The sequence below is a fragment of the Paenarthrobacter sp. OM7 genome (assembly GCF_029873575.1).
Classification (GTDB): domain Bacteria; phylum Actinomycetota; class Actinomycetes; order Actinomycetales; family Micrococcaceae; genus Arthrobacter.
In genome coordinates, this window is the sequence record NZ_CP123579.1 from 3,666,298 (window position 1) to 4,124,927 (window position 458,630).

The window sequence follows — 458,630 nt, forward strand, 5'->3', positions numbered from 1 at the left end:
ACGATCAGCCGGTCCGGCCGCATGCGCAGTGCCTGGCGGACCAGTTCGCCCAGATCCAGCGCACCACCGCCCTCGAGGTTTCCGTGCCGGGATTCAAGCGTCACTACGTGGGGATGGACGGGGTTGAGTTCGGCGGCATCCTCGATCAGGACCAGCCGCTCCGTTGGGAGGCTCAGGCCGAGCAGGGCGGACAGCAGGGTGGTCTTCCCCGAGCCGGTAGCGCCGCTGATCAGAAAACTCAGTCTTTGGCTCATGATGGCCCTCAGAACCCACTCACATTGCTCGGAGAACATACCGCTTTGCCTCAATTCCGGCAGGGTAAATACGTTCTCGCGGCGGATACGGATGGAAAGAAGGGTTCCGGTGGTGGATATCGGTGAGAGGACCGCGTGCACCCGGTAACCGCCGTTGAGGCGCACGTCTACACAGGGCGACCCATCATCCAACCGACGGCCACCGGCCGACACCAGCCGGGAGGCCAGGGACCTGATCTGTTGCTCGGTGTCGAAGTGCACCGATGACCTTTCCAGCCCCTGTCCACGGTCCAGCCAGACGGAGTTGGGGCCGTTGACGAAAATGTCTGTCACCGCCGGATCCTGGGCCAACTGTTGGAGTGGGCCCAGCCCGTTCAGCTCGGCGTTGATGGACTCGGCGGCTTCCAAGGCGCCGGCAGTGCCGAGCAGCCTGCCACTTGCCTGAACCGCCGCTGCCACTGTGGACGGCGTGACTGGTCCGTTGCCGGCCAGCACAGACTCCCGCACGGTTTCAAGGAGCAGGGAATCAAGTTTCCGGCCCTGCCTGCGTCGCGTTCCCTCGAACGGGTTCACTGGATACCACCGTCGAATCCCAGGACGGACAAGGCGAAACGGTTGACCGGCCTGCGTCGACCGAATTCAAGGATCCGACCCAACTCGGTACCGGCTGCCACGCCCCTCACCTCGGGGAGGACGCCCAACAGTGGCAGTCCCAGTGACTCGGCTATGAGGCCGGCATCCACGGAGGAAGCACTGCTGCCACGGACCACCAACCCTGCGTCGATGGGCGGGAGCTCGTTCAAGATGCGCCCTGCCGCTACTGCGGATTTGAGGTGGGCCTTGGCGAGCAGGACCATTCTGTCGCAGTCCCACGCAAGGTTCCGCACTCCCTCTCCGCTCCGCCCTATGTCCACAAGGATGAGTTCAAAGCTGCGGCGTGCGGCGTCCATCACCGCGGCTACTGCACGCGTGTCCGGGCTGTGGATCGCGTCCCGTGTCCCGGGCCACGACAAGTAAGCGAAACCTCCCGCGAAGGGCAAGGAATCCCGGAACTGCGCGGGATCTATGCTGCCGCGGGTTTCGGAGAAGTCGGGCCACCGGAGTCCGGGGATGTCCTCGGCTGTAACAGCCAGTTCAAGGCCGCCGCCCCAAGGATCGCCGTCGATGAGCATAGTGCTTACTCCGTGATCGGCGGCCGCTTGGGCCAGCCAGATGGCCGTAGTGGTTGCCCCCGCGCCACCACTGCCGCCGATGATACCCATGACCATGCCCCCGGGGTCGGGTGACCCGGACATGCTGAGGTGTTCAGCGAGCCAAGCCGCAGCCTCGGGAAGAACGGCAACCCGTTCAGCCCCCAGGGCAGCGGCCAGCTCCCAAAGTCCGTCCCCGTCGGAAGCCCTGCCAAGCAACACTGTGGGCGAGCGACGCCGGGGGGGCAACTCCCGGACATCGCTGCCCACCAATACAACATCGGCACTGTCCCAACCCTGAACACCTTCGGTCACATCGGTGGCTGTCGCGAGGCTTCCACCAGCGGCTGCAACAATCCGTTTGGCCTCTTCCTGCAGGTAGGGGTCTGCGGAGACGAGCAATATGCCGGCAGTCTCGTGGGGGACCCAGGTTCCGTCCATATCCGGATCAAGTGGCTGGTTGTTGTTGGGTTGCCTATGCCGGCGATCTCGCTTGCTCATGGATCCACCATGGTGGACCTGGCGGAACACCATAAGGGGCTGAAGCCCGTATGTGCACAACGTGCAATGGAACCACCTGGCCTGACACCGACTGTGGAGGAACAGTGCCACGGCATCACCGCACACAGGGCAGAATGGAGACCATGTATTTGCTGCTTGCCGCCCACCCGGAAGGCGCAGCCATACAAAGGATCTCTCCCACCGGAAAAGCCACGGCTGACGCACGCGTCGTCACCCGCGGTGAGCTTCCCGGCGTCGTGCGTGAATTCGAAGCCCAGCGGCCCCGCTGGGTGTGGCATCGCGCCACGGACTGGTATCCGGAACTCCTGACCCACGGCGTTGAGCTGGAGCGGTGCCACGACCTGTCGCTGTGCGGGGCAATCCTGGCGCACTCGGAGTTCACGGCACACACGGACTACGCGCGGCACGCGGTCAAGCTCACCCAGGATGATGACTCCGGGCCGCCACGCGCCCTCCAGCCCCCGCCGCCTCCAGCGGACCAAGGCGCCCTGTTCGAGGACCTGTCGCCGTCCAACCCCAAAGCAGGGCTGGCCGAACTCAGGGAGGAGTTCTCAGCCCAACAGCATGCTGTCGCCCAGGTCACCACGGACGAGCAGCGAAAGCAACGCCTCCAACTTCTGCTCGCCGCCGAATCAGCCTGCGCCATCATCGCTGTTGAGATGCAACACGCCGGTGTCCCGTGGCGCGAAGAGCTGCATCAACAGATCCTCGCCGATGTTCTGGGGCCTAGGCCGCCCATGGGACACCGGCCTCCGGCCCTTGAAGCACTCTGCGCAGAACTCCGGCACATTCTCAAATCCCCCACCTTGAATCCGGACTCGCCGCAGGACCTCATGCGCGCCCTGCACCGGAACGGGATCGAGGTGAAGAGCACGCGCCAATGGGAACTCCAGGAATCGAAGCACCCGGCCATCCAGCCCTTGCTTGCCTACAAGAAACTCTCCCGCCTCCACACGGCCAACGGCTGGGCATGGCTGGATGCGTGGGTGCGGGATGGACGGTTCCACCCCGAATACGTCGTGGGCGGCGTGGTGTCCGGCCGCTGGGCCTCGCGGGGCGGCGGAGCCTTGCAGATCCCGCGCAATATCCGCGGCGCGGTCCATGCCAATCCCGGCCACAAGCTCATCGTCGCGGATGCTTCGCAACTGGAACCCCGCGTCTTGGTTGCATTGGCCCAGGACACGAAAATGGCCGAGGCCGCCCGCGACAAGGATCTCTACGCCGGCATCGCCGCGCAGGGTTTCGGCGGTGACCGGGCGAAGGCCAAGATCGCACTGCTGGGTGCTATCTACGGTGCCACCACCGGTGAATCGGGCAGGCTTATGCCCCAGCTGACGCGCACCTATCCGCGTGCCGTCGGGTTCGTGGAGCAGGCGGCCCGCGAGGGCGAAGGCGGCAGAACGGTGACAACACGGCTCGGCCGAAGCAGTCCACCGCCGTCGGCAGGCTGGCTGCGAAGCCAGCAATCCACCACTGCGGAAGAACAGCGACGCGCGGATAACCTGGCCCGCTCCCGTGGCCGGTTCACCCGCAACTTCGTAGTCCAGGGCTCGGCTGCTGAATGGGCGGCATGCTGGCTCGCTGAATTACGACGGCGGTTGCGGGCCATGCGTGCCGAAGGCTCACCTTCCGGAGAGCTGGTCTTCTTCCTGCACGACGAAGTGATGGTTCACGCCCCGGACGACGCGGTGGAAGCCTGTATCCAAGCCATCGAAGAGGCAGCCGCCGCGGCCAAGGAGCTCATGTTCGGACGTATCCCGGTCGAATTCCCGGTGAGTGTCGCCGTCGTCGAATCCTACGACAAGGCGAAGTAGCGGCACAGTACCCACAACCTCGTGGACTATCCAGTCATATCTCGCCATATGAGGCCCAATGACCGGTACCGCCAAGTAACTTTTGTTCTCCCTCGGTTCTGGCTACTTTCACTATGTGGATACATCGCTGGTCCACGTATGTGTGCAAGGAAGCATAAGGGGGAGCATCAATGGCTGGCAGGTTCGAAATTCTTATGGAAAACGACGAAACGTACCGGTTTCGCCTGACCGCGGCCGACGGAACCGTCGTGGCCGAATCACCCACGTTCAGACACCTTGAGGATGTCATTGCAGGCATCAACGCCGTCCGCGAAAATGCTGCGACCGGACTGGTAGTGGACCGTTCGGCAACGGCCCGCAAGGCCGCCTGACACACTGCCGGCGTTACAGGAGATCGACGTCGCGGAGTTTTTCCGTGTCCCAGGGAACAGTCCAGCCGAGTTCATCAAAGAGCCCGCTCAGGACCATGCCTGTAAAGCCCCAGACCAGTACGCCGTTCACGGTGAAGCCGGGGCTGGTGTAAGTGCGTCCGAAACGGGAAATGGTGGCCGTGACCCGGTTGACTGGATCCAGGAGGTCGCGCACCGGCACCCTGAATACCTGCGCGGATTCGGCGTAGTCGACTACCCGGACCGGCGACGGCGCGTCCCACCAGCCCAGCACCGGTGTCACACGGAAATTACTGCGGATCAGTCCAAGCTCTGGGATGGTGCCGAGAACGCGGACACCGCTGGCGTCCAGCCCGGTTTCTTCCACGGCTTCCCGCAACGCCGCAGCCACCACCGACTCATCCTCCGGGTCCACCATGCCGCCGGGGAAGGCTACCTGCCCTGGATGGTCGTCGAGGGTGTGTGCCCGCTCCAGCAACAGGACGTCGAGGTCGGCCGGGGCTATGGGGCGCCCGGACTCAGCCGGCACGTCATCCAACACGCCAAAAAGCATGAGTACAGCAGCGGGCCGGTTGGTCTCCGGGATGACGGGAAGCCTCTCCCACAGGGCAGAGTGCTGCTGTTCGCCTGCTTCGAAGCGGGTCACCAGCGCCGACAATTCCTCTAGCGCGGTCACCCGGGCCTCCTTTGCGATTCCATACGGATTTCCGCGGCGCGGTGGGTCTCCGCCAAAAGCTGCTCCAGCAGTGCCTCATTGCCCGGGGCGAGCTCGTACTTCAGGAGCTTGGCTGCTTTGACCGGATCAGTCTCGCCGTCTCCGTAGCTGGGACAGAGACTGGCCACCGGGCAGGCACCGCATGCAGGTTTCCTGGCATGGCAGACCCTTCTACCGTGGAAGACCACCCGATGCGACAACATGGTCCAATCCTTGGGTTCGAACAGTTCCGCGACGTCGAACTCAATCTTCACGGGATCATCCGAGGCCGTCCATCCGAAGCGCCGTGCCAGTCGTCCGAAGTGCGTGTCCACGGTGATCCCGGGGACTCCAAAGGCATTTCCGAGGACCACGTTGGCCGTTTTCCGTCCGACGCCAGGCAGCGTCACCAGGTCCTCCAGCCTGCCCGGGACCTCGCCGTCGTACTCATCCACCAGCCTGTTGCTCAGTGCCAGGACGTTCCGCGCTTTTGCCCGGAAGAAGCCGGTGGGCTGAAGGATGGTCTCCAGTTCCACGGGATCAGCCTCCGCCATGGCCCGCGCATCCGGGTACCGGGCAAACAGGATCTTGGTGACCTGGTTGACCAACACATCGGTGGTCTGGGCTGACAGGACCGTGGCAACCACCAGTTCAAACGGGTTGCGGAAATCCAGCTCCGCATGCGCGTACGGATACTTTTCCGCCAGGACCCGGTTGATCTTGCGGGCCCGTCGTTTGAGTGCGAGCAGCGAACCAGCTTCAGCGATGGCCACGGGATCCCTGCTTAGCCGCGTTCGATGTTGCTGAGCTCCCGAAGAACCCCAACCTTGCCGTCGGTGTCCTGCACCAGGAATTCATGGCCCCGGTCCTCCAGCGCGAGCACCCAGCCACCGGGTTCGATGGTGAAGGCAGGAGCTCCCGAGCGTTCGTCGTACGCGGTCCTGGGCTGGGCCACAGCAAACCAGAATGCCTCATAGTGCGGGGAATCGGATTCTTCCGGACGGCTGGCCGGGTCCACGGTGGCACCGATCGAGTCGCTGACTCTCCGGGTGTCGCCGGAAACGATGGGAGTGGCCATGGTGGCAGCCCACGGTTGCTGGGCGGCAGGCTGCTGCGCTGCTGGTTGCGTGGCGTGCTGGGTAGTGGCAGGCTCAGCGGCCGCCGGGGACTCACCAGCTTCCGTCCCTGCCTCAGCACCCTTCTCAACCTCCTGCGCCGGAGTGGGCGCGGAAGACGGAGCATCCGATGCTGGGCTCGTTGCCGAACCAGCTGCTGAGGGGCTGCCCACGTCTGGCTTACTTTCAGTTGAAGGACGGCCGGCGGAAGACTGGCCTACCGCAGTGCTGCCTGTTGAGGTCACGTCCGCTGAATGCACGACGGCGGGAGCCTCCGTCGCGGCCGACGGTGCGGCTCCGTAGCTGGCTGGTGGAGCGAACGGGCTGGAACCAGCGGCACCAGGACCTCCTGCAGCCGCCGTGGAGGCTGCGGGTTCCTTGGGCGCTTTGGGTGCTGCGGGCTTGCGGCTCGGCACAGCGGCTTCTCGGGCAACAACGTGGGCCGGCGATTCGGTGCGACCCTTGAAATCAGCCGACAGCCACGGAAGGTGCGGAGCAAGGACGGTCGCGGCCAGGAGGCCCACAGAGCCGATCAGGCCCAGTAGGACCCCGCCGTTGAAGGAGTTGGCGATGGTCAGGAAGAAGAGCGGGAAAGCGAATGACGCCGTGACGGACGCGAACTGGTCGACTGAAAGCGAACCTACGCGAACGATGGTTCCCGGCTGCAATCTGCGGGCAACGAAAAGTGCCACCACAACCAACGGCAGAATGATGCCCAGCAGCAGGAAGAACAGGTTTCCAAGGTTCCAGAGGTTGTAACGCTCTCCGAACATGGGCAGCAGGGACGCGACGAACATCAGCAGCGTGGAGCCGAAGACCGTCAGGTCACGGATGGTGAACGGCCCTGCGACGGCGTCGTACTTGGTGGCGCCGTTCTTGGCAGCGTCGTTCTTGGCGGCGTCAGGGTTCCCAGCAGCGTTGCCACCTGGTGTGGTGGCCGTTCCAGCCGTGGTGTCCGGTCCCGTCTGGGGTGAGTCGTGCGGGCCTGGGCTCAGCTGGTTCATCTATTTCTCCTTCGTACGGCGGCGTCTTGGGCAGTCCGGACAGGTGACCCCCGCAGGATTCCGCGGAAAACCGGCCACGCTCGAGGTGCGTCCCAAGACTTCTTCAGCCTATGCCACCCCACTGACAGGGTTCTAGCTGAAAACGGCCATCCGGCTTCGCCCACAGCAAACTCCAAGGTCCCTTACAGATAGTGACCGGCTTCGGCAGCGCATACTACGGCAGGAGGGGGCCGCCGTCGTGCGTCATGTAAACGGTTCCCGGCCGCCGGTGCCGCCATTCGTCGCTAAATTTGCGCCGCTCACTGGCGCGTTTGTGACGACGCACACGTAGGACCTTTCAAAGCGATAGTGTTGATGGCGGACAGCACTCTGCGGACCTTTCGGGGAGACGTTCGACGCCGACGGCGGCCCGGGCGGGAACCTCGCGGCAGGTTCCGCGCAGCAAAGATCGATGAATGATGAGGTTCACCATGTCCCAGGACACCACCGGATCCACGGCCACCGCTGCAGCTTCAACTGCTCAGAACGGGGCACACGTCGAGGCGCTTGAAAATCTCCTCCACGAGAACCGCAAGTTCGCGCCTTCCGCAGACTTCGCCGCGAACAGCGTGACAAACGCGGACGTCTATAAAGAGGCAGAAGCGGACCGTCCCGCGTTCTGGGCCAAGCAGGCCCGTGAGCTGTTGACCTGGGACAAGGACTTCACCGAGGCCTTGGATTGGTCCAACCCGCCGTTCGCCAAGTGGTTTGTCGGCGGCGAGATCAACGCAGCGTACAACGCGCTGGACCGCCATGTGGAGAACGGCTTGGGCGACCGGGTCGCCATTTACTTCGAAGGCGAACCCGGGGACACCCGGACCTACACCTATGCACAGCTGACCGAAGAGGTGAAGAAGGCCGCCAACGCGTTTGAGTCCCTCGGCGTGGCCAAGGGCGACCGCGTGGCCGTCTACCTGCCCATGATCCCCGAGGCCGTCATCACGCTCCTCGCCTGCGCCAGGATCGGGGCCGTGCACTCAGTGGTGTTCGGTGGCTTCTCCGCTGACGCGTTGCGCTCCCGGATCGAGGACGCCGAGGCCAAGCTCGTCATCACGGCCGATGGCACCTACCGCCGAGGCAAGCCCAGCGCCCTGAAGCCGGCCGTGGACGAGGCCCTCTCCAAAGAAGGTCATACGGTCCAGAACGTTGTGGTGGTCAAGCGCAACGGCGAGGACGTCAACTGGGTGGAGGGCCGCGACCTCTGGTGGTCTGACACGGTTGATAAAGCCGACATCGAGCACACCGCCGTCGGGCATGACTCCGAGCACCCGCTGTTCATCCTCTACACTTCCGGTACCACCGGAAAGCCCAAGGGCATCTTGCACACCACCGGCGGCTACCTCACCCAGGGCGCCTACACCCACAAGGCTGTATTCGACCTCCACCCGGAAACGGATGTGTACTGGTGCACCGCAGACGTCGGATGGGTTACCGGCCACTCCTACGTCACCTACGCCCCGCTGATCAACGGCGCCACCCAGGTCATGTACGAAGGCACCCCCGATTCCCCTCACCAGGGCCGCTGGTGGGAAATCGTGGAGAAGTACAAGGTCTCCATCCTCTACACCGCGCCCACCGCAATCCGGACGTTCATGAAATGGGGCCGGGACATCCCGGACAAGTACGATCTCTCCTCCATCCGCGTCCTGGGCTCCGTGGGCGAATCCATCAACCCCGAAGCGTGGATGTGGTACCGCGACGTCATCGGTGCCAACGCCGGCAAGAACGGCGAAAAGAAGGAACACCCGGCACCGATCGTGGACACCTGGTGGCAGACCGAAACCGGCGCACAGATGATCGCCCCGCTTCCCGGCGTCACAGCCACCAAACCCGGCTCGGCCCAGGTCCCACTGCCCGGCATCGCCGTAGACGTAGTGGACGAAGCCGGCCAGCCAGTAGCCAACGGTGAAGGCGGCTACTTGGTGGTCCGCGAACCGTGGCCGTCCATGCTGCGCGGCATCTGGGGCGACCCCGAGCGCTTCAAGGACACCTACTGGTCCCGCTTCGAGGCCATGTACTTCGCCGGCGACGGTGCCAAGAAGGACGAGGACGGCGACGTCTGGCTCCTGGGCCGCGTGGACGACGTCATGAACGTCTCCGGCCACCGCCTGTCCACTACGGAGATCGAGTCCGCACTGGTCAGCCACCCGTCCGTGGCTGAAGCAGCCGTGGTGGGTGCCGCTGACGAGACCACCGGACAGGCCGTGGTGGCGTTCGTCATCCTTCGCGGTGACGCCGTGAACAACGGCGACGAAACTGTCCTGGAACTGCGCAACCACGTGGGCAAGGAAATCGGCCCGATCGCCAAGCCCAAGCAGCTGCTGATCGTCCCGGAACTTCCCAAGACCCGCTCCGGCAAGATCGTCCGACGCCTTCTGAAGGACATCGCAGAAGGCCGCGACACCGGTGACGCCACCACCCTGGCAGACCCCGGCATCATGACCCAGATCGCTGATTCGCTCCGCAAGTAAGCAGTGGACGACGGCGCCGCTCACCTCCCGGGGTGAGCGGCGCCGTCGTGCGTTAATGCAGGTGCGTGACGCGTGAGTGAGGACGCCGCGACCCGATGAGCCGCCGGGCGGACGGGCCGCGTCCTAGACTGGAGCCAGACTCAGCCCCCTGTTTGACGAAGTTCCAGAAAGGCCCTGATGCTTCAGGCAGCACGCCACTCCGCCATCATCGACGCCGTCCAGCGTGAGCGCGTGGTCCGGGTCTCTGACCTCGCGCAATTGTTGGGTGTCTCCCCCATGACCGTCCGGCGGGACATCGAAGCACTGGAGGAATCCGGCCGCGTGGAACGTATCCATGGCGGAGCCAAGCTGCCCGGTGATGCAAGCACCCATGAACCGGGCTTTGAGCTGAAGTCCACGCAGCTTACCGCGGAGAAGCATGCCATTGCCGTCGAGGCTGCCTCGATGGTCCAGGAAGGCATGGCGATCGGACTCAGCGCCGGAACCACCACGTGGGCCCTTGCCCAGGAACTGGTCCACGGCCCCCGCATTACTGTGGTCACCAACTCCATCAGGATCGCCGACCTCTTTCATCACGGGTCCTCATCAGGGCCCGCCCGGTTCGGCTCCACAGTGATCCTGATCGGCGGCGAGCGCACACCGTCGGACGCGCTGGTGGGTCCCATTGCCACCTCTTCGCTCAAGCAACTTCACCTGGACGTCCTGTTCCTGGGAGTCCACGGCATGGATGCCCAGGCCGGCTTCACCACCCCGAACCTGCTGGAAGCAGAAACTGACCGGGCCTTCATGACGTCCGCACGGAGCACCGTTGTGTTGGCCGACCACAGCAAGTGGGGCGTGGTGGGCATCGCTTCGATCGCCCAGTTGGAAGAGGCCGACGAGCTGATCACCGATTCGCTGCTGGGCGAGGACGCCCGACGCGTGCTGGCCGAGAATGTGGCCAAGTTGAGGATCGCCGGAGTCTAACCCAGCCACCTGCGTCTCATACCCCGGGTGGAGGCGTGGCCGCAGAGTTCAGCCGCGGGACTGACGCCGGCGGAGGTGCCCTTCGGGGAAGCTGGATTTATGAACGCCATCCTCCACGCCCAGCAACTCACCAAGCATTACCCCGGCAGCATTGCGCTGGACCACGTCGACTTCACCGCGAACTCCGGCGAATCCATCGCGATCATCGGACCCTCCGGGTCGGGCAAGACCACCCTGCTGCACTGCCTCGCCGGAATTTTGAGGCCCGACGCCGGTTCGATCACCTTGAACACGCCAACGGCACCTTTGCGCCTGGATACCCTGGGCGACGCAGCGTTGTCCCGCCTGCGCAGGGAAGAGTTCGGCTTCGTGTTCCAGCAGGGCATGCTCCTCCCGGAACTGACCGCCGTGGAGAACGTTGCACTGGCGCTGATGCTCAACGGCACAGACCGCACAACCTCCGAGTCCCGGGCTGCCGAGTGGCTTGGAGCGTTGGGCCTTGCCGGTATGGAGCAGCGCCGCTTGGGCGAGCTGTCCGGCGGACAGGTCCAGCGGGTAGCCATCGCCCGGGCACAAGTCACGGGCGCCCGGGTTGTCTTCGCCGATGAGCCCACCGGCGCCTTGGACTCGACCACGTCCAATGAAGTCCTGGACGTCCTGCTTCGCTCGGTGGCAGCCAACGGTCGCACGTTGCTGGTAGTCACCCACGATCCCAACGTGGCAGCCCGATGCCAGCGCGTGGTGGAGTTGCGCGACGGCAGGATCGTGGCGGACAGCGGCAGAACCGCCCAGCCAGGGTCACCCGCTCAGCCGGGCACCACCCCCGCTGCACCGGTTGCCACGGCGGCACCGTCCACCCACAACTTCAAGGGTGCCTTCAATGTCTAGCCTCTCCATGGCCCTCAGGCTCACCCCGTACCTTGCGCGGAGCAACGGCAGCAGCCTCCGCGAAACAGGCCTCCGCGACGCCGGCCTGCCGGTCCTCGCTTTCGGAACCGTCACGGCCCTACTGCTCACTGTTGCCGGCGGCTCGCAGGTTTTCTGGTCCTGGTCCGACGACATCGCAGGCACTTACCAAGCGCTCGCCGTCGTCGCCATGGTCTTGCTCATCATCCCGCTCCTGACGCTGGGCGCCTCGGCCGCGCGACTGGCCGCCCGCCGTCGTGATGACCGCTTGGCTTCCTTGCGCCTGCTGGGCGCCAACAGCGCCACCGTGGTGTGGATGACCGTCATCGAGTCCACAGTGCTCGCGGCGGTGGGAGCGCTGGCGGGCGCGGGACTATACGCGTGCGTTGCACCGTTCCTCGGCCTGATCCAGTTCCGCGGCCAAGCCATAGGCGGCCATGCTTGGCTGTCCGTGCCCTCCATCCTCGGTTGCATCCTGGGCGTCTGCGTGCTGGCCGCGGCGAGCGCCGCCCTTGGACTGCGGAAAGTCGTGGTCACCCCGTTGGGCGTCAGGACCAGGCAAACGGCCGACGGCGCGCATTGGGTTCGCGGACTCATCGCCGCTGTCGTGGTGGTGGTCGGAGTCATCGCGATGGGGATGCTCAGCAGCTTTGGTGCGTTCATCGTCATCATCGCGGTGATGGGCGGCTGCTTTGGCTTGGCACTGCTCGCCTTGAACCTGATGGGTCCTTGGATCCTGCGGTTGCGCGCGTCCTCGCAGCTCAAGCGGGCCAAGCGACCCGAGCAATTGCTGGCCGCCCGGACAGTTCTGGAGAGCCCCAAGGAATCGTGGCGGCAAGTTGGGGGCGTCGCGATGACCAGCTTTGTGGGGGTGTTCGTGGGCGTCGGCATGGCTGTGGCCGACACCATGGGCGGCAGCGCCACGGATGAGACGGCGTTGTTGGTGCGGGACATCAACACCGGCGTGATGATCACCCTGTTGGGTTCATTCCTGATGGTGGCCTGCTCAGCCGGCGTGAACCAGGCGGCAGCAGTTCTTGACCGGGCGTCCACCTTGGTGGCCCTGGACCGGGTGGGCATGCCGCGCAAACTCATGGTGGCTGCGCGGGTCAAGGCCGTCATGTCCCCGCTGTTCCTGGTGGCCGGCATCTCTGCGGCTGCTGCGGCCGCGCTGGTCCTGCCGTTGACGGGCATGGTGTTGTTGACCCAGCCCGTGGTGTTCCTGACCATCGGCGGAGTGTTCGCCGCCGGTTTCCTGCTGGTCCGTCTGGCCGTCGCTGCCGGGACAGCGCAGATCAGCCAGGTGCTGGCCCGCCCGGAGCGTTACGCGAGCATGGACTCCTGACCCGACCGTCCGCCGTCGCAACCTCCCGCGGGCTATTTGCAGCCGCAGGACTGTCGGATGATCAGCTCGGTGGGCAGGATGTGGTGCTGTGGTTCCTCGGCGCGGCCCTTGCCTACCAACGCACGAACGGCGGCTTCGGCCATCAGTTGGACCGGCTGCGCCACCGTAGTCAGTGCGGGCCAACTGTATTCGGAGTCCAACGACCCATCGAAGGACACCAGCGCCATGTCCTCGGGCACCCGGACTCCGGCCTCGTGGAAGGCCCGGAGGATGCCGATGGCCTGCATGTCGTTACTGGCAAAGATCGCAGTGGGCCGGTTGGCCATGGACAGGAATCGCTTGCCCACTTCGTAGCCGCCGGGCCGGGTGAACGGACTGTGCAGCATAGGGCCATCCGGCAGGCCCGCTTCACGCAGCGTGGCCAGCCAGCCAACTTCGCGTCCGTCCAGTTGATTGCCGGTGTTGGTGCCGATGGCCAGGCCGATGTTCGTGTGTCCATGGCCTATCAGGTGCTGGACAGCGGCACGGCCGCCAGCTTCCAAGTCCACGCCAACGCTGGCGAAACCCGGCGGGGATCCTGCGTTGTTCAAGAGGACTGACGGGATTTCCGAGGCCTCCAACTCCGTGACGTCGGGGTCGAACACACAGCTGGCCAGAAACACGCCGTCCACCTGGCGTGCGGCCAGGGTCCGGATATTCTTCCGCTCGCGGGTCAGGCTGCCATCCGAGTTGGTGAGAACCATGCCGTAGCCCAAGTCCGATGCCGCTTCTTCCACAGCATGGGCCAGATGCGTGAAGAACGGGTTGGTGTTGTCCGGCACCACAACGCCGATTGTCTCGCTTGAACCGAGCTTCAGTGCCCGCGCCGCAGCGTTGGGCCGGTACCCCAGCACACGGATGGCGTCACGCACCTTGGCTTCCGTGGCGGGGGCAACGTTCTTGGGCCCACCGTTCACCACATAACTCACGACGGCGGTACTCACCCCGGCGTACCGGGCCACGTCTTTGCGTGTAACCGGGCCGCGCGGGGTTTGTACTGCTGTTGTTGTCATGAGGTAAATGCTAGCTACTCCACAGGAGCATCACCGAAGTCGCGGATGGGGAGCCGTTCCCCATCACGAAGTGCGGATTCGTGGGCGACGATCCCGGGGAGGGTGAAGCGGGCCGCCACCCAGGCGTTGACCGGTGGAAGCGTCCGGTTGTTCACCGCCGTCACAAAGTCGTCCACCAGGAATTGGTGGCTGCCTTCGTGCCCGTTGGGTGCGCCCAGGAACTCGTCGGGCAAACGGGACTGATCGTGAACCGGCGCAAGGCCTGAGATGAAGGCGTCGCGCAGGTGCGGCGCCACGTCTGCCAGGGAGGGATCATCGGCGGACATGGTCGGTTTGGTTTCCACCTGCTCGGATACGTCCTGCACGGAAGATTTGTCCTGCCACACGGTGGTGGTGGCGAGTTGTTCAAAGCTGGCCTCCGTGCCAAAGAAACGGAAGCGTGATTCCCGGATGTGCGAGGGGTAGCCGACGCGGCGCATCTCATTGGTGCGCATCGCGCCGCCGTCGTTCATTTCGAACAGCGCCGTGGCGTTGGAAAAGTCGTTGGCGAACATGCTGACTTCCTTGTCGAAGACACCGTCGCCGCGCTGGTCCTTCACTCCGATGCAGCTGACACTGACCGCGTGTCCGGGAACAGCGCCAAGGACACCGCCGATTGCGTGGGTCGGGTAGAGCATGGGCGGGTAGCTGGCAGTTTTCTTCCAATGCTCTCCGCCGCTGTACTGGTAGGCCTCGTAGAATCCCAGGTCCATGTCGTGGACGTAGTCGCCCTCGGTGTAGAAGATCCTGCCGAATTTGCCGGCGGCGTGCTGCTGGCGGGCGAACACGGTGGCGGGGTTGTAATAGCTGGTCTCCCCCATCGCATACACAAGCTTGGTCTCCCGTACGGCTTCGATGATCCGGGCGATTTCTTCTTCGGAAATGGCCATCGGCACGGCTGAATAGACGTGCTTTCCAGCGCGCAGGGCACGCTCGACCAAGGGCCCGTGGGTCCACCGCTGCGTGAAGATGGCAACAGCATCGACGTCGGACTCCAACAACTCCTCAAAGCTGCCCTTGACGCCGTCCAGGCCCCAGCGTTCCTGGGCTGCAGCTGCACGTTCGGGGAGTTCATCCACTGCGTAAACCGCACTGACGCCCGGGTGGAGCTTGAACAAGTGCGCGAACTGGCTGCCGAACTGCCCGACACCCACAACACCGATCGAAAACGTCATTGTTTGCCTTTCCTGAAGCTGCAGGCGCAGCTTGCGAAGCGTCCCTTTTTGGGTTCCACATGAGTCTTCCACCGCTATCTACACGAGTCAACAAAAGAAACAGATTCGAACAATTTTCACCAAAATTTCCAGTCACGTCTTGCGCTTGCCAAATCTACTCGTGTAGATTCTCCTCCAGTTGTTACCCACATCACAGTCAGGAAAGGGTCGACGATGACCACGCTAACCAAGCAACCCGGGAAGGCTTCGGGGCGTTCCGGAGACAGCCACGGGCGCAAGCTCCAACCGGCCAAACGCAGCATGACCAGCCGCCTCGGCGACCTGAAAATCGCTCTCTTCTTCATCTTCCCGGCCGTGATCGGCTTCGTAGCTTTCTTCCTGGTCCCCACCATCCGCGGCATCTACCTCAGCTTCACGGAATACAGCATCCTGGGTGAACCCACCTGGATCGGGATCAAGAACTACACCGCGATCTTCGCCGATGAACTGTTCTGGAACGCCATGGGGGTCACCCTCCAGTACGTCGGCCTCAACATCGGATTCCAGACCGTCATTGCCTTGGGTCTGGCCTTGCTGATGCACCGGGTTGCCAAATCCACATTCGTCCGCGGGGCACTGTTGCTCCCCTTCTTGGTGGCCAACGTCATCGTCGCCCTCCTTTGGTTCTGGATGCTTGACTACCAGCTGGGCATCGTCAATGAAGTCATGAGCTGGCTGGGACTTCCCCGCGTCGCCTTCTTCGGCAGCGAACAATGGGCCATCCCCACCATCGCGTTCGTGAACGTGTGGCGGCACATGGGCTACACCGCGCTCCTGATTTTCGCCGGGCTGCAATCCATCCCCAACCACCTCTATGAGGTTGCAAACCTCGACGGCGCGTCCCCCACCAGGACGTTCTGGAGCGTCACCATGCCGCTGCTCCGCCCCGTGTTGGTGTTGGTGTTGGTAGTCACCGTGATCGGTTCCTTCCAGGTGTTCGACACTGTGGCCGTCACCACCAACGGTGGCCCCGTCAACGCCTCCCGCGTGATCCAGATGTACATCTACCAAAAAGCCTTCGGCGAGTCCGACTTCGGCTACGCCTCCGCCCTGTCCGTCATCCTCTTCGTCATTCTCGCCCTGGTGGCCTTCGTGCAAATGAAGTTCCTCAAGGGCAATGAATCGGACCTGGACTAAGCCGGATGTGGACTAAGGAAACCGCCATGACTACCTCAACCATTTCGCGTAAGAAGCCCCTCAACTGGCGCCGGATCGGCGCGTGGGTGCTGGTCGCCGTCGCCCTCGCCATCACCATCGCACCGTTCCTGTGGATGCTGCGGACGGCATTGTCGAGCAACAGCGCGCTGGCCTCCAACGCCGGAAACCTCCTGCCGGCCGATTTCAGCTGGGGCGCGTTCAAACGCGTACTTGGCCTGCAAACCACCGAAGAAGCGATAGCCGACGGCGGCTCCGGTGCGGCCATCAACTTCTGGCTTTACCTGCGCAACTCCATCATCTTCGCCACCATCACCACGGCCGGCCAGGTGTTCTTCAGCGCGATGGCCGCCTACGCCTTCGCACGGTTGCGTTGGCCAGGCCGGAACAAAGTGTTCGCCATTTTCCTGACCACCATGATGGTTCCCCCGATCTTCACTGCCCTGCCCAACTTCCTGATGATCAAGAACCTCGGGCTGCTGAACACCATGGCCGGAATGTCCCTGCCGTTCCTGTTCATGACGCCCTTCGCCATCTTCTTCCTGCGGCAGTTCTTCCTTAGCATGTCCCGCGAAGTGGAGGAAGCGGCAATGCTCGACGGCGCCAAGCACCTGCGTATTTTCTTCCAGATTGTGCTTCCCAACGCCGCCGCCCCCATCGCCACCCTGGCGCTGCTGACCTTCATCGGTCAATGGAACGAATACTTCTGGCCGCTGCTGGTGGGCCAGGACGAGAACGTCCGCGTGCTCACGGTGGGGCTGAGCGTCTTCAAGTCACAGTCACCGCAAGGCGCCTTGGACTGGTCCGGGCTCATGGCCGGGACCCTCGTGGCTGCGCTGCCGATCTTCCTGCTGTTCATCGCCTTCGGCAAGAAGGTAGTCAACTCCATCGGATTCTCCGGAATCAAGTAACCCCTCTGTAAAACCCCTGAAAGGTTCGCTATGAAGAAAACTCTCGGCGTCGCCGCTGCTGCCGCCGCCATCGCCCTGACCCTGTCCGCCTGTGGCGGTTCCTCCCCTGCTTCCACCGATGCCAAGGGTGAGATCAACTATTGGCTCTGGGACGCCAACCAACTCCCGGCGTACCAGCAATGCGCGGACGATTTCACCAAGGCCAACCCGGACATCAAGGTCAAGATCACCCAGCGCGGGTGGGACGACTACTGGACCACCCTGACCAATGGCTTCGTGGCCGGAACAGCACCTGACGTCTTTACCAACCACCTCTCCAAATACCCCGAGTACGCAGCCAAGAAGCAGTTGCTCTCCCTGGATGAGGCTGTGGAGAAGGACGGCATCAAGCTGGACGCGTACACCAAGGGACTTGCGGAGCTTTGGGTAGGCCAGGATGGCAAGCGCTACGGCCTTCCGAAGGACTGGGACACCGTGGGCCTGTTCTACAACAAGGCCATGACTGACGCCGCCGGAATCACTGCGGAGCAAATGGCTTCGCTTGATTGGAACCCGAAGGATGGCGGCAGCTACGAGAAGACCATCGCCAGGCTGACCGTGGACAAGAACGGCAAGCGTGGCGACGAGGCAGGCTTCGATAAGAACAACGTCGCTACCTACGGGCTGGGCCTGACGGGCAGCGGCTCGGGCCAGGGCCAGACCGAGTGGAGCTTCCTCACCGCCACCACCGGCTGGACCGCAACCGACAAGAACCCGTGGGGCAGCAAGTTCAACTACGACGACCCCCGCTTCCAGGAGACCATCGCTTGGTGGGCCGGCTTGGTGGACAAGGGGTACATGCCCAAGCTGGAGACCACGGTGGGTGCCAGCATGCCGGACAGCTTCGGCGCTGGAAAGTCCGCGATCAACACCAACGGTGACTGGTTGATCGGCCAGTACCAGACCTACAAGGGCATCGAGACTGCCTTCGCCCCCACCCCCAAGGGCCCCAACGGCGAGCGCGCTTCCATGTTCAACGGCTTGGCCGACTCCATTTGGGCCGGCACCAAGAACCCGGGCGCCAGCATCAAGTGGGTCGAGTACCTCGGCTCTTCCGCTTGCCAGGACGTAGTGGCCAGCAAGGCTGTGGTTTTCCCGGCCCTTACCAGCTCCTCCGAGATTGCCGCCAAAGCCTTCTCTGACAAGGGCACCGACGTCTCAGCCTTCACCACCCATGTCAAGGACGGCACCACGTTCCTCTTTCCCATCGCAGACAAGGCGGCCAAGGTTGACGGCATCATGAAGCCGGCCATGGATGCAGTGCTGTCCGGCAAGAAGCCCGCGTCCTCATTGACCGAAGCGAACAACCAGGTCAACAACCTCTTCAAATAGCCCCACCCCGTTCCAATCCCACACCCGTTGTAACCCCACCCGTTGTGTGGCCCGCTCTGCACGCTATTTCCCTCGCGAAGCGTGTAGAGCGGGCCCCGCAACACCCCTCCCGAACCCGAAACTGAAAGTGACCCACCTTTATGCAACCGCTCCACCTCCGTTCCGCAGGTATCAGCCTGGTGATCAGCACCCACCGTGGAGAGGCCGAGATATCCCACTGGGGAGCAGATTTGGGCGACACCCTCCCGGACCTGGCCATCCTCAACGAGCCCATCCCACCGTCCTCGATCGACGCCAACGTCTCCGCCGGCCTCCTCCCCCAGGCTTCCTCGGCGTGGCAGGGCAGGCCCGGACTCCGTGGCCACCGCATCACCGACGGCGTCCCCGGCTTTGATTTCTCCGTTCGCCTGCGCGTGGTGAGCGCGACGACGGACGGCAGCACCGCGGGCGGGTCCACCGCCGTCGTGGTTCAGTCAGATCCCGACGCCGGAATCACCGTCACGTCCAACCTCACCCTGCACCCGGGCGGACTGCTCGAACTGAAGCACACTGTGAGGAACGACGGCACCTCGCCTTACCAGGTGGACGAGTTGGCGACGATGCTCCCGGTGGCGCCGGACGCCGTCGAACTTTTGGATTTGACCGGCCGCTGGTGCCGTGAACGTCACCCGCAGCGCAGGTCCATCCAGCAGGGAACATGGGTCCGCACCGGGCGGCACGGCCGCACCGGGCACGACTCTTCACTCCTGCTGGCTGCCGGAACATCCGGCTTCGGCAACAGGCACGGCAAGGTGTGGGCCACGCATTTGGCATGGAGCGGCAACCACGAGGAATTCGCGGACAACGTTGCTGATGGGCGCACCGTGATAGGTGGCTCCGAGCTGCTGGGACCGGCTGAAGTGGTCCTGCAACCCGGTGAAAGTTACACCACCCCTGCCCTGTTCGCGGCGTACTCAGACCGCGGCCTGGATGGCATCAGCGAGGCGTTCTACAGCTGGTTCCGCTCGCGGCCGCACCATGTGGGCGCGCTTTCGGGCAAGCCCCGCCCGGTAGTCCTCAACACCTGGGAAGCGGTCTACTTCGACCACAACCTGGACACCCTGATGGAGCTGGCCGAGTCCGCTGCCGACCTTGGCGTGGAGCGCTTCGTGCTCGACGACGGCTGGTTCCGCGGGCGCCGCGACGACCACGCCGGGCTGGGCGACTGGTACGTGGACGAGACTGTGTGGCCCCACGGGCTGACGCCGTTGATTGACGCCGTGACCTCGCGCGGCATGGAGTTTGGCCTCTGGGTGGAACCGGAAATGATCAACCTCGACTCCGACATCGCCCGGGCGCATCCGGAATGGCTCGTAGGACCCTCTGCCGCTTCCCACAAGGACGGCGGCAGGCTGCCGCTGGAGTGGCGGCAGCAGCACGTGATCGACCTCGTGAATCCGGACGCGTGGCAGTACATTTTCGAGCGTATGGACACTTTGCTGGGCGAGAATGACATCAGCTATCTCAAGTGGGACCAGAACCGGGACCTCGTGGAGCATGGGCATGCAGGCCGGGCCTCCGTTCACGAACAGACCTTGGCTGCGTACCGGCTCTTCGACGCCCTCCGTGCGGCCCACCCGGGGGTGGAGATCGAGAGTTGCTCCTCCGGTGGCGCGCGGGTTGACCTCGGGATCCTTGAGCGTACGGACCGCATCTGGGCTTCGGACTGCAACGACGCCCTGGAACGCCAAACCATCCAACGCTGGACCGGCATGGTGGTTCCGCCGGAGCTGGTGGGTGGGCACATTGGTCCTACGACGTCGCACACCACGGGGCGGACGCACGACCTCTCCTTCCGTGCCATCACCGCATTGTTTGGGCACTTCGGCATGGAGTGGGACGTCCGCTCCGTCACCGGGGCGGAACGCGGGGAACTCAAGCGGTTCATCGGCCTCTACAAGGACCACCGCGGCCTCATCCACAGTGGACGAATGGTCCGTGCCGACCTGCCGGACGAATCGCTCATGCTCCACGGCGTTGTTGCGGACGCTGAAGGGCTCGACGCCGGAATTGCGGCAGGTGCCACGGCCGCGCTGTTCGCCGTAGTCAAGACCCGGACGGGGTTGGCCGAGCAGCCCGGACGGGTTGCCATTCCTGGGTTGGACCCTTCGCGTTCATACCGTGTAGAGGCCGTCTTCCCCTCCCCAGGGGACGCCGACTACGGGCACACGTTCATTGAGGCCAAGCCGGCGCCCTGGCTGGACTCCGGGGCCGAAGCCACGGGCCTGTTCCTGGGCGAAGTGGGCCTCCCCATGCCGGTCTTGAACCCTGAGCACGCCATCCTGCTGCGGTTCACGGCCCTCTGACCCTCTCTCACATCCCACGGGCTTCCCGGGTACCCTCTCTCACCTAACGCGGGCTTGAGCCGAACGCTCTTCCACATCCCACGGGCTTGAGCCGGACGCTCTTCCACATCCCACGGGCTTCCCGGGAACCCTCGCTCACGTACCAAGGGCTTCCCGGGAACCCTCGCTCACCTCACGCGTGGTTTAGACGGCGTCCGCCAAGTAGTCGATGGCCAGCTTGTACCCGAGCACACCCGCACCGACGATGATCGCGGTGCAGACGCCCGACAAGTACGAGTGGTGGCGGAACTCTTCACGCTGGTGGACGTTGGTGATGTGGACTTCGACGGCGGGAAGCTGCACTGCGGCCAGGGCGTCACGAAGTGCCACGGAGGTGTGCGTGTAGGCCCCGGCGTTGATGACAATCCCAACGGCCGTCCCACGTGCGGCGTGGATCGCGTCCAGGAGATCGCCTTCGTGGTTCGACTGCACGCAGTCAACAGTGAAGCCATGGGCCGCAGCCGCCGACATGGCGAGTTGCTCGACGTCGGCCAGTGTGGACGTTCCGTACTTCTCCGGCTCGCGGGTGCCCAGCAGATTCAAGTTGGGGCCGTTGATCACAAGGATGGTGCCGCGACCGGCTTCGGTGGCGGGAGTGGCTTCAGTCATGGCTCCCAATCTATAGCGGCGCAGGAACGCAGGGGAACCGTGCCCGCTCCGTGAGAGGTCAGAGCCCGAAAACACCCACCATGTGGGAGAAACCCTACTTACGCGTGCACTGTCCAGGCGAGACCGGGCTGCTGAGTCCGGAAGCCTGCGCCGCTACTGGCTCCAGGTCTGCCATGGTGAGGGCAAAGCCGAGGGCGGCATCGGTGGTGGTCTTGGCGAAGATCAGCCCGGCCACCTCGCCCTGCATGGTCAGCAGCGGACCGCCGGAGTTGCCCGGCTGGACATCACCGGCCAGCTTGTAGACCAGCTCCGGAGAGGGATTGTCGCCGTAGATGTCCGGGACAATGATGGTCGAAATTCCTTGGACGGTGGCCGGCTTTGATTGGAAAGGACCGCCGTGCGGGTACCCGGCAAAGGCGGCAGGGCTGCCTTCGGGCAGGTCGGCACTCATCGGCAGTGGGCTGGACTGCAGCCCCTCCACGGCCAGGACTGCGATGTCCCGCTGGGGGTCGAAGTACACCACCCGACCCGGCAACGCACCGCCGTCGGGAACTTCCACCACCGGCTGCGACACGCCCGCCACAACGTGTGCGTTGGTCACGACGCGCCCGGGCGAGACGACGAATCCGGACCCCGTCTGGTTCTGGCCACATTCAAACGCTGTACCCGCGATCTTGAGGACGGACTCTGCAGCCTGGTTAAGGGCAGGAGTGTCCGTTGAGGCATTGGGGACGGGGACCGGAGTCACGGGGCCGATGCCCTCGATGAGCTTGGGGATGCCGTCGCCGATCACGGTGGACCGCAACTGCGCCATGGTGCTCTTGACGGGCGTTGGAGTGATGGTGTCGATGTAGCGGATCACGCGGGAGCCGGCCAGTTGCTGCGAAACAAAGGGCACACCCAGCGAACTGATGCTGAACGCCAGCATGGACATGACCAGCGCCGCCACCACCACGCTCACCACGCCACCGATCAACCGGTCAACGGCGTGCAGCGGCTTGATCCGCACGGCGTGGCGGATTTTGCGCCCGATCATGGTTCCCAGCCCATGACCCAAAGCAATAAGCACGACGGCGGCACCCACCGTGGCGGTCAGCCTCCAGCCGCTGTCCGTCACCCATCCGCTCACCAGGGGCACGGCAACGAAGGCCGCAATGGCACCGACCACAAATCCGGCAATTCCACCCAGCGTGACCATAAAGCCGTTGCGCAGGCCATAGATCAGGTAGGACAGCAGCATCAAGATCAATGCCAAATCCAATATCGTCAAGCCAAACACCAATGCTCCTCATAGCCGGGTAGCGCCAATTGTAGTTGCGGACCCTGACAACCAACCGTTAGTCACATCACCCGCAGCAGCCCCCAAAAGCCGGTTCAGGGCCGCCATTTGCAGTGTTCCGCGGCCGAAATCCGCGTAGTTTCAGCGTTTCACGTGCCAAGTACGTCACAGAAGCCTAAAAATTCTGAAACAATGGCCTGAGCGCCACGACCGAAACTTATATTCAGGAGATTTCATGGACATCGAGGTATTGCGCCGCGCACCCCTCTTCGCCACCCTTGACGACGACGCATTCCGCTTGCTGACGGACGAACTCACCGAGGTGGACCTTTCACGTGGAGCTTCGGTGTTCCGCGAAGGCGACCAGGGTGACCAGCTCTACTTCATCGTTTCCGGCAAGGTGAAGCTCGGCCGCACCTCCCCCGATGGCCGCGAGTCCCTGCTGGCCATCCTCGGCCCGGGCGAGCTCTTCGGCGAAATGGCGTTGTTCGACCCCAGCCCGCGTACCGCTACGGCCACCGCTGTTTCGGAAACCCGCCTGGCCGGCCTCAAGAACGAGAGCCTCAACGCACTGCTCCGCACGCGCCCCGAGGTTTCCGCGCAGCTGCTGCAGGCCCTGGCCCGCCGTCTCCGCCGCACCAATGACTCCCTGTCCGACCTCGTCTTCTCGGACGTCCCCGGCCGCGTTGCCAAGGCTCTTTTGGACCTGGCCGACCGCTTCGGCCGTCCTGCCACTGACGGCGTCCTGGTGGCCCACGAGCTCACGCAGGAAGAACTGGCCCAGCTGGTTGGCGCTTCCCGCGAAACCGTCAACAAGGCACTGGCCGAGTTCGTTCAGCGCGGTTGGCTCCGTCTGGAAGCCCGCGCCGTCGTGATCTTGGACATGCAGCGTCTCCGCCAGCGTTCGCGCTAAGCATCACATCGCAGAAAAGCCGCCCCGGTCGTGACCGGGGCGGCTTTTTTTGGTTGAAAGTGAGAGACGGTCCGGCTCAAACCCGAGGGACGTGAGAGGGGCCGGCTCAAACCCGCGGGACGTGAGAGACGGTCCGGCTCAAACCCGAGGGACGTGAGAGAGGGTCCGGCTCAAACCCGAGGGACGTGAGAGAGGGTCCTGCTAGCGCTCGCGCTGGGGCTCTCCGGCGACGGTACGGGCGGCTTCGACCTCGAGCATCAGGATTCCGCCCTCGTCGACGAGCTTCGCCTGGTACACGTGTGCTTTGCGTTTGTAGCTCAGGTAGGCGATGCACCCATTGGAGGCCGCCATTTTCTCGAGCATGATTTCGGACCCGGGAACCAAAAGCTGACCCAGGGTGAGGCCCACAGTATTCGGCTGGCCAATCTCATCACCGAGCGCCGGGGTGTCCCTGAGGGCAATCGCTTCGGCGGCCGTAACCCAGCGCCCCCATACGCCTTTGCTTCCCAGGATGCTGGGTTGCTGGTTCACGGGGACCGTTGCGGCAAAGTAACGCGTGTTGAAGCGGGTATGGGCAAAATCCGGGCTGAGCCAATTCACCAAGGGCTTCAACAGATCCGTCCGGAGGGAGAGCCCGCGCTTGGAGAGCATCTCCGTGAAGGACTTTTCCTGGGCCGCCACGGCTTCACGGGCCCGCATCCAATCGACCGTCGAGTTGGCCTCAACGGTGGAGGAAGCATCCGGTCCGGCGAGCAGCACGCCGGTTTCTTCGAAGAGTTCGCGGATGGCGCCCACCACGTGACGGCGGGCGAGTCCGACGTCGTCCGTTCCCATGTGCTCAGCCCACTGCTGCGGCGTGGGGCCTACCCACCCGACGGGATCGTCGTCGGACGCGTCCAGGGAGCCGCCCGGGAACGCGACAACACCCAACGGCGAGGATCCCGGCCTGTAACCAAGCCAGGTCTCCAAACCGGTGGGCGAGTCGCGCAAGAGCACAACGGACGATGCGTAGCGGGCGGCCCTGGGGGTCCGCTCGCCGAGCTCAAGCCAGTTTCGTGCTGCCCCTTCGAGTTCGGGAGGCAGTACAAACAGGCGACGGGCAAGCTGCGGCAATTGGGTGAACCGGTTCCTTAGCTGAATTCAGCGATGAGCTCGACTTCAACAGGAGAGTCGAGCGGCAGGACAGAAACGCCGACGGCGGAGCGTGCGTGCTTGCCCGCGTCGCCAAGGACCTGGCCGAGGAGTTCGGACGCGCCGTTGATGACGCCAGGCTGGCCGGTGAACGTCGGTTCGGAGGAGACGAAGCCGACGACCTTCACGATGCGGGTGATGCGGTCGAGGTCGCCGATGACGCTCTTGACTGCCGCCAGGGCGTTAATGGCGCAGACGGCGGCGTAGCGCTTGGCGTCTTCGGGATCAACGGTGGGTTCGTCGGATGTGCCCAACTCGCCGAGGGAGACCTTGCCCGTAGCCTCGAGTTTGCCGTTAATAAAGGGCAGCTGTCCGGACGTGTAAACGTAGTTGCCGGAGACGATGGCCGGGACGTAGTCCGCAACGGGTGCGGCGACCTCGGGGAGGGTCAAACCGAGCTCGGCCAGGCGCTGCTCGACAGCCGACGTGGGTGCGCCGGATTCCGCGGGAGACGTGGTTTCTGCGGGGGTGGTCATGGTTACTGCTTCTCCCTCTTCAGGTATGCAACAAGGCCTTTGCCATCGGGGCCACCGACGACCTGGACAAGCTCCCAGCCGTCTTCGCCCCACTGGTCCAGGATCTGCTTCGTGGCGTGAATAATGAGCGGAATCGTGGCGTACTCCCATTTGGTCATGACAGAAAGCCTAGCCCTTGACGGTAAAGTGGAAAACATGGTGACTCGCAAGAACCCACTATTCGACACTGCCACCACCCTCGGAAAGATTCTAGGTTTCCTCGGTGTGAGCGCGATTTGTGGCGTCCTGGTGGCGGGCCTTTTGGTCCCCGCAGCCGCCGTTTCGGGCAGTGCCGCCAGTGGTTCAATACAGTTCTTTGACACTCTGCCGGCGGAACTGCAGGTGGATCCGCCCAGCCAGAACACCACGATCCTGGCGAAGGACGGTACGCCGATCGCTTCGATCTACGCGGAGAACCGGACCAAGGTTCCCTTGGATTCGATGAGCCCGTTCATCAAGGACGCTGTCATCGCGATCGAGGACAGCCGTTTCTATGAGCACGGCGGCATCGACACCACGGGCATCATGCGAGCCATCGTCAGCACCGCCCGCGGCAACAAGCAGGGCGCGTCCACCATCACGCAGCAGTACGTGAACAACGTCATCAACGAGTCCCTGGTGGCGTCCGACCGTGAAGAAGACGTCAAGCTCAACGGTGGCGGCAAGGGCGTGGGCGACAAGCTCCGCGAAATGAAGCTCGCCATCGCGTTGGAGAAGAAGTTCTCCAAAGAGCAGATCCTTGAGGGCTACCTCAACATCGTCTTCTTCAACCGTGACGCCTACGGCATTGAAGCCGCCTCCAAGTTCTTCTTCAGCACCACTGCGAAGGACCTGACGCTTCCGCAGGCCGCCCTGTTGGCCGGCCTCGTGAACAGCCCCTCGGCCTTCGATCCCATCGCGAACCCGGACAACGCGCAGAAGCGCCGCGACCTGGTGCTCGCTGCCATGGTGAATCAGGGCAAGATCACGCAGGCCGAGTACGACGAAGCCGTCGCCACCCCGGTCACCACAAAGGTCACCCCCGCCCGTCAGGGTTGCGCTTACGCCACCATGGCGCCTTACTTCTGTGACTACGTCCTGCACCTTCTGTTCAACAACCCGGCATATGGCGACACCACCGAAGAGCGTGTCAAGCGCGTCCAGCGTGGCGGCCTCACCATCCAGACCACCCTTGATCCGACAGCCCAGACCGTGGCCCAGCAGCAGGTTGATGCCACGGCCGGCGCCAACCCGGATAAGTGGGGCGCGTCCATCACCTCCGTCCAGCCGGGCACGGGCCAGATCGTCAGCATGGCCCAGAACACCGTCTGGCTGCCTCAAGAAGGCAAGTTCGATCAGACCCAGAACTTCAACGTTGACGTCCTGGACGCCAACGGCAATGACCTCAACGGCATCGGTGGCTTCCAGCCCGGCTCGACCATGAAACCCTTCACGTTCGCCCAGTGGCTGAACGAGGGCAAGTCGATGAACCAGAACGTCAACGCGAGCGTGCGAAAGTACGGAGTCAACTTTCCGTGGCGTAACACCTGTCCCACGCCAGTCAACGGTTTCTACGACGCCAACGTCTCAGGAAGCTTCGACCTTCAGAACTCGGACCTCGGTTACTACCGGAACATGACCGTCCTGTACGGCCTCATGAACTCCATCAACACGGCCACGTTTGCCTCCGCCGCCCAGGTGGACCTCTGCGGCATCCAGGGCATCGTGGACGCCACCGGCATCCACGGCGGACTGCCGACGCGCGATGACACAGGCAAGGTCACCGACCCGAACCCCAAGGTCCCGATGACCACACTGTCCAACCTGATCGGCGCCACCCAGACTGCGCCGCTGACCATGGCGGCTGCTTTTGCGACCTTTGCCGCTGACGGCAAGTACTGCGAACCGATCGCCATCACGTCGGTGAAGGACCAGTCAGGCGCTGAACTGCCGGCGCAGTCCTCCAACTGCAAGGACGCCGTGAAGCCCGAGGTTGCCCGTGGCGTGGCCTACGCCATGCAGGAAGTGCTCAACGCAGGATCGGGTTCGCTGATCCGCCCATCGCTTTCTACGAAGGGCAACTTCCCGGTTGCGGCCAAGACGGGTACCAACGACTCCAACGGCTCCACCTGGGTGGTGGGTTACACCACCGGCTTGGCCACAGCCTCTTGGTTCGGTGATCCGCTGGATAACCAGCTGCGCCCGGGCCGCAATCTGACCGTCAACGGCAAGTTCTACCCGGCCATCGACGGTTACATGATCGCCGGTCCGCAGTTCACCAACTACATGTTGTCGGTGGCTCCTGCCTACGGCACCAACCCCTTCCCTGCGCCGCCGTCCAACCTGCTGGGCACGGCGGCCCCGCAGCGCAACACCACGCCTGCGCCGTCCAATCCGAACCCCGCCCCGCCTTCCAATAACGGAAACGGCGGCAACGGAAACAATGGCAATAACGGCAACGGCAACAACGATAAGGACTAAGCGTGTCCTTCCGTGATTCACTGGCAAACCGCGTCCGCACCGTCGGGCGCGGTTTCGCCGTCACTACAGCTCTCGGTGCAACAGCCGGCGCAGCAGCCGCCGCCTATGGCTGGTGGGAGAAGGACCAATTTGAGGTCCGCCAGGAAACTTTGCCAGTCCTCCCTGAGGGTTCAGCACCATTCCGGATCCTGCACCTCAGTGACATCCACTTCGTGCCGGGCCAGGACAAGAAAGCCCTGTGGCTTGAGTCGTTGGCTGAGTTGAAGCCCGACCTCGTGGTCAATACAGGCGACAACCTGAGCCACGCGAAAGCCATCGATCCCCTGATCCAGGCACTGCGTCCGCTCTTGGAGTTCCCCGGCGTGTTCGTTCCCGGGTCCAACGACTACTACGCCCCGCGGATCAAGAATCCTGCCGGCTACTTCCGCGGACCGTCGAGGCACAAGAAGGACCCCATCAAGCTCGATTGGCCAAAGCTCCGCTCCGCGTTCGGGATGGGTGGTTGGATCGATCTGACCAACCGCGCCCAGTCGGTGGTCCTGAATGGACTCCGCTTCGATTTCTCCGGAGTGGACGATCCCCACCTCAAACGCGAACGGTACGCCGGTTGGCCCCGCGGCACCGTGAACCAGGATGCGCGCCGCCACCTGAAAGTCGCTGTGATCCACGCTCCCTATCAGCGCGTACTGGACCACTTCACCGAAGCCGGAGCTGACCTCATCCTCGCCGGCCACACACATGGCGGTCAGATTTGCATCCCCGGCTACGGCGCTTTGGTCTCCAACTGCGACCTCCCCACGTGGCGCGCCAAAGGCCTCCACGACTGGGAAAGCAAGGAATTCACGACGCCGGTGAACGTCTCAGGCGGCATCGGCACGTCGCGCTTCGCGCCAGTCCGGATCGCCTGCCGCCCGGAAGCAGTGCTGCTCACCCTCACGGCACGCAGCTGAACGTCGGGGATCATTACGATCCTCAATAACTGGGTCAAACATTTCACCTAGGTTGCGTGGTCCTGTGAAACGAATCACGCCATGGCATAGGGTAGTTGCTACGGGAAACTACCTCCGCACCATCTGAAGATCCAGCTGTTGAGAAGCGGGCATGTCCAAGCAAACGTCATTTTTCACCTCCGTCGGCCGCCTGTACCCTCATGTGCGGCCAATCCTCCCACGCCTGTTCATGGGCCTGATCTGCGCCTTGCTCGCGAGCATTGTTGCGCTGACGATTCCGCAGGTACTGCGGGTACTCGTCAACAACTCTTTGCAGCCCGGCGGTTCCACGGACGCAGTCTGGATCGCCGCCGTCGTGATTCTTGCGTTGGGCGTGGCTGAAGCGGGTCTGGTGGCATTGCGCCGGCAGTTCGTTATCAACCCGGCCACCACGGTTGAGACCAGGATGCGCGTGACCCTGTACGGCCACCTGCAAGAGCTCACCGTCGCCTTCCATGACCGCTGGGGTTCGGGCCAACTGCTTTCCCGCGCGATGACGGACCTGAGCTTCCTGCGCCGCTGGATGGCCTTCGGCGCCATCATGCTGGTGGTCACCACGCTGACGGTCATCATCGGCGTCGGCGTGATGTTCTCCATGAGCTGGCAGTTGGCGCTGATCTTCCTGGCAGCGGCCGTTCCGATCATGATCAACTCCTTCCGTTTCCGCCGCCGCTTCAGCCTGGTCACCCGCCTCAGCCAGGACCAAGCCGGCGACCTCGCCACCACCGTGGAGGAATCCGTCCACGGCATCCGCGTGCTGAAGGCTTTTGGCAGGAGCCGCGAAGCACTGGAAAATTTCAACGGCCAGGCCGAGGAACTCCGTCAGACCGAGATCGCGAAAGCCAAGCAGCAGGCCGGCTTCACGCTGGTGGTCACGCTGCTCCCGGAACTGGCCCTGGGCGTCGGGCTGGTGGTGGGCATCATGCTCGCTGCCAGTGGCCAGCTGAGCATTGGCTCGTTGGTCGCCTTCTTTGCCACAGCCGCGGTAGTAGCCACTCCCGTGGAATTCTCGGGCATGCTGCTGGCCATGGCTCTGACCGCGAAGACCGCACTGGACCGCCACTTCGAAGTCATGGACACCGAAAACACCATCACCTCCCCGGTTCACGCGAAGGTACCGGAGACCGTGCAGGGCGCCTTGCGCTTTGAGCACGCTGGCTTCGGGTTCGAGGACGGCGGTTCGCTCCTCCACGATCTCACCCTGGATATCCGTCCCGGCGAGACCATGGCCCTGGTGGGTATCACCGGCAGCGGCAAGAGCGCCATGCTCCAGCTGGTCCCCCGCCTCTACGACGTGACCGAGGGCGCTGTGACGATCGACGGCGTGGATGTCCGCGACTACGACATTGACGAGCTTCGCAGGATCGTCGCCGTGGCCTTCGAGGACACCACGCTGTTCTCCAGCTCAGTGCGCGACAACGTCCTCCTGGGAGCTCCCGATCCCAGCGATGCCGCTTTGGACGAGGCCTTGGATGTGGCGCAGGCCCAGTTCGCCTACTCGTTGCCCGATGGCGTGGACACGCTGATCGGTGAAGAGGGATTGAGTTTATCCGGCGGCCAGCGCCAGCGTATTGCCTTGGCGCGGGCCATCGCGGCCAAGCCGAAGGTCCTGGTACTTGATGATCCCCTGTCCGCGTTGGACGTGAACACCGAGGAACGAGTGGAAGCCCGTCTACGGGAGGTCCTCCGCGAGACCACCACGTTGATCGTCGCGCATCGCCCATCCACTGCGGCGTTGGCGGACCGGGTGGCGTTGCTCGAAAACGGCACCATCACCGCCGTCGGGACCCACACGGAACTGTTGGCCGAAAACGACCATTACCGCTACGTCATTGCCAGCCTGGACACCGGTCCCAAAGACCTGGACACCGAACTGGACGAGCTCGAAGAAGCTGAGGAGGCCCGCCGGTGAGTGCCACAACGTTTGGAACCGCCAACGAGGACAACACGCTCCTCACCAAAGCAGACAGCAAAGCCGTACGACGCCGGTCGCTCACCTTGCTTGCCTCGCTCATCCGCCCGGTGCGGTTGCGTTTCTGGCTGACGATCGTGATGGTGGTGGTCTCGCAGCTCACCCGGGTTGCCGGTCCGGCGCTGATCGCCTTTGGCATCGACAACGCCCTCCCGGCGCTGCAGGCGGGTGACAACGGGCCGCTGGTACTTGCGGGTGCCCTGTATTTGGCCGCTGCGATCGCTACCGCCGGAATGACGGCACTGTACGTGACCTCCACGGCCCGGCTCAGCCAAGCCATGCTCCTGGATCTCCGGCTCCGCGTCTTCCGGCACACCCAGCGGCTGAGCTTGGAATTCCACGAGAAATACACGTCCGGGCGCATCATTGCCCGGCAGACCTCGGACCTTGAAGCACTCCGCGAACTCCTCGATTCCGGTGTCAGTTCCCTGGCGTCCGGCATGCTGTTCATGGTGTTCACCGCTTTTACGATCTTTGCGCTCGACTGGCGCAGTGGACTGATCGTCCTCGGCGCCGGCGTCCCCATGTTCTTCCTGGCCCGCTGGTACCAGAAGCACTCGCAGATCGCGTTCCGTGAATCCCGGGTGGTGTCCGCCCGCTTGATTGTGCACTTCGTGGAGACCATGACCGGCATCCGCGCTGTGAAGGCCTTCCGCAAGGAGCCTGAGAACGCTGAGCGTTACGGCGAGTTGGCTGAGGATTACCGCAAAAACACCGTCCGCTCCATCAACCTGAACGGCATCTTCCAGCCGGGCCTGGTGCTGATCGGCAATGTTTGCGTGGCCGTGGTCCTGCTGTTCGGTGGATTCCGGGTGCTCAGCGGTGACCTCGCGGTCGGTGTGTTGCTCGCATTGATCCTCTCCACCAAGCGCTTCTTCCAGCCCGTGGACCAGATGGCCATGTTCTACAACTCCTTCCAGAGCGCCCAGGCCGCACTGGAGAAGGTATCCGGGCTCCTCGAAGAAGTTCCCACGGTCCGCCCACCCAAGAACCCGGTGCCGCTGAAGAGTTCCCGGGGCGAGATCGATTTCAAGGGCGTGGAATTCGGCTACGGCGACGGCAACCTGGTTGTTCCCAGGATGGATCTGCACATCCCGGCCGGACAGACCATCGCGCTGGTGGGACAGACAGGGGCCGGCAAGTCCACGTTGGCCAAGCTCGTGGCGCGTTTCTACGACGTCACGTCCGGTTCGATCACTCTGGATGGGGTGGATCTCAGGGACTTGTCCACCACCGACCTCCGCCGAGCGGTAGTAATGGTGACCCAGGAAGCATTCCTCTTCAGCGGTTCCGTGGCGGACAACATCGCGTTGGGCCGGCCTGAGGCTTCACGGGCCGAGATCGAGGCTGCTGCAGCCGCTGTGGGAGCCCACGAGTTTATCGTGAGCCTCCCTGAGGGCTACGACACGGACGTCAACAAGCGCGGTGGGCGCGTGTCCTCAGGCCAGCGCCAGCTCATTGGTTTCGCCCGGGCCTTCCTTGCCGCGCCGGCCGTGCTGATCCTTGACGAAGCAACGTCCTCGCTGGATATTCCGTCCGAGCGTATGGTTCAGCAGGGACTCGCCCAGCTCTTGGAAGGCGTGGCCGGCGGGAACTCCGCCCGTACCGCGATCATCATCGCCCACCGGCTCTCCACGGTAGAGACGGCCGACAGGGTTTTGGTGGTCCATGACGGACGCATCGTGGAGGATGGGACGCCAGCAGAATTGATCAGCGGAGGTGGCCGGTTTGCCCAGCTGCACGGGGCCTGGCGGGACTCGTTGGTGTAGCTCCCCTTGGCCGGCCGCTGTGAGGAGCGACACCTACCCTCCGATTTCGCATCACGGGACGTTTCGGCTATTCTTGAACAGTTGCTTTCGCAGCGGATCGGGATGTAGCGCAGCTTGGTAGCGCGCTTCGTTCGGGACGAAGAGGTCGCAGGTTCAAATCCTGTCATCCCGACCAAACAAAGAGGGTCTTCCATCTGGAAGACCCTCTTTTGTCTTTCCCCTGCCTTTACCGATGGGCAAAAGAAAACCCGGAGCATCGCTCGTCACGCTCCGGGGTTTCTTTTACTACAATTGATTTACATGGGGTCCGGCCAGTTGCCGATGGACATCGGCGTGTACGTGGTGTCCGTTGACTTGGTCGGCGCCGCTACGCGCATAGGATCGGGCCAGTTGCCAATAGCGCTGACGGTGCCGGAATCGGCTGCGGGAGCAGCAGAGACCACACCGGGAGCCGCGACTGCGAAAGTCAGTGCGCCCGCCACGGCCACTGAAGCGATGATTTTCTTGAACATGATGTAGTACCCCAATGCGAGTCGGATTCGTTACGGAAATTGCACGGTCCCTGTTGACATACATTGTAAAATGTTTTCCACAGAGACTGTCAAGGTTTTGGTCAAAAGACACCTGTAGGAGGGACCCGTGGGAAACGGATTCGGCGAGAAGCTACGTGCCGAACGGCTCGAACGTGGGTTGACGCAGGCAGAGCTCGGCAAAAACCTGTATTCGCCCAGCTACATTTCGCTGCTGGAAACAGGCCGTCGCGAACCAACGGCTGAGGTCATCGAAGAACTGGCGCGCCGGCTCGAACTCGCGCCCAAAGCCTTGGAAGCGTGGAGCCAACCCGTTTCCGTGAGCGACGCAGAGTACGTCCTCGCCGGACTCTACGCCCGGCAAGCCTGGGACCTCCGCGACTACCAACTCGCTGCCAGCCACGCCGCCACCGCCGCGCAGATCGCCCTTGAGGCCAAGAACAACAGCGCCTGGTGGAACATGACGTACATGCAGGCCGAATGCGTCATGAAACAAGGGCAGCTGAAGGAATGCCAGCAAATCGTTGAGCACCTCCTGGAGCACCCTATGGCCACCGAATCCGCCGGCTTGGGAGTGCGCGCCTGGCAGATGCTTGCCGCGGTGTGTCACGGACAAGGTCAGCTGGCCACCGCCGTCGAGCATGCCAAGCAAGCCGTCAAACTCAGCGAACAGCTGCCCAAGGGTTCCACTCTCATCATCGGCGCGCACCGCGCGCTGATTGGTGCACTTGCCGAGAGCGGCAAGCTTGATGAGGCCTGGGAGTATTGCCTGGCCATGATCGAGCACATGGACGAGCACTCCATGTCCCAGCTCGCCGGCGAGGTGGCATGGGTGGTAGGCAACGTGGCCTTCATGCGCCACGACTATGTAGAGGGCATCAAGCACCACGAGCGCGCGGCCAAGCTCCTTTCCCCCGCCAACGACATCGAACTGTGGGCCCGCTTCAACAAAGCCTCCGCAGCGGTCCGGCTGTCCTCGGGGATCGTGGAACCGGAAACCCTCTCCGCCATCGAGCGTGCGGAACTCGCGCTGTCCATTGTGGGCGGAAACAAGACGGATCAGCTGGAGGTTGCCTTCATTCGCGCCCGCTGGCTGTACCTGACCGGCGACATTCCGGCCGCCGTCGACAAGCTCCGCGAAATCCATGCAGACCGCAAGGTCCTGGCCCGCCACACTGCCGGCGAAGTCTCGCTGTTGCTCGGGAAGTCACTGAAAGCCGCCGGCGAAGCCTCTGAGGCCCTCCAGTTCCTGGAAGAGGCCCAGCACGACTTCAGCGCGGCCGGAGCTTCAGACAGGGTCCAGCAGGCCATGGACGCCGTGCTGGAGATCCGACTGGCTGAGCGCCGTGCGGCGAAGGAGCACTCGGGAGCATAACCAGCCGAACGCAAAACTGCCCCGGACCAGACGGTCCGGGGCAGTTTGCGTTAACGCTTAGGCGAACGTACGGCCGGTGAGTTTCTCGTAAGCCTCCACATAGCGGGCGCGGGTGCGCTCTACAACCTCGGCGGGCAGGGCCGGCGGCGGCGTGTCGGAGGACTTGTCCCAGCCGGACTCGGCGGACGTCAGCCAGTCGCGGACGTACTGCTTGTCATAGGAGGGCTGCGACTTGCCCGGGGCGTAAGTGGACGCGTCCCAGAAGCGCGAAGAATCCGGGGTGAGGACTTCGTCGCCCAGCGTGATGATGCCAGTGGCCGCATCAATGCCGAACTCCACCTTGGTGTCGGCCAGGATGATGCCGCGTTCGCGGGCGATCTCCTCAGCGCGGGTGTAGATCTTCAACGTCAGCTCGCTGAGTCGTGCGGCGATATCATCGCCCACCATGGCCACAACGTCGTCGTAGGTGATGTTGACGTCGTGTTCGCCCACCTCGGCCTTGGCCGACGGAGTGAACAGCGCCTTGTCCAGGCGGGAGCCGTCCACGAGGCCTTCGGGCAACGGAATCTCGCAGACCGTACCGGATTCCTTGTACTCCACCAGGCCGGAGCCAGTGAGGTAGCCGCGGGCAATGCACTCCACCGGGAACATGTCCAGCTTCTTGCAGATCATGGCCCGGCCCTCGACGGCGGCAGGAACGCCACCGTCAACCGTGGACGCCAGCACATGGTGCTCCACGTCCAACTGGTCGAACCACCACAGGCTCAGCTGCGTCAGGACGCGGCCCTTGTCCGGAATTTCGCTGCTCAGAACATGGTCGTAGGCGCTGATGCGGTCGCTGGCCACTACCAGGACGCACTCTTGGCCGATCTTCTCCGTGATGGCTTCATCGGCCGGGATATAGAGGTCGCGGACCTTGCCGGAGTAGACGTGCGTCCAGCCCGGAAGCTCCAGGGTCTCCGTTTCGAACCCGCCGGTGGGGAGTCCTTCAGTCATGCCTAGGCCTGCACTTTCGGGATGGTTCCGGTGGCCGTGTGCGGTACGCGGATTTCACCGCGGGCGGCCTTGCCACCGATGTCCGTGCGGAACTGTGAGCCTTCAAGCTGAACCAGCTCCACGCCGTCGTACGCTTTTTCGCGCGCTTCCACCAGATCGGAACCAAGCGCGACAACCGCAAGGACGCGGCCGCCTGCGGAGACCACCTTGCCTTCGTCATCCAGCTTGGTGCCGGCGTGGACCACGTGCACGCCGTCCAGCTCATCAACCTTCTTCAGCCCGCGGATGCGGTCACCCGTCCGGGGTGCGTCCGGGTAGTTTTCGGCGGCTACGACGACGGCGACTGCTGTGTCCTTGGACCAGCGCAGCTCCTCGGCGGTGTCCAGTTCGCCCTTGGCAGCTGCCAGAAGCAGCGCGCCGAGCGGCGTCTTGAGGCGGGCCAGGACAGCCTGCGTCTCGGGATCGCCGAAGCGGACGTTGAACTCGATGACTCGGGTTCCGCGGGAGGTCAGGGCCAGGCCGCAGTAGAGCACGCCGACGAAGGGGGTGCCGCGGCGGGCCATCTCGTCCACGGTGGGCTGGGCCACGCGGTCGATGACTTCCTGGACCAGGCCTTCGGGAGCCCACTCAAGCGGGGTGTACGCACCCATGCCGCCGGTGTTGGGGCCTTCGTCGTTGTCGAAGATGCGCTTGAAATCCTGCGCCGGGGACAGCGGGACAGTGGTGCGGCCGTCGCAGAGGACGAACAGGGAAACCTCGGGGCCGTCAAGGAATTCCTCGATCACCACGGTTCCACCGGCGTCGAAGCAAGACTGCGCGTGGGCCAAAGCCTCCGCGCGGTCCTTGGTGACCACGACGCCCTTACCTGCGGCAAGGCCGTCGTCCTTGACGACGTGCGGCGCGCCGAACGTGTCCAAGGCGTCAGCAGCTTCCTCGGCGTTGGTGGCCACGCGGGCCATGGCCGTGGGGACGTTGGCTTCGGCCATGATCTGCTTGGCGAAAGCCTTGGAAGCCTCCAACTGGGCAGCTTCCTTGCTGGGACCGAACACCGGAATGCCGGCTTCGCGGACGGCGTCGGACACACCGGCAGCCAGCGGCGCCTCGGGTCCTACCACAACCAGGTCCACGCCGAGCTTGGTGGCGAGGGCAGACACGGCTTCCGGGTTGTTCCCATCAATCGCATGGGTGGGAACGAGTTTGCTGATGCCCGCGTTGCCCGGGGCCGCGTGGACCTCGGAAACGTTGGGATCTTCAAGCAGAGAGCGGACAATGGCGTGTTCGCGGCCGCCTGGGCCAATGACGAGTACCTTCACAGTCCTCAAGGGTACTTTGTGAAGGGCGCGCGGCCTAAGCTGTGTCATTCACCGGACCTTGCAGCGCCCTAGACTTGGCTTATGCCCATGAGTTCGCATGAAACGTTCAGCGTTGAGTCCGCGGTGGAACTGGCAGTGATCGAACGAAGTGGCTTTATAGAGTCCCGGCACATCGGCGCGGCCGTTGTTCTCGCCGGCGACGGCTCGGTGGTCACCCGTCTCGGTGACATCGATGCCCCCATCCTCGCCCGCTCCACTCTCAAGCCCTTCCAGGCCCTGGCCTCCATGCAGTCCGGCGTGCCCCTGCGTGGCGCACAGGTTGCTGTTGCCTGCGGCAGCCACACCGGGTCCCTGGATCACATGGACGTTGTGGAGGGAATGCTCAAAGCGGCTGGAGTGAAAGAAGAGAACCTCCAGTGCCCCACCGCCTGGCCGCAGGACGAGACTGCCCGAAACTGGCTGGTCCGGTCGGAGCGGGGCCAGTCCAAGCTGGCCTTCAACTGCTCCGGCAAGCACGCCGCTTTCCTGTGGGCCTGCACCGAAAACGGCTGGGACCTGCGCAGCTACCTTGAGCCGAACCACCCGCTCCAACAGAGGGTCCGGTCCGTCATTGAGGAATACAGCGGCGAACCCATCTCCCACCTGGGGATCGACGGGTGCGGTGCCCCTGTTGCCGCCATCTCGTTGACCGGCGTTGCCCGCGCCTATTCCCGGTTGGCCAAGTCCCCGGGGGATAAATCCTCCAACGCCCGGGCTGCCACCATCGCCACCTCCATGCTGGACTACCCTTGGGCCGTCCAAGGAACGGGCGAGTCCAACACCATCGTCATGGAAGAACTTGAGGTCCTGGCGAAAATCGGCGCCGAGGGCATTCTGGTCCTGGCCACGTCCACCGGCGCAACGGTGGCCGTGAAGATGCTGGACGGGAACCTCCGCGCCACGTCCTTGGTGGGACTCACCCTCTTGGCCGTGAGCGGAGCCGTGGACATTCCGGCCGTCTCCAACGTCCTGGAACGAGTAGTGGAGCCCGTCCTCGGAGGCGGACGCACCGTGGGCAAAATCCGGCTGGGCCACGCCGTCTCGGCCCTGCTCGACTAGTACTTCAGAGGAGAAAACCCATGGCCGTTGCACGACGCCGCGTCAACATTGAGGAAGGCCGCGCCGCGCTGGGAGCCTGGCGGGCCGCCGTCGAATCTTCCGGCACCGTTGGTTCGCCGGGCACCGTTGCCGGGAACCCGCCGTCGCGCTCGTTAATTGCGACGGCGGTCCGCTACTCGCTGGAGGAAGTCACCGCCCGCGCTCCCGGCAATTCGGTGGAGGTCCGCGTGCCGCCGTTCGGCGTCACCCAATGCGTGGAGGGTCCCCGCCACACGCGCGGAACTCCTCCGAACGTGATCGAGTGCGACGCCGCCACGTGGCTTTCGTTGGTCACCGGCAGCCTTTCGTGGGCGGACGCGGTTTCAACCCACCGGGTGACCGCGTCCGGCCTGCGCGCGGACCTCTCCGGGCTCCTCCCCCTCTAGGGAGTTTTTCTACAGCCAATGCCCCTAAGACCGTGTCTTAAGGGCATTGGCTGTATAAAACTCTGGAGTTAATCCGGGGTGGACGCCTGGCCACTCCGCTTGCTCATTTCGAATTGCGGGATGTCCTCCGCCGCGGGGCCACCGCGGAACTTCGGGGACGGTTCCTGGCCACCGCTGATGCGTTCGAGTTCTTGCTCCTCAAACACCTCTTCCTTGCCGAGCATGATGGCGGAGTCATGGTTGGTGATTTCGCCGTTGAAGGCGCGCAGCATGACGCTGCGGTCAAACTGGCCTTCCCATTTGGCCACCACGAACGTTGCCACGCAGTTGCCCAACAGGTTCACCACCACGCGCATGGAGTCCATGAGGCGGTCGGCTCCGAGGAGGAGTGCAACACCTGCTACAGGGAAGATGCCCAACGCTGCTGCCGTGGCGGAAAGCGCCAGGAAGGAGGAGCCCGGCACGCCCGCCATGCCCTTGGAGGTCAGGAGCAGCACGCCGAGGGCAGCCAACTGCTGGCCGAGGTCAAGATTGTGGCCGAACGCCTGGGCCAGGAACAGCAGCGAGATGGAGAGGTAGATCGCGGCGCCGTCGAGGTTGAAGGAGTAGCCCGTGGGAACTACCAGACCCGTGGTGGCACGCGAGCAGCCGGCATTGGTCAGCTTGGTCATGATGCGCGGCATGACCGCTTCGGTGGAAGCCGTACCGAGCGCCAGCAGGAACTCTTCACGGGTGTATTTGAGGAAGGACCAGAGCGGTACGCGGGCGAAGCCCCAGGCCACCAGGAACAGCAACGCGATGAAGACAATCGCCGCACCGTAGCAGGCAGCTATCAGGAGGGCGTAGGTACTGAGCGTGCCCAGCCCGTATTGGCCGATGATGAACGCCATGGCACCGAACGCGCCGATGGGGGCCACCTTCATGATCCAGGACATGATCTTGAAGATCAGCTCCAGGACGGTCTCCATGAGGCTGATGACCGGCATGCAGCGTTCGCGCCCGATAACCACGATCGCCGCACCGAAGAAGACCGAAAAGAACAGGACCTGGAGCAGGCTGTTGTTGGCGAAGGCGCCAATCACGCTGACGGGAATGACATCCAGGATGAATGCTGCTGCGTCCTTGGGAGGCGCGTTTCCGGTCTTGGCGTTGAGGGCGTCCTGGGACAGCGTGGAGGGGTCGATGTTCAGCCCGGCGCCGGGCTGAACGATGTTTCCCACGATGAGGCCGAAAACCAGGGCAAAGAGGGTGGCGCCGGTGAAGTACAGGAGCGCCTTGACCCCGACCCTTCCAACCGCCTTGACGTCGCCCACTGCCGAGATGCCTGTGACGATCACGAGGAAAATCAGCGGGGCAATGATCATTTTGATGAGTTGAATGAATCCATCACCCAGTGGCCGGAGGGCGGACCCGATGGTCGGCCAAAAATGGCCGATGAGTACACCTGCGACGACGGCGATCAGGATTTGAAAAAAGAGCGACTGGTACAGCCGCTTTTTCTTCTGCGGGGCCGAACTCGCCTTCAGCGCCGCGGGGTCTGGGATCTTCATTGATCTGAACCAATCAGTTTGGGAACAGCCCCACATTTTCGGGGGATATTTTCAATGTAATCCTGCTCACATCATTCCGCAAGGGGGAAATGAGTTTCCATATTATGGAAGTCACATTTGGTTTAGAAGGTCCGCGCCTGCACCTCCACCACCTTCTTTGAGCACGAAAATGCCCGCGACACACCCCCTGTGAGGCGTGTCGCGGGCATACGGCTTTCAAAGTGGGTGGTGGCGGTAAGCGGCCTGGCGGTCGGGGCAGGCTCTTGGGTTAGCCGCGGCCTACGAAGGGCATGCCGGCAGCCGTCACCACCAGGGAACCCACACTGGCTGACGCCGGCATGTTGGCCATCATCAGCACAGCCCGGGCGGCGTCGTCCACGGGGAACATGGGTTCCACTTTGCGGCTCCCGTCTGCCTGCAGCGCGCCGGAGCCGACGCCGATGGTGTCCATGATTTCGGTGCGGGTATTGCCGATGTCGATCTGCCCGCAGGTGATGCCAAACTCCCGGCCATCCAGCTCTATGCTCTTGGTCAACCCCGTCATCGCATGCTTGGTCACCGTATACGCCACAGACCTGGGCCTGGGCGAATGCGCCGAAATGGAGCCGTTGTTGATGATGCGGCCACCCTGGGGCTCTTGGGCCTTCATCGTCCGCACAGCCTCGGCCGCACACAGCATGGAGCCGGTCACGTTGACCCGCAGCGTCGCTTCCCACTCGTCCACACTGATCTCGCCGACGTCTCCGGCCGGCCCAAAGATCCCGGCGTTGTTGAACAGCACATCAACCCGGCCCCAGCGCCGGCGGACCTCCGCGAAAAGATGCGCGACGTCGTCGGGCGCTGTCACGTCGCACGGAACCGCAAGCGCCTCCGGATGGTCGCCGGCGGTCTCCAGCAGTTGCGCCTCACGGCGCCCGGCCAGCGCAACGCGGTAACCCTCGGCGAGCATCAGCCGGGCAACGGCCCGCCCGATCCCCGAACCTGCCCCGGTGACGACGGCGACCCTCGGGTTGGTGGGCGGACTGGAGTCGGTCATGTGGTTGCCTTTCGGGGAAATGAGGGTGGCAGTGTCAGCCCGCGGCTTGGCTTGCGGCCGGCTGGGGTGGCGTTGCTGGGGCTGAGGTTATCGGCCAGCCTATGACAGACTTCGGACGCGGCGTGGCATATGTCCTGACCTTGGAAGTGGACAGGCCAAGACGGACCAAGGACTCGGCAATGGTGACCGCCGCCGCCACGCCGTCCACTACGGGGACGCCGGTGCGCTGACGGATCTCCTCATCGAGTCCGGCCATGCCGCCACAGCCAAGGACTATCACTTCGGCTTTGTCTTCATGGACTGCCTGCTCGGCCTGGCCCACGATCGCCTCCACAGCACGCTCCGGATATTCCTCGAGTTCCAGGACTGCCATGCCGCTGGCCCTCACAGAAGCACAGCGCGCCTCCAGGCCAGCGAGCTTGAGGCGGTCCTCGATGAGCGGAACCGCGCGGTCCAGCGTGGTGACCACCGAATACTTGTGGCCCAGGAACATCGCGGTGCTGGCTGCGGCCTCGGTGATATCGACCACCGGGACATCCAGGAGTTCCTGGAGGCCTTCGCGGCCGTGCTCGCCATAGCCGGCCTGGATGACGGCATCGAAAGGCCCGGGGTAGTTGACCACGGCGTCCATGACAGCGATCGCCGCGAGGTAGCTCTCAAAGTTTCCCTCGCAGGAGTCGGCGCCGAAACGCGGGGTGATGCCGATGATCTCGGTGCCGGGGGCAGCTGCGGCACGGGCCTGGGCTGCGATGGATTCCGTCATGGACTGGGTGGTGTTGACGTTTGCGACAAGGATGCGCATGGAGTTCCTCTCAACGGCAGCGCCCGTCCCCTGCCGGCTGGCTTGGATCCGCTTGCTGGAACTCGTTGTGCCAGTGGGATCCGGGAGGACGGGCGACGCCGTGACGTTCGGTGTGTCAGTGGGTGCTGGCGACGGCGATCGGCTCGCCGGAGACGTCCTCGTGGACCTGCTTCTTGTCCGCGACAGCGAAGTACGTCAAAGCGGCGACGCCGGCTCCGATGAACCAGGCGAACGGTGCAGCTGCTGCCAGCCCGGGAATGAAAGCGATGGCAATGGCAATGCCGGCTGCCGGAAGCATGGCAATGATCGCTTTCGGGTTCACGCCGCGCTTGTAGAAGTAGGCACCCTTGGGATCCTCGGTGTAAAGCTCGGGGACATTGACCTTGCCGCGGCGGACCAGCCAGTAGTCGGCCATGACGACGCCGAACAGCGGGCCAAGCAGCGCACCGAGGCCACCCAGGAAGTACACGATGACAATCGGATTGTTGTAGAGGTTCCACGGAAGGATGACCAGGCCAATGGTGCCGCTGACCCACGCAGCCTTGCGGAAGTTCAGGTGCCGCGGGAACAGGTTGGTCAGTGCGTAGACCGGAGCCACGAAGTTGGCCATCAGGTTCACCGCGATGGTGAGGATCAGGAGGGCGAGGCAAGCCAGGACCAGCAGGAGGGTATTGGGGATGCTCTCCACAATGTCCGAGGGACTCTCAATGACAGTGCCGTTGATCTTGTACTGACCACCGGCCATCACCACAACGATGGCGCCGAAGAGCAGCATGTTGATGGGGATGCCCCAGAAGTTGCCCTTGACGATCGACTTCTTGGAAGCCGAAGAACGCGTGAAGTCGCAAAAGTTCAGGACGAAAGTTCCGTAGATGGAAACCCACAGTGCGCCACCGGCAAAAATGGTGAGCCACATTTCGGTACCTTCCAGGCCCTTGATGCCGCTCCACTGGATGGCTCCGCCTGCTTCGATGGAGACCCATACCGCGATCGCAGCCATGGTCACCAGGATGATGGGCCCGGCGAAGGCCTCGTACTTTCGGATCATTTCCATGCCGAAGCTGACGATCACCAACTGCACAATCCACAGTGCCACGAAGGAAAACCAGCCCAAGGTGGAGAGGCCAAGGATGGAGTTGCTGTCCAGGTCCTTCAGGCCGGGGGCCATGGCCACCAGCATGACGCGGAGGACCACCGAAGCCAGGTAGGTCTGGATGCCGAACCATGCCACTGCAACGGCGCCGCGGACCAGGCTGGCAATTTGTGCTCCGCGGATGCCAAAGCTGATCCGGCTCATGACCGGGAAGGGAACCCCGGTCTTCTCGCCCATGAACCCCGAGAAGTTCAGGAGGGCGAAAAGGAGGATGGCACCGATTCCGAGGGCCACCAGAATCTGCCAGCCGCCCAGACCAAGGGAGAACAGGCCGATGGCGAAGGCGTAGTTACCCAGGCTGTGGACGTCATTGGCCCAGAGGGTAAAGATGCTGTAGCTGGTCCACTTGCGGCCTTTGGCCTTGGTGGGAGCGAGGTCGATGTTGTAAAGACTGGGGCTGATGGTACGGCCTGATGCTTCGGAAGCAATGGCGCAGAGGTCAGTGTTGCCTACGACCGGATGGTTGGGGCCACCTGCGTCTTTGTCTCCCGGAGTCTCAGTGACGCCGACTGATGAAGTCGTCTGCATCGTGGATCTCCACTTCGTACTGATTCCACAATGCGGAATCTAGTTATTGAATAGTGAAAGCACTCTATGACTCAGGTCACGTAACGTCAAGGGTTGCGGGTGTATCCAGGGTCACATTCGGTTGCTTGGGCAAAGCTTTCCCAGTTGACTGATTCGGATACGCAATCCGTGTTGACGCTGCCCATCAGCAGACGTAATCTCGAATTGCAGAATTTTATTCTCACAATACGAAATTCCTTGAGCGCCCCCACAGAGCAAGCGCCCAGACATTCAATGAAGAGAGGTTGGACGTGGCTGCAGGAGAAGAGACCTCACACATCCTCAGCGGGTTGACTGCCCAGCTGCCTGATCGTGATCCGGAAGAGACCGCGGAGTGGATTGAGTCCCTTGATGCGTTGATCGCGGAGCAGGGTACCGAGCGTGCCCAGTACATTATGCGTTCGTTGCTTCAGCGTGCCGGCGCGAGGTCGGTGGGTGTGCCGATGGTGACGACCACTGATTATGTGAACACGATCCCGGTGGACCAGGAAGCGCCGTTCCCGGGGAACGAGGAGTTCGAGCGCCGGTATCGTGCGTACATGCGGTGGAATGCCGCGGTCATGGTCCACCGTGCGCAGCGTTCCGATATTGGTGTGGGCGGGCATATTTCCACCTATGCCGGTGCTGCGACGTTGTATGAGGTGGGGTTCAACCACTTCTTCCGTGGCAAGGACCATCCCTCCGGCGGGGACCAGGTGTTCTTCCAGGGCCATGCTTCCCCTGGCATGTACGCCCGGGCGTTCATGGAAGGCCGTCTGACCGAGGAGGATTTGGACGGGTTCCGTCAGGAGAAGTCCAAGGCCGGCCATGCGTTGTCTTCGTACCCGCACCCGCGCCTGATGCCGGATTTCTGGGAGTTCCCGACCGTGTCGATGGGTATCGGCCCGATGAACGCGATCTACCAGGCCCAGTCCAACCGGTACCTGCAGAACCGTGGCATCAAAGACACCTCGGACCAGCAGGTCTGGGCGTTCCTCGGTGACGGGGAAATGGACGAGCCCGAGTCCCGTGGTTTGTTGCAGCTCGCCGCGAACGAGAACCTGGACAACCTGAACTTCGTGATCAACTGCAACCTCCAGCGCCTGGACGGACCGGTCCGCGGCAACGGCAAAATCATGCAGGAACTCGAAGCGTTCTTCCGCGGTGCGGGCTGGAACGTGATCAAGGTCGTTTGGGGCCGGGAATGGGATTCCCTGCTGGAAGCAGACCAGGACGGGGCGTTGGTGAAAATCATGAACGAAACCCCCGATGGTGACTACCAAACCTACAAAGCCGAGTCCGGCGGGTTCGTGAGGGAACACTTCTTCGGCAAATCCCCGCAGACCAAGGACATGGTCGCGGATTTGGACGACGAACAGATCTGGGGCCTCAAACGCGGCGGCCACGACTACCGCAAGGTCTACGCCGCGTACAAGGCCGCGACCGAGTTCAAGGGCAAACCCACCGTGATCCTGGCCAAAACGGTCAAGGGCTACGGACTGGGCCCGCACTTCGAAGGCCGCAACGCCACCCACCAGATGAAGAAACTGACCATGGAAGACCTCAAAGCCTTCCGTGACCACCTCCGCATCCCCATCAGCGATGACCAACTCGACGCTGACCTCTACCGGCCCCCGTACTACCACCCCGGCATGGACGCCCCCGAAATCAAGTACCTCATGGAACGCCGGGCCGAGCTCGGCGGGTTCGTCCCCGAACGCCGCCGCAAACACACCGAGGTCACCTTGCCCGACGCGAAGTCCTACGACGTAGCCAAACGCGGATCCGGGAAACAACAAGCCGCCACCACCATGGCCTTCGTCCGTTTGCTCAAGGACCTGATGCGGGACAAGAACTTCGGCGCCCGGTTCGTGCCCGTCGTCCCCGACGAATCCCGGACCTTCGGGATGGACGCGTTCTTCCCGACCGCGAAAATCTACAACCCCAAAGGCCAGAACTACCTCTCCGTGGACCGCGACCTCGTCCTGGCCTACAAAGAATCCCCCGCCGGACAACTGATCCACCCCGGCATCAACGAAGCCGGCGCCGTCGCAGCCTTCACCGCCGCCGGGACCGCCTACGCCACCCACGGCGAACCCCTGGTCCCGATCTACGTGTTCTACTCCATGTTCGGCTTCCAACGCACCGGCGACTCCTTCTGGGCCGCAGCAGACCAAATGACCCGCGGCTTCATCATCGGCGCCACCGCAGGACGGACCACCCTCACCGGCGAAGGACTCCAACACGCCGACGGACACTCCCCCCTCCTGGCCTCCACCAACCCCGCCGTGAAAACCTACGACCCCGCCTACGGCTACGAAATCGGCCACATCATCCGCCACGGCCTCGAAGAAATGTACGGCGAGGCCTCCGAGGACCACAACGTGATGTACTACCTCACCGTCTACAACGAGCCCATCACCCAACCCGCGGAACCCGAAAACCTGGACATCAACGGACTCCTCAAAGGCATCTACAAACTCGCAGACGCCCCCACCGCGGACAGCACCAACACAGCGAACCGCCCCACCGCGAACATCCTCGCCTCCGGCGTGTCCGTGCCCTGGGCCCTCGAAGCCCAACGGATCCTCGCCGAAGACTGGAACGTCGCCGCCGAAGTCTGGTCCGTGACCTCCTGGAACGAACTCCGACGCGACGGACTCGCCGCCGAAGAACACGCCTTCCTCAACCCCGGCCAACCCGCCCGCACCCCGTTCATCACCGAACAACTCGCCGGCCACACCGGACCCGTCATCGCCGTCACCGACTACATGAAAGCCGTCCCCGACCAAATCCGCCAATTCATCCCCAACGACTTCGCCTCCCTCGGAGCAGACGGCTTCGGCTTCTCCGACACCCGCCAAGCCGCACGCCGCTACTTCAAAAACGACACCCACTCCATCGTCGCCAAAACCCTGCAGTTGCTGGCGGCGAGGGGCGAAGTCGAGGAGGGCGCGCCGTCGTACGCCATTGACCGTTACAAACTGCTGGACGTGAACGCCGGCACCACCGGCGGCGCAGGCGGCGACGCCTGACAACCCGCACAAAAAAGTTGGCGGCTGTGTTCGTATGGAACACTGCCGCCAACTTTTTTTCGCTGGTTTCTTTGGACCGGACCTAGGTACCCAGGTTCCTTCGGTCCACCACAAAGCCCGTTGCCGCATTTTCGCGGACGGCGTTGATGCCGGCCACCACGGCCTTGAGGTTCGGAAATTGTGGCGACACTGCCACAACCGTGCCGTCCTCGGCGGTGAGCCTGAACCGGAATGAGTTGGATCCTGCTTTGAGAATTTCGAAAGTGCCAGCCATATTTTCTGTTCCTTCACGCGTCGTTGCGTCTACGAGCTGACTGCACAACTCCCCCATCGACAATAATGGCCATTTACGCCGATCAAAAGGCCTACCCGCGGGTAATCTGCAACCGAATTAGGTAGATGTACCAGAAAGCAAGCCAGGAGCTAGAGACCGCATGCACCCCCGCGCGTATCGTGAGGATATGACTGACTCCGGCATGGCCCCCACCACGGGCGTGCTCCTCGCTGCAGGGGCCGGCACCCGCTTGGGGCGCGGCCCGAAGGCGCTGCTCCCATTCCGCGGCCGGACGTTGGTAGAGGTTCTGGCCAACACCCTGTTCGACGGCGGCTGCCGCGAGGTTGTGGTGGTACTCGGCGCCGAAGCCGACCGCGTCAGAAGCGTCACGGATCTGGGCCCCTACGTGGTGGTGGAGAACGAGCAGTGGGGTAAAGGCATGGCGGGCTCTTTCCGCGCCGGAATCGACGCCGCCACCCCTGGCAACAGCATCATGGTGGCGCTGGTGGACCAGCCCGGATTAACTCCGACGGCGGTGAGCAGGCTGCTGGGCAGCCACCGTCCCGGCCGGGTTACCGCGGCCGCGTACCCTGATGAGTCGGGCCACCTGAAGCGCAGGCACCCGGTGATTTTCGACGTCGGACTCCGCGCCGAAGCCGCTGCCGCGGCTCATGGCGACACGGGAGCGCGCTCGTTCCTGAAGGCCCATCCCGGCCTGGTGGACCTGGTGGACTGCAGCGACCTTTGCTCCGGCGAGGACCTGGACACGAAGGACCAGCTGCACTTGCTGGAGATGTAAGTATTGGTACCTGGGTCAAGGGCCCGGGTAACTTTGGACGCATGATCCGCATTGATCCTGACGATCCCGCACGCCCCGATGTCCACCAACTCCTCAGCGAGCACCTGGCCGACATGTTCGCCACGTCGCCCGCTGAGAGCGTGCACGCGCTGGACCACTCGGCGTTGTCACACGATTCCATCACGTTCTGGACGGCACGCGAGGATGGTGTGTTGCTGGGATGCGGTGCGTTGAAGACGCTCTCCGCCGGGCAGGCCGAGATCAAGTCCATGCGCACTGCGGCCAGCGCGCGGGGACGCGGAGTGGCCACCTTGATGCTGGGGCACATCGTGGCCGAAGCCCGTGTGCGAGGGTTCGAGCGCCTGAGCCTGGAAACGGGAACCGAGGATTATTTCGCTCCGGCCCGCCGGTTGTATGCCCGGCATGGTTTCACCGAATGCCCGCCTTTCGGGGACTACACCCTGGACCCGAACAGTGTGTTCATGGAGCTCGCCGTCTCACCCAAGTGAGTAACAGCAAACGTCGCACTGAGGGCTCATACCGACGTTTGCTGTTACTCAGTTGGGCTACACGGGCGCAGTGGTGCGGTCGCGGAGGGCCAGGTAGATCTTGTCCCGCGCGATGGGCAGCTCGCCAAAGCGGATCCCCGTCGCGTTGCGGATGGCGTTGGCCAGCGCGGGCGCCACCGGGTTGAACGGGCTCTCGCTCATGGACTTCGCGCCAAGGGGGCCAGTGGAGTCATTGGTAGCGGCGAAGTACACCTCGCTCCGGGGCACGTCAGCGAACGACGGGATGTGGTACTGCCGCAGGATGTCCGTGGTGACCCGTCCGGCGTCGTCCACTTTCACTTCCTCGTACAGCACCGCTCCGAGGGCCTGCGCAATGCCGCCCTCGATCTGTCCACGGCATTGCCGCGGATTCACCACAACACCGGCGTCGGCGGCCTGGACACTCTGCAGGATCCTCAGCTCACCGGTTCCCGTATTAACGGCAACCCGGAAGCCATGGACGTTGAACGCGACAGATCGCGGCGTCCCACCCCAGTTGCCGTCGGTGGCGAGCCGAACGCCCTGCAGCCGGGCGGCGTCGACGATTTCCGCCAGCGTCACCGTGCGGTCGCCACACTCGACGGCGCCATCCACCAGCCGGCAATCCGTCAGGGCCGCTCCGGTCAGCGAAGCGGCCACCGTCTGGATCCGGGTGGCGAGTTCCAACGCGGCACCGAGTGTCGCCTTGCCGGCCACCACGGTTCCGGCCGAGCCAAAAGCCCCGGTGTCGTGCTCCACGAGGTCGGTATCGGACTGGCGGACCGCCACCTTGGACGCCGTGGTCGCAAGCGCCGTGGCGGCCAGCTGCGCGTGAACAGTTGTGGTGCCGTTCCCAAATTCGGCAGTACCGACGTCGACGGCGAACCTTCCGTCCGCTTCCAGGCTCACCCGGGTGTGGGCGAAATGGCCGCGCGGCGGGACGGTGTCGATCATGGACAGGGCCGCGCCCTCCCCCACCACCCAGTCCGGTCCGAGGTCGTCCAGTCCGGCGGCGCGGTATCGTTCCTTGCCCCGGTCCAGGGCGTCCCGCACCAAAGCAACACACTGGTCCAGGCCGTAGCTTCCGTAGTGCACGTCTTCTTCCGGCTCGGGTGTGGTGGACAGCATGTGATCACCGGGGCGGACCATGTTCTTGAGCCGGAATTCGAGCGGATCCATGCCGATGCCGACAGCCAGCTCATCGATGGCCGACTCGATCGCGAAGATCATCTGGCTCAGCCCATACCCGCGGAAGGCACCGGCGGGGACGGTGTTGGTGTACACCGCGTGCGCGTCCACTTTCTTGTTCACGCACTTGTAGACGGCCAACGATTCGCCACAACCGTGGAACATCACTCCCGGCGCATGGTTTCCGTAGGCACCGGTGTTGGTGAGGACGTTCAGTTGAAGCGCGGTGAGGGCACCGTCACGGCTGGCACCCGCCTTGAGGTGAATGGTGAAGGGGTGGCGCGTAGTGGTTGCCGTGAACTGCTCAGTACGGGTGAACTCCAGCTGGACGGGCCTGCGAAGAGCCAAAGCGGCAAGCGCCACCAGGTCCTCGGTGAGGACTTCCTGCTTGCCACCGAATCCGCCGCCAACCCGGCCGGCCACCACCCGGATGGTCTCCGGCGCAAGGTTGAACACCCGGCTCAGCGTCCGTTTTACCAAGAAGGGAACCTGCGTGGAGGAACGGATCATCAAGCGACCCTCCTCATCCAGCCAGGCAATGGAAGCATGCGTTTCCATGGCCACGTGCTGCACCCGTTGGGTTTGGTACGTGTGCTCGTGGATGAAGTCCGCAGCCGCGAACCCATCAGCAACACTCCCAAGTTCGGCATGGACCTCTGCCACCACATTCTGGAGCGGGCGGGAAATGCGGGAGAAGACTCCGTCCTTTTCTCCGTGAATTGCCGGGGCTCCGGGAAGGATGGCTTCCTGCGGAGTGAAGACCGGTTCCAGCAGTTCGTACTCAACAGCCAAGGCGCGGGCGCCGGCCTCTGCCGCCCCAACGGACTCGGCGACGACGGCCGCAACCCGCTGGCCGATGAACCGCACCACGTTATCCAACACACGGGTGTCATCGGGATCGTCGGTGTAATTCTCGTGTTGGGCCGTGGAGAACAGCAGCTGCGGTGCGTCCTCATGCGTGAACACCGCCACGACGCCGGGAACCGCCAGCGCCGGGGCCTTGTTGATGGACACAATCCGGGCATGCGGGTGCGGCGAACGAAGGAGCTTCATGTGCAGCAGGCCCGGAAGTTGCCCGGCCGGGACATCAAGGGTGTAGCGGGCGGTTCCGGTGACCACAGCCTGACCGGCGGGTGCGGGAACGTTGTCGCCGAGCTGACCGGGAGTGGCGGGCACAACCGCGGTGGGAACGGCAGCTGGCGACTGCGCCCCCGAAACGTCAACTCCGGCGTCGTGCTGGTGATCGCCGCCGTGGCCGCAGACCGCGTCCGCGATGGAGCGGTAACCGGTGCAGCGGCATAGGTTGCCCTTGAGGTTGCGCGGCAGGTTGGCGCGTTGCTCGTCATCGAAGGTGGCCGCGGTCATCATCATTCCGGCAGTACAGAACCCGCACTGGAAACCCTGGGCTTCCAGGAACTGCTCCTGCACTGGATGCAGGCCTTCTGCGCTGCCCAAGCCCTCGACGGTGGTGACTGCTTTGCCCTCGGCACGGACAGCCGGGTAGATGCAGCTATGGACGGGTGTTCCGTCAACGTGGACGGTGCAGGCTCCGCAGTCGCCGCCGTCGCAGCCCTTCTTGACGCCAAAGTTGCCCTCTTCGCGGAGGAACGTGCGGAGGCACTGGCCGGGGCGGGGTGTGGCCTGCGAGGCAGTTCCGTTGATCTCAATTGCCATTCGGGGCCTCCTTCTGCTGGGTGGTGGATGGTGCGGGCTGCGTGGACGGCTGGGGCGAGGTGTTGTGTGGCGGCCAGAAATCGCCGGACACGGTCATGGACTCGCCCAGCAGTTCCGCCCGGATTTCTTCGGCCAGCTTGAACGTCATGTCGCGGCGCCAAGCGGGGAGCCCGTGGATATCGTCGTGGTACAGCGGCCAGGGAATTGATTCGCCGACGGCGTCAGCCAACGTCCCGGCGTCGGGAACCTGCCCGGCAGGGAACCTCAGTTGTACCGGCCTTTTGGTCGAGGCAGTCACAGTGATGACCAAGGCGCCGTCGGGGTCGAGCCGTCCGATCAGCAGCACGCCTGAGCGCCCGAGGTTGCTGAGGGACAAACGCCGGAAGGCAACCCTCGCGGAAAGGGCGCCGGCGGGGAGATGGATACTGCGCAGCAGCTCTCCCGGCGCCAGGTCAGTCTGCATATCCCCTGTAACGACGTCGGCCACCGGAACTTCCCGGCTGGTGCCATCCGCACTGAGGATGGTGGCGATGCCGTCCAGTCCGGCGCACAACGACGTCATGGGCCCTGCCGGGAGGCCGGTGCAAATATTGCCGCCCACCGTGGACATGTTCCAGATCTTGAACGAAGCCACGAACGAGTCGCAGCAAGGGCGGATCAAGGCCAAGCCAGGCCATTCACGGCTGGCTGCTTCGGCAGTTTGCGGCAAGGCGTACAGCTGCGCAACGGTGCAGGTGGCGGCGAGTTCGATGCCCTTGTCCGTCACGGTCACGGGGGGCCAGCCGGCCTGGCCAAGGTCAAGAAGCCGTTTGAGGACGGTGCTTCCGTAGGAGAAAAGGACCGTGCCACCGGCGAGCCAGGCATCGCCGTCGCGCCATTGTGCGGGGTCCGTGGTGGGGACCACGGCCTCGATGGTGTTCATGTCCATGGGTCCTCCTGAGTGAGGTGTTGAGGTGCTGGGTGGATCGGAGCCGGGTGAATCGGGCCAATGCTGTCCTTGAGTGAAGGGAAGCCCGGGGTCTTTCCGGCCGCACTGCCCCCTCGCTCCTGGGCGGCCGCCCCGCGTTCCGCCACGATTTCCGCCGTAATGGATACCGCTACTTCCGCGGGGGTCACGGCGCCAAGGTCCAGTCCGATAGGTGAATGCAGCCGTTCCAAGGACTCCGGCGTCGTGCCGGCCTCGAGCAAAGCGTCGACGCGCTGGCGATGGCTTCTACGTGATCCCATCGCCCCGACGTAGGCCAGGTTGAACCGGAGTGCGGTCTCCAGCAAGGGAATATCAAACTTTGGGTCGTGAGTCAGGACGCACACCACAGTCCGGTTATCGATGCGGCGGGCCGCTGCTTCGGCTTCCAGATAGCGGTGCGGCCAATCAGTGACAACTTGGTCTGCCCCCGCGAAGCGGCTTTGCCGGGCGAAGGCAGGCCGGGCATCGCAGAGGGTGACGTTGTAGCCGAGCAGTTGTCCGGCGGGGAGCAACGCGGCGCCAAAGTCGTTGGCACCAAAGATCAGCATCCGCGCGGCCGGCAAGCGGCTTTCGACGAATAGTGTGATGGGCTCGGGCTGGGTTTCCTCTTCCTGGTGCTCAGCTGCCCACCTGTCCGTGGTGACCCAGCCATCGATGCAGCCCTCCGGCGGGGCGAGCCGGACCAAGCCGGCACGTCCGCCCTGGAGCAGCGGCTCCACCTGCGCGGCGGCCGCGAAGAGTGTGGAGGGATGGTCTCCCACCAGCTTGGCCAGTTCCTCCGATTCCATCGCGCGGAACCTCACAGGATCATGCACGACGACGACACCGCCCGCCGCATCCAGCCTGCGGATCAGCGCCACGGCAGGAGGGGCCACGGAAAGCTGGGCTTCGGAAGGGTGTGCCGTGGTGGACTGGCCTTTTAAGGATGACAGTCCGGAGAAAACCGAAAGTTCAGTGAAAACGGAAAGTTCCGGAGAGCCTGCTCCGAGCGGCTGGATGTGGACTTCCAGTTCTCCTCCACAGGTGAGCCCTGCAGCGAAGGCGTCCTCGGAACTGTAGCCGAACGACTCAAGGCGGGGGCCGCCGTCGCGCATTGCTTCCAGGGCCGCTTCCACCACGGCACCTTCCACGCAGCCTCCGGACAGGCTGCCCAGTATTTCGCCATGTTCGGAGACCATCATGGAGGTCCCCATGGGCCGCGGCACGGAGCCGCCGGTCCCTACGATCGTGGCCACAGCACATCGCTGGCCGGAGACCGCAGGCCGCCAGCTGCCCAGTGAAGGCATCAGATCCAGCATGGCAACACGTCCTTTTTCCAGGTGTCCCGGCCGGGTGGCCCGGCCAGAGCAGTGCGCGATCTTGCCTCATATTCTCATTTCCAGAGGTTGTTGAGGGGAAGTCGCGGCTAAGTCAGTAAGAGTTCAGTCAGTCAGAGTTCATAGGAACGGGGGCAAGGGCTTCATCTCCCTGCCCCCGTTCCTTGACGGAGCGTCGACCGCCCAACCGCCGCCCGCCGTCGTGCCTGTATTAAGAGGACGACGACGGCGGACGCCTATTCGTGCGGTGGGTACCGACGGACCGCCGATCAGAGTGCCGGAATGACCGCCGGCGCGGGGTGCGGCTCCGGGTCAGACGCCCATCAGGGCGTTGATGGGGCCGCGGGCGAAGTAGATGATGAAGCCTGCCGTGACCACCCACATGAGCGGGTGAACTTTCTTGGCCTTACCCGACGCTGCGCTGATCACGGCGAAGGAGATAAATCCGACGCCGATGCCGTTGGCGATCGAGTACGTCAGCGGCATGGTCACGATGGTCAGGAACGCAGGGAGCGCGATGGAGAACTTGGTGAACTTGATCTCGCGGATCTGCGCCATCATCATTGCACCCACCACCACCAGGGCTGCTGCTGCAACTTCCAGCGGCACCACCGAGGTGAGCGGCGTGAAGAACATCGAACCCAGGAACAACAGGCCGGTGACCACGGAGGCCAAGCCGGTACGGGCACCTTCGCCGATGCCGGCAGCGGAGTCGATGTAGACGGTGTTGGATGAACCGGACGTTGCGCCACCCACCACTGCGCCCATGCCTTCAACAATGAAAGCCGACTTCAGCTTGGGGAAGGTACCGTCCTTGTGTGCCACACCTGCGCTCTTGGCCAAGCCGGTCATGGTGCCCATGGCGTCGAAGAAATTGGTGAACACCAGGGTGAAGACCAACATGGTGGCCGCCAATCCACCGATCCTGGCGAAGGAGCCGAAGAGATCGAACTGGCCCACCAGGCTAAGGTCCGGGACGGACACCAGCTGGCTGGACAGGATGGGTACGTTGAGGTGCCAGCCGCCGGGGTTGTCGGCGCTGCCTGGACCAATGCGGAACACGGCCTCGGCAACAGCGGCGAGGACAGTAGTGGCGACGATGCCGATCAGCAGGCCGCCTTGGATTTTGCGTGCCACGAGGATGCCCATGGTCAGCAGTCCGATGATGAAGACAAGGGTGGGGATGGAGGTGATGGAGCCGTTGTCGCCGAGCTGAACCGGTGGGCCGCCCGTGGTGGCGCGGACAAAGCCGGAGTCCACAAAGCCGATGAAGGCGATGAACAAGCCGATGCCAACGGTGATGGCTGCCTTGAGCTCCTTGGGAACTGCCTTGAAGATCGCCGTCCGGGCGCCGGTGGCACCGAAGATGACAATCAGGATGCCGTTGATGACCACAAGTCCCATGGCTTCAGGCCACGTGACTTCCTGGATCACCGCGACGGCCAGGAAGGAGTTAATGCCCAGCCCGGCCGCGAGGCCGAAGGGCAGGTTGGCGATGAGACCGAAAACAATGGTCATGACGCCGGCGGTCAGGCCGGTGACGGCGCCAACCTGTGCAGCCGAAAGCCAGCCGCCGGCGACGTCGGTGGGCGCGTTTTCGGCTGAGAAGCCGCCAAGGATCAGCGGGTTCAGGATGACGATGTACGCCATGGTGAAGAACGTGACCAGGCCGCCGCGGAATTCGCGGGCCAGCGTGGATCCACGCTTGGAGATCTGGAAGAACTTGTCCAGGAAGGAGTTCGACACCGGGGGCTTCTTGTTGCCACCTGCCAGGCCGGTTGCCGTGTGCTTTGCCGCTGTGGGCTCTGCGCTGTCTCCCTGGGGAAAGAGCGCAGCCTGCTTTTCAGCTGCTGTCTGCTTTTCAGCGGAATTATCCAGGATTGTCATGTCAGCCACCGGGCCCTAGTAGTCAATCCTGGAATCAAGCGTGTTCCATGTGTTGAACGGCTGGAGGGCCGCCGGAGCCTGGGGGTCGCCCAGTTCCAGCTTGGCTACCGGCATCAGCGCGTCCCGGTTGTCATTCTCGAAGTACTCGTAGAAGACAGCGTCATCGAAGCCGACGGATGCGGCGTCGTGACGGTCTGCGGCAAAGAACACGCGGTCAACGCGTGCCCAGAGTGCGGAGGCCAGGCACATGGGGCATGGCTCGCAGCTGGTGTAGAGGGTTGCTCCGCTGAGATCGAAGGTTCCCAGTTCGCGGCAGGCGTTGCGGATGGCCGTGACTTCTGCGTGGGCGGTGGGATCGTTCGTGGCGGTGACGCGGTTGACGCCTTCGAAGGCTCGTCCGTCCGCGGTGACAATGACGGCGCCGAACGGGCCCCCACTGTTGAGGACATTGGCTGTAGCCAGCTCAATGGATGTGGCCAGGAATTGCTCGGCCGTGACGGTTTTACTCATGTTGCGACTTCCTTAGTGCTGAGGAAGCCAGGTGACCTATGTGGGGGCGCTACAGAGAAGAGCTCCAGTTAGCTTGGTTACCAGGCTTCAGCATGTGCGATGAAGGTTAAGTTGCGCCTGGTAGATAGCTTCCCGAGGTCCGGGTGCCCGCCTTTGGCAGTTAGAGCGTAGCACCAGCTTTGTGAGCCGCGCCATAGTTTTTTGAAAACTTAATTTCGTCATGCGAAATTACTTATTCCACGGTTCTGGTGGCCGAATGTGACCGGGGACGCCCCACGGACGTTGACCGCCGCCGTCGGGCATTCTACGCTTTTCGGACTGGGCCGCATTCTGACGGTCCGGCACCTGGATCAGCAGACAGGGCCTAACTGAGCTGGAACGCGTACACGCCGACCAGACAAGGAACCTGTCATGACCCCACTTTGGATCAAGAATCCGTTGGGCATTTTCACCGCTAACGACCTCGACGCCGGTGGCGGCCTGGTGGTTTCCGACGGGAAAATCGTAGAGCTGGTGCCTTCGGGCGGGCAGCCTTCATCTCCCGCCGACGTCTTTGATGCCTCCTCCCATGTGGTCCTGCCCGGCCTCATCAACACGCACCACCACTTCTACCAAACGCTCACCCGCGCGTGGGGTCCCGTGGCCAACGCTCCCCTGTTCCCATGGCTCCAGAACCTGTACCCGGTGTGGGCGCGGCTGACGCCCCGGAGCCTTGAGCTTGCCGTACAGGTTGCGCTGGCTGAGCTGCTGCTTTCCGGCTGCACCACCGCTGCCGACCACCACTACCTCTTCCCCGACGGCATGGAAGACGCGATTGACATTGAGGTTGCAGCCGTACGTTCCATGGGCATGCGCGCTACCTTGACCCGCGGGTCCATGACCTTGGGAGAGGACGACGGCGGGCTGCCGCCCAGGACCACGGTCCAGTCACCTGAGGCGATCCTTGCGGACAGCGAACGGCTCATTCGCCAGTATCACGAGACCGGTGACGGAGCCGTTGTGCAGATCGCGCTGGCCCCCTGCTCGCCCTTCTCCGTGACCAAGGAAATCATGGCCGAGAGTGCCGCCATGGCCGAACGATTCGATGTCCGGTTGCACACGCATTTAGCCGAGACCATTGATGAAGAAGACTTCTGCCGGTCCATGTTTGGACTGCGGACCGTGGATTACCTGGAGTCCGTGGGTTGGCTGGGCAACCGGACCTGGCTGGGACACGGCATCCACTTCAACGACGAGGAGATCGCCAGGCTGGGAGCCGCAGGCACCGCCGTCGCGCATTGCCCCACCTCCAACATGCGCCTGGCCTCCGGAACCGCGAGGGTCCTGGAACTCGAGGCTGCTGGTGTTCCCGTAGGGCTGGGAGTGGACGGATCGGCGTCGAACGATGCTTCCAACATGATCCTCGAAGCCCGGCAGGCACTGTATTTGCAGCGGCTCCGCTACGGCGCTTCAGTTCCTGTGGAGCGGGCCCTTGGCTGGGCCACCCGTGGATCCGCCGCGGTTCTTGGGCGCTCCGACATTGGGCAACTGGCTCCGGGTTTGCAGGCGGACTTGGCCCTGTTCAAACCCGACTCCTTGCGATTCTCGGGCAGCCACGACCCCGTTGCCGCGTTGCTGCTCTGCGGTGCGGACCGTGCCGACCGGGTGATGGTGGGGGGTGCTTGGCGGGTGGTTGACGGTGCGATTCCGGGGCTGGACGTCGCCGGTCTGATCGCTGAGCACTCGGCGGCGGCACGGAAGTTGGTTGCGGGGTAGGTTCGGTGCCGCTTGCGCGAGATCGCCGGAACGCGTCCATTTCACAGGGAACGTTCCGGCGATTTCGCACTATTCCGGCGATCTCGCCGCCGACCGCCAGTTGTATCAGATCGTGATCTTGTAGATGTGATGTGTGTACTCGTTGGCGAACGAGTCTGTGAACTTTCCGTTCTGGACAGAGATGGTGCGGTTCTCGCCCACAACCTCCACCTGCGTACCGGTGATCCCGGCCGGGAGGGTGAACGTCTTGGAACCTGTACCGCCGTTCAAGCCGATGCCTGCGAAGAGGTAGGCACTTCCATCCTTCGCCTTAAGCATCGTGTCCGTGCCCGCGGCGCCTGCGTCCCACACATAGCTCTGCGTGTTGAGTACAGGTGCCAAGGACTGGATACCGGCTAGGGCAGCCTTGATCTTCGCCTTCCTGTCAGCCGGCGCCTGAACCAGTGAGTACGTCCCGAAGCCTGCCTGGCCATTGTTGTTGTGCTGGAAGATACTGATCCCGCGTGCCTCATGGATGATGCCGGACCACATAGCGCCTTCCATCTGCTCCGGTGTGATGGTGCGGTCATTGGAGGCATTCAGGAACGGGCGTGCCGACTCAACAAATATCCAGTTCGGATGGATACCCGGCACCGACTGGAACTTGCGCATCTGGTCAATCTGCCAGCCGTAGGCCGCCGAGGTAGCAGTGTTCGCACCCTCCGGCCATGCCGGCGTCCGGTTCAACTCGTCCTGTAGATCCGCCCGCGTGTACATGTAGTTATCCACGGATGCCGCGTCAACAGCAGACATGAAGTCATCCATGAGCCCCGGCGCCCAATAGGTTCCCAGGATGCCCTTGGAATAGTTGGCGAACGCAAACCTGCCGTCGTTGAAGCCACGGATCTGGGCCACCTTGTTCTTCATCTGCTGAAGGTTCTGCTCATATGTTGAACCGTCGCAGCCAAGCCCCAGCATGTCGCACTCGTCATAGGTGTCCCAGCCAACCACGTTCGGGTTGCTGCCCACTTCAGTCCGGGACCATTCTGTTCCGGCGATGACCAGCATTCCCGTGTTCGTAATGGACGCCATCGTGGAACCGTCATGCTCGGCGTTCTGGTAAACGTTCACGCCAATGTCCTTCAATTGGGTGGCGTGCTCAGGTTTTCCGTAATAGACGCTGACGGGGAACAGATTAGGGTTGTTAAGCTTCGCTGCGCCGGGGAACTTTGCCCAGTACGCAGGGCCGCCATCCCAGGGAACCCGAGCCAGATTGGCGAGGGTGCCGGTGGTTGGAGTTGTGGGGGTTGGGGTGGCCGTCGGGGTGGGCGTCGGCGTCGGCGTCGGGCCAACCGTCGTCGCACTCGGCGAAGGCGTCGGGGTCGGCGTCGGCGTCGGCGTCGGGCCAACCGTCGTCGCACTCGGCGAAGGCGTCGGCGTCGGGCCAACCGTCGTCGCACTCGGCGAAGGCGTCGGCGTCGGGCCAACCGTCGTCGCACTCGGCGAAGGCGTCGGCGTCGGGCTTTCGCTCGTCTCCGTCGGCGAAGGCGTCGGGCTTACGGTAGTCGGACTCGGCGATGCTTCCGTGGCGGTTATAGTCGGTGTCGGTGTCGGCGTCGTGCAACCTGCCAGAGCCAACGCGATCACCACCCCAAGCATTGAGACCTTGAGTTTCATGACAGTGTTCCTTTGGGGTAGCAGCCACAAGCAGGCTGCTGCGTTGCCGGAATCCCCACACCCGGCTCTCGTTGTCACCTGCCGAGGCAGGGATTTTCGGCCGGGGATCGTGACCCGGCACGGCTCGATGACGAGCGTCGGTATTACTCGACATGCTGCGGTGCGACGCGTGCGGACGTAAGGCCGGCGCCATCGAGCGAGCAAACGCAACCCTCAGTCAGGGTCGCCACGGCCTTCAAGACCCAAGGGGGTGGCCGTCAGCCCAGCTTACGTGAAGCCCTCAGCGCCCCGCCGATTGTTACGCAGATCACATTCCACCATTTCGATGCTTCGCTGCGCATAAGACGGCAGGAGCCGTCGAGTGCGCAGGGATTCGTCTATTCGGCCGCGCGGAGAGTTCGCAGCACGCGCATCTTGAAGTCGCGCTCCTGGAACAGATCCCGCCATTTGATGCGAATGAACCTCCAGCCGAGCTCAGTCAGGGCCTTTTCGCGCTGACGTTCTTGGAAGACAACCTCATCCGTTGGCGCGTAGTCGAAGTACTTGATCCTGCCGTCGAACTCCAAGGCCACCTTCTTGTCGCGCCAGGCTAAGTCCAAACGGTGCCGGCCCTCAACCGTGCGGACTTCCACCTGAAGTTCCGGTGGCTCAATGCGGAGTCGCACCAGAAGTTCCCGACTTAGGGTCTCACCAGGGGACTCAGAGCGGGGATCGGCATTTTCCAAAGCCCGTCGCAGCGAAAGCACTCCGTTTCTGCCGGACAGGAATTCGCACATCTGCGTCAACCTCGCGACATCAGCACCTATGCGGAGGGCATGGTCCATCAAGACAAGGCTCTGCCGGTAGTCCAACATCAGGCAACAGTCCACCACTGTCCGCTCCAGCGAAGTACACGGCAGCCCGTCCACGAGGACCACCTCGCCCTTCCCAAGCACTCTGGAATGGGCGACTACATCGCGGCCATGCGAAACCGGCGACGGCGTCTTCTTCTGCGTAATGTGCACGCGGTCGTCAACATCCCACAGGAACAGGCGGTGGAGGCGGGCAGCGGAGGTGTGGCTGTAGACCAAGCCACCGCCCGACGTCGTGAGTGTCCCGTGGGCGTGCGCGGCGATCAGTTGCCGGCTTCGGACCCAAGGTTTTTGCGCCGCCCAGGTCCGCCCACGAATGTAGCACCCCCGGCGGAGCCTCACCAGAACTCCCCCTCGCACTAGGACTGCTATGGCACGGGCATTGAATCCTGCCTCATTAAGCTGGCCTGTCCTCCACAAATCCATGCCGGGTGGGAGTTCCTTGGGGGAGGTAGTAGTCATGAGCCAACTTTCGCCAAGCCCGCGAGTCCGGGAAAGGCGTGCACCGTCCCATGTGGAAAAGTCCGATTCGATGGCTTGCTGCGGGCTGGATGACTCCTACCGTCTAATCTGCAGCGAAGCATCTGCCTGGAGTCATTCCCGAGTTCCGGACAGACCGGGATCTCCCCCGAACCAGAATGCGTCGCGAGGCTAACCCAGCCCGATTCGATGGCTTGCTGCGGGCTAGATGACTCCTACCGTCTAATCTGCAGCGAGGCATCGAAACGGGGGCCACAGCACTCGAGGCGGGCGGAGCGCACAGAAGGCACACAAAAGCGGGCGACACCTCCCCAGGTATCGCCCGCCTCGTTGGCTCTGTTGCGCAGAGTCCGCGCCCCGAAGATGCAGGGTCTCAGGGGCGCTGCCGGCCGAACACCGGGAGTGCGCGCAGCCAGCGGGAGAACCCGCCAGCCTTGCGGTCACAGTCGGCCGGAATGTAGAAGTCGGGATCTGTTGCACCGAAGGGCAGGTACAGCTCCTGACCGGGCGCCGGGAATTCCACGACGTTGTTCGTATCCTTCGAGTCCATCTGTTCCTCCTCTTTCTCATGCATGCAGTTTCCGCCCTTCGGAAAACTTTTATTGTTATGTGGAAAGTGTAGGCAGGCGGCAAAGCAAGCGTCAAGACCCCCGAAAAGCCAAACCGAGTTGCCCCGGTCACATTTGGATGGTTCATAACGATCCTTCGGAATCCATATACACAAGCCGAAATCATGCGCTACTCTCGAATGAGTTCGTGGCGTAGGTCACGTAACCTGAGAGCAGCAGGCAGGGTCGTAATGAGCTGGCATCAATGGATGTCGGCTCTTTTTTGTTGGGTCGGCTCCACCAGAAACGCGGTGGAAACACGCGCTTAATTTCATTGATGGAACGTAGGTTCCACCTCACAGAAGTTGGGATATGACCATGAGCAACAACATCGTCCTCGGCGAAAACCAGTACGGCAAAGCAGAAGTCCGCGTCGTCAAAGTCACTCGGGATACGGACCGCCACCACATCGAAGACCTGAACGTCACCTCGCAGCTGCGCGGCGACTTCCAGGCCGCGCACCTCGAAGGCGACAACGGCCACGTCGTTGCCACCGACACCCAGAAGAACACCGTCTATGCGTTCGCCCGTGAAGGCATCGGCTCCCCCGAGTCCTTCCTCCTGCGCCTTGCAGACCACTTCACAGGTGGGTTCGACTGGGTCACCGGCGGCCGCTGGGAAGCCGAGGCCTACAGCTGGGATCGCATCCAGGCCCATGGCGAGGGACACGACCACAGCTTCGTCCGCAACGGACAAGAGGTGCGTACCGCCGTCGTCGTCCGTGATGGCGCAACCACGCACCTTATTTCCGGCCTCAAGGACCTGACCGTCCTGAAGACCACGCAGTCCGGCTTTGTCGGCTACCCGCGCGACAAGTACACCACCCTGCCGGAGACCACCGACCGCATCCTGGCCACCGATGTATCCGCCCGCTGGCGCTACAACACCAACCTGGACTTCGCCGGCACGGACTTCAACAAGAGCTACGAGGACATCAAGGCACTCCTGCTGGAAGGCTTCACCGAGAACTACTCCCACGCCCTGCAGCAGACGCTGTTCGACATGGGCAAGAAGGTCCTGGAAGCACACAGCGAAGTGGACGAGATCAAGTTCTCCATGCCCAACAAGCACCACTTCCTGGTTGACCTGAGCCCATTCGGCCTGGACAACCCCAACGAGGTCTTCTTCGCCGCGGATCGCCCGTACGGCCTCATCGAAGCAACCGTCCAGCGCGAGAACATCGCCGCTGCCCCGGTTGCCTGGAGCGGCATCGCCGGCTTCTGCTAAGCCAGCACCTAAACCGCGCTAAACCGCACCATCCAAGGGTTTGTGTGCAGGTCCCACCACTTGCGCCCCGCAAAGGACCTGCACACAAACCCAACCCCAAAACCCCAAGATTTTGTTAGCCAGACACAGTTAGCCAGACGAAGACGTCTGCCATGAACCCAGAAAGTCTGCCATGAACATCAAAAAGAAGTCCCGCGCTGCGAATACCACCTCTTCGCGGAAGCATCAGCCGGAACGCCCCGAGGACAAGCGCCTGTCAATTGGCAGCACCTTCGCTTACGGCTTCCAGCACGTCCTCACCATGTACGGCGGAATCATTGCCCCGCCGCTCATCATCGGTGCAGCTGCCGGCATGAACTCGCAGGACATCGGCCTCCTCATCGCCGCCTGTTTGTTTGTTGGCGGCCTGGCCACCATCCTGCAGACGGTTGGTATTCCGTTCTTCGGCTCGCAGTTGCCGCTGGTCCAGGGCGTGTCCTTCGCCGGTGTTTCCACCATGGTGGCGATCGTCCAAGGCGGCGGCGGGATACAGGCAGTGTTCGGCTCGGTCATCGTGGCATCGCTGATTGGCTTGGCGATCACCCCCCTGTTCTCCAAGATCATCAAATTCTTCCCACCAGTGGTCACGGGCACAGTCATCACCACCATCGGCCTGACGCTGATGCCGGTGGCGGCAAACTGGGCCATGGGCGGCAACGCCAAGTCCGACAACTACGGCAGCATGGCCAACATTGGGCTCGCAGCAGCAACCATGGGCGTCGTCCTTCTCCTGAGCAAGGTTGGCAACGCCGCCATCTCCCGGCTCTCCATCCTGCTGGCCATGGTCATCGGCACCATCATCGCCCTCATCGCAGGCATGGCCGACTTCTCCAAGGTTGGCCAAGGCGACATCGTCGCGTTCCCCACACCGTTCGCTTTCGGCGCGCCGACCTTTGAAATCGCCGCCATCATCTCCATGCTCATCGTCATCCTGGTCACCCTGACAGAGACCTCGGCCGACATCATCGCAGTGGGCGAGATCGTGGACACCAAGGTGGACTCCCGCCGCATCGGCGACGGCCTCCGCGCAGATATGCTCTCCAGCGCCATCTCCCCGCTGTTCAACTCCTTCACGCAGAGCGCCTTCGCCCAGAACGTGGGACTGGTGGCCATCACGGGCATCAAGAGCCGCTTCGTGGTCAGCGCCGGCGGCCTTATCCTGGTGATCCTCGGCCTCTTGCCGATCCTGGGCCGCGTTGTAGCAGCGGTTCCGACGCCCGTTTTGGGCGGCGCCGGTGTGGTGCTGTTCGGCACGGTGGCCGCCAGCGGTATCCGCACCTTGGCCAAGGTGGAGTACAAGAACAACATGAACCTGATCATCGTCGCGGCATCCATCGGCTTCGGCATGATCCCCATCGCCGCACCGTCCTTCTACGACGCGTTCCCGTCCTGGTTCTCCACGATCTTCCACTCCGGCATCAGCTCGGCAGCCGTCATGGCCATCCTGCTGAACATCCTCTTCAACCACTTCAAAGCCGGTAATTCAGACAACCAGTCGGTGTTCGTCGCCGGTACTGACCGGGTTGTCAGCGAAGAGGACATCAAGTGCCTGAGCGAAGGCGACCGCTTCGAAAACGGCAAGCTCATCGACGCCGACGGCAAGGAAGTCCCGCTCAAGACCTCCAGCGCGTCGGAGCACTAGCCTTCAACCGCGCAAACAACAGCAGGCGGCAGTGTTTCCTTGGGGGACACTGCCGCCTTTTGTCGCTCGCGCGGAAAGCGGACAGGAACAGAATGTACGACGCCGGAACCCGCCCACGTGGCGCCCTCGCCACCGCAGGCACTCGCTTCCCACGCGGCGGGCCGTAGGATCAGCCCATGACCGAACAGGCTCCTTGCTTCCACTCATTGGCCTTCCGCAAGATCCCGACGCCGGACTACGCGGACGTCTGCTTGGCCGTCCTTCCCCAAGGGGCCGGCACGGACCCCACGGAATGGGCAGAGCGGCTGTTCGCCGTGGAGTCGATGCCCCGCTGGGTTGCCGGAGCCATGGGTTTGCGGCAGGCGCTGGTCCCTTTGATCGGCGTTCCCAAGGCCCCGCTGGACACGTTCAGAGTGACGGAGCAGTCCGGGGAAGAAGCCCTGATTTTTGTCCGGGACAAACACCTGGACTTCGCGGCCGCCGTCGGCGTCGATCCGGTGGGCCGACTGATCAGGGTGACCACCGCCGTCGTACTTAAGGGGTGGCGGGGGAAGCTGTACTTCAGCCTCGTGCGGCCGGTGCACCCGATTGTGTTGAACTCCATGCTGAAGAAAGCCACCCGCCCACAACCAACGCCGAGGTAACAAAAGATGGCAATGCTTTGGGAAACATTGCCATCAAATGACACCTCGGCGGGTGCGGGCGGTAAGCCTAGTTCTGGTTCAACTCCGCGGAGATCGCCATGGCAGCTTCACGCAGCATGGGCACGGCGCGGTCAGCGAAGCTCTGGTCAACGCGGGTGATCGGTCCGGACACGGAGATCGCGGTGGGCGTGGGCGCGTTGGGCACGGCCATGGCGAAGCAACGGACGCCGAGCTCCTGCTCTTCCTCGTCAATGGAGTAGCCACGTTCGCGGATGAGCTTGAGGTCAGCAAGCAGGGAGTCGATGTCGCCGATGCTCTTGGCCGTGGGAGTAGGCATGCCGGTGCGGGCCACGATGCCGCGGACAACCTCGTCATCCAACTGGGCGAGGATGGCTTTGCCCACACCGGTATCGTGCGTGTGGGCGCGGCGGCCGACCTCGGTGAACATGCGCATGGAGTGCATGGACGGGACCTGGGCCACGTAGATGACCATGTCCGAATCAAGGACGGCCATGTTGGAGGTCTCGCCGAGGCGTTCCACCAGTGTCTTGAGCTGCGGACGGGCCACTGCGCCGAGTTGCTTGCTGGCGCCTTCGCCGAGCCGGATGAGCCGCGGGCCCAGGGCATAGCGGCGGTTGGGGAGCTGGCGGATGTAGCCCAGGGACACCAGCGTGCGGAGCAGGCGGTGGATGGTGGGCAAGGGCAGGTCGGTGGACGACGAGAGTTCGCTGAGCGTGACGTCGCCGCCCGCGTCCGTGATCAGTTCCAGCAGTTCAAAGACGCGCTCAACGGACTGCACGCCTCCGGAGGCTTTTTCAGCCATTCCCTTGTCTCCCATGACTCAGATTCCGACAACTCTTATCCGCATCGTGAAAAGAATTGCTTAGAACACCCAACATACAGCACAGCGCGCAGCTGCGCGATGACACCGAACATGACCAAGCAAGGGGTTGTGTTTCCACTTTGTAGATAATAATATCCATAATACGAAAACATTCAGTTTGGAACGGCGGCCCGGGAACGGGCCTTACAGGAGGAATTTCAATGGCGAATCCGAGCCCCGGAAACTCGATCACCCTGCGCGTCGCCGCACCGTCGAGCTTTACCGCTACCAGCGAACTGGCAGCAGCCGTCGGCGCAGCCGGTGCAGCAATCACCGCCCTGGACGTCACGGAATCCCACCACGAGACGATCGTTGTTGACGTCACCTGCAACACCACCGACGACGACCATGCAGCCCGAGTGAAGGACGCCCTGAACGCCCTCGACGGCGTCACCGTCCAGCACGTCTCGGACCGCACCTTCCTCATGCACCTCGGCGGCAAGCTCGAAGTCGTCCCCAAGGTAGCCCTGCGCAACCGTGACGATCTTTCACGCGCCTACACTCCCGGCGTCGCGCGTGTTTGCATGGCCATTGCCGAAGACCCGGCCGCAGCCCGCAACCTGACCGTCAAGCGCAACACCATCGCCGTCCTCACCGACGGCTCGGCCGTGCTGGGCCTGGGCAACATCGGCCCCGCCGCCGCACTTCCCGTGATGGAAGGCAAGGCAGCACTCTTCAAGCAGTTCGCCAACGTTGACGCCTGGCCGGTCTGCCTGGATACCCAGGACACCGAAGAAATCATCATGATCGCCAAGGCCATGGCCCCCGTCTACGGTGGCATCAACCTCGAAGACATCGCCGCACCGCGCTGCTTCGAGATCGAGAACCGCCTCCGCGAAGAACTCGACATCCCCGTCTTCCACGATGACCAGCACGGCACAGCGATCGTCACGCTGGCTGCCCTTGTCAACGCCCTCCGCGTGGTGGACAAGAAGCTCTCCGAGGTCAAGATCGTGGTTTCGGGCGTCGGCGCTGCCGGCTCGGCCATCATCCAGCTCCTCAAGGCCCAGGGCGCGCAGCACATCATCGCCGCCGGCCGCTCCGGCGCCATCCACTCCGGCGAGGAATATGGCGACGAGCACCGCAGCTGGATTGCCGCGAACACCAATGAAGAAGGCTTCTCCGGAACCCTGCACGACGCCCTCAAGGGAGCGGACGTCTTCATCGGCGTCAGTGCCCCGCACGTGATCGGCGAAGAGCAGGTGGCCTCCATGGCCGAGGATGCAATCGTGTTCGCCATGGCCAACCCGACGCCGGAAATCGACCCCGTTGTTGCGTCCAAGCACGCAGCCGTGGTTGCCACCGGCCGCAGCGACTTCCCGAACCAGATCAACAACGTGCTGGCCTTCCCGGGCTTCTTCCGGGGCCTGTTGGACGCCGGCGCATCGGACATTACGCCGAACATGCTGGTGGCCGCAGCCGAGGCCATTGCCAACCGGGTAGCTGACGATGAGCTGAACGCGAGTTACATTATCCCCAGCGTCTTCGATCCCCATGTTGCCGCCGATGTGGCCAGTGCCGTAGCAGCAGCTGCGCATGCCAACGCCGCCAGCGCACTCTAGAAAAAAGGAATCCGCTCACATGGCTATCACAGTCACCGATCCCCGGCCGATCGATCGCGCCGAGGAAATCCTCACTCCCAAGGCACTGGCCTTCGTCGAGGAACTGCACAGGCGCTTCGCCGGCACCCGCAACGACCTCCTTGAAGCCCGTAAAGTCAAGCGCCAGAAGGTTGCCGACACGTCCCGCCTGGACTTCCTTCCGGAGACCCAGGACATCCGCGACGGCGACTGGAAGGTCGCCGAGGCACCGGCAGCCTTGCAGGACCGCCGGGTCGAAATGACCGGCCCGGCAACCCCGGCCAAGATGGCCATCAACGCCCTGAACTCCGGCGCCAAGGTGTGGCTGGCGGACCTCGAAGATGCCAGCACGCCCACGTGGCCCAACGTCATCGACGCCATCCTCAACCTTCGCGACGCCGCCCAGGGAACCCTGAGCTACACCTCGCCGGAAGGCAAGGAATACCGGCTTCGCACGGACGCTCCCCTGGCTGTCGTTGTCGCCCGCCCCCGCGGCTGGCACATGGAAGAACGCCACCTGCTGATCGACGGCGAACCCGCCGTGGGTGCGTTGGTGGACTTCGGCCTGCACTTCTTCCACATCGCCAAGCAGCTGCTCCTCAACGGCCACGGCCCGTACTACTACCTGCCCAAGATGGAGAGCCACCTGGAGGCACGCCTCTGGAACGACGTCTTCGTCTTCGCCCAGGATTTCCTCGGCATCCCGCAGGGCAGCGTCCGCGCCACGGTGCTCATCGAAACCATCCCGGCGGCGTTCGAGATGGACGAGATCCTCTACGAACTGCGCGATCACGCCTCGGGCCTGAACGCCGGCCGTTGGGACTACCTCTTCAGCATCATCAAGTACTTCCGTGATGCCGGCGAAGAGTTCGTCCTCCCGGACCGCGCCACCGTTGCCATGACGGCACCGTTCATGCGGGCCTACACCGAACTCCTGGTCAAGACCTGCCACAAGCGCGGCGCCTTCGCCATGGGTGGCATGGCCGCCGTCATCCCCAACCGCAAGCAGCCCGACGTCACCGCCGCAGCCTTCGACAAGGTCCGCGCCGACAAGACCCGCGAAGCAAACGATGGCTTCGACGGCTCCTGGGTGGCCCACCCGGACCTGGTTCCCACGTGCCGCGAAGTGTTCGATTCCGTGCTGGGCGACCCTGCCAACGGCGGTAAGAAGAATCAGCTGGACAAGCAGCGCCCCGAGGTGAGCGTCACAGCTGAGCAGCTGATCGACGTCGCATCCGCCGAAGGCCACGTCACCGAAGCCGGCCTGCGGCTGAACCTGTACGTCGCCGTCGCTTACACAGGCGTGTGGATCTCCGGCAGCGGTGCCGTGGCCATCCACAACCTGATGGAAGATGCCGCCACCGCGGAGATCTCCCGCTCGCAGGTCTGGCAGCAGATCCGTAACAAGTCAGTGCTCGCGGACACGGGCAACACCGTGACCCGCGAACTCGTCACCCGGATCCTGGGCGAAGAGACCGAGCGCCTGCGCATCGAATTCGGCGACGAGAACTTCACCAAGTACTACGAGCCGGCGTCCAAGCTGATCGAGGACATCTGTTTGTCCGACGATTACACCGACTTCCTCACCACGCCCGCGTATGAGCTGGTGGGCTGAGATGGGCTCATTCTCTGCATCCGATCTGGCCCACATCGAGTCGCAGCTTGCCGCGACGGACCAGCTGCTCGACCGGAACTACCCTGGCGACGACGGCTCACGACAGCCCATCCACACCGTCTACATCCCGGCTGACCGCTTCACACCAGCTCTCGCAGCTGAGTGGGGCGCCCAGGCCCTCGCGACGGCGGAAGCCCACGGCGGCCTGGAAAAGCTGGGTCAGCTGTTGGGCCAGGAGCCTCACTTGGCTGCTGCTGTTGCCGAACGGGTTGCTGCAAAGCTTTCGGCTGAGCCGATCGAGGACCTGCGTTTGGACTTCGAAGACGGCTACGGCGACCGCGGGGATGAGGCAGAAGACGCCGACGCCGTTGCTGCCGCCAAGGCTGTTGCAGCCGCAGTTGCGGCCGGAACAGCTCCGCCGTTCATCGGCATCCGCTTCAAGTGCTTCGAAGCCCCCACCCGGGCCCGCGGCCTCAAGACCCTGGACCTGTTCGTCTCTACTTTGGCTGAGTCCGGCGAGCTCCCCGCCGGCCTGGTCCTTACCCTGCCCAAGGTCACCACTGTGGCACAGGTCCAGGCCATGGACTTCGCAGTGTCCCGCCTGGAGGAAGTCCACGGGCTTCCCGCCGGACGGCTGCGTTTTGAGGTCCAGGTGGAAACACCGCAGCTCATCATCGGCGCCGACGGAACCTCACCTGTAGCCCAGCTCCCCCACGTTGTTCCGGGACGCATCAGCGCCCTGCACTACGGGACCTACGACTACAGCGCATCGTTGGGAATCTCCGCGGAATACCAGTCCATGGAGCACCCGGTGGCCGACTTCGCCAAGGAAGTCATGCAGCTCGCTGTTGCGGGAACGGGCATCCGCCTGTCCGATGGTTCCACCAACATCATCCCCGTGGGCGCCGCCGTTGAAGACGCCTGGAAACTGCACGGCCGGTTGGTCCGCCGTTCCCTGGAAAACGGCTACTACCAGGGCTGGGATCTCCACGCCGCCCAACTGCCCAGCCGCTTCTCGGCGTCGTACGCTTTCTACCGCGAAGGCCTGCCCGCCGCGGCGCTCCGCCTCCGCAACTACGTCGAACGCACCGAAGGCGGCGTCATGGATGAGCCCGCCACCGCCCGCGCGCTTGCCGGCTTCGTCCTCCGCGGCGTCCAGTGCGGCGCAGTGGGGACCGACGAGGTCAAGGCGCTTGCCGGCGTCGAACTTTCACAGCTGACCGCACTGGCGCACCCGCGGCTCGCGCAACCAACTTCGCACTGATAGGAGCATCTCGCATGGGCAAGTACTACTACCCACAGGGCGGCCTGCCGCCGCAGACCCAACTCACCACGGAACGCGCAATCGTCACCGAGGCGTACACGGTGATCCCCAAGGGCGTGATGACGGACATCGTCACCAGCAACCTGCCGGGTTTCTCCAACACGCGGTCATGGATCATCGCGCGGCCGATCTCCGGTTTCGCCACCACGTTCTCGCAGCTGATCGTGGAGATCGCGCCGGGCGGCGGGGCTCCCAAGGCCGAGTTCGAGGCCGGCGTTGAAGGCGTCATCTTCGTCACCAAGGGCCAGGTGAACCTGACCCTCGACGGCGAACTGCACCACCTCGAAGAGGGTGGCTACGCCTACCTCGCTGCCGGTGCAGAGTGGGGCTTGGAGAACGTTTCCGACGACATCGTGTCCTTCCACTGGATCCGCAAGGCCTACGAGCGGCTCGAAGGGTTCGAAGCCAAGTCCTTCGTCACCAACGAGAAGGACGTGGAGCCCACCTCCATGCCGGACACCGACGACGTCTGGAAGACCACGCGCTTCACGGACTCCAGCGACCTTGCGCACGACATGCAGGTCAACATCGTCACCTTCCAGCCCGGCGGTGTGATCCCCTTCCCGGAGACCCACGTCATGGAGCACGGCCTGTACGTGCTTGAGGGCAAGGCCATGTACCTGCTCAACAACGACTGGGTTGAGGTGGAGGCCGGCGACTTCATGTGGCTGCGCGCGTTCTGCCCCCAGGCTTGCTACGCCGGCGGTCCGGGCGAGTTCCGTTACCTGCTGTACAAGGACATGAACCGCCAGGTGAAGCTCACCTAGTCTGTTGCTTGCTTGCGCCGAGATCGCCGGAACGCTGCCAGTTCGCCTGGAGCTTTCCGGCGATTTCGCGTTTCTGCGGCGAACTCAGCGCTCTGGGCGGCTTCTGCGACGGCCGACGGCGAGTCCCGCCCAGAACGCGAGGACCAACAGGCCAACCCCCGCCACGGCCAAGCCGAGCTGGGTCCCTTTACTCACGAAGGAGCCGTTGTCCCCCACGAACACACTGTCGCTCAGTGGCGCGTAGGCAAACCAGCCAATCTGGTCACTCATGCCGTTCCACGCCACGATCACGCCCACAACCACGGCGATTAACCCCAGCAAAGGCACGACGACGGCTGCCAGTTTGCGGGCAGGCTGCGGTGTGTTGTGTTCCCCAAGCGTGTTGTGATCCCCCATACGGCCGAGTCTAGCCCGACCGCCCGCACCCAACTGGGTAACAGCACATGTTCTACTGAGCGCTCAATGGGACGTTTGCTGTTACTCAGTTGGGTTTGCCTGGGCCGCCGGCGATTCGGTACGACTCCTGCAGCAACTCATCCAACTCGTCCGTGCCGATTCGCTCGAGCCTGATCAGCATGAGTTGCGGGGATTGGTCGTGATGTGGGGTCCAGAAGAAGGTATCCGGATTCATGGCTGCGAGCGCTTCGCGTTCATCGGTTTTGACGGTGCCCACGCCTTCTTCCCAGATGCGGGCCATGAGGGTCTTTGCGAACCAGGCGGGCTGTCCCCAACTGGGACGCTCACTTACACCGGGCATGCCCAGGCAGATGCGCCGGATATCGTCTTCTGTGGCCATGGTTCACTGTGGCACTGGTGCTGCGCAATGGACAAGACATGCCAGGGCACCGCCGCTACGCTGGCCCCATGTTGACTATCGGCAGCACAGTCCTGGGCATCAATGACATGGCCCGCGCCACCCGGTTCTGGCACCAAGCCCTTGGATACGTCCCACGAGAACCGGGCGATGACACGTGGGTGATCCTGGAACCGGCGTCCGGCACCGGACCCCAACTGGCCCTCATGCTCAGTGAAACACCGGTACAGGATCACCCCCGCACTCACCTTGACCTCTACGCGGATGACCAGGTTGCCGAGGTGGAGCGGCTCATCGGGCTCGGCGCCCAACGAGTTGACTGGGACCTGTACCCCGAGGATCCGGACTTCGTGGTCCTCGCTGACCCGGACGGCAACCGCTTCTGCGTGATCGACAAAAGTCCGCGGTAGCACCGGCGTCGGGGGCTACTTGCCCATCCCCAGCGTGAGTCCCTCGGTGAGGCGTCTGCCCAGCCACACGTAGATAACCAGCATGGGCAGCACAACCATCACAAGGCCGGCAAACAGCCCGCCCCAGTCAGCGCCCGAGTAAGTCTGCTGCTGCACGAACGAAATCAGCGCTACCGGGAGCGTGTATTTCTCAGTGGATTGCAGCAGGGTCAAGGCCAGAAGGGTTTCGTTCCAGTGCGAGATGACCTGGAGGATGAAGGCTGTGAGGATGCCTCCCTTGGCCAAGGGCAGGGTAATGCGCCAGAACGTTCCGAAGGCCGTGGTCCCGTCCAAGGCTGCGGCTTCTTCCATCTCCAGGGGGAGGGAACGGAAGAAGGCGGTCAGCAGGAAGACCGTGAAGGGCATGGAAACCCCAATGTAGACGAGGTTCAATCCGATGATGCTGTCCGTAAGATACACCTTGTTCAGCATGACGAAGAGTGGAATCAGAATGACCTGCGCCGGAATACCCAGGCCCAGGATGAAGTAGAGGCTCAGGCCGCGGGTCAGCCTGTTGTCCACACGGCTCAGGTAGTAGGCACACGGCGCGGCGATGGCGACCGTCAGGACCGAGGACACCACCGTGGTCAGCAGGCTGTTCCATGTGGCCACCGCGAAGTCTCCCACCGTCCAGGCCCGCACGAAGTTGCCGAAGTCCAGGGACGACGGCACCCCCCAAGGGTCATCAAGAATGGCACGGGTATCCCGAAATGCCTGTGCCACCATCCACACCAGTGCCGCGATGCTGATCGCGACCACCAACCACAGCAGACCCACCCCGATGCCACGGACCACGCTGCGCTCGCCGCGCAACGCGGGACTGACGCCCCGGCGTCCCCGCCTGCGGGTGGTAGCCATGGGTCCCAGCAGTTTGTATTCGCTCATGACATTTCCTTTAGAACTCGACGGCGTCGCGACGCATTGCGCGGCGCAGCAGGACAACCAGGATGGAGATCAGCGCCAGGGACAACACGGCAGAGGCCGTTGCGGCTCCATAGGCCGGCGTGGACTGTCCGGAGAAGGCGTTGACGTAGGTGTAGACGGCGGCCGTCCAGCTCTGGGTTGGCGGCACCCCGGCCCCGGAACTTCCACCGAAGACCCAGACGATCTCGAAGATCTTCACCGACGAGATGGTCCACAGCACGGCACAGGTACCGAAGACGTCCCAGGTCAGCGGGAGGACGACATACCGCAGCCTCTGGAACGCGGTGGCCCCTGCCAGTGCACAGTCCTCGTAGTAGTAAGGCGGAATACGGTCGACGCCGGCCATCAGGATGGTGGTGAAGTAGCCGGTGGTAGTGCAGACCAGCGTGACCATGATGAGCGGGAAGATGTTGTCCTGCGCCAGCCACTTTGGCGGATCCGTCACACCAAGAGGTGCCAAGATGCTGTTCACCATACCGCCGGGGTTGAAGATGAAGCCTGCCAGGACGCCGAACACGAGCGCGTTGATGAGGTGCGGGAAGAAGATGACGTTACGGACCACTTTCTTCCCTGCCATGTCCCGGAGGACGAGCGTCATGGCAAAAGCGAGAATGAAGATCGCGGCTCCCACCACGAACAGCAGAAGCAGGGTGTTGCCGAACGATGACAGGAACAGCGGGTCCCGGAAAATCCGGCCGTAATTGTCCAGGCCCACGAATTTCATGGGTCCGGAACCTGCCCACTTGTGGAGGCTGATCCAGACTGCGCCCAGGGCGGGGACGATGAAGAGGACGGTGTACAAGACGAATGCCGGACCCACGAAGGGAATCAGCAGTTTCTTGCGCTGCACGTCAATGGAACTTCCCGGCCGGCGGCCTTGAGCTGATGCCCTTGTGGCCACCGGATTGCGGGAGACCGGATTCTGCAGTGCCGCTTTCCTGGCGCGTGGCTCCTTCAGACCCACGGACATCAGCCGTTGTCCTTCCAGTACTGGATCTGGGCTTCCTTCATCTTGGCCACGAACTCTGCGGCTGTGGTCTTTCCAAGGAACAGTTCATCGTCCCTGGGGAAGAAGACTTTCTCGGTGTAACCGGGGAACGTCACGCCGTCGTTCTGCAGATGCGTGGCCGGAGCGGCGTCGATGGCGGCTTTGACGCTTGCGACGGCGGGGTCCACCGGTGCGTCCTGCCTCACCGGCAGCACCTTGGCGTCTGTTCCGAGGGCGTCCTGGTACTTGGCGCCCAGCAGGTACGCCGCAAGTCGCTGGGCAGGAACCTGGTTCTTGGATTTTGCTGGAACAGCGAAACCAATGAAGTCCACGCGGGCACTGGCTGGCTTGCCGTCGATGGCCGGGAACTGGAAGGAGGAATATTCGAAGCCGGGTGCGGCATATGAGCCGGTTTCCGTGGGCGTCCATGAGCCGTTGAGGATCAGTGCCGCATCGCCGTTCGCCCAGAGCTGCTGTTGCGCCGGGAACTTGCTGGCGTTGTAGCCACTGTTGAGGTATCCGCCCTTAACCAGGATTTCCACCTTTTGGGCTGCTTCAAGGACAGCGGGATCGTCCCACCCTTCACCGGACTTGTCTTCGGCGAGGGCCTTGAAGCTGCCTGCACCTTTGAGCCGGAGCAGCGCGGTGACGAACCATGTGGAGTTGTAGCCGGCGATGTCACCGTCCGCGGCAATGGGTGCTGTTCCACCTGCCTTCAGCTTGTCCAGGACCTCAATAAATTCATCCCAGGTGGCGGGCGGCGTGGCTTTGAGCTCCGGGTGTTTGGCGGCGTCGAACCAGATGCCGTCGGAGCTGATGCTGTAGGGAACCATCCAGGGCTGTCCGTCTTCTCCCTTGAAGACGCCGTTGCTGGTGAACTTCTCCGGGATCACTGAGCTGACGGTCTTCCCATCCAGCTCGTACGAGTAGACGGACGTCAGGGGGCTGGCCTGCCCGGTTTCGCCGATCACCGGAGCGAGCTTGGCGAGCGTTCCGTCCACCAGGTCCGGGACGTTGTTGGTGTTCAGCGCGGGGACGAGCTTTTCGGTGTTGCTTCGTCCCTGCCATTGGACGCTGACTTTGGCTCCGGTTTCTTTTTCGAAGTCTGCGATGGCAGTGGCGATGACCTTTTGCTGAGGTTCGCCGTCCTTCCACATCGACCAATAGTTGATGGTCTGGCCGGAAATGGACCCGGAAATATCCACGGCTTCGGCGGCCGGGGAGGCATCGGTGGCTCCGCCGCAAGCAGTGGTGGACAAGGCAAGCGCTGCACCCAACAGTGCGGCCAGCGGGCGAAGATGACGGGCTGTTTTGCCCATGGGAATCACCTTTCGAGTGAGGCGGAACCAGCCGGATGCGGTTCAGTGAGACGACTCTCACAGCCCCCGAAAGCAGGATTCAATGAGTATTTTGGAAAGTTTCGATGATGGTTTGGCATCCCCGGCGTACCCCAGGTGAGTCCGGCCCAATTAGGCATTTATTCCTCTTTTCAGGCTGCCCAACAATCGAGGAGACTTGCGCGGTGTTCCGATCAAACGGGCCCGCGCTCCGGCTCCGAGCTAAAGAGGGAAATTGATACGACTTGGGATCATTGGCGCGGGCGCCGTGGCACACTTCCATGCAGCATCCGCAGCGCGGATCAGCAACGTGGAGTTGGCCGCCGTCTGCGACCTGCGGGATGAAGCCGCACAGAGGGTCGCATCGCCATGGGGGGCTTCCGTCTATGGGGACTATCGGGCCATGTTCCGTGAGGCTGGCCTGCACGCGGTCATCATCAATACTCCGCATGCACTGCACCTCGAGATGGTGGTGGCCGCAGCGGACCACGGGTTACACGTGCTGGTGGAAAAGCCCATGGCCACCACGATCGCCGACTGTGATCGCATGATCCGTGCCTGTGACGAGGCCGGAGTGGCCTTGGTGATCGGCCAGATTCAGCATTTCCTTCCGGAGAAGCTGGCGGCGGAGGAGGTGCTGGCGAGCGGAGAACTCGGCCGTGTCCTGATGATCCGCGATTACAGGACTACCGACTACCGTCCCGGGAGCCGTCCGGACTGGTTCTTCAGCGAGTCCATGGCTGGTGGTGGCGCACTCATGAACATCGGCGGCCACTGCCTTGACCGCTCCATCTGGTTTGGTGGCGCCGCAGTTGGCTCGTTGAACGCCTCCACCCTCAATCGCTTCGGTGTTCCCGTAGAAACCGACGGTGCCATCGCGCTGACGCTCAGAAACGGAGTCCACGTCAGCATCTCGGTGGTGTCCGATGCTGCCCAACGCGTGGACGAGGTCCTTGTCGTGTGCGAACACGGCACCATTTCCTGCAGCCCACACAACGGAACGTTGGTCCGCAGCAATGGTGCCACCCGCACCGTGTGGGAGCCACAGCCGGAGGATATCCAGCAAGGCTTCTTCCTGCAGTTGCAGGACTTCGTCACAGTACTCGACGGCGGAACACCGAAAGTCAGCGTCGACCACGCCCGCCACATCGTCGAGGTAGTCCTGGCGTCCTACGAGGCAGCCACATCAGGCAACCCCGTGGTTCTCAACGCGTCCCGCGATGCCACGAATACCGCTCGGATCCTGAGCGAAGTCCCCTAGAGAGCGTGGCTGGCTGCGGCTGTGCCATCCCAGTTGGGTGGAATGAACGCCCCCAGGGGATCGTCCAGCACGGACGCAGTCTGGCCTGCGCCGGCTACCGGAAGCCAGCTGCCATCGAGCCCGGGGGCAGCGTGGCGCTGGAACCATTCCTGCAGTTGGGCCCGCATGCCGGCCACCCGCGTTGAATGCGCCGGCAGATCCACCAGATTGAGGCGTTCACCCGGATCAGCCACGAGGTCGTAAAGTTCGTGGGGACCATGAGGAAAGCGGTGCACATACTTCCAGTCCGTGCTGCGAATCATCCGGACCGGTCCGTATTCGTCAAAGACCACGACGGCGCGGTCCCCGGCAGCGGCGGGCGGGCCGCCGCCGTCGGGGTTCCTACCGCCAGCGTCCCCCGCGGGGTCCGGCAGCGCGCGCAACAGCTCCGCGAAGGACTGCCCAGGCCCGCGCTCGAAGGGACGGGAGTCCAGGCCCGCTAGCTCCAGCACGGTGGCAGCTACGTCATAAGCGGACAACAGCTCCGTCAGCACCAGCCCCTGCTGGACCCTGCCCGGGAGCGCGAAGATCGCGGGGACCTTGACGGAGGAATCGTAGACGTTCTGCGGGAACGTCCCGTTGCCCTTGCCCCAAATACCGTGGTGGCCGCAGTTGAAGCCGTTATCACTGCTGAAGACCACAAGGGTGTTGTCCCGGATCCCCAATTCCTCCAGGCGGCGCAGGATCTTGCCAATCCCGGCGTCCATGGCGCTCACCGCGGCAAAGTACCCCACCAACGCGGCCCGCACGTCCGCCTCGCCGCCGACTGGGACACCCTCCACGGTTGGAGTCCATGGGTGCATTGCCTCCTGCGGGCAACTGATGAACTCGCAGTCGCTGTAGAGTTCCTCGAACCCGGGCGGGTGCTGGCCCTTCCACGGCTTGTGGGGAGCCGTGTAGTTCACGGCAAGGAAGAAGGGTTCGGATTCCTGCGAAGCCTCATCGACGAAGCCCACTGCGTCGCGGGTAATCGCGTCCGTCAAGTATTCGGTGACCAGTTCCCGGTGGCTGGTGCCGCCGTCGAACCTGTACATTACCGAGCTGTCATAGGGACTGCCGCCACCCTCCAGCGCAAACCAGTGGCTGAAGCCTTTCCTCGGAACGTCATTGGCCCCGAGATGCCATTTGCCGGAGAGGCCCAGGCGGTAGCCGGCATCGGCCAGGGCATCCGTGAACAGTGCTTGCCCTTGGAGGTAGTCCACTGCTTCAGGTCCCGTTTCAACGCCGGCCAAGTAGTCGTGGACGCCGTGCCGTGAGGGGATCTCCCCGGTCATCAGGCTGGCGCGCGCTGGTGAGCACACGGGAGAGACGCAGAAGAAGTTCTCCAAGCGCGTCCCACGGGCAGCGAGGGCATCCAGATGTGGGGTGTGGATCTCAGTGTTTCCCGCGCAGCCCAGGGCCCACGCACCTTGGTCGTCGCTGAGGATGAAGAGAATATTTGGCTTCTTGTTGGACACCCTCCATTGCTACGGAAGGCGAAGGCAAGGAATCAATGAGCATTCCCGAACAGCATAAAAATACTCACGAGGGGAGGAAATTACTCCCTGAATACTCTCTAAATTGTGGGGCATGATAAGAGAAATTGTCTGTCCACAAGTGGAGATGGATCATGCCAAAGAGGAAACAGGAACCGCAAGCGGACTCCGGTACCACAGCACTTCGAGACACGGCCAAGGCCAATTTGAAGTTCCAGGACCTGAGTGACGACCTCCGCAGGGACATCATCGCCGGTACGTGGGCGGTGGGGACGAAGCTCCCCACCGAGCAGCAACTGGCAGCAGAGACCGGACTCTCCCTGACCACGGTGCGGCGGGCCTTCGAGGACCTTGTGGGCAAAGGGCTCGTGGTCCGGCGGCAAGGTGCAGGCAGTTTCGTCGCCGCACCCCAGCGTGCGCAGAAGCGCTCCCGTTTTGTCATCGGCGTACTGCTCCCGGACACGCAGCTCTATTACCCGCGCGTTCTTCAGGGGATCGAGGAACATCTCTCCGCCCGCGGTGCAAGCCTGCAGTTGTCCACGTACCATTACGACTTCACCCGGGAGAACGCCAGCATCCAGTTCCTCCTGGACGCCGGAGTGGATGGCCTCATCCTGGTGCCAACGCTGACCGGCTTGGCCAACCCCCAGCAGCGCGTTGCCGAGCTCATGGCCTTGCCCGTGCCGGTTGTCCTCCTGGAGCGGAGCCTGGACGACCTGGGGCCAGGCGACCTCACAGAACACGTCTGCTCTGATCACCAAGGCGGAGCGTACGACGCCGTCATGCACCTCCACCGCTTGGGTCACCGAAAGATTGGGCTGCTCACGCGGGCGAACGAGGCCGCTCGCAGCAGCAATCCCACGCAGGCTGCGGTCATCGCAGGGTATACGGCTGCCATCGCGGCGTTGGGGTTGGAGACCGACACGCGCATGGCATTCAGCGCAACGAAGCCGGAGTGGGAAGCCGATCAGGCGGAGCACATGTTCGAGCTGCTGGCAGAAAGTGGCGCCACAGCAGCCTTGGTCTTCGGAGACCGGGAAGCGGCTTTGCTGGAAGGAGCGGCGTCCAGGCACGGGGTTCGGGTGCCGGAGGACCTCGCCCTGGTTTCTTACGACGACGAAATGGCCGACCTCGCCCGAATACCACTCACGGCGGTCTCGCCGGCCAAGCACAGACTGGGCGTCATGGCCGCCGATGTCCTGTTGCGTCGGCTGACCGAAGGTGACGCATGTCCGTTGTACCAAATCCGGTTGCGGCCACGCATTGTTGTCCGTGATTCGTGTGGGGCCAGGAAGAGCGGGGTTCCCCAGGTTTCGCGTGCGTTGTGAGGCCCGCTTAGCAGCCGTTCAGGGCGAAATGGGGTGCAGAACGGGCCTCACAACGAGGGTCTAGCGGCTGAGCTTGATGAGCTTTGTCTGGCCGCTGAGCCCGGCGGTGTCCAACGTCAGGGTGGTTTGTCCCGCAGCATTTGTCCCCAGTGTGCCGGCACCCTCCACCACGCTGGACCACGTGCCCTCGGGCAGGGTCAGTGTGAGGCTGGCAGCCTTTTGCGTTGGCTCGCTGAAAGCCAGATTGAGGACGTTGCCGTGCCTCGAGAACACCACACAGGCAGCTCCGGACGCTCCCAAGTCCCCTGCTGTCCCGGGCTTCCAGAACGTGGCTGCCGTGGTCTTCGCGGCTTTGAATTCCACGGATTGCGCTGTGGAATCATTGCGGATCACCCTGTATTTGTTTCCCTGCACCAGTTCTTGGGTCAGGTTCAGCGAGGCTCCTGGCGCCACCACATACGCATAGCTGGCCGGGGCAGATCCGGCGCCGTGGTCTATGTAGAGCGTGGCGAAGTTGCGCTGGTGGACCGTGGTACTGCCGTTGACGTTGACCCCAGCCCAACTGCCTGACCGGGTTTCCCGAAGCACGTGAAGTGGAGAATCGTCCAGCATGGCGTAGCCTCCGAAACCCTCCAAATGGACCCAGCGCCCATCGCTCAGTACCTCAGCGCTGCCAGCCGATCCGGCGATGGTGCCTGCCGTCGTCGTGAGTGCATTGCTGCCTTGGTGGAGGTTGCGGTGGTCAACGATGGTTTCCACGCGGGCGCCGGACCCAGTGCTGATGTCCGCGCCGAGGCATACGGTCACATCGCCGCTGACAAACCAGGACTTTCTTGCAGACAAGCCCGTGCGGCCCGGCCCCACCAGATGCTGCCCGACGGCGGCAACCTCGCCCAGCGCTGTGGCGCCGCTCCACTCATTGGCCGGGACCGCAGCGCCCCATTCACCCTCCACCTTGTCCGGCAAGGGCGTGGTGTCCACGGTGGTGCCGGGGAGGCGGTTGTAGTTGGCCGTGGCCCAGAACGCGTCATCGTACTGGGCGAGGTCGGACGTGTAGAAGTAGGTCATGCCGGAACCCGTGTGATAGCCGCGGTTGTTCTCTCCATTGCCGCATTCGTACCAGGCAATGCGATTGCTGGACATGGAGAGCGACAATGCCCATCCGGGTCCCCGGTGCATGGTGCGGTCCATCGCCGGGAAGAGCCTGTGGCCTGCCGGTTCTGCTACGGGAGCAACGCCTGTGGCTTGGAGTTCCTTCACCAGTGCCGTCCTGGGCACGCTTGCACTGCCAAGGATCGGGCGGTAGGTATTGCGGGTAATCCAGCCAGCGCATAATCCCCTCCACCGGGTGGCAGTGGCCGGATCCATGGCCCGGGCCAGGAGCAGGATGGCCTCGATGGCCGATGCCCCGAGGTCGTAGCCGGTGTTGGCCTCCCTGCTGATGCTTCTGCCGCGAACAGAATCGGCCATGGCTCCGTTGATCATCACGGGAGCAAACGAACCCTCCACGGCGTCGAAGAAGATGCTGCGCGACGGGTCGGAAACCTCGAATGCCGAGCCTCCCAGCACCGAGAACAGCTTGGACAAACCGGTGAGGAGGACTACACCGTAGGAGCCCGTGTAAGGGGTGGTGCTGTGTTGGATGAACGAACCATCGCGGAAGATTCCATCCCCGCTGGTGACGAACTGCCACACTTGGCTGAGTCCGGCGACTGCATGTTTGAGTTTGGCCGGATCTTCGCCAGCCAGGGACCGGATGATGATTCCCTGGCACAGGTCCACCCTGTTGGCCCCCACGGACGTGATCTTTCCGCGTTTGGGTGGGAACTGCAGCCAGGGGTCGGGCACAAAGTGGTCAATCGCCGCTGAGTAGGCCTGGATTTCGACGGCGGACAGCTCGGCGTGCAGCAGGACCATGGCGTCCGCGAGTGCACGGGGAACGCCGATCTCCCACGACCACCAGTTGCCAACCTCTTCCTTGGCGTCGTTGTAGCAAAGGGTGTTGGCATCAGCAAGCCCGGCTTTGATATCTGCCAGCACTGAGGCATCCCCAAACACTGCCGCCGTGGGTGTCGCCCAGGCAGTGGCGAGCTGGGAAAGGCGCGTATACGTGGTGACCATCTCCGCATCCTTGGCGAAGGACAGATCCGTGAAGACCGATGTGCGCCCGGACGCCCGGTTGAGTTTTGCCAAGGAGTCGGCGGCTTTGGTGTTCACGGCTGCGACCGCTTTGGCGAAGTCCGGATCGCCCGCTTGGATGACATTACGGCCGGTGATCTGGTCCACCCAACGGTTTCGCAGCGCTGCGAACTCCGCTGCGCCCGGTTCTGCGTCGGCCCAGGCGTTCTGAGCGAACATCGAGCTGACCACTGCCGCCAGGGATAGTGCGCCGGCACCCTGGAGCAGGGTCCTGCGGGGGAATTGAAGTGACAAGGAGTTGCTCCTAACACTCGTGGCTGGACAGGGTCCGACGTCCTTCGCCGGGTCCGCCACTGGCTTGGGTTGAAGTCAACGCGATGCCGAAGAGAGGAATAAAGCAGTACCTGGTACGTCCCCGTCGCTGGAAACGTGCGAGACCGCTGGAACTTTCCGGCGAAGCCACAGTGTTCCAGCGAAGTCGCGGGTCCCGCCTTTCTGTAAAGTGCTCCCCATGGATGACAAAGCGATGTTGCTCGGGTACCTGCGGCTCCGGAGGGCGGACCTACTCGGCAAGGTGGAGAACCTCAGCGAGTACGACGCCAGGCGGCCCTTGACCCCCACTGGCACGAATTTGCTGGGTTTGGTGAAGCACGTGGCCAGCGTGGAGCTCGACTATTTCGGGGTGACATTCGGGCGGCCCAGCGGCAGGGACATGCCGTGGCTGGCGGAGGACGCCGAACCGGATTCCGATATGTGGGTCCCTGCCACCGAGAGCCGGGAAGAGATCCTGGAGTTGCACCACTTTTCCGCGAAGCACAGCGATGAAACCATCGAGACCCTCCCGTTGGACGCACCGGGCGTGGTGCCGTGGTGGTCGGACGAGAAGAAGAACGTCACGCTCCACCAGATCCTGGTCCACATGTGCGTGGAAACCGCCAGGCACGCGGGGCACGCAGACATCATCCGCGAGCTCATCGATGGCTCCGCGGGGCAGAGGCCGGGCGATCCCAACATCCCCGGCCGTAACTCCGAGGAATGGGCAGCCCACCGGTACCGCATCGAAGAAGCAGCCCGGGAGGCAGACCGCCGGCACTGGTGAACCTTCACAGCCACTGCATATGTTGGGCAAACCTCCGGCGTAGCCTCGCTCCGTAGAAACGAGGCATGACTCCTGCAAGCCTCCCCCACAAACTTGATGCGAACTTGAGCCAAACGAAAAGGTTCCTTGATATAGCGGCGCCACGCTGGAATCAGTCGGAACACCAATACCGAGGGGTTTCGGCAACGAATCTCAAGTATGAAAGACATCGATGTGGGGGACGCAATGGAGCAGTCATCAGCACTCAGTGAGGTAGTTGCCGTCAAGGGCATCATCCAGGATCAACACCCCGTGGATTTTTACGCGCTGGGCGTCGCTGGATGCATCGACCGACTCGCCGCGCCGCTCCGACGCACCGGCGTCACCGTGCACTGGCACACCCCGCATCATGGCATCGAGATCTCATCGAAAGCCGCCGCCCTCCTTTATCACGTGGCGCAGGAAACCTTCAGCAACACCCTCAATTACGCCGGCGCCAGCGAGCTCACCGTCCGCCTCAACGCCGTCTACCACGGCATCCAGCTGACCATCACGGACGACGGCGCCGGTTTTGAAATCCACGCCTCGCCCAGCGGCCGGCGGCACGGTTTTGGCTTGCTGCTGATGTCCATCGCAGTGCACGACGCCGGCGGGACAGTAGACATCGACTCCGCCCTCGGGCGGGGCACCAGCGTCAGGGTCACGCTGCCGCTGGATTGAGTCCGATTTGCGACCTTATTTGGGCTCCCAGCCATTTCCCAACCGCATTGCCGGACGTATTCTGTAGCTACTTTTCAGCCTGACATCCCGACGGAATGGCACGAAAATGGCGCGCAACAAGGGTCCAAAGATCGGTCTCGGCAAGGTCCTCCTGAGGGTCTTCGGTTACTTCCTGGTAAGTATCCTCTGCGGAGTGTTGATCTCCGGGTTGGTGGTCCCCGTGGTGGCCTTCACCAGCACCACCGTGGGCGGGTCGATCGGCTTCTATGAGGACCTGCCGAGCGAGCTGAACGTCGATTCCCCCTCCCTTTCCAGCACCATGGTCTCCGCAGACGGCCAACACATCGCCACGTTCTACGCAGAAAACCGGGTCAAGGTTCCCTTGGAGGAGATGTCGCCGTTCATCCGGGAAGCCATCGTGGCCATCGAAGACAGCCGCTTTTACGATCACGCCGGCGTAGACGCGCAAGGCATCATCCGGGCGTTGAGTTCCAACCTGACAAAAGGGACACGGCAAGGGGCATCCACGCTGACCCAGCAATACGTCACCAACGTGCTCAACGAGTCGCGGCTGTCCGAGGGGCGTCCTGAAGACGTGGTGCTCAGCGGCCAGAAAACCATGGGAGACAAACTCCGTGAGGTCAAACTCGCCCTCGAGCTGGAGAAGCGGTTCAACAAGGAACAGATCCTTGAGGGCTACCTGAACATCGTGTTCTTCAACCGGGACGCCTACGGCATTGAAGCCGCATCGCGATACTTCTTCAGCACCTCCGCGAAGGACCTGACCCTTCCACAGGCCGCGCTCCTTGCCGGCCTGGTCAATGGGCCCAGCATTTACGACCCCACCGTGGACCCGGATGCAGCGTTGAGCCGGCGCAACCTCGTCCTGGACCGGATGCTGGAACAGGGCATGATCACGGCAGTAGACCACGGCGTGGCAGTGGCAACACCCATAGAGCTGAACATCACGCCTTCCCGGCAGGGGTGCGCGGGGGCAGCTATAGCCACCTACTTCTGTGACTACGTCTCCCACCTGATCCTCAACGACGAGACCTATGGTTCCACCGTTAACGAGCGCGAACGCCTGCTCTACCGGGGCGGCCTCACTATCACCACCACCTTGGACAGCAGGCTCCAAGCAGTTGCCCAGGCCCAAGTGGACGCCTCGGCCGGGGACAACCCGGACAAGTGGGGCGCGGCCATGACCACAGTGCAGCCCGGCACCGGAAAGATCCTGTCGATGGCCCAAAACACGGTCTTCGTGCCGCAGGAAGGAAAATACGATACCCAGCTGAACTTCAACGTGGACGCCAAGGACGAGAACGGATACGACCTCAACGGCGCCGGCGGGTTCCAGCCGGGGTCCACCATGAAACCGTTCATTTACGCCGAGTGGCTCAACCAAGGCAAGCACCCCACCGCCGTGGTTGACGCCTCACGCAGGGTCTACCCCGTGGGGTTCCCGTGGCGTTCCAGCTGCGGAAGGGTGTTGGGCGGCTACAGCTCCGCCCAGAAGGCACAGAACCTGGGGGCCGACGACGACCTGCAAAACAACGATCCGGGCTATTACCGCGCCATGCCTATCAACTACGGCCTCTACAACTCCATCAACACGGCCACTTTCGCTACCGCAGCCCAGTTGGACTTCTGCGGCATCCAGAAAATGGTCGATACCGTGGGCCTGCACAGCGGGCTCGACAACGCTCCGGTGAACATGCACCAGATCGGCAATCTGCTGGGCTCCATCGGCGTTGCGCCACTGGTCCTGGCGAGCGCCTACGCAACCTTCGCCAATGACGGCACGTACTGCGCCCCCATCGCGATTACTGAGATCAGCGATGCCCAGGGCCGCCAGTTCGAAGCCCAAACACCCCAGTGCCGGGAGGCGGTGAAACCGGCGGTGGCCCGTGGCGTTAATGCCGTCCTGCAGGATGTACTCAAGATGGGCTCCGGTGTGTGGATCGAGCCCAAGGTCCACACCAAGGTTCCCGTGGCTGCCAAGACCGGCACGTCCAACAACAACGGGGCCACGTGGGTGGCCGGTTACACCACCTCTCTTTCCACGGCGTCGTTCTTCGGCGATACGACGGCGGGACAGCAGCGGGCCGGGCAGAACGTCACCATCAACGGAAAGTTCTACAAATCCCTGGACGGCTACATGATCGCTGGACCCCAGTGGGCCAACTACATGGTGGAAGCCACTGCCCTTTACCCCAGCGGACCCTTCGCAGCACCTGCTCCCCCACCGGCTCCGGCACCCGTCACCACGGTGCCCGCGGTTCCGCGGTTGACGGGACGGTAGCTGGAGCCCTGCGTTGCCGGCAGTTCCGGGCTAGTGAGAGATCTCCGCGTCAGCGCGCGTGCCGTCGTCCTCGTAGCTGTCCACGCCTGCGAGGTGACGGCCCGCGATGTACCCGAACGTCAGCGCCGGGCCCAGGTTGATGCCGCCCGCCGGGTAATGCCCGCCCATGACGTTGGCTTGGTCGTTGCCGGCGACGTACAGGCCCTCGATGGGGACGCCGTCGTCATTGAGGGCCCTGGACCGGCCATCCGTGTCGACCCCCGCAAACGTGCCGAAGCTGCCCGGCACCACACGCACCGCGTAGAACGGCCCCTTCTCGATGGGCCCCAATGACGGGTTCGGCTGGATGGTGGGATCGCCGCCGTAGCGGTTGAAGGCCGTCTCGCCCCGTCCGAAGTCGGGATCTACGCCGTCACGGGCGTTGGCGTTGAACCTCGCCACAGTGCGGCGCAACTCTGCGGGGTCGATGCCGCATTTCGTGGCAAGTTCTTCCAGCGTCCGGCCCTTGAGGAGGTATCCGGAACGCAGATAGGGAAACAACGGCACGGGCAGCGGTTTGGCCATTCCGAGCGGGAATTTACGCACAAACCGACTGTCCGCGATCTGCCACGACTCCACGGTCTCCCCTTCCGGGGTCGCTGCGATGAGTGCGTCAACGTAGTCGTAGTAGCCGTTGGCCTCGTTCACGAACCGCTTCCCATCCGAACGGACACCGATGCTGCCGGGCTTGGCTCGGTCCATGATGTGCGGGAACACCCCGGTCCGGCCGTTGCGGTATGGCACCAGCGACACCGGGCACCATGCGGCCGGCGACTTCACATCCGTCTTGAAGCGCGCACCGACGGATTGGGCCAGGTTGATGCCGTCGCCGGCCGTCTCGCGCGGTGAAAGTGTCCAGTGCTCCCGTCCGGTGGGAGTCTTGGGAAACAGCTCCTTGCGACGCTGGACATCGTTGGAGAAACCGCCGGTGGCCAGCACGACGCCGCGGCCAGCGTTGATCTGCAGCCCGCCTTCCGGAGAACGCACGACGGCGCCGGTCACCTTGCCGTCGTCGTCGCTGAGCAACGCTGTGGCAGGGGTAGAGACGCGGATGTCGACGCCCAGGTCATCCGCGGACTTCATAAGCCTGCCGGTGAGCGCTGTGCCGTTGACCAACTGCATGTTGCGGCGGTGGGTCAGCAGGTCCAGGAGGTGGAAGCCGAAACGCCACCCCGCGTGGAAGATCCCTTTGAGGTTGCCCTGTGACGCTGAGAGGAACTTGCTGAGGTCCGGCCCTGCCATGATGCCCATGCCGAGGAAGGACGTCTCGTACAGCTGATGGCGCATCTTGTGACGAAGGGCCGGCTTGATGGTCCGGGCATTAAGGGGTTTGGGCCCTACAGAGCGGTTGCCTTTGCCGGCGCCTGGGAGCTTGCCGTAGATGTCGTTGATCTTGCTGCCCGGAACGAATTGCAGTGACGTCTTTTCCTGGAAGAAGCCCACCATGTGTGGGGCAGCCTCGAGGAAGGCCTCTACGTTCTGCTCCCGATAGTCGTCGCCGAGGACGGCACGGAGGTAAGCCCGGAATGTCTCCTTGTCTTCGTTGACGCCCCCGGCTTTCGCCAGTGGGTTACCGGGAGCCCACGCCCAGCCGCCGGACCACGAGGTTGCGCCGCCGCAGACTCCGGACTTTTCCACGACGATGACTTTCAGCCCGTGGTAGGCCGCTGTCACTGCCGCAGCGAGGCCTCCGGCTCCTGAGCCGATGACGAGGACATCGCAGTCAAGGGTGGGGAGGGATGGGGTGTTGTTCACGTGGTGCTCCAGGTAAATGCGGGGGTGGTGAGGACTGAGTTGGCTGCTGCCTTCAGCTGTTTGGCCCATGCGAGTTCGCCCATGACGGCCACTCTGCTTCCGGAAGGGGTTTCGACGCTGACGGGGGTGTCGGCGGGGAACGACGCGAGCATGGCTGGAAGGTCGAATTGGCCTTCACCCGGCACACCCCGTTCCGAGCGTGACTCAAGGATCAGCCCTTCCCTGCCGGGCGGCGGGATGGACGGACCGTCGCAGAGCTGGATCATGGGGACCAGGCCCGCGGCGTCTTCGAGTTGGGCCCATGTGCCGCCGAAGCGGTTGACGTGGAGTGCATCCACCACGATCTTGCAGCCTGCCCGGTCCGCGAGTTCAACGGCCTGCGGGATCGAACGGACGGTCTGATATGCGATGGGTTCCAGCGTGGGGACGATTCCGTAGGCTTTGCCGTCCTGGGTCATCTGCGCCAGATGATCCCCGAAACGGTCCAGGTCCGGATCCGCACATGCAACTGTCAGCGTGGACGCTCCCAGTGCTTGACCCGCCTCCATCATCCGCAGCCAGGCTTCGCGTTGATCGGCGCCATTCTGCAGGCCGGTTCCGTCCAGAAGCAGGAACTCGATGTCTTCAACGGTGATTCCCGTGTCGGCCATTCGAGCCAGGGTTTCGCGAAGCATGGGCGAGCCGGGCTGGAGGTTGTACGGGCGCTCCGTGGGTGTCACGGGACGTACGCGTGCACCGATGAAGTCGAACCCGGCCTCAGCGGCGATGCTTACCAGGTCCGGGGGTGCGGTTCCCACAAGGGAGAGCTGTGCAAGTCCGAGCCGACGCACTGGCGTGCCGAGGGGTGGATTGGCGACGGGGGCAGAGGCACCGGGAGAAGCGGGATCGCCGGTCAGCTGCGAGATCGCCGAAAAGCTACGACGATCCGGCACGTTTCCAGCGATCTCGGCACCATCAGTGTCATCACTCGCAGTCAGGGCAGCGGCAATTCGTTGGGCTGCGTCGTAGCCGCTCTTGACCGCGTTGGACACGATGGCTGGCGTCTTATCGACGACCGTTCCGGCCACTGCGACGGGAACGGAAGCGGACAGGCTGAGCCCAGCTTCCCGTTGCTCCAGAGTGAGGGAACCGTCCAAGGGCAGGACCGAACGCGAGACCAGCAGTTCCCCCGGGGCTTCAATCCACTCGTCCTGAACACCCGCCCGGCTGATCCGTACGCGGCTGCCGTCAAACTCCTCGATGGTGCTGGCCAGGAAGATCCGCACTTTCGGGTTGGCTTCAAGGCGCGGCACGGCCAGGATCTTGGCGCGACGTCCGGATTCCGGGGCCAGCGCTTCCTGCGGTCCGACCACCAGCACGGAAGTTCCGAGGGCCGCCAGGGTGTCGGCCACGCTCATGGCCACGGAATCAGCGCCCCAGATGGTCACGGCTTCCGGAAAGACCTCCGCAGAACCGTCCAGAATCTCCGGGTGGGCAGCGAGCCAGTCACGGATATCGGAGACGAGAGGCGAGTCGCCGCCAACAAACCCTGCCTCAGGCCGACGACCACCAATAGCGATGACAACTGCGTCGGCGCCGAAATCGCGGACCAACCCACCGACGTCGGACGTGTCAGCATGGGTACCCAAGCGGACCTCTACGCCGAGGCGCTCGTTCTCCGAGGCTGACCAGTCGGCGAAACGGTGGAAGTCCGGCGTGGACCTCATGCGCTCGGCGAGCGCGAACTGCCCGCCGGGCCGTGCGCCGTCGTCCACCAAGGTCACAAGGGCGCCCGCTTCGGCGAGTTCGCGGGCAGCGGTAAGCCCGGCGGGACCGGCACCCACCACCAGCACTCGCGAGGCGGAGCGGACGGCCGGGGTTGAAACGGGAACACGCGAACGACCCACGGCAGGATTGACCGTGCAGGTGACTTGGCCGAGCCCCAGGTTATCGATGCAGACGTTGCAGGCGATGCACGGCCGGTAGCGTTCGCCGCGCAGCACGCCGCCCACAAAAGCAGGATCCGCATGGATGGCGCGCGCCAGGCTCACGAAATCGCAGGTGCCGCGTGCGAGGACTTCTTCAATGATTTCCGGGCTGTTGAGTCGTCCGGCCATGCCCAAAGGGAGACCGAACTGGCGGTAGGCCCGGGCGTAGTCGGACAAGATTCCGGGCTTCCACTCCCCCGACTGCACAATCCATTCGCCGGCGTCGTAGCTGCCTGCGGAAAGGTCCAGGAAGTCGAGCTTGTCAAGATGGGCTTTCCCGATGATGGCCACTTGCTGTTCTGCGCTGATGCCATCGGCTGGACCTTCCATCACGGAAACGCGCATGCCCACGATCGTGTCCGGCACTGCTTCGCGAACGGCATCGATGACCAGGTTCATGAAGAACTCCGGGGCCGCGAACTCGTCCGTGCGATGGTTGGAAATGGGCGACATGAATTGGTGGATCAGGTACCCGTGCGCGCCGTGGAGGTTGATGACGTCGAAACCAGCGGCCACTGCGCGGCGGGCGGCTGCCGCATAGGCAGCCACGAGTTCATAACACTCGGCAGCGGTGAGTTCCCGCGGGACCTCGCCACCCGCCGTCGGGCAGGGAACCGGCGACGGCGCGAGGTTCTTGAACCCGGACACTGAGGACTGCGCGGTGCGGCCGCCGTGGTTAAGTTCGACGGCGGCCAGCGCACCTTCGGCGTGCAGGGCGTCGGTGAGGCGGCGGAGCCCGGGGATCATGTGGTCCGTGTGCAGGCCGAGTTGGTGCGTGCGGCCCTTGCCGTCGGCGCGGACAAACGTCGCTTCGGTGGTCACCATGCCAAGGCCGGCCTGGGCGCGGGTCACGAGGTAGTCAATGTATTGCTCGGTGATGTGCCCATCCGTGGTGCCGTAATTGCGTTTCATGGGGGCCGACGCGAGGCGGTTGCGGAGTGTCTTGGGCGTGCGGCCGTTGCGGCCCAGGGTCAGCGGCATTCCCGCTGAGGGCGTGGTGGAAACCATGGTCAGCGAGCCACCTTTTCACGTCCGCGCAGCTCTGGAATGGCTGCGTGGGTAGGCTGTACTGCGGCGAAGCGGACGGGTTGGCCGGTGCGTGAGGACTCGTAGACTGCCAGCAGGATCCGCAAGGATTTCAGCGCGTCTTTGCCCGTGATGGCCGGTTCGGTGCCGGTTTCCAGCGCCTGCACGAAGTCCTTCACCTGCAGTTTGTGGAACGGGATCAGCTGGCCGTTGATGACGGACAGGTCGACGTTCGGTTCAACGCCTTCAGGATGGACAGGCTCGACGACGATTCGCTCACCCACCGCCCACAGGTCGAGTCGACCATCGCTGCCTTCCGGGAACTCCGTCAGGGAAGCCGAGGCGCCCGTTTCGCCGGTAATGCGGAGCTGGATTCCAAGGTTGGGCGATACCGCGGTGGAGGCCTCCAGCGTTGCCATGGCTCCGGAGGTGAAGGTGATCACCGCCGTTGCGGAATCTTCTACCTCTATGTAATCGCCGTGGCGGTAGGTGTTGACCTTTCCGTAAACCTCGGCCACGTCCCCCAGGTACCACTGGAGGAGGTCGATCTGGTGCACGGCCTGGGAAATCAGCACCCCGCCGCCGTCGTTCTCCCACGTGCCACGCCAGGTGTCGCGGTTGTAGTAGTCCGGGTCGCGGTGCAGCATGACCGAGCACTGGGCCATGATCGCCTTGCCCAGCGTGCCATCGTCGATCGCGGTGCGGATCTTCTGCGACGCCGGCCAGAAGCGGCGCTGGAAAAGGACCCCCAGCTGGACTCCGGCGTCTTCACAGGCTGACACCATGCGCTCAGCGGACTCCAGTCTGGTAGCTATGGGTTTCTCGCAGAGAACGTTGATTCCGGCTGCGGCTGCCCTCAGCACCACGTCCTCGTGGGTGGGATGCGGCGTACAGACGGAAACGATGTCCAGGTCCAGGGCGAGGAGCTCGTCCACGCTGGTGACCGCGTTCGGGACTCCCCAGGTCTTGGCTGTTGCTGAGGCCCGGTCCGGATCCACATCGCAGACGCCCACCAACCGGACGTTGTCCAATGCAAGGAAAGCTTCCAGGTGGTTGCGGGAAATGGCGCCGCAACCCGCGATTCCAACACGGAAGATGCGGGGGGCGGTTGCTGACGAAGTCATCGGGTAATCCAACTTTCGGGCAAATGAGTCGTTTGCTGTGGTTCTGACGTGGAAGGGACCGCGCCGGGCGGCGGAAGCTGCCGCCCGGCGTCGTGCGTGCTGTTTGCTACTTGAGGGAAGTGCGCGGTTTGCCAAGGTCCTCGAGCGGGACGTTGTACGTTTCCCGGGCCGTCATGATGGCGATGCCCGAAGCCACCAGGCACAGGATGGTGAAGCCCGCTACCGGCCACCACCCGTTCGGTCCGGGCTGGGCCAAGAGGGTTGCGATGGCCGGTGCGAAGCCAGCCAGGATCAAGCCGATCTGGCTGCCGATCGCCATGCCGGAGTAGCGGACCGCTGCGGGGAACATCTCAGGGAAGAACACCGTCCACACGCCGTTCCAGCAGGAGTAGAAGACCGTCATGTTCAGGAAACCGAACAGGAAGATCAGGGCGATGTTCTGCTCGCTGATGGCCCAGAAATAGCCGATGGTGGTCAAAGCGCAGCCAAGGGCACCCACCAGGAGGACCTTCTTGCGGCCAACGCGGTCCGAGATCATGGCCGAGATGGGGATGGTCACCATGGACAGTCCGATGGTCACGGCGTTCACGGTGAGCATGAGGGTGCGGTCGATCCCCACTGCGGGGCCGGTGGCGTAGGCCAAGGCGTACACGGTGAAGGTGGTCTGCATGACGGAGAACAGCATCACCACGCCAACGCGCAGGACGTCGCGCCACTGGGTTTTCATGACCGCGACGGCGGGAATGGCCTTGGGCTTTTCATGCTCCACGATTTCCTCGAACACCGGGGGCTCATCCAAGCGGGTCCGGATCCAGTAGGCCACCGCAAGCACTACTACCGAGAGCCAGAACGGCACGCGCCAGCCCCAGCTGAGCAGATGCACTTCGGGCAGGGCTGCCAAGGGGATAAAGACCACCGTGGACAGCACCATTCCAGAGGCATATCCGGTCATCACGAAGCTGGTGAAGAACGCGCGACGGCCTTCGGGTGAGTGTTCCATGGTGAGGGTCGAGGCACCTGCGGCTTCAGCGCCGGCAGAGAAGCCCTGGGCCAGACGGCCCACCAGCAACAACGCCGTTGCCCAGTAGCCGATTTGTCCATATGTGGGCAGGAATCCGATGCCGATGGAGGCAACGCCCATGATCACCAGCGTGACCATCAGTGCCTGCTTGCGGCCGATCTTGTCACCGTAGTGGCTCATCACCAATCCGCCGAGTGGCCGGGCAAGGTAGCCCACGCCGAACGTCGCCATCGCTCCGAGCAATGCCACTACGGGGTCGCCGCCGGGGAAGAAGATCTTGGGGAAGATCAGGGCGGCGGCAGTGCCGTAGATGAAGAAGTCGTAGTACTCCAAGGTGGATCCGAGGAAGGAGGCGAGTGCCGCCTTCTTGGGCATTTTGACGTGTTCAACCGGCTCTGTTCCAACCGGTTCTGTTCCAAGCGGCGAGGCCGCATTGTTGGCGTCCGAGGGCGAGTGCTGCTGCACGTGTCCCATACTGTCTCCTCATTGAGTGCCGCGGGAAGTGGCACCGCCATGGTGCTTTGCCCGGCAAAGAATTGGACGAGGTACAAACCGCCGGCTGCTGCTTTGTTGTGCAGCCCGCCCGGTAGCCGTTGATAACGACTCCCGTAGCTGTGCTCCAGATCACAGGCGATTGTTCCTCTGGAATCGACTGTAGGACCCAGGTCACACGCAGCGGCACAACTTCCCGTTGAACGGGATACGTCTCTTATCTGACCCGTCAGGGCTCCAGGTGGGACAACCACGGACGGGAGCCATAAGGCCGGCGTTCAGCACCCATGGTCCGGGACAAGCCGCGGCCTGCGGCCACCAGGACCGGGAGTATCAGCCCGGCGTCTTCGTCCACAGAAGGCACGACGACGGAAATGGCACCTATGACGGCTTGGCCCTGGCCAAACACCGGCACGGAATAGGCCGTGTTTTCCTCCACCAGGACACCCACCAAACGGGCATAGCCACGCTCGCGGATCTGGGCGAGGTGGCTCCTGATCCTGGCAGGGTCCACCTCCGTTGCCTGCGTGGTCTTCTCCAGCTTTCCTGCCAGGAACCGGTCCTGAACCCAGCCCGGCATGTGCGCCATCATGGCCATTCCCGACGACGTCGTGTGGATGTCCAGACGGCCGGCAACCTCCGCCAGGTTCATGACCGTTCCATGCCGGTCCAGGCGTTCGAGGTAAAGAACACTGTTGGTTTCCACATCCGGAATGGACAGGGCAACGTGTTCCCGCACCGCCGCGTGCACACCTTCCAGGAACGGCAAACCGCGACGTCGGAATTCCTCCAGGGGATTACTGCGGGAGGCCAGTTCCCACATCTTCATTCCGACACCGAACTCGCCGGCAGCGTTGCGCTCCAGGAGTCCGTTGGCTGCCAGGTCCATGGCCAGGCGATGCACCGTGCTGCGGGACATGCCGGTAATCCGGACCATGTCCTTCAGGGGAAGCCACGGCTGGCCTTTGGAAAACGCATCCATGATCTTCACGACGCGTTCGATCACGGACTCCCCCGACGCCGAGTTGGCCATGATGCCTCCGTAGTGCTTTTCCGGTCGGCTGCATCGCGGACCGCAAACCCAATATAGCCTTGCACTGAAGCGCGAGAATCCGGGAGGCAACGTGGAACTGCGGCAAATTGAGGCCTTCCTGGCAGTAGCAGAGGAATTGCACTTCGGCAGGGCGGCAGAACGGCTCCGCATGGCACAGTCGCCGTTGAGCCAAACCATCAAGAAGCTCGAAAAGGGCTTGGGCGCACCGCTCTTTGTCCGCAACACCCGGTCCGTCACGCTGACCCCGGCCGGGCATTCCCTGTTGCCGCACGCACGCCGGATCCTGGACGAAGTGGACCTGGCACGCAGGGCTGTCAGCGCCGGAACGGGGACCGTCTATGGCAAAATCGCCATCGGCTTCTCGGGTGCACTGAACCATGCCACGCTTCCCCCACTGACACGGGCCCTGCGCCAGCGCTACCCGCAACTCGACGTGACGCTGCGGGGAGGCTTGCTGACCCAGGAAGCACTTCACCAACTGGGCAACGGTGCACTGGACCTGGCCTTTATCGGCCTACCCATCGACGCTCCGTCGCTGGCCACCCGCCGGATTGCCATTGAGCGCCTGGGGGTCACCCTGCCGGCAGACCACCCCCTTGCCGGACATGCATCCGTGGAAATGGCCGAGCTGGCAGGTGATCCGTTCATCACCATGCCTGCCGCCCAAGGGTCCACGCTGCGTGAGGTCACCTTCGCGGCGTGTGCTGCCGCCGGTTTCCGCCCCAGGATCGCCCAGGAGGTCTCCGACCCCTACACGGCACTGTCCTTGGTGGCCGGTGGCGTGGGCATCAGCCTGATGCCCGGGTCAATTGAAGGGATCATGCCTGCGGGCATCGTCTTCCTGCCGCTTCAAGGCGACGACGTCCTCCTGTTTTCCGGACTCGCCTGGAACCCTGGCTCCATGTCTCCGGCCGTTCGGGCGGCAATCCAACTGGCTGAGGAGGTGCTGCCAACACCTGGGGACTAGCCCACTATGTGTTTTCTGCACATGGTGAGAGACCAACTAAGTATTGGACAAGAGCTAATGCGTTGCCCAGCATTGAGAAAAGCCCCACTCACTCAATGAAGAGGACACCCTCATGGCCACGTTTGCCGTTACATACGCCTACTCCGACTCGACGTCTGCCGGCCGGGATACAGTCCGGCCCGCTCACGTGGAGTTCCTCAAAGCCCAGTTCGACGGCGGTCGCCTCCTCAAGAGCGGCCCTTTCGGTCCGGAGGAATCACCAGGCGCGCTGCTGATCATCGACGGTGACACCAAAGCCGACGTCGAAGCCCTTATGGACCAGGACCCGTTCCATCAAGCAGGGCTCATTGAGGAACGGACCGTGCGGCAGTGGAACATCTTCTTCGGCGCTGATGCTGCGCAGCCGGCAGCCGCGCAGACCGCCGCGCAGAACTGAGGTCCCCCAGTGCTGTCCGCGATCACCGTCTCCAAAGAGACCATTGCTTTTCGGGATTCTCCTGAGCCCGTCCTTGAACCGGGCCACGCCCTCGTCCGGGTCCACAACGTCACCCTCTGCGGCACCGACCTCCATATCTGGGAGGACGACTATCCCACGGAGCTCCCCCTGGTCCAAGGCCATGAGTTCTCCGGCATCGTGGAGGCCCTCGCGCCTGCGAAGACCGGCACCGGGGGCTCCGGAAGGGACACAGTCCAGGACATCAGCATCGGCGACCGCGTTGCCGTCAACCCCATCATCTACTGCGGCGAGTGCCGCCCGTGCCTCACCGGCCGGTACAACGTCTGCCAGGACGTGGGCTGCCTGGGCTGCTACTCGGATGGGGCACTGACAGAACTGATCAGCGTCCCGGTGGAGAAGCTGTGCCCCGTTCCCGACGATCTCCCGCTGGACATCGCCGCCATGGGCGAACCCGCATCCATCGCCATGCAGGCCGTCAACCGCGGTCGGCCCGAGCCCGGCGACACCGCGCTGGTATTGGGAAGCGGCCCCATCGGATTGCTGGCCACGCTGTACCTGACGGAGCTTGGAGTCACGGTGATCTGCGCCGATACCGAGCAGCACCGGCTGGATCTTGCGGTCGGGTTCGGTGCCGCGGAAACGCTGCTGGTAAGGCCGGGAAGCGACTTCCCGGATGAACACCAAGCACAACGCCTTCACTCCATGACCGACGGGTACGGCCCGCAACTGGTCATCGAAGCCACCGGGGTTCCGTCCTCCTTGGAGAATGCCATCAGGCTGGTTGCCAGTGCCGGCAGGATTGTCCAGGTGGGCATCTCGCCGCGGCAAGCCAACGTCTCCATGAAGGACATCCCCTACAAGGAACTGGATCTCATGGGCAGCCGGATGAGCCTCAACCTCATCCCCGACGGGCTCGCCCTGCTGTCCCGCCACCCCGAACAGGCACGCGCCCTCATGACCCACCGCTTCGCATTTGCGGAGGTCCAGAAGGCCTACCGATTGATGCAGGGACGAACCGGGAAGATTGGCAAGATCGTCATCGAGATGCCTGCGGGAAGCGTCGCATGAGCACCTCAATCCTCACCGCGCACGAACAACTCAACGCAAGCTACGACGTCGTGATCATGGGCAGCGGCGCCGCCGGGCTGGTGGCCGCCGTCCGTGCTGCCGATGCCGGACTGAGCGTCCTGGTGGTGGAGAAGGCGCCGCTGCTGGGCGGCACCACGGCTGCCGGTGGCGGCGTGATGTGGGCACCGAACAACCACCTCGCCAAGGCTGCCGGGTACCAGGACAGCCATGCCGACGGCGTCGCTTACCTCACGGAGGCGGCCGGCCACGTGATGACGGCCCAGGAAATTGAGTGGTACGTGGCCACTGCGCCGCGGGCTGTGGACTTCCTGAACCGGAACACCAAAGTGTCCATGGTTCCCATTGCCCGCCCGGATTACCACATGGACTGGAAAGGGTCCGCGAACGGTGGCCGCGGCCTGGACAACAACGCTTTTGATCCCCAGGACTACCCCGGCCTTTCGGAGCTGATCCGGCCGTCGTCGTACTTCCCTCTGCTCACCATGACCGAACGCGATGAACTCAACGGCCGCGCCGCTGATCCGTTGCTGCTGGAACGCCGGGCGTCCACCGGGATCCGGACCATGGGCGGCGCCTTGGTCGGGAGCCTGGTGGCGAGCGCTGTGGACCGGGGCGTGCACCTTGTGGTGTCCAGTCCGGTGGAGGAATTGTCACCGTCAGGTGCCGGGTGGATGGTGAGTCTCGGCGGCGTTTCTGCCGACGCGACCGTGGCCGCGACCGCCGTCGTGCTTGCCTCTGGTGGGTTCGAATGGAATCCGCGGCTTCGCAGCGCGTTCCTGCCGTATCCGGTGACGCCCATCAGCGCCCCGTCCAACGAGGGCGACGGCTTGGAACTCGGGCTGAAGGCCGGAGCGGCGGTGGAGGACATGACGGCAGTGTGGGGCGTTCCGGTGATTTCGACGGCGGCCCATCAGTACGACGGTCAGCAGTCGGGGCGTATGGGAAACGTGGAGATGACGTTGCCGGGATCCATCACCGTGAACAGCGACGGCAAGCGTTTCGTCAACGAGGCGCTCAACTATCACGACGCCAGCAGGGTCTTCGCCTCGATCAACCCGCATACGGGCAGGCAACAGAACAACCCGGCGTGGTTGGTTTTTGATTCCGCCTATGTGGCCAAATACCCGGTGGCGGGCTCCTCGCCGGGCGAACCCGCAGAGTGGATGGTGTCCGCGCCCAGCCTGGAACTCCTGGCCAAGGAGGTGGGCATCAACCCAGCCGGTCTCAACGCCACAGTTTCCCGGTTCAACGCCGACGCGGCCCTCGGCGTGGACACGGAATTCGGCAGGGGCGCCACTGCCCAGGACCGATTCCTGGGCGATGCCGGAAACACCCCCAATCCTTGTCTGGCGCCCTTGCTGGTTCCACTGTTTTACGCGGTTCCCATTCGGGCAGGCGTACTCGGCACGTCGGGCGGGTTGGCTACGGACTTCAGTGGTCGCGTCCTGGACCATCGGCAGCAGGCCATTCCGGGACTTTATGCGGCGGGCAACGTCTCGGCCGGGGTCTTCCGCAACAACTACCCCGGCGGCGGTGCCACCCTTGGTTCCGCGATCACCCGTGCCTTCGCTGTCGGGGAAGATCTCGCGGCCCGGCTGAAGTAGCCGACCCTTGGGGGGACGGAAACGCCCGACGGCGACTACCGCCGTCGGGCGTTTGCGTTGCCAGGCCCGCTCTACGCGCCTCGCGCCCGAAATAGGGCGCAGAGCGGGCCCCACAACGGATGGGCTAGCGGGCGTAGAGCTCGGTGAAGTTCCTGAGAACCCGCATGGGTTCCGTCACGGATGATTCAAGGGCGGCGGCGATGAGTTCATCGGCCTCGTGGGGCGGGAAATAGCCTGCGTTCTTGTAGATGTTGATGCGCGTGATGATCCCGTCAGCATCCAGTTCCGGGTGGAATTGTGTGGCGTAGAGGTTCTTTTTGATGCGGAACATGTGCACCGGGCAGGCAGCTGAGCTGGCCAACAGCACTGCATGTCCGGGTAGTTCGCTGCACGCTTCCTTGTGACCTACAAAGGCGTCGAAGGTGCGTGGGACGCCCCGAAGCATGGGGTCACGTTCCCCGTCGGCGGTGAGCGTGATCTCCGTGGGCCCCACAGGCTCGCCAAAGCGGCGGTCAATCGTGGCCCCTTGGTGAACACCCAGGGTCCCGACGCCGTAGCAGGCACCAAGGAACGGGAAGTCCTCGGCCACTATCCGGTCCAGAAGGGATGAGAGTTCCGTCTCAACCCGGATCTGGTCGGAGCTCTTCTCCTCCACAGGATCGCTGGACGTATAGGGGCTGCCGCCAACAATCACCCCGGAATAGTCCGACAGTTCAAGCGCCGGCAAAGGCCCGGATTCCAGCCGGATACGGACCAATTCTTCCGGTTTCAGGCCGCAGTAGCGGAGGTAGGCCTGGTATTCGTCATCGGCTGCTGCGTCTTCGGCGCGGGTGGCCAGCAAAAGGAAGGGCTTCACAGGCCCAGTCTGCGCGAGGAATGCCTGACGAACAAAGTGTGTTGGCCCGAAGGGGGTTTCTGACAGAGACTCCCTTGCATCGCCGTGGCTGCATAACGTTGGTAGGGACCCCTATGACACACCTATGACTCATTTCTGAGGAGCAATCTTTGAAGCAGGACCCTTTGGTCGTCGGCACGCAATCGCCCAAGGCGTCAGTTGCTGCACCGCAACTCCCCAAGAAGATCCCGTGGGGTGGCCTTCTGGTTCTGGCGGCGGCAGGGTTCACGGCTGTGACCACAGAACTCCTTCCCTCAGGCCTGCTTCCCCAAATCAGCCGCGACCTCGGAGTGGACGAGTCGGCGGTGGGTTCGCTGACCGCGGTCTATGCGGCCATCATCGTTTTCACGGCCCTCCCGTTGTCCCGGTTCCTGGCCGGGCGGCTTCCCCGGAAGACCCTGCTCATTGCCACCGTGCTGGCCTTTGCCCTGAGCAACGTGCTCCTCGCTTTCAGCCCCTCCTTGGGTTGGGCGATCGGAGCGAGGCTCCTTGGCGGCATCGCCCACGGCATGTTGTGGTCCAGCATGGCGCCGTATGTGGCCCGCATCGTCCCCGCACATTCCGTGGGCAAGGCCATGGCTGTGGTCTTCAGCGGCAACAGCATCGCGTTGGCCGTCGGTGCTCCCATCGGAACCTTGATGGGATCGCTCATGACCTGGCGCGCCTCGTTCCTGGTCCTGGCCGGAGTTGGTGTGTTGCTGGCTGTCTTGGCTTTTTGGCTGCTCCCCGGCGCCCGTGACCAAGCCAGCCAGAAGACCCCATCCCTACGGGCAGCCATGAAACTGCCCGGCGTCATTGCCATCGCCATCGCATGGCCGCTCCTGCTGCTGGCCCACTTCACACTCTTCACCTACGTTGCCCCGTTCCTCCTCGCCTCCGGACTGCCGGAATCCGCTACGAGCCTGTCCCTTTCCGTGGTGGGCATCGCCAGCCTGGTGGGTATCTGGATTGCAGGCATGACCGCGGACTCCCGCCCGCGCACCTCGGTGATTGCCGCCGTCGGACTCTTGACCCTTGCTTTCGCCCTGCTGCCCGCGCTGGGCGGCACCTGGGTGGGCGCGTTTGGACTGATGACGCTCTGGGGCATCGCGTTCGGAGCGGTGGGCATCTACAACCAGGCGGCGATTCTCCGTGCGGGCGGTGAGCACAAGGATGCTGCCAACGGGCTGACTGTGGTAACCATCCAACTGGGGATCGCCATCGGTGCTGTGTACGGAGCCTTCGCCCTCACCACCGTCGGTGCGCACCTGGTGCCCTTGGCCGCCGCGGTTCCCACTGCGGTTGCGCTGGTGATCATCATTGCCAGCCGTCGCGGCGGCTACCCTGCCGGGGGTCGCGAGAAGCGCCGTTAACATTCCCGAAACACGCCAGTGACGTGATCTTCACGAACAGTGGATTTCTGTAACTTACCTGCAACTTAGCTCTTCTGAGTCGGAAACATAGCTCACCGAACATTGATCGGGGGGTTGGTGTGGGCCGTGCAACAACGGCCCCGTTTCGGACAAGCTTGAAGGGAACGCAGGTGGAGATCTCTGCGCAACACGTCTGGCTGATGTTGTCATCGGCGATGGTGCTATTCATGACCCCGGGCCTCGGCCTCTTCTACGGCGGCATGACCCGCGCCAAGGCAGCTCTGAACATGATCATGATGAGCTTCATCTCGGCCGGCATCGTTGGTGTTGTCTGGGTCCTGTGGGGCTACTCGATGACCACCGGCGACGGCTTCCTCGGCCTGTTCGGCAACCCATTCGCACACTTCGGCCTGCAGGACCTCATGGGTTCGCCGGACCTCATCAAGGCAGGCTTCGCTGCTACGTTCGCCATCATTACCGTGGCCCTCATCAGCGGTGCAATCGCCGACCGTGCCAAATTCGGCGCCTGGGCTTTGTTCGTACCGATCTGGGTGACGGTGGTTTACTGCCCGCTTGCTTACATGATCTGGGGCGGTGGCCTCATGAGTGCAGGCGGCGCCCTCACCCAGATCTTCGGCCAGGTCATCGACTTCGCTGGTGGCGCAGTGGTTGAGGTCAGCTCCGGAACCGCCGCTTTCGTCCTCGCACTGATCGTGGGAAAGCGTCACGGATTCGCCAAGGACCCCAACCACCGCCCACATAACGTGCCGTTCATCATGATCGGCGCAGCCATCCTCTGGTTCGGCTGGTTCGGATTCAACGGCGGAGCCGCCGCCACGGTGGAGCAGGCAGGCCTCATCTGGGTCAACACCCTGGTCACCCCGGCTGCGGCCATGCTGAGCTGGCTGGTGGTGGAGAAGATCCGTCACGGTCACCCCACGTCCTTGGGCGCAGCGTCCGGCGTGGTGGCGGGCCTTGTAGCCATCACCCCGTCCTGCGCGAACATCACCCCGCTCGCAGCTCTCGGCCTGGGCTTGGTGGCCGGCGCTGCCTGCGCAGTGTTCGTTGACCTGAAGTACAAGTTTGGCTTCGACGACTCCCTCGACGTTGTGGGCGTTCACTTCGGGGCCGGCGTCATCGGCACGATCTCCCTCGGCTTCATCGCCTTCCCCACCGAGGGGACGGCCGGCGGCCTCTTCTACGGCGGCGGCCCCCAGCAGTTGATCGCGCAGACCGTGGCCGTCTTGGTCACCATGGCGCTCTCGGGCCTGGGCACCCTGGTCATCGGCCGGGCCATCCACAGGACCATCGGCTTCCGTGTTGCCCACGAGCACGAAATCACCGGTGTTGACCTCACCCAGCACGCCGAGTCCGCCTACGAGTTCGGCCTCACCGCCCACGGCCACTTCCGTCAGCAGCAGGCGCACCTGTCTGCTTTGATCAGGCGGAAGCCCGAAGAGGCCAAGGAAGACAGCTTCGCCTAACGGCACCGTCACCAAACAGCGCCCGCCCACCCAAGTAGGTGACAGCAAACGCACCACTGAGGGCTGATTGGGACGTTTGCTGTTACCTAGTTGGGCTAGCCGGAGCCGTTCCAGATCCGCTGCCACCACGTCCGCTTGCCCGGCTGCTCGGGTTCCGGCTCCGGCGGAGCTGCGGCTGACCTGCGTTCCCGCCATTTTTCCAGTTCAGCGTCCACGTCGCGGAGCCTGGTGATCACCGGAGGCCCGCCCTGAAGTTGCCGCCTGGCCTCGATCACGCGTTTGTTGAAGTCCTCAAGAATGTCCCGGACCTGTTTGTCCGTGTACTGCTGGTCCAGCTTGGCGTCGAGCTCGGAGTCCTCGATCCGGAGCAGAATGGCTGGCGGACCGATCCCGCTGAGGCGTTCGCGTTGGATGAGGCCTTTGACCCACCAGTCGGGATCGTAGTGCTCCCCCAGCCCGGGGATTGGTTTTCCGGCGTATTTCAGGTTGTCGAACTTGCCTTGGTTCATGGCGTCCCGGATGAGGTACTCGACCCTGGCCGCGTCGTCCACTTTGCGGCGTTTCTCGCGTTCCTCGGCGTCGGCGGCCTCGAGCTCTGCGTCTTCTTCCGCGTTGCCGCCCCATGACCGGACTGCCCGCAGTTCGGCGCCGCGCTCAAGCCTGCGCCTGAAGACGTTATTCTCGGCGTTCACGTCCTGCCACCTCCTCGCACGGCAGCCCTCGCCTGCCGGACATCGTGATTCCAGTATTCCGCACGTTGCCGTGGTTGGGGCTCGTACCCCCACCACCTGCTTTGAAACCGCAACGACCCCCGACACGCCGCCAACAGGCGTGTCAGGGGCCGTTCGGTGCCCGAAATGGGTGGTGGTGGTCCGGCGAAAAAACTAGGAACGAACAGCCATGCCCGGATCCAACTGTTCGATACCCTCAGGCGTCACCAGCACAACCCGGGCGGTGCAAATGTCGTAGAACAACCCCGTGGCCTGCACGCTGCCCGAGGCAAGGGCTGGCCCAGTGACGGGGTGGTCCTCCAGCTTCCGGAGCTGCACGGCAATGTTCACCATGCTCAGCTGGTCCAGCCGGCTGTAGCCCTCGGCCTCGGCCGCGCGGGCAACAGGATGGCCGGCGAGCAACGCCGAGTAGCTGGGCCGTGCGTGCTCCAGCCAGGTATCAAAGCCCGTACCCAGGGCAGGGGCAGAACCCTCTGCATCAGCAATGACGGCCTTCATTGCGCCGCAGTTGGAGTGCCCGCAAATAACGATCGAATCCACGGACAGCGCCTTGACCGCAAATGACAGCGTTGAATCAATGGAGGCATCACGGCCATCGCTGCACACCACGTTGCCAATGTTGCGGAGCGTGAGAAGGTCACCCGGTCCGCTGCTGGTGATCAGGTTGGGGTTGACGCGGGAGTCGACGCACGCCACGAACAGCGTGTCCGGGTTCTGGCTTTCGGTGAGGTCCTGAACCAGGGGGCGGACCTTGTCAGCGTGCCGGCGATGGTATTTGTCGATGCCCAGGAGGATGGACCGCAGCGGCGGCTGCCCGCCGTCGTCGTCCGCTGTTGGATTGTCACCGGGCGGCAGCCAGGACGTGCGCGGCGGCAGCGGGAATTCGCGCGGGTCCTGCCGCTGCGGGGTGTTGTCCTCGGCATCGGTGAAGGCGGTGGTGCCGTGTTCCTCAAGGATTACCGAGGCGCCCGTGCTTCGGTGCTGCTTCTGCCAGGCGACCAACGCTTCGCGGAAGGCGTGGTCCAGGTAGTCGGCGTTGAGCTCCACCACGGCGTCCTGGCCTTCGGGCACTGAGTGGAGGACGCGGTTGAGCCGGGGCAGCGCGAAGAAACTGCACGATCCGGCGATGACAACGCGCCACGGAAGGGCAGCACCGGCGGGCGCATGGGCATTGATCTGCGCCCGGAGAACCCTCCACAGCACGCAGAGGGCGGCGAGGGCCAGGCCGATGATCACGCCTTCGAGGAGGTTGAGCACCACGACGCACACCAGCGTGACGCTGTAGACCAGGAGCTCGCCGGTACGGAGGCTGGTGCGGATGTCGGCAACCTTGATGAGCTTCGCGCCGATAACCAGCAGCAGGCCAGCCAGCACGGACAGCGGAATCAGTTGGATCAGCCCGGCGAACAGTGCGGAGAAGACGAGGACCCAGACGCCGTGCAGGATGGCGGAGGTGCGGCTTTTCGCGCCGGCTTCAACATTGGTGGCGCTGCGGACAATCACGCCGGTCACCGGAAGTCCGCCGAGCATGCCGGAGACAACGTTCGCGGAGCCTTGGCCCACCAGTTCGCGGTTGAGGTTGGTGCGCGAACCGCCGTGCATTTTGTCGACGGCGACGGCGGACAGGAGCGACTCGATGCTCGCGATCAGGGCCACCGTGATGACGGCCATGGCCGCTGCCCGCCAGGTGCCGTCGGGCAGGCTTGGCAACGCGACGGCGTCGAAGATGGAGCCGCTGAAGCTGATGCGCTCAACGCCTGGCGCCACCGCGACGGACAGGGCGGTGACGGCGACGACGGCGGCGAGCGGTCCGGGGATCTTTCGCACCGACGCCGGGAGGAACTTCCAGGCCATCAGGATCGCGACAACAGCAAGACCCAGCAACGCCGAGTGCAGCTCCACGTTGGTGATGGCCGCCGGCAATGCCGTGAGGTTTTCGACGGCGGACCCGGCAGCTTGGCCGCCGAGCAGCACGTGGAGTTGCTGCAGGATGATGGTGATGCCAATGCCCGCGAGCATCGCCTTGACCACCACGGGCGACACTGCCAGCGCGGCCCGGCCAATGCGGCTGACACCCATGAGTAACTGCATGACGCCGGCACCGACTGTAATGGCACACGTCACCGCCCAGCCGAATTCGTCCACAAGACCGGCGACGACGACGGTCAGGCCGGCAGCGGGGCCGCTCACCTGCAGTGGGGAGCCACCCAGGCTGCCTGCGACGATGCCGCCCACGGCCGCGGCGATGAGGCCGGCCATGACAGGAGCTCCGGAGGCGGCGGCGATACCCAGCGACAGTGGGAGTGCGACGAGGAAGACTACGAGGGACGCGGGAAGGTCGGCGCCGAGATTGCTGAGGAAGCTTGGCTTGGCTGTACCTTTGCCCGGGTTCTTTCCCGGCGGGCTGTGCGAGTCAGTAGGGACGGTAGCGGAATCGTTGGGCTGCGGCATGGGGTTCCTTGAGCTTGGGAATGCTGACCCTTCCAAGCTACGGAACCTGTCACCGTTAATGACAACAAGATGTGACAAGCGTGACAAAAGCTGTGAAGATGCGCTTCATGTTGGGACCCATGGGAACTTTCGCGGGGGTAGGGAGCGTTGGGGCGTTCGCGGGTAAGAGACCTCGGCACGCAACAATGCGGCGCGGATCACAATTCGGCCTCTGCGGGCTGTAGGATTCGCTGGTGACGCGATAGTCGCGCATTGGATTTTTTGGGGGTTGGGCCGTTGGCTGCTCTGGGTAGATCTTTGTCTTTCAGCAGCGGCGTCGGCCGGGTTGTTGCCGCTGCACTTCTGGCAGTGATCACTGCGCTGACGTTCCTGATGGTACCGGGGGGCCAACAGGCTAAAGCCGATACCCTCATGGATCACATCGTTAACAGCAGCAACCCCAACGACGTAGCCGTCAACGTCACGACCAACAGGACGTACGTCGCCAACCAGTATGGGAAATCCGTGACAGTCATCGACGGTGCCACTTCGGCGTCAAGGTCGATCGCCGTGGCAGACTACCCCGAGAGCGTAGCCATCAATGAGAAGACCAACAAGATATACGTCTCTCATTCAGCCAGCTATACCATTACCGTTATTGACGGGGCATCGGAAGCAACGAAAAGAATTTCAACAGTTGGCCAACCGGAAAAAATGGTGGTGAATCAGACCACCAATGAGCTCTACGTCGCCAACGGGGAATCAACAGGCGGCATCTATGTCATCAACGGAGCCAGCTTGGCCGTCACCCAAATTCCAATTTATGGGGACATCAGAAGTCTCGCCATCAATGAGATAAGCAACAAGCTCTATGCCACCGCGTGGGAGAGCAGCAAAGTGGCCATCCTGGATGGGGTCAGTAAAAAAGTCACCCAGCTTGACCTCGGCACCCCGGCACAGTCCGTGGTCCTGAACCCCATTACGAATATGGTCTACTTCAGCTGCCCGGACGCCAAGGTACTTGCCGTACTCAGCGGACAAACCAACCAAATATCCATGATTCCCACCGGGTCGAACGCCCGCCCTGGAGTGATGGCAATCAACCGCCAAACCAACACGGTTTATGCAGCCGACGAAGGCAACCAATATCTGACAGCCCTCGACGCGACAGCAAGGACTCTGGTCAATACGCCGACTGAGCGCACCCATTACCTCAGCATTGCCGTCAACGAGGTCACCAATAAGGTCTACGCCTCAGACTATTACCGGCACCGGGTAACCGTCTTCGACACCAAGGCAAACGTCCTCGGGCACGTACAGGGTTTCGATAATCCCGAGACTCTGGCAATTAACCAAAAGACCAACAAGATCTACGTAGCCGATCGCGGTGGAAGTCGGGTCCGGACCATCGATGGAAGAAACGTCGCCCCCTCATTCACGTCGACCCTCCCTCCCAACAGCGGTTCTGTGGGGGCTCGATACCACCATGAGATGACGGCGAGCGGCTCCCTGACACCGCAGTTCAAAGTTGCCAGCGGTGCACTGCCCCCAGGCCTGACTCTGGTGTCACAGAATCCAAATGGACTCCTATCCGGCGTGCCCAGCATCCCTGGAACCTTCAGCTTCCGCATATCTGCCAGCAACGGTTACGGCCCGGATGCACTGACCCCAACCATCACGATCACCATCAAGCCGGCTGATATCAGGCACGACTTTACCGGCGACAAAAGACCGGACGTCCTGGCTCGTACCCACAGTGGAGACTTGTGGCTTTATCCTGGCAACGGCAGCGGCGGCTGGCAGTCGCCATCCAAGGTCGGCCAAGGTTGGAACGTCATGACAGCTCTCGTCTCTCCCGGGGATTTCACGGGTGACGGCAAAGCCGATGTACTGGCCCGTGACACCAGCGGAGTCTTATGGCTATATCCAGGTAACGGCAAGGGTGGCTGGCAAGCCAGGCTGCAAGTAGGCCAAGGCTGGAACGCCATGACCGCCATCACGGGAATTGGTGATCTTGACCTGGATGGAAATGCCGACGTTGCTGCCCGCGACAGCTCCGGACAGCTGTGGCAGTATCGCGGCAACGGCCGGGGCGGCTGGCTAACCCAGGAGTTGGTTGGCAGAGACCTGAATGGCATGAACTTCATCTCCGGCATAGGAGATATCGCGAAGGACGGGACCGAGGATTTGGTGACCCGGGATGCCAACGGGGCGCTATGGAGTTTCAGAGGCTATCCGCGAACTTCCTTTGGCTGGGGCATCCAAATCGGTTGGGGCTGGAATGCCATGACTGCCATAGCCACTCCAGGCGACTTCAACGGCGACGGCAACGTGGATCTCCTGGCCCGCGACTCCGGCGGGACACTCTGGCTCTACCCCGGTAACGGCAAGCAGGGCTGGCTCCCCCGGGTCCAGGTCGGCTCCGGTTGGAACGTCATGAACACCATCATCTAGAGTCCAGAACCACAACACGCAAATCACCAAGAACGACGGCGGCAACCACCCGCCGTCGTTCTCTTGCCCTCCACACGCATAACCTAAGGCTCCTTAGAATAGGCTTGGGATCATGAGCGACTCCGAAGCCCAGCCTGTACGCATCAGTTCCGAGCCCGTCCAGCTCCAAGCCCTCGAGCCGATGCTGGAAAAGGTGCGGGAATCCGTGGGCGATGTCCCTGCTCTGCTTGCCATCGCTACGGAGATCGGAATGACGGCCCCCCAGCCCGGCGAAGGAAATACCGCCAAGCTCTGGGAACTGCTGGCATCGGTCACAGCCGTGGATGTGGCGGCCGGGAGGGTGCTCGAACCACATCTGGATGCCGTGGCTATCCTCGCCCAAGCAGACGTACCCGCTACACCGGATGGTGCATGGGGAGTCTTCGCCGCGGAAGGCCCCGGCCTGAAGCTCGAGGCCAAGCGGGATAATGCCGGGAACTACGTCCTCAACGGGTCCAAACCCTGGTGCTCGCTCGCGGCCCAACTGAATGGTGCAGTGATCACGGCCCACACCGAAGACAACAGCCGGGCCGCCTTCGCTGTGAACCTGAAGCACCCCGGAGTGTCCTGCGAAACACCCCAGTGGACCAGCCGGGGTCTCCAGGAAATTCCCAGCGGCACCGTCCACTTCGACCAAGTCCCCGCAACCCCGGTCGGAGGCGAAGGGTGGTACTTCACCCGACCCGGTTTCGCCTGGGGCGGCATGGGCGTTGCCGCGTGCTGGCTCGGCGGAGCAGTTGCCGTGGCCAGGGATTTCAGGAGCGCACTGGCCAAGGGCGCGGAAAATGGCAGGGAGCCGGACCAGATCGCCCTCGCCTCCTTGGGTGAGGTGGACAGGATCATCACGTCCGTCACCGGGTACCTGGCCCAAGCCGCAGAGCAAATCGACGCCGGCGAACTGGACGAGCGCGGCGAAGATCCCACAGACACAAACGGCCCCAGCGCCTGGAGCGAAGCCCTGCGTATCCGCGGAACTGTTGCCGCCGCCGTCGAGCGCGTCCAAACAGTGGTGACGCAGAACCTCGGTCCCGCGCCGCTGGCGTTCAATGAAGCGTATGGAAAGCGCATGGCCGATCTCTCGCTGTACATCCGGCAGCACCACGCCATGCGGGACGACGCCCAGCTGGGCGCGCTGACCCTGAAGGGAGAATGCCAGTGGTGACCTTTTCCCACACTGACACCGGAACGTCGGAGCAGGAATGGGCAGCGTCGGGAGTGGCCGCCCTCCCCGAACTGCCGCTGGATACAGCAGAACTTGCGGCCAGGAAGTTCGTTGTCCTGGCCGCGCACCCGGACGACGAATCACTCGGCGCCGGCGGCTTCCTGGCCAGGCTGCACTCAGCCGGCGCAGCAGTCGACATGATCCTGTGCACCGCGGGCGAGGCATCGCATCCAGACTCGCCAACCACGACGCCGGAACAGCTTGCCGCTGTCAGGCTCACGGAGTTCGACACTGCTTTGTCAGGGCTGGCGCCCAGCGCGACGTGGCGGTTCCTGGAACTCCCCGACGGACAGTTGGCTGCCAACGCTGACCGTATTGCTGCGGCAATTCGCGAGAGCATCGCGGGGCGAGCGGCGGAGGAAGTGGTGATCGTGGCTCCCTACCGTGCCGACGGCCATACGGACCACGACACCCTTGGCACGGTCGCCGCGGACCTCGCCACACAAAACGGCTACGGGCTCCTGGAATACCCCATTTGGTACTGGTTGTGGGCAGGAACTGAGGACACCACCTGGAATGGTTGGGTCCGCGTGCCCCTGAGCCAGGAAGAACAACAGGCCAAGGCCAAAGCAATGCACGCCCACGTCTCGCAAACAGAGCCGCTGTCCGGACAACCGGGCGACGAGACTTTGCTTTCCGGGACATTTCTGGAGCACTTCGAGCGGCCGTGGGAAACGTTCGCCTGGCATCCCTCCACAGCTGGGAGCAACAGCGCAGCAGATGCGGAACGCATCTTCGACGAAGTCCACTCAAGGGAAGAGGATCCGTGGAGCTACACCACCAGCTGGTATGAACGCCGCAAGAGGGCGCTGACCCTGGCGGCCTTGCCCCAGGAAAGCTATGAGTCCGGGTTGGAACTGGGCTGTTCCATCGGCACACTCAGCGAGGAGCTGGCCCGGCGTTGCCGGACATTCCTGGGAGTGGACGCCAGCAGCGCAGCCTTGGCCCAGGCAGCGGAGCGTCTCGCGAGCTACCCATCAGCGGAGGTCAGGCACCTCACCATGCCGCATGAGTGGCCTGAGGGCATGTTCGACCTGGTGGTGCTGTCCGAAACGGGCTATTACCTTTCGCGGAAAGAACTCACCGAACTGCTAACAAGAATCCAGGCCTCAACTACGCCTGGCGGAACACTGCTTCTGTGCCATTGGCGGCATCCGATTTCGGGCTGGGAGTTGGACGCGGAGTCTGTGCACACCATGACACGCACCCACCTCGGCTGGCCCACGCACGGGCTCTACCAGGAGAAGGACTTCATGCTGGAAGTCCTGGTGGCACCGGATAGCTCACCATGACCCATTCACAGCAGCCAGGAATCAGAAACGTGGCGGTAGTAATACCTGCCCACAACGAGGAACAGCGCCTTGGCCGGGCGCTGACCGGACTGCGCGCCGCACTGGATACCCTTGGACGCGAACGCCCCGGAGTGGGCGCCTCAGTCACCGTGGTCCTGGATAACTGCACGGACGGTTCGGAGGCGATTTCCGCTGCGTTTGGAGCCAAAGATGCCCGCTTTCACAATCTCACCGTGAAGCTCCACAGCACAGGTGCCAGCCGCGATCATGGTGCCAGGGAAGCCCTGGAACGCCTGCAACTCCAGCAGGAGGAACACGCGGATGCAACCGTATGGCTCGCCAACACCGACGCCGATTCCACCGTCCCCGGGCACTGGCTGGTGCGGCAGGTCGATCTGGCAAACGCCGGGGCCGATGCCGTCCTCGGCTCGGTGGAGCCGGACCCCACCGATGTGGACCCTGTAGTTTTGGGGCGCTGGCTGGAGTTGCACCCCTTCCGCGAGGACCACCCGCATATCTACGGAGCCAATTTAGGCATCAGGGCCTCGGCCTACCTCGCGGCAGGCGGCTTTCCCTTGCTGCGTTCCCACGAAGACCGGGGTTTGGTGGAGGGGCTTCGTCGGCAAGGTTTCACGGTGACATCTACGGACACCATCCGTGTGGTCACCTCAGGCAGGACACACGCCCGCGCCCCCGAAGGATTCGGTTCCTACCTCCGGGCTCTCGGCGCTGAGCTTCCGGCCCCCGCCAGCGGCTAACCTGCCAGAGCGCCCTCCACCGCCGCTATGGCAGATGCCGTGATCGCTTCCCGATCGCCGGATCCATCAACGGTCACCAAGATCCCGCGCTTCGAGTAAGCCGTCAGAACCGGCTGGGTCTCGTCCCGGTACAGCTCCAGCCGACGCTGGATCACGGCTTCGGTGTCATCGCTGCGACCTTGCTCTTGAGCACGGCGGAGCATCCGGGCCAGCAACTCGCTGTCCGAGGCCGTGAGCGCCAGAACAACTTGCAAGGGCTGTCCCCGGCCCGCGAGCATCTCGTCCAAAGCGCCGATCTGGATCACCGTTCGCGGGTAGCCGTCCAACAGAAAGCCATCGGCAGCATCGGCTTCTTCCATCCGCTGCTTGAGCATGTCCGTGGTGACGTGGTCCGGCACAAACTCACCCCGGTCCATGAACTCACCGGCTTCAAGGCCGAGATCCGTCTTGTCCCGGACATGGGCGCGGAAAAGATCACCCGTGGAAATGGCGGGTATCCCGAAATGCCGCGCAAGGTGCTCCGCGTGCGTGCCTTTGCCGGAACCGGGAGGGCCCATGATGATCAATCGCGCCATGTAACTGGTCCGTTCGAAAGGCGGCCGGGACTTAAACAATACGCCGACGACGGCGGGAGGCACCCGTCGTCGTCGGCTTCTTTTAGGATGCGGTTCAGTTCTCAGGCGTTGGCAAGCACGCCATCGATCTGTTCGATCGCCTCCCGCATTCCTTCTTCCATGCCCATCTCGGCCATCTTCTGCATCTGCTCTTCGGATTCGAAGCTGGAGGTGATGGTCATTCGGGTGCGGTTGTCCACGGGTTCAAGCTTCACTGTGGCGTGGGTGATGCCCAGGTCGTCTACGGGCTCACCGTGCTCGTCGGCGAAACCGTCGTCAAATTCCAGATGATCCGGGGCGTTAATGGCGGTGAACTTCCACCAACCGCGGGCTTTGGTGCCATCCGGGCCGGTCATGTAATAAGCAGCCTTGCCCCCGGCGGTGAACTCGTGGGTCTCAAAAGTGGCCGGCCACGTGGGCGGACCCCACCAGCGTTCGAGCTGCCGGGGGTCTTCCCAGATCCTCCACACGCGCTTCACGTCGGCATCGAACTCGGCCACGATGGTGAAGCTCAGGGCCTCAACATCTTTGTTTACGCTGACAACAGTCATTGCAGTTCCCTTTCGTCATCTTCAGCGAGTATGTCCGCAATCCGGCTGGCACGTTGCCGCCAGATCATTTCGAAGTGGTCCAACAGGTGCCGGGCTTTCTGCAGTCCCTCATGGTTTCCCCGCACAATCTGCTCCCTCCCACGCTTCTCCTTGGTCACCAGGGAGGCCCGTTCCAAGACCGCAACATGCTTTTGCACGGCCGCGAAACTCATGGCGTACAGCGCAGCCAATCCGGAAACCGAGTACTCCCCCGCCGTCACCCGGGCCACGATGTCCCGGCGGGTTGCGTCGGCGAGGGCCTGGAACAGGCGGTCGAGTTCTACGTCGCCGGAGGGTTTTTTGCTGAGCTGATCTACAACCATTTGGTTGTACGATACGCGCGGAAGGGCCCGATGTCAACGGATGTGATGGCCAAAACATGGCCACCCCTTGCGGCCCTACGCATCGCCCGGGTAAGTTGTTGAAACGTCTCAAAGAAAGCGTTTTCCCGAACACTTAGGTGGAATTGACCATGACTCAGCACGCCCCGATCACGTGGATCGATGGCGAACCGCCCGCCGGACTCAGCGGCGGCACGACGTGGGGAATGCCGTTCCAACGCGGCACCGTGCAGGACGCAGCCGCCCTGGGGGTCCTCGACTCCAGCGGCAGCACCGTCAACGCCCAAACCTGGCCCCTGGCCACCTGGCCCGACGGCTCCCTGAAGTGGGCCGGCATCGCCCTCGGCGCCACGGATCAGCCAGCGGCCGCTTACCGGGTCACCCACTCAACCGAAACGCACGACGGCGGCGCGGCAGCCGTCGTCGAACGCTCACACGGAGTGACGGTCGCCGAAGACGACAACACCATCACCGTATCCACAGGCACACTGGACATGGTCCTGCACCGGAGCGGCAACACCCTGTTCAGCGAGCTTCGCCGCAACAATGAAGTGGTGGCCAAAGACGGTCGCCTCGTGAGCCTGCTGCAGTCAGGACCGGCAGAGGGAATGGGCACCACCACCCGGACTGGTTTCACCGGCCACACCACCAGTGTCACCGTGGAGCAGGCTGGTCCTGTCCGCGCGGTGGTCAAGGTGGAAGGCCTGCACCGCGCAGAAGACGGCGCCAAAGAATGGCTCCCGTTCACCGTCCGCTTCTACTTCTACGCGGGCGCCCGCAGCGTCAGAATGATTCACTCGTTCGTCTGGGACGGCGACGCTGAGCAGGATTTCCTGGCAGGCCTAGGCGTCGAGTTCACCGTGCCGCTGGACAGCGAACTGCATGATCGTCATGTCCGGATCGCCGGCGCCGACGGGGGATTCCTGGTGGAGGCCGTGCGCGGGCTGACTGGACTGCGACGGGATCCGGGCGAGGAAGTACGCGCCGCGCAGATCGCCGGCCGGCCCACCCCGCCCCTGAGCGAGTGGAGCCCACTGGTCTCCGAACGGCTCCACCTCATCCCGGGCTGGAACGACTACACCCTGACGCAACTGACGGCCGACGGCTTTGACCTGCGCAAAAGGACTGCTCCCGGCCACGGCTGGGTGGGTATCTCGGGCGGCACCAGGGCGGCCGGGTTCTGCTCGCTGAGCGATGTCCATGGTGGCTTCGGTGTTGGCATCCGGGACTTCTGGCAGTCGCACCCGGGGCAGTTGGACATCCGGGGGGCAGCCACCGCGGAAGCGAAAGTCACCGCCTGGCTTTACTCCCCCGAAGCCCAGCCGATGGACCTCCGTTTCTATCACGACGGCCTGGGCCAAGACACGTTCGAGGACCAGCTTGAGGGGCTCGAAATCACGTATGAGGACTACGAACCCGGCTTCGGCAAACCCACAGGAATTGCACGCACCCACGAGCTGACGCTGTTCGCCTACGACTCGACCCCCTGCACGGAAAGCCTCGCCGCCGATGCCAAGGCAGCGTCCACTCCCCCGCTGTTGCAGCCCTCACCTGAGTACCTGCACGCGGCAGGGGTCTTCGGGGATTGGTCACCGGTGGATCGCAGCACCCCGGCCCGGGCGGAACTGGAAGACAAGCTGGACTTCCTGTTCGACTTCTATCAAGGCCAGACCGAACAGCGCCGCTGGTACGGATTCTGGAACTACGGCGACGTCATGCACACCTACGACACCGATCGGCACGTGTGGCGCTACGATGTGGGCGGCTACGCGTGGGACAACTCCGAGCTGTCGCCCGACCTTTGGCTTTGGTACATGTACCTCCGGACGGGCCGCGCGGACGTCTTCCGCTACGCCGAGGCCATGACCCGCCACACCGGTGAGGTGGATGTCTACCACCTCGGTCCGTGGCGCGGATTGGGTTCGCGGCACAACGTCCAGCACTGGGGCTGCAGCGCCAAGCAGCTGCGCATCAGTACTCCGGCCTACCGGCGCTTCTACTACTACCTGACCGCCGATGAACGAACCGGCGATCTCCTCACCGAACTGGTGGACAGCGACCAGAACTTCCTCGGCTTGGACCCCGTCCGCAAAGTCAGGCCCGACGCCGATACGTACCGCCCGGACCGCGGCGCCCTGGGCGTGGGGCTGGGTACGGACTGGGGCTCACTCGCCGCCACCTGGCTGACCGATTGGGAGCGTACCGGCAACCCGCGCTCACGGGATCGACTCCTCGGAACCATGGCAGACATCGGCGCCCTGAAGTACGGATTCCTCACAGGCGAAGCGCTGTATGACCTTGATGCCGGGAGGTTCGACGCCGGCCGGGAAGTCATCAGCGTCTCGCACCTGAGTGCCGTGTTCGGTTTGGTGGAAATCTGCAGCGAACTGATCAGCCTGGTTCCGGACAAGGACTTCGAGGAAGCCTGGATGCAGTATTGCCGACTGTTCCTGGCCACTCCGGAAGAGCAGGTCGCGGAGGTAGGGCAACCCTTGGCGGGCATCTACCTCACCCAGGCACACAGCCGGCTCACGGCCTACGCCGCGGCCCGGCTGGGGTCCCCGGAACTCGCGGAGTTGGCGTGGGAGAGCTTTGCCGAGGGCGGGGAGAACCTCAACCATGCCGAGGCCTTCACATTGAAGAAGATCCTGCCCCCGTTCGTGCTTCTGCCGGTCGATGAGGCTCCCACCGTCTCCACCAACGACACCGCCCAGTTCGGCTTGGCCGTCATCCAGAACCTGGCCCTGATCGGTCACCAGCTGCCGGCGGCGGCCGATGCACCTCAGGAGGTCCCGGCGTCGTAATTCCTGCTGCTTCCTGACCTTCTTTGCCGCTGATATGGGTGGCCAGCAACCCCAGAGGGTTGATTCCGCACTCGAGTCGGCCCGAAGAAGGTCAGGAAGCCACAGCCATCAGGAACTGGTGCGCGGATGCATGATCCGCATCTGGTCCCAGGTCCGCTCCGAAGCGGCGATGTTCTGGTTGGAACGCTCGGGGTCCAGGGAGGCAAGCTCGACGGCGATCGCCTGGACCGCAGCCACGGCACCTGTCAGGGATGGGAAAAAGCCTGCGCCTTCAGTGGGCACCACAATCCGGTGATCGGCATGCACCGCTACAGGCGAACCCGCGCTGTCCGTGATGGAAACAATGGGCGCGCCCAGGTTGTGCTGGCCGACATCTCCGAGCACCTGGAGCACCTCGTCCAGAATGGCCGGATCATCCACTGACTCCCCTCCTTCAAGCTCTGTATTAACGCTTCAAAAGGCCCGATACTGTAAGTATGCTGATCAATATCGACCTGAGGAGGAGACGGACATCATGACCACGAAAGTAAACAAGACAATCATGGTCAACGTTCCGATCAGTACGGCTTACTGGCAGTGGACGCAGTTTGAGGAATTTCCGCATTTCATGGGCGGAGTGGAACGCGTGACGCGGCTCAGTGAGGACCGCCTCGAATGGGTGGCCGAAATCGCCGGCGTCCATCGTCGCTGGGAAGCCAAAATCGTTCAACAGGACCATAACCGGGCCGTGGCCTGGGCCGCCGTGGAGGGTGCCAAAAACGCCGGCTGGGTTGAGTTCAAGGAAGCTGGTCCCAGCCAGACGTCACTGCACTTGTCCCTGGAGTACGAACCGCATGGCGTTCTGGAGTTCCTGGGGGACAAGCTGCATATCGTTGAAAGGCAGGCTGAGTCAGACTTGAAGAAGTTCAAGGAGTACATCGAAAAGCAGACCCCGGAGACGGGCACGACTGCAGGAACCACCGCGGCACCTGCGGCCGCGTCAGGAACAGCGGCCGAGTCAACGCCAATCGTCGATCCTGTCACCCACCCGTTCGACCAGACCAACGGTCTTGCAGACGTTGATGGGGACTCGGACGAGACCGCCGAGAGCGACACCCGCAGCGCTGCGGAGCGGAAGGAAGGCGAAGGTCAAGGTCCGGGCTTTATTCCGCCGATGGGCGGCCTCCCAGGACAGCGGTAGTGTCCACACAGCAATAGAATCAGTGCCGCCCGGGTCAACGCGACCCGGGCGGCACTTTTCATTGACAGCTGCGGCTAGTTCTTGGTGCCGGTGTAGACAACGGCGGGAATCGCCGGAGCCTGCATGCCCTCGCCAATGAAGAAGCCCGGGTGCGGCGGCTGGTTATAGGCAACATTCTCGCGGGCTACAGCTGTCCGATACACAGTGTCGTGCATCAGGGTCCGCAGCCGCACCTCGGTAGGAGCCGTGGTGGTGTAGATCCGCAGCTCGGTACTGTCAGTGGACGGCCACGCGATCTCTTCCCGCCAGTCGCCAAGGATGTCAGCCTGGATGGACGGGTTGCCCTTGGTGGTGTTGTTGCTGCGGGCACCGTCGGCGGTCAGGAGCCGGTCACTGGTTTCCGTTTCCCAGTTCCACTTGGAGATCGTGGGAACGCCGCGGGACACCGTGGCGTCGTAGTCATGGTCCACGATTTCGCGGAGCAGGTCACCATCCCACCAAGCCAGGAAGTTGGCGGCCGGGATCTTTTCCGCAATCAACTCACCCTTGGCGGACATGAGCTGGCCAACGGGTGAATCCCAGGCAGCAGAACCGCCGATGGCCCACCCTTCGGCGCCTGCATAGCGGGGATCGATGTCGCCTGCCGCCCCACGTCCGGTGTCTTTGATGGCCGGGATGCTCCACAGGACCTCACCGGTTGCGGCATCACGGAAGGTTGCTCCGCGGTTGCCGCTCTGGCTCATGCTTTCGTGGACGGCGAACGTTTCCAGCCCTGGCCTGGACGGATCGAGGTCACTGGTGTGAATGGCATCGCCGTGGCCGAGCTTGGTGTTGTAGAGCGGCTGGCCGTTGTCATCAATGGTCATGGAACCGAAGATGAACTCGTCCTTGCCATCCTGATCGACGTCGGCGACGGACAGGTTGTGGTTGCCCTGCCCCTTGTACTGATCGCCGGCCAGGTTGGAATCAAAGGTCCAGCGCTTCACGAGCTTGCCGTCGACGAGGTCGTAGGTGACCAGGACCGTCCGGGTGTAGTAGCCGCGGCTGAACATCATGGAGGGGTGCTCGCCATCAAGGTAGGCCACGCCTGCCAGGAAACGATCCACACGGTTGCCGTAGTTGTCGCCCCAGCCGGTCACAGCACCGCGCTCGGGCTCGTAGGTCACCGTGTCCAGGATGGTGCCGGTCTCACCCTTGAAGACGGTAAGGAATTCCGGACCGGACAGGACATATCCAGCGGCGTTGCGGAAATCGGCGTCGGCGTTCCCGATCACTGTCCCTGCCGCATCGCGGGTGCCGTCCGCTGTCTTGAGGGAAACCTCAGCCTTGCCGTCGCCGTCGAAGTCGTAGGCCAGGACCTGTGTATAGTGTGCGCCAGCCCTGATGTTGCGGCCAAGGTCAATCCGCCACAGCTTGGTGCCATCCAGCTTGTAGGCGTCGACGTAGACATTGCCCGTGTAACCGGACTGGGAGTTGTCCTTGGCGTTGGACGGTGACCACGTCTGGATGACCTCGTACTTGCCGTCGCCGTCGAGGTCCGCCACGGTGGCGTCGTTGGCCGAGTACGTGTAAGTCTTGCCGTCCGGCGTAACACCGTCGGCAGGCTTGTCCAGCTTGATGGCCAGATAATTCTGGGCCAGCGGCTTCACGGCTTCAGTCAGCTTGTCCTGGCCCTGTCCGTTGCCAACGGCCTTGATGACGTAGCTCGACTCCGCAGTGCCGCCAGCGTCCACGAACATGGTGGCGTTGCGGATGGGCTCGGGAGTGATGTTGACGCCATCGCGCAGGACCTGGAAGCCGATGCTGTCCTTATCCAGGCCCAGCATGCGCCAACTCACGGTGACACCCTGGTCCGTCAGGACTGCAACCGGCGCCCGGTCGAGGTTTTCCACTTGGCGCTCCAGCGACGCTGCGTCCTTCGCGGCAGGCACGACGCCGGGAAGGTTGGCTTGCGCTGCCTGCTGGACCTGGGCCGGGGCTGCTTGGGCGAGTGGGACACCCGTCAGCGCGATGGCCGCGGCAGCGAGTGAAGCGGTGGCGGCGATGGGGGCTGCTTTCCATGCAAGGCCACGGGAGGAGCTGTAGGAACATTTCGAGGGGTAAGCCAAAGAACATCTCCTTTGATGCTGGGCAGCAGGGGGTCTGCGAGCCGATATTGGAACGTTTCACATACGGAGACAACACCGCCTTGCGTGGTGGACAAGAGGCTGAAGTCTGCGAGAAAACGCTTTCCGCCAACAAGGTTTACCAGCGCTTCAACCGTTCGGTCAAGGGTTTGACAGGAAATGACTGTGAGTGTTCGGTGCTATTTGTTCTGAAATGTCCCTACCCTAGCCTGTCCGCGGCGCCCTCCTGGTACGTCTTTCGCGGCTCGCTTGTGACGGTCCGTTTCGCAGGATTTCTTAGGATTTAGCCCCGTTGAGCGGGGTGACTGTTGGGCTTTGGCTTGTGCGGGTGCGTCCGTAGTGTCGTCCCATGCCGAAGCATTCCGTCACTCCCCTGTCCGTTCTTGACCTGTCTCCGGTTTCCGCCGGGCAGACCCCCGGCGACGCCCTGCGCAGCACACTCGCCCTCGCCGGCGTCGCTGAGGCTGCAGGGTACTCGCGGTACTGGCTGGCCGAGCACCACCTCAACACCGGCGTTGCTGGTTCTGCCCCGCACATCCTCGCCGGGTTGGTTGCGTCGGCCACCAAAACCATCCGTGTCGGCACGGCAGCCACCTTGTTGGGAAACTACAGGCCGCTCCAGATTGCGGAGAGCATCGGCACTCTTGCTGCGGTGTTCCCGGACCGTGTGGACCTTGGCTTTGGGCGTTCCGGGCCGCCGAAGTCGCCCAGCGATCCGGCTCCCGGAGTAGTGCCCCCGACTGACACACCAGACGATCGCGTGGTTGACGGTCTGCTGATCCCAGCGCCGCGGCCCATCTTCGGTGCCGTCCTCCCCAGGAAGTTCCGTTTGCAAGGTGAACTGCTGGGCCGCTTCCCGGGAGATACCGACAACTTCGAAAACGACGTCCAGGACATCATCGGGTTCTTCACCGGCGGGTACCGCACCAAGCATGGTGAGGAAGTCACCGCGACGCCGGCCCTCGGGCAGTCGCCACAGTTCTGGATCCACGGTTCAACAGCGGGTCCCAGCGCCCGCCTTGCCGGCAAGTTGGGCCTTCCCTTCGGCGCGAATTATCACGTAGCCCCGGCCGGCGTCCTGGACTCCATTGCCGAATACCGGGCCCACTTTGAACCGTCTGCTTCCCTGCAGGAACCACAGGTGATCGTCTCGGCGGACGTGCTGGTGGCCCCGGACGAACACCAAGCACAGCGCCTCGCCCGCGGCTATGCCCAGTGGGTACACGGTATTCGCAGCGGACAGGGTGCCATCCCCTACCCCTCCCCGGAGGATGCCTTGGATCTGCCCTTGGATGCTGACGCCAATGACCTTGTCAAAGACCGTGTGGACACCCGGCTGGTGGGCGACCCGCACCAGGTCAGGGACAAGCTGCGCACGCTGCAGCGGGCCACAGGGGCCCAGGAACTGCTCATCACCACCATTGCCCATGACCCCGCCGATCGGCAGAGCTCGTACCAGTTGCTCGCCGAGGCCTGGGGTCTCTAGCTTTCCGATTTTCCACCCACCACCAACAAAGGGAGCACCATGTCCATCGAAACCGCCGTACCGGAAAACGACGTGCAGGATACCCAGCTGATCACCGCCCAGGAAGCGGCCAAACTCATCGAAGAAGGCGCGCTGCTGATCGATGTCCGCAGCGAAGGCGGCCGCGCCAGCACCGGAGCCGTCCCCGGTGCCGTGGTGGTCAACCGCGAGCATGTGGAGGAGGACTTCAGCCCGGAGTCCGCCCACCGCCTGGCCCAGCTCAGCGGTACGGACCAGACGATCGTGGTGTTCTGCGGCTCCGTCAACGGTTCACGTCCCGTCGCGCAGAAGCTCCAGGTCCTCGGCTACGCCAACGCCGTCCACGTGGACGGCGGCTTCCCGGCCCTGCGCGACGCCGGCGTCCCCACCACCGGGCCCACCGCCCCGCCCGTCGAATCGGCGCCGCCCGTCGGATCGGCTCAGGCATCCACCGATTCGGTGGCCTCCGAACGCTGAGTACCTCCCGCCGTCGGGCCTTCCGGCGTCAGCACCACCGCCGTCGTCGCGGCTTCCTTTCCGGAGGTCACGACGACGGCACGTGCGTTTCTGCGGTTCCTTGCCTCGCGCTGCAAGTCGAGTCCGCCGGCGAGCAGCGCGAGCCCCAGCAAAGCGCTGCACATCACGATGCCCTGGTGGAAGGCGTCCTTGGAGGCTTGGCCGGTGGCCGCTCCGTGCGCCTGAAGGAACATGCCTGCGGCCGCAGCTGAGCACAGGGCCGCCGCGAAACGTTGGCTGAGCTGGTAGAAGCCTGCAGCCACCCCTGCGGCACCTGCGGGCGCATGGGCAAGCGTGAGTGTCTGGTTTGGCGCCACCACAAGGCCTGTTGCCACACCTTGGATAAGTCCGACGGCGGCCACCGCCAGAGCCGCCGTACCGCCGTCGAGCCCTTGCACGAAGAGGTCCTTGGCAACCAGGCAGGCCAGGCTGCCCACCAGCGCGTAGACGATCCCGACGCGACCGTATCGGGCCAGGAAGCGCCAACTGAAGCTGGACGCCAACAGCATTCCTGCTGCTTGCGGCGCGAGGATCGCTGCGGCCGCCAACGGCGCCATCCCTGTCCCGGAGAGGAAGTAGAAGGCAGTCACGGCGGCCATTCCGGCACCGACGCCGAACTGACAGAGCGCCACCACCGTACCCAAGGCGTAGCCCCTGGATTTCACCAAGGAGGCACTGAGCAACGGGGTTCGACCGCGCCGGTGATAAAGGAGCTCCCAGAAGGCGAAGGCCAGAAGCATCCCCGCACCGACCGCCAGCGATGTCACTGCAATGATGCCCGCACCGTAGATCGTGGGAATGAGCGAGGCGATCACCACTCCGCCGAGCAGCAAGGCACCCAGGACGTCGATGGAGGGGTTCGCGGTTCCGTCGTCGGGGTTTTTGATGGCAGGCCTCGGGAGGAGCCGGAAGGCAAGGGGAACCAGGATCAGCACCAAGGGAACGTTGGCGAGGAACAGGATCCGCCAGCCGATGGATGGGTCGCCCAAGGAAAGAACCACTCCGCCGAGCAGCGGTCCGCAGACCGCAGCCGAACCCCCGGCGGCAGCGTAGGCGCCGAGGGCTTTGGCGCGGTCATGCCCGGAATAGATGTCCTGCAGGAGGCCCAGCACCTGCGGGTTCAGGGTGCCGGCGCCGAGTCCTTGGAGGAGCCTGGCGACGATGACCAGCGATGGGTCCGTGGCCAGGCCACACACCAAGCTGGAGGCCCCGAAAACAGCGATACCCGCGATGAAGAGCGTGCGCCGTCCCACGATGTCGCCCAGTCTGCCCGCGGGAACCAGCGCGACGCCGAACGCCAGGGAGTAGCTAGCCAGGATCCACTGCACCGAACCTGAACCGGCGTGGAGGGACGCAGACATAGCCGGTACCGCCAGCACGAACATTGACTGGTCCAACAGCGTGATGAACCCTGCGCCCAGGCAAAGCCACAGTGCGGAACGTTTAGCGTGGTTTCCGTGGCTTCTCATAGCGTTCCTTCCTGACCTGCTTTGCCGCCTTGGATGCTGAGAAACAACCAAAAAGGTTTGATATTGCTGGTTGTGGCGCTGAAAGTGGGTCAGGAAGGTACGCCCACGACGCGTGCCCGGGCGGCGGCATGGCTTGCCCGGATTTCCTCGGCGGTGCGGCCCTGCTCCCGATGCGCCACTTCCTGCTTCAGCTGTGGAATGACGTGCTGGCCAAACTCCAGGGCATCCGGGACGAAGTCGTAGCCACGGAGACCGAAGATCTCGAATCCGAGGTCGTGGTAGTCCAGGATCGCCTGGGTGACAGTGTCGTAGGAGCCAACCAACGCCGTCGCGCTTCCTCCCCCGCCACCTGCCGCTTTGGCAAGGGCCGTCCACAGCGCGCGGTCGTGGAGGTCCCCGCGCTCGGCCGCGGCGAGGAGTCGCTGGGTGCCGGCGGCCTCGGGCTTCTGGTTGTAATGCCGGACAGGATCAATCACCTCGCCGGCCGACCGCCGCGCCTCGAAGGTACTCAGGATGGCGTGCGCCTTCTCCCACGCCAACTCGTCCGTTGCCGCCACGATGGGTCGGAAGGCAATTTGCCAGCGCAATGGTTCAACCCGTCCCAAGGCAGCGGCCCGCGCAAGGACCTGCTCCTGTTGTCCGGCGGCATCCGCCAGCGGCTCGCCGAAGAGCGCGTAGATATCCGCCTCCGCTGCACCCACAGCCCACGCGGCCTCGGAGGACCCACCAAAGGAAATACCCGGCCTTTTCCCGGCAAAAGGCCCCACACCGGAGGCAAAGTCGTCGAACCGGTAATGCTCGCCGGACCAATCGAATGACCCACCGGACCATACCCGCCGCACGATCTGCATGTACTCCTGCGTTCGGCCATAGCGCGCATCCTTGGCAAGGAAGTCGCCTTCGCGGGCCTGATCCGCCTGGCTGCCGCCGGTGATGAAGTGCACGGTCAACCGGCCTTGCGCAATGTGGTCCAACGTCAGGAAGGATCGCGCTGCGAACGTCGGGTGGGAAACGTTGGGGCGGTGCGCCAACCTCAACTGGATCCGTTCGGTATTTGCTGCAACCCATGCCGCGTGGACTGAGGGATCCTGTGTGGTGGAGTTGTAGGCGAACAGGACGTGGTCCCAATTGTTGTCCTCGTGGATCCTGGCGATCCGGGCCGCGTACTGGGGGTCGAAGAACGGCGTGGTGGCAGGCGAAGTCTCCGTGGAGTCGTTGCCGGCACCCATGCCGAGGAATTCGATAGGCATTGTTGTTCTCCTGGGGGAAGAGTCAGCGGCGGAGGATGCGCTGGGCGAGGAAGTTGCCCAGTAACTGCGCGGCCTGGACCATGACGATGATGATCAGGACAGTCACGAGCGTGACCTCCCAGTTGAACTGCTGGTAGCCGTACATGATGGCGAAGTTGCCCAAGCCACCGCCGCCGATGTACCCGGCCATGGCGGACATATCCACGATGGCGATGATCATGAACGTGTAGCCCAGGATCAGCGGCGCCAGCGACTCGGGAATCACCACGGACCACAGGATGTGCAAGCGGCTGTCACCAATGGCCCGGGCGGCTTCCACAACACCGGGATCGGAGGCCACCAGGTTCTGCTCCACCACACGTCCGATCACCACACCGGCCATCAGCGCCATGGGCAGGATTGCCGCCGTTGTGCCGATGGTCGTTCCCATGACGATCAGCGTCAGCGGGGCGATGGCCGTGATGAAGATGATGAACGGGATGGGCCGGATGATGTTGACCAGGAAGTTCAGGACCGAGAACACCGCCTTGTTGGCAAACAGGTTTCCCGGCCTGGTGGCGTAGAGCGTGACACCCAGAGCGAGCCCGGCGGCGCCACTCAGCAGCACGGTGATGACCACCATGTAGATGGTCTGTTGGAATGATTCGCCCAGGACGGGCAGGAGGGTTGTCCAGTCAGTCATGGCTATTCTCCGGCGTTCACGGGGACAGGGGCTGGAAGGTTCGGTACGGCACTGTCTGCGGAGGCCGTCTTTTGCTCGACGGCGGCCGTTTGGCGTTCGACGGCGGTGATCTCGCCTAAGTCGGCGAGCGCGGCGTCAATCGATGCGTCGCTTCCGGTGAGTTCGTACGTCAGTGTCCCGAGGATCTTGTTCTGGATCTCGGTGACTCCGCCGAACACGACGCTGGAGCCGACACCGTGCCGTTCGAAGGTGGACGCCACCAAAGGTGTGGGCGCAGCCTCGGAGATGCCGATGGAGACGAGCCGGCCCGGATGCGCGGCAGCAAGCCGGGTGACCGTATCCGGTTCCGGTGTGCCGTGCACAGCCGTGGAGACGAAGCGCTGGGTGGAGTCGCTCTGGGGATCGGCGAACACGGAGTACGTCGGCCCGGCTTCCACCACGCGGCCAGATTCCATCATCACCACGGTGTCGCAGATTTCGCGCACGACGTGCATTTCGTGAGTGATCACCACAACGGTGGTTCCGAGTTCTTTGTTGATGCGCCGGAGCAGGCGCAGGACGTCGCGGGTGGTCTCCGGGTCCAGTGCGCTGGTGGCTTCATCGGCGAGCAAAATGTCCGGGGCGTTCGCCAGCGCACGGGCGATGCCCACGCGCTGCTGCTGCCCGCCGGAGAGTCGCCGCGGGTAGGAACCGGCTTTATCTGCGATGCCCACGAACTCCAAGAGTTCGTCCACGCGCGGCTTGATCTTCTCTTTGGGCCAACCAGCCACTTTGAGCGGATAGGCCACGTTTCCGGAGACAGTGCGGGACTTCAGGAGGTTGAACTGCTGGAAGATCATGCCGATGCCGGCGCGGACCTTGCGCAGCTGGCCTTCGGGAAGCGAGGAAATGTCCTGGCCCTTGACGAACACCTGGCCTTCAGTGGGTCGCTCCAGGCCGTTGAGCAGGCGCACCAACGTGGATTTTCCGGCACCGGAGTAGCCAACAATTCCAACCACGGTTCCTTCTTCGATGTCCAGGCTGACGTTGTCGACGGCGCGCACTGGTTCCGTGCGCTGGCCGCGGTTGCTTCCTTGGACCGGGAACAGTTTGCTGACGCCGCGCAGCGAAACGATCGCGCTCACCGGAGCCTCCTTTTGGGGTTGTTTGGGTCCCCATTCCAACAGCGCCACAGCGCTCGCATCGAACCCAATGACCCCCTGTGACCTGCGGTTTCTTTCCTTAACGATGCGCGTCGGAGTGTTGCGAAGGCGTTCGATTCCCACGGGGCCAACTGCCTAGCGTGAGGCAGGGGAAACACCCCGTACCTTCCATTCGCATCAAGACCCTTTGTACGGAGAAGCATCATGAAGAACCGCTTGTTAGTTGCCGCCGTCGGCCTGGTTGCCGCCCTATCGCTCTCGGCTTGCGGGGGTGCGTCAAGTGGTTCGTCAACCAGCGCCAACACCAAGGTGGTCATCGGTGTGGACGACGGTGCCGAGGAGCACTGGACCCTCCTGAAGAACAAGCTGAAGGATCAGGGCATCGACCTTGAAGTCAAGAACTTCACCGATGGTGCCCAGATCAACACCGCCACCCAGCAGGGCCAGGTGGACATCAACCTGTTCCAGCACCTGAAGTACCTGTCCCAGTTCAACGTCAACAGCAACGGCACCCTGGTTCCTGTTGGCGCGACGGCCGTGTATCCGCTGGCGTTGTACTCGGAGAAGTTCAAATCCGTGGAGGAACTGCCGGCCGATGCCGAGGTTGCCATCCCCAACAACCCCACCAACCAGGCGCGCGCCCTGCTGAACCTGCAGACCGCAGGACTTCTCCAGCTCAAGGATGGCGGCAACTCGCTGTCGACACCCGCAGAGATCACCTCGAGCAAGATCAAGGTTGTCCCGGTGGACAGCAACCAGACGGTGAACGCGCTCAAGGGAACCACGGATGCCGCAGTCGTCAACAACACGCAGGCCCAGAAAGGCGGACTGGGCGACGAGAAGATCATCTTCAAGGAAGACCTGAATTCGGAATCCCTGGCGCCTTACATCAACGGCTTCGTGGTGAAGGCTGACCGCAAGGACGATCCCACGTGGAAGAAGATCGTGGACGCCTATCACACGCCCGAAGTTGAGGCTTCGGTGACCAAGCTCAACGACGGCAACCTTCAGTTCAAGGCTGACTGGACAGCGGCCAAGCTGCAGGAAGTCCTGACCGCTGAAGAACAGGCCATCAAGAAGACCAAGTAGCACGCGAGGGGCGGCGGCCCTGCGCCACAGAGCGCCGCCGTCCCTCAACCTTTTCCTGACTCCGAACAGCACTGAACAGGCCCATGAACCAGATACTCACCCGTGAACGCCAGCAGATCCACTTCTTCGCCTACCTGGTGGGCACGGGCATCCACTTGGCTTCATGGCGCCACGAAACAGCGTTCCCGAAGGCCAGCATTGACTTTGAACACCAGGTGCGGCTGGCGAGGGTCGCTGAGGACGCCAAGTTCGATGCGATCTTCCTGGGGGACTCCCTGGCGATCGACGAGACGTCCAACCCGGGTATCCTCAACAGGTTCGACCCCATCGGCCTGGTCACGGCCCTTGGCGCGGTCACCAACAGGATCGGCCTCATCGCCACGTCCTCCACGTCTTATGACGAGCCCTACAACTTTGCCCGAGCAGCTCTCACCGCGGACCACATCAGTGGTGGCCGCGTCGGTTGGAACATCGTCACCACCCGGGACCTGACCAACAGCACGGCAGGTAATTTCAGCGCCGATGAGCACTTCGACCACAGCCTGCGGTACCGCCGCGCCGAAGAGTTCGTTGAGGTCACCCAGGGCCTGTGGAATTCCTGGGACCAGGACGCTTTCCTTTACGACAAGGAGGCCGGCAGGTTCTTCGACCGCCACAAACTCAGCCGACTGGACTACAAGGGCGAGTTCTTCAAAGTTGCCGGTCCGCTCAACATCGGGCCCTCCCCACAGCACTCCCCCTTGTTGGCGCAGGCGGGCACCTCGGTTCCGGGGCAGCAGCTGGGGGCACGATTCGCCAACGCCTTGTTTGCCAGCCACGCGGACATTCCCCAGGCGAGAAAATACAGGGACTCGGTCCGTGCCCAGGCAGAGGCATTCGGACGGAATCCAGACGAACTCTACGTCTACCAAGCCATCTCGCCCGTTGTTGCGGAGACCCGCGAGGAAGCCGTGGAACACATCCGCGAGCTGGACAGCCTCATCACCGATCAGCAGGTCCTGGACTTCCTGCAGGAATACTTCGCGGGTCAACTCGACTTCACCGGGCTGGGAGCGGACGCCACGGTAGCCCAGTCCGGCATTCCCACCATCGCGCGGCCGCGGACCGATTTCCGCTCCGCCGGGGAACAGATCCATGGACGTGAGGACGAGGTCACGCTCAAGGACCTCTACTCAATACTCACCGGCGACAAACGAAACCACGACTTCATCGGCACCCCGCAGCACGTGGCCGATTCCTTGGAGCGCTGGCACGCCGAAGGCGCCGCCGACGGGTTCAACCTGATGTTCTCCCTCCTCCCCCAGGACTTGGAGCGCTTCACCTCCGGCGTCATCCCGTTGCTGCAGGAGCGCGGACTGGCCCGCACTGAATACACGGGGACCACGCTGAAATCGCACCTCGGACTCGATCCACAGCCGAAAGGACAATCATGACCACCACGCAGACCGTCGCCGCCGACACGTATGTGATCCGCGAGGCGCTTCCGGAAGAGTACGACGCCGTGGGGCGGCTGACGTACGAAGGGTTCGGTCATCATCTCCCAGGCGCGCATCAGCCCGACGAAGAGCGCCTCGGCCTTTTGCTGGATGCTGCGGCCAGGGCCCGCGAAGGTGTGCTGCTGGTTGCGGCAGACGAAGAAACCGGGCGCCTGGTGGGTACTGCCAGCCTCCTGCCCTTTGGCTCATACCTCAGCCGGCAGGCAGAAGAAGGCGAGGTGGAACTCAGGTTGCTGGCTGTGCTCCCTGAGGCCCGCCGTACGGGTCTTGGCCAAAAACTCCTCGACGAATCCGCCCGCCTCGCCGCATCCCGTGGTGCCGGGCGCGTGGTGCTGGACACCGCCGTCGACAATGAGACGTCTCAGCGCCTCTACCGGCGCCTGGGCTACGTCCGCCGGCCGGAACGTGAGAAGGAGCGGCCTGCGCCGAAGGTGCAGCTGGTGGTCTACACCCTGGATTTGCCGCCGGCCTAAGGGATCAGTGGAGTCTCCAGTGAAGGGGGTACCAGTGGGGACTCCCTCTGCGGCGGTGGCCGGAATAGCGTTGTCTGTATGAACGCCAGGGACGATGCAGGCCAGTTCCTGCAGGCCCGGACTGGCGGTCCCAGGGCACCGTCGCTTGGCGGGCTTCCGCCACTCAAGGACACCTCCACCTCGAAGGACTGATCATGCACACCAGAACACTCGGCCAGGGCCTGAAGGTCTCCGCACTGGGACTAGGGGCCATGGGCATGTCCCAGAGCTACGGCCCCAACCCCGGCAGCAGGGACGCGATGGTCGCCGTGCTGCGCTCGGCCGTCGACGAAGGGGTCACCTTCTTCGACACCGCGGAGGCCTACGGGCCCTACGTCAACGAGGAACTGGTTGGTGAGGCTCTGGAGCCGATCCGCGACCAAGTCGTCATCGCCACCAAGTTCGGTTGGGACATTCGCGACGGCAAGAGCGTCGGCCTCGACAGCCGGCCAGACCAGATTCGCCGCGTCGCAGAGGAATCTCTAAAGCGGCTGCGTACCGATGTGATCGACCTGTTCTACCAGCACCGGGTTGACCCCGCCGTGCCGATCGAGGACGTCGCCGGCACGATCAGCGAACTCATCGCCGAGGGCAAGGTCAAGCACTTCGGCCTCTCGGAGGCCTCCGCGGACACCATCCGTCGTGCTCACGCAGTGCACCCAGTCACTGCTGTCCAGAGCGAATATTCGCTCTGGACGCGCGATCCCGAGGCCGAGGTGCTGCCTGTCCTTGCCGAGCTCGGCATCGGGTTCGTACCGTTCAGCCCGCTGGGCAAAGGGTTCCTCACCGGCACCGTGGACACCTCCACCAGCTTCACCGAGGGGGACATCCGCTCCCGGGTCCCGCGTTTCGAGGCAGGGAATCTCGCGGCCAACCAGGCACTCGTTGACCACGTGAAGACGCTCGCAGCGGCGAAGGGGGCGACGCCCGGGCAGATTGCCCTGGCCTGGCTGCTGATGCAGCAGCCGTGGATCGTGCCGATCCCGGGCACCCGCCGCACCGAGCGCATCCAGGAAAACGTGGCCGCAACGCAGGTCGCGCTTTCCGCCGATGAGCGCGCCGACCTCGACGCGATCGTCCGGAGCATAGGCGTCCACGGTGATCGGTACAACGCCCAGCACATGGGCTACGTCAACGGCTGACCAGGGGCGGCAGCGGGTTGGACCGCTGGTGGGAGCTCACTGTCAACGCCGGTTACACAGGGTAATCAAAAACGTGTAATCGGTCACACTTGGTCGGATTCGCTTGTCAACCGTGGTGGGCAACATGAACCATGAATGAGGGAATTCGTTCCCATACAAGCTGAATCAGCAATCCTCACCGACGAGGATGCGGCCCCGGGCGAAGAGGCTTGGGGCTGATACCGGCCTGAGTGAAAGTACTGACAATGACGACACATACTGACTCCATCACGCTGAAAATCTGGGACAAGTCGGCCATCGACCACACCATCGATGCCGCCGTCCAGTCCCTCTCACACCGGGCAGCTGCAGAAAACTGCGGAATCGCAGTCACCCTGAGCGGACCCAAAACCTTCACCGTGAGCCTGAGCCGCTAAGCAGCTCACAGCAAAAGCAAGAGGACGACGCCGGTACTTGCCGGCGTCGTCCTCTTGCGTTTAAGGGCCCCTCCGGAAGCATCCAAAAACGTACAAGTGGTCCTCGAATCCGCTTCGTGACGGCGTTCCTGAACTCCTGAGCAAACCTTGATATTTCCTTGACGCTTTCCCTGCGCATTTCTTGCGTTGGCGTTGGAACTCTAAGTGAGTCAACGCTTCAACGCACGAACGGAGGGATCACAATGCTCACGGAAATCACGGACTACACGGCCCATGCAGACTCACCGGCAACGGCCGCCGCACCCCGCGGGTCCCACCGCGCGGCCGGTGGTGTGGTCACCGTCCTGGTGCCGGCACACAACGAATCCGCCGGCATCACCGAGACCCTCACCTCGTTGAACAACCAGTCCCTCCGCCCGGACCGCATCATTGTGGTGGCGGACAACTGCACCGACGACACCGAGGCTCTCGCGCTTGCCCAGGGCGTCGAGGTGCTACGGACCGTCGGCAACAAGGACAAGAAGGCCGGAGCCCTGAACTTCGCCCTCAGCGAGCTTCTTCCCGAGGCCGACCCCGAGGACTTGATCCTGGTTCAGGATGCGGACTCCCAGCTCGCCCTCGACTTCATTGAAAACGCCACCAAGAACCTGTTGGCCGACGAACTGCTCGGCGCAGTGGGCGGAGTGTTCAGCGGCGGTCCCGGCGGCGGTTTCGTCGGACACCTGCAGCGCAACGAGTACGCCCGCTATGCCCGCGACGTGAAGCGCCTCCACGGCAAGTGCCTGGTGGTTACCGGAACGGCAGCCCTGTTCCGGGTCAAGACGCTGCGCGACGTGGTCTCAGCCCGGCTGGAAGGCACACTTCCTCCGGGCAACGGCAAGGGCGGCGTCTATGACACCTCGGTTCTGACCGAGGACAACGAACTCTCCTTTGCACTGCTGACCCTCGGCTACCGCATCGCATCTCCTTCCAACTGCACTCTGGTCACCGAGGTCATGCCCACATGGCGTGAACTCTGGGCACAGCGGCTTCGCTGGAAGCGCGGCGCAGTTGAGAACTGTGTGCAGTACGGGTGGACCAAAATCACCAGGCCGTACTGGGGACGCCAATTCCTGTCCATGATCGGTGTGATGGTGACACTGGCCTACTTCAGCTCCATCATCTTCGCCTTCATCACCGGAGCGGGCCTGAACCTCCACCCCTTCTGGATAGCTGTTACCGCAATCTTCGTCCTGGAGCGCATCGTAACCCTGCGTTTCCGGGGCTGGAGGTACATGTTGCTGGCCGCAACCATGTACGAAACCGTCATAGATATGTTCCTCCAGGCCGTTCACGCCAAGGCGTACCTGGATGCAGCACTCAACAGAAAGAAAGTTTGGTAATCGACTCATGTACAACAATCCAGCAGCCCCCCTCGCAGGAGCCACCGCAGCCGGAATGGGCTCGGGAGCACTCGCAGTGACCGGAGCGGGCGATCTCTTCTGGTTCGCACTGGCTGCTTTCGCCATGCTGGCACTCGGCCTCGCCGTCAAGAGGATCGTCCCCGTCAAGGCGCAGAAGAACTAACCAGGCCTGGCAGTCCCGCAGTTGTGTCGCTTACCCCCCAGCGCGACACAACTGCGGGTTTGTCATTTAAATCGCCCCTGATTGTGTAGCCCGGAGATCAGGTGACCGGAGCCGAAATCGCCGAGAACTTGGCCACCGTTGTGTAGCCGGCCTTGGTGCCGGTGACCCTGACCCTCATGGTGTCCGCCTGGTCAGCGCTTACCAGGGTGTAGGTCTTGGCGGTGGCACCGGTGATCGCAATACCCGAGCGGTACCACTGGTACGTCAGCGTGGTTCCGGACGTCCAGGTACCTGGGTTTGCTGTCAGTGTGGAGCCCACGCTCAGCGTCCCGGTGATGGTTGGTGTGGGTGCCACCAGAGTCCCCGCAACCACTGTGGCTGTCTGGGCCGATTCCTTGGTGGTTGTTGCGTACCCGGACTTGGTTCCTGTGACCCTCACTGTCAGTTTGGTACCTTGGTCGGCAGCCGCAAGAACACGGGTGGCAGTCGTCGCACCGGAGATCGCCGCACCGTTCCTGTACCACTGATACGCCAGGGCGGTTCCCGTGGTCCAGCTTCCTGGGTTGGCTGTCAGCGTGGAGCCCACAGCTGCCGTGCCGGACACTGTTGGCGCAGGAGCCGTCAACGGAATCCCCGGCACGAAGGAGAAATCACGGATAGTGACCGTTTCAGGACCGACATGGGCAGCATCGCCGCCTCCGCCCCCGGTCACCCACAGGTTGAAGTGGATTTGTTCTTTGGCCGGAAGCGGAACCGTGGATCCTTGCAGGATGGTCTTTTTCAGCAGCGTTCCGCTGTAGCCTTCCCCAGCGAAGGTCTCAAAGGTCAGCTTGCCTGGTTCCCAGACCATTCGATGGGTGAGGATAGGAGCGTTCGTGACGTCGAAGGTGACGGTGTTGTTGCCCTGGCCTGGAGGCTTCGTTGCATCGAACCAGTACCCGTGACCTTGGGTGACAGGCCAGTCTTCACCGTAGGCAGCCCCGCCACCCCAGGCCGATGCCTCACAGAGGTCGATCTCCGTGTATCCCGGTTCCGCTGCGGGATCGTAGGTGAAGAGGCAGCCCCACACCACTTCCTTCTGCAGCGCGCTGACGTCCTTCTCCACCGTGGTGCTGTACGTGCCGTAGCCGAAGCCTTCGCGTGTGGACTGGAATTCCGCGCCCTTCGGAGCGGACCCGGTGGGGTTGGAGATGGAGAGTTTCACGTACCCGTCAGAATCAGGATTGCTGACGTTGTTGGCATCCCAGCTTGCGTTGTACATGGGCGCCCCGCCCCAAAAACGCTTCTGCCAGTTGAACCCTTTCCAAGCAAAGCTGCCCACCGGTCCAGGGTCCTCAGCCATGGGCGTGGTGTCCGCGGCGTGTGAGGGGCTGATACCCGTGAACAGTGATAAACCTACCGCCATGACGACGGCCAAACCCATTACTTTTCTTCCCCCGGTAGGAAGGAGCCTCATTGACGATGCCATAGCTGTGTCCTCCTGCTGATGCGCCCAGAAACGCCTCCGGCAATTGCCGAAAGCCGCAGTCACGTTCCACCCCCGAGGAACGTGCAACTCCTCGATTATCAATGAGCGGGGACGCTGCCGGAAGCGAATTAGGCATTGAATATGACTGTTTCAACATCAATTGGATAACGGGGTTAAAGCCCCGCAGTACTCTGGACAGATCCGTACCTCATAAGACAGCCCGTTACGCAGCACGTCCTTCAGGAAGACACATGCCTATCCGCAGTGCCGGAATTCTTCTCTACCGAACCGTGAGCAGCGGCGAATTGCAGCTGTGGATCGCCCACATGGGCGGTCCTTTTTGGGCGCGAAAGGATCACCACGCCTGGTCCATTCCCAAAGGCGAATTCCCTGAAGATGAAGACCCTTTGGCAGCTGCGAAACGCGAATTCGCAGAGGAAATAGGCTCACCCCCGCCGGCCGCCGCCTACGAGCTGTTGGGCGTTTTCCGGCAGCCCTCAGGAAAGCTCATCACTGCCTTCACGGCAGAAGCCAATGACTTCCAGCCGGAGCAGATCATCAGCAACACCTTTCCCATGGAGTGGCCCAAGGGGTCGGGTGTCATGAAGGATTTCCCGGAGATCGACGACGCCCGCTGGTTCGAAGAATCCGAGGCCCGGACCAAACTCGTCAAAGGGCAACTGCCTATTGTGGACGCGCTGGTCCGGCACCTTGGCGCTAAAACCCTATAGAGCCGACCACCCGCCGTCGGACGCCAAAATGGCGCCGTTGATATTGGTGCCGTCGTCACTCAGCAGGAACGTGATGGACGCAGCCAGTTGGGCTGCCGTGGCGGGGGTTGGAATCGTTGCCTGCATCAAAGGGCCAAGCCGTTCGGCAGCGAGCTGCGATCCCCAGTTGGCCACAATGTTCGTGATGGTGGGGCCAGGAGCCACGGCGTTAAAGCGCAATCCCTTGGGTCCGTACATCACTGCCGAGTTCTTGGTAAGGCCAACCACGGCGTGCTTGGATGCCGTGTAGGCCGCACCGGCAGCAGAACCACGCAGCCCTGCCTCGGACGCGACATTCACTACCGATCCGGTTCCGGCCTCCAGCATGAGTGGCACCACTGCACGGGTCAGGCGCATGAGAGAGGTGACGTTGATGCGGAAGACCCGTTCCCAGAGATCATCGTCCACCTCATGGATGGGGGCGAAGTTGTCCATGATGCCGGCGACATTGGCCAAAGCATCCACCCGCCCGCCGGCAGCTGCCAGAACCGCGGCCACGGTCTCTTCCGTGGAGATGTCGCCAGCTACGGGCACCAGGTCCAAACCGCTGTTTTCCTCCGCCAGGGCCTCCAAGCGGTCCTTGCTGATGTCGGCCGCAATGACCTTGCCGCCTTCTTTGGCGATGCGCAAAGCGGTGGCTTGGCCAATACCCGAGGCCGCTCCCGTGACAATGATGGTCTTACCGGCGAAACGGCCAGAGGTGATGGCCTCCTGCCATGAAGCGTCGTTGCCCATGATGTCCTTCCGATGGTTGCAGAGTGGTCCACCCCAGCTTATGACACTCTGTGTCATTATGTAAGAGTGAATACTGGAGGGATGATTTCGGAAGATGCCAAACCGGCACGCGCCAGCGGTCGCCCCGCCACCATCGACGCCGACGCCGTGGCCGGACTCGCCTTGGACCTGTTCGCCGAGCACGGGTATGAGAACACCTCCATGGAAGACATCGCCCGCGCTGCCGGTATCGGCCGCAAGAGCCTCTACCGTTACTTCGCCAGCAAGGCGGACCTGGTCTGGGGTGGCACCGAACCCGTGGTCGAAGCGTCAACGCTCGCCTTCGGATCGTTCCACCAGCACGGAAAGCCCGACGGCGATGTGCTGGCCGGGCTGCGTGAGGCGGCGGCCGCCGGGGTCGGGGTCATTCCCGATCTGGCCGTGACCCGCGGACGGCTCCGGTTGATCGCCGAGCATGCCGAACTGACCAGCCGCAGCTACGAGTCCCTGGCACCACAGCGCGAAAGGACCCTCGCCTTCCTTGTGGAGAACGGTCTTTCCGACTCCGCGGCACGCTACTTGAGCGCCGCGTACCTTGCCACCACCTTTGAGGCATGGATGCAATGGGCGGCGGGGTCAGATCCGGATCCGATCCCGTACCTTGTGGCAGCGCTCGAGGTGTTGAGGGTTCCTGCGCGTTAGCTGGCCTTTCGGGCGATGAATTGCCGGATCCAGTCAACCGTCTCCGGGTGATCCAGATGAAGGCCGTGTCCCGCTCCGCGTACACGCACCAGTACCGAGCCGCGAATGTGCTCGCGAAGCAGGAGTGCATTGGGCAAGGGGGTCAACGCATCCCTGGTGCCGTGAAGGATCAGGGTGGGGGCTTGGATGGCATTGAGACTGCTCCAGGCATCATGCTCGCGGCTGGCCCTGAAGTGCCGGGCTTTAGCCCACGCCGATGCGCGGGAATTGAAGAATGTGTGGGTCGCTTCGGGATGTGCGCGGACCCACTCAGCGTCGAAGAAGAGCTCTTCCAATCGGGACATGTCCCCGCTGACCAAGGCTTCCAGGGCAGCCTTTTTCGGCTGGGCGCCGGCATCCGGCCAAATGCCACCGCTCGTGGCTGCGAGGATCAGCGTACGAACTTTCTGAGGGTGATCAATGGCCAGCCATTGGCCAATACGCCCGCCCATCGAGTGGCCGTATACATGTGCTGAATCCGCGCCGGCGGCTTTGAGGACCACAGCAGCATCTTCGGCAAGCAGCCTCGTGGTGTAGCGCTCAGCGTCGCCCTTCCCGCTCCGCCCAATCCCGCGGTGATCGAAGCTGATGACACGGTAAGAGCGGGACAGAAGCTCCGCCGTCGGTCCCCAGCCATCCATGGAGGTTGCCTGTCCGGCGATCAACAGCATTGGCTCGCCTTCGCCTTTTGACGCCCAGGCGAGTTCGGTGCCGTCGGCAGCCTCAGCAAAGTTCACCGTGCCACAGTATCCGGGAGGCGGCCAAAGCGCTGCGGCGTGGGCCACAGCGCTTTAATCGGTAGTGAAAATGTCCTCGATGGCGCAGTCGAACGTCCTGGCAATGAGGAACGCCAAGGGCAGCGAGGGGTCAAACTTTTCCCGTTCGATGGAAATGACCGTCTGCCTGGACACCCCCAGGGCAGCAGCGAGGTCAGCTTGCGTCCATCGTCGCCCGGCCCGGCGCTCGGCGATGTTGTTCTTCACTTCAGCGCACGGTGCCGAACGGCAAGGTAGCGCAGGCCGGCATCCAAGGCGCTCAGCGCCACAAGCCCGAGCAGGACCGGGAGTGCTTCGATCTGAAACCCGCCAACCGCCAGGACCACGGCAGCAACGATGGTGGCAACCAGCACGTCGAGGAAAGCTCCGGCACCGGCCTGCCGCATCCACTGGAGCTCCACACTCTGCTCGCCATGCTGATCACGGGTGACGGTGTGGCGTGAAACGAAGACCCTGGTTCCGAGAGACATGGCTGGGTAGGCGGCACACAGGGCGCCGATCCCTGCTGCAGGCCAAAAGTCGCCCGGGTTTGACGCTCCCACCAACAGTGCGACCGCGATGGTCAGGATGGCGCCGAGGATGACAGCAAGGACGTAGTGATGGACCGGCGTCCGCCTTGATGTAAAGGAAGCTTTACTCATGAGGGAAGTAAAGCACCCTTTACTTTTAGAGGCAATACTTCCGTCAGGGGATTAGCGTTGAGGGATGACCACCGAGTACAGGTACGACGTCGAGGTGCTTCACCTTTTAGTGTCGCCGGCGCACGCCTACTTTGGCCGTGCCCGGGAAGGAGCCGCAGACGTCCCCACCACCGACGCGGAGCAGGCTGAGCTGGTTACCGGCAAAGGAATCGTTGGCGACAGGTTCTTCGGCAAGGCAGCGCACATGGACGCTGCTGTGACGGTTTTCGCCGTGGAGGCTCTTGAATCGATCGCCGCGGAACTCGGAGCCGGTCCCCTCGATCCCCTGCTGACCCGACGGAACGTGGTGGTGCGGGGAGTCGAGCTGGCTCCACTGCTTGGCCATGAGTTCACCCTTGAGTCCGGTGGGGACGTGGTGCGGTTGAAGGCCGGACGACCCGCACACCCATGCACTTGGATGGATGAAATGCTGGCGCCGGGTGCCCACAAAGCGATGCGGGGGCGCGGCGGCGTCCGATGCCAGGTGATTGCCGGCGGCTTGCTGCATCGAGGGCCGGCTGTCTTGGTCAGTCCGGTGCTCTTGGACCCCAACAAGGCAGGGGACGCCAACGTGCTGAGGCCCTCCAGATTGCCGTGATGCTCGTAGCTTGCCGTGCCCATTAAAGGCAGGAGCCTGTCATTCGCCGAAGCACCCGCATAGGGTGATCATGTGGAGACATTGAGCAGCAAGATCCAAGCCATTGCAGGGTTCGCGTTTGCTGAGGTGTTCCGGGCGATCAAAGCAGCGCGACCGCACCGGCCGATCCATCCACAGGGCATCCGCTTGGTCGGAACCTTGGAAAGGGACACCGGTGCTCGCCTGCCGTCCGGCATCCCATGGTTGGACACCGCCGGCACCAGCGAGGTGGAGGCCCGGCTCTCGCGATCAATCGGGCTCCCGTATGCCCTCCCTGACATCATCGGGCTTGCAGTGCGCTTTACAGAGCAGGACAAACTGGCGGACATGCTCCTCGCCACGACTGGACCGACCGGCGTTGGCCGTTTCATTCTCCGGCTTCGACGGGACGCCGCATTGGCCGTTTTTTCGAGCATGATGCCGTACAAGTCAGAGACAGGCCCTGTTCTGATAGCAGCACGAACCATCGACGGGCCAGCCAAGCTACCTATGGAACCTGGTACTTTCCGTTCGATCCTTGGTAACGAATCCTGGACACTGGAACTGCATCACGCCACCCCTCTCGGTGCGTGGACCAGGTGGGGAACCCTGACGCTCACGCTTGCCGACGGTTTGGGCGAAGACACCACAGAGCGATTTGATCCGGTCCTCAATCCCCTGCCCACAGCCGGTACCTACGACTGGACGAGGCGACTCCGCGAACCTTCCTACGCTGTGGCCCGCCGGCGCGGGTAGGACCGTTGTTTCCTCCAATGTCCCTGTTGGCGAACAACCAAGCCGCCGCACCTAGGGCTCAAAAGCCACCGGAGCCGCGAACTGCGCCTCGTACAGCCGGGAGTAAGCCCCACCCGCAGCCAGCAGCTCCGAGTGGGTCCCCTGCTCCACGATCTGCCCGGCTTCCATCACCAGAATGAGGTCGGCGTCGCGGATGGTGGAGAGCCGATGGGCGATCACAAAGCTGGTCCGGTCCGAGCGCAGGGCGTTCATGGCTTTCTGCACCAATACCTCGGTCCGGGTATCCACGGAGCTGGTGGCCTCGTCCAGAATCAGTACGGACGGATGGGACAGGAACGCCCGGGCGATGGTCAGCAGTTGCTTCTCACCAGCCGAAACGTTGCCGCCTTCGTCGTCCAACAAGGTGTCGTAGCCTTCGGGCAGGGACCGCACGAACCGGTCCACGTACGTTGCCTGCGCGGCTTCAATAATCTCGTCCTCGGAAGCAGAAGGCCGTCCATAGGCAATGTTGTCGCGGATGGTCCCACCAAAAAGCCACGTGTCCTGGAGGACCATGCCCATCCGCGAGCGCAACTCGTGCCGCGGGATCGAGGCGACATCCACGCCGTCGAGCGTTATCCGTCCTGAGTCCAACTCGTAGAAGCGCATCATCAAGTTCACCAAGGTGGTCTTGCCCGCGCCCGTAGGCCCTACAATCGCGATGCTCTGCCCCGGCTCAGCCACCAAACTGAGGTCCGTGATCAGGGGCTTGTCGGGCGAGTAGCGGAAGGATACATTCTCGAACACCAGCCGTCCGCGCGCCGGACCGGACTGTGGAACAGGATCAGGTTCGGCTGACTCTTCCTCCTCATCGAGCAGATCGAAAACGCGCTCCGCGGAGGCAACACCGGATTGCAGCATGTTGGCCATGGATCCGAGCTGCGCCAACGGCATGGTGAACTGCCGCGAGTACTGGATAAAAGCCTGCACATCACCCAACTGCATGGAACCGGAGGCCACCTGCAGGCCGCCCACCACGGCAATCCCCACGTAGACCAGGTTGCCGATGAACGTCATGGCCGGCATGATCAGCCCGCTCACGAACTGCGCCCCGAAGCTCGCCTGGTACAGCCCGCTGTTCTTCGCGCGGAACTTCTCCTGCACCTCGTTCTGCCGTCCGAACACCTTCACCAGTGCATGCCCTGTGTAGCTTTCCTCGATCTGGCCGTTGAGTTCGCCGGTGTTCTTCCACTGCGCCACGAACAGCTTCTGCGAGCGCTTGGCAATCAGGAGCGTTGTTCCGAGGGTGAGCGGGATGGTCACCAGCGCAATCAAAGCAAGCAGCGGCGAGAGCAGGAACATCATCACCAAAACACCCAGCACCGTCAGGAGGGAGGACACCACCTGGCTGATGGATTGTTGGAGGCTTTGGGAGATGTTGTCGACGTCGTTGGTCACCCTGCTCAGCAGCTCACCGCGTTGGATGGAGTCGAAATAGCGCAGGGGCAGCCGGTGGATTTTCGCTTCGATCCGCTCGCGGAGTCGGTAAACGGTCCGCTGCACGACGCCGTTGAGAACGTACGCCTGCATCCACCCGAACGCTGAGGCCAGGACATACAGTGCCAGCGCCCACAGCAGCACCGAGGCCAGCGCGCCAAAGTCGATTCCGACGCCGGGAGTGAGGGTCATGGCGCCCAGCATGTCCGCCTTGCTGTCGTCACCTGAGGCGCGCAGCCCTGCGATGACATCGGCTTTGGAAACACCTGCGGGCAACTGTTGGGAGACGACGCCGGCGAAGATCAGGTTGGTGCCTTCGCCCAGCAGCCTCGGCCCGATCACAGACAGCGCAACGCTGACCACGGCGAACACCAGCACCAGGATCAGCCAGAACCGCTCCGGCCTCAGCGTCCCCAGCAAACGCCGGGCTGAGCCAGAGAAGTTGGACGCCTTCTCAGCAGGGATGTTCATCCCCGCGAACGGCCCACCTCGGCCAGGACCCATTGCCGGCCTTTGGGGACCGCGCGGCCCGGCTGATACAGCGCTCATGCCGCCTCCTCCGCCGCGAGCTGGGAGGACACGATTTCCTTGTACGTTTCGGACGTCTCCAACAATTCTTCGTGCGCTCCGCGCCCAACGATCCTGCCGTCGTCGAGCACCAGGATCTGGTCCGCGTCTGCGATGCTGGAGACCCGCTGGGCGACGATCACCAGCGTGGCGCCGTTGGTGTGGCGCTTGAGGGCCTGCCGGAGCCGGGCATCGGTGGCGGTGTCCAGGGAGGAGAAGGAATCGTCAAAGATGTAGAGCTCCGGCCGCTTCACCAGGGCCCGGGCGATCGCGAGCCTCTGCCGCTGCCCGCCGGAGACGTTGGTGCCACCCTGAGAGATGGCAGCATCCAGGCCGCCTTCCATGTCCTCCACAAAGTCCCGGGCCTGGGCAACGGAGAGCGCCTGCCACAGCTCCTCCTCGGTGGCATCGGGCTTGCCGTACTGGAGGTTGCTGCGGACCGTCCCGGAGAACAGGTACGGCCGCTGCGGTACCAGCCCGATGTGGCCCCACAGCAGGTCAGGATGGAGTTCACGGACGTCCACGCCGTCCATCAGAACGGACCCGCTGGTGGCGTCGAAGAGACGTGGCATCAGGTTCACGAGCGTGGTTTTCCCAGCACCCGTGCTGCCGATGATCGCTGTTGTCTGCCCGGCCAAGGCTGTAAACGTGACCCCGCCCAGCACTGGCTGCTCGGCACCCGGGTAGGCGAATCCGACGTTGCGCATTTCCAACTCGCCGCGGCGGATGCCGCCGGTGACGGGGTTCGACGGCGGCTGGACACTTGAGTCGGTCTCCAGCACCTCGCCGATCCGGTCGGCGGAGACGGACGCACGCGGGATCATCACAGCCATGAACGTGGCCATCATGACCGACATAAGAATCTGCATCAGGTAGCTCAGGAACGCAATCAGCGTGCCCACCTGCATGGAACCGTCCTCGATCCTGAAGGACCCGAACCAGATCACCGCCACGGACGAAACATTCATGACCAACATGACCACCGGGAACATGAGTGCCATCAAACGCCCGGCCCGCAGCGCGACGTCAGTGACGTCGTCGTTCGCTTTACCGAATCTGGCGGTTTCCAAGTCTTCGCGGACGAACGCCCGCACCACACGGATACCGGTGAGCTGCTCGCGGAGGACACGGTTCACGGCGTCGATCCGGACCTGCATCTTGCGGAACAACGGCACCATCCGGGTCACAATCAACCCAACAGCCAGCAACAGCACCGGCACGCTCACTGCGATCAGCCAGGACAGCTGGGCGTCCTGGCGCACGGCCATGATCACTCCGCCAATGCTCAGCATGGGCGCCGCGACCATCAGCGTGCAGGACATCAAGACCAATTGCTGCACCTGTTGGACGTCGTTGGTGGACCGCGTGATCAGCGACGGCGCCCCGAACCTGGTGACCTCCTGCTCAGAGAACTCCCCCACCCTGCTGAAAACCGCGTCGCGGAGGTCACGGCCCATCCCCATGGCAGCCTTCGCGCCGAAGTAGACCGCAACCACGGCACACGCGATCTGCAGGAGGGTGATCAACAGCATCAGCCCGCCCATGCGCAGGATGTAGTCGGTATCCCCGGTGGCGACCCCGTTGTCGATGATGTCGGCGTTCAGCGTCGGAAGGTACAGGGATGCGATGGACTGGGCCAGTTGGAAGACGACGACGGCGATCAGCAACCGCTGATGCGGCCGCAGGAAGCGAACAAGTACCTTCCACAGCATGGGATCTCCGAGCCAGGCGATGTGAACCGAAGGCCAGTTTACGTCTGGTTGCTGCGGGCAACTAGAGAAATAGCGCTAAAGTTACCGCTGGTATTGCACCACGTGGGGTTGGCAAACCATGAGCCGGCCAGCGGACTATTTTGGGGGTATGACATATGAAGAAGACCGCAGCATTGGCGCTGGCATTGGTGATCGGCGCAGCGCTGGCAGGATGCTCCGGCGGTACGTCGGAAGCCACGCAGGCCAAACCCTCTGAAACCGCGGCCTCCAGCCCTGCAACGAACCTCACCACCGTTCCGGACATCGCAGGGAAGCCATTCGCCGATGCCAAAGCTGCTTTGGCATCGGCCGGGCTGACCATCTCGATCGTGGGACCTGATGGAACTCCTTGGACCACGCTCGAGCCGGGTCAGCAAGTAGCAGCCGTATCGACGGACCCTTCAGCAGGCTCCGAGACGGACGCCAAGACGATCAAAATGGTTGTCGATACGACTGAAGTGGATCAGCAGATCATGAACGACGCCATCGCTGCAGCTGAGGGTGCCGTGGGCTCCGCCAATACTGCGGCCTCGGAAGCAGCAGCTGCGGCTGAAGCGGCTGCCGCTGCGGCCGCTTCAGCCGCAGCGAACTCCGGGAAGTAACCTGCCTGACGGGGTCGTCGTCGTTTCCTAGTCGTTCGCCAGCTGCAGCTTTGCCGCAGCACCGAGCTTGCCCGCGAACAGGAGCGCGGCGTCGGTGAGTTCATTCTCGGCAACACGGCGGGTTCCCTCTACGTCTGCGTTGAGGACGGTGGGTGCGAAGCGAACGTGCGTGGCATCCGCAATGCCCACAAAGCTCAGCCAATCGGCAAAGTAGGTGCTGCCGAAATCGGAGCCGAAAGCCGGCGAAACCCCGGGAGAATAGACCCCGCTGGTGTGGATGGCCAGCGCATGCTTGCCCTCCATGAGGCCGGTGTAGCCAGTTTCGGCGTCGAACCCGAAGCTCCACCCGGGTTGGGTGACGATGTCGATCCATTGCTTCAGGGCGTAGGGCACACCGGAGTTCCACAACGGAATATTGAAAACGTACGCATCGGCCGAGGCGAACTGCTCAAATACGGCGCGGGCGGACTCCCACGCCGCAATTTGATCCGGAGTCTGGTCCTGGCCGGTGAAGACAGCCATCTTGGCAGCCGCAGCTGTCCGTCCGAAAGCCGGCAACGCGCCGTCGTCGAACAGGTTCAGGGTTTCCAGCTCGAACGTCTCCGAAGCCGCAGCCTGAACCGAGTCAATGAAATGGCGGGCCAACCGCAGCGAATCGCTGGCGGCATAACGGGGTGAGGCGTTGATGTGGAGGATGGAGGGCATGCTTTTCCTTTCAGGCAGGGGACCCTTTGGCCCCTCATCGATCCTCACCCGGGGGTGTCACGCAGCGTAAGAACGCACTTTATTGTGCCCAGGGCACCTCCACGTTCCTGCAATGATGAGGTCATGACACTCACGGCTGAACAGAACCGTCGGAAAGCGCAACACCACTACAACGCTTCCTTGGAACTCTGCCCGGCACGCCAATTGCTGGAGGCGATCAGCAGCAAATGGGTGACACTTGTCCTGCTCGCCTTGGAAGAAGGGCCGCAACGCCACAGTGAGCTGCGCCGACTGATCCCGGGGGCGAGCCAGAAAATGCTGACCTCCACACTCCGCTCCCTGGAGCGCGACGGCCTGATTGACCGGGAGGTCACCGCGTCGGTTCCGGTCCGAACGGATTATGAGCTCACTGCACGCGGCCGTTCGCTCCTCCCGATCATCTTCGACATGAAGGAGTGGGCGGAGGACAACATGGACGCCGTGGCGGCGGCGCGTCAACTCCACGACAGGGCCCGTGCCGGCGCACCAACAGAACAGTAGGCTGGAAACGTTCGTGTTGAACCGCATCGAAGGGACTTGAGTTTTGGCTTACATCACCGTCGGAAACGAAAACAGCACTGAGATTGAGCTTTACTACGAGGACCATGGGACCGGCCAGGCTGTGGTTTTGATCCACGGCTACCCGTTGGATGGTTCGTCCTGGGAGAAGCAGACCGCTGCCTTGCTCGAGGCCGGTTATCGCGTCATTACGTACGATCGCCGGGGTTTCGGAAAATCCAGCCAGCCCACTGAAGGCTATGACTACGACACCTTTGCCGCAGACCTCAAGACCGTCCTGGACACCTTGGACCTGAACGACGCCGCCCTGGTGGGCTTCTCCATGGGCACCGGCGAGGTGGCGCGCTACATCAGCACGTATGGCTCGGCCCGTGTTGCCAAGGCAGTCTTCCTCGGTTCGCTGGAACCCTTCCTCTTGAAGACCGATGACAACCCCGACGGCGTGCCGCAGGACGTGTTCGACGGCCTTGCCGCCGCCGTCACCGCAGACCGCTACGCGTTCTTCACCGACTTCTTCAAGAACTTTTACAACAGCGATACCTTCCTGGGCACGGACCGGCTCAGCCAGGAAGCCGTGGACGCCAGCTGGAATCTGGCCAGCAAGTCCGGGGCCTTTGCCTCGGTGGCCGCGCAGCCCACATGGCTCACGGATTTCCGGGCCGACATCCCCAAGATCGACGTCCCGGCCCTAATCGTCCACGGCACGGCTGACAACATCTTGCCCATCGACGTCACCGGACGGCGTTTCAAGGACGCACTGCCCAGCGCTGACTACTTGGAAATCGAGGGGGCACCGCACGGCCTGCTCTGGACGCACGGCGCCGAAATCAACGACGCGTTGCTGACGTTCCTCAAGAAGTAGGTTCCTATTTCTGGAGCCTGAGCTTCAGCGCCTTCTTGCTGTGACGAAGATATTGCTCTTCCGTGGCGTCGGCGGCACTGCGTTCCATGGCGTGCAGGAGGCCATAAGTAAACGCAGCGCTGCTGATGCCGGGCGCAGAACCCAGCTTCAGCAGCTCCGCGCGGGCCACCACGCTGTCCTGGTGGTCACCGAGGATCGTTTGGATTTTGTGGGCTGCATCCCCCAGCTTCACGGCCCGCTTGCCGTGGACACCTTCAACGGCCGCGGCGGCAAACCGCAGCTTCTTGGCGGCCTTCCGGACTTCGTGAAACGCTGTGTCACGCCGGGGCCCGACGGCGGCAGCCACCGCGGCGTCATGGCGTTTGCCGAGGTGCTTGGCGGCTTTGTTGACGAGCTTCGCCGTGGTTTTCCGGGCCTTCGCCTCCCCTTGCGGCGTTACCGGTGGGGCTTCGATGAACGCCTCGAGTGCGTCCAACAACTTAAAATACCGGGGGCTGTTCAGGCGGTTCTTGACAGCTCCCATTGCGGTGTCCGCCCTGACAGCCATGCGCTGGTCCAGTTCGTCGTGCAGCGGGCCCAGGACGAGGTTCGACGGCAGCTCGTCAAGGTGCGTCCTCAAGCGTGCGTGCAGGACTTCCGTGTCACGGTACCGGCCCAAAGTCTTGGCCAACGACTTCAGCTCGCGCTCAAGTTCCTTCACCGGCGCAGGCTCAAAGAGCTGGCGGTATGAGTGCAAAACCGATCGGACACGGCGGATCACTGACCGCATTTGATGGACTGAGTCATCCCGTCCCAGCCGCACGTGGGCATCCTGAAGCAGGAGGTCGGCCTCTTGGTCCTGGAGATAGGTGAGTACCGGGGCCATTGCCGAGCCCTTGTCGTAGGACTGGTTGCGGCCGTTTCCTTTGAGATCCGGCCATGAATCACCCACGGCAGTAGCCAGCTTGGAGGTTCGGTTGCTGGGCTTCGCTCCTGCGTCTGAGAGCTGTCCCACGAGGCTTTCCAGGAGCGCATCGTCGGCGCCGTCCTGCGCGGTCAGCTCGACTTCCCACTCCCGCCACTCCGACCCGCGGGGCTCACCAAGGGATACCTGGGCCCGTACATAGTCGTCAACGAAGTCGGCCAAACGTTCGCCGCCGTGTCCGTACAGCGCGTAGCTGGTGCGTTCTGTGGTGAGTGTGGCCACTGCGGCCACTGCATGGCCCCGCGTGTAAGCGAGCACGCGATCCATGAGTTCCACCGGGACCGTGTCAGCGGTGCCCAGCGGTGCGTGAATCTCCGTCCGCTTCCCGGGACTAAGGGGCAGTTTGAGGTGCCAGCCGGCGTCGGGTCCACCGGTGCGGCGCCGCAACGTTATTCCGCGGGCTGCCAGGGCAAGGTGGCGGGTATCGAAGTAGATGGCCTCCAGGCTGTAACTTGCCGGTTTACCCACTGCCCCCACCCCGTCGATAGTGTGCAGCTCGGGCAGCGGAGTCGATGCGTTGGCATCGAACTTCCGCTCGGACTCCACGGTGCTGGACGTTGCCATGGCTGTCAGGACTCCCTCTGCCGTTGATCGTGCGTACGCCGGAGGGCCGGCCCGTAACGGTGGCCGGCCCTCGTTGGAGCTATCTATTGGTGCTGTATCCAGTGTGAGCCAGTCCCGGGCTTCGCGCTAGGGACGGACTCCGGGCGTCTGCCCCGTATCATCCACATCGCCGCCGGATACGGTGCCGCGCCAGGCCCCGGTTTCATGCCCCTGCGCCTCAATGAACTTCTTGAACTTGTCCAAGTCGGCACCCACGCGCAGTTCATCGACGTGCAGCGCCGATCCCGCCTTTTCCGCGAGGCTTTCGGGCTCCCAATCGATCGCCACGGTCACTCGGGTGCGGGCCTCTGCGAGCGGTTCGAAGCTGACCGTGCCTGCATTGCGGGGTCCATCGACGCTTGCCCAACTGACAAGCGCGTCCGGGACCTGCTCAATGATTTGGGCGTTGTACTCGCGCTTCACGCCGCCCACGTTCGTCGCGAAATGGAGTGCTGTGTCATCGATCTGTTGCACCGACTCCACACCGTTCATGAACTCCGGGAAGGTCTCGAACTGCGTCCACTGGTTGTAGGCGACAGATACGGGGACATCTACATCGATTGACTTGTTGACCGTAGCCATAAGGTTGCTCCTTCGATCGCGTCTCGGGTGCTCGTGCTGTACTGCTGGTGGCGCGCCAGCCAGCTGGCTGCTTAACCAGTGGCGCGCCTGTCTAAAGCGCGCCAGCCAAAGCTCTTAGCCGGCGTCGAAACTTTCTTCGTCATCGTCGTTGGGCGACTCGTCCTCGGGAAGGTCGTTGCCACTGCCATCCGGCAGGCTGTCATCGTTGCCGTCGGGCACGGTGGACTGCTCGGCGTGGGCCTGCTCTTCGGTTCCTCCGAAGCGGCCGGCTCCGGGCTCGCCTGCACTGTCTGAATCCTCCGGATCCAGGTGGCTGAGGTTCGGCGCGCCGGTACCTTCTCCGAGGCCGGCCTCTTCGATGTCCTCTTCCACGCGGGGCTGTGCCTGGCCTCCGCCGGCTTCCTGCTCTGCCGTAGGAGTGCCGTAGCCTCCCACTTCCTCTTCCGGTGTGGCATTCTGCTTGTCCATATGACCTGTCCTTTCCCTGAGCGGTGGAACGTGTTGATGGAACACTTCGAACCTATAAGGGTACTTAGTGTCATGTCCATGTCGAGACCAAAATAGTCAGTAATCTTAGCAATTTGTTGACAAACGTTGTATGGTGCGGCCCCGCGTCATGTCAGGACGGCTGCGGCACCTCACACCCGCCCTGAGGGTCCAGGCCCGTGTAATTCAGGGGGCCGGCGACGATATTCAGAGCTATGGTTGCAAACTGCGAGCACTGCGCAGGCGGGGCGCTGAAATATCCCCGCTGGCCGGCCGCAATTGCGCCGATGACGAGCCAAACTACAACGATCAGCCCGATGATTGAACCGATGCGCATTTCTTCCGCCAATCGCTAAACTGACGACTTTTCAGGAATTAGTGGCAAACACCCGCCAGGGGTCACCAAGAACGCGGCCGCGGACAGGAAACCTCCCCGCCCGCGGCCGCGCTGCTCCGATCAATCCGTAGGATTGGTTTCGGTGGTCAGACCACGGTTGTCCGTGGTTCCTTCGTCCTTCTCTTCTGCCGGCCCTGGTGGGTTGGCTGACTCGCTGGGGCCAGCATCGACGGCGTCGTCCGGACTTTCCGACGAGGCGTCACCTACAGGTACCTGCCCGCTGGATTCAGGCATCCCCGGATCCCTGGGAATGGGATGGCCGGGGGTGGTGGTTCCATCGCGGACCTGGGCAAAACCGGCAACTTCGCTTGGATCAGTTGTCATACGCGCGACCGGCCACGGCCAAGAACCCAGCCCAGAAGGGCCAGTACCAAGAGGATGATTCCAACCCACAGCAGGAAGCTGAGGGCTTGGTTGAATCCGCCCACGAGGAGCAGGATGATCGCGATTACGCCGGCGATTATTAAAAGTGTGTTCATTGAGCTACGCATCCCTTCAATAAATTTTGTCTATTCAGGAAGGCGTCCGCTGGTACCCCGATAAGGGGCGCCACCCATGCCAACGGGCACCGATCGAAGAAATAGTTCTCCACATCGCTTTAGTACCCTCCGGAATCGGGTTCAAACGAAACCAATACTCCAAAGAAGCACGTCCACAGCATCATGATAGGCGCGCTTTGAGTTGCGGCGAAGTATTTTGACAGGAAACTTAGTAGCCCTTGGCGGAGAACGCCCCCAAAGCCCTGCTGATCTCACGCGCGGTGCCGGTGGCCGCCTCACCGTATTCCTGGTATTTGGCGGGGACTATCCTGCTGGAAGGCCCCGAGATGGAGATGGATCCGGCAGCGACACCGCCCGGCCCCAGCAGCGGCACGCCGATGGAAGTGATCCCCGTACTGAGGCCTTGTTCGTTGATGGAGTACCCGCGGGCACGTGTGTCCGCGATCATCTCGCGAAGCCGTGTGGGATCCACCACGGTCTGCGGCGTCAGCGCTTCCAGCGGGCCAGCCAGGTAATCGTCAACGAAGGCCTCGTCAGCAGCCGATAAGTAGGCCATTCCTGTAGAGGAGGCGTGCATCGGCAGGCGCGAACCCAGCGGCAGGAAAGCCCTCAGGACGTGCGGGGTGTCGAGTCGCTCGATGATGAGCATGTAGCCGCGGTCCGGGACCGCCAAGTGAACCGTTTCCGTCGTGTCCAGCTGCAGCGCGTTCAAGGGGCCCATTGCGGCGTCACGGATCACTGATCCGCTGCTGCCACGGCTTGCCACAGCGAAGGCATGGTTGGTCAAAACCCACTTGCCGGCCTGGACCTCGGACTGCGCCACCCAGCCCAGTTCGGCCAACGTCCTGAGCATACGGAGCACGGTGGCCTTGGGCACGTCCACCTCGCGGCTGAGCTCGGACAAGCCTGCGGGCTGGTTGTCCGAGACTGCTTCCAGCACCCTGATGGCCGTGACGACGCTTTGCGTGCTCATGCAACCCTCCCGCTTGACCGACTAACTCCAGTGCCCTACATTACAGGCGACTTCCCAAAATGAACCGATGGTTCATCCAGTGAACCGACGTAGTTTGATTGGAGAACGGGCTTATGGAATTACAGATACTGGCCCTCGCCATCTTTGTAGGCGTCTTCGTCCTGGCCACCCTGCGCAAAGTCCACATTGGAGTGCTCATGTTCGCAGCGGCCGCCGGCGTGGGTGTGTGGATGGCCGGGATGACCATCGAGAAGGTGGTGGCGGGCTTTCCCATCGGAATCCTCGTCCTGCTGGTTGGCGTGACCTATTTCTTTGCGATCGCGCAGGCCAACGGGACCATCGACCGCATCATCGAAATGGCCATCACCAAAGTGGGTGACCGCGCCTTCTTCCTTCCCTTGGCTTTCTTCGCCCTCACCATCGGCATCTCTGCCATGGGCTCACCCCTGGCCGGACTGGTCATGGCACCCATCGGAATGCCCCTGGCCAAGCGGTACGGCATCGACCGCATGCTCATGGGGTTGGCCATCGGATCGGGGCTCAGCGCGGGCGGATTCGCACCCACCAGCCTGTTCGGCATCGTCACCTACGGCACCGCGAGGGCCGCCGGAATCGATCTGGATCCCCTGGTCCTTTTTGGTGTGGCCCTGGGCACCAACATCCTGCTGCTGGGGGCCGCCTACGTGCTCTTCGGCGGTTTCAAGCTGCTCAACACCCGCACGGCTGACGGTTTCGGCACCAACGTGCCGCGCTTCAGCGCAAGCCGCCCGACGCCGTCGCACCCTTTTGAACGCGAAGGCACCATTGCGCGGGGCAAGAAGGCCGCCGAACAGGCCGTTCAGGTCCTCGACGAACGGGCCCCCGCGCCGCAGCCTTCGCGGCTGGACCGCAACCAGATCGTCACCGTGCTCTGCATGGCCGGATTGGTTGCCACCGTCATCCTGATGTCCGTCCTCGGCGCCAGCCCGGACATTGGTGTCCTGTGCTTCGCGTTCGCCTCGGTCCTCACGCTGTGCGACCCACAATCCGGGAAATCGGCCGTAGCCAAAATCGACTGGTCCACCGTCCTGCTGGTAGGCGGGATCATCACGTTCGTCGGAGTGCTTCAGACCATGGGAGCCGTCGCGTTGCTCGGCGAAGCAGCCGGCGCCGTCGGGACTCCCTTACTGGCCGCGCTGGTGATCTGCGCTATCGGCGCCCTCATTTCCGCCTTCGCCTCCACCACCGGGATGCTCGCTGCGCTGGTTCCGCTGGCGCTTCCGCTGGTGGCCTCCGGGGACGTCGCCGGATGGGCGGTTATCGCCGCCCTTGCCGTGTGTTCGTCCATTGTTGACGTCTCTCCGTTCTCTACCGTCGGCGCCACGTTCGTGGCCACCGTCGACGCCGATGAACGCCCCCGCATCACCAGGTTCCTCACCCGTTGGGGCTTGTCCATGGTGGTGGCCGGGCCGCTCTTGCTGGTTGGCGCCCTGGTGCTGCCATCCAGCCTCTAAAACCGTCTCAAAGTTAGGACAGCAATCATGCTCAAACCACTCCGCGGAATCACCGTGATCGACCTCAGCCGGGCCCTCGCCGGCCCCTATTGCACCGCGCTCCTTGCCGACATGGGCGCCCGGATCATCAAAGTCGAAAGCGTCAATGGTGGCGACACAGCCCGCCAATGGCCGCCGTTCCAGGATGGTCACAGCCTCTATTTCGACTCCGTCAACCGCAACAAAGCCTCCGTGTGCTTGGACTTCTATTCAGTGGAAGGTCGTGAAATTCTCTCCGGTTTGATTGCCGACGCGGATGTCCTGGTGGAAAACTTCAAGCCCGGCACTTTGGAAAAAATGGGCTTCACAGCATCCCGGCTTGAAGAGCTGAACCCGGGGCTCGTGGTGGGATCCGTCACTGGGTTCGGCAACACAGGCCCCCTCAAGGACGACGCCGGACTGGACCAGGTCATCCAGGGAATGTCAGGGCTGATGTCCGTCACGGGGCCTGGCCCAGGTTCCGGCCCCGGCGAGGCCTACCGGGTCGGCATACCGATCGTGGACATCACCTCCGGGATGATCTGCGCCTTCGGAATTGTGTCAGCGCTCCTGGGGTCCCGGAATGGCGAGCGCCCCGGCCGCGTGTCCACCTCCCTGCTGGAGACGGCCCTGAATCTGTCCGCATTCCAGGGGCAGAAGGCGCTCAGTCTCGGTGAAGCACCCACACCGCAGGGCAACAACCACCCAGTCATCGCCCCCTACGGCATGTTTGCCACGGCCACGGAATCCATCAACATCGCCGTGGGAAGCGACAAACAATGGCGCGCGTTCTGTGGACTGCTCGGGATGCCCACCGCCGTGGAGGATCCCCGTTTCGTCACCGGCGCGGACCGCTCGGCCAACAGGGATCAGTTGACGGAGCTCATTGAAGCTGCCCTGTCCGCGAAGCCGGCAGCCGAATGGGTTCCGCTGATCAGCGCGGCCGGGATCCCGTGCGGCCCCATCTACAACTACATCCAGGCACTGGCCTCGGACCAGGTCGCCGCCCTGGGACTCGTCCAGCACAGCAGGCGTCGTGATGGGTCCGAACTCCCCCTGCTCCGCGGCCCGCTCAGCCTGGACGGCGAGGCCAGCGAAATCCTGGCTCCCCCGCCGCTGCTCGGCGAGCACACCGCCCAAATACTCATGGAACGTGGAATGACGCACGACGACGTCACCCGGCTTGAGCGCGAGGGTCGCCTCCTCTGCGTGCCGGCTTCCGTCCTGGTTCCGGAAACTATGGGAGCGCAGCGATGACCGTAGTATCCCCGGCAGACACTGCCCGTCCCGAGGTTTCCCGTGCCGGCGGCATCGCCGTCGCGATATCTGACGGCGTGGCAACGGTGGAAATCTGCAACCTTGCCCAGCGGAATGCCCTGACCCGGGCCATGTGCCTGGAGATCCAGGAACTGATGCCGCAGTTGGACGCCGATCCTGACGTTGCCGTGGTGGTGCTGCGCGGCGCCGGGAACACGTTCTGTGCCGGGGCCGCCATCAGCGAACTCGCTTCCGTCCTGATCGATCTGCAAGAGGACGGTTCCACGGTAGATCACCTCAGCGCCGCAGACTCTGCCATCGCTTCCCTCGCCAAGCCCGCGGTGGCGCTGGTCGATGGCGCCTGCATGGGTGGCGGCTGGCAGATCGCTTCCGCCTGCGACTTCATCATCGCCAACGAACGGGCAGTCATCGGACTGACGCCGGCCAAGATCGGTATCATCTACCCGCGACCGGGCATCGAAAGGCTTGTCCGCCTGGTGGGTCATGCCAACGCCAAGTACATCCTCCTCACCGGACAGACGTTCAGCGCCACTGAAGCCCGCGCGCTCGGCCTGGTGGCCGACGTCGTGCCTTCCGAGTTCTTTGAGGAGAAGTGCGCAGCACTGATCAATACGCTCCGGAGCCGTTCGCAGTTCTCCATGCATTCGATGAAGCGGCTGATGGACTTGACTGACGCCGGTTCCGGCCTGGCGGTCATTGACCAGGAGTGGGCGGCGGCGTGGTCGGCGATGCCGGACAGCCCGGACATGGAGATCGGCATCAAAGCGTTCCTGGACCGCGAGCAGCCCCGGTTCACGTGGCGGCCTGTGGGCTGACTCACGCCGCATCACGGCACAAGACGGCACCTCCCTTCGTTGGTAAGGAGACGAGGGGAGGCCTCATGCTCATTGTTCTGACTGGAATTGACGGTTCGGGAAAAACGACGGCGGCCCGCGCCTTGGTCGATTCTGCCCGCGCCGAGGGGCGGAATGCGCTGCTGCTCAGCAACCACGCCGCCCGGCGCCGTATGTCGCTGGTGTCCGAGCGGTTTGGCTGGAAATTGCCACCGCGGCTAGCCGACGTCATTGAAACCGGCGTCAGGTTGTTCAACGTGCTTCTCAACCATGCCCGCGCCCACAAGTTCGACGGCCTGGTGGTGATGGACCGTCACCTGCACTGCCAGCTCGCACTGCGTCAGGCCAATGGTTTAGGCCGCGGCCGGCTGCTTCCGTGGCTGCTGGGAAAGCTCCCAGCGCCGGACCTCTCAGTCCATTTCGACGTCGACCCCCGTCTCGCCCACCAACGGGTCACGGCACGCGGGACTGACAACGAAACACTGGCTGACCTTGAGGCTTTCCGCGCCGCATACCGTTCGCTGCCCGAGTTTGACGACTTTGAGGTGGTGGACGCCGGCGGGAATCCGGAGCAGGTTTTGGCCCAACTGAACCGGGTGATCGCTGCGGGCCGGAAAGCGGCCCTACCCCGACCCCACCAAGCCACGGCTTGACTTGCTCCCCGGCTCACGACGGATAGGCTCGCCCCATGCCAACTACGGCGTTCCTTGGGGGGAATTGATGAGTGCCAAAATCAGACGTAGCCTGCTGATCATCGTGTTCGGATTCGGGACCTACGCCGTTCTTTTATCGACGTTGGGTCCGCTCCCATCTTTGGCATTGGGTGGTGTTGTGGCCGCCCTCGCCGTTTTTGTTGACCGGTGGCATTCGGATACGGCGGGGAACCCCTATGACTCAATCACCCGATAACGCCTCCACTCCGGGTCAAGGGCATCCTTGAGTCAGTCCGCTGAACGCACGACGGCGGACATCGCCTTGGCAGTCGCCGCCCGCCGGGGTGCCGGTTCAGTGACTCTGGCAGGAGCCGGAACCGAGTTCCTCTTTTATGAAGCCGCCGGTGGCTTAGTTCGTGAGGGCTACCGGATTCCCCGTTCGAGTGAATTCAACACGGCGAACAACAGGGGTGTCTCAGCCGAGACCCTACAACGTCAGGAAATGATGTTGGCGCGCTGGGCTTCGGACAACGGCATCCCCAGCGTCGCCATTGATCTTGTGATGCAGGACGGCTTCCCAGTCCTAGTTCTGGAGGTCATCGACGACGACGGTTCCGATCTGGATTGCTCGGCACTTGGATCAGTTATCGCCTCTATGCACCGTCTGCCAGTTCCCGGCCTTCCTTTGGTTGCCCAAGCAGGAAGGCCTTGGGATGCCCGGCTCGTAGACCGGCTGGAGGAACGATACTCGCGTCTTCGGATCCGCCATTCGCTCCCCAACCTGCCTCCCTCAGCAACACTGCAGGCAACGCTCGAACGCAACTCCAGCGAGCCCCGCCTCATGCATATGGACCTTCGACGCCAAAACGTCAGGGTCCGCAGCGGTCAGCCGCTTGCGATCTTCGACTGGAGCAACACCCTCGCAGCACCTCCAGATCTGGAGATCGCAAGGATCAGTGAGTACTCCGTCATCAGGGAAAACGGCATCGACTATACGGCCTTCCTGAACGGCTACTCCAAAGGTGGCGGGAGCATCGACGTCGGAAGCCCGTCCTGGCCCATCTACACTCTTGACGCTGCGGTGATGCTCGCGGGAGTCTTCGACACCGTTGCCCCGGATCCTGAAGTGCGCGAGCACTTTCTATCCCGTGCGCGGGCACTGGTGCGTGAACTGTGAACGGGACATCAACGCTGATTTCAGAGGCCCGGATCAGTCGCGGCTCCCAGAAGGTCATCGCAAGCGTGGTGGGCATGCTGTGCATATTCATCGTTGTGACCTCCATTCCCAGCGGTGTACTGCTGATCAGCGCAGGGCTGGTGGCGGTCATTGCGCTCCTGACAGTTTCGGTACTCCGCATCAGGGTGACCGTTGAAGCCACGGAGCAGAGCCTGACCGTCAGATGCCGGCCGTTCTATTCGAGGGCGATCCCGCTGGAGGACGTCGTCGATGCCTCCCCGGCGCCGTCCAGTTCAATGACCGAAGGCTTCGGCGTCCGGTACTTGGGCCAGCGGACGTGGGGGCTACTGGTCGGCGGCCCGGCAATCGTCTTGGAGACCCCCGGCCGCACCTGGCTGATCTCCACGCCGGACCCGGAGTCCACAGCCGCGTCCGTCCTCGCCCACGCCAGCACACTAAAGGACAGATGACGGCAGGTGGTTTACCACCATCGTGGCAACAGTTTCGATGAACATACACGGTAGAGGGCCAGCTCGAGGAGCACCTCTACTTTCACAGTGGACGTGTAGCGTTTAGGGCCCCTTCACCGGGCAATTTTGCGGGCGGGTCTTACGGGAATCCGAGGCCCCAGGGAGTTACGGGGAATTGGCTCGGAGCTTCTCAGGAGTGAAGAGTGGCCGGTGGAGGACCGGCTAACGGGCGCCGCTTCTACTGCTGAGCGAGCGTGAGTGCAGAGTCGACTGCGGACTCAACCGCCTCGCGGTGTGTGTCGGTTGAGTGATCAAGAAGCGACCGGATCGCTTGGACCAGTGCCACGAGCTCGGGCGTTCGGAACGCTGTGAAGCGTCTCAGGGAAGTGGCGAGCGATTCAGTGACGAGGACACCAACCTGATCTCCGTAAGCACCCGAGTGAGACCCGTGAGGAGCCACGTAGCTTCCTCCGATAGAGATGTCCCCCAAGAGCGTCAGCAAGGGTATGCGGATCGAGTCTGGGACATCACCAGCGGCAACTGCTGCGATAAAGGGAACTGCAAAGGCGGTTGCTTCATAGACCGTTCCCTGGTGGCAGACGTTGGAGTAGAGCCCATCACCGATTGCGATAGAAGGGTCGTCTCGAAGCGCCGCTAATGATCGCGCTACGTCGCCGGCAATGCTAAGTGACGCATTGGAGCCTTCCAGGGAAACGACCCCTATTCCGTACGCGTGCTGCAGCCGGTTCCAGTCGACGTGGTCGAGTTCGTCCAAGGCTTCGAAGCCTGTTGCATTCGGTTGATACAGAGCTTCCATACAAGTGAGAGTACCCAGACGAACGCAGAAGGATACACTTTCGCTCGTGTGCAGGCCATGAAGGATTCTCAGGCCACCTTGACTAGGTTCTAGTCCTACTCCGCTGAAGTCTACGGGCGCCATGCCTGCTCGCCTGGCTGGCCCAAGGCGCTTCTTCGATGGCAATGATGACGTTGTCGTCGACGTCGCTGGCGGGAAGTGAAGCCAGCCAGGGCACGGAGAGGGATGTCCAATAGTCCATCTGAGTCGCCACCGCTGTCGTCGGAATCGTTGCCAGCGGAACTTTTGAAAGCAGTGTCCCGGGCACCATGGACAGCTCAAGCTCGCGCGCCTCAAGTTCTGCTCGGACTTCCTCGTAAGGACGTTCCAGACACGGAAGTAGCCCAATCGGGTTCTCCAGATCGAGCTGCCTTTTAGGCCGCGTTTCATCACCGATGAAGAGGACGTGTCCAACGAGACCTAGCCATGAGTGTTGCCCAAGCCCAAGTACCCGGGTCCACGATGAGTGCATTAGACCAGTGTGAAATACGGAAGGCGGGACTGCAAAGACGAAACCGGGCCATCGCATCCGGGGGAGCGCCGTCCGGTAAAGGATCGGCTCACGGACATGCAGCAACGGTCTTAGTTGGTCGGTTCCGCTTCGGGCAATGGCACTATGGCTATGTGATAATCGAGTCGATGAATGAGGCCATGCGACCCCTTCGTCTTTTAGCGCATCCCTTCGTAGAGGCAGGCAGCCTGGATCCCCGGATACAGGCTGAACTAGACGAGGGACTGACGATTCGGGATGGGTGTCTGCTTTTCGTATCGCAACTGCACAATATTCGGCAGTCGAGCGTGGCAAGTCTCGGTGGTCCCACCGGATTCGAGGGCTACATTAACAAGCTTCCGCTGGATTGGCTGATCGCCGGCGCGGATAGGTCTGCTGCTTGGCTGGCCTTCGTGGGCACGAGCGAATGGGCGGCCCGCTGCCTCGCCCAGGGCATCATGCTGGGGCGAGGCGTCGCCTCAGCTGCCGCTGACCTGGGGGACGTCCGGATCGACACCTGGATGTCCGTCGATTACGGTCCCGACGAAGAGTACCCCTCCGCTGCCTTCCGCTTCGTGACCTACAGGGCAGACGACCTCTGGGCCGGCGACTTGGCGGGCTTCGAACAGCCCGTCCTGCGCATGACTTCTCAACCGGCAACCTTTCGATGAACGAGGTACTCATCGGTCACAAGGGGACGCTCCACCTCCGTACAGAGCCAGGGGAACCTAGTTCTCGGGAGAGTTCCGATTACCTCTTGATCACAGCGAACTTCGACGGGCTCTGCGCCCGCAAACGGGTCTACGACCTCGATGGGTGGTCGCGTCTTCTTTCCTTTTTCGAGGAGATCGAAGCCAGTTGGCGGGGTTGGGATGGCGACAAACTGTTCACTTCTCCGGAGGGAGATTTCCGACTCGTCGCGAAGCACGTCGGTCACATTCATTTCTCCATCGAGCTGAACGAATTCCAGCGGCTGGATCCTTGGTCTGCGAAGGGTGAGTTCGACCTGGATCCCGGCGAAGAGCTGACGGCTACGGTGGAGGCGCTCAGGGCCCTGCTGGTCGGGCGGTAGAGGATCCTGCAACGGGCATGCTCTCGAGTCCGGTGAAGAAGCTGACTCAACGATGAATTACCTCACCAGGGTCGAGCCCCAGCGATAGGAGGTCGAATTCGATTTGACTGAGGAACTCTCTGCAGCCGCTCTCAACTTCCGCCCAATCGAGTGGATTGCTGATCACATCGGGGCTGAATACTGACCCGACCAGCCATCCTGACGACCCACGCGTCAGTGCAACCGCGCCAACTTCTTCAAAGGACATCGAGTCAAACATGAAGTCGCCTCGGTTCGCGTCGTTGAGCCAGAGAAACAAGCTGCGAGCGAGTTCGACTATGGGAAAGGCTGGCTCCCGATAGAGTAGCGCAGGCCCTACCGAGACAGTGAGATCGGCATCAAGACCGACCAAGTAGTCAGCTTGGCTCGTTCCTCCGATGTTGTCAGAGTCTAAGTTCGCGTAGGTAAGTCTCATAGTTGCCATCTCATCACCAACCCTCCGTGCTCTGCCCGGGAATCACTCGCACACTCTCTAAGCAGTGGGACAGAATCTGGTCAACGAGGATGGCGCCAACTGGGGCAGCGCCTGCTGCAGGTATGTTGTTGCAATGCTAATGCGAAGCGGCGATGGCCGCGGAATAGAGGACGGGGTCCTCATCAAACGCTGGACGATCGGTGCAATGACAGCGTTCTCGTCCTCATGAGGGACGAGATCGTTTGCCCAAATTGCGGGCAGGACTGGGTCAAATTGTACAGACTCGTAAAAACAGGCGAACCCTTTCAACTCTGTGATGAGTGCGATGCGGTTTGGTCAATCGGAATCGAACCCAATATGACATCCCTTGGAACCTTCGACACTTTCATGGCAGTACGTGGTCTATCGGAAGTAGAGGACGAAATCGAAGAGGTCCAGTGACGCAGCGCGGAGGGCTCGAATCGGGTACTGATTCAGCCATGCTCAGAGGTCTACGCATTACTGCTGGCTGAGGCTCGAAGTATCTCATGACCCTAGCCAATTGTGACCGGTATGTGGCCACTCCAATGAGGAAGACCCTGCAGATCGAAGGCAGGTACGGGTGTTCCCGAGCGAGCACTCCTTCCTATAGGGAAAGGCTGCACGGTAAAGGATCCCCAAGCGGGCGCTAGCACGCCTGGTGGACGACCGGCTGCGGGACGCTGAAATCAGCTCAACCCGCTCATCGGACCTTGACTTTCCCGGTTGGAAATCGATAGTTTTCCAATATGGAAAATCATAGCGGGGAAACTGAGGCAACCGCAGCTCGCAAAGCCCTTGAAACGCTCCGGCAGGACACATCGAGGATCGCCCACAGAGCCCGTGCTCCCTTCTGGTACCGCTTCGGGTTCGCACTGGCGGTGGTTGCATTTATCCGGGCTTTCGGATTGGAAGGCGGCGCGTTCATCCTGGTCATTTCCATCAGCGCCGCAGCTGCGGTAGGACTAGGCCTTATCCGCCCCTGGGTAACCAAGACCCAAGCCGATCCCTGGGCCGACAGCCCGGCCCTTCGATGGGGGCTGCTCCAAACGGCAGCCGTACTCGTATTCGGGGCAGCCGGCATCCTCCTCTTCACCATCACAAAAGAGGAATGGGTACTCTGGCTCACATCCGTTCTCGCAGGCGCCGCATGCCTATGGTCAAGCGCCCGAATGGAGAATGCACTCGCCACTTCGATCCGCGAGAATCGATAATGCCTTTCCCAGAACATCCGCTGCCAGCCTCGGACGACTTAATTCACAGCCCATACCGCCTGCGAATCTGCAGCCTCCTGCACCGGCTCGGCGACACCGAATACCAACTCCTGCGTGACAGCCTGGACATAAGCCCCTCAGTTCTCAGCAAACACCTCAAACGACTAGAGGAAGCCGGCTACATACAACTCTCCTCACGCACGGTCGACACCCGCCCACACGGCTGGGCCTCACTGACGGAGACGGGCCGAAAAGCCTTCCTCTCCCATGTTGCATACCTTGAACAGATCATTCGCGACGCAGAAACCTAGCAATGGCCCATGCACTGATGGCACCTGCCCCGCACCCTCGTGAATCCCCGCTGCACATAATGCGCCCGGTAAAGGATCCCTTACCGGACACCGTCGAGGTGACTCAGCGCTCCCCGTCCAGCGGGAAGCTAGCGTTTCGTATTCAGCGGCACGCATGTGTGATGATCCGGTAATGACCGACGAGAACAAGAAGAGGGAAACGATGCTGTTGAGAGTGAAGACGCTCTTCCTTCATCGAGTCTTGCGCGGATACAGCATCAAGTGGATCTTTATCAGCCACTGGCGCCGCTTATGGCGCCAAGGCGGGAACTTCAAAAACGGCGAGAACAGCCCGCGGGCGAAGGAACTCACAGACCAGTGGGAGTCCGCATGGCCAGGTTGCGAACCCAGTGGAAGCAGCCTCAGGGACCATGAGCCCGGTCTGTGGCTCAGGTTCCACAGCCTGCCACGGGCCAAGCGTTACGCCGAAAATAGCGAAGAGCGGGACGAGGTGCTGCACCGCCACCAAACTCTTCTCAATGACTTGCTGGCCATCTCGGGTTCAACCCGGATCCGAGTCATCGGCCAGGACTACGACACAAACGACATTCACAGCGGCTGGACAAAGAAGCACATGCCCGGCTCATGGCCCTGGAGGGTTCACTTGGACAACCACCTCCACGGCGACGTTCCCGGGCAGAAAGCCCCCGAAACTTACTTCTGGGTCTCGTCATACGACACGGTCGGACAACTCACTGGACTTCTCGAACAAGCTGCCGAGGACGTCGCGAAATTCATTGTCACCGACCCCGCTATGACCTGGGTCTATGCTCCCTATGACGGCGGAGTAGACATCATCGCCCCCACGCTCGAAGCACGAGAAGCCTTGGAAACAGCCCACCCTGAATGGCTACCAAGTGAAACAGGAAGTGTGTAGCCCCCCTCTCCCGACAGTCACAAAGAAACCCTCCGGCAGAAGACCCAACGGACTCCCAAGTGAATCTAGCTCAAGCCGAATATGTTCGTCCGTTGAGCGATCCCTTACCGGGCCCCTCCGGGCAGGCTACTAGCTGATCCCCAGCTGCACTCATTGGCCGTAGGCTGGTTTTCATGGGGAGGAAATCGTGGATCAGTCTTCTTGCTTTAATAATCGTGACGACGAACTGCGCGTGCGGGGTAGGGCGCGGAGACCCTGATCGGGAAGAAACATTTACCGTGCAAGGAGGAACGTGCAGTGCTCAATGGTGGCTTGAACCGCAGGATGTCGACGTGCCTGCGGCCGCCTCCGACGCAGCTGCCCGAGCCCTTGCGGCCGCCACTGTCGATCCCTCTGAACTGAATGCTTGGAAAACGACGATCCTTGAGTCGCGATCAGGCCACCGAGAGATCACCGAGACCTCACTTGAAGGCTACGCTTACGTTGAGGCGGTAAGAGCTGAGGTAAGAGCCGGCTTGTCTGATGCAGGATTCCCGGACGCACCCACAAGAATCATCGAAGCCACTTCAAAGGTGGAATGCAGGTGAGTTGATAGGCGTCTGCCAGCTCAGATCTCCGCCCGCAGCCTGATCCCTCAGCCTGAAAGGCCAGGGAATCAAATAGTGCTCCTGGAACAGCGTTACTGAAGCCACCAGCGAGGGTTTGAGAACTAATTCTTCTTTTGAGAGCGTAGCTTCCAGGGTGTGAGGGCCGACTCGAGCTGCTCACGGAGGTCCATCTTGGATGCCCCTTCCACGCGCTCTTCGAAGCGAATGGGCACTTCGGTAATTACCAAGCCTTGCTGGGCTGCCCTGTAATTCATCTCGACCTGGAAGGAATAGCCGTCACTCTTGATTGATGCGACGTCAATGCGGCTCAGGGATGAAGCCGTCCAGGCCTTGAAGCCCGCTGTTGCATCCTTAACTTTCAGGCCGAGAATCACTCCTACGTAGAAGTTCGCCCAGGTAGAGAGCGCTTTGCGGTGCCACGGCCATTCCGCGGCCGTGGAGCCGCCAGTAACGTAGTGCGATCCGATCACCAGTTCAGCACCGTGGGCATGAATCCGTTCGACCATCGTTGGGATCACCGACACCGGGTGGGAAAGATCCGCATCCATTTGAATGATGATGTCCGCGGTCTCCGACAAAGCAAGAGTCATACCGGCCACGTAAGCCCTGCCCAGCCCATCTTTTTCTTTCCGGTGCAAGACTGTTATCGTCCCGCCGGAATCTACTGCCAACCGGTCAGCGACCTGTCCGGTTCCATCAGGAGAGCTATCGTCCACAACGAGCACATGGTTCGGAATCTCCAATGAGCCAAGTTGGGAGAGAAGGACAGGAAGATTCTCCCGCTCATTGTAGGTCGGAACAACAACAGTGATTTTCGGGTTTTCAGCAGGCAAAACGGTGGATCCCCAATTCGGTTTCTGATTTAGTCCAAGCCAACGTGTCGATTCGCACGAGCGTCGGACTCCGCCAGTCTATTGACAACAGCTACGAGCCTGAAAATAGCCCAGCACAAGCTAACCTTCCCCAGAGGAGTCCGCTGATCAAGTGGTGTCATCCATGGCGAGCAATGTTCAGTTATGCCCGTAAGCCGATCCGTTATCGTTCACGATGCTGCCGGTCAGACCTCTACTTTGTAGCCAAGAGCGAGGTCAGCGGCGTTCAATCCTCTGATGCCCCAGTTCACCTTGGGAGTCTCGGTAATCGTGATCTCAAGACTGTGCGGCGCGATCCCGGCTTCCGCCTCGATGCGATGGAAAAGCTCTGCGATCAACGCACGTTTGGCATCATCAGAGCGCCCCTCGAACATGGAGATCTCAATAATTGTGTAGTCGGCACCGCGATCCTCAGGATGAACGAAGTCCTCATCGTCCAGCAGGATAAAGCGCTGAAAGCCTTGTCTGCCGGATACTCCAAAGCTGCCATGACCGCACCGTGAATCGCAGTCTTCAACGTCGCCCGCCGAGGGCCAAGTGTCCCTCGATGCCCGTAAACGATAATTTGTGCCATGCGAGCACCATACCTGTCTGCGGGGAATGAAGCCGGCGGCCGAACGGGCACCAAAGCGTCCGGTGAGGGATGGGCTCGCGGGCAGGTGATTTATGAAGTTGGCCGTAGTTCACCACTAGGCGCACTTGGTCCGGACTTCTTTGTCTTCCCCACTCAGTCACCTACGGGATTGCCAACGAGAAGTAGACGCCGCGGCGTCATGCGGCCGCACGTAGTGGAGAATGCTGATTATGGGCGTTCTTTTTGACTACTTCTCTGCTGCCTCCGATGAGGAAGCAGCCTCGGTGATCGATCGTGTCGGAGGTCCTGGATCCCAGGCGATGATCGCTCCGTCAGTTGAGCCCCGGCGAGGCATCTTCGGCCGCAAACGCCAACCGACGGCGCCGGCGACCGTGGCTTACCCCGATGCGGCCGTTTTTGACACGGTATCCGGCAACGGTATTGATCCGGTCGTGCAGCTGGGAACGCTAGAAGAGCTGCTCACTGGGCGGTCTTTTGACGATGTCATGGACGATCCCCGGAGCGGCCACGCCCTCGCGGATCGGGATGGTGGAGAGCGTCTTGTACTGACCCTCACGGAGCCCCTTTCCACGGCGTTGGCCACGGCTTCCGACTCAGCCCTTGAGCAGGTGGCGATCCCATGGTCGGAGACCGAGGAGTTCTGGAACGCCGCTGACCCGGCGCTTCTTGCCGGCTTCCTAAAGGATTTGGCCGGCCTGGCCAGACGGTCCAAAGCTTCCGGGGAGAGGCTCTACTGCTGGGTGTGCGTGTAGACGGCGCGGTCTCGCATTTTTCTCCGGGCAGTAACTGGTCGAACACTCGCATTGTCCAAGTGGGCCCCAGCTTAGGTGGGTGCTGCTTTAGACCCGGCGATACAGTTGACCGCACCGTGGAATTCACCTGTGCATGGGCAGATAGGAAAGCCACCTTTGGGAAAGTACTTTAAACATGAAGTTCTTAGGGACTTCTATCTGGAAGACAGCTGGGTCCTGGGCGTCAGTTCAACCCCGGGCCAACTAGTCATTACCGTGGAGTTCGTACTGACCGAGGAACACCCGTCTTATTCCCCGCCGCGGCCCGGCGAGCAGTACTGCTACCGCAATGGGGTGCTGGTGTTCGATGGTGTAACAGATTTGAATTGGACGGGTCAGCTCGGTTCCCGGCCTTCGCGCGACCCTGACGGGTCGGTCGACTACGGCAATATCGATTCCCTCATCATTGAGGGAAATCACTACACCGTCGAAGGAGGCCTCGGCGAAATTGATCTCCACGCTGCATCTATCCGAGTGGCGCCGGTCTCGGATGGCACGACGTTACTTCGCAAAAGCACCGACGACTGACCCTTAGCGCTGTCCCGGTCAGGGATCCCCAATCGGTCGCTGAATCGTCCGTTAGGCCACCGTCTTGTTGCACGCGATTGGCTCAGCCGATCGGTACCTTAACTGGCAGGAACCTAAACGGGCCTCCGCACTCGCGGCCATAGGGATATTCCCCGGTGGACTCCGTTTCGATAGGAAATGTGCGGGCAGCGCGGGAACCCGAAGAGAGCACGGCTTCAACGTAGACCGTCCTCGCGCTGGCGGGTTGGATAAAGTAAGGCGCTGACTGGGGCACCATCCACTTGCCATCAAGGCTCTTAGCCACCGGCGCTGGAGTGCAGTCTTCCTCGAAGCAGGCTGCGACCGACGTGGGTTCATGGGAAAACTGGAGCTCCACTGGGCCGACGTACGCGTATCCCATGGCCGGGCACACCCCGCTCCCTGGCCGGCTAAACAGCAGGAGTGCCAAGGCCACAACCGCAGCACCGACGCCAAGTCCGACTAGAAGTAACCCGCGAGGCTTCATGGTGCGCGCTTAGCCCCGAGCGGCTCCCGTCGGGGTGCCCGTCTTAGCCCCGGTTTGGTCCGGCAGCTCTCGTCGTGCCACGCCCGTAGGTGGTCCTGCGCGATGCCGGACGCCCGGTGAAGGATCCTTCACCGGGACATCGCTTTGGTGGGACCTTGCAAGTCGGGTCAAGGACCACTGAGGGATTCGCCGGCGGGACCTTGATGCAAAAGCACCCTTCCTGACGCCGTGGCGGCACTACCCAGGCACCTGTGGATCGCTTCGTGGCGGCGGTCTGGGGTCGCTAGGTGTTGCAGCCGCGTCTATAACCGATGCTCAACCGCGATCCTTACTGAGTCCAGCAAAGAGTGCCTGATTATCACGTCGGGAGGACGCGTAAGTGTGCATCAAAAACTCGACTGCAAATGCGCTGCCTGTGCGGGTGTGTGTGACCGATTTTGACAGGTACTTGCTATGGGGCTCAGCTGTAGTTGGTGGCCATGCTTACTATGCTCAGGCCAATGGTTATCACGATCGGCGCGATGGAACTGCCAGGTACTACTTTGCGGACGACCACGGTCCTCCCGATGACGTAGATGGTTGAGAGAAATCCCCAGGCCCAGTGAAAGGGGCGCACGACGCCGAGGCGTTTGAGTCTGCGCCAGTCCAAGTGGGCCATCACGACATTGGCCGCGTACACGGGCAGTCCGACACCGCCAACGATGAGATCGCCAAGGCTGAGCTCGAGGTCGGGATCAGTGAGCTGGGCTCCGTCGGGTCCGATGGCGTAGCCATGAAAAGACTTCACCGCGATGTCCAGAATGAGCAACAGCGCAGGTAGCCACAGCAGCGCCCAAAGAAAGGGGGTGGATATGGGCGTTCTTGGCGGCAGGAGGGGCCTGTCTTTCAATCCTTCTGCGGGCAAGTCGGAGAATTGCCCCGTCCATGCGGCACCGTCCCACCATTGAAGCCTCATCGTTCCTGCTGGGTCCGCGTACCAGCCAGGTGGCGCGGCTACGTGGTTTGATGGCTGACTAATGGTTCTTCCTCCGCGAATGTTGTGACGGTCTCTCTCTGGACGATACCCGAGGCATCCGCCAGCAAATCCAAGAGACTGTCTACGGACTGTTTCATGACGGCGACCAAGGCTCTGCGCGCAGGAGGAGCGTCGTTTAGTCGCCTCGCCGTGAAGTGTCTCAACCAACGCGGGGAGGGGTTCTGAGCCAGTCCGAGGTCTGTTTCCTGAGGATGCCCGGTAAAGGATCCTCACCGGACGCATGGTTGGCCGGCCATAGACTGTCGGCATGTCGAGGCAATCGTTACCCAGGGGGACGTTCAGAGGAGACCAGTGCGATCCGGAAGAAGCAGCACCGGAACGGCAGTGGCGGATAGGGTGCCAACCGACCAGCCCGCTCACACATAAGAAACTAGCCGCGGCTCGGTCAAACTCATGAAAGTCATCTGCACACAGATTTCCCAGCCGGATGCAGATCGGCCTTTCGAAGGTACCGGCTGGCTCAAACTCGACGCCGAATATACGGTGACCTCCCTGTTGGCGTACCCCAGCGGGCGGGTGGAGATCCAAATATTGGCCGACGATCAAAGAAGCATGGCTTGGGTTGATTCCAGAGCGGTTATGACCAGCGACAGAACAATTCCAGAGAGCTGGGAGGCCAGAATCGGTGACGGTGGTGTGCTCAAATTTGCACCACCACGCTGGCTGGTGCCCGGATTCTGGGAGGACTACTACGACGGAGACCCCAGCGCCGCCGAGATCGTCAACGAAGAACTGGACAAGATCGCCGGCCGCCAAACAGACCATGGCATGCCCGACCTGAACAGGCCGATGACTTCACGGGAGCTACAGTCCGCTGGCGAGCACGTCGCGGCCGCCCAAGGAACAGACAGATGGAAAGGCTTGATGCTGGTGCTGCTCCACCACATCAAAGAAATAGCGGCGCCTCTTGAGCTGCAGCCGGTCTTGGCCACAGCAGAATCGTACTGGTCGATGGGAAAGGGAACTCCGGAGGCTCTCGAGCGGGCCAAAGGCAGCTGCTGGAACTATCTGAACGAATTCGAGCTGCACACGCATCTCATCGAACCAGGCCCAAAGTTTGCCCGAGCACTTTTGTGCATTCTGGAACCCCTGGGCGACGAGAACTCCCGGTCGGACACAGCGGACTGGTTCGCAGGCGTGGTCTGGGACATCTGGTAGGCCCCTGGGCCCTCCTAACCTCGACCGCCGTCGTCAGGATGCCCCGTAAAGGATCGAAGGACTCCTGTTGCAATAACCGCCTGAATCCGCCGATCCTTCACCGGGCATCCGTTTCTAGACAAGGAGGGAGGTGCTCGCTCAAGCGCACCAGCACCCGCCATCGCTCTCGCGCGATCTTCCTCATTATTGTTGCCGCACTCATGTCACGATGGACTCGGGCCCACGAGCCGGCTTCGAGCCGCAGCCAGCAGTAAGGCGTAGTCCTCTGAGAATGGCTGAATCAGTACCGATTCGAGCAAGCATTCAATGTCCCACAAGATACGCCGCTCGGCTTGGTCAGCCAAATCCACATCCTTGCGCTCGTTGAATCGGGCCAGCCAGTCAAAGAGCACCAATGCCTCGTGTTGGCTGAGTTCGACGTTGATTTGCCCGGCGTTGCTCACGCCATCCCCTCCACGCTGCGCCACTGGACCTCCTCGATTTCGTCCCCTACTTCCGACAAACCACGTACTGCCATGAAAGTATCGAAGGTTCCAAAGGATGTCAGATTGGGTTCAATTCCGATGGACCAAACCGCGTCGCATTCACAACATAGCTGAAAGAGTTCGCCTGTCTTTACAAGTCGGTACGGTTTCACCCAGTCCTGCCCGCACCTTGGGCATACGATGTCGTTCCTCATGAGGACAAGAACGCTGTCACTGCATCGGTCGTACCGTGTTCGATGAAGATACTGTCACCTGTTCCGCGGCCATCGCCGCTTCGCTTTCGCATTGCAACAACATATCTGCAGTCCGTTAGCCGACCGTCACCGGGGCACCACGTGACCCTAGAGCTGCCATCCTTCCGAATTATTCGGCTAGGTAATGCAGTCTTTTGGCCCCAGAGGAACCGTTTCTGATCCCTCGCGCACTAGCTGGAAGCACCTGGCGTCATCGGCGAGGTCGATTCCGAACTCAAGCACTCGCTCGGAGGACGACTGGCCTAAATAGAGCGGAAAGGTCACTTTCGACCCGCTTAGCCGCAGCATTCCAGGACCCAAATCCCACGTCCCACTGGAGTTGTAGGAACCGGAATTGCCAGATTTCCAGTCTTGGTCACCCAAGGGATCCAGATAGCTAGGAGCTTTCTCGAGCCTGAAGGTTTTGTCCTGCATCAGGGTGAGGCGAGTCTCGCCATTGACCCATGTTCCACCGATTTCGGCTGCTGTAGGAGCAGGGAGCGGCTGCTCAGGACTGCAGGCCGTGAGTGAAGCCACGACCACCAACCCTGCGGTCACTCGTCTGAATAAACTCATATCCATCCTTCAGCAGGTCATAACTGGATCCTAAGGATACCGAGTCAAGTACTTCCCCTGAGCTCCGCACCTCTGAGTGCGCGTCAAACTTGAACGGCGCCCATCGGACGCCCAGCGTCCTCTTGAGGATCGCCTTATGGCAAGACCGAGATAGTTGCCGAGTGGCGATCTACTTGGTGCACGCGCCGCCAACGGCCCAGCCACCGAACCTTGAAATACATTTGAGCAATGACATTGCCTCTTGTTGGAGAAGACACCGTCCATCTAGGGCCCGGTACTTTTATGTGGGTCGCCCTGACGCATTCCTCATCGACCCGGGCCAGGACAGCCAGTCCATTCTCGAGAGCCTGATACAGAGCCCCGGGTATCAGCACGACTATGCATCCCCCTTTCCTCCGGCGACGGAAGTCCGCGCATGGGGCATCCACGGGCGGTGGAGGATTGATGCCATCCATCCGGGTCTGTTCGAGGCATCGACGGCCGAAACCGCGAGAGCCGAGATCGATGTCTGGGCAAATGACCAAGATTGGACGGACCCGGAATTCTCCCAACCCGCCGATGCCATTCAACGGTTGGGAACCATCTATTCACTCTTGGACTCAGGTCCTGTCCTGAAGCTGCACAATCCCCCGCGTGAAGCTGAACATGACTACGGCTTCGTCACCGGCAGCCTGGGTTTCCACGAGTACATTGTGATCGATCGGATTCTCGGCACGCTCCACGTCATTGTCGCTTCTGATGACTGAGATGAACCGACCTGGCGACCGCCGTTGCGGAGTCGTTCGCAGAAGCAGCGGCGCACGGTAACGGATCCCTTATCGGGCGTCTGCCTTGCCGCGAAGATCGAGAGCGTAGGTCAGGTAAACGACGGGCGAGCCGTCCGGACTCCGGTCGGTAATCGGGGCGCTGTCTGCGGTGTAGCGGAAGCCGCAGCGTTCCGCTACACCGATTGATGCAGCGTTCTGCGGGTCAGCGCGGATGATTGCCCGGTCACCAATGTCGTTGTCCGCGATGTAGCGGCAGACTAGAAGGACAGCAGTCGTCGCGACAGCTCGACGGCGTGCCCAAGGATGAACGGCGTAGGAGATATTCACATCGCCGGCGGCAGGCAAGTCGTCTATCTCGGGGTCGAAATCGATATATCCAGCCAACTGGTCGTCAAGCCATATCGCGAATCCGCGCTTACCTGTCCCGCGGCTCGCATTCTCAGCCAGCATCGCAAAGTATTGGCGGGTGGAATCGACGGTCCCAGCTCTCCCGGATAACCAACGAACCGTCTCGTCGTCCTCACCAGCGTTATGCGCTTTTATATCCGCATCGGTGAATGCCCGAAGTTCGACCATGGGCACAACTTACACGCAATCCTGAAACGGCACTCACGGCCGCCCGTAGCCGATCCCTCACCGGGCAGACTGTTTTGCGAGCGGCCTCACCATGATAAGCGAGGGACCATCCCAGTCGATGCGTTCAAACTCTTGTAGCGGTAGAAACCCGGCTCGACGGTAGAAAGCCCTGCTCTTCGCGTAGGCGTCGTCCTCGAATGATGGACCCACAGTATGGACTTGAAGCAGTTGGCAGCCCTCGACAACGAGCGACGTCGAGACCGCGTTGACCAAGGCCGAGCCGACTCCTTTGCTGCGGTGATTTGCCTGCACGGCGATCAAGCTCAGTTCCGCGGATTCTGGAAAATGACGGTTCACCAAGGCAACACCGACCACCTCGCCGTCGATAATGGCGAGGAATGAGTCCCGCCGCCAAGCGCTCTCGACGTAATTGACGACGGCTTCTTCAATGGCGAACCAGTCAGGTAGTGAGCGCAAGATCCGATCTACGGCGGCGGGGTCCTGACGGCGATCGATCTCTACGACGGGCATACATCGAGTACATCACAGCGAAGGCCGGCCTTTTCAGGAGCAGGCAAGTGCCCGGTGAGGGATCCTATGAGAAACAGTCAGGCTAAGTCCTCAAAGCTCTCCTCGCCTGGGCGCCAGACCATCCACGCTTGATCGGAGAATCCCATGAGGTGAGCTATCTCGACGTAGACATCTTCCCTCGCCGGATGTATCACTATCGTTCCAGTATCAAGCTCGACGCGTATGCCACTACCTGTGGCTTCGCTTGTCGAGATCACTGCGCCGGGGGTCAAGCGACGTAGTGCATCCGCGTAGCCGAGGTCTTGCTCGTGCCACAAACGGCCAGCTGCCTGGACGACAGGCCATACGTAGCAGTTAAGGATGACGGGACCGCCGTCAGACGTGCCGTCGAATCGCAACTGCACGTAGTCGTTCAGAACAAACTCGACCGAATACATCCGGTCGCACACCAGCCGCGAAAGTAATTCGTTGGGCACATACGGTGCTCTCGCCATGTTGGCACCTCTTCATTTCAACTATGGCGCCAGCATAAAGGCAGTCTTAGTCAATGCCGTGATTGGCGCGTGGTTGCGGCCGTAAACAGAGACCGTCCACCGGTCTCTGTGAACCCCGAGTATGGATCCTCTAGCGGATTTACTCCCGGCGGCGGGCCAACGGCAGCGATAAACTAACGGACCGAAGTTCTGTCGGAAAAGGGACCTGGGTATGCCGGAGCAGGTGAAAATCTAACTCGACGAGGATCAAGCACTGGTGTTGTTCGATTGGTTATGTCATTTGAACGACGGTAAGGCCCGCGTGGTTACTCATCAGGCCGAGCAACGGGTCCTTTGGGACATTCAATCTGACCTTGAGTCAGTTGTTGTCGCGCCCTTCGAAGCAAATTACACCGAGCTGCTCGCGCAAGCGCGAAACCGCGTTGCAGATGCCGGCCAATAGTCCACTTAGCTCTCCGAGTTGCGACGTCCGGTGAAGGATCGGTATACGGGCACGCAACTCGAAGACACCCCAATGACTAAGGTGCGTGTTTGCATGGAGCATGACCACCATCAACATAGTGAAGACCAAAGACCTGCCGCTCAGCGAAGTCCTTGAGCTGTACCGTGCCGTGGAATGGCATGTCTACACGAAGGACCCTGACATTCTAGTCCGGGCGCTGGAAGGATCTTCCACACTCGTGGCCGCTCATGACGGCCAGACGCTGGTTGGACTAGCGCGTGTCATTTCCGATGGTGCTTCCATTTGCTACCTCCAGGACGTTCTTGTCCGGCCGTCGCATCACAGAAGAGGTATAGGACGAGCCCTCGCTGAACGAGCGCTCGAACAGTACCCACACGTGCGTCAGAAAGTCCTAATCACCGACGACGAGCCGAAGCAGAAAGCGTTCTATGAAGCGCTCGGCTACACCCAGACCGAGGAATTCCAAGGAGGATCGGTCAGAGCTTTCATCCGATTCGACTGACTACCTACGCCCGCCAAAGGATCCCTTACGGGACAACCGAAGCATGTCTTGATTAACGGACTGTCGCATGAGTCCCTAAGCGCTAGCACCCAACGATGATCGTTGTGGGGCGATGGTTCGTTCTTGCTAGCTTGACAACAACCTCGGCCGCATCAGCGGCGGGTTCAGCACCGCGCGGGTGGGTTGGCCCGCCGTCGGACGCGCAGCGGGGGCGAGCCTGAACAGCGCAGCCGGCCTCCCGGCGTCGCCCGCTGTCATCCGCCCGGTATCCTCGAGGAAGCCGGGCGTCCCCGTCGCCTTCCGGTGGAAGTTACGCGGGTCCAGGCGGGTCCCCCACACGGCCTCGTACACGGCGCGAAGCTGGGCGATGGTGAATTCGTCGCCACAGAAGGCAGCACCCAGCGGCGAGTATTCGAGCTTCGACTTGGCCCGCTCCAAAGCGTCCTCGAGGATGCGCGCATGGTCGAAGGCCAGCTCGAGCCTCCCATCAAGGACCTCCCGCACCGGATACCAGGCCGCCTGTTCAGCGTCGCTGCCCGCTGACAGCACAGGAAAGTCGGGCGCGAGCAGCAGGTGCGCGACTGTCAGGACGTCGCCGCGGGGGTCGCGCCCCTTCGGGCCGTAACTTCCCAACTGCTCAAGGTGACCGGGCAAATGTTCGACGCCGGTCTCCTCCGCCAGTTCCCGACCCGCCGCTTCGAGCAGGTCCTCGCCCGCCAGAACGAAGCCACCCGGGAGGGCCAGCTTTCCTTTGAAGGGCTCGATGAGTCGGGTAATGAGCAGGATATTCAGCTCACCGTTGCGCACAGTAAGGGCGACGACGTCGACCGTCACCGGAAAGCGCTCGGGGGCGAAATGGGATGCGGGCATGTATCAAGCATAGGAAGTTATCGTCATGTTGACAATAAAGCTGAATGCGCCCTAGTGTGTAGTTATCGTCAACTTGACGAGAAAATAGCGAAAGCGAGAACCTCATGGCCACCATCAAGCGCTACCCCTGGCTCAGCCACTTCCTCGGCAGCCCCACCGGCTACGTCGTCCACCTGCAAAAGGGCGCCGTCAAACACCAAGGCGTGGGCCAGGCTTTCTTCTTCCGCCCTGCGAACTCTGTGCTGAGCGAGGTTCCCGTGGACGACCAGGAACTGCCCACCCTTTTCCACGCCATCACCCGCGACCACCAGGACGTCAGTGTTCAGGCCAACGTGACCTACCGATTCATCGACCCCGTGGCCGTCTCCACCCGGCTCGACTTCGGACTGCAAACCGCGGGCAAGGCGCCGTCCACCGGACGTGAGCAGGTCTCCACGATCATCGGCCAGCTGTGCCAAAGCCACGCGATCGACCAGATCGCCACCACCACCCTCGCCGAGGCGCTCGAACGCGGCGTCAGCCAACTCCGACTGGTCCTCACGGAGGCCCTGCGGGCAGATGCCCGACTGCAATCCACGGGCATCGAAATCCTCGGCGTGCAGGTGTTGGCCGTCCGGCCCGAAGCCGACGTCGAGCGCGCCCTGCAGACTCCCGTTCGTGAGCAACTCCAAGCCGAAGCGGACCGCGCTGTTTACGAGAGGCGGGCAGTCGCCGTCGAACGCGAACGCACCATCTCCGAGAACGAGATGGCCAGCCAGATCGAACTCGCAGTACGCCGCGAGAACCTGGTGGCCCAAGAAGGCACAAACGCCCGCCGCGCCGCAGAAGAGAAGGCCGCCGCTGGATTGATTGAGGCGCAGGGTTCTGCTGAACGGCAAGGAATTGGCGCAGCAGCCGAGGCGAACCAAATCCGCCTGGTGGGCGAAGCAGCCGCCGCCCGCGAAGCCGCCACTATGGAGGTTTACCGCAATATGGAACAGGCCACGCTTTTGGCCCTGGCCCTGAAGGACGCTGCCGGAAGCCTGCCGAACATCGGGAACCTGACCATCACTCCGGACCTGCTCAGTGGAGCACTTGCCGGGCTGTTCAAGGAACCAGCCACAACTGAGCTCACCAAGTAAGGATCGTCATGGCCACCCCGCGCATCGTCATCGTCCACCGGCGGACCGAACTCCAGGAACTCCTGGACCGGCACGCCACCCGCGGCCAGGCCGAGTTCTTCCTCAGCACACGAGGCCGCAGCATCCAGGACGTGCAGGACCGGCATGATCACCTCACCGCGGCCTTGGCCACCGTCCGCGCTGCCGTGCCGTCCGACTGGCGGCAGGCCGAAGTGGAACGCGCAGACCTCAGCCGCTTCTTGCTCACGGCGGAGGACATCATCGCCGTGGTGGGGCAGGACGGGCTGGTGGCGAACGTCGCCAAGTACCTGAACGGGCAGCCGGTCATCGGGATCGACCCGGAGCCCGGCGCCAACCCCGGAGTCCTGGTCCGTCACACACCGGCCGCGGCCGCTGCACTCTTGGCCACTGGCGACGTTGGGCGGCTGCACTGCCAGGACCTCACCACAGTGACGGCAACGCTCGACGACGGGCAGCAGCTTTCGGCGCTCAACGAAGTTTTCATCGGGCACGCCTCACACCAGTCGGCAAAGTACACCGTGACGGCGCCCAGTTTCACCCAGTCCGGCGGGCAAACCGAGCGGCAATCGTCGTCGGGCCTTATTGTTTCCACGGGCACCGGCGCCACCGGCTGGTGCGCGTCGATCGCCCTGGAACGCGGTGGGCGTGTACTCCCGTCTCCGACCGATCCGCGGCTCGCGTGGTTCGTCCGCGAAGCATGGCCCTCCCCCGTCACGGGCGCCTCACTGACCGAAGGCGTACTCGAAGCCGGCGAGGTGCTGCGGATTACCGTGGCATCCGATCAGCTGGTGGTGTTCGGCGACGGCATGGAAGATGACCGGCTGACGGCATCTTGGGGGCAGGAGATCACGGTGCAGTTGGGGCAGAAGCCGCTGCGGTTGGTTGTTTGAACCTTCGGATTAGTCCACTCGGTGTAGTATTGGCGGTTGGCCCTCCTCCTATAGGCTCGGGCACTCCATGTCAGACTCAAACGAGGAGCCTCGTGAGCCACTCCGAGCAAACTGCACAGCACTCTGTCCCGTCCGGGAAGCCATCGAACACGGCCGCCCGGGACGCGCTGTGGGGGTGGTTGATCGGACTCCTGGCTGGCGTTCTTGGACTCGCACCGTGGTGGATTACTGGTGCTACTCTGCCTCTTCAGAACCTGTGGGCTACGCAGGTGATGCCAGATCTGATGCCGACGGCCCTGCTGCCTCTGAGTCAATATGAGGCGACCACCATCCTGGCCCTCCTCACGGTTGGTGGGGCTGTTGCCGGGCTTACAGTTCGCATCTGGTCACCCGCCCGCCGTCGACTCGTCACGTGGTGCGCCCTATCCGGAGTCCTCGTGGTTCACGTCGCCGCCACCATCCAGTCATTCGTGGTACTCAGGGAGGGGCTCTTGCCCGGAAGCCTGCCCGGGCTCTACTTCGGAGGTCTTCTGGCCGGCGTCATCGGTTGCCTACTGGCAGCGCTGGTCGCGTTGTTACTTATCGCTTCGTCTTCAACCGTAAAGGCCACCATCGGATTCGGGCTTATGGCCATCCCGGTCACGTCGTGGGCCGTGGTGTGGGTGGTGAGCGCGGTGGGCTTCCTCAGCGTTCCCACCGCCGTACCTACTGTTGCCCGATGGGTTCCTGCCGTCCTGGTGGGTTGCGCGCTGGCGTGGTGCGGCCTCCGGCCCGCCCGTCGAGCGGTTGCCTGGGTGCTCAACATCCTCTTCCTGTGGCTGCTCCCGGCGCTTTTCACCGCCGTCCAATCCGTCCTCGGCACACGTGTACTGGCAGGAGACATCCCGGCGATGCTCTCGATGGGACGCGATGTATTCGGGCGGGGCCTAGGTCCCGACGGAGCCGCGCTGCCCACGATTCTGCTGGCCTTGGTCATAGGCCTGACGGGTGTTGGCGCCCGGTTCGTTATTGCTCGTCGGAACTCCTTGGCATCGGGCTAGTTTGTCTGAAAGGTGCGGACCATCCGGATGTCCCTTACGCCGTCTTCGACCTTCACCGCTCCGTCGGCAATGAATCCGTTCTTCCGGTAGAAGGCTTGGGCTCGCGGATTAGGGTCGGCCACCCACAGCACAGCAGGTGCGGAAGGGCTGATCACTGCGTCGAGAAGCGCCGCTCCCACGCCCGAGCCGTGGGACGATGCATACGCGTAAAGGACGTACAACTCCTGCGGCTCCTCAGGAAGATCAGATGAGGGGCCTGACATGGCAATGCCGATCAACCTGTTGTCATGCAAAGCGACGGCGACGTTGTTCTTTTCATAGCGGGGATCAGTCAGCGCTGCGGTCCAGAATTTCTCCCGCCACTCCAGGAGACCGGGATCGTCCAGCTCCGAGTCGCTCATCAAGCCCCGGTAGGTTTCGCGCCAGGTATCCACGTGTACTTTTGCCATGTCGAGCGCATCCGCAGGCTCGGCACGACGCACGTCAAAGTTGATTGCCATGGCTCTACGGTACATACTCAGCGAGTCGGTACCACCACCACCTGAACGTCGTCTTCGTAGAGGACGCGTCCTGGCGTTGATGAGCGAAGTTCTTCCCATTGCACCCCGTGGCGATCCAACAACGCCAGATAGCCGGGGACCCTGTCCAGTAAATGCACGGCACTCGTCTTGAACCACGCTTGGGCGTGGAGGTTGATGGTGCGGTCATAAACTGTGGGATCCATGAGATTCGGGTCAGGGTAGGCGGCGTCGTACCAAGCATTCGCGGTCTGCCACCAACGATGGTCCTCTTCGCTTAGCTTTCCGTCCTTCGCCAGTCCGTTAGCCAGGCCAAAGATCCCGACGTGGATTCCGCGCGTATTCACTTTCGTTGATTGGTACCTGACGAATTCAAGGGCGGCGGCCATCAACCTACTTCCCTCATGACGTTTCCAGGACACTTACAACCCAGACTGAATACCGAGCCTACAAGTCCAGCGAGATTGGGTCTTGATATCCGGTGTACCGTTGCGTCGACTTAGTGGTTCCAGGTCGACGTAGTGGTTCCAGCCAGAGAGGCTGCTATGACAGCAAAGATTGTAGAGATCATCAGGCACGTTCTGCAGGATGTGAGGTCCAGCGGTCTTGAGGAACCACGCATCGAAGATCTTGCTTGGAACGACGACCCGCAGGCACTCTCGGCAATGATTTACAGCGTCCGCGACTCATCGGGACAAGGTGTGTCGGTCAGGCGTGACCTACCACGGGCCGAGCAGTTGGTATCAGTAGCGGACCAGGTCCAGGAATGGGTTATCGAAGAAAACGGCCCCACCAACAGCAATTGGCCCCAGTGTCCTTGGCATCCCAACAATCACCCCTTGGCCGCTCAACTGGTGGGCGCCCAGGGCGTTTGGGCCTGCCCCGTTCTCCGAACCCCCGCAGCCATCATCGGTGATCTCCGTGCAAAGGGAGCCGACGAATAGGTTCCCTCGAGCCTCGCCTTACCCCCAAACCCACCCGAATGACAACCGTTGTCCCCTTGCAGAGCCACGGGGTAGGGTGACCGGACCGTCCACCCACATCACCGTCTGGAACAACTCTGGGAGGAACCATGACACATGTGAGACGTCAACTGGCTGCTGTGACGGCAGCCTTGGCCCTAACGGCGACGAGCGGGGCGATGGCCAGTCCCGCCTTCGCCGATCCGCGCTCAACCGACAAGAACGCAACGTCCACCGGCTACGGAGGTGCCGTGAGCACCGTGGATCCCGAGGCATCCGCGGCCGCCATTGAAGTACTGAAGAGGGGCGGCAACGCAGCAGATGCCGCGGTTGCAGCTGCAGCCACCCTCGGCGTTACCGAGCCCTACAGCGCCGGCATTGGCGGCGGCGGCTACTTCGTGTTCTACGATGCGAAGACCAAACAAGTGGGCACCATCGACGGCCGTGAAACCGCTCCGGCCGGCATGCCCAACGACGCTTTCATTGACCCTGCCACCAAGCAGCCGCACAAGTTCACGCCGGATCTGGTCACCAGCGGCGTCTCCGTCGGCGTCCCCGGCACTCCTGCCACTTGGGAACGCGCGCTGGAACGCTGGGGAACCCTGGACTTGGGAGAAGCCTTGCAGCCCGCCATCAAGGTGGCCAACCGCGGTTTTGTCGTGGATGAGACATTCCGCCAGCAGACCCTGGACAACAAGGTCCGCTTCGATGCGTTCACTCCAACCCGGGACCTGTTCCTTCCCGGTGGTGACGCTCCCGCCGTCGGAAGTGTCTTCCAGAACCACGACCTCGCCACGACCTACCGGCTGCTCGCCAAGGAGGGCACCGACGCCTTCTACGGAGGTCCGCTCGCAGAGGAGATCGCCAAGACCGTGCAGGCGCCGCCGAAGACCGCGGAAACCAAGCTTCCCGTCCCGGTGGGGTTCATGACCACCCAGGATCTTGCCAACTACAAGGCGCTGGACCAGGACGCCACCAAAGTGGAGTACCGCGGCTATGACGTCTATGGCATGGCGCCCTCCAGCAGCGGCGGCACCACGGTGGGCGAGGCGCTGAACATCCTGGAAAACTACGACCTTAAGGGCATGAAACCGGCCGATGCCCTGCACCACTACTTCGAGGCCAGCTCCTTGGCCTTCGCGGACCGCGGCGCCTACGTGGGTGATCCCGCCTTCGTGAATGTCCCCACCGGTACTTTGCTGAACGATGTGTTCGCCAAGGAACGCTCCTGCGAAATCGATCCGACGGCGGCCGCTCCCAAGCCTGTCGCCCCCGGCAATATAGAAACGTACGACGGCGCGTGCCCGGCTGCCGTGGCGCCCCTCGCCAAGGAGACGGATACGGAGAACATCTCCACGACGAACCTGACGGTCGCCGACAAGTGGGGCAACGTGGTGGAGTACACGCTGACGATCGAGCAGACCGGCGGTTCGGGAATTGTTGTTCCTGGCCGGGGTTTCCTCCTGAACAATGAGCTGACTGACTTCAGCACGGTCTACGATCCGAAGGATCCCAATCGGATTGAACCGAACAAGAGGCCGCGTTCCTCAATGTCGCCCACCATCATTTTGAAGGACCAGAAGCCGTTCCTGGCACTGGGATCCCCCGGTGGATCGACCATTATCACCACGGTGCTGCAGACCATCCTGAACCGCGTCGACCTGGGGATGACAGTCTCCGAGGCCCTTGCTGCGCCACGGGCTGCACCTCGAAATGGAGCGACTGTCAGTTCCGAGCCCGCCTTCATTGACGCCTATGGTCCTGCACTGGAGTCGTTGGGCCATGACCTGGTTCCGGCGGGTGATGCCTTTACGTCGGCGGCGGAGATCGGGGCAGCGACGGCCATCGAATTTGGCAAGGACGGACAGATGACCGCAGCTGCCGAGCCGACCAGGCGCGGTGGTGGTTCGGCGCTAGTGGTAAAACCGGTCAAACCCGCCAGATAACTCCTTCGTCTGAAGCCAGTTGGAAGGCCTCCAACCGTCGCCTGCAAGCCCGCCTCCGAGACGCCCCGCTTGGGCCGCCGACGAGGCGGGCTTCATCCGGCTCGGTCACGACGGGCGGTTGTTCCTGATCTCCCAGCTGTATCTCCACACCATGACCACCGATGCGGCCGACATGATGATTCCGGTGATCATGGACCACGGCGATTGCCCTGGGTTGGAGACGAAGATCGAGACAGCATAGGCGGCGAGCACCAAGGCCAGCAGCAGCCATAACAAGGGTTTGCGATTCATCGTTGTACTCCTTAGGAAGGGGTTGAACAGTCAGGCGAGGTCGCGCTTCAGGAAAACTCCGAAGGCTAGTGCTGTGACAACTACAAGCCAGCCCGCTGCTCCCATAAAAGAGCCCCAAGCCGGTATGTTGACAGCTGATTGGTGTGCCCAGTCGGCGGCAAGGACCGGGAAGAAAGTGGTATCCGGGCCCATCAGCATCTCCGGGAGCAGAAGGGAAAGGGGTACGGCGAACAGGCTCACCAGGTGGCTGCGGATGAGGGAACCTGCAGCGAACCCCCACACCGATCCCATGGCGGCAAGCCACGCGAAGGCCGGGACAACGGTCAAGCTCACGTGCCACGATTCATCCACCAGTTTCCCGGATAGGACAAAGGTCAGGCCAACTAATGCGCCGCTGATCAGCGCGCCCAATGATGTAGTGGCTGCCCGGCCCAGGAACGCCGGGATCCGCTGAAACAGCAGGACCCGGCGGCTGAAACAACCAGTGCGGTAATCGGCGGTGAAAGCGAAGGAGCCCACCACCGCGGCCGCAGTGAGCGTGAGCGTCAGGCCTGCATCCACCAAAGACTCGTCGAAGCCCTCCATGGACGGACCGGGTCCAAGCGCTGCGGCAACAGAAACCAAGGCCATGAAGCCCAGCACCAACCCAGCGCCAACACCCGAGCCCTTCCACAGCCAGGGACGGCGCAGGTCCGAGAGAAAAGCGGACACCACGTCAAAGCTCCTTCCGGCGAAGGGACCACACGGCGCCAAAGCCTGCGAACAGCAGCCATCCCAGAGATACGCAAAACGCCGCACTGGGTTCGAGCAGGCCCTCAAAGGGAACAGAAGCGAGCCCCGCCAAAGCGCCGGACGGAAGCCAGCGGGCCACGTCCGGGGCGTTCGCGAGCAGCGGCAGTTCGACGGCGAGTGGGATCACCAACGTGAGGATCGTCGTCGCGTAGTAGTGCTGAAAGATCCACCCAAGCGAGCATCCCCAGACAGCAGCGAGAGCCGAGGCCACCAGCACCCCCGGCAACAGTCCCAGCGATTCCGGGGCCACGAGCTGCGAGGCAACATCCGGTGGCAGCGAGAAGACTTCGGTTCCGCCCCACACCACGATGCCTGTGACGACGGAGCCGAGTCCCACCATCACCGCGGCAACGTATTTACTCACCAGCACATTCGTCATTCCGGCTGCCACCACGGAGCGGCGGAGCGTCCCGTAATAGGCTTCGCGGGTGACCAGATAGCTTCCTGCGAACGTGGCTACCGGCGCAATACTTGCGGCCAGTGACCAGAAGATCCTGATGTTGTCAGAAACCGACAGACCACCCGAGCTGTCCGGCCATCCAAGGAAGTTGGCCACGAACCACGGCACCAGCGCACTGAACGCCACGATACCCAGACTGGAATATCCGCTGACGTACCTGAGGAGCTCCGATCGGATCCCGTTTGTCACTGCCGCCACAGCGCCACCGGTCATTAGGCACCTGCCAGGATCTTGAAGTACGCAGCTTCAAGGCTGCCCCCGCCAAGAGCTTTGGCTTCCCCGAGGGTTCCGCTGAAAAGGACCTTCTGTTTGAGGATGACAACCTCGTCCGCCACTTGCTCCAGTTCCATCAGCTGGTGGCTTGAAACCAGCGCGCTTCCACCGGCGGCGGCGAACTCCCGCAAAAAACGTCGCAGCCATTGAATGCCCTCAGGGTCCAGTCCGTTGGCGGGCTCGTCGAGGACAAGCATCTGGGGATTACCAACCAACGCGGAGGCAATCCCCAGGCGTTGCTTCATGCCCAACGAGTAGTCCCGGACCTTTTTGTTGGCTTCGACCGCCAGATCCACCTGCTCCAGTGCCCGCTCCACGTTGTCGCTGTCTGCTCCGGCGGCGAGCTGGCAGATCTGCAGGTGCCGACGCCCCGTCAGCCCAGGCTCAACGTCCATCCCGTCCAAGTTCACACCCACCCTGCCGGCGGGCCTGCGCAGGGATCGGTAGTCCACACCGAACACAGTTGCGCGGCCGGACGTCGCCTCCACCAGACCTGTGAGGCCGGCGAGCGCGGTACTTTTCCCTGCTCCGTTAGGGCCGATCAGTCCCACCACCTTCCCCGCGGGAACATCGAATGTCAGCCCCTCGACGGCGAAACGTCCGCCCCTCTTCTTGCTGAACTGCTCAAAACTGGCGTGAATTGTCATGGCTGCCCTTTCGTGGAGTCTGCAGTTAGTCCTGCTTGCCATGGCCACAGGGGCGAACTGGTGATGGACTCCCAGAGCCATTCCCCCAAGCTCGTCTCGTGGTGGCTGGCTACTTCGGCCCGCCCGGAGGACGAAAGGTTCGTTCCTGATTCCAAGCGGCCGGAGAAGGCAATCACCGGCAGGGTGTCGCCTGCGAGGGCTACGGGGACCAAGGTGTCCAGCGGTGCCATGGAGTTCGACGGCGGTTGGTCACCGATGGTTGCCCGTCCCAGGTTTTCGTGAAGGATCATTCCCTGCGATTGCAGCGTGACTGCGTCTCCCGGGGATAGTGCCTGGGACGGGCCTTGGACCGGCATTACGATCTTCAGCTGACCACCTTGGTAGGTGTACCCAGCAATGGTCACCGCCCTGACAGGGATGATCGCCAGGAGCACGCCGATGGTCGCCAGCCCCAGCGTCACCACCACGAGCCGACGCCAACTCGGACTCCCCTTGGCGGCCGCAGCCTGGAAGAACCGGATAACACCCCTGAGTGCCAAGACAAGCAGCAGGCACAGGACCGCGAGGACCACCAAGTGGCCCACAAAGCCCAGCTGAAGGAAAATCGGCACCAAGCGTTGGTAACCGATCAGCATGAAGGCTATTCCGGCAACAAAACTGGCGAGCCCAAACCATGGAAGCAGGCCGCCGGGGCCCAGTGCGCGTCGGGATCCGAGGACCCGGAAGCTGACGACATCGGCCAAGGCATCCAAGGACTTTTTCCGGAGGTGTGGAATGTCCACCGCAGACATCAGGGCCACATAGCCGTCCAGCTTGATGAAGGGGAACAAGTTGAGCACGGCCACGGCGTAGCAAATGACGCCATAAAGGACAGCGGCATCCTTCACCGATGACTCAGGAAGCAGCGCTTGGCCGGCCAGAACCATGCTTCCCAGAGCAACGTGGACCAAAGGCCCTGCCAAGGCAACCAGGACGCGTTGCTTTCTGGAGCTCAGCCGCCACCCATCCGTCACATCGCAGAAGAACGCAGGCGAAAGATAGAACAGCATGATCCCAAGGCGACGCGGTGTCCCGCCAAAGTACGTGAGTGCCATGCCGTGGCCCAGTTCGTGCAGAAGCGTGGACACGAACATCGCCGCCACGACGTACAGGTAGGCCTCCACCGGCAGTGGTGTAGCCAGGACCCGCCACATGCTGGGCCCCGCAATGAAAGCCCCCACCAATCCGCCGAGAAGAAGAAGCAGGGCCACCCCAGCCATGCCGGGCCGCGCCATGGCCGCCACCATGGGTCGGAAGAACTGCAGCAAGGGCGCGGGATTGAACAGGGTGAACTGCACTGTCAGTGGCGGCCTGAACTGGACCCGTCGTACCGCAACGGGCGCCGCACCGCCGTCGAATATTCCTGTGTGCGCCAACTGGCCGACGATCCCCGCGACATCCTGGGCTGTCCACGGAGATCCGAGAAGATGCGCCACTTGGGCCGCGTCCTTCTTCCCGTCCACAGCTTTGAGGACGTTCGCGACGTCGGCGGAGACTCTGGCTTTCGGCACACCGTTAATGGCCACGATCCAGGGCCCGGCAGCCGCCAGCGGGGCATCGATGGACCCCGACGGGGAAAGCTGCACGGGCCACTCGACCGCCCGGTCTGCGCGCACTTTGAGCCTGCTCATATCAGCGGGTGCGGGGTTGAGATATGGCCGGGCAGAAACAGCCGTTTGGTTTCGTCCATGGTGAGGGGGACTGTGCCGGGACAGATCGCTTTTCCGGCCACCCAACCCATGTCCTGGATCGCTTCGGGCAGCCTGTGGGTGAGGCTCACCCAGTGCGTTTGGATGTCCCTTCCCGCGAGGTATCGCACCAAGGTTTCAACGTCCGGCGTGGGTTGGATGTCGGGGAGACCCACCGGCTGGAAGGACTGGACCCACCGAAGCAACCCTTCAATGGGGGCCGGCGTCGTCCAGAAGTCGGCCCGGGAATCGTCATCCGTCACCGCCTCGGGAGACCGCGGACGGGAACGGGCTTGGAACAGCTCCCGGATTTGGAGGCCTTCCTGAAGTGCTCCACGCAACGCGGACACAGGATGGGCGGCCGCTTTGAGCCCTACCGCACCAAAGTGCGCCTCGTCGGCAATCACGCACACCGCCGTTACCAGCGGGCTGCCCTGCTGCGGGATGAAAGCCAACAACGGTTCGACGCCGGCAGACCTCGCCGCGTCAAGGAGCAACAGGAAGCTCCGGGTCTCCCGGGTGGACCGCACAGCGTCGGGCAGGGACGCCACATCGAAGCTGAACAAGGGTGTCCGCTGGTGCCATGCGGCCAGGAACGCATCCCGTTCCAGCACTTCCCCGATGCCCGCAATCTGCGCAAAGGCCTCCGATGGACCCGATGCTGCACCATTGGGAGACGGATCGAAGAAGCGATCCCACGGATTCGCCTCCATGTGTCCGGGGCAGTAATCCACTACCGGCGCCGGAACATGCGAGGCCTTTCCGGTGAGCAGGTTGGTGGCCCGGTACCAAGGAAATTCGTAGGCGAGCGCTGATGGTCGCCCAAGCCCCGCCGAGATGAAGTCGATCCGCGGGTCCGCACCCCCTGTCCGGACAAGCAGGTGCTCGGAATCCGCGGGCGCGGGAGCCAGCGCAAACCGTTCCACAGCTTCTCCCGCACCCCGGGTGATTGAGTCGCGTTTCCTCACATCAAAAGCGCCGACGGCGGAGGCGAACCCTGCTTGCGATGCCCGCCCATGTGCCAACACACCGGCGGTTCGCCACAGCCCAACCTCGTTGGGCACGTACACCCCCGATTCGGACACCAGGCCCAGCGACGGATCGAGGGTCCGTACAGGATCGATGCTCATACGCCGCACACCCACAACTCAATGTCGTCCAGGCCAGGGGTGCGTGTGGCGATGCGGACCGGCCTGCGTTCCAGGATGGTCAAGCCCTCAGCAGTGATTTCCTCTTCGATGAGGCTGTTGCTGACGAACGCGATGTCGCTGGCGTACGCCGAAGACCGGTACGTGCCGCCCTCACCGAAACTGACGTGGATCATGGTGACGTGGCGGGCACCGTTGGCTGGGTCGCGGCTTTCCGTGGTGATCAGGAACGAGTCCTTGCCCAACGGCGAAACTGTTGTGCCGCCGTCGTTGTCTTCTGACGCATGGTGGCTGTCCGCGTTCAGGACCGTGAGAAGGAAACGACCCTCCGGCGCCAGACAGCCGCGGACCCTGCGGAACAACGCACGCCTGCCAACCGGGTCAAGGAGGGTGATGGAACTGGCACCGAGAACCACGCAGCCGTATCCGTCGCCGAGCTCAAAGCCGGACATGTCAGCCTCCACCATGTCCACCGCCACACTGCGCGGGTTGAAGGCCTGCATTTCCACCTTGGTCTTGAGCAGGGCCAGCATTTCCCGGGAAGAGTCGACCGCGGTCAGCGGACGTCCCAAAGTGAGGAGGGGACGGGTAATCCGTCCGGAACCGGCAGCCAACTCAAGGATGGGCCCCGCGGTTTTGCGCGCCGCGGTAAGGATCTCGGGCAGTTCCGTCAGGTCGTTGGCGGTGACAAGGTCATAGAGGCGGGAACCTGAAACGCTGTACAGATCCTCCGGCGGATCCACATGGCCCAGGATCCGCAGAACGGCGTCGGCGGTCTTATCTTTTGCGGTGTTCATCAGCTCGTGTTCTCCGGGAGGTTGAGAGTGGTCCGGGGATGCACGCGGGTGGGACGGAACGTGGCACCACCCGCGTGCACCGGCTATGTGGCGGCGATTCCGACGACGATGCCGGCGATGATGATGACGTCACCAACCCGGATGTACCACGGCGTATCGTCCGGGGTGTCGAGGTTCTCCAGCTCTTCGATGGACAGCTGGAGCGTCGTGTTTGCGATCATTGGTTCCTCCTTCCTTGTTGTTGTGAATGCTGCAGACGGGCACTAAGTGATGCTGACGGCGATGATGCCGATGGCGACTCCCTGGGAGACCCCGATGAACCAGTTCTGGAAGTCGGGGGTGTCCAGCGACTCGATCTCCTGGATGGAGATGTTGAGCTGTTTTTGCATTCGCGTTCACCTCCCTTCGCTGCTGCTGTGGTGGCGGACAGGCGGGAGATCAGGTGATGGCGACGGCAATTCCTACCAATGCCAGTCCCGCTGAAATGCCCTTGATTCGTTCGTCCCAGTCATCCGGAACGTCCATGGGCTCCAGCTCCTGGATGTGGAGGTCCAGGCTCTTGAGCGTGTTGGTGCTGTTCATGTGTTCACCCCCTCTCCCCTGCCTCTCGTAGATTGCCCGTGGGGCCTGGCAAGATGTGGGGTCCTCCCGCAGCGGCGCTGAGGACGTGCTGGATCTGTGCGGCGTCGATGCCTCGAAGCATCGGAAGCCCGCCGCCCCAGTTGCGGATGCAGGCGTCTGTGGTGCGGACTAGGATTTCCTCGGTGATGGATGGGAGCCCCGTGACGCCCCACTGCCACATCAACTCGTCAATGCCCCGCGCAGGATCGGGATCCAGTGAAGGTTCCGTTGCCGTCACCATGTTCCAGAGGTGCTTGAGCCGTGTGGAATCGCCCCACCCTGCGGCGCCCTCACCGATTTCCCTCCAGATGGGGCCAATCACCGAGGTCGTTGCCGTCATTTTCCGCGCGCCCGAGACGTAGGAGAGCTCGTTCGCCACGTACCAGTGCTTGGCGCCGTAAGGGTTGCGCCCCATCAGTGCCCAGCCGGTGTGCGTTTCCATGCTCAGGCGGGCGGCGGCCAGCCTCAGCTCCGGAGCATCCTTGCAGGACAGTTGCTGCCCCAGCTGCACTATCCGTTGGATGAGTGCATGGCCGTCGTCGTCGAAGATGCTGTGGTGGCTGCCAATCATGGTCCCGGCCACGCGCAGGAACGCTTCAAGCAGCCCCTCGTAAACCAGCCGTTTGGGCAGGGTGGCGAGGTGTCCGGCGTCGAGCAGTGCAGCGTCACCTGTCAGGTGCCGCGAGACAATCAAACGGCGTCCGACGGCGGTGTCCAGGCACGCTACGGCGCTGACTTCGGCGCCGGTCCCCACGGTGGACGGCATCAGAATGGTCTTGGGACGTTCCTTGGGGTTGGTCACCGGCGGGAGGACCAGGAGGCCTGAGCGTTTGGCATGGCGTTCGGCGAAGATGGCCAGGCTCGGATCCGCTGTGAACAGCGCGGCGAGCTTGACCGCGTCCAGGACTGAGCCTCCGCCGAGCCCCGCAACGGTCTGAAGTCCGTTTTCGCGGATGAAGCTACCCACCGTCCGGACGGTTTCCACGGTCACTGGCGTCGCGTGCAGGTCCAGGACCGGTGCACCGTTGAGGTGGCCGGCCAACAGCTTGTCCCGGTGTCCTCCCAGGTGGCTGTCCACCACCAATCCCGTCCGTCCGCGGGTCAGGCCGCCGATGTACTTGGAGGCCGTGCCGTCGTCTAGGATGACACAGCGGGTCCGCCACATGTGGTCCGCGATCATGCGAAGACCCCATCTTTTTCGGCAGCGGCCAGGCCAGTGCGGATGGCCTGGCGCAGTTCCTCGAAGTTCTCCTCCGTATAGATGAGTGCGGGCAGGAGTTGGATTCGTCCCGGCCCGGCTTGCACGATTGCCCCGGCGTCGTGGATGCGCCGTACTACGGCAAGGACGCCGTTTGATGAAAGGGGTGTTCCGTTGCGGGACAGCATTTTGATGGCCCTCATGCAGCCGCGACCCGTGGAATTGCCTATGCCTCTAGTGTTTTGCAGGTCCTCGATGAGGTTGCTGAGGCCAGAGGACACCTGCTTGGTCAGCGTGTTGTGGTCCAGTCTTTTCATCTCGGCGATGGTGCTGATGATCGCCGCGCACGTTGCCGGTGTGCCTGCCTGTGTTTCCCCGTGAACGAAGACGGATTCGTTCTTATGGAAAGCTTCTGTCACCCGCTGTGCGATCAGGAGGGCGGCGCAGGCGCTGGTGCCGTTGGTCAGTCCCTTGGACGTAACGATGACGTCTGGTTGCTGAGGCCACGCGTCGGAGGCGAACCAGCCATTTACCCTCCCGAAGCCGGTGGCTACCTCGTCGGCCACCACGAGGAAACCGTGCTGGTCCCGGTATTTGATGACCGCTTCGATGAAAGCGTCAGGGACCGCTTCCGCGCCTGATCCAAGGACGGGCTCCATGATGACCGCTGCAATCCTGGGGCCTTCCCTGCGCATGAGCTGCGCCAGTTCCACACCGTCGTCGTCAAAGCTGATGTGCCGGATACTCCGCCGGTCCACTCCGTACACGGCTTGTCCCAGTTCATCGCCGCTCAGGGCCTGGCTTCCATACGTCAGCCCGTGATAACTCCCCTTCAGCCCGACGACAAGTTTCCTTTCAGGCTGCCCGTCCAGGACGAAGTACTGGCGCGCCAGCTTCATCACGGCATCGTTGGCAGCGCCTCCGGAGGTAGAGAAGAGGACGCGGTGGAAGCTGTGGGACGGCAGGTTCACCAAGGCTTTGGAAGCTTCAATGGCCGCGCGGTGAGCCGTGCGAAAGAGCGGAAGGTAGGACGCCTTGTGGAGTTCCTTGGCTACGGCCCCGGCGATGTTCCCGTTTCCGTAGCCCAGGTTGGTGTTCCAGAGCCCGCTCTTGGCGCAGAGGCGTTGCCGTCCGTCGTCGAAGGTGACATGGACTCCGTTGGCACTGACCGCTGTATGGCTTTCCCCTGCGAAGTCGTGCTGGGGGACGAGTGGTACCCAGAGTGGAAGTTGAGTCCTGGGAGTGGGAAGGATCGGCACAACGGTCATCAGCGTGCACCAACAATGTCGATACCGAGTTGCCCAAACCGGTCCAGGACAGCATGGGCGGCTTCCTCGGCGAGCGCAGCTGAAACTTTGATGGCCGGCGCCGCTGCGATGGCAGCCACCCTGACGTCGCGAAGGTTGGAAACGGCTTCGATAATGGCTGCGGCGTCCGGACCGATCTTGAAGAGACGCCCGGTCTGGGCGTCCAGGAGGGTATGGTCATTCCCCCGCTTCAGGATGAAGGGAGCATGCGCTGACGGCAGACCGTCCCTCAGCGCTGCGCCGTAGAGGCTGGCTCCGAATCCCACCAGCCTGGTGGCGGCACGGTCCTCGCGGGCTACGAACTTCCAGGCCTCCAACGCGGCCAGGTAGCGGGCAATCCACGGTTTGGCGGCCAGCGACTCGTAGATGTCCCAGGGGTAGTAGGCCGCGGCAACGGCGGACTCCGGCCGGAGGGCGATGGACCTGATCCGCAGGTCAGCGAGAGCGTCCCCAACCGTGCCGATCTTGGTTCCGTAGGGTCCGCTGAGAACGGATCCACCCCACGTGATATGGAGCCTGGCCAGAAGGAGATTGTCCTTTGGCGCCCCGCTCAGCGGTCCCCGCTCAGCCAGCACCGCATTGACCTCGGTAAGTTGCTGGACGAAGTGGCCTGTTCGGCAGGCTTCCTCGGCGTCGTCGAAGAAGGCCTGCCAGTCCTCTTTGGTGGTGATCCTGACTACCGTCACACCCACAAGGTTCACGAACGGGATGGCCACATAGTCCTGGATTTCCAGGCTCAGCGTGCCGTCCACCAGGAGTTCTTCTCCCGCGACATCGAAGGATCCCGTGACGGGCACAATGCCCGGGTCCGTGTTGTCCCCGTTGAGGACCAGGATGGTGGAGTCCTCGCCGGCCAGCGTCTTCGCGTAGCCGGTGTGGTCAGGATTCTCGACAAAAATGACGTGGCCCGGGATACGCCCCGGAATGCCGGTGATCCACTGATCCACAGCGGCGGCAATGCTCTGTTGCTGACTCAGCTTCAATGACCCAACCCCCAATAGTTGTGCACTCTTCTCCGGAGCAGTCCCGGCATCATTTCCGGGTGCTCGTTATGAGAAGGACACTATGGGCGGGCCGAAGGGCCACAGGACGGAAAGCGGAAACTAGGTGGTGAATCGGCCGAAATTAGGGGTTATTTGGGGGCGTCTAGGTGGTGGTTAGGGGTGGCCTAGGTGGTGGACGAAACAGGGCCGGATCCCAAGAGATGGGGCTCAGTGCCCGGGCATCTCCAGGCAGCCGCCGTCCATAATGCTGCCGCCGGTAGAAATGTCGACCTTGCCGTCGAAAGCCACGTATCCGAAGAGGCATCCGCCTTGCGGCGACGCTGCCCCAAACCGCACACCATTTCCGTTGTCATCCGTCTGCACCGCGTCCGTAAGGCCAACAGAGCCGAACGCTTCCACTACGGCAGTTGCGGTGGTGGGCTCGCTGAGTGATTCAAGTGCCTTTCGAGCGGGTTCAAGATAGGAATTGAGATGTTCCCGCATGTCCGGCGTCAGGACTCTTCGCTGGCGGTACAGCTCGTTCGCCGCCATGGCCGCTTCAGGATCCACCACCACACAGTCCTCCGTCACCACCGGGATTCCCTCCACAGAGCGACACACTTGCGGGGGCGTGCTTGGGGTCGGAGCATCAGTCGGCGCCGTGCTCACCCCTCCCGGAATCGCACAGCTGGTGGTCCCCAGGATGGCTGCCATGATCAAACAAGACAGAAGTGTTTTGCGTAATTTTTTCCCCATCCAAGGACCCTACGGGACTGCCACTGTTCGGACCAGTTAATTCATCCATCGATTTTAGGTTGTCACCAACCAGTCGCGCAGTACCATGCCTTATGGAATCTTTCACCTGGGCAAAAGCCTCCACTGATCACCCCGAGAAAACCAAGGTCGCCGTTCTGCTTCCCGGTTCCGGATATCCAGTGGAGGGCCCGGTCCTCTTCTGGATTGGTGAAATGCTGGGAGCCCTGGGCTGGCATGTTCAGGCTGCCCGGTGGACTCCTGATGATTCGCCCAGTGCTGCCCCTCACGAATTTGCGGCCGCTGCTGCCACGCAGGTTTTTGCTGCCGCCCCCGACGCCGATCAGCGATTGATTGTCGCCAAATCATTTAGCACTTTGTGTATCCCGTGGGCCGAGGAAGCTCGCATCCCCGGCATCTGGCTGACACCACTGCTCACCGATGAGCGGGTCAGAAGCACCATCGGTGCATCGTCAAAGGACGACCTGTTCATCGGAGGTTCGCAGGACAAACTGTGGGACGACGGTCGTAAATCAGAGAGCGCAGGAACGTTCTTTGAGGTGCCCGGAGCCGACCACTCTTTGCAGATCCCTGGAGATTGGCGCGCCTCCCAACAAGCCCAAGCTGAAGTGTTCACGCGGGTTGAGGAGTTTGCCCTCGGGCTGGCCTAAACGCCAATATTCAGCGGGCATAAAAGAGGTTGGGCTGGACGCTGACGAGCGTCCAGCCCAACCCTGCTTCAAGCTGAACGCCTCTACAAAACCGTAGTCCGAGTCAGCGACAGGTCCTTCGTCTCGCGGAAGAACAGGACCACCACCACGCCGGACACCAGTGCCATGCCCATCAGGTAGAAGGCCGGAGCCAGCGGGGTTCCGAAGCCGGCCACCAGGCCGGTGGCCACGAACGGCGCAGTTCCACCGAACAGCACGTAGGCCAGGGTGTAGCCAATAGCTGAGCCGGAGGCCCGGACCGAGGAAGGGAACATCTCCACCAGCGCCGGAACGTTGGAGGTTCCGATCACGGCTACCAACGCACCCAGGACGCTCGTTCCAAGGATCGCGAATCCGAGACCCAGCGGCATGATGGAGAACGCGGGGATGGTCATCACCACGAAGCCAACGCACGCCACCAGCAGCATCTTCTTACGACCAAATCGGTCGCTCCCACGCGCAGCCAGAGGACAAACTGCCGTGTACACCAACATCGTGATCACGCTGGTGATCATCGATTCGGCAGAGGAGTAGCCAAGGCTCGAGGTCATGTACGCGATCATGTAGCTGCTCATCAGGTAGTAAGCGATGGCGTTGGTGATGCTGTATCCGAAGAGCGTGAAGATCTGGCGGGAGCACATTCGGATGGCATCACCCAGGGGCCGCTTTGCCACTTCGCCAGTCTTTTCCAAACCGCGGAACACGGGAGTGTCGTCCACCTTGGACCGGATATACAGGCCAATCAAACCAAGAGGTGCCGCGAGCAGGAACGGAATCCGCCAGCCCCAGGCTTGAAGGTCTTCCGTGCTCAAGGTGGCAGTAATGGCGGCACCCAGCAACGCGCCGGCAACCGAGGCCAGCCCAACGGTGGCCGGGATGATGCTCGCGTACGTCGCCCGTTTGCCTTCCGGAGCGTACTCAACAATGAAGGCGGACGACCCCGTGTACTCGCCACCTGTTGTGAAGCCCTGAACAGCACGGAACAGGAAGAGCAGGATCGGAGCCCACACGCCGATCACCGCGAACGTCGGCAGGATACCGATGCAGAATGTTGCTGCGCTCATGATCAGCACACACAGGCCGAGCATCTTGTTACGGCCAATCCGGTCGCCGTAGCGTCCAAAGAAAGCCGCCCCCAGCGGCCTGGCGATGAAGCCGCCGGCGAAGATCGCCCACACGGCCAGAAGTGACGCCGTCGTGGAGTAATCAGGGAAGAAGAGCTTCGCGATGGTGACGGACATGACCGCATAGGCCGCGGAGTCGAACCATTCGACGAAATTTCCGACGGCGGCCGCTGCGGCGACGCGCTTCAGGCTGCGCCGGGGGGAAGACTCGGTGTCAGCGACTTTCTGGGTCATCGTATTCATGATTGTTGTCCTTCGGGGCGGGGAGAGGCTACAACGTGTGGGAGTTCGCGGAGCTGGGCGCGCTGGACTTTGCCGGTGGCAGACTTCGGCAGCGCGGTGACGTATTCAATGAATCGTGGGTAGGCGAAGCGGGAGAAGTTCTCCTTCACATGCGCCACGATGGTTTCGCTCAGTTCCGCTCCCCCAGCGTGACCGGGCATTAGTTCGATCCATGCCTTGATGGACTGGCCGCGTAGCTCGTCAGGCACACCTGTCACAGACACGTCCCTGACGGGATCGAGCTCGCGAATGACTGCCTCCAGCTCATAGGGTCCAACGCGGTATCCGGACGTTTTGATGACGTCGTCGGTCCTCCCCAGGAACCAGAAATAGCCGTCATCGTCCGTGTAGGCCTGGTCCTTGGTGTGGTACCAACCGCCCCCGAAAGCAGTGGCGGACGCCTCCGGCATGTTCCAGTATCCCAAGGGAAATTGCGGGTTGGAGCGCGCACGGAGGCAGATCTCGCCGGTCTCGCCGACCGGGACTTCCTGCTCGTTTTCGTCCAGCAACCGGACGTCCCATCCAGGAAGTGGACGGCCCACGGACCCCGGCTTCACTGGCACATCGGGGTAGTTGCCCAGCAGCGGGTAGGACTCGGTGGAACCGTAATAGTCCAGCAGCGTCACCCCGTACTGCGACTCGAACCAGGTGATCAGGTCCGGCGTCAGCGGCTCGTTGGACGAGCAAACCGTCCGCAGGGACAGCGGGAAACGAGTACCGGCGTCGGGCACCTCTTCGCGCATCTTGCGCAGGAACGTCGGATTGACGAGGGCGCTGGTGACGCGGTGGCGGCTCATGCTGTCCAGGAGGGCTGCGGGGTTGAAGCCGCCGCTGGGCCGGAAGACCAAATGCGTGGCACCGAGTCGCAGCGGGCCCATGAGCTTGGCGAGCGACCACGCCCAGTCCCCCGCGCCGTAAAACACGTCGCCGTCACCGATCTGGTGGCAGTACTCGAACTCGTTGTGGCCCAACAGGGTCCGGTGCGCGTGGACGATTCCTTTGGCCCGGCCGGTGGTGCCCGAAGTGTAGAAGATGAGTGCGGGGTCGTCGGCTGCGGTTTCGACGTCCTGGAACTCTGTGGGTTCCTCTTTGATGGCCGGGCTGTCGATGTCGATGAACGTGCCCTCGTAGTCCTCGAACAGGTGCTTCGCTGACTCCTCGGCGATGATCACCGACGCGCCGCTGTCTTCCAGCCGGAAGCGGATGGGCTCTGCGGCCCAGAGCAGGGACATGGTGACCAGGATGGCACCGGTCCGCAGCACACCGAGGTACGCGGCCAGGGTGTCGGAGCGCTGGGGCAACAAGACGGCGACGCGGTCACCTTTCTTGATGCCGGCCTTTTGCAGCGTGGCCGCGATCTGGCGGGAACGGTCCTGGATTTCGCCCCACCTCACCTCTCGTTGACCTTCGACGGCGGACTCCAGGATGAGTGCCCGCTTGTCCCTTGGGTGGTGGTCGGCGACGTCGACGGCCATGTTGTAGAGCTCCGGAATCTCCCAGCGGTGGCTGTTCCGTAGTTCGATGTAGCGGTCTCGGGTGGCTGTTTTCACTTTGGTGTCCCGTCCCTTCAGCGGCGGCCGGCGAGGAAGCGGGCCATCTCGCGCTGCGGTTCGCCCGTACCGTAGGCCTCGCGGTGCACGCGCTTGGCTTCTGCCATGGCGTCGCTGAGGTCGTCGTCTTCCAGGCTGCGCAGGCGGTTCTTGGTCAAGCGGACCGCGCCGGGAGGAAGCAGGCTCAAGCGGGCGGCGAGGTCCTTGGCGTAAGCCAGCACGCCGCCGTCGTCCGCCAAGTAGTTGAGGAGGCCGAGGCGCTGAGCCTCGGCAGCGTCCACCAGCTCGCCGGTGAGGACGAACTGGGAGGTCTTGGACTTGCCCAAGATGCTCCACATGGCCCAGATGCCGGTGATGCTGGGGATGCCGGAGAGGACTTCGGGCTGGCCCATGCGGACTTTGGAGTCGCCGACGCGCAGGTCCGCGAGGAGCGAGTACTGGAAACCGGAGCCGGCGGCGACGCCGTTGACCGCGGCGATGGTGATCTGGTCGAGGTTGCGCACGGCGCGGTAGAGGCGGTCGAAGCCGTCGATCCAGGCCTCGGCGGACTCGTGGTCCTCGGGGTTCATGGATGCGGTCTCGGCGAGGTCCTGCCCGGCGCAGAACGCACGGCCGCTTCCGGTGAGGATGACTGTGCGGACCTCGTCGTTGCCTTTGAGGCTTTCCAGGTAGTCGATGAGTTCGTTGCGCATGGCCTCGGTCCAGGCGTTGAGCTTGTCCGGGCGGTTGAGGGTGATGATGGCGGTGGGGCCGGTCTGTTCGAAGAGGACATCCTGGGACATTAGGGAGTTTCCTTTGGTTCGTTGGGGCTTCTTGATTCCCATCTGACCATCGGCGAATGTGACCCGTCTAACATCAATATCTACTCGCCTTGATATCAAACTGATATGGTGCGGCGATGGACCTCCACCATCTCAAGTACTTTGTGGTGCTCTCCGAAGAGCTTCATTTCGGCCGTGCTGCGCAGCGTTTGCACATGGCCCAGCCGCCGCTGTCGCAACGGATCAAGGACCTGGAGAAGGAGCTCGGAGTGCTGCTGTTCCACCGCCGACGCACCGGTGTGGAGCTCTCCGAAGCAGGAGCCTTGCTGTTGGAGCATGCGCATGGGGTGCTGGATCACGTGGCTATGGCGCAGGAGTCGATGCGTCGGATCCGGCCTGGCGCTTCGGGAATCCTGCAGGTGGCCGTGCCGCCTGACACGAACCCGGTTGCCCTGTCCACGATGGTTTCTACGTTTGCTGCGTCTGCGCCTGATGTTCTGTTGAACCTGCACGAGCTCACCACCGTTGAGCAGGTTGAGCGACTGCGCGACGGCGAACTGGACGTTGCCGTGGTGCGTCACCCTTTGAGCAGCGTGGGTTTCGAGTCGGGGCCTCTGTATTCGCGGGCTCTAGGTGTGGTGCTCAATGCTTCGCACCCGCTGGCTGCGCTTGAGTCTGTGCGGCTTGGCGATCTTGCCGGGAGCCCGTTGATCATCTTCCCGCGGCACATGGCGCCCACTCTGTACGACTCGTTTCTGCACACGTGCCGGGATTTTGGCTATCTTCCTGCGGCTATTGTTCATGCGCGGAATCAGCACTTCACGCACGGGCTGATCCTGGCCGGCCGCGGGGTGCACTTCAACGAGGAGCCGTGGACGCCTCTTCCTTCGGGGATAGTGTGGCGTCCTTTGGTTGGTGATCTGTTGGCATGGCGGACCTCGGCGCTGTGGCTGAAGAGCCGTAGGTCAGCGGAGACGGACGCTTTTGTGGCCGCTGTGGGCGCGGGGCTGGAAGCGGGTGGGCACGGTTGATTGAGAGCGTTTGCAGAACCCCTTGAAGGTCTTGGCGCCTGAAGCGTAACCTGCACGCAAAGAGGCGGCGATTGCAGGACTATAGGAGCGCGGCATGAATTTGCTGAGCCAGATACTCGCCGGATCCACCGGTCTGGCGCTGATCACCGTTGGCATACTGGAGATCTTCTTCCATGGCGATCAACGGTTTTACCGAATCTTCCTCATTAGGCCGGAAGACGTGCGCGCAGTGCGGATGTGGGCGATGAATGTTGGCGCCTACAACATCACCTTCGGCCTGGGCATCGCAGTGGGCCTGTGGCTGGTGAACTTCTCAAGCAGTCCCGCCAGCGGGTCGGCGATAATCATCTTCTGCTGCGCGTGCCACGTCTTCCTTGGTTTCTGGCTCTGGGTCACAGAGAAGCGCCTTCTGGTCAGCGCCATCGGTCAGTCGTTCTTTCCCGCGCTGGTGATCGTTTTCTACGTTCTTCTTCACTAGTGGGGCAGCAGTGAATGACCGACAGGACTTCGATTGAGTTGCTCGACTACGCCGCGGCGATCTGGTCGGCGACACCGTATCCGGCTGCCACCGCCGCTCCGGCTGGACGTTCTGACTGGAGGCCCATGGTGCCGACCATCCCGCGGCAGAACAGGTCCGTCGGCAATATGAGGAACAGCGGGCTACGCTTGGCGGGTGCAAATTCGAGCCGTCCTGTTCGATCTAGACAACACTCTGTTCGATCATCCGTCATCCGCCCGTGCCGGCGTGGATGCTTTTCTTCAACATCTTGGAACGGAGGGTTCCAACGAACTTACACGTTGCTGGTTTCAAATCGAGGAAGTCAATTACAACCGGTTCCTCGCGAACGAACTCACATTCCAGGAACAGCGCCGTGAGCGACTCCGCCAGTTCCTCCCGTTAGCCGGGCTCTCAGTTCCCCAAACGAGCGCCCGAATCGATGAGCTATTCAACAAATACCTCGAGAACTACGAGGACGCCTGGATGGCCTTTCCAGACGCGGCGCCGGCATTGAAGAACCTCCGGGCCATCGGCATGCCGGTGGGCATCATCATAAACGGGAACCACGACCAGCAAACGTCCAAGGTCAACAGAATCGGGCTCGAACCCCTCCTCGACCGGGTATTCAGCTACGAACATATAAACCACGCCAAACCGGCACAAGAGACGTTCTTACAGCCCTGCAGAAGCATGAATGTGTCGCCGACGGTGACCCTTTATATCGGAGACAACTACCGAGTCGATGTCGAAGGAGCCCGGAACGCGGGGCTACAAGCCTTACATCTCAACCGCGAAGGCTCGATGCGGGAGGGAACCATCCAAAGCCTTGCGGAATTGCCTCTTCGCCTCGTCGAAGGATCCCTTTAGGTTCGTCGGTTGTACGCGAAAAACCCCACGGAGCACTATTTTGGACTCTCCTTTGCCGACCGAATGTCTCTCCTCGGAACGCGCCCGTTAACCGATCCCTACCGGGTACTCGGCCGAGCATGCGAAATGCTCAAGCGTCGCTCGCTTCGACGAGTAACGGGACATCCCGGGCTGCGCTGGGACGAGGATTCTAGGAGTCGAGTCCAGGCACCGACGCCTTCAAAAGTGTGATCACTTCAGGATCGATTTGGGGCTCCCGGACGAGGCTCACAATCGGTTCGTACCACCGCAATACACAATCGGAATTAAGCCTCCCGAATGCAATCAGGTCTTCGTCCGAAAGGTTATCCCCGTCGATGAGCCGGCGAAGGGAAGCAAGTGACTCTGACGCAAGAATGATCAATTCTGCGTCAACCGGAGCGATCGGCTCGCCGCTAGTCCACGATCGGAGAGGCTCGCCGGGCCTGTAGTTGGAAGATTCCCGGGGCACTTCTGGTGTGCTACTCATTGTGTGCAGCCTACCGGCAGTCGTGCAGGGCAGAACTGAGCTGGAGGCCTATACGCTATCCGCAGCCAGGGACCAAGCGTGAGCACCGCCCGCAAGCCGGTCCCCACCGCTCGCTATGAGAGATCCAGCTGCACGCCCTAACAAGCCCGCCGTTCCAGCTACTGCTTTTCGCGTCAGACCCGCCCGCAAGACTGCGCGGTGTAGGCGCCCTATACCGCTTCATGGTTTTCGCTCCTCTTCCCCGGAATCACGACCTTTTGATTCGCTGTCCACTTCGTACGGGACGACGACGACTTGAACGTCGTCTTCATAAATGACGGTGCCGGGATCGGTTGAGTAGAACACGCGGCAGGGGACGTCATGCCGGCGCAGAAGATCGATGTAGAAATCCGTTTTCTCCAACAAGTGAGTGGTCGACACTTTGAACCAAGCCTGTGCGCCCGGGGCTGCGTAGATCGACGCCTCAGGCGTTACGTAAGCCGCGTCGTAAAATTCGTTGGTACTGCGCCAACGGCCCCAATCTTCGGTGCTGAGGCTGCCCTCCTTCGCCAATCGGTTCGCCAGGGCGAAGATCCCAAGGTGTCGCCCTTTTGCATCAGGTGTACTCGATTGGTAGCGCACAAAGCGTTGTTCCATAACGCCTAGCCAACCAGCTGGGTTATCGGATCACAGGGATTGACGACGCGGCGTCCGTATCAGCCCTTCGTGCTGACGGACGGGTCGAGTCTCGACTAGCCGCCAGCCAGCCGCCCCTCCGAACGTCGTCGCAGTGACATTAAAGCGAGCGCGTACAACAGGCCGCGGGCCACGCCGAACAACCAAGGGAATGGCAGGTCGAAGCCTATCCAGAACACTGCTTCCACAGGCAGGAGGACTAGCCCAAGAACCAGCCCGGACTTGCGCCCCCTCCACGCCAGCCAAGCCGCCCACGACGCAACCAGCACTACACCAAGGAAAGCAATGAGCAGCGCCACGAAGGTCCAGCTTTGCAGGCCGTCCCATGGACCCGCGTACATCGGGAACAGGTCCATGAACATCGGCAGGTACCCGTTCTTTAGGAGGTAGATGCCGACTGGAATAGCCGGGATCCCGAATGCTGCAGAGTAGATCCACGTCAGCACGGCCGCTACACGCGCTTTCCGCATAGGCTTCCTCGTTTCGGCCCGCCCCAAGCATTTCCGGCTGCCAGAGGAGCCGGTTACAACCAGTGTGGAGCAGGGCGTTCCTCGACGGAAGCGGCCAGCGATTTCGATCTTAGGAACACTCCTGGCTCCAAAGGATTCCTACAGATATCAAGTTCTGACCGGTCCGCCAGGGCAAAGTCCTGTACGTCCACTGATTGATGTCGGATTATGGGTTTCAGGGCGCCCAAACTGGCTCGGAGTCGAGGGATAGGGAAAGTGTTCGCATGAAAGAAAGCCGGTCCAGCCGAGCCACGGAGGATATCGCTTTCGCCCAATTTGCCGGCTCATTCACTGCCTATGCTCTTATGCTGTTGGCGTTCCTTGTCCTCCTCATATTCCGACCCAGTGCCTACGACCCGAGTACCTACTGGGCCCCTCAAGTACCAGAAACACCGTCCGGCCCCGGGACGGAATAGTTATACCGACGCTCGATCCCCCGGGGTCTGGGCACGTCCATCGAAAGACGGAACCGCCGTCACCATGCTCCTGTTCCTTGCTGGCTCTTCGACGGCAGCCAGCGAGATGAATGGAAGCCCTCGCGTCCTACGCTTCCTCGAACCGCCCCCGCGCTGGATTGGAGACCTCCGGCGCCTCCCGGAACACGCCAGGCTGCGCAACCCAGCCAACACCGTTCGCGATCACCTTCTGGATCTGCGGCTGGTGGTACACCGGGTATTCCTGGTCGCCGGGGCTGAAGTAGAAGATCCGGCCCTTGCCACGGGAGAAGGTCACGCCGGAGCGGAACACCTCGCCACCTTCAAAGGAGCTGATGAAGATGAGGTCATCGGGCTCGGGAATGTCGAACAGTTCGCCGTACATTTCCTGCTGCGGAATGACGATGGGGCTCTCAATGCCGGCCGCGATCGGGTGCGACGGCTTGACCGTCCACACGAGCTCACGTTCGCCCTCGTTGCGCCACTTCAGCGAGCAGGTTGTCCCCAGCAACCGGGTAAAGATCTTAGCGAAATGCCCCGAGTGCAGCACCACCAAGCCCATGCCGCCGAGCACGTGGCGCTGCACGCGCTCCACCACTTCTTCGCTCACTTCCTGGTGCGCAATGTGCCCCCACCACAGCAGCACGTCGGTCTGCTCCAGCACCTCTTCAGAAAGTCCGTGCTCGGGATCGGCGAGTGTCGCCGTCGAGATTTCGGAGTCCGGGTAGAAGCCGCGGAGCCCGGCGGCGATGGCGCCGTGGATTCCTTCCGGGTACATCTCGCCGATGGTTGCGGGCTCGTTACGGGCCTCGTGGACAGCTTCGTTCCAGACGACAATCTTCAATTTCGCATCAGACATTTCAGAGCACCACTTCACGTTGTTCGAGGGCGGATTTGTAGCAAGCATCGAGTACCAAGGCGCGGCTCAAGGCAAGGGACCCGTCATGGCTTCCCCACACAGTCTCGCCGCCGCGCACTGAGGCAATGAAATCGTCGACGACGGCCTGGTGGGCTCGCCCGGGTTCGGCCACCACTTCGAAGTCGGCGTTTTCGCCGTCCTTCTCGGTGAAGACGTGAACGTCCGCTACCGGGTTCTCGGAGGCGCCGACCGAGCGCAAGTCCGCGCCGCCGTCGGTCCCGTAAACGGTGAAGTCCATCAGGTCCCGCTCGTCGCGGTAGGTGGCCCAGCCCGCTTCCAAGATCAAAGTACCGCCCCCTTCCAGCCGGATGAACGCCGAAGCGAAGTCTTCCACTTCAAACTTATGACTCGAGTTCGAAGCTGTGTAGCGGGCGTTGCCGCCGAGGCCGCGCGGGCCAAGTTCGGAGTGGGTCGACGCGGAAACGGCCAGCACTTTGGGCTCGCCGAGGAGGTGCAGCGAGTAGTCCAGGACGTGCACGCCGATGTCAGCAAGCGGACCACCGCCGGCGAGTTCCGGGTTGGTGAACCAGCTGCCCAGCATCGGAATGCCCTGCCTGCGCAGCCAGGATGCCTTGGCGTAGTACGGGCGACCCAGCGTCCCGGCGTCGATCACTTCCTTGAGCGCCTGGATGTCGCCGCGGCGGCGGTGGTTGAACGCGACGTCCAGGACGCGGCCAGCCTTGCGGGCGGCGTCCACCATCTGTTGACCTTCGACGGCGTTGCGCGCCAACGGCTTTTCGCTCAGCACATGCAGGCCTCGCTCCAGCGACGCAATGGCGATCGGCGCGTGCAGGAACGTGGGCACGGCGACACTGACAGCATCGAGACCTTCCAGCTCGATCATGTCTTCCCAGCGGGCGAAGGCGTGGGGAATGCTGTATTCCTCCTTCAGCTGGGCAAGAAGGTCAGCTTCCATACCGGCGACGGCGACAATTTCGACGCCGTCGATGTTGCTGTACGCCTTGAGGTGCTGCTGGCCGGCCCAACCGATGCCCACAACTCCCACCTTGAGGGTTGCGGACGGGGCCTGCTGCTGAATGCTCACGTTATTCCTGTTCTTTCTGGGGTTTCTTAGAGTCTGTGAGGGGTTTGGGGACTTCGTGACGGGGCCTAGCCCTTGACCGCACCGGCCGTCATGCCGGAAACGATGCGCTTCTGGCACAGCAGCACGAGGATCACGAGTGGGACGGTGATAATCACCGAGGCGGCACTGATGGTGCCGAGGGGTTGGTCGAACTCGCTGGTGCCGCTGAAGAACGCAATCGCGACCGGCACAGGGCGGGCTTCGGGCGAGGTGGTCAGCGTGACGGCCAGGAGGAATTCGTTCCACACCGAGATGAACACCAAGATCGCCGTCGTCGCCAGGCCGGGGACCGCCAGCGGAAGGATGACCTTGCGGAAGGCGACAAACGGTGTGGCGCCATCCATGTACGCGGATTCCTCCAGCTCACGCGGGATCTCCTTGAAGAAGGACGTCAGCGTGTAGATCGCCAGCGGCAACGCGAACGTCAGCTTCGGAATGATGAGGCCCAGCAGAGTGTCATACAACCCGACCTCGCGCCAGATGGAGAACATCGGGGCCGCGATGGCGATGGCCGGGAACGTGGTGACCGAGAGGATCAGCGTCAGGATCATCGCCTTGCGGCGCATCTTCAATCGCGCCAGCGCATATGCGGCGAAGGATGCGAACACCAGCGCCACTGTTGTCGTCACGACGGCGATAATCACCGAGTTGCGCAAGGCCAGGAGGAACTCGGGGTTCTGGAAGACCACCAGATAGTTCTCGAGGGTCGGCTGGCTCGGGAAGAGCTCGCCTTGGGACAGGCTCGCGCCCTTCTTAAGGGAGGTGTTCACCAGCCAGTAGAACGGGATGAGCGAGAAAGCCATGACAGCCACCACGAACACCCAGACCAGGGGATGCAGTTTCGATTCCCCACGCAACCGACGCTTTGGCGCCTTGGGGCGCGTGGCGAGTTCCGCCGTCGGGCGTTCTGCAGTCAGCGTGCTCATTGTTCCTCCTTCGCGACGTCGCGGATGTTGCCGCCAGCGAAGCGGACGTAGATGACCGAGACCACCATGACGGTGAGGAAGGTCAGGATGGACAGCGCCGAGCCTTCGCCCACCAACCGGTTTTCGCGCAGTTGCGTGTAGGCGAGCATGGACATGGATTCGGTGCCGTTCGCACCGCGGGTGAGGACGAACGGCAGGTCGAAGACGCGGAGGGCATCCATGGTGCGGAAGATCGCGGCGAGGACGATCGCCGGGCGCAGGAGCGGCAGGGTGATGTTCACGAAGGTCTGCCATTTGCTGGCGCCGTCGAGTTCAGCGGCCTCGTACGTTTCGGCGGAGATGACCTGCAGGCCGGCCAGGATGATGAGCGCCGCGAACGGGGTGGTCTTCCAGACGTCGGCCATCACGATCACGGCCATCGCGTAGCCGTGCTCACCGAGCCAGACGACGTCGCCGCCCGGCAGCCCCAGTGCGGAGAGGACGTTGGTGACCAGGCCCATGTTGGGCTGGAACATCGTTTGCCAGGTGATGGCGCTGACCACGGTGATGATCGCGTACGGCAGCAGAACCACAGTGCGGAGGACGGCGCGGCCCTTGAACGCGAGGTTGAGCAGGAGCGCCATGGCCGTGCCGAGGACGAGTTCCAGGCTCACAGAGAGGCCCGCGAAGAGGAACGTCTGGCCGAACGCAGCCCACCACTCCCGGCTTGCGAGGGCGTTGATGTAGTTTTCCAGGCCGACAAAGCGGGACAGGCCTGCGGTGCGGACGCTGTACTGATTCAGCGAGAGCCAGATCGCGTAGCCGATCGGGACTGCCGCAACCAGCGCCATGATGACCAGCGACGGCGCGGTCATGCGGAACGCGAGCTTGCGTTCGGCGCGGTCGCGGCCGCTTGTCTTCGCTGGGCCGCGGCTTGCCGGGATTGTTTTTATGGCCATGACTAGAAGCTCGCCTTGGCAGCGGTGATTTCCTCGACCATCTTCTGCACGGCGTCCTCCGTGGAGGCGGTGCCGGAGAGGACGGCGTAGACGTTCTTGTAGATCGCCTGCGAGATCTGCGGGTAGACCGGGGAGATCGGGCGCGGCTTGGCACCCTTCACCGAGGCGAGGAGTTCCGTGGCGAACGGCATCTTCTGCAGCACTGCCGGGTCAGAGTAGGCAGCTTCGTTGACCGGAGCCTGCGAGTAGTCCATGGCCACGTGCTTCTGCCATTCCGGGCTGGTGGCGAAGTCGATGAACGCGACAGCTCCGGCCTGGTTGGTGGCGTGCGCCGAGATCGCCAGGTTCCAGCCGCCGAGCACGCCGGAGGCCTTCCCGCCTTCCCATGCCGGCAGCGGCGCGACGCCGAAGCTGGACGCTAGCGGTGTCGCGTTGAGCAAGCGGTACACGTGCGGCCAGTTGCGCTGGTATCCGAAGTCGCCGGACTCGTAGGCGAGGCGGGCGGGGTCTTCGTTGTAGGTGAGGACGGCGCGGTCGGCTGAGCCGTTCTTGAGTCCGTCGCTCATGAAGTTGAGGACGTCGCGGGTTTCCTTGGAGTCGATGGTGACGTCGCCTTGGTCGTTGAGGACTTCGCCGCCTGCGCTATAGAGCATTTCGAGGAAGTTCACCGTGAGGCCCTCGTACTGCTTGCCCTGGTAGACGTAGCCGTTGCCGGGAGCCTTGGCGGCTTCCGCATAGAGCTGCTGCCAGGACTCGGGCTTGGCAACCTTGTCCTTCTGGTAGTAGATCAGCCCGGCGTTGGTGAAGAACGGCGAGCCCCAGTACTTGTCCTCATACTTGGTGGTTTCCACAGTGGAGGGAATGAGCCGGTCCTTGTTGGCTTCCACCAGCTTGGTCTGATCCAGCAGCCAGCCTTGGGACGCGAACTCGGAGGTCCAGATGACGTCCGTGACGAAGAGGTCGCACTCAGTGGACTTACCCTCGAGCCGCTGCACGATCTGCGTGCGGGCCTCATCCGTGGTGGCACCGATCTCGGTGTACTTGGCCGTGACCTTGCCGTTCGCCTTGGTGAACGCCTCCGCCGTGCCCTTGTAGATGCCGCTTGCGTCCTTGACGCCGCAGATGTTCACGGCACCGCTGGCATTAGCGCCCGACGCCGGATCGGCAGCTGCCGCTTGCTCGGCACCTTGCGGCGCTGCTCCCCCGCCGCACGCGCTGAGGAGGAGGGCTGCGGCTGCGATCGCGGCTAATGCGAGGGCTTTTCGGTTGCGGGGCGTTGCTTGGTTCTGGCTCTGGAGCGGGGAAGCAGGTCGGTTCAAGTCCACAAGTGGCTCCTTTGGTGACTGTGGGCGATGGAGTTCAGCGTGCGTCTTGGCTGTCCCGCGTGCTGAGGGTGGCTTCTTTGCCGGTGGTTCTTGTGATCTTTGGAATCGATTCCAAAAGTGCTTCAAAATAGTGGCCTGGCGGCCGTGGAATCGATTCCAAAGTAGTGTGACAGGGACCACGGAGGGCTGTCAACCCTCTCTATTTCGTGGAGTCCCTGATGACGAGTTCGTGCGGGAGGAAGGTTCGGCCGAGGCGATGGGCCCCCGGCACGGTCATCCGTTCGAGGAGCTCGGCGAAGGCCACGCGACCCATCTCGTAGGCGGGTTGGCGGACGGTGGTGAGTTCCGGGACGCACATTTCCGCCTGGGCCGAGTCATCAAATCCGGCCACGGCGATGTCATCCGGTACCCGTAGGCCGGCGTCTGTGAGTTCACGAACGCACCCGGCCGCGACGATGTCGGTGCCGCAAAATACGGCCTCCGGAAGGTTTCCGTTTTCCAGAAGCTTCTTTGCGAGGGTGCGACCGGAGTGGAAGCCGAAGTTGCCCTCGCCCAGCAGGATCTGGTCCGGTTCCATGCCGGACTCACTGAGTGCCTGGCGGAATCCTTCCTCGCGCAGGCGGCCCGAGCGGGCACCCCTGTGGGCGAGCATGGCCAGCTTCTTGGCGCCTGTGTCGATCAGGTGTTTGGTGATGTCATAGGCGGCCTGGCGGTCGTCGATGGACACTCCGAACGCGGCCTCGGCGTCGACGATTTCACAGACCTGGACCACACTCATCTGCTCGGCAACTATGTTTACATCGTCGTCCGGCATTGTCGGCGAAAAGAGAATCAACCCGTCCACGGAACCGTTCCGCAGCATGTCCACGAGTTGCTGTTCGCGGTCCAGGTCCCCGTCGGTAGCTGCAATGAGGCTGACGTAGCCCGAGTCGGCGGCAGCGTCGCCGACACCTCGGAACACCTCACTGATCACGAGCGAGTCCAGGCTCTTTGCGAGGGCCAAAATACGCATAGTCCGGTCCCGGCGAAGGTCCCGGGCGGAGGCCAACGGTCGGTAGCTCAGCTGACGGATCGCGGCGTTGACCTTCTCCTTGGCCGCCTCGCTGACGGCCGAACTCCCGTTCAAGACGCGAGACACCGTCCCCACGGACACACCAGCAGTCCTGGCGACGTCCTGAACTGTCGGCCGAGCCATTCGTTTGTCCTTCCGCGAACAATGACGGTGGCCTTGCCGCCACGTCACCCGCCGCGCCCACCGGCGTTCCTCAGCTTAGCCCGACTGCACCAGCAACATTGAACCGACAAAAGAGCATGTTTCCTGCCTGCAATAAATCTGTGCGCGATGAATCTCGCTCAAATGTCAAGAGAATTGCCACGGAGTATGAGGCAGCAAAACCGCCATCCGAAGCAGCTCAGTAGCAACCACAAAACATTGTAGAGTCAAGTTCATAAGAGTCGTCGCAAAGCACCCTCCAAGAACAACGCCGCCCTGCTATACGGCACCCCTTGAACGCTAGCTGACTTTGAGGAAAGCAAATTGAACGGGGACCTTGCATGGTGCCGATCTGCTTCACCCTTCGCGGGAAGATGTCTCAAGAACACTTACGCTTCCACGAGCCCATGCGTCTCTGAAAGCCTGACGGTCACCCGCAAATCGCGAAAACATTCCCCCTTCAAAAAAATCAGAAGGGGGGGAAACAGCAGAAGACCGGTAGTGCATGAGTTCATCGGTAAAATCGTCCCGGCGTTCTGATGCGCCATGCCCTCCTGCTTTTAGATGCTGCTTTATCTCGAGCATGGCGCAGAGAAGCGCCCACAGAGCCCAGTTAACGTCCTCATCATCCACAAACTGCTCCGTCCCTAACCCCCACACCCACATGTGCACCCAGGCATCCTTCACCGATGAAGCGTCTAGCCAAGGCGTGTCCGCCACGGGGACAACGGATTTGCCTAGTTGACGAAGTTGCTCTAAACGCCATGGCTTGTTCTCAGGGTCTTTCGTCCATCTCTCGCTGCCGAGGACGGCCGATGTCCAATCCAGGTACGAACTCCCGTAGAACGGAGTTGATTGACTCTCGAAAAGCGGATCAAAGAGTCGCCCTGGCCAGGTTTTCGATTTCTCGAGAAATTCGTCCATTTCAATATGGCCATGGAGGAGAGCTATCCGCCAGATATCCTTCTCCCAAGGACCCTCTTGCAGAAGCAACGCCCGGTGCTCAAGAAAACGATCTTCATACCAATTCATCCACCATTCGGCGGAGGGAGTACCATGAGCACCAACCCTGTCGCTAACTATCTGCCATGAAGCTAAAAAGAGTCGAGAAAAAGCTTTCCGCCCCTCGTCGCCTTCAACCGCTTGTCGCAGAATCCCTTCCATCAGAGCGTCAGCGACAATACTTCTAACATCGGGCAGCACACCTACAACCCGAAATATAGAAGCCGTATGGCTGCCGACTTTTGAACGATCGGCAAGTTGCGAATTGTAGGAAGACTCTAGGGACGCATCAACAAGGCGACGCACCAACTTGGATCCAACCGGCATAAATGAGAGGCACCGCCACATAAAACCGTTGATGCTGTCTCGACTAACATCACTTCGCTTTCGCTTGTCGCTGAGGAAGGCCTCAAATATGCGCGCAGCGCCATTTTTCGAGTGCTTATTGCTGATCTGAACTGCCAACTGACCAACGACATCCCACTCCTGCTTGGCAATGTGAGGAAGAAGAACCTTAGCCACTTCAGAAGGCCCGTCCGTTATGCGCGTGAGCTCGAAGGCAGCAAAGTATTCCATAAATGTTCGGTGTGTAAATTTGAAGAGCCCCTCACCATCCTCAGTCGTACCTGCTGCCGTCAAGACCCAAGCACGGTTACGACAGAACTCCACAAATTCCTCAGCTGCAAGCTTCCTCTCGCGGGGATCCTCAAACGCACTGTTCAGAAATTCCGTGGTTTCTGTAACCAGCTCCGACTCGGTTACGGCCTCCGCCCCAGCCTGGTCGGTCAACATCCAATAGGCTAGATGCTTAATAGCTGAGTCGACTTCATTTGCTGCGCGTAGCTCCACAAAGATCTTTCTGTCTTTATCCCATCGTTGGAATAGAAGCAAAGCGCAGCTCTCATAGACGGCCGGCCGATTCTTCGGTATGTAACCTTGGCCAAGATAGATTATGCACATTAAAGCTAACATCAAAGGCGTGGACGTCAGATCTGGAACCCCTGAACTTTCTTCAACGAAGTTTACGCATGCAGAATCGAGTTCCTCTCCCTCCAGTTCTTCAACACTGCTGAACCACTTCTGAACATAGAGCTTCACATTTTCAGCATCAAATCCACCCAAGACAAAAGTACTAAATACCCTTGGATCCAATTGCGCCAACTCATAGCCCACCCGCCGCGATGTAACAAGTGCCGCAGACAATGGGTACCGCTCGGAAAACAACTCCACACGCTGCGTTACTTCGCGGCGTTTTGAAGTATCAATAAGCTCATCAAGTCCATCAAAGATTATTAGAGCCTCGCCATTTAGGAGAAGATGCTCAATAGCTCCCTCAGGCGGTTTGCACTGATAGAAGGTACTGCAACGCTCCTCAATGTAAGTGGCAATGGACTTTTCAATGTCGTTATCTTTTGCATAATCGCGAAGAACGACAATGAATGGCAGTCGCGCCTCTTCATCCTTGGAGTAAGTGTAGGCAATATGGCTGGCAGCCGTGGACTTTCCTCCACCAGGATCTCCCAGAAGGACAGTCCGATCTATCGTGCCCGAGAACTCCTCCATAGCGAGTTCCCCATAGTCTTGCGCGGGATTCAAAGGATGTATCGATGGAGGGACGTAGAGTGAGTCCATTGAGATCTTGCGCTTGCGCTCTAAGTCTGGCGGGGTGATGTATCCGTGAGCAGACCCTGCTTGATGCCGATAGTCCTGTATCCACGTGGACAAGCGCTTAATATTTTCGGCTGATTGGTAGTGGTTCAGTAGCGAATTATGGCGATCAGTCGCGCGTAAAGTGGCGTCGACGAGGCCGGTAGCGGCTACTGTTTGCAACTGATCGAACCCACCGGCGTCGACTTGTTTGAATTCGTCGAGCACTCGATTGATTGCGATCTCAATCCTTTCGAGTACCGCGTCTGATAGTCGCGACACACCTGCCTTTTCAGCCGATGGGAGTTGCTGTGACATCACGAGATGAAAGTTCTCATGCACAGTACTCAGACGTTCCGGAGAAACACTAACAAGATTTGCTGAGATGAGTTCCTGAACAATACTTTTCATTGGGAGAGAAGTCAGCACCCTCTCCACACTTTGAAGTGTGATGCCGTCTGGAAGATCATCGAGAACACCGATAAGCGAAACCCTATCAGTAAAGTCAAGCGACCGCATTAGGCGGGAGAGCGTCTCAGCCTTCTTTTTATTGCGTTTAGCAAATGGGTTGATTCCTGCCCATAACCTCTGGCCGGTTTTCTTTCCGGCAGCGGTAATTGCGGCTTCTATCGCTTTGACTGCGACTGCCTCTACAATGCCCGTCATTTGTGGCTCCCTCAGTAGTACAACCCTAGGGCCAATATACCGCTCGCAAGCGATGAAGCATTCATACTCGGACTAAGGAGAGTCGATGGCCCCAGGCTACTCTGCCTGGCGCGTTCTCTCTCAGCACTCGTATTCGGCCGCCATTCATTGACTTGATCGTTGGGTTTTACCAAGGACAAGCAACTAGGCGCTCGCTTGTTGCTCCTGTTCACGTCGGCCGCAACGCCCGCACCCACCCCTGAGCACAGTCGCACCTCGGTTCCTCGCCTGCTAGTACATGCAGAAGGGAGGCGTGCGCGGCAACAGGCCGAAGTAGTGAGTGTGGAGGTGCCTAATTCTACGGCGATAGAATGTTCGATGGATTACCTGCCTCGATGGGAAGCATTTAAGACTAACTCATACAGGTATCGGTGGCTCGCCCTGTTGTGTCGATGGCGCCTCAGCGATTAACACAATGTAAAATGAAACACATCCTCCAGTCTTCGGTGTTGCGTCTAAGCAGGCCCATTCTGATAACGCAATTTATGAGTGGCCATCATTGCTCTTGCGCACTGTCAGATAGTCGGACCTAGTTACGATAGTTCTGATTATCTAGGAAGAAGATAGAAATCCGATGTCACGCACTGTGTTTCAATCCACTTTGTGAAGGCCTTCCACGAGTTCTCCCAATTCTCAACAAGAACGAGAATTTCGTTGAAAGAATAGTTTCTTCCTACCTCATCCGCTCTTTGTTCACCATGCGCTATAGCATTCCGCTGTCGAACTACGCCATTTATATCGTCCCACGTTCCACCCAATGCAACGGACGGATCCCCCAGATGAAAGAGCTCACATATTGTGGAGACTTGACTCCGTTTCATATAGGAGCCGTCCGAGGGAAAAATAGTAGTTTGAATACTCAACTCCGTCGTTGATGTCACTAAGTCCATGAGTTCAAGGCCTCTGCCTGTCCACAGATGCTTTCGACTCAAGTCAAATAGACCCTGGAGCTTGCTACTTGCTGCGACAACCTTAAACCCGGGCTTAAGCCTACGATTTCTTGCCCGCGAGGAAGCCACTTCCTCCAAAACTGAGGTGGTGACTTTCTTTATTAGATTCTCATAGGCAGCAAAAACCAGAACTATGGCTAGGCCGCGTGTCTCTCTAGAGATATCCTGAGGAGTACCTGCCGTAGCCTCTCCCGCAATGACCAAATTTCTCGCCGACATGAGTCTAACTTCAAGATCAGATCGATGAAGTGAGAGATCAAGCATTAGCTTCCAGAAATTTATCGCGACAGTATTCAATGCGCCCCTTCACACGAGGCCTACTGTTAGTGGCACCCGTCGTGAATGAGCGCAGCTCTTCCGATGCAATCCAAGTAGGATTAGCGGTGGCCCCTAGAGATGGATGTCTATCCAATGCCAAAGCAGCACCGACCGTAACTGCTTCAAACAGGTTCACCGGCGTCGCCCCTTTGCGCGTTTTGAGCCCGTCCGGGAAAGCGCGCCTTAAGAATGAAAAGGTTCGATGGAACCTAGCAATGTCATCATCACGAAGTCCTTTCTCTACCATATCAGCTGCATAGTGGTTTAGAAAGTCTTGGACCGAGTGATTGAATGCAGAGTATCCGTTCAGAAACGCAAAAAACCTCAATACGAAATCTTGGGGCGTACCGTCCTTCCAGCGACTCTCAGGGAGTACTACGAAGTTCGTGAAGTCCGTAGTTTGCGATAGCCGAGCGAGCTTATCGATAAACTCGCCCCGATAAACGCTCTGTCGAATTTCATGGGCAGAGAGTACGATTCCACCTGTATTCAGTCGTTCAAAAAGATCAAATCTCACTTGGAGATCACTCTTGTCATTGAGAACAATGACCTTCATTGGTCGATCTTCGAGTCCAGTTTGTATATCCTTAGGCAAGTCTTGAAAAGAAAGTCCTTCAAAGTCGGTCAGCTTTTCAAGTTCGATTAGTTTCGCTGGATTTCCGGAAAGTCCAGCGGCTGCCCGAGCGTCCGGGTCTCCGGCAAAGTTCACCAAGCTCAATAGCCGCTGGAGACCGTCCACCACTTCCCAAGAGCTCCCGGAAGCTGCATGAGTGTTAGTAGCCATGAAAAGGGGAGGAACAGGGATCCCAAGTAAGACCGATTCGATCAATCTGGATTGGCGCCCAATCGGCCACCTGAACTGCCGTTGGTATATAGGCGCGATATCGATCCTTCCCCGCGAGACCCGCCTAAGCAGCTCGTCGACCGTGACGTCATAAGTATCAAAATCGACTTGACGCCGTTGCATCTCCAACTGAGCACGCTGCTGCTCAGGTTTAACTCGGACCAAAATGGTCTCCTTCCCGTCCGATCACCTTATCTCCACTCGCACGAAATCAATCAAGATAGCGAGATATTGGAGATGGCTTGACCAGGTAAGCACCGCATTTGTGCTGCTGCAGGAACGGGAAAGTCGATGGGAGCACGGCCACTTAGCGACGTATTCCCCTGATTGAGGCAACCGCACCTCCCCACCCGCCGCGAGATCACTGATGTAAAGATGCTTACGAAAGTGTTGTGCGTGCCTCAGCTGTATCCGCTCGCGTGATTGAGACTTCCACGGCCTGAGTTTTGCCGCGGCGAGGATGATATTCCGGGTTTGGATTCTGAGGTGCAGCGGATGAGTTCGGCCGGATTGGTGGTCTCAATGAGTTCGGCGGGTTCGGCCGCTTTGGCGTCGGTGGGGATCCCGAAGCCCCCGACGCGGTTGTAAGGAGTCGCTGGCTTGTCATTGATCCTGGTCTTTTTGCCGTGCCTATTTGAGCGAGAGCCGATGGCTTTGGTGGTCGAGGTGAAAAGGTTTCGGGCGGATCCTGACCAAGGCGTGGAGGGCGGTGAGGAGCTTGTGATCAGCTGCTGTGTCGTTACCTGTAGCGGAACGCGTGCCGGGGCACGACGTCAGCCTTTATCTGCTCGACGTGGGCATTGTCGTCGGACTTATAGGGCCGAGCACGAGTGAAGTAGTAGGTGTCCTTCTTGTCAGCACATGCGCCACGTTGCGGACGGCGACGTTTTCGGTCCAGCCTATGAACACGTCCGTGGCGGACAAGGTTCGTGGCGGACAGGGTTCGTGCGAATTCCCCGGCCAAGGTAGGGCCGCAGTGGACGGCCAGGCCCGCCTCGACGAGGCCATGGATCTGATCGTGCTGGTCGCAGGCTTTACGGACTGCGATCGAATTACGCACCCATAGCCCTGCCTTCGTCGCGGAGAGCCCTTGGGGTATGTTCGCGTCCTTGGTGGGCTTGAGGAGCCGATAGCTCGTGGCCCCAGAGCTACATCAACTGCACCCTGACAGCCGGTCAGCCTCTTAGGGTCGGGTTCACCAACAAGTCCACGGTCGCTGCTAAATACTCATCCGAGGGACATCGCCATCGCAGGGCGCTCGCGCTTGCGCGCTGTTGTAAGCGTCCGCCGGACGTCTGGCCTGGAGCAGCTCGTGACGGCGACCAGTTCGTCCAGAACCAATACCCTGCGTTCTTCGACGACTTCGCGTAATCGGCTGTGTACGACTTCTTGATTTCCCTACGCGTTCCGGTCGACAGGCCCATGCTTCATCATCACCGCCGTGCCGGAGCGGGCCGTTAATTCGGGCGTTTCTCAATGCGGCGTGCACCCCGTTTCGCGAACACTATTCATGAGTCTCGCAGTCCCCTTGACTCCCACCCCCACCTTCCCTAAACTTTTCATAAAGCAGAATCTAAATTCCACAAAGCGGAAACTGTAGCCAAGCACTAAGGCAACAGCCAAGCAACGGAAGATAGATCAAAGCCCCTCCTCGGAAGGACCTACGATGACGTACACAGTGAACTGCTCCATCCTCCTGACGGAGCTGCCCTTGCTCGAGCGCCCCGCCGCCGCGAAGGCAGCCGGTTTTGACGCCGTCGAGTTCTGGTGGCCCTTCGCCACTTCGGTTCCCACCGACAAAGAGACAACAGAGTTTGAAACAGCCATCAAGGACGCCGGCGTTCAGCTCACGGGCCTGAACTTCAACGCTGGCAACATGCCCGGCGGCGACCGCGGCCTCGTCTCCTGGAAGGGACGTTGCTCCGAGTTCAAGGACAACATCGACGTCGTAGCAGGCATCGGTGAGCGCCTCGGCTGCAAGGCCTTCAACGCCCTCTACGGCAACCGCCAGGACGAGTTCACCCCTGAAGAGCAGGACGAACTCGCAGCAAAGAACCTCGCCGCAGCAGCGGAAGGCGTCGCCCGCATCGGCGGCACCGTCCTCCTCGAGCCGGTCAGCGGCGCACCCAAGTACCCGCTCCTCACCGCCGAAGACACACTCAAGGTCATCGCCCGCGTCAAGGCAGAATCCGGTGCACAGAACATCAAGCTCCTCGCCGACTTCTACCACCTGGCAGTCAACGGCGACGACGTCGAATCCGTCATCGAGAACCACGCCAAGGACTTCGGCCACATCCAGATCGCCGACAACCCCGGCCGCGGAGCTCCCGGAACCGGCACGCTCCCCCTCGGCGAATGGATCGCCCGCAGCCGCGAACTCGGCTACGACGGCTACATCGGCCTGGAGTACAAGGAACCGCAGGAATCGGCCTTCAGCTGGGCCATCCGCCAGCGCGCCAACGCCAACTAGGCACGGAGCGCCCAACTAGGTAACAGCAAACGCTCCATTGAGCACTCAAAACGACACTTGCTGTCACCTAGTTGGGTAAGCACACCCGGGTTAAAACACACACAGACTTCCCCAGAAAGAGAACCACAATGAGCAACGTTGCAGTCATCGGACTCGGAATCATGGGCCTCCCCATGGCCATCAACCTCGTCAAGGCCGGCCACACGGTCACCGGTTTCAACCGCAGCCAGGACAAGATCGACAAGCTCGTCTCCGAGGGCGGCCAGGGCGCCACCAGCATCGCGGACGCAGTCAAGGACGCCGACGTCGTCATCACCATGGTCCCAGACTCCCCCGATGTTGAGGGTGTTGTCAGCGGCAAGGACGGCGTCTTCGCCAACGCGAAGAAGGGCACCATCTGGATCGACGCATCCAGCATCCGCCCGGACGTCGCCAAGCGTCTCTCCGAAGATGCAGTCGCAGCAGGCATCCGCCCGCTCGACGCTCCCGTATCCGGTGGCGAGCAGGGCGCCATCGACGCCGTCCTGTCCATCATGGTCGGCGGCGAGAAGGCTGACTTCGACGCAGCACAGGACGTCCTCAACGCAGTGGGCAAGACCATCGTCCACGTCGGCCCGTCCGGCTCCGGCCAGACCGTCAAAGCAGCCAACCAGCTGATCGTAGCCGTCAACATTCAGGTCCTCGGCGAGGCCATCGCCTTCCTTGAGGCCTACGGCGTAGACACCGACGCAGCGCTGAAGGTCCTCGGCGGCGGCTTGGCCGGCTCCAAGGTCCTCGACCAGAAGGGTCAGAAGATGCTCGACCGCAACTTCGACCCCGGCTTCCGCCTGGCCCTCCACCACAAGGACCTGGGCATCGTCACCTCCGCAGCCCGCGAAGCCAACGTCGCTGTCCCGCTCGGCGCAGTCGTCGCCCAGCTCGTCGCCGCAACCGTCAACCAGGGCGACGGCGGCCTCGACCATTCGGGCCTCTTCAAGCAGGTCCTCCAGCTCAGCGGCCGTAAGTAAGCCCAAAAGGGCACCAAGAAACAAACAGCAGGGAACCCGCCGTCGTACATAAACGACGGCGGCTCCCTCACCACACCCAAAAACACCACAGACTTCGCCCGTCAGGGCAAAAAACAAGGAGTACACCATGGCAAAGATGCGCACCGTTGATGCGGCCGTAGCCATCCTGGAAAAGGAAGGCGCAACCGAAGCTTTCGGTCTGCCCGGCGCAGCGATCAACCCTTTCTACTCAGCAATGCGTGCCCACGGCGGCATCCGCCACACGCTGGCCCGCCACGTTGAAGGCGCCAGCCACATGGCTGACGGCTACAGCCGCGCAGCTGATGGCAACATCGGCATCTGCATCGGCACCTCGGGCCCCGCGGGCACGGACATGATCACCGGACTGTACGCAGCCCAGGCAGACTCGATCCCCATGCTCTGCATCACCGGTCAGGCACCCGTTGCCAAGCTGCACAAGGAAGACTTCCAGGCTGTGGACATCGAGTCCATCGCCAAGCCGTTGACCAAGTTCGCCATGACCATCCTGGAGCCGGGCCAGGTTCCGGGCGCCTTCCAGAAGGCCTTCCAGCTGATGCGTTCGGGTCGTCCGGGCCCGGTTCTGTTGGACCTGCCCATCGACGTTCAGATGGCCGAGATCGAGTTCGACATCGACGCCTACGAGCCCCTGCCCATCGAGAAGCCCAAGGCTTCCCGCAAGCAGCTGGAAAAGGCCCTGGACCTGCTGACCGCAGCCAAGCACCCGCTGATCGTTGCCGGTGGCGGCATCATCAACGCCGGCGCGTCCGCACAGCTGGTTGAGCTGGCCGAGATCCTGAACGTTCCCGTTATCCCCACCTTGATGGGCTGGGGCGCCATCCCGGACGACCACCAGCTGATGGCCGGAATGGTTGGCCTGCAGACCTCGCACCGCTACGGCAACGAGACGTTCCTGCAGAGCGACTTCGTGATCGGCATCGGCAACCGTTGGGCCAACCGCCACACCGGCGGTCTGGACACCTACACGGCCGGCCGTAAGTTCGTGCACATCGACATCGAGCCGACGCAGATCGGTCGCGTTTTCTCGCCGGACTTGGGCATTGCGTCCGACGCCGGTGCGGCGCTGGACGGTCTGTTGGAGCTGGCTCGCGAGCGCCAGGCTGCAAAGACCCTCCCGGACTACTCGGGTTGGGTTGCCGAGTGCCAGGAGCGCAAGGGTTCCCTGCACCGCAAGACCAACTTCGACAACGTGCCCATCAAGCCGCAGCGCGTGTACCAGGAAATGAACAAGGCCTTCGGCCGCGACACCACCTACGTGTCCACCATTGGCCTGTCGCAGATCGCCGGCGCGCAGATGCTGCACGTGTTCGGCGCCCGCAAGTGGATCAACGCAGGCCAGGCCGGCCCGCTGGGTTGGACCGCTCCCGCCGCCCTGGGCGTTGTTCGTGGAACCCCGGACGCCACCGTTGTTGCCCTGTCCGGTGACTACGACTTCCAGTTCATGATCGAAGAACTGGCCGTGGGCGCACAGTTCAACCTGCCGTACATCCACGTTGTGGTGAACAACAGTTACCTGGGCCTGATCCGTCAGAGCCAGCGCGGCTTCAACATGGAGCAGAACGTTTCCCTGGCTTTCGAGAACATCAACTCCCCGGAGACCAACGGCTACGGCGTTGACCACATCAAAGTTGCCGAGGGCTTGGGCGTCAAGGCCATCCGCGTTGAGGACCCGAACGATCTGCCTGCCGCCTTCGACAAGGCCAAGGCATTGATGGGCGAGTTCAAGGTTCCCGTGGTGGTTGAAGTGATCCTGGAAAAGATCACCAACATCTCCATGGGCGTTGAGATCAACGGCGTGAACGAGTTCGAAGAGCTGGCAGAAACCGCGGCGGACGCACCCACCGCGATCCTGACCAAAGCGTAAGTAAGTAAAGAAGGGAGGCACCGGAATGCGTGTTGTCATCGCCCCGGACAAATTCAAGGGCTCGCTGTCCGCGCCCGACGTCGCCAAGCACCTGGCAACAGGCCTGCAGGCGGGGTTCGGCCAAGGCATTGAAGCAACACGCATTCCGGTGGCCGACGGCGGCGAAGGAACCATCGACGCCGCCATCGGCTCCGGCTTCACCCGCCGGACCACCACCGTCACCGGCCCACTCGGCGAGCCAGTGAAGGCCGACTTCGCGGTGCGGGACCAGGAAGCTGTCATCGAAATGGCGGCAGCTTCCGGTCTCGCCCTCCTCCCGGACGGCCCCACGAGCGAAACCGCAAAGACCGCAACCAGCATTGGCACGGGCGAACTCATCCGCGCCGCGCTGGACCTCGGCTGCCGCAAGATCATCCTGGGTGTCGGCGGAAGCGCCAACACCGACGCCGGCGCGGGAGTCCTCCAAGGCCTCGGCGCTGTCTTCCTGGACAAGGATGGGAACGAGCTCCCCGGCGGCGGTGCCGCACTCGCGGACATCGACAGCATCGACTTCTCCAACTTCGACGTCCGCGTCGAGGCAACGGAATTCGTGTTGGCGTCCGACGTCGACAATCCCCTTTTGGGGGCCAGCGGAGCCCCAGCCATCTTCGGTCCGCAGAAGGGCGCGACGCCGGATGACGTCACCGAACTGGATGCCGCGGCAAGCCACTTCGTCGACGTCCTCGCGGCCACCACCGGGCAGCATGCCAAGTACGCCGCCAAGGCAGAAGGCGCTGGAGCAGCAGGCGGCGTTGGTTACATTGCCATCGCGGCACTGAAGGCTGAGCGGCGGCCAGGTATCGACGTCGTGCTTGAATTCACCGAACTCGAGCGCAGGCTCAAGGGTGCCGACCTGGTGATCACTGGAGAAGGCAGCCTGGACGAGCAAAGCCTGCTCGGCAAGACCCCCATGGGCGTCTCGCGGGCGGCACAAAGGAACGGGGTTCCCGTGATCGCAGTCTGCGGTCGGAGTACCCTGAGCCGGGAACAACTCACGGATGCCGGCTTCCATACGGTCCATGCACTGACCGATCTGGAAAAAGATGTCCAAAAATGTATCGCTGAAGCAGGTCCGTTGCTTGAACAATTAGGTAAGCACATAGGCGTGTACCTGGCGGAACGGACCGAAAACAAGGAGTACCTCAATGTCTGAAGCAATCGGCGCCTATGACCTCGTTATCCGGGGCCAGCGCATCCTGACCACCGCCGGCCTCGCCGCCCGCGAAGTTGGCATCCGCGACGGCGTCATCGTCGCCATCGAACCCCTGGGCAACGGCCTGACGGGCAACGAGGTCATCGAACTCGCAGACGACGAAACCCTGATCCCCGGCCTGGTGGACACCCACGTCCACGTTAACGAGCCCGGCCGCACCGAGTGGGAAGGCTTCGCCTCCGCCACCCGTGCCGCAGCTGCCGGTGGCGTGACCACCATCATCGACATGCCGCTGAACAGCATCCCGCCCACCACCACCGTGGACGGCCTGGAGCAGAAGCGTGTGGTCGCCAAGGACCAGGCTTTCGTGGACGTCGGATTCTGGGGCGGTGCCATCCCGGGCAACAAGAGCGACCTCCGCCCGCTGCACGACGAAGGCGTGTTCGGCTTCAAGTGCTTCCTCCTGCACTCCGGCGTGGACGAGTTCCCGCACTTGGACGCGGACGAGATGGAAGAGGACATGAAGGAACTCAAGTCCTTCGACTCCCTCATGATCGTCCATGCCGAGGACTCCCACGCGATCGACCGCGCCCCGCACCCGGGCGGCGACCACTACGAAACCTTCCTCGCTTCCCGTCCCCGAGGCGCCGAGAACAAGGCCATCGCCGAGGTCATCGAACGCGCCCGCTGGACCGGCGCCCGCGCCCACATCCTGCACCTCTCCTCCTCCGACGCGCTTCCCATGATCGCTTCGGCAAAGCGCGACGGCGTCAACCTCACCGTTGAGACCTGCCCGCACTACCTGACGCTCATGGCCGAAGAAATCCCCGACGGCGCCACGGCCTACAAGTGCTGCCCGCCGATCCGTGAGGCCTCCAACCGCGAGCTCCTATGGAAGGGCTTGCAGGACGGCACCATCGACTGCATCGTTTCGGACCACTCCCCCTCCACACTGGACCTCAAGGACCTGGAAAACGGCGACTTCGCAGTGGCATGGGGCGGCGTCTCCTCGCTCCAGCTGGGCCTGTCCCTGATCTGGACCGAAGCCCGCCACCGCGGCATCCCGCTGGAACAGGTCGTCTCCTGGATGGCCGAGAAGCCCGCTGCCCTGGCCCGCCTGCACAACAAGGGCCAGCTCGCCCTGGGCTACGACGCCGACTTCTCCATCTTCGCCCCCGACGAGGCCTTCGTTGTGGACGTCACCAAGCTCAAGCACAAGAACCCGATCACGCCGTACGACGGCCGTCCGCTCGCCGGCGTCGTCCGCAAGACCTACCTGCGCGGTACCCCGATCGACGGCCAGAACCCCGGCGGCAAGCTGCTCCGCCGCGGCAACGTTTAGGTCTACCGCCATGGCAGTCAATGCCTACGGGCCGCCGCCGTCGCGGGGAACTGCCGCGCGCCGGAACGGCATGACCGCACACGGCCTGGCGCTCTGGGTCAACCCGGCCGAGGGCGACGAGATCGACCCTGAAGTCTGGGAGCGGGCAGCACGGCTTGTGCTGGCCCGCGCCATGAAACTTGCCCCGGAGGCGGAAGTCCGCATCTGGCCCGCCACCGGGGCACAGCACTCCGGCGTCGGCGACACTTCCTGGGGCGGCACTCCGCAGGAAGCCGCCGACGCCGGTACCAACGGTTCTCTCTCGCTCGCCGATGCCCTCGCGGAGGCGCGTTCGGTGACCCGTTCGGATGCCGCTTCCGACGGCGGCGACCGCACCGAAGCGGGCGGCAGCACCGCCGTCGAGCCCGTAACGTTGGCGAGCCGCCGCAGCCAACTTGCGGTGGACCTCGCCGCTGAAGTAGTGCTGCTGGACGGCGAGCCCGTGGCCTTTACTGGCATGGAATACAAGCTGCTCCGCTACCTCGTGGTGAACTGCTCACGGGCCATCAGTCGTGAAGAATTGCAACGCTTCCTGGAGTCATTTGACCTCCCCGGCGCGGCATTTCGGTCGATCGACGTTTATGTTGGAAGGGTGCGGCGGAAGCTCGGCTCCGCCCGCCACACCGTCGCCACCGTCCGTGGTGGCGGCTACCAGTTCGTGCCGGGCCCTTATGCCACAGTGCGCGGACCCGCGGAATACAGCATCTGATTTCGCTGTTCTACTTCATTGACTTCGTTCTTTGAATGATCGCTGTTGTTTGAAATGACCGCCGGTGCACACCGGTTGAATGTAAAGGATCGCCATGACCCAGAAACTCCTCGTCGGAACGCAAGCACCTGATTTCGCGCTTCTCGACGCCGACGGCACCAAGGTCTCGCTGTCCGACTACCGCGGACGCAACGTCATTGTGTACTTCTACCCGAAGGCAGCCACCCCCGGCTGCACCACGGAGGCTTGCGATTTCCGCGACAACCTCGCCAGCCTCCAGGGCAAGGGCTACGACGTCATCGGGATCTCCCCGGACGGCCCAGAGGACCTCGCGAAGTTCACCGGTGAATTCGCCCTGACCTTCCCGCTGCTCTCCGACGAAGACCACAAAGTGGCCCTCGCTTACGGCGCTTGGGGCGAGAAGCTGGTTGACGGCGAAATCGTCGAAGGCTTGGTCCGCTCCACCGTTGTCCTCGACGGCGAAGGCACCGTGAAGCTCACCCAGTACCAGGTTTCTGCGCAGGGCCACGTCCAGGCGCTCAAGGAAGAGCTGGGCGTCTAACCCTCTCTCACCTCCCGCGTGTTTGAGCGCGACGCTCTCTCACCTCCCGCGTGTTTGAGGGCAACCCTCTCTCATATAACTGAACAAAAGATGTAACGCCCGCCCACTTTTGTGAGCGGGCGTTTCATGTGTCGTGACTAAACGTGACAAATACCCAGCAGCATTAGTTAATGGAGCCATGGTCTCTTCCCCACCCGTGCGCCACGCTGTAGTCGTCGAAGATGATGCCGACATCCGCGGACTCATCGTCCTGGTCCTCGAGCAGCTCGACTTTGTGGTGACCGAAGCACCTGACGGTCTGTCCGGCGTCGAGGCTGTCCGCAATACCAACGCGGAACTTGTGACCCTCGACGTGAATCTCCCGGACATTGACGGCATGGAAGTCTGCCGCCGGCTCCGCGAATTCTCGGACGCCTACATCCTCATGCTCACGGCACGCGCAGACGAGATTGACAGGCTCAACGGCCTGGACATCGGCGCCGACGACTACATCAACAAGCCCTTCAGTCCCAAGGAACTTCAAGCCCGTATCCGCGCGCTGTTCCGCCGGGCCCGCACGCCCGCCGCGCCGGCCGAGGACAGCGGCCAAACGGACGAACTCGAGCGCGCAGCAGTGGTGCAGAAGAGCCTCCTCCCGCGCGAAACAGTCCGCCTCGAAGGATACGACGTCGCTGGCGCCTTCCGCCCCACCCGCAGCGTAGGTGGGGACTTCTACGACTGGTACCAGACCCGCGACGGCATGCACCTGACGTTCGCGGACGCCATGGGCAAGGGCATGGGCGCGGCCTTGATCGCAGCCACCGTCCGTGCGGTGATGCGTTCAGTGGCCGACACTCCGGCCATCGACGCCGCCTTCGCCTCAGCCAGCGCCACCATCACCTCGGACCTGGACCAGTCCGGCTCCTTCGCCACGATGTTCCACGCGCGGCTGGACGCTCCCTCCGGAAGGTTCAGCTACATCGACGCTGGCCACGGACTTGCCCTGCACATCCCGGCGGAGGGGGCAGCGCAGAGGCTTGTGTCCGCCGGGCCCCCGGTGGGCATCCTCGACGGTCAGCACTGGCCCGCCGCTGAGCTCCTGCTGGAACCAGGCGACACGCTGGTAATCGTCAGCGACGGCGTACTGGACGCCCACGCATCCCTCGAAGACTTCATCCGGAACGTCGAGAAGGCAGCGCGGAGCGAGGAAACGTCGGACGATGTGTGCGCGGCCTTGCTGGGGTTGGCCCCGGTCGAAACAGCGGAAGACGACGTGACCGCCGTCGTCGTTCGTAGAAAACCTGACGTCCAGCACTAAAGACCACAAAAAAGGGGGGGATTGTGACACGTTTCTGGACCCGGCTGTTGGTTGTTCTGACAGTCATCTTGGGCGTCAACTATGTGGCCTGGCGTTGGATGGCGTCGCTGAACTGGGACGCATGGTGGATCGCCGTTCCGTTGGTGATCGCTGAGACGTACAGCCTCATCGACGTGATGCTCTTCGGACTGACGGTGTGGAACCTGAAGATCCGCAAGCCCCCACCCCCGGCGCCGGCCGACGCCACCGTGGACGTTTTCATCACCACCTACAACGAGCCGCTGGACCTGGTGATGACCACGGCACTGGCCGCCAAGGACATCCGCTGGCCGCACAGTACCTGGATACTCGACGACGGCGATCGCCCCGAGATGCGCCAACTCGCCGAATCGAACGGGATTGGCTATGTGACGCGTGGCGCGGACTGGACACCGGACATGCCGCGGCACGCCAAAGCCGGCAACCTGAACAACGCGCTGATGGTCACCTCGGGCGAATACCTGCTGATTCTCGACGCCGACCAGATCCCCGAGCCTGACATCCTGGACAAGACGCTGGGCTACTTCAACGATGACCGCGTGGCGTTGGTCCAGACCCCCCAATACTTCATCAACGTCCCCGCCGACGATCCCCTGGGCAGCCAGGCACCGCTGTTCTACGGTCCCATCCAGCAGGGCAAGGACGGCTGGAACGCGGCGTTCTTCTGCGGTTCAAACGCGATCCTCCGCCGTGAAGCCCTCATGCAGCTCGGCCTGGTGGGCTACGTCAAAGCCACGGAGAAGAGTGTCCGTCGCGCCCTTGCTGCCTCCCGTTCGGCCATCAAAAAGGCACGGCGCTCCGAAGAGGCCCGCAACCCCTTGGTGGAGCAGATGCTCAACGAGGTGGAGGCAGCAACCAATACAGCCCAGCAGGAACTCGAAGCTCGCGTGTCCCTCAGCGAGATCACGTACCGGGTGCGGCGCAAAGTGGACGAGACCGTGCGCACCCTCGTGGCCGCCGACTTCTCCGCGCTGCAGGCCGACCTCGAAGAGATCGCCGCGATGGAACTCGCCCACGTCGGCGAGTCCGGTGTGACCACTGTGGCGAGTGACGCCGTCGACCGTATGTCCGGCCGCGACTGGTCACCGTTGGGTGCGCTCGAGTCGGTCCACGCTGTCCTGGACGCCATCTCCGTGGAACGCACGGACGAAGCGCAGCCGATCATGCCACTGGCCACCATCTCAGTCACCGAGGACATGGCCACCGCAATGCGCATCCACTCGCTGGGCTGGAAGAGCGTCTACCACCACGAAATCCTGGCCAACGGATTGGCGCCCGAGGATCTCAAGACGATGCTCACCCAACGGCTCCGCTGGGCACAGGGCACCATGCAGGTCCTCCTGCGCGAGAACCCGTTGGTCCAGCCCAGGCTCTCGTGGGGCCAGCGGCTTATGTACTTCTCCACCATGTGGAGCTACCTCAGCGGCTTCGCGGCCGTGGTGTACTTCGCGGCGCCCATCATCTACCTGACGCTCGGCATCCTCCCGGTGAGCAGCCTCAGCTTCGACTTCTTCATCCGGTTCATCCCGTTCATGGTGGTCAACCAGCTGCTGTTTGTGGTGGCCGGGCACGGCATCCCCACCTGGCGCGGACAGCAGTACAGCCTTGCGCTGTTCCCCACCTGGATCAAGGCATGTACGACGGCGGCCCGGAACGTTTGGTTCGGACGCCCCCTCGGGTTTGCCGTCACCCCCAAGGCGCGCCAGAGCGGCGGCCCGAGCTGGAGCCTGATCCGTCCGCAGATCATCGTGGCGGTGTTGTTGGCTATTGCGCTGGTGGTCGGGATCGCCCGCCTTTTGACTGGTCTTTCGGAGCCCCTCGGCACGCTGGTGAATGTCGCCTGGGTGGCATTCGACCTGGTGGTCCTGAGCGTGCTGGTCAAGGCAGTTTTGTACAAGGGTTTTGTCCCTGAAGATGTTGGGCCGGAGAGCCCCGAGGAAAGGAATGCAGATGCAGTTCAGCTATGAGGTCAAGGACTCCTACGCGGAAGTGAAGAGCGTGGGTCGCTTGAACATGGTGGCGGCACCCAAGCTCCGCGAAGTAGTGAACGAGGTTGTTGCCAGCGGTTCAAGCCGGGTTGTGGTCAACCTGGCAGAGACGGACTTCATGGACTCATCAGGCCTCGGAGCGCTCATCGGTTGCCTCAAAGCCGCGCGCCAGGCAGGTGGCGACCTCCGCATTGCCGGTGTGCAGCCGCAGGTGAAGATGGTCCTGGAACTGACCAACATGGACCGGGTGCTCACGGCGTACCCCTCAGCCGAGGAGGCGTTCGGCGATGACTGAGGTGATCGCCCACCGAGGGTTCCATGGGCCATCCAATGAGGACGCGATCGAGGCGATCCACAATGAGCTGGACGCTCTCTGGGACGATGCCTCCTTTGTACCCGATATGGATCGGATGACCTTTGCCACCGCAGTCATCGAGGCAGCGGCGAACATCGTGCAGCACGCGGTTCCTGTCGCAGAGAAGCCCGTGGAGATCGACGTGGACATCAGCGTCCGGCCCGCCCGGCTGGTCGCAAGGGTCAGCGCGTACAACGCCCGTGAGCCCTTCGCGAGCGACATGCAGGCGTCCATGCCAGACTCCGACGCAGAGTCCGGCCGCGGGTTGGCACTCATCGAAGCCCTGGTAACCACGGTGACGTTCGAACGCCAGGACGGCACCAACACCTGGGTCCTCACCCGCAACACCTGATCCTCTCTCACCTCCCGCGTGCTTCCCGCCGACCCTCTCTCACCTCCCGCGTGCTTGAGCCGGACCCTCTCTCACCTCCCGCGTGCTTGAGCCGAACCCTCTCTCACCTGTATGGGTTGTTCTGCCCATCGCCCAGAGCAACGCAACGTGAAAACATTCGGTGAGATCCGCCTTCGAACGCTAACTGGAACTGGGGACGAAAATGAACCGCCGCGTGCACCGCAAGCCTTGGGCGCTGGCTGCTGCCCTTACTGTGGCGACTCTTGCTGCGGGATGCAGCGGCACCCCCGACGGACCCACCCGCGAACCCAGCAGCGCGCCGCCAGTTACCGCCGAACCTGCTCCCGTGGCAGAAAGCGTCGCTAAGTACAATGCCCTGACCGCCGACCTTGTTGCGGCCTTGGAGGCAAGGATGCCGGACATCACGTGGTCCGTGGATGACCCTGCACGCCTGAGCCGCATCGACGACGGCAGGTGCATGCTCGCCCCACGGAGCATGAAGAGCAGCGCGGACATCGTGGAACCATCAAGGAGTTTCGAGGACGTCTTTGCGGTGGCGGATCCGGTCCTGAAAGAGCACGGCTTCCCTTCCTTCGACGGCATTGACCCCGTGCCGGGCGGCTGGGTGGTCACGCGCAGCACTGACGCTGCGGGTGCCACGGTGACCATCCGATCGAAGTTCCCGGCCTACCTGGACGTCACTGTTCCGGTGAAATCCGAGAAGTGCGATACCAGCGAAATTCCTGAGGGGGGCAAGTAATGCCGGGATTTTACGGTGCTGACATTGAACAGCTGCGGGCACTGGCAAAGACGATGTCGCGGCACTCGGAACGGATGACCTCCCTGTCCACGGAGCTGGGTCACCTCATCAGCAATGCGCGGTGGGATGGCCGGGACGCTGCGATGTTCCGGTCTTCGTGGGACTCCGAACACCGCCCCATGCTGAAGAAGATCTCCAGTGAACTGCAGTCCCAGGCCAAGGAGCTGATCCGCAACGCGGATGAGCAGGACAAGTCCAGCTCGGGAACGTCGGGGTCCTCCGGCTCCGACCATTCCGGGCGGGGAGATTCGAACCCGCCCGGCGACCCCGGTCCACTGGACCCGGACATGCCCGACGTCGATGTGCCCGGCGACGTCCGCAACGACCCCGACGCCGGCGACCCCAGCGACATCAACCAGGGACAGATCGGCGACTGCTGGCTGTTGGCAGGCATTGGCTCCGTCGCCCAGGTGCTGGCGCGCGAAGGCAAGCTGGACGAGTTCCTTGAGGAGCACATGCGCCCCGTCGGTGATCCCCCGACGCACTGGGTGGTCACCCTCTACGAAGACGGCGAGCCCGTGGAAGTCACTGTGGAGGCCAAGTCAACCGAAGGCGGTGTCCGCGGCGCTGACGGCGAACCCAACTGGCTGTCCATCTACGAGCGCGCAGCAGCTGAGCACCGCGGCGGATCATACGACGACATCGACGGCGGATTCAGCAACGAAGCCATGGAGCTGATGACCGGGCAGTCCGCCGACAAGGACGGCGAACTGAACTTTGATGACATCGAGGACAAGCTCGCCGACGGCCAGGCCATTTCCGTGGGCACCGAAGACGTCAAGGACGACGACTTCGACTGGGTCTGGGAGTCTGACGAAGTCAACCGCACCGACGTCGTGCCCAACCATGCCTACGTTGTGGTTGATGTGAAAACCAACGACGACGGCGAGAAAGTCATCGTCCTGGCGAACCCGTGGGGTCCGTCCGGCGGCTACTTGGAGGACGACGACGACCACAAGTCCGGCACGCTGGAACTGACCGAAGATGAGTACAAGGAAAACTTCGACTCCGTGTACTCCGTAGACGTGAAGTAAGGATGGCCGTGGAACAGCTCGTAACAGTCAAGCAAGGCATGCAGCCAACCTTCGACGGCGTCAAAGTGGGCGTGGTCAAAATCGGAATCGCCGACGGCGCCCCCGCTATCCAGTTCTGGATCCGCACCGCCGAACAACAGCGCAAGCAGGCCTTCCGCGAAGGGCAATCGGTCACGCTGCCGGGCGCGGGCTTGTTGACCATCACCTCGATTCAGCCCGCCGACGGCAGCACCGCCGCCTCCGCGACGTTAACGTACGACGCCGGTCACGTCACCGATTGACGGGTCGGCGTCGAAAGGTGAGAGAGCGTCGACAGAAAACACCCCAAAGGTGAGAGAGCGTCCCACCCAACCACGTGGGACGTGAGAGAGCGTCCTGCTCAAGCACGCGGGACGTGAGCGAGCGTCCCACCCAACCACTCGGGACGTGAGAGAGCGTCCCACCCAACCACGCGGGACGTGAGAGAGGGTCGCGCTCAAGCACGCGGGACGTGAGAGAGCGTCGGGCTAGGCTTTCGCGATCGCTTCCTTCAGCGCCCCCAGCACCAGGGTGACCGAGGCGCTGTTCGCGTTCGGTCCCATCATGCCGATGCGCCACACAGTGTCCGCGAACTCCCCCACACCCGAGCCGATTTCCATACTGAAGTTCTCCAGAAGGTAAGCGCGGACGGCAGCCGAGTTGACGCCGTCGGGCACTTTGACCGTGGTGAGGCTCGGCAACCGGGACCCCTCGGCGGCGAACAGTTCGAGTCCCATCTCCTGCAGCCCGTTCTGAAGAGCGGCGCCGGCGGCACGGTGCCGGGCCTGCACCACGTCCAACCCCTCGGCGAGGATCCGGTCCAGGGCAGCTTCGAGCCCGGCGATCATGGTGACGGGCGCTGTGTGGTGATACGTCCGGGCTCCACTGGCCGCTCCGACGTAACCACCAAGCAACCCGATGTCGAGGTACCAGGAGCGCGGATCCTTGACCCGGCGCTCGAAAGCGCGGTCGGACAGAGTGAACGGCGACAGCCCCGGCGGAACGCCCAGGCATTTCTGGGTTCCGGCGTATCCGACGTCGATCCCCCAGTCGTCCGCCAGCAGTTCCAATCCGCCGATGGAGGTGACGGCGTCGGTGATCAGCAGGGCATCGCCCTTTCCTGCGCCCAGCGCGGCGATGTCGGAAAGTACACCGACGGATGTCTCAGCATGGACGGCGGCGATGACTTTCGGATGAGGATGCGCTGAGAGGACACGGTCGGCATCTACGGGCTGGCCCCATTCGTGGTCGACCCGGACCACCGTGGCCCCGCAGCGCCGTGCGACCTCGCACATCCGCGCCCCAAACAGTCCGTTCACAGCGATAACTGCCACGTCGCCGTCGGACACGGTGTTCACGAAAGCCGCTTCCATCCCGCCGGAACCTGTGGCACTCAACGGGAGTGTCCGCGCATTGGAGGTTCCCCAAACAGTACGGAGGCCCTCGCAAGTGTGGTCAAGCCGTTCGATGAACACCGGATCAAGGTGCCCCAGCACGGGATAGGCCAGGGCGGCCATGGCTTCGGGGTAGCAATTGCCCGGGCCGGGACCGAACAGGAACCTGGACGTCAGAATGTCGGGCATGTGCGAACTCCTTCAGCTGGTTGAGGTCATTCTGCCCCAGCGTGCTGTGCGGAGCGAGCCAACCGCGCCTGACCGCTCGATTTGTACGGAATGAGCCGGTCCGTGCCCCAGAGCGCCAACGCGAGCGCAGCAAAAACCGCGCCCAGGACGCTGGCCCCGGCCCAACCCCAGGCATCGTAGACCGGCGCAACAGCTGCCGCACCCGCTGCGCTTCCCACGGAATAGAACACCATGTAGCTGCCGATAATGCTGCTGGCCGACTCCTCAGCTCCTGCCACGATCAAGGTCTGGCTGCTGACATGAACGGCCTGCACCGCAGCGTCGAGAACGATGATGCCGGCAACGAACCACAACAGCGACCAACCGCCGAGGGACAAAGCCACCCAGGAACCCAGGAGCGCAACGAGGCTCCACGCCGTGACCCGCTGCGCCCACCCACGGTCAGCCGCGGCGCCTGCCCTGGATGCGGCCACCACGCCGATCAGGCCGGCCAACCCAAACAGTCCGATCACGCTCGGCGGCAGATGCCACGCGGGACTGCTGAGCAGCAGGGACATACCGCTCCACAGCACCCCGAAGGACGCGAACAGCAGCATGGTGATCAGCGCCCGCGTACGGAATATGCGATCACGCCGCGTCAGGACCACCACCGATGAGACAGCCCGCCAGTACCCCACTTCTCCCCTCTCGGCCCGGTCTTGGGGCAGAGCGCGAAAAACCGCGACGGCGAGGACCGCACCTGCCACCGCAGCGAGAACGTAGACCGACCGCCATCCCCACAGGTCCGTCAGGCCTCCCGCCAGCGTCCGGGCAAGGATGATGCCACTCACGACGCCGGCCGTAACGGTGCCGATGTTTCCGCCCCTCTGGTCGGGGGTGCTGGAGGCTGCGGTGTACGCCACGATGGTCTGAACCACCGCCGAGGCCAATCCAAGGAGCAGGAAGCCGCCCAGGAGGGCCGTCTGTGAATCTGCCAGGGCCACCACGGATCCCCCAAGGGCCGTCGCCGCGATGTGGAGGGTAATGAGCACCCGGCGGTTCATGACATCTCCCAAAGGCACCAAGAGAACCAGCCCCAGAAGGTATCCGGCCTGGGATGCGGCCACAATCCAGCCCACCGCGGACGTTGGAATCCCCAGGTCCGTCCCGATGCGCTCGAGCAGGGGCTGCCCGTAATAGATGTTGGACACCATGAATCCGGCCGCCACAGCGAGCAGGAACAACAAGCGACGGCCAAGTCCTCGGTTGGAATCCTTCAGGTGTGTGCTCACAGCGCCTCCGCAGTTGGTTTCATAATGCAACCATGTGACCTTATGGCAGAATGGTTTCATGTTGCAACCAAGTGAAGGTGGATGGACGGATCCTGAATGCCCCATCGCCAGAGCCGTGGACCTGGTGGGCGACAAATGGACCCTGCTCATCATTCGTGACTCGCTGGACGGAAAACGGCGCTTCACCGAATTCGAGAGATCACTGGGCGTGGCTAAGAACATCCTTTCGGACCGGCTCCGCCTCTTGGTGGAGAGAGGCATCCTGACCAGGATTCCCAACGAACGAGGCACCCGAAGCGAATACGAGCTGACCGATGCGGGGCGCGATCTGTTCACCCTGGTCCTCAGCCTCCGGCAATGGGGCGAGCGCAACGCCTTCACCCAGGGAGAGGAACATTCCGTCCTCATCGATCCCGTCTCGGGTCAGCCCGTCCCGGAGCTGCGGCCAACCAGTGAGGGCGGCAAAATGCTTGGCCCGGAGCAGACGCTGCTGGTCAAAGTGGGCCAACCGCTTCCTCACAACGCGACGTAAACGCGACGTAGCGCAACCTTGTCCGCATGGCACTCCCAGGAACCTCCGGGCAGCAACTGCTAAGGTTGCTCACCAATACTGAGGCCGCCACGGATAGGGGACATGAGTGACGACTGAAGGAAAAGAGGCGCCGGGGCAAGGCGTCCGCGGCGAAGTAAGCCAGGACAGGTTCATCGCCGGGCAGGACCTGACCAACTGGAAATCCCCCGCGGGCCGGACACTTGCCCGGGGCGCCGAAAAGGCCACGTCACTGCTGGGGCCCTACACCGCGCTCATCATCACCTTGATAGTAGGGCTCGCTGCAGCCCTCTCGCTGGCCCTGGTTTTCGGCGAAGTCTACGAGTCCGTGACGGAAGCCGACGGCGTTGCAGGTTTGGACGATCCCGTCCTGGCCGCAGCAAAGAGCGTCCGCTCTCCCGCCTTGGACTCAGCCACCACCGCCTATACGAATATTGGCGGCACCGTGGGCATGCCCATTCTTGCCGTTGGCATCATGATCTTCCTGGCCACCAAGCGGCGATCATGGACACCGGTCATCCTGATGCTTGCTGCCGGGCTGGGCTCACTGGTCATCACCATCTTGGGCAAGCCGATCTTCGGCCGCGCCCGCCCCGACATCGCGGACGCCATTCCTCCCTACGAGCATTCCGCATCCTTCCCCAGCGGCCATTCACTGAACTCCATCGTGATTGCCGGCATCGTGGCCTACCTGATCATCCTGCGGCTCAAGACCTTGCGGGCACGGGTCGTCACCATACTTGTGGCCGGGGTCTTTGCCTTCACCATGGGCCTTAGCCGCGTCTACCTTGGCCACCACTGGCTGACGGATGTGCTGGCAGCCTGGGCTATCGGCGTGGCATGGTTGGCCTTGGTAATCACCGCCCATCGCCTGTACCTGACAGTGCGGACACGGCGCCACAGGACGGTAGTCTCTTGACACCGGGCCGATCACTCGGCTTAACTGAATTACGTATGCTGAAATAACAGTTCCATGATGCGGAAGCTTGAAGCAAAGGCTTCCTCTTGCACCAGCAGGAGTTCCGCATAGCCCACACCATGGATGCCAGCATTTGCACGAGGATGTCACAAGCATGGAGCTTGCAGAATTCAACAGTGTTGACCGGGACGAGGCCATCAGGATCCTGACCCCCTGCCTGGATATCAGCCGCTGGGTGGAGGCCATCGCTGACGCGCGGCCCTTCGCCACCGTCGACGAACTGCTGGGCCACGCCCAGCGCGCCGCCGAACCGTTCACCACCGCCGAGGTGGAGTCAGCCATGGCACACCACCCCCGCATCGGCGAACGCCCCAAGGCCCAGACCACCGAGGCCGCAATGTCGCGTTCGGAGCAGGCCGGAGTGGATCCTGGAGACAGCCACACCACCACCGCCCTGGCTGAGGGCAACCGCGCCTACGAGGAAAAGTTCGGCAGGGTCTTCCTGATCCGTGCCGCCGGCCGCAGCGCCCAGGAGATCCTCAGCACCCTTCAGGAACGCATCACCCACACCCCCGAAGAAGAAGACACAATTGTGGCTGGACAGCTGCGGGAGATCGCATTGTTGCGCCTCTCCGGCTTGGTCAGCGAAGGAGTCAACGCATGAGCGTTTCACAAGTAACCACCCACATCCTGGACACAGGTTCCGGCCGCCCGGCGGCGGGTGTCGCCGTCGTACTTTATGTCCGTGAAGGTGACAACTGGACCCTGGTGGCGAAGGGTGAAACCGACGCCGACGGGCGCATCAAGACCCTCGGACCGGAGCGGATTCCGGGCGGCGCTTACCGGCTGAATTTCGCCACCGGCGCCTACTACGAGGGCCTCGGCACTGAGACGTTCTTCCCTGAAGTGGACCTGAACTTCACAGTTTCCGACGCCGGCGAGCACTATCACGTGCCGCTCCTGCTGAGCCCGTTCGCATTCTCGACGTACCGCGGCAGCTGACCCATTCCCGCCGAGTTCCAGTTAATGCCAATGTTCTTCAAGGACATTGGCATTAACTGTCGAATCGGCGGGGAACGGTACGCTTGAAGGCATGGCTTCAGAGGACACTACCCCCAACTCCGCCCGCCGCGAGATCACGGTCCGCCGGGCACCCAAGTTTGTACCCTTCATGATTTTGGGAGCAGTGGTTGGTGCAATCGTGGCCGCCATCATCGCGTACGGCCGCCAAGCCGACCCCGCTTTCGACGCCGGCACAGTGTTCGGCTTCTTCCTCATCGTTTGCGCGGGCGGCGGCGTCATCCTCTTCTCCATCCTTGCCCTGATCCTGGACCGCATCAGCGTCAAGCGCTCACAGCGAGCCGTGGTTGAGCCCGTTCCGGATTCGGTTCCGGACGAAGGACCAGAGAACGACGACGTCCGCTAAGTCGGGCGCCCGGCCCGCCTCTTCGGAGGGGAGCCAAATGTGAGACACACCGCATTTTCGAAGGAACACCCCTGTTCTGCGCCCAATCAAAGGGTCACATAGGCTGCGGGGGAACGTACCACGGCCACAACATGAGACAATCGACCAGTGGCACGTGGCGACGGAAAACTTTCTCATGATCTTCTCCCCGGCGAAAAAGGCCCTCAGGACGCTTGTGGCGTCTTTGGGGTTTGGGCTCCCGGTGAAGAAGTAGCAAAACTCACCTATTACGGGCTGTATGCGCTGCAGCACCGCGGACAAGAATCGGCTGGTATAGCTACCAGTGACGGCAAGCGCATTAATGTCTATAAGGACATGGGCCTTGTGTCCCAGGTCTTCGATGAGACAACCCTGAACACCCTTACCGGGCACTTGGCTGTTGGCCACTGCCGGTACTCCACCACCGGTGCAAGCCACTGGGCCAACGCGCAGCCAACCCTGGGTGCGACAGCAACCGGCACTGTTGCCTTGGCCCACAATGGCAACCTGACCAACACCGCTGAGCTCCGGGAAATGATCCTTGAGCGCAACGACGGCCAGCTGACCGGTGAAATGAAGCAGGGCAACACCTCGGACACCGCGCTGGTGACCGCGCTCCTTGAGGGCGAAGAGGGCAAGACCCTGGAGCAGACTGCACTGGAGCTGCTGCCCAAAATCAAAGGTGGCTTCTGCTTCGTCTTCATGGACGAAGGAACCCTCTACGCAGCCCGCGATACCTACGGCATCCGTCCGCTGTGTCTTGGCCGCCTGGACCGCGGCTGGGTTGTCGCTTCCGAGCAGGCAGGCCTGGCCACTGTTGGTGCGAGCTTCATCCGCGAGATCGAGCCTGGTGAATTCATTGCCATCGACGAGGACGGCGTCCGTTCGCAGCGCTTCGCCGAGGCAACTCCCGCCGGCTGTGTCTTCGAATACGTCTACCTCGCCCGCCCGGACGCTGCCATCGCCGGCCGCTCCGTGTACGAGGCACGCGTTGAGATGGGCCGCCAGTTGGCCCGCGAAAACACGCATGAGGCCGACCTCGTCATTCCCGTTCCCGAGTCCGGTACCCCCGCAGCTGTTGGGTACGCCGAACAATCCGGAATCCCCTTTGCCCATGGCTTCGTCAAGAACGCCTACGTGGGCCGCACGTTCATCCAGCCGTCGCAGACCCTGCGCCAGCTGGGTATCCGGCTCAAGCTCAATGCCCTGGAATCCGTGATCCGCGGAAAGCGCATTGTGGTGGTGGACGATTCCATCGTTCGCGGCAACACCCAGCGCGCCATCGTCCGGATGCTCCGGGAAGCCGGTGCCGCCGCGGTGCACGTCAAGATTTCTTCCCCTCCTGTCCAGTGGCCCTGCTTCTACGGCATCGACTTCGCGTCCCGCGCGGAACTGATCGCCAACGGCGCCACCATCGAGGAGATCTCCCAGGCCATCGGCGCTGACTCGCTGGCCTACATCTCCGAGGACGGCATGATCGGCGCTACCCAGCAGCCGCGCGAACGCCTCTGCACGGCCTGCTTCACCGGCAAGTACCCCATCGAGCTGCCGCACGCGGACAAGCTGGGCAAGAACCTGCTGGAACGCACGGACCTGGGCGGCCTGGAACCAGCTGCCCAGTCCGAGTCTGTGGACGATTCCGAGGATCCGGCTGACAAGCCGGGCGCCACGGGTTGCGATCCCGGACCCGACGCCGAATTCGAGAACCTGCTGACCGACGCTGATCGTTTGACCGACGCCGACAAGAAAGAGTCTGTATGAGCTCCGCAACCCCCGCCGCTGGAAGCACCCCGAACACAACAGGCATCACCTACGCTTCTGCTGGTGTCGACGTTGAAGCGGGCGACCGCGCAGTCGAACTCATGAAGGGCGCCATCAAGGCGACACACAACTCTTCGGTGATTGGCGGCGTCGGCGGTTTCGCCGGCCTGTACGACGTCTCCAAACTGCTCACCTACAAGAAGCCGCTGCTGGCCACGTCCACTGACGGTGTTGGCACCAAGGTAGCCATCGCGCAGGCCATGGACATCCATGACACCATCGGTTTCGACCTGGTGGGCATGGTGGTTGACGACATCGTCGTTGTAGGTGCTGAGCCGCTCTACATGACCGACTACATCGCGTGCGGCAAGGTTGTTCCGGAGCGGATCGCAGACATCGTCCGCGGTATCGCTGCTGCTTGCTCCGTTGCCGGCACCGCCCTGGTGGGTGGCGAAACCGCTGAGCACCCGGGCCTCCTGGGTGAGCACGAGTACGACGTCGCAGGTGCCGCAACCGGCATCGTCGAGGCCGACGCCCTCCTCGGCCCGGACCGTGTCCGCGCCGGTGACGTCGTGATCGGTATGGCCTCCTCGGGCCTGCACTCCAACGGCTACTCACTGGTCCGCCGCGTCATCAACCACGCCGGCTGGGCCCTGGACCGCCAGGTTTCCGAGCTCGGGCGCACCCTGGGCGAAGAACTCCTGGAGCCGACCCGCGTTTACGCAGCTGACTGCCTCGACCTTGCCCGCACCTTCCCCGTTACGGGCGGCGCGGCAGTCCACGGCTTCAGCCACGTCACCGGTGGTGGCCTGGCCGCCAACCTGGCCCGCGTCCTCCCGCAGGGCCTCGTGGCCACGGTTGACCGCAACACCTGGGAACTCCCGGCCATCTTCAAGCTGGTCTCCGAGCTCGGCAACGTGCCGTTGGCCGACTTGGAGCGCACGCTGAACCTCGGCGTGGGCATGGTTGCCATTGTTTCCGCCGAAGCAGCAGACGCTGCAGTGGCCCGCCTCAATGACCGCGGCCTTCCGTCCTGGGTCATGGGCACCGTTTCGGCTGACAGCGACTCGATCGACAAGACCGGCCCGGACTACGTCCAGGGCGCCAAGGGCGTCGACGGCGGCGCCGTCCGTTTGGTGAACGCGTACGCCTAAGAGATATATCGCCTCTTAGAAAGAGCGGCCGGGCAGTCTTGGACTACCGGCCGCTCTTTTGCTCTTCCTAGACCTGTATCAGGCTCAGGACTCCGCCCTGCGGATCCTGGATGGTGGCCAGCGATCCCGCCTCCGGCTTGTCCTCCGGCTCAACGAGGAGCTCTCCCCCGGCTGCGACTGCCGCTTCCACGGCTTTGCGCAGGTCCGCTACACCGAAGTAGATCTGCCAACCAGCCTCGTCGCCTTCATCGGCAGGAACGATACCGGCTACTTCGTCGCCCTTGACCATCAGCGTGCTGTAGCTGCCGCCGTCGTCCTGCGGGTATTCGGTGACCTCATGACCGAAAAGCTGCTGGAAAAACGCGACGGCGGACTGCGGCTCGGGCGTCAACAGTTCAGCCCACGCCAATGCGCCGGGCTCGTTGAACACATGACTTCCCACGTGCGTTCCAGCCTGCCAAACGCCAGTGGTTCCGCCGCCGGGGGGTTCGATGAACGCCAGGACCCCCGTGTCCGCGACAGCCTCGGGACCAAACTGGAGCTTGCCGCCTGCGTGAACGGCCTCGTCGGCAATTTCTTCAGTGTCCGTGGCAGCGAAATAGATGTTCCACTGGCCGTGCGTTCCGGCCGCCTCCTGCATGGGGTTCTGCGGTGCGATCACGGCCACCAGTTGATCCTTGACGAAGGCTTGCGCGTAGCTTCGGCCATCAGGAGTGGGAAGGTCCTTGAAGCTCCATCCGAAGACCTGGTGATAGAAATCCTTGGCCGCGGCCACGTCCCTGGTCTGAAGGTCAGCCCAGCAGGGCTCACCGCTGGCGTAACGTCTCCGTGCCGTCATGCTTCAAGCCCCGTCATGATGCTGAATGCTGCCCCGGCAGGATCCATGAGGACTGCCATGCGACCTACTCCCGGCACGTCGAAGGCCGGGGCTATGACGTGGCTGCCCAACTCAACGGCCTGCTCCACGGTGGCATCAATGTCCACCACGTTGAAGTAGGTCATCCAGAACGGCGACAACCCCTCAATAGGCAGCTTCAGGGCACCTGCAACCCGTCGTCCCTCCACCAGCAGGCTGGTGTACTCCTGCAGGTCACCGGCAGGTTCAGTTTCGCTGGCGCACCCTGTCACAGCCTCGTAGAACGCTACAGCTTTGGGGACGTCATGTGTTTGCAGCTCATTCCAAATCATGGTGCCCGGTTCATTGACCAGGCCTGATCCCGGGTGATTGCCTGCTTCCCAGAACCCGATCTGGGCTCCGGTGGGATCTGTGGCGAAGAACATACGCCCTGAACCGTTCGGGACGGAGTCGGGAGGGGAAAGCAGGGTTCCTCCAGCCGCTTCCACGCGCTGCGCCGCTTCATCTGCCGAGTCCACCGCCAGGTAATTTGCCCAGTAGGACGGCATCCCTTCCGGAGCATCGGGCATCTGCTGCATCATGCCCGCGACGTAGCGGCCTTTGAGCTTTGCCATGTAATAGGTCATACCGTTCCCGGCGTCCATGGCATCCAGCTCCCATCCGAAGAGGTCGCTGTAGAACTTCCTGGAAACGTCAATATCGTTGGAGGAAAGGTCCACCCAACATGGTGTCCCCTGCTTGTAGCTGTCAGCCTCCGGCATGGCGTTCCTTTCGATGCACTCGAACCTCCAGCCTACGCAAAAAAGGGCCCTCAGGGTACGCCAATGACTGGCGTGCCCTGAGGGCCCTTTCAAAAGATATACGGCATCCGAAGATGCGCGTTGACCTTGAAGTACGACGGCGGTGCGCTACTCAGTGCCTACGGCACCTGTTGGTTGCGACAGCTATCCGATCCGGCGGGTGTCAACCTCGTCGTCGTCGTCTTCCGCGTACTTATCCTCATAAGCCGAATAGTCCGGCTCCGGGGGATCGTCGGGGAAGTGGCTCTTGACACGACTGGACGGACCCGTGAGCTCCCGCTCAAGTGCCGAATAGTCAGTGTTCGGGGAGTAGTACTTAATATCCCGAGCCTGCTTGGTAGCTTTTGCCTTTTGACGGCCGCGCCCCATGGCGTGACCCCCTTTTGTACTTGGACCGGAGGTGGTCACCTTGGCTATCGGTGAGGCCCCGGAATGTTTGGTCAATTTGTCGTATGTCTAGATTACATGCTTTCAGGAGTGCCTGCGCGCCACCACAGGCCCGCGCGCCTGCCGACTCAGGCCAAAACCACGGCCAAACACCTCCCCGGAGGCCAAAAATTGGGTAGAGTCTGCCTCAATGCGGCGTCACAGCAGGAAGGCACACTCCGGAAATGAGCCAGGACAACACTCCACCGCGCGATGGTTCACCACGCGAAGGGGACAAGGATGGGGTGCCGCCCGCGCCCAAAAACCCACCGCACGCAGCTGGTGAGCAGCCACCCCGGGTCCCTGGCGATCAGCCACCCGCGGCGGGTGAGCAGCCACCCGCAACCCCGTTGACGCCGCCGTCGGGACTTCAGCCGGATCCTGCACCCGAGCTCGACCCTGATTTCGTGCCCGACCCAGGTTCGCAGCCGGATCCCGCCCTGCCGCCCAGCGACGGGCAAGCACCTTCCTACGAGATGCCGTATCCGGGGCAACAGCCCGATCCGGGTCAACAACCCTTTCCAGGTCAAGAGTCGCCTCCAGAACCCCACGGTGATCCAGTCAAGAGGCAAAGATTGGTCATCGGCGGGATCGTAGTGGGCGTACTCGTACTCATTGGTGTGGTGATCTGGGTACTGCTGAATCTGTTGGGAACCCGGCCCGAAGCCGCTGTCACCACCCCGAGCGCCACGGCTACCCCGGGTCCACTCCCCCGTGACGCCAACTCCAAGGACTTCCAGGTGGGCGACTGCTTCGCCGACTTTGATCCCAACGCCAGCGAGGCACGCGCCGTGGCCTGCGATACCGAACACTCGGCCCAGCTCATTGGGGTGCACGTGTACCCGGGCGACGATTCCTTCCCCGGAACCAACGCCCTCCGGGACAAGGGTCGGGAGGTGTGCAAGACCGCGGTGGCCAAGCTCACCGAGGCCGCCGGTAACTACGTCTTGCTTCAGCAAAACGTCTACCCGAGCCCCACCAGTTGGGATCGGGGCGACCGCCGCGTCGATTGCTTCATCGTGGTGGACTCGGGCAACACCATCAAGGAAGACCTCCTGCAGAAGTAGCCCGCCGGGTGCGCTTGCATCCGGCGGGCTGCTTCAAGCGGACTTTACTTCCTGCGGACCGTAAGGCCCGTTCCTACGGGAGCGCCGCCGTCGGGGCCGGTCAGTGCCTCGAGGCCCTCAACGGTGAGCTCGTCCAGGTCGGCTGCGGTGTCCACCAGCACGGTGTCTCCGTCGCTGATTTCGCCGGCAAGGATCTCCTTGGCCAGACGGTCGCCGATCTCCCGCTGGACGAGCCGGCGAAGGGGTCGGGCACCGTAAGCGGGATCGAACCCGGACATGGCCAGCCATGCACGCGCCCCGTCCGAAACTTCCAGACTCAAGCGGCGATCCCGGAGTCGGTTGCTGAGCTCGGCCACGTGGAGTTCCACGATCCGGGCCAGTTCCTCCACGGACAGCGGATCGAAGAGCACGATCTCGTCCAGGCGGTTCAGGAACTCCGGCTTGAAGGATGCCTGCACCACAGCCATGACGGCCTCGCGCTTGGCCTTGGCGTCCATGGTGGGGTCCACCAGGAACTGGCTTCCGGAGTTGGACGTCAGCACCAGGATGGTGTTGCGGAAGTCCACGGTGCGGCCCTGACCGTCGGTGAGCCGGCCGTCGTCGAGGACCTGCAGGAGGATGTCGAAGACCTCCGGGTGGGCCTTCTCCACCTCGTCCAGCAGCACCACGGAATACGGCCTGCGCCGCACAGCCTCAGTCAGCTGGCCGCCCTCCTCATAGCCCACGTATCCGGGAGGGGCACCCACCAGGCGGGCCACCGAATGCTTCTCGCTGTACTCGGACATGTCGATCCGGATCATGGCGCGTTCGTCGTCAAAGAGGAAGTCTGCCAAAGCCTTGGCCAGCTCCGTCTTACCTACGCCGGTGGGGCCAAGGAACAGGAACGAACCCGTGGGGCGATTGGGATCGCTGATGCCTGCGCGCGCACGGCGCACAGCATCGGACACAGCCTGTACAGCCTTGCTCTGCCCGATCAGGCGCTTGCCAAGCTCCTCTTCCATGTGGAGCAGCTTCTGCGACTCACCTTGCAGCATGCGGCCGGCAGGGATCCCCGTCCAGGCAGAGATCACCTCGGCGATGTCGTCAGCAGTCACGTCTTCGGCGACCATCAACTCGGGCTTTGACTCGCTCCGGGCCGATTCTTCCTCTGCAGCGGCGCTCAACTCCCGTTCCAGTGCGGGCAGCTCGCCGTAAAGGATCCGCGACGCCGATTCGAGGTCGCCCTCGCGCTGGGACTTGTCCGCGGCGGAACGCAGTTCGTCAATCCTTGCCTTGAGCTCGCCCACCCGGTTGAGCCCGGCCTTCTCGGCTTCCCAGCGCGCATTCAGGGCACTGAGTTCCTCGTTCTTGTCGGCTTTGTCCGCGCGGAGGGCAGCCAGTCGTTCCACCGATGCCGGATCGGTCTCGCCTTGCAAGGCCAGCTCTTCCATAGTCAAGCGGTCAACGGCGCGGCGCAGCTGGTCGATCTCTTCCGGCGCGGAATCGATCTCCATGCGGAGCCGGGACGCGGCCTCATCCACGAGGTCGATGGCCTTATCAGGGAGCTGCCGGCCCGAGATGTAGCGGTTGGACAGCGTTGCCGCGGCCACCAACGCGGAGTCGGCGATGGCCACTTTGTGGTGCGCCTCGTAACGCTCCTTCAGGCCGCGGAGGATACCAATGGTGTCCTCCACGCTGGGCTCGCCCACGTAGACCTGTTGGAAGCGGCGCTCCAGGGCCGGGTCCTTTTCAATGTTCTCGCGGTACTCATCCAAGGTGGTGGCGCCGATGAGGCGGAGCTCGCCCCGGGCCAGCATGGGCTTGAGCATGTTGCCTGCATCCATGGCGCTTTCACCCGTTGCACCTGCACCTACCACTGTGTGGATTTCGTCGATGAACGTGACGATCTGGCCGTTGGAGTTCTTGATCTCCTCAAGCACGGCCTTCAGTCGTTCTTCGAACTCGCCGCGGTACTTTGCGCCGGCAACCATGGAGGCCAGGTCCAGCGCGATGAGCGTCTTGCCGCGCAGGCTCTCCGGGACGTCACCGGCCACCATGCGCTGGGCGAGTCCTTCAACCACGGCGGTCTTGCCGACGCCAGGCTCGCCAATCAGCACGGGATTGTTCTTGGTGCGGCGGCTCAGGACCTGAACGACACGACGGATCTCGCTGTCGCGCCCGATCACGGGGTCCAGCTTGCCCGAACGGGCAACTGCAGTGAGGTCTGTGCCAAACTTCTCCAGCGCTTGGAAGGTGTTTTCCGGGTCCGGCGAGTTGACGTTCCTGTCCCCTCGGACACCGGGCAGGGCGGCGAGCAGCGCCTCATGGGAGGCACCGGCGTCGCGCATTAACTTCCCGACGGCGTCACTTCCGGCCGAGAGGCCCAACAGCAGGTGCTCGGTGGAGACGAAGGAGTCGCCGAGCTTGTCGGCCTCGTTCTGGGCAGCCTGGATGGCCTGCATGGATTGGCGCGACAATTGTGCCTGCTGGACAGAACTGCCTGAGGACGACGGCAGCGCTTTGATAGCCGAGCTGGCCTGCACACTCACGGCATCAGGGTCGGCACCGGTGGCTCGCAGCAGGGCCACTGCAACGCCTTCACGCTGGTCCATCAGCGCCTTCAACAGATGCGCGGGCTCAAGCTGCGGGTTGCCGGCAGTCGAGGCATTCATGGCGGCCGCAGAAAGGGCCTCCTGGCTTTTGGTGGTGAATTTGACGTCCAAAGAGTGCTCCCTTTCTGGAGTGGATCCGATGCTTTCAAAGTTGAGTCTACTACGCTCAACTTTAATTTTCAGACCACTGGGTTCCATGTTTGCCCACGGCGAAACCCGTGTCCAGACAAAACCGTGACTATGTGAATAACAGGCAGCTTCCGCACCCGTAGGCTGGGGCCATGGACACCATTTCAAGCGCGGATGAACTCGAAGAACTCATAGGCCTGCCCCTTGAACGCACGCGGAAAAAAGTGCGTACGTCGCTCAGCGATTTTGACCGCCAATGGTTGGCCGCGAGCCCCTTTTGCGTGGTGTCCACCACGGACGCCCAGGGTCGCGTTGACGCTTCTCCCAAGGGGGATCCCGCAGGATTCATCCACGTCCTGGACCACCAGACCATTGCCATCCCCGAGCGGCCCGGCAACAAGCTGGCCTTCGGTTTCCACAACATCCTGGAGAACCTCAACGTCGGCATTCTGTCCGTAGTCCCCGGCCGGACGGACACTTTGCGGATCAACGGTAAGGCGCAGATTGTCCGGGATGCCGGTTTCTTCGATCACATGGTGGTCAAGGGACATCGACCCCGAGCTGCCATTGTGGTCACCGTTGACGAAGTCTTCACGCATTGCGGCAAGGCCTTCATGCGCAGCGGCTTGTGGCAGCCTGAAACCTGGGAACCGGAAGGGCTGCCCAGCATCGCGGTCCTGTCCAAGGCCTACACCCAACCGGAGACACCGCTGGAAGAGCTGGAGTCCTACTACGGACCCTCCTACGCCGAGCGGATGTACCGGGACTGAATTTCACGCCGGGTACAGCGAGACCAGCGCGGACTTGACCACGAACCTCACCTCCATGCCAGGCACCAGGCCCAGATCGGCAGAGGCGGCCGGGGTGATGTCGGCGGAAAGGACCTGCGCAGATTGCCCCGGACTTGCGCGCACCCTGATCTGGTCGCCGTGTGGTTCAAGGTCCGTGATGACCACGGGAAAGGAATTGCGCGGGCTGCCGTGCACCTCACCGGGAAAAACGGAAACGCTCGACGGCGGGAACGCTGCCACGCCTGCCTGGCCGGACTGGGGTGACCAACCGGGATCGTGCTGGCCGGCGAATACCCGGCCATCCGGCGTCGTAATCCTGTCCTCGCTGAGGGTGCCGGCAACGAGGTTAAGCCCTGCCAAGCCGGCTGCAAAATGGCTTCTGGGCCTTTCAAGGACCTGGCGTGTAGGGCCTTGCTCGGCGATCCTTCCGTTTTCCACCACGATGACGCGATCAGCAAGCATGTAGGCATCCAGGACGTCGTGCGTAACAATGATGGCTTTGCGGCCCTCAAGAACCCGCTTGAGCACGCGGCGCAGCAAGGGGGCAGCATGGATATCCAGCGCGGCCATGGGCTCGTCAAGGAGGAGGAGTTCCGGGTCGGCTGCCAAAGCGCGGGCCACCGCAACCCGTTGGGCCTGCCCTCCGGACAATTGGGAGGGCTTCCTGTCGGCCAGCGGCGAGGCATCAACCTCCGCCAGCCAGTGCCGGGCAGTTTCCCGCGCGTCCGCCTTCGAAGCCCCCGCACTTCGCGGCCCGAACGCCACGTTGTCCAACGCGTTCAGGTGGGGAAACAGGAGGGCTTCCTGGGCCAGTAGGGCGGTCCCCCTGAGGTGCGGTGGGCTCCACAAGCGAGTGTCGCCGTCGAGGTTGAACAACGCCCGTTCGCCGTTTTTCGTTGTGCCCATCGTGGCCGCGCCGGAATCCGGCCGCAGCAGTCCGGCGATCACACCCAACAGCGTCGATTTCCCGGCCCCGTTGGGACCAAGAATGGCAACGGTCTCGCCGTCGTTGAGCCTGAGGGACATGTCGAAATTCCTGGCGCCGAGGCTGGCCTGCATTTGAAAACTCACGATTGGACCTCCACGCGCTTACTGCCCTGCCTGCGGCCGTAGCTGAGCCCCACCACGGCAACCGCCACCGCCACCAGCACCAAGGACAGTGCGACGGCGGCATCGGCGTCGGTCTCCCGCTGCAGATAGATCTCCAACGGCAACGTGCGGGTGACCCCTTCCAGGCTTCCCGCGAAGGTCAGGGTGGCTCCGAATTCACCCAAGCTGCGTGCGAAGGACAACACCGCACCGGACGCGAGCCCCGGCAGGACCAACGGGAGCGTGACCCGGCGGAGAACCGTGGTTGGCCGGGCGCCGAGTGTCGCAGCGACGGCTTCGTACTTGTTTCCGGCTGATCGCAGAGCCCCCTCCAGGCTGACCACCAGGAACGGCAGGGCCACAAAAGTCTGGGCCAGGACCACCGCGGTAGTGGAAAATGCTATCTGGATTCCCGCCACCTCCAAGGACTTCCCCAGCAGGCCCTGGCGCCCAAACGTGTACAGCAGCGCAATACCCCCGACGACGGGCGGCAGCACCAGCGGTAAGAGGACAAACGCCCTCAGCAGACGCTGACCTGGAAAGTCGCCACGCGCCAGCACCAACGCCAAAGGAACACCCAGCCCGATGCAGAGCACCGTGCTTGCGGCCGAGGTTCGCAGGCTAAGGCTCAGTGCTGCGAGCGAGGACTCGGACGTGATGAGTGGGATGAACTGCGGCCAGTTGACCTTGGCCAGCATTGCCACCAATGGCAGGACCACCAGTAATCCTCCGAGAGCGGCCACGGCATATATCCACCGCGGGATGCCGTTGTACCCGGAGGCGTCTCGTTTCATCAGCGTTCCCGGACCACTACGGCGTGCCGAAGCCGGCGTCGCCCAGGATCTTCTTGCCGGCGTCGCCGGTGACCATGGCAATGAATGCCGCTGCCAACGCCTTGTTCTTGCTGGTGCCCACTGTGGCTATGGGGTAAGTGTTGACGGCTTGGTCTGATTCCGGGAAGGGGATGCCCTTGACCTTGCCCCCGGCCCCCTTGACGTCCGTGACGTAGACCAGGCCTGCATCGGCTTCGCCCGAGGTGACCTTGCCGAGGACATCCGTGACGGACGATTCCTCGCTGACCGGACTCAAGGTGGTTCCGCTCGCTTTCTCAACGGCGTCCGTGGCTGCCCCGCATGGCACCTGGCTCGCGCAGGTGACCACCTTGGCTCCGGGTTTGGCCAAGTCGGCAAAGGAAGAGATCGACGCCGGATTGCTGGGTGGGACGGCAATCTCCAGGACGTTGGTGGCGAAGTCGGTCGCCGTACCATCCACGAGTTTGGCCTCGGCAAGCTTGGTCATGTTCTTGGTATCGGCTGAAGCGAACACGTCGGCGGGGGCGCCTTGGGTGATCTGCGTGACCAGGTCGGAGGAGCCGGCGAAACTCAGATTCACCTTGGTGCCCGGGTTCTTGGCTTCGAAGTCATCGGCCAATTGGGTGAAGGTCATTTTCAGTGATGCTGCGGCGAAGACGGTGATCTCCCCGGAGGGCTGCCCCGAGGTTGCAGCACCGCTGGAGGCCGGACCCGCGGTCCCTGAAGCGCAGCCCGACAGACTGGCAGAAAGGACTCCTGCAAGCAGCAGCGCGCTGAGCGGCTTATGGGTGAGACTCATACGATGCTCTTTCCCTGGGGAGTTTCGATGATGACCGTGGTGGCCTTGACCACGGCGGTGGCCACCGAACCAAGTTCCAGGCCGAGCTCAGTGACGGCTTCACTGCTCATGAGTGACACCACGCGGAAAGGCCCGCATTGAAGCTCCACTTGCGCCATGACCTTGTCCGCGGTGATGCCCGTGACCAGGCCAACGAACCGGTTCCGGGCCGAGCTTCCTGTCCGCGAGGGATCGTTGGGAAGGTGTGATTGCCCGCGGGCAAGCGTTGCGAGTTCAAGTCCGTCCACTGCGAGGCGTCCGGCCGGGTCTTTCTGGGCGGTCAGCGTTCCGTTTTCCGTCCAGCGCCTTACGGTGTCGTCGCTGACACCCAGGAAGCGAGCGGCCTCCGAGATTCGTATTTGCGGCATGGAATGAGTCTAGTTCCGTATTTGCGGATTCTGCATCAGCATTTCACAGCAAACGAAATGTGACCTCCCAGGGCCTCGGCGCCCCCTTTCCCGCGCGACGCAACCGTAAGCGCTGGTGCGCAGGGCGCGAAGTGGTGCGCCGCCGTCGTCGTTCGCCGCTGTGCTCTAGCACCAAAGGACCCGCAGCCGTACCCTGTTCTAGGGAGAGAGTCTTAGGCGCGAAGGAGCGTCCCATGGAATGGATTCGTCCGGACAGCCCCACCTATGACGAGGCCCGGAAACTCTTCAACGCGATGATCGACCGCAGGCCGGCGGTGATCGCCAAATGTTCTGATCCCGGCGAGGTTGCTGAGGCACTCAGATACGCGCACAACCACAATCTGGATGTCGCGGTTCGTTCAGGCGGCCATTCGGTGGCGGGCATGTCCACCAATGATGGCGGGCTGGTGGTCGATGTACGTCCGATGAAGTCCGTCAGCGTCAACACAGAGGCGAAAACCGCTACAGCGGGTGCCGGGCTCACGTGGGGCGAGTTCGACCGCGCAACCCAGCAGTACGGCTTGGCAGTGACCGGCGGGCGAGCGTCCACCACGGGTGTCTCCGGCTTCACCTTGGGTGGGGGTTCGGGGTGGCTGGAGCGGTCCTACGGCTTTGCGTGCGACAACCTGCTTTCGGTGGACCTGGTCACAGCGTCCGGAGATCGGGTGACTGCCAGCCCGGGCGAAAATCCCGAGTTGTTTTGGGCACTCCACGGCGGAGGCGGGAACTTCGGAGTGGCGACGTCCCTGACCTTCAAACTGCACGACGTCGGCCCCACCGTGATGGCCGGCCTGATGCTGTTTCCTGGTGAGGATGCCACGGATTTGTCCCGCGCCTACCGCCAACTCGCCCTTGACGCGCCCGACGCCGTGGGGACAGCACTCGTGTACCTCACCGCTCCACCGGAAGAGTTCGTCCCGGAGGACATGGTGGGCAAGCTCGCCGTCGGCATGGCCTACATCCATGCCGGTGATGTTGATGCGGGCGAGGAACACGCCAAACCGTTCAAGGAACTCGGTCCGAGTGTTGATCTGGTGTCACCCATGGGTTACGCCGACTTCCAGTGCATGATCGATGACCCCCCGGACCACTACAACTACTGGAGCGCGGACTATCACAACGAACTCTCTGACGACGCCCTGGACGTGCTGGTGGACTCTGCCCAACGCCTTCCGGGACCGAATTCCCAGCAGTTGGTGGCACGTTGGGGCGGAGCAGTGGCTGGGCCCGCTGCGGCGAACACACCGCTGCAACACCGCGGCGCAGCATGGGTCAGCCATCCGTTCGGCCTGTCCGAAACAAGGGAGGGCGGTCAAGAGGCCAAAGCGTGGGTGAAGCAATTCAGGCAAGACATCGCTCCCCACACCACGGGAGGAGTGTGGCTGAACTTCATCGGCGACGAAGGCCAGGACCGCATCATGGCTGCTTACGGCGAACAGAACTACCGGCGGCTGTCCAAGGTGAAAGCTCAGTTCGATCCGGACAACGTGTTCCGCGGCAACCAGAACATCCTGCCCGCCGAGCGCTGACATTTCCCTAGGCTCCTTCCCAGTTGCCGTGAACAGTACGGGCAGTGAAGCCCGAATTTCCGGGGCGGCAGCACGGCGGTAGACGTCCCGACGGCCGGCAACTGGGAAGGATCGCTTGGGACTACACTTTGGCAATGGCCGTCTACATCGATCCGCCCTTGTGGCCAGCGCACGGGACCGTTTTTTCGCATCTGGTATCGGATTCATCGCTGGATGAGCTTCATGCTTTCGCAACCGCTGCCGGGGTTCCGGAGAGGGCCTTCGACGGAGACCACTACGACGTTCCCGAACGGCGGTACGACGACCTGGTCCTTGCTGGCGCCATCCCCGTTGAGGCTCGGATCCTGGTCCGTAAACTCATCGCCAGCGGGCTGCGGATTCCTGCGCGGGAACGGAGCAAAGCCTTGACGGTCCCTCTGATGGAGCGATGGAACAGCATCTTTCCCGGCTACGAGGAGTTGGGCCTGGAACTCCTGGAACGGTGGGGCGAGGACGGCCGGAAGTACCACAGCCGCACCCACCTCCTGGCTGTTCTTGAGGCCTTGGACGTTCTCACCGAACCAGCCTTGCCTGCACGGACCGTCTCCTTGGCGGCGTGGTTTCACGACGCCGTTTATGAAGGCGTGGCCGGCCAGGATGAGGAAGAATCAGCCCTGTTGGCCGAGGACCGGCTGACCGCCGCCGGGCTCTCCGCCGCCGACGTGGCCGAAGTGGCGCGGCTGGTCCGGCTCACGTCCTCGCACTCCCCCGAGCCCGGAGACCATGCCGGCGCCCTGCTCTGCGACGCCGATCTCTCCGTCCTCGGTGGCGACGAGCAAGCCTACGCCCGGTATCTGGCCGCCGTCCGCGAAGACTACGCACACGTCAGCGACGCCGACTTCGCGAAGGGCCGCGCCGCCGTCGTGCGTCATCTTCTGGGACTTGATCCGTTGTTCCATGGCGAACGCGCCAAGGCGCTCTGGCTCGACGCCGCGCGCCGCAACCTCGCCGGCGAACTCGCGTGAGTGGTTCCATCAGCGAACCTGGCGCACCGCAGCGGCAGCTTCCGTACGCGGTCCGGTTTGAGTGGGGGCTCGACGGCGCCCGCGCGGTAGTGCCCGGAGCCGACCTGGCGGTGGTGGTTGACGTTCTCTCTTTCACCACGTGCGTGAGTGTCGCGGTGGACCGCGGGGCCATAGTGTTTCCCTACCCGTTGCGGGATGCGGCGGCGAGCGAGTTCGCGGTCCGTCATGATGCCCTGCTCGCGGGACCCCGGGGTTCTGAAGGCCTGAGCTTGTCCCCGTCCAGCCTCCGCCGGGCCCGCGTGCTGGATCGCGTGGTTCTCCCCTCTCCCAACGGGTCGACCATCAGCCACGAACTTGCGTCATCGGCTCGCCAAGTGGTGGCGGTCTCGCTCCGGAATGCCGCAGCGACGGCCGACTGGGTCCACGCCACCTTGCCCGCAGAGGCCGTGATTGCCGTGATCGCGGCGGGTGAAAAGTGGACGGACGGGGCGTTGCGGCCGGCGTTGGAGGATCAGCTCGGAGCCGGTGCGTTCATCGCCGGGTTGGCAGCGACCGGGCGACGAAGTCTCTCCCCGGAGGCGGCTGCTGCTGCGGCGGCCTTCGACGCCGCCGAGCCCCGGCTGGCCGCCATTCTTCGGGGCTGTTCCAGTGGACGCGAACTGATCGACGCCGGTTTTGCGGACGATGTCAGCATCGCGGCGGAGTTGGACGCCAGTTCCGTGGTGGCCCTGCTTCGGGACGGGGCTTTCCAAGCTGGGTAGGCGTTGATGGTCACTCGCCAGGGTATCGGCGCGCACATGGCCCGAGCTAGCATAGAGGTGTGACCTCCTACCTCCTGAGTTCCGCCCGTGCCAAAACGCCTCTGGCCATTCCCGATGTTGAACATGACCTGGCCGTCCGCGGCGCGGGTGGCTACCGTCAGTACCGCATCCCGGCGCTTGCCATCAGCGCGCGGGGCACGGTGTTGGCCGCCTACGACGGCCGCCCTAATCTGGACGACCTGCCCAATCCCATCGATCTACTCCTGCGTCGCAGCTATGACAACGGGGTCACGTGGGAGCCGCAGCAGCTTGTCCGCACGGGTTCCGGGTTGCACGGTTTTGGCGATCCGAGCCTGCTGGTGGACGCCGAAACCGGCCGCATCTTCATGTTCCACGCCGCCGGGACGCACGCGGGCTTCTTCGAGGCCGTGGCGGGTTTGGAGCCGGATGACGACGTGCAGCATGCGGACGTCAGCTTCTCAGACGACGACGGCGACACCTGGCAGCACCGTCGGCTTACGGCGCAGCTCAAGGGGCGCGGAGTGACAGGCCTTTTCGCTGCGGCAGGACAAGGAATTCAGATGCACGCCGGGCCTTTTGCGGGCAGGTTGGTGCAGCAGTACGTGGTGTTGGTGGACGGTTCCATCATGGCCGCATCTGCGTTCAGCGACGACCACGGCGAAACGTGGGCCTTGGGTGGGCTGATTGGTCCGGGCCCCTCCGGGATCGGGCCCAATGAAAACAAAGTTGTGTGCCTGGACGATGGCCGGCTGCTCCTGCATTCACGGGCAACGCCGTGCCGATTGTCCGCTGTATCCGAGGACGGCGGGCTTTCGTGGAGTCCGTTGCAGGCTGTTCCAGAGTTGCCGGACCCCAGCGACAACGGTTCCTTGGCGCGCTTCGACGGTCTGCCCTGTGTGGCTGCTTTTGCAACGCCGGAGACCTCATCCTGGCTGCTCGCGAGCAACAACCACGACCCCCATCTGCGTCGCAACACTGTCATGAGCCTCTCCCCCGACAACGGCGCCACCTGGCCCGCCAAGCTGGTGCTCTGCGGCGGCAGTTCGGCGTATTCGACGGTGACGCGGCTCCCTGACGGGAACATCGGGGTTCTCTATGAACGGCAGGGGTACCGGGAGATCGTGTTCGCGTCGATCCCTGCCGAGCAGCTGACGGAGCAGCTGTCCGCTACTCCGCACCCAGTTTCGGATGCCTCGGAGTCTAGTGGCTTGGCATTCGACATGGAGCTCCGGTCCATCACCCCAGGCAGGCCCGCCGTGTGGCAGAACGCCGGCGACTTCCACCTGATCCCCTCCAACAGCGACGGCGAATGGGATGTGCAGACCTGGAAGGAAATCGGCCAAGGCTACGCCGGGGACCAGGTTCTTGGCACGCGGGAGGCGCAGGACCTCAACTACGGCCCCATCATCCCAGGCTACAAAGCCGGGGACATCCTCGCCTTCACCGGACGCGTCCGCAACGGAGGTTCTAAACCAGCTGCCGGCGTCGTACTTCTCGGACCGCACCACAGCGCCGGTGGGTTCCCGCCTGCGGACCTGCTGCCCGGCGAAAACGCTCTCTATTTCACGCCCACGTACACCGTCACTGAGACAGACCTGCTGCACAGCACCTTGGAACTCGTGTTCACAGCAGAAGCCGACGGCGGAACGGTGCGTTTGGAGCGGGCGTTCCGTTTCGACCTGCGCACCGGCGCCGTGGTGGCTTCCTAGCGGCGGCGCACCTTAGCGGTAGGTGCTGACGAACGGCTGGTTGGTGGGCACAATCTGCTTGCCCAGCGGCATCAGGGACACCGGGATGAGCTTCAGGTTGGCGATGGCCAGCGGGATGCCAATGATGGTGATGGCCATGGCAAACGCGGTGACCACGTGGCCGATCGCGATCCAGATGCCCGCGACGAGCAGCCAGATCACGTTGCCGAGGAGCGCGAACACCCCGGCTCCTCCCGGCTTCTCCACCACCATTTGGCCAAAGGGCCACAGGCAGTAAGCACCGATCCGGAACGAAGCGATGCCCCACGGGATGGTCACGATGAGTACGCAGCAAATGATGCCCGCCGCGAAGTAACCCAGGGCCAGCCAGAACCCACCAAAGACGAGCCAGATGATGTTAAGGAGCGTTTTCATAGTTCCCATTCTCCCCTGTGGGCCTGACAAAAAGCCTAGGGGTCTGCCCTGATTCTTCCCTGACCTGTGGATGTGTTTCTGTGCGGCTCAGGCCAGCAGTTCGTCCAGCTTGTCGAACGAGGTACTCCAGCCATCGCGGGTCATGTCCACCCACTCCTGGGATTCGAAGGGTCCCTGGGTGACGTTCATGCGGGTACGGCCGTTGAGGTCCTCGAATTCAAGGCGCATCTCCTCGAATTCGTGATCGGCATCCGGAGCAGCTTTGGCTTTCGCGACCAGAAGAGCCGGGGTTTCCAACTCCGTAATCACGGCTTCGATGGGGGCTTCCTGCTCGCCGTCCTCGTCCGACCACACCATGACCACCTGCCAGATACCACCCACCCGCGGCTCAACGATGATTTTCTCCCGGGGAGCTTCCACTTCCGCGGGACCGAACCACTGCGCAAGCTTGTCCGGCTCCATCCAGGCGTCGAAAACCTTCTCACGAGGGGAATCAAACTCGCGGCTCATGGTCAGGGTGAAGTGTTCCGTGCTCATTGCTTGACTCCTGGTATCCGTGTGATTCGTTCTCTTGGGAGCGAGTCTAGAGGGTGCCACCGGAAACGTCGCGGGATGTGAGAGAGCGATCCGTTCAAGCACGCGGGAAGTGAGAGAGCGATCCGTTCAAGCACGCGGGAAGTGAGAGAGGGTCAGGCTTTCGCGGCTTCGACGAACGCGCGGATCTTGGCCAGGTCCTTCACACCGCGGGATGACTCGACACCGGAGGACACGTCCACACCCCACGCGCCGGCCGCAGTTGCTGCGAAGGCTACGTTGCCCGGTTCGAGGCCACCGGCGAGCAGCCACTCGCGGCCTTCGAGCCCTTTGGCCCGGACCGACGCGTAGTCCCAAGCCTCCCCCGACCCCGGAACCGCGGCGTCAACCAGGAACACATCCTCGCCCAGGTTTGCGAACTCGTCTTGGGCGGCACCCATGGTGACGGCGCGGATGAGCCGCATCCCGGCGTCGTGCACTGTTTTTACGTCGTCCGCAGTCCGGTGACCGTGGAGCTGAACCCACTCGAGCCCAGCCGCACGGGCCGTGGCAACTGCATCAGCCGCGGATTCGTGCCGGAACACGCCCACTGCACGAACACCCTCCGGAACCAACGGGAGCAAAATGCGCACTTGGTCCGGGCTGACTTCTCGCGGGCTGGCCGTGAGCACGAACCCCACGGCGTCAGCACCGGCGTCGACTGCTTCACGGACGGATTCAGGCGTGCTCAATCCGCACACTTTGACGAACATTCCCGTGCCTCCAGCCAAACTCGCAACGTTTTCCACATATGACGTTAGCAAGCCGCATTGCCAACGCAGAAGCGGTGTCCACCACTAGGCTGGTTGGATGGAGATCATCCGCTTTGCCGACATCCATCCTGAACCGTGGCGCAACGGGGGCGGGGTGACGCGTGAACTCGCCAGCCATCCGAAAGCGGCCTCAGCCCAGGACGGCGCATGGGATTGGCGCGTCAGCATCGCCGACGTCTCCAAAGCCGGCGATTTCTCCGTCTTCCCGGGCATGGAGCGCGTGATCACCATCATCGAGGGCGAACTGCTGCTGCTCACGGTGGACGGATCCGAACACCCGCTCGAGAAATACCGTCCATTCCGTTTCTCGGGCGAGGCTGCGTCGGGGGCCACCCTTCCGACCGGGAACATCCGGGATCTGAATGTCATTGCCCGGGTGGGAGCTTTCAAGGGCTACACGTCCATCGTGGAGATCTCCAAGAAGCGTGCGCACCCGGTCTTCGAGGGCCAGCTTGCCGTCCTGTTGGAGGGTAAAGCGACCGTTGCGCCCGGCGCGGCTGTGGAGGAACCCGCTGTGGAGGAAGAGTCCGACGGCGACTCCCCGGCAACCAGTGCGGCCGAATCTGTTGAGCTGTCCCGGTACGACGCCGTGGTCGGCTCCGATACCCGAAGCCCGGAAATCTCGGGCCGCGGCTTCATCGCTGTCATCTCGATCGATCACGTGGAGGCCCACGCCTGAGGTGGTGACGTTAACCACCAGAAGTGGCCACCCCGCACGGGAGTTGCTAGCCTGAAATGAAGGTTCCGCTCTGGAACCTCCGGACGACGGTTCAGTACCCGGAATGCGACAAGACTGGCCAAAGGAAATGTCATGTCGTGGATAATTCTCATTCTTTCCGGAGCACTCGAGGCCGTCTGGGCCGCAGCGCTCCACCGCTCCAAGGGCTTCCGTAAACCCGTTCCGACCGTCGTCTTCCTGGTGTCCGTCATCGCCAGCATGGCCGGACTCGCCATCGCGATGCAGTCCATCCCCACAGGCACGGCATATGCGGTGTGGGTTGGCGTCGGCGTCGTATTGACCGCAACGTACGCAATGGCCACCAAGGTTGAACGTGCGACGACGGCCCGGCTGCTCCTGCTTGCCGGCATCGGCGCATGTGTGGTCGGCCTGAAGGTGGTGGCATAGCCATGACTGCGAACACGGCCAACACCAAGAACACCGGCAACGGAATCTTCTGGATCATCCTCCTGGCTTCAGCGCTGCTCGAAGCCGTCTGGGCCACCGCTTTGGGCCTGTCCAACGGCTTCACGCAGCTCACGCCAACCGTGGTCTTCATCATTACTGCGGTGTTGAGCATGCTGGGACTGGGCATCGCGGTGAAGCGAATCCCCCTGGGCACTGCCTACGCGGTATGGGTGGGCATCGGCGCAGCACTCACTGTCGGCTGGGCCATGATCACGGGCGTGGAGTCTGCGAGCCCGCTGAAGCTGCTCTTCATCGCGGGAATCGTTGGCTGTGCTGCCGGCCTGAAGGCCTTGCCTGCCGAAAAGCCTGCAGCCAAAGCCGAGTAGCCAACACTCCGCGGTGGGCGCTGGCCCATTTCGATGGCTTGCTGCGCATTAGACGTCTCCTACCATCGAATGCACAGCAAGCCCCCGAATCGGGCTTCACCGCGGACACGGCCAAGGTCCATGTCAGGGAACCCAGCAGGAATACCCACCGCGTCCACGGAGTTCACGCCAACAAAGGGTCCTCTGGAACACCTACGCGCATTGGAGAAATTCATGACTGCAGTTCAACTCGGCGACGGCCTCAAGGTCAGCCCCCTCGGCTTCGGCGGGATGGCCCTGACCCCGGTCTACGGCGGAATCGATCCTGAAGACGGCCTGCAAACACTAAGGCATGCAGTGGACGCAGGTATCACGTTTATCGACACCGCAGATGTTTACGGTGCCGGCAGCAACGAGGAACTCGTGGGCAGGCTCCTGAAGGAGCGGCGCGACGAAATCCAGGTGGCCACGAAGTTTGGAATTGAGGGCAACCCCGCGGACGGGTACACGGGAGTCCGCGGGGATGCGCCCTACATCAGGCAAGCGGCGGAAGCGAGCCTCCGCCGCCTGGACACTGACGTGATTGACCTCTATTACCTGCACCGCCGAGACCTCCGCGTTCCGATAGTGGAAACCGTGGAGGCTATGGCGGAGCTGGTCCGTGAGGGCAAGGTCCGGCACCTCGGGCTGTCGGAAGTGACAGCCGAGGAACTCAGGCAAGCCAACGCCGCCCATCCCATTGCCGCGGTCCAGAGTGAGTGGTCAATCTGGAGCAGGGATGTTGAACTCAACGTTGTTCCTGCAGCCAAGGAACTTGGCGTGGGGTTCGTGCCGTATTCGCCGCTGGGCCGTGGTTTCCTTACAGGAACCGTCAGCGCGGGCGATCTGGGCGAGAACGATTTCCGCCACAAGATCCCCCGTTTTGGTGGCGAGGCACTTGATGCGAACCAGGCCGTGGTGGCCGCGGTTCGCGAGGTAGCCAGCGGGCTGGATGCAACTCCGGCCCAGGTAGCCCTGGCTTGGCTGTTCGCCCAAGGTCAGCGCCTTGGGATTTCCGTGGTTCCCATCCCCGGCACGCGCAAAACGCACCGGATCGACGAGAACCTGGGGGCACTGTCCCTGCAACTGGGGACAGCACAACTTGAGGTGCTCGACCAGGCCGCGGCCGCCGTCGTGGGTTCACGATCGGCCGACCCCAACTGGGTGTCACAGGGCCGCGAAGCCAACCCGGCAACTGCATAGACTGACACGATGGATTCGCTTATTCACTCATTGCGTGACGTCACCATTCGCAGCATCTCCGTCAGCGAGATGAACAACAACGTGTACCTGTTGACCTCGAAGTCCACGGGTGCGCAGTTGTTGATCGACGCCGCCGACGACCTTCCGGCCATTCAGCAACTGCTCGAGGACAGTGCCGCGGACACGGCCACGAAGCCGAAACTGCTCCGGATTTCCACCACCCACCAGCACTGGGACCACGTCCGGGCGCTGCCGGAGTTGGTCGCCGTTACCGGTGCCAGCACTTCCGCAGGAGCGGACGACGCCGATGCGTTGCCTGTTCCGGTGGATGTCCGGCTTGGTCACGGCGACGTTGAGCGGTTTGACGACATCGAGATCGCGGCAATCCACCTGCGTGGACACACCCCTGGCTCGATCGCCTTCGTGTACCAGGATCCGGACGGGCCGGCCCACATTTTCAGTGGGGACTCGTTGTTTCCGGGAGGCGTCGGCAACACACAGAAAGATCCTGCACGCTTCACTTCACTGTTGAACGACGTGTCGGAACGACTGTTCGACGCCTATCCGGACGATACCCTGGTGCACCCGGGCCATGGATTGCCCACGACCCTCGGAGCCGAGCGGCCACACCTTGCGGAGTGGCGCGCCCGAGGCTGGTAACTTGCGGGGCCTGCTCTGCGCTCCATTCCTTTCGGAAAGCGTGTAGAGCGGGCCTCACAACGTTGAGCCCTGGAGTTGCGGGGCCTGCTCTGCGCACTATTCCTCCCGGAAAGCGTGTAGAGCGGGCCTCACAACGGGAGGTTAGCGGCCGCGACGCTCGTTGGACGCGGGCGCCGAAGCACGACGCGGGCCGCTGCGTGCCGGACGACCTGCGCCGGAGCCACCGCGGCCGGAGTTGCCGGAGGCACCCGAACCGTAGGATCCACCGGACGCAGCGCCCGTAGCAGAGGACCATACGGCCTTGTTCCCACCGGTACGCGTGGAGGTTGTGGACGCCGTGCGCGGAGCCGAAGCTGAGCGCTGACCTGTAGCCGGACGACCGCTCCTGCCGCTCTGGCCCTGCGAGCCGGGAACATCGTTGCGGTGAGTGGAAGCTGCCTTGCCGCGACCGCGTGAGCTGCGGGCGACGTCGTCGTTCATTGCTGCCCGACGCTCAGCGCGGTTGACGTCCGTACGAACCGGCTCAGCCGCCACCTTGCCGCGTCCGTTGCGGCCGCCACGGCCACCAGCGGTGGGAGCAGCCTGCGTGGAACGGCGTGCGCGCTTGCGCTGGGCGTTGGCGCCGGTGGACGTGCCTCCACCCTGCGGGGCTTTCGCCGCGAGGAGGGCTGCACGGGTGCGGGGATCAACCTTGTCAGCGATGTCGCCCACGAGCTCGGCAACCAACGGGGAGTTGGCCGTGACGCGCTCGAAGTTGACGTCAACGCCGGCAGCCTTCATGAGCTTCTTGACGTCGCTCTGCTGCTCGGGGAGGGTCAGCGTAACCACAGTGCCATCGGAACCTGCGCGGGCCGTACGGCCGGAGCGGTGCAGGTAAGCCTTGTGCTCTGTGGGCGGGTCCACGTGGATGACGAGTTCGACGTCGTCAACGTGAACGCCGCGGGCTGCGACGTCGGTGGCCACCAGGACGCGGACGTCACCGTTGGAGAACTCGGCAAGGTTGCGGTCGCGGGCGTTCTGCGACAGGTTGCCGTGAAGGTCGACGGCGGGGATGCCGGCGTCGGTGAGGGTCTTGGCAAGCTTACGGGCGTGGTGCTTGGTCCGCATGAAGAGGACGCGGCGACCGGCACCGGAGGCCAGTTCAACGATGAGCTGCTTCTTGACGGTCTGGTCGTTGACCACCAGGACGTGGTGTTCCATGGTGGTGACAGCGGCCTGGGGATCGTCCACGGAGTGCGTCAGCGGGTTGGAAAGGTAACGGTTGACCAGTTTGTCAACACCGTTATCCAACGTCGCGGAGAAGAGCAGGCGCTGACCCTGGGTGGGGGTCATGTCCATGAGCTTCTTGACGACCGGGAGGAAGCCGAGGTCGGCCATGTGGTCAGCCTCGTCCAGCACGGTGACCTCAACGGCTTCGAGGGTCAGGATGCGCTGGCGGATCAGGTCTTCGAGGCGGCCCGGGCAGGCGATGACGATGTCGACGCCGGCGCGCAGTGCCTTTTCCTGGCGTGCCTGGGAGATGCCGCCGTAGATCACCGTGGTGTTCAGGCCCATGGCCTTGGCCAGCGGCTCAATGGTGGCGTTGATCTGGGTTGCCAGTTCACGCGTCGGTGCAAGGACGAGGCCCATGGGGCGGCCCGGCTTGCGGAAGTGCTTTGCTTCGCGCTCGGCCAAGCGGGCCACGAGCGGGATCGCGAAAGCGATGGTCTTGCCAGAACCGGTGCGGCCCCGGCCCAGAACGTCGCGGCCTGCGAGCGTATCCGGGAGGGTCTTCACCTGGATGGGGAATGCCTCTTCGATGCCATCTGCGGCAAGAGACTCAGCAATGGGCTTGGGCGTGCCAAGGGCAGCAAAAGTAGTCATAAACTTCATGTCTTTCGGGCGGTGTCCAGTTGCGGACATCGGCCCCCGACGCCGGTTGGGCCAGGGGTTCGCCGAGGAAAAGTCAGGTGGTCTACCGATTCGCTTCAACAGCGGTGGCCGGGACCAAATAGAACGCGTTCATCGACGCAGGATGTGCCTCTCACATGAAAAATGCCCCGCCGCGCAGCCTTTCAGGCCACCTGCTTTAGGGCGTCACCGCACATCAAGTGTTCCCAGCTTAGCAGTGATCGGCGCGAAGCCTTGCATCGGGGCAGGTCAGGCTCCCGTTGCGAGGCCCGCTTTACACGCATCCCGGCTCGAATAACGTGCAGAGCAGGCCTCACAACTCACCCACCCCGCGTTGCGAGGCCCGCTTTGCACGCATCCCGGCTCGAATAACGTGCAGAGCGGGCCTCACAACGGGTCAGGAGTGGTGCGTCAGCTCGGGCTGTGCTTCCGGAGCACCCTTCCCAGCATCCGGGGTGGCTGCACCGGCGGCGACCCGCGGCGCAATCAGCACTCCAGCTACGGCGATCACTCCGGCCAGCGCGAAGACCCCCGCGAAGGAGTTAGCGGTCACGGCAGCAAACACGAGTCCCGTAGCAGCGAGGGCAAGGGCTCCCCCGAGGGAATCGGAGATGGACATGGCCGCGCTGTTGAAACCTTGGTTTTCCGGGGTGGACAGTGCCAACGTCATGACGGACAACCGCGGGTACATCAGGCCCATCCCAGCGCCCGCGAGGATCCAGCCGCCGATCGCCACGGCCGCGGGCAGGGCAAACGCGGCCGTCACCAGCGTGGAGATCACGGCAACCAGCACCAGCGCGGCCCCGATTTTCACGGCCAGATCATCCGCCAGCCGAGCACCAAGACGCCCCTGAACGGCAGAAGCCCCAGCCCAGGCCAGAGCGGCGCCCGTCAGCGTGAGCCCGGCAAATGTCGGCGTGAACGCGTAACGCTCAGTCAACAGGTACGGCAGGTACACCTCGGCCCCAAAGAACGCCGCAGATGCGAGCCCGCGCACCAAAATCACGCTGGGCAACCCTCTGCGTGCGGTCAACGTTCCGCGGGGCACCAGTGGGCGGACCGCCATCAGTGCAAGGACAAGCGCGACGACGGCAATCGCCCCGCCCACGCCCGGAACCTCCGCGGACAGGTTCAACCCCAGGACGGCGACGGCTGCCAGCGCCGCCCACCCCATGCGGCCAAAAGCCCACGGGACGGCAACAGTAGGGGGTTCGGCTTTCATCCCCCGGACAGCCGGAACCACCATCAGCAGCGCCGGCACCACCAGGCCAACCACCCCGAGGAACACCCAGTGCCAGCTGCTCAATTGGGCCACGACACCTGCGGCGAAGGGGCCCACCAAGGACGGAACCACCCAGGATGCGGCGAAGGCAGCAAAGATCTTGGGGTGCAGTGCGGGCGGGTAGACGCGGGCCACCAACACGTAGAGGGCAACAGTCATTGCCCCTCCACCGAGCCCCTGCACCAGCCGTCCCAGGACCAGGATTTCCATGGTGCCTGCCATGCCGGCGATCAGCAGACCCGCCACGAACAACGCCACCGAGGAATACAGGGGCGCCGCCGGACCACGGCGATCGGACCAGTTACCCGCGGCCACCATGCCCATCACGCCTGTTGCCAGCGGCCCGGCAAAGGCCAGTGCGTACAGGCTGGCTCCGTCGAGGTCGCGGCTCACCAGCGGCATGATGGTGGTTACTGCGAGGGACTCGAACGCGCTGAGGAATACCAGCGCGCAGGCACCCACGGTGGCCAGCAAGTAGGGGCGGCTCAGAATCCCGGCCGTTGAGGTGTCAGAGGTCATGGTGGTTACCCTAGAACCTCAACTAATGTTGAGGTCAATCCACCGCCCTCCACCGGAAGCAATCCCATGTCGCAAGCCCCAACCCACCGGCCACTCACCATTGGCGAGCTGTCCGAGCGCAGTGGAGTGTCGCCGTCGGCCCTTCATTTCTACGAACGCAACGGGCTCATCGAAGCCGAACGCACTGCCGGCAACCAGCGGCGGTACCGGCGCGACATGCTGCGGCGGGTCGCGTTCATCAAGACCTCGCAACGGGTGGGCCTGCCGTTGAAGGACATCCGCGAGGCGTTGGATTCCCTGCCGGACGGCCGGACCCCCACCAAGCGCGATTGGGCCAAACTGTCGCTGCGGTGGCGCGAGGAGTTGGACCAGCGGATCGCCGCACTGGAGCATCTGCGTAACGACCTTGACGGGTGCATCGGCTGTGGCTGCTTGAGCCTGAAATCGTGCACGCTGCAGAACCCGTCGGACGAGCTCGGTGCCTCCGGCGCCGGTGCCCAACGCTGGACTTTGCCGAACCAGCAACAGGCATTGCCTTCTGTCAGCCCGTAGCGGCACGCTTGGCATATGACTGAAATGACGCACGACGGCGGTACTCCCCTGAGCGAACACCCCACCAGTGCAGGCGCTCACCAGCACGGGCACCAGCATGAAGGAGCGCAGCAGCGCGGCCTCAACCTCCATGAGGACGCGGACAACGCCGTGGACATGTGGGATGGCATGTACCGGGAGCGGACCAAGGTCTGGAGCGGGAATCCCAACCCGCAACTGGTCGCTGAGGTCACTGGGCTGGAGCCGGGAAGGGCTGTGGACCTGGGCTCCGGGGAAGGCGGTGACGCTATTTGGTTGGCCCAGCAAGGCTGGACCGTCACCGCGTTGGACGTATCCGCCGTCGCGCTTGAACGGGCAGCTGCGCATGCAGCGGAAGCCGGCCAGGATGAACGCATCATCTGGCAGCAACAGGACCTTACCGAATGGGAGCCGGAGCCGGTCTTCGATCTGGTCTCGGCGCAATTCCTGCACTCACCCCTCCTGCCGTGGCGGGATTCCGTGGCATTGGCGGCAGCGGCAGTCGCGCCGGGTGGCACGTTGTTAATCGTGGGTCATCACCCGCACGGTCTCCCGTCGTGGAGCCACCACCACGACTCCGGCATGTTCTTCACTCCTGAACAGCTGGCGGGCGCCCTGAGGCTGGACCGCGAGCCGTGGTTCGTGAATGTCCTGACGGACCGCGAGCGCAAGGTCTCCGGCCCCAACGGCGAGTCCGGCAGCACCTTGGACACCGTCTTGAGGGCTACCAAGCACGCTTAGATACCGTCAGGCAGCAGCTCCCCATAGGGCGGAACCACCTTGCCCGTGGCAGTCGAGTCCGGGTTCAGCATCCACCCGACCCGCTTCGCCGTGTTCAGCATGACCACGCTCTCCACCAGTTCAATGCCGGGAATCCGCTGCTGGATGGTGAGTTCCATTTCCATGACCTCGGCGAGCGAGCGCAGCCACATGATCATGGTGAAGTTGGTGCGGCCAGTGGTGGATGCGGAGAAGCGGATGTTCCGAATGGCCCGGAGTTCTGTCGCGGCGGCTTCGTGTTCGCCTGCCGGAACGTTCGCGAACCATTGGACAGTGATGGGGAAGCCGGAGAACTGCTGGGCTATTTCGCAACGGAAGGACAGCATACGGCTGTTCAGGACCCGCCCCAGTTGGCGTTGGACCGTGGCGGGATTGCGGCCCAGAGCGCGGGCGATGTCTGCTGCCGTTGCCCGACCGTCGCGCGCGAGGAACGGGATGAGCGCCAAATGGCTCTCAGGGAGCGGGACCACGATGGCGTCCGGCGCTGACGGGTTGGCCGATTCGGGTCCGGCGAGCGCCCGGAGTGCCTGCTGCTCTGCCCTGGTGAGGACGTTGAGCCGCCACGCGTAGCCACTGGTGTGGATCCGTGTGCACAGTGCCGTGTGGTATTTGGTGAGTCCGCGGATCTCTTTCAGCCGGGGTAACAACTGGGTGCTGAACTGCTCCAGGTCCTGGGTGATGACCGTCAGGGTGAGGTCGCGGTTGCTGGCGGCCTCTTCAACGGTGATGACTTCGGGGAGCTGAGCCACGGCCGACGTGACATCCGGCCTCAGATGCATTTCGCAGTCGATATCCACCATGGCCAGGCACATGTCCTTGGGATCGCCCATCAGGTGCGCCGTGGTCCAGGCTGCCCCTGCGGACTTCAACCGCTCCCATCGTGACGCCAGCGTGGTGGCGTGGACGCCCAGGACTTCACCGGCCTCTGACCAGCTGATCCGGGGCGAAATCTGCAGGGCGTTGATCAGTCGCAGATCTTCTTCACTGAGCTCCATGAGCCAATTCTCCCAGAAGCCTGCATTTTTTCTGCCAAATCCATGACTTATGTGCATATTTCCAGATGTTTCCCGACATGTGAATCACATCACCCCAGAATGGCATGAGGAACCCATTCCCGGAAAGACCAGGAGAACCCATGACCATCGCTGCCGACGCCCGCGAGTTGAAGGACGACATCGTCCGCCTCCGGCACGACCTCCACCGTGAACCCGAAATCGGACTGCAGCTCCCCCGGACCCAGGAAAAGGTTCTCAAGGCGCTGGACGGGCTCCCGTACGAGATCACCCTTGGCAAGGAAACGACGTCGGTCACAGCGGTTCTGCGCGGCGGTGCGGCTCACGCTTCGGCCGGGAAGCCCGTGGTGTTGCTGCGGGCCGACATGGATGGACTCCCTGTCCAGGAGACCACCGGCGTGGACTACACCTCCCGTATCGATGGCGCGATGCACGCCTGCGGCCACGACCTCCACACCTCCATGCTGGCCGGCGCTGCCACCCTTCTTGCCGAACGCCGCGACCAGCTGGCCGGTGACGTCATCCTCATGTTCCAGCCGGGCGAGGAAGGCTTCGACGGTGCCAGCTACATGATCAAGGAAGGCGTCCTGGATGCCGCTGGCCGCCGAGCCGACACCGCCTATGGGATGCACGTGTTCTCCTCGCTGGAACCCCACGGCCAATTCGTCACCAAGCCCGGCGTCATGCTCAGTTCCTCCGACGGCCTTGTTGTCACGGTGCTGGGCGCCGGTGGCCACGGCTCTGCACCCTATTCGGCAAAGGATCCCGTCACGGCCGCCGCCGAAATGGTCACCGCCCTGCAGGTCATGGTGACCCGGCAGTTCAACATGTTCGATCCCGTAGTCCTGACAGTCGGTGTGCTCCACGCAGGAACCAAGCGCAACGTGATCCCCGAGACCGCCCGCATCGAAGCCACCATCCGGACCTTCTCAGAGGAGTCCCGGCGGAAGATGATGGAAGCAGTACCCAGGCTTCTGCATGGCATCGCTGCAGCCCACGGTTTGGAGGCGGACGTGCACTACCAGGAGGAGTACCCCCTCACCATCAACGATGAGGATGAGACCACCACGGCGGAGAAGGTCATCGCCGGAATGTTCGGTGAGTCCCGGCATACCCGCATGGCCACGCCGCTGAGCGGTTCCGAGGACTTCTCCCGCGTCCTCGCCGAAGTCCCCGGCACCTTCGTGGGACTCAGTGCTGTTGCCCCCGGCGCCGACCACACGACGTCGCCGTTCAACCACTCGCCTTACGCAATGTTCGACGACGGCGTCCTCACCGATGGTGCAGCGCTGTATGCCGAACTCGCGGTATCCCGCATCGCCGCCCTCGCCGGCAACTAAGCCCCACCTCCCAGCCCGCCCCACCTTGGAGAATCTCATGACCACCACCGCAGGAACGTCCCCCGACGTCACGGTCCACAAATCCCACGCGCGGACGCTCATTGGAACCGGCATCGGCAACGCCGTCGAATGGTACGACTGGGCAATCTACGCGACGTTCTCACCATTCATCGCCAGCGCATTGTTCAGCCAGGCCGACCCCACGTCAGCCGTGCTGTCCACCCTGGCGATCTTCGCCGTCGGGTTTGTCGCGCGGCCGTTCGGCGGCTTCGTGTTCGGCTGGATTGGCGACCGAATCGGCCGGAAGACATCCATGACCGTTGCCGTCGCGCTGGGCGCGGTGGGGAGCCTCCTCATCGGCATCGCGCCGACGTTCGCCGCCGTCGGCGCCTTCGCTTCGGTGATGCTGCTGGTGGCCCGGCTCATCCAGGGCCTTGCGCACGGTGGTGAGTTGCCGTCGTCGCAAACGTACTTGTCCGAGATGGCACCCAAGGAACATCGCGGCTTTTGGGCAACCCTCATCTACACCTCGGGCACCGCCGGAATCCTGGCCGGAACGCTGCTGGGGGCCATCCTGACCAACGTCCTGAGCAAGGAAGACATGAGCGCTTGGGGTTGGCGGATCCCCTTCCTGATCGGTGGAGTCCTGGGCATCTACGCCTTGTTCATGCGGGCCAAGATGAAGGAAACCGAAGCGTTCGAGGCAGAGGCTCCCACCGAGAAGCGCCTGCCGATCCTGCCGCAGATCATTAAGTACCGCAAGCAGGCGTTCCAGGTCATTGGCCTAACCGTGGGCCTGACGGTTGTCTACTACATCTGGGGAGTCGTGGCGCCGAGCTATGCAGCGACCTCCTTGAAGATGGACCGCGGTGAAGCGTTGTGGGCAGGTGTTATTGCCAATGTGGTGTTCATCGCCGCCCTGCCGTTCTGGGGCAAACTCTCGGACCGCATCGGCCGCAAGCCTGTCATCATCGTTTCAGCCGCCGGCGCCGCCCTCCTGCACTTCCCCATGACGTGGCTGCTCAAGGATTCGCCGTGGCAGCTGGCCGTGTCCATGTCCGTGATGCTGTTCTTCATCGCCGGCAGCGCTGCAATCGTCCCGGCCGTCTACGCCGAACTGTTCCCGACGCACATCCGCACCATCGGAGTCGGCGTTCCGTATTCCATCTGTGTCGCGGCCTTCGGTGGCACGGCCCCGTACCTGCAGACCTGGCTCGGCAGCATCGGGCAGGGTTACCTGTTCAATGTGTACGCGGTGATCCTGCTGCTGGTCGGCATCGCGTTCGCCTTCTCCATCCCGGAGACGAAGGGCAAGGACCTGACCGTCTAAGTCTTCCCAACTGGGTGACAGCACGTGTTCCAATGAGCCCTCATTGCGACGTGTGCTGTCACCTACTTGGGTTAAACGAAGCGGTCCCTGCCTGCCCGGTAACCGAAGAACGCGGCCAAGGACCCGACCACCAGGAACAGGATTCCGGCTGCTGCGAACCCACCCGTGGCTTGGTGCAGCTGTCCGACCAAGAGGGTGCCGACCGAGCCCACGCCATAGCCAACTCCCTGCATCATCCCGGACAGGTGCGCGGCCGTATGGGCGTCACGGGTGCGGACCATGATCATGGTGAGGGCCACCGCGGTGAGCGATCCTTGGCCCAGCCCGTTCAACCCCGTCCAGACCCAGATGAGTTCGGTGGGGCCGAAGATCGTGAGCGCGAACCCACCGCCCGTCATCAAAGCCACCACCATGTTGATGATCCGCTGGTCCTTGAAACGTGTGGCCAACGCCGGGGCAAACAGTGAGCCCAGCATCTGCAGCACGATCGACACCGAGACGATCAGACCCGCCGTGCTGCCGTCTATCCCCCGATCGCGCAGGATGGGCGCCATCCATGCGAACACACTGAACGACATCATCGCCTGCAGCACCATGAACATCGTGACCTGCCAGGCTACGGCTGAGCGCCACACGTTCACGCCACCGTGGACTGCCTGGTGCTTTACCGCCGGCTGGCGGATTGCCACCGGCAGGAACAGCAGAAGTACGACGGCGGCAGGCACCGCCCAGAACCACAGCGCCGAGGTCCAGTGGCCGGTTGCCGCAAAGACCGGATACGTGAAGCCCGCGCCAAGGGCCGCCGATGCGCATATCGCTGTGGTGTAGAGGCCGCCCATCAGGCCCATGCGGTGCGGGAAGTCCCTTTTGACGACGCCGGGAAGGAGGACGTTGCACAGGGCAATGGCCGCTCCGCAGGCCGCGGTGCCAGCGAGAAGCGTGGGAAGGTGTCCTGCTCCGGGGATCTCCAGGGGCCGCAGCAGCAGACCTGCGGTGAGGACGGCCATGGCGCCCAGGAGCACCCGTTCTGCTCCGAACCTGCGGGCCAGGATGGGGGCAAGCGGCGCGAACACGCCCAGCAAAGTGACTGGCACCGTGGTGAGGACCACGAGCGACCAGCCGGGCAAACCGGCGTCGGACGTTATTTCCGGCAGGACCGCGGAGAAGCTGGAGAAGACCGTGCGTAGGTTGAGGCCAATCAGCACCAGGCAGATGGCCAGGTACACGAGGCCCCGCTTTGCACTCAGTTGCGTGGGATCCGCTGGTGGTTCCTCGCCGATCTCGGCGTCCACTGCGAGGTCGGACAGGACTGATTTCTCTGGGTAGCCGGGCGTCGTCGAGGAGGTCACACGTCCTATTCTGTCAGCCGGGTTGAACCAGGTGCTTGGTGGGCGGGATGTGACCGGCTTTGACCGTGGTTTCCCTTGCCGTCAGGGAACGATCTCCTGACCGCTCCACACGCCGGCTTTGGGGGTGAACTTCCAGCGCCTGTGCGTAGTCCCTGAAAGGTCGAGCCAATCCACGTCTGCCATCTCAATTGCCATCCAGGCAAAACGGTCAAATGCCTTTTCACCCACAACCGGCTCCCCATCGGACTCCGGGGAACCCGGGAGGGGCGTGCCCGGAACACGGCCCGAGGCATAGAGATGACGGCCGCCCGGGCTTACCCGGTCCCAGGCACGGCTTCGCTCGTCAGCGTCATCAATAAAGGACGCAGTGCCCCTGATGCGCAATTGCACCCCACGGTTGTCGTCGTACATCGTCAGGGCAACAGAGGGTACCCGTTCAATCTCAGCGACCTTCTCGGAGAAAGCGTTGGTGGCAACCATGATCTGTCCCGTCGCGCGGTCGAAGGCACGGAGAATGACGGCACGGATCCTCGGTCCTCAGTCCAGCCCAAGGCTCCCAAGGAAACCCAGAGTGAACGGGGTGCGCCCTGCGGTGGCATCTGCCAAGGACGTAAAGACCTCTTCAAGTGTGTCCTCGCTTGCAACCATTCCCCTATTCTCCCGTTGCCGGCCAATTGCATCAACGAAACGTCTCCCCTCCTGAGAAGGAGCAAAGGCACGTCACGTTCAGGCAAGCGGGCCACCCGGACCCCTGGCTCTCGGCGGGAGAACCCACAGCCCCAACCAAAGTATTCTGGAAGCGATGAGTGAAACCCCAGATTCCCCGCGACCCGTCACGCCCGGCAGCCAAGCCTCCTTCGGAACCTACGGTGGCCGTCCGGTCAGCTTCGTGCGCCGCGGAACCCGCCTGCAGGGTCGCAGGCAGGCCGCCTGGGAAGAGCACGCCGAGCGCTGGGCTATCCAGGTCCCACGCCACGTCGCCAACACCTCCGTGCACCCCGATTACACGTTCGATGCCGAGGCCGTTTTCGGGCGTAAGGCACCGCTGATTGTGGAGATCGGTTCAGGCCTGGGTGACGCCGTCGTACATGCCGCTGAGCAGAACCCGGACAAGGACTTTTTGGCCGTCGAGGTCTACACGCCCGGTTTGGCGAACACCATCATCAAGATCAACAGCCGCGGCCTGACCAATGTGCGCGTGGTGGAAGCCAACGCCCCCGAGGTCCTCGAGTCGATGCTTCCCGAGGGTTCGGTCAGCGAGCTTTGGGTGTTCTTCCCGGACCCGTGGCATAAAGCCCGGCACCACAAACGCCGGCTCATCCAGCCCGCGTTCGCTTCGGTCGCCGCAAAAGCCCTCGAAAAGGGTGGCTACTGGCGCATCGCTACGGACTGGTCCAACTACGCAGTGCACGTCCGCGAAGTGCTGGCAGATTCCACGGAATTCGAGAACATGCACGAAGGCGAGCGCAGCGGCGAGGAGAGCCCACTGACGCAAGTGTGGCAGTCCGGCGTCGAATCCGTTGTGGGCGGCGCACCGGTGAGGGAAGGCCGCGCGCCGGTCAGCACCGAACACACTGGTCCGAACGAGGGCGTGGATGAAGAAGGGGGTTGGGCTCCCCGGTTCGACGGCCGCATCAGGACCAGCTTTGAGAACAAAGCCCACGAGGCCGGGCGCATGATCTTCGACCTCACTTACCGCAAGATCTAGCCGAAGGACCTTTGGGGGAACCATGAGCTATCAGCCACCGGTGGACTACTACCAGCAACCCCAACGGACAGGTAACCGTGGCTTGGGTGCCGGAATCACCAGCATCATCGCGGCCGTGCTCTCGCCCGTCGCAGCCGTGGTCAGCATCCCCTTGGGCATCGCAGCCGTCGCATCCGCCATGAGCCGTTACAACGAGGGCAACGATGCATGGTGGTTTGGTGCGCTTGTCCTGGCGGGGACTGCGGTGGTGCTGGCGATCGTTGCAGTGGTGAGCGGGCTGATCGCCGTCTTCCGGGCCGGCCGGATGAACGCCGGACGCATCACGGGCATCATCGGTTTGGCCATCATGGCGATCAACATCTTTGGCATTGTTTTCATGGTGTTTCTGGTGCTCGGTTCAGGGCAGGGGTTCTAATGCCGCAGGTGCGCGCCGAACGATTCATCCGGTTGGATCCGGAGACCGCTTTCGCCCTCTCCCAGACCACTGGTGCATTCCGGCTCACATGGGACCCGTTCATTTCCGCCCAGGCTTTCCTGGACGGAGCCACGGCCGCAGGCAAAGGTGTCAGGACACGGACCGTTTCCCGCATGGGCCTGAAGATGGTCAGCGAATACGTCTCTTACACCCCACCCCGAAACGTGGGCATGACCATGGTGTCCGGGCCGTGGTTCTTTGAAAACTTCGGCGGTGGTTGGCGGTTCACCCCGGACGACGGCGGCACCCGGGCAGTCTGGAAATACACCTTTTCGTGCCGGCCGGCTCTGGTGAAGCCGTTGGCCGAGAAAATTGGCGGCTGGCTCCTTGGCCGGGAGATCGAACGCCGGATCGAGGCATTCGCCAAGGCCTGCGAGAACCCTGCGCTGGTGGCCGAACTACGCGCCAAGGGCACAGGGGTTGGGGACACCTAAGGTTTACGGCACCGAAATCGAGGCCACCGTTTTCTCGGCTTCGTCGCGAAGCTCAACTCCAGCGATGCCAGCCAACTGCACCGGAGTGGCCCCGGTGATCTTGATCCGGCCGCTCTGAGTGGCCGTCCATCCGCAGGTGCGTTCTTCGGCGCCGTCCCGGCCCTTTACCCACAGATACAGGGTGCCTTCCAGTGGCATCGAGCGCCCTTCCACAGCGAGCTCAGTGCCCCAGTTCTTCTTCACCATGCCCACTGTCAATTGCAAACCGTTGTCCGACTGCACCGAGTAGCTTGCGTCCGGTTTCGGAGGCTGGTTCAGCAGGGGCCCGGCGAGGAAGCCAACAGCCAGGCAAGCAGCGGCAACCGCACCCACCAAAGCCGCCCACCGCCGTCGTGATGTCCGCCTGCGGACCGACAAGTCCACCAGGACTTTTTCAGGAAGCGCCTCGGGTTCCAACGGTGAGAGCGTGTCCGTACCGCCAGCGACCGTGAGCGCGACAGCATCAGCCCGGGGAACGGCGTCGAGCAATGCCGGCAGGCTTACAAGCTCTTCCAGCTCATGACGACACTCAACGCAGGTGGCGAGGTGGTCCTCAAACGTACGGGCTTCGTCGGGCTCCAGCCCACCCAAAAGGTAGGCGCCCAATAACTGGTGGACGGAGTTGCCGTTCATCGTTCCACCCCCATTTCATCAAGGATTGTTCGGAGGGCTTTCACAGCGTAGAAAGCCCTGGACTTCACGGTTCCCGCCGGAATGTTCAGCTGCAATGCTGCCTCGCTGACGGTGAACCTTTGGTAGTGGAGGGCCACCAATACCTGCCGGTGTTCGTGGCTGAGCCGGAGCAACGCTTCCTCCATGAGCACCCTGTTCAGGAGCTCGTCCACGCGTTCGGTGGCCGCGTGGTCCGGGAGGTCCTGTTCACCGGCTTCAGCAGGGCGACGCTGTGCCTTCCGGTAGTTGTCGATAATGACGTTGCGGGCCGTCCGGAAGAGGTAGCTGCGCAGGCTTCCTGTGATCTGGGGGGCATGTTGCCACACCTTGAGGATGGTTTCCTGCACGACGTCGTCTGCTTGGTGGGCGTCGGAGGTGCAGCTCAGCACGAAACGCTTCAGAGCCGTGCCGTGATCGCGGTAGATCGCCGCCACCACGTCTTCGTCCAACGGCATAGCCACCTCCCTCACTGTTGTCCTCCGCCCCTTCGCCTATACGACGACGCGCACAGGTAAATGGTTCAGCCTCGTGAACCATTCTTCCTCCAGCTACTGGGGTGTTGCACCGAGATCGCGGGAAGCCTGCGATCTCGCCGAAAGGTTGCGTGCGAACAGGCAGGGTTCCCGCGAACTCGCGAGCCGGCCGCATCACCCGAGCGCACGAAGGACGCGCTCCTTGAAGGCACGCTCCTGAAAAAGGTCCTTCCATTCGATCCGGATAAACCGCCAGCCCTCCTCGACGAGTGCCTTTTCCCGCCGTCGTTCTTGAAAGATGACCTCGTCCGTCGGATTGAAGTCGAAATATTTGGTTCTCCCATCGAACTCCAGCGCCAGTTTTTCCTCTTCCCAAGCGAAGTCCATGCGATGACGACCCATGCGGGACTGCACCTCGAATTGTGGCTGCGGAGGCTTGATGCGCAACCTCTGCATCAGCTCACGGGTCAGTGTCTCGCCAGCAGACTCGGACCGCGGATCCGCGTTGGCCAGGGCCTTGCGGAGCGTGCGGACACCCCGTTTTCCGGAAGAGGCTGCTGCCAGGTCTTCAAGTGCGTTGATGTCGGCGCCTACGCGTAATCCGTGGTCCATGATCACCAGCGCTTTCGGATAGCTCAGCATTCTGGCGCAGTCGAATATGGTGCGGTCCAGCGTAGTCGCACGCAAACCCTGAACCGGCACAACATCATCCTCAGTGAAGCTTTCCGAGTGTCCCCGAACATCCTTGCCCCAGCGGTCCGAGGATGGCCTGGCACAGTGCAGGACATGAACCTTGTCGTCCACGCCCCATACGAACAGTCCGTGGAGCCGTGCCGCAGACAAATGGCTGTAAATGAAACCGCCCGTCGACGTGGTCAGTGTTCCGTGGGCATGGGCCATGATCCGTTCCCTGGCCTGCCCGCCGAGGCTAAGTGACTGCCACTTACTGGCCCTGATGTAGCACCCGTACCTTATGCGGAGCAGTTCACCGGAGTCCACCAGAGCTTTGACCCGCCGACTGTTGAAACCCAACCGGAGCAACTCATCGGTCCTCCACATGTACCCATGCAAAGGGAGTGCTGGTGCCGCTGTGCTGTTTTTGTGCGTTGACTGTGTGTTCACCGGTTCAGCTTGGCCGCCATGGACCTCGGGCCGGAACGGGCATATCCGGCTATGTGGACAGTGCAGTGCCGGGAACCGGGGAATGCTGCGAATTCGCCGGAGTTTTGCACACGCCGCCGCTGCTTTGGGGCGAATTCGGGGGCCCAAACCCCAAGCCAGGCCGATGCATGGGTCCGCTAGACTGCAGGCTACTCACTGGGGAGAGAACATGACACAGGACATCAGCAGCAAAAAGACGCCGACCTTGACGTTCCTGGGGGTGCAGGAACTCGCGTGGACTTTGGGGCTCGTAGCCATGATCATCAATTCCACTGAGCGTGGCCTGGACTGGATCTGGGTGGGCCTGTTGGCCTGCTGGCAGGCATCCATCGTGTGGGGCTTCCTCAAGTTCCGGCAGGCGAGAGCAAGCTAGAGCACCGAATTCGCCGGAAGCACTGCGAGGTCGCCGGAGCTAACCGGCGAACCCACAGCGTTCCAGCGACCTCGGCGGAAAAGGATTTACGCGTCGGCGAATTCCTCGGACTCTTCGAACTCCACGGCAGCGATGATTTCCTTGGTCTCCGGGTGGATCATGAAGGCCTCGTCGTCGTCCTCGATCATGAGGTAGTCGCCGTGGTCGGTGGAGAAGTGCCAGGCGAGGGTCTTGACGCCGTCGTGCTCGTAGTTGGGATCGCCCATGGTGATCTTTTCCAGGGCGTAACCGGCCACATCGCAGAGTTCGCGGATGATGACCTCGAACTCCGGGGCGTTGGCGAGGGCTTCTTCGTCAGCTTCGGCCTGGCGCTCGGCGAGGTCCGGAATCAGTGCGACACGCTCAGCGATGTGAGCTTCGATTTCTTCGTCGGTCAGGACCAGCAGTTCGGACTGGTCGCGGAGGTAAGCCGCGTTGAGGTCGATGATGTCCTCTTCCTCAAGCAGGGCTTCGAACTCGCCGTCGAGCTCGTCCAAGGTCACAACGGAAGCCGGCGGCGTTTCGGACTCGTCCAGTTCGCCGTCGAGGTAGGCCTCTGCTTCGTCCTCGGTGAGTGCATCGAACGTGGCCGCCGTGCGGTTGAAGAGGTCGAGGTGGCGGGTGGCGCCCATGCCCTCGAGGCCCGCGCGGACGTAAGCATCCACTTCCTCACGTTCCGGTGCGGTGAAGACGTACTGGGCGAAGCCTCCGGAGAGTGCCTGGGTCAGGTAAAAGTCCACAAAGAAGCTGTTGAGCGCAGCGGGTGCGATTTCGTCGCTGTTGAGGAGCTCCTGGTACATCTGGTTCACGACGTTGACGTTGGAATCCACTACATCCGCATTGCCGGCTTCGAAGCTGGTCTTGTTCAGGACGACGGGGTACTCGTTGGTAGTCATGGGAAATCCTCACTGCTGAAAGCTGATGGTGCTCCGGACACTTTCAACGTACGCGTGGGAGCGGCGCGGCAATCGAGGAAGAGGTTAACGGAGGGCGAAGTTTGGGAGCCGTTTTCTGCTGACTAAGATTGAGCAGATAACCTCCTGCCGAAAGTAGCCCGACGCATGCCGTCCCACACAGACGAGACCTGGGAACTGGCCATACAGACTCCTGCCATTAACGACCGCTCCCTGGCGGCCGGACTGGCCTATGCCATGGGCAGCCGCGTCAGCGGGATTACTTTCGACGCAGCCACGGGCCTTCTGATGGGCAAAGTCCGTGGGGCCGGTCCGCAGCCTTATTCGACGTCCGCAAAACTGGTTCGGAAGCCCAGCGGCTGGAGCTGCACGGTAGGCATCTGCAGTTGCCCGGTCCGCAAGGACTGCAAGCACGTTGCCGCACTGCTCTTCACTGCGGAGGACCACCCCACCATCCGGGCGCAGCTCCTTTCCCAGGCTCCTGGAATTCAAACCTCCAGGGTCGGCTCGGGCCAGCAGGGCGGCGCCGCCCGTCCGGCGTGGGAACAAGCGCTCAACAGGCTGATCACGAAGCCAGGCACTGCTCCGAGCGCGGCAGGCATCCAACTCGCGCTCCAGTTCGAGGTGGAAGAGCCCGCCGCGCACTTCTCCTACACAGGCCGCCGGGACCCCATGCGCAGCGTCCGCCAACTCAAGGCGCGTCCCGTCATGATGGGCGCCAAGGGCAAATGGATCCGCGGCGACGTCTCCTGGAACAACCTCAGCTATGTCAGCTTCCGGCGGGAATTCAACGAGGTCCACGTCGAATGGCTTCAGACTTTCCTCGCCGCCCACGGTTCAAGTAATGGCCGACAGCAACCGTCGGGGGCCATGTGGCTGAGCCTGAACGACTTCGCTGCCAAGAACCTTTGGACCCTCCTCGCCGACGCCACCAAAGCCGGCATCCCCCTCATCCACTCCGCCGGGAGCGAGCCCGTCCGCGTGGAGGCGCAACCCGCCGTCGTCGGACTGAGTTTGGCGCGAATGGACGCAGCCCCGGACGCCACAACGGAAACGCACGACGGCGGCCTGCAACTCGCGCCGTCAGTCACCGTGGCCGGGGAGCCGGTTGACGCCGCCTCGGTGGGCTTCCTGGGCAAGCCGGCCAACGGAATCTTCTTCACGCATTCCGGGGACGTCCTGCCCGGAGTGTCGCAGCAAAAGAACCTGATCACCCTTGCCCCGATCGAGGGCGGCATCACGGACGAGCTCCTTGAATTCGTCATGGACGGCCAAACGCTTCAGATTCCGGCCGAGGATGAGAGCCGGTTCCTGACCTCGTTCTACCCCAAATTGCGACAATCCACGCCGGTGCAGGCCGCGGACGAATCGGTGGAGCTGCCCACCCTGGCTGTCCCCACACTGTCCCTGCTGGCCAATTACGGAAACGATCACAAGGTCCGGTTGCACTGGGAGTGGCATTACAAGTCCGGCACCCTGGTCACCGCCCAACCCTTATGGCGGCATCCAGAGGACCGTGGCTACAGGGACGACCCCGAAGAAGCCCGCATCCTTGAGTCGCTTGGCCGGCCGTGGGATGTGGTTTCGGCGTTGGCCGAGTCCGCCACCGGTGGCTGGGGCGCTCCGCGTCTCGCAGCAAGCGTTGAATTGGGTGGCCTGGACACCCTGGCGTTCACCGAAGAGGTACTTCCGGCGCTGCGGGAACTGCCCGACGTCGTAGTGGAAACGTCCGGTGACATCGCGGATTACCGTGAAGCTGCCGAAGCTCCCGTGGTGTCCATCTCCACCAAGGAAACGGCCAGCGGCGACTGGTTCGACCTCGGCATCGTGATCACGCTTGAGGGCGAACCCGTCTCCTTTGCCGCAGTGTTCTCGGCCCTCGCGGCCGGGATGAGCCGCATGCTGCTGCCCAGCGGAGCCTACTTCTCGCTGGACCTGCCCGAGTTGCACCAGCTGCGCGCGCTGATCGACGAAGCCCGGTCCCTGCAGGACAACCCGGACAACAAGGACGGCACGCTGCAGATCAGCCGCTTCCAGGCCGGGCTCTGGGACGAGCTCGCCCAGCTCGGAATTGTGGACGAGCAAGCCGCCGCGTGGCGTGAGGCTGTGGGCGGATTGCTCGACGACGGCGTGACCGGGCTGCCGCTGCCGGCCGGCCTTAACGCTGAGCTGCGTCCGTATCAGCTCGAAGGGTTCAACTGGCTCAGCTTCCTGTACAAGCACAGCCTCGGGGGTGTGCTTGCGGACGACATGGGCCTGGGTAAGACCGTGCAGGCCATTGCGCTGATCTGCGCGGCGAAGGACTTGGCTGCGGAGACTGCTGCGGCCGCCCAGGGTGACTCTGCTGAGGTGACTCCGCGAGCTCCCTTCCTGGTGGTCGCCCCTACGAGTGTCGTGAGCAACTGGGCCCTGGAAGCGCAGCGGTTCGCTCCCGGGCTCGTGGTGCGCACCGTCGGTGAAACTTTCGCCAAGAGCGGCCTGTCCCCTGTCGAAGCGTTGGCGGGTGCCGACGTCGTTATTACCTCGTATGCCCTCTTCCGTATTGATTACGACGCCTATGCATCGTTCCAGTGGGCCGGACTGATGCTGGACGAGGCGCAGTTCGTGAAGAACCACCAGTCCAAGGCGTACCAGTGCGCCCGGAAGCTGCCGGCCAGGTTCAAGTTGGCCATCACCGGCACGCCGCTGGAGAACAACCTGATGGAGTTCTGGGCGCTGACGTCGATTGTTGCGCCGGGCCTGTTCCCGAGCCCCAAACGGTTCGCCGAGAACTATCAAAAGCCGGTGGAAAAGAACGGCGACTCGGCGCAGCTGGGCAAGCTCCGGCGTCGTGTGCGTCCGCTGATGATGCGCCGCACCAAAGAGCAGGTCATCAAGGATCTGCCACCCAAGCAGGAGCAGATCCTGGAGGTCGTGCTGAACCCGCGGCACCAGAAGGTTTACCAGACGCACCTGCAGCGTGAGCGACAGAAGATCCTGGGTCTGATCGATGACGTGAACAAGAACCGCTTCACCATCTTCCAGTCGTTGACGTTGCTGCGGCAGCTGAGTTTGGATGCGTCGTTGGTGGATTCGTCATTGTCCGGGGTTCGGTCCTCCAAGCTGGATGTGTTGTTCGAGCAGCTGGAGGACGTCATTTCCGAGGGCCACCGGACGCTGATCTTCAGCCAGTTCACCGGGTTCCTGGGGAAGGTCCGCGAGCGCCTGGACGAAGAGGGCGTGGAGTACTGCTACCTCGACGGCAGCACCCGGAACCGCGGCGACGTGGTCAGCGAGTTCAAGAACGGTGCCGCACCGGTGTTCCTGATCTCGCTGAAGGCCGGTGGCTTCGGGCTCAACCTGACCGAGGCCGACTACGTGTTCCTGCTGGATCCGTGGTGGAACCCGGCCTCCGAAGCCCAGGCGGTTGACCGCACGCACCGTATTGGGCAGGCCCGGAACGTCATGGTCTACCGACTGGTCGCGAAGGACACCATCGAGGAGAAGGTCATGGCGCTGAAGGCCAAGAAATCGCAGCTGTTCGCAGATGTGATGGAAGGTGACGCCTTGGCCGGTGGCTCGTTGACGGCGGACGACCTGGCGGCGCTGTTCGCGGAGTGATCTCCCGGTCAGTCGTCCAGCCGCACACCGCGCAGTAACAGCATTGTTCCGCCGACGGCTACCGCGGACGCCAGGAACACACCCGCCGCCCCAAGGCCTACCGCCACCACGCCGATGACGCTGGGCAGGACCACTTGGCCCACCCTGTTTCCGGCAAGCCTCAAGGCCAGCGCCCGCCCGCGTTGGCCTTCCGGCGCTTGGGCCGAGAGCCAGGACATTGTCAGTGGTTGGCCAATTCCCAGCCCGAGGCCGAGGAACGCCATGACGACAAACAGCAGCCACTCGGGCATCGGGACGGCGGCCACAGCCAGGGCCCCTGTGGAGATGGCCAGGCTCAGGATTAGCAACTTCATGCGCCCCAGCTTGCGGGACACGCTGCCGAGTCCCAGCCGGGAAACCATGGAGAACACCGCCCGGACGGTCAGCATCAGCCCCACCGTGGCCGCCGTGAGGCCGCGTTCGGCGCCGAGTGCCGGAAGGTAGACCACTGTCAGGTCCACTACTGCCAGGACGGTGGCGCTAGTTGCCAGCGCGCGGATCACGCCGGGCGTCCTGAGAAGTGCCAGTGAACTGCCCTTGGTGCCAGTGCCCTTCGGGGTGCGCCTGCCCTGGCTGACCTTTGAAGAAATCACGAACGTGGTCAGGAACATCACCAAGCTCATGGCAGTCGCGAGAAGGAAGATCGCCTGCGTGTTCGGGCGAACGGAAGCACCGCCAACCACGGAAATGGCCAACGGTCCCAAGGCCTGGCCCAGAGACGCGGCGAAGGTCAGGTACCCGAAGGCAGAGTCCAAGCGCGACGACGCCGCGTTGTTCGCGACCACCGCTTGCTGCCCCACAACACAGGCCAGCTGGCCTGCACCAAGAAGTGCCGTCCCGGCTACAAGCGCAGGAACTGACGTTCCCCAGAACAGCAGAAAAGCAGAACAGCCGAGTACGACGGCGGCCCCGATCGCCATGAGCCGACGCTCACCGAGGCGGTCCACCAGTCCGCCGATGGGTAGGGCGAGCAGCAGGGGAAACACAGCGTAGCTGGCGGCGAGAAGGCCAAGGGCGAACCCGGGAACATCCAATTCGAGTGCGCGGTACGTGGTGGCCGGGCGGACCAGGAACGTGACGGCCTGGATGAGCGTCGAGTGGATCAGGAGGGCCGTGGACGAACGCCTTCCAAGTTCGCCGATCATTCGACCACGAGGCCGGAACTGGAGATAACCCGCAAGGTCTCATCCCTTGCGCCGATGACATGATCGAAGGCGACCTTGGCTGCCTTCTCCGCATCCTTTGAAGCTATCGCTTCGACCAAGAGCCTGTGATTGGAGAGTGCTTCATCGCGGCGTTCGGGGGCATTGTTGGTGAAGAATCGGTAGCGCTCAACCTGGCTGGCGATCTGCTCATGGAACCGCTGGGCCCAGGAGTTCCCGGCGATCCTGGCGATCGCAGCATGCAGGGCAACCCCGTACTTCATGGCCTCGTCGGCGAACTCCACCATGGCAGCATTGCGTGCCAGTATCCCGCGGAGTTCTTCAAGGTCCGCGGCGGTGGCGTTGGCGCAGGCCTCCCGTGCCATCAGGGACTCCAACGCTGCGCGAACATCGTACAGCTCGGAAATGACCTTCTCATCGAGCGCGGGAACCAGCACTCCCCCGGTGGGCTGCTGCTCCAGCAAGCTCTCTGAAACCAACCGGCGGATGGCTTCCCGAAGGGGCGTGCGGCTGACTTGCAGGGCAGTGGCCATGGCGGGTTCGTAGATACGCTCACCCGGTTTCAGCTCGAGGCTAAGGATCCGGCGCTTCAACTCGCCGTAGACAAGGTGCGCCCCCGTGTTTCGTGGTTGTTCTGCCATGCGTGCCGCCTCAAGAGAAGTGTACTTGTATACATCTATACAACCATGACCCAGAGGAGGGCAAAGTTGTTACACCTGTGACCACTTCTGACTGACCACGAACGAGCCTGTTCGAGTGCCTTGTTGCGCCCCCAAGAGCCTCATAGTCTCGGCTTTGCCCGGCCTTCCCGGAAACCGGGCAGCACCCGATGAAACCCCGACGATGAGGTCCACCCATGGCGTTTTCCGCGCGAAGAATCCGACGGCCAGTGGCAGTCCTGGCGGCAGCCGTTACAGCAGCCGCGAGCCTGGCACTTTTGCCCGCAACCACACCACAAGCACAAGCCAACGACGCAACAGCTGTCACCATCACCCCGAACCCCGCCACCCGCGGCGAAGCGTTCGAAGGGTGGGGAACCAGCCTGGTGTGGTTCGCGAATGCGACGGCGGGCTACTCCCCCGAGCTGCGGGAGGAGCTGTACCAGAAGGTTTTCGGGGAGGACGGACTCAACCTCAACATCGCCCGCTACAACGTGGGCGGCGGAAATGCTTCAGACGTAGCCAACTACCTCAACGATGGCAGCGCTGTGGAGGGATGGTGGAAGCCGGTGGCTGAAGCGCAACCCGGCCAGCCGGCGTCGAACCTTTACAACCCGGACGGAACCGTGGACAAAACGCAGGCCAACAAGCTCGCGTTCCTGAACGCCTGGAACCCGGACGACCCCGCGTCCTACGACCCCGACGCCGACAAGAACCAGCGGTGGTGGGTGGAACGCCTCGCCGCAGACCAGCAGATCACCCACTGGGAAGCGTTCAGCAATTCCCCGCCGTGGTTCATGACCAAGAGCGGGTACGTATCCGGCCAAGTGAACACCGCCAAGGGTGAAAACCTCCTGCCCGAAGCGGAAGCCAAGTTCGCGGCCTACATGAGGAACGCCGTCGAGCTCCTCGAAAAGGGCAGCGGCATCACAGTGGACACCATCGATCCGTTCAACGAGCCGAACTCGGGCTACTGGGGCACGGACATCAACGCCGCCACCGGCAAGCCGCCCACCACGTACACCCAAAAGCAGGAGGGTGCGCTGATCTATCCCGCCGCCCAGGACCGCGTGACCAAGCTGCTGGCCGCCGAGCTCAAAAAGGGCACCACGGACGCCGTCATCTCCGCGATGGACGAGACGGATCCCAGCAAGTTCATGACCAACTGGAACGGCTACAGCCAGGAAGCCAAAGACGCTGTAGCGCAGCTCAACGTCCACACCTACGGAACCAACGACCGCCGTCGGGTCCGCGACCTCGCCGGTTCCACCGACAAGCCACTGTGGATGAGCGAAGTGGGCGGCTTCTGGACGGGCAACCCTGCGCTCGGCGACTCGACCAGCGGCTGGGACCGTTCCAACATCACCAACGGCCTGGGCATCGCCGGCCGCATGGTCAACGATCTCCGTGAGCTCGACCCCAATGCGTGGGTCTTCTGGCAGCCTGTGGAGGACACGTACAAGCAGGAAAAGGCAGACAAGGGCTGGGGCTCCATCTACATCGACTTCGACTGCAATTACGAAGGCCGCGAAGGCTTCTCCAACCGCCGCATCAACGATGGCGCATCCCTGGAACAAGCCAAGTGCAAAGTCCTGACCAACCAGAAATACAACACCACCAGGAACTTCACGCACTACATCCGGCCCGGCGACTTCCTCATCCAGAACGACAACGCCAAGACCGCCAGCGCCCTCCGCGCCGACGGCAACGGCGCAACGCTGGTCCACTTCAATGACACCCCGACGGCGGAAAAGGTCACCATCGACCTCAGCCGCTTCGGCAGCATCGCGCCCGGCGCAAAGGTCACGCCTGTGGTCACCACCAAGTCGCCGCTGGATGACATCGAGAAGAATGCACTCGTCAAGGGCGCACCAGTCGCCGTCGACACCGCGGCCAAGTCCGCGACGCTTGACGTTCCCGCCGCATCCGTGGTGACGTTCCTCGTCGACGGCGTCAGTGGAGTTTCGGACGATGCCGCGCCTGTGCAGGACGGCCACAGCTACCACCTCAGTGGTGAGGCGAGCGGCAAATACCTGACGGGCCGCTCCAATGGTTCTGCCTCAATTGAAGAAATGGGCACGGATGCTGCCGGTGTGGCTCCGCAGATGTGGACGTTCAACGCCGTGTCTACGGAAGATGAGTTTGCGAACGGTCGTCGCTGGGTTCTTACGAACAAGGACGGCCGAGTGCTCACAGGCAACGGTGGAGTGCTGAACGGCAGCCAGAGCGGTGCGGCTTCACTGTCTACACTGACGTTGGAACAGGCCAAGGCCACTCCTTCTGCACAGTGGATAGTGACCACGGAGAACGGCAAACAGTGGTCCGTGGTGAACGCAGGTGCCGCGATTGCCCTGCAGGTTTCGGGCAACCAGACAGCTGCTGGAACGTCTGTGGCACTTGCTTCGTCCACCGGAGCCACGGCTACGGCGTTGGCCAGTCCGCACCAGGCGTGGGCCTTCACCGACATTGCAGACCTCAAGCTCTTGGGAGTTTCCCCTGTTGAGCTGAGCACGCCCGTAGGGACGCCGCCGGTCCTGCCAGCCACGGTCACGCCCGTTTACGAGGCAGGCCCCGGCAAGCAGTTGGCCGTCACCTGGGCACCGGTGGATCCTTCCTCGTGGCAGAAGGCCGGCAAAGTAACGGTCTACGGTTCAGGGGTTGACCCGTACGGTCAAACCTTCGAAGCCGTTCTCACGGTCACGGTGGGCTCCTACATCGCCACGGACCCTGTTTCCGTGACCGTTGGAACCGGATCATCGGTGGCCTCCATACAGGCCTTGGCCCCGGCCAGCGTTCCTGGACAGATCGCCGATGGTCCCGCCCGGAACCCACTGGCAGTGACCTGGGACTGGTCTACAGTCTCCGCGTCCTCGCTGCAGGCCCCGGGAACCGTCACGGTGCCCGGAACCGCCGACGGCCTCCCGGCCACGCTGACCATTATTGTGGTGGACCGCGTTCCAGTAGCCAATATCTGCAAGGACGACCCCACCACCACGGCCACCGCAAGCTACACCGAGGGCTCCTACATCGCGAAGAACACCTGCGATGCCAACGCCTCCACGCGATGGTCCAACTGGGTGAGCGGCGGCCGTGCCGGTGACAGCCTGAGCTACGCCTTCAGCCGCGACTACACCGTTTCCTCCGTGACCGTCACGTCTGCGGAAAAGGCTGCGGCGAGCCTTAAACTCCAGTACCAGGACGCCTCGGGAACATGGAAGGACACCTCCGCGGGAACCATTACGGGACTCTCCATCTCTTCACCGACCACCGTCCGTTTCGACCCCGTCACCACCCGTGGGATCAGGGTTTCGTTCGTGACCACGGCGTCGTACACCAAGGTGGCGGAGGTTGCCATCACGGGCTCGCGCCTGGCGGAAGCCGGCAACGCCGACCTCGGCCGGCTCCTGGTCAACCAGGCCTCCGTGGTGGGCTTCGACCCGGCGACCACCGACTACCGGGTGTTATCGACGTCGGCGACTCCCGCCGTCGTCGGCTACCCGCTGGACACCAACGCGAAGGTGACAGTTCAGCATTCCACCGTTGAGAACCCGACGGCGGTGATCACCGTGACGGCGCCGGACGGCACCACGAAGGTGTACCGCGTGACTGTTTCTACCGGAAAGGACGCGTGCAAGAGCGATGGCTGGAAGACCAGTCCGTCTCCAGTGTTCACGAACCAGGGGCAGTGCGTGAGCAGCTTCGCGGCTGGGAAGTAGGGAAAATCCGAGACAGCGAGGCCCCTTGGGATGTTGATCCCAAGGGGCTTTACTGTGTCTTCACCGAAGTGGAACGAGGGTGCGGAAATGAACAGCGCATGGAATAAGGTAATTCCTTGGCCCTCAAAGCCGTCTGAGCTTTCAGCCGCGCACCCAGCGGTACGGCGTGGTCGTGGAGACCTTGAGCAGCCCGGAGCGCTCCAGGATTGGCCTCGAGAATTCGGTGGAATCACTGTGGATGAGGGTCTTTCCCAGCTCGAGTGCGGCCTGCGCACGGCGGGCCGTCAATGCCCGGTAAATCCCCCGACCGCGCCACTCTTCCCTGGTGGCGCCGCCCCAGATACCGGCGAAGGTTGTGCCTGGAACCGGTTCCAAACGTCCGGCGCTGACGATCTGCCCTTCAGCTTCGGCCACCCACAACTGCATCCCGTCATCGAGGGAGAGACGGCGCAGCAGGGCATCAGCCATCTCATCTGACACGGGTTCGCCGAACACTTTGTCCTGCATGGCGCTCATGGCCCGCACGTCCGGTTCCTCCGTGACCTGCCGCAGGGTCACGCCGTCGGGAAGTGGCACAGCTGTGCTTAATGCCTGGGCTTCACCGATCATGATCGACTCGGGATCATCCTGGGTGAAGCCGTTTTCGATCAACGCTTCGTGCAACCCCGGCGCGTGGTCATGCCCGCGGGATTTCCATTCGACCCTGGTGATGTCAGGTTCAGCGCGGAAATAAGCGATGGCCTCGGCTACGAGCCGTTTGATGGTCTGCGAATCCGCGTCACCGAGATCCTGGTACGTGACGAAGCCCCGGCCCTTCATGAAGGTCACCAAACGCACAGGGCCGTGCTGGGTCACTTTGAGGGCACTCGGGGTCTCGGCGTCGGTGCGGAGGTCCTGGTCATATGCCGCGAGGAAGCGTGCTCGATCATCGGTTTGGCTCATCCCGCGAGCCTACTGCAGGGTGAGCTCGCCCGATTCGATGGCCCGCTGCACACAAGACGGTAGGAGTCGTCTAACCCGCAGCTACGCATCGAAACGGGCAAGCTGCGAGATGCTCACGGAGGCGCCATCCGAGAACACGAACCGACCATCCCCCTCGACCTCCCCTTCCCCGGCAACAAACGTGACACCCGCATCCGTCGAAGTACCTCCGTCACCGGCGAGGACGACGACGGCGGCGTAGTCACCGTCGTGCGCGGTACCCGAGGTTCCCACCCACGGAATGGTGAGCTCCGAACCCATGGGGTGGGCACCAGAGCGGACGAACGTCCCGGACGAATCCAACGACATGCCGAATCCTGGAACTGGCATCACAGAGCCCACCACCGACGACGCAGCATCCACCGGCCAGCCGCCGATCCGCAAGGCACTCCCCGAGGAAGAGCCGGAAACACGCACCAGCCGGAGCTCTACTGCCCCACGCGTTGCCGAAACCACGGTGACCGAGGGCCCGGGAGTCGCAACGCCGGCCACCCCGCTGCCGTGATCGGGACCGGCGTCGGGGTCGGGTTCAATCCAGTGGGCGGCGAACCGGGAAGCTCCCAGCTGAACACCGCCCTCGGAGTACGAGCCGAGGTACTCAAAACCCGTCCGATGCGTGAGCCGGCCATCGGAATCAACGAACGCCACCGCATTGTCCACGGACTCGGGTGTCAGGTCCGGGAACGTGTGGGTGGAGTACCCGATCCGCGCATACAGCGGCGAGTCCGCCACCACAGCACCCACGACGGCGTGGTCCGTGGCGTGGTTCCGGATCCGGACCACGCCGTCGGCTCGAGTCCCGTCCACCTGCCAGCCCGGGGCTGCGATCAGCCGCTGCGTGTCGGCAACCTCAACGGGCAAAGGCGCCTCCACCGCAGCCCACACCCGGTGATCCGCGGGCAGCGCGAGCCCGAGCATCCCCTTCGCCGCCCAATAGGGTGACCCAGCGCCGGAGTAGGCCTGCTTCATGCCCGCGAACTCGCCGTGCCACCCGATGGACAGCAACCCGTCCTCCGTGATGGAGCCGTGCCGGGCAAAGTAGTCCAGCATCCCGGAGGAAGCACGCCGGGAAAGACCTGGGGCCAAGCGCGTGTGCCCGGACAACTCCCCCACCCAGAACGGCGCGGCGGCCGCGAACCGGTAGATCAAACTCCGGCCTTGAATGAGCGGAGCACCGTTCGAGCCCACAAGGAACGCGGCGTCGTCCAGGAAATCAGCCAGCCGGTCGCCGTCGAGCGTTTTGCGAGCAGTAACCCGGGGGTCAGAAGGCGCCATCAACGCCCAGAGCTGCGGATACACCTGGAATGCCCAGCCCACGTAGTGGTCGTAGGCACGCTCGGGACCGTCCGCGAACCAGCCACCGCCTTGGTACAGGGAGTCATGGATGGCGAGTCCGGCGTCGATGTCCTCATCGGAGTACCGGCCGCCCACGGATGCCAGGAATGTCTCCACCACAATTTGGAACCAGACCCAGTTGATGGGCGGGTACTCCTCACCGATCACGGTCTCGAACCATGCGATGAGCTGCTCCTGCACGCGCTCCGGCAGTTTGTCCCACAGGACGTCGCGGGTCAGTGCCAAGCCAACAGCCAACGACGCCGCCTCCACCTTCGCCTGCCCCAGCTCACCAGGCGTCGGCCACCGGTCCGGATTGGCGGGATTGGTTCCGGCGTCCAGTCCGACGGCGTACCACTCGGCGATCCAGCCCGTGCTGGCAGGGTCGCCCGCCATCCGGAAAGAGGCCAGCAGGAACGTCCGGGCGAAGGCTTCCAGAGAATCACTTCGCGGGCCGTAGCGGCTGTTGGCTCCGGGCAGGTGGATGTTGGCGTGATCGTCCGTGCCGAACTGATGCGCCGAACGCAGGAGGTGATCCGCGTACGCACACCAGTGCTCGCGGGTCAGGCCGGTGAAGGGTGAGAGCTGGTAATCCAGGGGCGGCAGAAGCATCAGAGCGAATCCTCCAGGACGACTCCAGCCAACCCTCGCGGTGCGCCTACGGAGGATTCCCGCACAATCAGCTCGGGGTTCAGGTCAATGCGATGCACAGGGCGCATCCTTCCTTCGGCCAGGCGCGCAGCCATGAGCTGCACCGCCACCTTGCCGACGTAGCTTTTGGGTGGCCTAACCGCGGAGATGGCGGGCTCGGCAAGGTAGGCCACTTCGTCGTCGTACCCCACAATCGCCATGCTGCCTGGAACATCCACGCCCCGGTCCACGCAGTGCTGCACGAACGCCACAGCCTGGGTGTCCGAGTGCACCAGCATTGCCGTAGTTCCGGTGGAACGGCACAGATCCAGGACGTGATCAAAGTGCTTGGCACGATCGCCGTTGTCCAGCTTGGCTGAGTCCTCGTGGATGGACTTTTCCAGCGGAATCTTGAGCGCGGCAAGGGCCTGTTTCCAACCGCGGACCACATGCGGGCTGGTGGGGCTGGTGGAATCCGTGAGGCATCCGATCATCCGGTGCCCCTCCTGCCACAGATGGCGCACGGCCATCCCGGCGCCAAAGGAATGATCGGTGGCGACCCACTCCAGACGATGCGCGGGGATTTCCGACGGCGCCCGCCGTTCGGCCAGGATCACCGGAATGGGCAGGGCATTGAGCCACCTCAGCAATTCCTTCCCGTGCTCACCGCCCATATCGGGGGCCACGATCAGCCCGTCGATGTTCTGGGTATCCAGCAACGCCTGGACCTGGCGGCGGTTGTCGGCAGCGTCGTAGGCGGAGCCACGGACCAGGATGCGGAGGTTCTGCGCCTCGGCCTCGCCACGCGCACCGGAAATCACCTGCGGCCAGTAATAGTCCAGCGACGGAACCACCATGCCAATGGAGTAGCTGTGCGCCGACGGCCGCCCCACAGCCACCGAACGGTCCAACGGGCTGGGCAGCGTGGCGCCGCCATGGACGCGGGACACGAGTCCTTCGTCGGCGAGGGTGTTCACATCACGCCGGATAGTCAGTTCACTGACGCCCAACTTCGCGGCAATATCGCGCACGGTGATGGCTCCATGCGCCCGCAGCTCCTCCATGAGCCGTTCACGGCGCTGCAGGGAAAAGAGGGACTTGCCGCCCGCTTCCGGGGTCTGTTCAGAACTCAAGATGTTGCCTCCACTGTGAGGGTAAACGCGCCCGAAGCGCGGTTTTCGCTGGGCATACGGAAACGGATCCGGGTCAATTTTTCGCCCCAGATGTCGCTGAGGAGAGGATCGTCGAGGTGCCATTCGTCCACGAGTACGACGGCGGTGGCCGGCTTCCAGCGCAGGTGCAGGCCCCTGCCGGTTTCCGCAGCCGGAATCCCGGCGGGCGCGACGCTCGCGGTCGCGTCTGTACCGACGCTGACGGTGCCGGCAACCAGATAGGTGATGTCGACGTCGGGCGTTCCCTCAGGCGGACGCGTGCCCTCCGCCGCGGGTTCGGGCAGGTTCCAGCGGTCGTCAATCACCACGGTCCCCAGCTCACGGTTCATGAGCGAGGTGCGGATCCATTGCTCAGCGTGGTCCAAACCGTAGGCCGCTCCCAGCCCAAGCGCGAGGGTGGGTTCCTCAAGGGTCGGCTCCTGGAGTACGGTCGCCGCGAACGAAGACCCGGTCCCCTGCTCCAGGCCGAACGGTGCGGGGACGCTGTGCCACGCACTCTGCATGGCCCGAATCCGGTACCGATCTGGTCCGAACGTTTGCGCGGTGTACGTGGGCTGGCCGGCGTCGACCAACAGGGGCACACCATCCACGGCGACCACCACTGAGCCGACGTCGCGGTGGTTGTGGTGCTCGCCGTTGTGTCCGCCCTTGGCCGCGAGGGTGAGCCCGACGAATGAGCCCGGAGTCTGCCGCGCCACCATGATCTGGACGGACGGAAGGTACGTCCCCCAACTAGGTAACAGCACATGTCCCAATGGACGCTCATTGCGACGTTTGCTGTCACTCAGTTGGGTGAGGACGCGGCCCAAGCCGGCGGCGGAGTTGGGTTCGGGTTCGACGGCGGCAAAGGCGGCCGCGTGCGCGGCGGCCTCAGAGTCCCCCAGCCGGACAGCCCAGCGTTGCAGCATGTCCCACGGGAGTCCGTGGTGGGCGCGGGCCGGGCCGTCGGCAACGTTGAGGAACCATCCATGCCCCAAGTGCATGCGGTGCGGGAATGCCACCAGTGCGCGGATGACGGGCAGGTCCGGATCGAGCTCGCCGCCGCTTGCCTCCTCCAGCAGGGCAAGGCCTTCGAGCGCGCGGCCGGCCCCGTTCCACCAATAGGCGAAGCCTTCGTCGATGGCACCGTCGGCGGGAATGGAGGCGAGGAAGCGGTCCAGGCCCTCGATGCAGCGTGCAATAACCGCCGCCTGCAACCCAGGGTCATCCACCAGCAGCAATGCCGCGGCGATGATGTTCGAGTGGATCCACGGATTCCAATTATGAACGTCGCCGTCCAACCCCAGCCAATGCCAGTCGAGCCGGTCCAGGAACGGCTGGATGACCCGTTCCTGTGTCTCCAGACGGATGCGTCGACGCAGACCGGGAGTACGTTCATCGAGCTGTGAACCGAGCACATGGTCCAGCCACGCGAGCTGCGCCACCACCTCCCCTGCGCCGAGATCGAGGTACGGCCGGGAACGCTCAGGGACCACATCGCCACTGCGGGTGAAGACGTCGTCGTGCGCGGCCCAGCTCCACGAACTCTGCTCGCACAGTAGGAAGGCGCCGTCGATCACCTCGTCAAGCCAACCGTCGTCGGAGGCAGGACCAGCCACAGCAGCCATCACGACGGCGCGCGTCAGTCGCTGCTGCCGGCCCGCCACCAGCCCCTCGTAGGCCGTGCGGTTGCCGTCGCGGAAGTAGCGCGCGTAATGGGACACGAGCGGTTGGGGCCAGTGACTCCCCTTTTCCTCCGTTGCTTGGGCGCGCAGTTCCGCGAGGGGGCGGCCAGCAGCGCGGTGCCATCCGGCGTCGGACGCTGGACGGACGGCGAGGCGGTCCCGGGCGCCGCGGAGCGACTCCATCAGAGCCGGTGCGCCTGCAGATGTACCCCATGCGCCCAACAGGGGCCTCAGTGGTGGCGCATCAACGGCGGGGATGCCGGTTGCCATATAAATTCTTCTCTCATTTGTTCGATCTTGAATGTTTTAGATCAAGTTCGATTGAGTTGAATGAACTGTCTTGTTTATGAGTATGTACTGATTATTAGATGTGATGCAACACATAAATCACGGTCGAACAGGCCGCCGAAAACTTCGAAGGGAGGATCCCTCAATGTCGCTCAAGCCCCAGGCACTGCTGGTCATGAATAGCGGAACCTTTGCTGACCAGTTCGATTCCACGCGACTGGAGCGGCTGTCCAAAATGGTGGATCTCGGCGATCAGCCGTGGACGGATTCCCTGGACGAACCCGGATTGCTGTGCCGTTTGGAAGAGGTGGAAATCCTCCTCACCAGTTGGGGAGTGCCGCACCTCAACGCTGATCGTTTGGAACGCATGCCCAAGCTCCGGGCAGTGTTCCACTGTGCAGGAACAGTGCGCAGCTTCGTCAGTGAAGAACTGTGGGATCGCGGCATCACCGTCACCAACGGCGCCGACGCCAACGCGATCCCGGTGGCCGAGTTCACCTTCGCTTCGATCGTCCTGGCGGGCAAGAAGGCGCATGTGCTGGCCAACGACGCCCGGACGCACCGGGAAGACTGGAGCTACATCGGTGATCGCGGCGAACTGGGCAACATCGGCCGGGTGGTAGGCGTCGTCGGGTTCTCCCGCATTGGCCGCCGGGTGGTCCAATTGGTCCAACAACTCCAGGACGTCACCTGCCTGGTCAGCGACCCGTACGCCGATCCATTGGACGTGGCGGCGGCCGGCGGCAAACTGGTCACCCTCGAAGAACTCCTGCCCGTATCTGATGTGGTCACCATCCACGCACCCGCACTCCCCGAAACCCGCAACATGATCAGCACGGCCCAGCTCGGCGCCATGAAGGACCACGCGACGCTCATCAACACCGCCCGCGGTTCGCTCGTTGACACGGAAGCCCTCGAAAAGGAGTGCGCCACCGGTCGAATCACGGCGCTGCTGGACGTCACGGAACCTGAACCGTTGCCGGCTGAGTCCACCCTGTACGAACTCCCCAACGTCATCATCACCCCGCACATCGCAGGTTCGCTCGGGACTGAAACCCGGCGGATGTCCGATGCCGCACTCGATGACCTTGAACGATACCTCGCCGGCAAGGACCTCCTGGCCCAGGTAGTCCATGAGGACCTCGGCCTCAGCGCCTGAACCCAAGCACCATGAAGCCGCAGCTGCGGCAAACTTGTAACCCAGTACTAAAGGAGAACGCAATGAAGCGCACAACCCTCGCCGCAATCGCCCTTGCGGTGACTGCAGGGCTCGGACTCACCGGCTGTGCCGGCGCTGCCGGTCCCGCCGAACCGCAGGCGGCCGAAGGCAAGACCCGGCTGACCGTCTCGGTCTGGAACTACGAGGGCACCCCGGAGTTCAAGGCCCTCTTTGACGGCTACGAGGCCGCCAACCCCACCGTGGACATCGAACCCGTGGACATCCTTGCTGATGACTACCCCCAGAAGGTCACCACCATGCTGGCCGGTGGCGACACCACTGACGTGCTCACCATGAAGAACGTGATCGACTACTCCCGCTACGCCAGCAACGGCCAGCTGCAGGAGATCAACAGCGTGGTGGACAAGGTGGGCAAGGACAACCTCGCCGGCCTGGACGCGTTCGACATCGACGGCAAGTACTTCGCTGCTCCCTACCGCCAGGACTTCTGGCTCCTGTACTACAACAAGGACCTGTTCAAGGCTGCCGGCATCGAGGAGCCGAAGGACCTGACCTGGGAGAAGTACACGGAGATCGCCAAGAAGCTCACCACCGAGGCCGGCGGAAAGAAGACGTACGGCACCTACCACCACATCTGGCGTTCCGTGGTCCAGGCCATCGCAGCGGCCCAGAACGACGCTGACCAGAACAGCGGCGACTACGGCTTCATGGAGGACCAGTACAACACCGCCCTGGATCTCCAGAAGTCCGGCACCACCCTGGACTTCGGCACCGCCAAGAGCCAGAAGACCAGCTACCGCACCATGTTCGAGACCGGCCAGGCTGCCATGATGCCCATGGGCACCTGGTACACGGCCGGCATCCTGCAGGCCAAGAAGGACGGCAAGACCAACGTCAACTGGGGCCTGGCTCCACTGCCGCAGAAGAACGACGACGGCAAGGTCACCACGTTCGGTTCGCCCACGGCCTTCGCCGTAAACAAGAACGCCACCCACTCCGATGAGGCAAAGAAATTCATTAAGTGGGCCGCCGGTGAAGAGGGCGCCAAGGCCATCTCCAAGATCGGTGTTGTCCCGGCGCTGCAGAATGAGTCCGTCACCGCTGAGTACTTCAAGCTGGACGGCCTGCCTACGGACGAGCTCTCCAAGACGGCTTTCGCCCCGGATCAGACCGCCCTGGAAATGCCCGTCAGCGACAAGTCTGCCGCGACGGACAAGATCCTCAACCAGGAGCACGACCTCATCATGGTCGGCGAGCGCTCCGTCAGTGATGGCCTCGCCGAGATGGGCAAGCGCGTCACCAGCGAAGTCCTGGGCAAGTAAGGCCAGGCAAGCCACTGGTTCCGGTGCTGCGTCCCTGGACGCGGCACCGGACCCGGACCTGAATTCTCCGGATCCTGAAATGGAGGAACGCCCCCGACGCCGGGAGCGGTCATCATGACTACAGAAACAATCACCCAGGCACCTGCCCCCGTGCACAGCCGCGGCAACAGGAAGCAAGCCAGGCGCAACACGCTGATCGGCTGGACGTTCATCCTTCCGAACTTCCTGGGCTTCCTGGCCTTCACCCTCATTCCAGTCGTGGCCGCTTTCGCGCTCTCCTTCATGGAATGGACCTCATTCAGCGCTCCCAAATGGGTTGGCCTGGCCAACTTCGAGCGCATGTTCGCATCCGACTCCTTCTGGATCGCGCTGCGGAACACCCTTGTCTACGCTTTGGGCCACGTCCCGCTCACCATGGCCTTGGCCCTCATCCTGGCCATGCTGCTGAACCGCAAGCTCAAGGGCATCGGCTTCTTCCGCGTTGCCATATTCTTTCCGTACATCACCTCGCTGGTGGCCGTCGCCGTCGTCTGGAACATGCTGTTCAGCCCGGACAGCGGCCCCATCAACCAGTTCCTCGGCGCCATCGGCATCGCCAACCCGCCGGGCTGGACCTCCAGTTCCGATTGGGCCATGCCCGCCGTCATCATCACCAGTGTGTGGCGCGACATGGGCTACTACATGGTCCTCTACTTAGCCGGCCTGCAGGCGATCCCCACCGAACTGTATGAAGCCGCCGAAGTAGACGGCGCCAGTGCTTGGCAGCGCTTCTGGAACGTCACCATCCCGTCCCTGCGTCCCACCACGTTCTTTGTGGTGGTCATGCTGACGGTTTCCAGCTTCAAGGTGTTCGACCTCATTGTGGTCATGACCAACGGTGGCCCCGGCCGCTCCACCACGGTGCTGTCCCAGCTGATCTACCAGGAGGGCATCGGCGAAGGGAAGTTCGGGTACTCCTCTGCCATTTCGCTGGTCCTGTTCGTCATCGTGCTGACGGTTACCGTCCTGCAGTTCAAGATCCAACAGCGGAGGGAACGCTGATGACCAACATGGCCGAAGACCTCAAAGCCACTCATGTGACGGACGCGGCACCGCTCCCAAACGGCGCACCTACTGCGGAAGATCGCCGTCGTACCGACCGCAAACGCTCCCCGCGCGAGCAGAAGAAGCGGACCGCGAACATCGTGATCTACGGTGTCCTGGTGGTCCTGGTGGCGGCGCTGATGGTGCCGTTCATCTGGATGCTTTCCTCGTCGTTGAAGGAGAACAACCAGGTCCTCACGGTTCCCATCCAGTGGATTCCGCAGGAGTTCGTGTGGAGCAACTACACGGACATCTGGACCCGTATCCCCATGATGGGCTACCTGCAGAACTCGCTGTACCTCGCCGTGATCATCACCTGCCTGCAGGTCCTCACGGGCTCGCTGGCTGCCTACGGTTTCTCCAAGGTCCGCTTCCCGGGCCGCGACGTGCTGTTCCTCGCGTACATCGGTACTATCGCCGTTCCGTGGCAGGCCTACATGGTGCCGCAGTACATCATGATGCAGAACCTTGGCCTGACCAACAGCTTCAACGCCCTCATTCTCTTGCAGGCGTTCGGCGCGTTCGGCGTGTTCCTGATGCGCCAGTACTACATGACCATCCCGGACGAGCTCTGCGAAGCGGCCCGCATCGATGGCCTGAGCGAATACGGCATCTGGGCCCGCGTCATCCTGCCCCTGTCCAAGCCGGCCCTGGCCAGCCTTGCCCTGCTCACGTTCGTGAACACGTGGAACGACTACATGGGTCCGTTCATCTACCTCACGTCCAACCGACTCTGGACCGTCCAGCTGGGCTTGCGGTCCTTCGTGGGCCAGTTCGACGCCGAGTACGCCATGATCATGACCGGCTCCGTGATCTCCGTGATCCCGATCCTCATCATCTTCCTCATCGGCCAGCGCTACTTCATCCAGGGCATCGCGACCAGCGGGATGAAAGGATGAGTGTTGTGGCTGGGCAGAAACGACGGCGGTGGGCCGGACCGGGATTCGAAACCTTCGGGAGCATCTTCGGGTTCATCTACACGTTCCTGGCCGGCAACGCCCTGCTCGCCGTGGCCAACGCCCCGCTGGTCCTCAGCCTTTCGCTGGTGGCCGACCCCGCCGCTGCGTGGCCGTTCTTCCTGGCGCTCTCCGTCACCATTGCGCCGTCGCTCGCCGGCATCTTCGCTGCCTTCAAGGCGTTGAACGACGACGGCGCCGCGGTCAAGCCGGTCGCCGCTTTCCTTCGGGGATACAAACGCAGTTTCGCGAAGGCCGCGGTGCTGGGTGTGGGCGCTGTGGCCCTGTTGATGTTCCTCGGCGTGGACCTGGCCGTCGTCCAGAACAACGTCTTGAGCCTTCCTGGCGCTGCGCTGCTGGTGCCGGTGATCGTCGTAGCAGCTGCCGTGACGGTGAGCCTTGCCGTCACGGCGATTGCCGGCGTCGTACTTCTGCCTGAAGCGAAGCTGAAAAGCATCCTGAAGGCTTCGCTTTATCTGGGGGCGCAGCGCTGGTACCTCAGCGTGGCCATGCTGATCCTGCTGGGGATCATCGTGTCCGCCTCCGTGATGCAGCCGGTCCTGGGTATCGCGTTGGCGCCGGCACCGCTGCTGTTCGTGATCTGGAGCAACGCCGCGTACGCTTTCCACGCCGTGCTGCGTTCCGCGTAGACCCTGTTAGGACCTTTCTTGAGCACCTTCGCAATCGGCGATCAGGACTTCCTCCTGGACGATCAGCCGTTCCGCATCCTCTCCGGAGCCATCCACTACTTCCGGGTTCACCCCGATCTGTGGGCCGACCGGATCCATAAGGCCCGGTTGATGGGTTTGAACACCATCGAAACGTATGTGCCCTGGAATGAGCACTCTCCCGAGCCTGGTTCGTTTGTTGCCGACGGGGGGCTGGACCTGGGTCGCTTCCTGGACCTGGTTGCCGCTTCCGGGATGCACGCCATTGTCCGACCCGGCCCCTACATCTGCGCCGAATGGGACAACGGAGGGCTGCCCGCCTGGCTGTTCACCGACCCCACCGTGGGTGTCCGCAGCAGCGAACCGGGCTACTTGGCGGCTGTCTCTTCCTATATGGAGTCTGTGCTGGCTTTGGTGGTGCCTCGACAGATCACTCAGGGCGGTCCAGTGATCATGCTCCAGATTGAGAACGAGTACGGCGCCTACGGGAACGACAAGGAGTACCTGCAGCATCTGGTGGACCTGTCCAAGCGCTCGGGTGTTGATGTTCCGCTGTTCACCTGCGACCAGCCGTTCGGGACCATGATCGAGGACGGATCATTGCCCGAACTGCACAAGACGGGAACGTTTGGTTCGCGTGTTGAGGAGCGGCTCGGCTTCTTGCGGGAGAGGCAGCCCTCGGGGCCGCTCATGTGCGCAGAGTTCTGGAACGGCTGGTTCGACAACTGGGGAACACACCACCACACCACCGACGCCGCTGCTTCCGCCGCCGAACTCGATGCTCTGCTCACCGCCGGGGCTTCAGTGAACATCTACATGTTCCACGGCGGCACCAACTTCGGCTTCAGCAATGGGGCGAACGACAAAGGCATCTACGAGCCCACCATCACCTCGTACGACTACGACGCTCCCCTCTCCGAGGACGGGCATCCGACGGCCAAGTATTTCGCCTTCCGGGACGTCATTGCCAAGCATTTCCCGGTTCCGGCCGAGGTGCCGGCTCTCCGGGCGCCCGTCCCTGCTTCAGTGGTGGCGGTTTCTTCGACGGCGCCTGCGCTCTCCGACGCCGTAGTTACGTCTTTGGTACCAGGAACCGTTCCGCCCGTCGAGGTGACTGGGCAGTACCGCGGCTTCTATTTGTACGAGGCCTCACTTCCTGGTGGCGGAGTCCTGTCATTCACCGAGGTCCGTGACAGGGCACAGTTCTTCCTGGACGGCGTGCCCGTGGGGGTGCTGAGCCGGGAACTGGGCGAGCGCTCGGTTGTCATCCCCGGTGGTGGCCGCCTGCAGGTTCTCCTTGAGGACCAAGGCCGGGTGAATTACGGGCAGAGAATCGGCGAAGCCAAGGGTTTGATCGGACCGGCGCTGCTGAACGGCGCGGAGGTTGTGGACTGGGAAGTGGGTGCCGTGGACCTGGGCTCGCTGGAGGCATTCCGGTCGGCCGCGGTGCCGCTGCCACCCGGCGATGCTGCGGCCGGCGTGGCTGGTCCGTCTGTTTCGTTCGCGACCTTTGACGCCGATGGCCCGGGAGACCGATTCCTCCGCCTCGATGGCTGGACCAAGGGTGTTGTTTTTGTGAACGGATTCAACCTTGGCCGTTACTGGAGCCGCGGACCGCAGCGCACGCTGTACGTTCCCGGTCCGCTGATCCGCGAAGGCGCCAACGAGCTCGCCATCCTGGAACTCCACGGAAGCGCGACGTGCGAGGTGGGTTTCGCCGTCGGGCCTGACCTGGGCCCCGACGAAAAGTAGCCATCTCTCACATTCCAAGCCCTTCCCGTCCGCCCTCTCTCACATCCCAAGCCCTTCCCGTCCGCCCTCTCTCACTTTCTCCAGGAGAGTGAGAGAGGCTTCCTTCCAAGGTGACGGGATATGAAAGAGCGTTTGCGGCATACAGAAGGGACCGGTCGATCAACCGGTCCCTTCTGTATGTTCAGCCCTGTATGTTGAGCGACTGCGTGTTCAGCGCGCGGGCGTCATTAGCCGCGGCAGAGCTCGCCGTACTTGGTGCCGGCTTCCTGGAAGGCCGAGTTGGCCTCGTCCAGCTTTGCCTGGTGCTCCGCCTTCTTGCCATCGTCGGTCGGCTCCTTCTCGGCCAGAGCATCCAGGTATCCCAGGATTGCCGTGACAACCGGCTTCATGTCGTTGGAAGCCACGGACTCGATGGGCCGGACCGCATTGGCAGCACGGTTCGCTGCAGTCTGGCTCGGGCTCTGCGGGAAGCTGGGTACCACGACGTTAACGCGGTCGCAGGTTTCCGCTGTGGTCAGCTGCTGCTGGGCGGAACAGGCGGATGCCGAGGCGATGAGCCCGGCAGCGATCAGGACAGTGGTGAGTTTCTTCATGATTCCCTCAGTGGTCGACGTCCCTTTGATTGTAATCAGAGCCGGGGCCCGGCCACGCATCGGCCACCACACGGAGGCGAATCTCCGCTACAGCGCCGGCGTCCGGGGCGGAGTCGTGCGCCGGGAGCCCGTCGCTTCGAAAGCGGCAGCCAACGTCAGCAGTGCCGTGTCGTCGTAGGCGCGGCCAGCAAAGGTGAGGCCTACGGGCATGCCAATATCTGCCATGGTTCCCATCGGCACCGTGACAGTGGGGATGCCCAGGTGGCGTGGGACGAGGTTGCCGTTGGACACCCAGACCCCATTTCGCCAGCCGAGGTCCGCGGAGGCAGGGTTGACGTCCATGTCGGCTGGTCCGACGTCGGCCGCGGCAGGGAACAGGACTGCGTCCAGTCCGAGCCCGTCCATCCAGTCCTCCAAGTCAACCCGCCGGGTCTCTTCCAGCCCGCGCACTCCGTCTTCCAGCTCGGGGATCTCAGTGAATTGGGATACGCCGTATTCGCGGACATGCCGGGGATATTCGGAGATGTGGTCGTCGAATCCGGTGTAGCGGTCTGCCAGGGCGCCCTTCGGGTGCGGGAAGATCGCAGCGCCGTCAACATCGGCAAGCCTGTTGAGGGCAGGATCACCGTTGGCGCGAAGGAAATCGTCCCACGCCCAGGCCGAGAGGTCCTCGATTTCACGCTTGAGGTACGCGGAACTGACCAGGCCGCGGGTGGCGATGGTAGGCGCTCCCGGCCGGTCGCCTTCGTAATTTGAGACCACGGGGAAGTCCACCAGGACGACCTCGGCTCCCGCGGCCTCGAGGTCGCGCTTCGCTGCTTCCCACAGGTCAATCACGGAAGCCCGCGTTTCGATTCGCTGCCCGGTGGGGCCACCGATGCCCGGCTGCTCGCTGGTCCCGGCGGCCGGGTCTGCGTTGATGTACATGCGCGGCACTCCGAAGCGCTTGCCCCGCAACGCCGGCCGTCCGGCGTCGAGCGTTTCCGAAGCGAGCGCAACGTAAGACTCCGGCCGGACCTCAGACGATTTAGGGATCTCAACCCACGGCTGAGCGCGCCAAAAATCACCGCGGGACTCGGCGTCGTCGGCCACAATGACGTCCAGCAGTTCCAGCATGTCGGCCATGGTGCGCGTGTGCGGGACTACGACGTCCATGGTGGGTACCAATGGCCAGTTGCCGCGCACCGAGATGACGCCGCGCGAGGGCGTGTAGGCGCACAAGGCATTGTTCGACGCCGGTGCGCGGCCACTTGACCAGGTCTCCTCACCCAGGCCGAAGGCCGCGAAGCTGGCCGCCGTCGCGGTTCCGGAACCGTTGGAGGAACCGGAGCCGAAGGCTGCCGTCAGGTACTCAGCGTTGTACGGGCTTTCGGCGCGGCCATAGACGCCACGCTGCATGCCGCCGTTGGCCATGGGCGGCATGTTGGTGAGGCCGATCAGCACCGCACCGGCATCCCGAAGCCGCTCGATGGTGAACGCATCCCGTTGCGCCACCAGATTCTCAAAGGCCGGCGAGCCGGCCGCGGCAGTGAGACCCTTGGCCAGATAGCTGTCCTTGGCTGTGTACGGAATACCGTCCAGAGGGCCGCGCACAATCCCCCGCGCCCGGCGTTCATCCGAAGCCCGGGCGTCCGCCAAGGCCTCGGGGTTTATGACCACCATTGCGTTGAGCTTGATGCCATTGCGGTCATAGGCCTCGATGCGCTCGAGGTAGGCCTTGGTGAGCTGTTCGCTGGTCAACTCGCCTGCCTCCAGGGCCTCGCGCAGTTGCGCGATGGAGGCTTCTACGACGTCGAAGGTGGCCATTACGCCTCATCCCCGGCGAATTGTGCCCTGCTGAGGCGCGGCTGCTGCTGGGTGATGCAGTGGATACCGCCACCGCGGGCCAGGATCGGTCGGGCGTCCACGGTGACCACGCGGCGGCCGGGGTAGGCCTCGGCCAGGATCTCGGCCGCGAGGGAATCGGCACGTTCTTCACCGTAGCCACAGGCGATGACGCCACCATTGACCACCAGGTGGTTGACGTAGCTCCAGTCCACAAAGCCGTCTTCGTCGCGCAAAGTTTCCGGCGCAGGCAGCGGCACAATCTCGAACGGCTTGTCCGCTGCATCCGTCTGGGTTTCCAGGAATGTCTGGAGCGTGCGGCTGACTTCGTAATCCGGGTGCTCCGGGTTGGTCTGGGAATGCAGCAGGATACGGCCGGGGGTGGGCAGGGTGGCCACCATGTCGATGTGGCCGCGTGTGCCCAAGTCCTCGTAGTCGCGGGTCAGTCCGCGGGGTACCCAAATGACTTTTGTGGCGCCGATGGTGCGGGCCAGCTCAGCCTCAACTGCGGCCTTGTCGGCGAAGGGGTTCCGACCCGGATCCAGCTGCACGGTTTCGGTGATCAGCACGGTTCCTTCGCCGTCCACGTGGATGGCGCCGCCCTCGTTGACCAGCAGTGAGCTGACCAGTTCGGCACCGGACTGTTCAGCGACGAAACGGCCCATGCCGGCACTCTTCTGCCACTCGGACCACGCCGGCGCACCCCAGCCGTTGAAGATCCAGTCCACAGCACCAAGCACGCCGGGACGTTCATCGTCCAGCACAAAGGTGGGTCCGACGTCGCGCATCCAGAACTCATCCAGCGGCGCCTCAATCTGTTCGATCCCGCCACCCAGCATCCGGGCGGCGCGTTCGCGCTCGCTCGGGTCCACCACCATGGTGACCGGTTCGAATTCCGCCACTGCGTGGGCGACGGCGGTCCAGGCCTTATACGCCTCTTCGGCCGAGGCGGCGTCGTCGCCAAGGGTCAGGCCGGTGCGGGGGAACGCCATCCAGGTGCGCTCATGCGGTGCGGTTTCGGCCGGCATTCTCCAAGCCATGGGTGACTCCTTCGTCTTCAGTGCAATTCTCTTGTTGATCATACGATCAACAATGCTGAAAAGGTAATCTAGACTGGTCCTTGATGTCAAGCACTCCACAGAAGCGCGCACTCCGGAAGTCACCGGCAGAACGCGCCGCAGAAATCACCGAAGCCGCCCGCGAGCTCGCCCTCGAGGCGGGTCTCACCGCACTCACGCTGCGCAACGTTGCCGCACGCGTGGGCGTCGCTTCCGGCCTGGTGGCGCACTATCAGCCCAATATGGATGCGCTGGTCTCCAGCACATTCGCCAGCATCGTGGCCGCGGAAACCCAGGAAGTTGCAGGCCTGCTGAGCCAGCGCCCAGGACCATCGGAACGGCTCGGACTGCTGGTGGACACCCTCCTGGACAACAGCAGGCTCGACGTCACGGCAATCTGGGTGGAAGCCTGGACGCTGGGACGGCGCAACGAGACGCTGGCCGCCTCGGTCCGCGAGCAAATGGATGCCTGGCAGGAGGTCTTCCAAGGAGTAGTGGAGGACGGAAACGCGAGCGGAGCGTTCAACGTTTCCGATGCCGCCGCCGTCGCCTGGCAGATCCTCGGCATGGTGGACGGCCTGAATGCGCAGGCCTTGGTCCGCTGGGATGGCGTCAACGATCGCGGCACGCACCTGGCCCGCGCGGTGGAGGGGATGGTGGGCGCTGCCCCGGGCTCCCTGGCTTCGAAACCCGGCGCTTAGGGAAGCCGGTCAGCCCGCTGGTCTTCGGGAGCCGCCGCACCCTGCCCTAGGCTGGAGACCATGGCGATCATTCACAAGGCAAACCTTTCCCCGTCCAAGCTCGAACTCATCGCCGGCTACCTGCCGAAGCAGCCCTGGTTCATCCAGGATGGCACGCCGGAGCTTATTGGCGCCTACCGTTTTGACGATCCCGCCGGCGAGGTCGGGATCGAGACACACGTGGTCGCCGCAGGCGATCGCATCTACCAGGTTCCCCTCAGCTATCGGGGCTACGAGCTGGCCGGCGCTGAGGAGTGGCTCATCGGCACCATGGATCATTCGGTCCTGGGCAAGAGGTGGGTGTACGACGCCTGCGCCGACCCCATTTACGTCAAGGCTCTCGCCACCGCCATTTTGACGGGCCAGGAAGAGGCCCAACTGATCGTTGACGGCGAGCCGGAGCCCCGCCCCAGCTCAGTGACGGTCAAAGGCAGCGGAAAGCTCGACGGCGGCGTCCCCGCCCTGAGTGCCTCGGCACCGGTTTCGGGCAGCGGTGTGACCATCATTGATGCCGGCGAGTTGCGGTTGAAAGTGACCCGGGTGGTTGACGTGGCAGCGGACGCTTCCGCCAACTCGGCCGCGGCTCCGGAACTGCACAGCGAGCTGACCCTCAGCGGTCAGTGGGCTGGGCTGGAGAGCCCGGTGGAGTTGGCTGCCGTAGTCCGCGACTGACCCGACTGCGCCGGTGGCATCTGTTGGACACAGGGGCTCCGGCGTAGGCTGGCTAACGGGGACATCTACGCTTGGAGGGGTGCACTATGTACAAAGCACAGAACATCATTCCCGCCGCGCAGGATCTGGCCCGGGAGTGGGTATCACACGCGGCGGACGGCACGTCGTCCCAGGCCGATGCGGTGGTGAAGTGGGCCTTGACCCGCATCAATCATGCCGATGTTCCGTCCGTGGTTCACGGCGTCATGCTTACGCTGACGGGCAACAAGAAGGCCGCCAAGGAAGCCCAGCGCGCGGCGGCCAAAGCTGTGACAAGGACAACGCAGGCCCTGAAGCGGAACAGCCGGCAGCGCGCACCGCGCCTGTCCGGGTGGATGATCGGCCTGCTCATCGGGGCTGTTGCCGGCGCGGGCGCTGTCCTGGCGTGGCGCATGATGGTTCCCCCGGGCGAACCTGAGCCCGTGAAGCAGCCTGAGGCTCCGGTCCAGCCGCCCGTGCCGCCGGTTCCCTAGGGGACGTCCCCGCACCAGCATCACTATCGCTGAGTGCCCGAGTCGAGTGCCCCGAGTCCGGCGGGCCTGAGGGCTAAGGTACGGGTTCGCCGTCGTGCCTTCCAGACTTTCTCCGAAGCGAGGTCCCGGACAGCAGCCAATACGCCCCGCCGCTGGCCAGAAGGAATCCCAGCACGCCCAAAACAACAAGCTGGGTGATGATCCCGGCGATCACCATCGCAAAGCCACCTAAAACGGCCAGACTGCCGAGGATGGTGCGGGCAGCCTGTCCCCGGGGCCGGCCCGATGTCAGCTCGGATGCGAGATCCGGATCGGTCGAAGCGAGTTCCCGCTCCAGCTCTTCCAAGCTCCTGCGTTCTTCATCGGACAACGACACCGTCATCACCCTCACGATGATCGAGCCATCAGCACGCGCGCTGCTTGCCGTGCCATGCCTACATTATCTGCCCGTTTTGGCGATCAAGCCACAGGTCCAACTCAGCATGCTTACGATGGTGTGGCGGGTTACGGCCTGCTCATGCACGGACTACCTATCGCCGACGGAAAGTTGAACTCCCCATGGCACGAAGAGACTCCACCAAGGCAAACCTCAGCGGAACGGGTTCCAAACGGCGCGGTCCCGGCCGCACCCTCTGGCTCATCGCAGCAGGCCTCGTTGCCGGAATCGCCGGCGGAGCCTTCGCCGTCCGGATGCTGGCTCCGCAAACTCCAAACCCCGAACCTTCGCAGCCCGAACAGCCCGAACAGCCCGAACAGATCCTGGTCCGCGAAGAACCGGTGGAGATTTCCACCAGAATGCGGCCCGGCGAATGGACTGAAGCGTCGCTGCAGGAGCATCTTGAGGATTACCGGCGGCAGATCCGTGCCATGGGTGCCAAAGAATCGCAGATCGTCACCAACGTGGAACGGACTGAAGAGGGTGCAGCCCGGGTAGTGGTGAGCTGGGACCGAAGCCGCGCGTAGCTGGCTACTCCCCGACCCGCGGCCTCCACACCACAACGGCCTGCGATCGCGCCCGCGGCCTCTGCCCTCGGGCCAGGCTGACGACGTCGCCCGCCGCGCCTGCCGCGAAGATGCGCGCGTCCACGGGTGAGCGACGGCGGGACAATTCTTCTGTCAGCTCGGCCACCCGGTACTGCAGCGCAGCTACCTGGTTTTCGAGGTCGAGGATGCGTTTGATGCCTTCAAGCGAGACGCCGGACTGCGAGAGGCGCTGGACCTCCCGCAGTTTGTTGACGTCGTTCTGCGAGTAGCGGCGGGACTTTCCGGGCGCACGGCTGGGCGAAACGATGCCCAAACGGTCGTATTGGCGCAACGTCTGCGGATGCATATCGGCAAGCTCCGCAGCGACGGAGATGACAAATATCGGCTGGTTGACGTCGATAGCCATGACCGCCTCCTTACAACCGGGCCTTTGCGGCCAGGTCGTGACGCGGGTCGGCGTCGGTGGTGGCGGCAGCGAACGCCTTCACGGCTTCCTCCGCTTCCTTGTTCAGGTTCTGGGGGACCGCGACGTCGATGGTCACCAGCAGGTCTCCGGTGGCTTTGGACGTTTTCACGCCACGGCCCTTGACGCGGAGGGTACGGCCCGACGGTGTTCCGGCCGGAACGCGCACCTTGACGGTGTCGCCGTCGAGCGTTGGAACCTCGATGGTGGCGCCAAGCGCCGCCTCCGCGAACGTGACGGGCACGTGGATGCGAATGTTGTCGCCGTCGCGGTGGAAGAAGTCATGCGGCTTCACGCTCACCGTGATGATGAGATCGCCATTGCCGGCCGGGCCAACGTTGCCCTTGCCGCGCTGACGGACCTTCTGCCCGTCCTTGATTCCGGCCGGGATCTTGACGTCGATCACGTTGCCGTTGCTTTCGCGCAAGCTCACTGTGGTGCCCTTGATGGAGCCGGCAAACGAGATGGACGTGGTCGCCGTACGGTCCGATCCCTTCTGCGGAGCCCGCTGGAATCCGGTCTGGCCAGCGCCGCCGAAGCCCCCACCGAACAGGTCGGCAAACTCGGGCGGGATACCGCCGCCCGCAGGCTGACGGGCACCGGGCCCACCACCAAACAAACCACCGAACAAGTCCTCGAACCCACCGTTGGCTCCCGCACCACCGCGGCCGGCACCGGCACCGGGAGCAAACCGTGCACCGCCCATGGCACGGATGGCGTCATACTGCTGCCGGTCCTCAGGACTCGACAACACCGAGTAAGCCTCGGAAATGTCCTTGAACTTCTTCTCCGCAGCAGCATCCCCCGAATTCGTATCCGGGTGGTACTGCCGGGCAAGCTTGCGGTAAGCCTTCTTGATATCCGCGTCGGACGCGTCCTTGGCAATACCAAGGATCGCGTAAAAATCCTTTTCAACCCAGTCCTGGCTGGCCAAGAGCGTTTCCTTTCAAATCAATAATGAGTACGGCCCATTCAACTCACCTCAGGCGAGCTTACAGCGGGCGCGAAACCGGATATGGGGCGGCGGTGTGGAAGGCACCGCCCCATATCCGGTGTAGCGACAAGGTGGAACCTACGCCGGGACAGCCACGATGACCTGGGCCGCACGCAGGACCCGCTCACCTGAGCGGTATCCGGAGCGCAGCACCTGGCTGACCGTGTCCACTTCGATGTCCTCGCCCGGCTGCTGGATGAGTGCCTCGTGGATGGTGGGGTCGAATTCGACTCCGGTGTCCGCGATGCGTTCCAGTCCGTACGTCTTCAGCGCATTCTCCAGCTTGGTGGCGATGGCGGCGAAGGGGCCGTCTTCGAGGTCACCGTGCTGGCGTGCGGCGTCGACGTCGTCCAGCACCGGGAGCAGGGAGTTCAAGACGCCGATGACGGCCATCTCTCCTGCTACGGCGCGGTCACGTTCGACGCGCTTGCGGTAGTTGACGTACTCAGCCTGAAGGCGGAGGAGGTCGTTACGGAGCTCCGCTGCCTGGGCTTCAGCCGCGGCACCGGAGGCTACCGATTCCTCGGCCGGCACCTCTACCCCGTTGAGGATTTCCTCAGCCTGGGAGAGGGCGTCACCGTCCGTGGGAGCGGCGTTGCCGTCGGTGGGAGCCGCAGCTTCGCTGTCAGGCTGACGTGCCTCGCCGGTCTCCGGGTCAACCTTGCGGTTGTCCCGAATGACTGGCTTGCGCGGCTCGTTGCCTTCAGAGTGCTCTGCTTCGTTGCCGTGGTGAGGCATGGCTACTTCTTCGCTTCGTCTTCGTCGATGATTTCGGCATCAACGATGTCTTCGTCGTCAGCAGCCTTTTCACCGGCAGGAGCACCTTCAGCACCGGCACCCGGAGCATCAGCTGCGGCGGCCTGCGAGTAGATGGCTTCGCCGAGCTTGGTCTGCGAGGCCTGGAGCTTCTCGAACGCAGTCTTTACGGCTGCGTCGTCGGTGCCTTCCAGCGCGGACTTGAGGGCGTCGACGTCGGCCTTGACCTCGGTCTTGACCTCTTCGGGCAGCTTGTCGTCGTTGTCGGCGATCAGCTTGTCCACCGAGTAGGCGAGCTGCTCTGCGGAGTTACGGGTGTCCGTAGCTTCGCGGCGGGCCTTGTCCTCAGCGGCGTGTTCTTCGGCCTCACGAACCATGCGGTCAATGTCGTCCTTGGACAGTGCCGTGCCACCGGTGATGGTCATGGACTGTTCCTTGCCGGTGCCCTTGTCCTTGGCGGACACGTGGACGATGCCGTTGGCGTCGATGTCGAAGGTGACCTCGACCTGCGGAACACCACGCGGTGCCGGAGCGATGCCCGTCAGTTCGAACGTGCCCAGCGGCTTGTTGTCGCGGGTGAATTCACGCTCGCCCTGGAAGACCTGGATGGCCACGGACGGCTGGTTGTCGTCAGCGGTGGTGAAGGTCTCGGAACGCTTGGTGGGGATAGCGGTGTTGCGCTCGATAAGGTGCGTCATCACGCCACCCTTGGTTTCGATGCCGAGGGACAGCGGGGTGACGTCGATGAGGAGGACGTCCTTGCGTTCGCCCTTCAGGACACCGGCCTGCAGAGCGGCACCAACGGCCACAACTTCGTCCGGGTTGACGCCCTTGTTCGGCTCCTTGCCGCCGGCGAGTTCCTTGACGAGCTCGGAGACGGCAGGCATACGGGTGGAGCCACCGACGAGCACGATGTGGTCGATGTCGGAAACCTTGATGCCGGCTTCTGCGATGACGTCCTGGAACGGCTTCTTGGTGCGGTCCAGCAGGTCCTTGGTGAGGTCCTGGAACTTGGCGCGGGTCAGCTGCTCGTCCAAGTGAACCGGGCCGTCGGGGGTGACGGACAGGTACTGGAGGGAGATGTTGGTGCTGGTGGAGGAGGACAGTTCCTTCTTGGCCTGCTCTGCAGCTTCACGGAGACGCTGGAGGGCGATCTTGTCCTTGGAGAGGTCGATGCCCTTGACCTTGAGCTGGCTCAGGAGCCACTCGACGACGCGGTTGTCCCAGTCGTCGCCACCGAGGCGGTTGTCACCGGCGGTTGCGCGAACCTGGATGGTGGAGAAGTTGTCTTCGTCCTTGCCAACCTCGAGGAGGGAGACGTCGAAGGTTCCGCCACCGAGGTCGAAGACCAGGATGAGTTCGTCTTCCTTGCCCTTGTCCAGGCCGTAGGCCAGTGCAGCCGCGGTGGGCTCGTTGACAATGCGGAGGACGTTGAGGCCTGCGATTTCGCCGGCTTCCTTGGTGGACTGGCGCTCGGCGTCATTGAAGTAGGCCGGAACGGTGATCACAGCGTCGGTGACCTTTTCGCCCAAGTAGCTCTCGGCGTCGTTCTTAAGCTTCATGAGGATACGCGCGGAAATTTCCTGCGGCGTGTACTTCTTGTCATCGACGGCGACATTCCAGTCAGTGCCCATGTGGCGCTTGACGGACGCGATGGTGCGGTCGATGTTGTTGACAGCCTGGCGCTTGGCGATTTCACCAACCAGGACTTCGCCGGACTTGGAGAACGCAACGACGGACGGCGTGGTGCGGCCGCCTTCTGCGTTGGCGATAACGGTGGGCTCGCCACCTTCGAGAACAGAGACCACGGAGTTGGTGGTTCCGAGGTCGATACCTACTGCACGTGACATATCTTGTTTCCTTTCAATGGCCGATGTTGGAGATTGCACCTGGCAGTGGTCCGCTGTGCGTTTACCTGCCGGAAGCCTGCTCAACAATCGGCTAGTTGAGCGTTCTGCACTCAACTGTACTCAGCCTCAGAGTTAAGTCAATCGAAACTTGAGCGAAGTGCACTCAACTTTGAATATTTGGCTGGGAAATTCCCCGGTATCACGGGGCGCAAGGGCTGGTTTCGCCGACGGTGAACTGTCAGACTGGCGCGATGGAGATCACTGGATACGTGCCTCCGGACGAGTTCTGGGCGATGAACGACCGGCTAGACCAAGAAGTCCGCGACGGCGTGCACCTTCTCCCACTGTTCAACCTTCAAAGCCCTCGTGGCCGAGCGATTCACCATCACCGTTGAAGGCATCCCCGCCGATTTCACCCTCTGGCCGGGAACCACCTCGTGGCTGGCGGCCGGCTCCGTGGGCGGATTCGGCGTCGTGATTGATGCCCGAGGCACCCCGAACCCACCGAAAGCAGTCCGCCTAACCCGGGTGTCCGACGTCGAGCCCTTGCTTCAGGCCCGGCGTGCCGCACTCAAGGCGCTACGCGGCGAAGCCTAGGAGTCTCCGCGTCAGCAGGAGCGTCGAGCGGCTCCGGCTTGTACACCCACGCCACCAGCACCACGGAAATGATCATGAGCAAGAACCAGGCCAAAAGCTTGTCGATGGAGACCGCCTGCCAGCCCTCCAGCTGGTTCGGGTACAGCCACGCACGGGACCACGTGCCGATGTTCTCGGCGAACCAAATGAAGAGGGCCACCAGCAGGAAAGACACCAGAATGGGCATACGGAAGCGACGGCGGAACACCCTGAAGTGCATCACGCACCGCCCATAGACAAGCACGACGGCAGCCAGCAGCACCCATCGCGCGTCGAAGATGTAGTGGTGCGAGAAGAAGTTCACGTAGATCGCGGCAGCAACGAGGGCCGTGATCCACCGGCGGGGGTATCGATCGAAGCGGAGGTCGAACAGCCGGAAAACCCGCACCATGTAGGACCCAACGGCGGCGTACATGAACCCGCTGAACAAGGGCACGGCGCCGATCCGCAGGACACCCTCCGCCTCATAGGCCCAGGATCCGACGTCCGTCTTGAACAACTCCATCACCGTGCCCACCACATGGAACAGCAGGATCACCCGCAGTTCCCGCAGGGTCTCCAGCTTGAAAGCGATCATCAGGACTTGAATGACGACCGCGGCAAGGGTCAGGAAATCGTTCCTGGCCAGCCCTGCATCCGAGGGATACCAGAGACGGGCCCCGATGATCACGGCGAGCAACGCAGCGCCGAACACGCACGCCCAGGCCTGCTTAAGTCCAAAGACCACGAACTCGGTGAGCCCGGCCTGCAGGCGGCCTCCCCGGAACCGGTCCAAGTAGCGGTGGGCAAGTGCGTCGATGGACTCTTCCACCGAGGTGGAACTACGCATGCGGGACCTCGGCTTCCACAACAAGCCGGCCCAGATAGTAGTCGCGGGGCCAGTGCCGGATCCTCTCCGGCAGCCGCGGATAAACACGGCCCATCATCCGCATGGTCCGCTCGAACCGGCGGGCTTGGCCGGCACTCCACTCAAAACCGAAGCCTTCACGCAGATGGTCCGGCAACAGGCCAGCGGTCAGGAAACGTGCCAGCGGCATCACCAGCCGCAGGAACAGCGGTCCACCGGCAGGATAGAGCAGGTCCCGGGCAACCCTCAGCGCTTTATCGTCGGGGTGGAGTCCGCGCACCTGATCGTCCCAGTAGGCAGCGAACGCAGCACGGTCGGCCGGCCACCTGTCCGCCGGAAGCTGCAGGGCTGTCCCGATCCGCGCGTACTCGCGGTAAATGCGGTCGGCGGTGTCGTCGTCGAGCTTTCCGTGGATCTGCTCGTAAACGGTGACAGCGGTCTCGTAGAGGGTGGCGACCACCCACAGCTGGGACTCGGCGTCGAAAGCGTTGTATCCCTTGGTGGCGCCATCGGGTTCCCGGCGAACCGGCGCGTGGGCGCGGTTGACGGCGCGACGAACGGTTTTGAGTTGCTCCTCTGACCCGTAGACCACCGCGTAGACGTACGTCATGGTGGCGCGCAGCCGGTCCATGGGACGCTCAGCGAAATTGCTGTGCTCAGCTACGCCGTGCCCTACTTTGGGGTCGGCGATTTGCAGGAGAATGGCGCGTCCGGCACCGGCGAGCAGGACGCCCTCCGCACCGATGTCTGCCAGCCCTCGAACCATCTGAATACTGTAGCGCCCTAGCCTTGGAGCCCCACCACACCCTGGAGGACGCTCAGCTGGTGGTCGAAGAGCTCATCGCGGGCGGCGAAGGTATCGCGCCCGTACTGCCCGAAAACCTCAAAACTAATGGCCCCAAACACGGACGTCCACACCAGGACGCCCCGCGCCAAGGTGGCGTCGGGCGCGGCGAGATTCATCTCGCCGCGAATGGCTGCCAGGTCCGCGGCCAACCCTTCGGGAACCACGACGGCGGGACTCACCGCGGCGTTGAGCGCGCCTGCCCGGTAGGCGGCATCGAGGATACCGACGAGGCGAACAATGACCCGGGTTCCCGGGACGGTAGTGCGCTCACCCGGGGCTTGATATCCCGGCACGGGACTGCCGAAAAGGAGGGAATAGCTGGCCGGTTCGCGGATGGCCCACGTACGCACCGCCCGGGCCAGCGCCCTGAACTGCGCTGTGAAGTCATCGTGCGCTTCGGCATTCACTGCTTCATCGACGGCGTCGCCAAGCTGGTTGTAGGCGTCGATCAGCAGGAGCGTGAGGAGTTCATCCCGATTCTCCACGTAGCGGTACACGGCAGAGGACACGACGCCGAGATCCCTCGCCACTGCGCGGAGTGAAAGGGCGGCCGCACCATGAACAGCAAGGTGTTCGCGTCCGAGCCGGATGATGTCGGCGATCGTCTGCGTGCGGGCACGTTCGCGGGGCGTGAGGGGCTTGCCCTTACCTTTGGCGGCGGCGGGTTCAGCAGAAGTCATGACCACAGCTTGCCACAATCGAGAGCGCTGTCAACAAATGAGAGCAGTGCTCTTGACATTCCGACGATGAGCGCTCATTCTGATTGAGAGAGCACTGCTCTCGCTTTTTGATCTTTGCGACATCAACCCCGGAAGAGGACCCCATGTACGTCGTCACAGGAGCAGGCCCCGTTGGCTACACCGTCGCGGAGCAACTGGCAGACCAAGGGCATCAGGTACGCGTTCTGACGCGCTCGGGCAGCGGTCCGGAGCATCCCCTTATTGAGCGGGTCCGGGCGGACGTCTCGGACCCTGCGCAGTTGAATCAAGCAGTGGAAGGTGCGAGCGCCGTCTTCCACTGCATCCACGGATCCGCCTACAGGGCAGCAGCGTGGGCCGCCGAACTCCCCCACGCCGAGCAAGTGGTGATGGACGCAGCGGCGGCCGCGGGCGCCGTCGTCGTCTTCCCCGAAAGTCTCTACTCGTACAGCGAGCCGGACCGGATCATGACGGAATCCAGCCCGCGGGAAGCTAACGGAGGCAAACGCGGCATTCGGACTGCGTTGCTGAAGGCGCGGCAGGCCCACGCAACCAACACGGTCAGCGTGGTGGCCGGCGACTTCTTCGGACCACGCGTGAAGACAGCTCATGCCGGCGAGCGCATGGTCACGCCGATTCTGGCGGGCAAGGCCGTGCAGTTCATCGGAGCTACGGACCAGTCCCACTCCTTCACGTACGTCCCGGACCTCGCAGCGGCCATGATTGCAGCTGCCCAGAAGCCCGAACTCTGGAACAGCGTGCTGCATGCCCCCACCGGCCCGGCTGTGACCCAACGGGAAATGGCAACCGCGCACGCTAACGCCGCTGGTGTTGGTGCACCCAAGGTGGGTGCCATACCGGGTTGGGTACTGCGAGTGGCGGGCATCTTCTCCACGGATATGCGCGAGCTGGCCGAACTCCTGTACCAGTTCGAGCGCCCGTTCGTGATGGACTCCTCGGAAAGCCAGCGACTTCTGGGCCTGGAACCGACTCCCCTGCCGGAAGCTGCAGCGGCAACAGTGGCGTGGTGGAAGGGCTCTGAGCGGCAGACCACGTAGTAACAGCCCAAGGAAGCGGCGGCGGGCTAGAGTCCGTCATCGTCATTCCAGTGCTCCTGCCAGCGCCAATCGATGGGTTCGCTGAGACGCTGGTAGCGGCATGTACTTGACCCTGCGGGTCACGGGCAACCTCATCTGGCCCATAATCGTGCACGCCCTCTACGACCCCACACTCTTCCTGTCCACGGGCGGTATTGACCAGGCGGCTGCGGGACCCCAGAGCCCGCTGGTGTTGCTGGCCGGCCCGGCCAATTTGGTCTACATACTGATCGCTGTCATCGCACTGATCGTTGTACGGGGACGGGCGCAGCGCGCGCCGCTCGCGGAGCCGGCGGCTTTAGAGCAGGCAAAAACGGAAGCGTTCGACGGCGGGTGCGTACCGCCGTCCCAGCACGACCAGGGCGGTAATCAACACCACCATCACGACGGCGACATACCCCGCCGCGGCTGGCATACTCAATCCCATCGCACCACCCATCCCTGAACCGACTCAACTACGGGGGCCTGAGTGCCAAACGAGAAGGACCAAGCCGGGGCTGCCGTCCAACAAGCACCTGCAGCGCAAGGGCTCAGCACTGCCGAGGTCGCCGAGCGGGTCGCCGCCGGACAAACCAACGCGTTCGTCCAGGACACCAGCCGCAGCGTGTGGAGCATTGTCCGCGCCAACGTGCTGACCCTGTTCAACGGCATCATCCTGGCCTGCTTCATTGTCCTGTTCGCGATCGGCCGCTGGCAGGATGCCCTGTTCGGGTTCAGTGCCATTGCCAACGCGGTGATCGGCAGCGTCCAGGAGTATCGGGCCAAACGTGCCCTGGACCGCCTCGCCCTCCTGAACGCCCCGCACGCCAGGGTGATGCGCAACGGCTCCGAGGCCGACATCGATCTGGACGACGTAGTGCTGGATGACACCCTGGTCCTCCGGGCCGGTGACCAAGTGCCCGCCGACGGGCTAGTGGCCGGATCACGGGGCCTCCAAGTGGACGAGTCCATGCTGACCGGGGAGTCGGACGCCGTGGAAAAGGCCGACGGTGATCGCGTCCTGTCCGGGTCCGTGGTGGTGGCCGGGGAAGGCACAGCGGTGGTGGACCGGGTGGGCGCGGATTCCTTTGCGAATTCCCTCGCGGCCGAAGCCAAGCGTTTCTCCCTGGTGGCCTCGGAACTTCGGTCCTCCATAGACCGCGTCCTGAAATGGGTCACGTGGTTCGTGGGTCCCGTGGCGTTGTTGGTTCTGAACGCCCAGATGATTGCCCAAGGCGGGTGGGCTGAGGCTTCGGCGAGTGGCGCTTGGCGTGACGCGGCGACGGCGACCATTGCCGCCGTCGTCGCCATGGTCCCATTGGGGCTGGTGCTGATGACCAGCATTACCTTCGCCGTAGGCGCGGTGAAGCTCGCCCGCCAACAGGTCCTGGTGCAGGAGCTACCCGCCGTCGAGGGCCTGGCGCGCGTAGACATCATCTGCCTCGACAAGACCGGGACGCTCACCCAAGGCGACATCATTTTCGACGCCGCGCATCCCCTGACCAAACGCCCCGGTTGGGAGGCCGTACTCTCCTGGTACGGGGTGCAGAACGATGCCAACGCCACGGCCCGCAGCCTTGCAGGGCACTTCACCACTCCGCCCCCGGACGCGCCAACAGACCGTGTGCCGTTCTCGTCAGCGCGCAAATGGAGCGCGGTGATTTTCGACGACGGCATGTGGATCCTGGGCGGCCCCGAAATGGTGTTCCCCGGGGACGATTCCACCAATCCGGAGCGGCTGCAGCTGGCCACTCAAGCCGCAGAGTTGGCCACCACCGGTCGCCGCACACTGGTCCTGGCCCACGGAACGCCCACCGATGACGAGACCGTACCATCGGACGCCGTCCCGGTTGCGCTCCTGACTTTCAAGGAGAACATCCGCCCTGATGCTGCGGAGACGCTCACCTACTTCGCGGCACAGGACGTGGATGTCCGCATCATTTCGGGTGACAACCCGCAGACAGTAGCCGCCATAGCCCGGGAGGTCGGGCTCGATGCGCCGCACGGCTTTGACGCCCGCGAGTTGCCGGATAATGACCAGGAATTCCTGGACGTCATCAACAACAACGTGGTTTTCGGCCGGGTGACCCCGGACCAGAAGAAGCGGATCGTGGTGGCATTGAAGGCGGCCGGCCGTACGGTGGCCATGACCGGAGACGGGGTGAACGATGCCTTGGCCATCAAGGAGGCCGACATCGGTGTCGCCATGAACTCCGGTGCGGCAGCTACCAAGGCGGTGGCCCGATTGGTGCTCCTCGACGGGAAATTCTCGCACCTGCCCAGCGTGGTGGCTGAAGGCCGGCAGGTCATCGCCAACATCGAGCGCGTCTCCATGCTGTTCTTGACGAAAACCGCCTACGCCACGTTCCTGGCCATCGCGTTCGGCATTCTCCTGCTGCCTTTCCCGTTCCTTCCCCGGCAGCTCTCAGTCACTGATGGTTTGACCATCGGCATTCCGGCGTTCTTCCTGGCCTTGCTGCCTAACGCCCAGCGTTATATTCCGGGTTTCCTCCGGCGATCCTTGACCTTCGCCGTGCCGGCGGGTGTCTCCGTGACCCTGGGCCTTGCCTCCTACGCCCGCCTCGCCGCCAATCTGCAGATTCCGGAAGCCGAAATAAGGACCGGGTCAACCCTCATCCTGACAATCATCGGCATCTGGATCCTTGTGGTGCTCTCACGCCCTGTCACACGCTTCAAGGGGCTGGTCATCGGCGCCATGATGATCGGGCTGGTCCTGGTCTATTCAGTTCCGATCGCCCGGGACTTCCTGCAATTCACCGACCCAACGCTTCCCACGGCACTCCTGATCCTGGGAACGTCCGTAGCCTGCATCGCGCTGATTGAGATCGTCCGCTTCGTTCATCGCCGCGTTGCCTACCGGGATGCCCAGGAGGCACTGCATCAGCGGGTCTCGAAGTAGCGGCGTCCGCGTCCGACCCACAGCGGCACCAGCACGGCGACCGTGGCAATGGACTGGGAGATGACTGCCGACCAGTCTCCATCCCCGGCAATGATGAGGTCCAGCACGGCAAAGACCAGCCCCAGCAGCATGACCGCCGTTGCCCCACGGCGTGCCGCGTTGCTTCCCCGCGCCACGCCGGAGGCAAGCCCAATGACAAGCATCCCGAACAAGATCATTCCGGCACCCAGCAAGGTGATGGGCAAGGCTATGCCGCCGGACTGGGCTTCCGGGGTGTACCGCAGGAAAATCGTCAGGATCCCGAGAAGGATCTGGGCAATGCCACCGATGTACATCAGCACCACCGAGAATGTCACCACACCCGGCCGCTGAGGGCGCTCCCCCTTGATCATGAACTGAGCATAGACGAGCCTCCCTGCGGGCAGACACCGCCCCGGGGTGGGGTGACACCTCTTGTCACACAATTAACCACGCATTCACGCCGTCCTTGGGTCCAGTCAACCCCGGTTTCCTAGGGTCGGTCTTATGGAAAAAATCTCCCGCAGGTCCCTCATCTCAGCCGGCCTGGGTGCCGGACTCGCCGCCGGTGTGTCAGCCGCCCTGCCGCAGGCCGCCGTCGCGGTTTCAACAGCGGACGACGCCGGTCTCCGCACCGATCCGTTCACGCTTGGCATCGCGTCGGGCGAACCGTGGCCCGACGGCTTTGTCATCTGGACCCGCCTGGCGGTGAACCCCGTGGCCGAGGACGGCCTGGGCAGCATGCCTTCCCGCTCCGTCGCCGTCGCCTGGGAAGTCGCGGAAGACCCGGCGATGCGCCGGGTAGTAGCCCGCGGCGTCGAACATGCCAGGATCGAAACCGCCCACTCGGTGCACGCAGAACTCAGGGGCCTCCGGCCGGGACGGGAGTACTTCTATCGTTTCCGCACGGGGCGGCACGTGAGCGAGGTTGGCCGCACTCTGACCAGTCCGGCGCCAGGCGAGACCCCCGCGGCGCTGGCCATGGCGTTCGCCAGCTGCGCCCAATACGAGCACGGCTATTTCACGGCGTACAAGCGGCTGGCCGAGGACCACCCGGACCTAGTGCTGCACCTTGGCGACTACCTCTACGAATACAAGAAGGGCAGCTACGTGATCGGCGGCGGCAACCCGCGCGATCATGAAGGACCCGAGACCAGCACCCTGGCGGGCTACCGCCAGCGGCATGCCCAGTACAAGTCCGACGCCGATCTGCAGGCAGCGCACGCGATCGCGCCGTGGCTGGTGGTGTGGGATGACCACGAAGTGGACAACAACTGGGCGGATGAGATCCCCGAGAACAACGACGCCAGCCAGCTCAACGACACCACGGAACATTTCCGGCAGCGCCGCTCGGCAGCGTTCCAGGCTTACTACGAGAACATGCCGCTGCGCCGGTCATCAGTCCCCGCCGGGTTCGACATGAAGATCTACCGCACTATCCAATGGGGCCAGCTGGCCAACTTCCACATGATGGACACGCGCCAGTACCGCGACGACCAGCTGGCGGGCGATGGCTGGCGGAAGAACGTGGTCGAACGCCTGGACGAGAACCGCACCATTACCGGCGCCGAACAGGAGAAGTGGCTGCTGGACGGCTTCAAGAACTCCACGCAGCGGTGGGACATTCTGGGCCAGCAGGTCTTCTTCGCCGAGCGGGACCGTGACAAGGCGCCGGAAATCGACGACGTCTCCATGGATGGCTGGGACGGTTACGCCGCTTCCCGCCGCCGCATCACCCAAGGCTGGGTGGACGCAAAGGTCCGCAACGCCGTCGTACTGACCGGCGACGTTCACCGCCACTGGGCCACCGACCTCAAGGTGGATTACAAGGACCCGGCGGCAGCTGTGGTGGGCTCGGAACTGGTGTGCTCGTCCATTAGTTCCACAGGTGACGGCAATGGCTCCACTACAGATCCCACCATGGCGTGGAACCCGCATCTGAAGTTCTACAACGACAACCGCGGCTATGTGAACACGCGCATTACCAAGGACGCCATGACCGCGGACTTCCGCGTGCTGGACTACGTCACCACGCCGGGCGCCCCGGCCAGTACCAAGAAGTCCTTCACCATCAACGACGGAGTGCCGGGACTCGCCTGAGTGTCCCTCAAAGAGGGTTTATGTGCCGAGGATCAGCTCCGCCGCTTTCTCCCCGATCATGATGGACCGGCCGTTCGGTTTTGGCAGCCAACTCTCGGTTAATAAGCGTACTTATGTTGTCCTATAGAATGCTCGTTGACGGCGTTCCTTCCCTGTCCTCACCACTCCCTTGGAGAGCTTCCATCTGGGCAAAGTCCAAGGTGGAACCCTGAGCAGTGCTGAAGCTCTCCATTCTGAGAGTTCGCCGGAAGGCCTGGAAACGGAATGCTTCCTTTTCCGGTTTACACGCTGCATGGGGAACGCATGGGGGGACACAACGAATTGAACTACCGGCACGGGGCAGGGACCTGCCCGCAAACAGCTACGTGCGGACGACCACATCGAGCGGCTCAGTGAGAGAGCCCGCGGCTCCGGCCCAGGAGGAGGTCGGTGAACCTTCGGATGAGGACCTCATTCGTAGCGTGGAGGGCAATGACGCAGCTGCCATTGAAAATCTGTACCGGCGGCATGTTCCCGCTGCGCGGGCCTTTGCCAAACGGCTGGTCGGCAACGATTTCGACAGTGACGACATCACTTCCGAAGCGTTTCTTAAAGCCGTCAGTGCGATCCAGCGCGGCAATGGTCCGACTGGACCGTTCCGCCCATACTTGCTCCGGGCGGTCAGGACCAGCGCAGCGGATCACTGGAACGCTCTTTCACGCCATGATCTGGTCGAAGACACGGCGGAAACTCCGGAAGAGGAAACCGGCTACGATCATGTGCTGAACGAGGCGGACAGGAAGCTGGCCAGTACAGCGTTCGCATCGCTGCCGCCCCGATGGCAAACGGTGCTGTGGCACGTCGACGTTGAGGGCGAGCCGCCCCGAAACGTCGGTCCGCTGCTGGGTCTTGAACCCAACGCCGTATCCGCGGTTGCAGCCCGGGCGCGCAAAGGCTTGCGACAGGCGTACCTGGAGGCGTATATCGCGTCGTCTCTGGATGAGAAGTGCAAGCCGTATCTTCCCCTGCTGGCCAAGTCCGTACTCGAAGGACTCTCACCCGCCGAAGACCTGCGCCTGCAAAATCATCTGACGGACTGCCCCGCCTGCTCCTCCGCCATTCTCTCGCTGGCGGATGCCCGGTCAACCATGCGACGGGCCGTCGCACCTTGGCTTCTCGGGATAGCGGCCGGCTCTCCCGTCCTGGAAATGGTCGGCCCGGAGACTGCCCAACCTCACAACGCGGAACAATCGAAAGATCCGGAAGCGGGCTTGAAGAGATGGGTTGTCGGCGTCTTGATCGCGTTCGTGGCGGCTCTTGCTGCAGCTGCTGTCGCATTGAGCATGGTGCCAGGACAACCAACGGCGCTCCCAGCCGGCGCCGAGGAAAAGCGGCCTGCTACGGCACCTGATCTTCCCCCGGCAGGGACCCCCAGCCAGGCCGCACCGTCGGAGCCGGCAGATGATCCCGACATCGCGCTTCCCCTGCTTCCTGTCCTTCCCGAGCTTCCGGAAACGGGACCGGAACCGGAGTCGTATTTACCTGTTGAGCCTTCCCGTCCGATCCTGGTCACGGTCCCGCCGAAAAGCCCCACAGGGGCAATCACCCCGACACCCCCAGCTATTGTGCCGTCAGCTCCCCCGACCGGTTCGTGGATAGTGTTTCCGCCCCCAACACCTGCAACCCCCAAACCATCGGCTCCATCAGGCCCGGCTTCCCCTCCAGCGAGCAGCCCTGCACCCACTCTGAGCCCCACTCCAACGGCTCCGGTTCCGGCTCCTTCCCGCGGACTCTAAAAAAGTTTCCGCTACGGGCGTCACGATTCCTGTCGAGGCCCGTATATACAACGGGGGGCTATGCCTCCCGACAGTCCATGCAATGCCATTCCCGTGAAACGGCATCAGCACAGCTGCGCCCAGTAGGCGCATCGAACCGTAGTGGGGAGGCAGTACAGGCAGAGAGTGACCGGTGCGCCAGCGGCGCACCAAACGTAGCAATGAACACGTTCGACCGCTGCCCCGCGGCCGAACAATGGGGGGTGGCACTACGTGCAGTCTGTACTGGCGAAGATGCGTCCCGAGGCTCTGGGAACGGACATCTCCGGTCCCACCGACACCTTGTAAGGGGTGCAGCAATTGACTGAAGGCCAAAACCGGCTCAGCGGCGGGATATTACATTCCGCCTTCAGTGCACATTTCAGGAAAAGACCGGGTAAGAGGGCTGCCACGGCAGCCTCGCTGCCGACCAAAAAGCAGCTCAAAGCCCCGTCCAGGCCGCTTCACGCGGCCCGGCAGGGACTGGGACTCGTGGCCAGCGGTGCTCTGATCGCTGGAATGTTCTCCACCGGCGGTGCGGTGGTAACCGCGGCACCGGCCCTGGCCGCTGATGCGCTCAGCTGCGCATCGGTTTATTCCATCCAAGGCACCGGCACACGCAACTTGTGGCAAGTGGACACCAACACCGGTGTCCAAACCAGCGTCGGCAGTTTCACCATCGCCGGTTCCACACAGAACCTCAACGGTCTCGGTATCGCAGGCGACGGCAGCGCCGCCATCGGCGTTTTGCCCAACAGCAACGACACCGGCCGCACCATTTACCGCCACGACCGGGCCTCGAATACGACCTCGGTCTTGGGAGCCGGTGAAGCCGGCACCCCTGTGACCCACGGAGCCATCAACCCCGACACCGGGTTCTACTACTACGGCGGGTTCAGCGGCAACAACGTCCGTATCTACGGATTCAACACCGCCACCAACACCTCCATCGGCTTGGTAGCAAGCGGCGACATCCCCAACGCCGGAGCCAACGGCGACTGGGCCTTCGACCGTCAGGGCCGCCTGTACGTTGTCGGCGGTGGAACCTCCCAAAGCATCCTGTCCGTCATCCAGCAGCAACTGCCCACCACCGCCGGTGCACCGATAGCGCTGACTGCCAGCGAAATGGTCTCGGTTGCTACCCCGCAGCCAGTCAACGGCATCGCATTCGGCGGCGACGGGCTGCTGTACCTCGGCAGCTCCGACACCCTCCGCCAGGTAGACCCGGTCACCGGCGCAATCACCAGCACGAAGCCCTTCTCCCAGTCAGGCTCGGTTGACCTCGCCTCCTGCGCGACACCGAACACCATCACCGTCCAAAAGGACTTCCCCAACGGGCGTATTGCTCCGGCGGACCAGGCCACGTTGACCCTCACCGGCGGCGGTCTTCCCGACGCCGGCATCCAGGCCACGACCGCAGGCACCGAGAACGGCGTGCAGAGCCAGCCCGGCGAAGTTGTCGGCCCGATCTTCGGCCGCGTTGGCACCACTTACAACATTTCCGAGACCGGCTCCGGCACAGCCGGCGGTTACGCGACGAACTGGGCGTGCATCAACGACAACAACGGCGCCCCCATCGCCAGCGGCACCGGAACCACCGGCAGTTTCACCATGCCGGCCGCCGGATCCGATGGTGTTGCAGTGCTCTGTACGTTCACCAACGCCGCTCGGATCACCGGCCTGACTTTGGACAAGAAGGCGGGTGCCCCCAGCGGCAACACGGCCGGTTCAACGGTGCCTTACACCTTCGATGTGACCAACACCGGCAATGTCCCGTTGGAAACCATCAGCGTAAGCGACCCTTTGGTCGGCGCCGTGACCTGCCCCGCAGGTCCTTTGCCCGTCGGCGCCACGGTTACCTGTACTGCACCGCCGTACACGCTCACTCAAGCTGATGTGAACTCCGGTGAAGTGATCAACAACGCCACAGCCACCGGCACGGTCGCGGGCCTACCCGACGCTACCGATGATGACTCCACCAGCACCATCATCGCCGCCGCACCGGCACTGACCCTGGAGAAGACCGCCGGCGCCCCCGTGGATGCCAACGGCTCGGGTCTGACCGATGCCGGCGATACGATCGCTTACACGTTCGTCGTGACGAACAGCGGAAACCTCCCGATCAACACCGTCGGCATCACCGATGACCTTCTTAGCGGCCAGGATCCCGGTATTGCCGTGATCTGTGAAGCGAACACTTTGGCCCCTGGTGAATCCACTAACTGCGCAGCTGAAAAGCCGTACACCATCACGGAAGCTGACGAAGCCGCTGGCAAGGTAGTGAACACCGCAACCGCGACCGGCACTGACCCGGACAACGGCGGGGTCACCTCCAACGAGGACAGCACCGAAACCCCGGTCACCGCACCGGCACCGGCACTGACCATCGAGAAGACCGCAGGCGCACCGGTCGATACCAATAACTCCGGTATCACCGACGCAGGCGACACCATCGCCTACACCTTCACCGTGACCAACAACGGCAACGTGCCGCTGCACGACGTGAAGGTCAACGACCCGAAGATCGGGGCAGTGACCTGCAAGGCCACCACCCTGGCCGTCGGAGAAACCATCGACTGCGCCGCCGAGGCACCCTACGTGGTGACCGAGGAAGACGAAGCCGCTGGCAAGGTAGTGAACACCGCAACCGCGACCGGCACTGACCCGGACAACGGCGGGGTCACCTCCAACGAGGACAGCACCGAAACCCCGGTCACCGCACCGGCACCGGCACTGACCATCGAGAAGACCGCAGGCGCACCGGTCGATACCAATAACTCCGGTATCACCGACGCAGGCGACACCATCGCCTACACCTTCACCGTGACCAACAACGGCAACGTGCCGCTGCACGACGTGAAGGTCAACGACCCGAAGATCGGGGCAGTGACCTGCAAGGCCACCACCCTGGCCGTCGGAGAAACCATCGACTGCGCCGCCGAGGCACCCTACGTGGTGACCGAGGAAGACGAAGCCGCTGGCAAGGTAGTGAACACCGCAACCGCGACCGGCACTGACCCGGACAACGGCGGGGTCACCTCCAACGAGGACAGCACCGAAACCCCGGTCACCGCACCGGCACCGGCACTGACCATCGAAAAGACCGCAGGCGCACCGGTCGATACCAATAACTCCGGTATCACCGACGCAGGCGACACCATCGCCTACACCTTCACCGTGACCAACAACGGCAACGTGCCGCTGCACGACGTGAAGGTCAACGACCCGAAGATCGGGGCAGTGACCTGCAAGGCCACCACCCTGGCCGTCGGAGAAACCATCGACTGCGCCGCCGACGCACCCTACGTGGTGACCGAGGAAGACGAAGCCGCTGGCAAGGTAGTGAACACCGCAACCGCGACCGGCACTGACCCGGACAACGGCGGGGTCACCTCCAACGAGGACAGCACCGAAACCCCGGTCACCGCACCGGCACCGGCACTGACCATCGAAAAGACCGCAGGCGCACCGGTCGATACCAATAACTCCGGTATCACCGACGCAGGCGACACCATCGCCTACACCTTCACCGTGACCAACAACGGCAACGTGCCGCTGCACGACGTGAAGGTCAACGACCCGAAGATCGGGGCAGTGACCTGCAAGGCCACCACCCTGGCCGTCGGAGAAACCATCGACTGCGCCGCCGACGCACCCTACGTGGTGACCGAGGAAGACGAAGCCGCTGGCAAGGTAGTGAACACCGCAACCGCGACCGGCACTGACCCGGACAACGGCGGGGTCACCTCCAACGAGGACAGCACCGAAACCCCGGTCACCGCACCGGCACCGGCACTGACCATCGAGAAGACCGCAGGCGCACCGGTCGATACCAATAACTCCGGTATCACCGACGCAGGCGACACCATCGCCTACACCTTCACCGTGACCAACAACGGCAACGTGCCGCTGCACGACGTGAAGGTCAACGACCCGAAGATCGGGGCAGTGACCTGCAAGGCCACCACCCTGGCCGTCGGAGAAACCATCGACTGCGCCGCCGAGGCACCGTATGTGATCACTCAGGGTGAAGTTGATGGCGGGAACGTTCGTAACGTTGCTACCGCAACGGGTACCGATCCTGACAATGACCCGAAGACCTCGGAAGAGGATTCAACGACTACGGAGATCGTCCGTACCGCTGAGCTGGGCATTGACAAGATCGCCGGTGCTCCGGTGGACGTCAACGGTTCGGGTATCACCGACGCCGGCGACACGATCGCCTACACGTTCGTGGTGACCAACAACGGCAACGTGACCATTTCCGATGTGAAGGTCAATGACCCCAAGGTTGGAACGGTTGTTTGCCCGGAGACGGTATTGGCTCCTGGCCAGTCTGTTACTTGCTCAACTGAGGCACCGTATGTGGTGACCGAGGAAGACGAAGCCGCTGGCAAGGGAGTGAACACCGCAACCGCGACCGGCACTGACCCGGACAACGGCGGGGTCACCTCCAACGAGGACAGCACCGAAACCCCGGTCACCGCACCGGCACCGGCACTGACCATCGAAAAGACCGCAGGCGCACCGGTCGATACCAATAACTCCGGTATCACCGACGCAGGCGACACCATCGCCTACACCTTCACCGTGACCAACAACGGCAACGTGCCGCTGCACGACGTGAAGGTCAACGACCCGAAGATCGGGGCAGTGACCTGCAAGGCCACCACCCTGGCCGTCGGAGAAACCATCGACTGCGCCGCCGAGGCACCCTACGTGGTGACCGAGGAAGACGAAGCCGCTGGCAAGGTAGTGAACACCGCAACCGCGACCGGCACTGACCCGGACAACGGCGGGGTCACCTCCAACGAGGACAGCACCGAAACCCCGGTCACCGCACCGGCACCGGCACTGACCATCGAGAAGACCGCAGGCGCACCGGTCGATACCAATAACTCCGGTATCACCGACGCAGGCGACACCATCGCCTACACCTTCACCGTGACCAACAACGGCAACGTGCCGCTGCACGACGTGAAGGTCAACGACCCGAAGATCGGGGCAGTGACCTGCAAGGCCACCACCCTGGCCGTCGGAGAAACCATCGACTGCGCCGCCGACGCACCCTACGTGGTGACCGAGGAAGACGAAGCCGCTGGCAAGGTAGTGAACACCGCAACCGCGACCGGCACTGACCCGGACAACGGCGGGGTCACCTCCAACGAGGACAGCACCGAAACCCCGGTCACCGCACCGGCACCGGCACTGACCATCGAAAAGACCGCAGGCGCACCGGTCGATACCAATAACTCCGGTATCACCGACGCAGGCGACACCATCGCCTACACCTTCACCGTGACCAACAACGGCAACGTGCCGCTGCACGACGTGAAGGTCAACGACCCGAAGATCGGGGCAGTGACCTGCAAGGCCACCACCCTGGCCGTCGGAGAAACCATCGACTGCGCCGCCGACGCACCCTACGTGGTGACCGAGGAAGACGAAGCCGCTGGCAAGGTAGTGAACACCGCAACCGCGACCGGCACTGACCCGGACAACGGCGGGGTCACCTCCAACGAGGACAGCACCGAAACCCCGGTCACCGCACCGGCACCGGCACTGACCATCGAAAAGACCGCAGGCGCACCGGTCGATACCAATAACTCCGGTATCACCGACGCAGGCGACACCATCGCCTACACCTTCACCGTGACCAACAACGGCAACGTGCCGCTGCACGACGTGAAGGTCAACGACCCGAAGATCGGGGCAGTGACCTGCAAGGCCACCACCCTGGCCGTCGGAGAAACCATCGACTGCGCCGCCGACGCACCGTATGTGATCACTCAGGGTGAAGTTGATGGCGGGAACGTTCGTAACGTTGCTACCGCAACGGGTACCGATCCTGACAATGACCCGAAGACCTCGGAAGAGGATTCAACGACTACGGAGATCGTCCGTACCGCTGAGCTGGGCATTGACAAGATCGCCGGTGCTCCGGTGGACGTCAACGGTTCGGGTATCACCGACGCCGGCGACACGATCGCCTACACGTTCGTGGTGACCAACAACGGCAACGTGACCATTTCCGATGTGAAGGTCAATGACCCCAAGGTTGGAACGGTTGTTTGCCCGGAGACGGTATTGGCTCCTGGCCAGTCTGTTACTTGCTCAACTGAGGCACCGTATGTGGTGACCGAGGAAGACGAAGCCGCTGGCAAGGGAGTGAACACCGCAACCGCGACCGGCACTGACCCGGACAACGGCGGGGTCACCTCCAACGAGGACAGCACCGAAACCCCGGTCACCGCACCGGCACCGGCACTGACCATCGAGAAGACCGCAGGCGCACCGGTCGATACCAATAACTCCGGTATCACCGACGCAGGCGACACCATCGCCTACACCTTCACCGTGACCAACAACGGCAACGTGCCGCTGCACGACGTGAAGGTCAACGACCCGAAGATCGGGGCAGTGACCTGCAAGGCCACCACCCTGGCCGTCGGAGAAACCATCGACTGCGCCGCCGAGGCACCCTACGTGGTGACCGAGGAAGACGAAGCCGCTGGCAAGGTAGTGAACACCGCAACCGCGACCGGCACTGACCCGGACAACGGCGGGGTCACCTCCAACGAGGACAGCACCGAAACCCCGGTCACCGCACCGGCACCGGCACTGACCATCGAGAAGACCGCAGGCGCACCGGTCGATACCAATAACTCCGGTATCACCGACGCAGGCGACACCATCGCCTACACCTTCACCGTGACCAACAACGGCAACGTGCCGCTGCACGACGTGAAGGTCAACGACCCGAAGATCGGGGCAGTGACCTGCAAGGCCACCACCCTGGCCGTCGGAGAAACCATCGACTGCGCCGCCGACGCACCCTACGTGGTGACCGAAGCGGATGAGTTGCATGGTTCGGTGGATAACTCGGCCACGTCTTCTGCGGTTGACCCTGATGGTGATCCGGTTACTTCGGTGCCGGACACTACTACCACGGAGGTCATCGTTCCGGTTCCGTCGTTGGTAATTGAGAAGACCGCAGGCGCACCGGTCGATACCAATAACTCCGGTATCACCGACGCCGGCGACACCATCGCCTACACCTTCACCGTGACCAACAACGGCAACGTGCCTGTGAAGTCTGTTGCTGTGGTTGACCCGTTGGTGGGGACCGTTGCATGCGATGTGACGGAGTTGGCGCCGGGGGCCAAGGCCACTTGCGCTGCGGCAGCGGTGTACACGATTACGGCTGAGGACGAGAAGGCTCAGGTTGTCCGGAACACCGCGCACGCTACGGGTGTGGATCCGGATGCCGGCGAGGTTGACTCTGATCCTGATTCAACCAACACTCCGGTCACAGAGCAGTCTCCTGCTCTGACGCTGGAGAAGACCGCAGGTGCTCCGAAGGACGCCAACGGCAACGGAGTCACCGATGCCGGGGACACCATCGCCTACACGTTCAAGATCACAAATGATGGCAACGTGCCGGTCCGCGACATCAAGATCAATGATCCGCTCGTCGGCGTCGTGAACTGCGATGGCACCGAGCTTGCTGCCGGGGAATCGATGAACTGCTCTGCATCGGAGCCGTACGTCCTGACCCAGGCTGACGTTGATACCGGCAAGGTCCTCAATGTTGCTACCGCAACAGGGACCGACCCGGATAACGAGTCCACGACGTCCAACGAGGACTCTACGACAACGGACATCGCCCGTGCTGGAAGCCTGAAGATCGAGAAATCAGCTCATCTGTGGGATGCCAACGACAACAAATTGGCTGATGCGAACGAAACCATCAAGTATTCGTTCACCGTGACGAACACCGGCAACGTGACCATTTCCGATGTGAAGGTCAACGACCCGAAGATCGGAGCGGTCATCTGCCCGGAGACGGTTTTGGCTCCTGGCCAGTCCGTTACCTGCGAAGCCGAAGAGCTGTACACGGTGACGCAGGCTGAGGTTGACGCCGGAAGCGTCGATAACGTGGCAACAGCTTCGGGCACCCCGCCCGTCGGCCTGGACCTTGTCAGTTCTGATCCGGGCAGCGTTTCGGTTCCAACCAAGGTCATCCAGTCCCTGAAGCTGGTCAAGGACAATGTCCTTGCCGACAAGGACGGCGACAACGCAGCCGATGCAGGCGAAGCCATCGAGTACACGTTCACGGCAACCAACACCGGTACCGTAACTATCGATGGCCTTCAGATCGATGACCCCATGCTCAGCGAAGCAGGTGTCAACGTCGAATGCTCCACCGCGACGCTGGCACCGGGCGAATCAGTAACCTGCACAGCCACCTACACGGTCAAGGCCTCGGACATCGAGTCGGGTGCTCCCATCCGTAACGTGGCAAGCGCCAAGGCCAACGGTCCCGAAGGGGCAGTGTTCTCCCCGAAGGACGACACCGAAACCCAGGTCGACAAGGAGGATGAAACTCCGCTGGCAATCACCGGTGGCGTGTCACTCTTGGCCGCGGGCATCGGCGGAGCCCTGCTGCTCGCAGGTCTCACCCTGGCGCTGATCACCCGTCGGCGTAGGGCATAGCCTAAGCAGCAAGTAGAGCCAGGATGCATTGCCCGGGAGGGACTCCCCCAGACCGGGCAATGCATCCTCCGGCCAGAACGGCGGCGCCCTTCCGCTGAACTGGCCAAGGAAGCGGCGTCCAGCAAGTCCCATAAGGACGTGCAGGGCGCCGCTTTCCTATGCCACACAAGAAATGCTCTTGCGCGTCTGAGCAACAACAACCAAACCATTGACGGCAAAACGGGCTGACGTCCAGAACAAGGTGACAATGCAAACGAAATGCTGCTCCCAAGATGCGTGCGAGGACGGGTGGGTCTGGTTCCAGATGGGCGAATTTGAACCCTGCCCGGGCTGCAACAGTTCCAACGATGGGCGGAAACCCGGAAGGCCGACAATCCACAATGTTGAGTCGAACTGCTCCGCAAGCGGCGGTTCCATCAAGGACGATCAGAGAAGCCCATGAGCACACGTGGAATCTGTCTCGTTATCGAAGATGACCCGGACATCGGAGGCCTGCTCGAGGTGATACTGACAGCCATGGGCTTCGAGGTCCGTGTTGAAGAGACCGGAGCGGACGGTCTGCTCTCCGCAGCAGGTTTGGAGCTGGCCCTGATCACACTTGATATGGGGCTCCCTGACATGGACGGCCGAGAAGTCGCCCGCAGACTGCGTGCAATCTCGAAGGCTCCGATACTGATGATCACAGCCTTCGTCGAACCAGGCGATGAACTCGACAGCATGGCTGCCGGCGCAACTGCCTACTTGGCCAAGCCTTTCCGCCCATCACAACTCAGGTCACTCGTGCAGGGGCTTTGTCCCCTGGCCAGGGTCTTCACCCGGGACCTGTCCGGGCAGTAACTTCCGGCACTGAAGAAGTTAGGTCTCGGTTCTACCGCGGCGCAGCTGCGCAAGCTTGGCTTCAGCGTCCTCACGCCGCCTGCCCACGATCAGCATCTGCTGAGCGACGGGGTTGTGGTGGACCAACGGGGCAGATTTCTGCCCGGTATTTCGCTCCCGACCTACCGGCCGCGGATCGGCATCCGATGGGTTCTGACTCATGGGCAATGGCCCCATTCCGAGCATCTCGACGGGTGTTCCATTTCCATGGTCGTGGCCACGGCAAGGTTGGACGCTCTGACCACTACCGAATTAGGGAAGCGGATTACCACGAAGCCAGGTCATGGCCTCGTCGCGTGAGGTGAAGAACCGGGTGGGACAAGGGAGTGTCCGCCGTGCCATAGCGAAGTTTGCGATAACCCGATTTACGGGATTGGAACCAAGCAGGGCTATCCGGGAAGCGGCACACTTAGTGCTGAAAACGGACTTGGCCTGGCGGGTCACCGCACTGGTGTTGGATATGTCGATCAACATCGGATACTCGGCACCGTCGGCTACTTCATTGACCCGTGCCATCGCTGCATGGACATCATCGGCCTCGAGAACAGTGGCCGGCTTCCACACAAGGTGGAGAACTCCCTCGGAATCGAGTTCCAGCGTACCCTTGCCGCCGTCCACAGTGATTGGTTTCATAGCTCCCCCTCGCCACTGAAGCCAAGAATAACCGCTTCCTCAAGCGTGCGGCACCCCCTAACGCTGGACTATTGTCCGTTCCACTTCCTTGGAGCTGAGGTCCTCCTCTGCCCGCGCAGTCGGTACGAACCGGGTGGTGATGATAAGTGTCCAATTCGTCCGGTTGCGCCAGCCGGCGGCGCTGGGTGTTCTCTACCACCTCTTTCACGATGTGTTCGGCTTCCTTGAGGCCGCTGTCCGGGCCGGGACGCGCGTGGAAGCGCCGCTTAAAGGCTTTGGCTTCGCGTGTAATCATTCGTCCCTTGCTGGAAACAACATGTATGAGCAGGCGATCTGCTTTATCAGTCCTAGGGGGAAGGAACCCAACCATGAAGTACCGTCGATCCGATTATGCCAAGTACGCGACTCTCGCATCGATTGCTCTGGCGCTCACTCTCGTCGCCTGCACACCTGTCGGCCCGGAGGCGAGTACTTCGTTCACACCCGCAGCTTCAGCGGAAGTCTCGATTCCCGCGCAACCACCTGCCGCGCCTTTGGGGCTTGGGTTCCCCTCCCCTGAAGTCAGCGCTCCCTCCCAGGATGGGGAACCGGCCGAGGTCACTGTTCCTGTACCGGCTGTCATGGCCCCGGTCCTTGCCGCTCCTGTAAGGCAGGCACCCGTTTCCACGACGGCAGAACCACCCGCTCCTGCCGAACCCGCAGTCACCGCTCCCCAGGAGAGCCTCCCGAATCCCGTCATTCCGTCCCCGGCAACCGTTCCGGCACCAACCAGCACAGTGGCTAACGCGCCCGCGCCAGGCTCCTGCACCGTGGCCAACATTGACATTCAGCGGAACGACCAGGTTCGGGCCATCAAGCCCATCCCGGCTGAGCATGAGCAGTACTACACAGTGCTCGGCTGCGCTGAGGGCTGGGTCGCTTACTCCATTTCCGACGACGGCATCCGGGCCATCGGCCTCGACGGCGGCAACGCCTGGTACAACGTGGGCAAGCTGCAGGCCAACGGCCGATACCTGACCGAATTCGGGCAACTGTGGGCCAGCATTTACAACTGGGAATCCCTTGGCTACGCCGTCCAGAACGGCCAGTTCGCTACCGTGCAGCAGGGCATGGACAAGGAGTTCGCGGATAAGGGCATTCCAGTTCGGTTGCGGACCCAGCTGGTCGGTGCCGGACCGGCGGCAGGCTCGTGCACCGTAGCCAATATTGACATTCAGCGGAACGACCAGGTTCGGGCCATCAAGCCCATCCCGGCTGAGCATGAGCAGTACTACACAGTGCTCGGCTGCGCTGAGGGCTGGGTCGCTTACTCCATTTCCGACGACGGCATCCGGGCCATCGGCCTCGACGGCGGCAACGCCTGGTACAACGTGGGCAAGCTGCAGGCCAACGGCCGATACCTGACCGAATTCGGGCAACTGTGGGCCAGCATTTACAACTGGGAATCCCTTGGCTACGCCGTCCAGAACGGCCAGTTCGCTACCGTGCAGCAGGGCATGGACAAGGAGTTCGCGGATAAGGGCATTCCAGTTCGGTTGCGGACCCAGCTGGTCGGTGCCGGACCGACGGCACCAACCTGGTCCGGCACCCCGTAACAACACCCCTCGGTAAGGACGCTCCAACAAGCACCGCCATACTGGGCCGCTGCAGGCCCGAACAGCTCTGCCGGCCCCTTTCGTAGAACCAGCAGCAACCTACATCCCGGGAAATGAACCATGGAACTTTTCGACACGCACACTGTAGTGATCTCTGCCGTCCTGCTGGTTCACAGCATCGGGGTAGTGCTCCTCGTCTTTTCAGCTGCAGTCCTGATGACGCTATCGTTCACCGTGGTCCTCGCCGTGCAGGCAGTCAGAACCACCTGGGCGCATGCTCGAAATACGCTTAGCTGAAAACCAGGCCCGTCCAGAATTGAGGATTCCCACTTTCCGGGATCTGGAACACTGGCGTCATGGAAATACATGCGGCGAAAGAATCTGACCTGCTGGATCGGCAGAGCATCCGGGCGGCGGCGCGAACGTTCGTTGAGGAGAAGCATCCAAGAGCAGCCGCATCCCTTCTTGGCGGCAGCGCCTCTTCCGGAACAGGCGGGGCCACGGTCGATCGATTGGAGTTACCCCTGAATCCCAGTGACTACGGGGAATTGCGGGAGTAGCCTAGTTCCAGTTGAAGTAGTGGATCTCTGTCCGGCTGGGGTTCTGCCGTGGGCCATGTGCGTTCGTCGCTGTCCGACCTCCTGGGGGTACTTTCCGACGCCGTCGCCCCTCAGCATGTAAGGTTCGACGACGGCTCCCCCACCGCCGTCGTTCCCCCACCTGACGCTCCGGTCACCGTCCGGGCCGTCACGCTCAACCGCGTGGGCAGGTCCCGGCGCGAAGGGCCTGTCCTGGACCTTGAGCTGAGGGTGGCGGTGGAATGCCACGGTCCGGAACAGCTGGACAACATGGAGCAATTGCTGCTGGCCGTGGAACTCCACAGCCAGTACTCCGTAGTGTCCAACGGCGAATTCCGGCCCGAGGAGTACTCCGGGGCCATCCAGCAGGGTCTGGGGTTCCTGGTACGCATCCCGGTATCCCTCCGGTTCGAAGAACCTTCCGACCCTCCCGCCCAACCTGCCCCGGGCAAACCAGCTGCTGGCCGCCGGATCCGGGGACGGCTGGTGGACTCACACAACAAGGGCATCCCCGACGCCTATATCCATGCCCATTCATCGGCTACGGCCGCCGTCAGCGATGCGACAGGGCACTTTGAGGTTTTGGCGTCGGCTGAGGAGCTTCAACACTTCGCTGTTGCGGTGGACGGCACCGAGCGGGAAGTTTCGGCCAGCACCAAGAGACTTCCTGTCATCATTCGCTGGGTTGTCTGAAACCATTTGCCCGCCCGGGCCGGTGCCATGAAATGATCAACCATGCGTCCGATGCAGCACTCCAGCAAACTCCAGAATGTCCGCTACGAACTCCGTGGACCCATCCTCCAAGCGGCCAAGGCCATGGAGGCCGAGGGGCATCGTATCCTCAAGATGAACCTTGGGGACACGGCGCCGTTTGGGTTGGAGGCGCCGGAGTCCGTTGTGGTGGACATGATCCACCACCTCCGCGGAGCCCAGGGGTACAGCGACTCCAAAGGCATTTTTTCCGCCCGAACCGCCATCTCGCAGTACTACCAGACCCGCGGACTGATGACCATCGGCGTCGAGGATGTTTTCATTGGCAACGGCGTCAGCGAGCTCATCTCCATGACCCTGCAGGCCTTCATGGAGAACGGCGACGAGATCCTTATCCCTGCCCCGGACTACCCTTTGTGGACCGCGGCCGTGACGCTCACCGGCGGCAACCCCGTGCACTACCTGTGCGATGAGGATGAGAACTGGTGGCCGGACATGTCCGACGTCGAAGCCAAGATCACCCCCCGCACCAAGGGCATCGTCATCATCAACCCGAACAACCCCACCGGCGCCGTCTATCCGCGCCACATTCTGGAGCAGTTCGCCGCGCTTGCCAGGAAGCATGACCTTGTCCTGTTCTCGGATGAGATCTACGAGAAGATCCGGTACGTGGACGCACCGCATATTCATACGGCGGCTGTTGCTGACGACGTCTGCGTCCTGACGTTCAGCGGGTTGTCCAAGGCGTACCGCATGCCCGGATACCGGGCAGGTTGGGTTGCCGTCACCGGCCCGTTGACGGCCACCGCGGCCTATCGGGAATCCTTGGAGCTGCTGGCCTCGCTGCGATTGTGCGCCAATGTCCCAGCCCAGCACGCCATCCAAACCTGCCTGGGTGGATACCAAAGCATCGAAGCGCTCATTCGTCCCGGCGGCCGGCTCCGCGATCAGCGGGATCTGGCATGGAAACTCCTCACCGCGATCCCGGGCGTCAGCTGCGTTCCGGCAGCCGGCGCCATGTACCTTTTCCCGAAGCTGGATCCGGAGATCTACCCCATTGAGAGCGACGAGAAGTTTGTCCTCCAACTCCTGCAGGAGCAGAAGATCCTGGTCTCACACGGCACCGCCTTCAACTGGCCCACGCCGGACCATTTCCGCTTCGTGATCCTGCCCGCCGTGGAGGACATCGAGGAAGCAGTGCGCCGGATCGACCATTTCCTCGCCGCCTACCGGAACCGCCCTGCGGACGCACCCAAGTAAGTCGCAGTTAGGGCCGTTCTGAGCGCTCTGCTGCCACTTACTTGCTCCGGAAGCAGTTAAAGGGCAGGGTCCACCATGGTCATGCCGGCAGGGTTGGCCTTGTCGAAGCCCGGCAGCAGTGCAGCAGCTTCTTCCAAGCCAATGGTGCGTTCGATGAGCATCTGCGGCTGGAGGGCACCCTGTTCAATGAGCGACATCATGCCCGGATAATCCACCGCAGCCATGCCGTGGCTGCCCAAGAGGTCCAGTTCCCAACCGATCACACGGGCCATGGGCACTTGCGGGTTGCCGTCGATGGACGGCAACAAGCCGATCTGCACATGCCGGCCTCGTCTGCGGAGGCTGAGGATCGCGTCGGCGCAGGTCTGTTCACTTCCGACGGCGTCCACCGCCACGTGGCTGCCTCCGCCGGAAAGGGCATTGATTGCGGCCGGAATATCCGTACCATCAGCGAGGACAGTATGTTCGGCGCCCAAGCGTGCAGCGACGGTCAGAGCCTCGGGGTTCCGGTCCACGGCAATCACTCGTGCGCCCATGGCCTTGGCGATCATCACAGCGCTCAACCCCACACCGCCCGCGCCAACCACAGTGACCCATTCACCGGCTTTCACCTGCGCACGGGCTGCCAACGCTCGGTATGCCGTGGCGAAGCGGCAACCGAGGCTTGCCGCCGTCGTATATTCAATGCTGTCAGGAATGGCAACCAGGTTGCTGTCGGCGGCGTGCAGGGCCACAAATTCGGCGAAGGAACCCCAATGGGTGAAACCGGGCTGCTGCTGGTCCGGGCAAACCTGGGCATCGCCGGCCAAGCACCATTCGCACGTGCCACATCCGCAGACGAAGGGCACGGTGACACGGTCGCCCACCTTCCAATGCTGGACGCCTTCCCCGACCGCGTCGATTACACCGGCGAGCTCGTGACCCGGCACGTGGGGCATTGCGATGTCATCGTGGCCGGCCCAAGCGTGCCAGTCGCTGCGGCACATGCCTGTCGCCAGCACTTTCACCACCACGCCTCCAACGGGAGCCTGGGGCTTGGCTACTTCCCTGACGTCGGGCTGGGTCCGGACCTCATCAAAAACTACGGCGCGCATCGATCGACTCTAACAATGTGCCGCAGCTGTCACACTTTCGGTCCAGCATCCGACATCCCTGATGTAAGGCACCATCTCTGAAGGGACGTCAGCATGACCCGCATCAATATCGGCCGCAGCAACAAACTCGGCTACGCCGCCGTCATCGGGCTGGAAGGCTATGCCCGCAAGTCAGTCGATCCAGATCTGTATGAACTGATCAAGCTCCGCGCCTCCATACTCAACGGCTGCGGCTTCTGTGTGGACATGCACGCCACGGACGGCCGGAAGCGCGGAATTCCGGAGAGGAAGCTGCATGCCGTGGCGGCTTGGCAGCATTCGAAAGTGTTCTTCGACGCCCGCGAACAGGCCGTACTTGCCCTGACGGATGCCGTAACCCAGCTGGGCCCGGAGACAGTCACGGACGAGATTTGGAACGCTGCTGCCACCCACTTCGACGACAGCCAGATGGGCGGCCTGATTCTCGCCATCTCCACCATCAATGTGTGGAACAGGATTGCCGTCAGCACGCAGATGGAACCGCCGGTAGATGAGAAGAACCCGATCGTCTGAAAGGTAGCGTTGGCAGCATGACTCTTGCGGTGTCAGCCACGTCGGCGTGGCAGAGCGAACGGAATCGCCTCCTCGGAATCGCTTACCGAATGCTGGGCGACTTCGGGCATGCGGAGGACGTGGTTTCCGAGGTGGCGATCGACGCCGTGCAGCGGGAACGCAAATCCGAAGCGGCCGGCGTGGATTCCTGGCCGGCGTGGCTGACAACGGTGTGTGTGCGGCGCTCTGTTGATCGGGTACGGCAACTCGCCGCAGTGCGCGAGGAGTACACCGGGCCTTGGCTGCCCGAACCAGTGGATGTGTCCAAACTTCCGGAAGAAACCATAGCCAACCGCGAGCTCCTGTCCTTGACCCTGCTGCATCTGGCCGAACAATTGGCGCCTGAGGCCAGGGCGGCGCTCGTGTTGCACCGGGCCTTCGCAATGTCCGCCCCGGAAATTGCGGACATCCTGGAAAAATCCCCTGCCGCCATCCGCCAGATGATTTCACGGGCCGAACGTCGCCTGGAGATCGATCCTGAAGCCCCCGCTCCCCGGCCCAAGGATCGCGCGGCCTTGGAGAAGCTGGTTCATGCCATCGAGCAGGGTGAAATCGACACGGTTGTCGCCATGCTGGATCGGGACGCCGTCCTCTGGGCCGACGGCGGCGGCAAGGTCAAGAGCGCCATGAACCCGCTGTTCGGGGCGGCCAGGATTGCGCGGTTTTTTGCTGGCATCCTCGGCAAGGCGGCAGTTTTCGATCCTGCGCAGCCGGTACGTGCTTGGGTCATCGAGATCAACAGCGATGCGGCCCTGGTGCTCAGGCATCATGGCCGCTCCGACATCCTGGTGATCGACACCGCCCCGGATGGCAGCATCCGTGAGCTGCGTCAGGTGTCCAACCCGGACAAGCTGACGCGGGTCTCGCTGGACGGGTAGCTCAGGCGTTGCTTCCTGACCTTCTTTGGATTCCGCGTTGAGTGTTCTCAACCTGCTCTGGTTGAGTTCCCGCGGCCACTCCGGCAAACAGGGTCAGGACGCCACAGCTGCCCGGCGCCGCAGGCGTGCTACCAGCGTGGCGGCGAGTAACGCCGTCGTGATTTCCAGTCCGATGACCAGCAACAACCCGGCAGAGCCGGAGGAAACAACTGTGCCGGACGTGTCACCAACGTTCGACGACGGCCTGCCGCCGTGGGCGTGGCCGGCACCGCCTGCTCCGAAGAGCAGGACAGCGTGAAGTCCCACCATGGCCACAGCGGACATGGTCACTTGATGGAGTGCGCCCACTCTGCTGTGCCGCCAAATGTGGACCGTACACGGGACGCAGACCGCCGCCAACCCGATCATGAGGATGCCCAACCAGGCGTCGTGGTGTCCCGAGACGGCGAGCCACAGGTGCACCAGGCAAGAGACAGCCGTGAGGGCCGCGCACATCCGGGGGTGCAGGACAGGCCCGGATGCCCGGACCTGTCCCGCGACGATTGCCATTATGGGTGTCCAGATGCGCTTTAGTGACAGTGCCCGGCGGGCTTGCCGTGTTCTTCGGCGGAAGCGGCGGCCTCGGCGTGGCAGCTCGAACCCGAGGCACTGGCCGGTACGTCCAACACCGGGCTGCGGTCGAAGAACCCTTCGGGGCGCAGTTTGAAGCCGACGGTGTCCACGGGCATGATCGGCCAGTCCTCCACGCGGGGGAAGTGCGTGAGGCCGAACGTGTGCCAGAGGACGATGTCCTGGCCGTCGATGTCGCGATCCTGGGCAACGTAGGCCGGCAAACCGGCACCGCCGGAGTGTTGGTTCACGAAGTCGCCCGTGGGGTAGCGTTCCTCGTCGGCGTAGCGGGTGACCCATACGTCCTTGGTGGCGAAGGCCGCGCGCTTCGCTATGGAGGAACCGGGGTCGGCCAGCAGCGTGGGCTGGTTCTCGGCGTGGAGTTTGTAGCCGACGGGTTCGCCGAGGCGGTTCTTCGATTCAGGGTTGGAAATGATCCAGGTGCGGCCCGCGCGTGCGTCGGCTTCGCGGACGGCCTCGGACTCTTTGGTGAGGACGGTGCGTTTGCGGGAGAACGCATTGCCGCGCTCGTTGCCCTCGCCCATGGCCTGCCGGACCACGTCTTCTTCCTCCACACGGTTGGTGAAGCCATCAATGGCCATATCCAGCCGGGCGCTGAAGAGGTGCTGATGGAAAGGGGCACCGAGGCCGGGAGCGAGCTGGGAGATGTTGTCCGAACCGCCCTCCGGGAAGGCGCTGGTAAACACGACGCCGGTGGCCTTGGCTTCGAATTCGATGGTGCCGTCCAGGTAGAGGTACCAGTAGAAGCCGTAATCGTAGTTGCCGATGGTGGTGAAGAAGGAGATCACCAAGCGGCGGTTGCGGCGGGTGTAGTTGATGCCGGACCAGAGGTCGGAGTGCTTGGAGAGGATGCCCCAGTCTTCCTCGTGCATGCAGATGGCGTTGCGGATTTCCCGGGGGTTGCCGAAAGCGTCGCTGATGACCGGGCTCAAGTAGGTGATGTCACCCAGGCAATCGCAACCGAGTTCCAGGGAGTTGGCGTACTGGCCCACCAGGTACTCGCCGGTGTCGAAGTAGTTCTGCCAGGACCGGATGGGAGAGGGATCGCCGTACGGAACCACCATCTCGGCGATCGAGGCACGGTTGATGATGGGGCGCTTCTTGTCGCCATCCTTGAACGACAGGTTGTGGAGGACAACTCCTTCCCGGACATCGAAGCCGACGTCCACGCTCCATTTCTCCCACTCCACGTGGTTCCCATCCGTGACCGTGAAGCTCGGACCCTCAGGCTGGGTGATGCTGATGGGCTTCTGCGTGGTGCGAAGCGGGCCCGTCAGTTCGGGATCCGTGTAATTCCCGTGCTCCGCGGGGATGGGCATCACCCCAAGATCGATGACCTGGGTGACTTCCTTGTTGACCACATCCACGTAAGCCACCAGGCCGTCCACGGGGTGGGCCCAGGCGCTGTCCTCCGGGAAGTCCTGCACAAACGCAAGACCGCGGAGGATGCGGCGGCCTTTCTCTTCGGCGTACTCAAAGACGCCCGCGGACAGCGGAGCCACGCGGACCTTTTCAACGTCCAGGTCCCGGGCTGCCAGCGCGGTCAGCCAGCGCTCATCAGTAGCGAGGAGCGTCTCGACAACCTCGAATTCTTCTTCGAGCACGGGCAGTTCGCCGGAAACCTTGGTGTCCAGTTCCTTGGCGGACACCAGCTCGCCGCGGGTCACCGAAACAAGGACGTCCGTGGGAGCTCCGCCCGAGATGTCGTGGATGAAGACGCGGAATCGGCGGTCCTCCTCACTGGCACCGCGGGAAGGGTCCACCAGCCCAAGGTAGGCGATCCGGTGTCCGTCACCAAGGAGGCCGGCGGCTTGGAGAATCCCCTGCACTTGGGAGATTTCGGCCCCTGTTGCCAGGCCGTACTGGTTTACTGTCTCAGTTGCTGTGGGCGTCATGGCTGCCTAGTGTTCCGGGACCTATGATGGGTCAGGATTTATTTTCTATAGGTGTAGAGAATAACCAAAACGTAAGATGGGTCACAAGACCTTTCTGCCAAATATTTTTCCGGGAGCCCACTCAGTGCCAAAGATTGTGGACCACGATCAACGACGCCTCGAACTGGTTGACGCAACGTGGCGGATCATCGCAAGGCTCGGCATGGAAGGTGCCACCATGCGGGAGATTGCCGAGGAAGCAGGCTTCGCCAACGGCGCCCTCAAGCCCTACTTCCCCACCAAGGACCTGCTGCTGACATCCGCTTTCGGGCACGTCTTCAACCGCACCAACCAGCGCATCGCCACCATGACCGAGGGGCTGTCAGGCGTCGCTGCGCTTCGCGCGTTCTGCGCTGAAGTCCTGCCCCTGGATGAGGAACGCGTCAACGAGGCCCGGATTGTGATTCCGTTCTGGCAGAAGGCGCTCAACGACGCTGACATGGCTGCGCTCCACAGCGAGTCCATGAGCCAGTGGCACACCACCATCACCGCGCACACCGCAGCAGCCCGCGCGGCCGGTGAGATCAAAGCCCCCATCGGGGACGCCGCCGTCGCTGACCACTTGCTGAACATGATGCTGGGGGCGCAGATTGTTGTGGCGTTGTCCCCTGCTGAACATTTCTCGCAGGATCTTGCGGGGCAGTTGGATAACTACCTCGCGCTGCTTGCCAGCTAACTGGTGGCGCCCGAGGCCACCACGCCGACGCCAAGACCGGCAATCACACCGCTGCTGACACGCTCGACGACGGTGCTCACCTTGGGTCGTTTGAGCCACCGCATCGCCTTGAAGGCCACGACGGCGATCATCGAAAGATAGGCGAAGGCGATAACGGCCACCACGACGCCGAGGATAAGCGAGGTACCCATGGTGTCGCCGCCGTGCGGGATGAACTGCGGGACCACGGCCAGGTAGAACAAGCCGACCTTGGGGTTGAGGAGCGTGGACAGTGCCCCTGCCCCCAGCGCGGAAAGCCTGCTGTACGGGAGGGCCGCCTCCGGTGCAGAACCGTCGGCACCTGCTTTTGCCGCTTTCCGGGATTTGATGAATGAAGAGACGCCCAAATACAGCAAGTACAGGCCGCCGGCGATCTTGACCCAACGGAACAATTCCGCGGACTGCTCCAGGATGGCGGCCAGACCGACGCCCACCAACGCAGCCCAGGCAATCGCACCAACGGCAGACCCTGCAGCCGCAGCGATACCAGCGCTGGGCCGGTTCAGCGCGATCCGCAGCACGAGGAATGTGTCCGGACCGGGAGTGACGGACAGGACGAGGCAGAGACCGGCGAAGGCCGCAAGGGAAGCAAGAGTCACAAGCTCGATTATCGGGCACGGCGGCACGCACGGAAAGCGTTCGCTTCCCGTCAATGGCTGTTCGTGCATAGACAAGGCCCAACTGCGTGACGCCGACCACACTGGAAACACCGGCGCGCGCCTCACCGGCCGCCAAGACTTACTACCCGAGCGGAGTACCAATGGAGACTTACGACGCCCTGCTGGCCTCGATCACCCCGGCCAACGGCCAGAACAGCCGCACCATCCTTGACCCTGCTACGGGTGAAGCCGTTGGCGAAGCCCCCGTGCACACCGTCCAGGATCTTGAAGCAGCCATCACCGCCGCCACGGCAGCGCAACCTGCCTGGGCTGCCCTGGGCCACGACGCCAGGTCAGCTGCGCTCATGAAAGCAGCCGACGCCGTCGAACGCTCCGCGGAAGAACTCGCCCAACTGCTCTCCCGCGAGCAAGGCAAGCCGCTGAACGGTCCGAACGCCCGCTTCGAAGTCGGCGCCTGCGCCGCCTGGCTCCGCGCCACCGCCGCTACCCCGCTCGACCCTGAAACAGTGGTGGACGACGGCGAGACCCACGCTGAACTGCATTACCGGCCCATCGGCGTCGTGGGTGCCATTGGGCCATGGAACTGGCCCATGATGATCACCGTCTGGCAGATCGCACCGGCCCTGCGCATGGGCAACGCCGTGGTGGTCAAACCGTCCGAATACACTCCGCTGTCCGTGCTGGCGCTGGCCTCGATCATCAACGAGGAGCTGCCCGAGGGCCTGCTGTCCGTGGTCTCCGGTGGCCGCGACGTCGGTGAAGCGCTGGCCTCGCACGACGCGATCGGCAAGGTCATGTTCACCGGCTCCACCGCCACGGGCAAGGCGATCATTCGATCGTCGGCCGACACGGTCAAGAGGCTCACGCTGGAACTCGGTGGCAACGACGCCGGCATCGTCCTTCCGGACTCCGACCCCAAGGCGATTGCTGAGGGCCTGTTCTGGGGTGCGTTCATCAACACCGGCCAAACCTGTGCGGCACTGAAGCGCCTGTACGTCCACGAATCCCAGTACGACGCCGTGTGCTCCGAACTTGTCGCCGTGGCTCAGGCCATGCCCATGGGTAACGGCCTGGATGAGAACAACGTTCTGGGCCCACTGCAGAACCGGCAGCAATACGACATCGTGTCCCGCTTGGTGGAAGCCGCTCGCGATTCCGGTGCCCGGGTGCTGATCGGCGGCAACCCCGACGCCGACCAGCCGGGCAACTTCTACCCGACCACTCTCGTGGCGGACATCGACAACGACAACCCGCTCGTCGCCGAGGAACAGTTCGGTCCGGCCCTGCCGATCATCAAATACAGCACCGTTGATGAGGCAGTCGCCAAGGCGAACGCGCTCGACGTCGGACTCGGCGCCTCGGTCTGGTCCTCAGACCTGGGTGCCGCGCGCGAAGTAGCATCCCGCATCCAGGCCGGCACCGTGTGGATCAACAAGCACGGAGCCGTGGATCCCCGCGTCCCGTTCGGCGGTGCGAAGCAGTCCGGCTACGGCTTGGAGTTCGGAGCCGAGGGCCTAAAGGCACTGGGGGTCCCGCAGGTCATCAACGGCTAACCCCCGCTGCGCTTACCCAAGTAGGTGACAGATAACGTCGTAATGAGCCCTCATAGTGACGTTATCTGTCACCTACTTTTGCTTTCCCAGTGCTCCGCGCTGGCCAGAAGGCTCAACCCATGGGACGCGAGCTGCCACGGCTCTGATGCCAGCACGTTCTGTCCCGGTGGTCCTGCCAGCAGGATGGCCCAAAAGAGCGTGAACAGGCCGATCGTCGTGCCCGCAAACCTTGCAACCCGCTGTTCGCTGACAGTGTTTGTTGCGCTACTTCTGAACGCTGTCGCAGTCGTCATCGGCCGCCCCCAATCCTTCTTGCGAACCTAGGGTCGGTGGCACCCACTTGTACAGTCACAGGGTGGACGCGGTTGGGAGGCCGGGCGCTCAGCGTGTAACCATGAGCATCATGGCCCAGAAGATTGCGTACCAAGGCGAGCCCGGAGCTAACTCGGATCTCGCGTGCAAGGAAATGTTCCCTGAACTCGAGAGCGTGCCTTGCGCCAGTTTTGAGGACGCCTTCGAGCTGGTGTCCACCGGGGAAGTCGATCTGGCCATGATTCCCATTGAAAACTCCATCGCCGGGCGTGTGGCCGATATCCATGTCCTGCTCCCGCAGTCCAAGCTGCAGATCGTTGGCGAGTACTTCCTACCGATCCGCTTCGACCTTTTGGGCATTCCGGGCAGCACCATCGAGGGAGCTACCGAAGTTCACAGCCACATCCACGCTCTGGGGCAGTGCCGCAGGATCATCCGGGAAGCGGGCCTGAAGCCCGTCATCGCCGGTGATACTGCAGGATCAGCCCGTGAGGTCCGGGACTGGAATGATCCCCACAAGCTGTCCCTGGCTCCGCCTCTCGCCGCTGGCCTGTACGGTCTCGAAGTCCTGGCTTCCGGCGTCGAGGACGATCCCACCAACACCACCCGCTTTGTTGTCCTGGCCCGGGAACGCGAGCTCCCTACCAAGGAAGAGCTGCCCGGCCCTGCGATCACCAGTTTCGTCTTCCGGGTCCGCAACGTTCCCTCGGCCCTGTACAAAGCACTTGGTGGCTTTGCGACCAATGGCCTCAACATGACACGGCTGGAAAGCTACATGGTGGGCGACGAGTTCGCTGCCACCATGTTCCTCTCCGACGTCGAAGGCCACCCCGAAGACGCCCGTCTCCGCCGGGCCTTGGAAGAACTGGAGTTCTTCACTACCGAGGTCCGCGTTCTGGGTGTTTACGCCGCGGACGGTTACCGGGAACGGAACACCGTCACCGTCTGATCTACCCTTGATACCGGGGGAAATGCTGACGTGAAGAAGAAGTCAAAACAGTGGGATCCACGGATCCTCTACGGCGGAATGATCGCGGTCATTTTGGCCACCTTTGTGTGGATGGCCCACAGCACCTTGCTTGGGGCATCCTTGTTCTTCGCCCCAGGGGCGACTTACACCTTTCTCCTATTTCGGGTACTGCCCCAGTCATCGCGCGCTTCCATGCTGATGCTCTGTGCATTGCCCTTGGCATCCTATTCAGCGCTTTCGTTTGAAGACGGTCTAAGGATTCCTGCCGCCGCATCGTGGTTCTTGGGTGTCATCGCCGGGGGAATTGCAAGTGGATACCCGTGGTCAGGAAGAAGGAGTCCGGCGGGGAAGAAACCCAGTGGAAGCATCGAAGCCGGCAAGGAATCCGTTGGAGGCCGGCGTCAGGCGCTAATTAATGGATCCTGCGCGGCCGTCTTGATGGGGGCCGGCCTTGCCCACTTCATCTTCCAGAGCCCGACGGCGGCAGTCGGCGCCGTTTTGGCAGGCGCCTTGATCTGCGGCTGGGCGTTGTTCCGGTTTCCACCATCGGCCGCTACCAGGAACGCACTCCTTTTGATCATCCCGGTGGAGTTCTTTTTGCTGGCATTCCTGGGAAGCAATACCAGCCAGATGGCTCTTCCGTTCGTGTGGACGTACGGTGCCCTGGCTGGTGTCCTCTTGGGAGGGCATTATTGGAGCGGCCCGCTTCGGGGCACACCCCGGCCACCATTCAGCAGCCAGGAGAAACGGCGTCGTAAGCGCAAAAAGGTACGCCGGTCGGGGGACAAACAGAAACAGAACAAGGTGCCCGCGGGGCGCCGTTGACCATCAGGCCACCTTTTTTGCCACCGTCGGGCGGCGGGAACCGTATTGCTCGCATGAGCACCGAACCCGCCGCCGGACAATGGCGCGACACCCTGCTGCTGGAGCGCCGCTCGCCGCTGGACGGCTAACACCTAGCGACCCACCGGTGCCTCTTCCTCGCGAAGCTCAACCGGGGCCGCCGAAGCCGAACGCCCCAGCTTGCTCGGCCACCAGATCTTGCTGCCGATGTCGTACGCGAGGGCAGGTACCAGCAAAGACCGGACCAACACGGTATCCAGCAACACACCGAACGCCACGATAAAGGCGAGCTGCACCAGGAACATGATGGGGATGACCCCAAGGGCCGCGAAGGTAGCGGCCAAGACCACGCCGGCGGACGTGATGACACCACCAGTAACAGCCAGCCCCCGCAGGATTCCCGGGCGGGTCCCATGCTTCAACGACTCTTCGCGGACACGGCTCATCAGGAAGATGTTGTAGTCCACGCCCAGTGCCACCAGGAACACGAAGCCGAACAACGGCACCGTGGCATCGGCACCCGAGAATCCGAAGACCCCGTTGAACACCCACGCCGAGACACCCATGGCGGCGCCGTAGGAAAGCACCACGGACAGCACCAGCAAGACCGGCGCCACTACGGATCGCAGCAGGAGCATCAGGATGAACAGGATGACGATCAGCACAATCGGGATGATGACCACAAGGTCGCGCTGCGCCGTGGTGTTCGTGTCCAGGGCGGTGGCCGTGACTCCACCCACCAACGCGTCTGCGTCAACTTCCTTGACAGCCACCCGCAGCGACTTCACCGCCTCTTCCGCTTCGATGGAGTCCGCGGCCGAGTTCAGCGTCGCATTGATCAGGACCCTGCCCTCGCGCACGGCCGGGTCAGCAGGAGCACCGGGAGCGCCGGTGATGGGCACGTTTCCGTCGGCCAGCAGGTAGGCGTCGCCCACGCCGTCGGCGGCTTTGACCTTGTCCAGCACCTGCTGGGCGGAACCCTCGGAGGCTACCACGACGGCAGGGCTGCCGCTGCCGGCGTCGAAGTGGCGGGCCAATGCTTCCTGTCCGTCCACTGCGTCGGAAGCGGAGAGAATGACGTCCGTTTGAGGAACACCGTTGGCCTTCAACTGCATCAGGCCGGTGGAGGCCGCAAGGAGCAGGAACACTGAAGCCACCCACACAACGCGCGGCCGCTTGGAGACCAGACGACCCGTGGCGCGCCACAGTCCCTTTTGCCCTTCAAGTCCCGTGACAATCTCAGGTTCGCGTTCGTCGTCGGGCAGCAGCTTGGGCCGGAAGGGCCAGAAGGCTGCACGGCCAAGCAATGCCATCAGCGCGGGCAGGAGCGTGAGCGCAGCGAACAAAGAGCAAAGGATGCCAGCGGCGGCCACCGGGCCCAGCGCCTTGTTCGAATTCAGATCGGAGAACAGCAGGCAGAGCAGCGCGATGATCACGGTGGCCCCGGAAGCGAGGATCGGCTCAAACGATGCCTTCCACGCCGTGATCACGGCGTGCGTTCGGTTGGCGGTATGGGTCAGCGCCTCCCGGAACCGGGCCACGTACAACAGCGCGTAGTCGGTAGCCGCACCGATCACCAGAATGGACAGAATGCCTTGGCTTTGGCCGTTGAGCTGGATCCAGCCAGCCTTGGCCATGCCGAACACCAGCAAAATAGCCGCACACAGTGCAAAGACCGAGGTGAACAGCACCGCCAGTGGCAGCACCACCGAGCGGTACACCAGCAGCAGGATCACGAACACGGCTCCCAAGGCAACCAGGAGCAGGATGCCGTCGATCCCGCCGAAAGCGTTGACGAGGTCGGCGGTCAGGCCCGCGGGTCCTGTAACAAAGGCCTTCATGCCGTCGGGCGCTCCGGGCTGGACGACGTCGCGCAGTTCCTGGACTTTTTCGCGGAGTTCATCAGAGGACGCCATCGGAACGATGAACTGGACGGCTTTGCCGTCTTCCGAAGGAATGGGCCCGACGACGGCACTCCCCAGTTTGAGTGCCTCAATGTCGGCTTTCAGCTGGGCTGCTTCGCCCAGTTGGGCCGGGGTGAACGCAGCATCGCTCTCAACGATGACCACGGCGGGGATCTCTTCAGAGTCCCGGAACTTGGCCTGCCAGTCGCCCGCTTCCGTGGCTTCGGCGCCTGCGGGGAGGAACGAGGCCTGGTCGTTGGAGGAAACTTCTTCCAGCCGCCCGAAGGTAGGGCCGCCAATGCCGGCGATGCCGAGCCACGTGATGACCAGCACCACGGGGATCAGCCAGCGCAGCCAGAAAGGTACTTTCCGCGAGTTCATGAGTCCTTCTTCTGTGGGGATGCTTGTTGCCTTTATTCCATCACAGATTATCTCTATGATGGAACTATTCCAAGGGTTGGCTCCATCGGATGCCAAAATCCTTCACTGCTGGGAGTAATATCCGGAAGGCAGTAATCACCAGACAAACGCTGGCAGGAGGGCGGATATGTCGGACACACCAGCCACGCGCCCCGAGAACGCAGCCCCCCAGGAACTGGTGCGGCTTCTCCAGGACTTCACCCTCGAAGCCAACCACTACGTTGACGCAGCAGGTGGCCGGAACGACATGCACCGTACGGACCTCAACGCACTCGCCGTCATCATGCGCCACTCCGCGGCCGGCAAAGTGGTCACGCCGGGTGTTCTCCGCGCCGAACTCCGGCTCAGCTCCCCCGCCACCACGGCCTTGGTTGATCGCCTGCATGCCTCCGGGCACGTGGTGCGCGAACGGCTCGGCACGGACCGCCGGCAGGTCCAGCTGCAGATGACACCCAAGGCGTATCGGGACGGAAGCGCCATGTTCATGCCACTGGCCATCCGCATGGGCAAGGCCATGGCTGCCTACAGCTCCGAGGAACTGGAGCTTGTCACCCGCTTCATGACGGACATGGTGGAAGCAACCCTCGCCGCGCGCGAGGAAGCATCCCAACCCGAGGCGCCGCGCTCCACCTAAATCCACCTTCCAAGTTGTAGCGTTTCCCTATGAACGCGCAGCAGCCTGAAGATGTCTATACCCACGGACACCACGAGTCGGTTGTCCGGGCCCACGCCTCACGGACGGTCGAGAATTCGGCCGCGTTTGTGATTCCCCATCTCACCGCCGGGACTTCAGTACTCGACGTCGGGTGCGGACCGGGGAGCATCACCTGCGATTTCGCCGGGCTCGTTGCGCCAGGGCAAGTGATCGGTTTGGACCGTTCGCCGGATATCGTTGCCCAGGCCACCGAGCTGGCCACTGAGCGTGGCGTTGACAACGTGACCTTCCGGACCGGCAACATCTACGATCTCGACTTCGAGGACGAGTCCTTCGACCTCGTCCATGCCCACCAAGTCCTCCAGCACCTCACCGACCCCGTGGCCGCCTTGCGCGAGATGCGGCGGGTGGCCAAGCCCGGTGCGATCGTTGCCGTGCGCGACGCTGATTTCCACGGCATGAGCTGGTACCCGGAAGTTCCGGAGCTCGACGACTGGATGGAGCTCTACCAGAAGATCGCCCGCCGCAACGGAGCAGAACCCGACGCCGGCCGACGCCTGGTTTCGTGGGCCCAGCAGGCTGGATTCACCCAGGTGGCTCCCACCAGCAGCAACTGGCTCTACGCCACGGCGCAGCAGCGCGCCTGGCAATCCCGGGTCTGGAGCGAGCGGGTGCTGCATTCCGCATTTGCCGAGCAGGCGTTGGAGTACGGTTTCGCCAACGAAGCAGACCTCGCCCGGATCGCCGCGGGCTGGCACCGCTGGGGAGCCACCGACGACGGGTACTTCCTCATCCCCAACGGCGAGGTCATTGCGCGGGCCTGAAACTTTTGAAAAAAATTCCCGAGCCATGTAGAAAAGTCCACCGCAGTTCCGACCCATGAGTGAAGGCACCCACAATGGGCGCCCCTCACAAGGAGTTTGAGATGAAATACATGATCATGATGTTCGGGTCTGCCGAGGGCATGATGGCGACTGCCGATCCGGAGTGGATCAAGGAAATGATCGGGTTCATGATCCAGATCGATAAGGACCTGACCGAGTCCGGTGAGCTCGTTTTCAACGCCGGGCTGGCCGACGGCAGCACCGCGAAACTCGTCAAGCAGACCCCGGACGGCGTCATCACCACCGACGGCCCCTACGCCGAGTCCAAGGAATCACTGGTGGGCTACTGGGTGGTTGATGTCGCGAGCGAGGAGCGCGCGGTGGAAATCTGTTCAAGCATTGTGAAGTACGCGCAGGTAGTTGAGCTTCGCGCCATCCCGAACGGACCGCCGGAGGTCTAGCGTTTGACCGAACCTTCACCGGAAGCACGAATCGAGGACCTGCTGCGCACCTTGGCTCCGCAGGTCCTCGGCGTGCTGGCGAGGACTCACGGCCAGTTCGATGTGTGCGAGGACGCCGTCCAGGAAGCACTCCTTGAAGCCTCCCTGCAGTGGCCAACGGCCTTGCCGGACAACCCGCGGGCCTGGTTGATCGCCGTCGCAAGCCGCCGTTTAGTGGACATCTGGCGGAGCGAAAGCGCCCGGCGCGTCCGGGAGGAACGCGCCACAGCCATCGATTTCCAAGCAGGTCCAGTCCTGGAGGCAGACGACACCCTTACCCTCATGTTCCTGTGCTGCCATCCAGCCCTGTCCGCACCATCGCAACTCGCCTTGACGCTTCGCGCAGTTGGAGGACTCACGACGGCGGAAATCGCCTCGGCCTTCCTGGTCCCGGAAGCGACCATGGGACAGCGCATCAGCCGCGCGAAACAGGGGATCCAAAAGGCGGGAGCCACGTTCAGCATGCCGCCGGCCTCCGAGCGGAAGGCGAGGCTCGGCGTCGTACTTCATGTCCTTTACCTGATCTTCAACGAAGGTTACGCGGCAAGTTCCGGTCCATCCCTCCGGCGCGAGGACCTCACCACGGAAGCGATCCGGGTGACACGCCTGCTGGTGGGCGCCGCACCACATGAGCTTGAGGCGAGCGGCCTGCTGGCGCTGATGCTGCTCACGGATTCCCGGCGGGCGGCGCGTGCTCTGCCGGACGGAACACCGGTGCCACTGGCCGAGCAGGACCGAAGCCTTTGGAATCGGGAACAGATGGAGGAGGGCATCGCGCTGTTGTCCTCCGTGCTGGGGCGTGGGGCGGCCGGGCCATATCAACTTCAGGCGGCCATCGCTGCCGTTCACGCAGAGGCCGCCTCAGACGAAGAGACTGACTGGCCACAGATTCTAGCCCTCTACACAGTCCTTGACGCCGTCGCACCCAGTCCCGTGGTCACACTGAATCGCGCGGTAGCTGTGGCCAGGGTGCATGGGCCGGTCGCTGGCCTGGAATTGTTGGTCGGACTGGATAGGGCGCTGGGTCGGACGCACCGCTTGGACGCCGTGCGGGGCCACTTCCTGGAGATGGCCGGCTCGTACAGTGAGGCCCGCGCGGCCTACCTCTCGGCCGCCAAGAAGACCGGAAGCCTGCAGGAACGAAAGTACTTAATGGGGAAAGCAGCGCGGATGGACGAGCATTAAGCCCATATAGTCGAACCCATGGAACAGCGCATACTTGGCAAGACCGGCCGATCCGTCTCCACCGTGGGACTGGGAACCTGGCAACTCGGAGCCGACTGGGGTTCAGTCACCGAAGAAGACGCCTTTGCCGTCCTGGAAGCCTCCGTACAAGGCGGCGTCAACTTCTTCGACACCGCAGACGTCTACGGTGACGGCCGCAGTGAGCAGTTCATTGGCCGCTTCCTTCGCGCCAATCCGAACCTGGACATCACGGTCGCCACCAAGATGGGCCGTCGGGTGGATCAAGTCCACGGGAATTACACTCTGGAGAACTTCCGGGCCTGGACCGACCGCTCTCGGCGCAACCTGCAGCAGGACACCCTGGACCTCGTTCAATTGCACTGCCCTCCCACGTCCGTGTACAGCAGCGACGAAGTCTACGATGCACTGGACACCTTGGTCAGCGAGGGCGCCATCCGCAACTACGGCGTCAGCGTCGAGCGCACGGATGAGGCACTCGAAGCCATCAGGCGCGGGAACACCGCTTCCGTGCAGATCATCCTCAATGCCTTCCGCTTGAAACCGCTGGATGAGGTGCTGCCCGCAGCCAAGGAAGGGGGCGTTGGCATTATTGCCAGGGTGCCGCTGGCCTCCGGTCTGCTGTCCGGGAAGTACACGCCGGACACCGAGTTCCCTGAGAACGACCACCGCAATTACAATCGCGACGGCTCTTCCTTCGACGTCGGCGAGACCTTCTCCGGCGTCGATTTCGCAACGGGCGTCAAGGCGGCGCAGGAGTTCAGCGGATTAGTGCCCGACGGCGTCAGCACCGCCCAGGCGGCCCTCGCCTGGGTCATCGCCCAGGATGGCGTCACATCGGTCATTCCCGGTGCGCGCTCCGCTTCGCAGGCAGCGGCAAATGCCGAAGCCGGTGGTTTGCAGGCTGTGGGGGCCGGGCTCACGGACGGTGTCCGGGACATCTACGACCGGTACTTCCGCGAAGCGATCCACCCGCGCTGGTAGTTGCTGGGCCGCCGTCGGGCGCTGGCTGCTACCAGCCGCTGCGCGTCGGCGTGTGTCCCTTACGGGCTTCCTCGGGCATGGACATTTCTGCACGCAGTCCGAGGAGCCGGATGGGACGGTCCGGCTCCATTTTTCCGGTGAGGTCCAAGGCCTGCGCGAGGACTTCTTCCCTGTCGAACGTCTCAGGAATCTTCCTGGCGTAGGTCTTGGTGAAGAACGGTGCGTAGCGGACTTTCAACGTCAGCCCAATCACGGGGCGCCCCTCCGCTGCGACGTCTTCCAGGACGCGGGCGGTCAGTTCCTTGATGGCGTCGCTGATCTGGGTGGGCTCTGTGAGGTCCTGCTGGAACGTGGTCTCGCGGCCATGGGCGCGGGCGACCCACGGAGTGTCATCCACTTCGCTGGAGCCCTCACCGCGACCCAACTGCGCGTACCAAGGGCCCATTTTGGGGCCAAACTCCGGGACCAGGGTCTGGGGGTCGGTTGCGGCGAGCTCTGCCACCGTGGTGATTCCGTGCTTCGCCAGCCGTTGTGACACCTTGCTCCCGACGCCCCACAATTCCTTGGTGGGCATTTCACCCATGACGTCGAGCCAGTTCTCCTTGGTCAGCCTGAAAATTCCTGCGGGCTTGCCAAAATCCGTGGCATTCTTGGCGCGGACCAACGTGTCACCGATGCCCACACTGCAATGCAGCTGGGTTTGCTCGAGGACGGCGGCCTGGATCTGCCGGGCATATGCGTCCGGGTCGTCAGTTTCGACGCCGACAAAAGCCTCATCCCAGCCGAGCACTTGAACCGTGGCTCCCGGCTGGGCGCGCAGTGTGGTCATCACTACGTCCGAGGCCGCCAGATATGCCTCTTGATCTACCGGCAGGATGATGGCGTCGGGCACTTTCCGGGCAGCGATCCTGAGCGGCATCCCCGAGCCGACGCCGAACGCTCTGGCTTCGTAAGATGCGGTGGACACCACAGCCCGTTCCGTGGGGTCACCCCGGCCACCGACGATGATCGGTTTGCCCGCGAGCTCGGGCCGCCGGAGTATCTCGACAGCGGCAATGAACTGGTCCAGATCGACGTGCAGCACCCACGGGATTCCGCTCACGGCACCAGTTTGCCCTACGGCGTTGCTTCCTGACCCTCTTTGATCCGCGGGAGCTCGGAAAACAACCCATTCCGGGTGCATTAGGCCTTGTCAGCCGCCAAAAGAGGTCAGGAAGCAACGGGTCGGAAGAGCCCACCTCACCGGCATAAGCTGAGGTGTGCAGTTTTCACTTTGGCTGGCTCTGGTTGGTGCCGGCACCCTGATCAGTTTCACTCCCGGCGCCGGAGCCATCTTCACCATGAGCAACTCGCTCAATTCCGGCTTCCGTCGTTCCATCTGGGGCATTCTCGGACAACAGGTGGCTCTGGTCATCCACATCGTCATTGTTGCCTTGGGCGTCGGCGTGCTGGTTTCCAACTCTCCCGTCATCTTCAACGTCATTCGTTACGCGGGCGCCGCGTACCTTGTGTACCTCGGCATCCGGCAGTTCCTGCACAAGCCTGACCTGGACAAAGAGAAGGTGGACAGCCAAAAGAACGAGTCGGCCTTGTCCATGTTCCAGCGAGGCATTTGGGTGAACCTGCTGAACCCCAAGGCAATCGTCTTTTTCCTGGCGTTCATGCCGCAGTTCATCAGGCCGGACCAGCCGTTGCTCCAGCAATATGCCGTGCTGACCGCCACTGTCCTGGTTATCGACATTCTGGTGATGTGGTTCTTCTTCGCCCTGGCTGCGCGTTCCTTCCAGCGGTTCACCCACGACCAACGCGGCCAAACAATTTTGAACCGCATCTTTGGCTGCCTGTTCGTCCTTGTCGGCATCTTGCTGGCAGTCATCCACTAGCCACGGCGACAACGCTTGGTGCTACCGTCGAGGCCATGGAGCCGGACTGGATCGAACACCGACGCACAGACGATGGCGAGCACGTGGGGTGGATGAAGCCCGTTGACGACGGATTCGTAGCAATTGACCTGCTGGGACGCCCGCGCACGGACGTTGTGGATTGGTTCACTGCCGAAGAAACACTCGATGACCTCGGCCTCCGCTACCTCGCCGATCCGCACGAGTTGCTGCTCGACGACGGCGACTGGCTGCGCGTCCGGATAGCGGAAGTCACTCCGTCCCTGGTGCGAGTGAAAAAGGAAGATTGGGGCGATATGACCGCTCCACAGATCTACTTCACCGTGTCAAACCCCGTCTCGGAAGGACAGCTTCGCCCGCTCTCCCCTGGCTAAGACGTAGATCCCCGAACCACCAGCGAGCTCTCGAGCGTCACGTGGGTTTCGTCCAGCGGCAGGCCTTCCATCAGGCCCCGCAGCTGCTCCCCCGCTTTACGGCCCAAGGGCGTTGCCGGCAGGTGCACGCTGGTGAGGCTGGGGTTGCTGGTTGCCGAATAGGGCAAGTCATCAAACCCTGCCACAGCCAGCTGCTCCGGGATCCGGACACCTTCCACCCGAGCTTCCTGCAGAACGCCATAAGCGTGCGTGTCCGTCCCGCAGACGACGGCGGTGACCCCCTCGCGCTGCCACTCCGGCCAGACGTCGGCGAACGCGGCGGCGGCAGCACCGACGTCGATCGGGGTGCTGATGACATGGCCAGGGGCCACGGAAAGTCCGCACGAAGCAGCCTCCGCAAGAAAGGCTTCGCGGCGCAACTGGAACGTGGTTGTTCCCGTCACGCCATCCACGTAGGCGGCGCGGGTATGACCGGAAGACGCCAAATGCCGGGCAAGTTCCCGCGCGCCCTGGGCAACGTCAAGGTTCACGGAAGGCGCGTAGGACTCAAGGCCGGGTGCATCCAACAGGACCAACGGGCCGGCCGCGGACAGATCTTCCAGGAACTCTGCACTGGGCGCCCCCACCAGCAAACCGGCAGGGCGCAGTGCCAGAAGTTTGCGGACATCGTCAGCCTGGGGCGACTCACCAGCGTCGGTCACGGAAAGCAGCAACTGGTACTGGGACCCCAAGGATTCCCGCACCCCGGCGATCACGTTGGCGAAGAAGGGGTTGGAAACGTCCGGAGTCACCAAAATGACAATCGAACTGACCCCGCGGGCCAGGGAACTGCCGATGCTGTCCACCACGTAGCCGAGTTCGGAAATAGCCAAGCGGACCCTGGAGATGTTGTCCTCAGAGACGCGCCCCTGGGTTTTTCCGTTCGCCACCAGGGAGACGGTCGCCGTCGAAACGCCCGCACGGGCGGCTACCATCGCAGCCGTCACGCGAGGTGAGCGGGGCGCGCTGCCTTGGCGCCGATCCAGGGATTCCATGCATCGATCGTATCGGTCCCATACCGCGTTGACCTGCGAGAAGGCATCAAGCGCTTGACGTTGCGAGGACAGCAGCGAACCCCGGCACAACGTTAAGCGTTTGACGTAGCCCACAAAGCAGTGCCAGAATTCCCCTGAATGCTAAGCGCCCTGCCCCGGGCAAGTTCCAGGCAGGCCCCAATGACGTGGAGAGAAACGTGGATCCCAACACCATGACACCAGCACGCAAGAAGATCATTCTTGACTGCGACCCTGGCCATGACGACGCCGTGGCGTTGCTGCTGGCGCACGGCAATCCGGACATCGAACTGCTGGCCGTAACGACGGTGGTGGGCAATCAGACCCTGGAAAAGGTCACCCGGAACGCCCTCTCGGTAGCCACCATTGCCGGCATCACCGGCGTCCCTTTCGCCGCCGGTTGCGACCGCCCGTTGGTCCGCACCATCGAAACGGCCCCCAGCATCCACGGCGATTCCGGTATGGACGGCCCGGAGCAGCCCGAGTCCATCATCGAGCTGGACCCGCGCCACGCCGTCGACCTCATCATTGAAACTGTCATGGCACACGAGCCGGGCACGGTCACGTTGGTCCCCACCGCGGGCCTTACCAACATTGCGATGGCCGCCCGCAAGGAACCGCGCATCGTGGAGCGCGTGAAGGAAGTTGTCCTCATGGGCGGCGGCTACCACGTGGGCAACTGGAGCGCCGTGGCGGAATTCAACATCATCATCGACCCCGAAGCCGCACACATCGTTTTCAACGAACAGTGGCCCGTGGTGATGGTCGGCCTCGATCTCACCCACCAGGCGCTGGCCACGGACGAGGTGGTGAACCGTATAGCTAAGATCGGCACCAAGCCGGCCAAGTTCGTCATGGAGCTCATGGACTTCTTCCAGAAGACCTACAAGGACGCCCAGGGCTTCGATTTCCCACCGGTCCACGACCCCTGCGCCGTGGCCTACGTCATCGACCCCACCGTCATGACCACCCGCAAGGTCCCCGTGGACATCGAGCTCCAGGGCAAGCTCACTCTTGGCATGACCGTTGCCGACTTCCGCGCACCGGCCCCCGAGGACTGCCACACGTCGGTCGCCGTCGACCTCGACCACAAGAAGTTCTGGGATCTGGTCACCGATGCGATTGAACGGATCGGAGAACCAACGCACGACGCCGTCGCTGCCGCCACCGCTGACGTAAACGCCACCGCAGAGGCCATCCTGGCAGGAGAGGCAAAGTAATGTCCTCCCCCGCAATCGAATCCAAGTCCACCCGCGGCAACGTCACAGCCCTCATGGTTGCGTTGCTGGCGGCCTGCGTGGCTTTCCAGCTCAACGCCTCCATGCTTAGCCCTGCCCTGGTCACCATGGGCAACGAACTCAACACGGACCAGGCCACCATCGGCCTGTCCCAGACGTGGTTCTTCACGGCCGCAGCGCTCTTCTCGCTGTTCCTCCCGCGCCTGAGCGACATCGTGGGCCGCAAGAAGATCCTGGTCGGCATGATGCTCCTGATGGCTGTTGGTTCGGTCATCGCAGCGATGGCCCCGGACGTCACGTGGCTCTTCGTGGGCCGCATCATTCAGGGCGTCAGCGGCCCCACGGTTCCGCTGTGCCTGATCATGCTCCGCTCAGCAGTCAGCAACCCCCGCAAGTACGGCACGCTCATGGGCCTCATCACAGCAGTCAACGGCGGCGTGGCCGGCGTCGACTCGTTCGTGGGCGGCTACTTCGCCGAGAACTTCGGCTTCCGCAGCATCTTCTGGCTCATGGTTGCACTGGCCTTGGTGGCTACCGTCCTGATCGCCGTCCTTGCCGGTGAAAGCAAGCCTGCCGCCGGCACCACCATGGACTGGCTGGGCGTGTTCTTCATCGTCATCGCCGTGGGTGCACTGCTGACGGCTCTGAACGAGGGCGCCAAGCTGGCCACAGCATTCGACGCCGGGACGCTGACTCTCGCGATCGTGCTCACGGTGATCGCCGCCGTCGCGTTCTTCGCCTTCTGGACTGTGGAGAAGCGCGCCAAGCAGCCCATGGTGGAAACCGTGCACCTGCGCCACCGCTCCACCTGGGCACCCCTGCTGACTACCACCTTGACGATGACGGGGATTTTCGCAGTCATCAACGGCATCGTCCCCGCCTACGTTCAGGCTGCAGATCCGGGCTTCGGCGTGGGTCCCACCGAGATGTCGCTGATCATCCTCACCCCGTACGCCCTGCTGGGTTGGCTGTTCGGCCCGATCAGCGGCCGCCTGGCGCCCGTCCTCGGCTACACCAAGGTCTTGCGCATCGGCCTGCTGGGCAGCCTGGTGGCGTTGGCCATCATCGCGTTCCTCGGCCTGAACAACCTTCCCATGATGATCGTGGGCACAGCCTTGCTGGGCATCATGTACGCCGGTACGGTCAACATCATGCTGAACGGATTGGGCGTGGTCCTCTCGCCGCAGGGCAACCCGGGCTTCCTGCCGGGCATGAACGCGGGCGCCTTTAACCTCGGCGCCGGGCTGAGCTTCCTTGTCCTCCCGGCGGTCCTGGTGGCCACGGCATCGCTCAATGATCCCAAGGCTTCGTACCTGACCGTTGTGGTGGTGGGCCTGGCCATCACCCTCGCTGCCTTCGCCGCCTCACTGTTGATCCCCAAGCCCGTGGACGCAGAAGTGACCGAGGACCAGACGGTGACCGCATGACCAGCGCACCCAAGGCGGGAATCGTCGTCGTCGGCTCCCTGAACGCAGACCTCACCATCTACTGCGACCGTCTCCCCCAACCCGGCGAGACAGTTCACGGCAATGGTTTCGCGGTGAATCCGGGCGGCAAGAGTGCCAACCAGGCGGTGGCTGCCAGCAAGCTCGGCGGACAGGTCAGCCTGATCGGCGCCGTAGGCGAGGACCCCAACGGCACCATGCTCCTGGATTCGACAGCCAGCGCCGGAGTGGACGTGTCACGCGTCCGACGCTCCGACGTCGCCACCGGCGTAGCCGTCATTTCGGTGGACGCGAGCGGTGAGAACAGCATCATCATCTCGGCCGGCGCCAACGGCACCCTCAGGCCCTCCGACGTCACGCCGGACGCCTTCCAGGATGCGGCTGTTGTGTGCCTCTGCCTGGAAGTGGGAATCGATACGGTGACCGCCGCAGCCCAAGCAGGGCACGACGCCGGCGCAACCGTTCTGCTCAACCTCTCGCCTTACGCGGAGGTACCGGAAGTCCTGGCTGGCTTGAGCGACGTGTTGTTGGTCAATGCCCACGAGGCGTCGTTGTTCCTTGGCGCCGAAGCGGACATTCCGGACGCCGCGGCAGAAACCGAAGCGTGGGAGCCGGTCCGGAGCCAGTTCGCGGACCGCGGTCTGCAGCGGGTCCTGGTGACCCTCGGCGCTCATGGCTCCGTGGTGCTGGATTCGTTGGCGGGTGGAACTGAAGACCAGATCACCCGCATTGCCCCGACACGTGTTTCAGCGATTGACACCACGGGTGCCGGAGACGCCTTCACGGGCGCTGTCGCCGCGCGTCTGGCGGCCGGGGAAACCCTCGCCGATGCCGCAGCCTTCGCCTCGGTTGCCGCCGCGTTGGCTGCAACCAGGAAGGGCACGCAGGCCGCGTACCCGGGGATCGCCGACGTCGAGCAACTGCGGGACGCTTAGTCCCAGCGTCGTACCCAACTGAGTAACAGCACATGTTCCACTGAGCCCTCAGTGGAACATGTGCTGTTACCTACTTGATCTAGGCGGACTTGCGGGCTGCCCGTTGTGCTGAGCGCTCCACTGCCTTGCGGGACAGTGCGCCATGGCCGGCCATCAGCCGGGGAACCACGACGTAAACAGCAGCGGGAACCACGAGTGCCGTGAGCAGCAGCGCGCGAAGGACCGGGTGCAGTGGCTCCATGATGGGGCCGAGGAGCAGCATGCCGATGGACACCAGCGGGAAGATGGCGAGCCAGGTAATAAGCGCCCGCATGTGAACGGATGGTCCCTGCGGGCGGGCCGTCGACGCTGTGGGTTCTACGGCGGTTTGGGAGGTTGTTTGGGTGGTCATGGCATTCTCCAACTAAACGGTTGCTTTTGGCTTGGGATCACACTATCCCCACTCGCCCACAATTACAACCATTCAGTTGGAAACTGGTAATATGACCCTATGGCGTGGGACACAGAGCGAACCAAGGGACTGCTGCTCCAAGCAGCCACGTCCGAGTTTTGCGCGCGCGGACTTGCAGGAGCCCGCATCGACCGCATTGCCGCAGAAGCCGGGGTCAACAAAGAGCGGATATACCAGTACTTCGGCAATAAGAATGCGCTTTTCGACGCCGTGATCGTCACCGCCCTGAGCTCCCTCATGGATGAAGTACCCATCGAAGGCAACGGGCCAGAGGCCATGGCAGACTACGCCGGCCGACTCTTCGACCACCACCAGAAAGACGCAACGGCACCACGCCTCCTGTTCTGGGAAGGTCTGGAACGCGGCGCGGAGGTTGTTGGGCTGCCGAAGCGGATGGCCAACTGCGCATCGAAGGTCAACAGCACCATCGCCGCCCTCCCCGGCATCTCCAGGGAAGACGCCGGAGACCTGCTCATCACCATCGTGAGCCTCTGCGACGCCGCACCCGTACTGCCGGCACTCGATGGACTGATGGCCGGCAATGACCCCGGCCGCGCGCAAAGGCGACGCGCCGCCGTCGTACGCACCGTTTACCTGGCCGCTGCAGCGCTGGCTGCCGAAGCCTCCAACGCTGATCCGGCCCTCATCACCCAGGCACGTTCCGCGGACTCTGTGACAGCTTTGACACAAAAAGTGACTTAGTTGTGAAGTGGCCCCTAGCCAAGAAGGGGTGCCATCAATCATGCTTGCAGAATGTACTCAACGACGAGCCCATACCGCATCATCACGGTCTGCACGGGAAACATCTGCCGCTCGCCCATGGCAGCCCTCATGCTCACCGAAGCCTTCGACGCGGAAGGGCTCGGCCAGCTCGTAGCGGTGGACTCCGCGGGCACCACAGGGTACGAGGTGGGGAATCCGATCGACCCCCGCGCCGCCCGCGTCCTCACAGCCCAGCACATCGCTTCCGAGGACCACGTAGCCCGCAAATGGCGGCATGAATGGTTCGCGGAACGGGACCTGATCCTCGCGCTGGACGTTGACCATTTCGGCTGGCTCCAAGAAGGAGCGCCGGACCGCGCTTCACTCGAAAAAGTGCGAATGTTCCGCAGCTTCGATCCCCGCATGGAAGGGCGCAGCTCCCTGGACCTGGGCATAGAAGACCCCTGGTACGGCGGCCACACCGACTTCGACAACACCTGGACGCTCATCAAAGCCGCCATCCCCGGAATAGTGGAGTACGTCAAAGCAGCGATCGCCTCCGCGGAGGCCGCCGCTGACAACGACCACCAGCAGGTAACCTCTATGACATGACCCCTGCACCCGTGATCATCGCTGTTGACGGCAGGTCCGGTGCAGGAAAAACCACACTGGCCGTCGAACTGGCGGCACGGTTGCGGCAGCACCACAAGGTTTCGCTGTTCCACTTGGAGGACATCTACCCCGGCTGGAACGGTCTTATGCCCGGCATTGAGCGCTACGTCGGCACAGTCCTGACGCCGCTCAGCTCCGGCCAGGCCGCGGAGTGGACCAGCTGGGACTGGGAACGGCATTACGACGGCGGACTGAACGTCACGCTGCCCGCCGAGATCGTGATTGTTGAGGGCGTTGGCGCTGCGGCGGACGCTGCCCGGCCCATGCTGGACGCCGTGGTGTGGGTGGAAGCGCCCGGTGACGACCGCCGTCGTCGTGCGTTGGCGCGGGACGGAAGCACCTACGAACCGTACTGGGACAGCTGGGCAGCCCAAGAGGACGAGTGGCTCTCCTCTGATCAGGTCATCGGGGCCGCCGATGTTCGCGTGCAAAACCTTGCCGACGGCAATGCGCCGGAAGATGTTCTGCAAGCTCTCATGTATCTGCCTTCAGTTGCTTCGATTTTGTCACCCGAGCTCAGTGCACGGCGTGGCCTTCAACTACGGTCCGAGCGCCTGGAAGCTGTCCCTGACGCTGCGCTGCTCTTCGAATCCCTCTATGCCCGTTCCGGCAACGCCGTCTGGCTCGATTCCTCCAACGCCTCGGCCGTCGCCGGCAGGTCCCAGGCCGCCGCACGCAGCCGCTTCAGCATCCTGGCGGACGACAGCGGCATGTACGGACAGTCGGTACGCCACGTGTCGGGGACCACGTACATCACCGCGGGCACAGCCACGGTCACCACTTCCGGGCCGTTCTTCCGATGGCTGGACACTGTCTGGGGCCGCAAGGCAGTCCGCGCGCCCCGCGGCTACGACGGCCAATTCACACTCGGCTGGCTCGGCTACCTCGGCTACGAACTCAAGCGCGAAACCGGCGGCAATGACGTCGCCTCCCACACCCCGGACGCGGCTCTGCTCTTCGCCGGACGGGCTGTGGTTCTGGACCATCGGGAACGGACCGTCTGGCTGCTTGCCCTGGAAGCGCCCGACGCCGACGAGTGGTTGCGCGCGGCCCGCACCGCCGTCGGGGCTGCTGTGGGTGGTTCCGCTCCTGCTGCCGAATATTCCGGCGCCGCCGCATCAGGTGCCGTCCCGTCATTCGTGAGCCGGGACTCCGCAACGGACTATAAGCGCAAGATCGCGGACTCCCAGCACGAAATCAGCGAGGGAAACTCGTACGAGATCTGCCTGACCACCACTCTTGAAGCCCCCGCCGGGGATCTGGACCCGTGGCGCAGCTACCTGAACCTTCGACGCCGGAACCCGGCACCGTTCGCCAGTTACCTCCGGTTCGGCGAACTGGTGGTGGCGAGCACGTCGCCTGAACGCTTCCTCCGGATTCTGTCCGATGGCGGCATGCGCGCCGAGCCGATCAAGGGCACCCGGGGCCGCTCATCCGACGCCTCCGAGGACGCAGCTTTGCGGCACGACCTTGAGACGTCGCTGAAGGACCGCGCCGAGAACATCATGATCGTGGACCTGCTGCGCAACGACCTCAGCCACTTTGCCATCCCTGGTTCCGTGACGGTCAGCCGCTTGTGCGCGATCGAAAGCTACGCCACCGTCCACCAAATGGTCAGCACCATCGACGCCCACCTGAAGCCGGGCGCACCCCGCGCGGAAGCCTTGGCTGCGGCTTTCCCCGCCGGTTCCATGACGGGAGCGCCAAAGATCAGCACCATGGACATCCTGGACCAGCTCGAGTCGGGACCCAGGGGCATTTATTCGGGCGCCATTGGCTACTTTTCCCTGAATGCGGCCACGGACCTCGCCGTGGTGATCCGTACCTTGGTGGTCAACCCTGACGCCAACGGCGGCAGCACGCTCTCCCTTGGCGTGGGCGGGGCCATCACCGCTGACTCCGTAGCCGACGACGAGTACGAGGAGATCCGAACCAAAGCGTACGGCGTGCTGTCCACGTTGGGCGCCGACTTCCCGGGCTGATTTTTTGTACAGCCAATGCCCCTAAGACCGCCTCTAAAGGCGTCAGCTGTACTGAAACTACTGGAGTGTCGCGGTCAGTCTGGCCACGTTATCCACATACTTGGCCAGCGGGGGCCTATCCATCCAATCGTCCAGCATAAGCTCACGTGACACCTCGCGATACGTGGACTCTACAGCCCGCATGAGGTTCACGGTCTCGGCGCCAAGGAGCATCACCGAGACCTCCATGTTCAGGGAGAAGGAGCGCATGTCCATGTTGCTGGAACCGAGAACGGCTACCTCGTCATCGATGGTGAAGTGCTTGGCGTGGAGGACGTACGGCGCCCGGTACAGGTAAATTCGGACACCGGCTCCCAATAGGGCTTCATAGTAGGAGCGTTGGGCGTGGTGGACCAGGAACTGATCGCCCTTCTCGGAGACGAAGAGTTCCACGTCAACACCTCGCTGCGCAGCTGTGGTGATGGCGTACAGCAGGGAATCGTCCGGGACAAAATACGGGCTGCAGATGGAGATCCGGTGCTGCGCCGAGTAAATCAGCGTGTTGAACAGACGCAGGTTGTTTTCGGTGGCGAACCCGGGGCCACTCGGCACTACCTGGGCGGTGACCTGGCCCGGCGCCGGCTGGGTGGGCAGGCGCAGCTGATCTTCCAGCGATTCGTCGGTTTCGCTGAGCCAGTCCGTGGCGAACACCACGTTAAGCGTGGCCACGATCGGGCCTTCCAACCGGGACATGAGCTCCACCCATTTGCGGCCCACCTTGTGGTGCTTGGGGTTGTTGTAGGAAGGCTCAATCAAGTTCTGCGAGCCGGTGAACGCAATCTCGCCGTCGATCACCATGATCTTGCGGTGGTTCCTGAGGTCGGGGCGCCGCCATTGACCGTGGATAGGCAGCAGCGGCAGCATTCGCTTCCACTGGACCTTGCCCGCCTTGAGCCGGCGGATCAGCCGGCGGTAGCCCTTGACGCGCAACGTTCCGATGTGGTCGAAGAGCAGCCTGACGGTCACACCCCGTTCAGCCGCGTTCTCCAGTTCAGTGAGCAGTTCATCCGTCACGGAATCACTGCTCATGATGTAGAACTCGGCGTTGACGTAGCTCTTGGCGCCCTTCACTGCTTCAGCCATGGCTTTGATGGACTCTTCGTAGCCGGGGATCAACTCCACCTTGTTGCCGTCGACCATGGGCAACGATCCAAGCCGATGGTTCAGCTCGCCCGCCGACTTCACCCATTCCGGCCCGGAATAGACGCTGACAGGATCAGCCAGATCGGAGGTCACCGCACGAACCCGGCGGTTTACCTCCTCCTGCTGCTCCCGCCGGCGCCGCGACAGTTTGAAGTTGCCGAAGAGCAGGAACAGGACGAACCCAACGGATGGGATGAGGAACACAGCCAAAAGCCAAGCCATGGCGGTGGTGGGACGCCGGTTGCCGGGAATGACTCCCAGCAGCACAATGCGCATGATGACTTCCGCAATGACCCAAGCACCCAGCAACCAGGTCCACTCCTGGCCAAACGGAAAAGGAAAGAACACCCGACAAACCCCCACAGTTCATGAACAACAGTGACCACAGCCTATCCGGCAAAGTCCCCTCCAGTGCGTCCGCACTAAGCTGGGACCATGACTTCACCTGCCCCCACGGTCCTCGTTTTCCTGGACCCCGCCTTCGAAAATGGTCGCGTTGCCGACTCCAGCCAACCGCAACTCATGGCAACGGATCTGGGTGCCACCCGCGGCGACGGCGTCTTCGAGTCACTCCTCGCTGTGCAAGGCCGACCCCGCAAAGTTCAGGCTCACCTGAACCGATTGGGCAGTTCTGCGGCAGCCTTGGACCTTGCGCTTCCTGGGCAGGATGTCTGGCGCCGCGCCATCGAGACAGCCATCAACGAATTCCGCGATGTTCACCCTGCCCCCACGCCTGAAGAGGACGAGGTAGTGGTCAAGCTGATTGTGACCCGTGGCGTTGAAGGCGCCGCCAGCCCGACGTGCTGGGTACAGGCTTCGCCCTCACCTGCAGGCAGCCGCCGTCAGCGGCAGACGGGCATCGACGTCGTACTTTTGGACCGTGGCTTCGACACTGAAGCCGGCGAGCGCGCGCCATGGCTGCTCCTGGGCGCGAAGACGCTGTCTTACGCCGTGAACATGGCCGCACTTCGCTACGCCCACAAGCAGGGTGCTGATGACGCCATCTTCACCTCCACTGACGGCAGGGTCCTGGAAGGCCCGACATCCACCGTGTTGCTGGCGCACCTTGAAACGGTCGACGACGGCGACGGTTCCGTCAGGACGGTTCGTCGCCTCATCACTCCCCAGCTTGACAGCGGCATCCTCCCGGGCACCTCGCAGGGCGCATTGTTCGCCGCCGCGAAGGCCGCTGGCTGGGAACTTGGTTATGGCCCCTTGGAGCCGCAGGACTTGTTCGATGCCGATGCCGTCTGGCTGATCTCCAGCATCCGGCTGATCGCCCCCGTTAACCACATCAACGGCCAAGAGGTGGGCACGCCCGAGGTGCGCAAACAGCTCACTGCTGAGCTGAACCACCTGTTTGCGGGAATCGAGTAAGTCGCATTTCTGCGGACCCGCCTTATGGAGCTCCGCATGGAACCTAACAGATAACAAGCAGAGTAATCGCTCGCGTGACTTAATGATTAGGAACTCTTAGCCTCAGCCGAGAGCCGCTGGCGTGTTCAATCACGCTCCTTATCCTCCTTGAAATGGTCATTCGTCATGTGATGAATCTTGTACTCGTGTTAGTTGGATCACGTCCGGCTGGTACTACTTCAGACTTTGCTGGCTAACTTCCCGGAGGGAATATGGGACTCAGCTCCCCCACAGAAGCCGAAGCATCGGCAACCGAGGCACAGTCCCGCACTGAGGCCTCACAGACAGGATTGCGCCGGTCCATGGAGGCCCGGCACCTGGTCATGATCGCCATGGGCGGCGTTATCGGTTCAGGCCTGTTCGTCAGTTCGGGATACACGATCGCCACTGCCGGCCCGCTGGGCGCCGTCCTGGCGTTCCTCATCGGCGCCGTGGTGGTCTACCTGGTGATGGCTTGCCTCGGGGAGCTCGCTGTAGCGTTCCCCGTCTCCGGTGCCTTCCACATTTATGCCGCCAGGACCATCGGCCCCGCCACGGGATTCGCCACGGCCTGGCTCTACTGGCTTTGTTGGGCCGTAGCCTTGGGCTCGGAATTTACTGCGGCCGGCCTCCTCATGCAGCGCTGGTTCCCGGGCGTCGACGTCTGGATCTGGTGCTTCATCTTCGCCACCGTCCTGTTCACACTCAACGCCATTTCATCGCGTGTCTTTGGCGAATCGGAGTTCTGGTTCGCGCTCATCAAGGTCGCCGCCGTCGTCGGCCTGATCATCCTTGGTGGCGCCGCCCTGGCGGGCTTCCACCCTCTCGCCGCGGGCGGGTACCCCTCCTTTGGCGAGAACTTCAGCACACCGGAGGGTCTGTTCCCGAACGGTTTCACCGGCGTGTTCGTGACCTGCCTGGCCGTCTTCTATGCCTTCTCCGGCTCGGAACTTATCGGCGTTGCCGCGGGCGAAACGGCCAACCCCGGCGCGAACATCCCCAAAGCCATGCGCACCACGGTCATCCGGCTCATGATCTTTTTCGTCGGCGCGATCGTGGTCATCGCAGCCACCATTCCGTACGAACAAGTCAGCGTGGACGAAAGCCCGTTCGTCACCGTTTTCTCCATGCTCGGCATCCCATACGCCGCGGACATCATGAACTTCGTGATCATCACGGCGCTGCTCTCCGCAGGCAACTGCGGCCTTTTCTCCTGCGCCCGCATGCTCTTCTCGTTGGCTGACGAAGGCCACGCGCCGCAGGTCTTCAAGAAACTCACCAAGCGCGGCATCCCCATGGTGGCGCTTTGCGTGAGCATGCTTGGCGGTCTGGCCTCCCTGATCAGCAGCGTTGTGGCACCTGCCACCGTCTACCTTGTGCTCGTCTCGGTGGCCGGCTTTGCCACCGTGGGTGTCTGGATGTCCATTGTGGCCTCGCACTTCATCTACCGCCGGACCTTCATCAAGAACGGTGGCGACCTCAGCACGCTTCCCTACAAGGCGCCCCTGTTCCCGTTGGTCCCGATCCTGGCCTTCGCTCTATGCGTGGTGTCCCTGATCGGTATCGCCTTCGACCCCAACCAGGTAGCGGCGCTGCTGTTCGGTATTCCGTTCGTGGGGGCCTGCTACGCCGTCTTCTACTTCAAGTACGGCCGACGACGGTCGCTCAAGAAGGCAGTGGACGCCTAGGCCTCCTTGTTCCGTGGCGTCCTGACTTGGTTTAGGCGCAGATCAGCCCCTGGACAACCTTTGCTGGTTGACCAGGGGCTGATTCCGTCTCAAAGAGGGTCGGGACGCAACACTCCGCGCCCGCCACCACCCGGTTTGAAACCCGGGAGCCCAGACACGCCGTGCAAGGAGGGTGTTGAACAGGCCCGGCTACCCAAAGTTGGTGGTGGAGGCACGCCCCCCTGTTCAGTGCGCCTGTATTTTCCGGGCCTACTTCTTGGCTGCGCGGACCGGGTGCTCACTCAAAATGGACAGGCGGTTGAAGGCATTGATTCCGATGGCCGCCATGCAGAGCACACTGATCTGCTGGTCGTTGTAGTGCTGCCGGGCCTGTTCGAAGAGCTCGGGGCTGGGCCGCGATGAACTCATCCGGGTGATCTGCTCTGCAATTTCCATCGCGACCACTTCCGCGGGCTCGAAGAGCTGCACTTCCTTGTAAACAGCCACCAATGACAGACGCTGCTCCGTTTCGCCATACTTCAGGGCCCGACGATGGTGAAGGTCCAGGCAGAAGGCGCACCCATTGATTTGCGAGCAGCGATAGTTGATGAGTTCAAGGGTCCGGCGTGAAACACCCAGCCGGTCAGCTTCGTCTACGAGCTGCTGGGAGTAGTGGCTAAGAGTCGCATAGAGGTCCGGCTGCTGCTTGTCCAGATAGCCGGCCAGACGTGGTTTTGATTCCTGTTCGGGCATGGTTGGAGCTTAACGCAAAAGGGACCGGGCACCCGACGGTGAGAGAGGGTCCGCCCCAAACCCGAGGGACGTGAGAGAGGGTCCGCCCCAAACCCGAGGGACGTGAGAGAGGGTCCGCCCCAAACCCGAGGGACGTGAGAGAGGGTCCTACTCGCGGGCCGCGGGAGTGTCGGCGGCGAGCCGGATGCCGTGCTCTGCCAGCCACACCGGGTTGAAAGCCTTGCTCATATAGTTCGTTCCGGCGTCGGGCGCTATGGCAACCACCACCGAGCCGTGAGGCGCGGCGCGCGCCACCCGAATGGCGGCGGCGACGGCGAGCCCTGAGGACGGGCCGAGCGCGAGCCCTTCCTCCTCGAGGAGCCGGTGAACGGTGGTGTAAACCTCGTCGTTGGGGATGCGGAGGAATCGGTCCACGATGGAACGGTCGAAAGCTTTGGGCCACTCGGGTTCCGGCCAGGAGTTACCCACTCCGTCCACCAGGATCTCGCCGGGACGGCCGCCGCTGTAGGCAGAGCCGTAGGGGTCGGCGCCAACAACTTCCAGGTGGCCGCCCGGGCGCAGGGCAGCTGCCTGTTCCTTCAAGAACCGCCCGTTCCCGCTGATGGTCCCGCCCGTTCCGATGCCCGCGACGAAGTGCGTGACCAGGCCACCCGTCTGCTCCCAGATTTCGGGTCCGGTGGTTTCATAGTGCGCCAAGGGATTGGCGGGGTTGTCGAACTGCATGGGCCGCCAGGCACCGGGCGTCTCGGCCGTAATCCGCGCTGCAACAGCCCGGGCGTTCTCCGGCGATTCCGAGGGGGCATTCCAATCGGTCAGGATCACGCGGGCGCCGTAGTTGTGCAGCGCAGCGAGCTTCTCCTCGGAGATCGTGTCGCCTGTCACCACCACCACGGGATGTCCGGTCAGGTGGCCGATGAGCGCCAGGCCGATCCCGGTGTTGCCCGACGTGCTCTCCACGATAGTGGCTCCCGGCTTCAGCTCCCCGGACCTCTCAGCCGCCCGGACCATGCTAAGTGCGGTGCGGTCCTTGATGGAACCGCCGGGGTTTTCGGACTCAAGTTTGATATGGATGGCGCTGCCCAGTCCACGGCCCAGCGAATCCAGCTGCACCAGCGGGGTGTTGCCCACTTTGTCCAGGACCGAGGCGTCCAACCCGTCCGGCAGCCGGGCCGCTGCGTGAGCTCCTTGCCGACGAATCGCCGTACTCACCACGCCCCACCCCATTCCTCAGCCTCCAGTAGAACCTGATCCACGGCGCCGCGCAGTTCAGTCCGCGCCCGTTCCACAAGATCCGGCGCTGATGGCCTGTCGGCCAGTACATCAGCGAGTCGACCCACGACGACGCCTGTTCCCTTCCCGAGCGGTTGTGCAGCTCCAGCTTCGAGCAGCAGATAGGACCCCGTCAGGGCCTCGATCGTCAACAACTTTTCCAGCACCTCCACCGACCTTTCGAGTTGCTGGAGGGCCAAGGGGGCCAGTGTTGAATGGTCCTCGACGTCGGCGGACAAGGTTGGGGCGCCAAGGGTGGCCGGGGCAGCCAGGAACTTGAGTTCGGCCAACAGCCCGGCCGCGGAGTACCACAACAGCCCGGGCAGTTCCTCTTGGGCAAGCGCGGAGGCCGGGTTGAATTCCGCTCCGGCCCCGGACTGCTCAGCCGAGGCTTGGGTCGATGCTGCTTGCAAGTGCTTGGCCCGGATGGCCCGTTGCGGCGGATACAACTTGGCGATGCGCCGCTCGCTGGAAATCCCCACGTGCGCCAACGCAACCCTCAGGGCCTCGAATGCGAGAGCCAGCTGCATCGGCTGGAAGTTCCCGCCGGACAGCATGAGCCCGGATTCGACATCAACCAACGGATTGTCGCCGCGACCATTCAGTTCCACCTCCAGCGCAGCACTCAACTGCGCCACCAGGGATCGAAACGCCCCGTGCGTCTGCGGTGCGGCCCGGAAGGACAATGCATCCTGCACCGACACCTCGGGCCGCACATCTTCCAACCAGCCACCACTGAGCAGGTGACGCACAGCTGCCGCGGAATCACCCTGGCCGTTTACAGCCTTGGCCGCCTGGATGGCCGGCGAAAACGGGCTGAGGTTCCCGCCGCCGTCGTACCTTGCGATGGTCTCCAGCGAGAGGGAAAGCGCGACGTCGGCCAGCCGGGCCAGCTGCTGCAATTGCAGCAACGCCAGGGTACCGGCGCCGACGGAATACGCGTTGGCGCTCACCAAGGCAAGCGCCTCGCCGGGCGCGAGGACGAGGGGTTGAAGGCCGGCATCGGCGAGCGCTTTGGCTCCTGGAACCAAGGTGCCGTCGGCGTTGAAGGCTTCGCCCTCACCGATGGCGACGGCGGCGACGGCGGCCAGCTGGGTGAGGTCCGACGATCCCACCGACCCTTCGCGCGGGATGGCGGGCAGGACGCCGCGGTTGAGGAGTCCTGCATAGAAGTTTGCTGTTTCGGGCCGCACACCGGAACCGCCGCGGCTGAAACCGACAAGTCGGGCCAGGATCACTGCGCGGGCAGCGGGACGGTCCAGATACGAGCCCACTCCGCTGTTGTGATACCTGACCACCTGGACCTGATAGGCCAGGAGCGACTTCTCTTCCACAGCGGTGTCCCGACCGGACCCGAGCAACGTATTGAGTCCGTAAACCCGCTGCCCGGAGGCGGCGGTGCGTTCCAGTACGTCGCGGGAGCGACCGATCAAAGACAACGCATCGTGGTTGAGTTCCACGTGAAACGCAGGGTTGGAGGCGGCCAGTGCTACGTCGGCAGCACGCACCGGAGCCGTTCCAATAACCAAGGTCGGCGGTTCGGAAGACACCATCAGAAGTCCAGGAGATTCTGCCGGAACCCGCCGTTGCCGTAACTCTTCCTCAACAGGCCCCGCCGCCGCAGTTCAGGGGTGAGCTTATCCAGGACACCGTGCACTGTCACCGGGTCCACGAAGCCGGAGAAGAGGAACCCGTCACCACCCACCTCGGAGCCGGTCGACTCAAGATAGTCGGCAATCTCGTCCACCGTGCCGATGATCGAATCCCCCGCCCCACCGCTCCTGGCCTGCAGGATCTCGCGCAGCGTGGACCCGGGAGGCGCCGCCTTGGCGAAGTGTTCCAACGTCCCCTGGTTGCTGTTGGTGCTCAGCTCCGGGAGGGGTGCGTCCAGGTCGAACTGCTTGAAGTCGATCACCGAGAGGTAGGAGATGGAGTTGAGCTGGCTGTCGATATCGCGCTGGGTGAGCTCACGACGCTGGGCACGCAGCTCCTCGGCTTCGGCAGCAGAACCAACCACGGTGGGCTTCAGGACAAAAAGCACCTTGACGTCGTCGGGGTTCCTGCCGGCTTTGGCGGCCTCCGCGCGAATCGAGTCACGGTAGGACTTCATGCCGTCAACACCACGGGCCAACGCAATGGCCACATCAGCATGACCACCGGCGAACGCCTTGCCCCGGGGAGACGCACCAGCCTGGACCAGCACGGGTTCCTCCGGCAACGGCGCCGTGTTCAGTGGACCGCGGACCTTGAAGAAGTCACCCTGGTGATTGATCGGGTGCACCTTGGTGTGGTCGGCAAACACCCCTGCGGAGACGTCCTCAAGGACCGCGCCCGGTTCCCAGCTCCGCCAGAGCCGCCTGACGACGTCGACGAATTCCTCCGCTTTTTCATACCTAAGGTCGTGTTCAATCTGTTGGTCCAACCCGTAGTTCTGGGCGGCGAGGTCGCTGCCGGACGTGACGACGTTCCAGCCCAACTGGCCCTCGGAGAAGTGCTGCAACGTCGCCAAAAGCCGGGCGGCCGTGAAGGGCGGGTAGAACGAGGCGCTGACGGTCGGCACGATTCCCAGGTGCTCGGTGGCGGAGAGCAGGTAAGGGACCAGCGCCAGCGGATCGTGTTTCGGCGCAAAGGAGGCATGAGCCAGGGACACTTCGGCCGATCCGCCATACGTGTCCGGCACGGTGAGGGAATCCTCGATGATGAAGAGGTCCAACCCGGATTGTTCGAACGCCCGGACTGCGTCCTGGTACAGGGCTGGCTTCTTCCAGTCGTAGCCCAGGCCGTAACCGGGCGTCCCCCACCCCTGGACACCGAATCCATGGCCCACAAACCATCCAAAATGCAGCATGGGCTTGAGTGTAGAACTGCTCTGTCCGTTCACCGCGACCTGATTTCATGCGAAGTTACAGGAGGACGTACTGGGTCAATTATGCTCCCGGGGCGTCACAATTGAACGCGGCCGGAGACGGTCCGTATTTTCCACATAAGGCGTATGTCGTGTTCCACAATCAGCAGGGGTCGGGAATGATCGCTGTATGAGTGCAGCAACCTCCCGCCCCTCCGCCAAGGAGCGACTGTCCAGCGCCTGGGCCCTCAAGGGCTACAAGCGTGAATGGCTGCGGCACGATCTCGTTGCGGGCGCTGCGCTGTTTGCTTTGCTGGTGCCCGCCGGGATGGCCTATGCACAGGCAGCAGGGCTTCCCCCGGTCACCGGGCTTTACGCAACAGTGGTCCCGCTGCTGGTTTATGCGGTGGTGGGGCCCTCCCGCATTCTGGTCCTGGGACCCGACTCTGCCCTGGCCACTATGATCGCCGCGGCCATTGTGCCGCTGGCAGCGGGAAGCAGCGAAAAATCCGTGGCGCTGGCCGGCTTGCTGGCCGTGTTGATCGGGGCGCTCATGCTTGCGGGCTCGGCACTGAAACTGGGAGCCATCACGGGCCTGCTGTCCAAACCCATCCGGCTCGGGTACCTCAACGGAATCGCACTGTTGGTGGCCCTTTCGCAACTCCCGGCGTTTCTGGGTATTGAGGCCGACGGCGACGTCTGGCAAAAGCTCGCGAAGGTCACTACCGGGTTACTTGGCGGTGAGGTCAACATCACCGCGCTGTTGTTGGGAGCGGGGTCGCTGGCGCTCATCTGGATCCCCCGGCTCCTGAAGTGGAAGGTACCCGGCGTCCTGTTGGCGGTGGTTGGCTCGTGCGTGGCGACGGCGGTCTTCGGGCTCAACGACGACGTGAAGGTCACCGGGGTCCTGCCGCAGGGCCTGCCCATGCCCGCACTCGGGGGTATTGGCTGGGCCGACGCCCTGATGCTGCTCCCCGCCGCCGCGGGCATCGCGCTCATGGCTTTCGCTGACACTGGCGTGTTGTCTCAAACATTGGCAGCCAAGGAAGGGAAGAAGGTCTCCGGAAACAGGGAAATGGCAGCGCTTGGAGCAGCCAATGCCGCTACAGGCCTCCTGGGTGGATTCCCCATTTCAGGCAGTACCTCCAGGACACCGGTAGCCGTGGATGCCGGCGCAAAATCCCAGATGACAGGCGTGGTGGGCTCCGTGCTGGTACTGGCGTTCATGCTGTTGGCTCCGGGAGTAACCGAGTACCTGCCGTCGGCAACCCTGGCCGCCGTCGTCATCGCCGCGGCCATTGCCCTCGCAGATCCTGCCGGCGTCAGGCGGCTCCTGGGGCTGAGCCGCAGCGAGTCCGTGGTGATGCTGGCTGCGTTCCTGGGAGTGCTGACGGTGGGTGTCCTCCAGGGAATCGTGGTGGCCATCGCCTTGGCACTCCTGGACTTTGTCCGCAGGGCATGGGATCCGTACAGAACCGAACTCGGCGCAGAGGAAGGCCTTCCCGGGTATCACGACCTTGAACGCCACCCCGAGGGCAAGCGCATCCCCGGGCTCTTGATCCTCCGGTTTGATGCACCCCTGTTCTTCGGCAACGGACAGGTCCTGGCGAGCTTCGTGAGGGAGCAACTCGACGAGGCCCCGGACGAGTCCGCGGAGCCCGTCACCCACATCATCCTTGCCGCCGAACCGATCACCGGGATCGACACCACAGCTTTGGATGACTTGGTAACCCTGGACGAATGGTTGGCCAGAAAAGGAGTGGATCTGGTGTTTGCCGAGCTCAAAGGGCCCGTGAAGGACAAGTTGATCCGCCTCGGCACGGCGGCCCGTTTTACGCCGGACCACTTCTACCCCACTGTCGGCGCGGCAGTGCGGGAGCTCAAGGACCGATAGTGGATCAGCCTCCGATTACGCAACATGACGACGGTGCAGCCGCCCGCAAGTGCAGCCCGACGCCCGTGGATGTTACGTTTTTCTTGAGTAATGAGTACCAGCGCAAAGCCCTGACTTGCTGGTCGGCAACCCTCTCTCCGGCGGGGTGCCTCAGGTGACTACTCGGCGTATCGACAACTCGAACTGCAAGCGTGACTGAGGAGCACCAGCAATGCCTGAACCCACTGAAGAAAAACTCTCCTACCGCCTGATTACAGGCCCGGATAACCGCGATTTCTGCGAGCGTATCCACAACTCCCTCGCCGAAGGCTATGTGCTCCATGGCAGCCCGGCAGCCACCTTCAACGGCACGGACGTCATCGTGGCCCAAGCCATTGTGCTGCCTGCGGCGATCGCCAATGCTGATGCCGCCGTCGCCAACGCAGTGGACCAACTTGAGAATTACGACGATGAAGAAGCGTTCGAGGGCCACGCATGAGCTACGCAGGTGACCTGACCCCACAGGACGCGTGGGCCAAGCTCGAAGAAGGCGCGATCCTGGTGGATGTGCGCACCGAGGGCGAGTGGGCCCACATCGGCATACCCGACACCAAAGCCACCGAGAACGATCCCCTGTTCATCCAGTGGAACCTGGCTGGCGGTATCCCGAACTCCCGCTTTATCGAGGACCTGCAGCAGCAGGCACCCGAGGATGACGCCGTGGAGCTCGTGTTCATCTGCCGCTCCGGCCAGCGCTCCATCTCCGCCGCCATTGCCGCAACACAGGCCGGCTTCACGGCGTACAACGTCCTTGAGGGCTTCGAAGGCGAACCGGACCGCTACGGTGAGCGCACCGTAAACGGCTGGAAGAACCGTGGCCTGCCGACGAATCTGGGGACCGAGTAAGTGACTTTCAATCCCGACGCCGCCGGCTGGAGCCCTGACACCCAGGCCGTTCGCGGTGGCCTTGACCGCACCAATTTCCAGGAAACGTCCGAGCCCGTTTTCCTGAACTCCGGCTTTGTCTACGAATCGGCTGCCGCTGCCGAACGTGCCTTTACCGGCGAGGACGAACGCTTCGTTTACTCCCGCTACGGCAACCCGTCCGTCGCCACGTTCCAGGAGCGGCTGCGGCTGCTCGAAGGAACCGAGGCGTGCTTTGCGACAGCCTCCGGCATGTCCGCGGTCTTCACCGCTTTGGGTGCCTTGCTGGCTGCCGGCGACCGCGTGGTGGCCGCGCGCTCGCTGTTCGGCTCCTGCTTCGTGATCCTCAACGAGATCCTGCCCCGCTGGGGCGTGGAGACGGTGTTCGTTGACGGCCCGAATCTGGAGCAGTGGCGCGAAGCCCTCTCGGAACCGACCACCGCCGTGTTCTTTGAGTCGCCCTCCAATCCGATGCAGGAGATCGTGGACATCGCCGCCGTCAGCGAACTGGCGCATGCTGCCGGGGCGACTGTCGTGGTGGACAATGTGTTCGCCACTCCCCTCCTGCAGCGCTGCGGTGAGCTGGGCGCGGACGTCATCGTGTACTCCGGCACCAAGCACATCGATGGCCAAGGCCGTGTCCTCGGCGGCGCGATCCTGGGCACCAAAGAGTTCATCGATGGTCCCGTCAAGCAACTCATGCGCCATACCGGCCCTTCCCTTTCCGCGTTCAACGCCTGGGTGCTGACCAAGGGTTTGGAGACCATCGGACTGCGGGTGAACCACAGCTCGGCATCCGCTTTGAAGATCGCGGAGTGGCTCGAGCAGCAGCCTGCCATCAGCTGGGTCAAGTACCCGCTGCTCACGTCCCACCCGCAGTACGAGCTTGCCGCGAAGCAGATGAAGGCCGGCGGCACTGTGCTGACCTTCGAGCTGTCTCCTTCGGCCGGGCGCTCAGCCAAAGAGGCCGCCTTCGCCTTGCTCGATGGCCTCCGCGTCATTGACATCTCCAACAACCTGGGCGATTCCAAATCCCTCATCACCCACCCCGCCACCACCACCCACCGGGCCATGGGGCCTGAGGGCCGGGCCGCGATCGGACTCACCGACGGTGTGGTCCGCTTGTCGGTAGGACTGGAAGACGTGGACGATCTCATCCTGGATCTGGAGAAGGCCCTCAAACAGGTCTAACCTTGCTGCCATGAGCGGGAACCATCCCTATCGCCGTGCCGGAGCGGTCATCGTTGCCGGCACGGTGGTGTGGTTCGTGGGAATCTCGCCGGTCTCACGCGTCTACATCACACCGGACGATGCCGAACGCCTGCGCATGCTGACCTCCGGACGGCGCGGCTGGATCGTGGGCCAGCACCTAACCGCCGTGGGGACCGTCGCCGTGCCGGTTGGATTCGCTGCCTTTGCCCGCGCCGTTCCGGGAAAGGACGCCGTACCGGGTACGCACTCCGTCCCGGACACCGGCGCAACGCGTGGGAAAGCGAAGAAGTGGGCTTACGCTGCCGCCGCCGCGTTGCTCGCCGGCGCCCCATTCTTCGTCTCCAGCCTCGCCCGGCGGGCTTCAGACCTCGAAGGTTTTGCCTATCGCCGGGGATCCAACGCGCCCTTCCTGGCGTATTCCGGGTTGCACGTGGTGGCGTTGGCCGCCTTGGGTGGGAGTCTTCTTTCCTTACCCACAAAACGCTGGATCGGCGTCACAGCTTCGGTCAGCGCACCTATCTACGGCGCCATTCTGGTAGCCAAAAAGGACATCCCGCCGTTCTGCTTCTACTTGGTGGAGGGTCTCACTGGCGCCTACCTAATGGCGTGGGAAGAACCGGCCGGCCGATCCTAAGGCCTCCTGACCCTGGTCAGCATCGGCGCGGGCTCCTTGTGCGCGTCGGCGGAGGTTCCGCGAACCGTCACCTTCGCTGCATGCCCGACGACGGCGGCCAGGGCTGCGCTGGTGGGTGGACTGCCCGGCTGGTTCTGGCTGCCGCGCTGCCTGTTGTTGTAACGCACCGCCGCTTCCCGTTGCTCGTCCGCGCCGTTCCCCCGCTCCAACAGGTCTGAGATCCCCGCTTTGACCAGCTCCAATTCGCCTTGGTCATCCAGCACTGGGCTCACATAATCCACCAGCGCCCAGACGACGTCCGCCGCCGGCTGGGGCCGGAAATCACCGAAGTCCAAGAGATCTCCACGCAACCCCGCATTGCTGGCCTGCCAACTCGCCATCCGCAGGAGTGCCGTGGGCACCGCGGTGGGCTCAACGCCGTCGAGCATTTCCAAGGAAGCGGTCTCCACCAAAGCCCGCACCAGTACCGCGATCAACGCGGCGTCCTCGGCGCGCAGGCAGACGTCGGCTACGCGGACCTCCACGGTGGGGTGGTTCCGGGAGATGCGGGCGTCGAAGTAAATCATGCCCTCATCCAGGATCACGCCTGTTTCCAACAGCCGATTCACGATGCGTCGGTAGGCAGTGAGTGATCCGAACACGCCGGACGGTCCAGAAGTGGGCCAGCGGTTCCATGCCTGGGTGCGGTAGCTGTCGAACCCGGTGGGAAGGCCGCGCCAATAGGGTGAGTTGGCGGTGAGGGCGGTGAGCACGGCGAGTTTGTCCCGGATGTGGTCCAGCACCACCACGCCTTCCTCAGGGGATTCGACAGAGGTGTGCACGTGGAATCCGCACGTCAATTGTTCCGTGGCGATGATTCCGAAGCGATCCAGCATCGCGGCATAGCGGGGATCCGGGGTGGTGTGGGTGTTCGAATCCAGCGGAGAGGTAGCGATTGCGGCAACCCGCGCTCCGTGCTGCCGGGCTGCTTCGTTGGCCATAGCCCGGCCGCGGCGGATCTGATGCAGAAGGTCACCGTAGCTGTGGCAGGGGCGGGTCTGGGTTTCGATCTGCTCCAGCTTGAGTTCGTGGCTGAGACTCGTTGCGGATGCGGGTTGGTGGCGGCCCGCAAGCAGCGCATCCGCGAGGGCAAGGGGCTCTCCCGTCACAGGATGGACGATGAGCAGCTCTTCCTCGACCCCGAAAGTCCGCATGCTCCATTCTGCGTCAGGAGGCCGGTGGAGGACAGTGGCTGGAAGGGCAGCGAGGGCCGCACCTTCCCGCCATCCGCACCAGAGCGAACTGGGGCGGATGGCGGGAACGGGCGCGCGGGCTAAGCGTGGAGCCTAGTCCTGGAAGTACTCAATCTTGGCGCCGATGGTGTTCAACCGCTCGGCCAGGTCCTCGTAGCCACGCTCGATCACGTAGATGTTGCGGAGCTCGGACGTGCCCCGGGCAGCGAGCATTGCCAGGAGCAAGCAGGCGGCAGGGCGCAGGGCAGGCGGGCAGCCGATTTCGGCAGCGCGCCACTTAGTGGGTCCGTTGACGTAAATCCGGTGCGGATCCAGCAGTTGCACCTGGGCGCCCAGCTTGTTGAGTTCCGTCAAGTAAATGGCACGGTTCTCGTAGACCCAGTCGTGGATCATGGTCTGGCCCTCGGCGTTGCCCGCGATCACAGCGAAGAACGGCAGGTTGTCGATGTTCAGGCCCGGGAACGGCATGGGGTGGATCTTGTCCTGCGGCGCGCGGAGCTCGGAAGGCTTGGTGGTGACGTCCACCAAACGGGTCCGGCCATTGCGTGCCATGTATTCGCCGGAGATTTCGAGGTTCTGGCCCATCTGCTCCAACGTAGCCAGCTCGATCTCCATGAATTCGATGGGAACCCGGCGGATGGTGACCTCGGAGTTGGTCACGATGCCCGCGGTGATCAGGCTCATGGCCTCGATGGGGTCCTCGGACGGGAAGTACTCGATCTCCACATCAATGGCGGAACGGCCAGTGATCTTCAGGGTGGTGGTGCCTACGCCTTCGATTTCAACGCCCAGGCCCTGCAAGTAGAAGCAGAGGTCCTGGACCATGTAATTGGGGCTGGCGTTGCGGATCACGGTGGTGCCCTCGCGGTGCGCGGCGGCCATGATGGCGTTCTCAGTAACGGTGTCGCCACGTTCGGTGAGGACGAAGGAACGGTGGTGGTCATCGGCCGGGGGCGCAGCTACGGAGTAGAACCCGGACTTCGCTTCGACCTCAAGCCCGAACTGGCGCAGGGCCTGCATATGCGGCTCCACTGTGCGCGTTCCGAGGTCGCAGCCACCAGCGTAGGGCAGCAAATACTCACTGGTCTCGTCCAGGAGCGGCCCCAGCAGCATGATGACGCTGCGGGTACGGCGGGCGGCGTCCACGTCCATGGACCCAAGGTCCAAAACTTCGGGCCTGCGGATGCGGAGGTCGCTTCCGTTGAGCCAGGTACATTCGACGCCAATGGAGGTCAGTACTTCAACAATCCTGTTGACTTCTTCGATGCGGGCCAAGCGGCGCAGCGTGGTGGTTCCGCGGTTGATGAGGCTGGCGCACAAAAGCGCCACGCCGGCATTCTTGCTGCTGTTGACATCCACTTCGCCGGACAGGGTCCTGCCGCCCTCCACCCGGAGGTGGGTCATCTGTGGCTTGCCCACTTTGACGATTGATCGGCCGAATATTGCCTCAAGCCGTTCGATCATCCGGAGGCTGAGATTCTGTTTACCTTGCTCCATCCGGGCGATCGCGCTCTGGCTGGTTCCAAGCGCGGTAGCCAACTGCCCCTGCGTCCATCCTTTTTCGCCACGGGCGTTGCGGAGCAGAAGGCCTACGTGTTCAGCGGTAGGTTGCGTCATATCCAAGAAATATCACAGGTGAGCTAGAAGTCCCACACAAAACGCCGTTTGAGCGGTAAACGTCACACCATACCCGATCCGTGAGATATAGAGCACGACGGTAACCGGTCGCCGCAGGCGAACGCTTTCCCTCAGCCGCCACCGGGCAGAAGTCCCCATTGCGGCCCGGGGGACAATACCAAACCATGGAGGGAAAGCTCAGGGGGAAACATGCCTTTCTACGGCGCCGACGTCGACCAACTCAAAGCACTCTCCAAGGCCTTGGCCAACGGTGCGTCATTGCTGACCAGCCGGGCCCGGGAACTCGACTCCTTGATCGGCCATGGCATGACCGGCCAAGGCGGCGGCTGGCAGGGCCAGGATGCCAAGCGTTTTGCCGCAGATTGGCAGGGCCGCCTGCGGCCGTTGCTGGAGAGGACTACGCGAGGCCTGGAAGAGGCATCACAGTCCGTGCTCACCAATGCCAACCAGCAGTCATCCGCGTCCACGGAGGGGAGTGCTGATTCAGGCAGTTCCGGCAGCAGCTCGGGCGGTTCCGGCAGCAGCTCCGCCAATTCCACCAACACCGGGAACGACGCCACCACCAAAACCTCGGCCATTCCGAACCCCGACCAGCCAACACCGCAGGAAATCCTGGACGAATACCAGGTCAGCGACGCCGAGACCACCATGTGGCCCGGGGACTGGGACCCCCTGCGCTTCGTGGTTGACCAAAGGGAGGTCACCGAGAAGGAAGCGGAACTCCTCAACGGGCTGGGTCCTTTCGAGATGAACGCCTTCAAAGACATTCATGATGACGCCTTCAGCACTGCCGACGACCGCTTCCCCAGCGCCGACCGCAACGATGACCAGAACGATGCCTTCCGTCACGCATATTGGAACGCACTCATGGTCAAGGAGTTCGGCGCGGACTGGGCGGAGGACTACGCCACGGCGCACGAGCAACTCCCCGGCAACCCCGCGCCCCGCGAAGCCATGGATCTGTACAACAATGAGGTGGGCCGCAACGTGGCCATAGCCAACCCGGATGCCAGCGCTGAGGAGCTTGCGGACTTGATCGAAGAAGCCGTGAACAACGGCGACACTGTGGTGGTGGGACAGGACCTGCTGCCCCACCCTTCCAACGAGGTCCCCATGGACCAGACCGGCGACGCCAACAATGCCGAGCCCGCCCCGGGCGAGGATCCGGAGTTCAATGACGAGTCGAGGACTACGTCGTGAGGTTCCAACGCCAATCAAACACCCGACGACGGCCGCGGACTTCCGCTGGCCGCATCACCGTCGCTGGCCGCGCCACCCTTGCTGGCCGCGCCGCCGTCGCAGGCTTGCTCACTGCCATCCTGGCCTGCGCCTTGGCCGCCTGTTCACTAGGAGGATCCGTCATGCCCGAATCGAATGAGAAGCTCAACAGCCAGGTGCTCGAGTCCGCGAAGAACGGGACGGCCTTGAAACTGGCTGATGCCACGGACTTCGAGTGGGACCAGGCGGGTTTCGTAACGGAGGGAACGCCGGCCAAGGACATCGAAGCAGCCTTCGGCGAGCCTCTGACCAAGGAGAACCGCTACACGGCGTCCCCCGCGTTGTTCGTCTTCCTTAAGGACGGGAAAGTAGCCAAGGCAATCCGCATCGTCCCGGATGCCTTCTTCGGCGCTGACGCACAAAAGAAGTATGGCCGGGACGTAGTCCTCACCCCGCCGGAGGGAAAAAAGGGCTTCCTCAACTGGCGCGAGTAGCGCCAGGCACCGCGACACGAACGCCGCGCTGTTCTAGACGCGCCAGTATCCCAGGGCATCGATCCGGCGCTTGTCCACGCCCAGCGTCTTCCGCAGGTGTTTCACGATTGCGCGGGTGCTGGAGGCTTCGCAGGCGATCCAGAAGAAGTCGTGATCCACGGACACAGTCTCCGCAGTGAGCGCATCGCAGACTTCGTCAACCAATGCGGCACCGTCGCGTTTGCGCGGAACCCAGCTGACGACGTCGGACCCTGACGTCCGCACCTCAATCGAGGGGTCGGCGTCGTGCTGGTATTCAAGCCAGGCGGTCACCGGAGCCGAGCCCGCGGCCGTAACTTCCCGCTCGTCCAGCAGCGAGTTGATGGCCGGGATGGAGGCGGGATCGCCCACTACCCACATCCGGCGCGGAGCGGGCTGCGGGAACGTGAAGGAACTGCCCTGCACGGTGGCGTCGATGGTGTCGCCGGCCTGGACGGAGCGGGCCCAGTCGGCGGCAACCCCGTGGTGCATCGCGAAGTCCATGCTGAATGTGCCGTCCGCAGGGGAAGCGTTGACCAGGGTGTAGGCACGCTGATGCGCCTTTCCGGAATCATCGAACCACAGCCGGATCCACATGGTGGGATGCAGCCCGCTTCGCTCCAGCAGTCCACCGTCGCGCACGTGCACGCGGAGGAAGTCCGGAGTGATTTCTTCCTTCCCCGTGACTTCCAGCGTGAAATCCTTGGCGCCCATGACTTTGAGCACGACGCCTTCCCAATTGCGCTTCAAGCAACACTCCTTCACGAACGGCCACGATTTGTGAACGGGGCCAAAGCCATTTATCTTGAGCTTAAGTAAGCCTAACCTAAGCTCGAAAGCGGCCAGAGATTATGACGCCTGCCCCGACGCACCTTTCCGCCCCGGCAGGCGGCCCCGGAACCTACCGTGATCAGTGGGGAATCCCCCATTTGTGGGCGGATTCCGCCGACGATCTCGCCTTCCTCCAAGGCATGAACGCAGCCACTGACCGCTCCTGGCAGATCGAGCTGGAACGGTGGCGCTCCGAGGGCCGCACAGCTGAGGTCCTGGGTGCCGACGTTGTGGTCTGGGACCGGTTCGCACGGCAAGCCCGGCTGGATGACACCGCGCGCCGCTGCTTCGAGAACCTCGACGCCGAGACTCAGCGTTGGTGCGGACAGTACGTGGCCGGCATCAACCAAGCGCTGGCAGACGGACTCCGCGGCGGCCCCGAATTCGACGAGTCCGCCTGCACGCCGGAGCCATGGAACCCGTGGACGCCGCTGGGCGTCTTCCTGGTCCATCACATCCTCTTCTCCACGTTCCCCAACAAACTGTTCAGGGCCCACATCGCGCGGACATTGGGCGACGACGCCGTGAGCCTGTTCAGCATCGAGGCTCCCGTCTGGTCAGGAAGCAACGCCTGGGCCGCGCACGGCTCGACGACGGCGAGCGGCCTCCCGCTGATCGCCGGCGACCCCCACCGCCTCATGGAACTCCCCGGCGTGTACCAGCAGATACGGCTTGCCTGCCCGGACTTCGACGCCATCGGTTTCGCGTTCCCGGGTGTCCCCGGCCTCCCGCATTTCGCCCACACCGGGCATACCGCTTGGGCCATCACCAACGCCATGGCCGACTACCAGGATCTCTTCGAGGAAGAACTGCGCCGGGTCACGGACGCCACAGGGGAACGCGTCGAGGCGCGCGGAGCGGCAGGTTGGGAAACCGCCGTCGTGAGTGCCCAAACCATCACCGTCCGCGACGGTGAGCCGGTCACCGTGGAGGTCATCGAGACCGCGCGAGGTTCCGTGATCTCTGAAGCGCCCGACGGCGAGGCGCTGAGTTTGCGCTTCCCTGCCCGCGTTGAGGGGCGGCTTGGTTTTGAGGCCCTCCTGCCGCTGCTTCGGAGCCGGAGCGTCTCCGAGGTGGAAGCGGCGTTCGACGCCTGGGTGGAGCCCGTCAACAGCGTGGTGGCCGGGGACACGTCCGGAGCAGTGCGGCACTTTGTTGCCGGTCTTGTTCCGCAGCGCAATCCCGCCAACAGGAGGTTGCCTGCCCCGGCCTTTTCAGCCCGTCATGAGTGGGACGGTCAGTACGTCATCCTGCCCCGCACGGAGGTGGAGCAGTACGCCGTGAGCGCGAACGACCGCGCGGCGGGAGGTGGCGACGCCGTGGCCATGGAGTTCGCCCCCGCGCATCGGGCGTTGCGCATCCGTGGGTTGCTAGAGTCGGCTCCGGGGCCGTTGTCCGTGAATGACATGCAGGCTATCCATACGGACACGCTCCTGGGTCCGTGGCCGTTGTTCCGGTCGGTGTTGTCAGGCCTGGACGCTGATGAATTGTCCCGGGAAGCCGCGGGACTGCGTTCGCTGCTGCTGGAGTGGGACGGCCACATGGATGCCGGGAGCCATCACGCCGCAGTGTTTGCGGAGTGGCGGGGCTCATTGGTCCAGCGCCTGGCAAACCATCCCGCATTTGCCCCCTTGAACGAGCCAACGGGCTACTCGCCCTTGTTCGGACCGTGGTTGTCAGTGGCATCCCGGATCGGCTTTGCGCTTGAGACCCTGCTGGTGCGAGGCTCAGAACTCGGCATCAGCGTCGATACAGAAGCCGCCACAGCGCTTGAGGACGCTGCGTTGAAGCAGTCCGGGCTGCGCTCCTGGGGCGACCGGCACACATTGTTGGCCGTCCATGTCCTCCCCGGCCCACTCGCGTCAGCGGCACCCACCGTGGCCCTCAGCGGAGATACGGGCTGTGTGCTCTGCACCGAGAGCCTCCCCGGTGTTGACGACCGAAGCTTCCGTGGTCCAGTGGCCCGCTACATCTGGGACTTGTCCGAGCGGCGCAACAGCCGCTGGATCGTGCCCTTCGGTGCCTCCGGTACGCCCGGCCACCAACACTTTGCCGACCAACTCCCGCTCTGGACTGCAGGGGAACTCGCCCCGGTAGTCACTGACTGGCCTGAATTGATCAAAGACAATCCCTGACTCATCCTGCTCCCGCATCCCATCAGTCACGCATCAGCCCCGAAGGAAGCCATGACCACCGCCACCCAGGACTTCTCTGTCCGTACCACCGTCTACTCCGAAGACCTCGAAGGATGGGGCGCGCTGCGGCTTGTTCCGCTTGTTCCCGCCGAGGACATCGACCTCATCTTCGAATGGGTCACCCAGCCCCGCGCCAGGTTTTGGGGAATGATGGAGAATTCCCGCGAAGAAGTCCAGGGGATCTACGAATTCCTTGATTCCCTGGAGACCCACCACGCGTTCCTGGCCGTCCTTGATGGCGAACCGCTGGCCCTTTTCCAGACCTACGAACCACTGCACGACCCCGTGGGCGAGGCCTACCCCGCACGCGAGGCTGACATTGGCATGCATTTGCTCCTGGCCCCGGCCACCCGGCCCATCCCGCACTTCACGCCGAGGCTCGGCACAGCACTGATCAAGTACATGTTCAGCCTGCCCGGCAAGGACCGGATCGTGGTGGAGCCGGACTCACGCAACGCCAAGGCCCTGCGCCGTTTGGAGGCGACATGCTTCGAGTTGGGACCCATCATCCAGCTTGCCGAGAAGGAAGCCCAACTCGGATTCCTGACCCGGGCAGGCTTCGACGAGATCCAGGAACAGCAGGCTCCCTAACGCCAGACGAAGCTCCACGTTCCAGCGCCGAGTGCCGTCAGGACTGCACCCGCAGCGATGACCACACCGCCAAGGACCACCGAGGCGTCCAGAAGCGAATACGTGGATTCGCGCGCCCAGGTCCGTTGACCGCCGCCGAAGCCGCGCGCTTCCATGGTGACTGCCAGCCGCGAAGCCCTCCTCACGGCTTGGACCAAGAGCCCAAAGCTCTGGCCCAGCGTGGCCTTCAGCCGTTGGAACGGACTGCCCTGGGAACCGACTCCGCGGGCACGGCGGGCCATGCCGATGGTCTGCCACTCCTCTGCCATGAGCCCAACCAACCTCATGGCAGCCAAGGATCCCAGGACAAAGCGGTGCGGCAACTTGGCCTTCTGGGCCAGCGCATCTGCCAAATCAGTGGGATCCGTGCAGGTCATCAGCAGGATTGCCGGTAACGCGATCGCCAAACCGCGCAGCATGAAACCCAGCCCCAGCTCAAGGGAACCTTCGCTGATGGACCAGAGTCCGACGTCGAGCAGTACAGCGCCGCTGTCCGCCGCCACAATCGCGGTACTCCAGCCGCCGATCGCAGCGGCGATGATCAGCGGCCAGGCGCGCTGCCACAGAAGCCTGAACGTAAGCCCGGCCAACGGAAACAACGCCAGCTCCGCAACCAACGCCGTGGACGCCGATACCCAGTCGATGGACAGGGCCAGCACCAGGGAAATCAGAAACACGGACACGAACTTTGCCAAGGGGTTGGCTCGGGTCAGCAGGGCACGATTCCCGCGGAGGTTCAGTGCATCCCTCATGCTGCACCAGCTTCCTGATGCGTGGCTTCACCGTGCTGCACCGGGCCGAGCCGCAGCTCCGTTCCGCCGAGCACTGCACTGAATTCCTGGTCGTGGGTCACGGAGACCACAGCCGTTCCGGCGTCCAGCAACTCTGAAAGGAACGACGCCAACTCCGCCCACGTGTTGGCGTCCTGGCCGAACGTAGGTTCATCGAGCACCAGGACTTCGGGGTGCGCGGCAAGCACGGTGGCCACCGAGAGCCGCCGCTTCTCACCGCCGGAAAGGGTGTAGGGGTTGGCGTCCACCAAATGCGTCAGCCGCAGCCGCTCCAACAGTTCTTCCACCCGTTCTTCGCCGTGGCCTAAATGCCTGGGCCCAAACATGAGCTCGTCCAGGACCTTGCCCGTGACGAACTGGTGCTCCGGCTCCTGGAACACCGTCCCGATCCGTGAAATCAGCTGGTCTGCTTTCCACTTGAACGGGTCAATACCGGCCCCTTTGGAAAGCTCGACGGCGGCACTCACTGTACCGTCCACCGGCGCTAAAAGGCCGGCCAACGTGAGCGCGAACGTGGACTTTCCAGCTCCGTTGGCTCCAGTGATGGTCAGTGCTTGGCCGGCCCTGACCTGCGCGGTGATTCCCGTTTGAACCGGGACGGGCGGGATGGTCTTGAAGCCCTTGCGCCGCGGCTTTTCCCGGGAAACTGCGAGGTCCTGGGCCGCAAGGAGCAGTGGGGCGGTATGGGCTTGGCTGCGTCGTTGGCGGGTGGCCGGTACGTACCCCGGCACCCAAACGCCGGCAGCCATCAACAGGGTGCGGGCCTCGGACAGGACCTTGTCCGGCGGGCCGTCCAAAAGGACCCCGCCCGTTGCCTGGCCCGTTCCCGCCGCCGCCAGGGCACCCGGCTGCAGGACCACGATCCTGTCCACCAAGTCCTTCCACACCGACACACGGTGCTCCACCACCACCAGCGTTGCGCCGGTCTTGTCCAGGCAACGCTTCACCGCGTCACGTACCTCCAGCACGCCTGCCGGATCCAGATTGGCCGTCGGTTCGTCCAAAAGGACCAAGCCGGGTCGCATCGCCAAAATGCCCGCCAGAGCAAGGCGCTGCTTCTGCCCCCCGGAAAGCGCCGCCGTCGGGTGATCCAACGCCAAACCGCCGCCCGCGGCGGTACGCAACCCGACGTCGTCGAGCGCTTCATGGACGCGGGACCAAATCTCGTCCCGGGGCACAGCAAGGTTCTCGGCACCAAAGGCAACGTCGTCGCCAACCCGCGACAAGACCACTTGCGTTTCCGGGTCCTGCTGCATCAGCCCGGCGCGGCCACGCTGCTCCCGGGGCGCGACGCCGTCGATCAGCAGTGAACCGGACTCGTCCGAGTCGTCTTCCTCGTCACCCAGCACACCGGCGAGGGCGTGCAGCAGCGTCGACTTGCCGGCGCCCGAAGGCCCCAGCAGCAGCACCCGCTCGCCCGGTTCAATCCGGAGGTCAAGCCCATGTATGGCGGGAGCGGACCTGCCGGCATGCCGCCAACCCCAGCCCTCGGCGGAGATGGCGGCAGGCCTCACCGGGCTGCTGTTCTTGTTCCCGCTCTGCGTGGCGGGCATCAGCTGAAGACGGGCTCCGACGCGGCCTTGCGCGATGCGAAGGAGCTCAGGACGCCGGTTTTAGCCAAGCCGCGGGTGGCAACCCAGGACAGGGCGCCGGCGATGATGGCACCCGAGATGGTGGTGAAAGTGATGTACGCCAGTTTGTCCATTGCCTCGTAGGCGATGTTCCAGCCCCACGGGAGGAAGGAGTCGTTCAGGCCGCAGAAGAGGCCCGCACCGGCACCGGCGAGGAGGGCCGTGGGCAGGTTGAACTTCTTGTACCGGAAGGCGGCGAAGATGAGCTCTGCGCCCAGACCCTGCAGGACACCGGAAATCAGGACGGTGGTGCCGTATTGGGAACCCATAATCAGCTCACCGGTGGCCGCGACAGCTTCGCAGAACAACGCTGCGCCCGGTTTGCGGATAATGAGCATTCCCAGGACTGCGGGGATCATCCAGCCACCGGCGATCAGGCCGGTGAGCGGCGGATACGTCGCGTTCATGGGGATGGATACCAGAGCGGCGCCCTGGGACCAGGCCCAGAAGATCACGCCGCCTGCGATGGCGATCAAGGCCGCCACAACGATGTCTACAACACGCCAGTTATAACTGGTCTTCTTCACGTTTACCGTGGTCATTTTCTGCCTCCTGAGGTTACAGGAGGGGAAAGTGCTCCCCGGATTTCCCATCGGCCTGCGCCGCCTGGATCCGGACACTCTGAGAAGCTCGACTCCCTTGCGCCGGTACTAACCGGATCAGGTTCGAGGGTCTGCGGCTGTCCGCACTCTCAGCGCCCTCGCGTCTCCTGCATCTCTGCAAGGTCCGACGGCGGCGCTCCCCTGTCGTTATCAAATCTGCCCTGATGGGCTGGTTCAGTTTACACCTGCCCGTGTTGTGGGCGACTGTCCGATGCCGGCCGGTGGTCACAATCGGGCGATCGGGGGGCCCGTGCGTGGGGTTGCGTGCGTTGCGGGGCCCGCTCTGCACCCCTCGCGCCGGTTTTGGCCTGTACACCCGGCCCCACAACGAGACCTGAGAGAATGATCCAGCAGACTCGACCGCGGCAAAGGGGCACTTTCATGACGGACCTACCCATTCAGGATCACCCTGCCGGCGAGGGCACCATATCCGAGCCCCGGCTTGCTGCCAGTGTCATCCTGCTCCGTGATGCCCCGGGCGGGATAGAGGCGTTCGTCCAGCACCGGGTCAGCACCATGGACTTCGCCGCCGGAATGGTGGTCTTCCCGGGCGGCCGGGTGGATGCTGCGGACGAGTCAGGCTGGGACTACCCAGCGGACCTGCTTCAACGCCACACTGCCGCCTGGCGTTCGAGTTCCATCGCCACCGGCGCCACCTCAACGCAGGCCGAAACCAACGCAGGGACGGTCCTCACCGCCGCAATCCGCGAAGTCCAGGAGGAGTCCGGGCTCAGCATCAGTGCCGCGGATCTCCGCCCTTGGGCCAACTGGATCACGCCTACGGACATGCCGAAGCGCTTTGACACCTACTTCTACGTTGCCAGGCCTTCCCCGGGAGCCGAGCCGCAGCATCAAACCACGGAGGCCTGGCAATCGTTGTGGATGCCAGTACACGGAATCCTGGAAGCGGAAGCGGCCGGGACCCTGAAGCTGATGCCGCCCACCTATTACCTGCTCAAGGAAATCGCTGAGTTTGATTCCGTGGATGCTGCCTGGTCGGCAGAGCACCCCGTTGTTCCCGTGCTGGCCCCTGTTGGGTCCTTGGCAGCGTTCCTGAAAGAGCGCGAAAGCCGGCGCTGACTCTGGAGTCGGCCCACGGACGGCTAGGCTGGGGGCATGAACCTCTTCTTCAAGCTGATCGGTGCCGGAGTAAGCCTCGGAGCGGGCTTCGTAGGCACCAAACTCGTCAACAAAGGGTGGGAAAAGGCAACTGGCAACAAACCACCCCTGGGCAACGACGACATGGAAACGAGCTTGCGTTCAGCACTGACTTTTGCGCTGATCTCAGCCTTCGTCAGCACCTTGATTCAGGTGTTGGCCAGCCGTGGCACACAGCGTGCCATTGCACGTTTCGCTAAGTCGCACGACATCGTCTAGCCCGCAACCACAGACAGCAACGCGGGGTCGCTTTGCCTCCACTTGATGGAATGAACCAGTGGACGCAAAGCGACCCCGCGTTGGTGTGACCGGGACTTTTAGCGGTCGTTGCGGGGTTCTTGCCCCGCAGCCGCCCGTTGCACAACAGCCTCGAGTTCGTCCTTGGTGAGCATCTCGCGGTGGCCATGTTTGGTGCGGTAGGCGGAGCGACCCACCATATGGGCGGACACAGGTGCCGTCAACAACTGGAAAATCCATGCCACCAGCAGAACCGGCCAAACCCACCACGTTCGCATCTGCAGGCCAATAGCAGCAAGCATGAGGAACAGTCCCAGCACTTGGGGCTTGGTGGCTGCGTGCATGCGGCTCATGAGATCCGGGAATCGCAGCAAACCGATGGCGGCACCCAAGGACATCAAGGCTCCCACCACCAGGAAAACTGCGGTGACAGCATCGATCACGACATCCACGCCGGTGGCATCAGGACTCATTGTTCTGTTCCCTCCGTTCAGCCACGAAACGTGCAACGGTCACTGATCCGATGAATCCGATCACCGCGAGGGCTACCAGCAGCATCAGGTTGTTGAGGTGCCTGTTCATCGCCATGTCGATCGCCAGTGCAGCACCCAGGATGGCCAGCAAGACATCCGATGCCAGGACGCGGTCCAGCAGGGAAGGGCCGATCGCGATGCGGACAATCGCGCCCGCGGCAGCCAGGCTGAGGATCACCGCCGTGACCACAAGGATGATCTCCTTCATCGTGCTGCCCCTTCCATTCCCGGACGTACTTCAGCGTTGAGGGCTTCTACTTCTTCGCGCGTGCCCATGATCCGGATCAGCCGCGCTTCAATGATCTGGACTTCCTCGCGAATTTTGTCGATGTCCGCTTCTTCGTAGATATTGAGCGCGTGCAGGTAAAGCGTGGACGTCGACCGGTCCACCTCCACCACCAGCGAGCCCGGAATCAGCGAGATAACGTGCCCCGTGGCCGTCACCATCAGGTCCGAGTGGCTGCGCAAGGGAACGGCGACGACGGCGCTGCGCACCTTGGGTCCCTTGACCACGGCCAGGAACAACACCAGGAAGCTCGCTGCCACCATTTTGGCGAGGAACATCAGGGCGAAGGGAACGGCGCGCAGGATGTTGAACCTGCCGCTCAGTTCCACTGGTGGAAGGTAGAACAGCTTGGCTACCAGCACGGCTATCAGCGCACCGAACAGCAGGTTTCCGGGACTGAAGTCCCGCCACAATGCGCCCCAGACAATGACCAACCAAATGAGCAGCGGGAGTTCGGTGCGGAACGAAATGGGCTTACGGCTCATTTGGCATCACCCGTCTGTGTTTCCTCGGGCGGCCCAAGCGGTGGCACTTCGACCGAGTCGCCCAGGACCGAGTGGATATAGGCCGAACGATCCAGCATGATTCCTGCGGAACCGTCAGCCACCTGGAAGAGCGGACCGGCGAAGACCGTCAGCGCGACACCGAAAACTACCAGTCCCGCCGTCGAACCAACCATGGTCCGCGGCAAGACGCCCACGTTCCGGGGATTCAGGAGAGCTGGGTCCGGATACTCAGCGTCTTCGGGCTTGCGCCAGAAGGCCCTGTTCCACACGCGGGCGATGGCCAGCAGCGTCAGGAGGCTGGTGACCACGCCACCCACCACCAGCGTGATGGCCAAGGGTGTTCCCAAATCCACGCCGGCCTGCAGGAGGCCCAACTTTCCCAGGAAGCCAGAGAACGGCGGAATACCTGCGAGGTTCATGGCCGGGACGAAGAACAGCAAGGCCAGTAACGGGGAAAGCTTGGCCAAACCACCCAACCGGTCCATGGACGAACTGCCGCCCCTGCGTTCTATGAGACCTGTGACCAGGAACAGGCTTGTCTGCACGGTGATGTGGTGCGCCACGTAGAAGACGGCGGCGCCCAACCCTGCCACGGAACTCATGGCCAGGCCAAACACCATGTACCCGATGTGGCTGACCAGGGTGAACGACAACAGACGCTTGATATCGCTTTGGGCCAGGGCACCTAAGATGCCCACCACCATGGTGAGTAATGCCACCACCATGAGTGGAACATTCAGGGTGTCGCCGGGGAACAAGAGCGTTTCCGTACGGACCATGGCGTAGACACCTACTTTGGTCAGCAAGCCCGCGAACACGGCCGTAACCGGCGCCGGTGCCGTCGGGTAGGAGTCAGGGAGCCAGAAGGACAGCGGGAACACGGCGGCCTTGATGCCGAAGGCCACCAACAGCATGACGTGGAGGAGGTTTTGGGTGCCTTGGTCCAGTTCCGCCAATTTGATGGCAAGGTCCGCCATGGTAATGGTCCCCGTGGCCCCGTAGATCATGGCGATGGCGATGAGGAACAACACGGATGACACCACTGACACCACCACATAGGTGACGCCCGCACGGATGCGCGGCCCCGTGCCGCCCAACGTCATGAGCACATAGCTCGCCGTCAGCAGGATCTCGAACCCTACGTAGAGGTTGAAGAGATCACCGGTGAGGAACGCGTTGGACACGCCCGCCACCAGGATCAGGTACGTGGGGTGGAAGATCGAGACGGGTGCTTCCTGGTCGCCGTCGGCCATGCCTTGACCGGTGGCGTAGATCAACACCGCAAGGCTCACCACGGTGGAGACAACCAACATGAGCGAGGAGAACTGGTCCACTACCAGGACCACGCCCCACGGCGGCAGCCATCCGCCCAAGGTGACCGACGTCGTCCCGCCGTCCCATACGGAAATCAACAGGAGGCACTCGAGCAACAGCGTCGCACTCAGGATGCCGATGCTCACCACACGCTGCGCGGTGTGGTGCCGGATCAGCAGGAACGCAAGAGCGGCACCCAGAATCGGCAGGAGGACAGCTAGCGGCGACAGGTTTGCGAGATTCACGCGCTGCCTCCTTCCTGGTTCGGTGCCTTGCTCGGGGTTTCGGTTGCTTCGGGGTGGGTGTGGTCCGAGGTGGTGGCAGGGGTGACGGCGAACTCCGAGGTTTCCAAGGGCACAATGGCGTCGTCCTCGGCATCGAAGCTGGGCGTCTTGGCTACGCGACGGTCCTCAAGGTCATCCTGGATTTCGTCCTGCCGCGCCAGGACCCACGTGCGGTAGATGATGCCCAGCATGAAGGCCGTCACGGCGAAGGAAATGACGATCGAGGTGAGGATCAGAGCTTGGGGCAAAGGATCGCTATAGGCGTCCGGGCTGGTTTCCTTGGTGAACAAGGGTGCCAATCCGGCGTATCCGCCGGTGGTCAGGATCAGGATATTGGTGGCATTGGCCAGCAACATCAAGCCCAACAGCACGCGCGTCAAGCTCCGCTCCAGGAGCAAGTAGATGCCGCAGGCGTACAAAACGCCCATGACGATCAGCAGGGTCAGGTTGATGCTCATGCGGTACCTTTCCCGGATGCGGCGGATTCAGCGGCTTCGCCTGCAAGGTCGGCGGCGTCTTCCTCTGCCAGGGGCGCGCCCTGGCCCTCAAAGTGTTCATCGATTTCGGCACCGAGGCTGCGGAGAACGTCGAGTGCCAGGCCCACCACCACGATGTACACGCCGATGTCGAAGATGGTGGAGGTGACAAACTTGACGTCTCCGAAGACCGGCAGCCAGAACTCGATGATCGCGCTCTGGAACACCTGTCCGCCGAGGAAGAGCGGTACCAGGCCCGAGGCTGCCGCCGTCGCGAGTCCCGCCCCCAAGAGAGTTCCGGCGCTGACTGTCGCAGCCTCGCTCAACTCGAACCGGCCGCCCGCAAGGTACCGGATGGTCAGGGCGAGGCCCGCGGTGAGGCCACCGGCGAAACCGCCGCCCGGAAGGTTATGGCCGGCAAGGAGGAGGTAGATGGAGAAGACGATCATCGAGTGGAAAATCAGCCTGGTCACCACTTCGAAGATGATCGAGCGGCGTTCCGGAGCCAAGGTGCGGCCCGCCACCAGCCACGCGTCGCGGCTGACGTCAGTGAACTTTTTGGCCACGGCCAGCGTGGCACCGTCCCGGGAGTCACGGTCGACGCCAGTGCGGCGCCCCACGCTGCCTTCCGGCACGGCCTCCGAGGTCTTGATCCGATCGCCGCGGCTGCGGACGAAGATCAGGCTGGCCACGCCCGTGGCCGCGATGGCGAGGACTGAAATTTCGCCGAACGTGTCCCAGGCGCGAATGTCCACCAAGGTCACGTTGACGACGTTCAGCCCGCCACCGCCCTCGTACGCCAGCCGGGGGAAGTCCAAGGAAACAGGGGTGGCCACGCGGGCGCCCATGGCGTAAATCGCTACGAAGATCATGGTGATGCCGAATGCCGCACCGATGATCACGCGGATCACCCGAAGCCTGCCACCGGTCCTGTCCCGGAGCTCTGCCGGCAGGCTGCGCATGGCGAGCACGAACGCCACCAGGACGATGGTCTCCACCAGCATCTGTGTCAGTGCCAGGTCCGGAGCGCCCTGCAAAGCGAACATGAGGGCAATGCCGTAGCCCGTCACCGACACCATGAGGACCGCAAGGAAACGCTTGTTGGCCCGGACAGCGGCCAACGCACCCACCACGATTCCCGCTCCGGCAACCATTTGCAGCGGAGAGTTGGGGTCGATGAAGTAGATGCCTTCCGGCAGCGGCTTGTTGGCCGCTATCAAGGCGGCCAGCGGTACAGCGAAGGCGACGGTGAGGATGACCGTCAAGTAGAAGTAGAGCGAACCACGCTGCGTACGGCCAGTGACCCAGACAGCGATGTCGTCCAGCGCGCCGATGGTGTGCTGGTATGCCCGGTCGCCATCAATCCAGTCCGGAACCAGGCTTTGCGCCCGGGAAACGATGTTGCGTCCGTAGAACATCGCAGCGCCTGCCGCGAACGTTACCGCTGTCAGCCCCAGTGCAGGGGTGAGGCCGTGCCACAAAGCCAGGTGCCCGGCGTCGACCGCGTCCGGCCTATCGGCGAACAGCGCCGCATAAGGCTGGATCCAGGTGTCCACAGGGGCCGGCCACACTCCGTAGGCAATGGTGAGCAGGCTCAAGATGGCAGGCGCGGCCAGGAACGCGGGCTTAATGGGTTTGAACGGCGTAGGGTCAACGCCCGGTTTGCTGGCGAACGCGCCCCACATGAACCGGGCGCTGTAGGCGAACGTCAGGATGGACCCGATCACCAGGCCCACCAGAATCCAGACGCCCCAGGCAGGTGCGTCATTGCCCGTGCCGTAGTGAACGAATGCTTCGAAGACTGATTCCTTGGCAACGAAGCCAGCCAAAGGAGGCACTCCGGCCATGGACGCTGCGGCGATCGCTGCCACTACTCCAAGGGCGCGGGATGAGCGGAAGACGCCGGAAAGCTTGCGGATATCGCGCGTTCCTGACTGGTGGTCAATGATGCCAACCACCAGGAACAGCGCGGCCTTGAACAAGCCGTGGGCAAGGAGCAGCCCGAGTCCGGCCAGCGCCGCATCCGGGCGTCCGAGCCCCACCACCATGGTGAGGAAGCCGAGTTGGCTGACGGTGCCATAGGCCAGGATGAGCTTGATATCAGTCTGCCGGAGGGCCCGGTACCCACCCACAAGCATGGTGGCCAACCCGAGCCCCAGGACAACCGGCAGCCAGAATTCCGACTCGGAAAAGCCCGGCGCCAAGCGCGCCACGATGTAGATGCCGGCCTTCACCATCGCCGCTGCGTGCAGGTACGCACTGACGGGAGTGGGGGCTGCCATGGCGCCCGGCAGCCAGAAGTGGAATGGAACCAGCGCCGATTTTGTCACCGCACCGGCCAGGATAAGTACGACGGCGGCCGTCACCGCACCCTGCATGGGCCCGGTCATGAGGGCTGGGGCTTGGTCCAAAATAGCCGAGATGCGGTAGGTTCCCGCTGCCTGGCCCATGATGATGAGGCCAACGAGCATAGCGAGGCCACCAGCGGTGGTGACCATCAGTGCCTGCAGTGCGGAGCGGCGTGCTGCCAAACGGGTACGTGCGTAGCCGATCAGCAGGTAGGACAGGATGGTGGTGAGCTCCCAGAAGATGAACAGCATGAGGAGGTCATCGGAGGTCACCAAGCCGAACATGGCTCCGGCGAAGGCCAGCAATTGGGCGCCGAAGCCGCCGAGGTCCGCGTCCTTGTTCTTGAAGTACCGGGCGCAATAGACCAGTACCAGCGAACCGACTCCGAGGATCAGGAGGGACATGATCCACGCCAACGGATCCATGCGGAAGGCCAGCTCCAGTTTCAAGCTGGGTATCCACGGAAGGATTTCTTCTATGCCGCCACCGGAATATACAGGGCCGTACTGGAAGACCAGCCAAATGAAGGCCGCCGCCGGTACCGCTGCCAGGACGTAGAAGGCGTTCCTGCCGAGTTTGCTGAAGATCAATGGCGCCACAGTTGCCGCTGCAAAGGTTATGGCGAGAACTGTGATCACTGTTTTCTCCGCAAAGTCAGGAACGAATTGTCAAAGTTGGAGCAGGCGGTCATACGTTGGGTTCGGTTGAGCCAGTTTATCAAGGGGGACGGACCGTTTTTCGCCAAAGAAGCGGGCTGCAGGTTACGTTTCAATCCCTGTTCTCCACATAGCGGTCTGTCATCCGCCCGCCGTTCTCCCCTCCGCTATAGCATCGAGCTATGAACGCGGCCGCAGTTCCCGAAGCCTCCCAACCGACCTCCGAGCTCGCCTCAGGACCTGTCGCCTCCAAGAAGGGCCAGATCCTTGCGTGGGCTTCCTGGGACTGGGGCTCGGCTGCATTCAATGCGGTCATGACCACGTTCGTTTTCACGGTGTACCTCACGTCCAATGCTTTCGGCGGAGAAGACGCTGCCTCGGCTGCGCTGGGTGCTGCCCTGGCCATCGCGGGCCTGGCCATTGCCCTGCTCGCTCCGGTCACCGGGCAGCGTTCGGACGCCGGCGGCCGGCGCAAGCTGTGGCTCGGGGTCAACACAGCCGCCACCGCCGTGCTCACTGCGCTCTGCTTCTTTGTCTTTCCCCAGCCCGAGTTCCTGTTGCTGGGCGTTTGCCTCATCGCACTGGGCAACGTTTTCTTTGAGTTCGCCGGCGTCAACTACAACGCCATGCTGGCCCAGATCTCCACACCCAAGAACATCGGCAAGGTCAGCGGCTTTGGCTGGGCCATGGGATACCTTGGCGGAATCGTAGCCCTTCTGCTGGTTCTGCAACTGTTCGTCCAGCCGTCCTTCGACTGGTTTGGTGCCTCAACACAGGACTCCCTCAACATCAGGCTCGTGGCGGTCTTCTCTGCGCTGTGGTTCTTCATCTTTGCCCTGCCAGTGATGTTCGCCGTCCCTGAAGTTCCGGCGAGGAAGGCCACCGCTTCTTTGGGGTTCCTGGCCTCCTACAAGTTACTGATCCGCCGTATCGGCGCCATCTACCGGACCAGCCCCCACACCATCTACTTCCTGCTTTCCAGCGCAATCTTCCGCGATGGCCTCGCTGCTGTGTTCACCTTCGGCGGTGTCATTGCTGCAGGGACGTTCGGTTTCGAACTCAAGGAAGTCATCTTCTTCGCCATCTTCGGCAACGTGGTCGCTGCCGTCGGGGCCATCATCGGCGGCTTCCTAGATGACAGGATCGGACCCAAAACCGTGATCGTCCTGTCTTTGGTCGGCCTCCTCATCGCCGGCACCTTCATCCTGGTGCTGGGCAACGGCGACTACGTCTTCCTCGGTAACGAATGGCCAGGGAGCAACACCTTCTGGGTCTTCGGCCTGCTGCTTTGCCTGTTCGTAGGCCCTGCGCAATCGTCCTCGCGGGCCTACCTGGCCAGGCTTGCACCGGAAGGCGAGGCCGGCGAACTCTTCGGCTTGTACGCCACCACCGGGCGGGCGGTCAGCTTCCTGGCCCCCACCCTCTTCACCCTGTGCATCGCCACCGCCTCTCCCTTGGTTGCCGAGGGCGAAGCCCAACGTTGGGGCATCCTCGGAATCATGGTGGTCCTGCTGGCCGGCCTCCTGGTGATCCTGCCGGTCAAGCCGCCGGCGAAAGTGGAAATAGCTGTGGTCCCTGAGCGTTAACTACTAAGGACCGGCTGAAGTGCGAGGGCCGTACCGGACCGGTTCAGGACAGTTTAGGGTGGAGCTATGAACGTGGATGAGACCGAACTCCCGGGCCTTGGGGTCCGCAAGGATTTCGTCACGGCTTCGGGCCGCCGCATCGGTGTAGTAGAGCTGCGGGAAGGCGAAACAGAGCTTTTCGTCTCGACGTGGGACGATCCTGACACGTGCCAGGCGTCCATTCCCTTGACTGCCGACGAAGCGTCAACGTTGGGGAACCTCTTGGGCGGCCAGCACATTGCCATGCGCTTGGCAGAAGAGCATCGCGAGATACCCGGCATTGTCACCCGCCAGTTCTCCATCACTCCTGATTCGCCATTCGTCAACCAGCCCATGGGCAAGGCGCAGATCCGCACCCGCAGTGGTGTCTCCATCGTCGCAATCATGCGCGAAGGCGAGGTTGTCGCCTCGCCCGCACCCGACGTCGTACTTCACACCGGCGATTTGCTCGTAGCGGTCGGCACCCAGGAAGGGCTTGACTCGGCAGCCGACATCCTTCGCAACGGCTGAGCGGGATGGACCCGCTCGCATTAGCCCTCGTTGAACTGGGGGCCGTCGTCTTCTGCCTCGGCCTCTTGGCTCGACTAGCGGGCCGAATCGGCATGTCCCCCATCCCTCTCTACCTCGTGGGTGGACTGGCCTTCGGCGCCGGCGGGTTCGTCAAGCTGGACGGCATGCACGAGTTCGCCCATCTTTCCGGCGAAATTGGCGTCATTCTCCTGCTGCTGATGCTCGGATTGGAATATACGGCCTCCGAGCTGGTTACGGGGCTCCGGCGATCATGGCAAGCCGGTGTCATGGATTTTGTCTTCAACTTCCTGCCGGGGGCGGGATTGGCCGTCCTTCTCGGTTGGGGATTGGTAGGCGCCATCGTCATGGGTGGCGTTACCTATATCTCCTCGTCAGGCATCGCGGCCAAGGTCATCACCGACCTGGGCCGGATTGGTAACCGCGAAACGCCCGTGGTTCTCTCCATCCTCGTTTTCGAAGACCTGGCCATGGCCATCTACCTCCCCATCCTCACCGCCATCCTTGCCGGGGTTGGTTTCCTGGGCGGACTGCAGACTGTAGGCATTGCCCTTGCCGTTGTCACCGTGGTGTTGGTCATCGCACTCAGGCACGGCCACCGCGTCTCTCAGGCAGTTCATAGCGAGAACTCCGAGGTGTTCCTGCTGAACGTTCTGGGGCTGGCGCTTCTGGTAGCCGGCATCGCTTCTGCACTTCAGGTCTCCGCGGCCGTTGGCGCGTTTATGTTGGGCATCGCCATCTCCGGCGCAACGGCCCACAATGCCACTCGAATCCTTGAGCCACTGCGGGACCTTTTCGCGGCAATTTTCTTCGTGGCGTTCGGACTCAACACCGATCCCACGTCGATTCCGCCTGTCCTCGGCTGGGCGCTTGTTCTGGCCGTCGTCACGGCAGCAACCAAAATGCTCACGGGTTTCTGGGCCGCCAAACGCGCCGGAATTGCTGTGCCCGGCCGCTTCCGTGCAGGGGCCGCCTTGATCGCCCGCGGCGAGTTCTCCATCGTCATCGCGGGATTGGCCGTCGCTTCGGGGGCAGTTCCCGACGAACTCGCCGCACTCGCCACGGCCTACGTCCTCATCATGGCCATCCTGGGTCCGCTGGCCGCCCGCTTCGTGGAACCAGTGGTCAAGGCCCTCCGGCGAACCCCTGGCGCCCCGCCCCGGACCCCGGAGCGCGCCCCAGCCTAGCAACGCCCCCAACTTCCACCCTCCCCTGCGCCGAGGGGCGACGTCTCGCCCGAAAAGGCCCACCCAAAGGGTCGAGACCTAACCCCTCAACACCTAACGCCCCCAACTTCCACCCTCCCCTGCGCCGAGGGGCGACATCTCGCCCGAAAAGGCCCACCCAAAGGGTCGAGACCTAACCCCTCGATGGCCATCCACCCCGTACCAGCGCCTCGCGGATGCGGCGGACAACGCCGTCGTAGCCGCGTTCCCTTACATGCTCGGCGGTAACAACGACAGAGATCCAGCCGTTTGCCGCGAGCGCCGCCTCGCGTCGGATGTCGGACTCCTTCTGAACGGCGCTTAGGTGATGGCCGCCGTCGTAATTGATCGCCACTTTGAAGTCGGGGTAGGCGAGATCCGGCCACGCCACTTCGCGGCCCGAAGGATCACGCACCACGTAGCTCAGGACAGGTTCCGGCAGGAAGTCGCGACCCATGGCCAGTCGCAGCCTCGTCTCGGGGACAGAGTCGGCGCCTACGCGGGTCAACTCCAGCGCTGCACGCGCCTTCCGAATGCCACGCGTGCCGGCATGTCGATCGACTTGTGCTTTGAGATCCTCAGCAGAGCAGAGGGGAATCCTGTTATGACCGAAGCTTCGGGTTTGACTGCAGATGAAGTAGTCGGCGGCAGCGACCAAGTCCTCGAAGGCCAGCACCGCAGCTAGGTCCAGCCACGTGCGGGCGGGGCCGGTCACGGGAATCCCGCCCACAGAACTGATGTCCGACACAGAGAGCACCATTCGATGTCCCTTGACCCCCCGGCGTTGAGGCCGAAAGGCGCCGTCGGACCTCGTCAGATGAACCAGGAAATCCTGCTGGCCGTCCCACGGCAAAGGGCATCCCCACAGCATCGCAGCTGTCTCCCGACAACAGATGGCTCCCTCAGTTATGACGGTAAGGAGGCGGGCAGTGTGCGCAGGGTCCTGTTGCTCGCCCCAAGGAACCCGGACTCCCCTGCTGGCAACGCGAAGATCGTTATTCCAGGCACGATGATCCGGGATGCCAGCCGCCCGCTGCTCGGCGAGCGTGAATGAACGGCCCCGGATCTCGATCGGGAGGGGCGTGGAAATCCTCATCAGCCATTGTTGGCATGGTTGAAGATGCGCTGAGAGGTTACCCACAGTGTGGAGGACTAGTGGAGCTGAGAAGGCCTCATCGAGGGGCGACGTCTCGACCGAAAAAGCCACCCAAAGAGGCGAGAGCTAACCCCTCGACGCAAGCCAAAGAGGCGAGAGCTCACCCCTCGGCGCGGACAGAGGGGGCAGCCGAAGCTAGATGGACGTCCGGTGGAAGTTCTGGTGGCTGCGGCTGGCGGTGGGTCCGCGCTGGCCCTGGTAACGGTTTCCGTATTCACCGGAACCGTAGGGGTGCTCGGCCGAGGACGTCAGCCGGAAGAAGCACAGCTGGCCGATCTTCATCCCGGGCCAGAGCTTGATGGGCAGGGTGGCAACATTGGAGAGTTCCAACGTCACGTGCCCCGAGAATCCGGGGTCGATGAAGCCGGCGGTGGAGTGCGTCAGCAGGCCGAGCCGGCCCAAGGACGATTTGCCTTCAAGGCGGGCAGCAATGTCGTCGGCGAGGCTGACTGTTTCGTACGTGGAGCCCAGGACGAACTCGCCCGGGTGCAGGATGAAGGGCTCGTCGCCTTCCACCTCCACCAACCGGGTCAGCTCGGGCTGTTCCTCGGCGGGGTCGATGTGGGCATATTTGTGGTTGTCGAACAACCGGAAGAACCGGTCAATCCGGACGTCCACGGAAGACGGCTGCACCATCGCGGGGTCGTACGGCTCAAGAACAATCCGTTGGGAGTCTATTTCGGCACGTATGTCGCGGTCAGAGATCAGCACAGCATCAAAAATACCCCATGCGTCCAAGTCCCCATGCATTGTCCGGGCGGCCCCGTGGGACTATAGTTCCCGGACATGTAGAACCGCGCCCGTACCTGGGGGCAACGAGTATTCGCGGGGTAATTGTGAAAAAACTGGCAGTGCCGGCTTCCATTGTGCTGGCCGGGGCGCTGGCCCTTTGCGTCGCCGCCTCCAGCCAGATCCTGCCGGCCACGGACGCGGGTCCCAGCGGCAGCACCACCCCCTCCTCCAGCGTCGAGTCCGGTCTGACGGCACCTGAGTCAAGCACGACGCCGGACGCCGCACCTTCCGCGGATACCCCCGCGGTTGGCGACGTCGTGGACCCCACGACAGTGCCCACCCCGGACACTGAAACAGAAAGCCCGATGCCGGGTAGACCCATCGCGGTAGATCCGGTGATCGAGACACCGCCTCCGGTACCGAACATCGGGCCTTCCTGGGGCCCGGATGGCCCGTCCACGGAAGGCACGACCCCGGAAAACCCGGAAATCCCGGGCGCCACGGAACCCACCGTTCCCGATCCCGTGGAGCCGGCGCCCCCGCAGTCCTCATCGTCGGCGGCTCCGTCCCCGTCAGCACCTGCCATGGGCCCGCTCCCCTCAGGTACGCCCTCGCAGCCAGCCAGCCCAACGCCGTCGGCATCGCCTACAGCCACCCCGACGCCGTCGGTGACCCCAACCCAGACGGCCAACCCCACGGCGTCGCCGTCCCCATCGGCCACCGCGGCCCCGACAGCGTCCGCATCACCCACGGTCACGCCGACACCAGTACCACTCCAGACGGCCCCCGCCGCACCCACGGCGCCAACCCCGTCCCCCACACCAACAACCCCCTTCCCAGGCAAAGCCCCCAGCGGTGAGACAGATCCGGACAACGGCGCCCTTGCCCTCCTCCCGGACAGCAACACCGCCGCAATCCTGACGGTGTTCAACGCGATCAACAGCTACCGCGCATCCCTGGGCCTGGCCCCTGTGAAGTACCACGCGACAGTAGCGAGCCTTGCCCAGGATTGGTCGAACAACATCGCGACCCGGGAAGTGATCCAACACCGCGCCAATTTCTGGACCGATCCGCGTGCGCTGAATCCGAACAACGGCGCAGGTGAGGTCATTGCTGTCCGCTGGGACCGTGACGCCGCGCAGTTGGTGGAGTGGTGGAAGGGGTCCCCAGGGCATGATGCGCTGCTGCGTGATCCCCGGTTCAACGTCATGGGCATCGGTATCACCTACACGGACGGCAACTGGCAGACCACGCCCAACCGCTACACGCTGTGGGGTGTGGTGAATTTCTTTGGTTACACCTCGCTGCCGGCCGGAACCACAAATGCACCCGGCGGAACCGTCACCCCTCCCACGGATCCCATCGGAGCATGCCAGCCGGGCGACAAATACCAGCCGCCCACGGTCAATCTCAGCTCCGCTTCCATCAGGAGTGCCGCAGATCTCGTCTCCATCGCGGCGGACGGAACGGTGTATTCCTACGCTTCCTTGGGGAACGCGAAGTACGGCGCAGCCCGCAAGATCGGCATCGGTTTCACGGGGCTCAAGGAACTGTTCGTCAGCGATTGGGACCGCGACGGGGTCTTCGACCTCATTTCACAGCGCACCGACGGGGCACTCCTGGTGTATCCGGGGAGGCCGTCGGGCGGCTTCGGTTCGCCGGGAGTGCTCGGCCACGGCTGGCAGTCTTTGAACATTGCTGTGGGAAACTGGTGCGCCAACAACCGGCTGCCCCAGATTGTCGCGATGGACGCATCCGGCGGGCTGTGGCTCTACAAAAACGCAGGGATGACGTACATCCGGTCGCAGGCCGCGATCGGCACGGGAAACAAGGCCGTCCGGCTCAGCATGGTGGATTACAACGCGGATGGTTTCCAGGATCTGCTCACCGTTGAGCCCAATGGTTCCTTGCGCCTGTACCGGGGCAGCGGTCTGGCTACGCCCAAGCAGGAAGCCCGGCCCATTGTGGGCGCAGCATGGACGGATTACTCCGGACTGCGTTCCTTGCGGGGCGTCACGGGGGCCAACACCACCGGCGTTGCGGGCCTGGGCACCAACGGAGTCCTGGAGTACTGGGACCTCACCTCAGGAAGGCTGACGACGCCCATAGCGGTGGGTGGCGGCTGGACCGGCTACAAGCTCGCCCAATAGCCGGCCAGACAAAAGAGCAGAAAAATCAGTCGCGCTCACACCACCGAGCGTGACTCCATCACGGTCTTCAGCTGCTCCAACTGGGCAACTTCGCTTTCCATTGTTTTCTGGATCATGCCGTTCATCAGTTTCTGCAGTCCCTTGGGGTGGTATTCAAGGGCGAACCTGAGCCGGGTGGTTTGGCCTTCGGTGCTGAGGTAGTAGCCGCCGGTAGGACGTGCGGGTCCCGCAACGACGGCGAAGCGCACTTCCGCTCCTGGCCGGGCTTCGGTGATCTGGAAATCGGCAGCGATGGGGCGGCCGCCCGGACCATTGATGGTCTGCTGGTAGAGCGCGCCTTTGTGGCCGCGGAGACCTGATCGCAGTGAGATGCTGCGGATCCCGGACCGCCACAGGGAGTTGTTCATCCCGTCCATGAGGAATCCGTACACGGTCATGGCGTCCCGGCTGATCACCACTTCGTAGTCTGCAAATGCCACGGAAACCTCTTTCGGCGTACGGTTCGATATGTCTTAGCCCGGTTCCCCATACGCTGCAGCTAACACCTTCAGAATAGTCAGCACGCGCGGCACTGGGGCATATAAGCGGCGAGCCTTGACCGAATGGTTATCTGGCCCTTCACAAAGTTACGACTGACAGAGCATGGCACCTCGGGGTAGAGTTCCCGAGGCTGGCTAAAACCGATTTGGGGGCGTTATGCGGGTTCTGGGACATCAAGCTTTTGCAGTGAAGGCACGACGACGGGTGGCTGCGTGCGCGGTTTTCCTCGCCGTGGCAGTGGCTGGCGGAGTTGTCACGGCGGTTCCCGCCACGGCGGCAGGACCGACGGTAATTTCTGCAGCAAAAACAGCAGCAACCACAAAGGTCCCCGCCACAGCGAACCCGTTGCCGAGCGTTGACCCCATCGGTGACCCTGCCAACATTTCGGTCCTGGTCAACAAATCGCGGCCGCTGAATCCGGCGAGCTACGCGCCGTCGGACCTTGTCAACGCACGTGGCTCGGGCCAGTACATGCGTGCGGAAGCTGCGGCGTGGCTCAACGGCTTGTTCCAGGGGGCGGCAGACGCAGGCACGGGCGGCTTGTCGGTCGTGAGCGGCTACCGGTCCTACGCAACCCAAAACCAGGTGTATTGGGGCTATGTCAATGCTTATGGCCAGGCCTACGCGGACACTATTTCGGCCCGCCCCGGATACAGCGAGCACCAGACAGGGCTCGCCATGGACATCGGCAACGCAGCCGGCAGCTGTGGCCTGAGCACCTGCTTCGGCGATACCGCGGCCGGTAAATGGGTAGCTGCGAATGCCCATAAATACGGTTTCATAGTCCGCTACCCCAACGGTTACACGGGCACCACGGGCTACAGCTACGAACCGTGGCATTTGCGCTACGTGGGCGTAGCCTTGGCCACCGACATGAACCGGCGCGGGTTCCCGACGCTGGAGCACTACTTTGCGGGCAACACCGCCGCCGCAGCAAGCATCAAGTCCGGCGCCGACCTGGTGGCTGCCGACTCGTCGGGCCGTCTTTTGCGCTACCCCGCGACGGCGGCCGGCGGCTACGCGGGTGCAGTCCAGATCGGTTCGGGCTGGACCGGCTTGAAGCAGGCTTTCGTGGTGGACTGGGACATCGACGGTGTCTACGACATCCTGGCGCAGTGGAACAACGGCGTCCTGGGGGTCTATCGAGGTCTTCCGGGCGGTGGATTCGCCAACCAGGTTGTGGTGGGCAACGGCGGCTGGGAGCGTATGACCATCACCGTGGGTAAGTGGACGCACAAGCATGGCCGGCCCGGCGTCGTCGGATACTTCCCGGACGGTGTGCTGCGCTACTACCCCAACACCTTTGGTGGTGCGCTGAGCGCACCGCAAATCATTGGCAAGGGCTGGAACGGCATGGAACTGACCATCGCCGACTGGGAAGGCGACGGCGCCAACGACATCCTGGCCAGGACAGGTTCCGGTGCCCTGATTAATTACCGCGGTGACGGGTGGGCAGGCTTCTACGGACCGGCCACCACCGTGGGCACCGGCTGGCAGTACATGCGCGTCTTGGCCCCCAGCTTTGGGCTGACTGGCGCGGGCACCCGCGGCATCACTGCACAGACCGCCGACGGCAACCTGTACAACTACGGCCTGGGCCGGGGACAGTGGACAACGTACCGTCAGGTGGGTTCCGGATGGAACGGCCTGAAACTGTTCAAGTAGGCGGCCGACGCGCCTGTCATGAGCAGCCCCACAACTGCGCTAAGCTAGGACTCGCTCGGGGCGAAAATTCCCGGGCAGCGCGGGCGTAGCTCAATGGTAGAGCGCTAGCTTCCCAAGCTCGATACGCGGGTTCGATTCCCGTCGCCCGCTCAAGGAAAACCCCGGATCCCACGATCCGGGGTTTCTTTGCGTCCAGGGACCCAAATGCACGACGGCGATACTCACCAAACAGGGCCGCGCACCCGTCGACCGGAGGGTCTCCCGAGCCTAAACTCATACGTACATCCACCTATCCGGGAGGTCCTCCAATGACTCTCACCGACGCTGGTGAGGCGGGCCCGCTCGCCGTCATCAACCGCCTGCTGGAAGCCACGAACAAGCACGATCTGGAAGGCCTGGCAGCCTGCTTTGCGCCGGGCTACGTCAACGAAACGCCGGCGCATCCCACCAGGGGCTTCACTGGGCGGGACACCATCCGCAGCAATTGGGAGCAACTTTTCACGGGTGTTCCGGACATCAAGGCGCATCTCCTCTCGCACAGCGTCAACGGCAGCTCCATCTGGACCGAGCTGCACCTGAAGGGTGCGTGGCGCGATGGTACGCCGCACGAAATGACGGGCGTCATCATCTTCGGCGTGGACGAGGGCATCATCAGCAGCGCGCGTTTCTATTTGGAACCGGTGGAAAAGACGGCAGCACTGGACGATACCGCCGATCGTGTGACCCACCGCGTCACCCATGGCCGTCCGGCGGCCGAGCCGGCGCAGTGACCCAAGGGCAGTGACCGCGGCCACTGCTTTTCCGTGCGAGGTGTATCGTCAGGAGTCAGGAGCCATTTCGGTTCCGCTCTAGGGAGCAATCATGGGCGACAAATCACCGCGCCAAACCGCATCAAAGAAATCCAGTAAATCCATCAAGGAAAAACGTGCGGATAAGAGGGCTTCCGAGTCCTCCGCCACCGAGGCCGCAAAGCCCTCTACCGGCAACAAGAAGTGACCGCGCCAACCGCCCAGCTGAGCATAGGCGTCCTCGCTTCCTCGCTGAAGCCCAATGAGCGCCGCCTCCCCATCCATCCCCAGCATCTGGAGCGCATCGATCCGGACGTGCGCCAACAGCTCAGGTTTGAATTCGGCTACGGCGAGCGGTTCGGCGTCTCTGACAGCACGCTGGAATCGCTGGTGGGTGGGCTCGGTACACGCCAGGAATTGATCGCCGGCAGCGACGTCATCCTCCTGCCCAAGCCGCAGGCCCAGGACTTGGCCGAACTCCGCGACGGCCAAACGCTGTGGGGCTGGCCGCACTGTGTCCAGGACCGGGCCATCACGCAACTGGCCATCGACAAGAAGCTCACGCTCATCGCGTTTGAGGCCATGAATCACTGGGCAGGCGACGGTGGCTTCGGCCTGCATGTTTTCCACAAGAACAACGAGCTCGCCGGGTACTGCTCTGTGCTTCATGCCTTGGCACTCACGGGTTCCACGGGCGACTACGGCCGCCGGCTGAGCGCCGTCGTCATTGGCTTCGGGGCCACTGCGCGTGGTGCCGTCACTGCACTGAATGCCCACGGCGTCCACGACGTCCAGGTCCTGACCAACCGTGGCGTCGCCGCCGTCGGGTCACCCATTCACTCGGTGCGGATTGTGCAGTTCGATCATGACAGCAACGCACCTTTCCTCAGCGAAGTCATCACGGACAAGGGGCGCAAGCCCTTGGCGCCGTTCCTGGCCGCCGCGGACATCGTGGTCAATTGCACTCTTCAGGACCCCAACGCCCCGCTGACGTACCTCCGCACGGAGGATTTGACGGAATTCCGGGCTGACAGCCTGATTGTGGACGTTTCCTGCGACGAAGGAATGGGGTTCAGCTGGGCACGCACCACCACCTTCGACGAACCCATGTTCCGTGTGGGCGGGCACGTCAACTACTACGCCGTGGACCACAGTCCGTCGTATCTCTGGAACTCAGCCAGCTGGGAAATCAGCGAAGCCTTGCTTCCTTTCCTGGACACTGTTGCGGCCGGCCCGGCCGGATGGGATGCCAACGAGACCATCTCGCGGGCCATCGAAATCCGCGACGGCGTCATCCGCAACCCGGATGTCCTGGAATTCCAAGGACGCTCAGCGGAGTACCCGCACTTGCCAACGGCATAAAGACGCCCACCAGGAAGCGCCCGCGGTCCTGCCGCGGGCGCTTCACCTGTTAATCCGTCGGGGACTGCGGCTATGCCGGTTGGGTCTCCTGCACGATCCGCAGCACCCGGCGCCGGTCACGCAGGTCCACCTTCAGGTGCAGCGAAGACTTCCGGGCAAGGACGACGGCGACCACCGCAGCGGCGATGGCCGGCACGCCACCCGAAATCAGGACAGCAAGGTGCGGACCAAAGTGCTCGGCCAGCCAGCCCATCATGGGGCCGCCAATGGCCTGTCCGCCGATCAGCACCACCAGGTAGAGGCTCATGACACGGCCGCGGATGCTCATGTTGGAGCTGGTCTGCACCATTTGGTTGGCCGCAGTGAGGAACATGAGGCACCAGAATCCGGCAAGGACCATGGTGACGCTGAACCACACCATGGACGGCATCAGCGATGAGACGCAGAGCATGAAACCGTACAGCCCCGCCGACGTCACTACCGACCTCAACCGCAGCTGGCGACGCCGGGTGGACGCCACCGCTCCCATCAGTGCACCGAGCGCAACCATGGCGTTCAGCAGGCCGTAGCCTCCGGCACCGGCGTCGTACACGTGGTCCGCAAAGGCGGCCAGCAGCACAGGCAAGCTCATGGCGAAAACGGCCACGAATCCGGCCATCATCCACGGCCAGTAAATGGTGGGCTTGCTGAGCGCATAGTTAAGGCCTTCACGCAGCATCCCCTTTTTGCGGGGCGTCGGCTGGCTGAGGTGCAGCTGGTCCTTGCGAAGGATCAGCAGCATGGCCACAGTGGAACAGCAGGCCACAGCGTTGGCAGCGAAGGCCCAGCCTGCGCCGACAGCGGTGAGCAGCACGCCCGCCAAGGCAGGCCCGATCAAGCCGCCCAGCTGGAAGGTGGTGGAGTTGACGCTGATGGCATTCCGGAGGTACTTGGGGCCGACGAGTTCGTTGACGAACACCTGCCGGGCCGGCTGGTCCAGGACCGTCACGAAGCCCAGGGCCAAGGCAATGACGTACACGTGCCAGACTTCAACGCGCTGGCTCAGGGACAGTACCGCCAACACTGCAGCCAGCACGGCCGCCGCCGATTGGCAGATGATGAGGATCTTGCGCTTGGCAAAGCGGTCGGCGATCATGCCGCCCCATGGTCCCAGGAACAGTGACGGCATGAACTGCAACGCCACCGTAATGCCGACTGCAGTGACGGAACCGGACAGCTGCAGCACCATCCAGTCCTGGGCGATGCGCTGCATCCAGATGGCGATGACGGCAATGAAGTGGCCGATCGCGAAAATCCTGAAGTTGGGGACCTTCAGGGAGATGAAAGTATGACGCCAGGGCAGCTTTTCACTCACGACGGCGAGTGGCTGGGTGACGGTGTCCGGCTGGTTGGTGTCCGGCTGGTCTGTATCCGGCAGCGGGCGAGCGGACAAGGAATCGATGACGGGCTGGCTGACGTTTGCCGCTGAAGGCGGTGGGGGTGCCAAAAGTAGTCCTCGGATCGAGAGTTTCGGTGGGATGCGTTTAACGCTATGGTTGCCAGCAGCAATTATGGAAGCGTATTGCGCCTATAACTAGCATTGCGGAATGCAATGAGCTGCTTGCAGCACGAGGGGAAACGGCGCAGTACTCCGGCCCGGCGTTGACCTGCGCTTAGAGGAGTTCCGTGTTCGAACCTGTCCAGCTCCGTTCCTTTTTGGCCGTCGCGGAAACGCTGAGTTTCACCAAGGCAGCCGAGCGGCTGGGCCTCGCACAGCCCACGGTCAGCCAGCATGTCCGCAAGCTCGAGGCCGCCGCCAAGCGCGTACTCGTGGCCCGGGATACCCGTGAAGTCAGGCTTACTGACAACGGTGATGCCATGGCTGGTTTTGCCCGCAACATCCTTGCTGCCCACGATTCCGCGGCCCGCTACTTTTCCGGCTCGGCCATGCGGGGACGCCTCCGCTTCGGGACAGCCGACGACCTCGCCATCACCGGCCTCCCCCGGATTCTCCGGGAGTTCCGGCAGCTCTACCCACAGATCAACCTCGAGCTCACTGTCAGCCAAAGCGACCAGCTGTACAAGCGGCTCAATGCCGGGCAACTGGACCTGGTGTTTGTGAAATGGGTGGCCGGGGCCAAGGAAGGCACGGTGGTCCGGCACGACAACTTCGCGTGGGTGGGCGTGGAGCAGACAGTGCTGGAACCGGGCGCCCCCGTGCCGCTGATTGCGTACCCGGCACCCAGTTTGAGCCGGAAGCTTGCCATCGATGCCTTGGAAGCGGAAGGCCGGACATGGCGGATCACCTGCAGCACCAAACAGATCAGCGGAGTGCTCGCGGCCGTCCGGGCCGGGATTGGAGTCGCCGTAATGCCGGCATCGCTGGTGCCCGAGGACCTGAAGGTCATCACCCAGCGATTCGGCCTGCCGCCGGTGGGCGACGTGGACTTCACCTTGATCCGGAATCCACTCGCCAACGCCGAGGTCATCGACGCCCTGACACAGGCGATCATGGGCAGGACGCTGAGCAAGTCGAGCTAGCCACCGGGCCGCTCGGCCGGCTGCGGTCCATGCGCCCGTTCCACCACCTCACTACCCGAAGGTCGTCCAAGGCGAAGCGGCCTTCCGGTACGGCGGCCCGGATGCGTTCGTCGTCGAAAGGAAGCCTGGGACGCAGCTCCACGGGAAGCCAGGGCGCATAGGGTGAAGGCACGCTGACCCCCTCGGCGAGCATCTGCGCCTGGGCTTTTGCCACGAGTGGCACCACCATGGTCCACTCTGTCAGCTGAGCCAGCGCGCGGATCGACCAGATGGGGGCGCGGACGAAAACAGGGTGGCCCCCCGCCATCCGGGCGATCCTGCGGACAGCCACTCCAAGTTCGAGCTCTTCGGCTCCGACAACAGCGACGGTCGGGGTGGGCACGCGACCTTCAAGGGCGGCGATCAGGGTGTTGACGGCCTCTTCCACCGGTATGGGTCGAACAGTCCGCTCCCGATAACCGACCGTTGCGAAAACCGGAAAGCTGCGCACCGCACGCGTCACATGGTCCACCATGTGGTCTCCCTTTCCGTAGATCATCCCCGCCTTGAGAATCGTGTGCTCGATGCCCGACTGCCGCAGGAGCTCCTCGGCAGCCCATTTGGTCTCGTGATAGGCGGAACCACAATCCGGACGGGCGCGAAGGAAGCTCAGCATGACGATTCTTTGGACGCCCGCCCTCCGGGCAGCTTCAATGACGGCGCGGGTGCCTTCAACGTGAACCCGCTGGAAAGTCTGGTCACCGATCTCCCGGTTGATCCCCGCACAGTGGGCTACGACGTCGCAACCCGTGAAGGCCTCCGTCAAGGCTTCGACGTCGGTGATTGCGGTCCCTGTCCGACGCGAAATGATGACGGTGCCCGGCCTGTCGAGTCGTTCCGCGAGGTGACGGCCTACAAAGCCGGTACCGCCGGTAATAGCTACACGCATGATCTTGCTCCTTCGCTTATTAGCAACAAAGCTAAACTGTATATAGCAATTGTGCTATATTGCAAACATGGCAGATACAGCTTCAGAGATCTTCGCCGCCCTTGCGCACCCCACCAGGCGGCAAATACTTCAAGACCTCAAGGACGGCGAGTTGGCCGCCGGTGAGATCGCTGCGCGATTCAACGCCACGGGACCCACCGTTTCCCGGCACTTGAGCGTGCTGCGCCAGGCCGGCCTGGTCACGGAACGGCGGGATGCCAACCGCATTCTCTACTCGCTCGTTGGTGAGCGCCTGGCCCTGTCGGTGGGAGACTTCCTTTCCACGGTTTGCCCCGAGCAAATCGTGTTGCGGGAGGTCCGGAAGCGGAATCCTTCCCGCCCCTCGACCAGGACGCCGAAGGCGACCAGGACATCTGAAGTCTGAACCGGCGGCCGTAGTACGCTCACCTCATGACTCCCGCCAGGCTCGTCCAGCCGTCCGCAAAGTTCCATGAGTCCTGGCTGGAAAGCTACGACGAGTGGGGCACCCTTAACCAGGATGGCTCAGCGGCTTTTGTGGCTGCGAGATACGACCTGGATCTCCGCGACAACAGCGACTTCGCGGAGTGGGTTCACCTTCTGCACGAGTTGCCCAAGAAGGGCTTCCAACCCCCTGAAGGCTTGGCCAACCAGAGCACCATCTGGGTTGTCGAGGACGACGCGTACCTGGGGGCAGCCAGCCTCAGGCACTCGTTGGCCAATGACTATCTCACTGAGGTAGGAGGCAACATTGGCTACGGCATCCGGCCCAGCGCGCGGGGGCGGGGGCTCGCCAAGCTTGCATTGAAAGGCGCCCTCCAGGAGGGTCGCTCCCTCGGCATGGATCGCGTGCTGGTGACGTGCAAGCAGCCGAACGTGGCGTCCGCCCGCACCATCGAGGCGTGCGGCGGCGTTCTTGAAAGCGTCCGGCCTCCGGAGAGTTTCGCTGCGGACCTCGGAGTCACCGAAGCGATCCGGCGTTATTGGATCACGCTCTAGCCCAGCGTTCATTCTGTTCAGCTGGCGATACACCCTTACTGGGTAAGCGCATTCCCGGTATCCTGTGTAGCATGATCGACCTCACCACTCTGGCTGACCTCACGCCTGGCATCTGTTCCGTGACTCTCCGCTCCCACGGGATTGACGAGGTGGTCCGCATTTCATCGAATGCGGGCCTGGCCGGCATCGAGTGGGGCACTGATGTGCACGTCAGCGATGCGGAGTCCGCGGCGCACGCAAAGGGAGCAACTGAAGCAGCGGGACTCATGGTTCTCTCGCTCGGCTCGTACTACCGCTGCGGCGCCTTCGGGGATTTCGATCGTGTCCTGGACCTCGCCACGGCGCTCGGCGCCCCACGGATCCGGGTCTGGGCCGGCGAACAGGGTTCGGCCGGCGCCGGCCAGGAACACTGGGACGCGGTGGTGAAGGACACTCAGCGGATTGCGGATCTCGCGGCCGCCCGGGGTGTCGCCATCGCGTTTGAGTATCACGGCAACACCCTCACCGACTCCCCCGCCACCACCTTGGAGTTACTGAACCGGGTGAACCATGCCAACGTCGGCACTTACTGGCAGCCCGCCGTCGGACTCTCAGACCAGCAGGCGCTGGAGTCCCTCCACGAAGTCCTCCCCCACGTGGTGGGGGTGCACTGCTTCTCCTGGGGGCCGGTTGCCGAACGCTTCCCGCTGCGGAACCGGAAGTTGCTGTGGCAGACCGTCACTGACGTCCTGCGCGGAAACGGCAAGGACCTGGACATCATGCTGGAGTTCGTCGAGGACGACCTTCCGGACAACGTCATCAACGATGCCTCGTTCCTCCACACCATCACCTTGGGCGAGGACTGAGGCCAACTACGTAACGCGGTTACGCAGCCCAGCCCCACCGGCCGAGCCATGATGCGCAGAGCGCCGGCCACTGATCAGCCCCGGCCGTTCCCGAAGCCAGGCCAATACCGTGGACGCCGTGCGGGAAGAGGTGCAGTTCCACCGGAACACCGGCCCGGCTGAGCGCGCCGGCATAAGCAAGGCTGTGGCTGATGGTGACGGATTGGTCGTCGGCCGTATGCCAGAGGAAAGCGGGCGGCGTTCTCGGCGTGACGTGAAGATCCGTTGAGAGCTCCCGCAGGACCCCAGGGGCGGCACCCGCTCCAGCGAGGTTGTCCACAGACCCCTGATGGACCGAATTCACGAACGAAATGACCGGATAGCAGAGAATGCTGAGGTCCGGCACAGCCTCCACGGTATCCAGCGAAGGATCACCGGTGGCTACCTCCACGGACAACGTGGACGCGAGATGTCCGCCGGCTGAAAATCCCAGGACGCCAACCCTCGACGCATCCACTTTAAGTCCGTGATCGCCGTTGCGGATCCACAGCATCGCCTGCTTGGCATCCACCAACGGGGCCGGGTGCTGATCCGGCGCCACCCGATACCGCAGCACGAATGCGTGGATTCCCAATGAAGCCAGCCATTCACCCACGGGCTCGGCCTCGTGGTCTGCCTGCTTGGCGTATGCCCCGCCGGGAAGCACCAGGATGGCTGGCGCAGCTTGAGTGGAACGCGCAGCACCAGTGGAACGCTCGACGGCGGGAATCACCGTCAGCGCCCGGGGCGCCTGCGCTGGTGGCCCCGCCGTCGTCATACCTGTGATTCCACCGGAGTTTCGGTGCTGCGGCGGAGCTTGACCGCGCCACTGACGGGAGGAGTATCCGGATCTCCCGCAGCGAGCCGGCCAATATCTTCGAGCGGCAGGTGCACGGTGGACAGTGCGGGCCGGAAGTCGCGCAGGGTTTCGATGTCGTCGAAACCGGCGATGGTGGCGTCGCGGGGAATCCACACGCCCTCCGGCCGAAGGGCGGCGGTAACGCCGATGGCCATGACGTCATTGACGGCAAAGATGCAGAGGCGTTCCGCGGAGGACTTGATCCGTTCGGCAAGCGCCTGACCGGCTTCATACCCGCCGGCCCGGTTGAATCCAGTGCGGATCACCTCGGCGGCGGGCCTCCCAGCGTCCGCGAGCCCGCGCTGGAAACCGCGGACACGGTCGTCCGATGTGTAGAGACCCTCGGGTCCGGCAACGATCAGGAAAGCACCATCATGAGTGGCGGCCAATTCCGCAGCGAGGCCGGCAGCCAGTTCCTCGTTGGGGACTTTCACCACGTGGTAGCCCTCGCTCGTGGACGCGCCCACCACCGGATGGCCGACAACTCCCACATGACCGCCATTGCGGCAATAACGGTCCAGCTCGGCGGCCAGCTCGGCATTTCCTTGCTTGTCCTCAGCCCGCACGGAACGCGAACCGGCAATGACAATCGAGTCGGCGCGACGCGCAGCGAAGGCTGCGACGGCTTCCTTTTCATCCGAAGGAGCCCCGGAGGTGGTGGCCAGGAGCACCATGCGGTTCTGCTGGCGGGCAGCTTCCTGGACTCCGCGGGCGATCGCAGAGAAATAGGGATCGGCGATGTCATGGACAACCAGTCCGATCAGGCCCGAACTCGACTTGGCCAACGCCTGCGCCTGCGCGTTGGGCACGTAGCCGAGCTTGTCGGCGGCCTCGCGGACGCGTTCGGCAATGTCCTCGGCGGGCTTACGGGACGAGCCGTTGAGGACCCTGGATGCGGTGGCCAGGGAAACCCCGGCCAAACGGGCAACTTCACTCAGTGTGCTGGCGGCCACGGGGCCCTCCTTGTCTGCAAGCGTCGGGACTGGCGCTAGGGAAATTATGTCAGTCTTCCGCGAGTTATGGGAAAGCGCTTGCCAATCCGGTGAGTCATGGTGCATGATCGATGACAACGGGAATGCGCTTTCCCACACGAACTGCAAGCACCGGCTTCCGCACCGCGACCGGCACACAAGGCACTGGAGAAAACATGGGCTACGAAACAAAGACGATCCGCATCGCCATGAACGGCATCACCGGCCGTATGGGCTACCGCCAGCACCTGCTGCGGTCCATCCTCCCCATCCGCGACGCCGGCGGTTTCACCCTGGAAGACGGCACCAAGGTTCAGGTGGAGCCGATCCTCGTTGGCCGCAACGAAGCGAAGATCCGCGAACTCGCCGAACTCCACAAGGTCTCTGAATGGACCACCGACTTGGACGCCGTCATCGCCGATCCCACCGTTGACATCATCTTTGACGCCTCCATGACCAGCCTCCGCGCCGCCACCCTGAAAAAGGCCATGCGCGCCGGCAAGCACATCTTCACAGAGAAGCCGACGGCCGAGACCTTGGAAGAGGCCATCGAACTGGCACAGATCGGCAAGGTCGCCGGCGTCACCGCGGGCGTGGTGCACGACAAGCTGTACCTCCCCGGCCTGGTGAAGCTCCGCCGTCTTGTGGACGAAGGCTTCTTCGGCCGCATCCTCTCCATCCGCGGCGAATTCGGCTACTGGGTCTTCGAAGGCGACGTCCAGGCTGCCCAGCGTCCGTCGTGGAACTACCGCAAGGAAGACGGCGGTGGAATGACCACGGACATGTTCTGCCACTGGAACTACGTCCTTGAAGGCATCATCGGCAAGGTCAAGAGCGTCAACGCCAAGACCGCCACGCACATCCCCGCACGCTGGGATGAGGCAGGCAAGGAATACAAGGCCACCGCAGACGACGCCTCCTACGGCATCTTCGAGCTCGAAACCCCGGGCGGCGATGACGTCATCGGCCAGATCAACTCCTCCTGGGCCGTCCGTGTCTACCGCGACGAACTGGTGGAGTTCCAGGTCGACGGCACGCACGGTTCCGCCGTCGCCGGTCTGAACAAGTGCGTTGCGCAGCAGCGCGCCCACACCCCCAAGCCCGTCTGGAACCCGGACCTGCCCGTCACCGAATCCTTCCGCAGCCAGTGGCAGGAAGTCCCCGCCAACGCTGAACTGGACAACGGCTTCAAGCTGCAGTGGGAAGAATTCCTGCGCGACGTCGTCGCAGGCCGTGAGCACCGCTTCGGCCTGCTCTCCGCAGCCCGGGGCGTGCAGCTTGCCGAACTCGGCCTCCAGTCCTCGGCAGAGCGCCGCACCATCGACATCCCGGAGATCACCCTCTAATGACGTCACTGATTCTTCCCACCGACGACGGCGGCACCCGCGAGTACCGCCTTCAGCCCGCCACCTCCTGGGTCAAGCCGACCGCTCCGCTGACGGCCCGCCGCGCCTACGCCGCAGCACACGTCATCCCCGAGGTTGCAGCCGACAACACCCCCGGCGCCCCCGCCCAGCTCGACTGGGACGCCACCCTGGCGTACCGGCACGAGCTGTGGTCCTACGGCCTGGGCGTTGCCGACGCCATGGACACCGCGCAGCGCGGAATGGGCCTTGACTGGGCAGCCACCCAGCAGCTCATCAAGCGCACGGGCGCGGAAGCCGCCTCCGTGGTGGCCGCGGGCAACGCCGCCATTACGGGCAAGTCGGTCCGCGACCTTGTTTCCTGCGGCGCCGGCACCGACCAGCTGGACATCGCTGCACTCCCTGCGGGGGCTGCAGGTATCCAGGCTGTCATCGACGCCTACCGCGAGCAGATCGCCGTCGTCAGTGAAGCCGGACCCAAGGTCATCCTCATGGCCTCCCGGGCGCTGGCCAAGGTTGCCAACGGGGCCGACGACTACCTGCACGTCTACTCGACGCTCCTTCAGGAAGTTGACCAGCCGGTCATCCTGCACTGGCTGGGCACCATGTTCGACCCCGCGCTGGCAGGATACTGGGGTTCCGACGACGTCTCTGTCGCCACCGAAACTTTCCTCAGCCTCATCCGCGAGCACTCGGACAAGGTTGACGGCGTCAAGGTCTCGCTGCTGGATGCTTCCCATGAGGTCGCCCTCCGCGCCGACCTCCCGGAAGGCGTCCGCCTCTACACCGGTGACGACTTCAACTACCCGGAACTGATCGACGGCGACGAGACGCACCACTCGGACGCCCTGTTGGGCATCTTCGCTGCCATCTACCCGGCCGCTTCGGCCGCGTTGCAGAAGTACGACGCCGGCCAAGGTGCTGAAGGGCGCGCCATCCTGGACTCCACCCGTGAGCTGGGAAAGCACATCTTCAGCGCACCCACGTTCTACTACAAGACCGGCATTGCCTTCATGTCCTGGCTCAACGGTAAGCAGCCCGGTTTCCAGATGGTGGGCGGCCTGCACTCGGGCCGCTCGGTCCTGCACCTGGCCAAGACCTTTGAACTGGCAGATCAGGCCGGCTTGCTGAAGGACCCATCGCTGGCCGCGTTCCGGATGTCTGACTTCCTGCGGATCAACGGGGTGGGTGCATGAGCGACTTTTCCCGGCTGTCACTGAACAGCGCCACCACCAAGAAATGGACCTTGTCCGAGGCCGTGGATGGTTGTGCCCGAGCCGGCATCCCCGCAATCGGACCGTGGCGTGACCGCGTGGCCGAGGCCGGATTGGACAAGGCAGCCAAGCTCATCAAGGACGCGGGTCTCCGGGTTTCCTCGCTCTGCCGCGGTGGATTCCTGACCGCAGCCGACGCTGAGGGACAGGCTGCTGCCCTGGCCGACAACTTCGAGGCCGTCCGTGAAGCCGTTGCGCTGGACACCCAGGAACTTTTCCTGGTGGTCGGCGGGCTAGCTCCCGGCGAGAAGGACGTGGTGGCTGCCCGCCAGCGCGTCGCCGACCGACTCGAGGAACTCGTGCCCTTCGCTTCCGAGAACGGCGTCCGCCTGGTGCTGGAACCACTGCACCCGATGTACGCCGCTGACCGCGCACTCATCTCCACCCTCGGCCAGGCACTCGATCTTGCCGCGCCGTACGACGCAAAGGCTGTTGGCGTCGCCGTCGACACTTTCCACGTGTGGTGGGACCCCGAGCTGAAGGCGCAGATTGACCGCGCCGGGCGCGAAAACCGCATCGCCTCCTACCAGGTGTGCGACTTCAACCTGCCGATCGCCGCTGACGCGCTGCTGTCCCGCGGCATGATGGGCGACGGCGTCATCGACTTCGCCACCATCGGCACTTGGGTCAGGGACGCCGGGTACACGGGCGATATCGAGGTTGAAATCTTCAACCAGGAGATCTGGGACGCCGACGGCGACACCGTCCTGGAGACCATGAAGCAGCGCTACGCGGAGCTCGTTCTCCCGTTCGCGTAACACCGTGGTCCTCCCGCGGATGCCCTAAGCTCCGCGGGAGGATCACTCCAAAACCAGCGGGTTCCTGCCACGGTCACGGCAGGGGCCCGCTTTTTGCTGCTACCGCGCCCTCCGTTTTGTGTCGGCTGTGAGTCGCGGAAGGAGCCGGTGAGATAGAAGGTACACAGCTGAAACATTGCGTCGATGGGAGGAAACAATGGGCACCTACGCTGGTTTTACCTGAACAAAGGCGTTCACCAAGCCACTGAAAGGACACCACCATGATGCTCTTGAAGACCCTTAACTTTTTCCTCGATGCCAGCGGCACCCACAGCGGCCCCACCGGCGATTCCAGCCCCGAGCACTACCCCGTTTTCGCCACCGAGCGCCTGACCTCCAGCGCCTGGGAAGGCTGGTGGGACGACGCCGACCAAGGCTTCCCTGCGGAAGCCTGAGCTGTCAGGTCAGGAAGCCCGCGCAGCGAGCTGAACCTTGGCCCCCGGCAGGCCGATGAAGGTGACCGAACCGCCGTCGGGCCCTTGCAATTCAAGGCTGATGTTCCGCGATCCTTCGAGGGGTTGCACGGAGCCCACCCGGAAAACCTCACCGCTGATCCGGACGCTGTCCCCATGCCGGATGGCTTTGAGCTTCTTGTTCCTGCCGTCAGCGTTCACCGTTGATTCTCCAATGCGCTATTTCTTCTGCGGTTCGTCGCCGTGGGTTTCACGGATTTCTTCGCCATCCCGGATGACCTGGTCTTCCTTCTCCTGCATCTTGTCGCTCTTCTTGGTATCGCGCGGCGGCAACTGGATGCTTTCTTCAGCTTCAATGCCTCCCTGCAACTGGCGTCCGCGTTCCATCTCGGCATCGAACTCCGCACCGAACAACAGGGACATGTTCAGGATCCAGAGCCACAGCAGCATGATGATGACGCCCGCCAAGGCGCCGTAGGTCTTGTTGTAGTTGCTGAAGTTGGCAACGTAGAAGCCGAAGCCCAGCGACGCAAGGGCGAAGATCACCAAGGCGATCAGGGAGCCCATGCTCATCCACCGGAACTTGGGCTGCTTGACGTTGGGAGTGAAGTAGTACAGCACCGCAATAATGACGATGACTACCAGAATGAGGACCGGCCATTTGGCGATGTTCCAGACGGTCAGGAAGGTCTCCGACAAACCGATGGCTCCGCCTATGGCTTCTGCAACGGGGCCGCTCAAGACCAGCATGGCCGCTGCGAGTGCCGCACCAACTACCGCAACGATGGTAACGGCGAGCATGGTGCCCCGCAGCTTTATGAAGCCGCGGCCCTCGTCCACTTCATAGACCCGGTTCATGGCCCGGCTGAACGCCGTGGTGTAGCCCGAGGCGGACCAGAGCGCCACCAAAATACCGAAAACCAACGCGAGCCCGGCCGTGTTGGACTGCGTCAGTTCCTCGATCGGCTGGCGCATGGCGTCAACGCCGGGCCCCGGCGCGAACTGTTGGACTATATCCAGCAATGACGACGTCGTCTTGCCGGCATCTCCGAAGATGCCGATCAGGGAAACCAGCGCCAAAAGGGCTGGAAACAGGGAAAGGACTGCGTAATACGTCAGGCCCGCAGCAGCGTCCGGACACTGGTCTTTGCTGAACTCGCGGAGCGTCCGCTTGGCGATGTACATCCACGTGGGTTTGGCCAGGTCATTGGGACTGTCAGGCTTGCGCGAGTCTTCGGGGGAAGGTGCGGTGTGAGCCTTGGCTGTGCTGGTGTGAGCTGAGTCTTGTGTAGTCATGGGGCACTCGTCCGTGGGGTTGGGTTTTCGCGAACAACTGACCCATCAATAGTAAGCATGCTGATGAATCATGCGGAAGAACCCACGCCGAATTACCGCCGGCAAACCCGGACATGACTACGCCAGCTTGCTCGCCAAAAGGAACTCGAACGGCGACTCAATCACAGACCGGATCACTTGGCCGGCAGCGCCCAGGAGCGTGCCGGAATGTTCAAGGCCGGACACGGTCAGGTTTTTCGGGTCCAGCAGCCCAGGCGCGTAGCGATCCAAACTGGCCAGCAACGCCGGCCTCAGCCACTCCCCCAGCAACGCAAAGTGCCCACCGAGGACTATGGCGTCAATATCCATCAAACGGGCTGAGGAGGCGAGCGCGACCCCCAAGTACCGCCCGGCGTCGTGAACTGCCTTCAGTGCGTTCGGATCCTGGGCGGCCAAAGCGGCGAGAAGCTGTTCCGTGCGTTCGGCCAGGGAGCCTTCGGGAATGGTGGCCGCCTCGAAGATGGCCTCCTGGCCGGCGAACGTTTCAAGGCATCCCGCCCCACCGCAGGAACACGCAGGCCCCTCCGGGTGGACCACAATGTGGCCCAGTTCGCCCGCCGATCCTCCGGGCCCCAGGTACAGGTCCGAGCCGATGATGACACCGCCACCCACACCCACTTCACCGGAGACATAGAGAAAGTCGGCAGGGCCGTTGCCGTACCACAGCTCGCCAAGAGCGGCGCTGTTGGCCTCATTGGACAGCCGGACGCCAAGCGGCGCGCCCTTGAGCAACGAGCCCGGGTCCAAGTGCTCGTTCTCCCAATGCAGATTCGGGGCGGAAAGAACGATGTTCCGCCGCTCATCCACCAGGCCAGGGACGGCCAGTCCGCCACCCAAGATGGCGACCTTTTCGGCCGCCGCTGTGGCAACTGCTTCGGACACCAGATCCCGCAGGCGTTCCATGACTTCCCGGGGTGCCATCCCCCGGTTCCATGACTCAACGGTGGTGTGGAAGCGGAGATTGCCACGCAGGTCCACCAGTCCCACGGCCAGGTAGTCAACGTTGATTTCCATCCCCACCACGCCACGGCGTGAGCTGAGTTCCAGCCCTTGGCCGGGCCTTCCCCGCTCGCCATCGCGGTAGAGGCCCACTTCAGATACAAGTCCCGATTCCACCAGATCCGCCACCAGGCTGGAGACCGCCGCCTTGGTGAGCCCCGTGCCGGCCGCGAGCTGCGCGCGGCTGGGCTTCGCATCGCCGGTCCGCGCAATGGAGTCCAGGACCAGCGAAAGATTTCGACGGCGGACATCGCCGACGCGGCCGGGCGCTGCTGACTCGTTCACTGGCGTGGGACTCCCTGCGGATCTGAAAAATTGTTGCTGGCTTCCATTGACCATGATCCACCATCCCCCATATAGTTCAGATTGAAAACTAATTGGAGCGCCTTTCTTCGTCTCCTCCCCCAGTGCTTTGCAAAGGAGCAAAATGACCCCGCAGCCCACCCCGCAGGACCGCTTCACCTTTGGCCTCTGGACTGTCGGTTGGACCGGTGCCGACCCCTTCGGTGTTGCCACGCGCCCAGCCCTGGACCCGGTGGAAGCAGTGCACAAGCTCAGCGAACTTGGTGCATATGGCATCACTTTCCACGACAATGACCTGATTCCTTTTGATGCCAGCGCATCCGAGCGCGACCTCATCCTCAAGAACTTCAAGGCCGCTTTGGCTGAGACCGGCTTGAAGACGCCGATGGTCACCACCAACCTGTTCAGCCACCCCGTCTTCAAGGATGGCGGCTTCACCTCGAACGATCGTTCGATCCGCCGCTTCGCCCTGAGCAAGATCCTGCGCAACATCGACCTCGCCGCCGAGCTTGGCGCCGAAACGTTCGTGATGTGGGGCGGCCGCGAAGGCAGCGAATATGACGGTTCCAAGGACCTGTCGGCAGCACTGGACCGCATGAAGGAAGGCGTGGACACCGCCGCCGGCTACATCAAGGAAAAGGGCTACGAGCTCCGGATTGCGCTGGAACCGAAGCCGAACGAACCCCGCGGCGACATCTTCCTCCCCACCGTTGGACACGGCCTGGCATTCATTGCCCAGCTGGAACACGGCGACATTGTGGGCCTCAACCCCGAGACCGGCCATGAGCAGATGGCGGGGCTGAACTTCACCCACGGCATCGCCCAGGCCCTGTGGGCAGGCAAACTCTTCCACATCGACCTGAACGGCCAGCGCGGCATTAAGTACGACCAAGATCTGGTTTTCGGCCACGGCGACCTCACCAGCGCTTTCTTCACGGTGGACCTGCTGGAGAACGGCTTCCCCAACGGCGGACCCAGGTACGACGGCCCCCGCCACTTCGACTACAAGCCTTCCCGCACCGACGGTTACGACGGCGTCTGGGAATCAGCCAAGTCCAACATGTCCATGTACCTCCTGCTGAAGGAACGCGCCCTCGCTTTCCGTGCAGATCCGGAAGTCCAGGAAGCCCTCGCCACCTCTGGTGTCTTCGAGTTGGGCCAGCCCACCTTGAACGCCGGAGAAACCACCGCTGACCTGCTGGCTGACGCCAGTGCTTTCGAAACGTTCGACGCCGATCACGCCGCCGAGCGCTCGTTCGCCTTCGTCCGCCTCAACCAACTGGCCATCGAGCACTTGCTCGGCGCGCGCTAAATCCCCCCCACCCACCACAGTCCCGTCGCCGGGCCGCCAAACTTCGGTTTGGGGCCCGGCGCCGGGTCGCCGAAGGAACAAACGCATGCCTCTCGTAGCCGGGATCGACAGCTCCACCCAGTCGTGCAAAGTGGTGATCCGGGACTCTGCCACCGGCGCCTTGGTTCGCCAAGGCCGGGCGCCCCATCCAGAGGGCACGGAAGTCCACCCCGATCATTGGTGGACAGCCCTCCAGGAAGCCATCAGGGAGGCAGGCGGACTGGACGACGTGGACGCCGTTTCCGTGGGCGGCCAGCAGCACGGGATGGTGTGCCTGGACGATTCCGGAAACGTTGTACGTCCAGCTCTCCTATGGAACGACACCCGGTCCGCACCTGAGGCGAAAGAGATGATTCTTGAAGCCGGTAATGGCGATGCCACTGCCGGTGCAGAATACTGGGCATCCAGCACCGGAACCGTGCCGGTGGCATCGTTGACTGCCACCAAGCTCCGCTGGCTGGCCAGAAACGAACCAGAGAACGCCCGGCGCACTGCCGCGGTGTGCCTGCCGCACGATTGGCTGTCCTGGCGGCTGGCCGGCCATGGTCCCGGAGACGGACCCGCATTGCTGGAACTCCTGCGCACCGACAGGTCCGACGCTTCAGGTACGGGCTACTTTTCGGCCAGCAACGGCGAGTATCTTCCCGACGTACTCGAAAGCACGCTCGGCCATGTCCCCATCCTGCCTGTAGTGGTCGGACCTTTGGACGTTGCGGGCAAGACGCCTGGCGGCGCTTTGATCGGACCCGGAGCCGGTGACAACGCCGCAGCAGGCCTGGGCGTCAGCGCCGCCGTCGGGGACGTTGTTATCTCCATTGGAACTTCCGGGACCGTGTTCGCGGTGTCGGACGTTCCGGCGCAGGACGTCAGTGGACTGGTTGCCGGTTTCGCCGACGCCACGGGCAACTTCCTTCCCCTCGCCTGCACGCTCAACGCAACACGGGTCTTTGATGCCACAGCTGCTCTCTTGGGGGTGTCTCTCGCGGAACTGGGAACCCTTGCCCTCTCCGCTCCCGAGGGCGCCGATGGGCTTACTTTGGTGCCGTACTTCGAAGGTGAACGGACACCCAACCTGCCTGATGCAACGGGCTCACTCCACGGCATCACGGTCTCCAACTACACGCCGGCCAATCTGGCCCGGGCCGCCGTGGAGGGTGTGCTGTGTTCACTGGCGGACGGGTTGGCTGCGCTGCAGGCGCAGGGCGTCTCCGCTCAGCGCATCATCCTGGTGGGTGGAGGCGCTCAGTCAGAGGCCGTCCAACAGGTGGCTGCTTCGGCCTTTGGACTGCCGGTATTCGTACCCCGGCCCGGCGAGTATGTCGCCGACGGCGCTGCCCGCCAAGCGGCAGGCGTCCTCACGGGCCAGCTCCCTGAATGGCCATTGGATGGCGTGGACGTGAAACCCCGGGAAATCGGCGGGACGGCCCCCTTCCTGACCAGGTATCGCCAGTACGCTGCCACGGCGGCCATGAGGTAATCGTGGCTGTCGGTGCTCTATCGTGACAGGGTGAGCTCAGATCAATCTGCACCAGCCCGTCCGCCTGTCATGGAGGACGTTGCCCGCGTGGCGGGGGTTTCCCACCAGACCGTTTCCCGGGTGCTGAACAACCACCCCAACGTGAGTGCCAAGACCCGCGAGCGCGTTGAGCAAGCCATCACGGAGCTGGGTTATCGCCGAAACACGGCGGCACGCAGCCTGGTGACCCGACGTTCCCAAACCATTGGAGTCCTCGGCAGCGAGATGGCCCAATACGGTCCATCCCACACGCTCCTCGGCGTCCAGCAGGCGGCACGGGATGCGGGCTATTTCGTCAGTGTCGCAGCCCTGCGCGAAGTGACACCCGAGACCATCAAGGACGCCGTCGCCCACTTCATGGATCAGGGCGTTGACGGCATTGTGGTGACCGTGCCCCACCCCGGCACCTTCGATGTCCTGAGGGACATCACCGTTCCAGTGCCCTTGGTGGCCGTAGGCTCAGTCGGCGACGAACACTTGAGCGGCGCCACCGTCGACCAGCGGCAGGGCGCCAAGCTCGCCGTCGAGCACCTCCTTGAGCTAGGCCACCAGAGGATCGGCCATCTTTCCGGGCCGGCCGACTGGATTGACGCCGCTGCCCGTATCGACGGCTGGCACGAGGCACTAAATGAGGCCGGACGTGAACCGGGATCCTTGATCGAAGGCGACTGGAGCGCTGAGTGCGGTTACCGCGAAGGCCTGAAAATCGCCGCCGACCGTTCCCTGACGGCACTGTTCGTGGCCAACGACCAGATGGCCCTCGGCGTCCTGCGGGCATTCAACGAACTTGGCGTCCGGGTTCCGGAGGACATCAGCGTCGTGGGCTTTGACGACCAACCGGAGGCCGCCTACTTCATTCCGCCCTTGACTACCGTGGCGCAGGACTTTGAGGAACTTGGCCAGCGCTGCATCGGGTTGCTCCTGGATCGGCTGGACGGCGGCAGGACCGTCGAGGCTGCCACGGTCCTGCCGCGCCTGGTGGTCCGCTCCACCACGGCGCCCGTCTCCGACTAAGCGCTGGGCGCGCCCTTGCTGTCGAAACGGTCGCGGAATGTAAGGAAGATCACACGCTGAGCAGTAGGGTATGGTCTTATGCGCACCCTCACCTTAAGTCGTGCCGCGGCTGCCGCCGCTCTTGCTGCAGTTCTCGCGGCCTCTCCTATGTCGGCAAATTCCGCGGCTGCCGCGCCTGCAGTGAGTGAGAACATCCTTCTCCACCAAGGCTTGAACTCTATTGCGGTGGATCAGACCACCCACCAGCTTTTCGTCACCAACAGCTGGACCAACACCGTGTCCGTGATTGACGGAACCTCAGAGGTAGCGACCATCCCAGTGGGAGACCGGCCGTGGGACGTGGCCGTGGATTCAACAACGCACACCGCCTATGTGGCCAATATGGATAGCAACGACTTGACTGTCATCAGAGGCAACAAGGTCATTGCTACGATCCCTGTCGGCGCGAGACCCACGTCTGTAGCTGTGAATGCAAAAACGCAATCAGTGTATGTGGCGAACTACATCGGCCGATCAGTTTCCATAATTTCCGGATTGGCCGTAACGGACACCATCCCTATTGATGGCGATCCGGGAAGCGTTGCTGTCGACCCAACAGTTGGTACAGCCTACGTAACGAGTTTCAACAAAGAAACAGTTTCTGTGATCAATGGCTCCTCCGTCACGGCCACCATCCCCATTCCCGGAAATCCCAACTCGGTCGCTGTAGATCCAACCACACACTCCGTGTATGTTGCTGGGCCGTCAAGCAACAACGTCTCCGTCATATCCGGCACAGCTGTTTCCCATGTAATTCCTCTTGGCACTCCACCGGGAGACATTGACGTAGATACCAACACGCACTCCGTCTACGTCACGAATGGGACAATCAACGGCGTTTACGTCATCAATGGAAGCCAAGTGACATCGAAGTTAGCAGTCGGTGCCGAGCCGCGGGGTATAGCGGTCGATTCCAGCAACGGAACCGCCTACGTCGCAAATGCGCAGAGCGGCAGCGTATCGGTCATCCGTGAGGCAGGCTTACCGGTTGCCCCCAAATTCACCCAGCCTGCGGTTGTACCAAGCGGCTCGGTTGATGAAATCTACTCGCATGTGCTGGCGGCTACCGGCTCACCCGCTCCACGCTTCGCGGTCGCCAGTGGTTCGCTGCCGCCAGGCCTAAGCTTGGATGCATCCACGGGTTTGCTCTCGGGAACTCTTAGCGTAAAAGGCGTTTATTCCTTCAGGGTCACCGCCAGCAACGGGGTAGGGCCCGACGCCGTATCAGCGCCGTTCGTGATTACCGTGGCGGCAACGCCGCCAGCAAGAGACTTCAACGGAGACGATAAGTCCGACGTCTTGGCGCGGGATACGGATGGTCAGCTCTGGCTGTACGCCGGAAATGGCACGGGTGGCTGGGAACAAAGGAGCCAGGTCGGTCAGGGCTGGAATTCGATGAATGCCATCATCAGCCCGGGCGACTTCAATGGAAACGGCTGGCCTGACCTTATGGCCCGCGATGCAATGGGTAACCTCTGGCAATACGGAGGAACGGGTAGTGGGTTGGCCACTCCTTGGCCTGCAGGCACGGGCTGGAACATCATGACCGCACTGGTAACCCCGGGAGATTTTGACGCCGACGGCTCGGTCGATGTTTTGGCTCGTGACGGAGACGGAAGACTGTGGCTCTATCCCGGCGATAACAACTATTTTTGGAAGGCGCGCTCCCAGGTCGGTCAAGGCTGGAACGTCATGACGTCGATTACCGGCACAGGCGACTTCAACGGTGACAGCCACGCGGACGTGCTGGCCCGGGATGGCAGTGGAGTCCTGTGGCTTTACCCTGGCAATGGCAACGGTGGGTGGAAGGCGCGCGTGCAGGTCGGCTCAGGCTGGAACATCATGAACTCAATCACCAGCCCAGGAGACTTCAACGGCGACGGTAACGTCGACGTTCTGGGTCGAGACGCTGCTGGCTACCTCTGGCTCTACCCCGGCAACGGCCAAGGCGGATGGAAGGCCCGCGTTCAAGTCGGCCAAGGCTGGAATGTGATGACTGCCTTGATCTAAGGCTTACCTCGAAGATCAATCAACACCGGAGCTGACCGGATGGCTTCCTTGCCGTGTTTTCATAACACCAAGGAACCCATCCGGTCCTTTCGTATGCCCGCTCTTGACATCAAAGTTGTGAGCGCTAACAATTGCATCAGACCTTCTTCACTTTTCCACCCCGACCCCCGGCAATGAGGCCCTGGCCAGCCGGATGGAGACCCCATGAATACCTCTGAATTCCTCCCGCTGGACGAGCAGTTCGTCATTGGCGTGGACTATGGCACTTTGTCCGGGCGCGCCGTCGTCGTCCGTGTATCGGACGGGGCAGAACTTGGCAGCGGCGTGTTCGAATATCCGCACGCCGTCGTGACGGAAACCCTCCCCGGCAGCAGCCAACGACTCCCGGCCGATTGGGCGCTTCAGGTCCCCAACGACTACCGCGACGTCCTGCGCAATGCTGTCCCGGCCGCCGTCGCCGACGCCGGAATCAATCCGGCCAAGGTGGTGGGCATCGCCACCGACTTCACCGCCTGCACCATGGTTCCGACGACGGCGGACGGCACGCCGCTGAACGAACTGGAACGCTTCGCTGACCGGCCGCACGCTTTCGTGAAGCTGTGGCGCCACCACGCAGCCCAGCCGCAGGCTGACCGCATCAACAAGCTCGCTGAAGAACGCGGCGAGTCCTGGCTTCCCCGCTACGGCGGCATGATCTCCTCGGAGTGGGAGTTTGCCAAGGGTCTGCAGCTCCTTGAAGAGGATCCCGAGGTCTACGGCGCCATGGACCACTGGGTTGAGGCAGCGGACTGGATCGTCTGGCAGCTCTGCGGCAGCTACGTCCGCAACGCCTGCACCGCCGGCTACAAGGGCATCTACCAGGATGGAAAGTACCCGTCCGAGGACTTCCTGGCAGCATTGAACCCCGGGTTCAAGGGGTTCGTGTCCGAAAAGCTGGAACACACCATCGGCCGTTTGGGCGACGCTGCAGGTTATCTGACCGAGGAAGCGGCTGGCTGGACCGGGCTTCCGGCCGGGATCGCAGTGGCCGTGGGAAATGTTGACGCCCACGTCAGCGCCCCGGCCGCGAACGCCGTGGAACCAGGACAGCTCGTAGCCATCATGGGAACGTCCACGTGCCACGTCATGAACGGCGACGTGTTGCGCGAAGTCCCCGGCATGTGCGGAGTCGTGGATGGCGGCATCGTGGACGGCCTCTGGGGTTACGAAGCAGGCCAGTCCGGAGTTGGCGACATCTTCGGTTGGTTCACCAAGAACGGCGTCCCGCCGGAGTACCACCAGGCCGCCACAGACAAGGGGCTGGGTATCCACGAGTACCTGACCGAACTCGCGGAGAAGCAGGCGATCGGCGAGCACGGCCTGATCGCGTTGGACTGGCATTCGGGCAACCGCTCAGTGCTGGTGGACCACGAGCTCTCCGGCGTGGTGGTGGGCCAGACCTTGGCTACCAAGCCTGAGGACACCTACAGGGCGTTGCTGGAAGCCACCGCTTTTGGCACCCGCACCATCGTGGACGCGTTCCGCGATTCGGGTGTTCCGGTCAAGGAATTCATCGTGGCCGGCGGGCTTTTGAAGAACACATTCCTGATGCAGGTCTACGCCGACATCACTGGCCTGCAGCTCTCCACCATCGGTTCCGAGCAAGGTCCCGCGCTGGGCTCGGCGATCCACGCAGCTGTCGCAGCCGGGAAATACAAAGACATCCGCGAAGCCGCAGCCTCCATGGCAGCAGCTCCCGGCGCGGTCTACACACCCATCCCTGAAAACGTGGCGGCCTACGAGGTCCTCTTCCAGGAATACAAAACCCTGCACGACTACTTCGGCCGCGGCACCAACAACGTCATGCACCGCCTCAAAGCCATCCAACGCGCCGCGATCCAGGGCTCCTCACACAATGGCCCAGCGGCCCAGGCCAGCACTTTGGAAGGAGCCTCCGCATGAGCACCCTCCTGGAAGCCATTGCGCGAGTTCGCAGGGAGGTCTGCGAGCTGCATGCAGAACTGACCCGCTACGAACTGGTGGTCTGGACGGCCGGCAATGTCTCGGGCCGGATCCCCGGGCACGACCTCATGGTCATCAAGCCATCGGGCGTTTCCTACGATGACCTCACGCCAGAGCTTATGGTGGTCACGGACCTCCATGGCACCCCGGTCCGGGGCATGAACACCGGAAGTGCCGGAACCGTGGACTGGGGCAACCCGGACCTCTCGCCGTCCTCCGACACCGCTGCCCACGCCTACGTCTACAGGCACATGCCAGAGGTAGGCGGCGTTGTCCACACACACTCCACCTACGCCACGGCCTGGGCTGCGCGCGGCGAAGAAATCCCCTGCGTACTGACCATGATGGGCGACGAATTCGGCGGATCCATTCCCGTGGGGCCGTTCGCGTTGATCGGAGACGACTCCATCGGCCAAGGCATCGTGGAAACCCTCAAGAACTCCAACTCCCCCGCGGTCCTGATGCAGAACCATGGGCCGTTCACCATCGGCAAGACCGCCCGCGAGGCCGTTAAGGCAGCGGTGATGTGTGAGGAAGTGGCCCGGACAGTCCATATCTCCCGCCAACTCGGTGAGCCACTGCCCATCGACCAGGCCAAGATCGAGTCCCTCTACGACCGATACCAGAACGTTTACGGCCGCTGACGCGGTCAACCAGAAGCCACCTCGAAAACCCAAGAGCATCCAGGAGCCACCACAATGCCCAGCGCCAACACCACATCCGCCAACACCACGTCCCTGGGTCAGTACGAGGTCTGGTTCCTCACCGGCAGCCAGCACCTCTACGGCGAGGATGTCCTCAAGCAGGTGGCAGCGCAGTCGCAGGAGATTGCCAACGCCCTGAACGCCAGCAGCGACGTCCCGGTCAAGCTCGTCTGGAAGCCGGTCCTCACCGATTCCGATTCCATACGACGCACCGCCCTGGAAGCCAACTCAAACGACTCCGTGATCGGTGTGACCGCCTGGATGCATACGTTCAGCCCGGCCAAGATGTGGATCCAAGGTCTGGACGCGCTCCGCAAGCCGTTGCTGCACCTGCACACGCAGGCCAACAGGGACCTTCCCTGGGCCGACATCGATTTCGACTTCATGAACCTGAACCAGGCAGCCCATGGCGACCGGGAATTCGGATACATCCAGTCACGCCTCGGCGTGCCGCGGAAGACCGTCGTCGGGCATGTTTCCAATCCTGAGGTTGCCCGCCAAGTGGGGGCCTGGCAGCGCGCCTCGGCCGGCTGGGCCGCCGTCCGCACGCTGAAGCTGACCCGATTCGGCGACAACATGCGCAACGTCGCGGTCACCGAGGGCGACAAGACCGAAGCCGAGCTGCGCTTCGGCGTCTCGGTGAACACCTGGTCCGTGAACGAGCTCGCCGAGGCTGTCCACGCTGCCGCAGAGTCCGACGTCGACGCCTTGGTTGCCGAGTACGAGCGCCTCTATGAGGTGGCTGACGAGCTGAAGACCGGCGGCGACCGCCACGAGTCGCTGCGGTACAGCGCCAAGATCGAACTGGGCCTCCGCAGCTTCCTGGAAGCCAACGGTTCTGCAGCGTTCACCACGTCCTTCGAAGACCTGGGCGAACTGCGCCAACTCCCCGGCATGGCTGTCCAGCGCCTCATGGCCGACGGTTACGGCTTCGGCGCCGAGGGCGACTGGAAGACCGCCATCCTGGTACGCGCCGCCAAGGTCATGGGTGGCGACCTGCCCGGAGGCGCGTCGCTCATGGAGGACTACACATACCACCTGGAACCGGGCAGCGAGAAGATCCTGGGCGCCCACATGCTGGAGGTCTGCCCGTCGCTGACCGCCTCAAAGCCGCGCGTTGAAATCCACCCGCTGGGAATCGGCGGCAAGGAAGACCCCGTCCGCATGGTGTTCGACACCGACGCCGGTCCCGGCATCGTGGTTGCGCTCTCCGACATGCGTGATCGGTTCCGCCTGGTGGCCAACGTGGTGGACGTCGTCGACCTCGACCAGCCGCTGCCCAACCTGCCGGTGGCCCGTGCGCTGTGGGAGCCGAAACCCAACTTCTCCACGTCTGCCGCCGCGTGGCTCACCGCCGGAGCGGCGCACCACACGGTATTGTCCACGCAGGTGGGCCTGGACGTGTTCGAGGACTTCGCCGAAATCGCCAAGACCGAACTCCTCACCATCGACGAAAGCACCACCATCAAACAGTTCAAGAAAGAGCTCAATTGGAACGCCGCATACTACAAGCTGGCCGGCGGCCTGTGAGCACTGAATTCACGCTGAGCGCGGGCGGTTACACGGCAGTTGTCACCGCCCGCGCGGCCGCGCTGCGCATCCTGCAGTTTGAAGGCCGGGACCTCGTGGTCCCGTTTCCTGAGGGCGGCCCCATCCCGGATTACCGCGGCATCATTGCCGCGCCGTGGCCCAACAGGATTGCTGACGGCAAGTACAGCTTCGACGGCGTCGAGCATCACTTGCCGGTCAACGAACCTGAGCGGGAAACAGCGCTGCACGGCCTCGCCTTCCCGCTCGACTGGACGTTGAAAGAGTCCGACGCCGGTTCGCTCACCTTGACGTGCACGGTGGGGCCAACGGCGGGCTACCCCTTCGTGCTGGAACTTGAGGCGCAGTACACGCTGGACGACGCCGGGCTTCACACCTCGGTCACAGCCCGCAACGCCGCCGACGTCGCCGCTCCCTACGGCGTGTGCCCGCACCCTTACCTGGTGGCAGGTTCCTCACCGCTGGATGAGTGGCTTCTCGAGTTTTCAGCCGACTCTTTCCTGGATGTCACCCCGGACAGGCTCCTGCCCATTGGCGTCCTGCCAGTTGACGGCCACGCTTTCGACTTCCGTTCAGCGCGCGCCATCGGCAGCACCGAAATCGACCACGCCTTCACCGGAATAACGTTCGACGGCGGGCTGGCGCGGCTTTCCGTGCGGGACCCGGCGGGCACCGGCGTCGGAATGTCGTGGGACGAAAGCTGCCCGTGGCTGCAGATCCACACGGCTGACAAGCCGGAACCGATCCCGGGCCGGATCGGCCTTGCCGTGGAACCCATGACCTGTCCTCCGGATGCCTTCAACAGCGGCACGGACCTGATCCGACTGGAACCTGGCGCGTCCCACAAGGCGTCCTGGAGCATGTACGCCCTGTAGCTACCCCAACTAAGTCGCAGTCAGGCGCCTTTTGAGCGGTCAGAATGCGCTTAAATGCGACTCAGTTGGGTGAACCGGCCGTGCTTTGGCGAACCACCAATTCCGGAGTGAACACCACTGCCCGGTGCTTGGTCCCGCCGTTGTCCTGCTCCTCGGCGAGCAACTCGATCGCCGTCCGGCCCAGCGCCTCGGTGGGCTGCCGGATGGAAGACAGCGGCACCACTGCGGAGACGGCGAAGTCGATGTCGTCGTAACCAATGAGCGCGATGTCCTCGGGAATTTTCACCGTGCGCAACATGGTCAGCGACTGCATGACGCCGAGCGCCAGAAGGTCGTTGGAGCAGAAAACCGCCTCAGGCCGAAGCTCCGGGGCGCGTTCCACCAGGCCGTTACCCACCTGTCGGCCTGCAAGGACGGTCTGCCCGGCGGAGTCCAGCACCTCAACGCTGGCCCCCGGCACCTCGGCCACGGCACGCTGTGCGCCCTTGAGCCGGCTCGCCACCTGGCGGATGGAGGGCGTGCCAACAAAAGCCAGACGACGGCGGCCCAGCTCCAACAGGTGCTTGGCGGCCAGATACCCGCCTTCCTGGTCATCCACGGACACTGAGCTGCAACGATCGGTGTCTGCAAGTTCGTCCACCAACACAGTGGGGACGCCGCGTTCGCGCAGGGTGTCGATGCGCTCCCGCACATCACCCACGGGGGAGATGAGCAGGCCCTGGACGCGCTGCTCCTGGAAAAGGTCCATGTAATGCGCTTCGCGGGAGGAGTCCTGCCCGCTGTCACCCACCAGCACCACACTCCCAAGCGCCGTAGCTGCATCTTCCGCGGCACGGGCCACCGAGGAGAAGAAGGGGTTTCCCACGTCCAGCACAATCAGGCCGATGGTCCTGCTCTGCCCGGCGCGGAGCTGGCGGGCGGCGTCATTGCGCACAAAGCCCAGTTCCGCGATGGACTTGAGGACACGTTCCTTGGTTCGTTGCGACACACGATCCGGATAGTTGAGCACATTGGAAACAGTTCCCACTGCTACCTGGGCGTGGGTTGCAACGTCTTTGATGCTGGCTGTCTGGGACATGCTTTCCGATCTCCGTTGGCTGACGTCAATGTGCTGGAAACGCCTTGACACCCTCCCGTTTCCGAGGGTAATTTGAATCGTAACAAATGAAACGATTCAAAGACGAGTGCCCTGGAGAACCGCACATGAGGGTTTGTTTCCGCTCTTCAGTCCAGCCGGAACTGATGACCGAGTACAAGCAGCGCCACGCCGCCGTATGGCCGGAGATGCTGTCCGCACTGAAAGAAGCAGGGTGGAACAACTACTCGCTGTTCCTCGCTCCGGACGGCCAACTCATCGGCTATTTGGAATGCGAAGACTACGAGGCAGCCCAGGCCCGCATGGCGCTCACCAAGGTCAACGCCCGCTGGCAGGCGGAAATGGCAACCCTCTTCGCGAACAGTGACGTCCCGCCGGACCAGGGTTTTGAAATCGTCGAAGAAGTTTTCAACCTCGAAGACCAGCTTGCGGCCGTGGGCATCGTCACAGATACGCCCGGTGCCACACACATAGACAAAGACCCAGCCAAGCAAAAGGAACAAGCATGAACACCACAGAATCGGCCCTGGGCCGTCTGGGAGAACTGGCCATTGAAGTGCCGTCCTGGGCCTACGGAAATTCCGGGACCCGGTTCAAGGTCTTCGGCACCCCGGGTACTCCACGCACCGTCCAGGAAAAGATCGCCGACGCCGCCAAGGTCCACGAGCTCACCGGGCTGGCCCCCACTGTGGCCCTGCACATTCCGTGGGACAAAGTGGATGACTACGCAGCACTGCGTGAGTACGCTGCGGGGCTGGGCGTTGGACTGGGCACTATCAACTCCAACACTTTCCAGGATGACGAGTACAAGTTCGGCTCCCTGACCTCCTCCAACGAGTCCGTCCGTCGCCGCGCCATCGATCACCACCTGGAATGCATTGAGATTATGCACGCCACCGGTTCCCAGGATCTGAAGATCTGGCTGGCCGACGGCACCAACTACCCGGGCCAGGACGATATCCGTGGCCGTCAGGACCGACTGGCGGAGTCACTCCAGGAGATCTACGCAGGCCTCGGCGACGAGCAGCGCCTGGTTCTTGAGTACAAGTTCTTCGAGCCCGCTTTTTACCACACCGATGTTCCGGACTGGGGTACCTCGTACGCGCAGACCCTCGCCCTGGGTGAGAAGGCGTTCGTTTGCCTGGATACCGGCCACCACGCCCCGGGCACCAACATCGAGTTCATCGTGATGCAGCTCCTGCGGCTGGGCAAGCTGGGTTCGTTCGACTTCAACTCCCGCTTCTACGCCGACGATGACCTGATCGTGGGCGCGGCTGATCCGTTCCAGCTGTTCCGCATCATGCACGAGGTCATCCGTGGCGGCGGTTTCGGCAAGGATTCCGGTGTCGCCCTGATGCTGGACCAGTGCCACAACCTTGAAGAGAAGATCCCGGGCCAGATCCGCTCGGTGCTCAACGTCCAGGAAATGACGGCCCGCGCGTTGCTCGTGGACACCGCAGCACTCTCCGAAGCCCAGCGTGCCGGGGATGTCCTGGCCGCGAACGGCATCTTCAACGATGCCTTCTACACCGATGTCCGCCCGGTCCTGGCCGAGTGGCGCGAATCCCGCGGCCTGCCCGCCGACCCGATGGCCGCCTACAAGGCAAGCGGATACCAGAAGAAGATCAACGAGGACCGCGCAGGCGGCCAGCAAGCCGGATGGGGCGCATAAGCATGACCATGCCAGAGACCAACGCAACTGTTGAAGAACTGATCTCCCGCTCCAACCGCCTGGGTGCGGATAAGCGGAACACCAACTTCGCCGGCGGCAACACCTCCGCCAAGGGCACTGAGAAGGATCCGGTGACGGGTCAGGACGTAGAGCTTCTTTGGGTCAAGGGCTCCGGCGGCGACCTCGGCACCCTGAAGGCGGAGAACCTCGCAGTACTCCGGCTGGACCGGCTGCAGGCGCTCAAGTCCGTTTACCCCGGCGTCGAGCGTGAAGACGAGATGGTGGCCGCGTTCGACTACTGCCTGCATGGCAAGGGCGGCGCTGCGCCATCCATCGATACCGCCATGCACGGCCTCGTCGATGCTGCGCACGTTGACCACCTGCACCCGGACTCGGGCATCGCCATAGCTACCGCGGTGGACGGCGAAGCGCTGACCTCCAAGGTGTTCGGCGACAAAGTGGTCTGGGTTCCCTGGCGCCGTCCCGGTTTCCAGCTCGGCTTGGACATCGCGGCGATCAAGGAAGCCAACCCGCAGGCCATCGGCACCATCCTGGGTGGCCACGGCATCACGGCGTGGGGCGCCACCAGCGAAGAAGCCGAAAGGAACTCGCTCTGGATCATTGACCAGGCCGAGGCCTACATCAAGGACAACGGCAAGGCTGAGCCCTTCGGCGCCGCGCTCCCCGGCTACAGCGCCCTCCCGGAGGCTGAGCGTAAAGCCAAGGCGGCCGCCCTGGCTCCCGTGATCCGCGGCCTGGCCTCCACGGACAAACCGCAGCTGGGGCACTTCAGCGATGACGCCGTCGTCCTTGAATTCCTTGCTTCGGAAGAGCACCCGCGCCTCGGCGCTTTGGGTACGTCCTGCCCGGACCACTTCCTGCGCACTAAGGTCAAGCCGCTGGTCCTGGACCTGCCGGCCGACGCCCCGCTGGAACAGGCAGTCAACCGCTTGAAGGAACTGCACGCGGCCTACCGCGAGGATTACCAGGCCTACTACGACCGCCACGCCGACGAGAACAGCCCGGCATTGCGCGGCGCTGACCCGGCCATCGTGCTGGTCCCGGGCGTGGGCATGTTCTCCTTCGGCAAGGACAAGCAGACCGCCCGCGTGGCCGGCGAGTTCTACCTCAATGCCATCAACGTCATGCGCGGCGCCGAAGCCATCTCCACCTACGCCCCGATCGAGGAATCCGAGAAATTCCGCATCGAGTACTGGGCGTTGGAAGAAGCCAAGCTCGCCCGCATGCCGAAGCCGAAGTCGCACGCCACCCGCATCGCACTGGTGACCGGTGCGGCGTCGGGCATTGGCAAGGCGATCGCCACGCGTTTGGCGTCCGACGGCGCGTGCGTAGTGATTGCCGACCTGAACCTTGAGAACGCACAAAAGGTCGCCGAGGAACTGGGCGGTACCGACGTCGCCATCGGCGTCCAGGCTGACGTCACCGACGAAGCCCAGATCGCCGCTGCCATCCAGGAAGCCGTGCTCGCGTTCGGCGGCCTTGACCTGGTGGTCAACAATGCCGGCTTGTCCATCTCCAAGCCGTTGTTGGAAACCACGGAAAAGGACTGGGACCTGCAGCACAACGTCATGGCCAAGGGCTCGTTCCTGGTCTCCAAGGCCGCGGCCAAGGTCATGATCGATCAGGGTTTGGGCGGAGACATCATCTACATCTCCTCCAAGAACTCGGTCTTCGCCGGCCCGAACAACATCGCGTACTCCGCCACCAAGGCGGACCAGGCGCATCAGGTCCGCCTCCTCGCCGCTGAACTGGGCGAGTACGGTGTCCGCGTCAACGGCATCAACCCCGACGGCGTGGTCCGCGGCTCCGGCATCTTCGCCGGCGGATGGGGCGCCAAGCGCGCAGCCGTGTACGGCGTGGACGAGCAGGAACTGGGCAAGTACTACGCCCAGCGCACGCTCCTCAAGCGCGAAGTCCTCCCGGAGCATGTGGCCAACGCGGCGTCCGTGCTGACCAGCAACGAACTCTCGCACACCACCGGCCTCCACATCCCCGTGGACGCCGGCGTCGCGGCAGCATTCCTCCGCTAGGACTGACAGTGAACAACGGAACCACCGCAGGCACCGTCCCGGCACACGCCGGGGCGGTGTCCGGCCCCAACGCAGTGTTCGCCGCCATCGACATCGGAGCGTCCTCCGGCCGTGTCATGCTGGGCCGTGTCTCACCTGAAGCCGGGGTGTCCCTCGAGACGATCCACCGCTTCCCCAACGGCGTCATAGAGCTCGACGGCGGCCTCCACTGGGATTTCGACGCCCTGTTCGCGGAGGTACTCAGGGGCCTGGCGGCTGCCGCTGCGGTGGCGCGTGGGAACGGCGAGCGCATCGTGAGCATCGGCATCGACACGTGGGCGGTGGACTACGGCTTGGTGAACGACGCCGGCGACCTCACTTCGGTGCCGTTCAGCTACCGGGACGAGCGCAGCCGGGCCACCGTGCAGCGGGTGCACTCAACAATTTCTCCCGAAACGCTGTACGCCACCACGGGCCTGCAGTTCCTGCAGTTCAACACCCTGTACCAGCTCGCAGCGGAGCCGAACCTTGACGGTGTGCAGGCCCTGCTGATTCCGGACCTGATCGCTTTCCTGCTGACAGGTGAGCGCCGGACGGAAGCCACCAACGCTTCCACCACCGGCCTGTTCGATGCCGTGGGCGGCGAGTGGGCCACCGAGTTCCTGGAGGCTTTGGGGCTGCCCCGGAACATCTTCCCTGAGCTCATCCAGCCGGGGGAAACCGTGGGCACACTGTTGCCCGGAATCCTGGAGCAGACGGGGCTCCCAGCGGACACCACAGTTGTCGCCGTGGGTTCGCACGACACCGCCTCGGCCGTGGCAGCGGTCCCAGCTGAGCATGAAGACTTTGCCTACATCTCCTCGGGGACTTGGTCCCTCGTAGGCGTGGAACTGGACAAACCCGTCCTCACAGAATCCAGCCGCCAAGCAAACTTCACCAACGAACGCGGCGTGGACGGCTCCATCCGGTACCTCCGCAACGTGGGTGGTCTGTGGCTCCTCAGTGAATGCCAGCGTTCGTGGGCAGCGGAAGGCTACACCCAGGCACTCCCGGCGCTGCTGGACTCGGCGGCCGCACTTCCGGCCGGCGGTCCGCAGATCAATGCCGATGATCCTGCGTTTACTGCCCCGGACAACATGCCGGACCGTATCCGCGCAGCCGTGCGCAACACCGGCGCGGTGCTCCCGGACCGGCCTGCCGCCGTCGTGCGGTGCATCATGGACAGCCTCGCCGCCGGGTACGCCCGAACGCTGGCCGACGCCGAGCGCCTTACGGGCCGCAGCACCAGCGTGGTGCACATTGTGGGCGGGGGTTCGCAAAACCGGCTCCTGTGCCAACTGACCGCGGACGCCACGGGAAAGCCCGTGATTGCAGGACCCGTTGAGGCGACCGCTCAGGGCAATGTCCTGGTCCAAGCGCGCGCTGCCGGAGTGGTGGCCGGCGGGCTGGCCGGGCTGCGGCAGTTGGTGGTGGCAGGCACGAGCCTGGAACGCTACGAACCGGCTGAACGTCTGGTACGTCACAGCGCCGGATGAGGGTGCCGCGCTAAACTGATCGCATTATGATCCGCACAATGTTCAAGTCCAAGATCCACCGCGCAACGGTGACCCACGCCGACCTCCACTACGTCGGTTCGGTCACTGTCGACCTGGACCTCCTGGACGCGGCCGACATCCTCCCCGGCGAACTCGTCTCCATTGTGGACGTCACCAACGGCGCCAGGCTGGAGACGTACACGATTGCCGGCGAGCGCGGTTCCGGCGTAATCGGCATCAATGGCGCGGCGGCCCACATGGTCCATGTTGGCGACACCGTCATCCTGATCACCTACGCCGAAATGACCACGGAGGAAGCCAGGACTTACGAGCCCCGGGTGGTCCACGTGGGCAAGGACAACACGATCCTGCAGCTCGGCAACGACCCCGCTGAGGGGCACACTCCCGGGCTGATGCGCCCGCCGCACGCCCTGAGCAACGCGGCGCACCTCAGCTAAGGTTCCACAACAACGCTCCATAAGGTCGCCTGTTCTTCAACAGCTCCAGTGTCCGCATGACGGAACTCTCGCGAGAAAACGCTTACTCGCGGCGAGGCATTGGCTAGGCTGTTGTTCGTGATCCAACGATTCCCCTTCGGCGCAGCCTCGTGATCGGCGTACTGCAGGGGTTCTTCGTAGTGTGGGCCATCATCCTGGTGGGCATGTTTGTTGGACGGCGCAACATCCTGGGCGAAAACGCCCGGTCGGTCCTGAGTTCACTGACGTTCTTCGTGGCAAGTCCTGCCCTGCTGTTCGAAACCTTGAGCAAGGCCAAGCTCCATGACGTCTTTGCCGCCCCGCTCCTGGTCACCGCCGTGGGTGCCGTCCTCACCGGTTTGTTGTTCTTCCTGATCGTAAAGTTCTGGCTCAAACGGGCCATGCCCGAAGCACTGATGTCCTCCATGAGCGCATCGCTGGCCAACTCCGCCAACCTGGGCATCCCCATCGCCGTGTTTGTCCTGGGCGATGCGAGCTACGTGGCGCCGTTGTTGATCTTCCAACTGGCGTTCTTTACTCCGATGTACTTGATGGCCCTGGACGCCAGTACCAGTTCGCATCGCACCACTCCCCTGCGCTTCCTGCTGATGATCGTGAGGAACCCCATGATCGTGGGCTCGGCGCTCGGCCTGCTGGTGGCCGGGACCGGATTCCAAGTGCCGACGCTGATCCTGGAGCCCATCCACCTGATCGGCGGAGCAGCGATTCCGGCCATGCTGATGGCGTTCGGCATGAGCCTCAATGGCTCCAAACCCCTGCAGAAGGACGCCGGGCGGAGACTGGACACCTTGTTGGCCAGTGGCTTCAAACTGATTGTGCACCCGTTGATCGCGTACCTGTTCGCCCGCTTCGCCCTGGGGATGGACGGGCACGCGCTGTTCGCTGTAGTGGTGACATCCGCACTGCCCACGGCCCAGAATGTATTTGTCGCGGCCAACCGCTACCAGGCCGGTATCACCGTAGCCAAGGACACCGTCCTCATCACCACCATCGTGGCCGTGCCGGCCATGATCGCCGTGGCCCTGCTGCTCACCTAACCGCACCAGCACCAACACCCAACTGAGCAGCAATTGATCGCGTTGTCAGCACTCAAAACGCGCTCTGCTGCGACCTACTTGGGTTACTCCACGTCCGCGCTGGCCAGATAGTGGTCAAGGAGCTGCGCACAGCGAATAAAGCCCAGGTGCGAGTACGCTTGGGGATGGTTGCCCAAGTGTGTTTCGGTGCCGGGATCGTACTCTTCGGGCAGCAGGCCCGTGGGGCCAAACAGCGCCACCAATTGGTTGAACAACTCCAGCGCATCGTCCAGGCGTCCCACTGCCAGATACGCCTCGATCAGCCAGGTAGTGCAGATGTGGAAGCCGCCCTCCAAACCCGGCAAGCCGTCGTCGTACCTGTAACGGAAAACGGTGGGCCCCACGCGAAGTTCGCGTTCAACGGCAGTCACGGTATCCAGGAAACGCTGGTCTTGGGCGTCCAGCAGGCCGGACAGTCCGATGTGCAGGACGGCGGCATCGAGGTCCGGACTGTCGTAGGCCACGGTGTAGGAAGCGGCGGATTCATCCCACCCTTCGTGCAGGACTTCCGTGCGGATGGTGTCCGCGGTAGGTGACCAGTCCGCATGAGGAACCCGGCCATGCAAAGCGGCAGCCCGGCGCGCCCGATCCAGCGTCATCCAGCACATGACCTTGGTGTACACGTGGTGCCGCGGAGGCCGGCGGGCTTCCCAAATCCCGTGGTCCGGCTCGTGCCAGCGGGCCAGCACGGCATGCGCCATCTGCTCCATGAGGAACCAGTGCTGGTCCGGGAGGAATCCGCGCCGCTCGGCAAGATCGTGGATCAGCTCGGCGATGGGCCCGAACACGTCCAATTGCACCTGGTGGTCCGCGGCGTTGCCGATCCGCACCGGCCGCGATCCCGCATACCCGGGAAGGCTCTCCACAATGGCCTCCGTGGACAGCGGCGCGCCCGTCACCGAATAGAGGGGGTGCAGCCATTCCGGTCCCGGCGCGTTCTCCAGAATCCGGCCCAGCCACCCCAGGAAACCGTCGGCTTCTTCCGTGGATCCCAACGACACCAACGAGTTCACCGTCATGGACCCGTCCCGCAGCCAGCAATACCGGTAATCCCAGTTACGCGTGCCGCCGATGCCTTCAGGCCGGGACGTGGTGGGCGCGGCGAGGACGGCACCGGTGGGCTCGTGGACCAGCGACTTCAGCACCAGCGCGGAGCGCCGCACCAGCGAGGTCTTGATGGTGGGCACCTGCAGCGCCTTGACCCACTCACGTGCTGCCAGCCCGACGGCGGCACGCCGGTGAGGTTCGCCCGCCGGGTCTGCGGGTGGCGGCTCAGTGTCACCGCAGCGCATATTCAGCACTACGGGACCATCACCCAATGCGACCTCTGCCGTTGCCGTGGCGTACTTGGCGTCGCTGGTGATGGTGAAAACAACGCCCGGCGCCGAGAGGATGATGGGATCCGATGTCCCGATGATGTGGACCTCATCGCCGCGGATCTCCATGTTGAACGGCGCATTGGCGTAGTCAGGCCTTGGCGCGAACACTACACGCGCGTTACCCGTCCCGGACAGGACACGGACCAGGCTGGTGATGCCCTCGGGTGCGGGCTCCAGATAGTCAGTCACCGTGACATCGGCCCAGCGGGTTTCCACGATCATGGTGTTTTCCACGTAACGCTGCGCCAGTACCGGCGATGGCTTTACGGGCTCAATGCTGAAGTGGCCGGCGGGATCACCGCCCAGGATGTGGGCAAAAAGGGAGCCGGAATCCGGCAGGGGGTGGCTCATCCAACAGACCTTTGCATCCGGGGTGAGCAGCGCTGTGGAGCTTCCGTTGCCGATCATCGAATGCCGTTCCAGGCCTACCGCGTCTTCGCCAAAGAGCCACGCCCGGCGCAGTTCGAACAACAAAGCCAGCACGTGTGCAAAGGCTTCCGGGTCCGGAATGGTGTGTCCCGCCGTCGTATCCCCCGGTCCGACGTGCAGGCCAAGGTCCGGTCCACGCAGGGTGGCGAGCGCCTTTTCATCGCTCTCGGCGTCACCTGCGTACAGAGCGGCGCTGACGCCAAGCCTCGCACGGAGCTGTTCCAGGGCTTGGCCCTTGGCCGGTTCTTCGACGGTCAGGTCAAGCACCGTTCCGTCAATGATGAAGTAGAGCCCGAACTCGATGGCGATCTTCTGCGAAGCGAAGACCACCCTGTCCACCACTTCGGGTGTCGCCGGCCGGGTGTGCACCGCGACACCCACCGGCTTGCGGACAACGCTGATGCCCTTTTCGAAACCGACGGCTTCCGTCAGCGCGGTGGCCACCTGCTGAAGCAACTGTTCCGTGGCGAGGGAGAGCGTGTAGGCATAGCCCATGTCGAACTCCACCCCGTGCGACCCCACTAGGTGGACCTCCGCCGGCAGCCTGGACACTGCGGCCAGATCCCTGAGGGACCGGCCGGAAATGATGGCCGTGTGGGTGTTCGGCAGCGCAGCCAGCGCGCGGAGCGCCACGGCTGCGCTGTCCAGGGGCAAGGTCTCCGTGGATACGCCCTCCGCCGAGCAGAGGGTGCCGCCGTAGTTGCAGGCCACCAGCAAACCAGGAACCCGGGCAAGGACCCTCAGCTCCGCGAATAACTGCGGGCTGATGCCGTTCTCCGCGTCGGATTGGAGCACAGTCCGGAGCAGGCCAAGCGGGAGCGATTTCATCAGCAGCGCGGAATCGGCAACTGATTGATTCAAGTGCGTGGGCATGGCAGATCCTTCCGGGGCGGATACCTACAGTGTCTGCCCGGACGGTTTCGCTTGACTACCTAGTAGATTGCAAACGCGTAAAGCTTTTCCTTGGATTTATGCGGGAACCAGGCCCGCGACCTCGGCCACCAGTTCCACGGACCGCAAGCGCTCTTCGGTGCCGACGCTCTGGTGCGCCACGATCAGCTCGTCGGCATCAGCGAACGCCGCAAACTCGTCCAGGTAATCGCGCACCACGTCCTTGGTTCCTACCGCTGAGAACTTCATCATCTGGGCGATGTGCTGGCCCTGCGGGGAGTCGAGCACCATGTCCGCTTCGTCGTCCGTGAACTCGCGGCCACCACCAAAGAACAATGAAACGCGGGCACGCTTCACAGCAAGGTGGATGGCCTGGGCCTCGGCGTTGGAATCCGCTGCAGTAGCGTTGACGCCCGCGATGACATGGGGCTCCGACAACTGCTCTGAGGGCGTGAACTCGCGCCGGTAGAGGGCAACTGCATCCTGCAGGGCAGCCGGCGCAAAGTGTGAAGCAAACGCATAGGGAAGGCCCAACTGAGCGGCCAACTGGGCGCCGAACAGCGATGATCCCAGGATGTAGAGTGGCACGTTGGTGCCCTTGCCCGGCGTCGCTTCGACACCTTGGATACGGGTGGGTCCGGTGAGGTAGCCCTGAAGTTCCAGGACGTCCTGCGGGAACCTGTCAGAGGATGTGTGGTCGCGGCGCAGTGCCCGCATGGTGTTCTGGTCGCTGCCCGGTGCGCGGCCCAGTCCGAGGTCGATCCGCCCCGGGTGCAGCGTCTCCAGCGTGCCGAACTGCTCTGCGATGGTCAGCGGTGAATGGTTGGGCAGCATGACGCCGCCCGCTCCCAGGCGAATGGTGTTGGTGTGGGCGGCGACGTGGGCGATCAAAACGCTCGTGGCCGAGGAAGCGATCGCGGACATGTTGTGGTGCTCGGCATACCAGACCCGCCGGTAGCCCAGCTCTTCGGCCTTCTGCGCCATGGCCACGCTGCCCGCGAGGCTTTCCGCCACCGTCTGGCCCTTGCCGATGGTTGCCAGGTCGAGGATGGAAAGAGGAACAGTCACGGGAAGGCCTTTCGGTACGTTGGCGGTGCCTGCTTTGGTTGCCTGGCACTTAAGCGACAACGACGGCGGCACCCGGCTTATTTCTGTGAGTTGCGTCGCGCGCTGGTTTCCACCCGCTGTCGGGAGGCTTTTGTGACCCTGTTCGACGCCCGATTAACCGCCGTGAACCCCTGTATCCCAGCGTTTCAGAGCACTTTGACCTGTATCAGCGGGCTGCCGGATAGTTGCAGCCACAAGTACGCATCAGACTTCCCAAAGAGGGCATACCAAGGAGAACCAATGGCACGTTTTGCAGCCAAGACCGGCGTCACCGCGGCGCTGGCCGCCACCGCTTTGCTCGGGCTCGCGGCCTGCTCGGACCCGGGTGCGACGGCGGCGACAGGGGCGTCCGCTCCGGCGTCGAACGCCTCCTCAAGCACCAAGGAGTTCAACCTGACCCCGCAGCAGGACCGCATCAAGGTGACGGTGGACTCCGCCGCGGCTGCCTTGGTTCCGGACGCCATCAAGGCCGACGGCAAGCTGACCGTGGTGACCACCGGTGGCACTCCCCCGTTGAGCACCTTCGCCTCAGACAACAAAACCCTGATCGGCAGTGAAGTGGACATCGCTTATGCCGTGGGCGAGAGTTTGGGGCTGCAGGTTGAGGTTCTGCCGGTAGCGTGGGCTGACTGGCCGCTGGGCGTCGAGTCAGGCAAGTACGAGGCTGTGCTTTCCAACGTGACCGTCACCGAGGCCCGCAAGGAGAAGTTCGACTTTGCCACCTACCGCAACGACCTCCTGGGCTTCTATGCCAAGTCCGACGCCGACATCTCTCCCATCAAGGAACCCAAGGACGTAGCCGGCAAGCGCATCATCGTCGGCTCGGGCACCAACCAGGAAGCCATCCTGGTCCGCTGGGATGAGGAGAACAAGAAGAACGGCTTGAAGCCCGTTGAGTTCCAGTATTACGACGACGACTCCGCCTCCCAGCTCGCCCTCCAGTCAGGCCGTGCGGACCTCACGTTCGGACCCAACGCTTCGGCAGCTTACAAGGCAGCCAAGGATGGCAAGACCAAGGAAGTGGGCACCCTCGAAGGTGGTTGGCCGCTGAAGGCCGAAATCGCCTTCACTACCCAGAAGGGCAACGGCTTGGCCGTGGCTGCCCAGGCCGCGCTTAACACCCTCATCAAGGACGGCAACTACGGCAAGATCCTGGACCGCTGGGGTCTCTCTTCGGAGGCCATTCCCGCGTCCGAACTGAACCCGGCAGGCCTGCCCAAAAAGTAGGAACCGCTATGGCAGGGCAGACCTGCCGACGCCGAATCCCCGCCGGACATCACCGGCGGGGATTCTTTGCGCCTCTGACCCAAGTAGGTGACAGCACATGTCGCAATGACCGCTCAGTGGAGCGTTTGCTGTGACCCAGTTGGGTGCCGTTAGAAGTGGGCGGGGTCCGTGTTGGCGCCGCACAGGATCACTGCCACGGTTTCCCCCGCCCGAGGGGTGTAGGCGCCGGACAGCAACGCAGCGTAGGCTGCGGCAGCGCCGTGTTCCACCACTATTCTGTGCTTCTCCCAAAGCGCACGACGCGCCTGGATGATGTCCTCGTCCGTGACCAGGACGCTCTCGACACCCGTGCGGCGGGCAACTTCAAAGCCGATCCCACCAATCCGCCGGGCTCCCAAGGAGTCCGCGGCGATCCCGGAGACAGCCACATCCACGGGCTCGCCCTTGGCCAACGCCGTGTGCAAAGTTGGAACAGTTTCAGGTTCGACCCCCACAACGTGCGCCCTGCCCTCTGCCGCGGCCGCAATGCCGCCCATCAATCCCCCGCCGCCAACAGCAACGAGGATGGTGTCGACGTCGGGCAGTTCATCCAGCAGTTCAAGCCCCACTCCACCGGCGCCGGCCACGATCTCCGGCTGGTCGTAGGCGTGGCAGTAGACCGCACCCTTCTCCTCGGCAAAGCGCACGGCAGCCGCATAGGCTTCGGCGTACTCAGCCCCGCCCTGGACCACGGTGGCGCCAATGGCATAGAGCTTGTGGACTTTGTTCGCCGGCGCGGACTCCGGGACGAACACCGTTGCCGGGACTCCGAGTTTGGCTGCCGCGTACGCGTTGGCCAGGCCTGCGTTGCCACCGGACGCCACCACGACGCCGGCTGTCGGGTCCAGCTCGCCGTTCTCCTTCGCTGTGAGGAGCCGGTTGAAGGCACCCCGTGCTTTGAACGAGCCCGTGTGCTGCATGTATTCGCATTTGAACCACAGGTGGTACGGTTCCTGGTCGCCGCTCTCGGCGAGGGGCGTGTGGCGGACCCAGCCCGCTGTCCGTGAGTACGCTGCTTCTACTTCTTCGCGTGTGACCATCGTGGCTGCACCTTTCCGTCCGTTTCATCCTATGGTTTGCGCGGGTGGGCTGGGTCCGGCGGAATAGGCTTGTTCCATGCCTGCCGATTTTGCCCTCCGTCCTGCCGTTGCCTCGGATGCTGCCTGGATAGCGGAACTGCGCGCTGTGGTGATGCGCCCGGACCTTGAACGCTTGGACCGTTTCGATCCCGTCCGTGTGCGCGAGCGGTTCCTGAACGGTTTCCAGCCGGAGTACACCTACATCATCCATACCGACGGCGTGGATGCCGGTGTCATTGCCGTTCGTCCGGAGCCCGACGCGCGGTGGATCGAGCACTTCTATGTTGCTCCCACCCATCAAGGCAGGGGCCTGGGCGGTGCCGTGCTGCGTCACGTCATGGCTGCCTCCGTTGACGAACGCCCGTTCCGTTTGAACGTGCTTCAGGGCAGCGCCGCCCGCCACTTGTATGAGCGGCATGGTTTCATGCTGGAATCCGAGGACCCGATCGACGTCTTCATGGTGTCCCCGACCCCCACGCCTCCTGACCGCCGGCCGCCCATGCGGTAGCCTCAGCACAAACGTCAATGCAGGCTTCCGGGGGGGAACATCATGGGGAACGTTCGAGCACGCACCACACGGCTTTCAACGCTTTCAGCGATAGCTTTGGCAGCTGGACTTTTGGTCGCGGGGGCACCGCCTGCCACTGCGGACAACCAACCGACGCCAATCATCGACGGCGCCCCGTACGTGGGTGCCGAGCTGCGCCGACAGTACGACTACAGCTATTGGGGCTGCAGGAATCCGGACGGTGGGGGCGACGCCATTACTTTGGAGTGGTTGCGCGACGGCGAGACGCTTCCGGAGGAACGGCAAGGGGAAACCTTGCGGATCCTCCCAGAGGACCAAGGAAGCCGCATTTCGATGCGGGTACATCCCTTGACACCCGGGAACCAAGGCTGCCCCACCGGCACGCAACTGAGCGCGGAATCCCTGCCCGTGAAAGCCTCCAGCCGGGCCATGGGGTGGACCGGCAGGGGCAACTTTGAGCCCCTCGCCCGGACCAACGACGGCAGGCTCATCCTTTACCCACGGACCTACACGTACTACAAAGGCATGTGCGAGGGCCCTTGCCCTGCGTATTGGGGTTCATGGGACGAACCCCGGCAGGTAGGGCAAGGATGGAACGTCTTTGACATCGTCTTCTCCCCCGGCGATTTCGACGGCGACGGCTTCAACGACCTCCTCGGCCGGGACGCCGCAGGCAAACTCTTCCTCTACCCCGGCGATGGTGAGGGCGGTTGGCTCGATCGCGAGCAGGTAGGCCAGGGCTGGAACGTCTTCAATGCCATCGTGGGCCCGGGCGACTTCAATGGCGACGGCACCAACGATGTGCTGGCACGCGATGCAGCAGGTGGCCTTTTCCTTTACCCCGGCGATGGAAACGGCGGCTGGCTCAACCCTGAGCAGGTGGGGTGGGGCTGGCAGGTCATGAACAAGATCATCACCGGTGGCGATATGAACGCCGATGGTGCCGTGGACATTTTCGGTCGCGACCAGTATGGCCAGCTGCACCAGTACCCCTCCGACGGCCATGGCGGCTGGGAGGAACCTGCGCAGGTTGGCGTCGGGTGGGAGTCGTTCTCCCAAGTGGCCGGACTCGGCAGTTCCGGCCACTCGAAATACAACGAGCTCTCTGCCGTAGACGCCAACGGCAACCTTCTCAGTTACCTTACCGGTGCATCAAGCACAGGGCTGTATGGCCCGTATGGTCCCATCGGCCAGGGTTGGAACGTCTTCAAGGAACTGCTCTAAAGCGGCTGCCCCAACACCGTCAACTGCAGGCTGACGGTCCCGCGCGAACCATCGACGACGGCGGCATCCGGCCCGCCGCCGTCGGGCGCTCTGCCGTGCTGGTCCGGCGTGAAACCAAACCAGCGCCGGCAGAGCTGCAACAGTCGGCCCATGCTCATCGGACCCGCGCCGGTTCTTCCGAGCGCACCGGCGTCTCCAACCCAAGGTTTTCGCGAAGTGTGGTGCCTCGGTATTCCGTGGGGTAGACGCCGCGTTCCTGGAGTTCGGGCACCAGATGGTTCACGATGTCATCCAGGCCGGTGGGGACCAGCCACGGCGAGATGTTGAAGCCGTCCACGGCACCAACCCGGGCGTATTCCGCCAGGTGGTCCGCCACTGCGGTGTAGGAGCCGGTGAAAGTGGCGTCGACGCGTGCCGTCTTCGACGTGACGAACTGGCGGATGGAGAGGCCCTTGTCCTTGGCCTCGGCCCTCCACTGATCAGCGAGCTGCCGGGCCTTGGCGCCGTGGAATCCGCTGCCGCGGGTCTCCGAGGTTTCTTCCACCACGGGATCGATCTCCGGAAGGGGCCCATCGGGGTCGTACGAGGAGAGCTCGCGGCCCCAGAACTGCTCCAGGTAGGCAATGGCTTGCTGCGGGCCGATCTGGAGGCTGCGGACCCAGTCCTTCTTGTCCTGGGCCTCCTGGTCAGTGGCAGCGAGGATAAATTCGCTGGCCGGCATGATCTGGACGGCGTTGGCCCCACGCCCGGCGGCAACCGAGCGGGCAACAATGTCGCGGCGGAATTCCACGGCGTTGTCGAACTTCGGATGTGCGGAGAAGATCACGTCGGCCTGGCGGGCCGCGAAGTCGCGCCCTTCAGGTGAGTCCCCGGCCTGGAAGAGGACAGGGCGGTACTGGGCGCTTCGGGGCAACAACGGGGTGACGTCCACGGTGTAGTGCTGGCCTTCGTGAAGGACCCTCCGCGCTGGACCGCTCGGCGTTTCCCACGAATCCCAAATCCTCTTGGCGGTCTCAACAAAGGCTTCTGCGTGCCGGTAGCGGTCGGCGTGGTCCAGGTATCCACCGCGGCGGAAGTTCGCACCGGTCCAGGCGTTGTCCGTGGTGACGATGTTCCACGCAGCGCGGCCACCGGAGATGAGGTCCAGGGAGGACAAACGGTGCGCGAGGTCCGCGGGATCGTTGTACGTGGCGTTCTGGGTGGCCACCAAACCGATGTTCGTGGTTACTGCAGCAAGCGCGGCCAGCATGGTCTGCGCGTCCGGACGGCCCACCACATCCAGTGCGTGCGGGCGGCCCAAGTGCTCGCGAAGTCGCAGCCCTTCGCCCAGGAAGAAAGCAGCGAACTTGCCGCGCTCTGCGGTCTGGACGAGCCGGCGGAACGACTCGAAGTCCGTCTGCGAACCGGATTCCGGGGCCTTCCAAATGGTGCCGGAATTGACGCCCTGGAAGAAGATACCGAACTGGATCTGGCCGCTCGGCTGGAAAATGTCGCGTGTCATGGTGTTCCTTTACTTTCCTGCGCCGGTAGCGGTGGTTGCGAAACGGTTCTCCGCCGGCCCCAGGCCCAGCAGGTCCCGGAACGTGCCGTCCTGGATGGGCGCCCGCAGGGAACCGCGGCGACGAAGTTCCGGAAGGACTGCCCGTGAAAGTTCATCCAGCTCCACGTCCAGGACGGCAGGGTGGAGACGGACGCCGTCGGATTCCTGGAGGAGCGAGTCGAGAAGATCGGTGAGAGCCGCGGCAGAGCCGATAAACCGCGCCCGTCCGGTTTCCTCAGCGGACCCGGAGCGCGAAACCGCAGCTTCGCCGCGCGCGTCCAGGACGACCTCGAGCTCGACGACAATCGCCACGGACGCACCCAGGCGGGCCCGCACGTCGCGAACCTCCCCAGCGAGCAGCTCCGGAGTAGGGGCAGAGACGAGCACAGCATCAACGGCATCAGCAGGCACCAAGCCATCGCCCACCAGCGATGCCGCGGCCAGCACCGGCAGCTGGCCCTGCAGCGGCCTCGGAATGATGGAGGGACCCTTCACGGAATAGCCCGGACCCGGGAAATCGGAGGGTGTTTCAAAGTCCACATAGTGAAGCTTGTCCACATCGATGTAGCGGCCGGTGGCGACGTCCCGGATCACGGCGTCGTCCTCCCAGGAGTCCCACAGTCGGCGGCCTACCTCGATGGACGCTGCGGCCTCGTGTGCCAGCGCGGCGCCTTCCACCGACGAACGTCCGACGGCGGCAGCGGCCTCGGGCGACTCAGCGGCTGTGACAATCCACCCGGCACGGCCGCCGGACACGTAGTCCAGGCTCGCGAGCTGCGTGGAGATATGGAAGGGCTCCGTGTAGACGGTGTCCACCTCAGGGACCACGGCAATGTTCCGGGTGACGGGACCGGCGAACGCGGCACGCTGCAGGGCGTTGGCGCGGCCGGGAACCCGTTCGTCCGTGAAGGTTGCCGCGTGGAAGCCGGCGGACTCGGCGGCGAGGACGGCGGTTGCAAGGTTCTCATAGCCGGCGCCATCGAGTTCAATGGCCAGGAATCCGGCCTTCTTTTCTTCGGAGGAGCTCACTTCTGGTCCTGACGTTCGTAGGGGATCTTTTCGCCGGCTTCAATGGCCACCGGAAGCCGGTTCTCGGCAGGCGGCAGCGGGCAGGTTGCGAGGTCGGTGTAGGCGCACGGCAGGTTCACGGCTCGATTGAAGTCGAGCTGCACAGAGCCATCAGCTGCGGGAACCACGGAGAGCGAGCGGTTGGCCGCGTACGTGGTCTTGCCGGAGGTCTGGTCTGTGAACAGCACGGACAGTGAGCCGGGTGCGTGGCCGTTGAACGCGGTCAGTGCAAGTTCTTTACCGGCCAGCTTGAAGCGGATCTCACCCGGTGCTTCATAAACATGCTGGATACCCTCGACGGCGGCACCCACCGTGGTGGGGCGCGGAGCATCGAAGGGAACAAAGGTACCTGCCACGGCAAATGCGGCATTGGGGGTGCATGTAGGTGTTCCCTGGTACTCCTGCAACAGCTGATTCTGCGGATTTCGAGGCCGAACGATGTACTCGCCGCCACGTTTGGCCACCTCGATCACGGTGTCGCCGGAGACCAGGTTGATCCCGCCGCGTTCCTCGATGGGGCCCAGCTCCAGCGTTTTGCCCGAGCCGGTGTTCAATTCCACCCCATCCTGCTGCAGGCTTTCGCCCGGCTCCAGGACCACACGTACGACGTCGGCGTCCACACTCCACGTGCCCGGCGCACCTTCCAACCGGGTCGCTTCGCTGCCGAGCCAGTGCAGGTGGGTCACTGCGAGGAAGCCGTGCGGGTGGGCACGGTGACGCTCATGGGCCTCGTGCCACTCCTGCCATTCCTCGTCGAAGGCTTCGAGTGCTGTTTCAGTGTGCGTAGACATGTGCGGTATCACTCCTGTTGAAGGCATGGTCTGCTGTCACGGTGGCTGCGGCGTCCGGTTCGGTGGCCCCGGCAAATTCGGGTCGGCCCGCAAAGGGATCCCCGGTTTCCCACAGCGTGCTGGGTGCGGAAGCGCGAACGGCTGGGATAACTTCGAGGGCGAAGCGTTCCAGAATCTCCAGCTGCTGGTCGAACGGCAGCGTAGTAGGCAAGGAGATTGACTGAAGATCGTGGTTGTACAGCGAGTGGTAGCTGAGGATCTTGTCGATGACCTGCTCCGGACTGCCAACCAGTGCCGGTCCCTCGGCCACGGCGTGCTGGATATCCCGGAACGGTGAGTTGTTGCCGGGGACGTTACGGCTGGCAGTAAGTCCTTCATAGACCGGTCCGTACTGGCGGATGGCTTCCTGTGTGGTGTCCGCGATGAACACTCCTCCGGCGCCGCTGCCCGAGCCGAGGTACTGGTGCCGTGGATCGTGCCCGTGGCGCTCGTACTCTTCGCGGTAGTGGTCGATCAGGACTTTGTAGTTCTCCCGTGGCTGGATGGCGTTGGCCGTGAACAGCGGGTCGCCCCACTTGGCGGCGAGCGCAGCGGACGTCAGGGTTGTAGCCGAGCCGTGCCAAATCCGGGGCGACCCCGCAAAGGGGCGGGGCGTCGTCGTGGTTGGTTCGGTGAGCGCGGGCCTGAAGCGACCCGACCACGTGACACTTTCCTTGCGCCAGAGCGTGCGCAGCAGCGCGTATTTCTCGGCGAGCAGGTCCCATTGGTCATCCAATGACAGGCCAAAGAGCGGATACTGCAGGACTTCGTTGCCTTTGCCGATCACGAGCTCCAGGCGGCCTCGGCTCAGTTGGTCGATGGTGGCGTAGTCCTCCGCCACCCGTACCGGGTCCAGGACGGAGAGCACGGTGACGCCGGTCTGCAGGCGGATGCGGCTGGTGACGGCGGCAATCGCGGCGAGAACCGTCGTCGGGGACGACGAGACGAACTCGCCGGCGTGACGCTCCCCCACGGAGAAGCTGTCAAAACCGAGATCCTCGGCCCGGCGGGCCGTTTCCACCACTTGGTTCAGCCGGTCGGCGGTGGAGACGATCTCTCCGGTCACCGGGTTCTTCAGGTGCGGAATGATGTCAAGGACCTGGAACTTCATTTGGTGGTCCCGGCCGGGGTCCCAAACGTCGCTTCGGTGACGGTCTTGGACTCCGGCAGGGCTTCCTCGGAGAGGCCCCAGCGTTCCAGGACCTCGCCGTAGGAGCCGTCCTTGATGGTGGAGTTCAGTGCGTCGGTGATGGCCGGAGCCAATCCGTTGCCTTTGAGCGTCGTGGCGGCTACCAGCGTTTCGGCCGGCCATCCGGCGTTGACCTTGCCCACTACCTTGAGGTCGTCGCGGGTGTTTTCGCGGTACGTGACGGACGGGAACGGTGCCAGGTTCAAGTCCGTGCGGCCCGAAGAGAGCGCCAGAATGGTGTCGGCATCCGAAGAGTAGTACTGCAGGGTGGCCGGCGCCTTGCCCTTGTCCTCGAGTTCCTTGTTCCAGGCCAGCAGGATCTTCTCCTGGTTGGTGCCGGAGCCCACGGAGATCTTCAGCCCGGAGATGTCGTCTGAACCCTTGATGTCGTATGTGGAGCTCTTCTTCGCTTCGAAGCCCATGTACGCGGCGCGGTAGGTGGAGAAGTCGAACAGCTTCACGCGGGCTGCGTTGATGCCCACGTTGGAGAATACGGCTTCGAAGTCACCGGACTGTGTCTTGAGCGGCCAGTTCTCCCACGACGTCACTTGAAGGTCCAGCTCCAAGCCGAGCTTGTCGGCCACCAGCTGGGCGATGTCCACCTCCACACCGATCGGCGTCTTGTCATCCGTGGCGTGGAAGGACAGCGGAATGGAACCAGCGGTGGTAGCCACGGTCAGCTTGCCGTCCTTGGCGATCGTTGCCGGGACGGCCGCTGCGGCAGCTGTGTCCTTCTCGCCGCGGATCCGGTTCTGGTCCACGGAGGTGTTGTAGACAACGCCGTTCTTGGCAGCTTCGGACTCCGGCTTGGCTGCCGACGCCCCGGGATCGGAGCACCCGGCCAGCACGGGAAGCACGACGGCGGGAAGTACTGCGAGCGCCAGGAGCTTGCTCTTATTCGTGGCAAAGGTGCGGGTCTTGCGAAGCATGGAGTGTCCTAGATGTTGAAAGCTGGTTCGATGACTTTGGAGAAGAAGCTGCGGGTACGTTCCTCGCGGGGGTTCGCGAAGATATCCTGCGGAGTGCCGGATTCGACGATCTGGCCCTGGTCCATGAACACCACGGTGTCTGCGACGTCCCGGGCAAAGCCCATCTCGTGGGTGACCACAATCAGCGTGGTACCGGACTTGGCGAGTTCGCGGATGACGTCCAGGACTTCGTTGACGAGTTCGGGGTCCAGTGCTGAGGTGGGCTCGTCGAAAAGGAGGATCTTGGGATCAAGCGCCAGCGCCCGCGCAATGGCCACGCGTTGCTGCTGGCCTCCGGACAGCTGGCGCGGGTAGGCGTCTGCACGGTCCTTCAGGCCCACCCGATCCAGGAGCTCCAATCCTCGCTTCCGGGCTTCGGCCTTGGAACGCTTCTGGGCCACGATGGGCGCCTCGATAACGTTCTCCAGGGCAGTGAGGTGCGGGAACAGGTTGAAGCTCTGGAACACCATGCCAATGTGGGTTCGCTGCTTGAGAATGTCCTTCTCGCGCAGTTCGTGGAGTTTGTTGCCGCGGACTTCGTAGCCCACCAGTTCGCCATCGATGGTGATGTAGCCGCCGTCGACTTTTTCCAGGTGGTTGATGGTGCGCAGCAGGGTGGACTTGCCCGAGCCCGACGGCCCCACGATCACCGCGACGCCGCCCGGTGGGACGGACAAGGAAACACCCTTGAGCACCTCTGTGGCGCCGAAGGACTTCCGGACGTTGGTGATGTCCACCTGACCGCGGGTGGCGGCCTTGGCTGCGCCGGCCGGAGCTTTTCCGGCCGGGACTGTGCCGGCCGAATCGCGGGCCGGAGCTTCAGCGTCAGGCTGTGCCGCCGTCGTCGTGTTTTCCTTGCGTGAAGCAATGATGCTCATCGGGCGTCCTTGGTGGGAGAGACAGCAACGTGTGTGGTGAAAAACTTGCGGGCCTTCTGCAACGGGGTGAGCGGCAGGGTCCGCAGTGCGCCCTTGGAGAAGTGGCGTTCGATGTAGTACTGGAAGATGCTCAGCACAGAGGTGATCACCACGTACCAGAGCGTCGCCACCAGGAGCAGTGGCAGCACCTGCTGGGTCCGGTTGTAGATGACCTGGACCGTGTAGAACAGCTCCGAGTACGCCAGGACGTAAACGATCGAGGTGCCCTTGACCAGGCCGATGATCTCGTTGAACGCGTTGGGCAGGATGGCCCGCATCGCCTGGGGAAGCACGATCCTGGTGGAACGCTTCCACGCCGGGATGCCCAAGGCCGAGGCGGCTTCAAGCTGGCCTTGGTCCACGGAGAGAATGCCGCCGCGGATGATTTCGGCGGAGTAGGCCGCCTGGTTCAAGGTGAGGCCGAGGACCGCTGCGGCGAACTGGCTGATGAGCGTGGTGGTCTGGGCTTCAAAGAAGCGGACGTCCGTGAACGGGATGCCCAGGCTGATCTTCTCGTACAGGTACCCCAGGTTGTACCAAAGGAGGAGCTGGACCAGCAGCGGCGTGGAGCGGAAGATCCAGGAGAACGTCCAGGACACCGAGACCAGCAGCGGCGAAGCCGACAGGCGCATGAGGGCCAGGATGAAACCGAGGACAAAGCCAAGGACACCGGAGATGGCCGTGAGTTTGAGGGTCTCGATGAGCCCGTTGACTACCGACTGGGCGGTGAACCACTCGGCCACCACGCCCCACTCCCAGCGGGGGTTGGTGAGCAGCGAATACGCAATGGCGGCCACACCGGCAGCCACCAGTACAGTGCCCACCCATCGCCAGGGATGCCGGGCAGGGACCAGCTTGTACTCGGAGTAGTCCGGGGTGGGCGGTGCAGTGTCCGCCGTGGCAGGCGGTGCGATTGCACTCATGCGCCACCTCATTTCAGATCGGTTGTTGTCTATCGGATGGCTGCCAATCTATGGGCGCGCGAAACCCCGCAGCAAGGCGGGAATTTGCACTTCTTCACTGGACTTCGCGCGGCTTCGCAGGGGTTCGTACAACGTCATAATCGATGTCATCAGGCGCCATATGCGTCCCTTCTTTGCGCGCCTTAACGTGACGTGACGCGTGGTGAACGGCCGTGACCACCGCCTCGACCAGCGGCCCGGTTCGTCCCTAGATTGGGCATCACCACACCACTGCTCTTCAGGAGATCCCATGCCGTCACGAGTTCCAGCCATCGCCTTCATTGGCGGCGGCCCGCGCACCGCCGGCGTCCTGGAACGACTTGCCGCCAACCGTCCTGCGCTGTTCCTCGGTCCCCTGCACATCCACGTCATCGAACCCCATGAACCCGGTTCCGGGAGGATCTGGCGCTATGACCAGGATCCCGGGCTGCTGCTGAACTCCACGGCTGCGGACGTCACCATGTTCACGGACGCCTCGGTAGCCTGCGACGGCCCGTCGGTGGAGGGGCCGGGATTGTCCACGTGGGCGTCGGGCGTGCTGGACGGCAGCATCCGGGATGTTCCTTCGCTGGAGCCGCACCTGCTCGAACAGCTTCGCTCGCTGACTCCGGGGTCGTTTCCCACCCGTCAACTTCAGAGCAAGTACCTTGAATGGTTCTTCGGCCGGGCCGTCAGCGCTTTGGGCTCCGACGCGACGGTCACCGTGCATCGGGACACGGCCACCGCCGTCGAGCGTTCGGTTGCGGACGGCGCCTCCGCTGGGTCTCACGGCGGGCTCGACGACGGTCCTTACCGCGTGCGGCTGGCTTCCGGTGCGGAGGTGCTTGCCGACGTCGTGGTGTATGCGCTGGGGCACACAGATTCCGTTCCCGACCCCGAGTCCGCCCGCCTCAGCGAGTTCGCTGCCCGGCACGGCGGGTTCCATGCGCCGCCGTCGTACACCACGGACGTGGACTACTCCGCGATTGAACCCGGCCAGGACGTGATCGTTTCCGGGATGGGCCTGGCGTTCGTGGACCTGCTGGTGTTGTTGTTCGAGGGACGTGGTGGCCGCTTCGAAGAAACGCCCGACGGCCACCTGGACTACGTAGCCTCCGGCGCCGAACCGCGGGTCTGGGCGGGGTCCCGGCGCGGTGTACCTTTCCACTCCAAGATCTCCTCCACGATGCGCGGCGAGCCAATCGCCCGCCCGCGATACTTCACCGCAGAGGCCATTGATGCGCTCCTCGCCGAGCATCAGGAACTCGATTTCCGCAAGCACCTGTGGCCGCTGATCGCCAAGGACGCCGGGTACGCCTACTACCGCGAGCTCTTCACCGGCTACCCGGAGCGGGTACTGGGGACGTGGACCAGTTTTGAGTCACGTTTCGAGGCCCTCGATTGGTACAGCGCTGCCCGCGAAGAACTGGTCAACTTCTCCGTGCCGGATCCGGCGCTGCGCCTGGACCTCGAGAAGCTGGACCATCCCCTGAGCGGATGCGCGTTCGCCGACCATGACTCAGTGCAACGCTCGGTGGCCGCGTATATCCAGCGCGACCTTGATCTCCGCACCAGCCCTGACCATTCCGAGACCCTGGCCCTTTTCACCGCCTTGCTGTTTGTCTACATGGACCTCGGCCGCCTGGTCCCGCAGGAACGGCTCAATGCCCGCTCCCAGCAGGCCATTCACGGGTGGTGGCACGGCTTCTTCAGCTTCGTCGACTCCGGTCCGCCCTCCCACCGCCTCCGCGAGATGCTGGCACTTCACCGGGCCGGGTTCCTGAAGTTCCTGGGTCCGGGCATGTGGGTCCGTGCCGACGATTCCATGGGCAGGTTCGTTGCCGGCTCGTTCCAATCGCCCGTTGTGGTGGACGCCGCCGCGTACATTGAGGCGCGACTGCCTGCCGCTTCGGTGGAACGTTCCGCCAACCCCGCGTTGTTTGACCTGCACGACGCCGGATGGGGCACCGAACAACGGCTCCTCACCTCCGACGGTGCCCACTCCACAGGAAAGCTGCTGGTCTCCGGGAATCACGAGGTCCTGTCCCCTGTTGGTACTCCTCAGAGGGGTTTGTTCGCGGTGGGCCCGTGGACGTCCGGGTGGGGTGCCGGGGCTTTTGCACGGCCCAACACCAACGCAGCACCCTTCCGGGAGAACGACGCCCTGGCGCGGAGGATCCTGTCCACTGTTGCTGCCGCCCGCCCAACTGAGTCGCAGTTAACGCCGTTATGAGCCCTCAAAACGGCATTAACTGCTACCTACTTGGATTCCACCTACGAAAGGCCTGACATGACAACAACGCCAACCCTGCCGACGTCGGGCCTGACCGTCCTCAGCCTGCCCATGCGCGATCCCCGCGTTCGCCCCCTCCTGGACGAGCTCGCCGTCGAATACAACACCCGCTATGGCGACCTGTTCAGCAGCGAAGGGGCCGCGGAGGAACTGAACCGGTACCCTGCCGAAGAGTTCGCTGCCCCGCACGGCGCGTTGATCATCATCCAGGAGAATGGCGAGTCAGTGGCCGGCGGCGCGTTCCGGCGCTATGACGACCACACTGCCGAACTCAAGCGGATCTGGACGCACTCGGCCCACCGACGTCGCGGCTTGGCACGCCTGGTCCTGACGGAACTGGAAAATGAGGCGCGACGACGCGGCTACCGGAAGCTCTACCTCACCACCGGCCCGCGCCAGCCGGAGGCGAAAAACCTCTACCTTGCCACGGGCTACAAGGCGCTGTTCGACCTCGCCGCAGACCCCGAGGACATCAAGCATTTGGCGTTCAGCAAGGATCTTGCCGTGCACAGCTAAGCTATGCGCATGGCCAAGAAACCCACTGCAACAACTGCCGAGAAACTCGCCACCATCCAGCAGGGGTACACCCTGGAAGGTGCCACCATCGAGCTGGGCGCCGCGATCGTGGACGGTGAGATCCACAAAGAGGCCCAGGTCCGGCTCCCGCTCGCCATGATGAACCGGCACGGACTGGTGGCCGGCGCCACGGGCACCGGCAAGACGGTCACGCTGCACATGATGGCCGAACAACTGTGTACGGCGGGTGTCCCGGTTTTCCTCGCGGACATCAAGGGTGATCTTTCAGGACTGGCCACGCCCGCCACCGGCAGTGAGAAGCTGACCGCACGCACCTCGGCGCTGGGGCAGGAGTGGTCTGCGAAGAATTTTCCCGTTGAGTTCCTCTCGCTCGGTGGGGATGGCCACGGTATTCCCGTCCGTGCCACCATCACCTCGTTCGGGCCAATCCTGCTCTCGCGCATCATGGATTTGAACGACACGCAGGAATCCAGCCTCCAACTGATTTTCCACTTCGCGGACAAGAACAACCTGGAGCTGATCGACCTCAAGGACCTCCGTGCGGTCATCCAGTTCCTGACCTCGGACGAGGGCAAGACCGAACTGGCAAACCTTGGCGGGCTTTCCAAAGCCACAGCCGGCGTGATCCTCCGCGAACTGGTCACCCTTGAGGCCCAGGGGATGGAGAAGTTCTTCGGCGAGCCCGAGTTCGATACCGCCGAACTGCTCCGCACAGCGCCGGATGGCCGGGGCGTGATCAGCTGCCTTGAATTGCCAACGCTGCAGACCAAGCCCCTGTTGTTCTCCACGTTCCTCATGTGGCTCCTGGCTGATCTTTTCGAGGACCTCCCCGAAGCCGGCGACCTGGACAAGCCCAAGCTCGTCTTCTTCCTGGACGAAGCCCATCTGCTGTTCAACGGCGCCTCCAAGGCCTTCCTCGACGCCATCACCACCACCGTCCGGCTCATCCGCTCCAAAGGGGTGGGCATCTTCTTCGTCACGCAGACACCCAAGGATGTTCCTGCTGACGTCCTGGGCCAGCTCGCCAACCGCATCCAGCACGCCTTGCGCGCCTTCACCCCCGAGGATGCCAAAGCGTTGAAGGCCACCGTCTCCACGTTCCCCGTCAGTGACTACGACCTCGAAGAAACGCTCACGTCCGCGGGCATCGGCGAGGCCGTTATCACCGTCATGAATGAGAAGGGTGCGCCCACACCGGTTGCGTTGACACGGCTCCGCGCCCCGGAGTCCGTCATGGGTCCCAGCGCGGACGACCTCATCAAGAGCACCGTGGCAGGGTCCTCCTTGTTGGTGAAGTACGGCACCGCCGTGGACAACCTCTCCGCGTACGAGAAGTTGAATGGCCAGGCCGCCGTATCCACCGGCGATGCTGCTCCGGGACTGCCACCGGTGCCTTCCGCATCATCCGGGGGTTCCGCGGTTTCCCAGTCCGACATCGACGCCGAAGCGCGCCGGATCGAGGAAGAGATCCTCGGCCGCCCCAGCTCGCGGTCCTCATCACCTGAGCCCTACCCGGTTCCCGCGCCTGCTCCAGTTCCGCAGCAGGCTCCGGCCCAGCAGGATGGCATGTTCGGAGACATCGCCGGCGCCCTCGGTGGTGCGCTGGGCGGCGGGCTGAAAAGCATGGTCCGGTCCATGGGCACGCAGCTGGGCCGTGACCTCATGCGCGGCGTCTTCGGCACCTCCTCACGGCGCCGCCGCTAGTCCCGCCTGACGGGCACCAGTACGACGCCGGGTGGCAACAACGCTTGTTGCCGCCCGCCGTCGAGCCTTCTCCAATCGGTGGACATACGTCATATCAGCGCCTTCCTGCACAGTGATCGCTGCCGCGGCAGGTAACGTAAAGGGCGTGCAGTTGAGTCAAGCGTTCGTCAAGACCGCAGCCGGATGGCTGCTCGGTCTGATGCTTGCTGCCGCCGGGGCCATCGTCTGCATCAATTTGGTGAGCTCGTCGGTGGCCAGCCCACAACAGCCCGTCAAGGAGTACCTGGCGGCGCTGCAGAAGGGCGAAGGCGAAGAAGCGCTGGGCCTCCTGCGGGCCAAAGTGCCCAGCTCGAACGCCGCCATGCTGGATGGCACCGCCCTGCAAACAGCCGCTTCCAAGATGTCCGACGTCACAGTGGGGAACCCTGAATCGCGGGGCAGCAACCGCGTGGCAGTCCCCGTCGACTACACCCTGGACGGCAGCAAACTTCACACCGAGTTCCTGATGGAACGGACCGGGACGCAGTGGCTGTTCTTCGCCAAGTGGGCGTTCGTGCCCACCACGCTGCCCACCATTGAGGTCACGGTGGTCAATGCCAGCGAAGCCACCCTCAACGGTGTGCCCGTCAATATGCCCAATGGCCGCAACACCTTCGCTGTCTTCTTCCCCGGTAAGTACGAGGCCAGCCTCAACGGGACCTTCTTCGAGGCGCCGCCCACCTCGGCCCTCGTCTCAACCCGCGACGGCGGCCAGGCTCCCCTGAACCTGCAGACGCGTTCCACCAAGTCCATGAACGAGGCAGTCGCCGGGAAGGTCCGCGAATTCCTGGACAGCTGCGCGGCGCAGGCCACCGAACAGCAACGGCTCCAGCCCGATTGCCCCTTCTACCACGCCAGCAACGCCCGTGTGGTGGACGGAACCATCAAGTGGGCCATCACGGAATATCCCAAGATCACTATCGAACCTTTCGGCGGCAAATGGGTGGTGGCTCCCCTGAACGGCAAGGCCACCCTGACCGCCCGGGAAATCAACCTGTTCACCGGGTACGTCAACGACCTCAGCGTTGAGCACGATTTCAGCTTCACCACCCAACTGGATGTCAACGCTGACACTGTGACAGTCACCCCGATGCTGACCTTCTGAGCTTCCCCGGCCCGCCGCACAGGCCTGCCATTGGCACGTCGGCCGCACTCACCTGCTGCACCGGCCCGCCGCATTCGCTCGCCTTCGAGCAGTTCCAGGGCATGAAAAAGGCCCGGGCCAACCTATTGAAAAGTGGGCCCGGGCCATTTCAGTCAGTGGGTTAGTCCATGCCGCGCAGGTCCAACACCAACTCGGACTCACCGTCGGCCTGCAGGACTACCGGGATGCCCCAATCCTGCTGGTAGAGGTGGCAGGCGGCGTGGTCCGGGATTTCGCCGTCCTCAGTTTCAGGTCCATCACAAGCAGCCGCACGGGCGGTGATGTGAAGGATGCCTTCGGGAACGTCGGCGGAGAGTTCCAGGGTGCGCAGCAAGCCCACCGATGTTCCGCCTCCGGAGACCAGGAGTTCCGGCGGCGTGGAAGAGATCTTCATCTGCGTGGGATCGCCCCATCGGTCGTCCAGCTTCTGGCCTGTCGGCGCAGTGAAACGGACGGCCAGTTCCAACGGGCCGGGGGTCACCGGGCTCTTGGGACGGTGCGTCTGGGAAGCGCCTTCGTCCACTTGCTGGGCTTCCTTGGGGATCGGAACCAGGACCAGTTGGTGCTTGTTGGACTCCACCACGACAAGCAGCGGCTCACTGCCTTCCACCTGGACCACCACGACATCACTAGGCTCAGCGAGGCCCCTCGCCAACGTGGACACCGACTTGGTAGCGGGGTCGTAGCGGCGGACGGCGCCGTTGTAAGTATCTGCGATGGCTACAGAACCGTCCGGCAAGACGGTGACACCCAAGGGGTGCTGCAACCGGGCCTCAGCGGCCTCGCCGTCGCGGAAGCCGAAATCGAACAACCCTTTGCCCACCGCGGTTTCCACGGTGACGCCCGAGTCGCTCAGCACCAACCGGCGAAGGGACGACGTTTCCGAGTCCGCAACCCAGATGTTGCCCTCGGCGTCGATCGCCAGGCCGGAGGACTGGGCGAACCAGGCCTCTTCAGCCTTGCCGTCCAGCAGGCCCTCCAGACCGGAGCCGGCCAGGATGGAAACCTCGTTGCCCAGGGGGTCGAAGGCGAAGATCTGGTGTGTGCCGGCCATGGCGATAACAACGCGCTGCAGCTTATCGCTCCACACCACGTCCCACGGTGAGGACAGGGAAACCTCGGTGCCCAGACCCAGCGCCCCCACATCAATGGCGTCGGCCGCGAAGTCAGCAGGGCCGGCGTCGTGATGTTCAGACCAAGTACCGGCGCCCGTGTCCGTCACTCGGGCGGGTCCGGCGTCGAGCAACCGCTGCACACCGTTCCCGGCGACCGTCTGCACGTAACCGGAGCTGAGTGTCACTCCACGGAGGCGGTGGTTGACGGTATCGGCCACCACGGCGTCGTAGCCCAGTTTCCATGCAAGCTCCGACGGGAGCAACGCGACGCCCTGGGGCTCATTGAACTGTGCGATCTCCGCTTGGCCGTCCAGGTACCCCTTGGTGCCGGAGCCGATGACGCGCTCTACGGTTTCCAGGTCCGGCCGAAGCTCCACCAGACGGTGGTGGCCGGAGTCGACTACGAGGTAGTTGCCGTTCGGCAGCTGCGTGGCTTTGCCCGGGAAACGCAAAGTGCCCGACGTCGGCACGGGAGCCACGTAGGGGCCGTTGCCGCGATGGAGGGTTCCCTTGGCTTCATGCTCGGCGACGAGTTCTTCCAGCAGGACAGCCAGGCCGTCGGCGTGGCCTTCGCCGGAAAGGTGGGCCACAATGTACCCCTCGGGATCGACGACCACCAGCGTGGGCCAGGCACGGGCCGTGTAGGCCTTCCACGTGGCTAGTTCCGGGTCGTCCAGGACCGGGTGGTGGATCTCGTAGCGCTCAACGGCCGATGCCAGCGCTACGGGATCCGCTTCGTGCTCGAACTTGGGCGAATGTACGCCCACCGTCACCAGGACGTCGGAGTACTTCTCCTCGAGGGGGCGCAGTTCGTCAAGAACGTGCAGGCAGTTGATGCAGCAGAAGGTCCAGAAGTCCAGCAGCACGATCTTGCCGCGCAAGGACTCCAAGTCCAAGGATTTGCCGCCCGTGTTGAGCCAGCCGCGGCCCTCCAGTTCGGAGGCCCGGACCCGGAGTTGGGTGCGTACGGTTTCGCTCATCAGCGTCCTTCCAGCTTGGTGTTCGGTTCAGTCTGCACTGCAGAGTCTGGGCGTTCGACATTGTTGCGTTCGGCGTCGCCGCGTTCGGCATTGCTGCTCTCGGCGTCGCCACGTTCGGCCTGGGCGGTCCGGGATGGTTCGACCGTCCTGGAAGGCTGGGCAGTGCGGCCTGCCATTTTGGCATCGCGGTCAGCGAGCCGGGCAAACATATCGTTGTAAGCGCTCAGGTCGGCGTCGTTATTCCTGTCCGCGGCACGATCAACGCGGCGGGTCTCCCGTTCATCCGAGCGTGACCACATCACGGCCACTCCGATCGCCACCAGCAATGTGGGTACTTCGCCGATTCCCCACGCAACTGCGCCACCCAGTTGCTGGTCTCCAATGGCCGACGGACCCCAGGCGCGGCCCAGGTTTCCAAAGTAGTCGGCTGCCAGCAGCCCGGTGCCACCCATGATGGCCACGCCGAAGAACGCGTGGAAGCCCATGGTGGCCAGCAGGAGAAGCAGGCGCATCGGGTAGGGCGCGCGGCGGGGCAGAGGATCGCTGCCGATCATGCTCAGCACAAAGATGTAGCCGGTCAGGAGGAAGTGCACGTTCATGAGCTCGTGGCCCACGTGCTCTCGCATCGCGAGGCCGAAAAGGTCCGAGTAGTAGAACAGGACGATGGAACCTGCGAAGTTGGCTGCGGCGAACAACGGGTGTGTCACGATCTGCGAGAACCTGGAATGCACAAACACCAGCAGCCATTCGCGAAGTCCCCGTGAGCCGTGGGCTCCCTCTCCCCTGGAAGGCAGTGCCCGCAGGGCAAGCGTGACGGGTGCGCCCAAAACGAGGAAGATCGGGGCAACCATGGTCAGGGCCATGTGGTCCACCATGTGCGCAGAGAACAGCACGCGGCCATAAACGGCAGGCGGGCCGGAGGTGATGTACGTCAGCACCACGAGGCCGATCAGCCAGTTCACCGATCGGAACCAGGACCATTTGTCTCCGCGCCTGCGGACCTTGATGATGCCCATGATGTAGGTGACCGCACCAAACAGCGCCACTCCCACCCACAGCCAGTCGAATCGCCATTCCGTCAACCAGCGTTCCGGGGTGAGCTCCGGTGGGAGCTCGTAGCCGGAGAGGATGAACGACGGCGATGCATCAGGCGCATAGGTGGTGGGCTGCGGCGGAGCCGATCGGCCCAGCGCAACGGCGAGTCCCGACGTGGCGCCCATGACCAGCAGCTCAACCAGAACCAGTTGCCATAGCACGCGGCGGGCAGACATGGAACCGTTCTTGCCGAGCTGGGGAATGACCCACTGGCGGTGCATGAACCCGATGCCACCCAGCACGAGTGTGGCCAAGGACTTCGCGACAATGAGTTGGCCGTACGGGGAGCCGAACAGGTCCGCGGGGTTTGTCACGCGGATGGCAGCATTGATGACGCCGGAGGCGAACACCAGCACAAAGGCGAAGCCGGCCAGTGCCGAGAACCGACGGAGGGTTTGTTCGGTGATGTCCGGCGTTCCCTTGCTCCGGGAACCCGTGAGGATCGTGGAAAGGACAGCGAGCATGATGATTCCGCCCACCCACGTAGAGACCCCTACGAGGTGGAGTCCCAGTGAGTTGATGGCGCCTTCGTGGTCACTGGAACTCGACGAGTGTCCGATCAATGCGGTGGGAATGAGCCCGATCAGTGCCAGCAGCAGAGTGAACGCCAGCCCGGTCAAGGAGCGCACCCCGAACAGCGCGGTAGTGACCACTGCGGCGATGATGGTGACGGCGAGCCAGGCCTTGCCCGTCTCGATGTCCGTCATGAAGTACACCAGCGAACGGGTGAACTCGGCGTCGCCGGAGAGCCCTTGGCCCGCTACGTCTGCGTAGGTCAGGACGAGGACTGCCACTGCGGACAATGTCCATGCTGCTCCCGCGGCTGCAGCGACGGCGAGGGCCCGGGCAAAAGCGGGGTGTTCGGGTGCTTCAACATTCTTGTCGCGGGACCGCGAGCCACCGAGGTTCTTGGGCAAGATGCCGACTGCAAAAATCAAACCGCCCACCACAGTTGCCACGGAGACGTTGTGGATGGCCTTTGCGACCGGAAGGCCCCACCGGACCAACTCGCCGGGGTCCGAGACCTGCCGTGCTGCGGAAGCACCTGAGAAGATGAGTGCCGCGGCGAGCGTCAGGAACAGCGCCGCCAGACCGGCCAATTGCCACGGTACGGAAATCCCCGCGACTGTAGTGCCTCCCCGCGCTCCCGGCGTGGGAACAGGCGAAGGGGCAGTTGCGGAATTTCTTGCTGATGGCACTCATCCATTGTCCGCTACCTGTCGCAAGGCTGCGAATCGGGAGGGTGCTATGTGCATCACGGGTGCTATGTGGATATGTAAAAAGCAGAAGGGACGGCAACCGTCAGGTTGCCGTCCCTTCCAGGCGTTCGCCGAAGAGTAATTACTTCTTCTTTGCGACAGCAGCCTTCAGCTTGGAGCCAGCGGTCAGCTTGACGCTGTGGCCGGCTGCGATCTGGATGGTCTCGCCGGTCTGCGGGTTGCGGCCGGTGCGGGCTGCACGGTCGGTGCGCTCAACTGCGAGCCAGCCCGGGATGGTGATCTTCTCGCCGGCGGCGACAGAAGTCTCGAAAACTTCGAACAGTGCATCGAGCACGGAGTTGACTGCTGCCTGGCTGGTGCCAGCCTTGCCTGCTACCTCTGCAACGAGTTCACTACGGTTCTTAGCCATTTACGTCCTCCTGGACTCATACGTTTTTGAGCTTTCAAGCGGAATGCGAGCAAGCCACTGTTCGAAAACTTACCAGCTTGGGCTGGCATGGCCAGCAAATTCCGCGTGTTTCCGCGCCTTTTTGACCAAAATCACCGGATTTTCGGGGTTTTTAGGGGTGCTTTACGCCCTTGGCGTACCCTACGGCATTGGCCCGTTCCCCCCATGCTGCCCATCAGACCTCCCGCTGTGCCCCATCAGAACAGGACGCGCTGGAACAAAAGGTGGTCCTGCCATTCCCCCGCGATGTGCAGGTAGGCGGGCGCAACGCCGATCCGTTCGAAGCCGCATCGGTTGAGGACAGCTTGGGACGCTGTGTTGTGGAGCAGTGTCGCGGCCTGGACCCGATGGAGGCCGAGCTCCTCTGTTGCCATATTCA

The 458,630-nt window shown here is 63.1% G+C and carries 424 protein-coding genes, 2 tRNA genes, 1 pseudogene and 3 riboswitches (2 of these 430 only partly in view); of the genes and pseudogenes, 225 read left to right on the plus strand and 202 right to left on the minus strand.

The features are described from left to right. On the minus strand, positions 1-827 hold the 5' portion of the coding sequence (locus tag QEH68_RS16850) for a TadA family conjugal transfer-associated ATPase (RefSeq protein ID WP_280623487.1). Its footprint begins 433 nt before the window's first position; 827 of the gene's 1,260 nt are visible here — the first part of the coding sequence; the start codon lies at positions 825-827; the stop codon falls past the left edge of the window. Further along, positions 824-1,945, minus strand: a complete 1,122-nt coding sequence (ssd, locus tag QEH68_RS16855) for a septum site-determining protein Ssd (protein WP_348537379.1) — start codon at positions 1,943-1,945, stop codon at positions 824-826. Before ssd ends, QEH68_RS16850 begins: the two co-directional genes overlap by 4 nt. A gap of 143 nt (positions 1,946-2,088) precedes the next feature. Here ssd and QEH68_RS16860 point away from each other — a divergent pair, with 143 nt between their 5' ends. Both QEH68_RS16860 and QEH68_RS16865 read left to right on the plus strand, forming a co-directional pair. Next, complete coding sequence (locus QEH68_RS16860) at positions 2,089-3,780, plus strand: bifunctional 3'-5' exonuclease/DNA polymerase (protein ID WP_280623488.1); 1,692 nt, start codon at positions 2,089-2,091, stop codon at positions 3,778-3,780. Between the two features lie 170 nt (positions 3,781-3,950). Continuing rightward, positions 3,951-4,151: a DUF1508 domain-containing protein gene (locus QEH68_RS16865; protein WP_280623489.1), complete on the plus strand. Its 201-nt coding sequence runs from the start codon at positions 3,951-3,953 to the stop codon at positions 4,149-4,151. Positions 4,152-4,164: 13 nt separating this feature from the next. Here QEH68_RS16865 and QEH68_RS16870 read toward each other — a convergent pair whose 3' ends face one another. Genes QEH68_RS16870 through QEH68_RS16880 form a run of 3 tightly spaced genes read right to left on the minus strand, consistent with a single transcriptional unit; the run spans position 4,165 to position 6,982 of the window. After that, positions 4,165-4,845 (minus strand): CoA pyrophosphatase, encoded by a 681-nt coding sequence (locus tag QEH68_RS16870; protein WP_207594564.1) that lies wholly within the window; start codon positions 4,843-4,845, stop codon positions 4,165-4,167. Then, entirely contained in the window at positions 4,842-5,636 is a 795-nt protein-coding gene (gene nth, locus QEH68_RS16875) for an endonuclease III (protein WP_207594566.1), read from the minus strand. Before nth ends, QEH68_RS16870 begins: the two co-directional genes overlap by 4 nt. A gap of 11 nt (positions 5,637-5,647) precedes the next feature. After that, complete coding sequence (locus QEH68_RS16880; protein ID WP_280623490.1) at positions 5,648-6,982, minus strand: hypothetical protein; 1,335 nt, start codon at positions 6,980-6,982, stop codon at positions 5,648-5,650. A 470-nt stretch (positions 6,983-7,452) separates the two neighbouring features. Here QEH68_RS16880 and acs point away from each other — a divergent pair, with 470 nt between their 5' ends. The 4 genes from acs (at position 7,453) to QEH68_RS16900 (ending at position 12,709) form a co-directional block, all read left to right on the plus strand. Next, positions 7,453-9,492 carry an acetate--CoA ligase gene (gene acs, locus QEH68_RS16885; protein WP_280628034.1) on the plus strand — a complete coding sequence of 680 codons (2,040 nt, stop codon included), beginning with the start codon at positions 7,453-7,455 and terminating at the stop codon, positions 9,490-9,492. A 177-nt stretch (positions 9,493-9,669) separates the two neighbouring features. After that, positions 9,670-10,458 carry a DeoR/GlpR family DNA-binding transcription regulator gene (locus tag QEH68_RS16890; protein WP_280623491.1) on the plus strand — a complete coding sequence of 263 codons (789 nt, stop codon included), beginning with the start codon at positions 9,670-9,672 and terminating at the stop codon, positions 10,456-10,458. Between the two features lie 99 nt (positions 10,459-10,557). Then, on the plus strand, positions 10,558-11,346 hold the full coding sequence (locus tag QEH68_RS16895; protein WP_280623492.1) for an ABC transporter ATP-binding protein: 789 nt from the start codon (positions 10,558-10,560) through the stop codon (positions 11,344-11,346). Beyond that, entirely contained in the window at positions 11,339-12,709 is a 1,371-nt protein-coding gene (locus tag QEH68_RS16900) for an FtsX-like permease family protein (protein WP_280623493.1), read from the plus strand. The genes QEH68_RS16895 and QEH68_RS16900 overlap by 8 nt, the downstream gene beginning before the upstream one ends. Positions 12,710-12,741: 32 nt before the next feature. On the opposite strand, the gene QEH68_RS16905 is transcribed toward QEH68_RS16900, so the two are convergent. Continuing rightward, complete coding sequence (locus tag QEH68_RS16905; protein ID WP_207594574.1) at positions 12,742-13,761, minus strand: LacI family DNA-binding transcriptional regulator; 1,020 nt, start codon at positions 13,759-13,761, stop codon at positions 12,742-12,744. A 14-nt stretch (positions 13,762-13,775) separates the two neighbouring features. Then, positions 13,776-14,975 carry a Gfo/Idh/MocA family oxidoreductase gene (locus QEH68_RS16910; RefSeq protein WP_280623494.1) on the minus strand — a complete coding sequence of 400 codons (1,200 nt, stop codon included), beginning with the start codon at positions 14,973-14,975 and terminating at the stop codon, positions 13,776-13,778. A gap of 300 nt (positions 14,976-15,275) precedes the next feature. Here QEH68_RS16910 and QEH68_RS16915 point away from each other — a divergent pair, with 300 nt between their 5' ends. The 4 genes from QEH68_RS16915 (at position 15,276) to QEH68_RS16930 (ending at position 20,796) form a co-directional block, all read left to right on the plus strand. Beyond that, a complete protein-coding gene (locus QEH68_RS16915) occupies positions 15,276-16,151 on the plus strand; it encodes a sugar ABC transporter permease (RefSeq protein WP_280628035.1) in 876 nt (291 codons plus the stop codon). A 26-nt stretch (positions 16,152-16,177) separates the two neighbouring features. Next, complete coding sequence (locus QEH68_RS16920) at positions 16,178-17,080, plus strand: carbohydrate ABC transporter permease (protein ID WP_207594578.1); 903 nt, start codon at positions 16,178-16,180, stop codon at positions 17,078-17,080. Positions 17,081-17,110: 30 nt separating this feature from the next. Then, entirely contained in the window at positions 17,111-18,451 is a 1,341-nt protein-coding gene (locus QEH68_RS16925) for a sugar ABC transporter substrate-binding protein (protein ID WP_280623495.1), read from the plus strand. Positions 18,452-18,591: 140 nt separating this feature from the next. Then, positions 18,592-20,796 (plus strand): alpha-galactosidase, encoded by a 2,205-nt coding sequence (locus QEH68_RS16930; protein ID WP_280623496.1) that lies wholly within the window; start codon positions 18,592-18,594, stop codon positions 20,794-20,796. Between the two features lie 183 nt (positions 20,797-20,979). Here QEH68_RS16930 and aroQ read toward each other — a convergent pair whose 3' ends face one another. After that, positions 20,980-21,444, minus strand: coding sequence for a type II 3-dehydroquinate dehydratase (aroQ, locus tag QEH68_RS16935; RefSeq protein WP_091549676.1), 465 nt, complete (start codon positions 21,442-21,444; stop codon positions 20,980-20,982). A 94-nt stretch (positions 21,445-21,538) separates the two neighbouring features. Next, on the minus strand, positions 21,539-22,723 hold the full coding sequence (locus QEH68_RS16940; protein WP_280623497.1) for a MarP family serine protease: 1,185 nt from the start codon (positions 22,721-22,723) through the stop codon (positions 21,539-21,541). Positions 22,724-22,958: 235 nt separating this feature from the next. On the opposite strand from QEH68_RS16940, the gene QEH68_RS16945 reads away from it, so the two are divergent. Further along, the gene (locus QEH68_RS16945; protein WP_011775987.1) at positions 22,959-23,636 is read left to right on the plus strand and encodes a Crp/Fnr family transcriptional regulator; all 678 of its coding nucleotides are present in this window, start codon (positions 22,959-22,961) and stop codon (positions 23,634-23,636) included. A gap of 201 nt (positions 23,637-23,837) precedes the next feature. Here QEH68_RS16945 and QEH68_RS16950 read toward each other — a convergent pair whose 3' ends face one another. Genes QEH68_RS16950 through QEH68_RS16960 form a run of 3 tightly spaced genes read right to left on the minus strand, consistent with a single transcriptional unit; the run spans position 23,838 to position 25,461 of the window. Further along, on the minus strand, positions 23,838-24,749 hold the full coding sequence (locus QEH68_RS16950) for an NUDIX hydrolase (protein ID WP_280623498.1): 912 nt from the start codon (positions 24,747-24,749) through the stop codon (positions 23,838-23,840). A 17-nt stretch (positions 24,750-24,766) separates the two neighbouring features. Then, entirely contained in the window at positions 24,767-25,303 is a 537-nt protein-coding gene (locus QEH68_RS16955) for a RidA family protein (protein ID WP_207594591.1), read from the minus strand. A 2-nt stretch (positions 25,304-25,305) separates the two neighbouring features. Continuing rightward, positions 25,306-25,461 (minus strand): DUF4177 domain-containing protein, encoded by a 156-nt coding sequence (locus QEH68_RS16960; protein WP_011775990.1) that lies wholly within the window; start codon positions 25,459-25,461, stop codon positions 25,306-25,308. 37 nt (positions 25,462-25,498) lie between these two features. Between QEH68_RS16960 and QEH68_RS16965 the strand changes: the two genes are divergently transcribed. The 5 genes from QEH68_RS16965 (at position 25,499) to QEH68_RS16985 (ending at position 32,707) form a co-directional block, all read left to right on the plus strand. Continuing rightward, positions 25,499-27,802, plus strand: coding sequence for a transglycosylase domain-containing protein (locus QEH68_RS16965; RefSeq protein ID WP_280623499.1), 2,304 nt, complete (start codon positions 25,499-25,501; stop codon positions 27,800-27,802). A 2-nt stretch (positions 27,803-27,804) separates the two neighbouring features. Further along, entirely contained in the window at positions 27,805-28,752 is a 948-nt protein-coding gene (locus tag QEH68_RS16970) for a metallophosphoesterase (RefSeq protein ID WP_280623500.1), read from the plus strand. Between the two features lie 151 nt (positions 28,753-28,903). Continuing rightward, on the plus strand, positions 28,904-30,703 hold the full coding sequence (locus QEH68_RS16975) for an ABC transporter ATP-binding protein (protein ID WP_280623501.1): 1,800 nt from the start codon (positions 28,904-28,906) through the stop codon (positions 30,701-30,703). Continuing rightward, positions 30,700-32,532 (plus strand): ABC transporter ATP-binding protein, encoded by a 1,833-nt coding sequence (locus QEH68_RS16980; protein ID WP_207594599.1) that lies wholly within the window; start codon positions 30,700-30,702, stop codon positions 32,530-32,532. Before QEH68_RS16975 ends, QEH68_RS16980 begins: the two co-directional genes overlap by 4 nt. Positions 32,533-32,630: 98 nt before the next feature. After that, a tRNA-Pro gene (locus tag QEH68_RS16985) sits at positions 32,631-32,707 on the plus strand. 121 nt (positions 32,708-32,828) lie between these two features. On the opposite strand, the gene QEH68_RS16990 is transcribed toward QEH68_RS16985, so the two are convergent. Continuing rightward, positions 32,829-33,044 (minus strand): hypothetical protein, encoded by a 216-nt coding sequence (locus QEH68_RS16990; RefSeq protein ID WP_026541397.1) that lies wholly within the window; start codon positions 33,042-33,044, stop codon positions 32,829-32,831. 127 nt (positions 33,045-33,171) lie between these two features. Between QEH68_RS16990 and QEH68_RS16995 the strand changes: the two genes are divergently transcribed. After that, a complete protein-coding gene (locus tag QEH68_RS16995) occupies positions 33,172-34,437 on the plus strand; it encodes a helix-turn-helix transcriptional regulator (protein ID WP_280623502.1) in 1,266 nt (421 codons plus the stop codon). Positions 34,438-34,494: 57 nt separating this feature from the next. Here the strand turns inward: QEH68_RS16995 and QEH68_RS17000 are convergent, their stop codons facing one another. Both QEH68_RS17000 and purD read right to left on the minus strand, forming a co-directional pair. Further along, complete coding sequence (locus QEH68_RS17000; protein ID WP_280623503.1) at positions 34,495-35,433, minus strand: phosphoribosylaminoimidazolesuccinocarboxamide synthase; 939 nt, start codon at positions 35,431-35,433, stop codon at positions 34,495-34,497. Between the two features lie 2 nt (positions 35,434-35,435). Beyond that, positions 35,436-36,746: a phosphoribosylamine--glycine ligase gene (gene purD / locus QEH68_RS17005; RefSeq protein WP_280628036.1), complete on the minus strand. Its 1,311-nt coding sequence runs from the start codon at positions 36,744-36,746 to the stop codon at positions 35,436-35,438. 81 nt (positions 36,747-36,827) lie between these two features. Here purD and QEH68_RS17010 point away from each other — a divergent pair, with 81 nt between their 5' ends. Together QEH68_RS17010 and QEH68_RS17015 are read left to right on the plus strand one after the other, a co-directional pair. Continuing rightward, on the plus strand, positions 36,828-37,844 hold the full coding sequence (locus tag QEH68_RS17010; protein WP_280623504.1) for an asparaginase: 1,017 nt from the start codon (positions 36,828-36,830) through the stop codon (positions 37,842-37,844). A gap of 20 nt (positions 37,845-37,864) precedes the next feature. Further along, complete coding sequence (locus QEH68_RS17015) at positions 37,865-38,269, plus strand: sterol carrier family protein (RefSeq protein ID WP_207594667.1); 405 nt, start codon at positions 37,865-37,867, stop codon at positions 38,267-38,269. Between the two features lie 68 nt (positions 38,270-38,337). Here the strand turns inward: QEH68_RS17015 and QEH68_RS17020 are convergent, their stop codons facing one another. The 4 genes from QEH68_RS17020 to QEH68_RS17035 form a co-directional block, all read right to left on the minus strand. Beyond that, positions 38,338-39,819: a cation:dicarboxylase symporter family transporter gene (locus QEH68_RS17020; protein ID WP_207594669.1), complete on the minus strand. Its 1,482-nt coding sequence runs from the start codon at positions 39,817-39,819 to the stop codon at positions 38,338-38,340. Between the two features lie 268 nt (positions 39,820-40,087). Then, positions 40,088-40,855: an SDR family oxidoreductase gene (locus QEH68_RS17025; protein WP_280623505.1), complete on the minus strand. Its 768-nt coding sequence runs from the start codon at positions 40,853-40,855 to the stop codon at positions 40,088-40,090. Positions 40,856-40,889: 34 nt separating this feature from the next. After that, positions 40,890-41,657 carry an aspartate/glutamate racemase family protein gene (locus tag QEH68_RS17030; protein ID WP_280623506.1) on the minus strand — a complete coding sequence of 256 codons (768 nt, stop codon included), beginning with the start codon at positions 41,655-41,657 and terminating at the stop codon, positions 40,890-40,892. 115 nt (positions 41,658-41,772) lie between these two features. Then, positions 41,773-43,338 carry an NCS1 family nucleobase:cation symporter-1 gene (locus tag QEH68_RS17035; RefSeq protein WP_280623507.1) on the minus strand — a complete coding sequence of 522 codons (1,566 nt, stop codon included), beginning with the start codon at positions 43,336-43,338 and terminating at the stop codon, positions 41,773-41,775. A 290-nt stretch (positions 43,339-43,628) separates the two neighbouring features. Here QEH68_RS17035 and aceE point away from each other — a divergent pair, with 290 nt between their 5' ends. Then, entirely contained in the window at positions 43,629-46,391 is a 2,763-nt protein-coding gene (aceE, locus tag QEH68_RS17040; protein ID WP_280623508.1) for a pyruvate dehydrogenase (acetyl-transferring), homodimeric type, read from the plus strand. 82 nt (positions 46,392-46,473) lie between these two features. On the opposite strand, the gene QEH68_RS17045 is transcribed toward aceE, so the two are convergent. Further along, positions 46,474-46,665 carry a DUF1508 domain-containing protein gene (locus tag QEH68_RS17045; RefSeq protein WP_207594679.1) on the minus strand — a complete coding sequence of 64 codons (192 nt, stop codon included), beginning with the start codon at positions 46,663-46,665 and terminating at the stop codon, positions 46,474-46,476. A 160-nt stretch (positions 46,666-46,825) separates the two neighbouring features. Between QEH68_RS17045 and nboR the strand changes: the two genes are divergently transcribed. Together nboR and QEH68_RS17055 are read left to right on the plus strand one after the other, a co-directional pair. Beyond that, entirely contained in the window at positions 46,826-47,464 is a 639-nt protein-coding gene (gene nboR / locus QEH68_RS17050; RefSeq protein WP_207594681.1) for a nicotine blue oxidoreductase, read from the plus strand. 41 nt (positions 47,465-47,505) lie between these two features. Continuing rightward, positions 47,506-47,973: a GNAT family N-acetyltransferase gene (locus QEH68_RS17055; protein WP_280623509.1), complete on the plus strand. Its 468-nt coding sequence runs from the start codon at positions 47,506-47,508 to the stop codon at positions 47,971-47,973. Between the two features lie 57 nt (positions 47,974-48,030). On the opposite strand, the gene QEH68_RS17060 is transcribed toward QEH68_RS17055, so the two are convergent. The 5 genes from QEH68_RS17060 to QEH68_RS17080 form a co-directional block, all read right to left on the minus strand. Beyond that, complete coding sequence (locus QEH68_RS17060) at positions 48,031-50,853, minus strand: molybdopterin cofactor-binding domain-containing protein (protein WP_280623510.1); 2,823 nt, start codon at positions 50,851-50,853, stop codon at positions 48,031-48,033. Then, a complete protein-coding gene (locus tag QEH68_RS17065) occupies positions 50,843-51,781 on the minus strand; it encodes an FAD binding domain-containing protein (RefSeq protein WP_280623511.1) in 939 nt (312 codons plus the stop codon). Before QEH68_RS17065 ends, QEH68_RS17060 begins: the two co-directional genes overlap by 11 nt. Next, entirely contained in the window at positions 51,772-53,118 is a 1,347-nt protein-coding gene (locus tag QEH68_RS17070; RefSeq protein WP_280623512.1) for an XdhC/CoxI family protein, read from the minus strand. The genes QEH68_RS17065 and QEH68_RS17070 overlap by 10 nt, the downstream gene beginning before the upstream one ends. Positions 53,119-53,448: 330 nt before the next feature. Continuing rightward, positions 53,449-55,032 (minus strand): NCS2 family permease, encoded by a 1,584-nt coding sequence (locus QEH68_RS17075; RefSeq protein ID WP_207594691.1) that lies wholly within the window; start codon positions 55,030-55,032, stop codon positions 53,449-53,451. A 6-nt stretch (positions 55,033-55,038) separates the two neighbouring features. Beyond that, entirely contained in the window at positions 55,039-55,533 is a 495-nt protein-coding gene (locus QEH68_RS17080; RefSeq protein ID WP_280623513.1) for a nucleoside deaminase, read from the minus strand. Positions 55,534-55,944: 411 nt separating this feature from the next. Between QEH68_RS17080 and QEH68_RS17085 the strand changes: the two genes are divergently transcribed. After that, positions 55,945-57,288, plus strand: coding sequence for an 8-oxoguanine deaminase (locus tag QEH68_RS17085; protein WP_207594693.1), 1,344 nt, complete (start codon positions 55,945-55,947; stop codon positions 57,286-57,288). 105 nt (positions 57,289-57,393) lie between these two features. Here the strand turns inward: QEH68_RS17085 and QEH68_RS17090 are convergent, their stop codons facing one another. The 4 genes from QEH68_RS17090 to QEH68_RS17105 all read right to left on the minus strand — a co-directional run bounded on the left by QEH68_RS17090 (position 57,394) and on the right by QEH68_RS17105 (position 60,825). Beyond that, positions 57,394-58,398, minus strand: coding sequence for a hypothetical protein (locus QEH68_RS17090; RefSeq protein WP_280623514.1), 1,005 nt, complete (start codon positions 58,396-58,398; stop codon positions 57,394-57,396). A 73-nt stretch (positions 58,399-58,471) separates the two neighbouring features. Next, positions 58,472-58,972, minus strand: a complete 501-nt coding sequence (locus tag QEH68_RS17095) for a hypothetical protein (RefSeq protein WP_280623515.1) — start codon at positions 58,970-58,972, stop codon at positions 58,472-58,474. Positions 58,973-59,321: 349 nt separating this feature from the next. Beyond that, a complete protein-coding gene (locus QEH68_RS17100; protein ID WP_280623516.1) occupies positions 59,322-60,257 on the minus strand; it encodes a hypothetical protein in 936 nt (311 codons plus the stop codon). Positions 60,258-60,648: 391 nt separating this feature from the next. Further along, positions 60,649-60,825: a hypothetical protein gene (locus QEH68_RS17105; RefSeq protein WP_014922716.1), complete on the minus strand. Its 177-nt coding sequence runs from the start codon at positions 60,823-60,825 to the stop codon at positions 60,649-60,651. 370 nt (positions 60,826-61,195) lie between these two features. On the opposite strand from QEH68_RS17105, the gene pucL reads away from it, so the two are divergent. The 3 genes from pucL to QEH68_RS17120 all read left to right on the plus strand — a co-directional run bounded on the left by pucL (position 61,196) and on the right by QEH68_RS17120 (position 64,435). Then, positions 61,196-62,110, plus strand: a complete 915-nt coding sequence (gene pucL / locus QEH68_RS17110; protein ID WP_207594695.1) for a factor-independent urate hydroxylase — start codon at positions 61,196-61,198, stop codon at positions 62,108-62,110. A 172-nt stretch (positions 62,111-62,282) separates the two neighbouring features. Continuing rightward, the gene (locus QEH68_RS17115; protein WP_280623517.1) at positions 62,283-63,791 is read left to right on the plus strand and encodes a nucleobase:cation symporter-2 family protein; all 1,509 of its coding nucleotides are present in this window, start codon (positions 62,283-62,285) and stop codon (positions 63,789-63,791) included. Positions 63,792-63,967: 176 nt separating this feature from the next. Beyond that, positions 63,968-64,435: a DUF2867 domain-containing protein gene (locus QEH68_RS17120; protein ID WP_280623518.1), complete on the plus strand. Its 468-nt coding sequence runs from the start codon at positions 63,968-63,970 to the stop codon at positions 64,433-64,435. A gap of 67 nt (positions 64,436-64,502) precedes the next feature. Here the strand turns inward: QEH68_RS17120 and QEH68_RS17125 are convergent, their stop codons facing one another. Continuing rightward, complete coding sequence (locus tag QEH68_RS17125; RefSeq protein ID WP_011776026.1) at positions 64,503-65,258, minus strand: IclR family transcriptional regulator; 756 nt, start codon at positions 65,256-65,258, stop codon at positions 64,503-64,505. Between the two features lie 221 nt (positions 65,259-65,479). On the opposite strand from QEH68_RS17125, the gene QEH68_RS17130 reads away from it, so the two are divergent. The 4 genes from QEH68_RS17130 to QEH68_RS17145 are packed head-to-tail and all read left to right on the plus strand — an operon-like array spanning position 65,480 to position 70,604. Beyond that, positions 65,480-66,880, plus strand: coding sequence for an NAD-dependent malic enzyme (locus QEH68_RS17130; RefSeq protein ID WP_280623519.1), 1,401 nt, complete (start codon positions 65,480-65,482; stop codon positions 66,878-66,880). A gap of 19 nt (positions 66,881-66,899) precedes the next feature. Continuing rightward, entirely contained in the window at positions 66,900-68,513 is a 1,614-nt protein-coding gene (gene aceB / locus QEH68_RS17135; RefSeq protein ID WP_280623520.1) for a malate synthase A, read from the plus strand. Position 68,514: 1 nt separating this feature from the next. After that, complete coding sequence (locus tag QEH68_RS17140; protein ID WP_280623521.1) at positions 68,515-69,777, plus strand: aldolase; 1,263 nt, start codon at positions 68,515-68,517, stop codon at positions 69,775-69,777. 14 nt (positions 69,778-69,791) lie between these two features. After that, complete coding sequence (locus tag QEH68_RS17145; RefSeq protein ID WP_011776030.1) at positions 69,792-70,604, plus strand: bifunctional allantoicase/(S)-ureidoglycine aminohydrolase; 813 nt, start codon at positions 69,792-69,794, stop codon at positions 70,602-70,604. Positions 70,605-70,688: 84 nt separating this feature from the next. On the opposite strand, the gene QEH68_RS17150 is transcribed toward QEH68_RS17145, so the two are convergent. Both QEH68_RS17150 and QEH68_RS17155 read right to left on the minus strand, forming a co-directional pair. Beyond that, the gene (locus tag QEH68_RS17150; RefSeq protein WP_280623522.1) at positions 70,689-71,000 is read right to left on the minus strand and encodes a hypothetical protein; all 312 of its coding nucleotides are present in this window, start codon (positions 70,998-71,000) and stop codon (positions 70,689-70,691) included. Between the two features lie 85 nt (positions 71,001-71,085). Then, positions 71,086-71,400 (minus strand): MmcQ/YjbR family DNA-binding protein, encoded by a 315-nt coding sequence (locus QEH68_RS17155; RefSeq protein WP_207594712.1) that lies wholly within the window; start codon positions 71,398-71,400, stop codon positions 71,086-71,088. A 68-nt stretch (positions 71,401-71,468) separates the two neighbouring features. Between QEH68_RS17155 and QEH68_RS17160 the strand changes: the two genes are divergently transcribed. Then, positions 71,469-71,828 (plus strand): VOC family protein, encoded by a 360-nt coding sequence (locus QEH68_RS17160; protein ID WP_280623523.1) that lies wholly within the window; start codon positions 71,469-71,471, stop codon positions 71,826-71,828. Between the two features lie 15 nt (positions 71,829-71,843). On the opposite strand, the gene QEH68_RS17165 is transcribed toward QEH68_RS17160, so the two are convergent. Genes QEH68_RS17165 through QEH68_RS17175 form a run of 3 tightly spaced genes read right to left on the minus strand, consistent with a single transcriptional unit; the run spans position 71,844 to position 75,098 of the window. After that, positions 71,844-72,752 (minus strand): carbohydrate ABC transporter permease, encoded by a 909-nt coding sequence (locus QEH68_RS17165; RefSeq protein ID WP_207594714.1) that lies wholly within the window; start codon positions 72,750-72,752, stop codon positions 71,844-71,846. Between the two features lie 10 nt (positions 72,753-72,762). Then, complete coding sequence (locus QEH68_RS17170) at positions 72,763-73,761, minus strand: sugar ABC transporter permease (protein ID WP_280623524.1); 999 nt, start codon at positions 73,759-73,761, stop codon at positions 72,763-72,765. Next, positions 73,761-75,098, minus strand: coding sequence for an extracellular solute-binding protein (locus QEH68_RS17175; RefSeq protein ID WP_280623525.1), 1,338 nt, complete (start codon positions 75,096-75,098; stop codon positions 73,761-73,763). The genes QEH68_RS17170 and QEH68_RS17175 overlap by 1 nt, the downstream gene beginning before the upstream one ends. Before the next feature lie 253 nt (positions 75,099-75,351). On the opposite strand from QEH68_RS17175, the gene QEH68_RS17180 reads away from it, so the two are divergent. After that, entirely contained in the window at positions 75,352-76,377 is a 1,026-nt protein-coding gene (locus tag QEH68_RS17180) for a Gfo/Idh/MocA family oxidoreductase (RefSeq protein ID WP_280623526.1), read from the plus strand. On the opposite strand, the gene QEH68_RS17185 is transcribed toward QEH68_RS17180, so the two are convergent. Then, entirely contained in the window at positions 76,374-77,873 is a 1,500-nt protein-coding gene (locus QEH68_RS17185; protein WP_280623527.1) for a sulfatase-like hydrolase/transferase, read from the minus strand. The two genes, QEH68_RS17180 and QEH68_RS17185, sit on opposite strands and share 4 nt — an antisense overlap. A 152-nt stretch (positions 77,874-78,025) precedes the next feature. Here QEH68_RS17185 and QEH68_RS17190 point away from each other — a divergent pair, with 152 nt between their 5' ends. Further along, positions 78,026-79,219, plus strand: a complete 1,194-nt coding sequence (locus tag QEH68_RS17190; RefSeq protein ID WP_280623528.1) for a substrate-binding domain-containing protein — start codon at positions 78,026-78,028, stop codon at positions 79,217-79,219. Between the two features lie 60 nt (positions 79,220-79,279). Here QEH68_RS17190 and QEH68_RS17195 read toward each other — a convergent pair whose 3' ends face one another. Then, the gene (locus QEH68_RS17195; RefSeq protein WP_280623530.1) at positions 79,280-81,652 is read right to left on the minus strand and encodes a polysaccharide lyase 8 family protein; all 2,373 of its coding nucleotides are present in this window, start codon (positions 81,650-81,652) and stop codon (positions 79,280-79,282) included. 217 nt (positions 81,653-81,869) lie between these two features. Between QEH68_RS17195 and QEH68_RS17200 the strand changes: the two genes are divergently transcribed. The 3 genes from QEH68_RS17200 to QEH68_RS17210 all read left to right on the plus strand — a co-directional run bounded on the left by QEH68_RS17200 (position 81,870) and on the right by QEH68_RS17210 (position 85,458). After that, positions 81,870-82,457: a DinB family protein gene (locus QEH68_RS17200; protein ID WP_280623532.1), complete on the plus strand. Its 588-nt coding sequence runs from the start codon at positions 81,870-81,872 to the stop codon at positions 82,455-82,457. A gap of 198 nt (positions 82,458-82,655) precedes the next feature. Further along, positions 82,656-83,156, plus strand: a complete 501-nt coding sequence (locus tag QEH68_RS17205; protein WP_242703397.1) for an ATP-binding protein — start codon at positions 82,656-82,658, stop codon at positions 83,154-83,156. Positions 83,157-83,262: 106 nt separating this feature from the next. Further along, entirely contained in the window at positions 83,263-85,458 is a 2,196-nt protein-coding gene (locus QEH68_RS17210) for a transglycosylase domain-containing protein (protein ID WP_280623535.1), read from the plus strand. A 30-nt stretch (positions 85,459-85,488) separates the two neighbouring features. Here QEH68_RS17210 and QEH68_RS17215 read toward each other — a convergent pair whose 3' ends face one another. The 5 genes from QEH68_RS17215 to QEH68_RS17235 all read right to left on the minus strand — a co-directional run bounded on the left by QEH68_RS17215 (position 85,489) and on the right by QEH68_RS17235 (position 93,915). Then, complete coding sequence (locus QEH68_RS17215) at positions 85,489-87,252, minus strand: FAD-dependent oxidoreductase (protein WP_280623537.1); 1,764 nt, start codon at positions 87,250-87,252, stop codon at positions 85,489-85,491. Beyond that, positions 87,249-90,227: an FAD-dependent oxidoreductase gene (locus QEH68_RS17220; RefSeq protein ID WP_280623539.1), complete on the minus strand. Its 2,979-nt coding sequence runs from the start codon at positions 90,225-90,227 to the stop codon at positions 87,249-87,251. The genes QEH68_RS17215 and QEH68_RS17220 overlap by 4 nt, the downstream gene beginning before the upstream one ends. Positions 90,228-90,229: 2 nt before the next feature. Then, positions 90,230-91,369 carry a Gfo/Idh/MocA family oxidoreductase gene (locus tag QEH68_RS17225; RefSeq protein WP_280623541.1) on the minus strand — a complete coding sequence of 380 codons (1,140 nt, stop codon included), beginning with the start codon at positions 91,367-91,369 and terminating at the stop codon, positions 90,230-90,232. A 106-nt stretch (positions 91,370-91,475) separates the two neighbouring features. Next, complete coding sequence (locus QEH68_RS17230; protein ID WP_280623543.1) at positions 91,476-92,864, minus strand: MFS transporter; 1,389 nt, start codon at positions 92,862-92,864, stop codon at positions 91,476-91,478. Between the two features lie 247 nt (positions 92,865-93,111). Beyond that, on the minus strand, positions 93,112-93,915 hold the full coding sequence (locus QEH68_RS17235; protein WP_207594747.1) for an IclR family transcriptional regulator: 804 nt from the start codon (positions 93,913-93,915) through the stop codon (positions 93,112-93,114). A gap of 91 nt (positions 93,916-94,006) precedes the next feature. On the opposite strand from QEH68_RS17235, the gene QEH68_RS17240 reads away from it, so the two are divergent. The 4 genes from QEH68_RS17240 to QEH68_RS17255 all read left to right on the plus strand — a co-directional run bounded on the left by QEH68_RS17240 (position 94,007) and on the right by QEH68_RS17255 (position 98,053). Beyond that, positions 94,007-94,903: a LysR family transcriptional regulator gene (locus tag QEH68_RS17240; RefSeq protein WP_280623548.1), complete on the plus strand. Its 897-nt coding sequence runs from the start codon at positions 94,007-94,009 to the stop codon at positions 94,901-94,903. A 112-nt stretch (positions 94,904-95,015) separates the two neighbouring features. Further along, positions 95,016-95,339: a YciI family protein gene (locus tag QEH68_RS17245; protein ID WP_280623550.1), complete on the plus strand. Its 324-nt coding sequence runs from the start codon at positions 95,016-95,018 to the stop codon at positions 95,337-95,339. Positions 95,340-95,348: 9 nt separating this feature from the next. Continuing rightward, on the plus strand, positions 95,349-96,428 hold the full coding sequence (locus QEH68_RS17250) for an alcohol dehydrogenase catalytic domain-containing protein (RefSeq protein ID WP_280623552.1): 1,080 nt from the start codon (positions 95,349-95,351) through the stop codon (positions 96,426-96,428). Beyond that, the gene (locus tag QEH68_RS17255; protein WP_280623554.1) at positions 96,425-98,053 is read left to right on the plus strand and encodes an FAD-dependent oxidoreductase; all 1,629 of its coding nucleotides are present in this window, start codon (positions 96,425-96,427) and stop codon (positions 98,051-98,053) included. Before QEH68_RS17250 ends, QEH68_RS17255 begins: the two co-directional genes overlap by 4 nt. 124 nt (positions 98,054-98,177) lie before the next feature. Here QEH68_RS17255 and QEH68_RS17260 read toward each other — a convergent pair whose 3' ends face one another. Then, the gene (locus tag QEH68_RS17260; RefSeq protein WP_280623557.1) at positions 98,178-98,909 is read right to left on the minus strand and encodes a glutamine amidotransferase; all 732 of its coding nucleotides are present in this window, start codon (positions 98,907-98,909) and stop codon (positions 98,178-98,180) included. Between the two features lie 164 nt (positions 98,910-99,073). Here QEH68_RS17260 and QEH68_RS17265 point away from each other — a divergent pair, with 164 nt between their 5' ends. Together QEH68_RS17265 and QEH68_RS17270 are read left to right on the plus strand one after the other, a co-directional pair. Continuing rightward, entirely contained in the window at positions 99,074-100,300 is a 1,227-nt protein-coding gene (locus QEH68_RS17265; protein ID WP_280628037.1) for an MFS transporter, read from the plus strand. A 170-nt stretch (positions 100,301-100,470) separates the two neighbouring features. Next, complete coding sequence (locus QEH68_RS17270) at positions 100,471-101,784, plus strand: ammonium transporter (RefSeq protein ID WP_207594760.1); 1,314 nt, start codon at positions 100,471-100,473, stop codon at positions 101,782-101,784. Between the two features lie 95 nt (positions 101,785-101,879). Here QEH68_RS17270 and QEH68_RS17275 read toward each other — a convergent pair whose 3' ends face one another. Together QEH68_RS17275 and QEH68_RS17280 are read right to left on the minus strand one after the other, a co-directional pair. Then, complete coding sequence (locus QEH68_RS17275; protein WP_280623563.1) at positions 101,880-102,476, minus strand: DUF1992 domain-containing protein; 597 nt, start codon at positions 102,474-102,476, stop codon at positions 101,880-101,882. A 192-nt stretch (positions 102,477-102,668) separates the two neighbouring features. Then, positions 102,669-104,966, minus strand: a complete 2,298-nt coding sequence (locus QEH68_RS17280) for a bifunctional SulP family inorganic anion transporter/carbonic anhydrase (protein WP_280623565.1) — start codon at positions 104,964-104,966, stop codon at positions 102,669-102,671. 297 nt (positions 104,967-105,263) lie between these two features. On the opposite strand from QEH68_RS17280, the gene QEH68_RS17285 reads away from it, so the two are divergent. The 4 genes from QEH68_RS17285 (at position 105,264) to QEH68_RS17300 (ending at position 110,710) form a co-directional block, all read left to right on the plus strand. Further along, complete coding sequence (locus tag QEH68_RS17285; protein ID WP_280623567.1) at positions 105,264-107,399, plus strand: FG-GAP-like repeat-containing protein; 2,136 nt, start codon at positions 105,264-105,266, stop codon at positions 107,397-107,399. Between the two features lie 112 nt (positions 107,400-107,511). Continuing rightward, entirely contained in the window at positions 107,512-108,600 is a 1,089-nt protein-coding gene (locus QEH68_RS17290; protein ID WP_280623569.1) for an acyl-CoA dehydrogenase, read from the plus strand. After that, positions 108,594-109,952: a bifunctional PIG-L family deacetylase/class I SAM-dependent methyltransferase gene (locus tag QEH68_RS17295; RefSeq protein WP_280623571.1), complete on the plus strand. Its 1,359-nt coding sequence runs from the start codon at positions 108,594-108,596 to the stop codon at positions 109,950-109,952. Before QEH68_RS17290 ends, QEH68_RS17295 begins: the two co-directional genes overlap by 7 nt. Positions 109,953-109,981: 29 nt before the next feature. Further along, entirely contained in the window at positions 109,982-110,710 is a 729-nt protein-coding gene (locus QEH68_RS17300; RefSeq protein WP_348537380.1) for a glycosyltransferase, read from the plus strand. Here QEH68_RS17300 and QEH68_RS17305 read toward each other — a convergent pair. The 3 genes from QEH68_RS17305 to QEH68_RS17315 all read right to left on the minus strand — a co-directional run bounded on the left by QEH68_RS17305 (position 110,707) and on the right by QEH68_RS17315 (position 112,237). Beyond that, positions 110,707-111,285, minus strand: coding sequence for an adenylate kinase (locus tag QEH68_RS17305; RefSeq protein ID WP_280623574.1), 579 nt, complete (start codon positions 111,283-111,285; stop codon positions 110,707-110,709). The genes QEH68_RS17300 and QEH68_RS17305 overlap by 4 nt on opposite strands. Positions 111,286-111,386: 101 nt before the next feature. Then, positions 111,387-111,875, minus strand: coding sequence for an SRPBCC domain-containing protein (locus QEH68_RS17310; protein WP_207594776.1), 489 nt, complete (start codon positions 111,873-111,875; stop codon positions 111,387-111,389). Then, complete coding sequence (locus QEH68_RS17315) at positions 111,872-112,237, minus strand: metalloregulator ArsR/SmtB family transcription factor (RefSeq protein ID WP_280623575.1); 366 nt, start codon at positions 112,235-112,237, stop codon at positions 111,872-111,874. Before QEH68_RS17315 ends, QEH68_RS17310 begins: the two co-directional genes overlap by 4 nt. A gap of 149 nt (positions 112,238-112,386) precedes the next feature. Between QEH68_RS17315 and QEH68_RS17320 the strand changes: the two genes are divergently transcribed. After that, positions 112,387-115,059 carry a Tat pathway signal sequence domain protein gene (locus QEH68_RS17320; protein ID WP_280623576.1) on the plus strand — a complete coding sequence of 891 codons (2,673 nt, stop codon included), beginning with the start codon at positions 112,387-112,389 and terminating at the stop codon, positions 115,057-115,059. Between the two features lie 108 nt (positions 115,060-115,167). Here QEH68_RS17320 and QEH68_RS17325 read toward each other — a convergent pair whose 3' ends face one another. After that, positions 115,168-115,479 carry a hypothetical protein gene (locus QEH68_RS17325; RefSeq protein ID WP_280623577.1) on the minus strand — a complete coding sequence of 104 codons (312 nt, stop codon included), beginning with the start codon at positions 115,477-115,479 and terminating at the stop codon, positions 115,168-115,170. 94 nt (positions 115,480-115,573) lie between these two features. Here QEH68_RS17325 and QEH68_RS17330 point away from each other — a divergent pair, with 94 nt between their 5' ends. After that, entirely contained in the window at positions 115,574-116,239 is a 666-nt protein-coding gene (locus QEH68_RS17330; protein WP_280623579.1) for an SRPBCC family protein, read from the plus strand. Between the two features lie 74 nt (positions 116,240-116,313). Here QEH68_RS17330 and QEH68_RS17335 read toward each other — a convergent pair whose 3' ends face one another. Further along, positions 116,314-118,347: a rhamnogalacturonan lyase gene (locus QEH68_RS17335; protein ID WP_280623581.1), complete on the minus strand. Its 2,034-nt coding sequence runs from the start codon at positions 118,345-118,347 to the stop codon at positions 116,314-116,316. 367 nt (positions 118,348-118,714) lie between these two features. On the opposite strand from QEH68_RS17335, the gene QEH68_RS17340 reads away from it, so the two are divergent. Both QEH68_RS17340 and QEH68_RS17345 read left to right on the plus strand, forming a co-directional pair. Further along, positions 118,715-119,851, plus strand: coding sequence for an LLM class flavin-dependent oxidoreductase (locus QEH68_RS17340; RefSeq protein WP_280623583.1), 1,137 nt, complete (start codon positions 118,715-118,717; stop codon positions 119,849-119,851). Positions 119,852-119,890: 39 nt separating this feature from the next. Then, entirely contained in the window at positions 119,891-120,346 is a 456-nt protein-coding gene (locus QEH68_RS17345; protein ID WP_280623585.1) for a rhodanese-like domain-containing protein, read from the plus strand. Here the strand turns inward: QEH68_RS17345 and QEH68_RS17350 are convergent. The 4 genes from QEH68_RS17350 to QEH68_RS17365 form a co-directional block, all read right to left on the minus strand. Further along, positions 120,310-121,854 carry an MFS transporter gene (locus QEH68_RS17350; RefSeq protein ID WP_280623586.1) on the minus strand — a complete coding sequence of 515 codons (1,545 nt, stop codon included), beginning with the start codon at positions 121,852-121,854 and terminating at the stop codon, positions 120,310-120,312. The genes QEH68_RS17345 and QEH68_RS17350 overlap by 37 nt on opposite strands. An 89-nt stretch (positions 121,855-121,943) precedes the next feature. Next, the gene (locus tag QEH68_RS17355) at positions 121,944-123,104 is read right to left on the minus strand and encodes an LLM class flavin-dependent oxidoreductase (protein WP_280623590.1); all 1,161 of its coding nucleotides are present in this window, start codon (positions 123,102-123,104) and stop codon (positions 121,944-121,946) included. 22 nt (positions 123,105-123,126) lie between these two features. Beyond that, positions 123,127-123,786, minus strand: coding sequence for a methionine ABC transporter permease (locus QEH68_RS17360; RefSeq protein WP_280623596.1), 660 nt, complete (start codon positions 123,784-123,786; stop codon positions 123,127-123,129). A 2-nt stretch (positions 123,787-123,788) separates the two neighbouring features. Beyond that, entirely contained in the window at positions 123,789-124,910 is a 1,122-nt protein-coding gene (locus QEH68_RS17365) for a methionine ABC transporter ATP-binding protein (RefSeq protein ID WP_280623598.1), read from the minus strand. Between the two features lie 222 nt (positions 124,911-125,132). On the opposite strand from QEH68_RS17365, the gene QEH68_RS17370 reads away from it, so the two are divergent. The 7 genes from QEH68_RS17370 (at position 125,133) to QEH68_RS17400 (ending at position 131,149) form a co-directional block, all read left to right on the plus strand. After that, entirely contained in the window at positions 125,133-126,017 is an 885-nt protein-coding gene (locus QEH68_RS17370; protein WP_280623601.1) for a MetQ/NlpA family ABC transporter substrate-binding protein, read from the plus strand. Positions 126,018-126,100: 83 nt separating this feature from the next. Then, a complete protein-coding gene (locus tag QEH68_RS17375) occupies positions 126,101-127,450 on the plus strand; it encodes an LLM class flavin-dependent oxidoreductase (protein ID WP_280623602.1) in 1,350 nt (449 codons plus the stop codon). Next, on the plus strand, positions 127,447-127,986 hold the full coding sequence (locus tag QEH68_RS17380; RefSeq protein ID WP_207594806.1) for a GNAT family N-acetyltransferase: 540 nt from the start codon (positions 127,447-127,449) through the stop codon (positions 127,984-127,986). Before QEH68_RS17375 ends, QEH68_RS17380 begins: the two co-directional genes overlap by 4 nt. A gap of 194 nt (positions 127,987-128,180) precedes the next feature. Then, positions 128,181-129,167 (plus strand): aldo/keto reductase, encoded by a 987-nt coding sequence (locus QEH68_RS17385; RefSeq protein ID WP_280623606.1) that lies wholly within the window; start codon positions 128,181-128,183, stop codon positions 129,165-129,167. A 245-nt stretch (positions 129,168-129,412) separates the two neighbouring features. Next, positions 129,413-129,583 carry a hypothetical protein gene (locus tag QEH68_RS17390; RefSeq protein ID WP_198318270.1) on the plus strand — a complete coding sequence of 57 codons (171 nt, stop codon included), beginning with the start codon at positions 129,413-129,415 and terminating at the stop codon, positions 129,581-129,583. Positions 129,584-129,825: 242 nt separating this feature from the next. After that, positions 129,826-130,965 (plus strand): glycosyltransferase family 2 protein, encoded by a 1,140-nt coding sequence (locus QEH68_RS17395; RefSeq protein ID WP_280623609.1) that lies wholly within the window; start codon positions 129,826-129,828, stop codon positions 130,963-130,965. Positions 130,966-130,972: 7 nt separating this feature from the next. Next, positions 130,973-131,149, plus strand: a complete 177-nt coding sequence (locus QEH68_RS17400) for a hypothetical protein (protein WP_207594812.1) — start codon at positions 130,973-130,975, stop codon at positions 131,147-131,149. Positions 131,150-131,246: 97 nt separating this feature from the next. Here the strand turns inward: QEH68_RS17400 and QEH68_RS17405 are convergent, their stop codons facing one another. Further along, a complete protein-coding gene (locus QEH68_RS17405) occupies positions 131,247-132,572 on the minus strand; it encodes a hypothetical protein (RefSeq protein WP_280623612.1) in 1,326 nt (441 codons plus the stop codon). A 296-nt stretch (positions 132,573-132,868) separates the two neighbouring features. Here QEH68_RS17405 and QEH68_RS17410 point away from each other — a divergent pair, with 296 nt between their 5' ends. Next, positions 132,869-133,348, plus strand: a complete 480-nt coding sequence (locus tag QEH68_RS17410; RefSeq protein ID WP_207594816.1) for an NUDIX domain-containing protein — start codon at positions 132,869-132,871, stop codon at positions 133,346-133,348. Here the strand turns inward: QEH68_RS17410 and QEH68_RS17415 are convergent. Continuing rightward, positions 133,343-134,122 (minus strand): SDR family NAD(P)-dependent oxidoreductase, encoded by a 780-nt coding sequence (locus QEH68_RS17415; protein WP_280628038.1) that lies wholly within the window; start codon positions 134,120-134,122, stop codon positions 133,343-133,345. The genes QEH68_RS17410 and QEH68_RS17415 overlap by 6 nt on opposite strands. Before the next feature lie 81 nt (positions 134,123-134,203). On the opposite strand from QEH68_RS17415, the gene QEH68_RS17420 reads away from it, so the two are divergent. Beyond that, positions 134,204-134,803 (plus strand): TetR family transcriptional regulator, encoded by a 600-nt coding sequence (locus QEH68_RS17420; RefSeq protein ID WP_207594818.1) that lies wholly within the window; start codon positions 134,204-134,206, stop codon positions 134,801-134,803. Here the strand turns inward: QEH68_RS17420 and QEH68_RS17425 are convergent. From QEH68_RS17425 to QEH68_RS17435, 3 genes are read right to left on the minus strand one after another with little or no spacing between them, the layout of a single operon-like run. Beyond that, complete coding sequence (locus QEH68_RS17425) at positions 134,800-135,579, minus strand: alpha/beta hydrolase (RefSeq protein WP_280623618.1); 780 nt, start codon at positions 135,577-135,579, stop codon at positions 134,800-134,802. The two genes, QEH68_RS17420 and QEH68_RS17425, sit on opposite strands and share 4 nt — an antisense overlap. 54 nt (positions 135,580-135,633) lie before the next feature. Next, a complete protein-coding gene (locus QEH68_RS17430) occupies positions 135,634-135,825 on the minus strand; it encodes a helix-turn-helix transcriptional regulator (RefSeq protein ID WP_207594822.1) in 192 nt (63 codons plus the stop codon). Further along, entirely contained in the window at positions 135,822-136,259 is a 438-nt protein-coding gene (locus QEH68_RS17435; protein ID WP_280623620.1) for a hypothetical protein, read from the minus strand. Before QEH68_RS17435 ends, QEH68_RS17430 begins: the two co-directional genes overlap by 4 nt. 64 nt (positions 136,260-136,323) lie before the next feature. Between QEH68_RS17435 and QEH68_RS17440 the strand changes: the two genes are divergently transcribed. Together QEH68_RS17440 and QEH68_RS17445 are read left to right on the plus strand one after the other, a co-directional pair. After that, positions 136,324-136,896, plus strand: a complete 573-nt coding sequence (locus tag QEH68_RS17440) for an MOSC domain-containing protein (RefSeq protein ID WP_280623622.1) — start codon at positions 136,324-136,326, stop codon at positions 136,894-136,896. 72 nt (positions 136,897-136,968) lie between these two features. Then, a complete protein-coding gene (locus QEH68_RS17445) occupies positions 136,969-137,670 on the plus strand; it encodes a hypothetical protein (RefSeq protein WP_280623624.1) in 702 nt (233 codons plus the stop codon). A gap of 51 nt (positions 137,671-137,721) precedes the next feature. Here QEH68_RS17445 and QEH68_RS17450 read toward each other — a convergent pair whose 3' ends face one another. Together QEH68_RS17450 and QEH68_RS17455 are read right to left on the minus strand one after the other, a co-directional pair. Beyond that, the gene (locus QEH68_RS17450; RefSeq protein ID WP_280623626.1) at positions 137,722-139,695 is read right to left on the minus strand and encodes an ABC transporter ATP-binding protein; all 1,974 of its coding nucleotides are present in this window, start codon (positions 139,693-139,695) and stop codon (positions 137,722-137,724) included. Then, entirely contained in the window at positions 139,692-141,425 is a 1,734-nt protein-coding gene (locus QEH68_RS17455) for an ABC transporter ATP-binding protein (protein ID WP_280623628.1), read from the minus strand. The genes QEH68_RS17450 and QEH68_RS17455 overlap by 4 nt, the downstream gene beginning before the upstream one ends. Positions 141,426-141,580: 155 nt before the next feature. Here QEH68_RS17455 and QEH68_RS17460 point away from each other — a divergent pair, with 155 nt between their 5' ends. Then, on the plus strand, positions 141,581-142,066 hold the full coding sequence (locus QEH68_RS17460) for a PASTA domain-containing protein (protein WP_280623630.1): 486 nt from the start codon (positions 141,581-141,583) through the stop codon (positions 142,064-142,066). A gap of 27 nt (positions 142,067-142,093) precedes the next feature. Here the strand turns inward: QEH68_RS17460 and QEH68_RS17465 are convergent, their stop codons facing one another. Next, complete coding sequence (locus QEH68_RS17465) at positions 142,094-142,771, minus strand: NAD(P)H-dependent oxidoreductase (RefSeq protein WP_207594834.1); 678 nt, start codon at positions 142,769-142,771, stop codon at positions 142,094-142,096. Positions 142,772-142,894: 123 nt separating this feature from the next. Between QEH68_RS17465 and QEH68_RS17470 the strand changes: the two genes are divergently transcribed. Together QEH68_RS17470 and QEH68_RS17475 are read left to right on the plus strand one after the other, a co-directional pair. Beyond that, positions 142,895-143,311 carry a helix-turn-helix domain-containing protein gene (locus QEH68_RS17470; protein WP_207594835.1) on the plus strand — a complete coding sequence of 139 codons (417 nt, stop codon included), beginning with the start codon at positions 142,895-142,897 and terminating at the stop codon, positions 143,309-143,311. 43 nt (positions 143,312-143,354) lie between these two features. Beyond that, positions 143,355-144,191, plus strand: a complete 837-nt coding sequence (locus QEH68_RS17475; RefSeq protein WP_280623634.1) for an alpha/beta hydrolase — start codon at positions 143,355-143,357, stop codon at positions 144,189-144,191. A gap of 4 nt (positions 144,192-144,195) precedes the next feature. Here the strand turns inward: QEH68_RS17475 and QEH68_RS17480 are convergent, their stop codons facing one another. From QEH68_RS17480 to QEH68_RS17505, 6 genes are all read right to left on the minus strand, one after another. Continuing rightward, positions 144,196-145,719: a CYTH and CHAD domain-containing protein gene (locus QEH68_RS17480; protein WP_280623636.1), complete on the minus strand. Its 1,524-nt coding sequence runs from the start codon at positions 145,717-145,719 to the stop codon at positions 144,196-144,198. Positions 145,720-145,845: 126 nt separating this feature from the next. Then, complete coding sequence (locus QEH68_RS17485; protein ID WP_207594842.1) at positions 145,846-146,340, minus strand: SRPBCC family protein; 495 nt, start codon at positions 146,338-146,340, stop codon at positions 145,846-145,848. A 114-nt stretch (positions 146,341-146,454) separates the two neighbouring features. After that, positions 146,455-146,808 carry a hypothetical protein gene (locus tag QEH68_RS17490; RefSeq protein ID WP_280623638.1) on the minus strand — a complete coding sequence of 118 codons (354 nt, stop codon included), beginning with the start codon at positions 146,806-146,808 and terminating at the stop codon, positions 146,455-146,457. A 475-nt stretch (positions 146,809-147,283) separates the two neighbouring features. Further along, positions 147,284-147,547, minus strand: coding sequence for a hypothetical protein (locus QEH68_RS17495; RefSeq protein WP_207594844.1), 264 nt, complete (start codon positions 147,545-147,547; stop codon positions 147,284-147,286). Continuing rightward, complete coding sequence (locus QEH68_RS17500; RefSeq protein WP_198318272.1) at positions 147,544-147,702, minus strand: hypothetical protein; 159 nt, start codon at positions 147,700-147,702, stop codon at positions 147,544-147,546. Before QEH68_RS17500 ends, QEH68_RS17495 begins: the two co-directional genes overlap by 4 nt. A 229-nt stretch (positions 147,703-147,931) precedes the next feature. Next, positions 147,932-148,696 carry an IclR family transcriptional regulator gene (locus tag QEH68_RS17505; protein WP_207594846.1) on the minus strand — a complete coding sequence of 255 codons (765 nt, stop codon included), beginning with the start codon at positions 148,694-148,696 and terminating at the stop codon, positions 147,932-147,934. Positions 148,697-148,809: 113 nt separating this feature from the next. On the opposite strand from QEH68_RS17505, the gene QEH68_RS17510 reads away from it, so the two are divergent. The 6 genes from QEH68_RS17510 (at position 148,810) to QEH68_RS17535 (ending at position 154,618) form a co-directional block, all read left to right on the plus strand. After that, positions 148,810-150,189 (plus strand): SLC13 family permease, encoded by a 1,380-nt coding sequence (locus QEH68_RS17510; protein ID WP_280623642.1) that lies wholly within the window; start codon positions 148,810-148,812, stop codon positions 150,187-150,189. 27 nt (positions 150,190-150,216) lie between these two features. Further along, entirely contained in the window at positions 150,217-151,464 is a 1,248-nt protein-coding gene (locus tag QEH68_RS17515; protein WP_280623644.1) for a CoA transferase, read from the plus strand. Then, on the plus strand, positions 151,461-152,300 hold the full coding sequence (locus tag QEH68_RS17520; RefSeq protein ID WP_280623646.1) for an enoyl-CoA hydratase/isomerase family protein: 840 nt from the start codon (positions 151,461-151,463) through the stop codon (positions 152,298-152,300). The genes QEH68_RS17515 and QEH68_RS17520 overlap by 4 nt, the downstream gene beginning before the upstream one ends. Positions 152,301-152,365: 65 nt before the next feature. After that, positions 152,366-152,971: an AAA family ATPase gene (locus QEH68_RS17525; RefSeq protein ID WP_280623648.1), complete on the plus strand. Its 606-nt coding sequence runs from the start codon at positions 152,366-152,368 to the stop codon at positions 152,969-152,971. Between the two features lie 283 nt (positions 152,972-153,254). After that, positions 153,255-154,148 carry a phosphotransferase gene (locus tag QEH68_RS17530; protein ID WP_280623651.1) on the plus strand — a complete coding sequence of 298 codons (894 nt, stop codon included), beginning with the start codon at positions 153,255-153,257 and terminating at the stop codon, positions 154,146-154,148. Further along, positions 154,145-154,618, plus strand: a complete 474-nt coding sequence (locus QEH68_RS17535) for a hypothetical protein (RefSeq protein WP_280623653.1) — start codon at positions 154,145-154,147, stop codon at positions 154,616-154,618. The genes QEH68_RS17530 and QEH68_RS17535 overlap by 4 nt, the downstream gene beginning before the upstream one ends. Positions 154,619-154,856: 238 nt before the next feature. Here the strand turns inward: QEH68_RS17535 and QEH68_RS17540 are convergent, their stop codons facing one another. After that, positions 154,857-155,435 carry a hypothetical protein gene (locus QEH68_RS17540; protein ID WP_280623655.1) on the minus strand — a complete coding sequence of 193 codons (579 nt, stop codon included), beginning with the start codon at positions 155,433-155,435 and terminating at the stop codon, positions 154,857-154,859. A gap of 837 nt (positions 155,436-156,272) precedes the next feature. Between QEH68_RS17540 and QEH68_RS17545 the strand changes: the two genes are divergently transcribed. Together QEH68_RS17545 and QEH68_RS17550 are read left to right on the plus strand one after the other, a co-directional pair. Beyond that, positions 156,273-156,635: a hypothetical protein gene (locus QEH68_RS17545; RefSeq protein ID WP_157731675.1), complete on the plus strand. Its 363-nt coding sequence runs from the start codon at positions 156,273-156,275 to the stop codon at positions 156,633-156,635. An 86-nt stretch (positions 156,636-156,721) separates the two neighbouring features. Continuing rightward, positions 156,722-157,036, plus strand: a complete 315-nt coding sequence (locus tag QEH68_RS17550) for a DUF6228 family protein (RefSeq protein WP_280623659.1) — start codon at positions 156,722-156,724, stop codon at positions 157,034-157,036. A 46-nt stretch (positions 157,037-157,082) separates the two neighbouring features. Here QEH68_RS17550 and QEH68_RS17555 read toward each other — a convergent pair whose 3' ends face one another. After that, a complete protein-coding gene (locus tag QEH68_RS17555) occupies positions 157,083-157,427 on the minus strand; it encodes a hypothetical protein (protein ID WP_280623661.1) in 345 nt (114 codons plus the stop codon). 830 nt (positions 157,428-158,257) lie between these two features. On the opposite strand from QEH68_RS17555, the gene QEH68_RS17560 reads away from it, so the two are divergent. The 3 genes from QEH68_RS17560 (at position 158,258) to QEH68_RS17570 (ending at position 159,949) form a co-directional block, all read left to right on the plus strand. Then, positions 158,258-158,722: a hypothetical protein gene (locus QEH68_RS17560; protein ID WP_089594591.1), complete on the plus strand. Its 465-nt coding sequence runs from the start codon at positions 158,258-158,260 to the stop codon at positions 158,720-158,722. Beyond that, positions 158,722-159,033, plus strand: coding sequence for a transcriptional regulator (locus tag QEH68_RS17565; RefSeq protein WP_089594590.1), 312 nt, complete (start codon positions 158,722-158,724; stop codon positions 159,031-159,033). Before QEH68_RS17560 ends, QEH68_RS17565 begins: the two co-directional genes overlap by 1 nt. A gap of 172 nt (positions 159,034-159,205) precedes the next feature. Continuing rightward, complete coding sequence (locus QEH68_RS17570) at positions 159,206-159,949, plus strand: hypothetical protein (RefSeq protein WP_280623666.1); 744 nt, start codon at positions 159,206-159,208, stop codon at positions 159,947-159,949. A 709-nt stretch (positions 159,950-160,658) separates the two neighbouring features. On the opposite strand, the gene QEH68_RS17575 is transcribed toward QEH68_RS17570, so the two are convergent. Then, positions 160,659-161,390 carry a polyprenol monophosphomannose synthase gene (locus tag QEH68_RS17575; RefSeq protein WP_280623668.1) on the minus strand — a complete coding sequence of 244 codons (732 nt, stop codon included), beginning with the start codon at positions 161,388-161,390 and terminating at the stop codon, positions 160,659-160,661. Positions 161,391-161,563: 173 nt separating this feature from the next. Here QEH68_RS17575 and QEH68_RS17580 point away from each other — a divergent pair, with 173 nt between their 5' ends. The 3 genes from QEH68_RS17580 (at position 161,564) to QEH68_RS17590 (ending at position 163,343) form a co-directional block, all read left to right on the plus strand. Then, positions 161,564-161,932, plus strand: a complete 369-nt coding sequence (locus QEH68_RS17580) for a hypothetical protein (RefSeq protein ID WP_280623670.1) — start codon at positions 161,564-161,566, stop codon at positions 161,930-161,932. Positions 161,933-162,233: 301 nt separating this feature from the next. After that, positions 162,234-162,776 (plus strand): hypothetical protein, encoded by a 543-nt coding sequence (locus tag QEH68_RS17585; RefSeq protein WP_280623672.1) that lies wholly within the window; start codon positions 162,234-162,236, stop codon positions 162,774-162,776. A gap of 156 nt (positions 162,777-162,932) precedes the next feature. Next, on the plus strand, positions 162,933-163,343 hold the full coding sequence (locus tag QEH68_RS17590; protein ID WP_280623674.1) for a hypothetical protein: 411 nt from the start codon (positions 162,933-162,935) through the stop codon (positions 163,341-163,343). A 965-nt stretch (positions 163,344-164,308) separates the two neighbouring features. Here the strand turns inward: QEH68_RS17590 and QEH68_RS17595 are convergent. Then, positions 164,309-164,635, minus strand: a complete 327-nt coding sequence (locus QEH68_RS17595; RefSeq protein ID WP_280623676.1) for a hypothetical protein — start codon at positions 164,633-164,635, stop codon at positions 164,309-164,311. Positions 164,636-165,415: 780 nt separating this feature from the next. Between QEH68_RS17595 and QEH68_RS17600 the strand changes: the two genes are divergently transcribed. Continuing rightward, complete coding sequence (locus tag QEH68_RS17600) at positions 165,416-166,042, plus strand: hypothetical protein (protein ID WP_280623678.1); 627 nt, start codon at positions 165,416-165,418, stop codon at positions 166,040-166,042. 203 nt (positions 166,043-166,245) lie between these two features. Here the strand turns inward: QEH68_RS17600 and QEH68_RS17605 are convergent, their stop codons facing one another. Then, positions 166,246-166,509 carry a hypothetical protein gene (locus tag QEH68_RS17605; protein WP_280623680.1) on the minus strand — a complete coding sequence of 88 codons (264 nt, stop codon included), beginning with the start codon at positions 166,507-166,509 and terminating at the stop codon, positions 166,246-166,248. A 1,111-nt stretch (positions 166,510-167,620) separates the two neighbouring features. Here QEH68_RS17605 and QEH68_RS17610 point away from each other — a divergent pair. Then, positions 167,621-168,082: a hypothetical protein gene (locus tag QEH68_RS17610; RefSeq protein ID WP_280623682.1), complete on the plus strand. Its 462-nt coding sequence runs from the start codon at positions 167,621-167,623 to the stop codon at positions 168,080-168,082. A 69-nt stretch (positions 168,083-168,151) separates the two neighbouring features. Here the strand turns inward: QEH68_RS17610 and QEH68_RS17615 are convergent, their stop codons facing one another. The 3 genes from QEH68_RS17615 to QEH68_RS17625 all read right to left on the minus strand — a co-directional run bounded on the left by QEH68_RS17615 (position 168,152) and on the right by QEH68_RS17625 (position 169,704). Continuing rightward, positions 168,152-168,679 (minus strand): GNAT family N-acetyltransferase, encoded by a 528-nt coding sequence (locus tag QEH68_RS17615; RefSeq protein WP_280623684.1) that lies wholly within the window; start codon positions 168,677-168,679, stop codon positions 168,152-168,154. 57 nt (positions 168,680-168,736) lie between these two features. Beyond that, positions 168,737-169,210, minus strand: a complete 474-nt coding sequence (locus QEH68_RS17620) for a GNAT family N-acetyltransferase (RefSeq protein ID WP_280623686.1) — start codon at positions 169,208-169,210, stop codon at positions 168,737-168,739. A 77-nt stretch (positions 169,211-169,287) separates the two neighbouring features. Then, a complete protein-coding gene (locus QEH68_RS17625; RefSeq protein ID WP_280623688.1) occupies positions 169,288-169,704 on the minus strand; it encodes a hypothetical protein in 417 nt (138 codons plus the stop codon). Between the two features lie 542 nt (positions 169,705-170,246). Here QEH68_RS17625 and QEH68_RS17630 point away from each other — a divergent pair. Beyond that, entirely contained in the window at positions 170,247-170,669 is a 423-nt protein-coding gene (locus QEH68_RS17630) for a GNAT family N-acetyltransferase (protein ID WP_280623690.1), read from the plus strand. Between the two features lie 126 nt (positions 170,670-170,795). Here the strand turns inward: QEH68_RS17630 and QEH68_RS17635 are convergent, their stop codons facing one another. Further along, positions 170,796-171,539, minus strand: a complete 744-nt coding sequence (locus QEH68_RS17635; RefSeq protein WP_280623692.1) for an NUDIX domain-containing protein — start codon at positions 171,537-171,539, stop codon at positions 170,796-170,798. A 104-nt stretch (positions 171,540-171,643) separates the two neighbouring features. On the opposite strand from QEH68_RS17635, the gene QEH68_RS17640 reads away from it, so the two are divergent. From QEH68_RS17640 to QEH68_RS17650, 3 genes are all read left to right on the plus strand, one after another. Further along, positions 171,644-172,660 carry an SPFH domain-containing protein gene (locus QEH68_RS17640; protein WP_207594884.1) on the plus strand — a complete coding sequence of 339 codons (1,017 nt, stop codon included), beginning with the start codon at positions 171,644-171,646 and terminating at the stop codon, positions 172,658-172,660. A gap of 8 nt (positions 172,661-172,668) precedes the next feature. Beyond that, entirely contained in the window at positions 172,669-173,571 is a 903-nt protein-coding gene (locus QEH68_RS17645; RefSeq protein ID WP_280623696.1) for a hypothetical protein, read from the plus strand. Positions 173,572-173,663: 92 nt separating this feature from the next. Beyond that, entirely contained in the window at positions 173,664-174,611 is a 948-nt protein-coding gene (locus QEH68_RS17650) for a hypothetical protein (RefSeq protein WP_280623698.1), read from the plus strand. Here QEH68_RS17650 and QEH68_RS17655 read toward each other — a convergent pair. Next, positions 174,608-175,111: a GNAT family N-acetyltransferase gene (locus QEH68_RS17655; RefSeq protein WP_207594887.1), complete on the minus strand. Its 504-nt coding sequence runs from the start codon at positions 175,109-175,111 to the stop codon at positions 174,608-174,610. The genes QEH68_RS17650 and QEH68_RS17655 overlap by 4 nt on opposite strands. Before the next feature lie 17 nt (positions 175,112-175,128). Then, positions 175,129-175,518, minus strand: a complete 390-nt coding sequence (locus QEH68_RS17660) for a hypothetical protein (RefSeq protein ID WP_280623700.1) — start codon at positions 175,516-175,518, stop codon at positions 175,129-175,131. Between the two features lie 156 nt (positions 175,519-175,674). Here QEH68_RS17660 and QEH68_RS17665 point away from each other — a divergent pair, with 156 nt between their 5' ends. After that, complete coding sequence (locus QEH68_RS17665) at positions 175,675-176,073, plus strand: hypothetical protein (protein WP_280623702.1); 399 nt, start codon at positions 175,675-175,677, stop codon at positions 176,071-176,073. Positions 176,074-176,201: 128 nt separating this feature from the next. Continuing rightward, positions 176,202-178,037, plus strand: coding sequence for a gamma-glutamyltransferase (gene ggt, locus QEH68_RS17670; RefSeq protein ID WP_280623704.1), 1,836 nt, complete (start codon positions 176,202-176,204; stop codon positions 178,035-178,037). A gap of 105 nt (positions 178,038-178,142) precedes the next feature. Here ggt and QEH68_RS17675 read toward each other — a convergent pair whose 3' ends face one another. From QEH68_RS17675 to QEH68_RS17740, 14 genes are all read right to left on the minus strand, one after another. Further along, a complete protein-coding gene (locus QEH68_RS17675; RefSeq protein ID WP_207594894.1) occupies positions 178,143-178,328 on the minus strand; it encodes a hypothetical protein in 186 nt (61 codons plus the stop codon). A gap of 30 nt (positions 178,329-178,358) precedes the next feature. Beyond that, positions 178,359-179,042, minus strand: a complete 684-nt coding sequence (locus tag QEH68_RS17680) for a hypothetical protein (RefSeq protein WP_280623706.1) — start codon at positions 179,040-179,042, stop codon at positions 178,359-178,361. Position 179,043: 1 nt separating this feature from the next. Further along, entirely contained in the window at positions 179,044-179,793 is a 750-nt protein-coding gene (locus tag QEH68_RS17685; RefSeq protein WP_280623708.1) for a hypothetical protein, read from the minus strand. After that, positions 179,793-180,500, minus strand: coding sequence for an ATP-binding cassette domain-containing protein (locus QEH68_RS17690; protein WP_280623710.1), 708 nt, complete (start codon positions 180,498-180,500; stop codon positions 179,793-179,795). Before QEH68_RS17690 ends, QEH68_RS17685 begins: the two co-directional genes overlap by 1 nt. Further along, a complete protein-coding gene (gene mpaP / locus QEH68_RS17695) occupies positions 180,497-182,170 on the minus strand; it encodes a daptide biosynthesis intramembrane metalloprotease (protein WP_280623712.1) in 1,674 nt (557 codons plus the stop codon). Before mpaP ends, QEH68_RS17690 begins: the two co-directional genes overlap by 4 nt. Beyond that, the gene (locus QEH68_RS17700) at positions 182,167-183,357 is read right to left on the minus strand and encodes a YcaO-like family protein (RefSeq protein ID WP_280623714.1); all 1,191 of its coding nucleotides are present in this window, start codon (positions 183,355-183,357) and stop codon (positions 182,167-182,169) included. The genes mpaP and QEH68_RS17700 overlap by 4 nt, the downstream gene beginning before the upstream one ends. Continuing rightward, positions 183,354-184,172: a daptide-type RiPP biosynthesis methyltransferase gene (gene mpaM, locus QEH68_RS17705; RefSeq protein WP_207594907.1), complete on the minus strand. Its 819-nt coding sequence runs from the start codon at positions 184,170-184,172 to the stop codon at positions 183,354-183,356. The genes QEH68_RS17700 and mpaM overlap by 4 nt, the downstream gene beginning before the upstream one ends. Positions 184,173-184,255: 83 nt before the next feature. Continuing rightward, the gene (locus tag QEH68_RS17710) at positions 184,256-184,393 is read right to left on the minus strand and encodes a daptide-type RiPP (protein WP_280623718.1); all 138 of its coding nucleotides are present in this window, start codon (positions 184,391-184,393) and stop codon (positions 184,256-184,258) included. Positions 184,394-184,435: 42 nt separating this feature from the next. After that, positions 184,436-184,561: a daptide-type RiPP gene (locus QEH68_RS17715; protein ID WP_256378406.1), complete on the minus strand. Its 126-nt coding sequence runs from the start codon at positions 184,559-184,561 to the stop codon at positions 184,436-184,438. 49 nt (positions 184,562-184,610) lie between these two features. Further along, entirely contained in the window at positions 184,611-184,754 is a 144-nt protein-coding gene (locus tag QEH68_RS17720) for a daptide-type RiPP (protein WP_280623723.1), read from the minus strand. 4 nt (positions 184,755-184,758) lie between these two features. Further along, positions 184,759-185,973 carry a daptide-type RiPP biosynthesis dehydogenase gene (mpaC, locus tag QEH68_RS17725; protein WP_280623725.1) on the minus strand — a complete coding sequence of 405 codons (1,215 nt, stop codon included), beginning with the start codon at positions 185,971-185,973 and terminating at the stop codon, positions 184,759-184,761. After that, a complete protein-coding gene (gene mpaD, locus QEH68_RS17730) occupies positions 185,970-187,259 on the minus strand; it encodes a daptide-type RiPP biosynthesis aminotransferase (protein WP_280623727.1) in 1,290 nt (429 codons plus the stop codon). Before mpaD ends, mpaC begins: the two co-directional genes overlap by 4 nt. Next, complete coding sequence (gene mpaB, locus QEH68_RS17735) at positions 187,259-188,281, minus strand: daptide biosynthesis RiPP recognition protein (RefSeq protein ID WP_280623729.1); 1,023 nt, start codon at positions 188,279-188,281, stop codon at positions 187,259-187,261. The genes mpaD and mpaB overlap by 1 nt, the downstream gene beginning before the upstream one ends. A 228-nt stretch (positions 188,282-188,509) precedes the next feature. Beyond that, the gene (locus tag QEH68_RS17740) at positions 188,510-188,890 is read right to left on the minus strand and encodes a hypothetical protein (protein ID WP_207594915.1); all 381 of its coding nucleotides are present in this window, start codon (positions 188,888-188,890) and stop codon (positions 188,510-188,512) included. Positions 188,891-189,129: 239 nt separating this feature from the next. Here QEH68_RS17740 and QEH68_RS17745 point away from each other — a divergent pair, with 239 nt between their 5' ends. Then, positions 189,130-189,705 carry a hypothetical protein gene (locus QEH68_RS17745; protein ID WP_280623731.1) on the plus strand — a complete coding sequence of 192 codons (576 nt, stop codon included), beginning with the start codon at positions 189,130-189,132 and terminating at the stop codon, positions 189,703-189,705. A gap of 83 nt (positions 189,706-189,788) precedes the next feature. On the opposite strand, the gene QEH68_RS17750 is transcribed toward QEH68_RS17745, so the two are convergent. Genes QEH68_RS17750 through QEH68_RS17760 form a run of 3 tightly spaced genes read right to left on the minus strand, consistent with a single transcriptional unit; the run spans position 189,789 to position 193,482 of the window. Next, the gene (locus QEH68_RS17750; protein ID WP_280623733.1) at positions 189,789-191,111 is read right to left on the minus strand and encodes an MFS transporter; all 1,323 of its coding nucleotides are present in this window, start codon (positions 191,109-191,111) and stop codon (positions 189,789-189,791) included. Beyond that, positions 191,108-192,700, minus strand: coding sequence for an AMP-binding protein (locus QEH68_RS17755; protein WP_280623735.1), 1,593 nt, complete (start codon positions 192,698-192,700; stop codon positions 191,108-191,110). The genes QEH68_RS17750 and QEH68_RS17755 overlap by 4 nt, the downstream gene beginning before the upstream one ends. Positions 192,701-192,717: 17 nt before the next feature. Next, positions 192,718-193,482, minus strand: coding sequence for an enoyl-CoA hydratase/isomerase family protein (locus QEH68_RS17760; RefSeq protein WP_280623738.1), 765 nt, complete (start codon positions 193,480-193,482; stop codon positions 192,718-192,720). Between the two features lie 116 nt (positions 193,483-193,598). Here QEH68_RS17760 and QEH68_RS17765 point away from each other — a divergent pair, with 116 nt between their 5' ends. From QEH68_RS17765 to QEH68_RS17775, 3 genes are all read left to right on the plus strand, one after another. Next, complete coding sequence (locus QEH68_RS17765; RefSeq protein WP_280623740.1) at positions 193,599-194,492, plus strand: LysR substrate-binding domain-containing protein; 894 nt, start codon at positions 193,599-193,601, stop codon at positions 194,490-194,492. A gap of 94 nt (positions 194,493-194,586) precedes the next feature. Continuing rightward, the gene (locus QEH68_RS17770) at positions 194,587-194,970 is read left to right on the plus strand and encodes a DUF1304 domain-containing protein (protein WP_261611824.1); all 384 of its coding nucleotides are present in this window, start codon (positions 194,587-194,589) and stop codon (positions 194,968-194,970) included. 195 nt (positions 194,971-195,165) lie between these two features. Next, on the plus strand, positions 195,166-195,858 hold the full coding sequence (locus QEH68_RS17775; protein ID WP_280623746.1) for an HAD family hydrolase: 693 nt from the start codon (positions 195,166-195,168) through the stop codon (positions 195,856-195,858). 190 nt (positions 195,859-196,048) lie between these two features. Here QEH68_RS17775 and QEH68_RS17780 read toward each other — a convergent pair whose 3' ends face one another. From QEH68_RS17780 to QEH68_RS17840, 13 genes are all read right to left on the minus strand, one after another. Continuing rightward, the gene (locus QEH68_RS17780) at positions 196,049-196,366 is read right to left on the minus strand and encodes a hypothetical protein (protein WP_280623748.1); all 318 of its coding nucleotides are present in this window, start codon (positions 196,364-196,366) and stop codon (positions 196,049-196,051) included. 219 nt (positions 196,367-196,585) lie between these two features. After that, positions 196,586-197,002 carry a hypothetical protein gene (locus tag QEH68_RS17785; protein WP_280623750.1) on the minus strand — a complete coding sequence of 139 codons (417 nt, stop codon included), beginning with the start codon at positions 197,000-197,002 and terminating at the stop codon, positions 196,586-196,588. Between the two features lie 95 nt (positions 197,003-197,097). Next, complete coding sequence (locus QEH68_RS17790) at positions 197,098-197,511, minus strand: hypothetical protein (RefSeq protein ID WP_280623752.1); 414 nt, start codon at positions 197,509-197,511, stop codon at positions 197,098-197,100. A 582-nt stretch (positions 197,512-198,093) separates the two neighbouring features. Further along, the gene (locus tag QEH68_RS17795; protein ID WP_280623754.1) at positions 198,094-198,843 is read right to left on the minus strand and encodes a ThuA domain-containing protein; all 750 of its coding nucleotides are present in this window, start codon (positions 198,841-198,843) and stop codon (positions 198,094-198,096) included. A 1-nt stretch (position 198,844) separates the two neighbouring features. Then, a complete protein-coding gene (locus QEH68_RS17800) occupies positions 198,845-199,948 on the minus strand; it encodes a Gfo/Idh/MocA family oxidoreductase (RefSeq protein ID WP_280623756.1) in 1,104 nt (367 codons plus the stop codon). Between the two features lie 65 nt (positions 199,949-200,013). Then, positions 200,014-200,913 (minus strand): carbohydrate ABC transporter permease, encoded by a 900-nt coding sequence (locus QEH68_RS17805; protein WP_280623758.1) that lies wholly within the window; start codon positions 200,911-200,913, stop codon positions 200,014-200,016. Then, the gene (locus QEH68_RS17810; protein WP_280623759.1) at positions 200,910-201,851 is read right to left on the minus strand and encodes a sugar ABC transporter permease; all 942 of its coding nucleotides are present in this window, start codon (positions 201,849-201,851) and stop codon (positions 200,910-200,912) included. Before QEH68_RS17810 ends, QEH68_RS17805 begins: the two co-directional genes overlap by 4 nt. Before the next feature lie 2 nt (positions 201,852-201,853). Then, entirely contained in the window at positions 201,854-203,176 is a 1,323-nt protein-coding gene (locus tag QEH68_RS17815) for an ABC transporter substrate-binding protein (protein ID WP_280623761.1), read from the minus strand. Positions 203,177-203,375: 199 nt separating this feature from the next. Then, the gene (locus QEH68_RS17820) at positions 203,376-204,371 is read right to left on the minus strand and encodes a LacI family DNA-binding transcriptional regulator (protein WP_280623762.1); all 996 of its coding nucleotides are present in this window, start codon (positions 204,369-204,371) and stop codon (positions 203,376-203,378) included. 375 nt (positions 204,372-204,746) lie between these two features. Next, positions 204,747-207,704 (minus strand): NACHT domain-containing protein, encoded by a 2,958-nt coding sequence (locus tag QEH68_RS17825; RefSeq protein ID WP_280623765.1) that lies wholly within the window; start codon positions 207,702-207,704, stop codon positions 204,747-204,749. 587 nt (positions 207,705-208,291) lie between these two features. Further along, positions 208,292-208,957: an MAE_28990/MAE_18760 family HEPN-like nuclease gene (locus QEH68_RS17830; RefSeq protein WP_280623768.1), complete on the minus strand. Its 666-nt coding sequence runs from the start codon at positions 208,955-208,957 to the stop codon at positions 208,292-208,294. After that, positions 208,950-209,978, minus strand: coding sequence for a DUF262 domain-containing protein (locus QEH68_RS17835; protein WP_280628039.1), 1,029 nt, complete (start codon positions 209,976-209,978; stop codon positions 208,950-208,952). The genes QEH68_RS17830 and QEH68_RS17835 overlap by 8 nt, the downstream gene beginning before the upstream one ends. Positions 209,979-210,594: 616 nt before the next feature. Continuing rightward, positions 210,595-210,915, minus strand: coding sequence for a hypothetical protein (locus QEH68_RS17840; RefSeq protein ID WP_280623769.1), 321 nt, complete (start codon positions 210,913-210,915; stop codon positions 210,595-210,597). Positions 210,916-211,521: 606 nt separating this feature from the next. Here QEH68_RS17840 and QEH68_RS17845 point away from each other — a divergent pair. From QEH68_RS17845 to QEH68_RS17910, 14 genes are all read left to right on the plus strand, one after another. Continuing rightward, a complete protein-coding gene (locus tag QEH68_RS17845; RefSeq protein ID WP_280623771.1) occupies positions 211,522-212,325 on the plus strand; it encodes a TIM barrel protein in 804 nt (267 codons plus the stop codon). Between the two features lie 128 nt (positions 212,326-212,453). Beyond that, positions 212,454-213,332, plus strand: coding sequence for a 2-hydroxy-3-oxopropionate reductase (locus QEH68_RS17850; protein ID WP_280623773.1), 879 nt, complete (start codon positions 212,454-212,456; stop codon positions 213,330-213,332). Positions 213,333-213,459: 127 nt separating this feature from the next. Continuing rightward, the gene (gene gcl, locus QEH68_RS17855; RefSeq protein ID WP_141280790.1) at positions 213,460-215,235 is read left to right on the plus strand and encodes a glyoxylate carboligase; all 1,776 of its coding nucleotides are present in this window, start codon (positions 213,460-213,462) and stop codon (positions 215,233-215,235) included. A gap of 25 nt (positions 215,236-215,260) precedes the next feature. Further along, positions 215,261-216,427: a glycerate kinase gene (locus QEH68_RS17860; protein ID WP_280623776.1), complete on the plus strand. Its 1,167-nt coding sequence runs from the start codon at positions 215,261-215,263 to the stop codon at positions 216,425-216,427. Then, positions 216,420-217,769 (plus strand): allantoinase AllB, encoded by a 1,350-nt coding sequence (allB, locus tag QEH68_RS17865; RefSeq protein WP_091324862.1) that lies wholly within the window; start codon positions 216,420-216,422, stop codon positions 217,767-217,769. The genes QEH68_RS17860 and allB overlap by 8 nt, the downstream gene beginning before the upstream one ends. A gap of 10 nt (positions 217,770-217,779) precedes the next feature. Further along, a complete protein-coding gene (locus QEH68_RS17870) occupies positions 217,780-218,517 on the plus strand; it encodes a winged helix-turn-helix domain-containing protein (RefSeq protein ID WP_280623785.1) in 738 nt (245 codons plus the stop codon). A 94-nt stretch (positions 218,518-218,611) separates the two neighbouring features. Next, positions 218,612-219,079 (plus strand): thioredoxin-dependent thiol peroxidase, encoded by a 468-nt coding sequence (gene bcp, locus QEH68_RS17875; RefSeq protein WP_089596279.1) that lies wholly within the window; start codon positions 218,612-218,614, stop codon positions 219,077-219,079. A 178-nt stretch (positions 219,080-219,257) separates the two neighbouring features. Beyond that, positions 219,258-220,376: a SpoIIE family protein phosphatase gene (locus QEH68_RS17880; RefSeq protein ID WP_280623790.1), complete on the plus strand. Its 1,119-nt coding sequence runs from the start codon at positions 219,258-219,260 to the stop codon at positions 220,374-220,376. Between the two features lie 23 nt (positions 220,377-220,399). Then, the gene (locus tag QEH68_RS17885) at positions 220,400-222,382 is read left to right on the plus strand and encodes a glycosyltransferase family 2 protein (protein WP_280623792.1); all 1,983 of its coding nucleotides are present in this window, start codon (positions 220,400-220,402) and stop codon (positions 222,380-222,382) included. Further along, complete coding sequence (locus QEH68_RS17890; protein ID WP_089596282.1) at positions 222,366-222,698, plus strand: STAS domain-containing protein; 333 nt, start codon at positions 222,366-222,368, stop codon at positions 222,696-222,698. The genes QEH68_RS17885 and QEH68_RS17890 overlap by 17 nt, the downstream gene beginning before the upstream one ends. Next, on the plus strand, positions 222,691-223,110 hold the full coding sequence (locus QEH68_RS17895; RefSeq protein ID WP_280623795.1) for an ATP-binding protein: 420 nt from the start codon (positions 222,691-222,693) through the stop codon (positions 223,108-223,110). The genes QEH68_RS17890 and QEH68_RS17895 overlap by 8 nt, the downstream gene beginning before the upstream one ends. A gap of 202 nt (positions 223,111-223,312) precedes the next feature. Beyond that, the gene (locus tag QEH68_RS17900) at positions 223,313-223,870 is read left to right on the plus strand and encodes a hypothetical protein (RefSeq protein ID WP_280623797.1); all 558 of its coding nucleotides are present in this window, start codon (positions 223,313-223,315) and stop codon (positions 223,868-223,870) included. After that, positions 223,870-224,964 (plus strand): C2 family cysteine protease, encoded by a 1,095-nt coding sequence (locus QEH68_RS17905; RefSeq protein ID WP_280623799.1) that lies wholly within the window; start codon positions 223,870-223,872, stop codon positions 224,962-224,964. Before QEH68_RS17900 ends, QEH68_RS17905 begins: the two co-directional genes overlap by 1 nt. Positions 224,965-224,972: 8 nt before the next feature. Beyond that, positions 224,973-225,245 carry a hypothetical protein gene (locus QEH68_RS17910; protein WP_207594970.1) on the plus strand — a complete coding sequence of 91 codons (273 nt, stop codon included), beginning with the start codon at positions 224,973-224,975 and terminating at the stop codon, positions 225,243-225,245. Between the two features lie 225 nt (positions 225,246-225,470). On the opposite strand, the gene QEH68_RS17915 is transcribed toward QEH68_RS17910, so the two are convergent. Both QEH68_RS17915 and QEH68_RS17920 read right to left on the minus strand, forming a co-directional pair. Next, a complete protein-coding gene (locus QEH68_RS17915; RefSeq protein WP_280623802.1) occupies positions 225,471-226,565 on the minus strand; it encodes an alanine--glyoxylate aminotransferase family protein in 1,095 nt (364 codons plus the stop codon). Positions 226,566-226,591: 26 nt separating this feature from the next. Next, a complete protein-coding gene (locus tag QEH68_RS17920; RefSeq protein ID WP_280623803.1) occupies positions 226,592-227,836 on the minus strand; it encodes an MFS transporter in 1,245 nt (414 codons plus the stop codon). 58 nt (positions 227,837-227,894) lie between these two features. On the opposite strand from QEH68_RS17920, the gene QEH68_RS17925 reads away from it, so the two are divergent. The 7 genes from QEH68_RS17925 to purM all read left to right on the plus strand — a co-directional run bounded on the left by QEH68_RS17925 (position 227,895) and on the right by purM (position 233,664). Then, a complete protein-coding gene (locus QEH68_RS17925; protein WP_207594976.1) occupies positions 227,895-228,368 on the plus strand; it encodes a helix-turn-helix domain-containing protein in 474 nt (157 codons plus the stop codon). Positions 228,369-228,474: 106 nt separating this feature from the next. Then, complete coding sequence (locus QEH68_RS17930) at positions 228,475-229,305, plus strand: phosphatase PAP2 family protein (RefSeq protein ID WP_207594978.1); 831 nt, start codon at positions 228,475-228,477, stop codon at positions 229,303-229,305. A 154-nt stretch (positions 229,306-229,459) separates the two neighbouring features. After that, a complete protein-coding gene (gene uraD / locus QEH68_RS17935; protein WP_280623806.1) occupies positions 229,460-229,969 on the plus strand; it encodes a 2-oxo-4-hydroxy-4-carboxy-5-ureidoimidazoline decarboxylase in 510 nt (169 codons plus the stop codon). Further along, entirely contained in the window at positions 229,966-230,307 is a 342-nt protein-coding gene (gene uraH / locus QEH68_RS17940; protein ID WP_089596291.1) for a hydroxyisourate hydrolase, read from the plus strand. The genes uraD and uraH overlap by 4 nt, the downstream gene beginning before the upstream one ends. A 91-nt stretch (positions 230,308-230,398) precedes the next feature. Further along, positions 230,399-230,731 (plus strand): hypothetical protein, encoded by a 333-nt coding sequence (locus QEH68_RS17945; protein ID WP_207594984.1) that lies wholly within the window; start codon positions 230,399-230,401, stop codon positions 230,729-230,731. Between the two features lie 147 nt (positions 230,732-230,878). After that, positions 230,879-232,510 carry an amidophosphoribosyltransferase gene (gene purF, locus QEH68_RS17950; RefSeq protein ID WP_207594986.1) on the plus strand — a complete coding sequence of 544 codons (1,632 nt, stop codon included), beginning with the start codon at positions 230,879-230,881 and terminating at the stop codon, positions 232,508-232,510. Further along, positions 232,507-233,664, plus strand: a complete 1,158-nt coding sequence (purM, locus tag QEH68_RS17955; protein WP_089596294.1) for a phosphoribosylformylglycinamidine cyclo-ligase — start codon at positions 232,507-232,509, stop codon at positions 233,662-233,664. Before purF ends, purM begins: the two co-directional genes overlap by 4 nt. 67 nt (positions 233,665-233,731) lie before the next feature. On the opposite strand, the gene QEH68_RS17960 is transcribed toward purM, so the two are convergent. The 3 genes from QEH68_RS17960 to QEH68_RS17970 all read right to left on the minus strand — a co-directional run bounded on the left by QEH68_RS17960 (position 233,732) and on the right by QEH68_RS17970 (position 235,689). After that, a complete protein-coding gene (locus QEH68_RS17960) occupies positions 233,732-234,502 on the minus strand; it encodes a VOC family protein (protein WP_280623811.1) in 771 nt (256 codons plus the stop codon). Then, positions 234,499-235,281, minus strand: a complete 783-nt coding sequence (locus QEH68_RS17965; RefSeq protein WP_280623814.1) for a VOC family protein — start codon at positions 235,279-235,281, stop codon at positions 234,499-234,501. The genes QEH68_RS17960 and QEH68_RS17965 overlap by 4 nt, the downstream gene beginning before the upstream one ends. 183 nt (positions 235,282-235,464) lie before the next feature. After that, on the minus strand, positions 235,465-235,689 hold the full coding sequence (locus tag QEH68_RS17970; RefSeq protein WP_011776148.1) for a DUF3073 domain-containing protein: 225 nt from the start codon (positions 235,687-235,689) through the stop codon (positions 235,465-235,467). Between the two features lie 242 nt (positions 235,690-235,931). Between QEH68_RS17970 and QEH68_RS17975 the strand changes: the two genes are divergently transcribed. Then, positions 235,932-236,813 carry a septum formation family protein gene (locus tag QEH68_RS17975; protein WP_280623820.1) on the plus strand — a complete coding sequence of 294 codons (882 nt, stop codon included), beginning with the start codon at positions 235,932-235,934 and terminating at the stop codon, positions 236,811-236,813. A gap of 44 nt (positions 236,814-236,857) precedes the next feature. On the opposite strand, the gene clpB is transcribed toward QEH68_RS17975, so the two are convergent. Further along, positions 236,858-239,515 carry an ATP-dependent chaperone ClpB gene (gene clpB, locus QEH68_RS17980; protein ID WP_207594994.1) on the minus strand — a complete coding sequence of 886 codons (2,658 nt, stop codon included), beginning with the start codon at positions 239,513-239,515 and terminating at the stop codon, positions 236,858-236,860. A 170-nt stretch (positions 239,516-239,685) separates the two neighbouring features. Between clpB and QEH68_RS17985 the strand changes: the two genes are divergently transcribed. After that, complete coding sequence (locus tag QEH68_RS17985; RefSeq protein WP_280623823.1) at positions 239,686-240,303, plus strand: pyridoxamine 5'-phosphate oxidase family protein; 618 nt, start codon at positions 239,686-239,688, stop codon at positions 240,301-240,303. Positions 240,304-240,306: 3 nt separating this feature from the next. Here QEH68_RS17985 and QEH68_RS17990 read toward each other — a convergent pair whose 3' ends face one another. The 4 genes from QEH68_RS17990 to QEH68_RS18005 are packed head-to-tail and all read right to left on the minus strand — an operon-like array spanning position 240,307 to position 243,431. Beyond that, positions 240,307-241,395 (minus strand): ATP-binding cassette domain-containing protein, encoded by a 1,089-nt coding sequence (locus tag QEH68_RS17990; protein WP_280623825.1) that lies wholly within the window; start codon positions 241,393-241,395, stop codon positions 240,307-240,309. Then, positions 241,392-242,210, minus strand: a complete 819-nt coding sequence (locus tag QEH68_RS17995) for an ABC transporter permease (RefSeq protein WP_280628040.1) — start codon at positions 242,208-242,210, stop codon at positions 241,392-241,394. Before QEH68_RS17995 ends, QEH68_RS17990 begins: the two co-directional genes overlap by 4 nt. 13 nt (positions 242,211-242,223) lie before the next feature. Then, on the minus strand, positions 242,224-243,024 hold the full coding sequence (modA, locus tag QEH68_RS18000) for a molybdate ABC transporter substrate-binding protein (RefSeq protein ID WP_280623827.1): 801 nt from the start codon (positions 243,022-243,024) through the stop codon (positions 242,224-242,226). Continuing rightward, on the minus strand, positions 243,021-243,431 hold the full coding sequence (locus QEH68_RS18005) for a TOBE domain-containing protein (RefSeq protein ID WP_280623829.1): 411 nt from the start codon (positions 243,429-243,431) through the stop codon (positions 243,021-243,023). Before QEH68_RS18005 ends, modA begins: the two co-directional genes overlap by 4 nt. Before the next feature lie 233 nt (positions 243,432-243,664). On the opposite strand from QEH68_RS18005, the gene QEH68_RS18010 reads away from it, so the two are divergent. The 4 genes from QEH68_RS18010 (at position 243,665) to QEH68_RS18025 (ending at position 248,494) form a co-directional block, all read left to right on the plus strand. After that, entirely contained in the window at positions 243,665-244,999 is a 1,335-nt protein-coding gene (locus QEH68_RS18010; RefSeq protein WP_280623831.1) for an FAD-binding oxidoreductase, read from the plus strand. 134 nt (positions 245,000-245,133) lie between these two features. Further along, positions 245,134-246,003 (plus strand): DUF4031 domain-containing protein, encoded by an 870-nt coding sequence (locus QEH68_RS18015; RefSeq protein ID WP_280623833.1) that lies wholly within the window; start codon positions 245,134-245,136, stop codon positions 246,001-246,003. Then, complete coding sequence (locus QEH68_RS18020; protein WP_280623835.1) at positions 246,000-246,764, plus strand: 2-phosphosulfolactate phosphatase; 765 nt, start codon at positions 246,000-246,002, stop codon at positions 246,762-246,764. The genes QEH68_RS18015 and QEH68_RS18020 overlap by 4 nt, the downstream gene beginning before the upstream one ends. A 59-nt stretch (positions 246,765-246,823) precedes the next feature. Then, positions 246,824-248,494 (plus strand): sialidase family protein, encoded by a 1,671-nt coding sequence (locus QEH68_RS18025; RefSeq protein ID WP_280623837.1) that lies wholly within the window; start codon positions 246,824-246,826, stop codon positions 248,492-248,494. 12 nt (positions 248,495-248,506) lie between these two features. On the opposite strand, the gene QEH68_RS18030 is transcribed toward QEH68_RS18025, so the two are convergent. From QEH68_RS18030 to QEH68_RS18040, 3 genes are all read right to left on the minus strand, one after another. After that, positions 248,507-248,908, minus strand: a complete 402-nt coding sequence (locus tag QEH68_RS18030) for a YccF domain-containing protein (RefSeq protein ID WP_011776159.1) — start codon at positions 248,906-248,908, stop codon at positions 248,507-248,509. A gap of 87 nt (positions 248,909-248,995) precedes the next feature. Continuing rightward, positions 248,996-249,445 carry an SRPBCC domain-containing protein gene (locus QEH68_RS18035; RefSeq protein WP_207595017.1) on the minus strand — a complete coding sequence of 150 codons (450 nt, stop codon included), beginning with the start codon at positions 249,443-249,445 and terminating at the stop codon, positions 248,996-248,998. Positions 249,446-249,597: 152 nt separating this feature from the next. Continuing rightward, positions 249,598-250,194 carry a phosphoribosylanthranilate isomerase gene (locus tag QEH68_RS18040; RefSeq protein WP_280623843.1) on the minus strand — a complete coding sequence of 199 codons (597 nt, stop codon included), beginning with the start codon at positions 250,192-250,194 and terminating at the stop codon, positions 249,598-249,600. A 97-nt stretch (positions 250,195-250,291) separates the two neighbouring features. Here QEH68_RS18040 and QEH68_RS18045 point away from each other — a divergent pair, with 97 nt between their 5' ends. The 5 genes from QEH68_RS18045 (at position 250,292) to QEH68_RS18065 (ending at position 253,647) form a co-directional block, all read left to right on the plus strand. Beyond that, on the plus strand, positions 250,292-250,933 hold the full coding sequence (locus tag QEH68_RS18045; RefSeq protein WP_280623845.1) for a HutD family protein: 642 nt from the start codon (positions 250,292-250,294) through the stop codon (positions 250,931-250,933). Between the two features lie 57 nt (positions 250,934-250,990). Next, a riboswitch (guanidine-III (ykkC-III) riboswitch) is annotated at positions 250,991-251,056 on the plus strand. Positions 251,057-251,065: 9 nt separating this feature from the next. Further along, positions 251,066-251,380: a multidrug efflux SMR transporter gene (locus tag QEH68_RS18050; RefSeq protein ID WP_280623846.1), complete on the plus strand. Its 315-nt coding sequence runs from the start codon at positions 251,066-251,068 to the stop codon at positions 251,378-251,380. Positions 251,381-251,382: 2 nt separating this feature from the next. Next, complete coding sequence (locus QEH68_RS18055) at positions 251,383-251,766, plus strand: multidrug efflux SMR transporter (RefSeq protein ID WP_280623848.1); 384 nt, start codon at positions 251,383-251,385, stop codon at positions 251,764-251,766. 213 nt (positions 251,767-251,979) lie between these two features. After that, positions 251,980-252,987: an aldo/keto reductase gene (locus tag QEH68_RS18060; protein WP_280623850.1), complete on the plus strand. Its 1,008-nt coding sequence runs from the start codon at positions 251,980-251,982 to the stop codon at positions 252,985-252,987. Positions 252,988-252,996: 9 nt separating this feature from the next. After that, entirely contained in the window at positions 252,997-253,647 is a 651-nt protein-coding gene (locus tag QEH68_RS18065; protein ID WP_280623852.1) for an MBL fold metallo-hydrolase, read from the plus strand. A 141-nt stretch (positions 253,648-253,788) separates the two neighbouring features. Here the strand turns inward: QEH68_RS18065 and QEH68_RS18070 are convergent, their stop codons facing one another. Together QEH68_RS18070 and QEH68_RS18075 are read right to left on the minus strand one after the other, a co-directional pair. Further along, positions 253,789-255,510: a DEAD/DEAH box helicase gene (locus tag QEH68_RS18070; protein WP_207595029.1), complete on the minus strand. Its 1,722-nt coding sequence runs from the start codon at positions 255,508-255,510 to the stop codon at positions 253,789-253,791. 424 nt (positions 255,511-255,934) lie between these two features. After that, entirely contained in the window at positions 255,935-257,338 is a 1,404-nt protein-coding gene (locus QEH68_RS18075) for an MFS transporter (RefSeq protein ID WP_280623854.1), read from the minus strand. Between the two features lie 66 nt (positions 257,339-257,404). Between QEH68_RS18075 and soxR the strand changes: the two genes are divergently transcribed. Beyond that, complete coding sequence (gene soxR, locus QEH68_RS18080; RefSeq protein WP_280623856.1) at positions 257,405-257,890, plus strand: redox-sensitive transcriptional activator SoxR; 486 nt, start codon at positions 257,405-257,407, stop codon at positions 257,888-257,890. Positions 257,891-257,914: 24 nt separating this feature from the next. Next, positions 257,915-258,649, plus strand: coding sequence for a methyltransferase domain-containing protein (locus tag QEH68_RS18085; RefSeq protein ID WP_280628041.1), 735 nt, complete (start codon positions 257,915-257,917; stop codon positions 258,647-258,649). Here the strand turns inward: QEH68_RS18085 and QEH68_RS18090 are convergent. Continuing rightward, complete coding sequence (locus QEH68_RS18090) at positions 258,646-259,683, minus strand: AsnC family transcriptional regulator (protein WP_280623858.1); 1,038 nt, start codon at positions 259,681-259,683, stop codon at positions 258,646-258,648. The two genes, QEH68_RS18085 and QEH68_RS18090, sit on opposite strands and share 4 nt — an antisense overlap. A gap of 140 nt (positions 259,684-259,823) precedes the next feature. Between QEH68_RS18090 and QEH68_RS18095 the strand changes: the two genes are divergently transcribed. Together QEH68_RS18095 and QEH68_RS18100 are read left to right on the plus strand one after the other, a co-directional pair. Continuing rightward, entirely contained in the window at positions 259,824-261,041 is a 1,218-nt protein-coding gene (locus QEH68_RS18095) for a M20 family metallopeptidase (RefSeq protein ID WP_207595038.1), read from the plus strand. Between the two features lie 37 nt (positions 261,042-261,078). After that, the gene (locus QEH68_RS18100; RefSeq protein WP_207595040.1) at positions 261,079-262,371 is read left to right on the plus strand and encodes an MFS transporter; all 1,293 of its coding nucleotides are present in this window, start codon (positions 261,079-261,081) and stop codon (positions 262,369-262,371) included. A 71-nt stretch (positions 262,372-262,442) separates the two neighbouring features. Here QEH68_RS18100 and QEH68_RS18105 read toward each other — a convergent pair whose 3' ends face one another. Further along, on the minus strand, positions 262,443-263,720 hold the full coding sequence (locus tag QEH68_RS18105) for a CynX/NimT family MFS transporter (RefSeq protein ID WP_280623861.1): 1,278 nt from the start codon (positions 263,718-263,720) through the stop codon (positions 262,443-262,445). A gap of 81 nt (positions 263,721-263,801) precedes the next feature. Next, the gene (locus tag QEH68_RS18110; protein ID WP_280623863.1) at positions 263,802-264,200 is read right to left on the minus strand and encodes a pyridoxamine 5'-phosphate oxidase family protein; all 399 of its coding nucleotides are present in this window, start codon (positions 264,198-264,200) and stop codon (positions 263,802-263,804) included. Between the two features lie 322 nt (positions 264,201-264,522). Here QEH68_RS18110 and trmB point away from each other — a divergent pair, with 322 nt between their 5' ends. The 3 genes from trmB to QEH68_RS18125 are packed head-to-tail and all read left to right on the plus strand — an operon-like array spanning position 264,523 to position 266,337. Beyond that, positions 264,523-265,428 carry a tRNA (guanosine(46)-N7)-methyltransferase TrmB gene (gene trmB / locus QEH68_RS18115; RefSeq protein WP_207595046.1) on the plus strand — a complete coding sequence of 302 codons (906 nt, stop codon included), beginning with the start codon at positions 264,523-264,525 and terminating at the stop codon, positions 265,426-265,428. 22 nt (positions 265,429-265,450) lie between these two features. After that, on the plus strand, positions 265,451-265,843 hold the full coding sequence (locus QEH68_RS18120; RefSeq protein WP_280623868.1) for a hypothetical protein: 393 nt from the start codon (positions 265,451-265,453) through the stop codon (positions 265,841-265,843). Next, positions 265,843-266,337, plus strand: coding sequence for an SRPBCC family protein (locus QEH68_RS18125; protein WP_207595050.1), 495 nt, complete (start codon positions 265,843-265,845; stop codon positions 266,335-266,337). Before QEH68_RS18120 ends, QEH68_RS18125 begins: the two co-directional genes overlap by 1 nt. 3 nt (positions 266,338-266,340) lie before the next feature. On the opposite strand, the gene QEH68_RS18130 is transcribed toward QEH68_RS18125, so the two are convergent. From QEH68_RS18130 to QEH68_RS18140, 3 genes are all read right to left on the minus strand, one after another. Continuing rightward, on the minus strand, positions 266,341-267,009 hold the full coding sequence (locus QEH68_RS18130; RefSeq protein ID WP_280623871.1) for a zf-HC2 domain-containing protein: 669 nt from the start codon (positions 267,007-267,009) through the stop codon (positions 266,341-266,343). Further along, on the minus strand, positions 267,006-267,503 hold the full coding sequence (locus tag QEH68_RS18135; protein WP_207595054.1) for a sigma-70 family RNA polymerase sigma factor: 498 nt from the start codon (positions 267,501-267,503) through the stop codon (positions 267,006-267,008). The genes QEH68_RS18130 and QEH68_RS18135 overlap by 4 nt, the downstream gene beginning before the upstream one ends. Before the next feature lie 192 nt (positions 267,504-267,695). Further along, positions 267,696-268,580 carry a hypothetical protein gene (locus QEH68_RS18140; protein ID WP_280628042.1) on the minus strand — a complete coding sequence of 295 codons (885 nt, stop codon included), beginning with the start codon at positions 268,578-268,580 and terminating at the stop codon, positions 267,696-267,698. Positions 268,581-268,851: 271 nt separating this feature from the next. On the opposite strand from QEH68_RS18140, the gene QEH68_RS18145 reads away from it, so the two are divergent. Next, positions 268,852-269,055, plus strand: coding sequence for a hypothetical protein (locus tag QEH68_RS18145; RefSeq protein WP_280623873.1), 204 nt, complete (start codon positions 268,852-268,854; stop codon positions 269,053-269,055). Between the two features lie 86 nt (positions 269,056-269,141). Here QEH68_RS18145 and QEH68_RS18150 read toward each other — a convergent pair whose 3' ends face one another. Next, positions 269,142-269,990, minus strand: a complete 849-nt coding sequence (locus QEH68_RS18150; protein WP_280623875.1) for a hypothetical protein — start codon at positions 269,988-269,990, stop codon at positions 269,142-269,144. Between the two features lie 165 nt (positions 269,991-270,155). On the opposite strand from QEH68_RS18150, the gene QEH68_RS18155 reads away from it, so the two are divergent. Further along, positions 270,156-273,608, plus strand: a complete 3,453-nt coding sequence (locus QEH68_RS18155) for a DEAD/DEAH box helicase (RefSeq protein WP_280623877.1) — start codon at positions 270,156-270,158, stop codon at positions 273,606-273,608. Positions 273,609-273,616: 8 nt separating this feature from the next. Here the strand turns inward: QEH68_RS18155 and QEH68_RS18160 are convergent, their stop codons facing one another. Beyond that, entirely contained in the window at positions 273,617-274,792 is a 1,176-nt protein-coding gene (locus QEH68_RS18160) for an MFS transporter (RefSeq protein ID WP_280623879.1), read from the minus strand. After that, a complete protein-coding gene (locus QEH68_RS18165; RefSeq protein WP_280623881.1) occupies positions 274,789-275,451 on the minus strand; it encodes a GntR family transcriptional regulator in 663 nt (220 codons plus the stop codon). Before QEH68_RS18165 ends, QEH68_RS18160 begins: the two co-directional genes overlap by 4 nt. A 248-nt stretch (positions 275,452-275,699) precedes the next feature. On the opposite strand from QEH68_RS18165, the gene QEH68_RS18170 reads away from it, so the two are divergent. Beyond that, on the plus strand, positions 275,700-279,185 hold the full coding sequence (locus tag QEH68_RS18170) for an Ig-like domain-containing protein (RefSeq protein ID WP_280623883.1): 3,486 nt from the start codon (positions 275,700-275,702) through the stop codon (positions 279,183-279,185). A 141-nt stretch (positions 279,186-279,326) separates the two neighbouring features. Here the strand turns inward: QEH68_RS18170 and QEH68_RS18175 are convergent, their stop codons facing one another. The 4 genes from QEH68_RS18175 to QEH68_RS18190 all read right to left on the minus strand — a co-directional run bounded on the left by QEH68_RS18175 (position 279,327) and on the right by QEH68_RS18190 (position 285,237). Then, positions 279,327-280,127, minus strand: coding sequence for a GNAT family N-acetyltransferase (locus QEH68_RS18175; RefSeq protein WP_280623886.1), 801 nt, complete (start codon positions 280,125-280,127; stop codon positions 279,327-279,329). A gap of 81 nt (positions 280,128-280,208) precedes the next feature. Further along, complete coding sequence (locus tag QEH68_RS18180; protein ID WP_280623888.1) at positions 280,209-282,113, minus strand: DUF2264 domain-containing protein; 1,905 nt, start codon at positions 282,111-282,113, stop codon at positions 280,209-280,211. Beyond that, entirely contained in the window at positions 282,113-283,264 is a 1,152-nt protein-coding gene (locus QEH68_RS18185; RefSeq protein ID WP_089596335.1) for a LacI family DNA-binding transcriptional regulator, read from the minus strand. Before QEH68_RS18185 ends, QEH68_RS18180 begins: the two co-directional genes overlap by 1 nt. After that, on the minus strand, positions 283,261-285,237 hold the full coding sequence (locus QEH68_RS18190) for a heparinase II/III family protein (protein WP_280623893.1): 1,977 nt from the start codon (positions 285,235-285,237) through the stop codon (positions 283,261-283,263). Before QEH68_RS18190 ends, QEH68_RS18185 begins: the two co-directional genes overlap by 4 nt. 163 nt (positions 285,238-285,400) lie before the next feature. On the opposite strand from QEH68_RS18190, the gene QEH68_RS18195 reads away from it, so the two are divergent. From QEH68_RS18195 to QEH68_RS18220, 6 genes are all read left to right on the plus strand, one after another. Continuing rightward, entirely contained in the window at positions 285,401-286,414 is a 1,014-nt protein-coding gene (locus tag QEH68_RS18195; protein WP_280623895.1) for a hydroxyacid dehydrogenase, read from the plus strand. A gap of 62 nt (positions 286,415-286,476) precedes the next feature. Beyond that, complete coding sequence (locus QEH68_RS18200) at positions 286,477-287,757, plus strand: sugar ABC transporter substrate-binding protein (RefSeq protein ID WP_280623896.1); 1,281 nt, start codon at positions 286,477-286,479, stop codon at positions 287,755-287,757. Between the two features lie 114 nt (positions 287,758-287,871). Next, complete coding sequence (locus QEH68_RS18205; RefSeq protein WP_280623898.1) at positions 287,872-288,798, plus strand: sugar ABC transporter permease; 927 nt, start codon at positions 287,872-287,874, stop codon at positions 288,796-288,798. After that, positions 288,798-289,739: a carbohydrate ABC transporter permease gene (locus QEH68_RS18210; RefSeq protein WP_091552267.1), complete on the plus strand. Its 942-nt coding sequence runs from the start codon at positions 288,798-288,800 to the stop codon at positions 289,737-289,739. The genes QEH68_RS18205 and QEH68_RS18210 overlap by 1 nt, the downstream gene beginning before the upstream one ends. Positions 289,740-289,744: 5 nt before the next feature. Continuing rightward, positions 289,745-290,446, plus strand: a complete 702-nt coding sequence (locus QEH68_RS18215) for a hypothetical protein (protein WP_280623903.1) — start codon at positions 289,745-289,747, stop codon at positions 290,444-290,446. An 18-nt stretch (positions 290,447-290,464) separates the two neighbouring features. Further along, entirely contained in the window at positions 290,465-292,216 is a 1,752-nt protein-coding gene (locus tag QEH68_RS18220; protein WP_280623905.1) for a beta-galactosidase, read from the plus strand. A 227-nt stretch (positions 292,217-292,443) separates the two neighbouring features. Here the strand turns inward: QEH68_RS18220 and QEH68_RS18225 are convergent, their stop codons facing one another. The 3 genes from QEH68_RS18225 to QEH68_RS18235 form a co-directional block, all read right to left on the minus strand. After that, on the minus strand, positions 292,444-292,809 hold the full coding sequence (locus tag QEH68_RS18225; protein WP_207595086.1) for a hypothetical protein: 366 nt from the start codon (positions 292,807-292,809) through the stop codon (positions 292,444-292,446). Between the two features lie 87 nt (positions 292,810-292,896). Continuing rightward, entirely contained in the window at positions 292,897-294,615 is a 1,719-nt protein-coding gene (locus tag QEH68_RS18230; RefSeq protein ID WP_280623909.1) for an amidase, read from the minus strand. Further along, complete coding sequence (locus tag QEH68_RS18235) at positions 294,615-295,673, minus strand: agmatine deiminase family protein (RefSeq protein WP_280623911.1); 1,059 nt, start codon at positions 295,671-295,673, stop codon at positions 294,615-294,617. The genes QEH68_RS18230 and QEH68_RS18235 overlap by 1 nt, the downstream gene beginning before the upstream one ends. 83 nt (positions 295,674-295,756) lie before the next feature. Between QEH68_RS18235 and QEH68_RS18240 the strand changes: the two genes are divergently transcribed. From QEH68_RS18240 to QEH68_RS18250, 3 genes are all read left to right on the plus strand, one after another. Further along, entirely contained in the window at positions 295,757-296,392 is a 636-nt protein-coding gene (locus tag QEH68_RS18240; protein WP_207595092.1) for a TetR family transcriptional regulator C-terminal domain-containing protein, read from the plus strand. A 60-nt stretch (positions 296,393-296,452) separates the two neighbouring features. Then, positions 296,453-297,103 carry a hypothetical protein gene (locus QEH68_RS18245; protein ID WP_207595094.1) on the plus strand — a complete coding sequence of 217 codons (651 nt, stop codon included), beginning with the start codon at positions 296,453-296,455 and terminating at the stop codon, positions 297,101-297,103. A gap of 86 nt (positions 297,104-297,189) precedes the next feature. After that, positions 297,190-297,615, plus strand: coding sequence for a hypothetical protein (locus QEH68_RS18250; RefSeq protein ID WP_280623915.1), 426 nt, complete (start codon positions 297,190-297,192; stop codon positions 297,613-297,615). Between the two features lie 73 nt (positions 297,616-297,688). On the opposite strand, the gene QEH68_RS18255 is transcribed toward QEH68_RS18250, so the two are convergent. Further along, a complete protein-coding gene (locus QEH68_RS18255) occupies positions 297,689-297,997 on the minus strand; it encodes a DUF3040 domain-containing protein (protein ID WP_280623917.1) in 309 nt (102 codons plus the stop codon). A 176-nt stretch (positions 297,998-298,173) separates the two neighbouring features. Between QEH68_RS18255 and QEH68_RS18260 the strand changes: the two genes are divergently transcribed. Further along, positions 298,174-298,578: a hypothetical protein gene (locus QEH68_RS18260; protein ID WP_280623919.1), complete on the plus strand. Its 405-nt coding sequence runs from the start codon at positions 298,174-298,176 to the stop codon at positions 298,576-298,578. Between the two features lie 4 nt (positions 298,579-298,582). On the opposite strand, the gene QEH68_RS18265 is transcribed toward QEH68_RS18260, so the two are convergent. The 4 genes from QEH68_RS18265 to dnaK all read right to left on the minus strand — a co-directional run bounded on the left by QEH68_RS18265 (position 298,583) and on the right by dnaK (position 302,662). Then, a complete protein-coding gene (locus QEH68_RS18265) occupies positions 298,583-299,005 on the minus strand; it encodes a helix-turn-helix transcriptional regulator (RefSeq protein WP_207595098.1) in 423 nt (140 codons plus the stop codon). Positions 299,006-299,015: 10 nt separating this feature from the next. After that, positions 299,016-299,996, minus strand: a complete 981-nt coding sequence (locus QEH68_RS18270) for a DnaJ C-terminal domain-containing protein (RefSeq protein WP_207595100.1) — start codon at positions 299,994-299,996, stop codon at positions 299,016-299,018. A 138-nt stretch (positions 299,997-300,134) separates the two neighbouring features. Continuing rightward, on the minus strand, positions 300,135-300,794 hold the full coding sequence (locus QEH68_RS18275; RefSeq protein WP_207595102.1) for a nucleotide exchange factor GrpE: 660 nt from the start codon (positions 300,792-300,794) through the stop codon (positions 300,135-300,137). Positions 300,795-300,796: 2 nt separating this feature from the next. Next, positions 300,797-302,662 (minus strand): molecular chaperone DnaK, encoded by a 1,866-nt coding sequence (gene dnaK, locus QEH68_RS18280; RefSeq protein ID WP_207595104.1) that lies wholly within the window; start codon positions 302,660-302,662, stop codon positions 300,797-300,799. A 366-nt stretch (positions 302,663-303,028) separates the two neighbouring features. Between dnaK and QEH68_RS18285 the strand changes: the two genes are divergently transcribed. Continuing rightward, positions 303,029-303,259, plus strand: a complete 231-nt coding sequence (locus QEH68_RS18285) for a hypothetical protein (protein WP_280623925.1) — start codon at positions 303,029-303,031, stop codon at positions 303,257-303,259. On the opposite strand, the gene QEH68_RS18290 is transcribed toward QEH68_RS18285, so the two are convergent. From QEH68_RS18290 to QEH68_RS18300, 3 genes are read right to left on the minus strand one after another with little or no spacing between them, the layout of a single operon-like run. After that, the gene (locus QEH68_RS18290; protein ID WP_207595108.1) at positions 303,234-304,127 is read right to left on the minus strand and encodes a DUF817 domain-containing protein; all 894 of its coding nucleotides are present in this window, start codon (positions 304,125-304,127) and stop codon (positions 303,234-303,236) included. The two genes, QEH68_RS18285 and QEH68_RS18290, sit on opposite strands and share 26 nt — an antisense overlap. Further along, on the minus strand, positions 304,120-304,911 hold the full coding sequence (locus QEH68_RS18295) for an oxygenase MpaB family protein (RefSeq protein WP_280623928.1): 792 nt from the start codon (positions 304,909-304,911) through the stop codon (positions 304,120-304,122). Before QEH68_RS18295 ends, QEH68_RS18290 begins: the two co-directional genes overlap by 8 nt. A gap of 17 nt (positions 304,912-304,928) precedes the next feature. After that, positions 304,929-305,672, minus strand: coding sequence for a TetR/AcrR family transcriptional regulator (locus QEH68_RS18300; RefSeq protein WP_207595112.1), 744 nt, complete (start codon positions 305,670-305,672; stop codon positions 304,929-304,931). 143 nt (positions 305,673-305,815) lie between these two features. Here QEH68_RS18300 and QEH68_RS18305 point away from each other — a divergent pair, with 143 nt between their 5' ends. The 3 genes from QEH68_RS18305 (at position 305,816) to QEH68_RS18315 (ending at position 309,686) form a co-directional block, all read left to right on the plus strand. Beyond that, positions 305,816-306,748, plus strand: a complete 933-nt coding sequence (locus tag QEH68_RS18305) for an NAD-dependent epimerase/dehydratase family protein (protein ID WP_280623931.1) — start codon at positions 305,816-305,818, stop codon at positions 306,746-306,748. A gap of 100 nt (positions 306,749-306,848) precedes the next feature. Next, positions 306,849-307,232: a hypothetical protein gene (locus QEH68_RS18310; protein WP_280623933.1), complete on the plus strand. Its 384-nt coding sequence runs from the start codon at positions 306,849-306,851 to the stop codon at positions 307,230-307,232. A gap of 24 nt (positions 307,233-307,256) precedes the next feature. Further along, a complete protein-coding gene (locus tag QEH68_RS18315; protein WP_280623935.1) occupies positions 307,257-309,686 on the plus strand; it encodes an HAD-IC family P-type ATPase in 2,430 nt (809 codons plus the stop codon). Here QEH68_RS18315 and QEH68_RS18320 read toward each other — a convergent pair. After that, positions 309,668-310,078 carry a hypothetical protein gene (locus tag QEH68_RS18320; protein WP_280623937.1) on the minus strand — a complete coding sequence of 137 codons (411 nt, stop codon included), beginning with the start codon at positions 310,076-310,078 and terminating at the stop codon, positions 309,668-309,670. The genes QEH68_RS18315 and QEH68_RS18320 overlap by 19 nt on opposite strands. A 133-nt stretch (positions 310,079-310,211) precedes the next feature. Here QEH68_RS18320 and QEH68_RS18325 point away from each other — a divergent pair, with 133 nt between their 5' ends. The 4 genes from QEH68_RS18325 (at position 310,212) to QEH68_RS18340 (ending at position 322,930) form a co-directional block, all read left to right on the plus strand. Continuing rightward, the gene (locus QEH68_RS18325; protein ID WP_280623939.1) at positions 310,212-311,804 is read left to right on the plus strand and encodes an alkaline phosphatase D family protein; all 1,593 of its coding nucleotides are present in this window, start codon (positions 310,212-310,214) and stop codon (positions 311,802-311,804) included. Between the two features lie 392 nt (positions 311,805-312,196). Beyond that, positions 312,197-313,579: a sigma-70 family RNA polymerase sigma factor gene (locus tag QEH68_RS18330; protein WP_280623941.1), complete on the plus strand. Its 1,383-nt coding sequence runs from the start codon at positions 312,197-312,199 to the stop codon at positions 313,577-313,579. Between the two features lie 510 nt (positions 313,580-314,089). After that, entirely contained in the window at positions 314,090-322,093 is an 8,004-nt protein-coding gene (locus QEH68_RS18335; protein ID WP_280623942.1) for a hypothetical protein, read from the plus strand. 438 nt (positions 322,094-322,531) lie between these two features. Next, positions 322,532-322,930, plus strand: coding sequence for a response regulator transcription factor (locus QEH68_RS18340; protein WP_280623943.1), 399 nt, complete (start codon positions 322,532-322,534; stop codon positions 322,928-322,930). 18 nt (positions 322,931-322,948) lie between these two features. On the opposite strand, the gene QEH68_RS18345 is transcribed toward QEH68_RS18340, so the two are convergent. After that, a complete protein-coding gene (locus QEH68_RS18345; RefSeq protein ID WP_280623944.1) occupies positions 322,949-323,131 on the minus strand; it encodes a hypothetical protein in 183 nt (60 codons plus the stop codon). Between the two features lie 90 nt (positions 323,132-323,221). Beyond that, entirely contained in the window at positions 323,222-323,602 is a 381-nt protein-coding gene (locus QEH68_RS18350) for an STAS/SEC14 domain-containing protein (RefSeq protein ID WP_280623945.1), read from the minus strand. Between the two features lie 368 nt (positions 323,603-323,970). On the opposite strand from QEH68_RS18350, the gene QEH68_RS18355 reads away from it, so the two are divergent. The 4 genes from QEH68_RS18355 (at position 323,971) to QEH68_RS18370 (ending at position 327,746) form a co-directional block, all read left to right on the plus strand. Next, positions 323,971-325,197 carry a hypothetical protein gene (locus QEH68_RS18355; protein WP_280623947.1) on the plus strand — a complete coding sequence of 409 codons (1,227 nt, stop codon included), beginning with the start codon at positions 323,971-323,973 and terminating at the stop codon, positions 325,195-325,197. A gap of 120 nt (positions 325,198-325,317) precedes the next feature. Continuing rightward, a complete protein-coding gene (locus tag QEH68_RS18360; RefSeq protein ID WP_280623949.1) occupies positions 325,318-325,494 on the plus strand; it encodes a hypothetical protein in 177 nt (58 codons plus the stop codon). Positions 325,495-325,805: 311 nt separating this feature from the next. Further along, entirely contained in the window at positions 325,806-326,468 is a 663-nt protein-coding gene (locus tag QEH68_RS18365) for a hypothetical protein (protein ID WP_207595120.1), read from the plus strand. 42 nt (positions 326,469-326,510) lie between these two features. Beyond that, positions 326,511-327,746, plus strand: coding sequence for a pyridoxal phosphate-dependent aminotransferase (locus QEH68_RS18370; RefSeq protein WP_280623951.1), 1,236 nt, complete (start codon positions 326,511-326,513; stop codon positions 327,744-327,746). 56 nt (positions 327,747-327,802) lie between these two features. On the opposite strand, the gene QEH68_RS18375 is transcribed toward QEH68_RS18370, so the two are convergent. Further along, positions 327,803-328,840 (minus strand): zinc-dependent alcohol dehydrogenase family protein, encoded by a 1,038-nt coding sequence (locus tag QEH68_RS18375; protein WP_280623953.1) that lies wholly within the window; start codon positions 328,838-328,840, stop codon positions 327,803-327,805. Positions 328,841-328,933: 93 nt separating this feature from the next. Between QEH68_RS18375 and QEH68_RS18380 the strand changes: the two genes are divergently transcribed. Both QEH68_RS18380 and QEH68_RS18385 read left to right on the plus strand, forming a co-directional pair. After that, positions 328,934-329,392, plus strand: coding sequence for a carboxymuconolactone decarboxylase family protein (locus QEH68_RS18380; protein ID WP_207595126.1), 459 nt, complete (start codon positions 328,934-328,936; stop codon positions 329,390-329,392). A gap of 17 nt (positions 329,393-329,409) precedes the next feature. Further along, complete coding sequence (locus QEH68_RS18385; protein WP_280623956.1) at positions 329,410-330,309, plus strand: sigma-70 family RNA polymerase sigma factor; 900 nt, start codon at positions 329,410-329,412, stop codon at positions 330,307-330,309. 93 nt (positions 330,310-330,402) lie between these two features. On the opposite strand, the gene QEH68_RS18390 is transcribed toward QEH68_RS18385, so the two are convergent. Beyond that, positions 330,403-330,858, minus strand: coding sequence for a hypothetical protein (locus tag QEH68_RS18390; protein WP_207595130.1), 456 nt, complete (start codon positions 330,856-330,858; stop codon positions 330,403-330,405). Positions 330,859-330,878: 20 nt separating this feature from the next. Further along, the gene (locus QEH68_RS18395; protein ID WP_207595132.1) at positions 330,879-332,834 is read right to left on the minus strand and encodes a primary-amine oxidase; all 1,956 of its coding nucleotides are present in this window, start codon (positions 332,832-332,834) and stop codon (positions 330,879-330,881) included. Positions 332,835-332,958: 124 nt separating this feature from the next. On the opposite strand from QEH68_RS18395, the gene QEH68_RS18400 reads away from it, so the two are divergent. Continuing rightward, positions 332,959-333,549 (plus strand): TetR family transcriptional regulator C-terminal domain-containing protein, encoded by a 591-nt coding sequence (locus tag QEH68_RS18400; protein ID WP_207595134.1) that lies wholly within the window; start codon positions 332,959-332,961, stop codon positions 333,547-333,549. Here the strand turns inward: QEH68_RS18400 and QEH68_RS18405 are convergent. Then, positions 333,546-334,187 (minus strand): LysE family translocator, encoded by a 642-nt coding sequence (locus QEH68_RS18405; RefSeq protein WP_207595136.1) that lies wholly within the window; start codon positions 334,185-334,187, stop codon positions 333,546-333,548. The two genes, QEH68_RS18400 and QEH68_RS18405, sit on opposite strands and share 4 nt — an antisense overlap. 161 nt (positions 334,188-334,348) lie before the next feature. On the opposite strand from QEH68_RS18405, the gene QEH68_RS18410 reads away from it, so the two are divergent. From QEH68_RS18410 to QEH68_RS18420, 3 genes and pseudogenes are all read left to right on the plus strand, one after another. Next, on the plus strand, positions 334,349-335,761 hold the full coding sequence (locus QEH68_RS18410) for an aldehyde dehydrogenase family protein (RefSeq protein WP_280628043.1): 1,413 nt from the start codon (positions 334,349-334,351) through the stop codon (positions 335,759-335,761). A 403-nt stretch (positions 335,762-336,164) separates the two neighbouring features. Beyond that, on the plus strand, positions 336,165-337,022 hold the full coding sequence (locus QEH68_RS18415) for a prephenate dehydratase (protein ID WP_280628044.1): 858 nt from the start codon (positions 336,165-336,167) through the stop codon (positions 337,020-337,022). A gap of 871 nt (positions 337,023-337,893) precedes the next feature. Beyond that, a pseudogene (locus QEH68_RS18420) lies at positions 337,894-337,996 on the plus strand (N-acetyltransferase); the annotation flags it as partial. A gap of 3 nt (positions 337,997-337,999) precedes the next feature. Here QEH68_RS18420 and QEH68_RS18425 read toward each other — a convergent pair. Further along, the gene (locus QEH68_RS18425; protein ID WP_280623960.1) at positions 338,000-340,171 is read right to left on the minus strand and encodes an MMPL family transporter; all 2,172 of its coding nucleotides are present in this window, start codon (positions 340,169-340,171) and stop codon (positions 338,000-338,002) included. A 166-nt stretch (positions 340,172-340,337) separates the two neighbouring features. Between QEH68_RS18425 and QEH68_RS18430 the strand changes: the two genes are divergently transcribed. From QEH68_RS18430 to QEH68_RS18450, 5 genes are all read left to right on the plus strand, one after another. Continuing rightward, the gene (locus QEH68_RS18430) at positions 340,338-340,844 is read left to right on the plus strand and encodes a MarR family transcriptional regulator (protein ID WP_207595140.1); all 507 of its coding nucleotides are present in this window, start codon (positions 340,338-340,340) and stop codon (positions 340,842-340,844) included. Positions 340,845-340,873: 29 nt separating this feature from the next. After that, entirely contained in the window at positions 340,874-341,689 is an 816-nt protein-coding gene (locus QEH68_RS18435) for a methyltransferase domain-containing protein (protein WP_207595141.1), read from the plus strand. Between the two features lie 101 nt (positions 341,690-341,790). After that, the gene (locus QEH68_RS18440; protein ID WP_207595142.1) at positions 341,791-342,150 is read left to right on the plus strand and encodes a YciI family protein; all 360 of its coding nucleotides are present in this window, start codon (positions 341,791-341,793) and stop codon (positions 342,148-342,150) included. Positions 342,151-342,153: 3 nt separating this feature from the next. Further along, entirely contained in the window at positions 342,154-343,374 is a 1,221-nt protein-coding gene (locus QEH68_RS18445) for a sigma-70 family RNA polymerase sigma factor (protein ID WP_280623964.1), read from the plus strand. Between the two features lie 18 nt (positions 343,375-343,392). Beyond that, positions 343,393-344,376, plus strand: coding sequence for an aldo/keto reductase (locus tag QEH68_RS18450; RefSeq protein ID WP_280623966.1), 984 nt, complete (start codon positions 343,393-343,395; stop codon positions 344,374-344,376). A 28-nt stretch (positions 344,377-344,404) separates the two neighbouring features. Here QEH68_RS18450 and QEH68_RS18455 read toward each other — a convergent pair whose 3' ends face one another. Continuing rightward, a complete protein-coding gene (locus tag QEH68_RS18455) occupies positions 344,405-345,460 on the minus strand; it encodes a DNA polymerase IV (protein WP_280628045.1) in 1,056 nt (351 codons plus the stop codon). A gap of 175 nt (positions 345,461-345,635) precedes the next feature. On the opposite strand from QEH68_RS18455, the gene QEH68_RS18460 reads away from it, so the two are divergent. Both QEH68_RS18460 and QEH68_RS18465 read left to right on the plus strand, forming a co-directional pair. Then, positions 345,636-346,259: a LysE family transporter gene (locus QEH68_RS18460; protein WP_207595145.1), complete on the plus strand. Its 624-nt coding sequence runs from the start codon at positions 345,636-345,638 to the stop codon at positions 346,257-346,259. A 35-nt stretch (positions 346,260-346,294) separates the two neighbouring features. Beyond that, complete coding sequence (locus QEH68_RS18465; protein ID WP_280623968.1) at positions 346,295-346,651, plus strand: hypothetical protein; 357 nt, start codon at positions 346,295-346,297, stop codon at positions 346,649-346,651. Here QEH68_RS18465 and QEH68_RS18470 read toward each other — a convergent pair. Beyond that, on the minus strand, positions 346,648-347,685 hold the full coding sequence (locus QEH68_RS18470) for a LacI family DNA-binding transcriptional regulator (RefSeq protein ID WP_207595148.1): 1,038 nt from the start codon (positions 347,683-347,685) through the stop codon (positions 346,648-346,650). The two genes, QEH68_RS18465 and QEH68_RS18470, sit on opposite strands and share 4 nt — an antisense overlap. A gap of 212 nt (positions 347,686-347,897) precedes the next feature. Between QEH68_RS18470 and QEH68_RS18475 the strand changes: the two genes are divergently transcribed. From QEH68_RS18475 to QEH68_RS18485, 3 genes are read left to right on the plus strand one after another with little or no spacing between them, the layout of a single operon-like run. Beyond that, positions 347,898-348,923, plus strand: a complete 1,026-nt coding sequence (locus QEH68_RS18475; protein ID WP_280628046.1) for a nucleoside hydrolase — start codon at positions 347,898-347,900, stop codon at positions 348,921-348,923. Further along, entirely contained in the window at positions 348,923-350,368 is a 1,446-nt protein-coding gene (locus QEH68_RS18480) for an MFS transporter (protein ID WP_280623969.1), read from the plus strand. The genes QEH68_RS18475 and QEH68_RS18480 overlap by 1 nt, the downstream gene beginning before the upstream one ends. After that, positions 350,365-351,321: a ribokinase gene (locus QEH68_RS18485; RefSeq protein ID WP_280623970.1), complete on the plus strand. Its 957-nt coding sequence runs from the start codon at positions 350,365-350,367 to the stop codon at positions 351,319-351,321. The genes QEH68_RS18480 and QEH68_RS18485 overlap by 4 nt, the downstream gene beginning before the upstream one ends. Before the next feature lie 79 nt (positions 351,322-351,400). Here QEH68_RS18485 and QEH68_RS18490 read toward each other — a convergent pair whose 3' ends face one another. Further along, a complete protein-coding gene (locus tag QEH68_RS18490; RefSeq protein WP_280623971.1) occupies positions 351,401-351,712 on the minus strand; it encodes a hypothetical protein in 312 nt (103 codons plus the stop codon). A gap of 99 nt (positions 351,713-351,811) precedes the next feature. On the opposite strand from QEH68_RS18490, the gene QEH68_RS18495 reads away from it, so the two are divergent. The 3 genes from QEH68_RS18495 to pabB are packed head-to-tail and all read left to right on the plus strand — an operon-like array spanning position 351,812 to position 355,128. Further along, entirely contained in the window at positions 351,812-352,474 is a 663-nt protein-coding gene (locus QEH68_RS18495; protein ID WP_207595153.1) for a TetR/AcrR family transcriptional regulator, read from the plus strand. Positions 352,475-352,525: 51 nt separating this feature from the next. Next, positions 352,526-353,086 carry a low molecular weight protein-tyrosine-phosphatase gene (locus tag QEH68_RS18500; protein ID WP_280623974.1) on the plus strand — a complete coding sequence of 187 codons (561 nt, stop codon included), beginning with the start codon at positions 352,526-352,528 and terminating at the stop codon, positions 353,084-353,086. Next, positions 353,083-355,128 (plus strand): aminodeoxychorismate synthase component I, encoded by a 2,046-nt coding sequence (gene pabB / locus QEH68_RS18505; RefSeq protein ID WP_280623976.1) that lies wholly within the window; start codon positions 353,083-353,085, stop codon positions 355,126-355,128. The genes QEH68_RS18500 and pabB overlap by 4 nt, the downstream gene beginning before the upstream one ends. A 57-nt stretch (positions 355,129-355,185) precedes the next feature. On the opposite strand, the gene cls is transcribed toward pabB, so the two are convergent. Next, positions 355,186-356,658 (minus strand): cardiolipin synthase, encoded by a 1,473-nt coding sequence (cls, locus tag QEH68_RS18510; protein ID WP_280623978.1) that lies wholly within the window; start codon positions 356,656-356,658, stop codon positions 355,186-355,188. Between the two features lie 87 nt (positions 356,659-356,745). On the opposite strand from cls, the gene QEH68_RS18515 reads away from it, so the two are divergent. Together QEH68_RS18515 and QEH68_RS18520 are read left to right on the plus strand one after the other, a co-directional pair. Beyond that, on the plus strand, positions 356,746-357,687 hold the full coding sequence (locus QEH68_RS18515; protein WP_280623981.1) for an aminodeoxychorismate lyase: 942 nt from the start codon (positions 356,746-356,748) through the stop codon (positions 357,685-357,687). A 251-nt stretch (positions 357,688-357,938) separates the two neighbouring features. Further along, positions 357,939-359,393: an amino acid permease gene (locus QEH68_RS18520; RefSeq protein WP_207595158.1), complete on the plus strand. Its 1,455-nt coding sequence runs from the start codon at positions 357,939-357,941 to the stop codon at positions 359,391-359,393. A gap of 249 nt (positions 359,394-359,642) precedes the next feature. Here QEH68_RS18520 and QEH68_RS18525 read toward each other — a convergent pair whose 3' ends face one another. The 4 genes from QEH68_RS18525 to QEH68_RS18540 form a co-directional block, all read right to left on the minus strand. Further along, positions 359,643-360,125, minus strand: coding sequence for a carboxymuconolactone decarboxylase family protein (locus QEH68_RS18525; RefSeq protein ID WP_280623984.1), 483 nt, complete (start codon positions 360,123-360,125; stop codon positions 359,643-359,645). A gap of 147 nt (positions 360,126-360,272) precedes the next feature. Next, entirely contained in the window at positions 360,273-361,337 is a 1,065-nt protein-coding gene (locus QEH68_RS18530) for a cysteine synthase family protein (RefSeq protein ID WP_280623986.1), read from the minus strand. Beyond that, the gene (locus QEH68_RS18535; protein WP_280623988.1) at positions 361,331-362,947 is read right to left on the minus strand and encodes an aromatic amino acid ammonia-lyase; all 1,617 of its coding nucleotides are present in this window, start codon (positions 362,945-362,947) and stop codon (positions 361,331-361,333) included. Before QEH68_RS18535 ends, QEH68_RS18530 begins: the two co-directional genes overlap by 7 nt. Beyond that, positions 362,947-364,275, minus strand: coding sequence for an NtaA/DmoA family FMN-dependent monooxygenase (locus QEH68_RS18540; RefSeq protein ID WP_348537381.1), 1,329 nt, complete (start codon positions 364,273-364,275; stop codon positions 362,947-362,949). The genes QEH68_RS18535 and QEH68_RS18540 overlap by 1 nt, the downstream gene beginning before the upstream one ends. A gap of 154 nt (positions 364,276-364,429) precedes the next feature. On the opposite strand from QEH68_RS18540, the gene QEH68_RS18545 reads away from it, so the two are divergent. The 5 genes from QEH68_RS18545 (at position 364,430) to QEH68_RS18565 (ending at position 368,882) form a co-directional block, all read left to right on the plus strand. Continuing rightward, entirely contained in the window at positions 364,430-366,133 is a 1,704-nt protein-coding gene (locus tag QEH68_RS18545; protein WP_280623992.1) for a SulP family inorganic anion transporter, read from the plus strand. A gap of 86 nt (positions 366,134-366,219) precedes the next feature. After that, positions 366,220-366,331: riboswitch (SAM riboswitch) on the plus strand. A gap of 13 nt (positions 366,332-366,344) precedes the next feature. Next, complete coding sequence (locus tag QEH68_RS18550) at positions 366,345-366,611, plus strand: DUF1737 domain-containing protein (protein ID WP_144649207.1); 267 nt, start codon at positions 366,345-366,347, stop codon at positions 366,609-366,611. Then, the gene (locus tag QEH68_RS18555) at positions 366,608-367,018 is read left to right on the plus strand and encodes a rhodanese-like domain-containing protein (RefSeq protein ID WP_159708158.1); all 411 of its coding nucleotides are present in this window, start codon (positions 366,608-366,610) and stop codon (positions 367,016-367,018) included. Before QEH68_RS18550 ends, QEH68_RS18555 begins: the two co-directional genes overlap by 4 nt. Further along, positions 367,019-368,227 carry an O-succinylhomoserine sulfhydrylase gene (locus QEH68_RS18560; RefSeq protein WP_280623999.1) on the plus strand — a complete coding sequence of 403 codons (1,209 nt, stop codon included), beginning with the start codon at positions 367,019-367,021 and terminating at the stop codon, positions 368,225-368,227. Positions 368,228-368,237: 10 nt separating this feature from the next. Continuing rightward, on the plus strand, positions 368,238-368,882 hold the full coding sequence (locus QEH68_RS18565) for a hypothetical protein (protein WP_280624001.1): 645 nt from the start codon (positions 368,238-368,240) through the stop codon (positions 368,880-368,882). Here the strand turns inward: QEH68_RS18565 and QEH68_RS18570 are convergent. Together QEH68_RS18570 and QEH68_RS18575 are read right to left on the minus strand one after the other, a co-directional pair. Next, positions 368,879-370,075 carry a glutamate--cysteine ligase gene (locus QEH68_RS18570; protein WP_280624004.1) on the minus strand — a complete coding sequence of 399 codons (1,197 nt, stop codon included), beginning with the start codon at positions 370,073-370,075 and terminating at the stop codon, positions 368,879-368,881. The genes QEH68_RS18565 and QEH68_RS18570 overlap by 4 nt on opposite strands. Before the next feature lie 132 nt (positions 370,076-370,207). Continuing rightward, positions 370,208-371,731: a UDP-N-acetylglucosamine 1-carboxyvinyltransferase gene (locus QEH68_RS18575; RefSeq protein WP_207595168.1), complete on the minus strand. Its 1,524-nt coding sequence runs from the start codon at positions 371,729-371,731 to the stop codon at positions 370,208-370,210. A 210-nt stretch (positions 371,732-371,941) separates the two neighbouring features. Between QEH68_RS18575 and QEH68_RS18580 the strand changes: the two genes are divergently transcribed. Further along, positions 371,942-372,952 (plus strand): WXG100 family type VII secretion target, encoded by a 1,011-nt coding sequence (locus QEH68_RS18580; RefSeq protein WP_280624007.1) that lies wholly within the window; start codon positions 371,942-371,944, stop codon positions 372,950-372,952. Positions 372,953-373,113: 161 nt separating this feature from the next. Beyond that, positions 373,114-373,464 (plus strand): hypothetical protein, encoded by a 351-nt coding sequence (locus QEH68_RS18585; protein WP_157731925.1) that lies wholly within the window; start codon positions 373,114-373,116, stop codon positions 373,462-373,464. 33 nt (positions 373,465-373,497) lie between these two features. On the opposite strand, the gene QEH68_RS18590 is transcribed toward QEH68_RS18585, so the two are convergent. Beyond that, positions 373,498-374,232 (minus strand): siderophore-interacting protein, encoded by a 735-nt coding sequence (locus QEH68_RS18590; protein WP_280624010.1) that lies wholly within the window; start codon positions 374,230-374,232, stop codon positions 373,498-373,500. Positions 374,233-374,333: 101 nt separating this feature from the next. Here QEH68_RS18590 and QEH68_RS18595 point away from each other — a divergent pair, with 101 nt between their 5' ends. Together QEH68_RS18595 and QEH68_RS18600 are read left to right on the plus strand one after the other, a co-directional pair. After that, on the plus strand, positions 374,334-376,448 hold the full coding sequence (locus tag QEH68_RS18595) for a penicillin acylase family protein (RefSeq protein WP_280624012.1): 2,115 nt from the start codon (positions 374,334-374,336) through the stop codon (positions 376,446-376,448). 51 nt (positions 376,449-376,499) lie between these two features. Next, positions 376,500-377,099 carry a GNAT family N-acetyltransferase gene (locus QEH68_RS18600; protein WP_207595172.1) on the plus strand — a complete coding sequence of 200 codons (600 nt, stop codon included), beginning with the start codon at positions 376,500-376,502 and terminating at the stop codon, positions 377,097-377,099. Here the strand turns inward: QEH68_RS18600 and QEH68_RS18605 are convergent. Genes QEH68_RS18605 through QEH68_RS18615 form a run of 3 tightly spaced genes read right to left on the minus strand, consistent with a single transcriptional unit; the run spans position 377,096 to position 380,102 of the window. Next, the gene (locus tag QEH68_RS18605; RefSeq protein ID WP_280624015.1) at positions 377,096-377,890 is read right to left on the minus strand and encodes an energy-coupling factor transporter transmembrane component T; all 795 of its coding nucleotides are present in this window, start codon (positions 377,888-377,890) and stop codon (positions 377,096-377,098) included. The two genes, QEH68_RS18600 and QEH68_RS18605, sit on opposite strands and share 4 nt — an antisense overlap. Further along, positions 377,887-379,482 carry an ABC transporter ATP-binding protein gene (locus tag QEH68_RS18610; protein WP_280624017.1) on the minus strand — a complete coding sequence of 532 codons (1,596 nt, stop codon included), beginning with the start codon at positions 379,480-379,482 and terminating at the stop codon, positions 377,887-377,889. Before QEH68_RS18610 ends, QEH68_RS18605 begins: the two co-directional genes overlap by 4 nt. Then, positions 379,482-380,102: an ECF transporter S component gene (locus QEH68_RS18615; protein WP_280624019.1), complete on the minus strand. Its 621-nt coding sequence runs from the start codon at positions 380,100-380,102 to the stop codon at positions 379,482-379,484. The genes QEH68_RS18610 and QEH68_RS18615 overlap by 1 nt, the downstream gene beginning before the upstream one ends. Positions 380,103-380,178: 76 nt before the next feature. Beyond that, positions 380,179-380,315: riboswitch (TPP riboswitch) on the minus strand. A gap of 228 nt (positions 380,316-380,543) precedes the next feature. Here QEH68_RS18615 and QEH68_RS18620 point away from each other — a divergent pair. Then, on the plus strand, positions 380,544-381,242 hold the full coding sequence (locus tag QEH68_RS18620) for an NUDIX domain-containing protein (RefSeq protein WP_280624021.1): 699 nt from the start codon (positions 380,544-380,546) through the stop codon (positions 381,240-381,242). Between the two features lie 36 nt (positions 381,243-381,278). Beyond that, positions 381,279-381,539 carry a DUF4235 domain-containing protein gene (locus QEH68_RS18625; RefSeq protein ID WP_089596421.1) on the plus strand — a complete coding sequence of 87 codons (261 nt, stop codon included), beginning with the start codon at positions 381,279-381,281 and terminating at the stop codon, positions 381,537-381,539. Between the two features lie 98 nt (positions 381,540-381,637). On the opposite strand, the gene mnhG is transcribed toward QEH68_RS18625, so the two are convergent. Genes mnhG through QEH68_RS18655 form a run of 6 tightly spaced genes read right to left on the minus strand, consistent with a single transcriptional unit; the run spans position 381,638 to position 387,943 of the window. After that, positions 381,638-382,030 (minus strand): monovalent cation/H(+) antiporter subunit G, encoded by a 393-nt coding sequence (gene mnhG, locus QEH68_RS18630; RefSeq protein WP_089596422.1) that lies wholly within the window; start codon positions 382,028-382,030, stop codon positions 381,638-381,640. Further along, complete coding sequence (locus QEH68_RS18635) at positions 382,020-382,298, minus strand: monovalent cation/H+ antiporter complex subunit F (protein ID WP_089596423.1); 279 nt, start codon at positions 382,296-382,298, stop codon at positions 382,020-382,022. Before QEH68_RS18635 ends, mnhG begins: the two co-directional genes overlap by 11 nt. Next, complete coding sequence (locus QEH68_RS18640; protein ID WP_280624025.1) at positions 382,295-382,861, minus strand: Na+/H+ antiporter subunit E; 567 nt, start codon at positions 382,859-382,861, stop codon at positions 382,295-382,297. The genes QEH68_RS18635 and QEH68_RS18640 overlap by 4 nt, the downstream gene beginning before the upstream one ends. Next, positions 382,858-384,441: a Na+/H+ antiporter subunit D gene (locus QEH68_RS18645; RefSeq protein ID WP_207595177.1), complete on the minus strand. Its 1,584-nt coding sequence runs from the start codon at positions 384,439-384,441 to the stop codon at positions 382,858-382,860. The genes QEH68_RS18640 and QEH68_RS18645 overlap by 4 nt, the downstream gene beginning before the upstream one ends. Beyond that, positions 384,438-384,938, minus strand: coding sequence for a Na(+)/H(+) antiporter subunit C (locus tag QEH68_RS18650; RefSeq protein WP_207595178.1), 501 nt, complete (start codon positions 384,936-384,938; stop codon positions 384,438-384,440). Before QEH68_RS18650 ends, QEH68_RS18645 begins: the two co-directional genes overlap by 4 nt. Then, complete coding sequence (locus tag QEH68_RS18655) at positions 384,935-387,943, minus strand: Na+/H+ antiporter subunit A (protein WP_280624028.1); 3,009 nt, start codon at positions 387,941-387,943, stop codon at positions 384,935-384,937. Before QEH68_RS18655 ends, QEH68_RS18650 begins: the two co-directional genes overlap by 4 nt. Before the next feature lie 200 nt (positions 387,944-388,143). On the opposite strand from QEH68_RS18655, the gene QEH68_RS18660 reads away from it, so the two are divergent. From QEH68_RS18660 to QEH68_RS18670, 3 genes are all read left to right on the plus strand, one after another. Continuing rightward, positions 388,144-389,547 (plus strand): MFS transporter, encoded by a 1,404-nt coding sequence (locus tag QEH68_RS18660; RefSeq protein WP_280624030.1) that lies wholly within the window; start codon positions 388,144-388,146, stop codon positions 389,545-389,547. 66 nt (positions 389,548-389,613) lie between these two features. Continuing rightward, positions 389,614-390,096 carry a cation:proton antiporter regulatory subunit gene (locus QEH68_RS18665; protein WP_207595181.1) on the plus strand — a complete coding sequence of 161 codons (483 nt, stop codon included), beginning with the start codon at positions 389,614-389,616 and terminating at the stop codon, positions 390,094-390,096. A 5-nt stretch (positions 390,097-390,101) separates the two neighbouring features. Further along, positions 390,102-391,301 (plus strand): cation:proton antiporter, encoded by a 1,200-nt coding sequence (locus tag QEH68_RS18670; protein WP_207595182.1) that lies wholly within the window; start codon positions 390,102-390,104, stop codon positions 391,299-391,301. A gap of 172 nt (positions 391,302-391,473) precedes the next feature. Here the strand turns inward: QEH68_RS18670 and QEH68_RS18675 are convergent, their stop codons facing one another. Next, on the minus strand, positions 391,474-392,079 hold the full coding sequence (locus tag QEH68_RS18675; protein ID WP_280624035.1) for a hypothetical protein: 606 nt from the start codon (positions 392,077-392,079) through the stop codon (positions 391,474-391,476). Positions 392,080-392,250: 171 nt separating this feature from the next. On the opposite strand from QEH68_RS18675, the gene QEH68_RS18680 reads away from it, so the two are divergent. After that, complete coding sequence (locus QEH68_RS18680; RefSeq protein WP_280624037.1) at positions 392,251-392,373, plus strand: hypothetical protein; 123 nt, start codon at positions 392,251-392,253, stop codon at positions 392,371-392,373. Positions 392,374-392,610: 237 nt separating this feature from the next. Here QEH68_RS18680 and dcd read toward each other — a convergent pair whose 3' ends face one another. Then, the gene (gene dcd, locus QEH68_RS18685; RefSeq protein ID WP_011776299.1) at positions 392,611-393,186 is read right to left on the minus strand and encodes a dCTP deaminase; all 576 of its coding nucleotides are present in this window, start codon (positions 393,184-393,186) and stop codon (positions 392,611-392,613) included. 140 nt (positions 393,187-393,326) lie between these two features. Here dcd and QEH68_RS18690 point away from each other — a divergent pair, with 140 nt between their 5' ends. After that, positions 393,327-395,357 carry a CAP domain-containing protein gene (locus tag QEH68_RS18690; RefSeq protein ID WP_280624039.1) on the plus strand — a complete coding sequence of 677 codons (2,031 nt, stop codon included), beginning with the start codon at positions 393,327-393,329 and terminating at the stop codon, positions 395,355-395,357. A gap of 35 nt (positions 395,358-395,392) precedes the next feature. On the opposite strand, the gene QEH68_RS18695 is transcribed toward QEH68_RS18690, so the two are convergent. Continuing rightward, positions 395,393-395,836 carry a hypothetical protein gene (locus QEH68_RS18695; RefSeq protein ID WP_089596431.1) on the minus strand — a complete coding sequence of 148 codons (444 nt, stop codon included), beginning with the start codon at positions 395,834-395,836 and terminating at the stop codon, positions 395,393-395,395. Between the two features lie 247 nt (positions 395,837-396,083). On the opposite strand from QEH68_RS18695, the gene QEH68_RS18700 reads away from it, so the two are divergent. The 5 genes from QEH68_RS18700 to QEH68_RS18720 all read left to right on the plus strand — a co-directional run bounded on the left by QEH68_RS18700 (position 396,084) and on the right by QEH68_RS18720 (position 399,712). Next, entirely contained in the window at positions 396,084-397,562 is a 1,479-nt protein-coding gene (locus QEH68_RS18700; RefSeq protein ID WP_280624041.1) for a M15 family metallopeptidase, read from the plus strand. A gap of 79 nt (positions 397,563-397,641) precedes the next feature. After that, positions 397,642-397,712, plus strand: a tRNA-Gly gene (locus QEH68_RS18705). A gap of 158 nt (positions 397,713-397,870) precedes the next feature. Continuing rightward, the gene (locus QEH68_RS18710; protein ID WP_207595185.1) at positions 397,871-398,332 is read left to right on the plus strand and encodes a nuclear transport factor 2 family protein; all 462 of its coding nucleotides are present in this window, start codon (positions 397,871-397,873) and stop codon (positions 398,330-398,332) included. Between the two features lie 91 nt (positions 398,333-398,423). Continuing rightward, the gene (locus QEH68_RS18715; RefSeq protein ID WP_011776304.1) at positions 398,424-398,558 is read left to right on the plus strand and encodes a hypothetical protein; all 135 of its coding nucleotides are present in this window, start codon (positions 398,424-398,426) and stop codon (positions 398,556-398,558) included. Next, positions 398,555-399,712 carry a N(5)-(carboxyethyl)ornithine synthase gene (locus QEH68_RS18720; RefSeq protein ID WP_280624053.1) on the plus strand — a complete coding sequence of 386 codons (1,158 nt, stop codon included), beginning with the start codon at positions 398,555-398,557 and terminating at the stop codon, positions 399,710-399,712. Before QEH68_RS18715 ends, QEH68_RS18720 begins: the two co-directional genes overlap by 4 nt. 70 nt (positions 399,713-399,782) lie before the next feature. Here the strand turns inward: QEH68_RS18720 and QEH68_RS18725 are convergent, their stop codons facing one another. Then, positions 399,783-401,198, minus strand: coding sequence for an MFS transporter (locus QEH68_RS18725; RefSeq protein WP_280624055.1), 1,416 nt, complete (start codon positions 401,196-401,198; stop codon positions 399,783-399,785). A gap of 179 nt (positions 401,199-401,377) precedes the next feature. Here QEH68_RS18725 and QEH68_RS18730 point away from each other — a divergent pair, with 179 nt between their 5' ends. Beyond that, complete coding sequence (locus QEH68_RS18730; protein WP_280624057.1) at positions 401,378-402,232, plus strand: LysR substrate-binding domain-containing protein; 855 nt, start codon at positions 401,378-401,380, stop codon at positions 402,230-402,232. Here QEH68_RS18730 and QEH68_RS18735 read toward each other — a convergent pair. Further along, entirely contained in the window at positions 402,201-403,160 is a 960-nt protein-coding gene (locus QEH68_RS18735; protein ID WP_280624059.1) for an NAD(P)H-binding protein, read from the minus strand. The genes QEH68_RS18730 and QEH68_RS18735 overlap by 32 nt on opposite strands. A 67-nt stretch (positions 403,161-403,227) precedes the next feature. Between QEH68_RS18735 and QEH68_RS18740 the strand changes: the two genes are divergently transcribed. The 3 genes from QEH68_RS18740 (at position 403,228) to QEH68_RS18750 (ending at position 405,022) form a co-directional block, all read left to right on the plus strand. Then, positions 403,228-403,584: a metalloregulator ArsR/SmtB family transcription factor gene (locus QEH68_RS18740; protein WP_207595189.1), complete on the plus strand. Its 357-nt coding sequence runs from the start codon at positions 403,228-403,230 to the stop codon at positions 403,582-403,584. Positions 403,585-403,610: 26 nt separating this feature from the next. Next, positions 403,611-404,177, plus strand: coding sequence for a GNAT family N-acetyltransferase (locus QEH68_RS18745; protein WP_280624063.1), 567 nt, complete (start codon positions 403,611-403,613; stop codon positions 404,175-404,177). Positions 404,178-404,248: 71 nt separating this feature from the next. Then, positions 404,249-405,022: a sugar phosphate isomerase/epimerase gene (locus tag QEH68_RS18750; protein ID WP_280624065.1), complete on the plus strand. Its 774-nt coding sequence runs from the start codon at positions 404,249-404,251 to the stop codon at positions 405,020-405,022. 19 nt (positions 405,023-405,041) lie between these two features. On the opposite strand, the gene QEH68_RS18755 is transcribed toward QEH68_RS18750, so the two are convergent. Both QEH68_RS18755 and QEH68_RS18760 read right to left on the minus strand, forming a co-directional pair. Next, complete coding sequence (locus QEH68_RS18755) at positions 405,042-405,818, minus strand: alpha/beta hydrolase (RefSeq protein ID WP_280624066.1); 777 nt, start codon at positions 405,816-405,818, stop codon at positions 405,042-405,044. After that, positions 405,815-406,852, minus strand: coding sequence for a LacI family DNA-binding transcriptional regulator (locus tag QEH68_RS18760; RefSeq protein WP_280624068.1), 1,038 nt, complete (start codon positions 406,850-406,852; stop codon positions 405,815-405,817). The genes QEH68_RS18755 and QEH68_RS18760 overlap by 4 nt, the downstream gene beginning before the upstream one ends. Positions 406,853-407,046: 194 nt before the next feature. Between QEH68_RS18760 and QEH68_RS18765 the strand changes: the two genes are divergently transcribed. From QEH68_RS18765 to QEH68_RS18780, 4 genes are all read left to right on the plus strand, one after another. Then, on the plus strand, positions 407,047-408,216 hold the full coding sequence (locus QEH68_RS18765) for a Gfo/Idh/MocA family oxidoreductase (protein ID WP_280624070.1): 1,170 nt from the start codon (positions 407,047-407,049) through the stop codon (positions 408,214-408,216). Further along, entirely contained in the window at positions 408,216-409,430 is a 1,215-nt protein-coding gene (locus QEH68_RS18770) for a dihydrodipicolinate synthase family protein (RefSeq protein ID WP_207595194.1), read from the plus strand. Before QEH68_RS18765 ends, QEH68_RS18770 begins: the two co-directional genes overlap by 1 nt. Further along, entirely contained in the window at positions 409,427-410,266 is an 840-nt protein-coding gene (locus QEH68_RS18775; RefSeq protein WP_207595195.1) for a sugar phosphate isomerase/epimerase family protein, read from the plus strand. Before QEH68_RS18770 ends, QEH68_RS18775 begins: the two co-directional genes overlap by 4 nt. 260 nt (positions 410,267-410,526) lie before the next feature. Further along, positions 410,527-410,700 carry a hypothetical protein gene (locus QEH68_RS18780; RefSeq protein ID WP_207595196.1) on the plus strand — a complete coding sequence of 58 codons (174 nt, stop codon included), beginning with the start codon at positions 410,527-410,529 and terminating at the stop codon, positions 410,698-410,700. A gap of 9 nt (positions 410,701-410,709) precedes the next feature. On the opposite strand, the gene QEH68_RS18785 is transcribed toward QEH68_RS18780, so the two are convergent. The 3 genes from QEH68_RS18785 to QEH68_RS18795 all read right to left on the minus strand — a co-directional run bounded on the left by QEH68_RS18785 (position 410,710) and on the right by QEH68_RS18795 (position 413,337). After that, positions 410,710-410,919, minus strand: coding sequence for a hypothetical protein (locus tag QEH68_RS18785; protein ID WP_089596442.1), 210 nt, complete (start codon positions 410,917-410,919; stop codon positions 410,710-410,712). 18 nt (positions 410,920-410,937) lie between these two features. Continuing rightward, positions 410,938-412,014 (minus strand): YihY/virulence factor BrkB family protein, encoded by a 1,077-nt coding sequence (locus tag QEH68_RS18790; protein WP_207595197.1) that lies wholly within the window; start codon positions 412,012-412,014, stop codon positions 410,938-410,940. A 117-nt stretch (positions 412,015-412,131) separates the two neighbouring features. Then, the gene (locus tag QEH68_RS18795; protein WP_280624075.1) at positions 412,132-413,337 is read right to left on the minus strand and encodes an ROK family transcriptional regulator; all 1,206 of its coding nucleotides are present in this window, start codon (positions 413,335-413,337) and stop codon (positions 412,132-412,134) included. Between the two features lie 142 nt (positions 413,338-413,479). Between QEH68_RS18795 and xylA the strand changes: the two genes are divergently transcribed. The 8 genes from xylA to QEH68_RS18835 all read left to right on the plus strand — a co-directional run bounded on the left by xylA (position 413,480) and on the right by QEH68_RS18835 (position 424,413). Next, positions 413,480-414,667, plus strand: a complete 1,188-nt coding sequence (xylA, locus tag QEH68_RS18800; RefSeq protein WP_280624077.1) for a xylose isomerase — start codon at positions 413,480-413,482, stop codon at positions 414,665-414,667. 85 nt (positions 414,668-414,752) lie between these two features. Then, positions 414,753-416,183 carry a xylulokinase gene (xylB, locus tag QEH68_RS18805; protein ID WP_280624079.1) on the plus strand — a complete coding sequence of 477 codons (1,431 nt, stop codon included), beginning with the start codon at positions 414,753-414,755 and terminating at the stop codon, positions 416,181-416,183. Between the two features lie 69 nt (positions 416,184-416,252). Then, positions 416,253-417,236 (plus strand): LacI family DNA-binding transcriptional regulator, encoded by a 984-nt coding sequence (locus tag QEH68_RS18810; RefSeq protein WP_280628047.1) that lies wholly within the window; start codon positions 416,253-416,255, stop codon positions 417,234-417,236. 339 nt (positions 417,237-417,575) lie between these two features. Beyond that, entirely contained in the window at positions 417,576-419,285 is a 1,710-nt protein-coding gene (locus QEH68_RS18815; protein WP_280624081.1) for an FG-GAP-like repeat-containing protein, read from the plus strand. A gap of 204 nt (positions 419,286-419,489) precedes the next feature. Continuing rightward, the gene (gene araB, locus QEH68_RS18820) at positions 419,490-421,226 is read left to right on the plus strand and encodes a ribulokinase (RefSeq protein ID WP_280624083.1); all 1,737 of its coding nucleotides are present in this window, start codon (positions 419,490-419,492) and stop codon (positions 421,224-421,226) included. Beyond that, a complete protein-coding gene (locus QEH68_RS18825) occupies positions 421,223-421,930 on the plus strand; it encodes an L-ribulose-5-phosphate 4-epimerase (RefSeq protein WP_280624085.1) in 708 nt (235 codons plus the stop codon). The genes araB and QEH68_RS18825 overlap by 4 nt, the downstream gene beginning before the upstream one ends. 54 nt (positions 421,931-421,984) lie before the next feature. Beyond that, the gene (araA, locus tag QEH68_RS18830) at positions 421,985-423,520 is read left to right on the plus strand and encodes an L-arabinose isomerase (RefSeq protein ID WP_280624087.1); all 1,536 of its coding nucleotides are present in this window, start codon (positions 421,985-421,987) and stop codon (positions 423,518-423,520) included. Further along, positions 423,517-424,413: an aldose 1-epimerase family protein gene (locus QEH68_RS18835; protein ID WP_280624089.1), complete on the plus strand. Its 897-nt coding sequence runs from the start codon at positions 423,517-423,519 to the stop codon at positions 424,411-424,413. The genes araA and QEH68_RS18835 overlap by 4 nt, the downstream gene beginning before the upstream one ends. Before the next feature lie 61 nt (positions 424,414-424,474). Here the strand turns inward: QEH68_RS18835 and QEH68_RS18840 are convergent, their stop codons facing one another. After that, entirely contained in the window at positions 424,475-425,491 is a 1,017-nt protein-coding gene (locus tag QEH68_RS18840) for a LacI family DNA-binding transcriptional regulator (RefSeq protein ID WP_280624091.1), read from the minus strand. Between the two features lie 125 nt (positions 425,492-425,616). On the opposite strand from QEH68_RS18840, the gene QEH68_RS18845 reads away from it, so the two are divergent. The 6 genes from QEH68_RS18845 to QEH68_RS18870 all read left to right on the plus strand — a co-directional run bounded on the left by QEH68_RS18845 (position 425,617) and on the right by QEH68_RS18870 (position 432,280). Next, positions 425,617-426,018, plus strand: coding sequence for an L-rhamnose mutarotase (locus QEH68_RS18845; protein ID WP_207595205.1), 402 nt, complete (start codon positions 425,617-425,619; stop codon positions 426,016-426,018). Continuing rightward, positions 426,015-427,181 carry an L-rhamnose isomerase gene (gene rhaI, locus QEH68_RS18850; RefSeq protein ID WP_280624094.1) on the plus strand — a complete coding sequence of 389 codons (1,167 nt, stop codon included), beginning with the start codon at positions 426,015-426,017 and terminating at the stop codon, positions 427,179-427,181. Before QEH68_RS18845 ends, rhaI begins: the two co-directional genes overlap by 4 nt. Positions 427,182-427,189: 8 nt before the next feature. Then, on the plus strand, positions 427,190-429,232 hold the full coding sequence (locus QEH68_RS18855; RefSeq protein WP_280628048.1) for a bifunctional aldolase/short-chain dehydrogenase: 2,043 nt from the start codon (positions 427,190-427,192) through the stop codon (positions 429,230-429,232). A gap of 8 nt (positions 429,233-429,240) precedes the next feature. Next, on the plus strand, positions 429,241-430,746 hold the full coding sequence (locus tag QEH68_RS18860; RefSeq protein ID WP_280624095.1) for a rhamnulokinase family protein: 1,506 nt from the start codon (positions 429,241-429,243) through the stop codon (positions 430,744-430,746). 26 nt (positions 430,747-430,772) lie between these two features. Then, complete coding sequence (gene panD, locus QEH68_RS18865) at positions 430,773-431,204, plus strand: aspartate 1-decarboxylase (RefSeq protein ID WP_207595209.1); 432 nt, start codon at positions 430,773-430,775, stop codon at positions 431,202-431,204. A 149-nt stretch (positions 431,205-431,353) separates the two neighbouring features. Continuing rightward, positions 431,354-432,280: an AEC family transporter gene (locus tag QEH68_RS18870; RefSeq protein WP_280624098.1), complete on the plus strand. Its 927-nt coding sequence runs from the start codon at positions 431,354-431,356 to the stop codon at positions 432,278-432,280. A gap of 83 nt (positions 432,281-432,363) precedes the next feature. Here the strand turns inward: QEH68_RS18870 and QEH68_RS18875 are convergent, their stop codons facing one another. Both QEH68_RS18875 and QEH68_RS18880 read right to left on the minus strand, forming a co-directional pair. Further along, a complete protein-coding gene (locus QEH68_RS18875; RefSeq protein WP_280624101.1) occupies positions 432,364-435,000 on the minus strand; it encodes a trehalase-like domain-containing protein in 2,637 nt (878 codons plus the stop codon). Between the two features lie 96 nt (positions 435,001-435,096). Beyond that, entirely contained in the window at positions 435,097-436,086 is a 990-nt protein-coding gene (locus tag QEH68_RS18880; RefSeq protein WP_207595212.1) for an LLM class flavin-dependent oxidoreductase, read from the minus strand. A gap of 279 nt (positions 436,087-436,365) precedes the next feature. Between QEH68_RS18880 and QEH68_RS18885 the strand changes: the two genes are divergently transcribed. Then, positions 436,366-437,352 carry an ABC transporter substrate-binding protein gene (locus tag QEH68_RS18885; protein ID WP_280624104.1) on the plus strand — a complete coding sequence of 329 codons (987 nt, stop codon included), beginning with the start codon at positions 436,366-436,368 and terminating at the stop codon, positions 437,350-437,352. Between the two features lie 149 nt (positions 437,353-437,501). On the opposite strand, the gene QEH68_RS18890 is transcribed toward QEH68_RS18885, so the two are convergent. Continuing rightward, on the minus strand, positions 437,502-438,431 hold the full coding sequence (locus QEH68_RS18890; RefSeq protein WP_280624106.1) for a threonine/serine dehydratase: 930 nt from the start codon (positions 438,429-438,431) through the stop codon (positions 437,502-437,504). Between the two features lie 76 nt (positions 438,432-438,507). Between QEH68_RS18890 and QEH68_RS18895 the strand changes: the two genes are divergently transcribed. Beyond that, complete coding sequence (locus QEH68_RS18895) at positions 438,508-438,978, plus strand: GNAT family N-acetyltransferase (RefSeq protein WP_280624108.1); 471 nt, start codon at positions 438,508-438,510, stop codon at positions 438,976-438,978. A 42-nt stretch (positions 438,979-439,020) separates the two neighbouring features. Then, positions 439,021-440,223, plus strand: a complete 1,203-nt coding sequence (locus QEH68_RS18900; protein ID WP_280624110.1) for a VCBS repeat-containing protein — start codon at positions 439,021-439,023, stop codon at positions 440,221-440,223. Here the strand turns inward: QEH68_RS18900 and QEH68_RS18905 are convergent. Genes QEH68_RS18905 through QEH68_RS18940 form a run of 8 tightly spaced genes read right to left on the minus strand, consistent with a single transcriptional unit; the run spans position 440,220 to position 447,658 of the window. Beyond that, positions 440,220-440,375: a hypothetical protein gene (locus tag QEH68_RS18905; RefSeq protein ID WP_280624112.1), complete on the minus strand. Its 156-nt coding sequence runs from the start codon at positions 440,373-440,375 to the stop codon at positions 440,220-440,222. The two genes, QEH68_RS18900 and QEH68_RS18905, sit on opposite strands and share 4 nt — an antisense overlap. A 2-nt stretch (positions 440,376-440,377) precedes the next feature. Next, positions 440,378-441,724 (minus strand): NtaA/DmoA family FMN-dependent monooxygenase, encoded by a 1,347-nt coding sequence (locus tag QEH68_RS18910; RefSeq protein WP_207595218.1) that lies wholly within the window; start codon positions 441,722-441,724, stop codon positions 440,378-440,380. A gap of 9 nt (positions 441,725-441,733) precedes the next feature. Further along, a complete protein-coding gene (locus QEH68_RS18915; protein ID WP_280624115.1) occupies positions 441,734-442,792 on the minus strand; it encodes an LLM class flavin-dependent oxidoreductase in 1,059 nt (352 codons plus the stop codon). After that, the gene (locus QEH68_RS18920) at positions 442,789-443,622 is read right to left on the minus strand and encodes a DUF1684 domain-containing protein (RefSeq protein ID WP_280624117.1); all 834 of its coding nucleotides are present in this window, start codon (positions 443,620-443,622) and stop codon (positions 442,789-442,791) included. The genes QEH68_RS18915 and QEH68_RS18920 overlap by 4 nt, the downstream gene beginning before the upstream one ends. Continuing rightward, on the minus strand, positions 443,606-444,772 hold the full coding sequence (locus QEH68_RS18925) for an LLM class flavin-dependent oxidoreductase (RefSeq protein ID WP_280624119.1): 1,167 nt from the start codon (positions 444,770-444,772) through the stop codon (positions 443,606-443,608). Before QEH68_RS18925 ends, QEH68_RS18920 begins: the two co-directional genes overlap by 17 nt. Beyond that, complete coding sequence (locus QEH68_RS18930) at positions 444,769-445,779, minus strand: ABC transporter substrate-binding protein (protein ID WP_280624122.1); 1,011 nt, start codon at positions 445,777-445,779, stop codon at positions 444,769-444,771. Before QEH68_RS18930 ends, QEH68_RS18925 begins: the two co-directional genes overlap by 4 nt. Before the next feature lie 8 nt (positions 445,780-445,787). Further along, the gene (locus QEH68_RS18935) at positions 445,788-446,696 is read right to left on the minus strand and encodes an amino acid ABC transporter ATP-binding protein (protein WP_242703421.1); all 909 of its coding nucleotides are present in this window, start codon (positions 446,694-446,696) and stop codon (positions 445,788-445,790) included. Continuing rightward, entirely contained in the window at positions 446,693-447,658 is a 966-nt protein-coding gene (locus QEH68_RS18940; RefSeq protein WP_280624124.1) for an amino acid ABC transporter permease, read from the minus strand. The genes QEH68_RS18935 and QEH68_RS18940 overlap by 4 nt, the downstream gene beginning before the upstream one ends. A gap of 289 nt (positions 447,659-447,947) precedes the next feature. Here QEH68_RS18940 and QEH68_RS18945 point away from each other — a divergent pair, with 289 nt between their 5' ends. The 4 genes from QEH68_RS18945 (at position 447,948) to QEH68_RS18960 (ending at position 453,354) form a co-directional block, all read left to right on the plus strand. Continuing rightward, positions 447,948-449,909, plus strand: a complete 1,962-nt coding sequence (locus QEH68_RS18945; RefSeq protein ID WP_280624126.1) for an FAD/NAD(P)-binding protein — start codon at positions 447,948-447,950, stop codon at positions 449,907-449,909. 57 nt (positions 449,910-449,966) lie between these two features. Next, positions 449,967-450,485: a GNAT family N-acetyltransferase gene (locus QEH68_RS18950; RefSeq protein WP_207595225.1), complete on the plus strand. Its 519-nt coding sequence runs from the start codon at positions 449,967-449,969 to the stop codon at positions 450,483-450,485. A 3-nt stretch (positions 450,486-450,488) separates the two neighbouring features. Continuing rightward, positions 450,489-452,210 (plus strand): helicase HerA-like domain-containing protein, encoded by a 1,722-nt coding sequence (locus QEH68_RS18955; protein ID WP_280624129.1) that lies wholly within the window; start codon positions 450,489-450,491, stop codon positions 452,208-452,210. Between the two features lie 115 nt (positions 452,211-452,325). Beyond that, on the plus strand, positions 452,326-453,354 hold the full coding sequence (locus tag QEH68_RS18960) for a hypothetical protein (RefSeq protein ID WP_207597663.1): 1,029 nt from the start codon (positions 452,326-452,328) through the stop codon (positions 453,352-453,354). 160 nt (positions 453,355-453,514) lie between these two features. Here the strand turns inward: QEH68_RS18960 and QEH68_RS18965 are convergent, their stop codons facing one another. The 4 genes from QEH68_RS18965 to QEH68_RS18980 all read right to left on the minus strand — a co-directional run. Further along, the gene (locus tag QEH68_RS18965; protein ID WP_207595227.1) at positions 453,515-455,488 is read right to left on the minus strand and encodes an NHL domain-containing thioredoxin family protein; all 1,974 of its coding nucleotides are present in this window, start codon (positions 455,486-455,488) and stop codon (positions 453,515-453,517) included. Further along, a complete protein-coding gene (locus QEH68_RS18970) occupies positions 455,488-457,683 on the minus strand; it encodes a cytochrome c oxidase assembly protein (protein ID WP_280628049.1) in 2,196 nt (731 codons plus the stop codon). Before QEH68_RS18970 ends, QEH68_RS18965 begins: the two co-directional genes overlap by 1 nt. 241 nt (positions 457,684-457,924) lie before the next feature. Next, positions 457,925-458,212, minus strand: a complete 288-nt coding sequence (locus tag QEH68_RS18975; RefSeq protein ID WP_011776355.1) for an HU family DNA-binding protein — start codon at positions 458,210-458,212, stop codon at positions 457,925-457,927. Positions 458,213-458,448: 236 nt separating this feature from the next. Continuing rightward, on the minus strand, positions 458,449-458,630 hold the 3' end of the coding sequence (locus QEH68_RS18980) for a GNAT family protein (protein WP_280624168.1). It continues 382 nt past the right edge of the window; 182 of the gene's 564 nt are visible here — the last part of the coding sequence; its start codon lies off the right edge, out of view; its stop codon occupies positions 458,449-458,451.

Bases quoted from the DNA above. Each gene is read 5' to 3' on its own strand.
- QEH68_RS18755 (WP_280624066.1), bottom strand. From the start codon at position 405,818: ATGACGACGGCGGGGCCACCAGCGCAGGCGCCCCGGGCGCTGACGGTG.
- QEH68_RS17765 (WP_280623740.1), top strand. From the start codon at position 193,599: ATGGACCTCCACCATCTCAAGTACTTTGTGGTGCTCTCCGAAGAGCTT.
- QEH68_RS18050 (WP_280623846.1), top strand. From the start codon at position 251,066: ATGTCGTGGATAATTCTCATTCTTTCCGGAGCACTCGAGGCCGTCTGG.
- QEH68_RS18665 (WP_207595181.1), top strand. From the start codon at position 389,614: ATGAACGTGGATGAGACCGAACTCCCGGGCCTTGGGGTCCGCAAGGAT.
- QEH68_RS17070 (WP_280623512.1), bottom strand. From the start codon at position 53,118: ATGCTGGATCTGATGCCTTCACTGGGCAGCTGGCGGCCTGCGGTCTCC.
- QEH68_RS18450 (WP_280623966.1), top strand. From the start codon at position 343,393: ATGGAACAGCGCATACTTGGCAAGACCGGCCGATCCGTCTCCACCGTG.
- QEH68_RS17625 (WP_280623688.1), bottom strand. From the start codon at position 169,704: ATGGCGAGAGCACCGTATGTGCCCAACGAATTACTTTCGCGGCTGGTG.
- QEH68_RS18845 (WP_207595205.1), top strand. From the start codon at position 425,617: ATGAGGGTTTGTTTCCGCTCTTCAGTCCAGCCGGAACTGATGACCGAG.
- QEH68_RS18965 (WP_207595227.1), bottom strand. From the start codon at position 455,488: ATGAGCGAAACCGTACGCACCCAACTCCGGGTCCGGGCCTCCGAACTG.
- QEH68_RS18525 (WP_280623984.1), bottom strand. From the start codon at position 360,125: ATGCCCGAACAGGAATCAAAACCACGTCTGGCCGGCTATCTGGACAAG.
- QEH68_RS18090 (WP_280623858.1), bottom strand. From the start codon at position 259,683: ATGGAGCTCAGTGAAGAAGATCTGCGACTGATCAACGCCCTGCAGATT.
- araB (WP_280624083.1), top strand. From the start codon at position 419,490: ATGAATACCTCTGAATTCCTCCCGCTGGACGAGCAGTTCGTCATTGGC.
- QEH68_RS17585 (WP_280623672.1), top strand. From the start codon at position 162,234: ATGGGCGTTCTTTTTGACTACTTCTCTGCTGCCTCCGATGAGGAAGCA.
- gcl (WP_141280790.1), top strand. From the start codon at position 213,460: ATGGCAAAGATGCGCACCGTTGATGCGGCCGTAGCCATCCTGGAAAAG.
- QEH68_RS17945 (WP_207594984.1), top strand. From the start codon at position 230,399: ATGGCTTCAGAGGACACTACCCCCAACTCCGCCCGCCGCGAGATCACG.
- QEH68_RS17655 (WP_207594887.1), bottom strand. From the start codon at position 175,111: ATGGCAATCAACTTTGACGTGCGTCGTGCCGAGCCTGCGGATGCGCTC.
- QEH68_RS18950 (WP_207595225.1), top strand. From the start codon at position 449,967: ATGACAACAACGCCAACCCTGCCGACGTCGGGCCTGACCGTCCTCAGC.
- QEH68_RS17065 (WP_280623511.1), bottom strand. From the start codon at position 51,781: ATGGACATGAACACCATCGAGGCCGTGGTCCCCACCACGGACCCCGCA.
- QEH68_RS18230 (WP_280623909.1), bottom strand. From the start codon at position 294,615: ATGGCCACCTTCGACGTCGTAGAAGCCTCCATCGCGCAACTGCGCGAG.
- QEH68_RS17350 (WP_280623586.1), bottom strand. From the start codon at position 121,854: ATGAGAAGCCACGGAAACCACGCTAAACGTTCCGCACTGTGGCTTTGC.
- QEH68_RS17400 (WP_207594812.1), top strand. From the start codon at position 130,973: ATGTACAACAATCCAGCAGCCCCCCTCGCAGGAGCCACCGCAGCCGGA.
- QEH68_RS17410 (WP_207594816.1), top strand. From the start codon at position 132,869: ATGCCTATCCGCAGTGCCGGAATTCTTCTCTACCGAACCGTGAGCAGC.
- QEH68_RS18945 (WP_280624126.1), top strand. From the start codon at position 447,948: ATGCCGTCACGAGTTCCAGCCATCGCCTTCATTGGCGGCGGCCCGCGC.
- QEH68_RS18085 (WP_280628041.1), top strand. From the start codon at position 257,915: ATGACGCACGACGGCGGTACTCCCCTGAGCGAACACCCCACCAGTGCA.
- QEH68_RS18735 (WP_280624059.1), bottom strand. From the start codon at position 403,160: ATGCGTGTAGCTATTACCGGCGGTACCGGCTTTGTAGGCCGTCACCTC.
- QEH68_RS17640 (WP_207594884.1), top strand. From the start codon at position 171,644: ATGGCCACCATCAAGCGCTACCCCTGGCTCAGCCACTTCCTCGGCAGC.
- QEH68_RS18305 (WP_280623931.1), top strand. From the start codon at position 305,816: ATGTACGTCGTCACAGGAGCAGGCCCCGTTGGCTACACCGTCGCGGAG.
- QEH68_RS17830 (WP_280623768.1), bottom strand. From the start codon at position 208,957: ATGCTTGATCTCTCACTTCATCGATCTGATCTTGAAGTTAGACTCATG.
- QEH68_RS17420 (WP_207594818.1), top strand. From the start codon at position 134,204: ATGATTTCGGAAGATGCCAAACCGGCACGCGCCAGCGGTCGCCCCGCC.
- aceB (WP_280623520.1), top strand. From the start codon at position 66,900: ATGGCTATCACAGTCACCGATCCCCGGCCGATCGATCGCGCCGAGGAA.
- QEH68_RS17710 (WP_280623718.1), bottom strand. From the start codon at position 184,393: ATGATCGCAAACACGACGCTCCAGCTGTCCATCGAAGAGCTGGAGAAC.
- QEH68_RS17480 (WP_280623636.1), bottom strand. From the start codon at position 145,719: ATGGCAACGTCCAGCACCGTGGAGTCCGAGCGGAAGTTCGATGCCAAC.
- QEH68_RS17505 (WP_207594846.1), bottom strand. From the start codon at position 148,696: ATGAGCACGCAAAGCGTCGTCACGGCCATCAGGGTGCTGGAAGCAGTC.
- QEH68_RS18770 (WP_207595194.1), top strand. From the start codon at position 408,216: ATGACGTCACTGATTCTTCCCACCGACGACGGCGGCACCCGCGAGTAC.
- QEH68_RS17630 (WP_280623690.1), top strand. From the start codon at position 170,247: ATGACCACCATCAACATAGTGAAGACCAAAGACCTGCCGCTCAGCGAA.
- QEH68_RS18640 (WP_280624025.1), bottom strand. From the start codon at position 382,861: ATGAGCCGTAAGCCCATTTCGTTCCGCACCGAACTCCCGCTGCTCATT.
- QEH68_RS18750 (WP_280624065.1), top strand. From the start codon at position 404,249: ATGATCGACCTCACCACTCTGGCTGACCTCACGCCTGGCATCTGTTCC.
- QEH68_RS17660 (WP_280623700.1), bottom strand. From the start codon at position 175,518: ATGGCCGCCGCCCTTGAATTCGTCAGGTACCAATCAACGAAAGTGAAT.
- QEH68_RS18175 (WP_280623886.1), bottom strand. From the start codon at position 280,127: ATGAGCCAAACCGATGATCGAGCACGCTTCCTCGCGGCATATGACCAG.
- QEH68_RS18195 (WP_280623895.1), top strand. From the start codon at position 285,401: ATGTCGCTCAAGCCCCAGGCACTGCTGGTCATGAATAGCGGAACCTTT.
- QEH68_RS18295 (WP_280623928.1), bottom strand. From the start codon at position 304,911: ATGGTTCGAGGGCTGGCAGACATCGGTGCGGAGGGCGTCCTGCTCGCC.
- QEH68_RS16925 (WP_280623495.1), top strand. From the start codon at position 17,111: ATGAAGAAAACTCTCGGCGTCGCCGCTGCTGCCGCCGCCATCGCCCTG.
- QEH68_RS17330 (WP_280623579.1), top strand. From the start codon at position 115,574: ATGACCACGAAAGTAAACAAGACAATCATGGTCAACGTTCCGATCAGT.
- QEH68_RS16975 (WP_280623501.1), top strand. From the start codon at position 28,904: ATGTCCAAGCAAACGTCATTTTTCACCTCCGTCGGCCGCCTGTACCCT.
- QEH68_RS18890 (WP_280624106.1), bottom strand. From the start codon at position 438,431: ATGGTCACACGCGAAGAAGTAGAAGCAGCGTACTCACGGACAGCGGGC.
- QEH68_RS17055 (WP_280623509.1), top strand. From the start codon at position 47,506: ATGATCCGCATTGATCCTGACGATCCCGCACGCCCCGATGTCCACCAA.
- ggt (WP_280623704.1), top strand. From the start codon at position 176,202: ATGACACATGTGAGACGTCAACTGGCTGCTGTGACGGCAGCCTTGGCC.
- QEH68_RS17860 (WP_280623776.1), top strand. From the start codon at position 215,261: ATGCGTGTTGTCATCGCCCCGGACAAATTCAAGGGCTCGCTGTCCGCG.
- QEH68_RS17810 (WP_280623759.1), bottom strand. From the start codon at position 201,851: ATGGCCATAAAAACAATCCCGGCAAGCCGCGGCCCAGCGAAGACAAGC.
- QEH68_RS18595 (WP_280624012.1), top strand. From the start codon at position 374,334: ATGACGCCTGCCCCGACGCACCTTTCCGCCCCGGCAGGCGGCCCCGGA.
- xylB (WP_280624079.1), top strand. From the start codon at position 414,753: ATGCCTCTCGTAGCCGGGATCGACAGCTCCACCCAGTCGTGCAAAGTG.
- QEH68_RS17360 (WP_280623596.1), bottom strand. From the start codon at position 123,786: ATGACTGACTGGACAACCCTCCTGCCCGTCCTGGGCGAATCATTCCAA.
- mnhG (WP_089596422.1), bottom strand. From the start codon at position 382,030: ATGAGTCCTGATGCCACCGGCGTGGATGTCGTGATCGATGCTGTCACC.
- QEH68_RS16895 (WP_280623492.1), top strand. From the start codon at position 10,558: ATGAACGCCATCCTCCACGCCCAGCAACTCACCAAGCATTACCCCGGC.
- QEH68_RS18260 (WP_280623919.1), top strand. From the start codon at position 298,174: ATGGCACGAAGAGACTCCACCAAGGCAAACCTCAGCGGAACGGGTTCC.
- QEH68_RS18190 (WP_280623893.1), bottom strand. From the start codon at position 285,237: ATGGCAACCGGCATCCCCGCCGTTGATGCGCCACCACTGAGGCCCCTG.
- rhaI (WP_280624094.1), top strand. From the start codon at position 426,015: ATGAACACCACAGAATCGGCCCTGGGCCGTCTGGGAGAACTGGCCATT.
- araA (WP_280624087.1), top strand. From the start codon at position 421,985: ATGCCCAGCGCCAACACCACATCCGCCAACACCACGTCCCTGGGTCAG.
- QEH68_RS17780 (WP_280623748.1), bottom strand. From the start codon at position 196,366: ATGAGTAGCACACCAGAAGTGCCCCGGGAATCTTCCAACTACAGGCCC.
- QEH68_RS16945 (WP_011775987.1), top strand. From the start codon at position 22,959: ATGGACATCGAGGTATTGCGCCGCGCACCCCTCTTCGCCACCCTTGAC.
- QEH68_RS17745 (WP_280623731.1), top strand. From the start codon at position 189,130: ATGGAATCTTTCACCTGGGCAAAAGCCTCCACTGATCACCCCGAGAAA.
- QEH68_RS17280 (WP_280623565.1), bottom strand. From the start codon at position 104,966: ATGCCGCAGCCCAACGATTCCGCTACCGTCCCTACTGACTCGCACAGC.
- QEH68_RS18425 (WP_280623960.1), bottom strand. From the start codon at position 340,171: ATGAACTCGCGGAAAGTACCTTTCTGGCTGCGCTGGCTGATCCCCGTG.
- QEH68_RS18925 (WP_280624119.1), bottom strand. From the start codon at position 444,772: ATGAAGTTCCAGGTCCTTGACATCATTCCGCACCTGAAGAACCCGGTG.
- QEH68_RS17675 (WP_207594894.1), bottom strand. From the start codon at position 178,328: ATGAATCGCAAACCCTTGTTATGGCTGCTGCTGGCCTTGGTGCTCGCC.
- QEH68_RS17645 (WP_280623696.1), top strand. From the start codon at position 172,669: ATGGCCACCCCGCGCATCGTCATCGTCCACCGGCGGACCGAACTCCAG.
- QEH68_RS18225 (WP_207595086.1), bottom strand. From the start codon at position 292,809: ATGAAGAAACTCACCACTGTCCTGATCGCTGCCGGGCTCATCGCCTCG.
- QEH68_RS16860 (WP_280623488.1), top strand. From the start codon at position 2,089: ATGTATTTGCTGCTTGCCGCCCACCCGGAAGGCGCAGCCATACAAAGG.
- QEH68_RS18150 (WP_280623875.1), bottom strand. From the start codon at position 269,990: ATGACTACCAACGAGTACCCCGTCGTCCTGAACAAGACCAGCTTCGAA.
- QEH68_RS17515 (WP_280623644.1), top strand. From the start codon at position 150,217: ATGCTCAAACCACTCCGCGGAATCACCGTGATCGACCTCAGCCGGGCC.
- QEH68_RS17720 (WP_280623723.1), bottom strand. From the start codon at position 184,754: ATGAACAGCACCAACACGCTCAAGAGCCTGGACCTCCACATCCAGGAG.
- QEH68_RS18325 (WP_280623939.1), top strand. From the start codon at position 310,212: ATGGAAAAAATCTCCCGCAGGTCCCTCATCTCAGCCGGCCTGGGTGCC.
- QEH68_RS17150 (WP_280623522.1), bottom strand. From the start codon at position 71,000: ATGGGGGATCACAACACGCTTGGGGAACACAACACACCGCAGCCTGCC.
- QEH68_RS18360 (WP_280623949.1), top strand. From the start codon at position 325,318: ATGGAACTTTTCGACACGCACACTGTAGTGATCTCTGCCGTCCTGCTG.
- QEH68_RS18415 (WP_280628044.1), top strand. From the start codon at position 336,165: ATGGCCCAGAAGATTGCGTACCAAGGCGAGCCCGGAGCTAACTCGGAT.
- QEH68_RS16865 (WP_280623489.1), top strand. From the start codon at position 3,951: ATGGCTGGCAGGTTCGAAATTCTTATGGAAAACGACGAAACGTACCGG.
- QEH68_RS18390 (WP_207595130.1), bottom strand. From the start codon at position 330,858: ATGGCAATCGTCGCGGGACAGGTCCGGGCATCCGGGCCTGTCCTGCAC.
- QEH68_RS18585 (WP_157731925.1), top strand. From the start codon at position 373,114: ATGCCCGAATCGAATGAGAAGCTCAACAGCCAGGTGCTCGAGTCCGCG.
- QEH68_RS18480 (WP_280623969.1), top strand. From the start codon at position 348,923: ATGTCCTCCCCCGCAATCGAATCCAAGTCCACCCGCGGCAACGTCACA.
- QEH68_RS17315 (WP_280623575.1), bottom strand. From the start codon at position 112,237: ATGGTTGTAGATCAGCTCAGCAAAAAACCCTCCGGCGACGTAGAACTC.
- QEH68_RS18500 (WP_280623974.1), top strand. From the start codon at position 352,526: ATGTACTCAACGACGAGCCCATACCGCATCATCACGGTCTGCACGGGA.
- QEH68_RS17570 (WP_280623666.1), top strand. From the start codon at position 159,206: ATGACCGACGAGAACAAGAAGAGGGAAACGATGCTGTTGAGAGTGAAG.
- QEH68_RS18300 (WP_207595112.1), bottom strand. From the start codon at position 305,672: ATGACTTCTGCTGAACCCGCCGCCGCCAAAGGTAAGGGCAAGCCCCTC.
- QEH68_RS18535 (WP_280623988.1), bottom strand. From the start codon at position 362,947: ATGGTGTCTTCCGAACCGCCGACCTTGGTTATTGGAACGGCTCCGGTG.
- QEH68_RS17405 (WP_280623612.1), bottom strand. From the start codon at position 132,572: ATGGGTTTGGCCGTCGTCATGGCGGTAGGTTTATCACTGTTCACGGGT.
- QEH68_RS17850 (WP_280623773.1), top strand. From the start codon at position 212,454: ATGAGCAACGTTGCAGTCATCGGACTCGGAATCATGGGCCTCCCCATG.
- QEH68_RS18345 (WP_280623944.1), bottom strand. From the start codon at position 323,131: ATGAGTCAGAACCCATCGGATGCCGATCCGCGGCCGGTAGGTCGGGAG.
- QEH68_RS18005 (WP_280623829.1), bottom strand. From the start codon at position 243,431: ATGCCGCAAATACGAATCTCGGAGGCCGCTCGCTTCCTGGGTGTCAGC.
- QEH68_RS17125 (WP_011776026.1), bottom strand. From the start codon at position 65,258: ATGGCTGAAAAAGCCTCCGGAGGCGTGCAGTCCGTTGAGCGCGTCTTT.
- QEH68_RS18715 (WP_011776304.1), top strand. From the start codon at position 398,424: ATGGGCGACAAATCACCGCGCCAAACCGCATCAAAGAAATCCAGTAAA.
- QEH68_RS18040 (WP_280623843.1), bottom strand. From the start codon at position 250,194: ATGTTCGTCAAAGTGTGCGGATTGAGCACGCCTGAATCCGTCCGTGAA.
- QEH68_RS17770 (WP_261611824.1), top strand. From the start codon at position 194,587: ATGAATTTGCTGAGCCAGATACTCGCCGGATCCACCGGTCTGGCGCTG.
- mpaC (WP_280623725.1), bottom strand. From the start codon at position 185,973: ATGATCGCGGACCACATGTGGCGGACCCGCTGTGTCATCCTAGACGAC.
- QEH68_RS18905 (WP_280624112.1), bottom strand. From the start codon at position 440,375: ATGGGCCGACTGTTGCAGCTCTGCCGGCGCTGGTTTGGTTTCACGCCG.
- QEH68_RS17890 (WP_089596282.1), top strand. From the start codon at position 222,366: ATGCAGTTCAGCTATGAGGTCAAGGACTCCTACGCGGAAGTGAAGAGC.
- QEH68_RS18650 (WP_207595178.1), bottom strand. From the start codon at position 384,938: ATGAGCATCAACCTGACCCTGCTGATCGTCATGGGCGTTTTGTACGCC.
- QEH68_RS17975 (WP_280623820.1), top strand. From the start codon at position 235,932: ATGAGCCAGGACAACACTCCACCGCGCGATGGTTCACCACGCGAAGGG.
- QEH68_RS17100 (WP_280623516.1), bottom strand. From the start codon at position 60,257: ATGACTACTACCTCCCCCAAGGAACTCCCACCCGGCATGGATTTGTGG.
- mpaM (WP_207594907.1), bottom strand. From the start codon at position 184,172: ATGAACACCGCAAAAGATAAGACCGCCGACGCCGTTCTGCGGATCCTG.
- QEH68_RS18120 (WP_280623868.1), top strand. From the start codon at position 265,451: ATGAGCTATCAGCCACCGGTGGACTACTACCAGCAACCCCAACGGACA.
- QEH68_RS18515 (WP_280623981.1), top strand. From the start codon at position 356,746: ATGACTTCACCTGCCCCCACGGTCCTCGTTTTCCTGGACCCCGCCTTC.
- QEH68_RS18100 (WP_207595040.1), top strand. From the start codon at position 261,079: ATGACCACCACCGCAGGAACGTCCCCCGACGTCACGGTCCACAAATCC.
- QEH68_RS17015 (WP_207594667.1), top strand. From the start codon at position 37,865: ATGGCCGTTGCACGACGCCGCGTCAACATTGAGGAAGGCCGCGCCGCG.
- QEH68_RS17750 (WP_280623733.1), bottom strand. From the start codon at position 191,111: ATGAATACGATGACCCAGAAAGTCGCTGACACCGAGTCTTCCCCCCGG.
- QEH68_RS17825 (WP_280623765.1), bottom strand. From the start codon at position 207,704: ATGACGGGCATTGTAGAGGCAGTCGCAGTCAAAGCGATAGAAGCCGCA.
- QEH68_RS17220 (WP_280623539.1), bottom strand. From the start codon at position 90,227: ATGGTTTCCACCACGCCCTCAGCGGGAATGCCGCTGACCCTGGGCCGC.
- QEH68_RS17235 (WP_207594747.1), bottom strand. From the start codon at position 93,915: ATGGCCAACTCGGCGTCGGGGGAGTCCGTGATCGAACGCGTCGTGAAG.
- QEH68_RS17345 (WP_280623585.1), top strand. From the start codon at position 119,891: ATGTCCATCGAAACCGCCGTACCGGAAAACGACGTGCAGGATACCCAG.
- QEH68_RS18135 (WP_207595054.1), bottom strand. From the start codon at position 267,503: ATGCCGTTGGACGAAGACGTGGTGGCGGCGATCTACCGCGATCACGGC.
- QEH68_RS17880 (WP_280623790.1), top strand. From the start codon at position 219,258: ATGGTCTCTTCCCCACCCGTGCGCCACGCTGTAGTCGTCGAAGATGAT.
- QEH68_RS18930 (WP_280624122.1), bottom strand. From the start codon at position 445,779: ATGCTTCGCAAGACCCGCACCTTTGCCACGAATAAGAGCAAGCTCCTG.
- QEH68_RS17200 (WP_280623532.1), top strand. From the start codon at position 81,870: ATGGATGACAAAGCGATGTTGCTCGGGTACCTGCGGCTCCGGAGGGCG.
- QEH68_RS18955 (WP_280624129.1), top strand. From the start codon at position 450,489: ATGCGCATGGCCAAGAAACCCACTGCAACAACTGCCGAGAAACTCGCC.
- QEH68_RS18620 (WP_280624021.1), top strand. From the start codon at position 380,544: ATGACGGACCTACCCATTCAGGATCACCCTGCCGGCGAGGGCACCATA.
- QEH68_RS17355 (WP_280623590.1), bottom strand. From the start codon at position 123,104: ATGCCTATCGAATTCCTCGGCATGGGTGCCGGCAACGACTCCACGGAG.
- QEH68_RS18235 (WP_280623911.1), bottom strand. From the start codon at position 295,673: ATGGCTTGGAGAATGCCGGCCGAAACCGCACCGCATGAGCGCACCTGG.
- QEH68_RS18210 (WP_091552267.1), top strand. From the start codon at position 288,798: ATGACCAACATGGCCGAAGACCTCAAAGCCACTCATGTGACGGACGCG.
- pabB (WP_280623976.1), top strand. From the start codon at position 353,083: ATGACCCCTGCACCCGTGATCATCGCTGTTGACGGCAGGTCCGGTGCA.
- bcp (WP_089596279.1), top strand. From the start codon at position 218,612: ATGACCCAGAAACTCCTCGTCGGAACGCAAGCACCTGATTTCGCGCTT.
- QEH68_RS17485 (WP_207594842.1), bottom strand. From the start codon at position 146,340: ATGGCTACGGTCAACAAGTCAATCGATGTAGATGTCCCCGTATCTGTC.
- panD (WP_207595209.1), top strand. From the start codon at position 430,773: ATGATCCGCACAATGTTCAAGTCCAAGATCCACCGCGCAACGGTGACC.
- QEH68_RS18610 (WP_280624017.1), bottom strand. From the start codon at position 379,482: ATGCCCGCCACGCAGAGCGGGAACAAGAACAGCAGCCCGGTGAGGCCT.
- QEH68_RS17845 (WP_280623771.1), top strand. From the start codon at position 211,522: ATGACGTACACAGTGAACTGCTCCATCCTCCTGACGGAGCTGCCCTTG.
- QEH68_RS18825 (WP_280624085.1), top strand. From the start codon at position 421,223: ATGAGCACCCTCCTGGAAGCCATTGCGCGAGTTCGCAGGGAGGTCTGC.
- QEH68_RS16910 (WP_280623494.1), bottom strand. From the start codon at position 14,975: ATGACGTTTTCGATCGGTGTTGTGGGTGTCGGGCAGTTCGGCAGCCAG.
- QEH68_RS17785 (WP_280623750.1), bottom strand. From the start codon at position 197,002: ATGGAACAACGCTTTGTGCGCTACCAATCGAGTACACCTGATGCAAAA.
- QEH68_RS17105 (WP_014922716.1), bottom strand. From the start codon at position 60,825: ATGGACTCGAAGGATACGAACAACGTCGTGGAATTCCCGGCGCCCGGT.
- mpaD (WP_280623727.1), bottom strand. From the start codon at position 187,259: ATGACCGTTGTGCCGATCCTTCCCACTCCCAGGACTCAACTTCCACTC.
- QEH68_RS18555 (WP_159708158.1), top strand. From the start codon at position 366,608: ATGAGCTACGCAGGTGACCTGACCCCACAGGACGCGTGGGCCAAGCTC.
- QEH68_RS17435 (WP_280623620.1), bottom strand. From the start codon at position 136,259: ATGAGTAAAGCTTCCTTTACATCAAGGCGGACGCCGGTCCATCACTAC.
- QEH68_RS17455 (WP_280623628.1), bottom strand. From the start codon at position 141,425: ATGCTGTGGAAGGTACTTGTTCGCTTCCTGCGGCCGCATCAGCGGTTG.
- QEH68_RS17175 (WP_280623525.1), bottom strand. From the start codon at position 75,098: ATGGGCAAAACAGCCCGTCATCTTCGCCCGCTGGCCGCACTGTTGGGT.
- QEH68_RS17460 (WP_280623630.1), top strand. From the start codon at position 141,581: ATGAAGAAGACCGCAGCATTGGCGCTGGCATTGGTGATCGGCGCAGCG.
- QEH68_RS18920 (WP_280624117.1), bottom strand. From the start codon at position 443,622: ATGTCTACGCACACTGAAACAGCACTCGAAGCCTTCGACGAGGAATGG.
- QEH68_RS18900 (WP_280624110.1), top strand. From the start codon at position 439,021: ATGGGGAACGTTCGAGCACGCACCACACGGCTTTCAACGCTTTCAGCG.
- QEH68_RS18465 (WP_280623968.1), top strand. From the start codon at position 346,295: ATGGAGCCGGACTGGATCGAACACCGACGCACAGACGATGGCGAGCAC.
- QEH68_RS17145 (WP_011776030.1), top strand. From the start codon at position 69,792: ATGGGCAAGTACTACTACCCACAGGGCGGCCTGCCGCCGCAGACCCAA.
- QEH68_RS18600 (WP_207595172.1), top strand. From the start codon at position 376,500: ATGACCACCGCCACCCAGGACTTCTCTGTCCGTACCACCGTCTACTCC.
- QEH68_RS18245 (WP_207595094.1), top strand. From the start codon at position 296,453: ATGGCGATCATTCACAAGGCAAACCTTTCCCCGTCCAAGCTCGAACTC.
- QEH68_RS17290 (WP_280623569.1), top strand. From the start codon at position 107,512: ATGAGCGACTCCGAAGCCCAGCCTGTACGCATCAGTTCCGAGCCCGTC.
- QEH68_RS18475 (WP_280628046.1), top strand. From the start codon at position 347,898: ATGACACCAGCACGCAAGAAGATCATTCTTGACTGCGACCCTGGCCAT.
- QEH68_RS18250 (WP_280623915.1), top strand. From the start codon at position 297,190: ATGTACAAAGCACAGAACATCATTCCCGCCGCGCAGGATCTGGCCCGG.
- QEH68_RS18775 (WP_207595195.1), top strand. From the start codon at position 409,427: ATGAGCGACTTTTCCCGGCTGTCACTGAACAGCGCCACCACCAAGAAA.
- QEH68_RS17120 (WP_280623518.1), top strand. From the start codon at position 63,968: ATGACCGAACAGGCTCCTTGCTTCCACTCATTGGCCTTCCGCAAGATC.
- QEH68_RS16915 (WP_280628035.1), top strand. From the start codon at position 15,276: ATGACCAGCCGCCTCGGCGACCTGAAAATCGCTCTCTTCTTCATCTTC.
- QEH68_RS18470 (WP_207595148.1), bottom strand. From the start codon at position 347,685: ATGGAATCCCTGGATCGGCGCCAAGGCAGCGCGCCCCGCTCACCTCGC.
- QEH68_RS17490 (WP_280623638.1), bottom strand. From the start codon at position 146,808: ATGGACAAGCAGAATGCCACACCGGAAGAGGAAGTGGGAGGCTACGGC.
- QEH68_RS17715 (WP_256378406.1), bottom strand. From the start codon at position 184,561: ATGCAAAAACAGCTCAACATCTCCATCCAGGAGATCGAGTCGCTGGAC.
- QEH68_RS18490 (WP_280623971.1), bottom strand. From the start codon at position 351,712: ATGACCACCCAAACAACCTCCCAAACCGCCGTAGAACCCACAGCGTCG.
- QEH68_RS18130 (WP_280623871.1), bottom strand. From the start codon at position 267,009: ATGAACGGCAACTCCGTCCACCAGTTATTGGGCGCCTACCTTTTGGGT.
- QEH68_RS17045 (WP_207594679.1), bottom strand. From the start codon at position 46,665: ATGGCTGGCACTTTCGAAATTCTCAAAGCAGGATCCAACTCATTCCGG.
- QEH68_RS18710 (WP_207595185.1), top strand. From the start codon at position 397,871: ATGACTCTCACCGACGCTGGTGAGGCGGGCCCGCTCGCCGTCATCAAC.
- QEH68_RS18155 (WP_280623877.1), top strand. From the start codon at position 270,156: ATGCCGTCCCACACAGACGAGACCTGGGAACTGGCCATACAGACTCCT.
- QEH68_RS17565 (WP_089594590.1), top strand. From the start codon at position 158,722: ATGCCTTTCCCAGAACATCCGCTGCCAGCCTCGGACGACTTAATTCAC.
- QEH68_RS18790 (WP_207595197.1), bottom strand. From the start codon at position 412,014: ATGACTACACAAGACTCAGCTCACACCAGCACAGCCAAGGCTCACACC.
- QEH68_RS17370 (WP_280623601.1), top strand. From the start codon at position 125,133: ATGAAGAACCGCTTGTTAGTTGCCGCCGTCGGCCTGGTTGCCGCCCTA.
- QEH68_RS17835 (WP_280628039.1), bottom strand. From the start codon at position 209,978: ATGCAACGGCGTCAAGTCGATTTTGATACTTATGACGTCACGGTCGAC.
- QEH68_RS16890 (WP_280623491.1), top strand. From the start codon at position 9,670: ATGCTTCAGGCAGCACGCCACTCCGCCATCATCGACGCCGTCCAGCGT.
- QEH68_RS17465 (WP_207594834.1), bottom strand. From the start codon at position 142,771: ATGCCCTCCATCCTCCACATCAACGCCTCACCCCGTTATGCCGCCAGC.
- QEH68_RS18570 (WP_280624004.1), bottom strand. From the start codon at position 370,075: ATGCGGACTTTCGGGGTCGAGGAAGAGCTGCTCATCGTCCATCCTGTG.
- QEH68_RS18075 (WP_280623854.1), bottom strand. From the start codon at position 257,338: ATGACCTCTGACACCTCAACGGCCGGGATTCTGAGCCGCCCCTACTTG.
- QEH68_RS18375 (WP_280623953.1), bottom strand. From the start codon at position 328,840: ATGCGCGCCGTAGTTTTTGATGAGGTCCGGACCCAGCCCGACGTCAGG.
- QEH68_RS17115 (WP_280623517.1), top strand. From the start codon at position 62,283: ATGAACATCAAAAAGAAGTCCCGCGCTGCGAATACCACCTCTTCGCGG.
- QEH68_RS16930 (WP_280623496.1), top strand. From the start codon at position 18,592: ATGCAACCGCTCCACCTCCGTTCCGCAGGTATCAGCCTGGTGATCAGC.
- QEH68_RS17030 (WP_280623506.1), bottom strand. From the start codon at position 41,657: ATGCGCATCCTTGTCGCAAACGTCAACACCACCCAGTCCATGACGGAA.
- QEH68_RS18565 (WP_280624001.1), top strand. From the start codon at position 368,238: ATGAGCGGGAACCATCCCTATCGCCGTGCCGGAGCGGTCATCGTTGCC.
- QEH68_RS18095 (WP_207595038.1), top strand. From the start codon at position 259,824: ATGACCATCGCTGCCGACGCCCGCGAGTTGAAGGACGACATCGTCCGC.
- QEH68_RS18275 (WP_207595102.1), bottom strand. From the start codon at position 300,794: ATGCCTCACCACGGCAACGAAGCAGAGCACTCTGAAGGCAACGAGCCG.
- QEH68_RS18550 (WP_144649207.1), top strand. From the start codon at position 366,345: ATGCCTGAACCCACTGAAGAAAAACTCTCCTACCGCCTGATTACAGGC.
- QEH68_RS17440 (WP_280623622.1), top strand. From the start codon at position 136,324: ATGACCACCGAGTACAGGTACGACGTCGAGGTGCTTCACCTTTTAGTG.
- QEH68_RS17210 (WP_280623535.1), top strand. From the start codon at position 83,263: ATGGCGCGCAACAAGGGTCCAAAGATCGGTCTCGGCAAGGTCCTCCTG.
- QEH68_RS17760 (WP_280623738.1), bottom strand. From the start codon at position 193,482: ATGTCCCAGGATGTCCTCTTCGAACAGACCGGCCCCACCGCCATCATC.
- QEH68_RS18035 (WP_207595017.1), bottom strand. From the start codon at position 249,445: ATGAGCACGGAACACTTCACCCTGACCATGAGCCGCGAGTTTGATTCC.
- QEH68_RS18310 (WP_280623933.1), top strand. From the start codon at position 306,849: ATGTACTTGACCCTGCGGGTCACGGGCAACCTCATCTGGCCCATAATC.
- QEH68_RS18740 (WP_207595189.1), top strand. From the start codon at position 403,228: ATGGCAGATACAGCTTCAGAGATCTTCGCCGCCCTTGCGCACCCCACC.
- QEH68_RS17085 (WP_207594693.1), top strand. From the start codon at position 55,945: ATGACCCCACTTTGGATCAAGAATCCGTTGGGCATTTTCACCGCTAAC.
- QEH68_RS17615 (WP_280623684.1), bottom strand. From the start codon at position 168,679: ATGGTCGAACTTCGGGCATTCACCGATGCGGATATAAAAGCGCATAAC.
- QEH68_RS17635 (WP_280623692.1), bottom strand. From the start codon at position 171,539: ATGCCCGCATCCCATTTCGCCCCCGAGCGCTTTCCGGTGACGGTCGAC.
- QEH68_RS17685 (WP_280623708.1), bottom strand. From the start codon at position 179,793: ATGACCGGTGGCGCTGTGGCGGCAGTGACAAACGGGATCCGATCGGAG.
- QEH68_RS18670 (WP_207595182.1), top strand. From the start codon at position 390,102: ATGGACCCGCTCGCATTAGCCCTCGTTGAACTGGGGGCCGTCGTCTTC.
- QEH68_RS18580 (WP_280624007.1), top strand. From the start codon at position 371,942: ATGCCTTTCTACGGCGCCGACGTCGACCAACTCAAAGCACTCTCCAAG.
- QEH68_RS17820 (WP_280623762.1), bottom strand. From the start codon at position 204,371: ATGGCTCGGCCGACAGTTCAGGACGTCGCCAGGACTGCTGGTGTGTCC.
- QEH68_RS18350 (WP_280623945.1), bottom strand. From the start codon at position 323,602: ATGAAACCAATCACTGTGGACGGCGGCAAGGGTACGCTGGAACTCGAT.
- QEH68_RS18635 (WP_089596423.1), bottom strand. From the start codon at position 382,298: ATGAAGGAGATCATCCTTGTGGTCACGGCGGTGATCCTCAGCCTGGCT.
- QEH68_RS17000 (WP_280623503.1), bottom strand. From the start codon at position 35,433: ATGACTGAAGGACTCCCCACCGGCGGGTTCGAAACGGAGACCCTGGAG.
- QEH68_RS18780 (WP_207595196.1), top strand. From the start codon at position 410,527: ATGATGCTCTTGAAGACCCTTAACTTTTTCCTCGATGCCAGCGGCACC.
- QEH68_RS18935 (WP_242703421.1), bottom strand. From the start codon at position 446,696: ATGAGCATCATTGCTTCACGCAAGGAAAACACGACGACGGCGGCACAG.
- QEH68_RS17205 (WP_242703397.1), top strand. From the start codon at position 82,656: ATGAAAGACATCGATGTGGGGGACGCAATGGAGCAGTCATCAGCACTC.
- QEH68_RS18660 (WP_280624030.1), top strand. From the start codon at position 388,144: ATGAACGCGGCCGCAGTTCCCGAAGCCTCCCAACCGACCTCCGAGCTC.
- QEH68_RS17620 (WP_280623686.1), bottom strand. From the start codon at position 169,210: ATGCCCGTCGTAGAGATCGATCGCCGTCAGGACCCCGCCGCCGTAGAT.
- QEH68_RS18575 (WP_207595168.1), bottom strand. From the start codon at position 371,731: ATGACGCAACCTACCGCTGAACACGTAGGCCTTCTGCTCCGCAACGCC.
- QEH68_RS17130 (WP_280623519.1), top strand. From the start codon at position 65,480: ATGGCGAATCCGAGCCCCGGAAACTCGATCACCCTGCGCGTCGCCGCA.
- QEH68_RS18410 (WP_280628043.1), top strand. From the start codon at position 334,349: ATGGAGACTTACGACGCCCTGCTGGCCTCGATCACCCCGGCCAACGGC.
- QEH68_RS18045 (WP_280623845.1), top strand. From the start codon at position 250,292: ATGGAGATCATCCGCTTTGCCGACATCCATCCTGAACCGTGGCGCAAC.
- QEH68_RS18430 (WP_207595140.1), top strand. From the start codon at position 340,338: ATGTCGGACACACCAGCCACGCGCCCCGAGAACGCAGCCCCCCAGGAA.
- QEH68_RS17225 (WP_280623541.1), bottom strand. From the start codon at position 91,369: ATGACTTCGTCAGCAACCGCCCCCCGCATCTTCCGTGTTGGAATCGCG.
- nboR (WP_207594681.1), top strand. From the start codon at position 46,826: ATGCACCCCCGCGCGTATCGTGAGGATATGACTGACTCCGGCATGGCC.
- QEH68_RS17380 (WP_207594806.1), top strand. From the start codon at position 127,447: ATGACCACCACGCAGACCGTCGCCGCCGACACGTATGTGATCCGCGAG.
- QEH68_RS17795 (WP_280623754.1), bottom strand. From the start codon at position 198,843: ATGTCTGATGCGAAATTGAAGATTGTCGTCTGGAACGAAGCTGTCCAC.
- QEH68_RS17340 (WP_280623583.1), top strand. From the start codon at position 118,715: ATGCCGAAGCATTCCGTCACTCCCCTGTCCGTTCTTGACCTGTCTCCG.
- QEH68_RS17690 (WP_280623710.1), bottom strand. From the start codon at position 180,500: ATGACAATTCACGCCAGTTTTGAGCAGTTCAGCAAGAAGAGGGGCGGA.
- QEH68_RS18140 (WP_280628042.1), bottom strand. From the start codon at position 268,580: ATGTGGAGGACCGATGAGTTGCTCCGGTTGGGTTTCAACAGTCGGCGG.
- QEH68_RS18125 (WP_207595050.1), top strand. From the start codon at position 265,843: ATGCCGCAGGTGCGCGCCGAACGATTCATCCGGTTGGATCCGGAGACC.
- QEH68_RS18065 (WP_280623852.1), top strand. From the start codon at position 252,997: ATGGATTCGCTTATTCACTCATTGCGTGACGTCACCATTCGCAGCATC.
- QEH68_RS17390 (WP_198318270.1), top strand. From the start codon at position 129,413: ATGACGACACATACTGACTCCATCACGCTGAAAATCTGGGACAAGTCG.
- QEH68_RS17305 (WP_280623574.1), bottom strand. From the start codon at position 111,285: ATGGCGCGATTGATCATCATGGGCCCTCCCGGTTCCGGCAAAGGCACG.
- QEH68_RS18615 (WP_280624019.1), bottom strand. From the start codon at position 380,102: ATGACCACGGTAAACGTGAAGAAGACCAGTTATAACTGGCGTGTTGTA.
- QEH68_RS18520 (WP_207595158.1), top strand. From the start codon at position 357,939: ATGGGACTCAGCTCCCCCACAGAAGCCGAAGCATCGGCAACCGAGGCA.
- QEH68_RS17965 (WP_280623814.1), bottom strand. From the start codon at position 235,281: ATGCCGGAGGCTGACAGCTACAAGCAGGGGACACCATGTTGGGTGGAC.
- QEH68_RS17080 (WP_280623513.1), bottom strand. From the start codon at position 55,533: ATGAGTAAAACCGTCACGGCCGAGCAATTCCTGGCCACATCCATTGAG.
- QEH68_RS17790 (WP_280623752.1), bottom strand. From the start codon at position 197,511: ATGCGGAAAGCGCGTGTAGCGGCCGTGCTGACGTGGATCTACTCTGCA.
- QEH68_RS18810 (WP_280628047.1), top strand. From the start codon at position 416,253: ATGGAGGACGTTGCCCGCGTGGCGGGGGTTTCCCACCAGACCGTTTCC.
- QEH68_RS17320 (WP_280623576.1), top strand. From the start codon at position 112,387: ATGACTCAGCACGCCCCGATCACGTGGATCGATGGCGAACCGCCCGCC.
- QEH68_RS18875 (WP_280624101.1), bottom strand. From the start codon at position 435,000: ATGCCCACGCACTTGAATCAATCAGTTGCCGATTCCGCGCTGCTGATG.
- QEH68_RS17960 (WP_280623811.1), bottom strand. From the start codon at position 234,502: ATGACGGCACGGAGACGTTACGCCAGCGGTGAGCCCTGCTGGGCTGAC.
- QEH68_RS17470 (WP_207594835.1), top strand. From the start codon at position 142,895: ATGACACTCACGGCTGAACAGAACCGTCGGAAAGCGCAACACCACTAC.
- QEH68_RS18485 (WP_280623970.1), top strand. From the start codon at position 350,365: ATGACCAGCGCACCCAAGGCGGGAATCGTCGTCGTCGGCTCCCTGAAC.
- QEH68_RS17155 (WP_207594712.1), bottom strand. From the start codon at position 71,400: ATGGCCACAGAAGACGATATCCGGCGCATCTGCCTGGGCATGCCCGGT.
- QEH68_RS17805 (WP_280623758.1), bottom strand. From the start codon at position 200,913: ATGAGCACGCTGACTGCAGAACGCCCGACGGCGGAACTCGCCACGCGC.
- QEH68_RS17985 (WP_280623823.1), top strand. From the start codon at position 239,686: ATGGACACCATTTCAAGCGCGGATGAACTCGAAGAACTCATAGGCCTG.
- QEH68_RS18370 (WP_280623951.1), top strand. From the start codon at position 326,511: ATGCGTCCGATGCAGCACTCCAGCAAACTCCAGAATGTCCGCTACGAA.
- QEH68_RS18015 (WP_280623833.1), top strand. From the start codon at position 245,134: ATGGCCGTCTACATCGATCCGCCCTTGTGGCCAGCGCACGGGACCGTT.
- QEH68_RS17160 (WP_280623523.1), top strand. From the start codon at position 71,469: ATGTTGACTATCGGCAGCACAGTCCTGGGCATCAATGACATGGCCCGC.
- QEH68_RS17025 (WP_280623505.1), bottom strand. From the start codon at position 40,855: ATGACCGACTCCAGTCCGCCCACCAACCCGAGGGTCGCCGTCGTCACC.
- allB (WP_091324862.1), top strand. From the start codon at position 216,420: ATGTCTGAAGCAATCGGCGCCTATGACCTCGTTATCCGGGGCCAGCGC.
- QEH68_RS18290 (WP_207595108.1), bottom strand. From the start codon at position 304,127: ATGCGTAGTTCCACCTCGGTGGAAGAGTCCATCGACGCACTTGCCCAC.
- QEH68_RS18605 (WP_280624015.1), bottom strand. From the start codon at position 377,890: ATGAGGGATGCACTGAACCTCCGCGGGAATCGTGCCCTGCTGACCCGA.
- soxR (WP_280623856.1), top strand. From the start codon at position 257,405: ATGTCGCAAGCCCCAACCCACCGGCCACTCACCATTGGCGAGCTGTCC.
- aroQ (WP_091549676.1), bottom strand. From the start codon at position 21,444: ATGACTGAAGCCACTCCCGCCACCGAAGCCGGTCGCGGCACCATCCTT.
- QEH68_RS17140 (WP_280623521.1), top strand. From the start codon at position 68,515: ATGGGCTCATTCTCTGCATCCGATCTGGCCCACATCGAGTCGCAGCTT.
- QEH68_RS18060 (WP_280623850.1), top strand. From the start codon at position 251,980: ATGACTGCAGTTCAACTCGGCGACGGCCTCAAGGTCAGCCCCCTCGGC.
- QEH68_RS17385 (WP_280623606.1), top strand. From the start codon at position 128,181: ATGCACACCAGAACACTCGGCCAGGGCCTGAAGGTCTCCGCACTGGGA.
- QEH68_RS18255 (WP_280623917.1), bottom strand. From the start codon at position 297,997: ATGACGGTGTCGTTGTCCGATGAAGAACGCAGGAGCTTGGAAGAGCTG.
- QEH68_RS17310 (WP_207594776.1), bottom strand. From the start codon at position 111,875: ATGACTGTTGTCAGCGTAAACAAAGATGTTGAGGCCCTGAGCTTCACC.
- QEH68_RS16965 (WP_280623499.1), top strand. From the start codon at position 25,499: ATGGTGACTCGCAAGAACCCACTATTCGACACTGCCACCACCCTCGGA.
- QEH68_RS17495 (WP_207594844.1), bottom strand. From the start codon at position 147,547: ATGACAACTGATCCAAGCGAAGTTGCCGGTTTTGCCCAGGTCCGCGAT.
- QEH68_RS17970 (WP_011776148.1), bottom strand. From the start codon at position 235,689: ATGGGGCGCGGCCGTCAAAAGGCAAAAGCTACCAAGCAGGCTCGGGAT.
- QEH68_RS16960 (WP_011775990.1), bottom strand. From the start codon at position 25,461: ATGACCAAATGGGAGTACGCCACGATTCCGCTCATTATTCACGCCACG.
- QEH68_RS18200 (WP_280623896.1), top strand. From the start codon at position 286,477: ATGAAGCGCACAACCCTCGCCGCAATCGCCCTTGCGGTGACTGCAGGG.
- QEH68_RS18380 (WP_207595126.1), top strand. From the start codon at position 328,934: ATGACCCGCATCAATATCGGCCGCAGCAACAAACTCGGCTACGCCGCC.
- QEH68_RS18180 (WP_280623888.1), bottom strand. From the start codon at position 282,113: ATGCTTCTGCCGCCCCTGGATTACCAGCTCTCACCCTTCACCGGCCTG.
- acs (WP_280628034.1), top strand. From the start codon at position 7,453: ATGTCCCAGGACACCACCGGATCCACGGCCACCGCTGCAGCTTCAACT.
- QEH68_RS16990 (WP_026541397.1), bottom strand. From the start codon at position 33,044: ATGTTCAAGAAAATCATCGCTTCAGTGGCCGTGGCGGGCGCACTGACT.
- modA (WP_280623827.1), bottom strand. From the start codon at position 243,024: ATGAGTCTCACCCATAAGCCGCTCAGCGCGCTGCTGCTTGCAGGAGTC.
- QEH68_RS17900 (WP_280623797.1), top strand. From the start codon at position 223,313: ATGAACCGCCGCGTGCACCGCAAGCCTTGGGCGCTGGCTGCTGCCCTT.
- QEH68_RS17415 (WP_280628038.1), bottom strand. From the start codon at position 134,122: ATGGGCAACGACGCTTCATGGCAGGAGGCCATCACCTCTGGCCGTTTC.
- QEH68_RS18765 (WP_280624070.1), top strand. From the start codon at position 407,047: ATGGGCTACGAAACAAAGACGATCCGCATCGCCATGAACGGCATCACC.
- QEH68_RS18340 (WP_280623943.1), top strand. From the start codon at position 322,532: ATGAGCACACGTGGAATCTGTCTCGTTATCGAAGATGACCCGGACATC.
- QEH68_RS18030 (WP_011776159.1), bottom strand. From the start codon at position 248,908: ATGAAAACGCTCCTTAACATCATCTGGCTCGTCTTTGGTGGGTTCTGG.
- QEH68_RS17925 (WP_207594976.1), top strand. From the start codon at position 227,895: ATGTTGCAACCAAGTGAAGGTGGATGGACGGATCCTGAATGCCCCATC.
- QEH68_RS17450 (WP_280623626.1), bottom strand. From the start codon at position 139,695: ATGAGCGCTGTATCAGCCGGGCCGCGCGGTCCCCAAAGGCCGGCAATG.
- QEH68_RS17700 (WP_280623714.1), bottom strand. From the start codon at position 183,357: ATGAGCATCGATCCTGTACGGACCCTCGATCCGTCGCTGGGCCTGGTG.
- QEH68_RS17230 (WP_280623543.1), bottom strand. From the start codon at position 92,864: ATGGGACACGTGCAGCAGCACTCGCCCTCGGACGCCAACAATGCGGCC.
- QEH68_RS18975 (WP_011776355.1), bottom strand. From the start codon at position 458,212: ATGGCTAAGAACCGTAGTGAACTCGTTGCAGAGGTAGCAGGCAAGGCT.
- QEH68_RS18745 (WP_280624063.1), top strand. From the start codon at position 403,611: ATGACTCCCGCCAGGCTCGTCCAGCCGTCCGCAAAGTTCCATGAGTCC.
- QEH68_RS18160 (WP_280623879.1), bottom strand. From the start codon at position 274,792: ATGATCGGCGAACTTGGAAGGCGTTCGTCCACGGCCCTCCTGATCCAC.
- QEH68_RS18625 (WP_089596421.1), top strand. From the start codon at position 381,279: ATGAACCTCTTCTTCAAGCTGATCGGTGCCGGAGTAAGCCTCGGAGCG.
- QEH68_RS18385 (WP_280623956.1), top strand. From the start codon at position 329,410: ATGACTCTTGCGGTGTCAGCCACGTCGGCGTGGCAGAGCGAACGGAAT.
- QEH68_RS18010 (WP_280623831.1), top strand. From the start codon at position 243,665: ATGGAATGGATTCGTCCGGACAGCCCCACCTATGACGAGGCCCGGAAA.
- QEH68_RS17395 (WP_280623609.1), top strand. From the start codon at position 129,826: ATGCTCACGGAAATCACGGACTACACGGCCCATGCAGACTCACCGGCA.
- QEH68_RS17520 (WP_280623646.1), top strand. From the start codon at position 151,461: ATGACCGTAGTATCCCCGGCAGACACTGCCCGTCCCGAGGTTTCCCGT.
- QEH68_RS18545 (WP_280623992.1), top strand. From the start codon at position 364,430: ATGAGTGCAGCAACCTCCCGCCCCTCCGCCAAGGAGCGACTGTCCAGC.
- QEH68_RS18675 (WP_280624035.1), bottom strand. From the start codon at position 392,079: ATGGTGCTCTCTGTGTCGGACATCAGTTCTGTGGGCGGGATTCCCGTG.
- QEH68_RS18070 (WP_207595029.1), bottom strand. From the start codon at position 255,510: ATGACTACTTTTGCTGCCCTTGGCACGCCCAAGCCCATTGCTGAGTCT.
- QEH68_RS16900 (WP_280623493.1), top strand. From the start codon at position 11,339: ATGTCTAGCCTCTCCATGGCCCTCAGGCTCACCCCGTACCTTGCGCGG.
- QEH68_RS17510 (WP_280623642.1), top strand. From the start codon at position 148,810: ATGGAATTACAGATACTGGCCCTCGCCATCTTTGTAGGCGTCTTCGTC.
- QEH68_RS17665 (WP_280623702.1), top strand. From the start codon at position 175,675: ATGACAGCAAAGATTGTAGAGATCATCAGGCACGTTCTGCAGGATGTG.
- QEH68_RS16955 (WP_207594591.1), bottom strand. From the start codon at position 25,303: ATGACCACCCCCGCAGAAACCACGTCTCCCGCGGAATCCGGCGCACCC.
- QEH68_RS18910 (WP_207595218.1), bottom strand. From the start codon at position 441,724: ATGACACGCGACATTTTCCAGCCGAGCGGCCAGATCCAGTTCGGTATC.
- QEH68_RS17540 (WP_280623655.1), bottom strand. From the start codon at position 155,435: ATGGAAGCTCTGTATCAACCGAATGCAACAGGCTTCGAAGCCTTGGAC.
- pucL (WP_207594695.1), top strand. From the start codon at position 61,196: ATGACCATGAGCAACAACATCGTCCTCGGCGAAAACCAGTACGGCAAA.
- QEH68_RS18395 (WP_207595132.1), bottom strand. From the start codon at position 332,834: ATGACGCCCACAGCAACTGAGACAGTAAACCAGTACGGCCTGGCAACA.
- purM (WP_089596294.1), top strand. From the start codon at position 232,507: ATGAGCTCCGCAACCCCCGCCGCTGGAAGCACCCCGAACACAACAGGC.
- QEH68_RS18440 (WP_207595142.1), top strand. From the start codon at position 341,791: ATGAAATACATGATCATGATGTTCGGGTCTGCCGAGGGCATGATGGCG.
- QEH68_RS17245 (WP_280623550.1), top strand. From the start codon at position 95,016: ATGGCCACGTTTGCCGTTACATACGCCTACTCCGACTCGACGTCTGCC.
- ssd (WP_348537379.1), bottom strand. From the start codon at position 1,945: ATGAGCAAGCGAGATCGCCGGCATAGGCAACCCAACAACAACCAGCCA.
- QEH68_RS18145 (WP_280623873.1), top strand. From the start codon at position 268,852: ATGACACAGGACATCAGCAGCAAAAAGACGCCGACCTTGACGTTCCTG.
- QEH68_RS18055 (WP_280623848.1), top strand. From the start codon at position 251,383: ATGACTGCGAACACGGCCAACACCAAGAACACCGGCAACGGAATCTTC.
- QEH68_RS17035 (WP_280623507.1), bottom strand. From the start codon at position 43,338: ATGCAGACGACTTCATCAGTCGGCGTCACTGAGACTCCGGGAGACAAA.
- QEH68_RS17255 (WP_280623554.1), top strand. From the start codon at position 96,425: ATGAGCACCTCAATCCTCACCGCGCACGAACAACTCAACGCAAGCTAC.
- QEH68_RS16905 (WP_207594574.1), bottom strand. From the start codon at position 13,761: ATGACAACAACAGCAGTACAAACCCCGCGCGGCCCGGTTACACGCAAA.
- QEH68_RS17895 (WP_280623795.1), top strand. From the start codon at position 222,691: ATGACTGAGGTGATCGCCCACCGAGGGTTCCATGGGCCATCCAATGAG.
- QEH68_RS18355 (WP_280623947.1), top strand. From the start codon at position 323,971: ATGAAGTACCGTCGATCCGATTATGCCAAGTACGCGACTCTCGCATCG.
- dnaK (WP_207595104.1), bottom strand. From the start codon at position 302,662: ATGTCACGTGCAGTAGGTATCGACCTCGGAACCACCAACTCCGTGGTC.
- QEH68_RS18885 (WP_280624104.1), top strand. From the start codon at position 436,366: ATGGCACGTTTTGCAGCCAAGACCGGCGTCACCGCGGCGCTGGCCGCC.
- QEH68_RS18240 (WP_207595092.1), top strand. From the start codon at position 295,757: ATGTCAAGCACTCCACAGAAGCGCGCACTCCGGAAGTCACCGGCAGAA.
- QEH68_RS18435 (WP_207595141.1), top strand. From the start codon at position 340,874: ATGAACGCGCAGCAGCCTGAAGATGTCTATACCCACGGACACCACGAG.
- trmB (WP_207595046.1), top strand. From the start codon at position 264,523: ATGAGTGAAACCCCAGATTCCCCGCGACCCGTCACGCCCGGCAGCCAA.
- QEH68_RS18265 (WP_207595098.1), bottom strand. From the start codon at position 299,005: ATGGCTATCGACGTCAACCAGCCGATATTTGTCATCTCCGTCGCTGCG.
- QEH68_RS17190 (WP_280623528.1), top strand. From the start codon at position 78,026: ATGCCAAAGAGGAAACAGGAACCGCAAGCGGACTCCGGTACCACAGCA.
- QEH68_RS18320 (WP_280623937.1), bottom strand. From the start codon at position 310,078: ATGATCAAGGGGGAGCGCCCTCAGCGGCCGGGTGTGGTGACATTCTCG.
- mpaP (WP_280623712.1), bottom strand. From the start codon at position 182,170: ATGAGCAGGCTCAAAGTGCGCGCAGACCGGGCGGTCGAGTGGCCCGTG.
- QEH68_RS17560 (WP_089594591.1), top strand. From the start codon at position 158,258: ATGGAAAATCATAGCGGGGAAACTGAGGCAACCGCAGCTCGCAAAGCC.
- QEH68_RS17870 (WP_280623785.1), top strand. From the start codon at position 217,780: ATGGCAGTCAATGCCTACGGGCCGCCGCCGTCGCGGGGAACTGCCGCG.
- QEH68_RS17165 (WP_207594714.1), bottom strand. From the start codon at position 72,752: ATGAGCGAATACAAACTGCTGGGACCCATGGCTACCACCCGCAGGCGG.
- uraH (WP_089596291.1), top strand. From the start codon at position 229,966: ATGAGCGTTTCACAAGTAACCACCCACATCCTGGACACAGGTTCCGGC.
- QEH68_RS17500 (WP_198318272.1), bottom strand. From the start codon at position 147,702: ATGAACACACTTTTAATAATCGCCGGCGTAATCGCGATCATCCTGCTC.
- QEH68_RS17915 (WP_280623802.1), bottom strand. From the start codon at position 226,565: ATGCCCGACATTCTGACGTCCAGGTTCCTGTTCGGTCCCGGCCCGGGC.
- QEH68_RS16920 (WP_207594578.1), top strand. From the start codon at position 16,178: ATGACTACCTCAACCATTTCGCGTAAGAAGCCCCTCAACTGGCGCCGG.
- QEH68_RS18110 (WP_280623863.1), bottom strand. From the start codon at position 264,200: ATGGTTGCCACCAACGCTTTCTCCGAGAAGGTCGCTGAGATTGAACGG.
- QEH68_RS17020 (WP_207594669.1), bottom strand. From the start codon at position 39,819: ATGAAGATCCCAGACCCCGCGGCGCTGAAGGCGAGTTCGGCCCCGCAG.
- QEH68_RS18495 (WP_207595153.1), top strand. From the start codon at position 351,812: ATGGCGTGGGACACAGAGCGAACCAAGGGACTGCTGCTCCAAGCAGCC.
- QEH68_RS17375 (WP_280623602.1), top strand. From the start codon at position 126,101: ATGAACCAGATACTCACCCGTGAACGCCAGCAGATCCACTTCTTCGCC.
- QEH68_RS17170 (WP_280623524.1), bottom strand. From the start codon at position 73,761: ATGTCCGTGGGTCTGAAGGAGCCACGCGCCAGGAAAGCGGCACTGCAG.
- QEH68_RS17525 (WP_280623648.1), top strand. From the start codon at position 152,366: ATGCTCATTGTTCTGACTGGAATTGACGGTTCGGGAAAAACGACGGCG.
- QEH68_RS18840 (WP_280624091.1), bottom strand. From the start codon at position 425,491: ATGTCCCAGACAGCCAGCATCAAAGACGTTGCAACCCACGCCCAGGTA.
- QEH68_RS18940 (WP_280624124.1), bottom strand. From the start codon at position 447,658: ATGAGTGCAATCGCACCGCCTGCCACGGCGGACACTGCACCGCCCACC.
- QEH68_RS17010 (WP_280623504.1), top strand. From the start codon at position 36,828: ATGCCCATGAGTTCGCATGAAACGTTCAGCGTTGAGTCCGCGGTGGAA.
- QEH68_RS16880 (WP_280623490.1), bottom strand. From the start codon at position 6,982: ATGAACCAGCTGAGCCCAGGCCCGCACGACTCACCCCAGACGGGACCG.
- QEH68_RS17905 (WP_280623799.1), top strand. From the start codon at position 223,870: ATGCCGGGATTTTACGGTGCTGACATTGAACAGCTGCGGGCACTGGCA.
- uraD (WP_280623806.1), top strand. From the start codon at position 229,460: ATGGAGCTTGCAGAATTCAACAGTGTTGACCGGGACGAGGCCATCAGG.
- QEH68_RS18205 (WP_280623898.1), top strand. From the start codon at position 287,872: ATGACTACAGAAACAATCACCCAGGCACCTGCCCCCGTGCACAGCCGC.
- QEH68_RS18895 (WP_280624108.1), top strand. From the start codon at position 438,508: ATGCCTGCCGATTTTGCCCTCCGTCCTGCCGTTGCCTCGGATGCTGCC.
- QEH68_RS18855 (WP_280628048.1), top strand. From the start codon at position 427,190: ATGCCAGAGACCAACGCAACTGTTGAAGAACTGATCTCCCGCTCCAAC.
- QEH68_RS17060 (WP_280623510.1), bottom strand. From the start codon at position 50,853: ATGGCAATTGAGATCAACGGAACTGCCTCGCAGGCCACACCCCGCCCC.
- xylA (WP_280624077.1), top strand. From the start codon at position 413,480: ATGACCCCGCAGCCCACCCCGCAGGACCGCTTCACCTTTGGCCTCTGG.
- QEH68_RS17580 (WP_280623670.1), top strand. From the start codon at position 161,564: ATGTTCAGTTATGCCCGTAAGCCGATCCGTTATCGTTCACGATGCTGC.
- QEH68_RS18165 (WP_280623881.1), bottom strand. From the start codon at position 275,451: ATGGCAGAACAACCACGAAACACGGGGGCGCACCTTGTCTACGGCGAG.